Origin of the sequence: Mycobacterium dioxanotrophicus (assembly GCF_002157835.1) — a bacterium.
Lineage (GTDB): Bacteria > Actinomycetota > Actinomycetes > Mycobacteriales > Mycobacteriaceae > Mycobacterium > Mycobacterium dioxanotrophicus.
The window spans coordinates 1,820,024-2,281,396 of sequence record NZ_CP020809.1 but is presented as its reverse complement, the minus strand read 5'-3'; the positions used below and the strand labels follow the sequence as shown (position 1 = coordinate 2,281,396).

Here is a 461,373-nt window from a genome sequence, read left to right as displayed (position 1 = left end):
TCGAGCAGCCGGCCGCAGCGCGACGCGGTGTTGTCGATCTCGTGGATGTCGGCACCGAGCTGGCTGCGCCCGGAAGCCATGCCGCCCTGGGCCTTTCCGGCGCCCACCCACTGATCGGTGCCCTGGGTGGCGACCAGCAGCTCCTTGACCTGCGGGCTGGTGGTGGCCTCGAGCGCGGCCATCGCGGCGGTGCCGACGAGGATGCCGTCGACCGGCATCAGCGGGTAGCCGTGGCCGGCCGACCAACGGCCGGACAGGTAGTCGGCGGCCTGCTCAGGCGTGCCGATGCCACCGCCGACGCAGATGGTGATGTTGGAGCGGCTGCGCAGCTCGGAGTAGGTGGTCAGCAGGAGGTCGTCGAGGTCCTCCCACGAGTGGTGGCCACCGGCGCGACCGCCCTCGATGTGCACGATCACCGGCTTGGTGGGTGCCTCGGCGGCGATGCGGATCACCGAGCGGATTTGCTCGACGGTGCCCGGCTTGAAGACCACATGGCTGATGCCTGCGTCGTTGAGCTCGTCGATCAGTTCGACGGCCTCTTCCAGATCGGGGATGCCCGCGCTGACGACCACGCCGTCGATCGGGGCGCCGGACTGCCGGGCCTTCTGGACCAGTCGCTTGCCGCCGACCTGAAGCTTCCACAGGTAGGGGTCGAGGAACAGGGTGTTGAACTGGATGGCGCGGCCGGGCTCCAGCAGCGTGGTGAGCTCGGTCATGCGGTCGTTGAAGATGGGCTCGGTGACCTGACCACCACCGGCCAGTTCGGCCCAGTGGCCTGCGTTGGCGGCGGCCGCGACGATCTTGGCGTCGACGGTCGTCGGGGTCATACCGGCGAGCAGGATCGGCGAGCGTCCGGTGAGCCGGGTGAACTTGGTCTCGAGCTTGACCGAGCCGTCGGGCAGCGTGACCAGGGTCGGGGTGTAGCTGGACCACGGGCGGGCCACCTCGGGCACCGCGCCGATGGTGAAGAGGTTGCGCTGGCCGCCGCGGGTGGCGGCGGGCACGATGCCCACCCCGAGTCCGCGGATGACGGGAGCGGTGAGGCGGGTGAGGATGTCGCCGGGGCCCAGGTCGAGGATCCAGCGGGCGCCTGCCTCGTGCACCTCGGTGATCTCGTCGACCCAGTCCACCTGCTCGACCAGGATCGCCTCGGTCATCGCCTTGGCGAGCGTGACGTCGAGGCCGACGGCCTCGGCCCACCGGCCGACGATCTCGATGCCGTCGGACAGCCGCGGGGTGTGGAAGCCGACCTCGACCTGCACCGGATCGAAGATCGGGGCGAAGACCGCGCCGCCGCGAACTTTGCTCTTGCGCTCCGCTTCTTCCTTCTCGGCGATCTGGGTGCAGTACAGCTCGAACCGGGACAGCTGCTCGGGCGTGCCGGTGATGACGACCGAACGACGGCCATTGCGGATGGACAGCACCGGCGGCAGCACGGTGCGGACGTCCTGGGAGAACTCTTCGAGCAGTTCGTAGATGCGCTCGGGCTCGGCGTTGGTGACCGAGACCATCGGCGGACGGTCGCCGAGCACGGTGATACCGCGACGGCGGGCCACGAGCGTGCCCGCGGCACCGATCAGCTGCGCCAGGGCCAGCATTTCGACGTCCTTGGCGCCGGCGGCCTTGAGGGCCTCGACGGCCAGCACGCCCTGCGAGTGCCCGACAACCGCCACCGGCGGCGTGGCGGTCAGGTCCATACCCTGGCGGGCCAGCGCACGGATGGCGGCCATCTGGGTCAGCAGGACGCCCGGCACGGATACTGCGGCCGACGTCAGCTGCTTGGCCGAGGGCACCGGCTCCTCGGAGGCCAGCGCGCGGACCCACTGCAACGGCTCGAAGCCGATGGGGCGGACCACGACGAGTTCGGCGGCGATCGGCTCGAGCATCAGCTCGGCCTCGCCGGCCAGGGTCGCCAGTTCGGCCTCGATACCGGCCGAGGACACCAGTTCTTCAAGGGTCTCCAGCCAAGCGCTGCCCTGGCCGCCGAAGGCGACCGCGTAGGGCTCGCCAGCGTTGAGGCGGTCGACGAGTGCCTGAGCGGAATCGGCCGTCCGTCCGTCGGATCCAGACTCGTCGTTCCGGTCGGCGGACACTCGGTCGTGTTCGTAGATCGTCACTGGCGCTATCTCCTCGGTGCTGCTGGGGTGTTGTCGCGTACGGGTGGCCGTATGCCTGCCATGTCTGTCGGGGTCCCAGAGGGTGTCCCCCTAGGCGTCAGGCCATCGGCGATTCAGCGTCGAATCCGGCCAAGGATGGCCTCCCATCCAGTTCGGACCCGGACGGTGGGCGTGCATCCCTGCCGTACTAAGACTGTCATAAGAACTAGCGGGCATTTCCGCAGCAGATCGGTTACTGGCGAGTTCTACGCGTGGGTAACCGTCGGCGACGTAACACCGCGTTCGACAGTGACAGAACGCATTCGGTACAAACATCCTGCTGGCAGGTGGTTACGGCCGAGTAGGGCCAACAGTGCAGATCAAAGCAGTATTGTTACCAAATCGTTATCTAAATTTCAGGACTCGCGAAACGCCGTCGAGCGGCACGTTGCCAGTCGACAATGGCACCAAAAGTGTCAAGCGAAGCGTACGGCTGAACCGAAAAAGTTTGCTGGAAAACCTTACCAGTCAGTAATGTTTAGTCCCACTGGCCGAACTGGGGCTTGAGGATGTTGTTGATGTCGACACCAACTCCCCCGACGCTGCGCTTGTCGATCTCGATCTGATGCAGATGCGCCGCCGGGTGCGCGACGCCTCCCGGCGATCCCCAGTTGTGCTGCCAGAAGTACGAGCCGAGCCCATCCTGCAACGCCCATTCGATGGTCTTGGAATTCGCGTAGACCCCGGTGCGCTGGTGGCCGATCACCGATTCCCAGCCCCGGAGATACGGTGCGACCTGCTCTTTGTACTGCTGGGGTGTCGGGTCGTCGTCAATGGACGCGTAGATCGGGGCGCCGTAGGAACCACCCGCAGCAACGTGCAGATCCCAACCCCGTTTGGCATGCTGCACGCCCGCAGCCTGCCCGCCGAGCCAGTCGGCACTGTCCTGCTTGCCGTACTGGTAGCAGGACACGATCTTCAGACCACCCTGATAGAGGTCCCGAGCCTCTGGCAGCTGGATCGGCTTGCCGAGCATCCAGGCCCCGCCCGGGCGGCGATCGGACACGTAGCGGATCGCACCGAGAGCGCCCGCCGATCGGATGTCGGAGGCCTTGATGACGCCGGCGGCGTAGTCGAGCAGGACGCCCAACGGCGCGGCGGCAGCCGGTGGCGCGGCAGCCAGCTCGCCCAGCCCGAGCAGCGCGGGTGCAGCGGCGGCACATCTGAGCAGCTCGCGCCGGGACATCGACACGCAGCTCAGATTACGACAGGTGTCCCAATATTCACATCAACGCCACTGGCCACATCTCTTTCAGTATTCACACCCGGGCCGAAGGCACCGAATCCGTCGCGACAGGGGCTCCGTGGTACGAAATCGGCAATGGCGCCCCGCCAGGACCGACGAATCCCTACGATGACCCACCATGTCCTCGGGGATGGTCAGCTCACCGCCCGATACCCCCGGCGCGCCCTCCGGCACCGAACCGCGCATCGAACTCGTCGGCGTGCGCAAGGTGTTCGGCGATGCCCGGCACTCCGTGGTCGCGGTCGAGTCGGCCGACCTGTCGATCGCCGATGGAGAACTGTTCGCGATCCTCGGCCCATCCGGTTCGGGGAAATCCACCGTGCTGCGGATGATCGCCGGTTTCGAGGAACCCACCGCAGGCACCATTCGGCTCGGTGGCCTCGACGTCACCTCGGTACCGGCGCGAAAACGCGACGTCAACACCGTTTTCCAGGAATACGCGCTGTTTCCCCACCTGACTGTCGCCCAGAACGTCGAATACGGTCTGCGGGTCAAGGGCGTGCCCAAAGCCGAACGGCGCAGGCGCACCGCCGACGCGCTGGACATGGTGCGGCTGACCGACCAGGCGCCGCGCCGGCCGGCCCAGTTGTCCGGCGGTCAGCGCCAGCGGGTGGCGCTGGCCCGGGCTCTCGTCGGCCGGCCACGCGTGTTGCTGCTCGACGAGCCGCTCGGTGCGCTGGATCTCAAGCTGCGCGAGCAGATGCAGGTCGAGCTGAAGGCGATCCAGCGTGAGGTCGGCATCACCTTCGTCATCGTCACCCACGACCAGGATGAGGCCCTCACCCTGTGCGACCGGCTCGCGGTGTTCAACGCCGGCCGCATCGAACAGGTGGGCGCCGCGCGCGACGTCTATGACCGGCCCGCCAACCGGTTCGTCGCCGATTTCGTCGGCACCTCCAACGTCCTCGAGGGCGCCGATGCCGAGACCGTGTTCGGCAGATCCGGGACGCTTGCTGTGCGGCCCGAACGAATCTCGGTGCAGCACAACAACACACCCGCAGCGCCGGGGTACCGCGCCGTAGACGCCACGGTGACCGAGATCATCTATGCCGGTCCGCTGACCCGCGTCGCGGCACGAACCGCCACCGGAGTCTCGTTGGCGGCCAACGTCCTCACGGCCACCGCCGGTCTGCCCAGCGATCTGGCGCACGGTTCGGCGATCACCCTGACCTGGCCGGAATCCGCAGTCCACCACCTCGACGGTTGAGTCACGAGATCAAGGAGCCGACGATGAGCCCGGATTTTTCGTCGATGGTGATGGCGGTGGATCTGTAGGGCGTGATGGTTGGTCGGGTGACGTCTGCGGTCACAGGGCATGGTGGGTTGGTCCCGTGTCGCCGGGTGGGGCGGGCTTTCCTAGGGCCGGTATGTCTTTCGTGATCGATCGGTCAGGAGGCCGGCTGTTATCCGAAGGCGGTGCGGATCGTCTGCCAGGCGGTCGCGATCGAGGTGGCCCAGCGCCAGGTGGCGTCGATGCGCAGCCGGAGTTGGCGGCGCCGCGGGTGATGCGGGCCGCGACGTGCAGCACGCGGTAGCGGAACGTGGCGATCTCGGCGCGGGCCAGCGTCGGATCACTGGTGAATCCGATGAGCCGTGCCCAGATGACCAGGTCGGCGGCGGCCAGGACGATCTCGAGCCAGGCGGCGTTGGCCCAGAAGCCGTGACACGGCAGGTTGCGCAGGCCGGCGTTCTTGAGTTCGCGGATGCGGTCCTCGACGCGGGCGTGCTGGCGGTGCCGCAACTCCAGGCCGGCGACTTGGCCGGCCACGACACCGGGCGGTGTGTCGGTGATGAACGCGGTGACGCGCATCCCGTCGGTGTCGGTGAACCGCAGCTGGGCGCCGGGATGCGGTCTCTCTTTGCGCAGGATCAGCCGGGTGCCCGGCGGCCAGCTGTTGAGGTTGACCAAGGTGGTGGCCTCGGCGACCCAGGCGCCGTCGCGCAGCCCACCGTCGGTGTCGATGGCCGGGTACCAGCCCTCGGCAAGGTTGAGTGTGTCCACGGCGTCCTGGACGCGGGCGTCGACGGGTAGCCGAAGGAGAATCCGACCCCTGCTCACGGCAGGCGTCGGCGAATCGGTGGGTGGCTCCGGCGGTGTCGCAACGCACCAGCACCTGGGCCGGTCGGGATCACCGCCACGACTCGAGTCGGGCCGCCACGGCGCGGGCAGCGCTGCCAGCGCCTGGGCCAGGACGATGACGTGGTCGCTGGCGGTGTTGGAGCCCGCGTTGCCGCTGCGCAGCAGCCCGGCCAGGGCTTCCCGCCGGCGATCTCGGGCGGTCCAGGAACGCCAGCAGCGGATGGTGCCCGAACGACTTCTTCCAGGTCGGCGTCGCGCCGTGTTTGTTGTCGGAGTGATCGATCACCAGGGTGGCGTCGATGTCGATGTGCAGCCAGCCACCCGGTTCGGGGCCGCACCGGCGGCCCAGGCCGCCGCCCGCGCGCTGGCGCGGGCCGCGCGCACCGCAGGCAGGTGTGCAGCGTCGATGCGCTCATTGACCAGCCGCCACATCGTGGTCGTGGAGGCTTTCGCGCCGAACGCGTGCTCACGGTCGCCGCACAGTTGGCCGACCCCGTCAATGCAGTCCGCGCCGTCGGCGACCGCCGCGGCCAGATCAGCGAACACCTCGCCGGGTGCGTAGCTCCACGGCCCGCGGTAGGTGTCGGCCAAAGCCCCGGTGACCTGCGCTGATAACCCGGTCCGGTCGGCCAGTTCCCGCAGTAGGCCCATCCCGGCGTGCGACACGACCCCGTGGCCGTCGGCTGACACTTTCACCCGCGATGCGGCCGCGATACTCTTCACCTGCGAAGTGCCTTCCCGTCAGGATGGTTGAACCCTAGAGAAGTCCAATTATCCCTTGCAGGACAGGCACTTTCGCTTATCTACACGCCGTCACCAGCGATAATCCCCGAAAAATCTGGGTGAGAACTCAGAGAATCCGAGCTCTGCGTGCGGGATTGGTGATCGCCGCGTGCGTCACGCTGGTCGTGGCATGCTCCGGGTCCAAGACCCCGGGAACCACCGGAAACGCGCCACCGAAGCTCGAACCGCTGAGTTCGGTCGGCAACGGCGAAGGACAGTTGAACCTCATCGCGTGGGCGGGCTATGCCGAAAACGGCTCGAACGACAAGAAAGTCGACTGGGTCACGCCGTTCCAGCAGCAGACCGGCTGCCAGGTCAACGTCAAGATCGGCAACACCTCGGACGAGATGGTGCAGCTGATGCGCAGCGGGCAGTACGACGGTGTCTCGGCGTCCGGAGATGCCACGCTGCGGCTCATCTACGCCGGTGACGTGTCACCGGTGAACACCGACCTGGTGCCCAACTACGCCACGATCTCACCGTTCCTCAAGGACAAGCCGTGGAATTCCGTGGACAAGCAGATGTACGGGATCCCGCACGGCTGGGGCGCAAATCTGTTGATGTACAACATCGATGCCGTGCGCGACGCACCCAACTCCTGGGCGGCGGTGTTCACCGACGCAGGCAAGTACAAGGGCAAGGTCACCGCCTACGACAACCCGATCTACATCGCCGACGCCGCGTTGTACCTGTCCAAGACGAAACCGGAGCTGGGCATCAAGGACCCGTACTCGCTGACCAGCGAACAACTCGACGCCGCAACGGATCTGCTCAAGGCCCAGCGCGAGAACATCGGCGAATACTGGTCGGACTACACCAAGGAAGTCCAGGCCTTCGAATCCGGCACCACGGTCATCGGCACCACGTGGCAGGTGATCGCCAACACCATCGGCGGTGACAACAAGGTCCAGGTCAACACCGTGCTGCCCAAGGAAGGGTCGACGGGCTGGTCGGACACCTGGATGATCTCGTCGAAAGCCGCCCACCCCAACTGCATGTACAAGTGGATGAACTGGATCACCTCGCCCGAAATCAACGCCCAGGTGGCGGAGTACTTCGGTGAGGCACCGGCGCAGACGAAGGCCTGTGAGCACACCACGCAGAAGGATTTCTGCGACATCTACCACGCCACCGACGCCGACTACGCCGCACAGATCCACTACTGGACCACGCCGCAGACCCAGTGCGTCGACGGCAGCGGCAACAACTGCACGGCCTACAGCCAGTGGGTCGACAAGTGGCAGCAGGTCAAGGGCTGACCCGTCGGGTGCGGCTGGCGTTCCTGCTGGCGCCGCCGCTCACCTGGCTGGTGGTGGCGTATCTGGGTTCGCTTGCCGTTCTTCTGGTTTCGGCGTTCTGGAGCACCGACGAGTTCACCGGCGCGGTGGTGCGCACCTTCACCGGCGACAACATCGTGCGGGTGCTGACCGACGAGGTGTTCCGGATCGCGACGTTGCGCACCCTGGCGGTGGCGGCCACGGTCACTGTGTGCTGCGCGGCGCTGGCCGTACCACTGGCGCTCTACATGGCCAAGGTCGCCTCTCGACGGGTGCGACTGGCCCTGGTGGTCGCCGTGACCACGCCGCTGTGGGCGAGCTACCTGGTGAAGGCCTACGCGTGGCGCATGCTGCTGTCGCCGGCGGGCCCGTTGTCCTGGGCGACGGGCTTCACCCCCGGCTACGGGCTGGTCGCCACGATCATCACGCTGACCTACCTGTGGTTGCCGTACATGGTGATGCCGGTCTATGCGGCGTTCGAACGCGTCCCGGACTCGCTGATCGACGCCAGTGCCGATCTCGGCTCCTCTGACCTGACCACGTTGCGACTGATCTTGGCGCCCTTGGTGTTCCCGGGCATCGCGGCAGGTTCCATCTTCACCTTCTCCCTGTCCCTGGGCGACTACATCGCGGTGACCATCGTCGGCGGCAAGACCCAAATGCTCGGCAACATCATCTACGGGCAACTCGTCACCGCCAACAACCAGCCGCTGGCCGCGGCGCTGTCGGCCATCCCGCTGGTCGCGATCGTCGCCTACCTGCTCGCGATGCGGCGCACCGGCGCGCTGGAGAACGTGTGATGTTCTCCAGCGCAGGACGACGCGGGCTTCGCATCTGGACCGTCGCGGTCATGGTGTTCCTCTACACCCCACTGATTCTGGTGGTACTCAACGCGTTCAACGCCTCACGCACGTTCGCGTTCCCTCCCACCGGTTTCACCCTGGCGTGGTGGTCGGCCGCCGCACACAGCACGGGCATGTGGCAGGCGCTCGCCAACTCCGTCGTGGTGGGCCTGGCCGCCACGGTCATCGCCCTGGTGCTCGGCACCATGGTGGCGTTCGCCGTCCAGCGGTACCGGTTCTTCGGCCGCAACACCGTGAGTTTCCTTGTGGTCCTGCCGATCACGCTGCCCGGTATCGTCACGGGCATCGCCTTGAACGCGACGTTCACCTCGACCTTGGCGATGACGCTCGGGCTGGCGACGGTCATCATCGGCCACGCCACGTTCTGCATCGTCATCGTGTTCAACAACGTTCAGGCCAGGCTGCGTCAGATGGGCACCAACCTCGAAGACGCATCAGCCGACCTCGGCGCCTCGGACTGGCAGACGTTTCGCCTCGTCACCTTCCCGTTGATGCGCGGGGCGCTGCTGGCCGGGGCGATCCTGGCTTTCGCGCTGTCGTTCGACGAGATCGTCGTCACCACGTTCACCGCGGGCCCGACAGTGCAGACCCTGCCGATCTGGATCTTCGCCAACTTGTTCCGCCCGAATCAGGCACCGGTCATCAATGTGGTCGCCGCCGCCCTTACCGTGCTGGCCATCATCCCGGTGTGGCTGGCCGGGCGCTTCGGCGGTGATCCCGCAACGTCGCGGGTGTGACGCTCAGGCGATTGCGGCAGCCTGTTTGACCGCCTGGTCGAGCAGGTCCGACAGCACGGCACGCGCCAACTCGCGGTTGTCCGACTCAGGCAGGGCGGTCAAGTTCTCGGAGACCGTCCCGACCGCCGATTCAGCGAGTGCGTCGATCGCCGCGTCGGTCGCCGCGACCACCTGCGCGATGGTGTGGACCCAGAGCCGCTGATCAGCTACCTGGTCGACGATCTCGGCGAGCACCGGGTCAGTCAATGCCACGGCGCCCTCCACGATCCGCGCCAGACCGCGCGAGACGAGGATGGCGACGTCGGGATGCGATGGGGCGATCTGCAGCCGACGCATTTGTCGACCCACCGCCGTCGGGGGGATGCCGAGCACGTCGACCAGGCTGCGGCCGCCGCGCAGCCCGTCGAAAAACTCGGCGATGTGTGCGGAGCTGAACCCTTTGCCCAGAAGCTGGCTGATGGCCGCCAGTTGAGCCAGGTGGGCATCCCCGTAGTACGCCGAACGACCGACCCGACGGGGCGGATCGAGCAGCCCGCGCTCACGGTAGGCGCGGATGTTCCGGGCGCTGATGCCGGAGATTCGCGCCAGATCGTCCAACCGATACTCAGTCAATCTGGCCGTCCCTGCACCGAACCGGACAGCGATACATTGCTTCACCCTACCCCGGCTGAACAGCTCGGAGCGAAGTTTTGCCGTCACCGCCGAATCATTTGTTGAATGAGCTATCAAAGCTTTCATCTGCAGATATGCCGATCGAGCGACAGTAATACACACCCGCCCCTGCAATCACAGCCAACTACCACCGGGGCGAGGACGCAATGCGGTGAGTCAATTCACCCGGCCAGAATTGGAAAGCAACAGCCCAGGTGCGCGACCATGTTGCAAGACATCAAGACAATCCGTTCGACGAAAGGCCGCGAGTGCGTCCCTGGATCGTCTGGGCCACCGGACTGCTCGCGTACATCGTCGCGGTACTCGACCGCACCACCCTCGGCGTCTCCGGTTTGCAGGCCGCCGACCGGTTTGCCGCCAATCCGAGTGTGCTGTCGAGCTTCGTGGTGCTGCAGGTGATCGTCTACGCCGGCGCACAGGTGCCTGCCGGCCTGCTGCTCGACCGATTCGGCTCGCGCATACTCATCGTCTCCGGCGCGGGGCTGATGGCCACCGGGCAGCTGGTGCTGGCACTCAGCGAGTCCTTGCCCGCGGCCTTCGCCGCACGTGCGGTCGTCGGCCTCGGCGACGCGGTGACGTTCATATCGGTGCTCCGGCTGGTACCGCATTGGTTCAAGCCCTCGCAGGTCCCGTTGGTCACCCAGTTGACCGGCATCTGTGGGCAGCTCGGTCAGGTGTTGTCCGCGGTGCCCTTCCTGGCGCTGCTCACCGGCTCCGGCTGGACGCCGGCATATCTGTCCGTCGCCGTGTTCGGCGTCGTTGCGATGGCGCTCGCGCTCGCGCTGGTCCGCAATACGCCACACGGGCGGGTCGTCGCAGCCGAGACCACCACCGTCCACGACATCCTCGCGAGCGTGAAAACGGTGTGGCTGCGCCCCGGCACCCGGCTGGGCTTCTTCACCCACATGGGCACCCAGTTCTCGGTGACGGTGTTCGCGCTCATGTGGGGCGTGCCGTATCTGACCGTCGCGCAGGGACTCTCCACCACGGTCGCCGGCTCCCTGCTGACGCTCTCGGTCGTCGTGGCGATCACCGCGGGCATCGCGATCGGGATCTTCACGGGCCGCCATCCGCACCGGCGATCGCGTCTGGTGCTCGCCATCATCGCCAGCAATGCCCTGATCTGGACGGTCGTTCTCGCGCTACCCGGCCGCGCCCCGCTGTGGTTGCTGGTGACGCTCATCGTGATCATCTCGGTGGGCGGGCCAGGTTCGATGGTCGGCTTCGACTTCGCCCGCACCTTCAATCCGAGCGCCACGCTCGGGACCGCTCAGGGCATGGTGAACATGGGCGGCTTCCTGGCAGCGCTGCTGGTCATGCAGTCCATGGGGCTCATCCTCGCCCATGCCGGCGACTACTCGGCCGCCTCGTTCCGGGTGGCCTGGGCAGTGCAGTACGCAGTCTGGGTGCTGGCCACCGTCGGCATTCTCATCACCCGTAGCAAAGCCAGGAAGCTGATGCGGGTCGAGCAGGAGCGAATGCTGCTGGAAGGCTTCGAGGCTCACCCGCCGCGCTGATCGGCCAGCCGTCTGGCGACGATCTCTCTGGCGTGCCGGTGGCCCACGAGCTCGAAGCCCGCCACGATGACCATCGGCGCCGCGGTCACCACCAGCAGGCACGGCGCCAACGGGATGTCGGCGGCGGCCATCGCCACGGCGGCGGCCAGTACGGCGCCGGCGATCACCAGCAGTCCGGTGTGGAAGACGTCGAATGTGCCGACCAGCATCGAGTAGATGACGAACATCGCGGTGACATACACGGCGACCGGGATCGCGACCGACAGCACGGTGGCCACAGTGCTCAACTCGGACTGTTCTTCGACGTAGTACGCGGCGACGTGCAGCCCGGCGCCGGTCGCCACGATCGCGCCGAACACGAACAGGTGCAGGTACCCGTACAGGAACGACACCTCGCGGTGGGCGTGCAGCAACTCCGCGGCGGGCACCAGGAAATACACCCACCACATGCCGAAGGTGAGGCCCGTGCCTGCCACGGCGAGCACGACCGCATCGGCAGACCAGCCGTGTTCACCGACCGCGGCCGACAGCGATGCCACCGTCCCGACCACACCCTCGCCGAGCGCGATGATGGCCAGCAGGCTGTACCGCTCGGCGATGTGGTGCGCGTGCCACGGCGTGCCACCCATGCGGCGCTCGGCGAGGAACGGCCCGGAGATCTCCAGGGCCATCAGCACCAGGGCGCCCGCCGCGAACACCCACACCGACGTGCTCACCAGGATCTGGGCGATCCAGCCGATTTGCGCGACGACGATGACGGTCGCGTACGTCAGGCAGGCGGCCCGCCGGTCCGGATCCTGGCGCGCGGCGCGCAACCACTGCGTCACCATGGCAATCCGCATCACCACATAGCCGGCGACCATGACGGTGTTGTTCACGTGACCGCCGTGCTCGATGGAGGCGAAGGTCTGCGGGAGTCCCAGCGCCAGGATGATGACGCCGACCATCTGCACCATGGTCGTCAGCCGGTAGATCCAGTCGTCGGTGTCGTATGCCGAGGCGAACCAGCTGAAGTTCATCCACGCCCACCAGATGGCGAACACCGCGAAGCCGAAGCCCCACAGCCCGTCACCCACGTGTCCCTCGGCCAGCAGATGCGCGAACTGTGAGGCCGCCACCCCGAATGCGATGGCGAACGTCAGGTCGAACAACAACTCCAGCGGCGAGGACACCCGGTGCCGTTCATGGGGATCGCGTCCCGACATGCGGCGGATCCGGTGGGTCTGCACCGGCGAATTCGAATCGCCCTCGGTCACGTATCAGCGTCCTCCCGGTCGGTGTCGACGCTGACGGTACCGGGGCGGCCGGCATTCCACCGCTTGGCGGCGCCGGTCAGACCGGGTCGAAGGACGAGATCAGCCAGCTACCGTCGACCTTGGTCAGTCCGACCTTGACTGTGCTGGCCGCGAAGCTGCCGTCGGGATTCTGGTTACTCGTGGTGGCTTGATTGACGAAGACCATCACCACCGCCGAATCGGGGTGCATCTCCATGACCGCGCTGCGTACCACGGCCGCCGAGGTGGACACCGCCTTCTGCTTGGCGGCGGGTGTGACGATCTCCTGGGTGAACTTGTTGTAATACGACAGGAAGTCGCCGGTCAGATGCGACTTGGCGGTGGTGAAGTCGTGATCGAGGCTGTCCGGTTTGTACGACAGCAGCGCCACGGTGCCGTCCGTCGCGGCCTTGAGAACCGTCTGCTGCACAGCCTGATCGGTCGCGCGGTCCGGCCGGTACTGCGCGAAGTACAGCCAGCCGGCCAACGCCGCCGACAGCACCAGTGCGAATGCCAGCGTCAGCGGAAACCAGCGGCGCTGCAAGGGTGTCCACCACCGACGCTTCCCTGCCTCGACGCGTACGTCTTCGGCGTCGGCTGTTCCGACCAGGTCGAATACGTCGACTTCTTCGTTGTCAGTCTTCACGGTCACGGTACGAACTCGACTTTCGCCAGCTTGATCTGGCCGCCCTCCCTGGTCAGGCTCACCGCGACCCGCCAGGAGCGCGGCTGCTGTTGGGCGCCCGCGGTGTTGGTGACCCGCGTGGTGGCGGCGATCAGGACCACGGCATTGTCGTCGCTCATGGTGTCGACCGCTGCGGCGTTCACGGTCGACTCGGTCACGACCTTGGATTGCTGAGCGAGCTTGATGAAATCGTTCTGCTGCGCTTCGAAGTCCTTCTTGAAGTCGCCGGTGGAGTTGTCCAGGATGTTTTTCACGTCGTCCTGAACGTGGTTGAAGTCCAGCGACATCAGCGTCACGACACTCTGCCGGGCCGCCGCGGTGAATTCCGCCGTGAGTTGGCGCCGATGATCGGCCTGTCCGTGCTTCCAGATCATGAATCCGCTGGCACCCAGCAGCGCACAGATGGCGATGATCGCCAGGCAGCTCGCCAGGACTTTCCAGAACAGCCGCGGGATGTGCAGCCGCCGACGCCGCGCCGTCGCCTCTTCTTCTTTTTCTTCCGCTTCGTCCGCATCTTCTGCGCCGGCAGTCTCGGTCGGCTCAGCCTGCTCTGTCACGGTCGACTCGGCCGACGAGGTCTCGGCCTCGGTGTCGTTGCCGGCCAGCAGTTCCCGGGCGGCAGCCTGGTTGCGGAGCCGGATCGCACGCGCTCTGGCGCGTGCTGCCGCCGCGACCGCCTCGGCTTCCTCGGCTTCGGCCTCGGCCTGTTCGGCCAGCGCCAATGCGTCCTCCGGAGACGGGTCGTCTTGGCTACTATCGAGTAGCGACGCTGAAGGCTTGCGGGACGGCATGTCGACCTCCTGTCCGTTCAGCAGCCTGCTTAACGAGAATCACGTTATCAGTTTTGGGTAGTGCCCCGACAGTACCCCATCTGCAGAGGGTAGATAAATGCCTATTTATCTGCGGAAATGTTATTTACGAGTTGTGTCAGCACTGTGCTTAACCGGCACCGAGTCGCGTCCCGAGCCGATCTTTCATGACCTTGCCTGTCGCATTGAGGGGTAGCTCGTCGAGGAACGCCAGGTAGCGCGGTACCTTGTAGCCCGCCATGCGCTCGCGACTCCAGGCGAGCAACTCATCGGCGGAAGTTCCTGCGGCACCAGGGTTTTCGTCGAGCACGACGAACGCCTTCCCAACCTGCCCGAGCCTGTCGTCGGCGACGCCGATGACGGCCACCTGCGCGACGGCGGGATGTTCCAGCAGATATCCCTCGATCTCGGCCGGGTAGGCGTTGAAGCCGCCGACGATGAACATGTCCTTCTTACGTCCGACGATCCTCAGCCGGCCCGACTCGGTGAACTCCCCGAGGTCCCCGGTGTGCAGCCAGCCGTCGGTGTCGATCGCCTCGGCGGTCGCAACGGGATCGTCGAGGTACCCCTGCATGACGCTGTACCCGCGGACCAGCACCTCACCGTCGTCGGCCACCCGCACCTCGACGCCTTCACACGGCAGGCCCGCCGTCGTCGCGACATCCACCGACGAATCTCCCGGCCGCGACAGCGTGACATTGCCTGCCTCGGTGAGCCCGTATCCCGTCATCAAGGTCTGGAACGGCAATTCGTCGTGGATCCGGCGGACGAGTTCGACCGGGATGTCGGCGGCGCCGGTGACCCCGGCCCGCAACGTCGCCAGCCTGTTCTTGTCAGCGACCGTCAGCAGCGAGTGGTACAGCGTCGGCGGCCCGGGAAGCATCGTGATCCGTTCGACGGCAATCAAATCCACTACGCGGTCGATATCGAACACCGCTACCGGCAGCATCGTCGCACCCCGCAGGAACGACGCCACCAGACCTGCCTTCAGCCCGAAGGTGTGAAAATACGGGTTGATCATCAGGTAGCGGTCGCCCTCGCGCAGGTCCGCGAGGGTCGCCCATTCCTCGTACATCCGAAGGGTCTGGCTGTGATTCATCATGGCGCCCTTGGGACGCCCGGTCGTGCCGCTGGTGTAAATGACATCCGAGATGTCGCCGCCATCGACCGCACCCTCGAATGGCGTACCACCACTGAGGAAGTCCGACTTCAGATCGATCGTGGGAACGCCCGGGATGTCGAAATCCTGTCCCAGGAAGCCTTTTTGGGCCAGTACCGCCTTGGCGCCGCTGCGGGCGATCACGTCGGCGGCCTCATCGGGCTTGAACCGGGTGTTCACCGGGACGAGCACTCCGCCCGCGGTCATCAGCCCGAACGCCGCGATGATCCATTCCGCGGAGTTGGGCGCCCACAGCGCGACCCGGTCCCCCTTGCCGACCCCGAATCGGGAGAATGCGCCCGAGGCGGTGCGGATGCGTTCGGCGACTTCGGCGAAGGACAGGCGCAGCGGACCGTCGGTCCCGGCCGGATTGTCGCCGTAGTCGACGACGGCTTCGGCGTCGCCGAACCGGTCCGCTGCGCTCAGGACCATCTCGGGGATGGTCCGCCACTGCGTCATCTGACGCTGCTCCTCAACGGGCGCAGGGCGCCCTTGAACATCACAGCGCGGCTTTGTGTCACACCGTGACTAGACGACCGAGGTTGCCGCCCATGATCTTGGCCTGGTCCTCCATCGACAGATGCTCGAGCGCGGTGACGTAGTGCGTCGGCTCGGCCAGCCCCTCGGGGTGCGGCCAGTCCGATCCGTAGAGCACCTGGTCCACACCGATGAGGTTGATCAGATCGTCGATGCCCTCTTCGTAGAAGGGGCTGACGAAGATGCGGTTCTTGATCTCCTCCATGGGGTTGCCCAGGAACGCCTCGGGTGCCTTCTTGTATACCTCGGTCATCGAATCGAGCAGGGGGAACATCCATTTCGAGCCGGCCTCGACGATCCCTACCTTGAGCTTCGGGAAGCGGAACAGCGCGCCGTGAATGACCCACGAGGCCACCGCGTCCTGGATCGGGCGCCATTCGTTGAGGATCGACATGGCATTGGTCTGGAAGGGCAGCATCTCCTGTGCGGCGCCGTCCCATTCGGAGGTGTAGCGCGAATAGCCGCTGTCGGATGAGTGCATGCCGACGAACACGTCGTATTCGACGCACTTCTGCCAGAACGGGTCGAACTCGGGCAGCGCGAAGGATCGTGGGCCCCGGAAGCCGGGCACCGGCGCAGGCCGGACCAGGATGGCGCGCGCCCCGCGCTTCACGGCCCAGTCGAGTTCCTCGATGGCCTTCTCCACGATCGGCAGCGTGATGACAGGCGTGGTGAAGATGCGGTTCTTGTAGTTGAAGCCCCAGACCTCGTCGAGCCACTGGTTGAGCGAATGAATCAGGACGTGGATGGCGATCGGATCGTCGCGCAGCCGCTCCTCGATGAGGCTGGCCAGGGTCGGGAACATCAGCGAGCGATCGACACCCAGCTGGTCCATCAGCTCGAGGCGCGGACCCGGCTCGAAGAACGCCGGGATGGACTTCATCGGTTCGCCGAACAGCTCACGCTTGCTCTTGCCGTCGGGGTTGCCGAACTTGAAGTACTCCTCCCACGCGCCGGGCTTGGCGACCACCGAGAACGTCGGGTTGGGGATGTAGTTGCTGATCTGACCCTTGATCGCGATCTTGGTGCGGCCCTTGACCTCGACGTACTGGACGACGTCTTGGTACTCCTTGGGCAGGTAGGTCAGCAACGCCTCTGGCGGCTCATAGAGGTGGTTGTCCGCATCGAACAGCGGAAACGGAATGTCGACGCGGTGCGACAGTTGCCCCATGGAATGCTCCTTTTCAGTTCACGAGAATATTATTCTCCCTTTGCGGATGTCGCAATGCCGCCCCTCGCGTCGGATGCGAGCTCACGCCGGATGACGAACTTCTGCACCTTGCCGCTCGCCGTGCGCGGATAGTCCTGTCCGTCGGGAATCTCGTGGAGTACCTCCGGCCATTTCTGGCGCGCCACCCCGGCCTGTTCGAAGTGCGCGCGGACCCGTTCCAGGGTCGGCATGGCATGCCCGGCCCGGACCCGCAGCACGGCGGCGACGCGTTCGCCGAGCCGGTCGTCGGGCGCGGCCACCACCACCGCCTCGACCACTTCGGGCAGCGTCAGCAGCACGTCCTCGACCTCGATGGCGCTGATGTTCTCGCCGCCGCGAATGATCAGGTCGGCAGTGCGATCGGTGATGGTCAGGTAACCCTCGTCGTCGAGCACGCCGATGTCCCCGGTGCGGTACCAGCCATCGGCGTCGAAACACCTGGCCGTCAGCTCGTCGTCGGTGTAACCCAGACACAGATCCGGCCCACGGCTGAAGATCTCGCCGTCCGGACCGAGCCGGATCTCGACGCCGGGCCGCGGGTTGCCATCGGTGAACAGCCGCTTGGCCTCCGGCGCCGACGGCCCCGACCCGGTTATCGACGGGTGCTCGGTGCTGCCGTACGCACGGAAGACGAACATGCCGAGGTCGGCCAGCCGACGCGTGACCGCGGCGGGCACGGTGGACCCACCCAGCCCCACCGTGGTGAACCGTGACCGGTGTGCCTCGGTGCAGTCCGGGTGGTCGAGCAGGCTGGTGACGAAGTACGGCGGGCCGCCGCCGATCGACATCCCCTCGGCATCAAGGAGTTTCAGCACCTTGCCGGGATCCCACACATCGCACAGGTCGATCGGGGCGCCCTCGAGCACTGGGATCAGAAACGCGCCGACCATGCCGATGAAGTGCCCGACCGGGGTGGCGGTGAGCTGGCGGCCCCGGTTGGGCGGATAGTTCTCCAGCAGCTGGCGGGTCTCGAATGCCAGCGTCTGATGACTGTGGATGACCCCTTTGGGCGCTCGGGTGGTGCCCGATGTGAACGCGATGAGCGCGGGCCCGGCCGGGTCGGCAGGCAGGGTGGCGGCCATCGGTTGGTCGGCCAGCAAGTCGTCGAAACTCTGGCCACCGACCAGACCCACGATCGGCACGTCGACGCACAGGTCCGGCTGAAACGTCATGCGGCCGAAGTGTTCGGTGGTGATGAAGACCTTCGGCTTCGCGGTCGTCATGATGTGCGCGAGTTCCTTGCGACCGTAGAAGTGCACGATCGGTACGGTGACGGCGCCGAGGAACGCCGACGCCCAGAATGCGGCCGCAGCTTCCATCCAGTTGGGCAGCTGCAACGCCACCACGTCGCCGGGGCCGACACCGCGTTCGGCCAGGCCCGCGGCCAGTCGCCGCGCGGTGCGTTCGACGTCGGCGAATGTTCCCGCGTAGGGACGTATCTCGGAGTGCGCGTGAAAGCCGGCGTCCGGACTCGCGGCCAACCCTTCGGCCAGCATTTCTCCCAGCGTCTCGGGGCGCCACCACCCTTCCTCGACGTACCGTTTGGTCAGCTCAACGGGGATGTCGCGCACGGTGGTGATGTTATTCTCACGCAGCGAGAATGCCAATATCGGAAGTGGAGAGCGCGGTTATGGTCGACCTGGACATCGCCGACGGCCTGGCCGTCATCACCATCGACCGGCCGCACGCCCGCAACGCCATATCGCTGGGCACCATGGACGAGCTCGACAAAGCTCTCGACGGGGCCGCCGACGCACGGGCACTGGTCATCACCGGCGGCGGCGATCGAGCCTTTGTCTCTGGCGGAGACCTCAAGGAGCTCGCCGCACTGCGCACCGAACTCGAAGCGTCACAGATGGCCTGGCGGATGCGCACGATCTGCGATCGCATCGCCGGCTTCGGCGGCCCGGTGATCGCAGCACTCAACGGTCATGCTCTCGGCGGGGGCGCCGAGGTCGCGGTCGCCGCCGACATCCGTATCGCGGCCGACGACATCAGGATCGGCTTCAATCAGGCGTCGCTGGCGATCATGCCGGCCTGGGGCGGCGCCGAACGCCTTGGCGCCCTGGTGGGCCGCAGCCGCGCGCTGCTGCTGGCCGGAACGGGACAGGTCCTCGACGCCGACGCGGCACTGCACATCGGCCTGGTCGATCAGGTGGTGCCACGGGCCGAGTTCGCCGAGAGTTGGCGCACGACAGCGACACTGCTGGCGCGTCGACCAGCCGGTGAAATCAAGCGGGTCCTAGGCGGCGTTCCGGCGACCGAAGCCGTCAGCGCGTTCGCCCGCCTCTGGGCGTCCGACGAGCACTGGACGGCCGCCGAGGCCGTCATGAAGAAAGCCAAGTAGCCCGGCTCACCCCAGTTCACGAATCGGGTCGTCGCCGTTCCATTCCAGGGCCGCCCGCCGCACGAAGTCGGCCATGCCGGCCATGACGTCGGTGAGTTCGGTGATCTCCACGACTGTCGCACCGATCGGCGGCTCGAAGTACGCGAACCTGACTCCTTGGGCGTCGCCGCCGGACCACACCTTCGGCCAGCCGGCCATCTCCAGTCGCGCCATGGCGGCATCGAAGTCCTCTGCCCAATAGGCGAGTTGGTGAAATCCGCCGCCGGTCGCGGCCAGGAATTCGGTGAAGACACTCGGGGTGGCACAGGTCTGCTGAATGACCTCGACTTGCAGATCGCCGGTGTTGGCCAGCGCCAACGACACGGTGACAGTGCACGGTTGGCCGCGGTAGCACACCGTCTGCCCGATCCCTCGCATGACGAACCACGGCCCCACCCCCAGCTGCAGCCACCGGTCCAGGGACCCGTCGAGGTCGTCGACGACATAGCCGATCTGACGGACCACTCCGGGCAGGGCGGGGTTCATGGTCAGGCAGCTTATCGGTATAGCGTTCTCACTGGACGAGAATTCCATTTCCGGTTATCGTCAGCGACGTGCCAACACAGATTGCTCTCGCGCCGGAGATCTCGACGTGGCCGGAGGCCGACCCGCAGCTGATCGGCAGCCATTGCGCCGATTGCCAGGCCACCACCTTCCCCACCCAGGACCGCTGCCCGAAATGCAGCGGCGCCAACACCTCCGAGATGCTGCTGCCCCGCCGCGGCACGCTGATCGCATGGACCACCCAGGGTTTCCCGCCCGGCGCCCCGTACAAAGGCCCGACGGGTAAAGACTTCGTGCCCTTCGGCGTCGGGCTCATCCAACTCGGCGACGTCATCCGCGTCGAAGGCCGGCTCACCGAAAACGATCCGGCCAGACTGCAATTCGGCCAGGACGTCGAACTCACCATGATCCCCTTCACCACCGACGACGACGGCAACGAGGTTGTCACGTTCGCCTTCCGGCCGATCTGAGGAACGACATGAACGACGTAGCCATCATCGGCGTGGGTCTGCATCCCTTCGGCCGCTTTGACAAGACCGCGATGCAGATGGGCGCCGAGGCCATCCAGCTCGCCCTCGACGACGCCGGGATCGCCTGGAAAGACATCCAATTCGGGTTCGGCGGCAGCTATGAGGTATCCAACCCGGATGCGGTCACCCGGCTCGTGGGCCTGACGGGCATCACGTTCACCAACGTCTTCAATGCCTGCGCCACGGCGGCGAGCGCGATTCAGCAGACCGCCGATACCATCCGGCTGGGCAAGTACGACATCGGTATCGCGATCGGCCTGGACAAGCATCCGCGTGGGGCGTTCACCGACGACCCGGCCAAGCTCGCCCTGCCCCAGTGGTACGCCGAGAACGGTCAGTTCGTCACCACCAAGTTCTTCGGGATGAAGGCCAATCACTACATCCACAAGCACAACATCTCGCAGGAGACGCTCGCGCGGGTCGCCAACAAGAACTTCCGCAACGGCGCGCTCAACCCGAATGCCTTCCGACGCAAGGAGATTTCCGTCGATGAGATCCTGAGCTCGGCGGTGCTCAACTACCCGCTGACCCAGTACATGTTCTGCGCTCCCGACGAAGGCGCGGCCGCGGTGATCATGTGTCGCGCCGACATCGCCCACAAATACACCGACAAGCCCGTGTATGTGCGGGCCAGTGAGATCCGGACCCGGACGTTCGGCGCCTACGAGGTGCACGCCACCTCTGCGCCGCTCGACGAGGATGCGTCGCCGACGGTGTACGCGGCCAAGGCCGCCTACGAAGCGGCCGGTATCGGACCCGAGGACGTCGACATCGCACAGCTGCAGGACACCGACGCGGGCGCCGAGGTCATCCACATGGCCGAGACGGGCCTGTGCGCCGACGGCGAGCAGGAGAAGCTGCTGGCCGACGGCGCCACCGAGATCCACGGTTCCATCCCCGTCAACACCGACGGCGGCTTGATCGCCAACGGTGAACCCATCGGAGCGTCGGGTCTGCGCCAGATGCACGAGCTGGTGCGGCAGTTGCGCGGCGAGGCCGGCGACCGCCAGGTGCCGGGTAATCCCCGCGTCGGCCTGGCACAGGTGTACGGCGCGCCCGGCACCGCGTCCGCAACCATCCTGTCGCTCTAGCGTTTTCCCGCGAGTTCTCCCCGCGAGCAGACATGTAGGTCCGCGACACGCCGTGTTTCGCGGACCCGCATGTCTGCTCGCCGGAGAAACCGTCACCACAAGTAGATGGCGAGCACGGCACCCCAGAGCAGCACCAGCCACGCGTCGGTGACGACACGCAACCACAGCGGCGCGCAACGCACTTCCATGAAGTGGCGAATCACCATGCGGCACTTCACCGCACCCAATGCCAACACCACGACGGTGATCGGCACGCTCGGGTGCGGCACCCCTGGCGACCGGACCGGCCCGATCCACCACGACGTGACCGTCAGCGCGCTGAGGATCAGCCACACACAGGTGAGCGCCCTGCCCCGGCGTCGCGCATCGGACGCGGTATCGGTCGGTGTCACAGCCTCACCTCAGCACGTAGAGCAGCGTGAAAATGACGATCCAGAGCATGTCGACCAGGTGCCAGTACATGGCTCCGGTCTCGACCATCGAGATACGGCGACCCTGCGGGTTGCGCAGCTCAAAGTAGTTGACACCCAAGAACACCAGGCCGAGCGCGACGTGGAACAGATGCACGCCCGTGAGCAGGTAATAGAACATGAAGAAGTCGTTGCTTCCGAAGGTCAGCCCCTGGCTGATCTTCGCCGACCACTCGAACGCCTTGATCGCGATGAACAACACGCCGCACAGGCCGCCGCAGAGCGTCAGTTTCATGGCGCGGCAACTGTCACCCACCCTGGCGGCGAGCACGCTGCGGGCGATGAACCATGAACTGGTGAGCAACGCCAGGGTGTTGATCACACCGAAGTTGATGCTCAGATGCTGCTGCGAGGCGAGGAACAGCTCGGGCTGCTGCGCGCGGTAGATCATGAAAATGACGAAATAGCTGGAGAAGATGACGAGGTCACCGAGCACGAAGACCCACATGCCACCGTCGGCGGGGAGATGCGGCGCGGCATCGGCCGGCTTGCGGGGCCGCTCGACGAGCGCCATCAGTCCTGCACGCGTCCGTTCGGCGCCTGCTTTTTGATCGTCTGGTACAGCAGGTAGATGATGCTGATCTCCCACACCACGAAAACCACAGTGCCGACATAGAAGCTGATCGATCCGTTCCAGGCCAGCGGGCCGGATTTGAAGACGAACACCGGGCCGGCGAGCAGTTCGGTCACGATCATCCAGATCGACATGTACGCAAGCCATTTCGGCAGCACATCGTTGCGGTCCAGGAAGATGGCAAGGGCCAGCACCATGTTCTGGGTGGCGAAACACCCCAGCGACCCGACGAAGGACAGCAGCCCGAGGTCGTAGAGCAACGCGGTGAGGCCCGGATCCCGGTCGGGGCGGTAAGCCGCGGCGATGAAGGCGAACGCGGCGAACAGGCAGCCCGGCACCGCTCCGACCGCCAGCGAGGCGATGTAGGAGTAGGCGAACACCGGCGCCACGGACATCCGCTTGATCTGGAAAGCGATGAGCCCGTTGGCGAATCCGGTGAAGCCGATGAAGATCATCAGCAGGCCGAAGCCGACGCGGATACTCAGCGAGTGTTCGGCGAAGAAGGCCACGATCTGATCCAGGCCGACGTCAGGCCGCGGCGGTGGCATCACCCGGGTGAGCACCACGAAGATCAGTCCGAAGATGTTGTAGAACACCGGGATGGTCCACCAGCAGATCCACTGATCGATCTTGGGGCGCCGCATCCAGGCCGGTCCGCCCGGCCGGGAGTCCAATACCGTTGTCGTCGTGCTCATATCGCCGCCCCAGCGATCGGCTCGGCAGCCTGCCTGGCGATGGCGGATCGCAACACGACGAACATCACCGCGATGTAGAGCACGAAGGCGATGTTGCGCAGCCAGAAGGAGATGGCACCGTCCCACGCCAGCGGTCCGGTCCGGAAGACGACGGCGCATGCGGCCGGCGCCATGGCGGCGGCGATCACCAGACTGAAGGGCGCCACCCACCGCGGGAACACGGGTTGGGCACGCGCGTCGAGCCACACTGCCAGGGCCAGGCAGAGATTCGCGACGACGATCATGCCGACCGGCGCGATGAAGACCAGCCAAGCCAGATCGTTGAGTAGTTGGGTCAGTTGAGGATTGCGGTCGGGACGGAACGCTGCGACCAGCCAGAAGATGTCGGCGATGGCCAGCAGCGTCGCGCCGTTGGCGGCCGCGGCAAGGTAGCAGTAGGCCAACACGTGACTCGGTGTGGCCATCCGTTTCATCTGCACCACGATGACCATGAAGAACGGGATCAGCATGATCGCGCACAGGTTGACCGTGATCATGCTGAACCGGATCATCGCGCCGTTGTGCCGGTAGAACTCCGCAACGTGCTCGGCGCTCAGGTTCGGTGACATCGGCGGCCAGAACCCGGGGAACGCGATCAGGGCCGCGAGGAGCAGGCACGCGAAGAACGGGGTGATCCAGAGGCTGATCCACTGCGCCCTGGTGTTCATCGAAACGCACGCCCTTCCGCCCAGGGGACCGAACTAGCCGATCGGCTACTTTGGCGACGGTAGCCGCACGGCTAGCCGACGTCAACGGGCCCGAGCACACCTGCGCGCAAAAGATGTGCTCGGATGCGGAAATGACGTTCTATGATTTGTAAATGATGTTTCCAGGCATACGAGCGCCGATCGGGTGGTGACGTCAGGCGGACGCCTCGACCGGCTGCGGCTCGCCCTCCAGGCGCCGCAGCCAGCCCTCACAGAACTCGATCACCTCGTCATGACCCGAGGACATCCCGAGCGCCTGCTCCATGACCATCACCCGGGAGACGCTGGTCGCGAAGATGGTCCAGACGATGGGCGGGACCTCGGAGACGTCGACACCGTAGCGGTGCAGCGCGGCCGTCATCGCTTTGGTCTGCTCCTCCCGGAACCGCTCGGCATAGTGCGCGATCTCTGTCCGCAGCGCCTTGCGGTGATTGGCCAGACCCATGATCTCCATCGTGAGACGAGTGGCCGCGGGGTCCGTGCCGAACCGCCACAAGGCCCACAACGGCTGAGCGGAATCCAGCGCGCGCGCCTGCTCGACCAGGCCCTCCTCGGCGCGTCTGCGGAACACCGCCAGGAACAGATCGTCCATCGTCCGGAAGTAGTAGTGCACCAACTGCGGCTTGAGCCCGGCCTTGTCGGCCACCCGGCGCGAGGTCACCGCGGCGTAGCCCCCTTCGACCATCAGCTGTTCGGCAGCCTCCAGCAGCACGATGCGGTTCTTCGCGTCCGGCGCCCCGATCCTCCGCGCCGATGCCATGCCAGGCTCCTTTCCCACCACACAAAACGGCACGCAAATCGTAACCGCGCCGCGCCGAGTGATCTTGACCACGACTCTACCGCCATGCTAAGCAAGTGCTCAGCACTTTTGGCCCTTTTCGTCGCGCGGCCCAGCCTGCCGCGAAACCATCAGCGCGCACATTGATTTCGGGAGGTAGCGCACACCATGGCCGATTCACCGACGACCGACTTCGACACGGTCGACTACTTCACCGACCAATCTCTGGTGCCCGACCCGCATCCATACTTCGATCACCTGCGCAGCAAATGCCCCGTCGTCCGCGAGCCCCACTACGGCGTCCTTGCCGTCACGAGCTTCGACGAGGCGACCACGGTCCTCAAAGACACCGACACCTTCTCGTCGTGCATCGCGGTCGGCGGACCGTTTCCGCCACTGCCGTTCACGCCCGAAGGCGAGGACATCACCGACCAGATCGAGGCCCACCGCTCTCAGCTGCCGATGTTCGAGCACATGGTCACCATGGACCCGCCGCAGCACACCCATGCGCGCTCGCTGCTCAACCGACTGCTGACGCCGCGCCGGCTCAAGGAGAACGAGGACTTCATGTGGCGGCTCGCCGATGAGTGCCTCGACGATTTCCTGGCCGACGGGCGCTGCGAGTTCCTGTCCGCCTACGCCAAGCCGTTCTCCCTGTTGGTGATCGCCGACCTGCTCGGCGTGCCGGAGTCGGACCACGACGAATTCCGCCACGTGCTCGGTGCGCCGCGCCCGGGTGCCATCGTCGGCTCACTCGACGGCGATCAGCTCGCGATGAACCCACTGGCCTGGCTCGACGAGAAGTTCGTCGGGTACCTGCAAGATCGGCGGGAGAACCCGCGTGACGACGTGCTGACGGCGCTGGCCACCGCGAAATACCCGGACGGGTCGACGCCGGAGGTCATCGACGTCGTCCGCTCGGCGACCTTCTTGTTCGCCGCAGGCCAGGAGACCACGACAAAGCTGCTGTCGGCCTCACTGCGGGTGTTGGGTGACCGCCCGGATGTGCAGGCCGCACTGCGCCAGGACCGCAGCCGCATCCCGACGTTCGTCGAGGAGGCGTTGCGCATGGACGCACCGGTCAAGAGCCAGTTCCGGCTCGCCAAGAAGCACACCGAACTGGGCGGGGTCGACGTGCCGGCCGGCACCACGCTGATGGTGTGCCCCGGTGCGGTCAATCGTGATCCGGTGCGGTTCGAGGATCCGCACACGTTCAGCCTTGACCGCAAGAACGTCCGTGAGCACATCGCCTTCGGCCGTGGCGTGCACAGCTGCCCGGGTGGTCCGCTGGCCCGCGTCGAGGGTCGCGTCTCCCTCGAGCGGATCCTCGACCGGATGAGCGAGATCACCATCGACGAGGAGCACCACGGCCCCGCCGACGATCGTCGCTACACCTATGAGCCGACCTTCATCCTGCGCGGGCTCACCGCACTGAACATCCGGTTCACCCCGGTCCGCTGATGGTCCGGCGACGCGGATCTGTACTGCTATTCTCATTTGCGAGAATAACGATCTCGAACGACGAAGACGAGATTCCCGGTTTCGGGCCGCCGAGGCGGGGTCTCGTTCTATAGTCACTGAGCAGCGCCGGACGCGTGGAGGAGCCTGTGAAGTCACGTTCGTCGACCACCGTGGCGGCCGCCGCACTGGGTGTTGCGGTGGCGGTCGTGCTGGCTCCCCCAGCCTCGGCGATGTACTACGGCAACTACATGCTCAACATGCCGGATCGGCGGGACTTCCACACCTGGATCTGGTCGGCCTTGGCGCCGTGCCAGACGCTGGGCGCCCCGGACAGGTACAGCTGCATCAGCGTCGTCACGACTCCGCAGCCGGTCGCCAAGGCCGCGTATTCACATGTTGAGGCCAATCTGGCGGACGGGCGCTACACCATGCTCGTCGACGACCCGTTCGGATTACGTTGCGGGGACATCTATTACGGGCCCACGATCCCCACCCACGATGTCTACACCTGGGACGCAAACACTCTTGCCGGCGAGATGGTGTCGACCTTCGACGCCGGGTGCGACGGCGCGCCGGGCGGGACACTGACCTATCCGTTCACCCTGACCAGGATGTGACGATGCGCGCGACATTGGCCGTGACCACAGCGCTCGCCCTCGCGGTGGGCACCGGCGCGGCGCCGGCGTCGGCCGACGACGATCCGGTGCTGCACCAGGTCCGATACACCGTGACCGCGAATGCCCCGTTCTACGCCCACATCTACTACCGCGACACCGATCCGCCGACGTGGTCGGACTACAGCCACAATCCCTATGAGTTCAGCCCGCGCGCCGAGGCCGATCTCGCGCCGAACCAGCCCTGGGTGTTCGACGCGATGCTCGCCGACCCTGATCTGTGGGCGATGGTGCTGGTGCAAAGCGGCGAGTCACCAAATACGCCCGCGCCCGGCTTCAATTGTGAACTGGCCGTGGACGGTACGGTCGTCAAGACCAGTAGCGGCCCCAAGGGCGTGCTCTGCTCGATTCGCAACTGGTGACCCGAGGCGGCTAAGCGTCGCCGCGCCGCCAACGCGAATCACCGTTCATCGGAACACAAGTCAGGAACAGGCCGTCGGGCGCCTGTGCCACCTGATCCATCTCGGTCGTGCAGAGGCTGCCCTCGTCACGAATACCGGCCATCGGCGGCGACCGGAACCACCGCGGGTCATACCGGCGCGGCGAGCCGCAGAACAGCAACCGGCCCCATCCGTTGCGACCGTCGACACCGAAGACGTAATAGGACGTGTTCCCGCACGGCGCCCCAAGCTCGGCATTCCCGTCGATACCGGGTACACAGAAGGCGTCGTTGCAGGTCTGCGGCCCCGCATTCGCCTGCGGCGCAGCCATTGTTGCGGCGACAATTGCCGAAGCGGCCGCGATCACGGTCACACGCACGTATCTACCCTCGCACAGGTGGAAATGAAGCTCTCAGTTTCCGAGAATATTACTACGCATCGCCTCTGACGATCAGCGATTGACGTGGCGTCGATAGTGTTATTCTCGCTGATTGAGAACGTGACTTCCACTGCCAAAGGAGTGGCTCCATGTCGGCGTCGAAGGTAAGCGCGACCGCGGCAGTGGTGGCCGTGACAGCATGGGTCGGCCTGAGCGGGGCCGCACCGGCCGGCGCATCGGACGAATGGGGCATCAACGGCACGTTCGCCACATCGGCCAACGGAGACTGGGCCAAGATCAACGAGCGCTACGAGAACCAGCCTTCGGTACGGAGCACCTGGACCGTGAGCACGTCGTGCACATCGCCCACCGACTGCGCGGGCACGGTCAGCAGCGACGAGGGCTGGACCGCGCCCATCTACACCACGAATGGCCTGTGGTACGTCAAACGCGTTGTGCCCCAGTGGCGGTTCTGCGCCGACGGCACACCCATCGAGGGTCTGGAGACCCACAAGCTGTATCCCGTCGGTGCCGACGCGCACGTGGACCTGGCATCCACCGAGTACACCGGGGAGAGCATCACCGTGGGCGCCAGCGGCTCGTGCGGCCGCAACCAGTGGCCGGTGATCCGGATGCCGTTCTACATGAAAAGGCTCTGACGGCACAAAGCGCTCGGCCACTGATCAATTGGGCATGAGGTCCTGCCACGACTTCGGCGTCGTGGCGAGGTTGGCCTGCTGGTACAGCTTGCCGTCGCTGCCCATGTACTGACCGGTGCGCGGGTCGTACTTGGCGATCGCCACCGACGGCCCCGATGAGCTGCCGTGGTACGCGCTCGGCGCTGCGGCCGGTGTGCCGCCGTCCGGTTCCGGCCCGGGCAACGCGGGTCCGTGCGGCACCGGGACCTCGGAGGCCTCTGGACGCTGCGCGGGAGCCAGCGGAACCGCATTCGGGTCGGGCACAGGTGGCGCAGGTTGCCCGGGCACCGGGGGCTCGGTGTAGATCGGCTGACCGGGCAACAACGGACCCGGAGGCATGCCGGGGAAGCTGGCCGGCGGCTGCGGCTGCGGCGCGGCGCCGGGAGGCGGCGCGGCAACCCCGGGCGGCAATGGCGTGCCTCCCAGCGGGCCGAAGATGTTGTTGTCGGGCAACACCCGCTGATCCAGCGGAATACCCTGCGATATCAGGTTCGGGTCGATCGGATACGGGCCGAGCGCGTGTTGCCGCTGCGCAAGGGGCTGGAATCCCCTTGGATCGTCACATAATTCGACGGTCGGCGCCCGTTTGCCCGGATGCCCCATGCACGGGTAGTTACGTGCGCCGCGCACACCGATCGGAGAATCCTGCGGCAGCTTGCAATAGATGTTGTCCGGGGTGTCGATCACCGAGGTGTCCGACGGTGACCGCCATGCCGACGGCGGAAGGAATCCGACGGTACAGGCCGGGGGGTCGCCGAGACCCAGTGAGAAGTCGCCGTTGGGCAGACCCGTTGGATTGTTGGTCGGCGCATAGGTCTGTATCTGGGCGACGTATGGCGGCAGCAGCACCAGGATCTGCTCGAGCGACGGGTTGTAGGTCACCGCGATCTGACCGAAGGTGGACAGGTTCGCCAACAGCACCGGCAGTGTCGGTTTGATCTGCTGCAGCAATTGCGATGTCTCGCTGGCGAATCCCGGCCCGTTGCGCAGGATCGACCGGAACTGCGGGTCATTGTTGGAAACCTGATCGGTGACGCCGGCCAGGCTCGCCGCCCACGTCCGGATCGAATCGGTGGTCTGTGCTTGCGCGTCGAGGAATGGACCGGAGTCGTCGATCAACGTGCGCGTGTGGTCCGACACCGCGTTGGAGTCGCGGGTGATGGTCGACGCCGAATCCAGCAGCGAGCCGAAGTCGTATCCGGTGCCATTGAAGGCGTTGAAGGACTCATCGAGCAATTGGCTCAGTTTGTCCTTGGGAATGGTGTCCACCAGAGCGCTGAGCTGATCCAGCATCGGGCCGACCTGCTGCGGAATCGTGGTGTCGGACATGGCGACAACCGATCCGTCCTGAAGGTAGGGCGGTGAGTCCGTGCGCGGCAGCAGGTCGATGTACTGCTCCCCCACCGCCGACATGCTGCGGACCTGCGCCTGCAGATCGGCGGGCACCTTCGGCGACCGGTCCAGCGACAACGTCGCCACCGCACCCTTGTCGGTCAGATCGACCGACGTGACCTTGCCGATCTGGGAGCCACGGTAGGTGACGTTGCTGAACTGATAGAGCCCCCCGGTGGCCGGCAACTCCACCTTGACGGTGATCCGGCCGAGGCCCACCAGCGTCGGCACCTGCATGTAGGCGAACAGCATCACCGCGACCCCCACGATCGAGGCAACCGTGAAGAGGACCAGCTGGGTCCGGACGAAACGTGTGAGCATCAGTGCCCCCCATAAGGTCCGGCGAATATCGGAGCCGGTGTACCCGGTGCCGGCGCCGCGTCCGGAGCCGGGGCGCCGGGGATCGGCAGCGGCGCAGGCGGCGCCACCGGCAGGATCGGTCCGGTCGCGGCAGGCGGCGGTGGTGGCGGTGCTTCGCCGGGCGGCGGGGCGTCCGGCGCCGGCGGGAAGGCCCCCGGCGGTGGCGGATTCACGCCGGTCTTGAGCGGATCGTAGGTGTAGTTCAGATATTGCGGATCACCCGGCGCCGGAACCAGTCCCGCATCCTCCTGCGCCCAGCGCGTGCCCAGCATCAAGGTGTGCTTCAGCCGCGGGACGGTGAGGTCGATGGTGGCGAACAGGTTGTAGTAGTCGCCGCGGATGGCCCGGTCCATGAAGCTCTGGGTGAACGGGAAGTGCACCGCGTATTCCAGGACCGCCGCGAGGTCGGGGCCGACATCGGCCAGCGCTTTGAACGCCGGTTCCATGTTCTTCAGATTCGCGACCAGGTCGGCCTGCGAATCGTTGACGAACCGGTTCGCGGTGTCGCTGAACGTCCCCAGTTTCTGCAGTGCCGTCGTCAGCCGGGGCCGTTCCCTGATCAGTACGTCGAGGGCCGGTGGAATCTTGTCCAACGCCCGGGTGATGACGTCGCGCTGACCGGCGAACGTCGTCGCCAGCCTGTTGAGCCCCTGGATGCTCGCGACGATGTTGTCCCGCTGGGCATCCAGGGTGCCGACGAACGTGTCGAGCCGCGTGATCAGAGAACGGATGTCGCCCTCCCGTCCGTTCAGCGCGGCACTGAAGTTGTGGATGACATCGCCGACCTGTCCGAGCCCGCCGCCGTTGACCACCGCTGCGAGCGACCCCAGAGTCTGCTCGGTGGTCGGATAGGTCGACGAGTCGTTCAACGGAATGGTCGCGCCCGCTGGAAGTTTGCCTTCCGGCGGTTGACCCACAGGCGGATTGATGGCCAGGTGCATCGAGCCCAGCAGGCTGGTCTGCCCGATGCTGGCGATGGCGTTGGCAGGTACCACCGTGCCCGGCTGCACCGAGAACTCGACATCGGCATGCCAGTCCCGGACCCCGAGCGAGCGCACGCTGCCCACCACGACGTCGTTCATCATGACCGGTGAGTTCGGTTCCAGCGTCGCCACATTCGCGATCTCGACGTGATAGACGGTGGCTTCGGAGCCACGTCCGACCGCGCCTGGCAACGGCAGCGAGTTCACTCCCTGGAAGGCGCAGCCGCTCGCGGTCAACGCGACGCACGACCCGACGGCGATCGCCAGCCGCACCGGTTTTGGCCTGCTCATGCTGGTGGCGTCCCTTCTGCCGGTTGCGGCGCTTCGGCAGGCAACGGCGTTCCCGCCGGCGGGTTTTCGGGGCCCGGCGCCGGCCCCGTCGCGGCACCGTCCGCGGGGCCTGCCGGGGTGAGCATGTCCCGCACGGAGGACGGCACATTGGGCTGCTCGACAGGACGCCCTTCGGGCAGCATCTGCTGCGCGCCGGGCGGCGGCGTCCCTGGTGGCCGGCCCGTATACGGTGCCGGCGGAGGCGGACCCGGGTTGTACGCCGAGAGCGTCGGCGGAACCTCCGGCGCGGTGGGCGCCCCGCCTTCGCCGCCGGGTGCCAGACCTGGCTCGGAGTAGAGGATGTTCGCGGGGTTGGCCGACGGCATCAGGTAGGGCGCGATCGGGAACGGCAGGTAGTTGAAGTTCAGCAGCCGCAGGGCCGGTCCCATGTACTGCGAGCACAGTTTCGCGGTCTCGGGCGCAGTGGTGTTCTCGATGGCTCCGATTGCGCCGCAGATGAACTGGACCGGGTTGGAGAAGTTGTTCAGCACGAACTGGCCCACCGCGCTGCCGGTGTCCGGGTTGTAGATGTTGTAGCCGTTGATGAACGCGTTCGGCGCGATGTGCAGGATGTTCTCTACGTCGATCTTGTGATCGACGAGGTTCTGCGTCACGTTGGCCAATCGCTGGACCTGCTCGGAGGTCTGGTTGCGGGTGCCCGCGACGAACCGCTCCACCTCGACGACCGCGACCGACAGGTTCTTCAGGGCCGCGTCCAGGTCGGACCGACTGCCGTCGATGACGCTGGTGAGCGTGGCCAACCGGTTCTGGAACGACACCACCTGCTCGTTGCTGTCCCGCAATGCGGTGACGAAGGTCTGCAGGTTCTTGATGATGTCGACGATGTTGCCGCTGCCTTCGGCCAGGATGCGAGCGACACCGGAGAGCTGAGTTATGGTCTGGCGCAACTTGTCTCCGTTGCCGTCCATCGCGTTGGCGGCGCTGTCGATGAAGCGGGACACCGAGGTGCCGTCGACACCGCTCTTCGGACCCAGGTCCGTGGCCAGCCGCATGAGCTGTTCTTTGACCTGGTCCCATTCCACGGGCACCGCGGTGTGGTCCAGGCCGATCACCGCGTTGTCGGGCAGCGTCGGGCCGCTCGACCGGTAGGCCGGTGCCAGTTGCACGTACCGCGCCGCGACCAGGTTCTGCGCGACGATCACGGCCTTGGCATCGGCAGGCACCGGCACGTCGCGGTTCACCTTGAGCGTCAGCCTGGTTTGCGTGCCCTCGGGTGCGATGGACGCGATCGTGCCCACCTTGACTCCCGATACCCGCACGTCGTCGCCCGGGTAGATACCGGTTGCCGACGTGAACAACGCCGATATCGTCTTCGGGGCGAAATACAGCTGGCGGACCAGGAATCCGGCGCCGACGACGAGCAACGCCACCAGCGCCACCGCCAGCAACTTTGCCATCCGGTTTCGGTTCATCAGCGCGACCCCCCGGGAATCCCGTTGTACGGCAAGGGAAGCTCGGCGCGAGGCCCGGCGTTGTCGGGCGGCTGCCCGGCATTGACGCCGCGGCGGAAGCCGAATGCGTAGTCCAGGAACGGCTGCAGGATCTGCGCGGGGTTGAGGTTGGGCACGTAGGCGTTGTAATACGGCCCGTTGGCCAGGGTTTCGCCCTGCGACAGCATGAACTTCTTGATGTTGGGCAGCGCCTTGGCGATGTTGTCCCGGTTGTTCTCCAGCACCGTGGTCACCCGGTTGAGCCGCTCCAATGTCGGCGCCAGTTGTGCCTCGTTGTCGGCCACCAACCCACTGAGTTGTTGGGACACCGCAGCGGTATTGGCGAGCAGGTCCACGATGGCTTCGCGACGTTCGTTGAGGACGCCCACCAGGTCGTTGGCGTTGAGGATCAGGGTGTTGAGCTGATCGCTGCGCTGCGCCAGCACGGTGGTGACGTCGCCGGCACTCTTGAGCAGTGTGGACAGGCTCTCGTTGCGGCTGTTGATCGAACGCGACAAGCGGCTCAGGCCGTCAAAGGTCGGACCGAGCCGGGGAGCCAGTTGGTCGATGGTCGCCGAGAGGGTGTCCAGCGACTGGTTCAGCGATGCCGTATCGGTGCCTGCCGAATTGGTCGTCAGATCACTGACGGCATCGGTGAGGGAGTACGGCGAGGACGTGCGTGACGTCGGGATCACGTCGGTGGTGCGCAGCGTCCCGCTGCCGTCGGACTCCAGGGTCAGCACTCGCTCGCCCAGCAGCGAGCCGGTGCGGATGTGCGCTGTGGTGAGCGAGCCCAACGGATACTTGCCGTCGGTGGTGAAGGTGACCAGGGCATCGCCGTTGCGCAGCGACACATCGGTGACCTTGCCGACCTTGATGCCCGACAACGTGACGTCGTTGCCGACTGCGATACCGCCGGCCTCGGTGAACAACGCCTGATGACGCAACGACGTGGCCCACTGCATCAGCCTTTCCGGCTGCAGACCGACCGCGATGACGAGAATGATCAGCACAGTGCCGATGAAGCCGGCCTTGACGAGATTTGATTCGCGGTATTTCAGCATCAGGGCTCCCCGCACCTTCCGCCTTCTTGTTTGATCATGGGGAACACCGCGGTGCGGCCCTGCAGATCGGTCACCCGGAGCGAGATTCCGCAGATGTAGTACATGATCCAGCTGCCGTACGATCCGAGCCGCGCAAGCTTGCGGTAGTTGTCGGGAGCTTTCTGCAACCCGCTGTCGAGCGTCGCCTTCTGGTCGTCGAGCAGAGTGGCCACCCGGTTGAGCTGCTCGACGCTGCCTTTCAGCGGCGGGCGGGCCTGGGTGAGCAGGCTCGCGATCGACGCAGTCCCGTTGTCCAGGGACGTTATGGCGGTGCCGATCGGATCACGGTCCTGCGAGAGCCCACTGACCAACTGCTCGAGCCGGTCGATCGTGGTGGAGAACTTGCCGCCGTCCTTACCCAGCGTACCGACGACGGTGTTGAGGTTGTCGATCAACTGCTGGATCACCTGATCGTTGTCCGCCAACGTATTCGAGAACGACGAGGTCCGGTTCATCAGCGAGTCGAGCGAATCGCCCTGGCCCTGCAGGATTTGGATCAACGACGAGGTCAGCGCGTTGACGTCCTGGGGGTTGAGACCCTGGATCACCGGGCGCAGCCCGCCCAGCAGCAGGTCGAGGTCGAGCGCGCTGGCGGTGCGGTCCTTCGGGATCTGCGATCCGGCCGGCAGCAGCTTGGTGGACCCGGGACTGTCCATCAGCTCCAGGTAGCGGTCGCCGACCAGGTTGAGGTACCGCACCGCGGCCTTGGTTCCCGTGGTCAGCGCGATGTTGCGGTCGGCTTCGAAATCGACGCGGACCGACCGGTCCGGCTGCAGTGAAACGTCTTTCACCGTTCCCACCCGGACACCCGCGACCCGCACGGTGTCACCGGCCTTCAGCCGCGATGCGTCGCCGAACACGGCGGAAAAGGTGTTGTAGGAGCCGCCGCGGTACTGCGAGAACGTCATGAACAGGAACGCCGTGAGGACCGCCATCACCACGGCGAAGACGGCGAACTTGATGAAAGTGCTTCTGCCGCGCGTCATCCCGGCTGTCCGATCTGTGCGGTGTTACGCGGTGGCCCGTCCAGCGGGCCGAACAGGATCTGTTTGAGGCCGTCGGAGTTGAGCAGGATCCCCTGGTTTCCGTACTGCCAGGGATTGGCGTTGGTGTCGGTGACGAGGTACTTCGCCCTGTTGCCGAATCCGATGTAGGGCAACCCCATGCAGTTCGGGCCGCCCTTGGCCGCCACCTTGGGCAGGTTCTGCGGGTACCGGTACCGCTCGATACCGAGCGTGAACGCCACGTTGACCAGCACACCGGGATCCATCTGGGGCGGCTGCAACCGCATGAAGTTCATGCCTTCGAGCGCGCAATTGAGGCTGGGCGCGTACTTGTTGAGCAGATCGGTCGTCGGCACCAGCAGGTGCAGCACATCGGTCAGCGCGGGGCGATTGGCGCCGACGACGTCGTTGCCGACGTCGGCCAAGCCGATCGAGCTCACCAGGAACGCATCGAGATTCGTCTGCTCGTCGACGATGCTGTCGCTGATGCGGTTCGTGTTGTCGACAGTGCGCACAAGGTTCGGCGCGGCATCGCCGTAGGCATTGGCCACCGGGGCCATCGACTCGATGTCATGGGAGAGGTTGGGCAGGCTGGGTTCCAGCTTGGCCAGCAGCGCCTCGAAGTCCGTCAGCGTCTGCCCCATCTGTTTGCCCCGGCCACCGAAAGCCCCCGACATGGCACCGAGGGTTTCGTTGAGCTTGGCCGGGTCGATCTTGTCCAGCACGCGCGTGAGTTGTTGGAACACCGTATTGATCTCGACCGTGACATGCTGGCCCTGCAGCACCTGACCCGGACGCAGGGTGTCGGTGGACGGGTTCGGCGGCACGACCAGTTGCACGTACTTGGCGCCGAACACTGTGGTGGAGGCGATGTCCGCCTGGACATCCTGCGGGATGAGGCGCAGCTGCGAAGGATCCATCGCCAGGTGCAGCACAGCTTTGCCGTCGGACCGATAGTCGATCGAGGCGACCTTTCCGACCTGCACGCCGCGCATCTTGACCTTGGCGTCTGGGTTCATCACGAGCCCGGCCCGGTCCGAGATCAGGGTGATCGGCTCGGTCGTGGTGAAGCTCCCCCGGAACATGCCGATGGCCACGAGCACCACCAGGCCCAGCGCGACCACGGTGGCCAGACCGGCCAGCGGGCGGACCTGGCCGCCCACGCCGAAGCTGCGTCCGGGACGCGCCGCCACCGGCGTTGCCGCACTGGTGGTTTCGGACCGGTGCGCCGGGCCCGGGCCGATGTTCTGTGTCAACTCTTCTCCCTATCCCGACAGGTTGAAGTTGCCGTTGGAGCCGTAGATGGCCAGTGAGATCAGCAGCGTCACCGACACCACGACGATCAGCGAGGTACGCACCGCGTTGCCCACGGCGACGCCGACACCCGACGGGCCGCCGCTGGCGAAGTATCCGAAATAGGTGTGGATCAGCAGGATCGTGATGGCCATCAGGATCGCCTGGAGAAACGACCACAGCAGGTCGATCGGATTCAGGAAGGTGTAGAAGTAGTGGTCGTACAGGCCGCCTGACTGGCCGAGCAACACCACCGTGGTGAACTGGGATGCCAAGAACGACAAGATCACCGCGATCGAGTACAGCGGGGTGATGGCGACCATGCCTGCCACGATGCGCGTCGAGACCAGGTATTCCACGGGCCGGATCGCCATCGACTCCAACGCGTCGATCTCCTCGTTGATCCGCATCGCGCCCAACTGCGCGGTGACCCCGGCACCGAAGGTGGCCGCCAACCCGATACCTGCGACCACGGGGGCGGCGATGCGCACGTTGATGAACGCGGCGAGGAATCCGGTGAGTGCTTCGATGCCGATGTTGCCCAACGACGAGTAGCCCTGGATGGCCAGCGTCCCGCCGGTGGCCAGGGTGAGGAACCCGACGATCACCACCGTGCCGCCGATCATCGCCAATGTGCCCGCACCCATGGAGATCTCGGCGATCAGCCGGATCACCTCATGGCGGTAGTGCAACGCCGCGTGCGGGGTACCGGCAATGGCCTTGACGTAGAACAACGTGTGATCGCCGATGCGCCCCAACAGCGATACGGGCTTGTTCATCTGGCGGGTCAACCGCGGATAGGTGCTCCGCAGGATCGTCAGCGTTCCCATGGCGTCCCTGCCCGCCTCAGTGCGCCGTCATGCGGATACCGATGGCGGTGACCACCACGTTGATGACGAACAAGGCCATGAAGGCATACACCACTGTCTCGTTGACCGCGTTCCCCACCGCCTTGGCGCCACCGCCGGTGATCGTCAACCCGCGGTAGCAGGCGACCAGTCCGGCGATCAACCCGAACAGCGCGGCCTTGACGCACGAGATGATCACTTCGGGCACACCGGTCAACAGGGTGATCCCGGCCGCGAACGCACCGGGGTTGACGTCCTGGATGAACACCGAAAACGTGTAGCCGCCCAGGATTCCGATGATGACAACCAGGCTGTTGAGCAGCAGCGCCACCAGACCGGAGGCCAGAATCCGCGGGGTCACCAACCGTTGCACCGGATTGATCCCGAGCACCTCCATGGCGTCGATCTCTTCCCGGATCGTCCGCGATCCCAGGTCGGCACACATGGCCGTGGCGCCGGCACCGGCGACGATCAACACCGTGACCATCGGCCCGATCTGGGTCACCGCGCCGAACGCCGCACCGGCGCCGGACAGGTCGGCGGCACCGAGCTCACGCAACAGGATGTTCAGGGTGAAACTCACCAGGACCGTGAACGGGATTGCCACCAACAGCGTGGGAGCCATCGACACGCGGGTGATGAACCAGCACTGCTCCAGGAATTCACGGCCCTGAAACGGCCGGCGGAACGTGAATCGGATCGCGTCCAGCGACATCGAGAACAATGCTCCGACCGCCTGCATCGGGCCGGCCAGGCTGCGGCCCAGCGATATGCCCGACGACCATCTATCTGCCATGTGCCCTCCGGTCCCGGATCGCCACTGCCGACATCACGGTCGGGCCGCCGGCATTGTGTGACAAGCCGATTCGCGCACCGTTGGGTGGGGCAGCGACGAACTCGCCTGTCCCCCAACGGATATTTCCAACACGCGCGCGCCGATCGGCACTCCCCGTGGCGGTGCCGACAAGCACCGGACGCGCGCGTCGTTCACATCGGATCACCTGAGTCTCCCCACTTGCGACGGTGATACCGGACAAACTCGCTTACTCGACCGCAACCAAAGGGCCGATGCTATCGGACTATGCCGGTGCCGCACGGGTAAACACGGCAGGTGGCTCCCGATGGACGCGAGACGAGGCATGGTGTCCGCCGCTCAGGTGACGGCGCCGGCCGTCTTGAGCTCGATGATGCGATCCCAGTCCAGCCCGAGTTCGACGAGGATGTCGTCGGTCTGCTCGGCGAATCCGGGCGCCGGCCCCGTGCTGGGTGCGGCGACGTCGAACTGCACCGGGTTCGCTACGAGCTCGAGTTCACCGGCCTGTACCAGGTACTCGTTGGCCCGGATCTGCGCATCCTGCGCGGCCTGCAACGTGTCCTGCACCGGAGCCCACGGCCCGGCCAGGGTCGCGAAGCGCTCGCTCCACTCCGGAAGGGTCCGCTTCTTCATTGCCTCGCTGAGGATCTCGACGGCAGCCGGGGTGTTCTCGGCGAACGATTCGGGCGTCGCGAATCGGGGATCGTCGAGATAGCGCTCGAGGTCCATGTGCCGGCACACGTCGGCCCAGAACTTCGTCGGCTGCATCATCACGAACGAGATGTAGCGGTCGTCCGCGGTCGCGTAGAGCCCCACCAGGGGGTTGATCGGCGAGCCGTGCACGCCCGGAGGTGGTTGCACCATGAGCTGATTGAGATGGCCGGTGAGCGCGAACGTGTGGCCCATGGACCACAGTCCGCTACCGAGCAGCGAGACGTCCACGATCGACGGCTCGCCGGTGCGTTCCCGTTTGAGCAGCGCCGCCGCGATACCGCCGGCCAGGTTGGTGCCCGAGATGGTGTCGCCATATGCCGGGCCGGGCGGGCCGATCATGCCGTCGATCCCGGGCGGGGTGATGGTCGCCGCGGTACCGGCCCGACACCAGAAAGCGGTCATGTCGTAACCGCCTTTCACCGACTCCTCACCGCGGGGCCCCAGTGCGCTGCCGCGCGCGTAGATGATGTTCGGGTTCACCGCGCGGATGTCGTCGACATCGATGCCGAACTTCTGGCGGTGCCCGGGCAGAAAGCTGGTGAGGAACACATCGGCCCGGCGCGCCAGTTCCAGCAGAACCTCACGACCTTCTGGCACCGACATGTCCAGCCCGATGCTGCGTTTGCCCCGGTTGGCGTGTTCGATGTTGGGGTTCGGGTCGCCCTCCACGCGCAGCGGCCCGGTCTGGCGCAGCCCGCGCTGCGGATCACCGGTGACGGCGTGTTCGACCTTGATGACGTCGGCGCCCCACTCGCCGAGCACCGCACCGGCCGACGGCACGAAGCCGTACATGGCGACCTCGAGGACCCGGATGCCGTCCAGCGGGCCGGTCATGACACCACCGTCGCAAACGTCTTGGACTCCAAGAACTCCTCGAGCCCGGCCCGGCCCATCTCCCGGCCGATTCCGGATTGTTTGAATCCGCCGAACGGACTGTCGGGGCTGAAGTAGTTGCCGCCGTTGATCGAGAACGTCCCGGTGCGGATGCGACGCGCCACAGCGAGGGCGCGCTCTTCACTGCCGAACACCGCTCCGGACAATCCGTAGATCGAATTGTTGGCGATGCGCACTGCGTCGTCGTCGTCTTCGTAGGCGATCACGGCAAGGACGGGGCCGAAGACTTCGTCCTGCGCGATCTCGCTGTCGGGATCGACATCAGCCAGCAGGGTCGGGGTGTAGAAGAAGCCGGGGTCCACCTTCTCTCCACCGGTCACCAGCGTCGCCCCACCCGCGACGGCGCGCTGGACCATGCCGTCGACCTTGTCGCGCTGCTTCTCGCTGATCAGCGGTCCCATGTAGGTCTTCGGGTCGGTCGGATCTCCGAAGCGCACCAAGCCGAAGTTGTTCTTGATCAGCTCGACGATCTCGTCGCGGTGTTTGGCGGGCACCAGCAGGCGTGAGGTCAGCGCACAGCCCTGACCGGCATGGGTCACCATGCTGAATGCGGAAAACAGTGCGGCGGTGTTGAAGTCGGCGTCGTCGAGGATGATCGCGGCCGACTTGCCGCCGAGTTCGAGGAACACTTTCTTGAGCGTGGCGCTTGCGGCGGCCATGATGGCCCGCCCGGTGGGCGTCGAACCGGTGAAGGTGACCATGTCGACGGCCGGGTCGGTGGTGAGCACTGCGCCCACCGCCGGATCGGCGCCGCTGATGACGTTGACGACACCGGCCGGAATGTCGGTGTGCGCGGCGATCAGCTCGCCGAGCGCCAATGTGATCAGTGGGGTGTCCGGGGCGGCTTTGAGCACGACCGTGCAGCCGGCGGCCAGTGCGGGAGCCAGCTTGGCCAGCGCCAGCTGATTGGGATAGTTGTAGGCGATGATGGCCGCCACCACGCCCGCGGCTTCTTTTTCCACCCACCGGTGGTGCTGCATGCCGCGGCTGGAGATATTGCCGAGGTCCTCGGTCAGCGGGTAGGACTCCAGGAGCTCGGCGTAGTACCGGACGATGTCGATCGGCTGGTCGAGTTGAGCACCGGCGCACAGCGCGGCGGTCGCGCCCACCTCTGCGGTGGTGAGGGCGGCGAGTTCGTCCCGGTGCTCGATCAGGGCTTCATGGAACTGGTGCAGGCAGCGCACGCGCAACGCGGTATCGGTCGCCCACTGTGTGGTGTCGAAGGCCTCCCGCGCGGCGGCGACGGCGGCTTCCGCATCGGCGACGGTGGCGTCGGGCGCGTACCCCAACACCTCGCCGGTCGCGGGGTTGACGGAAGGAAACGTCCGCGGCGTCTCGCGCAGTTCACCGCCGATCAACATCTTCCGGTCGGCCTGCTTGGTATCCGTGATCGTGGGCGTTTCCTGCATCATCCTCCTCGCCGATTTACAGACTGTGATGGAAACTTCATTCTCATCACCGGCGAATCATACATTCGCTTCATGAGAACTCAAGCGAAAGCTAGATTGGCTAGTCATGGCACGTGGCGGCCCAGGTCGCGCCATCCGCGACCGCCCCCTGCCGACCACACAGACCTTGCGATGTGCACAATGACGAGAGTACGGTTCTCATAATCGGAAGGAAGATTCTTGAAGTCTGATAAACGTGCGGCCGACCCGGCGCGAGGGGTACAGCTGTGAAGAATGCCGTCGTCACCGGCGGAGGCTCCGGTATCGGCGCGGCGATCGTCGCGCGCCTGCGGGCCGACGGACTCAACGTCGCCATCCTCGACCTGCAGCCGTCCGACGACGAGTTCGCCCATGTCGCCGACGTGACGGACCGCGCCGCGGTCGACACTGCGCTCAACGCTGTGCGCGCACAGCTCGGCCCGATCTCGGTGCTCGTCAACGCGGCCGGGCTGGACTGTTTCAAGCGGTTCACCGAGGTGTCCTTCGACCGCTGGCAGCGCGTCATCGACGTCAATCTCAACGGCGTCTTCCACTGCATCCAGGCGGTATTACCGGAGATGATCGACGCCGGCTGGGGCCGCATCGTCAACATCTCGTCGTCCAGCACCCACTCCGGCGCGCCCTATATGGCGCCGTATGTCGCCGCGAAGTCGGCGGTCAACGGCCTCACCAAGACCCTGGCCCTGGAATACGGGCCGGCAGGTATCACGGTCAACGCGGTGCCACCGGGCTTCATCGACACCCCGATGCTGCGCGCCGCGGCCGGCAAGGGTTACCTCGGCGATATCGAGAAGACCATCGAAGCCACGCCGGTGCGGCGGATCGGCAGGCCCGAGGATATCGCCGCGGCGTGCGCTTTCCTGGTCTCCGAGGAGGCCGGCTACATCACCGGGCAGATCCTCGGCGTCAACGGCGGCCGCAACACTTAACGAAAGGACTACGAGCAGTGGGTAATTCAGAAGGTCGAGTCGCCGGCAAGGTTGCCTTCGTCACCGGCGCCGCGCGCGGGCAGGGACGCAGCCACGCGGTCCGGCTGGCCGAAGAGGGCGCCGACATCATCGCAGTCGATCTCTGCCGCAACATCGACTCGATCGGGTATCCGTTGGCGACGCCCGAGGACCTCGAGGAGACCGCCCGCTTCGTCGAGAAGGCCGGCGGCCGCATCGTGACCGCACAGGCCGACGTTCGGGTGGCCGACCAACTCAAGGACGCGTTGGAGGCCGGCCTCACCGAACTCGGCAAGGTCGACATCGTGGTCGCCCAGGCCGGCGTCGCCGGGATGAAGGGCAATCCGCCGCTGCAGGCCTGGACCGACGTCATCAACACCAACCTGGTCGGCACCATCAACGCGATCCAGGTGGCGCTGCCGCACCTGACCGAGGGCGCCTCGATCGTCGCGACCGCGTCGGCCGCCGCGCTGATGGACGCGCACAACAAGCCGAACCCGGGCGCCGACCCCGGCGGCATGGCGTACATGACCTCCAAACGCCTGCTGTCGCAGTACGTTCACGACGTCGCCACCGAACTCGCGCCGCGCGGAATCCGGGCCAACGTCATCCACCCGACCAACTGCAACACCAACATGCTGCAGAGCGAACCGATGTACCGGTCCTTCCGCCCCGACCTCGAGCACCCGACGCAGGCCGATGCCGAACCGGTGTTCTACGTCCAGCAGGCCATGAAGGTGCCCTGGATCGAGCCGGTCGACATCAGCAACGCCGTGCTGTGGCTCGCCTCCGATGAAGCCCGGTACGTCACCGGCATGCAGCTGCGTGTCGACGCGGGCGGCTACCTCAAGTGGTACGACTATCACGTGTGAGCGGATTGACTCGAAAGGGGTTGGCGTAGTGAAGGTTTCGGTCGATGCTGGTCGCTGCCAGGGCCACACCCTGTGCTCGATGATCGCGCCCGACTCGTTCGAACTCGACGATGTGGACGGTCACGCGTCCCCGGTGTCGGAAGTGGTACCGGCCGACCGGCAGGACGCGGTCCGCGAGGCCGCGCACTCCTGCCCCGAGCAGGCCATCGTCATCGAGGATTGACGACGACCCGAATACCAAAGGGAGACAACGCGTGAGCCTGCAGGACATCACGACCGACGACGAACGCAAGAAGAACACCTACCACTTCGACCGGCACACACCGGAATACCGCGGGCAGTTCGAGAAGATCACCGAGGAAATGCAGTCCCGCTGCCCCATGGCGTGGACCGACACCTACAACGGCCACTGGGTGGCCGCCGACAGCAAGCATGTGTTCGAGTTGGCCCGCTGCCCCGTGGTGTCCAACCACCACGACATCAGCGGGAACACTCCCTACCAGGGCATCACCATCCCGAAGGCCAGCCGCGCGACCGTCGTTCGCGGCGGCATCCTCGAGATGGACGAGCCCGAGCACAGCGCCTACCGCGGGGCGCTCAACCCCTACCTGTCCCCTGCCGCGATCAAGCGGTGGGTGCCGTTCGTCGACGAGATCACGCGCGCCGCCCTCGACGAGCACATCGAATCGGGCCGGATCGATTTCGTCGAGCATCTCGCCAACGTGGTACCCGCGGTGTTCACCCTCGCCATGATGGGCATCGAGCTCAAGAAGTGGAACGTCTACAGCGAGCCCACCCACGCATCGGTGTACACCCCGGAGCACTCACCCGACCGCGAGAAGATCAACGAGCAGCACCGCGAGATGGGCATCGACATCATCAACAACATGATGGAGATCCGGCAGAACCCTCGGCCCGGTCTGGTCAATGCGATGTTGCAGTTGCGCATCGACGGTGAACCTGCGCCCGACATCGAGATCCTGGGCAACCTGGGTCTGGTCATCGGCGGCGGATTCGACACCACCACCGCGTTGACTGCGCATGCCCTGGAGTGGCTCGGTCAGCACCCGGACGAGCGCAGCCGGCTCAGCACCGAGCGGGCCACGCTCCTCGACCCGGCCACCGAGGAGTTCCTTCGCTTCTTCACCCCGGCACCCGGTGACGGCCGGACCTTCTCTGAAGACGTCGTGGTGGAAGGTCAACAGTTCAAGCAGTACGAGCGCCTCTGGCTGTCCTGGGCGATGGCCAACCGGGATCCGTCGGTGTTCGACCAACCCAACGAGGTCGTCCTCGACCGCAAGGGCAACCGGCATTTCAGCTTCGGTATCGGGGTGCACCGCTGCGTCGGTTCGAACGTGGCGCGGACGGTGTTCAAGTCGATGCTCACCGCGGTGCTCGACCGCATGCCCGACTACGTGTGCGACCCCGAGGGCACCGTGCACTACGACACCATCGGCGTCATCCAGGGCATGCGGAACCTGCCCGCCACATTCACTCCGGGCAAACGGCTGGGCCCCGGTCTGGACGAGACGTTGGAGAAGTTGCAGCGCATCTGCAATGAGCAGGAACTCGCCCGGCCGATCACCGAACGCAAGGAAACTGCCGTCATCGACTGATCCGCGGATGTCACACCAGTAACAGGTCAGCCCCCTAGCCCGATAGTCCTGTTAACCTCGACTGAGGTCACTTCTACAGACGTGTGAGCAAACTCCCCGCCGTGTCGGCGGAACCAGATGGGGGTATGAAGACATGATCAAGTTTTCGCGCGCGAAATTCGCGATCGCCATCGGCGGCCTCGCCGTCGCAATCCCCGCTTCGGTCGGTGTCGCAACTGCTGCGCCGTACGACGCGGTGGTCAACACCACGTGCACCTACGAGCAGGTCGTCGCGGCGCTCACCGCGCAGCGGCCAGACCTGGCGCAGGAGTTCAACGCGTCGCCGTTCGCGCAAGGCGCGCTGCGCAGCTTCCTGGCGTCGCCGCCGGCCCAGCGCCAGCAGACGGTGACACAGCTGCAGGGCAGCCCGGCAGCCGCGCAGTACTTCGGTCCGATCACCTCGATCGCCGGTAGCTGCAACAACTACTGATCCAGTTCGTCAGGGCTCACCTGACGTTGACCGGCAGCCGGGCCCAGCCCCGCACACTGCAGGTGTGGGCCCGGGCCGCCGTGTCGTAGTCCACCTCCCAGTCGCTCCATCGTTTGAAGACCTCCTCGAAGGCAACCCGCGCCTCCAACCGCGCCAGCGCCGACCCGAGGCAGAAGTGCAGGCCCTGCCCGAAGCTGAGGTGTCCTTCCTTGCGGTGGATGTCGTAGCGATCGGGATCGGTGAACCGCGTTTCATCGCGATTGGCCGAACCGTTGAGCAGCAGCATGTGGGAACCCTCGGTCACGATGTGCCCGTACAGCTCGACGTCGCGCGCCACACACCGACCCTGCACGGGCGAGGGCGGTTCATACCGCAACGTCTCCTCCACTGCCGACGCGATGAGCGACGGTTCCACCACGAGTTCGCGTCGTTGATCGGGGTACTCACCGAGCAGCTGCCCCATGAATCCGATGAGCCGGGCGGTGGTCTCGTTGCCCGCGCCGGCGATCATCGCGGTGTAGGCGAGAACCTCGGTGCGCTCGAGGCGGCGCCGGGTCCCGTCGGCCTCCTCGACCTCCGCTGTGAGCAGGTCGGTCATCAGGTCGTCCGAAGGATGGGCCGCCCGCCACTCGATGTACTCCGCGAACACCGCCATCGCGTCCTGGAAGATCGTCGGGCTGATGTCGGCGCCTGCCGAGTCGACCGCAATGTTCTTGTCGCTGACATCCCGGATCTGCTGTTGTCCCTCCTCGGGGATGCCCAGCAGGTACCCGATGGTCCGCATCGGCATGATCGCGCCGATATCGGTGACGAAGTCGAAACCATCGGAATCCCGGAGCGGATCCAGTGCCCGCGAACAGAACCCGCGCACCAGGTGTTCGACGGCCAGCATCCGCCGTGGCGTGAAGACGCGCGAGAGCAGCCGCCGGTGCAGATCGTGCAGCGGTGGATCTTCGAACAGCAGGATTCCCGGCGGCACCTCGATGCCGCTGAACAAGATGTCGGCGGTGGTGCCGCGGCCCGATCGGTACGTCTGCCAGTCGGGCAGTGCGCGCGCGACGTCTTCGTAGCGACTGAGGGCGTAGAAGTTGTACTTGTCGTTGAAATACAACGGCTCATCGGTGCGCATCCGTCTCCACACTGGGTACGGATCGTCATCGATGTCGAGATCATAAGGGTCGTAGTACAACTCGGTGATCGGGTCAACGGTCATGGCATCTCATTACTTCGGTTGGTTTGGCACGCCGGGGAATAACTGTTCGGTGGGACCCGAGTTCACCCAGCCCGCGAGCTTGGTTGCCAGGTGCGGGGCGAACACCGAGGCGTAGACGAGATGTCCCACCACGATGACGGCGACCACCGACAGCAGCGCCGACTGCAGCCGGGTCACGGAGACCTTGTCCGCCCACATTTCGATGACGTTGCGGCCTTTGGCATCGGTGCGGCCCAGGAGATACGTGAACACCATCATCTGTACACCCATCGCGATGGCGTCGTAGATCGGGTACTGGTGTTTGGTCCCTTCCCATACCCCCAGGCCTTCGATGACGTAGCCGTAGTAGAACAAGCCCAGGCGCGCACCGACGATCGCGTTGAAGAAGAAGGCCCAGCAGAATCCGACGGCGAAGCCGACCGACAACAGCGTTTGCGGTCGCCGCCAACCCCATTGCGCCGTCGCCCAACGTCCCAGTGCCGCACCGATGATCGCGGGGAGCACGAAGTATCCCATGTAGCCGACGGGTACCGCCGACGGCAGCCCGCCCCAGGTCATGTTCAGCGGCCACCACGACGGCATCCGCGGGAGAGCCGGCGGGAATTGGGCGTACACCGCCCAGTCGTAGGGCGCCTCGATCCACGAGAACGAGAGTGCCGAGAGGCAGATCAGCAGCAGCGGATGCAGTCGCCCGCGCCGGTAGCTCAGGTAGATCCCGACGGCCAGGAAGCCGAGACCGCTGAGGTACGCGAAGGCGACCCCGGCCTTGATCAAGAACTCGACGCTCACCGATCGGTCTCCGGCGCCCGACGGGTCTCTGGGTCGAAATACAACACGGCACCGACGATCACGACGATCAAGCCGAAGAGGGTGCCCAGCATGATGAGTGTGCCCATTTGCGCGTTACCGGCCCGGTCCGTTGGGCCACTTGAGCAGTGAGCCTGCGTCCACGCGGATCTGCTGCCCGGTGATGTAGCGACTGTCGTCGCTGGCGAGGAAAACCCCCAGGTTGGCCATGTCTTCGGGCTCGATGTACGGGATGGGCATGGCCTGGAAGATCGTGAACAACGGTTCGGCGTCTTCGCGGGTGGCTTTCTTACCCGCGGCGGTCAGATCGGGCCGGAACATGGAGTACATGCCGTCGTTCTGGAGCAGGTGGGTGTTGCAATTGGTCGGGTGGATGGCGTTGACCCGGATCATCCGCGACGCCAGGTGCAGGCTCATCTCCTCGACGTACTCGATGACGATTCGCTTGCTCCATCCGTAGCCCGCACCGCCAGGACCCATGTTGGGGTTGTCTGTCGTTCCCCGGATCATGCCTGCGGTCGAGCCGGTGACGATGATCGATGACCCGTCGGGCAGGTGGCCGAGGGCGACTGCGACGGTGTTCATCACGCCGACCAGATCGACGTCGGAGGCGTCGATGAATTGCATCGGATCAGGCCTGCCCATGGCCATCGGCAGGATGCCCGCGTTGGCGACGACGATGTCGATCTTGCCCAGGTCGGCCACGCCCGCCTCGACTGCGTCGCGCAGCTCATGCCGTTCGCGGACATCGGCAACCCGGGCGACGATTCGACGGCCGAGTTCTTTGACGGACCGTTCGGTCTCCGCGAGGTCCTCGGGTGTGGCCAGGGGATAGGGGTTGGACGGGATGTCGCGGCAGATGTCGACGGCGATGATGTCGGCTCCTTCCCTGGCCATCGCGATCGCGTGCGCCCGGCCCTGTCCGCGGGCGGCGCCTGTGATGAAAGCGACCTTGCCGTCGAGCTTTCCGGCCATATGTACTCCTTCTTTTCGGACTCAATCCAGCGGTGTGAAAGTGATGTGCAGCTCGCTGAGCCCCCGCATGATGAACGTCGGATCGTACGAGTAGTCGCGGTTGTCCGCCGGGCCGTGATGCTCGGAGGAGATCGCAATGTTGCTGCAGCGGTCGAGGATGCGGTGCGGCGAGATTCGGCCCTCGGCCCGGGCCAGCGGCGCGCCCGGGCAGGAATGAGCGCCACGGATGAACGCGATCTGCTCGCGCACGTTGGTTCGGTCAGGCTGGAAGGTGTTGGGGTCGGCGAACTTCCGCTCGTCGCGGTTGCACGCGCCGGGCAGCAGCATGACGGTCGTTCCGGCCGGCACCTCGACACCGCCGATGTTCGTGGTCTTGCTCGCCATCCGGAAGTGCGATTTGACCGGGCTTTCCATGCGTAGGGTTTCTTCGAGGAAGGCCGGGATCCTGCTGCGATCCGCACGCAGCCGAGCTTCGAAACCTGGATTGTCGGCGATGAACCGTATCGCGGAGCTCACCAGCTTGGTCGTCGTCTCGGTGCCCGCGGCGAACAGGAAAGTGGACAGGTTCATCACGTCTTCGATGTCCGGCGTCGAACCGTCTTCGTGTTTGGCCTGTGCGAGTTCGGTGAGCACGTCGGCGCGCGGTGTGCGTCTGCGGTCTTCGAGGTAGGAGTAGAACTTCTCGTTGAGCCACTCCAGTGGGTTGTGCGACGTCGGCGCCTCCTTGCCCAATTCGCCGACAGTTTCGAGCGCGAAGACGGCCCTGAATTCCTCGTGATCCTCGGGTGGCACACCCAGCAGATCGGCGATCACCAGCAGGGAGAACGGTTTTGCGTAGTCCGCGAGGAACTCGCAGCTGCCCTTGTCGACAAAGGTGTCGAGCTGTTGATCGGCGAGCCGCCACATGAACTCTTCATTCTCTTTGAGGCGCTTGGGCGTGATGAGCCTGCTGAGCAGACCACGGGTGCGGGTGTGCACCGGCGGGTCCTGCGACGTGATGTGCTCGGCCATCGGAACCTGGCCGCGGTGCTGCTCGATCAACGCCGAGACGTCGTCGCTCTCCCCCGGCCCGAACGGCAGTCCGGAGAACGGGCCGGCCACCGACACACACGACGAGAACGCCGGATCCTTGTACACCGCAATCGCCTCGTCGTAGCCGGTGACCGCCAGGACGTGGAACGGCGTCGCCTGCGTCACTGGGCATTTCGAGCGCAGATGGTCGAAGTAGGGATACGGGTCAGGGACAAGGGACGGGTCGGTGAAGAAATCCACCTGGTCGAAGTCGGTCATCTTGTGTTGGGCTCCTTTTTCCTGCGCGAGCAGACATCAAAGTCCGCGAAACACGGCGTGTCGCGTACCTACGTGTCTGCTCGCGGGTCGAAAAGGACCGGCACAGACGTCGGGGAACGGAACGCCTGCCCGCGGATGTAGGCCTCACTGGCACCGGGGTCGAGCCGCAGGTTCGGCAGCCGATCCAGCAGCAGGTTGAGCGCCACCCGCATCTCCAGGCGCGCCAAGTGCATGCCGAGGCAGACGTGCACGCCGTAGCCCCAGCCGATGTTCGCCTTGGATTCGCGGAAGATGTCGAACCGGTCGGGATCAGGGAACCGGTCGTCCTGCCTGTTCGCGGCGCCGAGGATGGGCATGACCGACGACCCTTCGGGGATCTGGACGCCGCCGAGTTCGGTGTCGCAGTTGGCCACTCGGGTGATCATGATGAGTGGGGGTTCCCACCGCACCGCTTCCTCGATGGCCTGCGGTAGCAGCGAACGATCGGCGCGCACAGCGTCGAGCTGGTCGGGGTGGGACAGCAAGCCGAACAACAGGTTTCCCAGCGAGCGGTAGGTGGTCTCGACGCCCGCGGGTAGCAGCAACCGCAGGAACGAGAAGATCTCCTCGTCGGACAGTTTCTCGCCGTCGATCTCGGCTGCGGCCAGTCCGCTGATCAGATCGTCGCGCGGTTCCTCCCTGCGCGCCGCCAGGATCGGGGCGAAGTACTCGGCGAGCGCTTGTGACGCCTCGCGGCCGCGTTCGGGGTTCACGGTGAACGACAGCAGCGATATCGACCATTTCTGGAACTGCGCGTAGTCCTCCTGCGGCAGGCCCAGCAACCCCGCGATGATCAGTGTCGGATAGGGAAAGTTGAACTCCTTGACCAGGTCTGCGCTCCCCCGGTCGGCGAACCGGTCGATCAACGCGGTGCCTACCCTGGTGACGAGGCCCTCCTCCCACCGCGCCAATGCCTTCTGCGAGAACGCCTTCGCGACCAGTGCCCGGTGCCGAGCGTGTTCCGGTTCGTCCATGCCGAGCATCACGTGTTTACCGAACACGTCACCGAATGCCTGGATGATGATCGACGACGAGAAGGTCTCGTTGTCCCGCAACATCTGCTGGGCTTCCTCGTACCGGTACACCATGACGATCGGTTTGCCCTGCTGCCCAGGCATACCGGGGATTTCGATCTTCTGCACCGGTTCCTCCCGTCGCAGCCGTGCGAGTTCGGTGTACGGGTCACGCACGTCGCCCGAGACGAATGCGTCGAACTCGCCGAAGTCCTCGAGGTCGTCGAAAAGTTGCACGGGTTCTCCTAGATGGCTGGGTAGGCGACGGATTTGATTTCCGTGTACTGGTCGAACCCGGCCACGCCGTTCTGGCGGCCGACGCCGCTGGCCTTGTACCCGCCGAACGGGGTGTCGGCGCCGTAGCCGGCCGTGCCGTTGAGTCCGATGAATCCGGCGCGCAGTCGTTTGGCCACCGCAAGGGCCCGGTCCAGCGAGCCTGCAATCACGTTGCCTGCGAGTCCGTAGGGGCTGTCGTTGGCGATGCGCACCGCGTCGTCCTCGTCGTCGAATGCGATCACCGACAGCACGGGTCCGAAGATTTCTTCCTGCGCGATGGTCATCGAGTTGTCGACGTCGACGAAAAGTGTTGGCTTGACGTAGAAACCGGTGTCAAGCCCGTCGGGGGGCTCAACACCGCCAACGAGCAGGGTCGCTCCTTCGTCGATGCCTTTCTGGATGTACCCGCGGATCCGCCGGCGTTGACTGTCGGAAATCACTGGGCCGCACAGGGTTGCGTGGTCTTGTGGATCACCGGGCACGACGTTTTCATAGATGCCCTTGAGGATCTGGACACCTTCGTCGTAGCGGGACCGCGGGAGCAGCAGCCGGGTCGGGTTGGCGCAGCCTTGACCGGCGTGCAGGCACGGCGCGATCCCCATCATGCAGCCGGCCGCGAAGTCGGCGTCCTGCAGCACAATGGTCGCCGACTTGCCGCCTAGCTCCAGGAAGAGCCGCTTCATGGTCGCGGCGCCCTTTTCCATGATCCGCCTGCCCACCGCCGTGGATCCGGTGAACGAGATCATGTCGACCTTCGGCGACAGCGTGAGTTCCTCGCCGACAAGGTGATCCGATGCGGTGACGACATTGACGACGCCCGGCGGGATGTCGGTGTGTTCGGCGACGAGACGGCCCAGCCGCGTGGCGTTGAACGGGGTGTCCGGAGCCGGTTTGAGCACCACGGTGTTACCGGCGCCCAGTGCCTGCCCGATCTTGTGGATGGTGACCTCGAACGGGAAGTTCCACGGCACGATCGCCCCCACCACGCCGACCGGTTCACGCCAGACCGTGCGGGTGGTGTTCACCCCGGTGACCGACACCACGGCGTCGCCCAACGATGTCTCCCACGGGTATTCGTCGATCAGCTTGGCCGGGTACCTCAAAGCGTCCGCCAGCGGCGCGTCGAGTTGGGGTCCGTGGGTGATGGCACGGGGGCAGCCGACTTCACCGATCAGCTCCTCGCGCAGCTCTTCCCGCTCGCGCTCCAGCGCGTCCTGCAACTGCAGCAGACACCGCCGCCGGAACGCGTGATCGGTCGACCAACCGGTGTCGTCGAAGGCACGGCGGGCCGCATCGATCGCCCGGTGCATGTCCGCCTTCGACGCGTCGGCGACGTGACCGAGCACGCCTTCGGTGGCGGGATTGATGTTGACGAACGTCCCCGCCTCACCGTCGACGAGCTTGCCGTCGATCATCATCTTCGGCTCGAAACTAGCCATCGCTTCTTCCCTGCCCTCGCAGTGCGCCGAACCGCGGGATGCCCAGCATCAGCCGGGTCATCTGATGCAGCCCGGCCGACGGAAGCACACGGTTGGCAATCAACAGCATTCGCGCATCCGGGCCGATCGCCGTCTTGACGAACGGTTTCGAGCTCTCGAGCGCTTTGGCCAGGCCCGCGGCGAACTTGTCCGGGGAACGCGCGGCCATCCGCATCGCGGCACGGCCCCGCTTGTCCATGGTGCGGTGGTGCCGGGCGTAGGGCCCGTCGAGATCACGGCAGTCGGTGGTGCCCGCGTCGGTGATGATCTCGGTGTCATACGTGCCGGTGACGACGACCGTGACACCGATGCCGAACGGCGCGACCTCGCCGGCCATCGACTCGCCCCACCGTTCCAGCGCACCTTTGACCGCGGAATATGGTGCAGTCGCGGGCATTCCGCGTACTCCGCCCTGGCTCGACACCAGCACGATCCGCCCGGTGCCCGCCGCCCGCATCGATGGAAGCAGCTCCTTGGTCAGGAGCACCGGGCCGAAGATGCTGGTCGCGAACATGCGTTCCCACAGGTCGGCCGGCGTTTCCTCGACCATCCCCGCCGCGGAAATGCCTGCGTTGTGCACCAGCGCGTAAGGCGCTCCGACGGCCTCGGTGATGGTTTTCGCCGCGGCCGTGACAGAGGCAGCGTCGGTGAGGTCGAGGGGTGTCCCGATCAGCCGGGGGTCGCCCTCGCGCGCACCGGTCAGCTCCCGCAAGGCTTTCATGCCACTGTCGACCGATCGCATCGCGGCGACGACGTGCCAACCGTCCCGGTAGAGCCGGGCGGCCGAGGCGAGTCCGAGTCCTCGTGAGGCGCCCGTGATGACAGCACTGCGCACGCGAGGAGCACTGACGGAACTGCGCACGCGAGGAGCACTGAATGAACTGCGCACGTCAGCCATGCGCGGCCTCGGGCGCACATCGGTTGCTTGTCGCACCCAGCTCCACGTCGGGCCTGCCACCCGGCTGCATGCTCATCCAGGTGGACCAGATACCCGCCGAATACGGCCCGGGCTGCCCGTTCTTCTCGTGGAATCCTTGCGGGTCATACACTTTGGCCTCCGGATACGGCCACGGGCAGGCGACCGAGGTGGCGGTCCTGGTCCATTTGATGATCGCGAACCCGGTGCCGTAGGCGAAGTAGGCGAGGTTGATGATCACGAACATCACCACGAACATGCCCAGCGCCGGCCTGCTCGCGAAGATTCGCGCGCGTTGAGCGAGCTTTTCCGCGACGGTCCGGCCGGTGTCGTCGCGGTAGAGCAGTACGCCCGCCGGGACCATCACGAACGTCACCATCACCGATTCCCAGATCAGCGGGAACTGGTAGGTCTGGCCAACGAACAGCGACCCGAATGGGATCACCTGCGAGTAGATGTAGAAGCCCGTGCGTACCAGGGTGACCTCGAGCATCATGTCGATGACGAAGCCGATCGGCAGGATGATCAAGGCCAGGCTGATCAGCGGGTGGCGCCAGACGAATGCGGTCGGTGGCCGCTTCGTCTGCAGTTTGCGCAGGATCCACACCGCCGGGAAGTAGGGCCCGAGGTAGAACATGATGTACCCGATCACCAGGAACGGTTCGACGGTCGGCGAGATCGACACGAGAGGCCAGTCTTCGGGCCAGTGCCAGAGTTCGGGGTTGTAGACCGCGAACGGCGACCAGTTCATGATCGGGTCCTGCCAGACGATCAACGTGGTCACGATTCCCATCAGCAGCACCGGGTGTGCGCCGTACCGTCGCCAGGCGATGACGTACACGACGACGATGATCGTCATCGAGATGATCGTGAAGATCTGGAAGAGGTCCAGCCAGTTGGCGTAACCGAACAGTGGCTCGACGGGCCGTGGCGCACCCTGGACCTCCGGATTGCGGATGCGCGGGGACACCGCACCGTGGCGCGCGTTCACCGCGATCAGCACGAGGAGCCCGATCGCGATGGCGATCCACACCGCGGCTCGCCACGAGCCTCGCTTCGAATCGGGTGCCGGGTTCTGCGCGGAAGGTGTTGCAGTGGTGGTCATTACCTACTCCTCCCCGAACCGGTCGACGAGATGTGAGGTGACGCCGTCGGCATCGAGTCGGCGCGCGACCAGATAGCCGGCGCCCATCCAGGCGCGACGCGTCCAGTTGCCGAACGAGACCCTCGTGCCGGGCGCACCCGCCGCCGCGGGCATCATCTTGACGCGTTCCAAAGCCTCTTTCACGCCGCGGGGGCTCAGCGGGTGGGCGTCGGCACAGGCACGCAGCAGCGCCGACGCGACGTCGCAGTTCACCACCGGCACGCAGTATTCGGGCCGGCGGCCGAACTTTGCCTGGTAGTTGTCGAGGAACCGCTGCCCCACCGGGTTTCCCTCGTCGTACTGGTCCACGCCGGTCCACCCCATGAATGCGTTCCACATGACCGGGTTGATCCACGCGTTCTGAAAGGCCGTGGAGGTCAACCGCGGAGGATCCCAACCGAGTTCTTCCAGCGCCGGGTTGACGAACACGACACCGAAGCCGAACCCGGCATGCACGACCGCCTGCGCCTTGGCCTCGTACAAGGTGCGCACCGCGGCCGAGACATCCTGCGCGGTCTGGGCGATCGCGGCTTCCGCGACGATGCGTATCCCCTTGCGGCGACACGCACTCCGGAAGTTCTTCACGTAGGTCTCGCCGACCAGTGACTGCTCCACGAGGACGCCTACCTCGGTGTGTCCATCCTTGGCCAGCAGGTCCGCCCAGAAGATGGGTTCGTCGGTCAGCGATCCCTGCGGAAAGGAGAACGTCCACTCGCCCAACCAGGCGTCACTGCCGGTGACGCTGAGGGCGGGCACTTTGAACCGCTCTTCGATGGCCTCTCGGGTCGGTACGCAGTTGTCGGTGATGTGCGGCCCGAACACCGCAAGGCAGCCCTCGTCGACCAGTTCGCCGTACGCATCGATCACGGCCTTGACCGAACCCTTCGGCAGGCCTTCCACTTCCCGGTACACGATCTGGATGGGCCTGTCGATCACCCCGTCAGCGACGCCCTCGGCGAAGATCAGCTCGAACGGGTTGGCGAGATCCTCTCGCATCTCCTGCGGATACAGCTCGGGGAGTTTGAAGTCCATCAGATAGCCGAACTTGATCGGCTCGGCACTGCCTTCGTACGACATGCAACCTCCGTCTGGATGCGGATTCGCGGCGACAAGGTGAAACCTAATATTTGTTCTGGAGCCTAACGAGCCGCGGTGTGAGCGTCAATCGTCGAGCGAGGACTGGTCGTCCACGTAAGCGTCGATCATCTCGACCAGACCGCGCGTCACCGCCGAATCGTCGGTCAGCGGGCCTGCAATCGCGGCACGGGCGGCGTCGCGCGGCGTCAAACCCTCGGCGATCAACCGGCCTGCCGCGATCAGCACGCGCGTCGATGCCACTTCACGCAACCCGCCCGTCTCCAACCGGCGGATCGCCTGCCCCAGGCGCACCAGCTCGGCGGCGCGCTCATGATCGATCGCCGCCTCTGTGGCCAGGATCTTCTCCTCGACATCCGGTGCAGGAAAGCCGAATTCGATTGCGACCATGCGCTGCCGCGTCGAGTCCTTGAGGTCCTTGAGCACACTCTGATAGCCCGGGTTGTAGGACACCACGAGACAGAACCCCGGCGCAGCATCCAAGGTCACACCCAGGCGTTCGATGGGCAGCTGCCGGCGGTGATCGGCCAGTGGGTGCAGCACGACGGTGGTGTCCTGCCTGGCTTCCACGACCTCGTCGAGATAGCAGATCGCACCTTCGCGTACCGCACGGGTCAGCGGGCCGTCGACCCACTCGGTCTCCCCGCCGCGCAACAGGAATCGACCGACGAGGTCCGCGGTGGTCAGATCGTCGTGGCAGGCCACGGTCACCAGTGGCCTCTTCAGGTCATACGCCATCGCCTCGACGAACCGGGTCTTGCCGCAGCCGGTCGGTCCTTTGAGGACGACCGACAACCCCTGCCTGCATGCAGCTTTGAACACCTGCTTCTCATTCGCGACGGGTACGTAGTACGGCCGTGCCGGGCTTACTGGAGAATTCACTGACATTGCGTCCCTTCTGACATCACGTCACTCGGCGCCGGAGATCGGCGGTGCGCAGCGCCGCGCGGAACAACGGACCGATCACATCTGACAACTGCCCGGGCTTGGGGATCGAGGCATGCGCGGCGCTGCCGAAGACCTTGCGAAGTTCGCCCGTGTCGGTCGCGGCGCCGATGGTCAGACACAGGCAGCCGATGCCCCGGCGGCGGGCCTCGGCGAGGGCACGGCGCGCGTCGGCGGCCCCGTAGACCCGCTCGTAGCCATGGTCGTAGGCCAGCCCGTCGGACAACACCACGAGCAGCCGGCGCTTGGTCCCGGCCTTCTCGGCGATCACGCTGGAGCCGTGCCGAATTGCGGCGCCGAGCCGCGAATACGCGCCCGGCCGGAGCGCAGCCAGCCTGCGCATCACCGCCACATCCAGCTGATCGTCGAATCGTTTGACCGGCAGCAGATTCACCGCCGCGCGCCCTTGCGACTGGAACGCGTATAGGGCGACCCGATCGCCCAGTTCGTGCAGCGCGATGGTCAACGCAGCGGCCGCGGCACGCTGCTGTTCATGGATGTTGTGCCCGAACGTGCCTGCTTCTGCAGCCGAGCCTGACACGTCGAGCAGGACCAGCACTGCCAGATCGCGACGGCGGCGCAGACTGTCGACGTAGAAGGACTCGTCCGGGGCCGATCCGGCGAGCATCTCCACCCTGGCCTCGACCACGGCGTCGACGTCGACGTCGTCGCCCTGGGCCTGGCGGTGACAGCGATCCAATCCGATGCCCAACCGGGTCAGCGGCCGCCGCAACGAATGCACGTCCGGCCGCGACAGCGGTTTCTCGCCGTCGAGTGGCGTATCGATCTCGTGCACGGTGCACCAATCGGGGCGGTACCGTTTGCGATGCACGTCCCATTCGGGATAGCCGAAGCCACCACCGGCACCGTCACGAACATCGTCGGCATCGGACGCCGCGGAGGCGACCGAGGTCACCGGCCCGGATCCACGGATGCCCTTGGACGACCGATGGGTCGGGGTGTCGGCGCCCGGCGTCCCGCCACTGCTGAGTTGCCGCACGCGACTCATCATGCGCTGCAGCAGCTTCCCTGCCACTCCACCACCACCGACCGGGCTGGAGAACGGATCCATCACATCGTCGCCATCGGCGGCTTCGTCGTTGATTTCCTCGAGCTGCGTACGCGCACCTTTCCGAGGCACGTGCGGCATCTGCACATCGACAGGGTCCGTGGCGGCCCGGGCCGCGAGCAGCTTGCGGGCCTTGATGGCCCCGAAGCTGGCGGGCGGGTTCGCGATTGCGTTGTCGGTCGACGCGAGAGCCAGTGACGCGCTGGGGGAATCGGAGCGCATGGCGATGTCGACGTCGATCAATGAGCGCACCCGGCGCGGCAACAGATGTTCGGTCGATACCAGGACCCGCTGCCCTTCGATTGCCAGATACCTACGACTCAGAGTGGGTCGGCGAATGAGCTTGCGTACCAACGGCGGATCGAGGCTGCCCGCCGCGAGCAGTGCAGCCTGCACGGCCACCGACTGCAGCTGCTCGGATCCGCTCGCCGCGCGGTCGATGAACACCGTGGTGCCGTCGGTCCACGCAGGTTCACCATCGCCACCGTCGGCGACCGCGACGGCCCGCCCGGCAAGCGCCGACGCCAGCAGCGCCAGCCGATGCGGACCGTCGCCACCACTGCTCACCTGGCTACCGCCCACCCCACCTCATTCGTTGACCAAATATCTGTTCCACCGTAGAGTCCGCACCATCGGCAGTCAATCACCGGAGGAACCATGATCGACTTCACCGGTTCATCGCGTCGTCGGCGGGGATGTTCGGCCAGCATCTCGAAGCGCACTACGCAGCAGCCAAGGCCGGTCTGGTGGGGCTGAGCAACGTCATCGCACTGGAGGGCGCGCCCCACGGGATCCTCGCCAACACCGTCCTGCCGTTCGGGCTGTCCCGGATGGTCACCGAAACGCTCGGTGACCCGAAGTCCCTGAGGACAATGGCTTCTTCAAGGCCATGCGCCCGGATCTGGTGGCACCGATCGTGGTGTACCTGGCGAGCCGCGCCTGCGGCATCAGCCACCAGAATTTCTCGGCATGCGCGGGACGGTTCGCCAGGGTTTTCGTCGGCCTGGCCGACGGCTGGCTGGCATCCGCAGCCAGCACGCCCACCGCCGACGACATCGCCGAGCACCTGGGCGACGTCACTGCGACGGAGCCCTACACGATCCCCGGGTCGATCTACGACGAGGTGTTCGCGATCACCGAACGCCTCGGCGTCGACGCCTGAACGCCGTGACGACGTTGCCGACGGCCCACCCCCACGGGCCTGCAAAGAACCCGGCACCGAGGCGTCTACCGGCGCATTCGGCACCGACGGATCCCCGGGTGCGACATCGTCGCTCTGGTAGCCTCTAACCAAACTTTGGGTCGGTGCATCGGTCCCAAAACACATGACGGGAGCCAGGAATCGTGGAGGTGCTGTGGGGCGCGCCCCGGTGACGCCTGAGCCGCGCAAGCCACTCAAGCGCACCACCGACGCCGCCGCAGCCGAAGACCGCACGCGCCGCACTGAAATCCTGCAGACCGCCGAATCGCTGATCGCCACCTCGGGATTGCGCACATCGCTGCAGGAGATCGCTGACGCCGCAGGCATCCTGCCGGGCAGCCTCTACCACCACTTCGAGTCCAAAGAAGCGATTCTGGTGGAATTGCTGCGGCGGTATCACGCCGACCTGGACCGCATCGCCGAACAGGCGCAGGCCCGTCTCGACGACCCCGCACCGCGATCAGCGTTCGACCGGATCGCCGAACTGGGCTCGGACATCGCACAGTGCGCCGTGACTCACCGCGCAGCGCTGCAGATGTCGTTCTACGAGAGCCCAAGTTCCAACCCCGAACTCGTCGCACTGGCGCGGCGCAGGCCGACGGCCACGCTCGACGCCATGCAGCAGACCCTGCGCGCCGCCCGATGGAGCGGCTACCTACGGTCCGACATCGACCTCGCCGTGCTGGCCGACCGCATCTGCCAGTCCATGTTGCAGGTGGGCCTCGATGTCATGCGGCACAACGCCGGCCCGGACAAGGTTGCCACCCTGCTGTGCCGGATCCTGTTGGAAGGGTTGTCCACCGGCCATCCCACCGATGCCGAACTCGATCGGTCGCAGCCGTTTCTGGCCGCGGACGCCGTGGTGCGCAGCTGGGTAGACGAAGCCCGGTCCGAGGCCGACGACAAGACCGCCCACATTCGCGCCGTGGCACGCGCGGAGTTCGGCCGCCGCGGCTACGAGAGCACCACCGTGCGGGACATCGCTTCGGCGGCGGGTATGGGTACCGGCACGGTGTACCGGCTCATCGGGTCGAAGGACGGACTGCTCGCCGCGATCATGCAGTCGTTCGGCGAGAAGATCGCCGTCGGCTGGACGGAGGTGCTGCGCTCCGAGGGTACGACCATCGAGAAGCTCGACGCGCTGAGCTGGATCCACACCAACGCCCTTGACCAGTTCGGCGACGAGTTCCGCATCCAGCTGGCGTGGATGCGTCAGTCACCGCCGGATACCCCGAATCCCGGCTGGCTGTATGCCAAACGTCTCAAGCAGGTCAAAACGCTTCTCGCCGAAGGTATCAAGGCCGGCGAGATCGGCATCGACAGCCCGTCGAACGAGATGCTCGCGCGCTCGGTGATCGGCGTGGGATGGATTCCGGAGAACCTGTTGCGGGAGTTGGGCACCAGGGCAGCGCTCATCCACGTGCGCGATACCAGTCTGCGCGGCGTCGTTGCGCGAGCAGACACGTAGGTCCGCGACACGCCGCGGTTGGCGTACCTGAGTGACTGTTCGCGGGAGAAACTCAGCGCCGCGGCAATCCGAGCACCTGGGTCGCGATGATGTTGCGCTGGATCTCCGACGTGCCGCCCGCGATGGTTCCGCCGAAGCTGCGCGCGTAACGCTCGAACCAGCTGGCGAAGTAGTGGTCGAGGTTCATGTGTTCGTAGGGCCCCGTCGTCGACGGGTGCACCAGCCCGTCCGGTCCCGCAGCGGTCAACGCGTTCTCGAAGGCGTTGCGCTCGGCCTCGGAACCGAAGAGCTTCAACACCGATACCGACGCGGTGTCCATCTCGCCGCGCGACGCCCGGGCCAACGCCGCAGAACCCATGGCCCGCAACGCTTGATAATCCATGACGGTGGTGGCGTACTGGTCCCGTTCGAGCGCCGTGCGGGGACGGAAGTCGGCGAGCATGTTGTCGATGCGGTCCGCGAAACCCAGCCACATCATGGTCCGCTCGTGACCGAGCGAGCCGTTGGCGACGCCCCACCCGCCGTTCAACGGGCCGACGAGATTCTCGGCAGGCACCTTGGCATCGGTGAAGAAGACCTCGTTGAAGTCGAGATTCTCCTCGCCCGTCATGTCCGCGAACGGCCGGCACACCACACCGGGGGTGTCGGTCGGGATGATCAGCACGCTGATGCCCTTGTGTTTGGGCGCGTCAGGATCGGTACGGACGAAGGTCAGCAGGAAGTCGGCGTCGTGTGCGCCCGACGTCCACACCTTCTGACCGTTGACGACGAAATGGTCCCCGTCCAAGATGGCCCGCGTGCGTAGAGACGCAAGATCCGAGCCAGCGCTCGGTTCACTCATGCCGAGCGACGCCGTGCGCTCACCGCGCAGCACGGGAACCGCCCAGCGGTGCTTCTGTTCCTCGGATCCGAACGAAAGCAATGACGCGGCAATGATATTAACGCCCTGAGGGTTGAAGCTGTGGTAGATGCGCCTGCGGCACAGCTCATCGAGGTGCACGAACTGCTGTACGACGGTGGCGTTACGGCCACCGAACTCCGGCGGCTGGGCGGGCAATAGCCAACCGTTGTCGAACAACAGCCGCTGCCAGTCGCGCGCCCACTGCGGCATGTGCGACACCGAGCGGGGCCGCGCATGAGTCTGCGCCTCGGATGGCAGATGGGCGTCGAGGAACGCGGCGAATTCGGCGCGGAAGGCCTCGACATCGGAATCGAAGGTCAGTTGCATCTTAGAGCCCCCTGTACGTCGTGCGGTACTCGGCGGCGATCACCGCACGGTGCTCGGCCGCCCCACCCAGCAGCAGTTCGCCGGCCTTCGCGCGCTTGAGCGCGAACTGAACGTCGTTCTCCCAGGTGAATCCCATCGCCCCGAACAACTGCAAGCCGTGGCGAAATACCACCGCCTGACACTCCCCCGCTGCGGCCTTGGCCATCGCCGCGGACAGTCGCCGCCGTGAGTCGTCGGCAGCGATGGTCAGTGCGGCGAAGTACGACAGTGCCCGGGCCCGTTCGATGGCGACGTGCATGTCGACGGCCTTGTGCTGCACTGCCTGGAACGATCCGATCGGCACACCGAACTGATGACGTTGCTTGACGTGTTCGAGCGCGAGGTCCAAAACCCGTTGGCAGGCACCGACGGTCGTCACCGCCATACCGGCCAGAGCCAGATGCCGGGCCTTCTCGGTGTCGACATGCATGCGATCGGTGCCGGGAACACTCACCCCGTCGAACGTCACTTCGGCAATGTGCAGCACCGGATCGAAAGCCGGCGTGCGCCGGGCGCGCACCTTGTCGGCCGGCACCAGGAACACTCCGGCGTCGGTCACCACTGCCAGCGCCTGCACGCGGTCTCCGTCGAGCACGTGATGCGCGGTGCCGTCGAGCACCCAGCCCGTGGCATCGCGCCGTGCGGCGACCCCGCTGTATACGGCGGTACCCGCGGCGGCGGGGTCGAACCGGTCCTCGGCCAGCGGCGCGTACTGCGTCATGGTCGCCAGATACGGGGTCAGGTCGGTGGCACGACCCAGCTCTTCGAGCACGATCGCGAGCTCGACCGCATTCTGCGGATCGGTGAGTTCGGTCCAGCCCTGATCGATGTAGCACTGCCACAGCGGTGCTGGATCGACCCCCCGCTCGGCGACCTCCCGGACCAGGGTCGCCGGACACTGCTTGCCGACCGCGTCGCGCACGGTTTCCTGCCATAGCCGCTGATCGGCATCGAATTCGAGTAGCACGCGCCGCCTCCTGTGGGCTGTCACATCCAGGCGAGAATAACATTCTCCTCAGATGATCTGGCATTCTCGTGAGCCAAGGATGACTTCTCCGCCATCGGCCGCTAGGCGACTGACCAGCAGGAGCGCCTACCTGCATGGGAGCTAATCCGCATTTGGAGAACAATATTCTTGCTATTGAAGAATAAGGATCTAAACTGGCAGAAGGTCCGGTGTCACGGTCACACCGTCGACAACGTGTGCACCGGACGAACATCGGAGGTCAGCCTTGGCAGTGCAGCACCCCGACGGGACCAGCACCCCGGTCATCGATGCCAGCGTGCACGTCTTCTTCGGGTCGAACAAAGACTTGAGGCAGAACTTTCTGCGCGAGCCGTTCGCCAGCCGCGGCTTCCCCGACTACGAAATGAATTGGTATGGCGCGCCGGGCGGCGAGTACGCAAAGCACAGCAAGGGGCCCGAACGGCAATACCCCGGCTCGGATCCCGATCTGACCGCGCAGCATCTGTTCGCCGACCGCGGCGTCGACATCGCGATCCTGCACCCCATGACCCGCGGCATCATGCCGGACCGCCACCTGGGCACCGCACTTGCCAACGCGCACAACGAGATGATGGTGACGCGCTGGCTCGACCACGACGCGCACGGCCACCGGTTCCGCGGCACCATCCGGGTGAACCCCGACGACGTCGCCGGCGCAGTGCGCGAGATCAACCGTTACAAGGACCATCCTCGCGTCGTGCAGATAGGCGTGCCGTTGCAGTCCCGCGAGCTGTACGGCAAGCCGCAGTACTGGCCGCTGTGGGATGCTGCCGCCGATGCCGGTCTACCGGTGGCGGTGCACATCGAAGGCGGTGCGGGCGTCCAGTTTCCGCCGACGCCATCGGGCAAGACCCGAACCTATGAACAGTATCTCGGCTTCATGGCGCTGAATTACCTGTACCACCTGATGAACATGATCGCCGAAGGCGTCTTCGAGCGCACGCCGGCACTCAAGTTCGTGTGGGCCGACGGCGCGGCCGACATGCTGACACCGTTCATGTGGCGCATGGACTGCTTCGGCCGGCCGCATCTGGAGCAGACACCGTGGGCTCCCAGAATGCCCAGCGATTATCTTCCCGGCCACGTCTACTTCGTGCAGGGCGCCCTCGACGGGCCTGGCGACGTCGAGTTCGCCGGCGAGTGGTTCGGGTTCACGGGCAAGGAAGACATGGTGATGTTCGGGTCGAGTTACCCGCACTGGCAACTGAACGAACCGACGGTACCGGCCGCATTCACCGCCGAGCAGCGGGACAAGCTGTTGTGGCGCAACGCCGCAGAGCTCTACGGGCTGCGCAGCGCAGTCATACCGTCCGCCGTTGCGGCACAGTAGAAGTACGCGAGGGAGGATTCATGTCCGTCACAGCGAGCCCACGAGTACCCGCGGCCGAGCGCATCGCGGTCCGGTGCGTCGACTCCGACGTGCACCCCATGCCCAAACGCGGTGAGCTCATCGAGTACATCCCTGAGCCGTGGCGCAGCAAGTACTTCCTCAATCACCCGGTAGGCGAGCAGATCTATTACGACGCACCGGATTACGCGCACTCCTATGCGATGCGGGTCGACGCGTTCCCGCCGGATGGCGAATTCGCCTGCAGCGATCCCGATATGGCGCTGCGCCAGCTGATCATGGAGGCCGGCTCCGACATCGCCATCTTGGAGCCGACGCACGCCGAGAGCCGGTTGGCCGAGGCCACCGCGGCCTACTGCACCGCGACCAACGAGTGGCTGGCCAACCACTGGCTCGACAGCCATAACAACTGGCATCAACGGTGGCGGGGCTCGGTGTGTGTGGCCATCGAGGAGCCGCAGCTCGCGGTCGCCGAGATCGAGAAGTGGGCCGATCACCCCTACATGGCTCAAGTGCTGATCAAGGCCGAGCCGCGGCCGTCGTGGGGGGATCCCAAGTACGACCCGGTCTGGGCTGCGGCCACCAGGCACGACATCACGGTGAGCTGTCACCTCTCGCGTGGCGAATTCGACACGTTACCGCTCCCGCCGGTCGGATTGCCGAGCTACAACCACGATTTCATGGTCACGTACTCGCTGTTGGCCGCCAACCAGGTGATGAGCCTGATCTTCGACGGTGTCTTCGACCGCTTCCCCACCCTGCGCATCGTGTTCGTCGAGCACGCGTTCACCTGGATCCTGCCGCTCATGTGGCGCATGGACGCGATCTACGCGGCTCGCAAATCCTGGCTGGACATCAAGCGCAAACCCAGCGAATACGTCAAAGACCACATCAAGTTCACCACCCAGCCGCTCGACTACCCCGAAGACAAGACCGAACTGTCCCGGGCGTTCGAGTGGATGGAATGCGAGAAGATCCTGCTCTACAGCAGCGACTATCCGCACTGGACGTTCGACGATCCGCGCTGGCTGGTCAAACACCTGCCCGAGCACACCCGCGAGGCGATCATGTTCCGCAACGGCATCGAGACCTACAAGCTGCCCGAGACCGTTCCGGTTCTCGAGGGCCAGGTCCGGGTGTTCTGACGTGAGCGAACCGGACAAGCGCCCCCGGCTTGCGCAGGGGCGCGAGCACGTCGTCGCCACTGTCGACGAAATTCCCCCCGGCACCCACAAGCTGGTACCGATCGGCCGCCACGGGGTCGGCGTCTACAACGTCAACGGCACGTTCTATGCCATCGCGAACTACTGCCCACATGAGGGCGGGCCACTGTGTTCGGGGCGGCCCCGCGGACGAACTGTCGTCGATGAGACCGCCCCCGGTGGCGCGGTGATGGTGCGCGATCAAGAGTTCATCTATTGCCCCTGGCACCAGTGGGGTTTCGAACTGGCGACCGGCACGACCGCAGTCAAGCCGGAGTGGAGTATCCGTACCTACCCGGTGCGGATCGTTGACGACGAAGTGTTGGTGATGGCGTGACGGTGGTACTCGAGCAGGACGAGAAGGTCATCGAGATCAACGGTGGCAACGTCGTGTACGAAATTCTCGGTGAAGAAGGCGATTTCATCGCGCTGACGCCGGGAGGACGGTTCAGCAAGGACATCCCGGGGTTGCGTCCGCTGGCCGAGGAACTGGTCAAGGGCGGCTACCGGGTACTGCTGTGGGACCGCCCGAACTGCGGCAAGTCCGATGTGCAGTTCTACGGATACAGCGAATCACACATGCGGGCCGAGACGTTGCACCAGTTGATCACCCAGCTGGGCATCGGCCCGTGCATCCTGGCCGGCGGGTCCGGCGGTGCCCGGGATTCGATGTTGACGACCATGCTCTACCCCGAGATCGTCACCAAGCTCGTGGTGTGGAACATCGTCGGCGGGGTGTACGGCTCGTTCGTGCTGGGCTCCTACTACGTCGTCCCGAGTATCCTCGCGGTTCGCGGTGCGGGTATGAAAGCCGTTGCCCGCATTGACGAGTGGAAGGAACGGATCGCGGAAAACCCGGCGAACGAGGCCCGCATCCTGGCGCAGGACGCGGACGAATTCCTCAAGCTGATGCTGCGCTGGCTCAATGCGTTCGTACCCAAGCCCGGACAGACCATCCCTGGGGTCGAGGACGAGATGTTCGACAACATCAAGGTTCCGACGTTGATCATCCGGGGCGGCGAGAACGATCTCGACCACCCGAAGCGCACCTCTTTGGAAGTGAGTTGCCTGATCAAGGGTTCGACGCTGATCGACCCGCCGTGGCCCGAAGATGCCTGGGAACGCGCCGGAGAGGATCGCGCCTCTGGAAAGGCCAAGCGGTTCAACATGTTCGACACCTGGGTGCAGGCGGCGCCGGCGATCCTTGATTTTCTCGGCAAATGACGGGCTCACACCGTGCGGATGTGCACCTCGCAGTTGAGCGAGGCCTCGAGTGCCGTATGGATCCGGCTTTCGGGGATGCGGTCCAGGTCGGCCTCGCGCAGCGTCACCGACACCACCTCCCAGCCGTCGCTGTCGACACCGCGCTCGATCTCGCCGGACAACCCGAAACCGGCCAGCACACCGCGGGCGTCGTCGTCGGTGCCACGGCTGACGAAGGTGACCACACCGGCCTGCGGAGCCGTACCGAAAGCCTTGGCACACAGTTCGATCACGAGCTGTTGAAGCTCCTGTGCATCGTCGCCCGCGATGAGAACCTGCACCTCACGCCGGTGCGCGGGCAGACCGGCGAGCTGGTTGTCCAGCACCTGCGCGCCACGTTCGATCATCATGTCGCGGAGCATCGTCATGCCGTCGGCCAGTTGCTGCGGCCCGAGCTCGCCGACCGGGTCGACGCCGACGCGCACCACAGCAGTTCTCATGCCGGTTAGCGTAGCCGGGGACGGGATGTGACCATGACAGCCGATCTCACCGCCGCGGCATGGCCGGGTCTGACGCCGCGCCTGTTGCGCACGGAGACACTCACCGATTACCTGCGATCCGGTGGCTATGCCTGCCTTGACGATCCGGACCGACTACTCGGCGAAGTGCAGGCCAGCGGTCTACTCGGCCGTGGTGGAGCGGCCTTCCCGCTGGCGGTCAAGCTGCGTGCGGTACGCGACAACGGACGCGAGGCCGGCGGAGCCGTGGCGATCGCCAACGGCGAAGAAGGTGAACCGACATCGATCAAGGACCGCTGGCTGCTGCGCAACCGGCCCCATGCAGTTCTCGACGGCCTGCGGCTGGCGGCCACGGTGATCGGCGCCCAGCACGCCTATCTGTACGTGTCCGACCGCCAGGCCGCCGAGCATGCGCAGGCCGCGCTCGGCGAGCTTGGCGGCGAATTGGGCTCGCTGCCCATCGAATTCGTGCTCGTCGCACCGGGCTACGTGGCCGGTGAGGAGACCGCAGCGGTCCACGTGATCAACGGTGGTCCGGCCAAACCCACCGACAAGCCACCACGGCCATTCGAGCAGGGTGTCGGCGGGTTTCCGACGCTGGTGAGCAATGTCGAGACCCTGGCTCAGCTGGCGTACCTGAACATCCACGGAGCGACCCAGTTCCGCACCGCCGGCACCGATGCGTCGCCGGGCACCTTCCTGGCCACCATCACCGGTGCAGGCCGTCCGGCCGCCCTCTACGAGCTGCCGCACGGCATCGCGGTCGCGGATCTGCTGACGCTGCACGGCATTCCCCTGCAGCAGGTCACCGGGGCGCTCATGGGCGGGTACTTCGCCGGGCTGCTCAATCGCGACATCCTCGGGGCCACCCTGGATCACGAGACGATCCGGGAACTCGGCAGCGGCCTGGGCTGCGGCGCGATCACGGTACTCACCGACGACTGCCCGGTGGCGGTCGCCGCGTCGGTGCTCACCTACTTCGACCGGGAGAACGCCGGACAGTGCGGGTCCTGTTTCAACGGCACGGCGGCCATGGCGGCGGTGATGGCCGCGCTGCGCGACGGCATGGCCGGTGAGGACGACGTGGCCCGGCTGCAGCGCTGGTCGGTGGTGCTGCGTGGCCGGGGTGCGTGCGCCACCCTCGACGGCGCGGCGAATGTGGCGGCCGGCCTCCTGACCCAGTTCCCCGACCTCGTGCACAGCCACCTCGAAAACGCCTGCCCGGCATGCCGTTCCGGCGCGTTCACAGCGGTGCGACCGTACGAGGTGGAACGACTCGACGAGGTGGTGGGGGTATGAGGATCAAGCTGGACCGCACGATGTGCGACGGGTTCGGGCTGTGCGCCAAGCACGCGCCGGAGTACTTCCCGCTCGATGACTGGGGATATGCCTCGCTGGCGGGCGACGGCACGGTTCCGGAGGCCGATCACGACGCGGTCAAGCGTGCTCTGCTGGACTGTCCGGTGCACGCGATCATCGAGTTGTCCGAACAACGGTCCGCCGTCGAAGCCGGCTAGGGAGTCGAGTTGTCAGAGATACCGGGCCGGCCACTACCCACGGTCACCGCGCTGAACGAATACTTCTGGACCGCGGGCGCCGACGGGGTATTGCGCATCCAGGAATGCCTCGACTGCAATGCGCTCATCCACCCACCGCAGCCGGTGTGCCGGTACTGCCGGAGCCACGAACTCCGACCCCGCGAGGTCTCGGGCCGCGGTTCACTGGCCGGATTCACTGTCAACCACCGCTTCGGTTTTCCCGACCTGCCGCCGCCGTACGTCGTGGCCGAGGTAGCCATCGTCGAGGATCCCCGCGTCCGGCTGACCACCAACATCGTCGACGCCGATCCCGACAACCTCCAGCTGGGACAACCGGTGGAGGTCACCTTCCAGCAGCTCGACGATATCTGGCTGCCTGTCTTCCGCCCGGCGGCAGACCTCACGCCCACCCCTGAGCCCGTCGATCTCATCGCGCCCGAGGACTTCGCCAAACACGTCCGACCGATGCTGGGCACCCAGAAGTTCGAGGACCACTCGGCCATCACCGGGATCGGCGCCTCCCGCCTCGGGCGCCGGTTGATGGTGCCACCGCTGGCATTGACCATCGAGGCCTGTGAGGCCGCGGTCGCTGATGCCGGGCTCACCCTCGACGACATCGATGGCCTGTCCACCTATCCGGGACTCGATGTAGCCGGCATGGGCGAGGGCGGCGTCACCGCGCTGGAGGGTGCCCTGGGCCTACGGCCCACGTGGATCAACGGTGGCATGGACACCTTCGGGCCGGGCGGTTCGGTGATCGCCGCCATGATGGCCGTCGCCACCGGCATGGCCCGGCATGTGCTGTGCTTCCGCACCCTGTGGGAGGCGACCTTCGGCCAACTGGTCAAGGAGGGCAAACTCGCGCCACCGATGAGCGGCCGCACCACCAGCTGGCAACACCCGTACGGCGCCACCTCGGCAGCACATACTTTGGCGCAGAACGCCGGACGCCATTTCCACCGGTACGGCACCACCCGTGAAACCCTGGGCTGGATCGCACTGAACCAACGTGCGAACGCCGCATTGAACCCGACGGCCATCTACCGGGACCCGCTCACGATGGAGGACTACCTGTCGGCGCGCACCATTACCACGCCGTTCGGGCTCTACGATTGTGATGTGCCGTGCGACGGTGCGGTGGCCGTGATCGTCTCCGCCATCGACGCGGCACGCGACCTCGCCAAGCCGGCGATCCGGTTCGAGGCGGTGGGCACGCAGATCATCGAACGCACCGACTGGGATCAGACCACCATGACTCACGAACCGCAGGTGCTGGGCCAATCCGCGCACCTGTGGTCGCGAACCTCATTGCGGCCCGAAGACGTCGACGTTGCCGAACTCTACGACGGCTTCAGCTTCAACTGTCTGTCCTGGATCGAAGCCCTCGGCTTCTGCGGCATCGGCGAGGCCAAAGACTTCCTCGACGGCGGCCACAACATCGCGCGCGACGGCGTCCTGCCGCTGAACACCCACGGTGGGCAGTTGTCCCACGGCCGCACCCACGGGATGGGCCTGATCCACGAAGCGGTCAGTCAACTGCGCGGCGAGGCCGGCGACCGCCAGGTCGCCAATGCCACGGTGGCCGTGGCCAGTTCAGGTGGCCTGACCCCCAGCGGTGTGCTTCTGTTGCGGACGGACGATTGAGCGTCATGGACAAGACGGTTCCGCACCCCCGCGTCGTGATGGTCGACGGTGTCCCGATGTCCGCGCTCGTCGCAGAGGCCGCCGATCCCCGCGCCGTCATCGTGGCGTTGCATGGCGGGGCCACCACATCGGTGTACTTCGATTGCCCTGGACACCCGGAACTTTCGCTGCTGCGCGCCGCAGTGGCCAACGGCTGCACCGTGATCGGGCTCGATCGGCCGGGATATGGCGCGTCGGCAGCCTACCCGGACGCCATGGCCCATCCCGACCAACGCGTGGCGCTGGCGTTCGGTGCGGTCCACCGCATCGCCGGACCGGGTGCCGTGTTCGTGCTGGGCCATTCGATGGGATGTGAACTGGCGGTCCGGATGGCCGTCGACGGAGGCCCCGACGTGCTGGGCATCTCATTGGCCGGCACGGGCCGTCGATATCAGGCCGCGGCCCAGGAGATCCTCAAGAATGCGGCGATCGACCACCGGCCCCGTGGGCTACGTGACCTCCTGTGGGAGCCGGCCCGGCTGTACCCACCTGACGTCATCGGCAACGGTCTCTCGTCGGCCGGTACCGCCTACGAGGCCGATGTCATCAAAACCTGGGCCACACAGGACTTTCCGCAACTCGCCGCCAAGATCATCAGCCCGGTGCAATTTCTCGCCGGGGATCACGAGAGCGTGTGGGAGTCGGATGCCACGGCGTTGGCGGCGATCGGCGCGATGTTCGGCTCGGCGCCGCACGTGGATGTCGGTGAGCTCGCCGACTCCGGACACAACCTGAGTGTCGGGCTGACGGCCGGGCATTATCACCGGCGGGTGTTGTCGTTCGTCGAAGACTGCGTGGCCACGCGGGGCCGCACCGATTCGGAAGTGGAGGCAGGTTGATGCGTGTCGGGTTCATCGGGTTGGGCAGCCAGGGCGCCCCCATGGCGCGCCGGATCACCGAAGGTGGCTACGAGACCACACTGTGGGCACGTCGGCCCGCGTCGGTCGAACCGTTCGCCGACACCGCGGCCAAGGTCGCCGGCACGCCGGCCGAGTTGGCCGCCGCGAGCGATCTGGTGTGCCTGTGCGTGGTGGGCGACGACGACGTGAGGGAAGTGCTCGGCGGCGATACCGGAGTGCTGACAGGCCTCGCGCCCGGCGGCATCATCGCCATCCATTCCACCGTGCATCCCGACACCTGCCGCGAGATAGCGACTCTGGCTGCACAGCACGACATCTCGGTGATCGACGCACCGGTGAGCGGCGGCGAGCCCGCGGCCACAGCAGGCACCCTGCTGGTCATGGTCGGCGGCGACGACGACGTCGTCGAACGGGCCCGGCCGGTGTTCGCCACCTATGCCGACCCGATCGTGCACCTCGGTGCCGTGGGTAGCGGCCAGGTCGCGAAGATCCTGAACAACCTCTTGTTCAGTGCCAACCTCGGTGCCGCGATGAGCACGCTGGAACTCGGTGAGGCGCTGGGCGTTCCGCGCGACCGGCTGTGCGAGGTGATCACCCGCGGGTCGGCCACCAGCAAGGCGCTCAACAGTATCGCGATGTTCGGCGGCACCCTGGACAATCTCGCGCCGATCGCGGGGGCACTACTGCAGAAGGATTGCCGCCATGCTGCCAGCCTGGCCGGCGCCGCGTCCGCTCCGGAGGGAGCGGTTTTCAATGCTGCGGACGCCGCACTGCTCCTGATGAACCACGCCCGCTGATGCGCGTCGGCTTCATCGGGGCGGGCCGCATGGGCACACCCATGGTCAGCCGGCTGGTGGCCTTCGGACACCACGTCACCGCACTGGGTAGAACACCCGAAAAGTGCGACGCTCTCACCGAATTGGGTGCGGCTGCGGCCTCGGATCACGCCGCGGTGGCCGACGGAGCGGACGTGGTGATCGTCTGTGTGTTCACCGACGAACAGGTCCGCGAGATCTGCGTCGAAGCCGACCTCACCTCCGCCATGGGTCCGGAGTCGGTGCTGGTCGTGCACACCACCGGAAGTCCTCACACCGCCGAGCAGATCGCGGCACTGGCCGCGCCACGTCACGTCGGCGTCATCGATGCACCGGTCAGCGGGGGCCCGCACGATATCGCCGCCGCCCAGTTGACGGTGTTCGCCGGCGGAACCGACCGGGCGGTGGCACACGCCCGGCCGGCGTTGGAGAGCTACGCCGACCCGGTACTGCATGTCGGCCCACTCGGCGCCGGGCAGCGCGTCAAGCTCATCAACAACACACTGTTCGCCGCGCAGATCGGACTGGTGGCCGAAGGGGTTCGGCTCGGCGGCCGGCTCGGCATCGACGAACCCACCCTGCTCAAGGCATTGGTCAACGGCAGTGCGGGCAGTCGCGCCCTCAGTGGCATCGCCGCGACGGGTTCAGCAGATGCGTTCATCAGCAGGGTCGGCGAGTTCATCGGCAAGGATGTGGCCGTGGTACGCAGCACCGCGGCCGACCTGGACACCGACCTGGGGCTGTTGGACACCGTGGTCGACGCCGGACTGCGCTGATTTCCCTTTTCAACCACCCCGAAGGCCGTTACTGTTACCGTTACAGTTCGTCAGTTTCCCGTAACGCTCGTTGCGGTGCTTCCGGCAGCAGCCAGCCGTGAAGGAGGAGCCAAATGACCAAGCCCCAGGTGATTTTCGACCCGTTCTCCGAAGAGTTCTTCAACGATCCGTTCGACATGTACCGGCGGATGCGCCAGGACGCACCGCTGTACTACAACGCTGAACTCGACTTCTATGCGCTGACCCGGCACGACGACGTTGCAGCCGCCCTGAAGAACCACGACGCGTTCTCCTCGTCGCGCGGCTGCGATCTGGCGATGGTGCAGAGCGACGAACCGCCGCAGAAATCGATCATCTTCATGGATCCACCCGACCACCGCCACATGCGCAGCCTGCTCAACAAGGCGTTCACCCCACGGGCGATCCAGGCCCAGAAGGACACCGTGATCGAGCAGATCGATCACTTCCTCGGGCAGATAGACTCCGACGAATTCGATGTCGTGCAGGACTTCTCGGGCCCGTTCCCGGTCGAGGTCATCACCCGGATGGCCGGCGTCGATCCGGAGTACCGCCAGCAGGTTCGGCACTGGATCGACGCCAGTCTCTCGCGCGAACCCGGGCAGATCGGCTATTCCGAGGCAGGCATGCAGGCCACCATGGATACCGCCATCTACTACTACTCGCTGGTGCAGAAGCGTCGCGATAACCCACAGGACGACATGATCAGCCGGCTGATCGCGGCCGAGATCCCCGGCGAGGACGGTCAGCTGCGGCGGCTCGACGACATCGAGATCACCGGCTTCGCCACCCTTCTCGGCGGGGCCGGGGCCGAGACCGTGACCAAGCTGGTCGGCACCGCAATGGTGTTGTTCGCCCGCCATCCCGAGCAGTGGCAGAAGCTGCTCGACGATCGTGACAAGATCCCGGCCGCCGTCGAAGAGTTGCTGCGCTACGAGGGCCCCGTCCAGTACAACGTGCGCTACACCCTCAAGGAGGCCGACGTACCCAGCGGCACCATTCCGGCAGGCAAGGCGGTGTTCCTCATCAGTGCCGCTGCCAACCGCGATCCCGACGCGTTCACCGAGGCTGACGCCTTCGACATCGACCGCGATCGCACCGAGGCACAGAATCTGGGCCTCGGTTACGGGATCCACAGTTGTCTCGGTGCGGCGCTGGCGCGGATGGAAAGCTGCATCGCACTGGAGAAACTCCTCGACTTCATGCCACGCTACGAGGTGAACTGGGATGGCCTGCAACGGGTTCACATGCAAAATGTGGCGGGCTACTCCCATGTGCCGGTGAGGAGGCTGTCATGAGCAAGGTGCACGTCGATTTCGGCCTGTGTGAAAGCAATGCGGTGTGCATGGGCATCATCCCCGAGGTGTTCGACCTCGACGACCAGGACTATCTGCACATATTGCAGGAGGACGTGACGCCGGAGAACGAGGCGCAGATCCGCGAGGCGGTGCGGCAGTGCCCTCGGCAGGCCATCTCGATCGACGACGAGTAGTTCCGGCCTGACCACCGTCGAGTCTGCGCCCAGGGCGCACACGTGCGAGTGGCGGGCACCATGCACGCAGGGCCAACGGTCTACGCCGCTGCGATCACCGCCTCGCCGAACTGCTCGATGGCTTCCAGCGCATGGCTCAGACTGTCGCCGGGCAGTGACACGTGCAGCCAGGTGACGCCGAGCGCGGCGAGCTTCTCCACACCGCTCAAGTAGGCGTCGGCATCGAAATCATCGGTGCCGGGGCTGCCGCCGTCGAAGTTGTTGAACACGATGTCGATTGACGACGGGTCACGCTCCTCCGCGTCCAGCCGGGCCCGCAGATCGTCGATGCCCGCGGCCAACCGGTCCAGGGAGTCGATCGCCGCGGTGCCCGCGGTCTGCGCCAAACCGGGCGGTGCGGCAAACGGGCACCAGCCGTCCCCGTGTCTGGCCACCCGGGCGCGCGCGGCGCCGGTGTTGCCGCCGATCCAGATCGGTGGATGGGGTGCACTCACCGGCCGCGGGTGGGCCGTGATGCCACGGGCACTGAAATGACGCCCTTCGAAGGAGAATTCGTCGGTGGTCCAGATGCCGCGGATCACCGCGAGCGCCTCGCCGAACAACTCGGCACGTTCGTCGTAGTCGACGCCGAGCGCTGCGAATTCTCGCTTGAGGTAACCGACCCCGACCGCCAGAGTGAACCGTCCACCCGACATCAGGTCGAGCGTCGCACCGGCTTTGGCCACCACGAACGGGTTTCGGTACGGCAGCACCACGATGTTGGGCACCAGCCGTAGCGTCGTTGTACCCGCGGCGGCGAATGCCATGGCCACGAACGGATCCACCGCATCGTGTCCCCCCGCGTCCAGCCACCGTTGCGACGGCGCGGGATGGTCGGTGAAGCCGAAGCCGTCAAATCCCGCCGCTTCGGCCGCGGCGGCAACCGCGGCCACTCCAGACCCACTCACCAGATCCGGATGGTACGGGTGAGTGTGCATCGGATGGGTGATGCTGAAACGCATGGAAGTTCAGGTCGGGAAGCCCGAGAAGATGACACCGTTGCACTCGGCGGCGCGGGCGCGCACCTTTGCGGCCGCCTGATAGGCATCGGAGTAATACCATTCCCGCGCCGCATCCACCGAGTCGAACTCCAGCACCACCGTTTGCGTGCCATGCCACGAACCCTCGATCACTTCGGGTTTCTGGGCGACGGCCACGATGGTCGCACCGGCCATCGCCTGCATGGCGAGCTTGCCGTATTCGGCCATACCGGCCGGATCCTTGACATCCTCGGTGATGATCACATACCCCTTGGGCGCACCGGCCATGGACGAATCTCCTTGATCAGTCATTAGTTTCGATGATTGCCCGCTCGGGACAGTTCGCGACGGCCTCACGAGCGGAATCCTGCAACTCCGGAGGCACATCCTCAGGGTCGGCCACCGCGTAACCGTCGTCGGACAGGCTGAAGATCTCAGGGCACATCGTCAGGCACATGCCGTGTCCGCGACAGCGATCCTCGTCGACGGTCACCTTCATCGGACGTCGAACTCCAGGTGCAATTCGGTGAGTCCGCGCAGGATGAAGGTCGGGATGTAGGTGTAGCGCCGCTCACCGGCCGGCCCGTGCTTGGTCTCGGAGATCCGGATGTCCGTCGTGCGGTCGAGCAGCCGTTCGATACCGACGCGGGTCTCCGCACGGGCCAGGGGTGCGCCGGGGCAGCTGTGGATGCCGCGACCGAAGGCCAGGTGCTGACGGGCGTTCTTGCGGGCCGGGTCGAAGGTATCCGGGTGCTCAAAGCGCCGCGGATCCCGGTTGGCCGCACCGTTGAGCACCATTACCGTTGCGCCTGCGCTCAATTCGGTGTCCCCGACGGTGACCGGGCAGCGCGACAACCGGAAGTCGCCTTTGACGGGGCTCTCGATGCGCAGTGCCTCTTCGATGAAATTCGGGATGAGGCTGCGGTCTTCGCGCAGTCGCCGCTGAATGTCGGGCTGCTCCCCCAGCACCTTGAGCGCGGTGCTCAGCAGCCGCACCGTGGTTTCCTGTCCGGCGGAGAACACGTTGGTGGCCACGCGGGCAACGTCGCCGACATCGGGGACCGAGCCATCGGGGAAGGTGGCCTCGGCAAGTCCGGTCAGCACGTCCTCGCGGGGGTGGGCGCGACGGTCGGCGACGTAATCGGAGAACTGCCCGTACAGGAATTCCAGCGGACTGTGCGAGAGCGATTCCTTGCTGGTGCTCCCGACTCCGCCGCCGGAATGTCGTTTGATGCCATCGACAAACCCGGCGCGATCCTCGGCCGGGATGCCGAGCAGGTCGGCGATGACCAGCAGCGTGAACGGGCTCGCGAATCCCTTGATGAAGTCGCCTTCGCCCGGGGCCAGATACGTGTCGAGCACCTCGTCGGCGAGCTGCCACATCGCGTCCTCGTTCTCCTTGAGGCGCTTGGGCGTGATGAGCCGCATCAGCAATGAGCGGTGATCGGTATGGGTCGGGGGGTCCAGGGTCGGCAGCTGGTCACTGAAGGGCAGTTCGTTGCGGTGCTTTTCGATCAGAGCGGTCACGTCGTCGGCGCTGCGGCCTTCCAGCGGGACCGGAAATCCCGGGAAGGGCCCCGTCACCGAGATGCACGACGAGAAGGTCTCTTCGTCGTTGTAGACCGCCACCGCTTCGTCCCAGCCGGTCACCATGGTCACGCCGTAGTGGTCCTCCCGGCTGACCGGACACTTGTCGCGGAGCGCCTCGAAGAACGGATACGGGTCGTCGACCAATCGTTCATCGCGGAAGAAATCGATACCGGTTGGGTCGATCGCCATGCGCTGCTCCCGTTCCAGCCGCACGGTCATGAGAATGCGGCTCTCATCTTTGAACATAACATTTCCACAGCGTTGGTTGCGCGTCAATGTAGGGCGCCGGGCGAGGACGGCCAACCGTCTCGAGCCAAGCGTTAGTTAGACGCACGTCGACTATTTTCACGAACTCGATACCCTGTTACAGTCCGGATATGCCTCGCTCAGACGCACCTTCCGCGGCTGACGGTAGTCAGCGCCGAGCATCGTTTCAGCGGGCCCGATCGCATCGGACCAAACGCGAGTTGGTGCAGGCCGCGATGGCGTTGTGGCGGACCAACGGCTACGCGAAAACGACGGTCGCCGACATCTGCCGGGCCGCCGGGGTGTCCCGCGCGCTGTTCTACTTCTACTTCCCCGCCAAAGAGGATGTGCTGTTCGAGGTCGGGCTGCTGTCCACGCGTTCGGCGCAACGGCGCATGGAGTCGTTGACCGGCGCCGACTACGACCTGGTGGAGGTGATAGGCCAGGGGCTACGGAGTTTGGAACGGTCCATGGCCCGCAACCCTCCGGAACTCGTCATTGAAACCATCCTTGAGGGCTACCGGCACGAGCACCGCATCCTGGCCGGCGCCCCGACGCCCGACGAGGAAGGTGCCGACATGTTCGGCGCACTGTTCGCCCGAGCTCAGTCCGACGGCCGGCTGGCCGACCACGTCGATGTGCCTCACCTGGCGCACCTGGCGCAGATCCTTGTCAGCGAGGGCGTACGGCACTGGGCGGGCGGCAGCTACGGAAAGCGCTCATTCGCCGACATCGTCACCCGCGACATCGCCGCTCTCATCACCGGATTCAACCACCAGTAGATCGGAGGACCCAACCGTGGCTTGGGATTTCGAAACCGACCCCGAGTACCAGAAGTTGCTCGACTGGGCCGACGAATTCGTCCGCGATAAGGTCGAACCACTCGACCTGGTGTGGCCGCACCAACAGTTCACCCCGCTGGCGGGCAGCCGGCGCGATGCGGTGGATCCGTTGAAAGCCGAGGTCCGTCGTCAGGGCTTGTGGGCCACCCATCTCGGGCCCGAACTCGGCGGGCAGGGCCACGGCCAGCTCAAGCTCGCGCTGCTCAACGAGATCCTCGGCCGCTCGCAGTGGGCGCCAATCGTTTTCGGCTGTCAGGCACCGGATACGGGCAACGCCGAGATCATCGCGCACTACGGCACAGACGCGCAGAAGGAACGCTACCTGCACCCGCTGCTCGAGGGTGAGCTGTTCTCGTGCTACTCGATGACCGAACCCCATGCCGGGGCCGACCCGACGCTGTTCACCACGCGGGCCGTGCGCGATGGGTCGAGCTGGATCATCAATGGGTGGAAATTCTTCTCCTCCAACGCCGCAAGCGCGTCGTTCCTCATCGTCATGGTGGTGACCGACCCCGACGTCAGTGCCTACCAGGGCATGTCGATGTTCCTGGTGCCGACCGACACTCCCGGCGTGAAGATCGTCCGCAACGTCGGCTTGTACGGAGAGCGAGACAACGAGGGTTCGCACGCGTTGATCCACTACGACAACGTCCGGGTACCCGACGATGCCCTGCTCGGTGGCGAAGGGAAGGCCTTCATCATCGCCCAAACTCGCTTGGGAGGCGGGCGGATTCACCACGCCATGCGCACCATCGGGTTGGCTCGCAAAGCTCTGGACATGATGTGTGAGCGGGCCCTGAGCCGACACACCCAGGGCAGCCGGTTGTCGGACAAGCAGTTCGTGCAGGGCTACATCGCAGACTCCTACGCGCAGCTGCTCCAGTTCCGGTTGATGGTGCTCTACACCGCGTGGGAGATCGACAAGTACAACGACTACAAGAAGGTTCGAAAGGACATCGCCGCCGTCAAGGTCGTGATGCCAACCGTGCTGCACGATATCGCCTGGCGGGCAATGCAGATCCACGGTGCCCTGGGAGTCACCAACGAGATGCCGTTCCTGGGCATGGTCACGGGCGCGGCCGTGATGGGGTTGGCCGACGGGCCCACCGAGGTGCACAAGACCACGGTGGCCCGCCAAGTGCTGCGCGACTACCAACCCACCGAGGGCACCTGGCCGACCGAGTGGATCCCCGGCAAGCGAGAGGCCGCGCGAGCCCAGTTGGCGGAGTACCTCGACGCGGAGGTCGGCAACCTGTGACGCAATCTGAATCTGCCCCTCACGTGCGCGGTATAGATGTTGCGCGCCTTGCCGATTGGATGAACGACACCGGCCTGCCGGGCAAGGGTGAACCGGTCGAGGTCCGATTCCTCTCCGGCGGCACCCAGAACGTGATCTACGAGATCCGGCGCGGCGAGCAGAGCTGCGTGCTGCGCATGCCGCCGGCCGGCGCCCCGCCCGACCGCGACAAGGGCATCCTGCGGGAGTGGCGGATCATCGAGGCGCTCGACGGCACAGATGTTCCGCACACCGCGGCCGTCGGGGTCTGCGCCGATCCCGAGATCCTCGGGCGACCGTTCTACCTCATGGGTTTCGTCGACGGCTGGTCACCGATGGACCAACATGGCCGCTGGCCTGAACCGTTCGACAGTGATCTGACCGCCCGGCCCGGCTTGAGCTATCAGCTGGCCGAGGGCATCGCGCTGCTGGCACGCGTGGATTGGCAGGCACGCGGCCTCGGCAATCTCGGGCGGCCCGACGGGTTCCACGAACGCCAGGTGGACCGCTGGATCGGCTTCCTCGACCGCATCAAGAACCGTGACCTGCCGGGCCTCGAGGTCGCCACCACATGGCTGCGCGCGCACCGGCCGCTCGACTTCGTGCCGGGCCTCATGCACGGGGATTACCAGTTCGCCAACGTCATGTACCGGCACGGCGCACCCGCGCAGCTGGCCGCGATCGTGGATTGGGAAATGGGCACCGTCGGCGACCCGAAACTCGATCTCGCCTGGATGGTCCAGAGCTGGCCTGCCGGCGAATCCGGCGAGTCCGACATGAATTACGTCGACATGCGCGGCATGCCCTCGCGCGACCAGGTCGTCGCGCACTACGCCGAGGTGTCGGGCCGTCAGGTCGACGATCTCGACTATTACCTGGTGCTGGCCAAGTGGAAGTTGGCGATCGTGCTGGAGCAGGGATTCCAACGTGCCGGCGACGACGAGAAGCTGCTGGCGTTCGGCGCGGTGGTCACCGAGCTGATGCGTTCCGCGGCAGACCTCGCCGAGTCCACCGACTACCGGTGAAGGCTGCCGTCTGCCCGCGCTACGGACCACCGGAGGTGCTACGCATCGAGGAGTTGCCCTCCCCCGCGCTGCAGCCCGGGCAGGTACGTGTTCGGGTGGTTGCCGCTGCGGTCAACTATCCCGACGTGCTCCTCATGGCCGACAGGTACCAGATGCATGTGCCGGTGCCGTTCATCCCGGGCAGTGAGTTCGCCGGCACGGTCACCGAAACGTCCGGTACGGACGCCGGTTTCGCGATCGGCGATCGGGTGGCCGGCTCCGGGATGTTCGGTGCGTTCGCGCAGGAGGTGTGCGTATCCCCGGGATCGCTGGCGCGGATCCCGGACGGCGTCGATGACCGTACCGCCGCCGCGTCCGGTGTGGCGCACCGCACCGCCTATCACGCCCTGCGCTCGATGGCTCGTGTCCATTCCGGCGATGACGTCGTGATCCTCGGCGCGGGCGGCGGGGTCGGGTTGGCCGCGGTCCAGCTCGCCGCCGCTTTGGGTGCCCAGGTCACCGCCGTGGCCTCGTCGGAGGAAAAACTCTCAGCAGCACGACTTTACGGCGCAAGCAAGGTGCTCAACCATCGCAACGGTGACCTTCGCACCGCGCTGCGGCAGGCCGTGCCCGACGGTGCGCATGCCGTCATCGACCCGGTCGGCGGGGAATTGTCCGAGCCCGCGTTGCGGTCGTTGCGGCGCGGTGGACGGTTCGTCACCGTCGGGTACGCATCGGGCGTCATCCCCCGAATCCCGTTGAACTTGTTGCTGGTCAAGGGTATTCACGTTCTCGGCTTCCAATTCCAGGACGTGTCCTCCGAGGAGTTCGTGCGCAACGAGGACGAACTACGCAGCCTGCTGGCCAGTGGCACCGTCGTACCGCACGTCGGCGCGGTGTACCCCCTGTCCCAAGCGGCCGAGGCGCTGCGGCTCGTCGCCGACGGGCGCGCGGTGGGCAAGGTGCTCATCGTCGGCTGCTAGAAGTACTCGCACCGCATTGTGATCTTGAGTTACATCTCCCCTAACTATTGTAATGACGATACAACCGCGCAGAAATCCTTGACCGGGCGATCCTCGGCCTGCTAAGCAGATGCACAGCACCTTTCAATCCGGTCAGGAGATCAGCTGTGCCCACGTCAACCGAAGCCGATCTGTACTACGACCCGTACAACATCGACCTCAATATGAATCCCTATCCGGTATTCGCCCGGTTCAGGGAAGAAGCCCCGCTGTACCACAACGAACAACACGGCTTCTACGCACTGAGCCGCTACGACGACGTCAACAAGGGCGTGATCGACCACGACACGTTTATCTCCGGACGCGGGGCTCTGCTGGAGCTCATCAAGTCCGGCATGGAAATCCCGCCGGGCACATTGATCTTCGAGGATCCACCGATCCACAACATCCACCGCAACCTGCTGTCGCGAGTGTTCACGCCGCGCAAGGTGCTCGCACTCGAACCACAGATCCGCGAGTTCACCACGCGCTGTCTGGATCCGCTGGTCGGGTCAGAAAAGTTCGACTTCGTCAACGATCTCGGAGAGCAGATGCCGATGCGGGTCATCGGCATGCTGCTCGGCATCCCCGAAGATCAGCAGCGGCGGATCACCGACCACGGCGAGGAGTCCCTGCAAGGCAAGACAGTAGAAGCACTGGCCACCGGTGAAGTGTTCGCAGAGTTCATCGACTGGCGCGCCGAACACCCGTCCGACGACATCATGACCGATCTACTCAACGCCGAATTCACCGACGAGACCGGCACGATGCGCAAGCTGCGCCGCGACGAGTTGCTGCTGTATCTGACTGTCATCGCCACTGCCGGTTCCGAAACCACCACCCGGCTGCTCGGTTGGGCCGGTAAGACTCTGGCCGAAGTTCCGGATCAACGGCGCGACCTGACCCTGAACCCTGAACTGATACCGCAGGCGATCGAGGAGATCCTGCGCTGGGAACCACCGGCGCTGCAGCTTGCCCGCTATGTCACCCGCGACGTCGACTACTACGGCCAGACCGTGCCGGAAGGTTCGGCCATGCTGCTGCTGGTCGGCGCGGCCAACCGCGACCACCGCAGGTTTGCGCCCGACGGCGACGTCTTCGACATCCACCGGGAACATCATTCGCATCTGACTTTCGGCGCGGGTACGCATTTCTGTATGGGCAATGCGCTGGCTCGGTTGGAGCTGCGCATCGCCATGGAGGAGATCCTCAAGCGATTCCCGGAGTGGGAGGTCGACTGGCCGAACGCGGTAGCGTCGGAAACCGCCGCGGTCCGCGGGTGGGCCGCGATGCCCACCTTCGTCGCCTGACTTGCACAACCACGTCAGCCCCGGCCGACACTGTGGTGCCGACCGGGGCTGACGCCGAGCGAGCTTGTCGCCGCGGATCAGAAGGGCAGGTCGACGAACCCTCCCGTGGTGTTGATCTCGTCGTGGTTGTCAACGGTGTAGTGCGGGCCGACCGGTGAGACGGGCTCGGCCTGCGCCGGTGCCGCCAAGCCGAACACCGCTGCGGCCATGCCACTGGCGATCAGAGTGGCAAATCCGATCTTCTTCATTGCGGAGCCTTCTTCCATATGTGTCGGGCGGTGTTCGAGTCGTGCGGCCCGGACGCCTTCGGTCGGCGGTTTGGTGGTGCATCTTGCCGATCTGACACATCAAACATGGAGGTCAGCGGGATAATTCCGGTGGCAGAAATTGTTCGGCGGCTGGCAGAAATGAACCGCCATTCCACCTTCGGGGAAATGGCGGCCTACGTTTCCGACACCAAGCCGATAGCTTTGTGCCTTCGAGCGCGCAAACCCGATGATGAGGTCGCGCAGCCTGCTGGACACCAGGACATCGTTCGCTGCGGCCAATGCGGTCACTCGCGCGCCGATGTGCACACCGATGCCGCCGATCTCCGGCAGGTGCTCGCAATTTGTGAACCAGTTGGGGACGAATACGAGGTCGCCAGACCCTTCACGGGACGCACGGTAGGCGACGCGCAAATCGCCGTTCAGCGTATACCCGTGTCTCCGAGAACATTACGGAAGTCTAGCCCGGATTTTTCGTCGATGGTGATGGCGGTGGATCTGTAGGGCGTGATGGTTGGTCGGGTGACGTCTGCGGTCACAGGGCATGGTGGGTTGGTCCCGTGTCGCCGGGTGGGGCGGGCTTTCCTAGGGCCGGTATGTCTTTCGTGATCGATCGGTCAGGAGGCCGGCTGTTATCCGAAGGCGGTGCGGATCGTCTGCCAGGCGGTCGCGATCGAGGTGGCCCAGCGCCAGGTGGCGTCGATGCGCAGCCGGAGTTGGCGGGCGCCGCGGGTGATGCGGGCCGCGACGTGCAGCACGCGGTAGCGGAACGTGGCGATCTCGGCGCGGGCCAGCGTCGGATCACTGGTGAATCCGATGAGCCGTGCCCAGATGACCAGGTCGGCGGCGGCCAGGACGATCTCGAGCCAGGCGGCGTTGGCCCAGAAGCCGTGACACGGCAGGTTGCGCAGGCCGGCGTTCTTGAGTTCGCGGATGCGGTCCTCGACGCGGGCGTGCTGGCGGTGCCGCAACTCCAGGCCGGCGACTTGGCCGGCCACGACACCGGGCGGTGTGTCGGTGATGAACGCGGTGACGCGCATCCCGTCGGTGTCGGTGAACCGCAGCTGGGCGCCGGGATGCGGTCTCTCTTTGCGCAGGATCAGCCGGGTGCCCGGCGGCCAGCTGTTGAGGTTGACCAAGGTGGTGGCCTCGGCGACCCAGGCGCCGTCGCGCAGCCCACCGTCGGTGTCGATGGCCGGGTACCAGCCCTCGGCAAGGTTGAGTGTGTCCACGGCGTCCTGGACGCGGGCGTCGACGGGGTAGCCGAAGGAGAATCCGACCCCCTGCTCACGGCAGGCGTCGGCGAATCGGTGGGTGGCTCCGGCGGTGTCGCAACGCACCAGCACCTGGGGCCGGTCGGGATCACCGCCACGACTCGAGTCGGGCCGCCACGGCGCGGGCAGCGCTGCCAGCGCCTGGGCCAGGACGATGACGTGGTCGCTGGCGGTGTTGGAGCCCGCGTTGCCGCTGCGCAGCAGCCCGGCCAGGGCTTCCCCGCCGGCGATCTCGGGGCGGTCCAGGAACGCCAGCAGCGGATGGTGCCCGAACGACTTCTTCCAGGTCGGCGTCGCGCCGTGTTTGTTGTCGGAGTGATCGATCACCAGGGTGGCGTCGATGTCGATGTGCAGCCAGCCACCCGGTTCGGGGCCGCACCGGCGGCCCAGGCCGCCGCCCGCGCGCTGGCGCGGGCCGCGCGCACCGCAGGCAGGTGTGCAGCGTCGATGCGCTCATTGACCAGCCGCCACATCGTGGTCGTGGAGGCTTTCGCGCCGAACGCGTGCTCACGGTCGCCGCACAGTTGGCCGACCCCGTCAATGCAGTCCGCGCCGTCGGCGACCGCCGCGGCCAGATCAGCGAACACCTCGCCGGGTGCGTAGCTCCACGGCCCGCGGTAGGTGTCGGCCAAAGCCCCGGTGACCTGCGCTGATAACCCGGTCCGGTCGGCCAGTTCCCGCAGTAGGCCCATCCCGGCGTGCGACACGACCCCGTGGCCGTCGGCTGACACTTTCACCCGCGATGCGGCCGCGATACTCTTCACCTGCGAAGTGCCTTCCCGTCAGGATGGTTGAACCCTAGAGAAGTCCAATTATCCCTTGCAGGACAGGCACTTTCGCTTATCTACACGCCGTCACCAGCGATAATCCCCGAAAAATCTGGGCTAGTTCCACAGCACTACGACGGCAGACGGTTATGCCTGACGGCGTTCGGGTGCAAGCTCTACAAACTCAAGGTCTACAGCGGAATCCAGATTCCAGGCCCGTTCCAGAAGCCCCACGCACTCACATTGGGATTCCAGACCACCTGCGCCCACGGCGCCCAGAACGGCGGCGGTGGCGGCGGCGGTGCCCAGTCCGGTACGCCATATCCGTATGGCGCGCCGCGGAAGTTGTCGTCCCAATCATGGCAGTTGTTCCAGTCCGAGTTGCCGCCCCAGGCGGAGTCCCAGCGATCACCCGGGCACCAGTGATGGTGATCCGCCGGTGCAGGAACAGGGACAGCCGAAGCAATGCCGGTGGTCAGCCCGAGGCCGGATAGCCCCAGACCGCCGGCGGCCACCACGGTGGCGCAGGCCCGGACCCACGGTCTTCTCATTTTGACGGTATTCATTCTCTAAGGATTACCCTTAGAGAAGATCCCAAACGCCTTTCGCCAGCCCGGTGGTGATCCCAAAGTGGTTGTCAGCAGCTACTTTTCAGCAAGTTGACCGGTAGCACTCAGCATCCACCCAGCGGGCATCCTCGTCAGCCCACCGCGATCAGGTCGGCCGGCACCGAGCGGATCGCCATGACACCGCAACGGAATGTCTCGGTGGCGCCGACGACTGCATCGCAGGCGTCGACTGCTGTCAACGCCTGCGCCTTGAAAGCACGTGCGGCCGCGGATAATTCGTGCCGCACGGGGCTGATGCTCAGTTCTTCGGGACAACCCTCGCCCCACAGGGTCACCTCGGTGCGACCCTGCTCCAGGGCGTTGAGCACCCCTTGCCGCACCCGGTCGTCGGTGTTGAACAACTCGGCGGCGACCGCGACGGTGTGCGGATGCGGCCGGTCATCCCACGATTCCAGAACGCTTTCCAGATCCATGGTTTCGACGCCGAGGATCTCCAGCGGGCGGACATCCTCGTCGGCGCCGATGAGCACCGTGACGTCCCAGCCGGCCATCACCCGGTCGACCAGCCAGCCGCCGGCGAAGGTCACCGCGTCGACGACGCATGGAGCCACCACATCGAGCCGATACCGCATGTCGTCCTCCACTCTCACAGATCTGCCGCTCCCCCGGGTGCCTCGATCTCCCGGGCCAGCATCTGTGCGTAGCCCTTGAACACGTCCACCAGCGGTAGTGAGGGATCGAGTAGCCACGAGGTCTCCATTCCGTTTACGAAGGCGAGTATCTCCACGGCCTTGTTGGCCGCGTCGAAATCTGTGCGGTAGCGGCCGCTGTCCTGGCCGCGGCGGAGGATGTCGGCGACGATGGCGCGGGCGTCCTGCTGGCGCTTGAGCAGCCGGTCGTGCAGGGGCGCGTCGGGCTGGATGTTCTCCACGAGCAGCACGGTGAAGGTGCCCACCAGCTCGGGCGCTCGTTCGAAACGTTCTGCGACCCGGGTGATCTCCTCCGCGAGATCACCCGAGCGGTCGGCGTGGATGTCGTCGTCGTAATCGCGGGCGTCGAGCACCGCGTTGAGCAGTTGCTCCTTGGATTCGAAGTGGTGCAACAGCCCCGCCGGGGTGACACCGGCTTCCTTGGCGATCTGGGCCAGGGAGGTGTTGCGCCATCCGTTGCGCGCCAGGAGCTTCTCCGCGACGGAAAGGATCCGCTGTTTGCGGTCCTCACCTTTCGCGAGCAGCGCCTCGTACGGCCGTGCCGCTGGACCCTCAGAAACCGATGCCACCGAACTCCCTGACACATCCGGCCAAACCAACCTAGTGAACACACAGTAGGTAGGTTTCCCGGCTGTGACAAGGGTCTCACCGAGAATACTTTCGTGACGCCTATCGCAAGATCTGTAACGCGTGATTGCTGGCCGCGGCTACAGACCCAGCGATTTGGCGATGATCACCTTCATCACTTCGCTGGTCCCGGCATAGATCCGCGCCACGCGAGCATCGGTGTAAAGCCGGGCGATCGGATACTCCATCATGTAGCCGTAGCCGCCGAACAACTGCAGACATCGATCGATCACCCGGGCCTGCATCTCGGTGCAGAACAGCTTGACGCGTGCCGCGTCGGCGCCGGACAGTTCGCCGTCGACGTGCAGAGCAATCGCTCGGTCCAGCATCGCCTGAGCCGCTTCGACCTCCGTCGAGCAGGCCGCGAGTTCGAATTTGGTGTTCTGAAACGACGAGACCGGTGTTCCGAACGCCTTGCGATCCGTGGTGTAGTCGATCGCCGCGACGATGGCCGAGCGGGCCTGGGCCACCGACCCGACCGCCACGGTGAGCCGTTCCTGGGGCAGGTTGTGCCCCAGATAGCTGAACGCCTCCCCTTCCTCACCCAGCACGTTGGCGACGGGCACCCGCACATCGCTGAAGGACAGCTCGGCAGTGTCCTGGACCTTGCAGCCCATCTTCTCCAGCTCACGACCCCGCGTGAAGCCGGGCATCCCATCCTCGACGACGAGTAGGGTCAACCCCTTCCGCCGGTTCTCCGGGTCCGTCGAGGTGCGGGCGACCACGATGACGAGATCGGCCTGAATGCCTCCGGTGATGAACGTCTTGGCGCCGTTGAGCACATAGTGGTCCCCGTCGCGCACGGCCGTGGTCCGCATGCCCGCGAGGTCCGACCCGGTGCCCGGCTCGGTCATCGCCACCGCGGTCAGCAGCGTCCCGTCGGCCAGCCCCGCAAACCAGCGCTGTCGCTGTTCGTCGTTCGCGTACCGCAGGAAGTACGGCAGGATCACCTCGAGCTGGGTGCGCACGGTCGACAGAGTGACCAGCGCCCGGGCCGCTTCCTCCTGCAGCACGACGTTGTAGCGGTAGTCGGTGATCCCCGCGCCGCCGTAGGCTTCCGGAATGGCCATGCCCAGCATGCCCAGTGCGCCCATCTGTTTGAAGACATCGCGCGGCATGCGGCCGGCCTTCTCCCATTCAGGGTAGGCCGGGACGACCTCCTTTTCGACGAAATCCCGTGCCAGCGCCCGGAACGCCTCGTGGTCGTCGGTGAACAGGTTTCGCTGCACTCAATCTCCTTAGCCGAGGAGTTCGACCAGCGTGGCGTTCGCGGTACCGCCGCCTTCGCACATGGTCTGCAACCCGTATTGAATTCCCTTGTCGCGCATGTGGTTGATCATCCGAGTCATCAGAACCGCACCCGACGCTCCGAGCGGATGCCCCAGTGCGATCGCCCCGCCGAGCGGGTTGAGCTTGGCCGCGTCGGCGCCGGTTTCGGCGAGCCAGGCCAACGGCACGGGCGCGAACGCTTCGTTGACCTCGAACACCCCCACCTCGTCCAACCGCACTCCCGCTTTGTGCAGCACCTTCTCGGTGGCCGGGATCGGGCCGGTCAGCATCAACACCGGATCGGCGCCGGTGACCGCCCCGGCCCGATACCGCACGATCGGCGAAAGTCCCATCGCCACAGCGTTTACCTCGGTCATCACCAGCAGCGCTGCCGCCCCGTCGGAGATCTGCGACGAGTTGCCGGCGTGGATCACGCCGTCTTCGGCGAACGCGGGTTTGAGCCCGGCCAGCTTTTCGACGGTGCTCCCCCGCCGCACGCCCTCGTCGTCCACCACGGGGTCACCGTCGTCGGGGAACACCGTGATCATCTGCGTCTCAAACGCACCGCTGTCCTGTGCGGCGGCAGCCCGCTCGTGCGATGCCACCGAGTACTCGTCGAGCTGCGTGCGGCTGAAACCCCATTTCTGCGAGATCATTTCAGCCGAGATGCCCTGGTTGAACGCGAAACCCTTGTACCGGTCGAGCACTTTCGGGCCGTACGGTTGCCCCGTGGCCCGGGCCGCGCCCAGCGGGACCCGGCTCATCACCTCGACCCCGCCGGCGACCACGACGTCCTGTTGGCCCGACATCACCGCCTGGACCGCGAAATCCAGTGCCTGCTGGCTGGATCCGCAGGCCCGGTTGACCGTGGTTCCCGGGATGTGTTCGGGCCAGCCCGCCGCGAGGACGGCATAGCGACCGATGTTGCTGGACTGGTCACCGACCTGTGAGACGCAGCCCCACACCACGTCGTCGATGATGTCGGGGCTGATACCCACGCGCTCGACGAGTGCGTCGAGCACCAGTGCGGACAGGTCAGCGGCATGGAATCCGGACAGCCCGCCGTTGCGCTTCCCGACGGGTGTGCGCACGGCTTCGACGATGACGGTTTCGCGCATATCAGTTGCTCCGATCTCGGGTGCTGGGGTAGGCCGGGCCGATCGCCCCCTGCTCCCGCAGGGCATCGATCTGGGCAGCGGACAGACCCATATCGGTCAGGATGGCATCGGTGTGCTGCCCCAGGCCAGGAACCGCGCCCATCGGTTGTTCGAATCCCGCGATCACCGGCGGCGGCAGCAGCGCACTGATCTCCCCATTGGGCGTCGTGACGGGACGCCACCGGTCCCGGTCCTTGAGGTGCTGGTGGGCGATCACCTCGCTGGGCCGGTTGTATCGCGAGTTGCCGATGCCCGCCTCATCGGCGATCTGCTGGATCTCGGCGAGATCGTGCTTCGCACACCAGGATCCGATCGCCTCGTTGAGGACGTCGCGGCCCGCGCAGCGGTCGGAGTTGGTGGCGAACCGCGCATCGTCGGCCAGGTCCGGCCGGTCGATGATCTCCCGGGCCAGCCGCTGCCATTCCCGGTCGTTGGTGGTGCCCAGCACCACCGTCTGCCCGTCACGAGTGGCGAACGCACCGTACGGGGCGACCGCGGGCGAGCTCATGCCCAGCGGCTGCTGGTCGATGCCGGAGTGCTGGGTGTAGGTCAGCGGGTAACCCATGATGTCGGTCATGGTGTCGAACAGGCTGACCGCCACGGCAGGTGCCGAAGCCCCGGAAGGCCGCTGGGCCCGGCCGATGAGCAACGCCATGATGGACAGCGCCGCATACAGGCCCGTGGAGATGTCGGCCACGGGCGGACCGGGTTTGGCCGGCATCTCCGGGTGCCCGGTCACCGCGCACGCCCCCGACTCGGCCTGCACCAGCAGGTCGTAGGCGCGCTTGTGGGACAGCGGGCCGCCGCTGCCGTAGCCGTCGATCTCCACGGGGATCAGCTGCGGATGACGCTGGGCCAGCTCTGCGGGCGCCAGGCCCATGCGGGCAGTCGCGCCAGGGGCGAGGTTCGAGACCAGGGCGTCTGCGCCGTCGAGCAACTGGTGCAGAACCTCCATGCCGCCGGCCGTCTTCAGGTCCAGGGCGATGGACTCCTTGCCGCGGTTGGCCCAAACAAAATGTGCTGCAAGGCCGTTCACGACATCGTCATAGTCGCGGGCGAAGTCGCCCCCCTTCGGGTTCTCCACCTTGATGACGCGGGCGCCGAAATCGGCCAGCACGCGCGTGCACATCGGCGCGGACACCGCCTGTTCGAGCGCAACGATCGTGATCCCGGCCAGCGGTGCGGTCTGCGATTCGCTCACAGGCTCACATAACCATGCCGCCATCGACCGGAAGCACCTGCCCGGTGATGTACGACGCGGCATCGGAGGCCAGGAAGACGAACGCCCCGGCCACCTCGTCGGCTTCGGCCCACCGCTTGAGCGGGATCCGGTTCATCATGTTCGCCGCGAACTTCTCGTTGGTGCGGATGGTCTCCGTCATCGGTGTCGCCGCCAGTGGCGCAAGCGCATTGACCATGACGTTCTTGGGCGCCAGTTCCCGTGCCAGTGACTTGGTGAACCCGATGATGCCGGCCTTGGCCGCCGAGTAGTTGACCTGCCCGAGGGTTCCCGTGATGCCCGCCGACGAGGTGACGTTGATGATGCGCCCCGTGCCATCGGTCGGGAGATGCGGCAGCGCAGCCTGGGTGACGTGAAAGGTCCCCATGACGTGGATGTCGAACGTCAGCCGGAAGGTCTCGTCGGTGAGCTTGGGGAACATCGCCGGTGACGTGACGCCGGCGTTGTTGACCACGATGTGCAGGTGGCCCTCGCCCAGACCGGCCGCGTGCGCCGCGGCGGCGACCGCCGCATCGCGGTCGCTCACGTCGAGCGGGGCGCTGTCGGCCTTGGCGCCCGAGGCGTTGCTGGATTTGCCGCCTCCGGCGCCGTTGATCCGCTCGGCGACCGCAGCGGCCGCGTCACCGCTGATGTCGGTGACGAGCACCGCCGCACCCGCGGCAGCGAGCGCCTCGGCCACGGCCGCCCCGATCCCGGCGCCTGCCCCGGTGACCAGCGCCGAACGTCCGGTCAGGTCGAAGTACGTTCTCATCGGAAATAACGCTCCCTTAATAGCTGCGAGGCAGTCCGAGCACGTGCGATCCCAGGAAATTCAGGATCATCTCCTGGCTCACCGGTGCGATCTTCATCAGTCGGGATTCTCGGAAGAACCGGGAGATGTTGTATTCCTCCGAATAGCCCATCCCGCCATGGGTCTGCAGTGCCCGGTCCGCTGCGCCGAACCCCGCGTCGGCGCAGAGGTATTTGGCCATGTTGGCTTCTTTGCCGCACGGCTTGCCGTTGTCGTAGAGCCAGGTGGCCTTGCGCAGGATCAGCTCGGCGGCATCGAGGCGGGCCAGTGAATCCGCGAGCGGGAACTGGATGCCCTGGTTCATGCCGATGGGTCGGTCGAACACGACACGTTCGTTGGCATATTGCACGGCCCGGTCCAGCGCGACACGCCCGATGCCCAGCGCTTCGGCGGCGATGAGCATCCGCTCCGGGTTGAGCCCGTGCAGGATGTACGAAAAGCCTTTGCCCTCTTCGCCGATGCGGTGCTCGACGGGTACGCGCAGGTCGTCGATGAACAGTTCGTTGGAGCTGACGGCATTGCGCCCCATCTTGCGGATCGGCCGGATGTCGACGCGATCGCGGTCCAGGTCGGTGAGGAACAGGGACAGGCCGTCGGTCTTCTTGTCGACCTCGTCGTAGGGCGTGGTGCGGGTCAGCAGCAGGATCTTCTCCGACTCCAGGGCCTTGGAGATCCACACCTTGCGTCCGTTGACTATGTAGTTGTCCCCCGAGCTACTGCGTTTGGCGAACGTGGTGATACGCGAGGTGTCCAGTCCCGCACCGGGTTCGGTGACACCGAAGCACACATGCAGATCTCCGTTGGCGATGCGCGGCAGGGTGGCCGCTTTCATGTCCTCGGAGCCGAACACCACCACCGGCTGCATGCCGAAGATCGACATGTGAATGGAGCTTGCGGCGTTCATGCCGCCGCCGGAGCGCGCCACCTCCTCGGCGAGGATGGTCGCCTCGGTGATGCCGAGGCCGTGACCGCCGTACTCCTCGGGGATGGTCATGCCCAGCCAGCCGCCGCCTGCGATGGCGTCGTAGAACTCTTGCGGGAATTCGTGGGCCTGGTCTTTCTCCATCCAGTAGTGGTCGTCGAACTTGGCCGCGAGCTCCGCTACGGACGCCCGGATCAGCTGTTGGTCCTCGGTCAGTTCGAAGTTCATCCCGCCCGGCACGTTGTGGTCTCCTCGGTCGGCTGGTCGTCAGTCACGCGTACCGGCAACAGCTTTGGCGTTCGCCTGGAAATCGGCGAAGGTGGTGCCGGTCTTTTCCTTGTGGCTCAGCGCACGGATCGACACGTCGTGACCCTCGGCGGCCTTGCGCAGCGCACCGACGGTGGCCTGCTCCTTGGGGAGGTGGGCGAACGGGTCGAAGTGGTAGAGCCGCATGGCGTTCTCGTGGGTGATCTTGTTGATCTCGTCGTCGGGCACGTCGTAGGTGTCGAACACCGCGGCCAGTTCCTCGGGCGCACCGGGCCACATCGAGTCCGAATGGGGGTAGTCCATCTCCCAGCAGATGTTGTCGATGCCGATCTCGTGGCGGTTCTTCACGCCGATCGGATCGGAGATGAAGCACGTCATGAAATGCTCCCGGAACACCTCCGAGGGCAGCTTGCCGCCGAAGTTCTGGTGCGTCCACGTCGAGTGCATGTCGTAGGTGCGGTCGACCCGGTCCAGGAAGTACGGGATCCAGCCGGTGCCACCCTCGGACAATGCGATCTTGAGGTCAGGGTAAGCCTTGATGGGTGCCGACCACAGCAGGTCGGCAGCAGCCTGAACGATGTTCATCGGCTGCAGCGTGATCATCACGTCCATCGGCGCATCGGGCGCGGTGATCGCGAGCTTGCCCGACGACCCGATGTGCACGTTCATCACCGTGTCGGTGTCACACAACGCTTCCCACAACGGCTTCCAGTGCTCCAGGTCGTGAAAGCTGGGATAGCCCAGAGTCGACGGGTTCTCGGTGAAGGTCAGTGAGTGCACGCCCTTCCTCGACACGCGCCGCACCTCGTCGGCACACAATTGGGGATCCCAGATCGCCGGCAGCGCCATCGGGATGAATCGCCCGGGGTTCGACCCGCACCACTCGTCGATGTGCCAGTCGTTGTAGGCCTGGACCAGCGCGAGCGAGAAGTCCGAATCGTCGGTGGCGAACAGCCTCGCGGCAAATCCCGGGAAGGACGGGAAGTTCATGGTCGCCAAGACCCCGCCGGCGTTCATGTCCTTGACCCGCTCGTCGGGGTCATAGCAGCCCTTGCGGATCTCGTCGAGGCCCTGCGGCTCAAGGCCGTACTCCTCCTTCGGCCGGCCCGCGACCGCATTGAGCGCCACATTGGGGATCACGGTGTCCCGGAACTGCCAGGTGTCCGACCCGTCGGGGTTGTGCACCAACCGAGGCGCCTCGTCCCGGTACTTGGCCGGCAGGTGATTGGCGAACATGTTCGGCGGTTCGATGATGTGGTCATCCACGCTGATCAGAATCATGTCGTCTTTGTTCATGGTGGCTCCGTTCCACTCCGACAACCGGTTCTCTACATCAGAAAACTATCTTCTCCTGTAGAGAGAATCAATGTCTGACGGCCGTGACGAGCCGAATCGTCCCGGTCAGCACGCAACTTGGAGCCTTCCCATTGACCGAGCCCGCAAAAGATGGAAATCTGTTGGTCAGAAATGAGAATATGATTCTCGTCAACGAGAGCCAGCGAGAGGAGAGGTGGACGTGCGCCTGCCCCCATTGCCCGCCGACCAGTGGGACGACGAGGTGCTCCGGGCGCTGTCGGTCATGCTCCCCGCGGAGCGGCTCAATCCCCAGGGCGCGGGCGTCGCACTGTCCACCCTGGCCCGCCACCCGCAGCTGACCAAGGCATTCCTGCGGTTCAGCAATCACCTGCTGTTCCGATCGACACTGAACCCCAGACTGCGTGAGCTCGCGATCCTGCGGATCGCCCACCGCAGGCACTGCGAATACGAATGGGCCCACCACGCGTTCATCGGAAAGGCCGAAGGGCTCACCGACGCCCAGATCGCCGCCGTCCAGCGCGGAGAGGCCACCGACCCGTTCGACCAGATCGTGCTCAACGCCGTCGACGAACTCGACGAGCAGTCCCGCATCTCCGACGAAACCTGGGCTGCGCTCAGCGAACGACTCGACGAGCGCCAACGCATGGACCTGGTTTTCACTATCGGTGGCTACGGCCTGATGGCCATGGCTTACAACACCTTTGGCATCGAGCCGGAATCCGGCACCGAACCTGAAGAAAGAGGGTAGACAATTGGCACACTTCCCGAAGCCAGATGTCGGCAGCTGGACCGAGAACTGGCCCGAGCTCGGCACAGCGCCGGTGGATTACACCGACTCCATCGACCCCGAACAGTGGAAGCTGGAGCAGCAGGCCATCTTCCGCAAGCTGTGGCTGCACGTCGGGCGCGTCGAGCGGCTACCCAAGGCCGGCAGTTACTTCACCCGTGAGATGCCCTCAGTCGGTGCAGGCACGTCGATCATCGTCAACAAGGACAAAGACGGCACCATCCGGGCCTTCTACAACATGTGCCGCCACCGCGGCAACAAGCTGGTCTGGAACGACTATCCGGGCGAGGAAGTGTCGGGCAGCTGCCGGCAGTTCACCTGCAAGTACCACGCCTGGCGCTACGCGCTCAACGGGGATCTGACCTTCATCCAGCAGGAGCAGGAGTTCTTCGACGTCGACAAGGCCGACTACCCGCTCAAGCCCGTGCGCTGCGAAGTCTGGGAGGGCTTCATCTTCGTCAACTTCGACGACGACGCCGAGCCGCTGCGCGAGTACCTGGGCGACTTCGCAAAAGGCTTGGAGGGCTACCCCTTCCACGAGATGACCGAGGTATACAGCTACCGTTCGGAGATCAAGGCCAACTGGAAGCTGTTCATCGACGCGTTCGTCGAGTTCTACCACGCGCCGATCCTGCACATGAAGCAGGCGACGGCGGAAGAAGCCGCGAAACTGGCCAAGGTCGGCTTCGAGGCACTGCACTACGACATCAAAGATCAGCACTCGATGATCTCGTCGTGGGGTGGCATGAGCCCGCCGAAGGACCTGAGCATGGTCAAGCCCATCGAGCGGATCCTGCACAGCGGCCTGTTCGGTCCGTGGGATCGCCCCGACATCAAAGGCATCCTGCCCGACGAACTGCCGCCCGCCGTCAACCCGGCACGCCAGAAGACCTGGGGCCAGGACTCGTTCGAGTTCTTCCCCAATTTCACTCTGCTGCTGTGGGTCCCGGGGTGGTACCTCACCTACAACTACTGGCCGACCGGCGTCGACACCCACATCTTCGAGGCGAATCTGTACTTCGTCCCGCCGAAGAACACCCGCCAGCGGCTGAGCCAGGAACTGGCCGCCGTCACGTTCAAGGAGTACGCGCTGCAGGACGCGAACACCCTGGAGGCCACCCAGACCCAGATCGGCACCCGGGCGGTCACCGAATTTCCATTGTGCGACCAGGAGATCCTGCTCCGGCACCTGCACCACACCGCGCACAAGTACGTCGACGAGTACAAGCTGCAGCAGGCCGCCAAGGCCGCCGCCAACGGGAAGGTTGCGCATGTCTGAGACCACCGAGGCCCTGCTACCCGCCGAATTCGCCGACCTGGAGCGGTTTTCTGACTGGATCCTGCCCACCGAGCCGGAACGCTACGCCAAGCGGCTGGCCTCGACCATGTCCGAGATGCAGGAGCTCTACGACGTCGGCATGGCTCGCCTGGAAGAGGTGATGGTCTACCTCGACGCACGGTTCCCGTTGCACGGCATGCCCGACGATGCCAAGCGGCTCATGCACTTGATGCAGTCGGTGGTGATGGTCAGCTTCCCGGTCGAGGTGTGGAAGCAGCCACGTGTGCTCGACAGCGGCGCGGCCTGGGTCGAGATCGTCCGGGAACCGGTGGTCTGACTCGTGATAACGCTCAAGGCAGCCGGGCTGCTTGACGTCGATGCCGGGACGATCATTCGCCCCGGCATCGTCCGCGTCGAGGGCGACCGTATCGCCGGCGTCGGCGGTCGACCCGACGATCTCGCCGGCTCGGCCGACGCCGACGAGGTGATCGATCTCGGCGACTCGATCCTGCTGCCCGGCCTCATGGACATGGAAGTCAATCTGCTGATGGGCGGCCGCGGGGAGAACCCCGGCCTGTCCCAGGTGCAGGACGATCCGCCGACGCGGGTGCTGCGGGCGGTCGGCAACGCCCGCCGCACGCTGCGTGCCGGGTTCACCACCGTCCGCAACCTGGGCCTGTTCGTCAAGACCGGTGGCTATCTGTTGGATGTCGCCCTGGGTAATGCCATCGACGCCGGGTGGATCGACGGTCCGCGGATCGTGCCTGCCGGGCACGCCATCACGCCCACGGGCGGCCATCTCGATCCGACCATGTTCGCCGCGTTCATGCCCGGCGTGCTCGAGCTGACCATCGAGGAAGGCATCGCCAACGGCGTCGACGAGATCCGCAAGGCGGTGCGGTATCAGATCAAGCATGGTGCGCAGCTGATCAAAGTGTGCTGTTCCGGTGGTGTCATGTCACTGACCGGTGAGGCAGGCGCGCAACACTATTCGGACGAGGAGCTGCGGGCCATCGTCGACGAGGCCCATCGCCGGGGTCTGCGCGTCGCCGCGCACACCCACGGCGCCGAGGCGGTCAAACATGCGGTGGCCTGCGGGATCGACTGCATCGAACACGGCTTCCTGATGGACGACGAAGCCATCCAGATGCTCGTCGACAACGACCGCTTCCTCGTCACCACCAGGAGGCTGGCTCAGGCCATGGACGTGTCGAAGGCACCGAAAGTACTGCAGGACAAGGCTGCCGAGATGTTCCCGAAAGCCGAGACGTCCATCAAGGCAGCCTACGAGGCGGGCGTGAAAATCGCCGTCGGCACCGATGCCCCGGCAATCCCGCACGGCCGCAACGCAGATGAACTCGTCACCCTGGTCGAATGGGGCATGCCGCCCGCAGCCGTACTGCGTGCCGCCACCGTGGTCGCCGCCGAGCTGATCAACGCCGATGACCGCGGCCGACTCGCCGAAGGCCTCCTGGCCGACATCATCGCGGTACCCGGTGATCCCCTGGAGGATATTCGCGTTACACAAGAGGTGAATTTTGTAATGAAGGGAGGTAAGGTCTTTCGCAATGAGTACGCCACGAACTGACGACCTCGTCGAGATCCAGCAGTTGCTCGCCCGCTACGCCGTCACCATCACCCAGGGTGACATCGACGGCCTGATCAGCGTGTTCACACCGGACGGCAGTTACAGCGCATTCGGCGAAACCTATGCGCTGGAACGGTTCCCCGTGCTGGTCGACGCCGCCCCCAAGGGGCTGTTCATGACCGGGACGGCACTGGTGACCTTCGACCCCGACAATCCCGATGCCGCCAACGGCACCCAGCCGCTGTGCTTCATCGAGCACTCCGCGCACGATATGCGCATCGGGTACTACAACGACACTTACGTGCGCACCGAGAACGGCTGGCGGCTGAAAACCCGGGCCATGACCTTCATCCGCCGCAGCGGAGCGCATGACCACGGCAAACCACATGCGATCGGCCGGCCGTCAGCGTGACCGATCTGTACGAGCCCACCACCTTCCGCACGGCGTTGCAGGCATGGCTGGCCGAGAACGATCTGACGCCACCCGGGGACCGCACCCTCGCGGGCCACATGCGGCAGTTCGCCCGCGTGCAGAAAGCGCTCTACGACGCGGGCTGGAGCCGCTACGGCTGGCCCGAGCACGCCGGCGGGCTCGGCGGCCCGGCGGTACTGCGGGCCATCGTCGGCGAGGAGGTGGTCGGACGCCGGCTGGCCGAACCCGGACCGTACTCGATGCTGGAAGTGTTGGCGCCGACGATGATCGACTACGCGCCTGCCGAATTGGCCGCCGAGATGGTGCCGAAGCTGCTGTCCGGCAAAGAGCAATGGTGCCAAGGGTTTTCCGAGCCAGGCTCGGGCAGTGACCTGGCGTCGTTGACCACCCGCGCGGTGATCGACGGCGACACGTGGGTCATCAACGGACAGAAGGTGTGGACCAGCTTCGCGCAGTATTCACACCGCTGCATCCTGCTGACGCGCACCGGCGACGCGGACACTCCCGACCACCAGGCCATCACGGCCTTCTTCGTCGACACCGACGCTCCGGGCATCACGGTGCGCCCCCTGCGCACCATGCACGACGTCGATGAGTTCTGCGAGGTGTACTTCGACGACGTGGTGGTCGACTCGAGCCGGATGCTCGGTAAGCCCGGCGACGGCTGGCAACTGGCGATGGATCTGCTGCCCTACGAGCGGTCGACGTGTTTCTGGCAGCGCATCGCCTACCTGTACTCCCGATTCGACGCGCTCATCGGCGAGGTGAAAGGCCTTGGTGCCGTGGCAGACTCCGAGCTCGGCTCGGCCTATTTGGCACTGCACACACTGCGCTGCCGGTCGCGGGCCACGCAGCACCGCTTGGCGGACGGTCACAAACTCGGACCGGACACCTCCGTCGACAAGGTACTGCTGGCAACCGCCGAGCAACAGCTCTACGACACCGCACGCGATCTGATGCCCGGCGTCATCGAACTCGAAGACACCGACTGGCGCACCGAGTACCTGTACTCGCGGGCGGCCACCATCTACGGCGGCACGGCCGAGGTGCAGCGCAACATCATCGCGCGCCGACTGCTGGACCTCGGGAAGGATTGACCGGTGGATCAAGAGTCTCTAGACCTGCTCGAGGATGCGCTGCGCAAAACGATGCTCTCGGTCTCGGGGTCTGAGCTGGACGCCGCACTGGCCGAGCTCGGCTGGGCCGACATGCTTTCCGACATGCCCGATGTCGCGATCCCGCTGGTGTTCCGTCTGCTCGGTGAAACCGGCTCGCACGCTTCTGTTCTCAACGACGTCATGCTGGAGACCATCGGCGGGCTGCCGGGCGGAACGCCGCCGATGCCGTACGCCGGGGGCAGTTGGGTGGTGTGGGAACGTCAGGCCAACGACTGTCCGACTCTGGGCGGACTGCCCCTGCGGCCCGTTCCCGACGGCGAGCTGATGAGGATGGGCGAGGCGCGTCGAGCGGTGGGCTGGTGGCTCGTGGGTTCGGCACGCGCAATGCTGGCCCTGGCGCGACTGCACGCGGTGGACCGCGTGCAGTTCGGCAAGCCGATCGCAGCGTTTCAGGCAGTCCGGCATCGGCTGGCCGAGACGCTCGTGGCCATCGAAGGTGCCGAGGCGACGTTGATCCTGCCCGGCACCGACAACCCTGATCTGACGGCCATGCTCGCCAAGGCGGCCGCAGGCAAGGCCGCGCTGACCGCTGCCAAACACTGCCAACAAGTACTCGGAGGCATCGGCTTCACCGCCGAGCACGAGTTGCACCGGCACGTGAAGCGCGCCTTGGTGCTCGACGGATTGCTGGGCAGCTCACGGGAACTCACCCGCAAGGCCGGAGCAGGCCTGCGGGCCCGCGGTTCAGCCCCGCGCCTGGCGCACCTGTAACTGTCCCCTGCACCGCGAGGTCACCCCAGCCCGGCGAGGTCACCCCAGCACCGCGAGGTCACCCCAGCACCGCGAGCGTGCGTGTCTGTTGGCCGACACGCCGCATCCAGGCAGCCCTTCCTGCACGCTCACGAGGGCCGAGCGTGCGCGAAATGCGGCTCACCACCGGCATGTCGACCAACAGACACGCACGCTCGCGGAGAAAAGTCTCGAGCTACGGAGGCTACAGAACTGGTTCTGCGAACACGGTGGCGGTGCTACGGCCACGCAGCACCGTGGAGCCCCGTACGGCCCAGTGCCTGGCTTCGCCGGCATCGGCGCGGGCCAATGCGGCACCCGAGCACAGCACGGCGGAATCCCAGTCCTTGGCGTGGTCGGCGATCCGGGCCGCCTCGTTGACGGCGTCACCGATCACGGTGTACTCGTAGCGATTCTCGGCACCGATGTTGCCGGCGAATACCGAACCGCAGGACACCCCGACACCGAATTCGACGTCGGGCAGGGCAGTCAGGCCGGGCACCAGGGCCCGCGCCGTCTCCAGGGCCGAGGTGGCCGGATTGTCCAGGGGCAGAGGCGCACCGAACACTGCGAGCACCGCATCGCCCTCGAACTTGTTGATCAGGCCGTGATGTCGTTCCACCGTGTCGACGACGATCTTGAAGAAGCCGTTGAGCAGCTCGGCCACCTCCTGCGGCGGACGGGATGCGCCCAGCGCAGTGGAGCCCACCAGGTCGACGTAGAGCACGGCCGCTTCGCGGACATCGCCGCCCACCGCCCCGCCCTGCTGCAGCGCGTGACGCGCCACGTCGACACCGACATAGCGACCGAACAACTCCCGCAACCGGTTCCGTTCGGCCAGTCCCGCGACCATGCGGTTGAAGCCGTACTGCAGTCTGCCGATCTCCGACGGCTCGTACACCTTGACCGAGACGCCCGACCATCCGCGCTCCACCGCTTTCATCGCGAGCACCACATCGTGCACCGGATCGGCGATCGACCGCGCCACCAACACCATCGACCGCAAGCCGAAGATCAACGAGATCCCGGCGAGCACCAGTACGGCGGCTTCCACCGGGGCAGTCTTCTGCACGAACCAACCGTTGGACCGGGCCAGCACGATCAGCGCGATACCCAGGGTCGGCAGGCCGCTGAACAGTGTCCAGATGGTCAGCAACCGGCCCTGGATGCCCGGCATCGTCACGCTCGTCGCCGACGCTCCGGTGAGTGAGGCCGCGACGATCGGCCGCAGCATGCGTTGCGTCACCAGGAATCCCATGCAGGCAGCCGCCACGCCGCCGAACAGGATGGCGCCGCCCATCACGTAAGCCACGCCGCCACCGGCGCCGAGATTCACCACGGTGTAGACCGCGGCACTCACGGCCCAGGTGCCGAATTGGATGACGGTCTGGCGCGGGCCGATACGCATCGCCGCCCGCTGCTGCGCAGGAGTCGGCGCAATCCCCGCCGCGAACCAGCTGAACGTGGGATAGACGTTGAAGTAGCCGACGACGGTGTCGACGATCCCGGCACCGACCATCAGCGCGATCAGAGCGACCAGGTTGGCCTGGGTCAGCAGCTGACGCGCGTCGCCGACGGTGTTGCGGCTCAGCGCCAGCACGACGAGAGTGACGGCCGCGGCGGCGGTGATCTGTGCGTAGGTCAGGCCCGTCGCGTACCGCACGCTGAGCCGGATCGCGCCCATATCGCGGAGCTACTTGATGTTCGCCTTCATGTCGTCGAGGTTCACCAGCACCGGCCATCCGCCGACACTCAGCGCGTTGCCGTGACCCGTCTGGTGCACGTCGAACACGGATTGGATCGCGGCATAGAAGCCCTGGACGTCGAGCGTCTGGTTGACCGCGCGCTTGGCCTGCCTCAGCGCGAACGACGGCATCGCGGCAATCTGAGTGGCCAGTTCGCGGGTCTGGGCGTCGAGTTCGTCGCGCGGCACCACCCGGTTCACCATGCCCGTACGTTCGGCTTCCTCGGCGGTCAGCGCCCGGCCGGTGAACAGGATCTCCTTGGCCTTGCGGGCACCGAGTTCCCAGGTGTGTCCGTGGTATTCGACGCCTCCGATGCCCATCAACACCACAGGATCGGAGAACAGCGCGTCGTCGGAGGCCAGGATCAGGTCACACGGCCAGCACAGCAGCAGGCCGCCGGAGATACACCTGCCTTGCACCGCGGCGATCGACGGCTTGGGCACATTGCGCCAGCGCAGCGTGTATTCCAGGTAGCGCCGCGATTCGTGTTCGATGATGAATTCCAGGGTGATCTTGTCCGGCACGGGGCCGCCACCGCGCAGATCATGACCCGCGGAGAAGTGTTTGCCGTTGGCCCGCAACACGATCACCTTGACCGCCGGGTCCTCGGCGGCCTCGGTCCAGGCGGTGTCGAGCTCGTCGAGCAATTCGGGATTCTGCGCGTTGGCGGCCTCGGGCCGGTTGAGGGTTATGGTGCCGATGGAATCGGCGACGTCGTAATCGATGTACACGGCACTCCTCGACGATTGCGGCCAAGAACGGCGGGGACCGGATGAGTCGCGACATCCTTCTTCCCGAAGCACTTCTATAATTCCCTTGATGAGAATACTATTCTCACCGCACGAAAGTTACAATCTCCGACACGTTGGCCGCGAGGGGGTCTGGCACCACAATGGCAAGGCGTTCTCCGGTACAGTCAATTCATGTTCTCCCGACTCGACACCCATCTCAGCCGCCGGTGACCACCGCCGGCGATGAACCCGCCTGGAAGCAACGGGCGGTCGAGCGGTCGATCAAAACCGCCAAGCTGCGAGCAGCACAGCGCGTTCAGCGCTTTCTGGATGCCGCGCAGGCGATCATCATCGAAAAGGGCAGCACCGACTTCACGGTGCAAGAGGTCGTCGACCGTTCGCGTCAGTCGTTGCGAAGCTTCTACCTGCAGTTTGACGGCAAGCACGAGCTGCTGCTGGCACTGTTCGAGGATGCGCTGAGCCGCTCCGCCGACCAGATCCGCGCCGCCACGGCCAGTCACACCGATCCCTTGGATCGGCTCAAGGTGGCCATCCAGTTGCTGTTCGAATCGTCCCGACCCGACCCGGCCGCCAAGCGTCCGCTGTTCACCGATTTCGCACCGCGCCTGCTGGTATCGCACCCCTCCGAAGTGAAGGTCGCGCACGCACCGCTGTTGACCCTGCTCACCGAGCTCATGGAGGAGGCCTCCGAGGCGGGGTTGTTGCGCAAGGGCATCAATCCTCGCCGGATGGCAGCCATGACCATGCAGACGGTGATGTTCGTCGCGCAGTCGAGTGGCGGGGCCGACGAGGCCGCACCCCACCCGATCACCGCCGACGAGGTATGGGATTTCTGCGCCCACGGTTTCGCCGCCGAGTAACGAGAACTACGTTCTCGTTACGCCCGCGCATCACCCTTTAGAACTGACGACGTGCGTCGTCCAATCCGTCACGCCGGCGATATCCACACCGACGAACCCTCCGAGCCCTGCAGTAGCCATTCCGCGCGCCGTGCGCCGCCGAAGCACGTCTGCTTGCTGGCTTGAGAACGAGATTCTTCTAAGCAAAGAGTACAAATTGTCAGAAACGAGTCCGCCGTTGACAGCATGCGCGCACGGGTGACAGAGTGCTGAGCAGGTGCACAGAAAATCGCCGAAGACGCACGATTCACCACGATCAGAACTGAGGTACGTAATGACCGGACGGGTGGAAGGCAAGGTCGCTTTCGTCACCGGCGCGGCTCGCGGTCAGGGCCGCAGCCACGCGGTGCGGTTGGCCCAGGAGGGTGCCGACATCATCGCGATCGATATTTGCGGGCCGATCCGCCCCGGTGTGGAAACCGCTATCCCGGCCTCCACGTCCGACGATCTGGCTGAAACCGCCAATCTGATCAAAGGCCTCAACCGCCGCATCGTCACCGCTGAGGTCGACATCCGTGATGCCGCCGCCGTGAAGGCCGCTGTGGACAGCGGTGTCGAGCAGCTCGGCCGGCTCGACATCATCGTGGCCAACGCCGGCATCGGCAATGGTGGCGACACGCTGGACCAGACCAGCGAATTGGACTGGGACGAGATGATCGACATCAACCTCTCGGGCGCCTGGAAGTCGGTCAAAGCCGGTGTCCCCCACCTCATCTCCGGTGGGCGAGGCGGATCGATCATCCTGACCAGCTCGGTCGGCGGACTCAAGGCCTACCCGCACTGTGGCAACTACGTGGCCGCCAAGCACGGTGTCGTCGGGCTCATGCGCGGATTTGCAGTCGAGTTGGGCCAGCACAACATTCGGGTCAACACCGTGCACCCGACCCATGTCGCCACACCCATGCTGCACAACGAGGGCACCTTCAAGATGTTCCGGCCGGATCTGGAGAACCCGGGTCCCGACGATATGGCGCCGATCTGCCAGCTGTTCCACACCCTGCCCATCCCGTGGGTCGAACCCGTCGACATCAGCAACGCCGTGCTGTTCCTGGCGTCCGACGAGGCGCGCTACATCACCGGCGTGACCTTGCCCGTCGACGCCGGTAGCTGCCTGAAGTAGCTCGCGGTTTCAGTTCGGGCCGAGGGTGGCCAGGCCGGTCTGCGGGTGGTGATACCAGCCGCCCGCCGCCTGGGTACCGCCGTCGACATGGATCGTCTGCCCGGTGATGTACCCGGACAGCCCCGACGCCAGAAAGACAGCGGCCCCGGCGATTTCGTCGACATGCCCCGCACGGCCCATCGGGATGCCGGCCGCGATCCCGGCGGGCAGACCCTCGGGCGAGAGAGCCAGCAGGCCTTCGGTCACCATCAGATCGGGAGCGAGCGCGTTGACCCGGATACCGTGCGGCGCCAGTTCAAAGGCCGCGGTCTGGGTGTAGTTGATGACGCCGGCCTTCGCGGCGGCGTAGGCGGCATATCCCGGTGCGGCCCGAACTCCCTCGATCGAGGTGAGGTTGATGATGCTGCCCGGCTGTTCGGCCGCCACCAGCTGGCGGGCCACCCGCTGCGTGCACAGCAGCACGTGCCGAAGATTACTGCGATACAACGCATCCCACCCGTTCTCGGTGGTGTCGAGCAGCGGGGACCGGAACACCCCGCCTGCGTTATTGACCAGGATGCTGACCGGCCCGAGTTCGGCAGTGGTGCGTGCCAGCGCCTCGTCGACCTGCGCGCCGTCTCGTACATCAGCCACCACGCCGAGGGCTCCGATGGATTGTGCTGCAGCCGAGCAACTCTCGGCGTCACGCTCCCAGATAGCGACCGAGGCGCCGAATGCGTCGAGGCCGGCCGCGATGGCACGCCCGATGCCGGCCCCTCCACCGGTGACGACGGCCACGCGGCCGGTCAGCAGAATGTCCGAGGGGTTGATGGCCATGCGTCGATTGTATCGGTTATGGCTCAGCGCACGGCTTTTCGCCGCCGACCGACACCGGGCGCGGTGCCGATGACACCATCCTCAGCCAGGTCCATGATCTCTGCGTCGGTCAGCCCCAGGGCTGTCAGGATGTCGTGGTTGTGCTCACCGAGCATCGGTGCGGGCTCGCGGTGGAAGGCCGACGGGCCGTTGGCGAGATTAATCGGGAGGGTGCTGTGCGGCGCCGGTTCGTTGACCGGATGTCCCACCTTCTCGAAGAACCTCCGGTGCTGCAGCTGCGGCAGTTCGGTCTGCCGGTGCGGCTGCATCACCTTGGCCACCGGAATCCCGACACTCCAGAGTGTTTCGACGACCTCGGCGCCGCTGCGGGTCGAGCACCAGTCACCAAGGTGCTCATCGATGAGGTCGTGGGCGGCACGGCGGCCCGCGGCAGTCGTCAGCTCGGCCGCCATGGCCCAGGCGGGCCGGCCCAGCGCGTCACGGAGCGCCTCCCACTGCGCATCGGTCTGCACCGCCACAGCCACCCAGCTGTCATCACGACCGAACTCGTCCACCTCAGCGGTGCGATACAGGTTCTGCGGTGCGGCCGCTGGACCGCGATTGCCATCGCGCTGCAACAGCGTTCCGTATGCCGAATATTCGATGACCTGTTCGGCGGCGATGTTGAGCGCAGCGTCGGCCATGGCGGCCTCCACCAGCACGCCCTGGCCCGTCCGGCGTCGGTGTTCCAGTGCCAGCAGCAGTGCGCTGAGCGCGTGCACACCGGCGTTGGGGTCCCCCACCGAGTACGGCTCGTAGGGTGTGCGATCGGGAAACCCCGTGAGCCAACTCAATCCAGTAGCGTCTTCGATGATGTAGGCGAACGCGGGGTTGTCCCGCCACGGCCCGTCCAAACCGAAGCCTGGCATCCGGACCATGATGATGTCGTCGCGCAGCTCCCGTAGCGCCTCGAAATCCAGGCCGATCTGGTCGATCACGCGTGGGGTGAAATTCTCCACGACCACGTCGCAGGTCGCGATGAGACGGCGCAACACATCCCTGCCCTGCTCGGTCTGGAAATCCAGCGTCAGGCCCTTCTTGTTGGTGTTGAGTGCGCTGAAGATCGGCGAGCGCTCCCACCATTGCTCGACGGTCGCGGGGATCCCGGCGATGAGCCTGGTCCCGTCCGGACGCGGGGTGGATTCCAGATGGATGACCTCCGCACCGAGCATGCCGAGCGCGTGCGTGCACGACGGGCCGGCCCAGAAGGTGGTCATGTCGAGCACACGCAGCCCGGCCAGCGGCAGCCGGCTGTGGTCCGGTTCGCCGGAGGGCGCTTCGCGGACCGTCAGCACGGCAGCACGGTAGTCCTCGGTGTGCTCCCCCAGCCGCGGTGCCGGCGCGGGCGGTCGCAACGGGCAATCGGTGAACCGGTACGGCGGCATGGGCTGGGTGAACCCGTCGCGCGGGTTGACCGTGAACGATCTGCGGGCGACGAAATGATCCATGGTGACGACGTTCTCGCCGTTGCCCACCGGAGAGGTGGGGATCCGGAAGGCGGCGGCGAGCTCTCGCACGGCATCCGCTGGTTGCTCACGGATCCAGCGGTACAGCTCGTCGGCGTGCTGGTTGGCCTGCTCGGTGATGGTCAGCTGAGTGGTCTCGTCGATCCATTCGTCATGGCCCGACATCGCGCACAGATCCCACCACTGCTGCGCCGTGCCACAGCCGAGCGCGACCAGCCCGTCGGCAGCCTGGGCCACACCCGGTACCGTTGGCCGCCGCTCGGTGCGCCAGGGGTGGCCGAGCATCTCGAAGTAGGTCACGGGATAGTAGGTGAGACCGAGGATCTGGGCCTCGAGCATGGACAGATCGACGAGTTCACCGTGCCCGTCGCGCAAGGCTCGGGCCCGGAACGCGAGCGTCATCGCCGCAGCGTAGGCACCGGCGAGCCAGTCCCCCACCTGGCCGCCGATGGTGACCGGCGCCCGGTCCTGCGAGCCGCGCCCGATGCCGATCGCTCCCCCGGACCAGGCCTGCAGGGTGAACTCGGTGGCCGGCCGGTCACACCACGGACCGTCCAGCCCGAACGCGGTGATGGTGGTGACGATCAAGTGTGGATACCGGCGGTGCAGATCCTCGGGTGCGACGCGTTGTGCCACCGGTGCTTCCGCAGACCACACGACCGCGTCGGCGGAGGCCACCAGTCGGTCGAGCAGGTCGAGATCGCCATCCTCCTCGGGATCGATCACCACGCTGCGCTTGCCACCGGCGAGGAAGCCGAACAGTGCGCCGTCGGAGTCAGAGGGGATCGATGCCCCTGATGCCGACCAGCGACGTAGCGGATCACCCTGCGGTGACTCGACTTTGATGACGTCGGCGCCGCCGTCGGCCAGGATTTTCGTGCAGTATCCCCCGGCGATCCCCGTGGACAGGTCGATGACGGTGTACCCGGACAGTGGTGCAGTCATTGGCCTATTCGGGTTTGTTGCGGTTCTTCTTGGACAGCCGGAAATCCGGCGGGAACTTGCTGTCGTTGTCGTTGACCGCGGCCGACAATCCCGAACCGATCGACTCGAACATGTCGAGGTCGTCGTCGCTGTCGTTGGCCACCCCGTTACCCATCGACTCGAAGAACGCGCTGAGCAGGCTGCCCATGTACTCGCCCTGTTGTTGTTTGAAGATCTCGAAGAACATCTTCTGCTGAAAGACGGTGTCCACCGGACGGTTCCGTGCACAGGCGCGCGCGTACTTCTCGGTCTCGGCCTCCAACTGCTCCCGCGGCACCACCTTGTTGAGGAAGTTGCAGTCGTACATCTCGGCGGCGGTGAACGGGCGGCCGGTGAAGACCATCTCTTGGAACTTGCGCAGGCCCATCATCTGGACCCACGTCCACATTCGGGGGCCCCAGCCGTGGTAGCGGAATGACGGATGACCGAACAGCGCGTCGTCACTGGAGATCACCAGATCGGCGTCAGCACACTGGTAGAAATGCCAGCCGTAGCAGTAGCCCTTGGCCTCGACGATGCTGATCTTCTTGAAATCCTGCAGCGCACGGTTACCCGCCTGCGAGTTGGCGTACCAGGCCGAGATGGTGGCGCCGTTGCGGAAGGTGCCCTTCGGCGGGTAGGTCACCTCACCGACGCCGTCATCCTCCAGCCGTAACTCGGCCAGTCGCACCTCCGGATTGTCATTGCCTTCCATGAACTCCGGCAGATCCGCACCGCTGCCCAGGTTGTCGCCGACGCCGCGGATGATGACGACCTTGACGTCATTGTCGGCGTTGGCGGCGCGCAGCACATCGGCATAGCGCAGCCGCGCCATCGACGTCGGAGCGTTGAGGTATTCCGGCCGGTTGAACGTGATCGTGGCGATCTTGGTCTTGGGATCCTTGTCGTAAAGGATGATCTCGTCGGGCTTGGGTCGGTCGGTCATTGTGGGACCTCGCTCCAGGACGGGCTGGTGGAGAGCACTTCTGCACCGTCGGCGGTGATCAGCACGGCGTCCCGGCTGAACACCGCACCGAGCCCCTGCTGCCACACGTGTGCGGTTACCGCAAGCACCATGCCCTCGGCGAGGATCTCCGCATCAGATGTCGCACGCAGGTGCGGTGACACCACGGGCGGATCGAAGCCGAGACCCAGGCCGTGTGCCACCGGCGCCGGCGGTACCGGCTCACCCACAGCGTCATGGGCATCCAACAGGGCGCTGGCCGCATTGCCCGGCTTACAGGCGGCGAGCAGCTTGTCCCACAACGCATCACGGCGCGCGTAGAGTGCGCGCACCGCCGGCGCATCCGACACCTCACCGACCGGCAGTGTGCGGGCCACCTCGCCGACGTAGCCGTCGGCGAGCACACCTGCGGAGACCACCACCAGATCACCGTCGCGCAGCCGACCATCGCCGGCAGCCCGCCGCCACGGAATGTCCTTGCTGGTGATCCATGCCGAATCCTGGGTCGCGGGGGTGCTCACGCCGCCTGCCGCCTCGGCTTCCATCAACGCACCGGCCAGGTTTCGTTCGGTGGTACCGGGGATCAGTTCGGCAACAGCGGAAGCCAAGCCATTCTCGGCAACGCGAACCGACGCACGCAGTGCCGCGACCTCGTCGGCCGTCTTGATGCGCCGGGCGGTCCGCATGGCCTGCTCGCCGTCGACCAGCTCGGCGTTGGGAAACGCCATCGGCAGCAGCTTGGCGAAATTCGGTGTCAGCGCGTCGGTTCCGACCCGCCGGGCAGTGTCGCAGCCGGCAATGCCCTGCAGTACCCCGATGAGCGTCATGGGGTTCCAGGCCAGGCCGTAGAGGTGTTCGTGGCCGATCTCCTCGGGCATGCCCTCATCCCAGGTGCTGTTGAGGTGGATGGCCCCGGTGGCCCGGACCAGCGTGCAGATCGGGCCGAACGGCCGGGTGCCGGCCACCCACAGCTGCGGGGCCCCGGTCACATACCGCACGTTGGCCTGCCGGCCGAGCACCAGGACGTCCAGATCGTGGGCATCCATCTGCTCGAGAACACGACTGCGGCGCCCATAGCGCAGGTCATACGGGTCCGCCACGATCTCGGTGCGGGCCTCGGTGCGCACGCCGGCGCTCACAGGTAGGGCTCGTACGGGTAGTCGGTCAGCGGTATCCAGCCGCCCTCGGTAATCACCACGATCTCCTCGCTTCGATAGCCCCCGGTGCCGTCTTCCCAGATCACCGGCTCCAGAACCAGCAGCATGCCGGCCGGGAACACGAAATTGTCGTCGAACGCCTCGCCCAGATCGGTTCCGATCATCGGCATCTCGGCGGCATTGGTGCCGATGCCGTGCCCGATGTAGAAGTGCGGCAGCCAGGGTTTACGGCCTCCCGCGGCCTTGATCGCCGCACGGGCCAGATCTCCCGAGGTGGCACCGGCTTTCGTCACTGCAAGCACCGCGCCGAGGATGTCTCGCCACTGGTGGAACTGGTCGTGTTGGCGTGCGGTGGGCTCCTGCCCCACCACCCAGGTGCGGCCGAAGTCCGAGCAGTAGCCGCCGTAGGTGATCGACACGTCGGTCCACAGCACATCGCCTGTGGCCAGTTCGCGCTCGGTGGTCAGCAGTGGCAGCGCCAGATCGCCATGCGTTGTCCAGGTGCCCTCGGCCTTGGTCGCCGGCATCACCTGCCAGATGGCTTCCAGCATGTTGGCCGTCGCACCCAATTCGAATGCGCGCCGGACGAATTGGGCCGAGAGGTCGATCTGCCGAACGCCGGGCACCAGCGCCTTCTGAACGTCGGCCATGGCCTGTTCGGTGATGCGGCAGGCCCTCCGCACCGCGGAGATCTGGTCGGGTGTCTTGACCAGCTTGGCCGCACCCACCACCGGGGCGGCATCGAGCGGAGCGCCGCCGGGGAACAGCCGACCCGCCGCCCGTCGCATCGCGCCGGTCAACTCGTCGACCGCCACCGTCGCACCCGGCCCGATCAACTCGGCCACCACCTTGCCGAAATGTTGTACGCCCTCGTCGAATTCGAGGAACAGCGGGCCGTGCAGATGATCGTCGGGCAGATCGGTCTCCAGCGGCGCCCCCTCGCGGGCCGGCATGAACAGGTGGGGGTACTGGTCGTCGGCGAGCACGATGGCGACAGGTCGCTCGACGTGGGAAAGGCCCGCGTCGAGCAGCGGCCAGCTCGCGCCCGTCGCGTAGACGACACTGCCGTTGCCGAGCAGGATCAGCGCGTCGACGCCCTGCTCGCGCATCGCGGCCCGCAACCGCACACTGACCGCGCGACGCATCCGGGCGAAGTCGGGCTCGTCCGGGATGTCGATCGCGGTGGTGTCGGACGTCGCGAACGTGGTCATGCCATTGGCCCTTTTGCTCCTCGCGTGCGCGGCGCCCCGATTGGTCCGCGCGTACGCAGCCCCAGGAACTTCTGGACATTGGTGCTGACGATCTTGGTGGCGGCGTCCGGGCCTACCGCGTCGACGACGGTTTTGAGTGATTTCTCCGAGTAGCCGAACGTGGACTCGTTGTGCGGGTAGTCGCTGGACCACATCACGTTGTCGACGCCGATGTCGTCGATCAGCCGCAGCCCCAGCGGGTCCACCATGAACGACGCGCTCATGTGCCGGACCCAGTAGTGCCGGATATCGTGCTGCAGTTCGTGATTGAACATGTGCCGGTAGGAGGCAAGCATGTGTTCGGCGTCCTGCAGGGCCGTCGGCACCCAAGCGATACCGCCTTCGAACCAGCCGATCTTCAATGCGGGATGGCGGTCGAGGATGCCGGAGAACAGATATTTGGCGAACTGCTCGCGGAACGAGTCGACGTTGACCATCATGCCGACCACGACGCTGTTGTTCTGGCACGGCGTCTTCGGTGGGGTCTCACCGATGTGGTGGCTCACCGGCACGCCGGAGGCCTCGATCTCGTCCCACACCGCGTCCATGTCGGTGCTGCCGTAGTCGTAGATATTGCCCTCGTCATCCTTGCCGGGGTTCAGCGGCAGCAGGAAAGTCTTGAGTCCCAGGGACTTGAGTTCCTCGAGCGTGCTGCGGGTCCCTTTCGGATCCCACCAGTTGATCAGGCCGACGCCGTAGAAATGACCGTTCGACCGCTCCTGCAGATCGGCGATGTGCTCGTTGTAGATGCGGAACACCCGCTCACGGATGCCCTTGTCCGGATAGTGGAAGAGGGCGAGTACCGCGTTGGGGAACGCCAGTTCCTTGTCGATACCGTCCTCGCCGAGTTCGCGGATTCGGGCGTCGATGTTGTTGGTCGCCGCCCCGGCCAGGTCGTCGTACTGCATGAGTACGCGGCCGAAATCACCACCGGTCCACGCCTTGCCCTTCATCCCGACCATGTAGGCGCCGTCCTCGTACCAGATGCGTGGTGCTGCGCCCTTGAGTTCGTCGGGGAATCGGTCGTAGAAGATGTCGTCGGCCACCGAGATGTGATTGTCGGCCGAGAAGACCTCGGTGCCCTCAGGGAGTCCGGTCAGGGCTCCCTCCGCCGCGTGGCCGCGTCGATTCTTCGGCGCGCCAAAGCCTTCCGACGGATAGAGCGTGGCAGTCAGAGTAGACATGAGTTTCTCCGATCAAGGGTCACCAGGTGACGGGAAGTTCATAGACGCCGTAGGCGAGGCGGTCATGCTTGAACGGCACCTCGTCGAACGGAATGGCCAGGCGCAGCGTGGGGATGCGACGCAGCAGGGTGTGGAACACGATCTGCAGCTCGGCGCGCGCCAGCTGCTGCCCGACGCACTGATGGCGGCCGTACCCGAAGCCGAGCTGCTGCCCGGCGTCGCGGCTCAGATCCAGCTTGTCCGGATGCGGAAAAGCCTTGGCGTCCCAGTTCGACGGGGCCAGGTCGATGATGATGCCCTCGCCGGCACGGATGGTGTGGCCGCTGATGTCGATGTCGTCGACGGCGACGCGCCGCTGACCGTTCTGGATGATGGACAGATAGCGCATCAGTTCCTCGACGGCGTTGGCGATCACCTTCGGGTCCTCGGTATTGCGCATCAGGTCGGCCTGCTCGGGGTTCTCCAGTAGCGCCAGCACGCCGATGCCGATCATGTTGGCGGTGGTCTCGTGACCGGCGATGAGCAGACCTGTGCCCAGTTGTGCAGCCTCTTTCACGCTGATCTCGCCGGCGTTGACCCGTTCGGCCAGATCCGACACCGCGTCCTCGGCGGGATTCTTCTGCTTGGCCTCGACCAGGTTGATCAGGTACTGGGCCAGGCTCATCGCGCCCTTCTGGCCGTCCTCGGCGCTCGCGTAGCGGGCCAGGCCGACGTTGGCGTGATGTTGGAAGAACTCGTGGTCTTCATAAGGGACACCGAGCATTTCGCTGATCACCACGGTCGGCACCGGTAGCGCGAGTGCAGTGATGATGTCGGCGGGCTGCGGGCCGGCGAGGATCGCGTCGATGCATTCGTCGGTGATCTTTTGGATCGCCGGGCGCAGCCCCTCGACGCGGCGGAAGGTGAACGGTTTGGAGAGCATCCTCCGGAACCGGGTGTGTTCCTCGGCGTCGGAGGTGAACACCGACCGCGGCCGCTTGTCGACGGTAGAGAGCATGTGCTCGTTCCAGTGCGGGAAGCCCGCACGACGATCGTCGACACTGACCCGCGAATCGGCGAACAGTGCGCGGGCCTCCTCATGGCCGGTGACGAGCCACGGCGTGCTGCCGTCCCAGATCCGCACCCGCGAGAGCCCGCTGTCGTTGCCCAGCATCTGCGGCGGCGGCGCGAACGGGCACCGTGAGTCGCGCTCCATCGGGTAGTCGGGGATGTCGACTTCAGTCAAAGTTTCGGGCATGCAGGGTTTCTCATTCCTCGATCGCGATGGCCAGGGCTGGACAGGCCGCCGCGGCCCGCCGCGCATCATCGAATCGCTCGGGGCCGGGGCTGGTTTGCAGCAGGACGACAACGCCATCCTCGTCACGCTGGTCGAACAGTTCGGCGGCATTGAGCACGCACTGCCCGGACGAGACGCATTTATCTTGGTCGACAGAGATTTTCACGTGGTTCGGCCTTCCTGGGTGACCGGCGCCCGCCACAGCCCGACGATGGCATCAACGAGCCCAGAGGCCGCGTCCGACCACGAAGCCCGCGGCACGCTCATCCCCTGGGCCAGGCCGCGTTCCCGGTCCGCGCAGCTGTGCATCAACAGGTTTCGCGCCATGATGTTGCGTTCGGCGCGGACATCGGCGGGTAGATCGGGCAGGCAGTTCGTCATCCCGTCGATCACCTCAACCAGCGACTCGCTGCTCAGAGCGTCCCTGACGATGATGTCGTGGTACGCCGGGTCGGTCATCACCTGAGCGGCAAACCGTGCGTACCAGGTCGGATTCCCCAGCGCGGCAAGGTGTTCGGTGAGCGGGTACACCAGGCAACCCACCCAGTCCCGCAGATCCGCCGAATCGCCGAGGCGGGCGACCATCTGTTCGCGAAGCTCCTCGATGGGGCCGCGGTGCTTGTGCTCGATGGCGCGGACCAGGTCGGTCTTGGTGCCGAAGTGGTAGCCGACCGCGGCGTTGTTGCCCTGACCCGCCGCCTCACTGACCTGACGGTTGGACACTGCGAATACGCCATGCTCGGCGTAAAGGCGTTCGGCCGCTTTGAGGATGGCCTCCTGCGTGGAGCTGACCCGGTCAGCCCGCGCCGTCCGGCTGGCTGTCGTCACCGTTACAGTCAACGCCGTTTCTGTCACTAAGTCAAGCAGTTGATTTAATTTGGTCGGCCCGCCGACACTACGGTTTTGGGCGCGATAACCGCGTTACCTCGCCAAAAACCGTCGTCTCGGCGTCAGGGCTTCTCGGCGCTAGGGCTTTTCCTTGCGGACGATCACCTTGCCCGCCACCGTGCCGCCGTCGATGGGTAGCACGGTGCCGGTGACGTAGCGCGAGCGGTCGCCGGCGAAATACAGCGCTGCCTCGGCGACATCGTCGACGGTCCCCTCCCGCTTGAGCGGCCGGTCGGCCCGCATCTGCGCCCGGATCCCCTCTTCGAATTGCTCGATCCGCTCCCGATCCTCGGCCGAAGCCGATTTCGCCACGATGGCCGTCCGGATATTGCCCGGCGCGATGGCGTTGACGCGAATCTCGTAGTGCGCCAATTCGATCGCCGCGGACTTGGTGAACTGGATGACGGCGGCCTTGGAGGCCCGGTAGGTCATCACACCCCCACCGGCCTGGATCCCGCCGATCGACGTCAGATTGATGATCGAGCCGCCGCCGTGGGCAGACATGTACCGGGCGGCATCACGGGTACCCGCCATCACGCCGAGGACGTTGACGCCCATCACGTGGTGGAAGTCGGCCAGATCGTCGTCCAGGAAGCGCCGGTGCATGGTGCCCGACACCCCGGCGTTGTTCACCATGATGTCCAGGCCGCCGAACCGCTCGACCGCGGCGGCAATCAACCCACCGACCTGTCCGGGATCGGACACATCGGTGGCCAGGAACGACGCGCCGTCCCCCAGCTCCGCCGCGAGGGCAGCGCCGCAGTCCTTTTCAACGTCGCCGATCATCACCAGCGCGCCTTCCGCGGCGAAGCGCCGTGCCAGGCCTTCACCGAGCCCTGCCGCGCCGCCGGTGATCACCGCGACCTTTCCCGCCAGCTCGTTCATCACACCTCTTTCACGAAGTCCACCAGCACCGCGTTGAGCGACGCGGGCTGTTCGATCTGCGGGCAGTGCCCCGCCTCGGGGATCACGGTGCTACGCGCCCCGGCGATCTGGCCTGCGATCGCAGCAGCCCAGCCCGCACGGAGCAGCTTGTCGCGGGCGCCTTCGACAATGAGGGTCGGGACGCCGATGCGATCGTAGGCCCGCTGCGCCGACGGTGGCGGTGGCGGTGCGAGACCCGGGCGGCGAAACCGGGCCGCCGCCAACGCTTCCCAGGCTCCGGGCGCGATGCTCGACTCATACCGGCGCCGCACATACGCGTCGTCAGCCGGATAGGCGGGGTCGGCGAACAACGCGGTGACGATGCGGCGCATGCCGTCGAGCGTGGCGTCGTAGTCATAGAGCGCCGCGCTGTGCTCGTTGCGCTGGATGTCCCCGCCCCCGCAGATTGCCACAAGCGATCGCACCGGCAGCTTGGGGGCGGGCGAGGTCAGATCCGCCAACAGGTTGACGGCTCCCATCGAGTTGCCCACGAAATGCGCGGACTCGACGCCCAATTCGGCACAGAACCGGGCGATGTGCCGGATCCGCATGCCGCGTCCGTCGGTGAAGTCGACGACCTTGGCACTCTCCCCGAATCCCAGCATGTCCGGTGCCAGCACCCGGTAATTCTCGGCCAGGGCGGCAATGGTGTGTTCCCAGGCCAGTTCGGCACCTGCGCCGAACTCGCCGCCGTGCAGCAACACCACCGGATCGCCGTTGCCCGCCTCCAGATAGCTGGTGGCGAGCCCGTCGACCTCGATGCTGCGACGCCGATAAGTCATCGGGCCTCCGCGCCGGAAACAGCGAAGTTGAGCAGCTGGGTGGCCAGCAGGTCGAGCTGGTCGCGCACCGGGCCATCGGCCAGTTCCCCACTGTCGGACCAGATCTGCTCGGCGGAGTTGATCGCCACGCCGAGCGGCGTCGGCCAGGCCCGTAAGGCGTGTCCGATGGACCGTAGCTGGCCCAGCGTGCCGACCGCGGCCTGCCAGCCGTACGCGCAGCTGATGCAGCCCCAGGGAGTGTTGTCCAGATACACCCGGGGATCCTCGCGGAGGTCTTCGATGTAGTCCAGCGCGTTCTTGACCAGGCCCGAGATTGCGCCGTGATACCCGGGCGATGCCACCACCACCGCGTCGGCGTCGCGCAGGGCTTTCACGAGTTCCAGTGCGGCGGGCGTGCGGGCCAACGACTGCGGCTCGTACATCGGCAGTTCCAGATCGGGACCCGCGAACATCCGGACCTCACCGCCGTGGCGCTGCACCGATTCCAGGCAGTACCGCAGCGCGCGTTCCGTCGACGACCGGGCGCGCAAGGTACCGCCGAGACCTACGACGAACGGGACTCTCTCGGGCGACGTCATGCTCTCCTCATTTGATCGCAATAGGATTCACCGGAGAACCGACTGCTCCGGTGACGCGCAGCGGTGGCGCGATGAGTTGGAATTCGTACACCCCGTCGGCGGCGCAGTCGGCGGCCAGTGCGGTCAGATCCCAGTACTCGCCGAGCATGAGACCCATGTCGCGCAGGCACAGCATATGCATCGGCAGGAACGCGCCGTCGACGCCGGACGCGGGGTTCTCCACCATCAAATTGTCCGCGGCCACCGCGGCCACCTCGTGATCGTGCAACCACGAGGCACACGTCCAGTCCAGTCCGGCCCCTGGTTCGGCGCCGTCGCCGGTCTGCAAAAACCGTGCCCACCAACCGGTCCGGACCAGCACGATGTCGCCGCGCCGCACCTCGACGCCCTGGCTGCGGGCAGCGTCGTCGAGCTCGGTGGGCGTGATCGGGTCGCCCAGCGGGCAGTACGTGTCGGCGCCGCGCAACCGCACGATGTCCAGCAGAACGCCACGCGAGGTGATGCCCTTGCCGTCCACTTTGTCGATGCCGCAGTGGAAGGCCCCGGCGCTCGTCACCGATTTCGCCGGAAAACCGTTGTAGAGCTGGTCCTCGTAATACACGTGCGACAACGCATCCCATTGGGTGGCGGCCTGCAGCGGCATGATGATCAGGTCGTCGTTGAACCGCATGGGGTTGCCGTCGAAGTAGCCGGCCAGTTGTCCGGCCGCCGGGTTCTGCAACCATTTGGGCCCGTACTCCAGCAGCGTGTTGGTGTCGCCGCCGTCGATGGTCATCACGTGGGTAGGGTTCTGCCGGAAATGGAACGCCCCCTGCGGGCCCGACGACCCGAAGTCGACACCGAGCGGAAACACCTTGCCGCGCTTGACGAGGCCGGCGCCCTCGGCGACCTTGTCGGCGGTGATGAAGTTCAGCGTGCCAAGTTCGTCACCGTCGCCCCAGCGTCCCCAGTTGCGGACGTCGTCGGCGACGCGGCGAAAATCGGTCATGTCGGCCACTACTGCTCCCCCTCCAGGGTTGCCGCGATCCTGCCTGCGACGGTGCCGCCGTCGACCCAGATGACTTGCCCGGAAATGTAGCTCGCCGCGTGACTGTTGAGGAAGGCCAGCACCGAGGCCTGCTCGTCCGGACCGCACACCCGGCCGAGGCGTTTGGGAAAGGAGTCCAGATAGTCCTCCCCGTACGCGCCGCGCAGTTGGTCGAGGATCGGGGTGTCGGTGACGCCCGGCCCGGTGCAGTTGATCCGGATACCGCGGTCTCCCAAGGCGAGTGCGCGGGTCATCCCGTAGAGGATGATCGCCTCCTTCGACAGCCGGTAACCGCCGTCGGCCAGCGCGTCCGGATGGGCCTCGCACCAGGCGATGCCGTCCGCCATCGACGTGGTGGCCAGCAGACCCGCCGTCTCGGCAGCGTTCTCCCGGTACTTCGACGCCGCCAGTGACGACACGTTGGCGATCGCCGCACCGTCGGGCATGTTCGGCAGCAGCGCCTCGGTGAAGTGCCGCATACCGAGGAAGTTGACGGTGACCACCAGCACCGGGTTGCCGATCCCGGATGACACCCCGGCAACGTTGAACAGCGCGTCGACGGGGCCGTCGACGGCAGCGACCGCGGCATCGATGGATTCGGCATCGCCGAAATCGACCTCGACGAACCGTGCCGGAAGGTGTTCGGGCTTACGCAGATCCAGGCCCGTGACATGTGCTCCCAGCTCGGTCAACTGCGCCGTGAGACAGGCGCCGATACCCGATGCGCACCCGGTGACGACGACGCGTCGGCCGTCATAGCGCCACATGTCGGTGTTCAGCTTGCCGCGTCGCGGGCAGCCTTCTCGGCCTGTGCCGCCTTGACCCGGCCTTCGTTGATCTCGGCCATGGCCTCAGGGATCTCGCCCGCGGTGAACTTGCCACCGCGGCCGGTCGGCAGACCACCGAACGAGTATGTCTCGTCGAACAACGGGGCCTCCGAGGGTTGGCGCCGGGATTCCACCTTCTCGATCACCGGTTCGAGCCGCTTGGCCTTGGCAGCAACGGCTTTGGCGTCCCGCTCGATGAACTCCGGCAGGATCTCGCGGCCCATGATCTCGATGGATTCCATCGTGCCCTCGTGGCTGCGCGGGTTGAGCAGCAGGATGATCTCGTCGACCCCACTGGCCTCATAACCACGTAGGAACTCCCGCACCGTGTTCGGCGAGCCGATGGCACCGCGGCCCGGACCGTACGCCAGCGTCGGATCTTCCTTGACCGCCTGCTCGTAGCGCTCCCAAACCTTGGTGCGCCCAGGTGTGTGCATACCGGTCAGGTAGTAGTGCATGATTCCGAACGAGAAGAAGCCGCCACCGATACCCAGCCGCTGGAGTGCCTCCTCGTCGGTGCGGGCGACCATCATCGACAGATCACCGCCGATGGCGAGCACGTTGGGGTTGATCGCCGGCGTCACCGGGGTGCCCTGTTCTTCGAGCTCCCGGTAGTAGCCGGCCACGCGTTCCTTGAGCGCCTCGGGCCCGGTGTACGCGAAACTCAGTGCGCCGATGGCCTTCTGCGCGGCCATCTGCACCGAGGACGGGCGGGTGCAGGCCACCCACACCGGCGGATGCGGGCTCTGCAACGGCTTGGGAATCACATTGCGGGCCGGCATCTCGACGTGTTCACCCTTGAAGCCGGTGAACGGGGCCTCGGTCATACAGCGAATCGACACCTCGAGCGCTTCTTCCCACATGGTGCGCTTGTCGGCAGGGTCGATGTCGAAGCCACCGAGCTCGGCGACCGACGAGCCCTCACCGGTGCCGAACTCGACCCGGCCGTTGGACAGGTGATCGAGCGTCGCGACCCGCTCGGCGATACGGGCAGGGTGGTTGATGGGCGGTGGCAGGTGCATGACGCCGAATCCGAGCCGGATGTCCTTGGTGCGCTGGCTCGCCGCGGCCAGGAACATCTCCGGCGCCGTCGAGTGGCAGTACTCCTCCAGGAAGTGGTGCTCGGTGAGCCAGACCGTGGAGAACCCGGCCTTGTCGGCGGCCTCCACCTCGGTCAGACCGTGCTGGAACAGCTGATGCTCGTCATCCTCCGACCAGGGCCGGGGCAGCGGGAATTCGTAGAACAGCGAGATCTTCATGGTGTCGTTTTCCTCCTAGGAAATCCGTTGCTGCAGTGAGTTTTCGGTGATCTCGGCGGGCTCGTCCGGGCCTCTGGCGGCATGTCTGGCCGCGACGTACCCGAATGTCATGGCCGGACCGATGGTGGCCCCGGCCCCTGCGTAAGTGCGGCCCATCACCGCGGCGGAAACGTTGCCCACCGCGTAGAGGCCGTCGATCACCGTGCCGTCGGCGCGTAGCACCCGCGCGTGCTCATCCGTGCGCAATCCACCCGAGGTGCCCAGATCACCCAGGATGATCTGGAAGGCGTAGTACGGCGGCTTGCCGAGCGGGCGCAGATTAGGGTTGGGCAGCGTCGGGTCGCCGTAGTAGTTGTCGTAGGCACTGTCACCCCGGTTGAAATCGTCATCGTGCCCGGCGTGCGCCAGCTGGTTGAACCGCTCGGCGGTGGCCCGCAGGTTCTCGCGGGGCACACCGATCTCGGTGGCCAGATCCTCCCAGCTGTGCGCCTGCACCACCACACCGGAATCCAGCCAGGCCCGTGGCACCGTGCGTCCGGTGGGGACCGGCGCGAACGGGATCTTCGGGATCGGCAGGTGCCCGGCCACGACGTAGCGATGGAATGAGTCGATGTCGGTGATGAGCCAGCACGGGATGTGGGTGACGCCAGCTTGTTGACCCGCGATCATCGCGTGCGCGAAATCCATATACGGTGCGGCTTCGTTGATGAATCGCTTGCCCTCGCCGTTGACGACGAACTGCGCAGGCATCATCCGCTCGTTGAGCATGAACTGCAGCCGTCCGTCGGGCCAGCAGATCGCCGGGAACCACCACGCCTCATCGAGCAGATCAGTTGCCGCACCGACCTTTTCCCCGGCTCGGATGCCGTCGCCGGTGGACGCCGGGTTGCCGAAGCTCCAATCCTTGTCCAGGACCGGCAGGTGCTCTTTGCGCCAGGCCATGTCGTGATCGAAACCGCCCGAGGCCAGGATCACCCCGCGCCGGGCCCGGATCCGCAGCGGCTGCCCGTCGCGGTGGACCACCGCACCGAGCACCGTCCCGTCGTCGCCGGTGATCAGTTCGGTCATCGGCGCGTCGAGCCACAGCGGGATGTCGTGCTCTTTGAGGGCCAGCCGCATGCGGGCGGCCAGCGACTGGCCGATGGCGGCCATCCGGTCGCCGAACACCCTGGCGCGAAACATCCGCCAGATGAGTTTCGCCAGCACTGCCTTGCCGCGCCAGTTCTGCCGGATCTGGTAGAAGAGTCGAAGATCCTTGGGGGCGAACCAGATTCCCTTGGGTGCCAGCGCCAGCGGGGTCAGCAGGTGGCGTTCCTCGTCGCCGAGTTTGCGCAGGTCGATGGCCGGCACGTTGATGGTGCTGCCCTGCGCGGACCCGCCCGGCAGCTCGGGATAGTAGTCGGCGTACCCGGGCTTCCAGACGAATTCGAACCAGTCGCTGGTGCGTTCCAGGAAGTCCATCATCTCGGGTGCCGCGGTCACGTACTGCCGCAGCCGGGCGTCACTGACCGTTCCCTCGGTGATCTCCTTGAGGTACTCGAAGACGCCGTCGGGCGAGGGCACGTAGCCGGCGCGACGCTGCGCAGGTGCCCCGGGCACCCAGATGCCACCGCCGGACAGCGCGGTGGATCCGCCGAACTGGGGCGACTTTTCGACGACGAGTGTGTCGAGCCCGCCTGCGTCGGCGGTCAGTGCGGCCGTCATGCCGCCCCCGCCGGAGCCGATCACCAGCAGATCCACGGTGTGGTCGAACTGTTCTGAGGTCATGATGCGCTGGGTACCGCCGTCCTGATCGCGAAGCCTGCTATCAATTCCGGTGCCGCCCGGTAGAAGTGGTGGCCGGTCCGATACGGTCCGGCGGCCGCGAGCGCGGCAAACGCGGCCACCCAGGTGCGGATCTCGTGGGCCGAGTTGCCGCCCTCTGCCGCGATGAATGTGTTGGACCAGCCGTCCAGGTCAGCGAGCCGACCGGTGTCGAAGATGTCCAGCAGGCTGCGATCCCAGTCCGGGTTGAGCGGGCGCAACGGGCTCTCACCGTGGGCGAAGTCGTGGGCGGCCCGGCTCACGGCGCTCTGCCGCGCCAGCCGTTGCTCCGGCGTCATCGCCACGCCGTGCACGATTCGGTCCAGCGCCGCGGGCGGCGCGGTCGCCAGCGTCGGCACGGGTGGATCATGGGACAGCCCACCGGATCCCAGCACCAACACCCGCAGGTTCAGGGTCGCGAGATGAGCACCGACGGCAGCGCCGAGCGCCCGGGTCCGCGCCAAGGGGCCCAGCGGGGTGGCCACCGAGTTGATGAAGATCGGCACCACCCGGCGCGCGGACGCGTCGCCGAACAGCGCCTGCAACGGCTGCACCGTACCGTGATCGACGTCCATGCTCGACGAGATGGCAACGTCGACACCGGCTTCCCAGCAGGCCTGGGCGCACGCCTCGGCGATGTCCGCGGCGACGTCGAGCGGGCCCTCGTGAGTTCCGTAGTCACCGACGCCGGCCGCGGCGGTGCCGATGCAGAACGGCGGCATCAGCCGGTAGAAGAAGCCGTTGTAGTGGTCGGGCGAGAACGTGACGACCAGTTGCGGATCGAAGTCGACGACGAACGCGCGGGCTGCATCGAGCCCGGCCGCGATGTCGTCAAGCAGTTCCCGCGACGGCCCCGGAAGATTCAGCAGCGGGCTGTGCGACATACAGCACAGGGCTATCGGCATCGTCACCTCCCTTCCGCGTCACGTGTAAGACCTCGAACAGGGCCGCGCTCAGTTCCGGTGCGCGCTGGGCGATGTCGGCTCCGGCGATACAGCGGTCGGGGCGGATCACCAGCACCGACTCGGCGTGCCCGTCGAACCACGCCTTGAGCGCCCCGGTGCGGTCGCCGACGATCACGACATCGGGATCGGCCGGTTCGTCATCGGCGTCCCAGTGCAGCTGCGTCTGAGGCCGCGCGGCGACGAAGGTGGCGCCCAGCGTCTTCCACTGGCCGAACGCGTCCGCACCCAGCACCGCCCGCGGATTGTTGTTCCAGCACAACACCGCGAAGCCGGGCCCGATCACATCGTCGAGCAGCACATCGCACCGCTCGCGGGTGTCGACCCGCGGCTGGATGAACAGGGTGCCCACCGGTGAGGTCGGGCTCGGTGGCTTCGGGTGGTGGATCGCACCCTGGTCGTACCGCGGCATCGGCTTGAACCGCATCTCCAGCACATAGCGCTTGAGTGCGGGCACCACCGAGGCACCGCGGATGAGCCGGTCGCGTACCGCGGCGACACGTCGGTTGGTGGGCGAGATGACGCGGCCGACCATGGTGGACAGGTCGATCATGGCCCGCGCGTGCTTGCGCCGTTCGACGTCGTAGCTGTCGAGGAGCCGATCAGCGGCCTGCCCGTTGACCACCGCGGCCAGCTTCCAGCCCAGGTTGGCCGCGTCGCGGATACCGCTGTTGTAGCCCTGCCCCTGCCACACCGGCATCAGGTGAGCGGCGTCCCCGGCGAGCAGCAGCCGACCGGCCCGGAACGCGCCGGCGATGCGGGAATGATGGGTGTAGACGCGCTGCCGGATCACCTCGACCCGCTCGGGATGCGCGACGAACGGCGCGAGCAGCCGCGCCATGAACGCGGGATCTTCGGCCTGCTCGTCGGTTTCGTCGGGATGGATCATGAACTCGAAGCGCCGGATGCCGTGCGCGATGGAGATCGACGCGTACGGGCGGTCGGGGTCGGCACCCACCTCGCTGTTCGGGTGTCCCAGTGGATCATTGGCGAGATCGATGACCACCCAGCGGGTGGCCGAGGTGGTGCCGTCGAAAGACACGCCCATGAGATGCCGCGTGGCGCTGCGTCCGCCATCGCATCCGACGAGATACGTCGCCTGCACAGTGTCAGGGCCGAGGTCCACGGTCACGCCGTCGGCGGTCTGGGCGGCCGAGTCCATCCGGACCCCCCACGCCACCTGGACATGGTCGAAGCGGTCCAGGCCGGCGAGCAACTGCGCGTCGACCATCGGCTGCACGAAGCCGTTGCGCTTCGGCCAACCGAACCGCGCGTCAGCAGGCGACATTTCGGCGAGCAACCGGCGCTTGCCGTCGTAGAACCGCAGGATCTGGTTGGGCACGGTGTGCGGCAGGATCGCCGCCACCAGGCCGATCGACTGGAATGTGCGCAGTGACTCGTCGTCCAGTCCGACCCCGCGCGGGTAGTCGATCAGGGTGTCGCGTTCTTCGACGACGAGCGTCCGGACACCCTGCAGGCCAAGGATGTTCGCCAAGGTCAGGCCCACCGGGCCGGCACCGACGATCACGACGTCGTAGTGGTTTGCGAGTTCGGTCACGGCTAGTCCTTCAGCAGGAAGTCCAGGTGCAGCCGGTTGAACGTGTCCGGGTCCTCATACTGCGGCCAGTGTCCGCAACCCGGCATCACCTCGAACCGGGCACCGGGGATCATGTCGGCGATGCGGCGCCCCTCGGCCACGTCGGCGGTCGGATCGTCGCTGGTCCACACCACCAGCGTCGGCGCGGTGATCGAGCCGTACTCGCTGGGCCCCAGGATGTTTCGGGCCCTGATGTCGGGATCTTGCAGTGCCATGATGTCGCTCATCGCCGCGACGAAGCCCGGCTGGCGGTAGATCTGCCGGCGGCTGGCCACGATGTCGTCGTAATCCTTGGTCTTGTCGGCCATCAGCCATTTGATGCGGGCCTGCACGGTTTCCCAGGTGGGATTCTCGGCGGCCGCCATGGACAGGGTGATGATGCGCTTCATCACTTCGGGGTCGGCTTGGGAACCGCCGGCGGTGTTGAGCACCAACCGGTCGACGCGGTCGGGGTGGTCGACGGCTGCGCGGGCCGCGACCCAGCCGCCGAGCGATTCGCCCGAGATGTGGGCTCGCTGAGCGCCGATGGTGTCGAGGACGCCGATCAGATGCTCGACATAGTGCGCCACCTCGAGCGGATGACCGGGCTTGTCGGTGTAGCCATGCCCGAGCATGTCGATGGACCAGGTCGAGAAGTGCTCGGCGTGCGACGCGAGGTTGCGCACGTAGGCCTCGGCGTGACCGCCCGACCCGTGTAGCAGAACCAGCGCGGGCCGTGTCTGCTCTCCGGCATGCAGGTAGCGCGTCCGCACGCCCGCGACGTCGAGATAGCCCTGGGAGAATGCGACACCCTGGAGATCGCTCCACACACTCTCGAACTCGGTGGGGCGGGCGACCGGCGCCGCAGCCGTGCTCGTCATGATCCCCTCTCCGGAGTCGATGAGAATATCGTTCTCCATTTTCGTAAGCACTTTGCTCAAATGTCGCACATGATCGTGCATTATTATCAGAGCATTACTCTCGTCGAGATCTCTGTCAAGGAGGGCGCGATGCCGAACCGGGTCACCCACCCGAAGACCGAGGCTGCACCCAACGGCGTCCCCGGATCACAGACCCTGGCCCGTGGTTTGAGTGCACTGCAGGCGATCGCCAACGCGCCCGCCGGACTGACCGTGCAGCAGGTCGCCGACCATCTCGGAGCCCACCGCACCATCGCCTACCGGCTGCTGGCGACGTTGAGCCAATTCCGTTATGTCGCAAAGGGAGACGACGGGAGATACCGACCCGCGGCGGCCCTTGCGGTGCTCGGCTCGTCGTTCGACAACAACCTGCGCCAACTGTGCGTGCCGACGCTGCGCGCGCTGGCCGACGAACTCGGCACCACGGTGTCACTCCTGGTGGCCGAAGGTGACCAGCAGGTCGCGGTCGCGGTGCTCACGCCGAACCAGGTGTTCTACCAACTCTCCTTCCACGAAGGCAGCCGACACCCGTTGGCACTGGGTGCAGCAGGCGTGGCTTTGCTGGCGAGCATGGCACCGCGCCCCGGGGAGCGCGAGCTGGTTCGCCAGACCCGCGAACAAGGCTGGGTGATCACCCACGGCGAGATCGAGCCGAACACCTTTGGGCTGGCAGTGCCGGTCCGCAGGCGCGCGCCGTCACCACCCACCTGCATCAATTTGATCTCACACCGCGAGGACGTCGTCCTCGGCGGCAAGGACGCGGTGGTGCGCGCAGCACACGAACTGTCCACAATCCTGCACTGAAAGGCCATGCACCCATGACAGATTGGGACGACGACGTCGACGTCGTGGTACTGGGCAGCGGAGGGGCCGGGTTGACCGCAGCACTGACCGCTGCCGCCAACGGTGCCACGGTCGCCGTCTACGAGAAGGCCGCCACCGTCGGCGGAACCACGGCCGTATCGGGTGGGATCGTCTGGATCCCCGCCCACGACCGTGGCGCCGACGGGCCGCTACCGGTCTCCGACGCGCTCGCGTATCTGCGCGCCCAGGCACTGGGTTACCTGGACACCGAGTTGGTCGAGACCTTCGTACGCACCGGCGCGGGAATGCTCGATTTCGTCGAGGAACACAGCGAGCTGCGGTTCTCCGTCGCCGAGGGCTTTCCCGATTACAAACCCGAGCTGCCCGGCGGGCGGCCCGGCGGTGGACGTTCGTTGAGCGCGGGACCCGTCGCCCTCGCCCGGTTGGGCCCGTGGCGGGACCGGATCACGTCGTTCCCAGCCGATTTCAGCAACGTCGGCATCGACGCTGAGACCCGCGCGCGCATCCACGCCGGGTATGACGACCCCGATACCGACTTGTGCGTAGCTGGTACGGCGCTGATCGCAGGGCTGTTGCGCGGCCTGGTCGAGTTGGGCGTGCAGCCGGTCACCGGCGCCCGCGCGGTCGAGCTGATCGGCGATTCCACGGAGATCACCGGAGTCCGAATCACCGTGGACGGCATCGATATTCGGGTACGGGCGCATGGCGGCGTGGTGCTCGCCACGGGCGGGTTCGAGTGGGACCCGAGGCTGGTCGAGGCCTATCTGCGTGGGCCGATGCGCGGTCCGGTATCCCCACCGAACAACACCGGCGACGGGCTGCGGATGGCGATGGCGCACGGCGCGGACCTGGCGAACATGGGCGAAGCCTGGTGGGTGCCGGTCGTGCAGATTCCCGGCGACACCATCGACGGTCATCCCCGCAGCCGCAGCGTGCGCCTGGAACGCACCCGGCCGCGGAGCATCATCGTCAACCGGGCGGGCAAGCGCTTCCTCAACGAGGCCGGCGAATACAACTCGATGGCAGGGCCGTTCCAGTACCTCGATCCGAGAACCGGATATGCCAACGATCCCGGCTGGATCGTCTTCGACTCGATTCACCTGCACCGCTACGGATTCCTGGGCGTCTCACCGGGAGAGCCGGTGCCCGAATGGTTTTCGCCGTCGGCTGATCTGGCCGAACTCTGCGTCAAGACCGGCATCGACCCCGACGGTCTGGCCGCCACCCTGCGGGCCTGGAACGAGAACGTCGCGCGCGAGATCGACCCGGATTTCGGCCGCGGCTCCAGTGCCTATGACGGTTACTGGGGTGACACCTCGGCGGCGACGCCCGCCGGTCAGACCCTCGGCCCGATCGATACCGCGCCGTACTACGCGGTGCCCGTCACGGTCGGCGCGATGGGCACCAAAGGCGGGCCCCGCACCGACCGGGACGGGCGCGTGCTGCATGTCAGCGGGTCACCGATCCCCGGCCTGTTCGCCGCGGGCAACGCGATGGCCGGCGTGACGGGCAAGGCATACGGCGGCGCAGGCGGCACCCTCGGGCCCGCCATGGTGTTCGGCTACCGCAGCGGATACACGGCAGCGACAGGCAAGTCCGTCACCTGACCGCCCGCGCTAGCCAGTCGGCTACCCTCGGGGAATGCTCTGGACGCCGCGCAGTGCCGCACAGACCCGCATCCTCGATGCGGCGCTGGAGCTCATCGTCGAGCACGGTGTCAGCGGCACGTCATTACAGATGATCGCCGATGCCATCGGCGTCACGAAAGCCGCGGTGTACCACCAATTCAAGACCAAAGAAGCCATCGTCATCGCACTGACCGAACGCGAACTCGGTCAACTGGAGGACGCCCTGGAAGCGGCCGAGGCCGAGGGCTCACCCGTTCGGGCCCGGGAGGTTCTGCTCACCCGGGTGATCGAGATGGCCGTCGCGCGCCGGCGGGCAGCCAGCACACTGCAATTCGATCCGGTCGTGGTGCGACTGCTCGCGCAACACCAACCGTTTCAGCAGTTCATCGACCGGCTCTACGCGGCACTGCTCGGCGGCGGGTCCGGCACCACGGCGCGCGTGCACGCCGCCATGCTCTCGGGGGTCATCAGTGTCGCGGTCATGCACCCGCTGGTGGCCGACATCGACGACGACACACTGCGCACCGAACTGCTGCAGACGATGCGGCGTATCGTCGCGCTACCCGCCTGAATCCGCGATCAACCGCGCTGCTGCCGTGTAGGCGTCGCTGTTGCCGTCGGCGACCGCGCCCGCCAACCGATCCAGTTCGGCATGGTTGCGCAACAGGGTCTGAGCCAGCGACAGGATCTGCGCGCGGGCCCGGGCGGCACGCCGCTCCGAGGTGTCGGACCGGTGGTGGGCATCGATCGCTCGCACGAGGTCAGCAATCCCGTCCCCCTGTGCGGCAACGAGTTTGAGTACCGGAGCACTCGTCTCGGCCCGCAGGTCGCGCACCGTCTGGTCGGCGCCGTCGCGGTCGGCCTTGTTGACCACCACCAGATCGGCGACCTCCAGCAGGCCGGCCTTGGCGGCTTGCACCGCGTCGCCGGCGCCGGGGTTGAGGATCACCACCGTCGGATCTGCGATCGCGGCGATCTCGATCTCGGATTGCCCGACGCCGACGGTCTCCAGCACGACGAGGTCATACGACAACGCCGCCAGCAATCGGATCGCGGCAGGCACCGCCGCCGCCAGACCGCCCAGATGTCCGCGGGTGGCCACCGAACGGATCAACACGTCGGGATCGTTGATGTGGGCCGCCATCCGGATGCGATCACCCAACAGGGCGCCGCCGCTGTACGGCGAGGACGGGTCGGCGGCCAGGACCGCCACGCGCAGGCCCGTCGCACGGTAGGCGCCCACCATCGCTCCCACGGTCGTCGACTTGCCGGCACCGGGCGGGCCCGTGACACCGATGACGCGGGGCGTCGGTGCCTCAGTACCGATGGCCGCCAAAACCTCGCTCCGGCGGTCACTTTCGACCAGGCTCAGCAACCGGCCGGTGGCGCGCAGCGATCCGCTGCGCGCGGCGGCGATGAGCTCTTCGATGGTGGACATCATCGTGAGCCTACGGAGCAGAACCCGGGTTCGGGCATCGGAGGTCTCCCTGGTTCACCCAACATGAGAATGTTATTCTCTCGACTAGAGAGCATGAATTGCAAGAAGGGGAACCCTATGCAAATCGCCGGAAGTTCCGCGATCGTCGTCGGCGGCGCGGGTGGCCTGGGCGAGGCGACCGTGCGCCGGTTGCACGGCGCAGGCGCCAAGGTGGTCGTCGCCGACCTTGCCGACGACAAAGGCGCCGCACTGGAGAAGGAACTCGGCATTCGCTATGTCTCCACCGATGCCACCTCCGAGGAATCGGTACTCGCGGCCATCGCCGAAGCCGAATCCCTTGGGCCGCTGCGCATCTCCGTCGACACGCATGGCGGCCCGGCCAGCGGTGGCCGGCTGGTCGGCAAGGACGGCTCGCCCCTGGGTCTCGACGGCTTCAAGAAGACCATCGAGTTCTACCTGACGGCGGTATTCAACGTGATGCGGCTGTCGGCAGCGGCGATCGCCAAGACCGAGCCCCTTGATGAGGGTGGCCGCGGCGTCATCGTCAACACCGCCTCCATCGCCGGATACGAAGGCCAGATCGGCCAACTGCCCTATTCCGCAGCCAAGGGCGGCGTGCTGGGCATGACGCTCGTCGCCGCACGGGATCTGTCCCCGTTGGGTATTCGCGTCGTCACCATTGCGCCCGGCACCATCAACACCCCGGCGTACGGCAAGGCGGCCGACCAACTCGAGCAGTACTGGGGTCCGCAGGTGCCATTCCCCAAGCGCATGGGCCGTTCGGTGGAATACGCGCAACTGGCCCAGAGCGTCATCGAAAACGACTACCTCAACGGCGAGGTCATTCGCCTCGACGGGGCCCTGCGGTTCCCCCCCAAGTGACGGCTGTGTCCGTGCCCCCTTTGCACCGCGAGCGTGCGTGTCTGCTGGTCAACACGCCGGTATCTGTCAGCACTTCACGCACCCTCGATAGGCCATGAGCGTGCCTGAACCGGCGTCGACCCACTCGCTCGAGGGGAAGGTCGCGTTCGTCGCCGGCGCCAGCCGTGGCATCGGGGCGACGATCGCTCGCGCGTTGGCCGCCGAGGGGTCGGCCATCGCCGTCGCGGCACGGTCCGAACAACCCGGCAAGCTACCCGGCACCATCGGTTCGGTGGCAGCGGAGATCACCGAAGCCGGCGGGCGCGCCCTTGCCGTGCCCTGCGACGTCACCAGCGAGGCTTCCGTGAACGACGCTGTCGCCGCGACGGTTTCGGAGTTCGGCGGCATCGACATCCTGGTCGCCAATGCGGGCGTGCTCTGGCTCGGGCCCGTGGAGACCACGTCATTGAAACGCTGGCAGCTCTGCCTCGACGTGAATCTCACCGGCGTCTTCCTCGTGACCAAGGCGGTGATCCCGCATGTCCGGGCCCGTGGCGGCGGCTCATTGATCGCCATCACCACCACGGGCGTCGACATGCCCGGCGCCAACGCCTACTGGGTTTCCAAGGCCGCCGCCGAGCGTCTGTATCTCGGGCTGGCCGCAGACCTGCGCGGTGACAACATCGCCGTCAACTGCCTCAGCCCGTCACGGGTCGTGCTGACCGAAGGCTGGCAGGCCGGCGGCGCGGGCATGCAGATTCCGCCCGAGATGGTGGAACCGCCCGAGGCCATGGCGCGGGCCGCGGTGCTGTTGGCCGGCCAGGACGCCGACGGAATCACCGGCACCGTACAGCGTTCCGAAGAACTCGCGCCCTGACGTTCCGCGAGCGTGCGTGGAATGCTGCCCCGGCACGGAGTGTCGGGCAGCAGACACGCACGCTCGCGGTGCTAGGGATGCTAGGGGTGCTAGGGGTGCTCGGGGTGTAAGCGTGCTAGCTGATCAAGCCGTCGACGATCCGGTTGAAGTCAGCGGTCCCGAACGATACGTATTCCGCGAGATTGGCGTAGTCGAGTGAGGCCATCACCTGCTGCTCCAGCTGGATGTTCATCAACCGTTTGGTGGCTTCGACCGCCTGCCTCGGCAGGTCCATGAGCTTCTTCGCACACGCGATCGCCTCGGCCAGTGGATCCTGTACGACATGGTTGGCCAGGCCGAGTTCCACTGCACGCTGGGCCGTGATCCGCGCGCCGGTCAGCGCGAATTCCTTGGCCTGCAACAGGCTGATCTGCGAACCCCACACCAGCGGACCGCCGTCGGCGGCCACCAGACCGATCTGCACGTGCGGATCCGCGAAGTGCGCGTTCTCGGCGATGTAGACGACGTCGGACAGCGCTGCCAGGCTGCAGCCGAGCCCCACCGCCGGCCCGTTGACGGCAGCGATGACCGGGATGCGGCAACGCACCATGCCGATGACGAGGTCGCGTCCATGCTTGATCGTCTTCTGTCGCAGGGCCTCGTCGCGCCGCAACTCGTCGAGGTAGTTGAAGTCGCCACCGGCCGAAAACGCCCGGCCCGCACCGGTGATCACTGCCGCGCGCGCATCGGCGTCCTCGTTGAGCGCCTCCCACAGCCGCGCCAACCCGACATGGAGGTTGTCGTTGACGGCATTGAGCGCATCAGGTCGGTTCAGCGTGATGATGCGCAGACCGCCGTCGGCCTGGACGTCGATTTCTTCTGGCATTCCGTACATGTGCTCTCATACCCCCAGTCCGAGGATTCGCGACGCGATGATGTTCTTCTGGATCTGCGACGTGCCGCCCATGACGCTCTGCGCGCGGCTGTAGAGATAAGCGCTGAGCAATTCGGGATCGCGGGCGCCGCTGACCGCCAGTGCGGCATGGCCGACAGATTGCTCGACCCACGTCATCAACAGCTTGTCCAATGATCCCTGCGGCCCGTGGTTGATGCCGTCGAGCTGTTCGGACAGTCGGCGGCGGACGTGCAGGCGCAGCATCTCGGCCTGCACCGCCGCCCACGCCAGGTCATCCGGAACCTTGCCCTCAACCCGAGACGCCATCTCGCGCACCAGCTTTCCGTACCGTGCGGAGTATCCCAGGGTCGACGGTTCGCGCTCATGGCTGACCACGGTCATGGCAAGGCGCCACCCATCCCCCGGCGCACCGACCATGTGCGAGGCGGGCACAACCGCCCCGTCGAAGGTCACCTGACCGAACTCGGTGGTGACGCCGTTGATCATCTGCAGTGGCCGCTGCTCGATGGCGTCCTGGTGCATCGACACGATGAAGGCCGAAATGCCCTTGTGCCGAGCGACATTCTTGTCGGTGCGGGCCAGCACCAGGCACCAGTCCGCGACATCGGAGTAACTGGTCCAGATCTTGTGCCCGTTGATGATGTAGTTGTCGCCGTCGCGGGTTGCCGTGGTGGTCAACGACGCCAGATCCGACCCGGCTCCGGGCTCGGAGAATCCTTGGCACCAGCGCTCGGTACCGTTGATCATCCCGGGCAGGAACCGCTGCTGTAATTCCTTGCTGCCGTGCTGGCCCAGGCCCACCACCAGGTAGCCAAGGCTGGGCCGCGGCGGCGCACCGGCGCGGGCGAGCTCCTCGTCGACGATGACGTCGTAGACCGGCGCCAGCTCCTGCCCGCCGAACTCCTTGGGCCACGATGTTCCGAAAAAGCCTGCGGCATAAAGGGCCTGATGCCATGCCCCCATCCGGGTCCAGTAGTCATCGCCGGAGGCCCTGAAGGATGCGGCGTTGTCGGCCAGCCAGGTCCTCAGTCGGTCCCGGAAGGCCGCCTCTTCGGCTGAATCACGAAAGTCCAAGATCGATGTCCTCCAGTCCGACGGGCCACAGTTCGGTCGATGTCAGGACGCGGCGCAGATACACGTGCGCCAGGCACTCCCAGGTGTTGCCGATGCCGCCGTGCACCTGGATCGCGGTCTCGCATACGGTGCGGGCGGCGCGGGCACAGTAGATCTTGGCGATCCGCGCGGCCTGCACGGCCTCGTGTGCCTCTAGTTCGTCGACGGCCCACGCCGCGTGCCGCAGCACGCTGACCGACCCTTCGATCAGGGCCAGCCCCTCGGCCAGCAGGTGCGCGATCGCTTGGTACGAGCCGATCGTCGAGCCGTACTGTTCCCGTACCTTCGCGTAATCGCAAGCCAGGGCGTGGGCCCCGCGGGCAGCCCCGACCAGGTCGGCCGCGGTGGCGGTCAGCGCCAGTGCCCGCCAACGCTGCGCGCCCTCGGCGGTCAAATCGCCGAGTTCGCTTGGTGTTTCGATCACGCCGACGGAGCTTCGGGTCAGATCCACTGCGGCCGGGCCTGCGCCGTCGGCAGCGACCGCCACCGCCCGGCCGAGGCGGCGCGACAGATCGTCGGCCAAGACCGGCCCGAGGAACGGCACATCGACCAGCCCGCGCGCGAACTCCTCGGCGACGATCGCCACCTCCACCCCGGAGGCCCCGTCCGAACGCAGCGTGCGCCACTCGGTGGCGGCCACGGTGTTCTCCAACCGGGCGATCCGCCCGTCATCCGACAACTCCTGGACCGCACCGGGTCCCAGATCGTCGGCCAGCTTGGCCGCGGCCTCGCGCAGCTGCTGCTGTTCAGCCGTCAGACGGACGTCCATGCCGCTCCTTGCACACTCGTCGCAGTACCTTTCCGGACGGTAATCGGGGTATTTCGGTGACGAACTCGACACGGGCGGGCCGCTTGTACGACGCCAGGCGGTCCCCGACATGGTCTATGAGCTCCGCGGCGGTCACCGCGGACGCGGTGGCCACGATGGCGACGACGGCCTCGCCGTCGGCCGGGTCGGGCTCGCCGAACACGGCACAGTCCGCCACCGCGGGATGGCCGTGCAGTACGTCCTCGACCTCGGCGGGTGCGACCTGGAATCCACGCACCTTGACCATGTCCTTGCTGCGGTCGGTGATGTGGAGAAAGCCGTCGTCATCGAGGTGGCCGATATCGCCGGTGCGATACCAGCCGTCGCAGAACGCGTCGGCGCCGGCCTCGGCCGGCAGGTAACCGGCCATCACTGATTCCGAGCACACCTGGATCTCACCGCCGTCACCGATCCGGACGCTGACCCCTGCTGCGGGCCGCCCCACGGTGTCAATGCGCGCGCCGCTCAACGGATTACAGCTGATGACGGGCAGTTCGGTTGCGCCGTAGGCCGTCACCCAGCTCACCCCGCACCGTGCGGTCACGGCGTCGGCGATGCTGCGGGTGACCGGCGTGGCGCACCACATGATGTAACGCAGCGAGGACAGGTCGTGGCGCTCGAGGTGGGGATGCGCGGCGAGTGCCAAGGCGATGGGCGCCACTGCCATTTCGATCGTGATCCGGTCGGATTCGATGTGGCGCAACATGGTTTCGACCTCGAAGCGCGGATGCAGTCGAATCCAGGCCCCGGTGTCGAGGGCCATCGCGATGTTGAGCAGTCCCAGGATGTGCGATGGCGGTGTCATGATCTGCAGCCGGTCGGTGGCGGTCAGGCCCAGCGCGGACCGCCAATGGCGAATCGCCGCGGCGAAACCGCGGTGGGTGTGCCGGACCGCCTTGGGCAGCCCCGTGGTGCCGGAGCTGAACACGAACAGGGCGTCAGCGTCGAGTTCGGGCGGCCGGTATGTCCACGGTTCGGTGCCGGCTGATGCGTCGACCAGCTCATCGAGGTGCAGCATCGGCATGTGCGCAGCCAGCACATCGTGATCGCCCACCGCATGTCCGGGAGCCGTCAGCGCCAGAGCGTGGCCCACCTCGCCGGCCTTCCAGGCGGGACTGAGCAACACCGCGGCCGCACCGAGACTCCAGATGGCCTGCAGGGCGGTCACGAACTCTGGCCGGTTGGACGACATCAGGGCCACCCGGTCCCCATGCCCGACTCCCCTGCGGCGCAGCACCTCGGCTACCCCGCTGCTGAGTGCGGCCAGGTCGGCGCGGGTGTACTCGCGGTCTCCGTACGCGAGCGCGACGGCGTCAGCCACGACTCGACTCATCGGACACCTTCGCCGACCTCTCCGTAGTCAGATCGTCCTGCCGGACGGTTGAGAAGATACTATCATTTATAGAGAATGATATTCTCGCTACGTCAGAATGATAGTGCACAGGGAGTCTCATGACGGCAGAACCGATGTCCGCCACGGCCGCCAGCGAAACCGGCGGCCAGGTGACGATCATGTTCGAAAACGACCAGGTGTCCGTGCCGCGGCGACCGGGGGAAACGCTGCTGGAAAGCGCTCGCCGCGCCGGGATGACGCCGCCGTTCTCCTGCGAGGCGGGCAACTGCGGCACCTGCATGGCCAAACTCCTCGAGGGCACCGCAACGATGCGGGTCAACGATGCGTTGGACGACGACGAGGTCGCCGACGGCTATGTGCTGACCTGCCAGGCGATCCCGGACTGCGATCTGGTGACGGTCTCCTACGACGAAGATTGAGCAGCCGAGCGCTCGTCCAGTGCCGGCGGCGGACGGTAGTCGGGCGCATACCCGGCGATGCGAATGGGGCTGCCTACCAACCGGAAATCCCCGGCGCCGACCACGGCTTGCGGCGTGTCCGCCAACGCCTCGGGCAGGGTGCGCACGGCCGCCGCCGGGATACCCAGCGGTTTGAGTCGCGCCTCCCACCCGAGCGCGGTGTCGGTGGCCAGCGCCGCGGTCACCACACTCAGAACCTCGTCGCGACGTGCCGCACGCTCGGCCATGGTTGCGAAACCGTCGATCTTTGCCTCGTTCGCGAACGATCTCCAGAACCCGTCGTGGGTGACGAACAGTGCCAGGTAGCCGTCAGCGGTGGGAAAGAGCTGGGCCGGAACATAATACGAGTGGGCACCGAACGGGTACCGGCGCGGCTCTGCGCCGTCGTTGAGATAGGCCGCAGCGCGATAGTTCAGCTGTGAGAGCATCACGTCGCGTAGCGAGACGTCGACCTGTCCGCCCCGGCCTGCCACGATCATCGCCAAGAGACCCAGCGCGGCGGTCAGCCCGGTCGAATTGTCGGCCGACGAATACCCGGGCAGGGTGGGCGGACCGTCCGGGTCACCTGTCATCGCCGCCACCCCGGTGGCCGCCTGGATCACATAGTCGAACGCCGGGTCGTCTCCCCCGTCGAGTCCGAACCCCGTCATCGCCACACAGACGATCTGTGGATTGAACTGCCGCAGTGCCTCGTAGGTGAGGCCGAGCCTGCGGATCACCGACGGCTTCATGTTGACCAGTAGGGCATGTGAATCAGCAACCAGTTCAGCGAGTTTCGCTTTACCGTCGCCAGACGCGAGGTCCAGGCAGATACTGCGCTTGCCCCGGTTCAGGCTCGCGAAGTAACTGTCACCGACCTGCCGGGAGATCTCACCGCCGAGCGGCTCGACCTTGAGCACCTCGGCGCCCAGGTCCGCCAACATCATGGTCGCGTACGGGCCGGCGAGCATGACGCCGACCTCGATGATGCGGACGCCCGCCAGCGGCGCGGTCACCGCAGGCGCTTCGCGAGTTCGGCGATCACCTCACGCGTGCGGTACTTCGAGGCGATGAGCTCGTCGCGGTTGTCCCCGATGGGCAACAACCGCACCGACAGATCCGTGACACCGGCGTCGGCGAACTGTTTGAACCGCTTGAGGATTGACTCCTCGTCACCGGCCGCACACAGATCGCCGACAGTACGGGCCTCGCCCCGGTCGAGGAGCCGCTGGTAGTTCGGCGACGTCTCGGCCTCGGCCAGCACGCGGTTGGCCCGGTCCTTGGCGGTTTCGATCTCGGAGTTGGCGCACAGCGTGACCGGGATGCCTGCGACGATGCGCGGCGCGGGCCTACCCGCGTCCGCGGCGGCCTTGGTGATCCTCGGCGCGATGTGTTCGCCGATGGCCTTCTCGTCGGCCATCCACAACGATGTGCCGTCGGCGTGCTCGCCGGCGATCTGCAGCATCACCGGGCCCAGTGCGGACACCAGCACCGGCATCGGGGTATCCGCGCCGAGCACCGTGGGGTTGTGCACCGTGAACGAATCGTTCTCCACGTCAACGTCCCCGGGCCCGGCGATCGCGGCGTTCAACACTTGCAGATAGTCGCGGGTGTAGGCGGCCGGCTTCTCGTAGGGCAGGCCAAGCATGTCGCGAATGATCCAGTGGTGCGACGGGCCGACGCCGAGGGCCAGCCGGCCCGCCGACATGGCGTGCACCGAAAGCGCTTGGCGGGCGAGCGCGATCGGATGCTGCGCCTGCAAGGGCACCACCGCGGTCCCGAGCTCGATGCGCGACGTATTCGCCGCCATCAACGCGACCATGGTGAGGCAGTCGAAGTCGTTGGGCACCTGCGGCATCCACGCGCTGTCCAACCCCGCCGATTCGGCCCACTGAACATCGGAGATCAGCTTGGAGACTTTGCGGGCCATGTCGCCGCGCTCCGCCCCGATCATGACGCCAAGACGCATCAGCCTGAAACCTTGTCTGTGAGAGCCCGAACCTCGGTCACCAGGAGCTCGAGCGCGGTGCCGGTCGGAAACACCGCAGCCGCACCTGCATCCAGCAATTTCTGTACATCGCCCTGCGGGATGGTGCCCCCGACGACGACCGCGATGTCGTCGGCGTCGGCCGCCCGCAGCGCTTCGACGGTTCGAGCAGTGAGCGCCACGTGCGCCCCGGAGAGGATCGAAAGACCCACCAGGGCCACGTCTTCCTGAAGCGCGATCGAGACGATGTCCTCGATGCGCTGCCGGATGCCGGTGTAGATGACCTCGAATCCGGCATCGCGCAGGGTGCGTGCGACGATCTTGGCACCGCGGTCATGACCGTCCAGCCCTGGCTTGGCGACGAGCACTCGGGTGGCCACTAGAACACCACCGGTTGCCGGAACTCGCCCCACACCGCTTTGAGCGCCGAGACCATCTCGCCCACCGTGCAATACGCGTTGGCACAGTCGATCAGCTTGTGCATCAGATTGTCGGTTCCTTCCGCAGAGCGCTTCAGTGCGGCAAGACTTTCCGCGACCGCCGCCGCATCGCGTTCTGCCTTGACCTTGCTCAACCGTTTGAGTTGCAGGTCACGCCCCTCGGCGTCGAGCTCGTAGGTCGCGAGGTCGGGCGCCGGCTCGTCGACGACAAACCTGTTGACGCCGACCACCGGCCGCTCGCCCGACTCGATCTCCTTGTGAATCTTGAAGGCCTCGTCGGCGATCAGGCCCTGCAGATAGCCGTCCTCGATGCAGCGCACCATGCCGCCGTGCGCCTCCAGATCGGACATGATGGCGATGATCTTGGCTTCGGTGGCATCGGTCAGCGCTTCGACGAAGTACGAACCACCCAGCGGATCGGCAACTTTGGTGACGCCGGTCTCGTAGGCCAGGATCTGCTGAGTGCGCAGCGCCAGTGTTGCCGACTCCTCACTGGGCAGCGCGAACGGTTCGTCCCATGCGGCGGTGAACATCGACTGCACGCCGCCGAGCACCGACGCAAGAGCCTCGTACGCGACCCGCACCAAGTTGTTCTGAGCCTGCGGTGCGTACAGCGAGGCACCACCGGACACACACCCGAAGCGGAACATCGACGCCTTGTCGGTGGTGGCACCGTAGCGCTCCCGCACGATGGTGGCCCAGCGCCGCCGGCCCGCACGGTATTTGGCGATCTCCTCGAAGAAGTCGCCGTGGGTGTAGAAGAAGAACGAGATCTGCGGAGCGAACTTGTCGATGCTCATGCGGCCGCGCTCGACCACCGTGTCGCAGTAGGTGACGCCGTCGGCCAGGGTGAAGGCCATCTCCTGTACGGCGTTGGCTCCGGCGTCGCGGAAGTGTGCCCCGGCCACCGAGATCGCGTTGAACCGCGGCACCTCGGCCGCGCAGAACTCGATGGTGTCGGCGATCAGTCGCAGCGACGGTTCCGGCGGCCAGATCCAGGTGCCGCGCGACGCGTACTCCTTGAGGATGTCGTTCTGGATGGTGCCGGTGAGCTTTTCGCGCGGCACGCCCTTGCGTTCGGCCGCGGCGACGTAGAAGGCCAGCAGGATCGCTGCGGTGCCGTTGATGGTGAAGCTCGTGCTGATCGCGTCGAGTGGGATGCCGTCGAAGAGAATCTCGGCATCGGCAAGGGTGTCCACCGCGACACCCACGCGGCCGACTTCTTCTCCGTACTCGTCGTCGTCGGAGTCAAAGCCACATTGGGTGGGCAGATCCAGGGCGACCGACAGGCCCGTGCCGCCTTGCTCGAGCAGGTAGCGGTACCGGCGATTGGACTCCTCGGCCGTACCGAAGCCCGAATACTGCCGGAAGGTCCAGGTCTTTCCGCGGTATCCGGAAGCAAAGTTGCCGCGGGTGAACGGATAGGCGCCCGGCGCGGGTGGTTCGCCGGCCCGGTCGCCCGGCCCGTACACGGGCGCCAGCGGGATGCCCGAAGGGGTCTGTACGTCATCGCTCATCAATGGATAACGTACTTGCCAAAAATGAGAATGCCAATACCGCACGAGGGAAATACCGCGCGCGTACTGGCCGAAAGCGGCCAGGGCCGGCCCAGTCCACCGGGGACGCCCTATGATTACGTGACTTGCTAAAAATGAGAATGGCAATACCATCAAAGGACGGCGGCGCGCGAGGAGGCCCATGCCCAGCCCACAGGAGTCATTCAGCGATCGCACCCTCGTCGTATCCGGCGGCAGCCGCGGCATCGGCCTGGCGATCGCGCTCGGCGCCGCTCGCCGCGGAGCGAACGTGGTGCTGCTGGCCAAGACCGCCGAACCGCACCCCAAGCTGCCGGGCACCGTGTACACCGCAGTCGCCGAGGTCGAGGCCGCGGGCGGAAAAGCCGTCGCGGTGGTCGGGGATGTCCGTAACGACGAGGACGTCGCGCGCGCAGTCGACACCGCGGTCGAGCATTTCGGCGGCATCGACATCGTCGTCAACAACGCCAGCGCCATCGCCACCGAACCCACCGAAGCGCTGCCTGCCAAGAAGTTCGACCTGATGATGGACATCAACCTGCGCGGCACATTCCTGCTCACCAAGGCCGCGCTGCCGCATCTGCGCGGCTCTGCCAATCCGCACGTACTGACGTTGGCTCCGCCGATCAACATGAACCCGTACTGGCTCGGCGCCCATCCCTCCTACACCCTGTCCAAATACGGGATGACGCTGTTGTCACTGGGCTGGGCCGCCGAATACGCCTCTGAAAAAGACGGAGCCGGAATCGGTTTCAGCTGTCTATGGCCCGAGACCTACATCGCCACCGCCGCCGTCGCCAACGGTGCCGGCGGTCCGGACATGCTCGCTGCGTCGCGTAGTCCGGAGATCATGGCCGATGCCGCCGTCGAGATCCTGTCCCGTCCGGCTGCCGAGGTCACCGGACAGTGCTTCATCGACTCGCAGGTGCTCACCGCCTCCGGCGTCGCCGACCTGTCCCGATACGGTGGCGGGGATGATCCGATCATCGATATCTTCATCGACGCACCGGGACAGGGTCTATGAGTATTTCGCTGCTGCTGGAGATGGCGGTGTCGGGCAACCCGGACCGCACCGCGGTGGTGTCCGACGATATCCGCCTCACCGCTGGGCAATTGAGTGCGCTGGCCGACGGCGGCGCGGGCGTCATCACGGCGTCCGGCGCAGCCCACGTGGCCTACGTCGGCACCGGGGGCGCGCTCTTGCCCCTTCTGCTGTTCGCCTCTGCCCGCGCCGCGGTACCGTTCACCCCGCTCAATTACCGGCTCAGTGCCGACGGTCTGCGTGAACTCATCGGCCGGCTCGCCGAGCCGCTTGTGATCGCCGATGCGGAATACGCCGAAGTCGTGGCCGGTGCCGGTAAACAGGTCATCAGCTCCGAAGAGTTCCTTGCCTCAGCCGGCCGGTCCGAGCCCGTATCGGAATTCGTCGATCCCGATGCCGTCGCGGTGGTGCTGTTCACCTCCGGCACCACCTCGCGCCCCAAGGCTGTCGAGCTCACCCACAACAACCTCACCAGCTACATCACCGGGACGGTCGAATTCGACTCGGCCGCACCCGAAGACGCCGCACTGATCTGCGTACCGCCGTATCATATCGCCGGTGTCGGGGCGGCCATGTCAAATCTCTACGCCGGCCGGAAGATGGTCTACCTCCCGACCTTCGACGCGAATCGCTGGGTTGAGCTGGCCAGGTCCGAGGGTGTCACCACCGCGACCGTCGTGCCGACCATGCTGGACCGCATCGTCACCGCCCTCGAGGCGTCCGGCAGCACACTGACGACGTTGCGCAATCTGGCCTACGGCGGTTCCAAGGTCGCGTTGCCCCTGGTCCGCAGGGCCCTGCAGCTGCTGCCCGACGTCGGCTTCGTCAACGCCTACGGCCTCACCGAAACCAGTTCGACCATCGCGGTTCTTGGTCCCGAGGACCACCGTGCCGCGCTGGCCACCGACGATGCGTCCGTGGCTCGGCGGCTCGGATCGGTGGGAAAGGTGGTGCCCGGTATCGAGGTGCAGATCCGCGCCGACGACGGCACCGTGCTCGGCCCCGGCGAGACCGGTGAGCTGTTCGTGCGGGGCGAACAGGTTTCCGGTCGCTACACCGACATCGGCTCGGTGCTCGACGCCGAAGGCTGGTTTCCCACCAAAGACGTTGCGATGCTTGACCAGGACGGCTACCTGTTCATCGGCGGCCGTTCGGACGACACCATCATCCGCGGCGGCGAGAACATCGCCCCGGCCGAGATCGAGGACGTGCTCGTCGAGCATCCGGCGGTGCGCGACGTTGCCGTCGTCGGACCGGAGGATCCGCAGTGGGGGCAGATCATCGTCGCCGTGGTAGTGCCGGCCGAAGGCGCCTCGCCCGATCCCGACGCGTTACGCGAGCACGTGCGTCAGCAGCTGCGCGGTTCCCGCACCCCCGACCGGGTGGTGTTCCGCGATGAACTGCCCACCAACGCCACCGGCAAGGTGCTGCGCCGCCAGCTCGTCGACGAACTTCAGCCCATCTCCAAGGAGTCAGCATGATCAAGAACGGCACCCGCCTCCAGAGCCAAGTGTGCGATACCCAGGTGATCGTCGTGCGCAGCGCCGACAGCCTCGACGATCTGCGCGCAGGCGGCGTCGCGATGATCGCACTCGACGCCGAAAAGGATTCGGGCGCAACGATCGACCCTGCCTTCGCCGACGGCAATCTGATGGGCAAGCGCTATGTCGACGACGGTGGCGCCGAGGTGCTGGTCACCAAGGCGGGTGCGGGCACGCTGTCGATCGGCACCACCGCGCTGAACCTCAAAGAGGCCAAGCCCCTGCCTGCCAGCGACTAGGTCGCCACAAAGGCAGGCATGGCATCCCAGCCGCGCACCGTGGAGGTCGGTGACAACGCGGCGTTGTCCAGGTCCACCTCCCACACCGGGAAGCGCTTGAGGATCTCCTCCAGTGCGATGCGGCCCTCCAGCCGGGCCAGCGCCGAACCCAGGCAGTAGTGGGTGCCGACACTGAACGCCAGGTGCTGGCGCTGTTCACGGTGAATGTCGAAAACCTCGGCGTCGGGCGGGAATTGGCGGCTGTCGCGCACCGCCGCGCCGATCAGCATCATCATCACGCTGCCCTCGGGCACGGTCTGGCCGTAGAACTCCACGTCGCGGGTCACGTACCGGGCCACATGCGGGGCGGGCGGCTCGAAGCGCAGCAGCTCCTCCACCGCCTGCGGGATCAGCCCCGGGTTTTCGACGAGCTGGCGCCGTTGATCCGGATGCTCGGCGAGAACCTTTGCCGCCCAGCCGATCAACCGCGTGGTGGTCTCGTTGCCCGCTCCCGCCACCACATTGATGTAGATCAGCAGTTCCTCACGGGTGAGCTTGCGGGTGACGCCGTGCTCGTCGGTGAAGTCGACGTTGAGCAGGTCCGTCATGATGTCGTCGGACGGGTTGTCCTTGCGCCAGTCGATGTACGCCTCGAAGATCGACCCATCGACCAGACCCTCCTTGGCGGCCCTCATGGGTTGCCCCGCCTCGGTTCTCAACTGCTCGTTGCCATGATCGCGGATCATCTCCTGATCACCCTCCGGGATGCCGAGCAACGCGCTGATCACGCGCATCGGCATCACGGCTCCGAAGTCGGTGATGAAGTCGAATTTGCCCGCACCCACTAGTGGGTCGAGGGCCTGCGCACAGAACTCGCGGATCTTTGGCTCGAGCGCATTGATCTTGCGGGGCGTGAACATTCGGGCCAGCAGCTTGCGGTGGATGTCATGGATGGGCGGATCCTCGAAGATCAGTGCGCCCGAGGGGATGTCGATGTTGGCTTTGATCAGCTCGATGATGGCGCCGCGGGCCGAGCTGAAGGTCTCGTGATCGACGAGCGCCCGGTTGACGTCGGCGAATCGGCTCAGCGCGTAGAAGTCGTGCGGCTCGTTGTAATACAGCGGCGCTTCGTCGCGCAGGCGCGCGAACGTCGGATACGGGTCGGTGTTGATCTCGACGTCGTAGGGGTCGAAGTACACCTTCTGGGTCGCGCTCGCTGTCACGGAAATCCACCTCTCTGTGTTCGAGAACGGAGTTTACACAGACCTGGTTATGCGCGTAAGTAGCCTGCGCGATTGGTCACGGCACGTCGAGGGTTTGACGAATCAGGTGGATTCGCGCTCGATCAGCGTCGCGACGCCCGCACTGCTCGGCTCCTGTTCGGTGGGATAGCCCAGCTCGGACATCATCGCCGCGACCGCCACGTCGACGATCGCCTTCGCGTCGAACGCCACCGACGTCAGCGGCGGGAAACTCACCGCGCCCAGGTCGATGGCGTTCACGCCGATCACCGCCATGTCGTGCGGGCACCGCAAACCGGCCCGGCGCAGCCCATGGAGCACCACAAACGCCGTCTCGTCGCTCTGGGAACAGATCGCGGTCACGCCCGCTGCAGCCCAGTCGGCGACGATGTCCGCGGCGTTCGATCCGTCCGCAGCGAAGCTCGCGACCTCGATGTCGGGCAACCCACGCTGCTCGGCCGCCGCACGCAATCCGACGAGCCAGTAATCACCGAGCGGCCGCAGTTCCTCGTCGGTGGTGTACGCGAACGCGAGCCGGGAATGCCCACGTGCCGTCAGGTGCTCGACGCGCATCTCGCCGATGCTGCGGTCCAGCGCGCCGATCGAATGCAGCTGCGAACTGCCGAGGTGGATCTGCGGTATACCCGCGGCCGCCACCGCGGCCAGCGCGTCCCCGGTCAGGGGGAAGGTGCTGGTCACGGCCATCGGGTTCAGGTCGGCGATGGCGTCCACGACGTTGCGGTCGTCGTCGGTCTCGAACTGCAGAGACAACACCACACCGTGGCGTGCCAGCGCCGTGGTCAGCTTGCTGCCGACCTCGATGGGAAGGTTGCCCAACGACAGTCGGCCGACGATGTAGAGCACCACACCGCTGCCACCGACCGCGAGATTGCGCGCCGCCAGGTTCGGTCGGTACCCCAGTTCGGCAGCCGCACTGCGCACCGCGGCCTGGGTCTGCTCTGAGATGCGCTGCCCTTCAACGTTGTTCAGGACGTAGCTGACCGTCGCTGTGGAAACCTTGGCCAGCCTGGCAACGTCGGCTTTCGTGGGTCTGCCGCTGCTCACGGTGCCATCCTGACGACGCCTGCCGCGCGGGATGCGGTCGCGGCGACCAGTCGGGCATTGGGCTCGTCGACCTCCTGCACCCAGCGTCGGGCAGCGTCCGCGGGCTTGCCGAACCGGATGTGGCGATCGACGAGTCTCCGCACCCGTACGGCGTCATCGACTGTGCAGTACCAGATCTCGTCGATCTCAGCCGCGACCGCCCGCCACTGCGTTGTGTCGAGCAGGAGGTAGTTTCCCTCGGTGACGACCACCCGCACCTCGGGCCCGACGCCGATGGCCCCTGCGATCGGTTGCTCGAGATCCCGCTCGAAAGCCGGCGCATAGACCACTTCGGCCCGCGGCAGACGGATCCGTTGCAGCAATGCCGCGTAACCGGCAGCGTCGAAGGTATCCGGAGCGCCCTTGCGGGCCAGCCGGCCGAGGCGGCGCAGCTCGACGTCGGCGAGGTGGAATCCGTCCATCGGCACGTGCACGACCGCGGCGTGCCCCAGCTGTGCCGCGGCAGCCGCGACGAGCGCTTCGGCGAGCGTGGTCTTTCCGGCACCGGGCGGTCCGGTGATGCCGACGACGGATGTGCCGGGGCGCGCGGCGTACGCGACGACGCGGTCGAGGAGATCATCTAGGGTTCGGTGTTCGATGCAGCCATTGTGGTCGTTTGCGGACGATCGAATCACGCGACCCGCGGCCCGACGCAATACTGAGATACTCGAGGCGTTGCGTTGCCCACCGGCGGCGCGTGAACACTGTGTCGGGAAGGCGGGGGGCAGTTGTCGGGTCGGCGTTCGTTCTGGTGGCCTTTGCTCGTCATCGCGAGCTGCGCGACATTGCTGACCGGATGCGGCAGCACGGTTGTGCAGGGCCATGCGACATCGATGATGTTCGACCCCGACCGGGTCGGCGGCCTACCCGTCACCGACGGGCACAGCGGCCTGCGGCCCAACCCGCCCGAGCCCAAGCGGACCGCGGACAACAGCGACGGCGGCGACATTGACCGCATGGTGCTGCTGGCCATCGACGACATCGAAGAGTTCTGGAGCCAGAACGACTCGACGTTGCCCAAACGCTTCGAGCCGGTGACGACCCTGCTGTCCTACGACTCGCGCGACCCGAACAGCGTCGACATGTGCGGCTCGCCGTCATACAAGGTGGTCAACGCCAGCTATTGCCACGGCCCCAACATGGACGAGATCGCCTGGGACCGCGGTGTCATCGTGCCAGTGGCGTCCAAGTACTTCGGCGAGATGGCCCTGGTCGGCATCCTGGCCCACGAATACGGCCACGAGATCCAATACAAGACCGGGATCCTGACCGACGACGACCCGATCTTCGTGGCCGAGCAGCAGGCCGACTGCTTCGCCGGGGTCTATCTGCGGTGGGTGGCCGCGGGACACTCGAAACGCTTCGAACTCAGTACCGGCGACGGACTCAACCACGTGCTCGCGGGTTTGATCTACATCCGCGACCAGCTCAAGACCCAACGCGCCGCCGCGGCCAGGGGCGTGACCAACGCCCACGGCTCGGCACTGGACCGGGTCAGCGCCTTCCAGATCGGCTTCGCGGGCAACGTCGACCAGTGCGCGGCCATCGACATGGACGAGATCAAGAAACGCCAGGGCGACCTGCCCAAATTCCTTGAGCCCGATGGATACGGCGACACCCAGGCGGTGGACACCGAGATCGACGCCGACACCCTCAAGAATCTGATGGATGTGCTCAGCGACGTCTACTCACCGTCGAAGCCGCCGACCCTGAGCACCGACGCCAAAGACTGCCCCGACGCCAAACTGTCCCCACCGGTCTCCTACTGCCCGGCCGACAACACCATCATCGTCGACCTTCCGGGGCTCAAGAAGCTCGCGCAAGCCAAGGACGAAGACAACCAGCAGGTGCTGCTGCAGGGCGACAACACCGCCATCTCGGTGTTCACCTCCCGCTACGCGCTGGCCGTCCAGCACGACAAAGGGCTGAGCATCGACACCCCCGTCGCGGCCATGCGCACCGGCTGCCTCACCGGCGTCGGCCAAGCCAAAATGGCCGAACCGGGTGGAAAACTCACCCTGTCCCCCGGTGACGCGGACGAGGCCATCTCGGGTCTCCTCACCAACGGCCTGGCCGCCAGCGATGTCAACGGCACACTGCTCCCGGCCGGGTTCACCCGCATCCTGGCCTACCGCTCCGGCGTCCAAGGCACCGAGGACGAGTGCTACCAACGCTTCCCATGACGGTCGACGTTCCCCCTCTGACAAGGAGAGGTCATGAGTGATCCCCAGCCCTGGTGGGCAAAACCGGGCGGAGCCAGCCCCGCGCCCGGGGCGGCACCACAACATCCCGCCCCCGGCGGTGGGCAGTCGTACTGGAACCCAAACCCGTCGAATCCACCACCCGCACAAGCCAATCCATATGGCGCACCACAACAGCCGTACAACGCGCCGCAGCAGCCGTACAACGCACCGCAGCAGCCCTACGGTGCGCAGCCCAATCCATGGCAGGGCTACAACCAACCCACGAACCAGCCGTTGTATCCCCCGCCTCCGGCACCGACCAAGTCGTCGAACAACCGGACGCTGTTGATCGCTGGGTTGGCCATCGCGGCGATCCTCGTGATCGGTGGCGGTTTCGCGGTGTGGCAGTTCGGCTTCAGCGGCGGCAAGGTGCTCGACGTCAAACAGGCCGAATCGGGTGTGAAGGAGATCCTGTCCGACCCCATCAACGGCTACGGTGCCAACGACGTCGAATCGGTCAACTGCAACAACGGTGAGAATCCGAAGGTGGCCGCCAACAACAGTTTCACCTGCAAGGTGCAGATCAACGGTGCGACGCGACAGGTGAACGTCGAGTTCACCGATGACAACGGCACCTACGCCGTCGACGGTCCGCGGTAGCCCCGGTTCGGCACGGAACTTCGAAAGGCGGCGAATTTGACGACGCAGCGGTCCCTCTGGCGACTTGTGCTCGTGATGGCTTGTTGCACATTGCTCGTCGCGGGCTGCGGAGCCGACGTGGTACAGGGCCGGGCGACATCGATGTTGTTCCAACCGGATCGGGTCGGCGGGCTACCGGTCACCGACGGCAACAGCGGGCTACGACCGAATGTCCCGCAGCCCACCCGCGACGTCGAGAACACCGATAACGGCCAGATCGACGAGATCGCGGCGCTGGCCGTCGACGACATCGAAGACTTCTGGAGCAAGAACTACACCGGCGCGTTGTCGGGGACCTTCGAACCCGTACAGACACTGGTGTCCTACGACTCCGAGGATCCTCGTTCCCCAGAGACGTGCGGAAGCGCGACCGCCGGAAAAGTCAACGCGTTCTTCTGTTACAACGACGATTTGATCGCCTGGGACCGCGGCGTGATGTTCTCGGTCGCGCTGCAGTACTTCACCGCGATGGGAATCGTCGGGATCCTGGCGCACGAATACGGCCACGCCATCCAGTTCAAGTCGGGCATCGTGAGCCGTAAGGATCCGGTGCTGGTACGCGAGCAGCAGGCCGACTGCTTCGGCGGGGTGTATCTGCGGTGGGTGGCCGCGGGAAACTCACCTCGCTTCGAACTCAGCACCGGCGACGGTCTCAACCACGTGTTGGCCGGCATCATCTACGGGCGCGACCCACTGATGACCGAGGACGAGGGGGGCGGCAAGGCCCGCGGCCACGGCTCCGCCCTGGACCGGATCAGCGCGTTCCAGATCGGCTTCAGCGGCAACAGCGACCAGTGCGCGGCCATCGACATGGACGAGATCAAGAAACGCCAGGGCGACCTGCCGCACTTCCTCGAGTACGACAGCTACGGCGACACCGAACCGGTCGACACCTCGCTCGACACCGGAACCCTGCAGAACCTCATGGAGGTGCTCGGCGACATCTACTCACCGTCCAAGCCGCCGACCCTGAGCACCGACGCCAAAGACTGCCCCGACGCCAAACTCTCCCCACCGGCGTCCTACTGCCCGGCCAACAACACCATCATCGTCGATACCGCGGCCCTGGAAGCCCTGGGAGAGGCCAAGATCGAGGAAGAGCAGAAGCAGTTGGTGCAAGGCGACAACACCGCCATCTCGGTGCTGACCTCCCGCTACGCGCTGGCCGTTCAACACGAAAAGGGACTGAGTCTGGACACCCCCGTCGCGGCCATGCGCACCGGCTGCCTCACCGGCGTCGGCCAAGCCAAGATGGCCGAACCCGGAGGAAAACTCACCCTCTCCCCCGGCGATACCGACGAGGCCATCGCCGGTCTGCTGGTCAACGGGCTCGCCGCCAGCGACGTCAACGGCAAACTACTGCCCGCAGGTTTCACCCGCATCCTCGCGTACCGCTCCGGTCTACAAGGCGACGAAGAGCAGTGCTACCAACGCTTTCCGTGACGATCTCAACATTCGGCGATGTTGACCGCCAGGCCGCCCAGTGACGTCTCCTTGTACTCGTCGGCCATGTCGGCACCGGTGTCGCGCATCGTCTTGATCGCGCTGTCGAGGCTGACGTGATGAACGCCGTCCCCGCGAACGGCCATACGTGCCGCGGCGATCGCCTTGATGGCTGCGACCGCGTTGCGCTCGATGCACGGGATCTGGACCAAGCCGCCGACGGGATCACACGTGAGCCCGAGGTTGTGTTCGATGCCGATCTCGGCGGCGTTCTCGACCTGCGCGGGCGTACCGCCGAGCACCTCGGCGAGCCCCGCCGCTGCCATCGCACAGGCCGATCCGACCTCACCCTGGCATCCGACCTCAGCACCCGAGATCGATGCGTTGGCCTTGAACAGTGATCCGATAGCGCTGGCAGTCAACAGGAATCGCACCACATCGGCGTCACCGAAGCCCTCGATGAAGTCGCGGCAGTAGTGCAGCACGGCGGGCACGATCCCGGCGGCACCGTTGGTGGGCGCGGTGACGACGCGGCCTCCTGCGGCGTTTTCCTCATTGACCGCCAGGGCATACAGGCTCACCCATTCCATGCCCCGCAACGGGTCACGCTCATCAGCGTCGGTCTGCAACCGAGCCAGCAGGGTGGCTGCCCTCCGGCGTACCCCCAACCCACCGGGGAGCACCCCGCCGGCCGCCATGCCGCGTTCGACACACTGCTGCATGACCGCCCAGATGTGGAGTAGCCCGGACCGAACCTCGGCTTCCGTGCGCCATGTCACTTCGTTGGCCAACATCAGTTCACTGACACTCAAACCGGTTTCGGCACAGATCGCGAGAAGTTGGCGGCCACTGGCGAACTCATGCGGGGGCACGGCGGCATCGGTGGCCGCGTCCGCGCCTGCGGCGTCGGCGGATACCACGAAACCTCCGCCCACCGAATAGTATTCGCGTCGCAGTAGCTCTTCGCCGTGCTCGTCGGATGCGGTGAATCGCATGCCGTTGCTGTGGTGGGGCAATCGCTGCCCGAGATGCAGCAGCACATCGCCGGTCACGGAGAATCGCACCTCGTGAACGCCGCCGAGCTGCAGCCTGCCGCTCGATTCAACCGCGGCGAATCGAGCTTCGATCACGTCCGGGTCGATGGTCTCGGGATCCGCGCCCTCCAACCCCAGCACGACAGCAGTGATTGTGCCGTGACCGCGGCCGGTGGCGGCGAGCGAGCCGTACAACTCGCCGCACACCGCCGCCACCCGATCCAGCATTCCGCCCTGACGCAACTCGGCAACGAACGTCGCCGCAGCCCGCATCGGGCCGACGGTGTGCGAACTCGACGGACCGATGCCGACTTTGAACAGTTCGAACGCACTGATGGTCACACCGCGGCTCCGGGGTCTAGAACTCTGAGGGAGATTATCTCCGAGCTGCGGCGGTGACGGGGTGACTTCGGATCGAAACCCGTCAGCCGATATAGCCGATGCGACGGCTGATCCGCTCGGCAGCCTCGATGGCCACCTGGGCTACCTCATCGAACCTCGACTGCTCCAACCGGTAGGCCGGGCCCGAAATGCTCAGCGCGGCAATGACCGATCCGTTGTGGTCCCGGATGGGAGCAGCCACCGCGTTGAGCCCGGTCTCCAGTTCCTCGCGCGTCGGCGCCCAGCCGTGTTCTCGCGCCGCCTCGAGTTCGGTGCCGAGACGGGCGAAATCCGTGACGGTGGCCGGTGTATAGGCCTCCAGCTTGCGGCCTGCCCGCGCACGCACCTCCGACGGCGGCAATGCGGCCAGCAGGATCTTGCCGCTGGACGTCGCATGCGCCGGGTTGCTCTGGCCGACCCAGCTGCGCAACGCGATTTCACCGCGGCCGACGGATTCGACGATGTTGATGATCCGGTCGCCGTCGAGTATCGCGATATTGGTGGTCTCGCCGGTCTTCTCGGCGACCTGATCGCAGATGTCCTGAGATTGCTTGACCAGGTCCATCCTGGCGGTGGTCGACCCCGCCAGCCGGACGATCGAGAAGCCCAGCTGGTACTTGCCACGGTCGGACAGTTGCTCGACGAAACCCCGCGATTCCAGGACCGCAATCAGCCGCGACACCGTTGACTTGTGCACGCCGATCTCAGCCGCGATCTCAGTGACCCCGGCTGTCTGCAACTTTGCCAGGATTTCCAGCACCTGCAGGGCGCGGTCCACCGACTGAACGGCCGCGACCGGCTGGCGACTGTTGCTGGGCAAACTCATAACACGTTCAGTGTAGAGGTGGGGCGCGAGCATGTGCGTCGTCCGTCAGCCGGCTGACGACCTCGACACGGTATTCGACAGCGTCTGGCGCACCCGGCGCTGCACAGCGGCGATCTCCCGCACCCCGTCGTTGAGCAGACTTCGGTTCAACGGCGACAGTTCCGACATGGTGATGATGTCGCCCGGAGTGCATCCGGTGGCGAGCTGTTCGATCTGATGGGCCATCCGCAGCCGCTGCAGCAGATCGAACACCTCGCGCAGGATGTTGGCGTCGTCCTCGGAGAGGATTCCGTTGCCGGCCCCGGCCGCCAGCCGAGCAGGAGTGGAGGCCGACACCAGCCCGACGGTCAGGCCTGCCCACCGCGCGAGGTTCACGATCGGGGTCAGCGCATGGGCCTTCAGGTCGAAGGTACCGCCGCGGCGCGCGACGACATCGCGCAGCGAGCGGGGACGCACCTTGCCCGCCAGCGCATCCAACAACTGCAACCGCAAGGCGTGCGGATGATTGACCGGCATCCGCGAGAACGCCGCGGGCGCGGTGTGCAAGGCCGGGTCGCCCCACACCACCCGCGCATCGAGCAGCAACGACGACATCACCAGACCACGGTCCTTCATCGGATTGTCCAGCCAGCCTTGGGCCGCCGTTGACCACTCCGAGGCGCACCGCGCGAAGCGTGCTTTGTAGGCCACCGCGCCGTTGGTGTCGGCGGGCAGCCCGCAATGGTCCAGCGTCGTGTGCACGCCCGCCGCGATGCGCAGGAACCGCCCTTTGTCCGAACACATTTCGTCCGACCACGACAACGCGCTGTCCACGTCGGACGAGGGCATGGCCTCGCGTCGGGCAATGCTGCCCATGGTGAGCCACGCGAACTGGTGACGCCATGCCCCGGTCTGGTCGGCGATCTCCAGTTCCAGCGCACGACGCACGACGGCGTCGATCACCACCGAGATCACCGCACTGGTGCCTGCGGCGTCGGTGCCACCCCGGAACAGGTCGACGCCGAGGTCTGTGATGCGCCGTGCCGCGACCTGCAGCTCGGCGGTATTCGTCGCGAAAGCGATGGCGCGGCGCAGCAGGAAGCTCTGCCGGGTCGACGAGGCGACCAGATCGGTCTCCTCGACGACGCCGAGCACCCGTCCGCCGTGGTCCACCACCGGCATGTGCCGCAGGCCGAATTCCAGCATCTCCATGAGCACGGTCGCACCGGCGCGATCACCGGTGACCGTGTGCGCGGGCGCGCTCATCGCATGCGCGACCGGGGTGTTCAGACCCATCCCTGCCGCCACCACCCGGGTGCGCAGGTCACGGTCGGTGAAGATGCCGAAATCCCCGCCCGGCAACGGGATCAGGACATACGAGGAGTGCCGCTCCGCCATCAACTTCACCGCATCACGGATCGGCGTCTCGGCCGCGGTGAGCACCGGCTCGGCCCGCACCAGGTCAGCCACCGCAGCGCGTGAGGTCCGCTGCGCGACGCTGCGGCCCGAGATCCGGTCCCACGCCGACGAGGCGATGTACGACAGTCCCTCGGGATTGGCGAAGACCGAGCGCACCAGCGCCCCGGGCAGCCGCAGCAGCGTGCTCGGTTCGGTTGCGCGCGCGGCGAATTGCACCTTGCCGCCGGTGAGCAAGGCATAGACACCGAAGATGCCGCCCGGTTCGACGGTGTCCAGCGTCTCGTCGCCCTCCGCCGCGCCGGCGAACAATACGACGTGGCCGGCACGCAGCATCCAGACGTCGTCGGGGACCTGCATCGTGTAGTCGGTGATCAGCTCACCGGCGTCGAAATGGTGTGTGGTAGACGCCGAAGCGAGTTCAGCCAGGGCGTCAGGCGCCATCGACTGGAACGGTGCGTGGTCGCCCAGATAGGCGACCACGTCCTCGGCGTTGCTCACATCACTGTTTTCTCATCAGGTCCGCGCACTTCTCGCCCATGGCCATCACCGTAATATTCGGGTTCACCGCAGGCAATTTCGGCATCGCCGAGGCGTCCACCACCCGCAGGCGCTGCACGCCCTTGACGCGCAACTCGGGGTCGAGGACGGCCATCGGATCGTCCACCGATCCCATCCGAGCTGTCGCGGCCGGATGGTAGACGGTGTTGTGGGTCTTGTGGATGTAGTCCAGCAGCTCGTCGTCGGTGACGGCATCGGGCCCCGGTGCCAGCTCACGAGCCACCCAGCTACGCAACGGTTCCTGCTCGGCGATCTTGCGTGCCAACCGCACACCGGCCAGCATGACGCGCTCGTCGTGTCCTTCCGGATCGGTGAAGTAGCGGGGATCGACCTTGGCACGGTCCCGGAAGTCCCGCGACCGCAGCCGCACCGTTCCCCGTGAACGTCCCAGCGTGACGTTCGGGGTGAGGCAGAATCCGTTGTCCGTGGTCGGGTAGCCCCAGCGCAGGGTGTTCATGTCGAACGGCACACTGCCGTAATGCATCATCAGATCGGGCTGGTTCAGACCCGGCTCCGTGGTGGTGAACAGACCGATCTCCCACCACTGGGTCGAGCTGGTGACCATGGGGCGTGACGCCTCCCAGAACACCAATCCTTCGACGTGGTCGTCGAGATTGGATCCGACACCCGGGGAATCGACCCGTACCGCAATGCCCATCTCCCGCAGGTGCTCGGCCGGTCCGATGCCCGAGAGCATGAGCAGCTTCGGGGTGTCGATCGCCCCGGCGGTCACGACCACCTCGCGCCGGGCGGAAACCGTGTCGTAGCCGGTCAGGTCCGGACGCTGGTAGCGCACCCCGGTGGCGTTGTTCTGGTCGTCGAACAGGATCTCGCTGACCCACGAATTCGTCCGCACCTCAAGGTTTTTCCGCGTCTCGAGGATCGGGTGCAGGAAGGCGTGCGACGACGACATGCGGTTGCCGTTCTCCGCAGCGTTGATCTGGAACCAGCCCGCACCATTGGTCACCGTGGTGCCGCGGTTGAACTTCACGGTCGGCAGACCAACCTTGGCGGCGGCCTCCAGAACCGCTGCGCCGCACGGGTCGAGCGGCGGTACGTCACGCAGCCGTACCGGGCCGCTGTGACCGTGGTGATTGCCCTCGGCGTCGTTGTTCTCGAGCTTCGCGACGAACGGCCACAGACTGTCGGCTCCCCATCCTTTGGCGCCCATCGCCTCCCAGTCGGCAAGCCCCTCGGCGGGCGGCCAGAACGCGATACAGGAGTTGTGCGAGGAGCACCCGCCCAGCACCTTGGCCCGGGCATGCCGCATGAAGCTGTTGCCCTTCTCCTGCGGCTCGACCGGGTAGTCCCAGTCGTAACCGGAATCCAGCAGGTGCATCCACTCCGACAGCTCCAGGATGTTGCGGTCGTCGACGTCCGACGGGCCTGCCTCGACGAGGCACACAGTGACCGACGGGTCCTCGCTCAGCCTGGCCGCGAGGACACACCCCGCGGTGCCGCCTCCGGCTATGACGTAGTCGAACGTGTCGGTATTCGCTGCCGATTGTGTGTCAACCATGATGGGGCTACTCCTGAGATGAACTGGTAGAAGGTGAAATTGGCGTCAGAAGACGCTGTCGACCTGATCTGGGACAGGAGCCCCGTCGGGTCGCAGAACGGGCCTCTTACGGGCGGCGCCGGCGCCTCACTGCTTGTCCGCCGCGTGCGACGCCAGCGTGCCCAAGTGGTGGCGGCCCTTGACGAAGTACCACACCAGGCCCAGGCCGAGAATGACGCCGATGTAGACGAATGCGCCCCACGTGTTGTACCAGGGGTCGCCGTAGATGGCGACGCGCGGCCACGCCAGGTTGATGGCCATGCCGACGCCCCACAGCACGGCGAAGATGTTCACCGCCATGCCCCATTTGCCCATGGTGAAGTAGTTGCCTTCCTTCAGATCGGCCGGCGGCCACTGGCCTTGCAACCGCTTCTTGAGCATCGGACCAGTCACCATCAGGTAGGCGAGGTAGATCATGATGATCGCGATCGACGTCAACACCGTGAAGACCTTGGGCTGCCCGAGATTGATCACGAGGATCAGCGCGGCGATCACACCGATCACGACCGCAGGGATCACGGGCGCCTGAGTCTTGGGGTGGACACGAGCCAGCTTCTCGCCGAACGGAAGAGCGTTGTCGCGGGCCATGGCGAACGTGAGTCGGATCGCGGCAGTGTGCACGGCCAGTGAACACACCGTCACCGCCACGACGATGCAGACCAGGAAGATCTTGCCGAGCGGACCCCACATCACCTTCTCGACGATGTACTGCAGGCTGCCGTCGGGGCTGCCCAGCAGCGGGTCGTTGAGATCCGGCGCGGACATGACGGCGAACACCAGGATGGCGCCACCGATCACGAAAGATGCCAGGATCGCTCGCAGGATGGCCTTCGGTGCCGTGCGACGGGGTTCGACTGTCTCCTCGCCGAGCGAGCTGGCGGTGTCGAATCCGTACATCACGTACAGCGACGCCAACGACGCCACCAGGAACGCACCCATGTACCCGCCTGGCAGATCCGCTCCGTACCCGTGGGTGGAGAAGAACACGCTGGGACCACGCTTGATGTTGAAAGCCAGGATGACCGCGATGAGCACCGCGGCGATCAGCTCGATGAAGACGCCTGCGCTGTTGATCATCGCCATCAGCCGCACACCGAAGGCATTGATCGTGGTGGTGAACGCGATCAGGATGACGCCCAGAATGATTGCGTTGGCGGCGAAGTCGTACTTTCCGGTGCCGTCACCGATCATCTGGAAGCCGCTCCACAGCCGCGGCAGGTTCAGCTGCAATGCCAGCACCACCGCCGACAACGTGACGATGGACGCGGTCAGCATGAGCCACCCGGAACTCCATCCGACGATGCGGCTACCGAGCTTCTTCGACCAGTTGTAGACCGACCCGGCGACCGGGTACTTGGCGGAGAGCTCCATGAAACACAGCGCGACCGCCAGCTGCCCGACGAAAACCATTGGCCACGACCACAGATACGCGGGGCCGGCGTTGCCGAAACCGACGTAGAAGAGCTGGAAGGTGCCGGTCAGGATCGATATGTAGCTGACCCCGGCGGCGAAACTCGCAAATTTTCCAATACTGCGGTCCAGGGACTCCTTGTAGCCGAAGTCCTCCATCCCACTTTCATCGGCTTGGCTGTCTGACCGAATTGACATGGTGGTGCATCCTTCGAGTGAAGTGGTGGCTTATTCGCCGTTGAACCAGCCCGCCACCGACGGCGAGATGCTGTTCCAGATATGTTTGATCTCTTGGTATTCGGCGAGCCCCGTCGGTCCAAGCTCGCGGCCGTTCCCCGACTTCTTGAAGCCGCCCCACTCGGCGGCAGGAGTGTAGAAGCCGAAGTCGTTGATCCACACCGTGCCTGCCCGCAATGCGCGCGCAACGCGTTCGGCCCTGGCCGGATCCGCGGTGCGGACACCGGCCGCAAGGCCATACGGTGTGTCGTTGCCCAGCTCGATCGCCTGGGCCTCGGTGCTGAACCGCTCGACGGTCAGGATCGGACCGAAGGTCTCCTCGGTCACCACCCGCATGCTCCGATCGCAGTGATCGAAGATGGTGGGTGGGTAGAAACTACCTGCCGCATACTTCGGATCGGTTGGCCGCGCACCCCCGGTGACCAACTCTGCACCCTCGGAAATCCCCAATGCCACATAGGATTCTACTTTGTCGCGGTGTGCCAGCGAGACCAACGGTCCGGTCTCGCTGGCATCGTCGAGACCGTCGCCGAATCGAATCTTCTCGGCCCGCGCGACCAACGCCGCCACGAAGTCGTCGGCGATCGACTCCTCGATGATGAGTCGGGTACCCGACGAGCAGACCTGCCCGGAATGCATGAAGACCCCGGTCAGCACACGATCGACGGCAATGTCGAAATCGGTGTCTGCGAACACGATGTGGGGATTCTTGCCACCGAGCTCCAGTGCCACGCGGGTGGCGTGGGCGGCCGCGGTGCGGGCGATCGACGTGCCCGTCGCCGCACCACCGGTGAAGGAGATGAGGTCGACGTCAGGCGTATCGGTCAGAGCCGCGCCGACCGCCGCGCCGCTGGCCTGGATCAGGTTGAGCACGCCGGCCGGAACACCGGCCTCCTCGGCCAGCCGGACCAGCACAATGGTGCTCAGCGGGGTCACCTCGCTGGGTTTCGCCACCATGGTGCAGCCGGCGGCCAGCGCAGGCGCGATCTTCCAGGCGATCTGCAGCAACGGGTAATTCCACGGCGCGATCAGGACACATACCCCGACCGGTTCCCGTACCACCCGGCTGATCACCGTGGGGTCACCGACGTCGACGATCCGGTCGGCCTCCACCGCCGCCAGGTTGGCGTAGTAGCGGAACACCGAGATCACGTCATCGATGTCGATGTGGCTCTCCCGCAGAGTCTTCCCCGTATCGAGGGTCTCGATACGGGCGAGCTCGTCACGGTCGCGGGCCAACAGGTCGGCGATGCGGTCGAGCACCGCCGCACGCTCGGCGATGGGCGTGTGCGGCCACGGACCGCTGTCGAAAGCGGTCCGGGCCGCGGCCACCGCGGCGGACGCATCAGCCGCGGTGGCCTCGTCGACGACAGCGACTACGCTGCTGTCCGCCGGGTTGACGATGTCGCGCGCGCCGCCGTCGCCGGCATGCACCCACTTTCCGTCGATGTAAAGGCTGGGCTGCATCGTCATCCCGATATCGGACATCAGCTACCCCTTCGACTGGGTGTCGCCCAATTTGGCCAGCGTCCACTCGTGGAATTCCCCGATGTGGTGCTCGGCGGGTACCAGTACACCCCCATTTCGGTATGCCCGGGAGGACATTGCAGGTTGTGTACGTTCACAGGCTTCGAAGTCCTGCTGGTTGACTCGGTGGAACAGCTCCATCGAATGCTCGACGTCTTTGCCCGAAGCAACCACGTCGGGGGCGTACAGCCAGTCGCATTCCACGATGGTGCGGTCGTGGGCCATCGGGAACATCCGGTGCAGGATGACGTGATCGGGCACCAGGTTGATGAACACCGTCGGCCGCACGGTGATCGCGTAGTACTTGCGGTCCTGGTCTTCGGTGACGCCGTTGATGGTGTCGAAGCCGGCCCGACCATCGATGGTGAATCCGTCGATGTCCTCACCGAAGGCGGCGCCGTGCCCGACGAAGTACTGCGCGGCAAGCCCGTCGGCGAACTCCGGCAGCACCTCGGTCAGCTCGGGGTGGATGGTGGCGCAGTGGTAGCACTCCATGAAGTTCTCGACGATCAGCTTCCAGTTGGCAGCCACGTCGTAGACCACCCGGCGGCCGACGGCCAGCTCGTCGGTGTGGTAGTGGTCGATGGCGGCCGGGTCGCCCAGCCGTTGGGTGACTGCACCGATGACATCGTCCTCGAATGACGGCGGCTCGTCGGCCAGGCAGACCCACGCGTAGCCGAGCCACTCCCGCAGAGCGACCGGCACCAGGCCGTATTCGGTGCGATCGATGTCGGTGCCGTCCTCTTCTTTGAGCGTGCCCAGGTTGGGGGCGGCGACCAGCTTGCCGTCCAGCCCGTAGGTCCAGGCGTGGTACGGGCAGCGCAGGTGCCGCTTGACCGCACCCGAGTCCTCGGTGCACAGCATCGCTCCGCGGTGCCGGCAGATGTTCAGGAACGCACGGAGCTGCTTGTCCCGGCCACGGACGATCAGCACACTCTCCCGGCCCACCTGGACCTTGCGGAAATCACCCGGTTCGGGCAGGTCACTGCTGCGCACGGAGCAGAACCACATCTTCTCGAAGATGTTCTCCTGCTCAGCTCGGAAAATCTCTGGGTCCCAATAGTATTCGCCGCCCAAGGTGCGAATGAGGCTTCCGCCTTCGGGATTGGTACCCGCGGCTGCAGGGGTGGGGTTGTCGATTGTCGTCATGAATTTTCACCAACCGTCGTGTGTCGAAGAGTTCGATGGGATGGGCTGTGGCACCGGTGCCGGCGAGATCGGCCAGTATCTCGCCACCACCGGCATGAATGTGCATCCGTGATCCGAGAGGCCGTACGCCACAGTGACGTTGGCGTAGTTCGGATGTCGCGTGATCACGAAAGGTTCGTCGGGGGCGTTGGAGTACATGCACGTTGCGTTGTGCACGTGCTGTCCCGACAGGGCGGGCAGTCGCTCATCGCGTAGTCGTCTCCCCTTCGAGGTAATTTGTTGCTGACAACGCAACGCGTGCGTCATCCGCATCAATGATTGCGTATGGCCCAGGTCATGTCAACGGGTTGACGTGAGGCGGCTCACAGAGGCAGACTGTTGCGTTATAAGAACATGTTGCGTCTATCGCAACGACGAAAGGACTGTGGCTGTGGATGCGTCTTCCCTGCCGTCGACCGAGCCGATCGGCTCGCCGACGTCCGGCCGTACCGTCGTAGGGCAGCTCGATGAGCTGCCCGTCGGCGAGGTGCTCACCGTGCGGTTAGAGGGCCAGGACCCGATCACGATCTTCCATACGGACTCCGGGCTGTTCGCCATCGAAGACACCTGCACCCATCAGGATGCGTCGCTGGCCGACGGCTGGGTCGAGGGCTGCACCGTGGAGTGCCCGCTGCACGAATCCTGCTTCGACCTGCGCACCGGAGAGGTATCCGGACCGCCCGCGAAAGTCGCGGTACGTACCCATCAGGTGGGCGTCGAGGACGGCCAGATCTGGCTCGAAGCGAGCGCATCATGAGCCAACCGACATCGATCGTCGTGATCGGCGCATCCCTGGCCGGACTGTCCACGGTCCGGGAGCTGCGCGCCGCCGGCTACGAAGGACGGGTCACCGTCATCGGCGACGAGCCGCACATGCCCTACGACCGCCCGCCGCTGTCCAAGGAATATCTCACCGGCGAGCCCTCGCTCGAGCTGGCCGAGTCTGATGACATCGACGCTCTGCAAGCCGAGTGGGTGCTGGGCCGCGCCGCAGTCGGGGTGACCTCCGATTCGGGCGGCGGGCACACCGTCACGCTCGACGACGGCACCGCATTGGACGCCGACGCCGTCGTATTGGCCACCGGAGCGCGCGCCCGCTCACTGCCGGGCTGGCCATCGCTGCCCGGGGTGCACACCCTGCGCACGGTCGACGATGCCCGGGCGCTGCGCGGTTCCCTCGAGAACGCGCAGCGGCTGGTGGTCGTCGGTGCCGGGTTCATCGGAGCAGAGGTCGCCAGCACCGCGGCCGGCCGCGGCATCGACGTCACCGTCGTCGAGATGTCCACGACGCCGCTTGTCGGGATTCTGGGTGAAGAGGTGGCAGCGGCCTGCACGGCGCTGCACGGGCTCAATGGCGTGACCTTGCTGACCGGCGTCAGCGTGTCCGGGGTGACCGGCGAAGACCGGGTGACGGGCGTGTTGCTCGACGACGGCACAGAACTCGCCGCCGACGTGGTGGTCGTCGGTGTGGGTGCGGTGCCCAATACCGAGTGGTTGACGCATCCCGAGATCACCATCGAGAACGGTTTCCGCACCGACGACTCCTGCCGGACCGGGGCGCCCGGTGTGTATGCCGTCGGTGACTGCGCGACATCGTTCAACGTCCACCTCGGGGCGCACCACCGCAGCGAACACTGGACGAACGCCACGCAGCAGGCCCGCATTGTGGCCTCTGCGATCCTCGGCACGCCCCAGGCACCGCATGCCGCGCCGTACTTCTGGTCCAAACAGTATGGGCGCCAACTGCAGTTCGCCGGACATCGCCAGCAGGGTGACGTGGTCCGGTTCATCGACGGCGACGCCTCTGCGGCGTCGTTCGTGGCGCTCTACGAGCGCGACGGCCTCGCGACGGCGGTGTTCTCGATGGACAATCCGCGGCTGTTCACCCGGCACCGCAAGCTGATCGAACGCCAGCTCGCCGAACAGGTCGCCGCCCGCACCGCCGCGGTCAACGCCGCCGTGCACACCGCGGGCCTCGAAGCCGGCGCGCCGTCGGAGGAACTCCGCGGCGACCTCCAGAGTTACGAGCAAGGCGCCATCGACGCCGACGAACTCGTGCGCCGCACTGCCTCGCGGATCAACGCGATCTGAGAAGGTCATGCCCCGTCGGTCCAGTTATGTCGATCCCACGACGGGGATATTGACCAACCTGGTGCATGCCCGCACCATCGCTGATTTGGTGTCGGCCGAGCACGATCTCGTCACCGTCCGGCACATCCAGCTGTCGGAGCATCCGGTGCCCGGAGATTTCGACCTGGACCATCTGAAGGCGATCCACCGCCATCTGTTCGGAGATGTCTATCCGTTCGCCGGCGAGTTGCGGACGGTGGACATCTTCAAGGCGGGCAGCACCAGCCAGTTCGCGCCTGCGCGAACGCTGGTGGCCGCCGCAGCGCATGTGTTCGTCCGGATCCAGGAGGACGATTACCTCTGCGGCCTGGACCGCGACGAGTTCGTCGTACGGCTCAGCCGGCACTTCACCGCGATCAACCGGCTGCACCCGTTCCGAGAAGGCAACGGCCGCACCCAACGGCTGTTTCTGCAATACCTCGCCGAACATGCCGGCTACCAACTTGATTGGTCACGGATCAACCGCGCCGATCTGCTGGCGACGTGCCGCGACCGCACCCTGCAAGCGCGATGCCTGCTCGATGCCGTGACGCTCCCGCAACAGGGTCTCGCGGGACCGGGTGCGCCAGAACAACACTGACGCCGCAGCGGTGACTTCGACAAGAGCGAGCCATGTCGCCGCGGTCATCATCGCCTCGGTATGCAGGACCGGCATTGCGCCGGAAGTGCCGTGGTGATGGCCTGCCGGCATGGGTAGGTGCAGGGCGATCATGGCGAGATTCATCAGCGCGACCGTCGTCCACGCCCGCAGCGTTCCCTGTCCCCACAGATCGCGGGCGCAATACAGGCACACGACGAGCATCGCCGCGGTGACAACCGCGGCGACGCCCGTGGCCGAAATGAGCGAAACCCCGTGCAGTGCTGCTGAACACGCCGCGAGCACCGCACAGACTCTGCGTCCGAAAAGAGTCACTTGAAGAGTTCCTGCGCGGCCGTCGACCGGGCGATCCACTCGTCGGGCGGCTGCGGATCCTCGTACTCGTCGTGCCAGTTCCACCACTGGTATGGCGGCGACTTCGGGTAGCCGTCCGGTGAATCCTCCCAATCCTCCTGCCGCCCGAGCGCAGTGATGTCCAGGTAGCTCCAGGTGTTGCCGAACACCTCGTCGCCGCGGTTGTCCACGAAGTAGGTCCGGAACACCGACTCGCCGTCGCGGATGAACGCATTGGTGCCGTGCCATTCGTCGACGCCCAAGTCGGCGTCGAAGCTGTCGGTGATGGTGTACCACGGGATCTGCCATCCCATCCGCTGCTGCACCCGCGCGATGTCGGCCTGCGGCGCACGGGACGCGAATACGAGGGTGGTATCACGTGCGTTGAGATGCGCGAGGTTGCCGACATGATCGGCGACCATCGAGCAACCACGGCAGGCATGTTCGGGCCAGCCGTATACGCCGGGCTCGAAGAACGCCCGGTACACGATCAGTTGCCGTCGACCGGCGAACAGGTCGAGCAAGCCGAGTTCGCCTTCCGGTCCTTGGAACACATAGGGCTTCTCGATCGCCAGCCACGGCATCCTTCGCCGTTCGGCGGCCAGCGCGTCACCGGCTCGGGTGTGCTCCTTCTCTTTCACGAGCAGGCGCCGTCGCGCCTCATCCCACTCCCCGGCGGTCACAATCGGCGGTGTGTTCATCCGAATATCCCTTCTGTTCACGGTAATTGGGTAAGACCGTCGGCACCGAGCACATACGCCCGATACTGCGGTGCGGCGAGGATTTCGAGGACCGTCTTGCCGGCCTGCTCGGGAGTGAGGACCGCTCCCCTGCCCGCCACGAAGGTGTCCGGGTCGACGCCGGCCGCCGCCGCATACGCCGCGACGGCCGCCGCGCCGAGGTCGGTGACCGGTGTCAGCTGCGGCAGCACCGACACCACATTGATGCCCAGACCTGCCTGTTCGGATTCGCCTGCCGCGTAGTCGGCGATGAATCGGACGGTGGACTTGGCACCTGCGTAGCCCCCGCTGAGCGGAGATCCGTTGAGGGCGGCGCCGCTGGAGAAGGCGATGACCGTGCTGCCGGGCGTCAGCGGACGCTGCAGCGCGTGGCGAATCCAGTGGAATGCCTGCGCCACGTCGACATTCCAGTTCTCGCTGAAGCTCTCCCAGGTCTGTTCGGCGAGCCTGCCCATGCGTGGGGCGGCACCGGCCGCCAGCACGATCACGCCGGGCTCATACCGGTCGATGAGGCCGATGGCCGTCGCGGCATCGGCGGCGTCAGCGCGCACAGGCGTGAATCGCGCGCCGAGTTGCGCGCCGACATCGTCCAGTTGGGCGCCGCTACGGGCAACCCCGATCACATGAGCACCGGCACCGACCAGAGCGGTCGCGACGCCGCGGCCAAGCCCTCGGCCCGCACCCGTCACGATCGCCGTGGTGCCGGCGATATCGAATTTCGTCATATCAGGTAAGACGCCGGGAACGCACGAAACTGGGCGCGGTGACCGCGACAAGTTTTCGCCTCGCCGCGTGTCTCTATGTATGTGGAACTGATCGAGCGGGCCCGTGCCGGTGATGGCGCGGCATTCCGGGAGCTCACCGAGCCACACCAGCGGGAGCTTCAGGTGCACTGCTACCGGATGCTGGGTTCGGTGCAGGATGCCGAGGACGCAGTACAGGACACACTGCTGTCGGCATGGCAGAACCTCAGTGGGTTCGAAGAGAGATCGTCGGTCCGGACCTGGCTCTACCGGATCGCCACCAACCGCTGTCTCAACGCGCTGCGGTCGGCCAAGCGGCGCCCGGCCAAGGAGTGGGACATCAACGAGATCGAACCGCCCGAGCCGACACGGCTGAGCGAAGTGGTGTGGCTGGAGCCATATCCGGACGCGCTGATACCGGAGGCGTCATACGAGCAGCAGGAGACCATCTCACTGGCCTTCATGACGGCGTTGCAATTGCTGGCACCGCGCCAGCGGGCCGTGCTGATCCTGCGCGACGTGCTCGGCTATCACGCCGGCGAGGTCGCCGAGATCCTCGGCAGCAGTATCGATTCCGTGAACAGCGCGTTGAAGCGCGCCCGCGCCGGGTTGCGCCACGGGCTTCCCGCAACTCCGACGCCGCCACTGCCGGGCTCCGCTGCCGAGCAGGCGCTGGTGGACAGATTCGTGCGGGCTTACCAGTCCGGTGACGTCGACGGTCTGGTCGCGTTGCTCACCGAAGACGTCACGATCTCGATGCCGCCCGTGCCGCTGGAATACCAGGGCCGCGATGTGGTGGCCCGGTTCTACGCCGCAGTCATGCGCCCCGGGCGGCACTACGACCTGGTGCCGACACGCGCCAACCGGCAACTGGCGTTCGCCTCCTACCACCGCGGCGCGGGAGGTATCCGGCACGCCGCGGGGCTGCTGGTCCTCACGCTCGACGGGGACCGCATCAGCGCCATGACCCGATTCGACAGCAGCGTGCTGCCATGGTTCGGCATGCCATTGTCGCTGCCGTGATGTGAGGACGGTCACACCGTTCCGCAGCGGTGACAACCGTCATATATCCAGGAGACATAGGGTAGTTAGCGTCACTATTATTATTTGCGCCATGGGTCGGGAAGCTCTGAATAGCGACACCGTGCGTGGGTCTGTCGAACCGTCGCGCGGCAGCATCGAGGACTACGTCCTCGCCGACGGCACCATCGTGGTGCCCGACGGCGTGATGATGACATCGTTTCTGGAAGGGAACCGGGCGGCATTCGGCGACGCACCGGCCTACCGATTCGTGGATTACTCGTCGGACTCCGACGGTCAGATCATCGAGCTGAGCTGGAACAGCCTGTGGTCGCAGGTGCGCTCGATCGGTGCCCGCCTGCAACAGGTCACGTCCCCCGGAGACCGCGTGGCGATCCTTGCGCCGCAAGGCGTCGACTACGTGTCGGCGTTCTTTGCCGCGGTGCACGCGGGCAATATCGCGGTCCCGTTGTTTGCTCCGAGCCTGGCCGGTCATGCCGAACGCCTGGCGGCGGTGCTCGCCGACGCCAAACCCACCGTCGTGCTGACGACGACTGCGGCATCGGAATCCGTACGGAGCTTCCTACGCACCCTGCCCGCCGACGAGCGACCCCGCATGATCGCGGTGGACGCTGTTCCGGATTCGCTCGCCGCGATGTTCACCGCGGCAGCACGCGATACCGATGACATCGCGTATCTGCAATACACCTCGGGCTCCACGCGGACTCCCGCCGGCGTTGAGATAACCCACCGCAACGTGTGCACCAACGTGATGCAGATGATCCTGGCAGGCGACCTGGAAATGGGGATCCGCGGTGTGAGCTGGCTGCCGCTGTACCACGACATGGGCCTGATCATGATCATGTTTCCGGCGTTGTGCGGCAACCACATCACGCTCATGGACCCGATGGCGTTCGTCCGGCGGCCCTACCGCTGGATCAAGCGCCTCGCCGAGGAATCCGCCACCGGCCCGACGTTGGCCGCCGCGCCGAACTTCGCGTTCGAGCTGTGCGCGCAGCGCGGTCTGCCGCCCAAGGGTGAGTCGATCGATCTGAGCAATGTCGTCACGCTGCTCAACGGATCCGAGCCCGTGACCATGTCCTCGATCGAGGAGTTCAACGCCGCGTTCGCGCCATACGGACTACCAGCGACGACGGTTAAGCCCTCCTACGGAATGGCCGAAGCCACGCTGTCGGTCGCCAGCATCGCGCCCGATGAGACCGCCAGGGTCATCCATCTGGACCGCGACCAGCTCAACGCCGGGCATGCTGTTGTGGTCGACGCTGACGCCGAGGGTGCCGTGGCGCATGTCTCCTGCGGCCGGGCGATTCCCAACCAGTGGGTGGTGATCGCCGGCGCCGACGGCGACGAGATGGCCGACTGCCACGTCGGCGAGATCTGGTTGCACGGCAACAACATCGGTCGCGGCTACTTCGGCAGGCCCGATGAGTCGCAGCGGGTGTTCGGCAACAAGCTGCAGACCCGTCTCGAGGCGGGCAGCCATGCCGAGGGTGTCCCCGACAACGGATTGTGGTTGGCCACAGGCGATCTCGGCGTATACGTCAACGGCGAGCTGTACGTGACCGGCCGCATCAAAGACCTGATCATCATCGACGGCCGCAACCACTACCCGACCGACATCGAGACCACCGTCAGCGAGGCGTCACGCGCGGTGCGCTCGGGTTACGTCGCGGCGTTCTCGGTACCCGGTGGGCATGGCGAAGAGCTGGTCGTGGTCGCCGAGCGGGCAGCGGGCGCGGGCCGCGCCGAGCCCGGACCGATCGTCGACGCAGTCCGCGCCGCGGTGTCACGCCACCATCAGGTCCGCGTCGCCGGTATGCGGATGGTCGCCGCCGGCGTCATCCCCCGCACGACCAGCGGCAAGCTGGCCCGGAACGCTTGCCGGACGGAGTATTTGGCGGGCCGGTTCGACCGGTAGGTCCTTCGCTTTGCCGCCGAGTTCGACGAAAATGTCGCCATCCCGCGAGCGGAGCGACATTTGCGTCGAGTTCGGCAGTGCCTAATCGTCTCGGCAAGCGTTTCGCTGGGCGATGATCGAGCGCCGCCGCTCGGAGACCAGGTAATTGACCGAGCCCAGCCGCAGGCCGACAGTGTCGCTGTCGAATCCGCCGGCCCGCAGCAGCGTGGTCGCCCGCTGTGACACGCCGCCCTGCTGGATCCCGAAATGCGCCATCAGATCCTTCACCTGCATGCCACCCGCCGGGTACCGGAAAAGGTTGTTGGCCTTGCCGATGATCCACACCACAGCGCCGGCAACAGTTTCCACCCGACCACGGCCAAAGCTGGTCGGGTCGTTGGCCGCAACGCGCGCGAGCAGCCGTCGGCATGCGGTGCGGTATTCGACGTCGAGTACCTCCTCGCAGCAGCGGTCGGTGAGCGTGAGAATATCCCGCACTCGCGAGGTCGCTTCTCCGGTGATTCCATCCCAGCGGAATGGTTCGTCGGGTAGCGGGACGTCATCGAGGTGGTCGAGCTCGTCATGGCCACCCACACACGCCGCGAGCTCATCGAGCTTGCGCTGGCCGTGGTCCATCCCCATATCGATGCCGAGCTGGGCGAGCAACGCCTCGGGGCCTTGCACACCAGGGTTCCGGATTTCACGCTGGTATTGCGGTTCAAAGGCATCTATCGCGGCGAGCGCCTCATCGGTCCATCGTGTGCCGATGCCGGCCTCCGTATGCGCGAACGCTACATACGCTCGCATCAGATTTGGTGCCTTGGCCAAGTGGTCCGCGGCAGCAGCGATCTTGCGCGGAATCCAGTCGGCTAGCAGCATTTCAACTTTGACGTTGCTCCAGCGCAGCGGGTCTCCGGAACCATAGTCGGTGCCGAACCACAACAGCGTGTCCAACAAGTCCCGGTGCTCGTCGTCATCGAACCGCTGTCCGTACCGCGAGGCAAAGAACTGGTGCGCCAACCGCTTCGACTTTCGCGAATCCCATTCCGGGGTTCGATGTCCCACCCCGCCGGTCGGCAGTGTCCTGGTAACCCATTCAACCAAGGCGCGGCAGCCCGGCCAGCTCTCAGATTCGAACGGCGGGATTGTCATCGCGGCCCGTTGGATTCCCTCGTCGACCCAGGCCCGGGCATCTGCGAGGTGCATACCGTCCCACCGAGTGCCGTCCTCGGCCGCCTGCTGTGACATCGAAAGGATCTGGTCCATTGAGGCGGGAAGCACGAACGCATCCTTGACCAGGGTGCCGACGTTGTGGTCGATGTAGACGACGCAGGTGAACTGATGTCCGCTTGCCAACCGTGCGGCGATCATGATGTCGTCGCCATCCCCGAGCTCGTGACTCATCCGGACCGCTCGGGTCACCGTCGGTGACGAAAGCTCTGCCAGCCAAGGGGTTTCAGGAGCGGGCCGCGTCGCGAGTTCGCGTCGAATGCGGGCGCGCAACACATCGTTACCAGCAGACATCTCTGCGATCACAGCGAGCAGCGCCGTCGTCTCGGGACACGGAACGCCGATGAATGACTCGACCAGCTCGTCGAGCGTCGGTCTGCCGTGGTCGGCTGGAGTGAACGGATTCTCCTGGCGACTGTCCGTGATCCAGAGCAGCATGCTGACCATCGACAGCAGGTTGAGCGGATCCGGGTCGGACAAGGCACGGCCCACATCGCTGAGCAGGTCGGGCCCGTCACCACTGCGCCTCGGCCGGCTGCCTCTGCGGTCCTTTCTGGACATGATCGACGCCCTAGCTGACGGGTCGCACGCCGCTCTTCGGATGTATGGCACCACCGGTAGTACCATACGTTTGTGGAGAAGACGACGATATACCTGCCTGATGACCTCAAAGCGGCAGTCAAACGCGTTGCGCGGGAGCGCGGGGTGTCAGAGGCTGAGGTCATCCGGGAGTCCATCAGGGCGGGTGTGTCCATAAACAAGCCGCGGCCACGAGGCGGTCTCTTCGCAGGTCCGGAGCCAGCGGCGCGCCGCGTGGACGAGCTTCTCAAAGGCTTCGGCGAGCGGTGATCGTCGACACGAGCGCGCTGTTGGCCTATTTCGACTCCAATGAGCCAGACCACCAAGCCGTGGTCGAGGCCATCGAGGGCACCGACGATCGACTCGTCGTGTCACCGTACGTTCTCGCCGAGCTCGACTACCTGGTTGCCACCCGAGTCGGAGTCGATGCCGAGGTGGCGGTCTTGCGGGAATTGTCGGGCGGCGCCTGGGAACTCGCCGCCTTCGGCATTCCGGAACTGGAATCGGCCATCACCATCATCAGGAAATACCGCGATCAACAGGTCGGCCTTGCCGACGCCTCCAACGTTGTTCTGGCCGAGCAGTACCGCACACGCTCCATCGCGACGCTCGACCGCCGCCATTTTGACGTTCTCCGACCGATCGACGGCGGCCGATTCACCGTTGTGCCGTAGGCACCGCGGCACAAGCTAAGCACCCGTCGTCGGGCCGGCATTGACGTACGCATTCAGGACCGGCAGGACGTCGGGGCACATGTTCTGCGCTGCTGCAACAACGACGATCGCGGTCTCGTACGACGCGTAGCCGCTGCGTGCGACGAAGTTCATCGCTGCCGGCACGCCAGCACCGCTCCGCAGCAGCCGGCAGGTCATCTTGCCGGTGTCGATCACGTCCGAGATCGACGAGTAGTACACCCCGCGATCATCGAGCTGGGCGACATAGTTGTACTGGTCGGCCCGGGCGGGCGCGGCCACAGCCATCGGGATGATTGCACTGACGGCGATGGCGGCCACCACAACGCCGGTACCTGCGAGCTTGTTCATTGCGGGCCTCCTTGACCTGTCCGAATCGCCCGCATATGCGAGCCGCACAGAATGACAGAGGTCACCGACAAGACTCGCCCGTCGCCGCATCCCGCCGTTTGTCGGAGCTGTCGTATATACAGTTCGGTTCAGTTCGTTGCGAGCAACAAGGGGTAGTGCAGTGATCACGGGTGAGTTGAAGAGCAAGGTGGACCGGGTCTGGGACGCCTTCTGGTCCGGCGGTATCTCCAATCCGCTGGAGGTGATCGAGCAGATCACCTACCTGCTGTTCATCCGACGACTCGACGATTTGGACACTCTCGCGGAGAATCGCGCTCGCCGTACCGGCAAAGCCGAGGAGTTGCGGTTCGGGCCGGACCAGCAAGACTTGCGATGGTCGCACTTCAAGAACACCGAGCCTTCGGTGATGTTCACGACGGTTTCCGAGAAGGTGTTCCCGTTCCTGCGAGCGCTCGGCGGCGACGGCTCCACCTACTCCGAGCACATGCGTGATGCGCGTTTCACCATCCCGACCCCGGCGCTGCTGTCGAAAGTCGTCGACATGCTCGCTGACATCCCGATGGCCGACCGAGACACCAACGGCGACCTGTACGAGTACATGCTGTCGAAGATCGCCAGCGCGGGCCAGAATGGGCAGTTCCGCACACCCCGGCACATCATCAAGCTGATGGTCGACATGACCGCACCGCAGCCTACCGACGAGATCTGCGATCCCGCGAGCGGCACCGCTGGGTTCCTCGTTGCGGCGTCGGAGTATGTCCGCGAACAGCACCCCTCGGTGCTGACCGATGCGGCCCAGCGGAGACACTTCCACGCCAGCATGTTCCACGGTTACGACTTCGACAACACAATGTTGCGCATCGCGAGCATGAACATGCTGATGCACGGCATCGAATCCCCCGACATCCGCTACCGAGATTCCCTCTCTGAAGGCGCCAGTGAGGACGCCGAGAAGTACACGTTGATCCTCGCCAATCCTCCCTTCGCCGGCTCGCTCGACTACGAGGCGACCTCGAAAGATCTGCAGCGAGTGGTCAAGACCAAGAAGACCGAACTGCTTTTTGTCGCACTATTTTTGAAGCTGCTCAAGCCGGGCGGCCGGGCCGCCGTGATCGTGCCCGACGGCGTTCTCTTCGGATCCTCCAAGGCACACAAGGAACTTCGCCGGATCCTGGTGGAGGATCAGAAGCTCGACGGGATCGTGAAACTGCCGTCAGGTGTGTTCAAGCCGTATGCCGGTGTCTCGACGGCGATCCTGCTGTTCACCAAGACCAACTCCGGTGGCACCGACCACGTGTGGTTCTATGAGGTCACCTTCGACGGGTATTCGCTTGATGACAAGCGGGACCCCGTAGAGGCCAATGATCTTCCGGATACGTTGTCGCGGTGGAAGTTACGTTCTTCGTCCGAGTTGGAACGGGCCCGCGCCGAGCAATCGTTCTGCGTGCCGAAAGACGACATCGTTGCGCAGGGCTATGACCTATCGCTCAACCGTTACAAGGAGATCGTCCACGACGAAGTCCAACACCGGCCCCCACTGGAGATCATCACCGAGATCGAGAACCTTGAAGGCGAGATCACTTCTGGGCTGGCCGAACTGAAAGCGATGCTGTCGTGAAATGGCCAACACTGAAGCTAGGCGAAGTAGCGGAGGTACGGATCGGCCCATTCGGCTCGCTCCTCCATAAGGAAGACTATGTGGCAGACGGTGTCCCCCTGGTCAACCCGATGCACATCGAGCGCGGATCGATACTTCCGGATCCTCGGCACGCCGTCTCGGTCGAAAAAGCGAGTCAACTCAGCAATTATCGCCTGGCAGAAGGCGACGTGGTCCTCGGTCGACGGGGCGAGATGGGTCGATGCGCTGTCGTCGATGCCACCGCTAACGGCTATCTTTGCGGCACAGGGTCATTGATCGTCCGGCCCGGGCCTGCGTTGTCATCGAAGTTCTTGAGCCTGCTGCTTTCCAGTCCCGACATGGTCAGGACACTGGAACGGGAATCTCTCGGTACGACTATGCCGAATCTGAACCAGGAAATCGTTTCGAAAATTCAGATCTCCCTACCACCACTCGACGAGCAGCGCCGCATCGCCGCGATCCTCGATCACACCGATGCGATTCGCATTAAGCAGCGCGCGGCAATTGATTGCGTCAATCAATTGGGGCACTCCGAATTTGCGCGAATGTTTGACGGCATCAAGCCTCAGGCCACACTAGGAGAATGTGGCGATATTCAAGGTGGATTGCAGGTCACAAAAGCACGAGATAGCCTGCCTTTGGCCATGCCCTACTTACGAGTCGCGAATGTACACCGCGGCCGACTCGATCTGTCTGAAGTCAAGCTGATATCTGTCACTGCGACGGAACAAGCACGAACACGCCTGGAATCAGGTGACCTTCTTTTCGTAGAGGGCCATGCCAATCCTCGCGAGGTTGGTCGAGTTGCGATGTGGACCGGCGAAATCCACGATTGTGTTCATCAGAACCATCTGATCCGGTTCCGGCCCAACGCCGATCGCCTTGATCCGGTCTTCGCTGTCGCGTGGTTCAACTCTGAGGCTGGGGCTTCTCACTTCCGAAGGGCGGGAAACACAACGTCGGGACTAAATACGATTAGCACATCGACGGTGCGCTCGGCACCAACGGCGATTCCACCAATAGGCGAACAGCGGCGGTTCAGGCAATTCGTCAGCCGCGTCCAGCAACAGCATCAGCATCAGCTTGAAGTTCTCGCTCAAATCGACGAACTCTTCGCATCTCTCCAATCGCGTGCCTTCCGAGGTGAGCTGTGACGACAGAACCATCCCGGCTCGAAAGTTAGCCAGCCTTCACGCATCCCACGCTGGTTGTGCTGAGCAACGGCCAGACTTGGCGCCCGTCGGAACCTTTCGAGGCTCCTCAAGCCGAACTGATTCGGAACACCGAGACTTTCGCGCAATCAGATGTTCCAGCTCTACGCCTATGTGCAGTCACAACACGATCGCGATCTTCTCGGTGCAATCGCGGAAGGCGTCCTGCTCTATCCAGTCGACGCCGACGTCGACCAGTTCGTCGTCATCGGCGGGCAGAGGTACCGGTTTCTCACGATGGATCTCGGGGCCGAGACTCGGGCAATCAGGGAACGCCTGCTATCGATGGCCACACACCACGGCTGACCTTGCCGTAGCGCAACTCGAGCGGCCACCGCGTGCGGCTGTAAGCGGCATACGGGCGGCCACCATCGCGACAATTGTGCCCAAGACCTCGAGCCTCCCCACCGACTACGCGCAACGAGCCCTCACAGACACGTCAGCCGGTATGTTTGCCGGTGTCATTCGGTCCCGCCGCTGTGCCCGAAGGAGCAATATGACCACCGTCGCCGAACGCCACCACGTCGTGATCATCGGGTCCGGATTCGGCGGTTTGAAGGCGGCGAGATCCCTCAAGCACGCCGACGTCGACGTCACCTTGATCTCGCGGACGACGACGCATCTTTTCCAGCCGCTGCTCTATCAGGTAGCCACGGGCATCCTCTCGGAAGGCGAGATCGCGCCCACCACCCGCCTGGTGCTACGCGACCAGAAGAACGTCAGGGTCCGCCTCGGCGAAGTGGAAGGCATTGACCTACAAGCCAAGACAGTCACCTCGAAGCTGATGTCGCAGGAGACCGTCACGCCCTACGACAGCCTCATCGTGGCCGCCGGCGCCCAGCAGTCCTACTTTGGTAACGACCACTTCGCGACGTTCGCGCCGGGCATGAAGACCATTGACGACGCACTGGAATTGCGGGGCCGCATCCTCGGGGCCTTCGAGGCTGCCGAGGTGGTGACCGATCACGCCGAACGGGAGCGCCGGCTGACGTTCGTGGTGGTTGGCGCCGGCCCCACCGGCGTCGAGTTGGCGGGACAGATCGCCGAACTCGCCGAACGGACATTGGCCGGTGCGTTCCGCACCATCAGGCCGGAGGACTGCCGGGTGATCCTGCTCGACGCGGCCCCCGCGGTGCTGCCGCCGATGGGTCGCAAGCTCGGACTCAAGGCCCAGAAACGCCTGGAGCGGCTCGGCGTCGAGATCCAGCTCAACGCCATGGTCACCAACGTGGACTACATGGGCATCACCGTGAAAGATAAGGACGGGAGTGAACGCCGTATCGATTGTGCCTGCAAGGTGTGGTCGGCCGGTGTGCAGGCCAGCCCGCTGGGCAAGTTGATCGCCGAGCAGTCCGATGGCAGCCAGATCGACCGTGCGGGACGCGTCGTCGTCGAGCCGGATCTGACCGTCAAAGGCCATCCGTACGTGTTCGTCGTCGGTGACCTGATGGCAGTCCCCGATGTGCCCGGGATGGCGCAGGGCGCGATTCAGGGCGCCACCTACGCGACCGACATCATCAAGCGCTCGCTCGCGGGTCAGGACGATCCGGCGAACCGCGAGCCGTTCACATACTGGGACAAGGGCAGCATGGCGACGGTGTCACGATTCGACGCGGTGGCCCAGGTGCCGATCCCGAAATCGTCCAAGAAACTCGAATTCGGCGGTCCGTTGGCATGGCTGGCATGGCTGGTGCTGCACCTGGTCTACCTGGTCGGCTACAAGAATCGGTTCACCACACTGGTGACCTGGTTCATCACCTTCCTGGGCCGCGGCAGGGGCCAGATGGCCATCACCAGCCAGATGATCTACGCGCGCACCGCGATGCAGGCACTGCAGAGCCGGCAGGGGCCGCTGGCCGCGGTCGAAGCCGCGGACAAGATCGAGAAGGACGAGTCCGCCTAACAGCATCCGCTGACCGAACCCGGCTTGTCGGTCCCCCGTGCGACGCTATGCGGTTCTCGAATGAACCGACATAGAAGGGGCCACAGATGGACGGGCTTGAGCCGCAGAACTTTCGGGTGAATCTCGGCGGCGTCATCGCACTACTCAGCAAGAACTTGTATTCCAGCCCCGGCGTGTATGTGCGGGAGCTGATCCAGAACGCGGTCGACGCCATCACGGCACGCGACGCACTTGGTGGCCCCGCGGTACCGCGCGTCATCTCGATCTCCCCGTACGGAATCGCCTCTCCGGACTCGCCGGCCAGCGAGTTCACGATCACCGACGCCGGAATCGGAATCAGCCCGGAGCAGGTCGAGCAGTTCCTCGCGACGGTCGGCGCCAGCTCCAAGAGCGAGGAGCTGGAACAGAGACGTCGGACCTACCTCGGTCAATTCGGCATCGGATTGCTGAGTTGCTTTCTCGTCGCCGACGAGATCACCGTCGTCTCCCGCAGCGCGACCGGCGCCGAGCCGATCGAGTGGGTCGGCCGCAGCGACGGCACATACACGACCCGAACAGTCGCAGAGTACGTCGCCGTGGGAACCACGGTGCGGTTACGGCCGCGCCCGAACATGGTCGGGTGGGCACGAGCCGAGCAGGTGAGCCCGTTGGTTCAGAAGTACGCCGAATTCCTCCCCGTCGATATCACAGTGCTGACAAGCCAAGGACCGCAGAGTGTTTCGCGCGGATTTCCGTGGATGCACGATTTCGGCGCACACCATTCCGCAGTGCGGCAAGGTGTTTCACCGGTTTACGGCGGCATGGGCGTTGGCAGGCAGTTCGACGCCATCGAAGTCGTCGACCACGAGTTGGGATTGCAGGGCGTCGTATATATCGGTTCCGCGGGGAGGTCCAAGCCCTCCGCACGTAACCGCGTCTACGTCAATGGCATGTTGGTCGACGATGCGGACGCCACCCTGATGCCAGCGTGGAGCTTCTTCTCCTGGGCCGCAATCAATTCCACCAAGCTTGAGCCGACCGCCAGCCGCGAAGCCATCATGAGCAACGCGGCGCTGACCATGACACGGCGCAAACTCGGTCACACAGCACTCACGTGGCTGCGTTCCCTCGCCGACACCGATCCCGAACGGTTCGCCGAATTCGTCGCCGACAACGAGTTGGAGCTCAGATCCGCGGCGACGCATGGCGTCGACGCCGAGAATCTCGCATTGGCCGAAGTCGTGCTGCCCATGCTGACGGTACAAACGACGGAAGGGCAGATGCGGTTGATCGACGTCATCGACCGTAACCCGAACATCCTGTATGCCGTGTCGGTCAAGGAGTTTCGCACCATCGCCAGTTTCAACCCGGGCGGGCGAATCGTCATCAACGCCGGCCACACCCTCGACCAAGAGGTTCTGCTCATGCTGCCGCAAGTGATTTCCGGCGTGACCGTCACCCGCGCCTATCCGGCATCCGAAGTTGCTGCCTTGACGATGCCGTCCCTCGACGCCGGCGAGGTGCAGACATTCGAGCAGCGCGGTAGTCAGGCGCTCCTCACATCAGGGTGTCGCGTTGTCGCGCGCCAGTTTCCATCGCCCGACCTTCCAGCCGTCTTCATCGGTCACGGGCAGATCGACATGACATCGCCGGGATACGGCGACCTCTCGCATCTAGTGGTGAACTGGGACAACCGGGCCGTGCGCGCGCTGACCCGCACAACGGACGACCTCGTGTTCAGTCGGCTCATGCAACTGCTGTTCGTCCAGGCCCGGATGGCCGGCCAATGCGACGGCCCTGAGGATCGAGTCCTGTTGTCGGAGGCACTCGACGACATCATCGTGCTCGCCGCAGGCGTCGACGGCACAGAGGTCGCCCGATGAACGAGCAACCAGCACTGATCGCCGACGCCGTGGAAGCCAGCGAACAGCTCGGCGACCGTGCGCTGTGCTCGGGACGGCTCAACGAGGCAATCGATCACTACGAGGAGGTCAACAACCTGCTCCTGCCGTTGATAGATGTTGTCTTCGATGACGAGACATCCGCCAGGATCGTCCAGGTCCTCAACCGCACCAGAGCGAAAGTGCTCGACATCCGGCGCGGACTACTGCCTCCGGCCCCGCGCGCAGCTGAATTACGAACATTGGCGGCCGACGCCACCAATTCCGGTGACCTGGCCCATGCCGCGAGAATCAGCATTGATCTGGGCGAGGCACTCGTGGAACTCGGCGATCGTGACGCCGCGGAATCTGCCCTACCGACAGGCGGTCGCACTCGCGCGGCAAGTCGACGCCACCATGCCGGAGTTGATGCTGTGGGCATTCAGCGCACTGAGCGAATTCCTCAGCCCCTCAGAGGAATCGGTGGCCCTTGCCCAAGAGATGGCGGCCAACTTGATCGACCGCGAGGAGATGTACCACCCGATGCGCGCCGCCGACGCGGCCTATCACTGGGCGGTCGCCGAGCTGATGTTCGCCGAAGCGGCGCGCCACCGGGTGGATCACGCGATCGACGGCATCGCACGGCAAGCAATCGAGATGCTCGACGACATCTGTTTCCACGACAAGAGCCAGGCGCTTCAGCGCCTGGTGGCCAGCGTCCTACGTGGTGCCGGCCGCGACGCTGAGGCAGATGGCTGGCAGGCAGACGCGGACAAATATGAGGACTGGGAGTGGTTCATGGACCAAGAGATTCCCGGGCACGTCCACCTGTGGGATATCCGGATTGATCTGTCCGATCGTCACAGAGACGACTGATGCCTGCTACGAGCAGATTCGGGGCAATCGGGAGCCGATATCGACGATGGCCGACACCTACGCACCAGGCCTCGGTCGTGACATAGACATTGTGGGACCGGATGCGTCGGGGCCTGACGCCCTCAGGCCCAATCAAACTGGGTTGCCTAAGCTTTCGCAGTCAACGGCACCGGCCCAGGCCTGGCTCAAAAACTCTGGCCACTGTGGTCACATCAGTCTCAACACGGCAAATTCTGTCAGTGCTCGAATGTATGTTCGAACCATGGCGGTTGGCGTTGCGGAGGCCCGAGACGCAGTGCAGCGTGCACTGACGGGGCACCAAGCTTCGACCGCGGCGCTGGCCGATGTCGATTTCACGACGTTCGACACCGCAGAGTTGTTGGCGATCCAATCCGAACGGGAACAGCGTGCCCGCACTCATGCGCTCATTGATCACCGCATCCAGGCGGCGTTGATGGCTCAAGCCACGCCGCACGAGATCGGCGGCAAGTCCTGGATTGATGTGCTGGCTACCCGGATGCGAATCAGCCGCAAGGAAGCCTCCCGCCGTGTAGCTGCAGCGACCGAGTTGGCACCGCGGTACACCGTTGGTGGTGAGGTGTTGGAGCCTGCGCTTCCTGCCTCCGCAATGGCGTTATTGGACGGGACGATCAGCGCTGATCACATCGCGATCATCAGCGACACGGTGAAAAAGGTCGCGAGCTACGTCAACGCGACGGAACTGGCCGAAGTCGAAGTTGACCTGGTGGCGGCGGCAACGCGCGAGACTCCTGAAACCCTGAAGGCCGGTGCGGAAAAACTCCTGTTTCTGCTCAATCAGGACGGCGACAGTCCCGATCTCGCCGCGCATCGTCGGGGGTTGCGTCTGGGTCGACAGGATGCCGACGGGTACGTACACGTCGAGGGCTGGCTTGATCCCGAAACCGCAGCGTATGTCGCCACGATCAACAGTGTGTGGGCCCAGCCCGGCATCAACAATCCCGACGACCCGCACCCGATCCACAACCCGACTCCCAACCCACTCGACACTCCCAACACCGACGACACCGCGGCCGACACTGCTGCCCCCGAGCCCGCTGCCCCCGACGCCGCTGATTCGGTGGCCGCTGACCATCCGCCGGAAGCAGACGCCTCCCAGCAAGAGCGCGAGCAGGCCCAAGCGGAGGCTGCGGCCCGGGACACCCGCACTCAGCCCCAGCGCAATCATGATGCGCTCAAAGCGGCGCTGCGCGAACTGCTCATGTCCAAACGACTCGGCCGGCACGGTGGCCTTCCCGTCACCGTGGTCGTCTCCACCACGCTGTCCGAGCTGGAGTCCGCAGCGGGCATTGCGGTCACTGGCTCAGGCATACGGATGCCGATGAAAGATTTAATTCGGCTGGCCTCTCACAGCTTTCACTACCTCACCATCTACAAACATCACACAGCAGAGCCGCTGTACATGGCCCGCACCAAACGGCTGGCCACCAAGGCGCAACGACTGCTGTTGTACGACCGTGACCGCGGGTGCACGCGGCCGGGATGCACCGCAGCGGCCGACCACTGCCAGGTCCACCACGCCAAAACCGACTGGCAACATGGCGGGCAGACCGACGCCCCGGACCTCGGACTGAGCTGCGGACCCGATAACCGCCTCGTCGGCCTCGGCTGGACGACCAGCGTCGATCCCGACACCGGCCGCATCCTCTGGTATCCGCCGCCACTGATGAACACGGGTCAGGACACTGTCAACCATCACTTCCGCCCTGAGGAACTGCTGGCTCCACCTGACGCGGCCGACGACGGGTAGCGCGTTCACTGATGCGATCTCACCAATCATGTTGATATATAACATGATTGAAGACAATCATGTACGCGGTCGATACGCCGGCCCAGAACGGCCGCGCCACCTACGCGAGCCTCGAAGCCGAGTTGGGCGTGTGCACGAGCGAACAGACTTGACCGCATATCCCTTTGTCGAACCGGTCTGTGGTCACTGTCATGGGAGAGGGAAACCCGCCGCACCTATTGCGCGTTCTAGTCCTCGACATGTCGGTACCTCATGCGACGCTATGCGGTTCTCGAACGAACCGACGTAGGAGGGACAGAGATGGACAGGCTTGAGCAGCAGAACTTGCGAGTGAATTTGGGCGGCTTGATCGCGCTGCTCAGCAAGAACTTGTATTCCAGTCCGGGCGCCGCAGGAGCGGATGGTATGGAGGTCGCCCGATGAGCGAGCAATCGAAAGTGTCGGCCGAGGAACTCGAGCGGCTCGGTGACGAGGCACTCTGCGCGGGACAACTGGAGAAAGCACTCGATCATTACGACACGGCACGCCACCTCATCTTCGAGACATTCGATGCCGAACTGATCCAAGATGCGGAATTCGACCTGGTATGCAAGGTCACCGACGACCTGAGCCGGGTCGGTGAAAAGGCCCGCGATGTCTGGCGCAAACTGCAGCCACCACCAAAGTCGGCGGCAGAGCGAGCTGGAGAACTACGCGCCAACGTGGATGAGGCGATGGCAACGGGAGACCTTGCTGATGCGTCGCACGCGGGTTTCCGGCTCGGCGAGACGCTCGAAGAGCTGAATGATCGAGAGGGCGCCGAGTCAGCCTATCGACGGGCCGTAGTGCTAGCGCGACAGGTCGATGCAGGCGACCCCGAGTTGATGCTCGCAGCGTTCAGTTCTCTCATCCACTTCCTTTCTCCCTCAGAGGAATCGGTGGCCCTTGCCCAGGAGATGGTGGCCAACTTGATCGACCGCCGCGAGATGTACCACCCGATGCGCGCGGCCGACGCCGCCTACCACTGGGCGATAGCCGAGTTGAAGTTCGCCGAAGTGGCACAACACAGGATGGATCACGCGATCGACGGTGTAGCGCGGCAAGCGATCGAGATGCTCGACGGAATCTGCTTCCACAAGGGTAGCCAGACGCTTCAGCGACTGGTGGCAGGCGTTCTGCGTAGCGCCGGCCGCGACTCTGAAGCAGACCAGTGGCAGGCCGACGCGGACAAGTACGAGGATTGGGAATGGTTCATGGAGCAAGAGATTCCTGGCCATGTGCACCTGTGGGACATCCGGATTGATCTGCCGACCCACGGGAGAGAGGACGAATGACGTCGTGGCCATGCGCGGAGGCAGATCCATCCGTCAGTAGTGATATCGGGCTTTCAGTATCTTGACCTCGGTGTCGTCTGCGCGGTACACGAGTCGATGTTCGTCATCGATCCGCCGCGACCAGTACCCGGACAATTCCCCCTTCAGAGGCTCTGGTTTCCCGATCCCTGTGAACGGGTCGCGCTGAATCTCCGCGATGAGTCTGGTGATCCGGCGGGCCATCTTACGATCCGAGGCCAACCAAAACAGAAAGTCCTCCCAAGCGTCGGGATCGAAGTTGATACTTCTCACTCCCGACCGCCGGCCATCCCCTCGAGTTCATCAATCGACTTGCTGTACTCCGCTGACGCAGAGCGGTCGCCCTCTCTGCCAACCTGGGTTGAGGCACTCGCCCCCTGATAATTAGTGACCCGAGGGCGGGGATGGAGAGACTCCCCGAAATGGCAAGCAAGGTGACGACGTTGGTCTGCGCGGCCGGGATGGAAGATCCTGGTCGGGTGGCTGACGATGCAACGCAACGTCCCGATCCCGAGGTGCCCGAACGCGCTCGGCGACGGACGTTCACCGCGAAGTACAAGCTGGAGGTCCTGGCCGCCTACGACGCGGCACCTGACGGTGAGAAGGGCGCGGTGCTGCGCCGTGAGGGGCTGTATTCCAGCCACATCACCGAGTGGCGCAAAGCCCGCGACGCCGGCGCGTTGGCGGGGCTGGCCGCCCCGCGCGGGCGCAAGCGCCGTGATCCGGCCGCCGAGCAGATCGCCCGCCTGCAAGCCGAAAAGCAGCGACTGGAACAGGAGTTGGCCAAGACCCGCGCCGTGGTGGATGTGCAGGCAAAACTGCACGCGCTCTTGGAGACGCTCTCCGAGAGCGCGGATACCGATCCGAGGTCGACCACGTGACTGATCAGGCCGTCATGGAGTTGGCACCGCAGTTGGGTGTGCGGGCCGCCTGCGAAGCGGTGGGTGCCGCGCAGGCCAGCTACTACCGACGCCACCGGCAAAGCCCGGCCCCGACACGACCAGAGCCGATCCCGCACCGTGAGCGGCGGCAGCCGCGTGCGCTGAGTGCCGCCGAGCAGCAGGCGATCCTCGATGTGCTGCACAGCGACCGGTTCGTCGACGTCGCGCCGGCTGAGGTGTGGGCCACCTTGCTCGACGAAGGTGTCTACCTGGGCTCACAGTCGACGTTTTATCGGCTGCTGCGCCAAGCCGGCGAGGTGCGTGAACGCCGCGCCCAGGCCACGCACCCGGCGAAGGTGAAACCCGAACTGGTGGCCAGCACCCCAAATGCGGTGTGGTCGTGGGACATAACGAAATTGCGCGGCCCGGCAAAGTGGACCTACTACTACCTGTATGTGATCTTGGATATTTTCTCGCGGTACGTCGTTGGCTGGATGGTTGCCAGCCGCGAATCGGCGGCGCTGGCCGAGGTGCTGATCCGCCAGACCTGCGCCAAGCAAGGGATCGACCGTGACCAGTTGACGATCCATGCCGATCGCGGCAGTTCCATGACCAGCAAGCCGGTTGCGTTCTTGCTCGCCGATCTCGGTGTCACCCAGTCACATTCGCGACCGCACATCTCCAACGACAACCCGTTCAGCGAGGCCCAGTTCAAGACGTTGAAGTACCGGCCCGACTTCCCCGGCCGGTTCGGCTCGATCGAGGAAGCTCGATTGCACTGCCAGGTCTTCTTCGGTTGGTATAACGATGAACATCGCCACAGCGGGCTGGGCCTGCATACCGCCGCTGACGTCCACTACGGCCTGGCCGAGGCCATCCGCGACAAGCGTGCCGGCGTACTCGACGCCGCCTACGCCGAACACCCGGAACGGTTCGTCCGCAAACCGCCCGAACCGCCGAAGATCCCTGAAATCTCGTGGATCAACCGACCCCACCATCCAGAGGAGGACGCTCAGTAAATACCGCGCAACGGTGCCTCATTCAGGTTGACAGGTTCCGTCGCCCTTGTCCCGGGCGACCGCCTCCATAAGTCGCCGGGCATTCTCGGGCGAGCGCAAGAGATAGACGGTTTCCTGCCACGCGTCGTAGTCGTCGGCCGACATGAGAACCGCATCCCCGGCCTTGGAGGTGATACGTACAGGCTCGTGATCGACGTTGACCTGCTCGAGGAGCGGGAAGAGTCGCTGTCGGGCTTCACTTGCACTGATAGACACGGGACAGACTCCCTAGCTGTACGTATTTACCGTACGGGTATCGTACAGGAAAATCGTACGACTTACACTCGGCCCGCTGCCCACTCCTTGGCGGCATCGAGTTCATCAAGCCCGAACACCTTCAGCTCACCCGGAACCATCCAGGCGAATGCATGCATCGCATGGGCTACCCAGTCCTTGTCCGACACAACAGCGATCCGCTTGAACGCCGAGTGATGGTGGGCGACCATCCCCAGTCCAAGCTTCAGATCTTCCACCAGTCCCCCCGGTCCGAAGCCGGCATAGTCGGGCGCGATCACCTCGACGATGCGGATTTCACCATTGTTCGATAGGTCATCGATGGCGGGCCGGAACTGCCGCAAGTCGTCGCCTGTGACGTGACCCGACACCCTGATCCCGAACACGCCGTCCGGCAGATCCGGCAGTACTTCGATCATCGGTCCTCCTCACACGAGCCGTCCAACACAGTCAATCTTCCTAGGCACCGCAATCCCCGACGACTTGTCGGCGCCAACTGGTAGACAGTCCAGTTCGGCTCAGGAGCCGCGCAAACTTGATAGGTTCACCACCATCGGCCGGAGGCCAGAAAAGGAAGGATGCGCCGTGAGCAATTTCGCCTTCGTCGGCGCGGCTGACTGGCCGGAAATCCATATCGACTGCGCCCGTGCCGAAAGCTATCTCAGCTCCGATCCCCGTTCGGCATGTTTCTACAGCCGTCGAGCGATCGAGCACCTCGTCGATCTGCTCTACGACATCCTGGCATTGCCAATGCCCTACAAGAACGATCTGTCGGCGCGCATCAACGAGCAACCGTTCCGCGCCGCAGTGACCCCGGCAATCGGACAGAAACTCAACCTGATCCGCAAAGCCGGCAATGCGGCCGTACACGAACAGAAGCCGATTGCTCCAGCCATCGCCCTCGCCGTGCTCCGCGAACTACACCACGTCATGGTGTGGGCGGTCTACCACCACTCGGCCTACCCGAAGGCCGCGCCACTGAAGTTGGCCTTCGATCCCAAGCTCGCGGCCAAGGCCGCCCCACTGAGCCGGCAGGAAGTCGCCCAGCTTGCGGCCAAGTTCGCCGCCCAGGATGAGGCGCATGCCAAGGCCCTGGCCGACAAGGACGAGCTGTCCAAGGCCAAGGACGCAGAAATCGCCGCGCTACGCGAACAGATCAAGCAGGCCCAGGCGACGAATACCCAGCCCGACGACCGCGACTACTCCGAAGCAGACACCCGCGATACGTTCATCGACCTTTTGCTCAACGAGGCTGGCTGGCCGCTGACGGAGGCCCGCGACCGCGAATTCGAAGTCACCGGTATGCCCGGCGGCGGCAAGGGCTACGTCGACTACGTGCTGTGGGGCGCGGACGGCCTGCCACTCGCGGTGGTGGAAGCCAAACGGACTACCAAGAGCCCCCACCTCGGCGAGCAGCAGGCGAAACTGTACGCGGACTGCATGAAACAGACGACGGGTCGACGTCCAGTCATCTTCTACACCAACGGTTTTGAACACTGGATCTGGGATGACGTGGGCGGCTATCCCCCGCGTGAGGTCCAAGGCTTCTACACTCGTGACGAACTCGAGTTGCTGGTCCAACGTCGCCGAACCCGTCAACCGCTGAGCGACGCGCCGATCGATTCCGAGATCGTCGAACGGCACTACCAGCATCGGGCCATCCGCGCGATCGACGACAGCTTCGACGCCAAACGTCGCGAAGCACTGCTGGTGATGGCCACCGGTTCGGGTAAGACCCGCACCGTCATCGCGCTCGTCAAGCAACTGATGGAAGCGAACTGGGTCAAGCGAGTGCTGTTCCTGGCCGACCGCACGGCGCTGGTTACTCAGGCCGTCAATGCCTTCAAGACACATCTGCCCGACGCGACCACCGTGAACCTGGTGACCGAGAAGGCCTCCGACGGTCGTGTCTACGTAAGCACGTACCCCACGATGATGAACCTCATCAACGACACCGGCTCCGGGGTAAGGAAATTCGGTCCGGGTTACTTCGATCTTGTGGTGATCGACGAGGCCCACCGCTCGGTGTACCAGAAGTACCGGGCCATCTTCGAGTGGTTCGACTCGTTGCTGGTCGGGCTGACCGCAACACCGAAGGACGAGGTGGACCACAACACCTACCGGCTGTTCCAGCTCGAGGACGGGGTGCCGACCGACGCCTACAGTCTCGACGACGCAGTCACCGAGGGATTCCTGGTACCCGCCGTCGGAATCTCTTGCGGGACAAAGTTCTTGCAGGAGGGTATCCGATACGCCGACCTGTCCGAAGAAGAGAAAGACGACTGGGACGCATTGGATTGGGGCGACGACGTTGACACCCCAGATACGGTTACCTCCGAGGAGCTCAACAAGTTCTTGTTCAATGAAGACACTGTCGACAAGGTGCTCGCCGAGTTGATGGCAAAGGGCCATCGCGTCGCGTCCGGAGATCGGCTGGGCAAGACGATTGTCTTCGCGAAGAACCAGGACCATGCCGAGTTCATTGCCCAGCGCTTCGACCGCCAATACCCCGAATACGCCGGGCATTTCGCGCGCGTTATCACCCACAGCACGCCGTACGCCCAGAGTCTCATCGACGACTTCTCCATCCCCGACAAGGCACCGCACATCGCGATCTCGGTCGACATGCTCGACACCGGCATCGACGTGCCCGAGGTGGTCAACCTGGTGTTCTTCAAGCTGGTGCGGTCCAAGACGAAGTTCTGGCAGATGATCGGTCGGGGCACTCGGCTGCGCCCCGACCTGTACGGACCGGGCCTGCACAAGCAGAACTTCTACGTCTTCGATTTCTGCAGCAACCTGGAATTCTTCAGCCAGGATCTGCCCGGGTCACAAGGTTCGTTCCAGAAATCGTTGAACCAGAGGCTCTTTGAGACCCGTCTCGGCTTGATCACCGCCCTTGACCATGCCCAACCTCCGCATGATCCCGACCCGCCTGAGGGACAGGGCGCCGAAAGCGACCGGGGCCTGCGCGTCGACACCGCGTGGTCGCTGCACCGCACTGTCGTCGGCATGAACCTCGAGAACTTTCTGGTGCGCCCGCATCGGCGATTGGTCGAACGGTATGCGAACTGGGACGCCTGGCCGGTGCTCACGCCCGAAGCCGCGGGCGACGTTGCCGAGCACCTCGCCGGATTGCCCTCGACACACAAGGACGATGACGAGGACGCCAAACGGTTCGACCTGCTCATCCTGCGACGTCAACTCGCCCAGCTCGAAGGCGACGCGGTCGCCGCCGAACGGCTGCGCGAGCAGATTCAGCTGATCGCGTCCGGACTGCTGAACCAGACGGCCATCCCGTCGGTCGCCGCCCAGCAGGCTCTCCTCGACGAAGTCGCCGGCGACGAGTGGTGGGTGGACGTCACGCTGCCCATGCTTGAACTGGCCCGCCGTAAGTTGCGCCGCCTCCTGCGCTTCCTGGAGAAGGCCAAGAAGGTCGTCGTCTACACCGACTTCCAGGACGAGCTGGGCGAGTCCACGCTCGTCGACCTGCCCGGCATCACGCCAGGAACAAACTGGGAACGCTTCCGGCTCAAGGCCGCCGCGTATTTGAAGCAGCACCAGGACCACGTCGCGCTGCAACGCCTGCGACGCAACAAGCCGCTGACACCCGACGACCTGGCCTCACTGGAAAAGATGCTCATTGACAGTGGGACCGGTGGCGATGACGACATTGCGCTCGCCAAAGAGCAGTCACACGGGTTGGGTCTGTTCATCCGTGGACTTATCGGCCTGGACCGTGATGCCGCAGTCGAAGCCTTCGGAAGCTACCTGGACGGAACCCGATTTACCGCAGACCAGATCCGCTTTATCGACCTGATCGTCACCGAGCTCACCCGGAACGGCGTCGTCGAACCGGCCAGGCTCTACGAATCCCCGTACACGGACCACGCGCCGACGGGACCCGATGATGTGTTCCCCGACGCCGACGTCGACAACATCGTCGCGATTCTCAACACCGTGAAATCCAATGCGGCTCCGGTGGAAACCCAAACGGGCTGATCAGTGCGGGCGGTGGGACTCGAACCCACATGTTCTTTCGAACACGGGCACCTAAAGCCCGCGCGTAAACCAATTTCGCCACGCCCGCAGCACCCCGATCGTACAGCTCTCGTTGAAGCCGAACGTGTCGGAGGGTGGCGGTGCTTTCGGTGCATCGCCGGCGGAGGGGGCTCGACGTGCGGTCCACGGACGAGTTCGACCAAGTCCGAGCGCCTGATCGCTTCGGGCATGAACGACTGCGCCATTGCGCGCCTCACCGGCATACCGCGACCAACCATCCGGGACTGGCGGACTCGACCGCCGTCACATTTCCGGCAGCCCCGCGCATCACCGACTGCGGCGTTGAGCACGATTACGCAGCATTGCCTGCGGCAGCGCACGCCTACTCGACACATCCCTTTTGGGTGACGCTTCCGGCGTACTGACCGTTGTTCACCGCCGCGCTGGACAACCTGGACATCCACTGGACACCGCCCGCCTCGACACATTCGTCGGCCCCAAGGACCGCGCGGTACCGTGGACTAATGTCCACTACACGGCGTAGGAGGCCAGCGCTCATCGCTCTGGTCTGCCTCGCTGCTGCCGGCTGCATGGGGCTGGCCTGGTGGCAATGGACGCGGTATGAATCGATCTCGGGCAGCTTCCAGAATCTGGGCTATGCCTTGCAGTGGCCGATGTTCGCCGCCTTCTGCTTCTATGCGTACTACAAGTTCGTCCGCTACGAGGACGCGCCACCGCAGCCGGTTGCCCAGCAGACCGAGATCCCTGCCGGGCTGCTGCCTGAAAGGCCAAGGCCCGCAGCACAAGACGACGATGACGATCAGGCCATGAGTGAGTACAACCGGTACCTCGCCGAACTGGCCAAGAGCGATGCCGAGAAGAAAGACAGGACCGATAGATGACCGCACCCGAACCGGACACCGAGGTCACCACGCCCAAGGAGACCATCCGCAAGGCCCTGCTGGGCTACCGCGTGATGGCGTGGGCCACCGGTCTGTGGCTGATCGCGCTCTGCTACGAGATGGTGCTCAAGTACATCGTTCAGGTCGACAATCCGCCGAGCTGGATCGGCATCGTGCACGGCTGGGTGTACTTCGTGTACCTGATGTTCACGGCCAACCTCGCGGTCAAGATCCGCTGGCCTCTCGGCAAGACCATAGGCACGCTGCTCGCCGGCACCATCCCGCTGCTGGGCATCATCGCCGAGCACTTCAACACCATCGCGATCAAAGAACGCTTCAGCCTGTAAGGCCGGCCAGCTCCCGTAGCGCCGGTACCAACAACGCCAGCGCCCGCCCGCGATGCGATGCCGCGTCCTTCTCGGCCGGTGACAGCTCGGCGGCCGTCCGCGTCGACCCGTCGGGCAGGAACACCGGGTCGTAGCCGAAGCCACCGTCGCCGCGGCGCTCGCGGATGACCGTGCCTGGCCACTCGCCGCGCACCACGGTCGAACCCGAGGCCGACACCAAGGCGCAGGCCGAGACGAACGCCGCGCCGCGCCGCTCGTCGGGCACATCGGCGAGCTGACCCAGCAGCAGTGCGGTGTTGGCCGCATCGTCCCCGTGCTTTCCCGACCACCGCGCCGACAACACACCGGGCATGCCGTTGAGCGCCGCGACCGCGATGCCGGAATCGTCGGCCACACACGCCAGTCCGGTGGCCCGGAAGCCATCGGTGGCCTTGGCGAGTGCGTTGTCCTCGAACGTCGCGCCGGTCTCGGGTGCCTCGTCGAAGGGCGCGACGTCGGCGAGGGACAGCAGCGAAAGCCCCGACACCCCGGCGGCGTCGAGCACGCGCCGAAGCTCGGCCAGCTTCTTCGGATTGCGGCTGGCGACCAACAGCTCAGGCATCAGCCCTCAGCTTCCGAACGACTTCTTGGGCGCCGGGCCTTCCGGCAGCACACCGGGATACGGCAATTCCAGCGCCTCGCGCTGAATGACGAACAACTGCTCGCAGGCCCCGAGCGCGGCGTCCAGCAGCTTGTCGAGCGTCGAGCGCGGGAAGGTTGCGCCTTCGCCCGTGCCCTGGATCTCGACGAGCGTTCCGGTGTCGGTGGCGACGACGTTCATGTCCACCTCGGCGCGGGAATCTTCGGTATAGGGCAGGTCGACGCGCACACGGCCGTCGACCACGCCGACCGACACCGCGGCGATGGCGCACGACAGCGGCCGCGGATCCGAGAGCCGTCCCGCAGCGGCGAGGTACGTCACCGCATCGGCCAACGCGACGTATGCGCCGGTGATGGCTGCGGTGCGGGTGCCGCCGTCGGCCTGCAGCACATCGCAGTCGATGGCAATGGTGTTCTCCCCCAACGCCCCGAGGTCGATGCAGGCCCGCAGGGAACGGCCGACGAGCCGGCTGATCTCCTGCGTGCGGCCACCGACCCGGCCCTTGACCGACTCCCGGTCCGACCGGTCATGGGTGGCCGCGGGAAGCATGGCGTATTCGGCGGTCAGCCAGCCCTGCCCGGATCCCTTGCGCCAGCGCGGCACGCCCTCGGTGACCGAGGCGGTGCACATGACACGGGTCTGGCCGAATTCCACCAGCACCGAGCCGGCCGGATGATTGGTGAAGCCGCGGGTGATGACTACCGGGCGCAGCTCGTCGTCGAGGCGGCCGTCTTCTCGTCTGGACACCCGCCAACCCTATCGGGTGATGTCGAATACCTCGCCGCACACCACGGCGTGCACCGGGCCGTCGAACTCGGCCTTGGCCTCGCTGATCACGTCCTCACGCGACGTCCATGGCGGGATGTGGGTGAGCAGCAGCTCGCCCACACCGGCCGCCGCGGCGGCACGCCCGGCCTCGGCACCCGACAGATGCAGCCGCGGCGGGCGAGACGGATCGTCGGTCCACGACGCCTCGCACAGGAACACGTCGGCGCCGCGCGCCAGATCCACGAGCGCATCGCAGTAGCCGGTGTCGCCGCTGTACACCAGCGTCGCACCGGACGGGTCGGTGAACCGCATGCCGTACGACTCGGTCGGATGGCATACCAACCGTGGGGTGATGTTCAGCGTGCCCAGTTCGATGGCCTCGCCGTCCACCCAGTTACGCACATCGAAGATGTCGGTGAAGTCATCGATCTCGCCGCCCTCGGGCGAGGACGCCGCGCCCAGCCGGGCCCACGTGTTGGCGGGGCCGTACATGATGCCGCGTTCGGTGGCCGGGATGGGGTGATAGCGCCGCCAGACAAAGAGTCCGGGCAGGTCCAGGCAGTGATCGGCATGCAGATGCGACAGCAACACGTTGACCGCGTTGGGGTCGGCGTAGCGCTGCAACGCGCCGAGAACGCCGCCGCCGAAGTCGATCACCATCGGCACGGTGTCCGGCGCGGTGACGAGATACCCCGACGCCGGCGAATCTGGGCCGACAACGCTGCCGGAGCATCCCAGGACGGTCAAACGCACAGTGCCTAGCTTGCCATGCCTGGCATGCACGTCGCCAAGACATGGCCGGTTTGGGCGACGGAGATCATGTTCCGGCGCCGGCGTGACGCCCCACCTGCCGCACGCCGTCGAGACTGGGGCCGAGGAATCTGGCCGCCAGAGCGGTGAACGCCTCCGGATCGCCCGTCGCTTCGAAGACCCGGTGCGCCGGGGAAACTCCGTGCGGCTTCAGCAAATCGAGTTCGGTCAGCACCCGCAGCAGGTCCTTCGCGGTCTCCTCGGCCGACGACACCAGCGTGACGTTGTCGCCCATGGCCAGTTGGATCAACCCCGACAGCATCGGGTAGTGGGTGCAGCCCAGCACGAGAGTGTCCACCTCGGCGCGCTGCAGAGGCTCCAGATACCCCTCGGCGAGCCCGAGCACCTGCCGCCCACTCGTCACGCCGCGCTCGACGAAGTCGACGAACCGGGGACAAGCCACCCCGATGATCTCGGTGTCACGCGCCGCGGCAAAGGCGTCCTGGTATGCCCGCGACGCGATGGTGGCCGCGGTGCCGATGACGCCGATCCGCCCGTTGCGGGTCGCGGCGACCGCGCGCCGCACCGCGGGCAGGATCACTTCGACCACCGGAACCGGAGCATAGCGTTCCCTCGCGTCCCGCAGACACGCCGACGACGCGGTGTTGCACGCGATCACCAACGCCTTCACTCCCCTGGCGACGAGGTCGTCGCCGATGGCCAGCGAGTGCGCCCGAATCTCGGGGATGGTCAGCGGCCCATATGGCCCGTTGCCGGTGTCGCCGACGTAGACGATGTCCTCGTCGGGTAGCTGGTCGATGATGGCGCGGGCGACAGTGAGCCCACCGACCCCGGAATCGAAAATCCCGATCGGCGCGAGCTGATCTCTCATGAGGTCAGCTGGTTGGGCCGCTTGCGGAGCTGCCGGGCTTTGCGTTCGGGCCCGGACAGCAGGTAAGCCGCGACGATCCCGGCGATGGCCCCGCACAGGTGTCCCTGCCAGGACACCCCGCCGCACGTGTTGAGTTCGGGGATGGCTCCCCACAACACGCCGCCGTAGATGAACAGCACCAGGATGCCCACGACGATCTGCCAGACGTGCCGGGTGAACCAGCCGAACACCATAAGGAAGGTCAGCCAGCCGAAGATCAGCCCCGACGCACCAATGTGGTTGGTCGGCAGGGCGCATCCGCCGACATCGCCGATCAGCCAGGTGCCGAAGCCACCGAGGATCCAGACGATCGCCGTCGCCCAGATGAACCTGCTCATCCCGGCAAGCGTCACGAGGAATCCGAGTACGAGCGCCGGGACGGTGTTGGCCATCAGATGCTGCCAGTTGGCGTGCAGCAGCGGGGCGAACAGGATGCCCCACAAGCCGTCGGTCTCCAGCGGGCGGATGCCGTTGCGGTCCAACCGCCCACCCGAAAGCTGATCAGCCAGCTCGATCACGTAGAGCAGTGCGACAAAGGTGAGGATGGCGGCGCCGCCGACCTTCCACGCCGGTGACTTGTTCGGCGTGGTCGGCACGGGCAGGCCACTCATGGACGATCCGCCTGCGGTTCCTCGCGGGCGCCTGCTCATGCCCACACCTCTATGCCCACAACTGCCCTTCCAACGCGTCCTCCGCGTCATCCAGGCTACCGGCGTAGGCACCGGTCGACAGATACTTCCATCCGGCGTCGGCCACCACGAACGCAATGTCCGCGCGCTCACCGGCCTTGACCGCCTTGGCTGCCATACCCAGCGCGGCGTGCAGCACCGCGCCCGTGGAGATGCCGGCGAAGATGCCTTCGCGGGTCACCAGGTCGCGGGTCCGTTTGACGGCGTCGTACGAGCCGACGGAGAACCGGGTGGTCAGCACATCGGGGTCGTAGAGCTCGGGAATGAACCCCTCGTCGATGTTGCGCAGCGCGTACACCCCCTCGCCGTAACGCGGTTCGGCGGCCACGATCTGCACACCGGGGACCTTCTCGCGCAGGAAGCGACCGGTGCCCATCAGCGTGCCGGTGGTCCCGAGCCCGGCGACGAAGTGGGTGATCTCCGGAAGGTCAGCCAGCAACTCGGGACCGGTGCCGCAGTAGTGCGCGTCGGTGTTCGCCGGGTTGCCGTATTGGTACAGCATCACCCACGAAGGGTTTTGCGCGGCAAGCTCTTTGGCGGTGGCGACGGCCGTGTTGGAGCCACCTTCGGCGGGGCTGAAGATGATCCTGGCGCCGTACAGCTCCAGGATCTGGCGCCGCTCGATCGAGGTGTTCTCCGGCATCACGCAGATCATCTTGTAGCCCTTGAGCAGGGCCGCCATGGCCAACGAGATACCGGTGTTTCCGCTGGTCGGTTCCAGGATGGTGGCGCCGGGCTCCAGCAGCCCGTCGCGCTCGGCCTGCTCGATCATCCGCAGCGCGGGCCGGTCCTTGATGGAGCCCGTCGGGTTGCGGTCTTCGAGTTTGGCCCACAGCCGCACGTGCGGTGTTCCGTCGTCACCGTCATCCCAGCGGGGTGAGAGGTTCTGCAGTCCGACCAGCGGAGTATCACCGAGAGCCTGCAGCAGCGAATCGTGTCTGGCCATGCGTTACCCGCCGGCGACAGCAGGCAGGATGGTCACCGAGTCGCCGTCGGCGATCACGGTGTCCAGGCCGCCGGAAAATCGCACGTCCTCGTCGTTGACGTAGATGTTGACGAATCGGTGCAGCTTGCCGTTATCGACGAGCCGCTCGGACAGGCCCGAGTAGTTGGCCTCCAGATCGCTGATCACCGCGGCCAGCGTGTCGCCGGAGGCGCTGACCCGCTTCTGCCCGCCGGTGTGCGGACGCAGGATGGTCGGGATCGAGACGTTAACGGTCACACTTGCTCCTTGTTGCTGTACTGCTCGACGATCTGGACGGGCTCTTCGGTGACGACGCCGTCGAGGATGCGGTAGCTGCGTAGTTCATGCTGGTTCGGGTCGCGGGTCGAGACCAGCACGTAGTGTGCATCGGGCTCCGACGCGTAGGCGATGTCGGTGCGGCTCGGATACGCCTCGGTCGCGGTGTGTGAGTGATAGATGACGACGGGCACCTCGTCGGCTTCGTCCATCGCGCGCCACACCTTGAGCTGTTCACCCGAATCGAACCGATAGAACGTCGGCGAACGCTCGGCGTTGACCATCGCGATGAACCGGTCGGGCCGGTCGGAACCCTCGGGTCCGGCGATCACCCCACATGCCTCGTCAGGATGGTCCGCCCGCGCATGGGCCACCATGGCCTCGACGAGGTCACGGCGTATCACCAACACTGGACGGCTCCCTTCATCCGAACGCTCCCGGCAACATGTCACGGTAGGTGGGTATTCCTGCCACCGCATCCGCGGCCAGGACTCCGACCAGGACTGCCCGGGCCAACACCTCCGCCGCCGCAGCGCCGATCCGGGCAACCAGCATGGTCTCGGGCGACATCGCCGGCGGGGTTTTCGGGTCCGGCTCGACCGTCACCGCGCCGGTGGCCAGCGCGAACACCGTATCGCCGTCCAACGGGGTGTGGCACGGCGCGATGGTGCGGGCCAGCCCGTCGTGGGCGGCCACCGCGACGCGCCGACATGCGGCCTTGCTCAGCGCGGCGTCGGTCGCGACTACTGCGATGGTGGTGTTGAGCGGGCTCAGTTCGGTGTGCAGATCGGCGTATGCGGCGAGCTGATTCGCCGGCGGCGCGACGAGGCCGAACTCGTGGGTCAGTGTGGTCATCCAGGGCAGCCCGGTTGCCGGGTCGACGACGTCGCCTGCGGCATTGACGATCACGAGCGCACCAACGGTCACTCCGTCGGGCAGCACGGTCGACGCCGTGCCGACACCACCCTTGAGTACCCCGGCCCGCGCACCCACCCCGGCCCCGACCGTGCCGAGACCGAACTGGGCACCCGCCGCGGCCGCGGCGGCGTAGCCGAATTCGGCGGTCGGCCGGTTCGCCCACCCGCCGACGGGCAGATCGAAGATCACCGCGGCCGGAACGATGGGAACCACCCCGCCGTCCATGGCGACGCCGCGATCCTGCTGCTCCAGCCAGGTCATCACACCGTCGGCTGCGGCCAGGCCGTATGCGCTGCCGCCGGAGAGGACGACGGCGTCGACGTGGCGGACGGTGTTGATCGGGTCGAGCAGATCGGTCTCGCGCGTACCCGGCGCGCCACCGCGACCGTCGACGGCGCCGATCGTGCCCGGCGGGGCCAGGACCACGGTCGTGCCCGAGGCCCAACCGGCACCCAACGTGACGTCCTGGTCGATGCGGTGGTGGTGGCCGACCAGGATGCCGCCGACGTCGGAGATCGAGCCCATCTACTTGCCCATGAGTCCCAGCACGAGGTACTCCTGCAGCACCGTGAGCCATTGGTACACGTCGAGGTGCCCGGCCATGGGGTGCTCCTGCGACAGCCGGTGCGGGCCGTCCGGCCTGATGTCGAGCATGGTGCCGAGCGCCAGGCGCACGTCGTTGACCGAGGCGGCCCAGGCCTGTGCGTCGCTCTCGGTCAGTTCGAACTTGCCGCCGCCGTCCGGGAGCGTGCCCAACAGCCGTTGTGCCGCATCGCGTTTGGCGTCGATGATCTCGGGCTCATGCAACCCGCGCAGCGCGCTGTTGAGGCTTTCGGCGGTGCCGGAGCCGGCGGGGTGCTCGGTGGCCGGCCGGTAGAAGTCGGGTAGCAGCCGGCGCAGCGTGTCGTCCTGCGGTGGCTGCGGGTTCCCGGTCCGGATGCCGGTGATGGCGTGCAGTTCGTCTGTCGGCGCCGAGGATTCGCGCTCCTCGAGCATGCCCAGCAACGAGGTCACCAGGTTCTGCAGCAAGACGGCTTCGTGGGCAGCCAACGACGACCGGAACCGCGGGCCGTCAGCGGTTTGGATCCGCTTCCATTTGCGCACCGTCGATCAGCGGTCCTGCGCCAAGGTCGCCCACAGCCCGGCGGCGTGCAGTTTCGACACGTCGACCTCCATGGATTCGCGGCTGCCCGCCGACACCACCGCCTTGCCCTCGTTGTGCACCTGCAGCATGAGCTTGGTGGCGTGCGGTTCGCTGTAGCCGAAGAGTTTCTGGAAGACGTAGGTCACGTACGTCATCAGATTTACCGGGTCGTCCCACACGATGGTCACCCATGGACTGTCGGTGGCCTCGGCCCCGGCGACGTCAACTTCTTCCCGGGTACCCGGACGGGCCTTCGCCGGTGTAACCATGGGCTCACAATACCGGCGAGATCCCCAAACCCGGAAACGGCTACGGTTGCTGCTGTGACGGTCGCGTTGCTCACCGACAAGTACGAGCTGACCATGCTCGCCGCTGCACTTCGCGACGGTACCGCGCACCGTCAGACCACGTTCGAGGTCTTTGCCCGCCGGCTGCCCGAGGGACGCCGATACGGCGTGGTTGCGGGTACCCAACGGTTCGTCGAAGCCTTGGGGCAGTTCAGGTTCGACGATACCGCTCTGGCGACGCTGGACTTCCTCGACGATGCGACACTGGCGTATCTCGCCGACTACCGGTTCCGCGGGGACGTCGACGGCTACGCCGAAGGCGAGCTCTACTTCCCCGGTTCGCCGGTGCTCTCCGTGCACGGCAGCTTCGGCGAGTGCGTGATCCTCGAGACCCTGGTGCTGTCAATCTTCAACCACGACACGGCGATCGCCTCGGCCGCGGCCCGGATGACCTCCGCCGCGGCGGGCCGGCCGATGATCGAGATGGGTTCGCGGCGCACCCACGAGCAGGCGGCCGTCGCCGCGGCCCGCGCGGCATACCTCGCCGGGTTCGCGGGGACCTCGAACCTCGAGGCCGAGCGCCGCTACGGCGTGCCCACGATGGGCACCGCGGCCCACGCCTACACGCTGCTGCACACGACCGCGGCGGGCCCCGACGAGCAGGCGGCGTTCCGCGGACAGGTGGCCGCGCTAGGCACCGACACCACGTTGCTGGTGGACACCTACGACATCACCACGGGCGTTGCCAACGCGATCGCGGTTGGCGGGACCGAGCTCGGCGCGGTCCGCATCGACTCCGGCGATCTGGGTGTGCTGGCAGGCCAGGTGCGGACCCAGCTCGACGGGCTGGGCGCCTGCTCGACGCGCATCGTGGTCTCCGGCGATCTCGACGAGTTCGCGATCGCGGCCCTGCGCGCTGAACCCGTCGACAGCTATGGCGTCGGCACCTCGGTGGTGACCGGCTCTGGAGCGCCCACCGCCAGCATGGTCTACAAGCTCGTCGAGGTCGACGGCATCGGCGTGGCCAAACGCAGCAGCCTCAAGGAGTCGCACGGCGGCCGCAAGCAGGCCCTCCGGCTGGCGAAGGCGTCAGGAACCATCGTCGAAGAGGTCATCCACCCGTACGGGCAGCCGCCGCCGACTCCGTCCGGTCTGACCGCGCGCACACTCACCGTGCCGTTGGTGACCGGCGGCGAGCCGGTGTCCGACGCCACCCCTGCCGCAGAACTCTCCGCCGCGCGCGAGCGGGTCACCGCCGGACTGCACAGCCTGCCGTGGGACGGCCTCAAGCTCTCCCGCGGCGAACCTGCCATCGGCACCCGCATGGTGCCCGCCCAGGATCGTTAGGAGCTCCCACGCCGGAATCCGACTTCCCCAACGACATCACCGACCTGCTCGCGGTCGCTGTCGACGGACTGGGTGGCGCACGCCGCACCGGTCAGATCGAGATGACGAAGGCTGTCGCGCACGCCTTCGAATCCGGTGAGCACCTGGCCGTGCAGGCCGGCACCGGCACCGGCAAGTCCCTTGCCTACCTGGTCCCGGCGATCGCACACGCGCTGGCAACCGAGCAGCCGGTCGTGGTCTCGACCGCCACCATCGCGCTGCAGCGCCAGCTGGTGGACCGCGACCTGCCCCGGCTGGTGGAGTCACTGGCCGGTGCGCTCCCCCGCCGCCCCACCTTCGCGCTGCTGAAGGGTCGGGGTAACTATTTGTGCCTCAACAAGATCCACAACGGAGCCGGCGAACCAGAGGACCGTCCGCAGGACGAGTTGTTCTCGCCGATGGCCATCAGCGCCATGGGCCGTGACGTGCAGCGTCTGATGGACTGGTCCTCGGAAACCGAGACCGGCGACCGCGACGAGGTGACCCCGGGTGTACCGGACCGCTCCTGGAGCCAGGTCAGCGTCTCGGCGCGGGAGTGTCTCGGGGTGTCACGCTGCCAGTACGGCACCGACTGCTTCGCCGAGCGGGCTCGCGGCCTGGCCGGCGCCGCCGATGTGGTGGTGACCAACCACGCCCTGCTGGCCATCGATGCCCTCTCCGATTTCGCCGTATTGCCCGAGTACGAACTGCTGATCGTCGACGAAGCCCACGAACTCGCCGACCGTGTCACGGGCGTGGCCACCGCCGAGCTCTCCCCGACGTCGATGGCCGTGGCGCACCGACGAGCCGCGCGACTCGTGGATCCCGAACTCGCAGAACGTTTCGAGGCGAGCATCGCGACGCTGTCCTCACTGCTGCACGAGACCGAGCCGGGCCGCATCGATGTGCTCGACGACGAGCTGGCCACTTATCTGACCGCGCTGCGCGACGCTGCCAACAAGGCCAGGATGGCGATCGACACCTCACCGAGCGATCCGAAAGCCGCGGTCGCCCGCAACGAGGTCGTGACCGCACTATCCGACGTCGACGACACCGCCTCCCGCATCCTGTCGTCGTTCGTCCCGGCCATCCCGGACCGTACCGATGTGGTGTGGCTCGACCACGAGGAGGGCGCGCACGCGAGGAGCACCAACAGCGGCAGCGGGAGCGTCCGGACCATCCTGCGGGTGGCCCCGCTGACCGTGTCAGGGTTGTTGCGCACCAGGCTCTTTGACCACACCACCGCCGTGCTGACCTCGGCCACCCTGAGCCTGGGCGGCAACTTCGACGCCATGGCCAGGGCATGGGGTCTGGCCAAACCGGACGACTCCGAGGGCGCGGCCACGCCGGGCTGGCGCGGCATCGACGTCGGCTCGCCCTTCGAACACGCCAAATCGGGAATCCTGTACGTCGCCAAGCATTTACCGCCACCCGGCCGCGACGGCACCGGTGACGACACCCTCGACGAGATCGAAGGTCTCATCACCGCTGCGGGCGGTCGCACGCTGGGTCTGTTCTCCTCGATGCGGGCCGCGAAGGCCGCCGCCGAGGCCATGCGCGAACGCCTCGACACCCCCGTGTTGTGCCAGGGCGACGACACCACTTCTGCTCTGGTACAACAGTTTTCCGCCGATCCCGAAACCTCGCTGTTCGGCACCCTGTCCCTGTGGCAGGGCGTCGACGTGCCAGGGCCGTCGCTGTCGTTGGTGCTGATCGACCGGATTCCGTTCCCCCGGCCCGACGATCCGCTGCTGACCGCGCGGCAACGGGCGATCAGTGCCCGCGGCGGCAACGGCTTCATGGCGGTGGCCGCCAACCACGCCGCGCTGCTGCTCGCCCAGGGCGCGGGCCGACTGCTGCGCCACACCGACGACCGCGGGGTGGTCGCGGTGCTCGACTCCCGGCTGGCGACGGCACGCTACGGCGGATACCTCCGCGCGTCGCTGCCGCCGTTCTGGTCCACCACCGACGGCGATCGGGTGCGCCAAGCCCTGCGCCGATTGCGTGGCGGCAGCTGAGATTGCGGGTTTTCACTATCCTGTAGCTCCATGAGTCGACAGCGTCTGGCCCGCATCGCGATCGCCGCGTGCGCGGTACTGCCGGTCCTGTCCTGCTCAACGGTGTTGCAGGGCAATCCCGTCTCGGTGTTCGCCGATCCGTTCTCGGTGGCAGGCATGCCCGCCACCGACGGACCCAGCGGGCTGCGGCCCAACGCCGAGGCAGGCTCACGCGACGTCACCGGCACCGACAACGGCGACGTCGACAAGCTGGCGGGCGACGCCGTCAGCGACATCGAGGACTTCTGGCACAACGCCTACTCAGACTCCTTCGACGGATCGTTCGAACCGGTGTCCGAGTTGATCTCCTGGGACGCGCACGGTTACGACGGCGAGTTCTGCGGCGAGAGCACCTACGGATTGGTCAACGCGGCGTTCTGCAAGCTCGACCGCAGCATCGGCTGGGATCGTGGCGTGCTGATGCCGTCGCTGCGCAAGGACGGCGGCGACATGGCCGCCGTCCTGGTGCTGGCCCACGAATACGGCCATTCGGTGCAGCAACAGGCCAAACTCATCACCCGCGGCACCCCGACGCTCGTGTCCGAGCAGCAGGCCGACTGCCTGGCCGGCACGTACATGCGCTGGGTGGCCGAGGGCAACTCCCCCCGGTTCACGCTCAACACCGGCGACGGGCTCAACAATGTGCTGGCCGCGGTGATCGCGTTCCGGGACCCGCTGCAGAGCGAGGACGACGCGCAAGCCGGCGCCAACGAGCACGGCTCGGCCTTCGAGCGGGTCTCGGCGTTCCAGTTCGGCTTCACCGATGGCCCCTCGGCGTGCGCGGCAATCGACGTCAAGGAGATCAAGCAGCGCCGCGGGGACCTTCCGGTGCTGCTACCCGAGGATCAGTCCGGCGAACTGCCCATCACCGAGAAGTGGGTGCGCGCCATGGTCGACGCGTTGAACACGATATTCAAACCGGCCAAACCGCCGAAGCTCAGTTTCTCCACCGACCAGGCGAAGACCTGCCCCGATGCCAGGCCCAGCCCGCCGGCCTCGTACTGCCCGGCCACCAACACCATCGTCGTCGACCTCAACGACCTCGCGGCGATGGGCGTCAAGAACGAGGACGACGGCGCCATGGCCCCGGCCAGCGGGGACAACACCGCCTTCTCGGTGCTGACGTCGCGGTACATGCTGTCGCTGCAGAACACGCGCGCCGTACCGCTGAACAACGCGAAAGCCGCCCTGCGGACCGCGTGCCTGACCGGTGTCGCCAACGCCAAGCTCAGCAAGAGCCTGACCCTCGGCAACGGCGACAGCATCGTGCTGACCGCGGGCGACATCGACGAGGCGGTGTCGGGCATCCTCACCAATGGGCTGGTGGCCAGTGACGTCAACGGCGAATCGGTGCCGTCCGGCTTCTCCCGCATCGACGCGTTCCGGCTGGGTGTGCTCGGGGACGCCGAGCGCTGTTTCAAGCGATTCGACTGACCGCCGGGGAGAATTCAGTTCGGCATGCGCAGCACGAAGCCGGACTCCAGCGCCACCCAGGCGGCACCGTCCGGACCGATCGCCAGACCGTGCGGTTCACTGCCCGACGGCAGGTCGACCGTGATCACCTCACCGTCGTCGCTGACCCTCGCCAATTGATCTGCGCCCCACAGGCTTACCCATACCCCGCCGGACGGGTCGGCGACCACGGCGTGCGGTTTGCCGGGCAGATCCAGTTCCTGGATGGCATCGTTCATCGGGATGCGGCCCAACTTGTCGGCGCGGATCTCGGTGAACCACACGGCATCGTCGTGGCTCGCCGCGATACCGACCGGACCCGCTGCGGGCGTGGGCAGTTGACGCTTGGTAAGCGTGCCCCCACCCTCTTGTCCTCCTCGCGTGCGGGAGTTTTCTTGTCCTCCTCGCGTGCGGGCCGTCAGCCGGCCGATCGCATTCCCCTCGTTGAGGGTAAACCACAGTGCGTCGTCGGGACCGCGGGTGATCATCGACGGCATGCCACCCACCGTCGCCTCGGTGGTGATCTCGCCGTCGGTGCTGATCCTGCCGATCACCCCTGAGGTCATCGCGGTGAACCACAACGCGTCGTCCGGCCCCGCGACGATGCCGAAAGGGGCGCTGCCGGAGGGCAATTCAAACTCCGACTGCTCCCCCGCAGCAGAGATTCGACCAATCCGGTCGTCCCCGCTGCGGGTGAACCACAGCGCCCCGTCAGGACCCGCGGTGATGATCGACGGCCGCGAACCCTCACCCACCGCGTGGACGGTGACCTCGCCGCCGGCGGAGATCCGCGCGACGGCCCCGGCGTGCACCAGCGTGACCCACATGGCGCCGTCGGGGCCCGCCGTCAGCGCGTACGGACCGCCGTCGACAGCGACTTTGAGTGCCCGGCTCAAGCCAGCGTCACCAGTCCGAGCTCGTTGTCGCCGGCCAGCAACGGATGATGCGGCAGCACGCGCACGGTGTAGCCCACCGGCCCGGCCACCGGCAGCGGCGTGGTGGTCGAGAACACCTCGTTGCCGCCATCGGCCGTCCCGGTATGGGTCATCGGCACCGTGACCGGTTCGGTGATCGAGTCGGTGGCGTCGACGCGGCCGAGCACGGCTTGGACCACCACCTCGTCAGGGGCCAGCCCCGCCAGTTGCACAGTTGCGGTCAGCGTGAGCTGCGAACCCAGCAGCGGCGTGTCGGGCAACCCGTAGCTGTCCACATCGGTGATCTCGATCTTGGACCAGGCCGACTGCGCGCGGCGCCGGTAGTCGGCCAGTTCCGCTGCGGCGCCGAACGGTTCACCCGAGGCCGGCTGGACGGTCTTGCGCAGCGACTGTGCGGCAGGCAGGTAGTACTTCTCGGTGTAATCGCGGACCATCCGCGAGGCGAGCACCTTCGGACCGAGCTCCTGCAAGGTATGGCGCACCATCTCGACCCAGCGCGTGGGCACCCCATGTTCGTTGCGCTCGTAGAACTTCGGGGTGACCGCTTTCTCCAGCAGGTCGTACAGTGCGGCGGCCTCCAGGTCGTCGCGGCGTCCCTCGTCGAGCAGCCCGTCGGCGGTCGGAATCTCCCATCCGTTCTCTCCGTCGTACCACTCGTCCCACCAGCCGTCGCGGATGGACAGGTTGAGTCCGCCGTTGAGCGCGCTCTTCATACCCGATGTGCCACAGGCCTCCAACGGCCGCAGCGGGTTGTTCAGCCACACGTCGCAGCCCCAGTACAGGAAGCGGGCCATCGACATGTCGTAGTCGGGAAGGAACGCGATGCGGTGCCGTACCTCGGGCCGGTCGGCGAATTTGACGATCTGCTGGATCAGCGCCTTACCACCGTCGTCGGCCGGATGCGACTTGCCTGCCACGATCAGCTGCACGGGGCGGTGCTCGTCGAGCAGGAGTGCCTCCAGCCGCTCCGGATCGCGCAGCATCAGCGTCAGCCGCTTGTAGGTCGGCACCCGCCGGGCGAACCCGATGGTCAGCACCGACGGGTCGAAAGCCGTTGCGATCCAGCCCAACTCCGCATCGGAGGCGCCGCGCTCCAGCCAGGACCGACGCAGCCGGTCACGTACGTCGGCGATGAGCGTCTCACGCAGCTGCGACCGGATCCACCACAGGTGCCCCGGGTCGACCTCCTGCAGGCGCTGCCACAGGGCGGGCTCGCGCAGCGACCCGAGATCATCGGAGCCGATGAGCTCGCGGCCCAGCGCCACCCACTGCGGCGCCGCCCACGTCGGGGCATGCACGCCGTTGGTGATCGAACCGATCGGCACCTCGTTCGGGTCGAATCCCGGCCACAGCTCGTTGAACATCTCGCGGCTCACCCGCCCGTGCAGCAGCGATACGCCGTTGGCCCGCTGCGCGAGCCGCAGACCCATGTGGGCCATGTTGAACTTCGACGGATCGTCCTCGGCACCGAATGCGATGACCCGGTCGAGCGACACCCCGGGCAGCAGTCGCGATTCGCCTTGCTCATCGGAAGAACTGCCGAAGTACCGCTTGACCATGTCCACCGGGAACCGGTCGATACCTGCAGGCACCGGGGTGTGGGTGGTGAACACCGTCGAGGACCGCACCACGGTCAGCGCGGTGTCGAAGTCCAGCCCGGCCGCGACCAGCTCGCGGATCCGTTCGAGCCCGAGGAAACCGGCGTGGCCCTCGTTCATGTGGAACACCTCGGGCGCGGGCAGATTCTCTGCCTCGATGAACGCCCGGATGGCCCGGATTCCGCCGATACCGGCCAGGATCTCCTGCTTGATCCGGTGTTCCTGGTCACCGCCGTAGAGCCGGTCGGTCACCCCGCGCAGGTCGTGCTCGTTCTCCGGGATGTCGGAATCCAACAGCAGCAACGGGATTCGGCCCACCTGGGCGATCCACACCTGGGCCCGCAGCTCACGGGAATCGGGCAGCGCGAGCGCCACCGTCACGGGGTCGCCTGCCGCGTCGATCAACAGGCGCAGTGGCAGGCCCTGCGGATCCAGCGCCGGATAGTTCTCGTGCTGCCAGCCGTCGGCGGTCAGCGACTGCCGGAAATAGCCGGACCGGTAGTACAGCCCGACGGCGATCAGCGGCAAACCCAGATCCGACGCCGATTTCAGGTGGTCACCGGCCAGGATGCCCAGACCGCCCGAGTAGTTGGGCAGCACTTCGGCAACACCGAACTCCATCGAGAAGTACGCGATGCCCTTGGGCATCTCGACGCCCTCGTCGGCCTGCTGCTGGTACCACAGCGGCCGGGTCAGGTAGTTGTCCAGATCCGCGGCCAGACCGTCGAGACGGTTCAAGAAGGACTCGTCACCGGCCAGCTCGTCGAGCCGCTTGGGGCTGACAGCGCCCAAACACGCGACCGGATCGCCGCCGGCGGATTTCCATAGCGACTGGTCGATATCGGCGAACAAATCCTGGGTGGGCTTGTCCCACGACCAGCGCAGGTTGATCGACAGGCGCTCCAGAGCCGCCAGCCGCTCTGGCAAATGGGCGCGGACAGTGAACCGTCGGAGGGCTTTCACGCGACATCACCTTACTGACAAATCGCGATCTCGCAGGCAATGAGCCCTGGACCACACAAATCCACACCCCCGCAGGCCTGCGCAAAGGGAAATCAACACGTGCACGGCTTCCACCCCGCCAGGTTCGACCGGCCACTACGGTGGGTACTGGACGCGACAGGGCAGTGCAATGAAACAGCGTTATCCAACGTGAGGAGTGACGGGTGGCCGGTCGTATCGGAATCGACGACGTCGCGCCAGCGATATCCGGTGGGCGTTTCCCCGCGAAAGCCGTCGTCGGCGAAGTGGTGCCGGTGAGTGCGACGGTGTGGCGCGAAGGCCACGACAAGGTGGCGGCCACCCTGGTGGTGCGCTACCACGGCACGGACTACCCACGACTGGCCGACGGACCCACCCCGGCACCGCCGCCCGTGCCGATCCAGGACGTGGTGGCTCCCGCCGCGCGGATCAAACCGCAGGCGCTGCCGATGGCCCCGGGCCGCACCCCCGATGTGTTTCATGGCCAGTTCACGCCCGACCGAGTGGGCCTGTGGACCTTCCGGGTGGACGGTTGGGGCGATCCCATCGCCACCTGGCGCCATGCGGTCGAGGCGAAGCTCGAGGCCGGGCAGAGCGAGGGAGAACTGTCCAACGATCTGCTGGTCGGCGCGCGGCTGCTGGAGCGCGCGGCCGCCGGCATGCCGCATGACCTGCGCGAACCGCTGCTGTCGGCCGCGGCCGCGCTGCGCGAGCCAGGGGATCCCTTCACCCGTGCCGGTGCCGCGTTGTCCGAGCAGGTAACTGGTCTGCTGGCGCAGTACCCGCTGCGCGAATTGCTCACGCGCGGTGAGCGGTACGGCGTATGGGTGGATCGGCCGCTGGCCCGGTTCAGCTCGTGGTACGAGATGTTCCCGCGCTCCACCGGCGGTTGGGACGCCGACGGGCATCCCGTGCACGGCACGTTCGCCACCGCCGCCGGCGCCCTGCCCCGGATCGCGCGGATGGGCTTCAACATCGTCTACCTCCCGCCGATCCATCCGATCGGCAAGGTGCACCGCAAGGGCCGCAACAACTCTGTCACCGCCGCCCCCGGTGATGTCGGGTCGCCGTGGGCGATCGGTAGCGACGAAGGCGGTCACGACGCCGTGCATCCGGACCTGGGCACCATCGACGACTTCGACGCGTTCGTCGCTGCCGCACGGGACCAGGGCCTGGAGGTGGCGCTGGATCTCGCCCTGCAGTGCGCGCCCGACCACCCGTGGGCCAAGTCTCACCGGGAGTGGTTCACGGTGTTGCCCGACGGCACCATCGCCTACGCCGAGAACCCGCCGAAGAAGTACCAGGACATCTATCCGCTCAATTTCGACAACGACCCGGTGGGCCTCTACCACGAGGTGCTGCGGGTGGTGCGGTACTGGATATCCCACGGTGTCAAGGTGTTTCGGGTTGACAACCCGCACACCAAACCGCCGAACTTCTGGGCGTGGTTGATCGCCGAGGTCAAGAACGACGACCCCGACGTGCTGTTCCTCTCCGAGGCGTTCACCCGGCCGGCACGGCTCTACGGGCTGGCCAAGCTCGGTTTCACGCAGTCCTACACCTACTTCACCTGGCGCACATCGAAGTGGGAACTCACCGAGTTCGGCAAGGAGATCGCCCAATACGCCGATTGCGCGCGGCTGAGCCTGTGGGTCAACACCCCCGACATCCTGCACGCGAGCCTGCAGCACGGCGGCCCCGGCATGTTCGCCATCCGCGCGGTGCTGGCCGCGACACTGAGCTCGACATGGGGGGTGTACTCCGGCTACGAGCTCTACGAGCATCGGGCGGTGCGTGAGGGCAGCGAGGAGTACCTGGACTCGGAGAAGTACGAGCTGCGTCCCCGCGATTTCGAGGCAGCACTGGATGCGGGGGAATCGCTCGAGCCATTCCTCACGCGGCTCAACGAGATTCGCCGGTTGCACCCAGCGCTGCGCCAGCTGCGGAACGTGACGTTCCACCACATCGACAACGACGCACTACTGGCCTACAGCAAGTTCGACCCGATCACCGGCGACACGGTGCTGGTGGTGGTGACGCTCAACGCATTCGCCCCCGAGGAGTCCACGCTGTGGCTCGACATGGAGGCGCTCGGGATGGAGTCCTACGACCGGTTCTGGGTGCGCGACGAGATCACCGGCGACGAATACCAGTGGGGCCAGTCCAATTACATCCGCATCGACCCGGCCAAAGCGGTGGCACACGTGCTGAACATGCCGCTGATACCGCAGGACAAACGACTCGACTTGCTACGCAGGGAATGAGGTCACGATGACGCGAAGCAATCAACTCACCAATGCACAGCTGCGGCCCGACCCGTCAGATGTGCACCGGCTCTTGGCCGGCGAACACCACGATCCGCACGCAATCCTGGGCGCGCACGAATCAGGCGACCACACCGTGATCCGGGCCTACCGGCCGCACGCCGTCAAGGTGACAGCGCTGATCGGGGCCGATCGATTTCCGTTGGAACACCTGGAATCCGGGCTGTTCGCCGTGGCGGTGCCGTACACCAACCTGGTCGACTACCGCCTGGAGATCAGCTATCCGGGCGCCGACGACACGGTCGACGTTCACACCACGGCCGACGCCTATCGGTTCCTGCCGACGCTCGGCGAGCTCGACCTGCACCTGTTCGCCGAGGGCCGCCACGAACGGCTCTGGGAGATCCTCGGTGCGCACCGCCGGTCGTTCACCACGCCGGATGGCGTCGTGGATGGGGTGTCATTCGCGGTGTGGGCCCCGAATGCCAAGGGCGTGAGCCTCATCGGTGACTTCAACCACTGGGACGGCAACGAGGCCCAGATGCGGGTGCTGGGCTCGACCGGCGTGTGGGAACTGTTCTGGCCGGACTTCCCGGTCGACGGACTCTACAAGCTGCGCGTGCACGGTGCGGATGGATCGGTCTCCGACCGTGCCGACCCCATGGCGTTCGCGACCGAGGTGCCCCCGCACACCGCGTCTCGGGTGTTCACCAGTTCCTACACGTGGGACGACGGGGACTGGATGACGCGGCGTGCCGAGCTCAATCCGGTGTTCGAGCCGATGAGCACCTACGAGGTGCACCTGATGTCGTGGCGTCCCGGCCTGTCGTATCGGGAACTCGCCGAGCAGCTCACCGAATATGTTGTCGAACAGGGTTTTACCCATGTCGAGCTGCTGCCCGTGGCCGAGCATCCGTTCGGTGGTTCGTGGGGCTACCAGGTCACGTCGTATTACGCGCCGACAGCGCGCATGGGTTCCCCGGACGATTTCCGGTATCTGGTCGACACCCTGCATCAGGCTGGTATCGGGGTGATCGTGGACTGGGTGCCTGCGCACTTCCCCAAGGACGCGTGGGCGTTGGGCCGGTTCGACGGGACCGCGCTCTACGAGCACTCAGACCCCCGCCGCGGCGAACAACTGGACTGGGGCACTTACGTTTTCGACTTCGGACGGGCCGAGGTCCGCAACTTCCTGGTCGCCAACGCGCTGTATTGGCTGCAGGAGTACCACGTCGACGGCCTGCGCGTGGACGCCGTTGCATCGATGCTCTACCTCGACTACTCGCGACCGGAAGGTGGTTGGACGCCCAACATCTATGGCGGGCGGGAGAACCTGGAGGCTGTGCAGTTCCTGCAGGAGATGAACGCCACCGTGCACAAGGCCGCGCCAGGCATCGTCACGGTGGCCGAGGAATCCACCTCCTGGCCCGGCGTCACCCGGCCCACAAACCTTGGCGGCCTTGGCTTCTCGATGAAGTGGAACATGGGCTGGATGAACGACACGCTGGACTACATCAGCCGTAACCCCATATACCGCAGCTACCACCACCACGAGATGACGTTCTCCATGCTGTATGCGTTCAGCGAGAACTACGTGCTGCCCATCAGCCACGACGAGGTGGTGCACGGCAAGGGCACGCTGTGGGGCCGGATGCCCGGCGGCGATCACGAGAAGGCGGCCGGCCTACGCAGCCTGCTGGCCTATCAGTGGGCCCACCCGGGCAAGCAGCTGCTGTTCATGGGCCAGGAATTCGGGCAGCGCGCCGAGTGGTCAGAGGAACGTGGCCTGGACTGGTTCCAACTGGATGAACAGGGCTTCTCCGGCGGTGTGCAACGGCTGGTGCGCGACCTCAACGGCATCTACCGCAGCCACCCGGCGCTGTGGAGCCGCGACACCTCGCACGAGGGTTACTCGTGGATCGACGCGAATGATTCGGCCAACAATGTGTTGAGCTTCCTGCGGTTCGGCGCCGACGGTTCCATGCTGGCCTGCGTGATCAATTTCGCAGGCACCGAGCACAGCCAGTACCGGCTGGGCCTGCCGCACACCGGCACCTGGAACGAAGTGCTCAACACCGACGCCACGCTCTACAACGGGTCGGGTATCGGTAACTACGGCGCGGTGGAGGCCACCGACGAGCCGTGGCACGGCCGTCCGGCGTCGGCGGTCATGGTGTTGCCGCCGCTGTCCGCGCTCTGGTTCGAGCCGGCCTAGTACAGCGCGTTCGCGAGGTTGCGACGGCCGGCGACCACCTCGGGGTCGGCCGGGTCGAACAGGTCGAACAGCTCGATCAGCCGCGTGCGCACGGCGGTGCGGTCGTCTCCGGCCGTCCGCTTGACCAGGGCGATCAGCCGGTCGAAGGCGGCCGAGATCTGCTGCTGCAGGATCTCCACATCGGCCGCGGCGAACGCCGCCTCGATATCGGCCGGGTTTGCGTCGGCGACGGCCACCGCGTCGGGGCGCTGCACGCTGGCCCGCTGCAGAAAGGCGATCTGCCGGACCGCGCCCTTGGCCTCGGCGTGGTTCGGGTTGGCGTCGAGGATGGCCTGGTAAGCGGTCAGTGCAGCGGCGAAGTCACCGTTGTCCAAGTGGTCGCGGCCGCGGCCAGCTCGGGATCGACCTGCTCGGCCTCCCCCTCCGCCCCGCCTTCGAGCTTGCCCGCGGTCGCCTGCAGCAGCGAGTCGACCCACCGGCGCAGCTGCTCGGGCCGCTGCGGACCCTCGAAGCTGGCAATCGGCTGTCCACCGGCAAGCGCGACGACGGTGGGCACTCCCTGGATGCCGAACATCTGCGCGACCCGTGGTGTGGTGTCGACGTTGACCACCGCGAGGGACCACTTGCCGCCGTCGGTAGAGGCCAGGTCGGCCAGTGCGTCGCCCAGCTGGACGCTGGCTTCGCTACGCGGCGACCACAGCAGCACCACCACCGGCACTTGGCTGGACCGGACCAGAACCTCGGCCTCGAAGTTGGCTTCGGTGACCTCGACGCCGCCGGGCGCCGCGGAGGCGGTGCCCTCAGCAGGCCGCTGCTTGAGTGCCGACAGATCAACCGCACCGGCCAGCGCCGGTCCGACGGAAGGACGTGGACGTGTCACGGCATCAAGTCTGTCACGTCGTTTCAGGTACTGCGCCTCCCGGTTGCAGCACCATGGCCGAGCCACCGGCCAGCGTGAGACGGGCGGTCCGGTCAGCCCACATGACGAAAATCACACTGCCCAAGGGCACGATGCTGGCCAGCAACGCCAGAATCCAGGTGCCGACACCCCACTTGTGCGCGATCCCAACCAGCACGGCGGCCACCACGAACGCGATGAAGATGCCGCCGTGGATGGGCCCGAACACCTTGACGCCGACCTCGGTACGCGGAGTGCCCAGGTACTTGAAGTACATGCCGACCAGCAGGCCGGCCCAACTCACCGCCTCAGCAAGGGCGATGAGCCGGAACCAGCCGGAGACCGTGCGCAGGTCGAAGGAGCGTGTCATGGCCGCCATTGTGCCCGAGCGGCCCGCCAGCTACTACAAAGCGTCGTTGATAGCTGTCAGCGACGCAGCACGAGGGCATCGCCCTGACCACCGGCCCCGCACAGCGCGGCGACGGCGTAGCCCGAGCCCTTGCGCGCCAGCTCCAGCGCGGCGTGCAGAGTGATGCGCGCGCCGGACATGCCGATCGGATGACCGATGGCGATGGCGCCGCCGTTGACGTTGACCTTCGCCGGGTCCACCCCGAGCTCCTTGGTCGAGGCGAGCGACACCGCAGCGAATGCCTCGTTGATCTCGATGACATCCAACTGGTCGGCCGTGATGCCTTCGCGGGCGATCGCCTTCTTGATGGCATTGGCCGGCTGAGACTGCAGCGTGGAGTCCGGACCCGCGACAACACCGTGCGCGCCGATCTCACACAACCAGCTCAGGCCCAACTCCTCGGCCTTGGCCTTGTTCATCACCACGACAGCGCACGCACCGTCGGAGATCTGCGACGACGAACCCGCGGTGATGGTGCCGTCCTTACGGAACGCCGGACGCAACCCACCCAGCGACTCGGCGGTGGTGTTGGCCCGGATGCCCTCGTCCTCGGCGAACTCGATCGGATCACCCTTGCGCTGCGGAATGGACACCGGCACCACCTCGTCGGCGTAGACCCCGTCCTTCCACGCCGCGGCGGCCTTCTGATGCGACTGCGCAGCAAACTCGTCCTGCTCGGCGCGCGTGAACTTGTCGACCTCGTTGCGCTGCTCGGTCAGCGCGCCCATCGGCTGATCGGTGAACACGTCGTGCAGACCGTCGTAGGCCAGGTGATCCAGCACGGTGACATCGCCGTACTTGTAGCCCTCACGGCTCTTGGGCAGCAGGTGCGGAGCCTGCGTCATCGACTCCTGCCCGCCCGCGACGACCACATCGAACTCGCCGGCCCGGATCAGCTGATCGGCCAGCGCAATGGCATCGATGCCGGACAAACACATCTTGTTGATGGTCAGCGCAGGCACATCCCAGCCGATGCCGCCACCCACCGCGGCCTGACGCGCAGGCATCTGCCCGGCACCGGCGGTGAGCACCTGACCCATGATCACGTACTCGACGAGCGACGCGTCGACCCCCGCCTTCTCCAACGCACCGCGAATGGCGATCGCACCCAGGTCACTGCCCGAGAAATCCTTCAGCGAACCCATCAACTTCCCGACCGGAGTACGCGCCCCAGCAACGATCACCGACGTTGTCATTTGTTACCTCCAGTGGGTGGTTGATAGAGCTGTGTGGCCGATCACACATACCGCCAACATTCAAGTAAAGGTTACCGTTGCGTTATGACCACCGAACATGTCGATACCCGCCCAGCGCTCTCAAGCGCCCTGGTGACCGCGATCGATCATGTCGGAATCGCGGTGCCCGACCTCGATGCCTCGATCAAGTGGTACCACGACAACCTCGGCATGATCGTGCTGCACGAGGAGATCAATGAGGAGCAAGGTGTCCGCGAGGCGATGCTCTCGGTCCGCGGCGCCCCCAAGGGCAGCGCGCAGATCCAGCTGATGTCACCGCTGGACGAGAACTCCACCATCGCGAAGTTCATCGACAAGCGCGGTCCCGGCCTGCAGCAGCTCGCCTACCGGACCAGCGACATCGATGCGCTCAGCGCGCGGCTGCGCAGCCAGGGCGTTCGCCTGCTGTACGAGGCCCCTCGCAAGGGCACCGCCAATTCGCGCATCAACTTCGTCCACCCCAAGGATGCAGGTGGCGTGCTGGTCGAGCTGGTCGAGCCGGCCGCCGACGAGCACTGAGCTTCAAGACCACCTGCGTGTCGGACCTCGATTGGTCCGATTCGCCCAGCACGGCGTATGCCAATGTCTGCGGTCGTCGACGGCGGCCTCTCCCATGTCCGCCGGCCACACCACGACATGTGCTGTGCCCGAACGGATTTCATGGTCACACCCCGGGCAGCGATACACCTTGACCGCCCGCGCTGCGGTGACGACGCGCACTTCGTAGTCGTAACCGTCAGGGCCCGTTTCGATTCGACGCGTCGGCAACGTCGACGGCAGCCTCCGAGGAGGTTCTCTGCGTCGCCGCCCCATCAGAAGAGCCGATACTCGGTGCTGTCCATGCCCCGCATCTGGTCGTAATCCAATGTCACACACCGGATCCCACGGTCCGTCGCCAGGGTGCGGGCCTGCGGTTTGATCTGCTGGGCCGCGAACACCCCGGCCACCGGCGCCAACACGCTGTCACGGTTGAGCAACTCGAGGTAGCGGGTCAACTGCTCGACACCGTCGATCTCACCGCGACGCTTGATCTCGACGGCCACCGAGCCACCGAGCTCGTCCCGGCACAGCAGATCCACCGGCCCGATCGCGGTCGGATACTCGCGGCGAACCAGCGTGTAACCCGTTCCCAGCAGTTCGACGTGTTCAGCCAGCAGAGCCTGCAGATGCGCCTCCACGCCGTCCTTGACCAGGCCGGGGTCGACACCGAGTTCGTGGCTGGAGTCGTGCTCGACATCCTCCACGGTGATACGCAGCTGCTCACCGGCCTTGTTTTCCACCACCCAGACGACGGGCGACGGGCCGGCCGAATCGTCCGCGCCCTCCTCGGTGACCCAACATGGCGGAGACATCCAGTTCAGCGGCTTGTAGGCACGGTCGTCGGCGTGCACACTCACCGACCCGTCAGCCTTGAACAACAACAGCCGGCGGGCGGACGGAAGGTGTGCGGTCAGCCGACCCACATAGTCGACAGTGCACTGGGCAATCACGAGGCGCACCCGAACCACCTTAAGGGCACGACCGACGAACTAGGCTGACGCCTCAATGATGGCCGACAAATCCGTGGCGAAGCGGCTGGGCTGGGTACTGGAAACCCTGACCCGGCAGAGCAGCAGACTCCAGGACGAGCCGGCGTACGGATCGTGGATCCTGGGCCGCGTTTCCGAGAGCCAACGCCGACGCCGCGTGCGGATTCAGATCATCCTGACGACGTTCGTCATCGTCGCGAACCTCCTGGGCATCGGGGTCTCTCTGCTGATCGTGACCCTGGTGTTCCCGACCCCGAGCGTGTTCGCTCCGGACGTCCGGTTGGTCACCTTCGCCATCGCCCCGGCGTATGTCGCCGCGGCGTTGGTCGTCGGCGTCGTGTGGGCGACCAACCGGGTGATCAACTATGTGCGGTGGTCGCTGCAGGGACGGCCGCCGAGCCGCGCGGATCAGCGCAACACCTTCCTCGCGCCGGGCCGCCTGACCACCGTCCTGTTGATCCTGTGGGGTGTCGGCACCGCGCTGCTCACCACGCTCTACGGTCTTGTCGACAGCAACTACATCCCGAAGTTCCTGCTGGGCATCAGTTTTCCCGGCATCGTCGTGTCCGTCAGCTGCTACATGTTCACCGAGTTCGCACTGCGTCCGGTCGCCGCTCAGGCGCTGGAGGCGGGCCCGCCGCCGATACGGCTGTCCTCGGGCATCATGGGCCGCACCATGGTGGTGTGGGCGCTGGGCTCCGGCGTGCCGATCCTCGGCATCCTGCTTGCCGCGATGTTCGCGCTGGCGCTGCAGAACCTCACCCCCACCCAGTTCGCGGTCGCCGTCATGGTGCTCGCGGTGTTCGCGCTGGTGTTCGGTTTCATCCTGATGTGGATTGCCACCTGGCTGACCGCGGCGCCGATCCGCGTGGTCCGGGCCGCGTTGCGACGGGTTGAGGACGGCGATCTCAACACCAACCTCGTCGTGTTCGACGGCACCGAACTCGGTCAGATGCAACGCGGATTCAACTCCATGGTGCAGGGACTCCGAGAGCGCGAACGCGTGCGCGATCTGTTCGGCCGCCACGTCGGCCGAGAGGTGGCCGAGCTGGCGGAAAAACAGAAGCCGGTGCTCGGCGGCGAAGAACGCCATGCCGCAGTCATTTTCGTCGACGTGATCGGTTCGAGTCAGCTGGTGACGAGCCGGCCGGCGACCGAAGTGGTCACCCTGCTCAACCGGTTTTTCGCGGTGATCGTCGACGAGGTGGAGCGCCATCAAGGGTTGGTCAACAAATTCGAGGGCGACGCCGTGCTCGCGGTGTTCGGCGCCCCGGTGCGCCTCGAGCACGCCGAGGACGAAGCACTGGCCGCAGCCCGGGCCATCGCCGAACGGTTGCGCAGCGCGGTGCCCGAACTCTCCGCCGGCATCGGTGTGGCAGCCGGCCAAGTGGTCGCAGGCAATGTGGGTGCAAAAGAGCGCTTCGAGTACACGGTCATCGGCGAGCCGGTCAACGAGGCGGCCCGGCTGTGCGAGTTGTCCAAATCCGTGCCGGGTCATCTCGTGGCGTCATCGGACACCATCGCCAATGCCACCGACGCCGAAAAGGCGCGCTGGTCGTTGGGCGACACCGTCACGCTGCGCGGCCTCGATGAACCGACCCAACTGGCGGTACCGGTCTGACGGCACGGCGGCCGCAACCATCACGACAATGTCGGTTTTCCGCTAGTTCCGTCGTCCTTCTCGTGCCATCGTTGCAGGTGTGCACGAGGATTTCGAACGCTGCTACCGGGCCGTCCAGTCCAAGGACGCCCGGTTCGACGGGTGGTTCGTCACCGCGGTGCTCACCACGGGAATCTACTGTCGCCCCAGTTGTCCGGTACGTCCTCCGCTGGCGCGCAACATGCGCTTCTACCCCACCGCCGCCGCGGCACAGGCCGCTGGATTCCGGGCGTGCAAACGATGCAGGCCTGATGCCTCGCCGGGATCTCCGGAATGGAACGTGCGGGGCGATGCGGTCGCCCGATGCATGCGGCTCATCGCCGACGGCACCGTGGACCGTGAGGGTGTCACAGGGCTGGCGGCACGCGTCGGCTACACCACGCGGCAGCTGGAACGCATCTTGCAGGCCGAGCTGGGCGCCAACCCACTGGCGTTGGCCCGCGCGCAGCGCGCCCAGACCGCGCGGGTACTGATCGAGACCACCGAATTGCCGTTCGGCGACGTCGCTTTCGCGGCGGGCTTCGCCAGCATCCGCCAGTTCAACGACACAGTCCGGGCCGTGTGCGATCTGACGCCGACCGAACTGCGCCGGCGTGCGGAAACCCGATTCACCCGCGACGAGCCCACCGCACCCGGCGTGATCTCGCTCCGGCTGCCGGTCCGCATCCCGTTCGCGTTCGAGGGCCTGTTCGGTCACCTGGCGGCCAGTGCGGCGCCGGGACTGGAGGAGGTACGCGACGGCTGGCTTCGCCGCTCGCTGCGGTTGCCGCACGGTCACGGCGTGGTGAGCCTGCAACCGCAGCCCGATCATGTCCGATGCCGGCTGGTGCTCGACGACTTCCGCGACCTGGCCGCCGCCATCGCGCGGTGCCGTCGGCTGCTGGACCTCGATGCCGACCCCGAGGCCGTGGTCGACGCGCTGGGCGCCGATCAGGACCTGGCCGCTGTGGTGGCCAAGGCACCTGGCCAACGTATCCCTCGCACCGTCGACGAGGCCGAGTTGGCGATCAGGGTGGTGCTCGGCCAGCAGGTGTCCATCAAGGCGGCACGCACCCACGTGGGCCGGCTCGTGAAGGCCTATGGGCGCCCCATCCGCGACGACAACGGCGGACTGACTCATGTCTTCCCCGACGTCGCGGAGCTCTCCGAGATCGACCCATCCCACCTGGCCATGCCTGCCGCACGTCGACGGACGGTCAGCGCCCTGGTTCATGCGTTGACCGACGGCCGGCTGGTCCTCGACCCGGGCTGCGACTGGACGGCAGCCCGTGAGCAGTTGCTCGCGCTGCCCGGGATAGGACCATGGAGTGCCGAGGTGATCGCGATGCGCGGGCTCGGGGATCCCGACGCGTTCCCAGCCAGCGACCTCGGCGTGAGGCTGGCCGCCGAACAACTCGGGCTGCCGTCGGAGCAGACGGCGCTCATCCGCTACAGCGCCCGTTGGCGGCCTTGGCGGGCGTACGCGACGCAGCATTTGTGGACCACGCTCGACCACGCAGTCAATGACTGGCCACTATCCCATCAGGCTCACGATCTGACAGTTCAGGAGACACTATGACCACACTGCAATGCCGGTCTGTGGACAGCCCGGTCGGGCAGCTCACCTTGGCGGGACGCGACGGCCGACTGATGCATCTTCGGATGGTCGACCAGACCTATGAACCCAGCCGTGACGGCTGGGAGGTCGATGACTCGGCCTTCCCCGATGCCGTCGAACAGTTGGCGGAGTATTTCGCCGGTGAGCGCACGGTCTTCGACCTCGAACTGCACATGGTCGGCACGGCTTTCCAGCGCCGCGTCTGGACCGCTTTGCAATCGATTCCCTACGGCGAAACCTGCACATATGGGGACATCGCTCGGGAAATCGGATCACCCGGCGCATTTCGCGCAGTCGGTTTGGCCAATGGGCATAATCCCATCGGAATTGTGGTGCCTTGCCATCGGGTGATTGGCGCGAATGGCAGCCTCACCGGATATGGCGGCGGATTGGATCGCAAAAGAGCGCTGCTGGAATTGGAGAAAAGCCGGCAGGCGCCGTCGCTTTTTGATTGAGCGGGTGTCGCATTGAAAATGCCCGGGCCCCCAATCAGTGATTGGGGGCCCGGGACTTAATGTGTGTTCGGCGGTGTCCTACTTTTCCACCCGTGTGGGTAGTATCATCGGCGCTGGCAGGCTTAGCTTCCGGGTTCGGGATGGGACCGGGCGTTTCCCTGCCGCTATGGACCGCCGTAACTCTATTCACCCGTTTCTGGGTGTGAAACCTTGTGTGTTTTGGTGGTGGGGTGCGGTGTGCACCCACGACACAGTGGTCGCGTGTGTGGTTGTGGTGTGGTTGCGAAACAGGATGTGCGTGTTCTTACTGAGACTCATCAAACATGGTGTTTGTTGGGTTGTTGTAAGTTTTCGGCCGGTTAGTGCCAGTTCCCTGCGCCTATTGCTAGGTGTCTAGGTCTGGTCTATCGATCCCGTGGTCTGCGGGGGGCCTTATCCCACTTAATGGGTGAGAAGCCTGGTCTTGGAGGGGGTTTCCCGCTTAGATGCTTTCAGCGGTTATCCTGTCCGAACGTGGCTATCCAGCCATGCCCCTGGTGGGACAACTGGTAGACCAGAGGTTCGTCCGTCCCGGTCCTCTCGTACTAGGGACAGATTTCCTCAAGCTTCTGACGCGCGCGGCGGATAGAGACCGAACTGTCTCACGACGTTCTAAACCCAGCTCGCGTGCCGCTTTAATGGGCGAACAGCCCAACCCTTGGGACCTGCTCCAGCCCCAGGATGCGACGAGCCGACATCGAGGTGCCAAACCATCCCGTCGATATGGACTCTTGGGGAAGATCAGCCTGTTATCCCCGGGGTACCTTTTATCCGTTGAGCGACACCCCTTCCACTCAGAGGTGCCGGATCACTAGTCCCGACTTTCGTCCCTGCTCGACATGTATGTCTCGCAGTCAAGCTCCCTTGTGCACTTACACTCAACACCTGATTGCCGTCCAGGTTGAGGGAACCTTTGGGCGCCTCCGTTACATTTTAGGAGGCAACCGCCCCAGTTAAACTACCCACCAGGCACTGTCCCTGAACCGGATATACGGTCCGAGGTTAGAGGCCCAATACGATCAGAGTGGTATTTCAACAACGACTCCACACAAACTGGCGTCTGCGTTTCACAGTCTCCCACCTATCCTACACAAACCGTATCGAGCACCAATACCAAGTTGTAGTGAAGGTCCCGGGGTCTTTTCGTCCTGCCGCGCGTAACGAGCATCTTTACTCGTAGTGCAATTTCGCCGAGTCTATGGTTGAGACAGTTGAGAAGTCGTTACGCCATTCGTGCAGGTCGGAACTTACCCGACAAGGAATTTCGCTACCTTAGGATGGTTATAGTTACCACCGCCGTTTACTGGGGCTTAAATTCTCCGCTTCACCCCCGAAGAGTTAACGGGTCCTCTTAACCTTCCAGCACCGGGCAGGCGTCAGTCCGTATACATCGTCTTGCGACTTCGCACGGACCTGTGTTTTTAGTAAACAGTCGCTTCTCACTGGTTTGTGCCACCCCCCTCCCGCTACCCACCGCAAGGGTGTTCACGATATGGGGGTCCCCCTTCTCCCGAAGTTACGGGGGCATTTTGCCGAGTTCCTTAACCATAGTTCACTCGTACGCCTTAGTATTCTCTACCTGACCACCTGTGTTGGTTTGGGGTACGGGCCGTGTATGTCCTCGCTAGAGGCTTTTCTTGGCAGCATAGGATCACCGAATTCGCCTCACTCGGCTATGCATCACCTCTCAGGATCAACGAAACGCGGATTTACCTACGTTCCTCCCTACAGGCTTACCCCGGTATTACCACTGACCGGTACGGCTACCTTCCTGCGTCACCCCATCGCTTGACTACTACCAAAGAAGGTCCCACGCAGCCAGCGATCCTCGCACCCCGAAGGGATTGATGGACCACCTTTTGGGTGGTTAGTACCTCTGATTCATCAGGGACGCACACACACGGGTACGGGAATATCAACCCGTTGTCCATCGACTACGCCTGTCGGCCTCGCCTTAGGTCCCGACTCACCCTGGGCGGACTGGCCTGGCCCAGGAACCCTTGGTCTTTCGGCGGGCAAGGTTCTCACTTGCCTATTCGCTACTCATGCCTGCATTCTCACTCCCACACCCTCCACCACTCGATCACTCGGCGGCTTCACCGGACGCAGGACGCTCCCCTACCCAACGACACAAGGTCGTTGCCGCGGCTTCGGCGGTGTGCTTGAGCCCCGCTACATTATCGGCGCACAATCACTTGACCAGTGAGCTATTACGCACTCTTTCAAGGGTGGCTGCTTCTAAGCCAACCTCCTGGTTGTCTTCGCGACTGCACATCCTTTTCCACTTAGCACACGCTTAGGGGCCTTAGCCGGCGATCTGGGCTGTTTCCCTCTCGACGCACGGAGCTTATCCCCCGCCGTCTCACTGCCACACTCTTGGACTTGTCGGCATTCGGAGTTTGGCTGACGTCAGTAACCTAGTAGGGCCCATCGGCCATCCAGTAGCTCTACCTCCAACAAGAAACATGTGACGCTGCACCTAAATGCATTTCGGGGAGAACCAGCTATCACGGAGTTTGATTGGCCTTTCACCCCTACCCACAGCTCATCCCCTCAGTCTTCAACCTAAGTGGGTTCGGGCCTCCACACGGTCTTACCCGCGCTTCACCCTGGCCATGGGTAGATCACTCCGCTTCGGGTCCAGAACACACCACTACACCAACCCCAACGGGATGGATACGCCCTATTCAGACTCGCTTTCGCTGCGGCTACCCCACCCGGGTTAACCTCGCGACATGTCCCTGACTCGCAGGCTCATTCTTCAAAAGGCACGCCATCACCCCACGACACAGTCGAAGGCTCTGACGGATTGTAAGCGCACGGTTTCAGGTACTATTTCACTCCCCTCCCGGGGTACTTTTCACCATTCCCTCACGGTACTCATCCGCTATCGGTCACTGGGAAGTATTCAGGCTTACCGGGTGGTCCCGGCAGATTCACAGCAGATTTCACGGGCCCGCTGCTACTCGGGAACACCATCAAGACAGACGTCGGGTTTTCACGTACCGGGCTCTCACCGTCTACGGCAGGCCATCCCAAGCCACTTCCGCTAACCACAACATTTTCTCACTGCCCTCTGAGGAGGTAGCCCCAGAAAGATGGGTCCCACAACCCCGCACACACAACCCCTACCCGGTATCACATGCATACGGTTTAGCCATCCTCCGCTTTCGCTCGCCACTACTCACGGAATCACCATTGTTTTCTCTTCCTACGGGTACTGAGATGTTTCACTTCCCCGCGTTCCCCCCCAACGCCTATGTATTCAGCGTTGGGTGACACGACATCACTCGTGCCGGGTTTCCCCATTCGGACATCCTCGGATCCACGCTCGGTTGACAGCTCCCCGAGGCATATCGCAGCCTCCCACGTCCTTCATCGGCTCCCAGTGCCAAGGCATCCACCATGCGCCCTTAAACACTTACAACACAAAAACCAAAAATGAGTTTCAAAAGAAATTGCACATCAACACACAACAACAACACCCACCCAAAGGCAGATGCCACATTCTTGCGCGCTAGATGCTCGCAACCACTATCCACAAATCAAACACCACACCCCACCACCAAAGCAGGGCAACAACACACCCCCTGCCCCCAACGGGACAGGACCGCGGGCCTGTTGTCTCAAAGCCCAATAGTGTGTCCGATGATTTTCCGCAGATGCTTTCCCGCATCCCACGCCAAGTTTGTTGTTGCACCAAACCCCGGTCACTACAACCAGACAGGTTCCTCACGGCTCACACCCTCCCCAATAGAGGATGCCTCTCGTGGTGCTCCTTAGAAAGGAGGTGATCCAGCCGCACCTTCCGGTACGGCTACCTTGTTACGACTTCGTCCCAATCGCCGATCCCACCTTCGACGGCTCCCTCCCACAAGGGGTTAGGCCACCGGCTTCGGGTGTTACCGACTTTCATGACGTGACGGGCGGTGTGTACAAGGCCCGGGAACGTATTCACCGCAGCGTTGCTGATCTGCGATTACTAGCGACTCCGACTTCACGGGGTCGAGTTGCAGACCCCGATCCGAACTGAGACCGGCTTTGAAAGGATTCGCTCCACCTCACGGTATCGCAGCCCTTTGTACCGGCCATTGTAGCATGTGTGAAGCCCTGGACATAAGGGGCATGATGACTTGACGTCATCCCCACCTTCCTCCGAGTTGACCCCGGCAGTCTCCTACGAGTCCCCGGCATAACCCGCTGGCAACATAGGACAAGGGTTGCGCTCGTTGCGGGACTTAACCCAACATCTCACGACACGAGCTGACGACAGCCATGCACCACCTGCACACAGGCCACAAGGGAACTGATATCTCTACCAGCGTCCTGTGCATGTCAAACCCAGGTAAGGTTCTTCGCGTTGCATCGAATTAATCCACATGCTCCGCCGCTTGTGCGGGCCCCCGTCAATTCCTTTGAGTTTTAGCCTTGCGGCCGTACTCCCCAGGCGGGGTACTTAATGCGTTAGCTACGGCACGGATCCCAAGGAAGGAAACCCACACCTAGTACCCACCGTTTACGGCGTGGACTACCAGGGTATCTAATCCTGTTCGCTCCCCACGCTTTCGCTCCTCAGCGTCAGTTACTGCCCAGAGACCCGCCTTCGCCACCGGTGTTCCTCCTGATATCTGCGCATTCCACCGCTACACCAGGAATTCCAGTCTCCCCTGCAGTACTCCAGTCTGCCCGTATCGCCCGCACGCCCACAGTTAAGCTGTGAGTTTTCACGAACAACGCGACAAACCACCTACGAGCTCTTTACGCCCAGTAATTCCGGACAACGCTCGCACCCTACGTATTACCGCGGCTGCTGGCACGTAGTTGGCCGGTGCTTCTTCTGCACATACCGTCACTCACGCTTCGTCTGTGCTGAAAGAGGTTTACAACCCGAAGGCCGTCATCCCCCACGCGGCGTCGCTGCATCAGGCTTGCGCCCATTGTGCAATATTCCCCACTGCTGCCTCCCGTAGGAGTCTGGGCCGTATCTCAGTCCCAGTGTGGCCGGTCACCCTCTCAGGCCGGCTACCCGTCGTCGCCTTGGTAGGCCATTACCCCACCAACAAGCTGATAGGCCGCGGGCCCATCCCACACCGCAAAAGCTTTCCACCACAACCCATGAAGGCCATGGTCCTATCCGGTATTAGACCCAGTTTCCCAGGCTTATCCCAAAGTGCAGGGCAGATCACCCACGTGTTACTCACCCGTTCGCCACTCGAGCACCCCGAAGGGCCTTTCCGTTCGACTTGCATGTGTTAAGCACGCCGCCAGCGTTCGTCCTGAGCCAGGATCAAACTCTCCAAACAAAAACCCCGGGACAAAACCCGAAAGAATTCACATTCAGAAAAATCCGATCACAAACAACAGACACCAAAAACCGGCATCCAAAAAAACAAAAGGTCACACCCTAAACGGGAAAAAGAATGCAACCAAAAACAACAAACAAAAACCACCAAACACACTATTGAGTTCTCAAACAACAGACCAGATTGTTTCGAGTTGGCCCCTTTAGGGCAACCCTGCCAGCTTAAACCATCTTCGTCAGAAAGTCAAGCGGCTTTTTGTCTCCCCGCTGCCGGGGCAACTCGACTAGATTAGAACTATCCGCCACCGAGAGTCAAATGCCCAGGTCAGAGGCGTTTCGGCCCAACTGCGGCCGACTCGACTAGCTTACCCGCTCGATCTCAGCGCCCAGGCTGATCAAGTTCTCGACGAACAACGGGTAGCCGCGATCGATGTGAAAAACGTCGTGGACCTCGGTATCTCCGTCCGCGACCAGGCCGGCGAGGACCAGACCTGCGCCGGCACGGATGTCCGACGACCACACGGGCGCGCTCGACAGCTGCGGGATTCCACGGATCACCGCATGATGTCCGTCGGTCCGTGCATCTGCCCCGAGCCGGATCATCTCCTCGACGAAACGAAACCGCGCCTCGAAGACGTTCTCGGTGATCATCGAGGTGCCATCGGCGATCGACGCCAGCCCTATCGCCATCGGCTGCAGGTCGGTCGGGAATCCGGGGAACGGCAGCGTCGCGACGTTCACGGCCTTCGGCCGCTCGTACTGGACCACCCGGAAACCGTCGTCGTTCTGGGTGACAGTCGCGCCTGCGTCGTGCAGTTTGTGCAGCACCAACTGCAGGTGCTGCGGATCGACGCCGGTCACGGATATGTCGCCGCGCGTCATCGCTGCCGCAATCCCCCACGTCGCGGCGACGATGCGATCGCCGATCACCCGATGTTCCGTGGGGTACAGCCGGTCGACGCCGGTGATGGTCAACGTCGACGTACCCGCCCCACTGACCTGGGCGCCCATCTGGTTGAGCATCGCGCAGATGTCGACGATGTCCGGTTCGCGCGCCACGTTGTGGATCGTCGTGACGCCCTCTGCCAAAACCGCCGCCATCAGGATGTTCTCGGTCGCACCCACCGAGGGGAACTCCAGTTGGATCTCGGCACCGCGCAGATGATCTGCCTCGGCCACCACGCAGCCGTGTTCGATGCTGCATCGCGCACCGAGCTGCCGCAGTCCCGACTGATGCATGTCCAGCGGACGCGAACCGATGGCGTCGCCGCCGGGCAACGCGACCCGGGCCTTCTTGCACCGCCCGACCAGCGGGCCGAGGACGCAGACCGAAGCTCGGAACTGTCTGACCGCGGCGAAGTCTGCGTCGTACTTGAGTTCGTCGGGAGACGTGATCCGAACCGTCCCACCGTTCAACTCGACGGTGGCGCCCAGGCCACGCAACACCTCCGCCATCAACGGCACATCCAGGATGTCCGGGCAGTTGGTGATCGTGCTGGTGCCCTCCGCCAGCAGCGCGGCTGCCATCAACTTCAGCACGCTGTTCTTCGCTCCGCTGACAGCAACTTCGCCCGACAACCGGTTTCCGCCGGTCACCACGAATCGCTCGCTCACGCGGGTTAGTTTAAGCGGCCACCGAGTGAGATTCAGAAAGCTCTCTCAGAATGCCGTGGTGGATGTTGAGCCCGGTACGGTTCCCACATGGCTGTTCACCTCACCCGCATCTACACCCGCACCGGTGACGACGGCACCACCGGCCTCAGCGATTTCAGCCGGGTCGCGAAGAACGACGCGAGGCTGATCGCGTACGCAGATTGTGACGAAGCCAACGCCGCCATCGGCGTTGCGATCGCCATGGGGCAACCCGGCGACGAACTGCTGGCTGTTCTGCGGCAGATCCAGAACGATCTGTTCGACGCCGGCGCCGACCTGTCCACCCCGGTGGTGGAGAACCCGAAATATCCGCCACTGCGGATCACGCAGGACTACATCGACCGGCTGGAACGCTGGTGCGATGAGTTCAACGAGCCACTGCCTGCACTGAATTCGTTCATCTTGCCGGGCGGCTCACCGCTCTCCGCACTGCTGCATGTGGCACGGACCGTGGCCCGGCGAGCGGAACGATCGGCCTGGACCGCGGTCGCAGAGCACGGCGACGGTGTGAGCATCCTGCCGGCGAAGTACCTCAACCGGCTGTCCGACCTGCTGTTCATCCTGTCCCGAGTCGCCAACCCGGATGGCGACGTGCTGTGGAAGCCAGGCCAGCGTCAATAACTGCGGCGGCGCGCACGCGGCGACGGCCGCGACTCCAGCCACGACGTGAAGGCAGTCAGAGCTCCCCGATCGAGAGCGATCTCGTAGCCCTGGCGGCGTTCGGGGCTGATGTCACGGAGTTCGAGCACGACGATCTCGGAAGTCATGATGTCGAACTCATCGCCGCGCGGGGTTCGTCGCGACACCACCTCAAGGCCCCGCCGACTGAGCCGGCGATCGGGCCACCACCGCATACTCGACAACCGGTAGAAGCCGGCTTCACCGCCGCGGTAACGCATGACTCCGTGCCGCCAGCCGTGGCCGCCGACCGCGGGATAATCCCGCAAAATAGCAGCTGTCCCACCGACCTGGCGTAATTTCCAGAGTCGGTAGGACAGCGCAGATACTGCCAGTAGCAGCACACAGACCAGCGCGACCATGCCGATCATGGACGCGCTCATCGGCATATCAGTCGATCTGGCCTAGGGCGCGCAGCCGCGCCCGGCCCCATGCCGCAGTTGCCTCGTCATCGGATTCGGAATCCCGCTTGGCCGCCTCGGCATCGATCTCGGATTCCAGCTGAGCGTTTTCGACCAGGACCCGGACGGCCTCCTCTGTCACCGACAGAAAGCCACCGTCGATGGCGATCCGCAGGTCGTCCTCGCCCTCGCGTTCGACGCGCACCATGGCGTCGTCGACGAGTTGGGCGACCAGTGGGATGTGCCGTGGCAGGATGCCGATCTCGCCCGCGGTGGTACGGGTGAACACGAACGTCGCGTCACCCGACCACAGCTCGCGCTCCACGGCGACGATCTCGACGTGCAATTCCGCCACGTCACACCACCTTTCGAGGGGAAGAGGCGCTCATCACAGCTTGGCGCCGAGGCTCTCGGCCTTCTTCGCCAGGTCGTCGAGACCACCGATGAGGAAGAACGCCTGCTCGGGCAGGTGGTCGAACTCGCCCTTGGCCAGCTTGTCGAAGGCCTCGATGGTCTCCTTGAGCGGCACGGTCGAGCCTGGCTGGCCGGTGAACTGCTCAGCGGCCATCATGTTCTGGCTCAGGAAGCGCTCGATCTTGCGGGCGCGGTACACCAGCACCTTGTCCTCTTCCGACAGCTCGTCGATACCGAGGATGGCGATGATGTCCTGAAGGTCCTTGTAGCGCTGCAGGATCCGGATGACTTCCTGGGCGACGCGGTAGTGCTCGTCGCCGACGACGCTGGGGTGCAGGATCGTCGAGGAGGAAGCCAGCGGGTCCACCGCCGGGAAGATGCCCTTGGAGAACACCGCACGAGAAAGCTCGGTGGTGGCGTCCAGGTGGGCGAACGTGGTGGCCGGCGCCGGGTCGGTGTAGTCGTCGGCGGGCACGTACACGGCCTGCATCGAGGTGATGGACCGACCACGGGTCGAGGTGATGCGCTCCTGCAGTTCACCCATCTCGTCGGCCAGCGTCGGCTGGTAACCCACGGCCGAAGGCATACGACCCAGCAGGGTCGAGACCTCGGAACCGGCCTGGGTGAACCGGAAGATGTTGTCGATGAACAGCAGCACGTCCTGGCCCTGCTCGTCGCGGAAGAACTCGGCCATGGTCAGGGCCGACAGGGCGACGCGCATACGGGTGCCTGGCGGCTCGTCCATCTGGCCGAACACCAGCGCGGTGTCCTTGAGGACGTTCGCGTCCGCGAGCTCGACCCACAGGTCGTTGCCCTCACGGGTGCGCTCACCGACGCCGGCGAACACCGAGGTACCGCCGAAGTTGCGGGCGATACGGTTGATCATCTCCTGGATCAGAACCGTCTTGCCCACGCCGGCACCACCGAACAGCGCGATCTTGCCACCGCGCACGTACGGGGTCAGCAGGTCGACGACCTTCAGACCGGTCTCCAGCATCTCGGTGCGGGGCTCCAGGTCGGCGAAGGCCGGCGGCTTGCGGTGGATGGACCAGTGCTCGAAGTCCTTGCCGTAGCCCGGATCGTCGAGGCAGTCGCCGAGGGCGTTGAACACGTGGCCCTTGACGCCGTCACCGACGGGCACCGAGATGGACGCGCCGGTGTCCGACACCTCGGTGCCACGCACCAGGCCGTCGGTGGGCTGCATGGAGATGCAGCGCACCAGGTTGTCGCCGAGGTGCTGAGCGACCTCGAGCGTCAGGGTCTTGGCCAGCGCGCCGAAGCTGATGTCGGCGTGCAGCGCATTGAACAGGTCAGGTACGGCGCCACGTGGAAACTCGACGTCCACCACCGGGCCGGTGATACGGACAACGCGACCCGCGGTCTTGGTGTCTACGGCTGCAGTCATTTCTTCTCTTCGCTTCTCTAGCTCTCGACGGGGGCTCTACTTGCTGGCGTCAGCCAGCGCGTTGGCGCCGCCGACGATTTCGCTGATTTCCTGGGTGATCTGAGCCTGGCGCTCGCGGTTGGCCGCCAGCGTGAGCGCCTTGATCAGATCGTCGGCGTTGTCGGTGGCCGACTTCATGGCACGGCGGCGAGACGCCGACTCCGAGGCGGCGGCCTCGAGCAGCGCCGCGTACACGCGGGTCGCGATGTACCGCGGCAGCAGCGCGTCGAACAGCGTCTCGGCGTTGGGTTCGAACGAATACAGCGTGTGCGGACCGGTTTCCGGCTCACCCACGTATTCGACCACCATCGGTGCGATCCGCAGTGCCACCGCGGTCTGCGAAAGCATCGACCGGAACTCGGTGGACACGATGTGCAATTCGTCGACGCCCAGGATGCCATCGGCGCCCGGCTCGTCACCTTCGTCGTCGGCTCCGGCCATGAACGCCGTCACCAGGGTGTCGGCGATCTCCTTGGCGTCCTCGTAGGTCGGCCGCTCGGAGAAGCCGGTCCACGACTCTGTCACGGTACGTTGCCGGAAGTTGTAGTAGCCCAAGGCTTTCCGACCGACCACGTACAGCACCGGGTTCTTGCCCTCGTCCCGCAGGAGCGAGAACAGCTCTTCGGCGCGCCGCAGCACGTTGGCGTTGTACCCGCCGCAGAGGCCACGGTCCGAGGACACCACCAGCACGCCGGCCCGCTTGCGATCGGGCCGCTCCACGAGCAGCGGATGATCCAGCGCGCTGGCACCGGCGAGTTCGGTGAGCATGTTGGTGATCTCCGTGGCGTAGGGCCGGGCCGCGTCGACCCGGGCCTGCGCCTTGGCGATCCGCGACGTGGCGATCAGCTCCTGGGCCTTCGTGATCTTCTTGATCGACGAGGCGGAGCGGATACGACCGCGTAGCTCGCGAAGTGTGGCTGCCATTGATTACCTAGTTCTTCTTCGGAGCCAGCTTGCGGACCTTGACGGATTCCTTCTCCAGGTCCTCGGGATCCAGCGCATCGGCGTCGGATTCGGAGACGACCACCGAGCTGCCGTCGGATGCCGCGAAGCCCTTCTTGAAGTCGTTGATGACCGAAACGAGCTTCTCCTCGGCTTCCTCGGAGAGCTTCTTGGACTCCTTGATGCCGGTGAGGATCTCGGAGTGGCTGGCCTTCACGTGCTCCAGGAACTCGGTCTCGAAGCGTGAAACATCCTCGGCGGGAACCGAATCCAGGTGACCCTGGGTGCCGAGGAAGATCGCGACGACCTGATCCTCGACTGCCATCGGGCTGTACTGGGCCTGCTTGAGCAGCTCGACCAGGCGCACACCACGGTCCAGCTGAGCCTTGGACGCCGCGTCCAGGTCAGAGGCGAAGGCCGCGAAGGCCTCCAGCTCGCGGTACTGCGACAGATCCAGACGCAGCGAGCCGGCGACCTCTTTCATCGCCTTGATCTGCGCGGCGCCACCGACGCGGGACACCGACACACCGACGTTGACGGCCGGTCGCACACCCTGGTTGAACAGGTCGGACTCCAGGAAGCACTGGCCGTCGGTGATGGAGATGACGTTGGTCGGGATGTAGGCCGAGATGTCGTTGGCCTTGGTCTCGATGATCGGCAGACCCGTCATCGAACCGCCGCCGAGCTCGTCGGACAGCTTCGCGCAACGCTCCAGCAGACGGGAGTGCAGGTAGAAGACATCACCCGGGTAGGCCTCACGGCCCGGCGGGCGGCGCAGCAGCAGGGAGATGGCACGGTAGGCCTCGGCCTGCTTGGTGAGGTCGTCGAAGACGATCAGCACGTGCTTGCCGTCGTACATCCAGTGCTGGCCGATGGCCGAACCGGTGTACGGCGCAAGCCATTTGAAGCCGGCGGAATCGGAAGCCGGGGCCGCGACGATGGTGGTGTACTCCATCGCGCCACCCTCTTCCAGCGCGCGCTTCACGCTGGCGATGGTGGTGCCCTTCTGGCCGACCGCGACGTACACGCAGCGCACCTGCTGCTTGGGGTCACCGGTCTCCCAGGCTTCGCGCTGGTTGAGGATGGTGTCGACGCAGACCGCGGTCTTGCCGGTCTTGCGGTCGCCGATGATCAGCTGGCGCTGGCCACGGCCGATCGGCGTCATGGCGTCGATGGCCTTGATGCCGGTCTGCAGTGGCTCGCCGACGCCCTGACGCTGAACCACCGAGGGGGCCTGCAGCTCGAGAGCGCGGCGGGTCTCGGCGGCGATGTCGCCCTGGCCGTCGATCGGCTGGCCCAGCGGGTTGATGACGCGGCCCAGGAAGGCGTCGCCGACCGGAACCGACAGCACCTCCCCGGTGCGCTTGACCTGCTGGCCCTCTTCGATCTTTTCGAACTCACCCAGGATGACGGCACCAACGCTGTGCTCGTCGAGGTTGAGCGCGACGCCGAGGACGCCGCCGGGGAACTCGAGGAGTTCCTGGGTCATCACCGAGGGCAGGCCCTCGACGTGGGCGATGCCGTCGCCGGCGTCGATGACGGTGCCGATCTCTTCACGCTCGGTGTCGGCGGAAAACGAGGATACGTAGTCCTCGATGGCACCTTCGATATCAGCAGCCGAGATTGTCAACTCTGCCATGGTTTTTCGTCTTCCTACCTAGTTCCTGGGGTCGTTCGTGTCGTTCGGGGCGAGGCCTGTCGCTTCCTCGCGCAAGCGCTCGTCAGTCCGGCAAGCCGGTTGCGGCCGCAGCCAGTCGTGACGAGATGGTGCCGTCGATGACCTCGTCGCCGACGGTGATGGAGAGCCCACCGAGGAGATTCGGGTCGACATGCAGCTGGACGGAGACCGGGTGCCCGTAGATCCGGGTGAGCACTGCGGTCAGGCGGTTGCGCTGCGTGTCACTGAGTTCAGCGGCGGCCGTGACGTGCGCGACCACCTCGCCGCGCCGCGCGACGGCAAGCTCCGCGAGGTCGATGACGGCCTCGTCGGCGCGCTCGCCGCGGAGCAGGCCCACGGTCTGGGCCAGCAGAGCCGCCGCGGTGCTGTTCACACCGGCATTGCCCGTGATCACCTTGTCGAGCAGGGCGATCCGACCGTCCGCCGGGGCGGTGTAGTCACTCAGCAGAGTGGACAGACGCGGCTGGGCATCCAAGACGCGGCCGAACCGGAACAGCTGGTCCTCGACCTCGTCGACCTCACCGGCGACCTCGGCCCGCTTCAGCAGTGCCAGGCGGGCGGCATGCTCGATGCCGTCGACCAGGTTGCCTTCCGTCGACCAACGCTGCGACGCAGCGGTCCGCACCAGGTCCAGCGTCGTCGCGCCCACCTTGCCCGACAGCAGTGTGTCGACCAGACGTGCCTTCGCCGCGGGATCGTCGGTGGGTTCGGCGAGATGCCGGTTGAGCACCGACTCCGACAGCAGCAGCTTGGCCACGGCGGCCAACTCGTCGGCCAGCGTGGTCAGCCCGGCGGCGTCGAGACCACCGGCAACCGAGTCGAACTTGTCGACCAGGGTGGCCAACGACTCACGGCTGGCGGCCCGCAGTGTGGAGGTCGCGGCGGTGTCGATCACCGCGCTCGACGGAGCCATCTGGTCCAGCTGGTCCAGGAAGCGATCCACCGTGGCAGACTGCGCGGCCGGGTCAGCGACGTGTGCCCGGACCAATGAGTCGGCCTTGGCCACGGACTCCTCGCCCAGACCGTTGCGCAGGCCGCGGATGAGCTGCTGGCGCATTAGCTGAATCTGTTGTGCGCCTTGGGCTTTGATGCGCTCTGCCTCCGCGCCTGCCTGCTCGGCGAGCTGCGCGGTGATCCGCTGGGAATCGTGCCGGGCCTCGTCGGTGACCTTGCCCGACTCGGCCTTGGCATCCGCGAGCGCCTTGGCGTGCATGGCATCGGCGTCGGCGAGCTTCTTCGACGCCTCCGCGCTCTCCGCGAGTGCGGTGCGTACTGCTTCCTGCTGCTTGGCCATCAGCGCCTTCACCGGCGGTACCACGAACCGCCAGATGATGTAAGCGATGACCGCGAAGCCGATCAGCTGTCCGATGAAGATTTCCATCTACTGCGTCCCACCTGGTTTCACGTCGACGCCGAGGATGCGACTGGCCAGCGTGGCCGACAGGCCGTCTACCGACGACTCGAGATCGGACCGCGCGGCGGCACCCTGCGCAGACAGTTGCTGGTCTGCGTCGCGAACGGTTGCGGCTACCTCACCGCTGGCTTCGGCACGCTTCTGGTCGACAACCGAGCGGCCAGCTGCGCGAGCTTCGTCCCGAATGGCCGAAGCCTCGGTGCGAGCCCCCGCCATCGCCGCGTCGTAGTCGGCCTGTGCGGCCGCAACCTGCTCGGCCGACTTGCGGTTGTCCGCGGCGGTCTTGGCCAGCATCGCTTCCCGCTCCGCCAGGACCTTACTGATCGGCGGCACCACCCATTTCCCGATCACGCCAAGCACGATCAAGAAGATGAGCAGCACGACGAAGAAGGTGCCGTTGGGGATCAGGAAGTTGCTCTGACCCCCGCCGCCTTCTTCAGCCGCCTGGCTGGACGCCAGGATCGTTGCGCTCAGTTGTTCCATCACGCTGGATTACGAAGCGCCCGGGGTCGCAAACACGAACAGCGCCATGAATGCCAGGTTGATGAAGTACGCGGCCTCGACCAGACCGACGGTGATGAAGAACGGGGTGAACAGGCGGCCCTGTGCCTCCGGCTGGCGCGCGATACCGGAGATCAGCGCGTTACCGGCGATACCGTCACCGATACCGGCACCGATAGCGCCACCGGCCATGATCAGACCGCCGCCGATGAGGGCACCGGCAACGATGGTGGGGTCGGTCATTCCTTATTCCTCCTTGGTAACTGGTAGCGATGCCACCAGGGTCTGTTGTGGTACTGGCAGGTCAGTGTTCGTCGTGGTCCAGTTCCATGGACTGGCTGAAGTACAGAATGGTCAGCAGGGCGAAGATGAAGGCCTGGATCAGACCGACGAAGAGGTCGAAGGTCTTCCAGATGGCGTTCGGCGCCCACTGGATGTACCAGGGGAACATGGCGATCAGCGCGACCAGGATGCCGCCGGCGAACATGTTGCCGAAAAGTCGGAGAGACAGCGAGACGGGCTTGGCGATCTCTTCGACGATGTTGATCGGCGCCAGCACCGCGACGTGGCCCTTGACCAGCTTCTTCAGGTGTCCGAACGGACCGCGCCGCCAGATGCCGGCCGCGTGGTAGCAGAGGAATACGAAGAGGGCCAGGGCCAGCACGTAGTTGATGTCCGAGGCCGGCGGGGCCAGCAGTTCGGACGCCGCGCCGTCGGGCCCGCCGAACTGCACGGGCAGCACCGACAGCCAGTTGGACACCAGGATGAACACGAAGATGGTGACCGCGAGCGGCAGCACGAACGGAGCGATCTTCATACCGATCGCGCTCTCGATCTGCTGACGCATCTGGATGGTGATGGCTTCGAAGAACAGCTGCACACCGCCGGGAACCCCGGTGGAGGTGACCTTGGCCTTCAGGAAGAACGCCAGCGCGATGACGATGACGGCGGCGACCGCGGTTGCGGTGATCGTGTCAATGTTGAACGTCATCCCCAGCCATTGCACTTCTTCGTGGTGGCCGACGTGGATCGCTGCGGCAGAAACAGTCTCGGTCATCTGGTGTCAGCTCAACCCTTCGAATCCGTGCCAGAGGTATCGACGGCGTCAAGGCCGTCGGTGCGGATCTTCTTGAGCACCGGGAAGCTGGTGGACATCACCAGCAGTGCCTGGAAGATCGCCAACCCGAACAGCACCGCGATGCCGCCCGAGTTCTTGAAGAAGAAGGCGATCGCGAGCGCGATCGCGGTGATGATCAGCAGCCGGGTGGCGGAGTTGACCGCCATCTTCTTCTTGAGCGGGTGCTCCTCCGCGGTGATCGACTCCACCGCGTGCCGCACCAGCAACGCATTGATCAGGCCGAGGCCGAGGCCGACGCCGAAGAACACTCCGAACAAGACGTGTCCGGTGAACGCGGCGGCCACGACGGCAACGCCGGTCAGTGCCACGCAGATGATCAGGAGCCGCAGTGGCCGAAACGCCACCGACGGGAACACCAACGGCGCATCTTGCGCTGGTGTCGTCACTGCTTCACCCCAATCCCTGTACAGCTTTTACCTGGCAAAGTCCTGAATGTGCCCGACGAGCGTATCGAAGGGCGACGGGCGCGCTGGAATCACCCAAGGGGTAGCTCCCTTTGTCGGTCGTTATTCGGCGCCGATCGGCTTTTCGGGACCGATGGGCCGGGCCGGCAACCCGTGAGGTTTTTCGGGTTCTGCCAGCACCGTACCACATGGTAGGGGCTCTACTACTTTTCGTCGTACTGATCGTCGAGCTGCGGTTCCCGCCCATCGGGACCGCGGCGCAACAGCGGGATAAGTGTGACCACGATCGCAACCAGAATGGCCGCCGCCATCACCGCGCCGGTGTAGCGCGGGTCGACGAAAATCGTGCTGGCCGCGCCGAAGGCGACGATGCCCACCCATAGGTAGATGAGTAGCACCACGCGCCGGTGCGAGTGCCCGATCTGCAATAACCGGTGGTGCAGATGCATCTTGTCGGGGCTGAACGGGCTGCGCCCGGCGCGGGTGCGGCGCACGATGGCCAGCAACATGTCCAGCGCAGGCACAGACATCACTGCGATGACCAACAGGAACGGCGACATCAGGGCGAACACGTCGCGGGCACCGTAGGCATTCTGGGAGATCGGGCCCGCCGCGGTGGTCGAGGCGGCGCCCAGCATGAGCCCGATCAACATGGACCCCGAGTCGCCCATGAAGATCTTGGCGCGGTGGAAGTTGTGCGGCAGAAAGCCCAGGCAGGCGCCCGCCAGCACGACGGAGATCACCGCGGGCGGGTAGAACAGCACGTCGCCGCCGTGGTCACGCAGCAGACCGACCGAGAAGACGCAGATGGCGAGCGCGGTGATCAACCCGAGGCCGGCTGCCAGACCGTCGAGCCCGTCGACGAAGTTCATCGCGTTCACGATCGAGACGGTCAGCGCCAGCGTGAGCAGGATCGACGACACCTGGTCGAGCACTATCGTGCCCACTCCCCCGATCGGGATGTAGAGCACGCTCCAGGCCACACCCATCGTGACCAGAACGCTGGCGGCGGTGATCTGACCGGCGAATTTGGTCAGCGCGTCCAGACCCCACCGGTCGTCGATCAGCCCGATCGCCATGATCAGGCCGCCGGCGACCACCACGGCAGGCATACCCGTCGAGTAGACGAACCCGCGGGTCAACGCCGGCAGCTGGGAAGCCAACAGCACCGCCGAGGCGACCCCGACGTACATGGCCAGCCCGCCCATGCGGGGGGTCGGCTGCACGTGCACGTCTCGTTCCCGCGGATACGCGACGGCGCCGAGCCGGATGGCCATGACCCGGACCCAGCCGGTGGCGAAGTAGGTGATGATCGCGGCAGTCAGGCCGACCAGCGCCAGCTCCCGCAGCGGCACCCCGGCCCCTTGGTCGGACAACGCGAGCAGGCCGGTCGGGATCGCGGCATCGATCTGCCCCGCAGCCGTGATCACCGGTGCACCGTACGTCAGCAAGCTGAGATCACTCCGTGAGTGTCGGGGCCAGTGTCGTGGCTTCCACTCCGAGAACCCTGGCGATGTCGTCGGCGCTGATCGGGCCCTCGCGCAGGATGCGCGGCTGCCCACCGGTCAGATCGACGATGGTGGACGCGGCCTGCCGTTCGGCGGGCCCGCCATCGAGGTAGACCTCAACCAGGTCGCCGAGTTGCTCGCGCGCGGCAGCGGCAGTGACCGCGGCGGGCCTGCCGGAAACGTTGGCGCTCGACACCGCCATCGGCCCGACCTCACGCAGCAGTTCGATGGCCACGGGGTGAAGCGGCATCCGCAGCATCACGCTGCCGTTGGCGTCGCCGAGGTCCCATTGCAGCGACGGCGCCTGGCGCACCACCAGGCTCAGCGCGCCCGGCCAGAACGCCCGGATCAGCTCGCGTGCGGCATCGGGCACCGAGAAGACCAGGCCATCGATCGTGGTCCAGGATCCGACGAGGACGCCGACCGGCATATCGCGGCCACGCCCCTTGGCCGCGAGCAGACTGCCGACCGCGTCGCGGTCGAAGGCGTCCGCGCCGATGCCGTAGACGGTGTCGGTCGGCATCACGACGAGCCGACCGCCCTTGAGCGCGCTGATCGCCGACGCGATGCCCGTCGCGCGCTGAGTGGAGTCACTGCAGTCGAAGGTTGTCATCTCGGCTCCATGAACTCAGCTTCTCCCAACCCGGATGGCTGTGACAAAGCGGGGTCGTCCGACCAGGTCGCGGTGTGGCAGGACGGACGTGAAACTGCCGTCGTCGGTGAACATCGCGACGGTCTGACGCGAGGTGGTGTCGTCGTGCTCGACGGCACAGCCGGCGCCGTCGCGTAACCACCGCGCGGCAAGCCTGACGATGGGGCCGATCACCTCCATGCCGTCGGCGCCCCCGAACAACGCGTGCGCCGGATCATGATCGGCCACCTCGGGATCCAGTTCCGCGCCGGCCGGGATGTACGGCGGGTTGGCGACCAGCAGATCGACCCGGCCGTCGAGTTCCGGCAACAACCCCGGCGTTGTGACGTCGGCAGCCAGGACCTCGACCTGCGTGCCCGCCGCGTTGCGGCGGGTGTATTGGAGGGCTGTCTCCGAGTCGTCGATGGCCAGCACCCGCGCGTCCGGGCGGTGCGCCGCGAGCGCCAACGCCAGTGCGCCGGAACCGGTACAGAGGTCGACGATCACCGGCGATTCCGAAAGCTTTTGTGTATCAATGAAATTCATTGCCCACTCCAGCAGCGATTCAGTCTCCGGCCGGGGAATGAACACGCCCGGACCGACGGCCAGCGTCAGCGGACCGAATGCGGCGGTACCCACCAGATGCTGCAGCGGTACCCGCTGCGCACGTGCCGCGATCAACGCGTCGAACGTCCGGTGAAAGGTCTCGCCGGGATCGTCGATGAGCATCAGACGGCCGCGGTCGGTGCCCGCGACGTGCGCCGCCAGCAGTTCAGCATCGGTGCGCGCCGAGTCGATGCCCGCCGCGGCCAGGGTGTCGGCGGCCGTTTGGATGGCCTGGCGCAGGTCGGTCGTGCCGTGCCCGGCGGGCCGGGTCATGCCTTCCCCGGCGGGCCGGGTCATGCCTGTTGCAGCCTCGACTGCTTGTCAGCGGCGGCCAGCGCGTCGAACAGGGGGTCCAGTTCCCCGTCGAGCACCTGGTCCAGGTTGTGCGCCTTGAAGTTGATCCGGTGATCGGCGATGCGGTTCTCGGGGAAGTTGTATGTCCGGATGCGCTCGCTGCGGTCCACCGTGCGGATCTGGCTGGCACGGTCCGCCGAGGCGTCGGCGTCGGCCTGTTCCTCGGCCAGCGCCTGCAGTCGCGCGGCCAGCACCTGCATGGCGCGGGCCTTGTTCTGCAGCTGCGAGCGCTCGTTCTGGCAGGTCACCACGATGCCGGTCGGCAGATGCGTGATGCGGACGGCGGAGTCGGTGGTGTTGACGCCCTGGCCGCCCTTGCCCGACGAGCGGTATACGTCGATGCGCAGATCCGATTCGTCGATCTGGACCTGCTCGACCTCTTCGGGCTCGGGGTACACCAGCACGCCGGCAGCCGAGGTGTGCACCCGGCCCTGTGACTCGGTGACCGGGACACGCTGTACACGGTGCACGCCGCCCTCGAACTTCAACCGGGCCCACACGCCGTCGGCCGAATCACCCTTGCTCCGGATGGACAACGTGGCGTCTTTGTATCCGCCCAGGTCGGAAGTGGTTTCGCCGAGCATCGTCACAGTCCAGCCGTGCCGTTCGGCGTAGCGGATGTACATGCGGGCCAGGTCGGCGGCGAACAGTGCCGACTCCTCGCCGCCCTCCCCCGACTTGACCTCGAGCACGATGTCGTCGGCATCGTGCGGATCACGCGGAGCGAGCAGATCGGTCAGCTGAGTGTCGAGTTCGGCGACCCGCGCCGTCAGTTCGTCGACCTCGGCGGCGAAGCTGGCGTCGTCGGCGGCGAGTTCACGCGCGGCCTCGAGGTCACCGCGGGCGGCCTCCAACTTGCGGTACGTGGCCACGACCGGCGAGATCTGCGCGAACCGGCGTCCGACCTTGCGGGCAGCCGACGCGTCGGCGTGCAAGTTTGGATCGGCCAGTTGTAGTTCGAGGTCGGCGTGCTCGGCGAGGATCACCTCGACAGCCGACGCGTTATCTGTCACGTCAACCTCCTTCTGAATGCCTGCTCAAACGAGAACGACGCCCGGATCTGACGCGAATGCGACAGATCGGGCGTCGTCGACAAAGCTACTTGTCGGCCGCGGCCTTCTCGCCGGCCGGCTTGCGCTTGCCGTAGCGCTTCTCGAAGCGGGCCACACGGCCGCCGCTGTCGAGGATCTTCTGCTTGCCGGTGTAGAAGGGGTGGCACTGCGAGCAGACCTCAACGACGATCTGTCCGCTGTTCTTCGTGCTGCGCGTCGTGAAAGTGTTGCCACAACCGCAGTGCACGGTGGTCTCGACGTACTCAGGGTGAATGCCCGTTTTCATGGTTCCTCTTCAGTCGTTGGCCCGGGTCGCCCGAGATCGGCGCTGATTGCGCTCCTCACGTGTGGACGTGAACCGGGACCGAGGGTCGGCGGTCCATTATGCCAGTTCGGCCGCCAGCAGCCTAAACGCGTGCCGGCCAGGCTCTATTCCCGCCGATCAGATGCGCGCGTACGTCGTTCCGTCGCGCTGCCACAGCACCCGGCCTGCCGGGTCGGTCCCGCGGGCGACCAGCTCGCGTTTGAGGATCTTGTTGGTGGCGGTGGTCGGAAGATCGTCGGCGAGCCAGACGAAACGGGGCCACGATTTGGGTGACAGGTCGGGTTGGGCGGCGAGGAATCGGCCGAACTTTTCCGGCGTGAGCTGCTGGTCGTCGCGCAGCACGATGGCGGCCATCACCTGGTCGCCGACGAACTCGTCGGGCACGGGATAGACCGCGACCCGGTTGATCACCGGCTGACGCAACAGGATTCGTTCGATGGGCGCCGCAGTGATGTTCTCGCCGTCGACCCGCATCCAGTCCGCGGTCCGGCCGGCGAGATAGATCCAGCCGTCGGCGTCGCGGTAGGCCAGGTCACCCGACCAGTACATGCCGTGCCGGAGGCGTTCGTCCGTGGCGCGCTGGTCGTTGTGGTAGCCACGGAACATCCCGCTGCCGTCGGTGTTGACCAGCTCACCGGTGGCCGCGTCGGCATTGATCAGCGCACCGGCGTCGTCGAAGCGCGCGACCTCGCATTCGGTGAGCGTCTCCGGGTCGTAGATCGCGACGCCCGGAAACCCTTTCCCCACGCTGCCGGTGGGGCAGCCCTCGGAGCGGGTGATGATGATCGCGAGCTCGGTGGAGCCGAATCCGTCCCACACGCTGCAGCCGAACCGGCGGCTGAACTCGTCGATGTCGCGGTCGGCGGCTTCGTTGCCGAACGCCACCTTCAGCGGATTGTCGTGATCGTCGGGCTGCTCGGGGGTGGCCAGGATGTACGCCAGCGGCTTGCCGACGTAGTTCATGTACGTCGCGCCGTACCGACGGATGTCCGACAGGAACCGCGACGCCGAGAAGGCCGCGGGTGCCATCGCCGCACCGGAGGCCAGCGCGACTCCCCAGCCCGCGTACACCCCGTTGGAGTGGAACAACGGCATGGCCAGGTAGCAGGTGTCCGCCGAGGTCAGCCCGTAGCGCTGGACCAGCGCCGCGGCCGAGAACAGCACGATGGAGTGCGCCACCTCGACGGCCTTGGGCTCACCGCTGGTACCCGAGGTGAAGATCATCATGAAGGTGTCATCAGGCCCGACCTGGCGGTACGGGACCAGTTCGCGGGCCTGCCATGCGGTCTCCGATACGTCGATGACGGTGACGCCCGGAAGGTCGAGGCCGTCGAGCAGCGCCCGGTGCTGCGCGTCCACGAGCACGATCTGGCACTCGACTCTGCCGATGTCGCGGGCCAGCCCTTCACCGCGGCGCGTGGTGTTGATGCCGCACAGCACATAGCCACCCAGGGCCGCGGCGGCCAGGGCCGTGAGCATGTCGGGGGTGTTCGCCATGAGCACGCCGACATGAAGCGGCCGGACGGGATCCGCGGCAGCGATCAGGCCCGCGGCCTGTGCGCGCGCCTCGGCGATGTGTTCGGCCCAGGTCCAGGTGCGATCGCCGTATTTGATCGCGATACCGTCCTGATCTGCACGTTCGCCGAGCAGCTGCTGCAGTGTGTCGGCCATTCGTCGCCCCCAAGGCTAGTGAACAGTTTTTCGAAACTGTCTACCACGGCTGTGGCGTCTGCCGGTAGCGTCAGGTACTTGGCACAATCATTACCACCGAAGATCGTCTCGACCAGGAGCCGCCGGAGTTGACCAGCACCACCGCCCCCCGCACCGTGCGCGACCGCCTGATCGACGCGGCAGAAGTCTGTCTGCGCGCCAAGGGCATCCGGGCGACCACGGTGTCGGAGGTTGCCGAGGCCGCCGGCGTGTCCCGGGGCTGGCTGTACCGCCACTTCCCCGACAAGGTCACCCTGCTCGGCGCGGCGATCGTGCGGCTCAACGAGGCCTACTGGTCCGAGGCGCACGCCATGCTCGCGCAGTTCGACGGCCTCGACCAGAAGATTGCGGCGGGGGTCCGGCATGGCCGCACGGCCTACGACGATCCGGGCGCGTTGTTGATGAAGCTGCGGATGGAGGAACCCGACGAGTTCGCCGCGTGCGCCGGCGCCGGTGTGCAGGGCCTGGTGCCCGATCTGGCGGCGTTCTGGTCGCCGTACCTGGTCGCCGCCCGCGACGCCGGCGAGATCCATCCCGACGCCGACATCGCAGAGGCTTCGGAATGGGTTGCGCGGGTATTGCTTTCGTTGGCCACCATGCCTGGCGAACAGCTCGACGCCGGTGACTACGACGCGGTGCTGCTACACGTGCGCCGGTATGTGATGCCGGGCCTCAAGGCCGACCCGGCGCTGTAGTCCCCTCAGGAAGCCCCGAAACGCGCGCTGCCCCGACACGCTGGGCGTGCGGGGCAGTGTGCGTACGGCCCGTGGACTAGTCGACGTCCATCGAGCCCGGTGCGGTCTTGGAGACCTGGACCAGGAACTCGTAGTTGTTCTTGGTCTTGCGCAGCTGGCTCATCAGCAGGTCGATGGCCTGATGGCTGTCGAGGCCCGACAGCACGCGGCGCAGCTTGTGCACGATCGCGAACTCGTCCGGGGACAGCAGCAGCTCGTCCTTACGGGTGCCGGACGGGTTGACGTCGACGGCCGGGAAGACCCGGCGCTCGGCGATCTTGCGGTCGAGCTTGAGCTCGGCGTTACCAGTGCCCTTGAACTCCTCGAAGATGACCGTGTCACCGGTGGACCCGGTTTCGACCATCGCCGTGGCGATGATGGTCAACGAGCCACCGTGCTCGATGTTGCGCGCCGCGCCGAGGAACCGCTTGGGCGGGTACAGCGCGGTGGAATCCACACCACCGGAGAGGATGCGGCCCGAAGCCGGCGACGCGTTGTTGTACGCGCGGCCCAGCCGGGTGATCGAGTCGAGCAGCACGACGACGTCCTTGCCCTGCTCGACCAGGCGCTTAGCCCGCTCGATGGCCAGCTCGGCGGCCTGGGTGTGATCTGACGGCGGCCGGTCGAAGGTTGAGGCGATGACCTCACCCTTCACCGAACGCTGCATGTCGGTGACCTCTTCAGGCCGCTCATCGACGAGCACCACCATGAGGTGGCACTCCGGGTTGTTCTTGGTGATCGCGTTGGCGATGTCCTGCATGATCGTGGTCTTACCGGCCTTGGGCGGCGACACGATCAGAGCACGCTGCCCCTTGCCGATCGGCATGATCAGGTCGATGACGCGCGTGGTGAGACGCTCGGGCGTGGTCTCCAGGCGCAGCCGCTGGTTCGGGTACAGCGGGGTCAGCTTGGTGAAATCGGGCCGGTTCTTGGCGTTCTCGACCGGACCACCGTTGACGCTGTCCAGGCGCACCAGCGGATTGAACTTCTGCCGCGGATTCTGGCCGCCACCCTCGCCCTCGCGGGGCACGCGGACCGCACCGGTGACCGCGTCACCGCGGCGCAGGCCGTTCTTGCGCACCATGTTCATCGACACGTACACGTCGTTGGGACCGGCCAGGTAGCCCGACGTCCGGACGAACGCGTAGTTGTCGAGGACGTCGAGGATGCCCGCGACGGGCTGCACGACGTCGTCTTCACGCAGTTCGGTCTCGTTGCGTCCGCCGCTCTCGCCTTCGCCGCCGCGCTCACCGCGCCGACGACGGTCCCGGAAGCGTCGGCCGCGCCGACCCTGGCGGCCGTCGCCGTCGTCTTCACCGGCATTTCCACCCGCGTTCCCACCCCGGGTCTGCTGGTCGCCCTGCTGGTCAGAGCGCTCGTCGGCGGACTTGGTGTCCGCCTTGTCCGACGCGTCCTGCTTCTCGCTCTTGTCTTGCCTGTCTTGCCTGTCCTGCCGCGCAGGCCGGTCCTGCTTCTCCTGCTTGGCGGGTTGCTCCTGCTGAGCGGGCTTTTCCTGCTCGGCGGGCTTGGCTTCCACCTCGGCAGGCTTGTCGCCTTCGGCCTGCTTGGCGGGCTCGGCGTCGGCGGCCGGTGCTCCCGCCTGGCGGGACGAGCCCCGACGTTCGCGGCGCGGACGGGTCGGTTGCTCGGCCGGAGCCTCGGTGTCGGACTTGGCCTCGGCGGTCGCGGCGCCGCCGCGGCCGTTGGTCTCGCCCCGATGGGCGCGGATCGCGGCGATCAGCTCACTCTTGCGCAGACCCGACGCGCCCTCGACACCGATTTCCTTGGCCAAAGCGCGCAGCTCGGGCAGCACCATCGTCGACAGCGAGGCAGGCCGCGGGTTTGCGGCGCGGGCGTCGGACGTGGGCGCGGAGGGCGCAGCAGCCGGTGTTTCCGCTGGAGTCGCTGCCGTCACGGCGTTCGACAGCTCTCCAGTGTCATTGCTGTTATCAGCCGTGAAGAGGTCCGTATCAGTCACGGATTTCCTTTCTTTCCCTCGCTGTTTACGTCGTGCGAGGGTTCCCCAAAGGTCGACACGCATTCAGCTGTACCGCTGAGCGCGTAGCTCGCACCGTCGCCTACGCAACGGTGATCGCATGGGTTTGCCGTCGAACGGCGACCCGTTAGTCCACGAGTAGAACACAAGAAGTTTGGGTGGTCGTCCTAGTGTCTGCGCAGGCAGAGCCGCTGCGATTGCTGGACGACAGCGAGAATAGCCCGCTTTCAGGCGGGAAGCAAGCAACCCCCACGTGGGGCGTGTTATCTCAGTTGCGGACTGCAACACCCGACATCCACCGGACTCCGTCGCCCACCGACATCTCGCGCACCGTGAACCCGTTGGCAGTGCCGTATTGCAACGCCTCCGCAGGTAAACCAGCTTGGAAGCTCAGACCGAGCACGGATGGCCCGGCTCCTGAGAGCACTGCCGCCACTCCGTAACGTCGCAGTATCCCCAGATATTCCGAGGAAGCGGGCATCGCCGCCGCGCGCTGCGGTTGGTGCAGCACGTCCTCGGTGGCGTCCATCAGCAAATCGGGACGCTCGGTGAGTGCGACCACCAGCAACGCCACGCGGCTGATGTTGAATCGCGCGTCGACGTGGCTGACCTGTTCCGGCAGCAGAACTCGCGTCTCGGCGGTCGAGGACCGCTGCTGCGGCACCGCGGAGAACAACCGGATATCGGGATGCAGCTCGACCTGCGCGGCCGCGTAGCGCGGCTGCTCACCGCTGACGCGCGGGGCGCCCGTCCAGGACACCACGGCGCCGCCGAGCACCGCGGCTGCGGCGTTGTCCGGATGGCCCTCGAATTCGCTGGCGAGCTGGATCAGCTGATCCTCCCCCATGGGTTCCGAACCTGCCTGTGTCACAAGGCCGTTGACCGCTGCCAGCCCGCCGACCACGGCGGCGGCAGACGACCCCAGTCCGCGGGAATGCGGAATGTCGTTGCGGCAGCGCACGATCAAGCCCGGGGCGGTGTACCCGGTGGCCCGCAGGCCTGCCTCGATCGCGCGGACCACCAGATGCGTCGCATCCAGCGGCACCTGGCCGGCACCCTGCCCTTCGACCTCCACCTGGAGGCCGGATTCTGTTGTCTCGACCACGATCTCGTCGTACAGGCTCAGCGCCAGGCCCAGGCTGTCGAAACCGGGGCCCAGGTTCGCGCTCGATGCGGCGACGACGGAGGTGGCGGCAATGCCGACCGGCAGGGTTTGGCTCACAGATCAGACCAGTCCGAGCTTGGCGACGACGGCCATCGGGTCGACGGGTACCGGGGTAACCGGCGGCACGCCCCGCAGCGCCGTGTCGGGGTCCTTGAGCCCGTTGCCGGTGACGGTGCACACCACGGTGGAACCGCGCTTGACCCAACCGTCCTCGATGGACTTGAGCAGGCCGGCGACGCTGGCCGCCGACGCGGGTTCGACGAACACGCCCTCGGTCCGTGCGATCAGGTGATACGCCGCGAGGATCTCCTCATCGGTGGCCGCCAGGAACCGCCCGTTGGACTGCTGCTGAGCTTCCACGGCCGTGTTCCACGACGCCGGAGCACCGATGCGGATGGCGGTGGCGATGGTCTCGGGTTCCTTGACGGGTTCGCCGAGCACCAGCGGCGCGGCTCCGGCGGCCTGCGTGCCCAGCATGCGGGGCAGCCGATCGCTCAGGCCGTCACGGTGGTACTCGTTGTAGCCCTTCCAGTACGCGGTGATGTTGCCCGCGTTGCCGACCGGCAGCGCATGCACGTCGGGTGCGGTGCCCAGCGCGTCGACAATCTCGAACGCGGCGGTCTTCTGCCCCTCGATGCGGTACGGGTTGACCGAGTTGACCAACGCGATGGTCGGGAAGTCGGCGGTGAGTTTGCGCGCCAGTTCCAGGCAGTCGTCGAAGTTGCCGTCGACCTGAATGATCTTGGCGCCGTGCATGACCGCCTGGGCGAGCTTGCCCATCGCGATCTTGCCCTGGGGCACCAGCACCGCGCAGGTGATGCCCGCCCGCGCCGCGTAGGCCGCCGCCGACGCCGACGTGTTGCCGGTCGACGCGCACAGCACGGCCTGCTGGCCGCGCGCCACGGATTCGGTGACGGCGACGGTCATGCCGCGGTCCTTGAACGACCCCGTCGGGTTGAGTCCCTCGACCTTGAGATGCACAGTGCAGCCGGTCTGTTCGGAAATCCGCTTGGCGTGGATGAGTGGGGTTCCACCCTCCAGCAGGGTGATCGGCGTCCAGTCGTCACCGATCGGCAACCGGGCGCGGTACGCCTCGATCAGCCCCGGCCACGGCCGGTGCACAGCCTGCGCTGTACTCATGCGTCTGTTCCTTCCATACGAAGCACACTGTTGATGGTCTGCACCACGTCGAGATCGGCGAGGGCCTCGACGGTTTCGGACAAGGCCGCGTCGGTCGCCTGGTGGGTCACCACGACGATGCGTGCGCCGCACGGCGCTCCCTCGTCGTCGACCATGCCCTCCTGCCGCACCTCGGCGATGCTGACCTCACGCTTGCTGAATTCGGCTGCGACCGCGGACAATACGCCCGGACGGTCGGCAACGTTCATGTTGACGTAGTAGCGGGTCGGGATGAATCCGATGGGCGCGATCTTGAGCTTGGCGTACTTCGACTCGCGCGGCCCGCGGCCGCCCTGTACGCGGTTGCGCGCGGCCATCACCAGGTCACCCATCACCGCCGAGGCGGTCGGTGCGCCGCCTGCGCCCTGCCCGTAGAACATCAGTCGACCGGCGGCCTCGGCCTCGACCACCACGGCGTTGAACGCGCCGTTGACCGCGGCCAGCGGATGCGTCAGCGGGACCAGGGCCGGGTATACGCGTGCCGAAACCCGTTGCTTGCCTTCATCGGTGGAGATCCGTTCGCAGATCGCCAGCAGCTTGATGGTGCAGCCGAGCGCCCGGGCGGATGCGAAGTCCTCAGCGCTGACCTTGGTGATGCCCTCGCGGTACACGTCGTCGGCGGTCACCCGCGTGTGGAACGCGATGGAGGCGAGGATCGCGGCCTTGGCGGCAGCGTCATAGCCCTCGACGTCTGCGGTGGGATCGGCCTCGGCATAGCCAAGTGCGCTGGCGTCGGCCAGCGCGCTCGCGTAATCCGCTCCGGTACTGTCCATCTCGGACAGGATGTAGTTGGTGGTGCCGTTGACGATGCCGGCCACCCGCACCACGCTGTCACCGGCCAGCGACTGCGTCAGCGGACGGATCACCGGGATGGCGCCGGCCACTGCCGCCTCGAAATACAGGTCGACACGGGCGTTCTCGGCCGCCTGCGCCAACTCGCCCGTGGACTGTGCCATCAGCGCCTTGTTGGCGGTGACCACCGACTTGCCCTGTTCGAGCGCCGACAGGATGGCCTTGCGGGCGGGCTCGACCGGGCCCATCACCTCGACGACGATGTCGACGTCATCGCGCGACACCAGCGCGTCGACGTCGTCGGTGAGCAGATCGGCGGAAATGCCACGGTCGCCGGACACCCGGCGCACGCCGACGCCGCGCAACTCCAGGGGCGCACCGATCCGCGCCTCGAGGTCGGGGGCACTCTCGTTGATGATGCGCACAACTTCGCTGCCGACGTTGCCCAAACCCAATACCGCTACGCCGATCGACTTCTTGCCGCTCATACGTCGCTCACCTCCAGACTCAACAGATCGGTGACGGTCTCCCGCCGCAACACCAGCCGCGCGCGGCCGTCCTTGACCGCTACCACCGCTGGGCGACCGAGCAGGTTGTACCGGCTCGACATCGAATAGCAGTAGGCACCGGTCGCAGCTACACCGAGCAGGTCGCCCGGCGCGATGTCGTCGGACACCCAGGTGTCGCGGACGACGATATCCCCTGTCTCGCAGTGCTTTCCGACGATTCTCGCCAGTGCAGCGGGGGCCTCGCTGGCCCGCGACACCAGCCGGGCGTCGTACTCGGCGGCGTACAGGGAGGTGCGGATGTTGTCGCTCATACCGCCGTCGACGCTGACGTAACGCCGGTGTGCCGTCGGGCCGATGGCGACATCCTTGACGGTGCCGACCTCGTAGAGCGTGATGGTGCCGGGGCCCGCAATGGCCCGACCGGGCTCCACCACCAGTTTCGGCGCGGGCAGGCCCACGGCAGCCGACTCGTTGCGGACGATGGCCATGAGTTTGTCGGCCAGCTCGTCCATCGGCGGTGGGTCGTCGTCGGGCAGGTAGGAAATGCCCAGTCCCCCACCGAGATCCACGATCGACATCTGCGCGGTCTTGTCGACCCCGAATTCGGCAACCACGTCTCGCAGCAGGCCGATCACGCGATGGGCGGCCAGTTCGAAGCCGTCCACGTCGAAGATCTGCGAGCCGATGTGGCTGTGCAGGCCGACCAGCCGGAGGTTGTCGGTGGCGAACACGCGGCGCACGGCATCCATCGCGGCTCCGCTGGCCAGCGACAGCCCGAACTTCTGATCCTCGTGCGCGGTGGAGATGAACTCGTGGGTGTGCGCCTCGACCCCGACGGTGACGCGCACCAGCACGTCCTGGACGATGCCCGCCGCGCCCGCGATGGCGTCCAGGCGCTCGATCTCGATCAGCGAGTCCACCACCACGTGGCCCACGCCGGCGTTCACCGCCGTCGTCAGCTCCTCGACGGACTTGTTGTTGCCGTGCATGGTGATTCGCTGCGCCGGGAAGCCCGCGTGCAACGCGACGGCCAGTTCGCCACCCGTAGCGACGTCGAGCGACAGGCCCTCCTGGTCGACCCAGCGCGCGATCTCGCTGCACAGGAAAGCCTTGGTCGCGTAGTGCACGTACTCGCCACCCCCGAAGGCCGCGGCGATGTCACGGCAGCGCGACCGGAAATCGTCCTCGTCGATCACGAACAGCGGGGTGCCGAATTCGGCCGCCAGATCGGTGACCGTCACCCCGGCGACGGACACCACGCCATCGGCACCGCGAACCAGGTTGCGGGGCCACACATTCGGGGCGAGCAGCAGAACCTCCTCCGGCGTTTGCGGCCGTGCGGGCGCTCCCGGGTGGTGGATCTCGTCGGCGTGCCGGGGGCCGGCGGGATGTGCGCTCACATCCGCTCCGGTGCGGTCACGCCGAGGATGGCCAGACCGTTGGCGATCACCTGGCGGGTGGCCTGGCACAGCGCCAACCGCGCGGAGTTCAGCTCGCCCGGTTCTTCGTCGCCCTGCGGCAACACCCGGCAGGCGTCGTAGAACCGGTGGTAATCGCCGGCCAGATCCTCCAGATACCGGCACACGCGGTGCGGTTCCCGCAGCGCCGCAGCGGCTTTCAGCACGCGCGGGAACTCGCCGAGGTTGCGGATCAGCGTGCCCTCTTTGTCGTGATTGAGCAGATCCAGGTGGCCGGTGTCGGCCGTGACGCCGAGGTCGGCGGCGTTTCGGGACAGCGCGGACAGCCGGGCGTGCGCGTATTGCACGTAGTAGACCGGGTTTTCGTTGGACGCGCTCGACCACAGCGCCAGGTCGATGTCGATGGGGGTGTCCACCGACGAACGGATCAGCGAGTATCGCGCGGCATCCACGCCGATGGCCTCGACCAGGTCGTCGAGCGTGATGACCGTGCCCGCCCGCTTGCTCATCCGCACGGGCTGCCCGTCGCGGACCAGGTTGACCATCTGACCGATGAGCACCTCGACGCTGTCCGGGTCGTCGCCGAGCGCCGCCGCGGCGGCCTTGAGCCGGGCGATGTAGCCGTGGTGGTCGGCGCCGAGCATGTAGATGCACAGGTCGAAACCGCGCTGACGCTTGTCGAGGTAGTAGGCCAGGTCGCCGGCGATGTAGGCCGGGTTGCCGTCGCTCTTGATGACGACGCGGTCCTTGTCGTCACCGAACTCGGTGGTGCGCAACCACGTTGCGCCGTCCTTTTCGTAGATGTTGCCGGTCTCGCGCAACTTGGCGATGGCCTGCTCGACGCGCCCCGAGGTGTGCATCGAATCCTCGTGCGTGTAGACGTCGAAGTCCGTGCCGAACTCGTGCAGCGATTCCTTGATGTGGGTGAACATCAGGTCGACGCCCACCTCGCGGAAGGCTTCCTGCTGCTGATCGGCGGGCAGGCTCAGCGCATCGGGCCGCTCGGCCAGCACGGCCGCGGCGATGTCGTTGATGTAGGTGCCCGCGTAGCCGTCCTCCGGCGTCGGCTCGCCTTTGGCCGCGGCGACCAGCGACCGCGCGAACCGGTCGATTTGCGCGCCGTGGTCGTTGAAGTAGTACTCGCGGGTGACGTCGGCGCCCTGCGTGGACAGCAGCCGGCCCAGCGCGTCACCGACGGCGGCCCAGCGGGTACCGCCGATGTGGATCGGGCCGGTCGGGTTGGCCGAGACGAATTCGAGGTTGATCTTCTCGGCGAGCTCGCCGGAGTTGCCGTACGCGTCGCCCGCGCTGAGCACGTTGGTGATGATGACGCCCTGCGCGGACGCCTCGATGCGCAGATTGACGAACCCGGGCCCGGCAACCTCGGCCGCGGCGATGCCATCGCTGCTGCTCAGCGCGGTCGCCAGCCAGCCGGCCAGCTCGCGGGGATTGACGCCGACCTTCTTGGCCAGCTGCAGTGCGATGTTGGTGGCGTAGTCGCCGTGCTCAGGGTTGCGCGGGCGCTCGACCGTGACGGTGGCCGGCAGCGCGGCGGTGTCCAGGTCATGTTCGGTCAACACTGCCGCGGCAGTGGCCTTGAGCAGCTCGGCAAGGTCGGCGGGGGTCACGGGGGTCCATCCTATGGTCTGGACACTCACGCCCCGAATCCGTGTTCCGCTTCTGATGCGCTACGCTATCGGAGCCCAATGGCGCAGCTGTTCTCAGCACCGCGCCCCCGTAGCTCAGGGGATAGAGCGTCTGCCTCCGGAGCAGAAGGCCGCAGGTTCGAATCCTGCCGGGGGCACTTCTCTTTTCTGCAGCTCATAGCCCATTTTTAGGACGTGGGGCGCGAGGCCCGTGCGATTAGCGTGCGATAACAGATCCTTCCCAATGGTCAGCCAGCAAAGCGCGCCGCGTGTAGCGCTCACGCCCAGACTGGTCCGACCGTGCACTTCGATGAGGTCAACCTCCCGCAACGACAAGGGCACGCCGTCCCGATGGATCAGTTGGCTCGACATAGGCAAAGCTCTGCGGAGGTACGCCGGAGGGCAGAAGCTCACGGATAGGTGCGGGCTCCTCAAGCCGGATCACATTTCCAATTCGGATTCCCGACCCAACGCTGCTTCCCGCGTAGTACCGGTCGAAGTCAGCCCGGTCTATACAACCGACGCTCGCGAATCGACGCCATAGGTTGCCAGGTGACGCGGTGACAGTTGCATCTACCTCGAAGCAGCCGATTATCCGTTGAACTGGTGCTGTGGCGTACACCCACACCACGGACACGTCACTGGCCAACGGCCGCTTGCGAAACTCGACCTTCTTCCGGCCGTCCATGATGGCCTCCGCATACCGCGGATGGACAGACATGACTACCTGTCTGCCAGTTGGTGGTGAACCCATTGGGTGCCATCCTCCTTCACCTTTTGAACGGTTTGTGGTGGTGCCCTGAGCACGCGGTTGGACACTAGTTCGGCCAGTGTCCACGGTGGGTCGATAACCCGATCCTGGCGGAACAAGATAACGAGTACTTGCGATGGGTGCCGGGCAAGCGCCTCGATGTCAGTCGCGCTGTAGACCGTCCGTCCACCGACCAGATTCAACGCTTCCTCGGGTGAAGACGTGCGGTGCGTGTCCTCCACAACGCCAATCACCTCGACCGTCTGGAACCCGGAACGGTAGAAGAGAATTACGTCACCCTGCTGTATCTGCTTGGTTGACGCGTTACATAGGTATGCCTTTCGTAGAGCGTTTCCCCAGGGGCGGGTGGTCTGTCCGGTAATTCCGGGTAGCGCAAGCTGACCACCAGCTCCGAATGAAGCGCGCTCGGGGAACAGCTGGTTGTGCCAATTATCCTGAATCGGTATGACAAACACTGACGCGCCGCTTGCAACCGCTGGCGGCCCATAACGAACGTGGAAATCGAGAGGGCTCAGCGACGCCTCTCGCGGCTGGAAGACCTTGGCCAATACAACTTCGCCCCTCGCCGACTGGCCACCTTCGAAATACCCAAACAAGCCGAGGAAGTCAATCAAGCGTTGGTGGTAGTCCCAGACCTCAACATAGGCGCTCACTACGTCGTGGTCGTGGTGGGACTGCAGGACAGCCTTGAGGAGAAGCTCCCCGTAGTGGTTGCCCGAATATGACGGTGCCACTTTAAAAGTAGAGATCTTGGTGACCGGCAAGGCCAAGCCGTAGCTACAGTCCTCCTCGTTGATCTTCAGAATTGCTATCGCCGCATAGGTCCCGTCGTCCTCTTCGACGACGTAGCACTCGCGGTTCGCCGAATCCGCCTGCACTTTGGCAATCCAATCGTCGAACTCTGGATAATCGCCACGGATGCTCTCGAAAATTTCTTGGTCGAGATCCAGCGCGTAGGACGGCACCTCCTTGACACGGGGCGGAGGAGGGGCGACGGTCGGCTCGAGGCCTTCGAGCATCGCGACAGCATCAGCCAGCGTCAAGACCCGCTCGCCAACACCAATACGCTTGGCCCTACGCCGAAGACGGCCATCATCACTTACTAGAAAGTTGACGGCGTTCGAGTACAGCGCAGCGAGGATCCGGCGGTCACGATGATCATTACTGTCAGGCACAACAGGCCCGAGCTCAGTGTCGATCTGCGAGCTGATCGGTGATTCGACCAGCATGTCGAACTTGTTCAGTTCCGCCATCCGCTGTTGGACGCGGACGGGATCCTTGCCCTCTGCCAGTTCGTGTCGACTAGCAGGATGCACGAAAACTCGGTGGCCCTGCTTCATCGCCAAGCGCATGAAAGTGGCGGCAGGACCCATGCCCGCTTCCATTTGGCCAGCGAACGGCTCTAACGCGATAAAAGCGTTCGTATCCAGCAGAAAGCGCATGGGTGATGGTGCGCCACCTGCACTGCCGCCATCCGCCACGTTCCGGATTATCGCCTCCCGGCGATTCCTTCGTGCGCTGACACGCCCCGCAATCTGGCAGGCGTTTGCCCGCGTCGAGACAATTGCTATTCCAAAACTCAAGTACTCGTGGCAAGCACAATCAGCAGTGCGTGCCGTGGAGGTCGCCGGCCACGACGGGTTCCCCAGGGGATGCGGATGGCAATTGCCTCTATATGCACCGCCCGGAAGGACATGGGGCGGATGATGGTTTGCGTGAGTTTGAGCCGGAAGGTCTACACGCAACTGCCTCCGTACCCGAGTGAGAAGGCATTCGTGGACGCGACGCTGGTGGAACTCGAACCCTATTTCCACATAGAACGGGAGGTCGTGCTCGAGCACTGGACGGGCAAGCCGCTGAAGGTTGACGCCGTCATGCGGCCGCGTGAGCCGCAGGCCTGGAAAGACGAGAGTCCGGTGTTCGCCGTCGAGTTCAAGCCGCCAACACTGTTCCACACCGGGCAAGGCTGGGGAGATACCAAGGACTTCACAGCCTGGGCAGCACAGTCGGTCGACTACGCAAACTCGTTGTGGCATAGCGCGTCCGGTGAGCAGCGGCTGCGGGTTTTCGCCTGCCCGTCAGCGACCGCGCCGTTCGAGGACGGACTGAGAACTTCGGGCCTGAGCGATCCGGCGTTCTATATGTCGCGGCTGTTGTGGCAGTTGGGTGTTGGTGAGTTGGCCAAACTGGAGCGCGACGGATGGACTCTGCTTGGGCAGGGTACCCATGTTCTGTGGTCGGAGAGTCGCGGTGTGCACGAAGGTAAGCATTGGGGTCTCACTCCACGCGTTGGCAGCCACTGATCGCGCGGGCGACATCCGCACGCCGTTCGATCAAATCTTCCGCATGGTGCGCTATCGCACCCACAGCGTGCGCGGGGTGCTCGACGGCGCTGACCGCGATGCGTGGTCGCGGTGAGCCGGTTTCGGCGCGGACGGTGGCACTGGGGCGCTGCTGTCACCCCAGCGTGCGCGGTGCCCCTCGAGTGAGGTTTTGCGGCGGTGGCAGGGCGCGCACGCGGCCTGGCAGTTCTCGTCGCTGTCGTCACCGTGCTCGGTGAGCGCCACGATGTGGTCGCAGCAGCTGGCGGTGCCGATGCACACGTCGGGGTAACGGATGCGGCACTGGTGGCCGGCTCGTTGGAGCACGCGGTCTCGTCGTGCCCGGTCTTCGGTGGTGTTGGTGCGGGTGGTGCCGCCGCGCCGCCAGCCTCGTTGGCGTTGATGGTCGGGGCAGTAGGTGCTGCCGCGTACCAGGGTTGCGCAGCCTGCTGTGCCAAACAGTCTTGGCGCGCGTGCCATCAGGTTGGTCCTTGCGGTTGGGGCGGCGCGGGGCGCAGCCTGTCCCTGTGTGGCCGGCGCCCCGTCCCGGCGAGAGTGTGCCGGTGCGCCGCTCGCTCTTTCGTGTTATGCGCCGAGTCCGATGCGGACGATGCTGGCGGGGTGAGGCCAGCCGAATCCGACGCGCAGCACGGCGCGCACACAGGTCTGGTCGCTGATGACCTTGGCGGAGCGGTCCACCTCGACGCTGGCGGGCAACCGCAGCACCACGAAGGAGGTGGCGCGGGGCAGACCCCAAATGTGGTTGGGTGCGCAGCCGGGGGCGGAGTACAGCGGAACACCCAGTACCGACTTTTTGGTGGGGCTGGTGGCGTCGGTACCCAGAAGTGGCCTAGCACTGTCGGTTTGGTCCTTGTGCTGCATCAGGGTGAGCACAGTGTCGGGGTGCGCCACCCAGCCTCCGATGGCTTGCCCGACGATTTCAGACTTGGAGATGGCTTCGGCGAACGCATCGAGGTTGGTGATGATGCCGCCGCCGACGGTGGTGACCCCGGCCAGTGCTTCGAGCCCGTCGGGCCCGTTGACAACGCTCGAGCCGAAGAACGCGGCGTCGAGCCGGGTGCGCAAATCACGAACCAGACCGTCGCCGACCACCTGCAATGCCGAGGGGTCGCTGTCGTCGACCAGTTCATTGGACAGAACCGTCAAGCCTGCAAGCTTTTTCGGGACGACAGTCAGTTCTTCGACGTCGCTATCGGACGGGGTGATTTCTGCACCTTCGGGGCCAGTCGCGGAGTAGCCGTAACCGGCGGCGGCGTCCGGATCTGATGATGCGCCCGGCGACGCTGAGCAGTCTCAGTCGCAGGCGTTTGGGTTCCCAGCGTCGTACCGGGTGCCCGGTGAAGGCCAGGGTTTGGGTCCAGACCAGCAGGTCGGCCGCGAGCAGGGTGATCTCCAGCCAGATCTGGTTGTGGGCGAACCCGTGAAACGGCCACGTTGCGCAGGCCGGTGTCTTTGAGGTTGCGGATGCGGTCCTCGGCGCGGGCCCGCTGGCGGTGGCGGACCTCCAAATCGGGGATCGACCAGCCGACGGTGTTGGTGGCAAAGCAGGTGATCCGCCAATGATGGCGCTAAGTGAAAGTGCTCAGTCTCGCTAATTGAAAGTGCCCAGTTGGCAGCGGTGGTTCGGCGTGTCGTCGGACTGCTTGTCGGGGTTCTGCTCATCGTCAGCGGAGTTGTGTTTCCGCTGATGAATGGGAGGGCCGTCGTTTGCTGTCGCTGGAGGGTGATGTGGAAGCGCATGCGCTTCGGGAGCAGGGTTGGTCGATATCGGCGATCGCTCGCCATCTCGGGATCAATCGCCGAACCGTTCGGGCCTATCTGGCTGGGGAACGAGTACCCGGGCAACGCCAACGCTCTGAACCGCTGGTGATCGATCCGTTCGTCGAGTACTGCCGGATCCGCCTGGCTGACGATCCGCACCTGTGGGCCTCAACCCTGTTCGACGAACTCGTCGAGCTAGGTTTTACCGGCTCGTATCCGTCGCTGACCCTGGCAATCCGAAACCTGGGGCTGCGACCGCATTGCGAGCCGTGTCAGTCGGTCAAGGGCCGCGACGTCGCGGTCATCGATCATCCGCCCGGGTCGAGACTCAGTGGGACTGGGTCGAGCTGCCCGATCCACCAGCATCGTGGGCGGCTGACCGGCATGCCCACCTGCTGGTCGGGGCGTTGGCCCATTCGAGCCGCTGGCGCGGGCGCTGGCCCCGGCCGAGGACTTCGCGCACGTCGTGGAAGCGATCGAGGCGGTCAGCATCCGGTTGGGTGGGGTCACCCAGCGGTGGCGGTTCGACCGGATGGCCACGGTATGTCATCCCGAATCGGGCCGGATCACCGCGGCGTTCGCCGGGGTGGCCAAACACTACGCTGTCGCCGTCGATGTGTGCCCGCCACGACGGGGCAACCGCAAGGGTGTGGTGGAGAAGTCCAATCACGCTGCCGCCCAACGCTGGTGGCGCACCGTCACCGACGACACCACGATCGAGCAAGCCCAGGCGTCGCTGGACCGGCTGTGCGTGAAGCTCGACGGGCGCCGCCGGCGCCGCGACGGGCAGGCCACCACCGTCGGCGCCCTGGCCGATGCCGAACCACTACGGTCACTGCCGACGGGTTCGTATCCGGCCGAGTTGACCGAACACCGCATCGTCACTCCACAAGCGTTGGTGTCCTGGCGGGGCAATCAGTACTCGGTGCCGCCGGGGCTGGCCGGGCCACGGTGACCGTCACCCACCGCCTGGGCTCTGACACCGTGCAATTGACCACGGCATCGGAGCCGTTGTTGCCGCGCACCGCCGCGCGGTCGACGGCAGCGGCGCGGTGGTGCGCGATGCCGGTCACGTCGTCGCGCTCGAACAGGCAGTGCTATCGGGGTTCTCGACGGCCAGGCCTTGCACTCATAAGACCCGGCGACCGCCCTCGGTGGCCGCCGTTGCCGAGGCCGCGCGGCTGCGTGGTGCCCGGCGAACGATCCCGCCCAGAAGGTAGTGATCGATCTGGCCGTCTATGCGGCGACCGCAGCACGGCTATCCGTTGTTCCCCAACACCATCCAACCGAACAGAACCAGGAGTAACCCCTTGAGCAAAACCGTCCCACAGATGAGCGAAGCCCGCCGATACCAACAACTCCGGGCACATCTGTCCTATCTGAAACTCGGCGACGCAGCCGAAGCGCTACCCCGCATCCTCGATGCCGCCCGCGCCGAAAACCTGTCCCTGACCGCCGCTTTGGAGCGGCTGTTGGAGATCGAGGTCAACGCCACCGAAGCCCGCCGGCTGACCTCACGGTTGCGGTTCGCCTGTCTGCCCGAACCCTGGACCATGGCCGATTTCGATTTCGCCGCCCAGCCCGGGGTCGACGCCAAACTGATCAACGACCTGGCCAGTCTGCGCTTCCTCGACGACGCGGCCAACGTGCTGTTCGTCGGCCCACCCGGGGTCGGCAAGACCATGCTGGCCGTCGCGTTGGCCCGCGGCGCGGTCGAGGCCGGCCACCGGGTGTATTTCACCACCGCCGCCGACCTGGCGGCCCGCTGCCACAAAGCCGCCCTGGAAGGCCGCTGGCACACCTGCATGCGGTTCTTCGCCGGACCGAAACTGTTGGTGATTGACGAACTTGGCTACCTTCCGCTGCCCGGCGATGGGCATCCGCGTTGTTCCAGGTGATCAACCAACGGTATCTGAAGTCGAGTACGATTCTGACAACCAATGTTGGATCGCTGACTGGGCAACCGCTTTCGGAGACGCCACCGTCGCAGCCGCCATGTTGGACAGGCTACTGCACCGCGCCACCGTGGTCGGTATCGACGGACCCAGCTACCGGCTGCGCAACCACCAAGCCACCGCCGAAACGATGCGTAAGGCGGTCGCCGCCCATGTCAGCTGAGACCCGTTCCTGCCAAGCCTGCTGGACCGAATTCACCGCCACCACACCGACCAAGATCTACTGCTCAGACCGCTGCCGCAAACACGCCTGGGAGCAACGCAAACACAGCGACACCGCCGCCACCGTCACCGAGGCCCGGCCACCCGCCCCACAGCCGGCCGCCACCCGTTCCTGCCCGCATTGCGGCGAACCCATCACCATCGTCGCTTTGCTGACCACTCCAGAAGCTGCCCGCCCCAGCACCCCCGGCGACGGCACAATCGTTCCCCTGCAACGACGAACCTGCTAACCTTAGCCACTCAAGCCAACTGGGCAATTTCGCTTAGCATCTCTGGGCAGTCTTCTTTAGCGCCATCACCAACCGTTGTCGTCGGTCAGGAGCGTGTCAAGTTTTCTGTGTAGATCGGATTGTCTGAAACCTTCGGTTGTGGTGGTTACAGATACCGTTCAATGCGGTCTGGGTAGACCAGGGTGAGTTGTTCGAGTGCCTTCTTCCAGTTGGTGACGACCTGGCCTTCGACGAGTCGTCCTGGGGCTGTTCGGCAGCGTTTCTGACCGCGTTCCTTGGCGCGCTCGGCGGCACGTTTGTCTTCGATGTTGCAGATCGCCAGCCAGAGCAACTTCACGACTGAGGCGTCGTTGGGGAATTGGCCGCGGTTCTTGGTGACCTTGCGCAGTTGGTAGTTCAGCGATTCGATCGAGTTGGTCGTGTAGATCACCCGGCGGAGATCGGGCGGGAACGCCAGAAACGGGATGAACTGCTCCCAGGCCCGTTCGAAAGCCTTTGTCACCGTGGGGTTTTTCTTCCCCAACTCCGATCCGGCGAACGCATCCAACTCCGCCCGAGCGGCATCGGCGTCGGGTGCGGTGTAGATCGGTTTGAGTGCGGCGGCCACGGCTTTGCGGTCGCTGTAGGACACGAACCGCAGCGCGTTGCGGATCAGATGCACCACACACGTCTGCACCGCGGCCTGCGACCAGGTCGCCGCGATCGCCTCGGGGAACCCGGTCAGCCCGTCGCAGCACACGATCAGCACGTCTTTGATGCCGCGGTTGGCCAGATCGGCGCACACCGCCGCCCAAAACGCCGCCCCTTCGTTGGGCTGGACCCAGATCCCCAGAACATGCTTGATCCCGGCCATATCCACGCCCACGGCGATGTGAGCGGCCTTATTGCGGGTGTGGCCGCCGTCTTTGACCTTGACGATGATCGCGTCGAGGTAGATCACCGGGTAGATCGAGTCGAGCGGGCGGCGCTGCCAGGCCAGCACCTCATCGGAAATCTCGTCGACGATCTTGGAGATCGTCTCATGCGACACCTGGGTTCCGATCGTGGACTCCAGGTGAAATTGAATGTCGCGCAACGTCATTCCACCGGCATACAGCGAAATGATCATGTCATCGAGCCCGCCGGTACGACGCTGCCCTTTGGGTACCAGCCGTGGGGTGAACGAGCCATCCCGATCGCGCGGGACGTCCAGGGGCACCGGGCCGGCTTCGCTGATCACCGTCTTGGGTGAGCTGCCGTTGCGGGCATTCGGTAGCGACCGGCCGGCCGGATCACCCTTCTCATAGCCCAGGTGATCGGTCAGCTCGGCGGCCAGGCCGCGTTCGAGGGCCAGTTTGATCAGGCCGGGCAGCAAGCCACCCTCCCCGGTCAGCGCGACCTCGCCGGTATCGATCTGAGCCAGCAGATCATCGACTGCCCCGAGGCCCGCAGCGCCTCAGCCATCTCCACCGTGGAGCCAGCCTCAGCCAGCGTCACATCCACGTCCTTGCCATCCGTCACGTTCTGAGATCCTTCCGTTAGGACCTACACAGAACATCTGACACCCCCTCGGTCAGGCGTAGCTGCGCTCCGGGATGAGGGCGTTCATGGCGGGCGATGACCCGCATGCCCTCGGGCCAGCCCCGCAACGTGTCGGGCAGATAACGGGTCAGGCCGCAAACGCGCCGTACTGGCCCGCCACATCCGCAACAAACGCCTCTACGACTCCATCGACGCCTGGGCGTTCTGCACGATCACACGCAGCCCGGGAGCCCGCGCCTACTACGACGCACGCCGCGCTGCCGACGACCTACACCACCAAGCCCTACGCGCACTGGGAATCCGTCTCATCGGGATCCTCCACGGCTGCCTACGCCACACACCCACTACGACGAACACACAGCATGGTCGCACCGCCAAAACACCGCCACCACCGACGCCGCTTGACAACTTACGCACCTGGGATGTCTAACCCGCCGCCGGATTTTCCGTTGAGCTACAGCAACATTCACCCGGAGAGTCCGATCACGACGTTTCAGTACGGGACGTCACCCACTTCTCGTGCGAGCGGGAAATCTCAAGCGGCTCACCGAAATCACGGCTAATGATGCCTTCACCGGTACGCGGTGTTGCTTGCGACTACGGGCTCAATCACCTGGATTTCGGGTTTCGCGTTACTCGTCGAAGCGGCGACGAACGATTCGTGAGCGCGATGTGACGGTTGGGCTGGGGTCAGTATTTCCAGCGGCTGATCACGTATTCCACCTGGTATTGAAGAGTACCGGTGGTGTGGCTGGTGTCGAACGCCAGCTTGTAGGCGTAATGCTGGTTGGGCGCGAAGACCGGAGGAATTTGTGAGTCGGCGCAGATGTAAGTAGCGCTGCTGGTCAGGCCGGTTTGGGTGATTCCGTCTGGCCCGATGATCGACCAGCCGGCACCGCCGTACGGTGACAGGATTCCGCGGGCATTGCCTGCCGTGAATGCGGGGGCGGTCTGGACGTCGAGGCCGACGAGTAGCAGATGTCCGTGGGTGGACGGGATGGTGGGCCCGGGGCAGAGGCCGTCGACCACGATTGATGTCACTGCGTAGTTCAGTGTCGGGATGTTGGTGACGCGCTGACCGAGTTGGAAAACGGCGGGCGGGACCGCGGTGGTGGGTGGTGCCGCTGCTGGCCCTTCGGCGTCGGCGGAAGGTGCCGGCGGTGGTGGTGTTGTACATGCCGCGAGCATCGCGGCGGTGAGGGCGAATCCGACGATGGGTCGGAACATGTTCGCCAAGGTAAAAACTCCGGGTTTGGAGAAGCGTTGCATCGGCGTTCGCCTCGGTTCGTGGGTAGTTGTGTGGTAAGAGCGCGGCCGTGGCGTTCGCCCTGGCGCCTGTCTAGAAGCTGTTGGGCTGTGAGGGGTTTGGCCAGTGCTCGTCTTTAAGGAATAGGTGTTCGATATTCATGGGGACGGCGCCGCCGCCTGTCACATAGGCCAGTCCGAGCACATGGGGATCGGAGCCGTCAGGGTTGGTAGGCAGTTGGAACACGAGGTCGCCTTCTTGGATGACGGTGCCGGTGCTATCGAACCGCAGCGGTTTGAAATAGGTTCCGGTGCCTTCGAGTTGGTCACCGTCCCAGAACGTGGAGAAGCCCGACCAGTACCCGCCGACTTGAACGACGTCCCCGACAGCGTTCGGTGGCACGGCCCAATAGCGCTTTCCATCTCGGATGACCGGATAGACGGAATCGCCTACCTCGACGGTCTTTTGAGGTGGCTTCCAATTCTGCGACAGCCTTGGCGAGTCGACGATGAGCCGTAGTGGTGTTGGGGAGTTGATGGAGATGTTGACCGGGTGATCGGTGCTGTTGTAGATGCGCGGGCGGATTTTGTACTGCATCTGTGTGGGGTCGGTGGTTCCGGTCACTGCACTATAGACGGCGCCGGTGCACCAGTAGACGACACAGATTTCGACGTCCGGAACGGATGCGGTTTCTTTTGCGTCGCTTCCGCATCCGGTCTTCTTCGGGTCTGGTGGGACGACGACGGTGGTGACCGGCGGTGCGGGCGGTTGCGGGGTAGCTGTCGTCTGCGGTGGTGGTGATTCGAAGATGAAGAATGCCACGCCGCTCAACACGAGAACAACGACCAGCGCAGCGGAAAGCGGTGTGCGCCAGGGAATAGGTTTCCCGTTCCGTAGTCCGGTGAGTGTCACAATGCAGGCGCCAGCAACGATGACGGCAACCACGCGGCCCAGGCCGAATTTGTCTACCCACGATGCAGCGTCCGTTGCGAAACCCACGAGGCCGACGGCGAACACTATGCCGGCAGTAATCGCGGCTCCAGCGCGAAGGCGCCTGTGATTCCCACCCATCGGTGAAGTGTCTCATTGAGGCACCACGGGCAGGCCGGTTTGCTGTGGTTATGGTTCCGTGTCCGGTGCGGCGGTGGTCGCATTCACCCCGCGGCTTTGCGACTAGCCGCGCTCCACAGCGCAACGTCGATGGGTCGGAGCAGGCTGACGTGCGGCGGGACGACTTGACAGTTTCTGAGATTGCACGGCGTCGCGAGTCGTCGGCCGGCATGGTGGCGGGGCGGACCGAATTGGGGCGGTTGGGCGACGATCGGTAGCGGTGTGTTCGCGCCGTCGACGCCGGTTACCGCGGTGCTTCGCGAAGACGAAATACATCTGTTCGCAGTCGGAACCGACGGATCCGTCTACAGCGCCTGATGGGGACAGACCGGCGGCTGGCGCGACTGGCAGCCTGCCGGCGCAGGGCTGTTTGCCCAACTGACCCCGCTCACCGCCGTCGCTCGCGGCACCAACCTGGATCTGTTCGGCGTCGGCACCGACGGCGGCCTCTACACCGCCTGGTGGCGAGCCGGCACAGCGGGTTGGGAGGGATGGAACGAGGTCGGCGGGGCCCAGTTCACCCAGGGAACCCACATCGCCGCGGTCACCCACGACGACACCGATGTCGACCTGTTCGCCGTCGACCCGAACGGCCATGTGCTCACCGCATGGTTGAACGTCCCCTAAGGCCGCCTCGCGGCCGGGAACCGGCGGTGCAGTTCATCGATCAATCGATGCTCGTGGTAGAGCTCGTGCCGTAGGTCTGCCGCTGCCCGTCGGTGGTGCGAGCTGACGCCGGCGTGCGTGCGGGCAAGCCGGCGTTCAGCTGCTTCGAGCTTCGATGAGGTGTCGCTCACCTGCTCCCACAGCGCGGCCAGCAGAACGCGGGCCTGGGCGGTGTTTGCGTCGTCCACGCCTCGCATCGTCGCATTCTTGCCCGGGTCTCGCGACTCGGGTGGCATCGACCCCGAGCCAGCACCGATGACACCAATTGTTTGCTGTAACAACAATTCCGCGACTTGTTTTGCTCCTTTCCGCCACGCCGAGAGGGATGTCAATCCAGACCGGAGAAGAGTAGGCTCCATTACCGCGACCAGGCGCGAATTCCCGCGGAACACCTGGCCGGGGTCGGACTGGCTGTGAACGAGGTGGCGCCACCCATGAATCTCAAGCGAATATTTGCCAAAGCTGCTATCGCCGGAGGGCTTTGCATCGCCGCCCTGGGCCTGAGCACTGGTGTCGGGCATGCCGCGCCCGCGTCGCAGGACCTGTCGACGACCACGTTCGTGCAGGGCTGGGGCTGGGGCCACCACGGCTGGGGACCCGGCTGGGGACAACCCTGGTACTGGGGTCCGCCGCCACCTCCGCCTCCGCCTCCTTGGGGCTACCCGGCCTATGCGGGCTGGGGTGGTGGTTGGGGCTGCTGACGGACGCCCGTCGTCACGTCACAACCCGAACGCGTTGCCCTCGAAGAGGATCCATAGCCCGATGCCGATGAGGACCACGGGCAGGATGATGTGCCCCCATCGCGACATCGCTGTCGCGATGGCGGGCCTGCCGGCGAGGTAGCAGCCCGCAGCACACCAGATCGCGACGCCGACGAGGAACACCGCGACGTAGCCGACCATGCTGCCGATGCCCGCGACCGCGAACACCGGCACGTAGACGCCGATGTTGTCACCACCATTGGCGAAGGTCACCACCGCGACGTGAACGACGCCTGCGCCGTCGTCTCGATCGACGTCCTGGTCACGGTCGTGTCGCGAACGCCACGCCAACCAGCCCGCGCGGATACCGAGGGCGACCGGGAGCAGCCCAAGGTACGGGACGGCACCGTCGGGCAGGAGTGTCGCACCGAGAGCGCCGAGCACCGAGACGGCGACGATCGCGCCGAAGCCCAGGTACTGGCCGGCGACGACGCGCCACACCGCCGACCGTCTGCCCGCGGCCCGGCCGAAGAACACCGTCAGCATCACCATGTCGTCGACATTGGTGACGGCGAACATCGCGGCGGCTTGTCCGACAAGTGCCAGTCCCACCGCCGCGAGACTAGAGCACTCTCACCCGGCGATCAGTGCGGTACCGCGAAACCTTCCGGTGTCGTGAAGGTGAACGGCGGTGTCGCCACCGATGTTTCGGGCGACTTTTCTGCCGTCGTCTGGGTGACGGTCTGGCCGGTCGTCATCGCGGGCTCCGACTGCATCTGCACGCCGCCGGACGCACCGCTCGCGAGCAGCCCGAGAGCGCCCATCGCCACTACTGCCGCCAGGCCGACACCGGCTGAAACGGTCTTGAGTCGTCTGTGATTGTTTTTCAATTCCACCTCTGACCACCCCACTTGGTCTCGGGTAACTCCGCCCGGGTTGAGCGGGTCCTAACAACTGCAATCAACGGTTCACAGCAGTTATTCCGGGATTCCCCAACTTTTTCGATCCGAAACCACAGCGACCTGGTGCGAAACAGCCAGCAATGGGCCAGTTTTCGCATGTCAAACGGGCATTTGACGGCAGCAGACCACTATCGGAGGGCGTTGATTCTCCGCTCGATGGCGGCCACGGTGTGCTCGGCCCATCGAATGTTCTCCTGCTCGAACGAGATTCCCCGCAGCAGGGTCAGGTAGGGACCCACCCGCTCGGCCTCGTTGAGGTACCGCTCCTCAGTGCGCCCGTCCAGCAGAACAGCCCGTCCCCGTTCGTAGCGAGCAAGTTTCGCTGTCGCGCGTTGCGCGAATTCGGCAACCAGTTCGCGCACCGCGGCGGCGTCACCGGCATCCAACGCCGCCACCTTGACCAGTAGTTCATCGCGCAGCATCGAGGGTTTCGGCGGCGTGGCAGTGAACTGCCTCAGCACGGCTCGGCCGGCGTCGGTCAGGGAGTACATCCGCTTGTTGGGGCGCCGGTCCTGCTGGACCACGCGGGCCTGGATCAGCCCGTCCTCGGCCAACCGGTCGAGTTCGCGGTAAAGCTGCTGGGGCGTGGCCATCCAGAAGTTGGCCACCGAGGCGTCGAACGCCTTGGCCAGGTCGTAGCCCGACGATTCGCCGTCGAGCAGGGCGGCGAGCACCGCATCACGAAGCGCCACGCCCGGATCGTACAACATGAATAGTCACTAAATTGACCAGTCAGCCTCTAGACATCCAGGACATGCGTCGTTACCGTGGCTCTAATATTCAACAAATTGACTATGTGAGGTGTGGGATGCATCCGTTCCGTCAGGCCGTCGAAGCCCGCGATGAAGAGGCCATGGCGGCCCTCCTGGCCGACGACGTGGTGTTCACCAGCCCCGTGGCCTTCAAGCCCTACCCCGGCAAACCGATCACCGCCGCGATCCTGCGCGGGGTCATGCGGGTGTTCGAGGATTTCCACTACATCCGCGAGATCGCCGACGCAGGCGGCCGGGATCACGCCCTGGTGTTCGAGGCGAACGTGGCAGGCAAGAAGGTCACCGGGTGCGACTTCCTGCACATGAACGACGACGGCCTGATCGAGGACTTCATGGTGATGGTGCGGCCACTGTCGGGCGCCCAGGCGTTGTCCGAGGCGATGGCCGCGCAGTTCGGCCGCATCCAGGCCGAGGCCCTCGACGAGATCAGCGCCAAGCAGGCCTAGCCGCGACGAGACAGAGGACTCCCATCATGCGCATCGGTTTGGGCATCAACTACGCCGGCGGATTCAAGGACGTCGCGGCCGAGGTCGCCGACCTGGAATCCGCCGGCATCGACATTGTCTTTGTGCCAGAAGCATATTCGTTCGACGCAGTCAGTGCGCTCGGTTATCTGGCCGCCTGCACCGAGCGGGTTCAACTGGCTTCGGGCATCCTGCAGATCTACACCCGCACGCCCACGCTGACCGCGATGACGGCCGCCGGGCTGGACTACGTGTCCGACGGCAGATTCATCCTGGGCCTGGGCGCTTCTGGACCACAGGTCATCGAAGGCTTCCACGGCGTGCCCTACGACGCGCCGATCGCCCGCACCCGCGAGATCATCGACATCTGCCGCCGCGTGTGGCGCCGTGAAGCTCTCGAATTCGAAGGTGAGCACTACACCATCCCGCTCCCGGCTGACCGGGGCACGGGCCTGGGCAAATCCCTGAAACTCATCAATCACCCAGTCCGCGAACGTATCCCGATCCTGTTGGCCGCCTTGGGACCGAAGAATGTCGAGCTGGCGGCCGAAGCGGCCGAGGGTTGGCAGCCGATCTTCTATCTGCCTGAGAAAGCCGGAGAAGTCTGGGGTGACGCGCTGGCCGCCGGGCAGGCCAAACGCGATCCCGCGCTCGGTCCGCTCGAGGTCTACGCGAGCCCCGTGCTCGCCATCGGTGACGACGTCGAGCCGCTGCGGGAATTCGTCAAACCCCATGTGGCGCTGTACATCGGCGGCATGGGCGCCAAGGAGAAGAACTTCTATCACCGCCTGGCGACCCGCTATGGCTATGGCGCGCAAGCCGATCGCATCCAAGAGCTCTACCTGGCCGGTGAGAAGGACGCGGCGGCCAAAGCCGTTCCCGACGAACTCATCCGGGACATCTCCCTGATCGGCCCCGCCGGGTTCGTCAAGGAACGCGTGCAGGCCTTCCGGGAGTCGGGCGTGACGGTCCTCAACGTCGTCCCGATCGCTGCGACGACCGCCGACCGGGTCAAGCTCATCGAGCAGCTGCGCGACCTCACAAACGAGTAGTCCACTACTCAATCCACCGGGCCTACGGCGGCCTAGCGTTTCGCACATGCCATCCGAACAGCACGTCATCGATCAGGTGATCGCCACCTACGGCCCGGTCCTCAATCTCGCCGAGCGTCCCGAGGCGCTCATCGAGATCATGCGCCGTTACGTCCTGGACGATCTCGACGGAGGACTCCCGGGCGGAACACCCCCGCCCCCTCCGCCGGATCCGTGCCGGGTCCTGGAGGAGGTCACGCTCAACGAGGTGATGCGCCAGCTGCTCAAGGTCAGCCGCGACGTCGCCGCGCTCAACAAACGACTCGACGCGCGCTAGCCATGTCAGGCCTGCCGCGGATCTACGTGCAGATCCCTGCGTATCGCGACACCGAGCTACCCAAGACGCTGCTGGACCTGTACGGCAAGGCCGCCGCGCCGGAACGGTTGCGTACGTGTGTGATCTGGCAGCATGCGCCGCACGAGTCGCTGCCGCGCGAGGTGTGGGAGTTGCCCGGCATCGAGATCGTCGACATCGACGCCGACCGCAGCCGTGGCTGCAACTGGGCCCGCTCCATGGCCCAACAACGTTGGCAGGACGAGGAATACACCCTCATCATCGACTCGCACCACCGGTTCGCCCGCGGCTGGGACGACGCGGCGATCGCGATGCACCGGCAGCTGCGCGACCAGGGCGTCCGTAAACCGTTGCTGACGGCCTACTTACCGGCTTACGACCCGCAACGCGAACCCGGGGCACGGCGCAAACGGCCGTACCGGATCATCCCCTACGGCAGAGACCGCGGCATCCTCACCAAACTGGCCAGCACACCCATACCGTGGTGGACCAGCCTCACCGAACCCGTGGTCGCCGACTTCGTGTCACTGCACTTCATCTTCACCGCAGGGGAATTCAACCGAGACATCCGGTTCAGCCCCCGCATCTACTTCTTCGGTGACGAGGTGGTGACGAGCGTCCGGGCGTACACCCACGGATACGACCTGTATCACCCGCACCGCATCCTGGGCTGGCATTGCTTCGACCGTGCCGGCCGGGTCCCGCACTGGAACGATCACCCGGACTGGCACCAGCAGCACGAGCGATCACTGTCGGTGATGCGCCGCTTCTTCGCCGGTGACTACATCGACGACGTGCTCGTCCTGGGCACCGAACGCACCGTAGCCGAGTTCGAAAACCACACTCTCACACCGCTGGTCGCCCTTCGATGAGCACACTCGCGCAGCGCCTGGAGCACGACCGCATCGCGTGGGACGACAATTTCCTCTCCCCGCAGGACTGTGCGGCGTTCGTCGAAGGACTTCAGTTCGCGTTGTGGCGGCGTAGTTCGGTGGTGTCACGCGCGCCTGCCGGCCAGCTGAAATCCTTTCAATCGCCGCGGCGGACCAGCCAATCGACCACGCAGTACTGGTTTCCCGACGACCTGCGGCCACGGCTGGCCGACCTGGAGTCGGCGGTGTGCACGGCGCTCGGCGTCGAAGCGGCGCGCCTCGAATACTGGCAGGCGTTGCGCTACGGCTACCGCACCGGCTTCAAACGCCACCACGACGCTGGGTTGTTCGCGACCGAGCCGGGCGGTGAACGCGCCACCACCGTGCTGCTCTACCTGCACTCGCCCGACGAAGGCGGAAGCACCTGGTTTCCCAACCTTCACCTCAGCGTGGCCGCCCGCGCGGGTCGCCTGCTGGCCTGGAAGAACCTGGCACCGGACGGGTCTCCGGATCCGGTGATGGATCATGTGGCGCGACAGGTACGTAAGGGCCGCAAGATCGCCCTGACGACATGGGCCAGAGTGAACCACGGGGCGCGTCAATAACGCTGCACGCGCAGGTCGCCGCACCTACGATGCGATCGTGAGCCAGCCCCCGGTCGCCACATCGCCCGACGCGGGCGGCACCGCGCTCTCGCAGCGCCAGATCGTGTTCATGATTGCCGCTCTGGTCGCGTCGGTGATCTCCTTCCAGCTCAACGCCACCATGGTGGCGCCGGCCTACCACGCCATCACCAGCGAACTGGGTCCCAATGCGTTCGTGGCGATGTCGACGTACTTCTACCTCGCCGGGGCCATCGCCAACGTGGTGCTGATCCGCTTCAGCGACTACATCGGCCGAAAACGCGTGCTGCTCGCCATCATGATCGTGCTGTGCATCGGCACGGTGCTGTGCATCGTGTCCACCTCGCTGCCGCTGTTCGTCCTCGGCCGGGCCCTGCAGGGTGGGTCGAACATCACCTTCGGGCTGGCCTTCCTCATCATGCGTGAGCGCCTCAGCGGCCCGATGTTCGGCGTGTGCTGCGGCGTGATCTCCTCGATCAACGGCGGCGTGGCCGGTGGCGACGCCCTGCTGGGCGGGCTGATGGTCGATCATCTCGGCTTCCGGTCGATATTCGTACTGATCCTCGTGGTCGGGCTGCTCGGGCTCGGATTCGCCTGGAAATCAGTGCCTTCCGACGACCCCGGCAGCCGCTCGCCGGGCCGGATGGACTGGCTGGGTGCGGCGCTCATCTCACTGACGGTGGCGGGCATCAATCTGTTCTTCGGCGCAGGCGGTCACCAGGGCTGGACGTCGCGGCCCGCGCTGATCTGGATCACCGTGGCCGTGCTCGCCTTGATCGCGCTCGTCATCGTCGACAGCCGGGTGGCGCATCCGCTGATGGCCATCAAACACATGCGCTCGCGTGAGGCGTGGCCGCTGATCATCGTGACGATCCTGGTGATGGGTTCCTTCATGGTGGTCACCGGCTTCCTGGTACCTGCGCTGGCCGAGGACACCGATTCCGGTTTCGGCCACAACGCCACTATGACGGCACTGCTGTTCCTCACACCGGCGTCGATCGTCCAGGTCATCGCCGGCCCATTCGTGGGCCGACTCGCGGTCCGCATCGGGTTCGTCACCGTACTGCGTGCGGGGATCGTGTCCTCCGTTGCGGTTACCGCGCTGCTGGCGGTTTTTGCCAAGCAGGAGAACATCTTCATCGGACTGATGGTGCTCTACGGGCTGGCGTTCAACGCCGTGCTGTTGACGGCGATGAGCTCGCTGGGCGTCATTCAGGCTTCCGACGAGGAGCCGGGCGCCCTGCCGGGCATCGCCAATGCCAGCTACGGCATCGGGGCGTCACTCGGATTCGCCTGGGCCGGGCCGATAGTCGGGTCGGGCACAGACACGACCTTCCAGCACGCGTTCTGGGTCTGCATGGCCATCGGTGCGGTCGCGCTGGTCTTCAGCGTCGTCCTCAAACCCAAACCGGGCCCGTTGGTGGCGACGGTGGGGTTGTCGCACTAGGGGCTCAGGTGAAGTCGCTCACCACCTCGGCCGCTCGGTGCACCTGGTCGAGATCGGAGCTGGTCGGGATCAGGTGCACCTCATCGGTGCCGATGGCCGCGAATCGCTGCAACGTGTCTGCCAGTTCGTCCTGCGAACCGGACCAGCCCGTGGTCGGGGCGATGGCGTCGACGTATTCGGTGGGAATCCAGTTCATGTAGCGGCGCAGATGACGACGCACCTGGTCGCGGGCGGCGTCGGCGGGTCCCACGGCGAACCAGAATGACGTCGCCAGATGTGGTGCCGGTTTGCCGGCCCGTGCCCAGGAGCCACGGGCGACGTCGAACAACTGGTTCTGCTTACCGGTATCGAGATCCATTGTGATGCCTGCCAATCCGTCGGCCCACGATGCCGCACTGCGCACGGTCCTCGGCCCGATCGTCCCCACCAACAGTGACGGACCACCTGCTCGCACCGGCGCCGGGCCTACCGGCAACACCGAATCGGTGATCTTCTCCCCCGCCCAAACCCGGCGCATGATCTCGACCCGCTCGGCCATTCCGCGCATAGTCTGAGTCTTGGGGTCCGCACCCACCGCGTGATAATCCTCGTGTCTGCCGCCGATTCCGATGCCCACGGTCAGTCGCCCGCCGCTGAGAAGATCGCCGGTGGCCAAGGCCTTTGCGCACAGCACCGGGTCGTGCAGCTGCGGCACGATCACGGTGGTGACCAGCTGCACCCGATCGGTCCACGCTGCCAGCGCACCCAGCAACGTGAGGCTGTCGGGGTTGTCGAACGCAATGCGTTCACCCCAACACAGCGACGAGAACGGCCCCTCGTCCACAGTCCTGGCCCACGACTTGAGCAGTGCGGTGTCAAGATCCGGCTCCATCACCGGCATGGTCATCCCGACCCGCATGTCAGCGCACCGGATCCTTGTACGCTTTGACCGGCCCGGTGGCCGGCGGCGGCTGGAACAGGTTGCCGCGCAGGCTGCCCCGCGTGGTGCGCACCGCGACCAGGCACCAGGTGAACAGCAACCCGGCGTAAGCGATTACGGCGGCAACCTTGAACGCTGGAAGATGGGTGTGTACCGCCAGTTGCGTGGTTCCCGTGACGAACGTGCCGACGGGGAACGTCAGGCTCCACCACGTCAGCGCGAATGGCATGCCCCGGCGCAGCGTACGCACCGTCAGTCCGGTGGCCAAGGCGATCCACAACACTGCGAAGCCCCACATCGGAACCCCGAACAGAACGCTGAAAACACCGAAGCCGGCCGCGATCTCACGGTCGACGGCCAACTCGGCATTGGTGCCCAGGAGCCCGGCGGCGGTGATGGACTGGCCGACCGGCCCCAACACGATCCACAGCGTGGGGACCCGCGCGGTGCCCGAGGTGCCGTAGTGGGTGAGCCGGCTCCAGATCATCGCGATGATCAGCAGTGCGGCCACCAAGGACAGCCCGAACATCGCAAAACAGCCGTAGAGCATGGTGGCCCGGCCGGTCCCGGGGACCATGTGCGGGATCAGCAGGGCACCGGTGGCCGCCGACACCATCGGTGGCACCACCGGCATCAGCCAACCGCCGAACGCGGCATCGGGCTCGACATTGTGCTGGGTGAACATCAGATACGGAATGCTGACGGCCGTGAACAAGCCGCCGAGGGTTCCCGCGGTCCACAGCACCCAGCACAGGTCGACCGCAATCCGTTCGCCGATCAGATCGCGGCCCACCAGGACGGCGCCTGAGCCGACCGTCATCAGCGCCATGGGCGCGGCCCCGTAGAAGTGCGCCATCTGCGGGTTGCGCGCGTGGGTACGAGCCACCGTCGGGTGCCGCAGCCAGTGCCCACCGACCAACGCGATGAGGACGATCAGCAGCACTGCGGCGATGATCCACACCACCTCGGCAAAGGCGCGCAGCCCGGTGAACTGGATCGGCAGCGTGGCCGCCGCCGTCGCCACGATGCCGGTTCCCATCACCGAGGCGAACCAGTTCGGGCCGATGTTGCCCAACACCTCGACACGCGACCGAGGTTCATCGGGGGTTGACGATGTGGCCATGGCGGCACCCTACGTCTTGGCTGGGGCGGAACCGGGGGATATCCCCCACCCGGTTCGCGGGAAAACGCTGTGTCGCCGAGGCCGACAACTTCGTAGGTTGAAGGCATGGTCGCAATCAGCGAAACGGGTCCACCCGTCGTTCCCGCACCCGCCCGGCCCCGCACGCTGCCGCGCAACATCGGCGTGACGCCGACGGCATCGATGATCACCGGCGCCGCGGTGGCACTGGTGTGGTCCTGGATTCCCTTGTCGGTCATGGTCATCGGTATCTCGTCGATCCCGTCCCTGGTCGGCTTCGCGCTCGCGGCTGTGGTGTTCATCTATCTGATGCGCGGGGTCGAATGGGTGGAACGTGCCCGCAGCGAGGCGGTTTTCGGCCTACGCATCGGTGTTCCGCCGCGACGGCTCTCCCCCTACACCGGGTTTCAGGGTTGGGCGCATCAACTTTGGCTCGACATCAGTGGCACGCGATTCTGGAAGGCCGTGGCCCAGCATTTCCTGCGGATGGTCTACGACCTGCTCGCCACGGGCCTGGCCTTCGGATTGCTGGCCTTCGCCTTCCTGGGCCCGGCGGCCTCGATCGCCATCCGGCACAGTGACGACAGGGCCGGCCTGGTGTTCATCTCGCCACCGATCGCGTGGCTGCTGGCCATCATCGCGTTCACCGTCGCGGTGGCCGTGCTGGTGTTCGCGCCCGCACTGGATGCCGCGATCGATCGGTGGTTGTTGTCGCCGTCACCGACCGCGGCGTTGCAGTATCAGGTCAGTGCGCTGGCCGATGCGCGGGAAGGGGCGGTGTCCTCGGCACAGACCGAAAGGCACCGTATCGAACGCGATCTGCACGACAGTGTGCAACCGCGGCTGGTGTCCCTGGCGATGACGATCGGGCTGGCCCAGACCAAGCTGGACACCGATCTGCCTGCCGCCAAGGCCTTGATCTCCGAGGCGCACGATGACGCCAAGAACGCTCTGGTGGAGTTGCGCAACGTGGTGCGCGGCATCGCACCGACCATCCTGGCCGATCGCGGGCTGGACGCCGCCCTGTCCTCGGTGGTGCAGCGCGCCGAAACCTCGGGTGTGCCAACGACGTTGCACGTCGAACTGCCGCAGCGGTTGCCCGACGAGATCGAATCGGTGGCGTACTTCGTCGTTGCCGAGGCCTTGACCAACATCGCCAAGCACGCCGACGCGACCCAGGCGGTGGTGACGGTGCGGTGGGACCCGTCGGCGAATGTGTTGCATGTGTCGGTGTTCGACGACGGTGCGGGCGGCGCGGTGATCGGCACCGACGAGAACGCCACGGGCCTGCGGGGTCTGGACGAACGGGTGCGGGCGGCCGGTGGATCGTTCGGGGTGTCCAGCCCGGTCACCGGACCCACGATCGTCACGGCGGTGCTGCCATGCGCATCGTGATCGCCGAGGACTCCGCCCTGCTGCGTGCCGGTATCGAGCGGATTCTCGCCGACGCCGGGCACGAGGTCGTGGCGGGCGTGCCCGACGCCACCAACCTGCTGCGTCTGGTCAACGACAAGCGTCCGGACCTGGCCATCGTCGACGTACGCATGCCACCCACGTTCACCGACGAGGGCATCCGTGCGGCGGCTCTGTTACGCAAGCAGAACCCCGACTCCGCGGTGCTGGTGCTGTCTCACTATGTCGAGGAGCGTTACGCCGCCGACCTGATCACCTCGGACACAAAAGGTTTCGGGTATCTGCTCAAAGACCGGGTCGCCGACGTACCGGCCTTTCTCGATGCGGTCACGGTGGTGGGCGGCGGCGGCACGGTGCTCGATCCCGAGGTGGTGTCACAGATCTTGGTGCGTTCTCACCGGCGCAGCGCGCTGGACCAACTGACTCCACGTGAACACGACGTGCTGCAACTCATGGCAGAGGGCAGGACCAACTCGGCCATCGCCGGCGCGCTGCACATCTCGGTCGGCTCGGCCGAGAAGCACATCGCCTCGATCTTCACCAAACTCGACCTGGCTCCCGACGAGAGCGAGAACCGCCGCGTGCTGGCCGTGCTCCGCTATCTCGAGTCGTAGCCCTACGTCGTCAAATACATACCCCGGGAAGGACTTCCACCGTGCAGACCCTCACGCCCCCACCGATACGCGCGCAGCCGCCACAGCTGTCCTCGGGCGGGCGCACCGCCTTGCGCCTGACCCTGATCACCATCGCCGCACTGGTGGTCGCCACGACCGTGGCCGCGCTGGGCGTGACCGCGTGGGGCGTCAGCGCGCTGCGGGTCATCACCGACAGCCAGGCGCTGCCGTCGACCATGCGTGCCCTGGTGATCGACACCGCGCGTATCCCCGTCGCGATCCGCATCACCGCGGACCGCGAAACCCGTGAACCCAAAGCCGATCTGCGCCTGCTCAACACCACGCACAGCGGAGCCCACCAGCTGTCGGTGAGCACCGTCGGCGGCGAAACCCGCGTCACCATCGCGGGTAACCCCGGTCCGATGCTGGCATGGGCCCGTGGCGGCGAGATCACCGTCGCGCTGCCGCCCGATCAGGCGCGCCGGTTGACCGTGCGTACCCAGCAGGAGTTCGGCGCCGTCATCGCACAGGCCGACCTGGACCAGCTGGAAGCCCGCACCAACGACGGCGAGATCATCCTGCTCGGCGGTGCACGGCGGATCGAGGTGCACACCGTGGACGGTTCGGTCACCACTCGCGACCCCATCGCGGTGTCCGAGCAGTTCATCGCGAGCACATCCGACGGCGACGTCACCGTCGACTTCCGCGACACCGCGCCGCGCAGCGTCGAGGCCATCACCCGCAACGGCGATGTCGCGATCGGGCTCCCCGAACGCGGACCATACCTGGTGCGCACCCAGACCAGCGGTTCGACCGATGTGCAGGTGCCCGAGACCAACAGCCCGGACACCGCGGTCGCCCAGATCACCGCCCGCTCCTCCGACGGCGACGTGGTGGTGCAGCAGCTCTCGCTGCGCAACCGCTGAGTACGAGACCGACGGCCCGCTACCGCAACGCTTTTCCGAACAGCAGCACGTCCTGGGGTTCTTCGCTGATATTCGGGAACATCGAGTAGCGGGCCAGCCGGCCCTCAAGCGCCAGACCGCACCGGCGCAGCACCCCGGCCGACGCGGCATTGTCGACATGGCAGAACGCCGACACCCGATACACCGCGGTATCGCGCACGATCTCGTCCAGCAGCACCGCGACCGCCTCCGACATCAGCCCCGGCCCCCACCAGTCGCGCGCCAGGCAGTAGCCCAGCTCGACCTCGTGCGGCTGGCGGTATCGGCGGGCGGCCAGGCCGACGGCTTCGCCGTCCACCTCGATCAACCGCGTTATCTCCTTGTCCGCGTTGAACAACGACGTGATCACTCGCCGCGTCTCGGCCACGTCGGGATGCGGCCGCCAGGCCAGGTACCGCGTCACCTCCGGGTCGGAGGAGATGCGGGTGAACATCGCCTCGGCGTCGGTCACGGCCGGAGCCCGTAGCCGAACCCGCGGTCCGGTCAGCGTCGGTACCTCGGCCATCCCCATATCCTGCACCGTTGCCGACGGTATCGACGCACGGGTTTACTGGATCTACATGGCCATCACTTTCAACCACACCATCGTCGCCGCCAGGGACCGCGCGGAGTCGGCGACCTTCTTCACCGACCTGTTCGGTCTTCCCAGCGCCAAAGAATTCGGCCACTTCCTGGCTGTGACGCTCAACCACGGCGTCAGCCTCGACTACGCCCAGGTGGGTCCCGAAGAAGATATTCGGCCGCAGCACTACGCGTTCCTGGTCTCCGAGGACGAGTTCGACGCGATCTACGGCCGCATCCGCGAACGCGGGCTGCAGCACTGGGCGGACCCACGGGCCGCGCGACCCGGCGAGATCAACCACAACGACGGCGGCCGCGGGGTGTACTTCCAGGACCCCTCCGGGCATTACCTGGAGATCATCACCCGGCCGTACGGCGGCTGAGCTTCTCGGCTAGCCGTGACCCCGCTGCGCCTCTTGACTGATATAGGCCCCGGCCAGCTTCACGACGTGGCCCGGCAACGCGCCGCTGGCTACGTCGGCCAGGCTGGTCTCCTCCAGCACCGACCTCATGCTGGCCCGCAATGCTCGCCACACGTCGGTGAGCGCAGCGGTCGGACCCGAGTACGGCAGATCCCCCAACCCGATGTCGCGGACGCTGGCCAGCGGGCCGTCGATACAGCGCAACACGTCGGCGATGCTGATCGCGTCGGCCGGCCGGGCCAGCTCGTAGCCACCGTCACGGCCGCGGTGGCTGCGGACCAGACGGTCGGTCCGTAGATCGGACAAGATATCGACCAGGAACTGCGCCGGGATGCCCTGCGCTTTGGCCAGATCATCGGTTTTGACCAGGTCGCCCTCGCCGACGGTGGCCAGTTCGACCATGGCGCGGACGGCGTACTCCGCCTTCGCCGACATCCGCATGGTGTGGATTCTGCCAGCGCTACCGCGGGGCCGTGTTGCGCAGGGCACCCGTCATCGCGCGTACCGACGGCGGCACGGGAGTTCCCGGCGCGACATCCGGGGCGGTTTGCGGCGAGCCGTACTGCGTCGTCAACGGCACCACCCCGGCCCAGGCGCCCGCGGCGACGTCCTCCGGCGGGTCCTCGGGCCACCCGTCGCTGATCTTCAATGACCAGTTGTCGACACCGATGGGCAGCCGCAACGCCAGCGTCGCGGCAAGTTCCTTGGCGGTGCTGTCCCGCAGTTCGGCGACGCGGCCCGGCACGAACGTATCGGTCAAGATCTGCAGGTAGGCGGTCTTGTCCTCAACGGCGATGCGCTCGAACGTCCCGAACACCACCGCACTGCGGTAGGCGAACGACGACTCGAATGCGCTGCGCGCCACGGTCACCCCGTCCAGCGCGGTGACCGACACCGCGACCGACGCACCACCTGCCAACGCCCGCATCCAGGGCGACCCGGTCGAACCATGAATGACCAGATCGTCGCCGATGCGGGCGAATCCGATCGGGAACACCACGGGATGACCGGCGCGCACGAGGGCGACGGTCGCCAGCGGTGTGCTGTCGAGCAGCTGGTCGAGCCGGCCGCGGGATGTGCTCTGCAGCTCGGCGAGCCGGGTCACCCTGGTGTCGGGACGCGTCATGGCGGGCTAGTCAGGGATGTCTGCGGTGCCGGGCACCACGACCGCGACCAGATCCGCGAGGCCGGCAAGGCTTGCCGCCTGCAACGCCGCTGCCGGTACCGCCTGACCGTCCGGGCCTGCCAGACTGCGGGTGGCGGTCGCGGCGGCCACGACCGTCGGCGCATACCCGAGGCTGAATGCGCCGCGGGCGGTGGAGTTGACGCACATGTGGGTCATGAAGCCGGCGAGGACCAGGTTCGACGCGCCGAGGGCCTTGAGCCGCTCGTCAAGCTCGGTCTGCACGAACGAGTTCGGGAACTGCTTGACCACCACTGGCTCGTCACCGCGGGGCGCGACGGCGTCGACGATCGCGCCGCTCTCCCCCTCGATGTCGTACAGCGAGCCAGGACCGTCGGAGTGCTGGATGTGGATGATCGGAATGCCGGCGGTGCGGGCGCGTTCGAGCAGTGCGGCTGTCTCGTCGAGCGCGGCTTGGACACCTTCGAGCTCCATGACCCCTTGCGTGTAGGTCTTCTGGCAGTCGATGAGGACCAGGGCGGAATCGGCGAGGCGAACGGGTTCGACGGGCAGGCTGGCAAGTTCGCGCAGAGTGGGGCGGGTCATCGGGCCAGCGTAGTAGCCCGGGGCGGCGTCAGAGCCGCTTTTCGTACGCGTCAAGGCCGGCGAGCAGTGCCGGGCTGTCGTGGTAATCGCGGCGAGCCTGCGCGATGAACTCGGCATTCTCGTCGTCGTCGCGCTGGGCACCCATCTCGGTCGGGTACCGCTGAGCGGGATCGGCCGGTGGTGCCCACCGGAGACCGTGGGCGCGCACGAATGCGTTCACCGCGGCGAATTGACGCAGCTGCGGCTCGACTTCGCTGAGATGGCCGCCGTAGATCTCCTGCGGCACTGTGGCGTCCCCGAATGCCGCCTGCAGTGATGCTTCCGCCGGCCCGGCCGCCGCGATGGCATCCCAGATCGGTTGTGCGATCAAGGCGAAGACGAGGTTGGCGCCGTCGAGGACCACCAGCGGCAGGACCTCGAGATCCTCGCCGTCGTAGGGCGGCGACAACGACCACGACGACTCGATGGCACCGAGCACTTGCTCAAGGTCTAATTCGTCGGTGAACTCGACAGGATCTTCCAGTGGATGCATGCGCGCCGTGAACCGCCCGCTGCGGCTCAGCCGGGAGAAGTATTCGTAGACCAGTTGGGTATTGCGATCTTCCGTCAGTCCCCAGAGCATGCCGTAGCCGCTGTAATCACCTGAAACACCCAGCGCGACGGGTTCGTAACCCGCCGGGGTGCACCGCAGGATGACCGCGGTGGCACCGACGAAATCGACGCTGACGCCGGTCAGCATGCAGCGGCAGTCGTAGAAGCCCATGCCGGAATCCTGACACGGCCCGCACAGGGTTCGGCGCGGCAATTTCGGCGCGAATTACCCCGCGGTGACGCCCAGTACGCGCTCGGCCAACTCGGGGCGGCACACCACGAGATCGGGCAGCTTGGGATCGGCCGAGTTGTAGACCAGCGGCGAGCCGTCGATGCGCGACGTGTGCAGCCCGGCGGCCCGCGCCACGGCGACCGGTGCGGCCGAATCCCATTCATACTGCCCGCCGGCGTGCACGTACACATCGGCGACGCCGCGGATGACGGCGGCGACTTTGGCTCCGGCCGAACCCATTTCGACCAACGTGCCGTCCAGCGCGTCACGCACCGCAAGCGCCACAGCCGGTGGCCGGGTACGCGACACGACCACCCGGGGCGGGCCGTCGAACGTGCGCGGCGCGGCTACCTCGGGCGTGGACAGGGTGGTGTTCTGGGCGGGCAGCGCCACGGCGCCGGCAACCAATTCGCCCGCCTGCCACAGCGCCACGTGGACAGCCCAATCGTCACGGCCGAGTTCGGAGAACTCCCGGGTGCCGTCGAGCGGGTCGACGATCCACACCCGGTCGGCGCTCAGTCGCACCGGATCATCCACCCCCTCTTCGGACAACACCGCGTCGCCCGGACGCTGCACGGCCAGCTCCGCCATCAGGAAGTCGTGGGACTGCTTGTCCCCGGCTGCTTTTCGCTCCTCGACCGTGGCGTCAGCGAAGTCGGCACGAACATCGAGCAGCAGCTCCCCCGCACGGGTGGCCAGCCGCTCCGCGAGCTCGTGGTCGTTCATCGGCCGCCTTCCAACAAGTCGATGACCGACTGTGCCAGCTCGTCCGGGCTGCGGTCCGGGGTCAGCCGCAGGTCGGGGTTCTTGGGCCGCTGGTACGGGCTGTCGATCCCGGTGAAGTGCGTGATCTCACCGGCGCGGGCTTTGGCATAGAGCCCCTTGGGATCTCGCCGTTCGCAGTCCTCCATCGGGGTGTCACAGAACACCTCGAAGAAGTCCAGCCCCGCCTCGGTGGCGACCTTGCGCGCCAACGCACGATGCTCCTCGAGCGGGCTGATGGCGGGCACCAGGACGACCTGGCCGGAGTCTGCGAGGATGGCGGCGATGTGGGCGAGCCTGCGCTGGTTCTCCGCGCGGTCGGCCATCGAGAAGCCCAGATCCGCATTCAACCCGTGGCGCAGATTGTCCCCGTCGAGAACGTAAGCGGGGATGCCCTTTTCGAGGAGCTTCTGCTCGACCAGCATCGCCACCGACGATTTGCCCGACCCGGACAGTCCGGTGAACCAGACGGTGCGGCCCTTCGACAGCCGATCCTCAGCGGTGCACAGCGACTGGTGCCGCACCGTGTTGGGGCTCGCGGTCTCGTTGCGGGTGTCACGCAAGACCATACCCGCGGCGACCGTGCCGTTGGTGTTGGGATCGATCAGGATGAACGACCCGGTGGCGGCGTTGCGGCTGTACTCGTCGAGCAACAGCGGCACCTGTGTGCGCAACGAGATGCGGCCCAGCTCATTGAGTTTGAGCGCGGTCGCGGACTTGTCGCGGTGCAGGGTGTTGACGTCGAGGCGATAGTCGAGGCCGACCACCTTGGCCCGCGTGGTGCGGGTGGTGTGCTTGACCAGGTACTCGCGGCCCGGCTCCAACGATGCGTCGTCGGCCATCCAGCACACGGTGGCGTCGAAATCCTGCACCACGCGCGGCTGGTTGTTCGGCCGCGCGATCATGTCGCCGCGAGAGATGTCGATGTCGTCGGACAGGCTGATCGACACGGCCATCGGCGGGAACGCCTCGTCGAGGACGCCCGACGGACCTTCGATCTCGGTGATCCGGGTGGACTTACCGGTGGGCAACACCACGACGTCGTCGCCGGTGCGCAGCACGCCGCTGGCGACCGTGCCCGCATAGCTGCGGTGATCGGCATGCTCGTGCGTCTGCGGCCGGATCACGTACTGCACCGGGAAACGGACGTCCACGAGGTTGCGGTCACCGGCGATGTAGACGTCTTCCAGATGACTCAGCAGCGCCGGACCCTCGTACCACGGCGTGATGTCGGATTTGGTCACCACGTTGTCGCCGTTGAGCGCCGACATCGGAATGGTGGTGACGTCATGGACGTCCAACCTGGCGGCGAACGCATGGAACTCGTCGCGGATGGCCTCGAATTTCTCCTGGTCCCAATCGATCAGGTCCATCTTGTTGACCGCGAGCACGATGTGCTGGATGCCCAGCAGCGACGCCAGGAAGGCGTGTCTGCGGGACTGCTCGAGCAGTCCGTGGCGCGCGTCGACCAGCACGATGACCAGCTGGGCGGTGGAAGCTCCGGTCACCATGTTGCGGGTGTACTGGATGTGCCCCGGGGTGTCGGCGATGATGAATTTGCGCTTGGCCGTGGCGAAGTAGCGGTATGCCACGTCGATGGTGATGCCCTGCTCACGCTCGGCGCGCAGGCCGTCGGTGACCAGTGCCAGGTCGGTGTAGTCGTGGCCGCGTTCCTTGGAGGTGCGCTCGACGGCGGCGAGCTGGTCCTCCATGACGGCCTTGCTGTCGTAGAGCAGCCGGCCGATCAGCGTGGACTTGCCGTCGTCGACCGAGCCTGCGGTGGCAAGGCGAAGAAGAGTCGCCATAGTCAGATCCCCCGTCGCTTCGCTCGCCCCAGTGCAATCCCCCGTCGCTTCGCTCGCCCCAGTGCAATCCCCCGTCGCTTCGCTCGCCCCATCAGAAGTAGCCCTCCCGCTTACGGTCTTCCATACCGGCCTCGGAGATCCGGTCGTCGGCGCGGGTCGCGCCGCGCTCGGTCAGCCGCGACACCGCGGTCTCGGCGATCACCTCGGACACCGTCGCCGCCGTCGATTCGACACATCCGGTGCAGGTGACATCGCCGACGGTGCGGAAGCGCACGGACTTCTCGATCACCGGCTCATCCTTGCGCGGCTGCAGGTGCCTGTGCACGGCGAGCAACATGCCGTCGCGCTCAAAAACCTTGCGCTGGTGTGCGTAATAGATTGTGGGCAGCTTGATCTTTTCTGCGCCGATGTAGGACCAGATATCGAACTCGGTCCAGTTGGAGATCGGGAAGGCGCGGATGTGCTCGCCCTTGTGGTGACGGCCGTTGTACAGGTTCCACAGCTCGGGGCGTTGCGCCTTGGGGTCCCACTGACCGAACTCGTCGCGGAAACTGAACACCCGCTCCTTGGCGCGGGCCTTCTCCTCGTCGCGGCGGGCGCCACCGAATGCGGCGTCGAACCTGTTCTCCCGGATGGCCCGCAGCAACGTGACGGTCTGCAGCGGGTTGCGCGACGGGATGGTCTCGACTACGCGACCGGCGTCGATGTCGTCCTGCACCTTGGCCACCACCAGCCGTACGCCGTGCTCGGCGACCAGCTCGTCACGGGTCTGCAGGACCTCGTCGAAGTTGTGGCCGGTGTCGACGTGCATCACCGGGAACGGCAGCCGCCCCGGCTTGAACGCCTTGATCGCCAGGTGCAGCATCACGATCGAGTCCTTGCCGCCGGAGAACAGCAGCACGGGACGCTCGAACTCGGCGGCGACCTCGCGGATGATGTGGATGGCTTCGGCTTCGAGCGAGCGCAGATGGCTCAGCTCGTAGTGCCCGGTCTGTTTGTCAGCCTTGAGCGTTGCGGTCATCACTTCTCCATTAAGTTGGTAGAAATGGCCAGAATTGCAAGCATGGCCTGGAATCTAGCGGGATACGGTTTGAGTGTCAACGCCGATCGGTCAGCCGTCATGCCCGCTGACGTGCGCCCCGGCCGTCCGCGGCAGCCGCAGCGACTCCACGATCGTCAACGCCAGCAACGCGCCGAGGACCAGGTAGGTCCACGGATAGGAAGCCAGCTGGCTCAGCAGCAGCGCGGCCACCGCGACGCCGAGGCCCGCAGCCAGTTCCTGCACCGACGCGTTGAGCGTGTTGGCGTGCGTCAGCCGATCCCCCTCGACGTCGGAGAACGCCAGGCTGTTGTAGGCGGTGAAGCCGATGGAGCGCAGCGCGCCGCTGACGTACAGGATCGCGGCCATCAGCACGATGGGCAGCCCCGGCCGCAACACCGCCAACAGGCCGAACCAGCCGACCGACAGCACACCGTTGACGAGCAACACCGTGCGGATGCCGAACCGGCGCATCAGGGGCGTGGTGATCGGTTTGATGGTCAGATTGCCAGCGAACAGGGCGGCCACCATCAGTCCGGCCGCGAACGGCGTCCACCCGAACACCAGCTGGTACTGCAGCGGCAGCAGGAACGGCACGGCGGTGATCACCATGCGGTACAGCGACCCGGCCGACACCGTGATGCGCAGCGTCGGCACCCGCAGGACCCGCAGCTGCACGAGCGGTGACGACGCCCGCAGCAGATGCCACACCGCACCACCGAGCAGGACGAGGGCCACGACAGCACACCCCACGACCAGGCCCCAGTTCGTGCCCGAGACCCGGACGTGCTCCAGCGCGATGAGGGCCGCGGCGATACCCGCCCCCAGCGCGAGCAGGCCGGGCCAGTCCAGGGTGCGGGGTGACGGTGTCGGTGCGCCCCGGATCAACTTGAGGGCCAGCACGAATCCGACGATCCCGATGGGCACGTTGACGGCAAAGATCCACCGCCAACTGCCCAGGGTCGCGATACCGCCGCCGAGCACGGGCGCCAGGACGGGTGCGGCCAGCGCCGGCCACGTCAGCAGCGCGATGGCCCGGACCAGATCGGACTTGTCGCTGTAGCGCAGCACCGCCAGCCTGCCGACGGGGACCATCATCGCGCCGCCGACCCCCTGCAGCACCCGCATGCCGACCAGCATGGGCAGCGACACGCTGACTGCACAGCCGATCGATGCCAGGGTGAACACCGCGATGGCGGCGATGAACACCGGCCGGATGCCGAACCGGTCGGCCAGCCAGCCGCTCGCCGGGATCAGCACGGCCACCGTGACCAGGTAGGCCGAGATCGCGACGCTGACATCGACGGCGTCGACATGCAGCGACGACGCGATCAGCGGGATGGCCGGCGTGATGATCGTGGCGTCGAGGATCTCCATGAAGAACGCGCCGGCCACGAGAAGGGCCATGCTCCGTGGGAACGGTTGGGGCTCTGGTGTCGACACCGGTGCAAATCTAGTGCCATTACTTGGCAGGTAATTGAACCGATGACCGGTGGTACGCAGACTACGGGCATGGGCACCCAGACCGGACCGGAAGTCATGGCGCAGTTCATCCCCCAGTCCCCGTTCGTGGCGAAGCTCGGCATCGTCGCCGAATCGCTCGACGCACCCGACGGTGTCGTGCGGCTGCGCCTGCCGTGGGATCCCGGCAATGTCACGCTCGGCGACATGGTGCACGGCGGCGCCATCGCGGCGCTGGCCGACGTGACCGTGATGGCGGCTGCCTGGGCCCGCGCGGATGTCCCCGATTCCCTGCGCGGTGTGACGGTCTCGATGGCTCTGCAATACCTCGCCCCGGCCCGCGCGACCGACCTGATCGGCGTGGGCCGGGCGCTGCGGCAGGGAAAAGCGTTGGTGCACTGCGACGTCGACGTCGTGACGCCGTCGGGCGATGCGGTCGCCAAGGCGATCGCGACCTACAAGGTCGGTTAGAGCGTCACCTCGTCGAGCTTGCCGTGGCGACGTCGAAGACGAAGCCCCGCGACGAATCATGCTTGGTGACAAATGGGTTCGCCTCGATGCGCCGCAGCGACTGCCGGACATCCTCAGAATCGGCGTCACTTTTTACGGCGAACAGACACGCGGGTACCCGAACACCGGCGTGTCGGGTACCTGCGCGTCTGCTCGCGGGGAGAACTTGCGGGGAGAACGCTAGGCGCGGGGGTGCTGCAGGTCGTAGACGGTGATCCCGCCGATTTCCTGCGGGGTGAAGTGCGCCTTGACCCAGTTGGTGATGTCTCCGGCACTGCCGTGCGGGTCGTGCGGCGGGCCGCCCCGGTCACCGGCGGGCCGGTCGAAGAAGTACCGCACGTCACCGTTGGCGACGTATTGCTGGAACTGCGCCAAGGTCGGCGAGTTGTCGCCGCCGGTGAACCCGCCGATCGCCATCAACGAGGCACCGGTCTTGAGCTCCAGGTCGCTGACCATCATCGAGCCGACACTTGCTGCGGCCCAACGATTGTTGAGTCCGGTCATCAGTTCACCGAGTGCGACGTCGTCGGCCTTGCCGAAACCGCCCGGCCCGCCCGGCCCGCCCGGGCCGTGACCGGGCCCGCCGAATCCCATGTCCTTCTGGGGACCTGCGGTCGGCATCGGCCCGCTGCTGTGACTGTTCACCACCGTCTCGATCGAGTAGGCCACGGTCGCGCCGAGGCCGAACACCGTGGCCGCCAAGGCAACCACCGCCGTCGCGCGGCCGAGCCGGTTGCCGCCGACGGCCAGCACGACCGCGACCACGACGGCGCCGATGACGACGACCCAGCGCAGCGCGGGCAGCCAGTCCGGGGTGCGGTCGAGCAGGACGAAGGCCCAGACTCCAGTGGCGGCCAACATGATTGCCAGCACCAGGCGGGGCAGCAACTGTGACCGCAGCGGCCAGAGTGCGGCCACCGCCATGCCCACCAGCGCGGCGATCGCCGGAGCCAATGCCACGGTGTAGTACGGGTGGATGGTGCCGTCCATGAAGCTGAACACCGCACCGGTGACCAGCAGCCAGCCGCCCCACACCAGCGCACCGGCGCGCAGCTTGTCGGTTCGCACGGCCCGCCGGGTCAGCCACAGCAGGGCCACCAGGCCGATCAGCGCCGCGGGCAGCAACCAGGACGCCTCGGTGCCCATCGACTGCCCGAACATGCGGCCGATGCCGGCTTGCCCGCCGAAGAACAGGTTCGGTCCACCGCCGCCACCGGGGCCGTGCCCGAACCCGCCACCGGGCTGGTTCTGCCCGACGATACGGTCGATTCCGTTGTAGCCGAACGCCAGTTGCAGCAAGCTGTTGTCGGTCGAGCCCGCGATGTAGGGCCGCGAATCGGCAGGCCACAGCGCCACCAGCGCGATGTACCAGCCGGCGGACACGATCATCGCCGCCACCCCGACGGCCAGCGCGCCGATGCGCTTCCACAGCGGGATCGGGGCGGCCACCAGGAACGCCAGGGCCAGCCCGGGCAGCGGCAGGAAGGCCTGCAGCATCTTGGTCAGGAACGCGAAGCCCACCACGGCACCGGTCAGCGCGACCCAGCGGGTACCGCCGTTCTCGATCGCGCGCACCATGCAGTAGGCGGCCACCACGAGCAGCAGCACCAGCAACGCGTCAGGGTTGTTGTACCGGAACATCGCCGTGGCCACCGGGGTCACCGCGAGCACCGCACCGGCGATCAGCGCCGCACCCGGGCCGCTGCTGCGTCGCACCGTCGCGTAAAGCCCGGCCACCGCGGCCACGCCCATGAGCGCCTGCGGCAACAGCTGGGTGAACTCGTTGAAGCCGAACAGCCTGCCGGACAGGCCCATTGCCCACATCGCGGCGGGGGGTTTGTCGACCGTGATGGCGTTGCCCGCATCCAGCGACCCGAACAGCCAGGCCTTCCAGGACTGGGTTCCGGCCTGTGCGGCCGCGGCGTAGTAGCTGTTGGCCCAGCCGGCCGACCCGAGCCCCCACAGGTACAGCACCGCGGTCGCCGCGAGCAGCGCCCAGTAGGAGGGCCGCACCCAGCGGGGTTGCACCGGGTCGGGGGTGTCACCGGATACCGTCACGGCGTCCAATTGTGAATCAGGGATAGTCAACATCTTCCGTCGTCTTTCAGTCTGTGGCGGTTCAGCGTCGCGTCCGGGCCGGGTGGAACACCCAGCCGCGCAACAGCACGAAGCGGACAACCGTGGCAACCAGATTCGCCGCCACCAGCACACCGAGCTCGACCGCGCGGTGCGGGACCGGGGTCAGCAGGTGCAGCAGCCACAGCGAGCCGCTGGTGATCGACAACGCAATACCGAACACGATGAGGCCCTCGAAGTGATGCCGGGTGACATTACCTGCACCCGCGATGCCGAAGGTGAACCTGCGGTTGGCCGCGGTGTTGCCGATCGCGGTGACCAGCAGCGCGACCAGGTTGGCCGCCTGGGCGCCCAGACCCGACCGCAGCGCCATGAAGAGCAGCAGGTAGGCCAGCGTGGACACCACGCCGACGGCCCCGAAACGCACCGCTTGGCGCAGCAGGGAACTCGGTGGGCCCGACTTGCGTGACGAACCGAGTTGGGCGGCAATGGTATTGACAGGGATCGAACCGTTGGCGAACCCGCGCAGCAGCCGGCCGATGCCCTTGAGATCGGCGGTGGCGGTGGCGATGATGTCGACGCGGCTGTCCGGGTCGTCGACCCAGTCCACGGGCACCTCGTGGATACGCAGGCCGCTGCGTTCGGCCAGCACCAGTAGTTCGGTGTCGAAGAACCAGCCGGTGTCGGCGACGTACGGCAACAGCTCGTGCGCCACGTCGGCGCGGATGGCCTTGAAACCGCACTGCGCGTCGGAGAACCGGGCCGACAGCGTCGATTTCAGGATCAGGTTGTAGCAGCGTGAGATGAATTCGCGCTTCGCACCGCGGACCACCCGCGAACCCCGGCTCAGCCGGGTGCCGATCGCCAGATCGGAGTGCCCGGAGATGAGCGGGGCGACGAGCGGGGCGAGTGCGGCCAGGTCGGTGGAGAGGTCGACGTCCATGTAGGCCAGCACCGGGGCGTCGGAGGTGGACCACACGGCGTGCAGGGCACGGCCCCGGCCCTTCTGTTCCAGCCGCACGACGCGCACGTCGTCGAGTTCGGCGGCCAGTTCGGCGGCGATCAGCGGGGTGTCGTCGACGCTGGCATTGTCGGCGATGGTGATGCGCGTCGGCATCGCGAAGTTCTCCCGCAGGTAGCGGTGCAGCCGGCGCACCGAATGTGCCAGCGCTGCCTGCTCGTTGTAGACCGGCACCACGACGTCGAGCACCGGGACGCCCGCCGCGCGGGCGGTCGCCGCGGCGTTGGGCCGCGACGCGAAATGGAACCGGCCTGGCTCAACGTCCTCATCGAAGTCCGGCCGCGTGGCGATTTCTGTCATGTCTTCAGAATTCTCCGGTGGTGTGTGTTCCCCGTTGGGCGAAGCTATGCGCCGGCTATGTGTTCTGGCCACGTTGCGTCAGGTCGTAGATGGTCACGTCGTCGACCGTGATCGGGGTGAAGTGGTTCTCGACCCACTCGGCGATGCGGGAGGCGTCCTGGCTGCCGCTGGTCGTGCGGCCGCCGAAGCCCCCCATGATCCGGCTCTGAATGAAGTAGTGGATCCGGTGCGCATCGACGTGGCCGATGAACTCGTCGAGCGTCGGTGCGGGATCGGTGCCGTTGAAGCCGCCGACGGCCATAACCGGTGCGCCCGTGGCCAATTGGTAGCCGGCTGCGTTACTCGACCCGACCACCGCCGCCGCCCACCGGTAATCCGCGGCGTCGGCGGACAGTCGCGCTGTCAGTGCGGGACCGGGCTCGGGTGCGCCGAACATGCCACCGAAGCCACCGAACGGGCCGCCACCGCGCGACGGTCCCACCGACGGAATGGCACCGCTGTGCGGGGTGGCGGCGGTCGCGACGGCATAGGCCGCGGGCCCGGCCAGACAGGACAACAGCGCCAGGGTCGCCACGGCGGGCACCACTCGGCGGTCCAGCCATGCGCTCACCAGCAGCAGCGCGGCGGATCCCACTCCCCCGACCGCGACGGCGGCCCGCAGCCACGGCATGGGATCGCCTTGGCGGGCCAGCAATACCGCGGCCAGGATCGCCGTGACGAGTACCATGCCCGACATCGCGGTGGCGGCCCGAATGTCGTTGCGCCGCTGCCACAACAACGTCGTCCCGATGCCGATCAGCGCGGCCACCGCGGGCGCCAGTGCCACGGTGTAGTACGGGTGCACGATGCCGTTCATGAAGCTGAACACCACCGCGGTGACCAGCAGCCAGCCGCCCCACAACAGCAGCGCGGCCCGGGTCCGGTCGGTACGCGGTGCGCGTCGCGTGACGATCAGCCCGGCGACCAGACAGATCACCGCGGCCGGTAGCAGCCACGCGATGTCCGCGCCCATCTGGGAACCGAACAGCCGCCCGGCGCCCGCGTCGAAGTTCATGTTGCCGAGGCCACCGGTCTCCTCGCCGGTGAGCCTGCCGAAACCGTTGTAGCCCAACACGAGTTCGACGATGCTGTCGTGCTGGGATCCGCCGATGTAGGGCCGCGACGACGTCGGCCACAATTCGACCAGCAGCAGATACCAACCGCCGCTGACCACCATGGCCGCACCGGCGGCCAGCAGGTCACCGAACCGCCCGCGCATCGGCCGGTCGCCCGCGGTCAGGGCCGCGGCGGCCAGGCCGGGCAACACCAGGAATGCCTGCAGCATCTTGGCCAGGAAGCCGAAGCCGACGGCTGCGCCCGCGCCGACGAACCACCATCGGCCTGCGTCTTTCTCGATCCCGCGCTGTACGCAGTAGGCGGCCACCACGAGCAGCAGTACCAGCAGCGCGTCGGGATTGTTGAAGCGGAAGATCAACGCGGCCACCGGCGTCAGCGCCAGCACCGTACCGGCCAGCAGCGCCGCGGCAGGGCCTGCGGCCCGGCGGACCGCGGCGTAGAGCAGCGCCACGGCGGCGACGCCCTCAAGCGCCTGCGGCACCAGGATGCTCCACGAGTTCAGCCCGAACAGCCGCACCGAGAGGTCGACGATCCACAGGGCGGCCGGGGTCTTGTCGACGGTGATGGCATTTGCCGCGTCACTGGAACCGAACAGCATCGCGGTCCAGTTGCTGCCACCGGCCTGGGCGGCCGCGGAGTAGAACGCGTTGGCCCAGCCACTGCTCGACAGATTCCACAGGTACAGCACCGCGGTCGCGACCAGCAGGACCGCCACCGCCAGGCGTTCGCGCCCGGCCATGCGGAGCGTCGTGGGCTGTTCCTGTGCCCCGATCTCTTTTACGACAGGGTCGACAGCAACCAGGCTCACACTCTCATCGTTGCGACGGCAACTTGGTGTCGGATTGGTCGGACCTGTGCGTAGCCTGTGAGGGCGCGACACCGGGAAGTCGGACGGTGAACGCCGTCGCACCTGGGGCGCTGCGCACACCGATGGTGCCGCCGTGCGCCTTGACGACGGCAGCGACGATCGCCAGTCCGAGCCCGGTGCTGCCCTCGCGGCGCGACCGCGACGAATCCCCGCGAGCGAACCGTTCGAACACCTCGGGCTGCAGCGATTCCGGGATGCCCGGCCCGTCGTCGGCGACGGTCAGGGCGACCGAGCCGTCGTGATCGGGTTCGAGCGTCACGGTGACGGAGGTGCCCGGTGGGGTGTGGGTGCGCGCGTTGGCGAGCAGGTTGGCCAGCACCTGATGCAGCCGGGCCTCGTCGCCGTCGACCACGACCGGGTCGTCGGGCAGCTCCAGCGACCACTGATGCTGCGGCCCGGCGACGTGCGCGTCGCTGACGGTGTCGACGACCAATCGAGACAGGTCCACCGACTCGCGCTCCAGCGGCCGTCCGGCGTCGAGGCGCGCCAGCAGCAGCATGTCCTCGACCAGTTGCGTCATGCGCGCGGTCTCGGATTCCACGCGGTTCATCGCGTGCGCGACATCGACGGGCAGGTCGTCGCGTTTGCGTTGCGCCAGCTCGGTGTATCCCCTGATGGCAGCCAGCGGCGTCCGCAGTTCGTGGCTGGCGTCGGCGACGAATTGACGCACGCGGGTCTCACTGGCATGCCGCGCCGACAGGGCGTTGGCGATGCGGTCCAGCATGCGGTTGAGCGACGTGCCCAGCTGCCCCACCTCGGTGTGCGCGCTGGCCGGGTCGACCTTGACGATCGGGGTGGGCAGCCGCACCTCTCCGCGGTCCAGCTCGAGGTCGGCCACCGCCCGCGCGGCAGCGGAAACCCTTGACAGCGGGGCCAATTGGCGGCGGATGATGAGGATGCCGCCGAGGGTGGCGACGATCAGTGCGACGACGGCGAGCACGGCGAACATGCCGAGCACCCACAGCAGGGTGTCGTCCACCACCGCGGTCGGCAGCCCGGTCACGATGGTCTGCGGGCCGCCGTGCCGAGGGTGCAGACCGATCACCCGGTACCGGCCGAGCCCGTCGACGTCGATGGTCCTCGGCGTGTGATCCGGAGGTACCTGGGCCAGCTGATCGGCGGCCGCGGTGCTGACGAACACGCGATCACCGTCGGAGGTGATCACTCCCGCGTCGATCGGCCGCCCGGGCGCGACGACCGCACCGACCGTGCGGGCGGCCTGGCCGGGGGCGTTGAGAAATCCGGGTCCCGGACCGCGTTCGGGGTCGAACAGGATGTGGTGGCGTCCCGGAGGCGGGTTCATCGGCCGCCCGTCGGGCCCCAGCGGGGGCGGGAACATCAATGGCGGCGGCGGCAATTCGAAGATCGCGGCCGACCGGCGCCCGGCCTCCATGACCTGGTCGTCCAGCTGGTTCATCAGGAACCGTTGCAGCGCAAACTCGGTCGCGACACCGATGCTCACGCACACCACCGCCAGCAGCGCCACCTGGGTCAGCACCAGCCGCCGGCGCAGCGACCAAGTGCGTGGCTGCCACCACTTGGTTCCCGGCACCTCAGCGCGGGGGGCGGAGGACATAACCAGCGCCACGCAACGTGTGGATCATCGGTTCGCGGCCACTGTCGATCTTCTTGCGCAGATACGACACGTACAGCTCGACGATGTTGGAGCGGCCACCGAAGTCGTAGCTCCACACCCGGTCGAGGATCTGCGCCTTGCTCAACACACGCTTGGCATTGCGCATCATGAAGCGCAGCAGTTCGAATTCGGTTGCGGTGAGCGTGATGGGCTCACCGGCACGGGTCACCTCATGGCTGTCCTCGTCGAGAACCAGGTCGCCGACGATGATCTTGGCACCACCGTCCTCACTGGTCACGCCGGTGCGCCGGAGCAGGGCCCGCAATCGCAGCACGACCTCTTCGAGGCTGAAGGGTTTGGTGACGTAGTCGTCGCCGCCCGCGGTCAGACCGGCGATCCGGTCCTCCACCGAGTCCTTGGCGGTGAGCAGCAGCAGCGGCAGTCCTGGGATCTGCTCACGCAGCTTCTGCAACACCTCCAAGCCGCTCATGTCGGGCAGCATGACGTCGAGGACGACCACGTCGGGCGGGTTTTCCCGGGCCGTGGCGATGGCGGTCGCGCCGTCACCGGCGGTGGCGATATCCCAGCCCTCGTAGCGCAACGCCATCGACACCAGTTCGGCCAGCACCGGTTCGTCGTCGACGACGAGCACCTGGATCGGGTTGCCGTCGGCGCGGCGCATCACGGCACGGGCGGGTTCGTTCTCGTTGACGGCTGCAGGCACACGCCCATTATTCGCCGACGCGATGGGGCCGGCCTATGCGTTGTCTATGCCCGAGCTGTGAGACTCCGCGCTCATCTCTCGCTGAATTCCTTCACAGCCAATGCACAGACGACGCCTGCACGGTAGGTGCCATGAGCATGAGGCGAACGGTTGCTGCCATCGGAGTCGCCGCTGCGATAGCCGGACTCGGCGGCGCCGCGGTGTACGCCGCGACCGATTCCCCGGGTATGGGTGAAGCCGGCCCGCCCGGCCACCACGGCGACGGTCCCCCGCCGTGGGCCCAGCCCGGGCGCGACAACGACGACCCTGCAACGGTTCACAGCGAGTCGGTGCGGCGTGACGTACACGGGGGCTACACCACCGAGCTCACCCAGGTGGGCGTGATCACGGCGCTGACGGCCGATTCGGTGACAGTCGCGAGCACCGACGGATTCAGCCAGAGCTACGCGCTGCCGTCGACCCTCAAACCCACGTGGGCGGTCAACGACCACGTGTCGGTGCGGGCCACGCGCTCGGGCGCGACAGCCACCGTGAGCAGTATCGGGGAGGCCAGTACCGCCGGTCAGTGAGTGGTCGCGAAGCCGGCCGGCGGGTTGTAGCCCTTGATCCCTGGCACAGCCATCGACGTGGCAGGAGCGGTCGGCGGCGTGGTCTCGGTGACGGTCGCCCCGAGGTTCATGGTGCTCGTCGCGACGGCCGACGGCTGCTCGTGGCTGAACAAACCCAGCGCACCGAGCGCGACGACCGCGGCGCCCCCCGCGATCGCCGCGACGAATTTCACGTTGTGAGGTTTCCCGATGGTCATGACATCGCCCCTTGATTGATCTCATTCAGTCAGCGTTGGCGAAATCGCCAGGTGGAGCCCAGTGAACCCGCCGCAACTATGAAGACGCTGAGGCTGCGCTGGAAATTCCCAACCAGGCGGTTACTGGCGCGCCGGATCGACAGTTCAGGACGGTTGCGCCTCGCCTCTTCTACTGTGTGTGCCATGCAGCAGGGACCAACCGGATGACGCGCTTCCTCGCGCGCCGGCTGCTCAACTACATTGTGCTGCTGGCGCTGGCGTCGTTTCTGACGTTCACCTTGACCTCGTACACCTTCGAGCCCCTCGACAGCCTGCTGCAACGCAATCCGCGCCCGCCGCAATCCACCATCGACGCCAAGGCGGCCGAACTCGGTCTCGACAAGCCGATCCCGATCCGGTACGCGCACTGGGCCGCAGGCGCTGTGCGTGGCGACTTCGGCACCACGGTGACCGGACAACCGGTGTCCGACGAATTGTGGCGCCGCATCGGCGTGAGCCTGCGGCTGCTGGTCATCGGATCGGTGCTGGGCACCGTGATCGGCGTCGTCGTCGGCGCGTGGGGCGCCATCCGGCAGTACCGGATGTCGGACCGCGTCATCACGTTGCTGTCGCTGCTGGTGATCAGCACCCCGACCTTCGTCATCGCCAACCTGCTGATCCTGGCCGCGCTCGACGTGAATTCCATTCTGGGAGTGCGGCTTTTCGAATACACCGGGGAGACCTCACCCGATGCCGTCGGCGGCGGCTGGAACCAGTTCGCCGACCGGTTGCAGCACCTCGCACTGCCGACCTTCACGCTGGCCCTCTCGGCCATCGCCGGTTACAGCCGCTACCAACGCAACGCGATGCTCGACGTGCTCGGGCAGGACTTCATCCGCACCGCGCGGGCCAAGGGTCTGACGCGCCGGCAGGCCCTGTTCAAGCACGGCCTGCGCACCGCGCTCATCCCGATGGCGACACTGTTCGCCTACGGCGTCGCGGGCCTGGTCACCGGAGCTGTGTTCGTGGAGAAGATCTTCGGCTGGCACGGCATGGGCGAGTGGGTGGTCCAGGGCATCGCCACCCAGGACACCAACATCATCGCCGCCATCACGGTGTTCACCGGGTCCGTCGTGCTGCTGGCCGGTCTGCTGTCCGACGTGATCTACGCGGCGCTGGATCCGAGAGTGCGGGTGACATGAGCGACACGTCGGCCACGGCAGCACGGTCGGGCCTGCACACCGAGGAGTTCGCCACCCGGCGCACGCTGGTCTTCCGCCGGTTCATGCGCAACAAGCCCGCGGTGGCGGCGCTGATCGTGCTGGCGGTGATGTTCATCGGCTGCTACGCCCTGCCCCCGCTGCTGCCGTACAACTACACCGACCTCGACTACTACGCGCTGCAGACACCACCGTCGACCACGCACTGGTTCGGCACCAACGCACTGGGCCAGGACCTGCTCGCCCAAACCCTGCGCGGCATGCAGAAATCCATGCTGATCGGCGTCTGCGTGGCGCTCATCTCGACGGTCATCGCCGCCACGGTCGGGTCGATCGCTGGGTATTTCGGCGGCTGGCGCGACCGGGCGCTGATGTGGGTGGTCGACGTGCTGCTGGTGGTGCCCAGCTTCATCCTGATCGCCATCGTCACACCGCGATTGGGCCAGTCCGACCGCGTCTTCTGGCTGATCATGTTGTTCTCGCTGTTCAGCTGGATGATCAGCTCGCGCATCGTGCGCGGCATGACCATGACCCTGCGAGAGCGTGAATTCGTCGTCGCCGCACGGTATATGGGTGTGCGGAGCTGGCGGATCATCGTGCGCCACATCGTCCCCAACGTGGCCTCCCTACTGATCATCGACGCCGCACTCAATGTCGGCGTCGCGATCCTGGCCGAAACCGGCTTGAGCTTCCTGGGTTTCGGTATCCAGCCACCCGATGTGTCGCTGGGCACGCTGATCGCCGACGGCACCAAATCGGCGACGACGTTTCCATGGGTGTTCCTGTTCCCCGCCGGTGTCCTGGTGCTGATCATCCTGTGCGCCAACCTCGCCGGTGACGGTCTGCGCGACGCCCTGGACCCGGGCAGCGGCCAGCTGCGGCGGCGGAAGAAGCGTCGATGAGCCTGCTCGAGGTCACCGACCTGACGGTGACGTTCCCGACCGACGCCGATCCGGTGGCCGCGGTACGCGGCGTGAACTTCCACGTCGACGCCGGTGAGGTGGTGGCCCTCGTCGGCGAATCCGGCGCCGGGAAATCGGCCAGCGCCATGTCGGTGGTCGGCCTGCTGCCCGAGTTCGCCGAGGTCTCCGGATCGGTGCGACTGCGCGGCGAGGAGCTGCTGGGCCGCTCCGACGCGCAGATGTCGAAGATCCGCGGCAACACCATCGGCACCGTGTTCCAGGACCCGATGTCGGCGTTGACCCCCGTCTACACGGTCGGCGACCAGATCGCCGAGGCGCTGCAGGTGCACCACCGCGAGCTGGGACGGCGGGCCGCACGAGCGCGGGCCGTCGAGTTGCTGGAGCTGGTCGGCATCGCGCAACCGGAGCGGCGGGCCCGCGCGTTCCCCCACGAACTGTCGGGCGGCGAACGCCAGCGCGTGGTCATCGCCATCGCGATCGCCAACGATCCCGACCTGTTGATCTGCGACGAGCCGACGACCGCGTTGGACGTCACCGTGCAGGCCCAGATTCTCGATGTGCTCAAGACCGCGCGGGATGTCACGGGGGCGGGCGTGCTGATCATCACCCACGATCTGGGAGTGGTCGCCGAGTTCGCCGACCGGGCCCTGGTGATGTACGCCGGGCGGGCGGTGGAGGACGCGACCGTCGGCGAGCTCTACCGCGACGCGCGGATGCCCTACACGGTCGGTCTGCTCGGCTCGGTGCCGCGGCTGGACGCCGCGCAGGGCACCCGCCTGGTGCCCATCCCCGGTTCACCACCGTCATTGACCGTCACGCCGCAGGGCTGCCCGTTCGCGCCCCGGTGTCCGCTGGCGATCGACGAATGCCGGGCCGCGGAGCCGGAATTGGTGCCGGTGAGCGGCACCCACATGGCCGCGTGCATCCGCACCGCAGAGGTCCACGGCCGCAGCGCGGCGGACATCTACCAGGTGCCGACAGCCCGCGCCGAGGCACCGGCCGCCGACGCCCCGGTGGTGCTGCGGGTGCACGACCTGGCCAAGACGTACAAACTCACCAAAGGCGTGGTGTTCCGCCGTCAGGTCGGCGAGGTCCGCGCGGTGGACAATGTCAGCTTCGAGCTGCGTCAGGGCCGCACCCTCGGCATCGTCGGCGAATCCGGTTCCGGCAAATCCACCACCCTGCACCAGATCCTGAACCTCGCTGCCCCGCAAGCGGGTTCGATCGAGGTGCTGGGCACCGACGTGGCAGCGCTGGACCGTCACACCCGCCGCGCGGTGCGCACCGACCTGCAGGTGGTCTTCCAGGACCCGGTCGCTTCCCTCGATCCGCGCCTCCCGGTTTTCGATGTGCTGGCCGAACCGTTGTCCGCCAACGGTTTCGACAAGAAACGCACCGACGCACGCGTGGCCGAACTGCTGGAGGTCGTCGGCCTGCGGCGCGCCGATGCCAGCCGCTACCCCGCGGAATTCTCGGGCGGGCAGAAGCAACGCATCGGCATCGCCCGGGCGCTGGCACTGCAGCCCAAGATCCTGGCCCTCGACGAACCCGTATCGGCGCTGGACGTGTCGATCCAGGCCGGCATCATCAACTTGTTGCTCGATTTGCAGGACGAATTCGGCCTGTCGTACCTGTTCGTCTCCCACGACCTGTCGGTGGTCAAACACCTTGCGCACGACGTCGCCGTGATGTACAAGGGCGCGATCGTCGAACAGGGTTCCGGTGACGAGGTTTTCGCCAACCCCGCACACGAGTACACCCAGCGGCTCTTGTCGGCGGTGCCACAGCCCCAGCCGCGCTGAGCGGGTCATGCCCCGAGCGCGCGTTGCTGCATCTAGCATCGGCGGGGTGAACGGGAAGAACCTGCGTCGCCTCGCCATCGCCACCCTCGCCACTGCACTCACGCTCACCGCGTGCTCAGGCGGTGATCGCCAGGTCCCTTCGGCCGGCGGCAATGCCGAGGTCGGGACCACCAGCGACGTCAACCCGCAGGATGTGGCCAATCTCAAGCAGGGCGGCAATCTGCGGCTGGCGCTCACCGAGTTCCCGTCGAACTTCAATCCGCTGCACCTGGACGGCAACACCGGCGATGTCGGCTCGCTGTCCAAGCCGACGTTGCCCCGGGCCTTCGTGATCGCCGCCGACGGCACGACGAAGGTCAACACCGATTACTTCACCAACGTCGAGCTGACTTCCAAGAGCCCGCAGGTGGTCACCTACACGATCAACCCGAAGGCGGTGTGGTCCGACGGCACCCCGATCACCTGGGAAGACATCAAGTCTCAGATCGACGCGACCAGCGGGAAAAATCCGGCGTTCGTCATCGCCGCCCCCAACGGCAGCGAACGCGTCGCCTCGGTCACCCGCGGGGTCGACGACCGTCAGGCCGTCATGACGTTCGCCGAGCCGTACGCGGACTGGCAGGGCATGTTCGCGGGCAATGGCCGGTTGCTGCCCAAGAGCATGACCGAGAATCCGGAGGTCTTCAACAAAGGCCAGCTCAACGGGCCCGGCCCGTCCGCAGGCCCGTTCATCGTGTCCAACCTCGACCGCGGTGCGCAGCGAATCACCTTGACGCGCAACCCCAAGTGGTGGGGCACCCCGCCGCTGCTCGACAGCATGACGTATTCGGTGCTCGACGACGCGGCGCGCATCCCGGCGTTGCAGAACAACACCATCGACGCCACCGGGACAGCGTCGCTCGACGAGCTGACCATCGCGCGCAACACCCCGGGGATCTCGATCCGCCGCGCGCCCAGCCCCAGCTGGTACCACTTCACGTTCAACGGCGCGCCCGGGTCCATCCTGGCCGACAAGGCGCTGCGGCAGGCGGTGGCCAAGGGCATCGACCGTCAGGCCATCGCCAACATCACCCAGCGCGGTCTCACCGACAATCCGGTGCCGCTGAACAACCACATCTACGTCGCCGGCCAGAAGGGCTACCAGGACAACAGCGCCGAGGTGGCCTTCGACCCGGAGAAGGCCAAGAGCGAACTGGACGCCCTGGGCTGGAAGCTCAACGGGCAGTTCCGGGAGAAGGACGGCAAGCAGCTGGTGATCCGTGACGTGCTCTACGACGCGGGCAGTACCCGTCAGGTCGCGCAGATCGCGCAGAACACCCTGGCCCAGATCGGCGTGAAGCTCGTCATCGACACCAAGCCCGGCACCGGGTTCTTCACCAACTTCATCAGCAAGGGCGACTTCGACATCGCGCAGTTCGCCTTCCTCGGCGATGCGTTCCCGCTGGGGTCGCTGACCCAGATCTACACCCAGAACGGCGCGAGCAACTTCGGCAAGATCGGCAGCCCCGAGATCGACGCGAAGATCGAGGAGACGCTGCGCGAGCTCGAACCCGACAAGGCGCGGACACTGGCCAACGAGCTCGACAAGATGCTGTTCGCCGAGGTGTTCAGCCTGCCCTTGTTCCAGTCCCCCGGAAATGTCGCGGTACGTAGCAATCTGGCCAACTTCGGCGCCTTCGGACTCGCCGACGCCGACTACAGCAAGATCGGCTTCATGAAGTAAGCGGTCGGTCCGGCAGCACCGATTCGCACGCGGCCGCCGCGGCGATCGCGGACATGGCCAGCCGCAGGCCGGTTCGTCCCGGCAAGGTGTCCAGCTCCGGGGCGATCGCCGAAAGTTGTTCGGCCGCACCGTTGCGCACGGCATCGATCACCGCCAGCGCGGCACGTTCGCGGCTGTCGAGCACGCTGTGGCCGGCGGTCGGCATCGATACCAAAACGGCGTCGGGCACCAGCGTCGCGATCCGTTCGGCGATGGCCGGTGGCGTGGTGAGATCACGGCCCCCGGAGATGATGACGGTGGGCCAACCGAACTTCGGCATCTCGGCCACCAGGTCGTAGGGCTCGGCGTCGAACGGCTCGTAGCGCCCCGGGTTTCCACCCAGGTGGAGGTCCAGTGCCGGGTCCAGAGGCAGGCCGTCGGGCACGCCCGCATAGTTCAACTCGCGAAAAGCGATGCGGCCGACGAGATCGGACTCGTTGCGATACGGGACTTTTCGGGTCGCCATCCGGCCCAGTCGGCGCAGCGCCGACCACACCAAGGTGTGCCCGCCCAACAACAGGTCGAGTTGGCGGTCCAGCAGCGCCGCACCACCGTAGCCGTACAGGGTTCCGGCGACCTGACCACCCGCGGCGCCGAACACCCCGGACTCGGCCAGCGTACGGACCTTGGGCGCCAAACCCGATGCCTGCGGATCCGAGCCGTCCCATAGGAGGCCGCGGATGGCGGTGCGCATGGCGTCGATGTCGCCGGTGGACAGCAGCGGCGAATCGAGGACCATCGCCTCGACGCGCTCGGGATGGCGCACCCCGACACCTGCCGCGAGATACGTGCCGTAGGAGGTGCCGTAGAACGTCGCGGTGGACACCCCGGCGTCGTCGAGCACCGCTGCGAGGTCGTCGACGGCCTGGTCGATGGTGATGGCATCGGGCGGCAGGTCCGCACCGGAGTCGGTGTGCCGCGACATCCCGACACCGCGATGCTCGACCATGATGACGTCGGCCCCGGCCGCCGCGGCGTGGCGCCGCAACCCGCGGTAGGACTGCACCGAAGCGACACCCGGGCCGCCCGGGATGATCACCACGGGATGTCCAGACTTGCGGCCGGACCGGACGTAATAAAGGTTGAAGTGCTCATCACTGCCCGGGGTGACCGGCCGCCGGACCGCACGCACGCCGGGCTGCGCGGCGAGCTTGTCATGCCTGCGCCGACGCTTCGCGTTCATCGTCATCGCGGTCCATTGTGCCGCGTTCGGTTCCGGCTGATCCAAAGCCGTGCCTGCGGTGCACGGGCGTCGGTACAAACGGTGCCATGACGACCCTTGAGAACCCGACGCGCATCCTTCCCGGAACGCCCGCGTGGACCGAATTACTGGCCAAGGTTGCCGCAGGCGCCAAGGACCGAGACCTCAACGACGAAAACCCATTCGATCAGGTGGCAGCACTCAAACGAGCCGGCTTCGGCACGCTGCGCCTGCCCGAGTCGCTCGGCGGCTCCGGATTGACAGTGCCCCAACTGTTCTCGGCAGTGATCGACGTGGCACAAGCCGATCCGATTGTGGCGCACATCTTCCGCACCCATTTCTGGTTCACCGAGGAGCGGCTGCGCACCGTCGATGACCCGGCCTCGCAGCGCTGGCTCGCGAAGGTGGCCGACGGCAAGATCTTCGGAAATGCGTTCAGCGAGAAGGGTTCCCTGGCCGTTGGCAGCCTGGTGTTCAACACCCGGCTGCTGCCCGGCCAGGACGGCGGCTACCTGCTCACCGGCGAGAAGTACTACAGCACCGGCACGCTGTTCTCCGACTACCTCACCGTCACCGCCACCACCGATCACGACTCGGTGGCCAACGTGGTGATCCCGGCCGACCGCGACGGGGTCCGCATCGTCGACGACTGGGACGGTTTCGGCCAGCGGCGCACCGGGACGGGCACCACGAGCTTCGACGACGTTGCCGTCGCCGCCGACGAGGTGCTCTCCGACACCCAGTACGACGCCGAGCCGGCGCCGACCGTGCAGTACGCGTCGCTGCAACTGTTCATCCATGCGGTGGTCGCCGGGATCCTGGCCAATGTCGTCGACGACGGCGTGGCTCTACTGCGGTCGCGCGAACGCAACTTCAGCCACGCCCTGACCGAACAGCCCACAGACGACCCGCTGCTGCAACGCCAGCTCGGCGTGCTGGCCAGCACCGCGTACGTGGCTCGGGCGGCAGTGCTCGACGCCGCTGCGGCGATCGGTGCGGCGACGGACTCCGAGGTCGACGGTGTGCCCGACGCGCGCCTCGCCGAGGAAGCCCAGCTCAAGGTCGCCAAGGTCAAGGTCCACCTCGACGACGTGGCGCCCGAGGCCGCCACCCGACTGCTGGAACTCGGCGGCGCCTCCGCGGCGAGCCGGCAACGCAACCTGGACCGGCATTGGCGCAACATCCGCACCATCACGCTGCACAACCCGGTCGTCTACAAGGCCCGCGTGATCGGTCAGAACCTCCTTCACGGCACGCCGGTTCCGGCCAACGCCTACTTCTGACGGAGGTCCACCGCTCAGGTGGTCACGTGCCGGTGGCTCAGCGAGCTCGGTGCATCGGTGTTGGCCCCTTCGTCGACACCGATGCCCAGCCGCTCGACCAGCTCACCACCCAGCCATGCGGTGCCGACCGCCAGCGCCACAGCGACGAAACTGCATGCCAACGCCCAGTTGGTCGGGACCCAGGCCTCGGAGTTCAGGCGCAGCAGCCAGCTGATGGCAAAGAGCACCAGCACCAGACCGTTGCCCAGGCCGTGTACCAGGCCGACGCGTTTGGCGCGGGTGCCGGTGGGGATCTTGAACCAGTCGACCCAGCCGAACGGCGCAGCCACCGCACCACCGATGATTCCCGCCGCGATCGCGAACGCCGCGGCGGCGGTGAACGGCGGCCGGTCGGTGAGCAACCAGATGATGTCGAAGACGACGGCCGTGGCCAGCAGGCCCAGCGGGAACGGAATCAACATCGGATGAATGGCGTGGCCGAACATCTTCGTGCGGCTCTCCATGGCAGCCTCCAACCTATGTCAGTACACCCCCCGTAAATACCCGCACCGAGCGCCGCCAAACACCTTGTCAGCCCGCGATCAGCTCGGCCGCCTTCTCCCCGATCAGCACGCTGGGGGCGTGGGTGTGCCCGCGGATGAGGCTGGGCATCACCGATGCGTCGGCGACCCGCAACGCCTGGACCCCACGGACGCGCAGTTGCGGGTCGACGACGCTGTCCTCGTCGCGGCCCATCCGGCAGGTGCCGACCGGGTGATACAGCGTGTGCGACAACGAGTTCAGCGCTCGATGCAGGGTTTCGTCATCGAGCGTCGTGGCGTTCAGCGGCCGGGCCACCTTGCCGATCACGCCGCGCAGGGCTGCCGCGCCGGCGATCTCGGCGCATATGCGTAGCCCCGCCATCAATGCCGTACGGTCGGCTTCGTCGGTGAGGTAGCGCGGGTCGATGACGGGCTTGGCCAGCGGGTCGGCCGAGCGCAGCGTGATGGTGCCGGTGCTGCGGGGTTTGAGCAGGATGGGTCCCATCACGACGGCGTGCCCGTACGGGTCGCCGATGCCTTCGTCGAAGAACGGCGCGGGCGCGAAGATCAGCTCCAGATCGGGCAGGTCGAGGTCGGGTGTGCTGCGCACGAAGCCATACGCCTCACCGACATTCGAGGTCAGCATGCCTCGCCGGCGCAGCAGGTAGTTGACGAGTTCGACCGGTTTCTCCGCGGCGAACAGGCTGTCGTCGGGTACCTCGAAGCCCAGCGGCACCACGAGGTGGTCGAGGAGATTGGCGCCGACGCCGGGCGCGTGGTGGCGCACCTCGATGCCGTGATGCGCCAGCTGGTCACCATCGCCGATTCCGGACAGCATGAGCAGCTGCGGCGAGTTGATCGCACCGCCGCACAGGATCACCTCGCGGCGGGCTGTCACGATGTCCCGGACCCCGGCCTTCTCGAACTCCACGCCGATGACGCGGTCGCCTGCGAAAACCAGTCGGGTCGCGGTGGATTCGGTGAGAAGCCGCAGATTGGGCCGACGCAACACCGGCTTGAGGTAGGCGTCGGCGGTGCTGAACCGCGCCCCGCGGCGCTGCGTCACCCGGGTTTGGCAGAAGCCCACATGCCCGCACTCCGCCGCGGCCGCGAGCCATGCCGCCGTCGAGCGCCGCGGGCTGCGCTGCGGCGAGATCACCAACGGCCCGGCTTCGAGGCGGGTCAGGTACTTCTGCAGGCCGGCGTAGCTCCAGTCGGCGCCCGCGTGTTCGCCCCACTCGTCGTAGTCGGCCGGGAAGCCCGGCACCCACATCATGGCGTTCATGGACGACGAGCCGCCGAGGGTCTTGCCGCGCGGCCAGTAGATCCTGCGGTTGTCGAGTTCGGCCTGCGGTTCGGTCAGGTAGTCCCAATCGACGTTGCTGCGGAACAACTTCGAGAAAGCCGCGGGGATGTGGATGAACTTGTTGCGATCACGCGGGCCGGCCTCCAGCACCAACACCGAGACGCCCGGGTCGGCGCTGAGCCGGTTGGCCACCACGGCGCCGGCCGAACCGGTGCCCACGACGATGTAGTCGACGTCCATGATCACAACTCGATGTGGTGGGCGGCGCCAACGCCTGCGTAGCGCTGCGGGCTGCAGGTCAGCACGATCACCTGGCCGTCGCCGCCCACCGCATCGAACACCGTGCCCATCTTCACCAGCCGCTCGGCATCGGTGAACCCGAGCGCATCGTCGATGATGACCGGCACGTTGTCCTCCTTGGCTACCAGCGCCGCACCGGCCAGCCGCGTCACGATGGCCAGCTGCTCCTTGGCGCCGCCCGACAGCGACTCGTACGGCACCGTGCGGCCCGACACCGTGCGGGTGCAGATCCGCAGCTCGCTGTCGACGTCGACATCGAAGTCCTCACCGAACACCAGCCGGCCGAGGCGTTGCACCTCGAGCCGGAACGGGTCGGCGTAGCGCTGCCGCGTGGCGTCGCGGTGCCGGCTCATCACCGAGCGCAACATCTCGGCTGCCCGCGCCCGGCGATGCACCTGGCGGTACTGCGCTGCGGCATGCTCGCGTTCGGTCTCGGCCGCGTCGAGATGTCCCTTGCGGCCCTCGGTGCCGTACACCTTCAGCCCGGCGGCGACCTCGCGCAGCCCGTCGACCGCCGCATCGTGGCGCGCTCCGAGCTCCTCGGCGCCGCGTACCGCCGCGGCCAGCTCGGCATTCACCAGATCCGGTGTGCTGCCTGCGAGTTCGCTGCGCAACGCCGCGACATGAGCGGCGGCCGACGCGGCCCGGTCACCGTCGGCTTGCGCGGCGACCGCCAGCTCGTCGTCCCCGACGGTGGCACGCTGCGCGGCGAGACGACCGGTATCCACGGTCAGTTCGGCCTGCGCCGCGGCGAGCTTCTCGCGCAGCACCGTGACGCCGGTGGTCGCTTGAGAAAGCTTGCGGGCGGCCGCGTTGGCCACCTTGCGATGGGTTTCCGCATCGACGACCGCCTGCCGGTGAGCCGCGACCGCCGCATCGAGTTCCGTTCTGGCCGTGCCGATGTCGGCCGGGCCCTCGAGGTCGAACAGCGCGGCTTCGGCCGGCTGATCGGCACTCAGCGTCGCCAGGCGTGCCCGCAAGGCAGGCACCTGGTCATCGCCGGTCAGTGCGTCCACCGTGGCCCGGGCCCGGTCCCGGGCCCCGATCAGCTCGCGGCGGCGTGCGTCGAGCGCCCGCGCGGCGGCGACGTCGGCCACCCCGCCGTCGGCCAGCGCGGACGCCAGCACGGCCTGCGCCGCGGTGAGCTTGGCCCTGGTCTCGGCCGCCGGCGTGCCGGGCACCACCGTCACGGTGAGAACACCAGGCACCTCGACACTGGTCTGCGCGGTGGTCCGCACCGACCACTGCGCACCGGCGTCGAGCGCCACGTCGGCGTCACCGACGCGGACCGCGACGTCGGTCGCCGCGACGAGTTCGATACGTGCCGAGGCGAGTTCGTCCTGGCCCGCGGCGCGCTCGACGGCGACCGCCGCGGTCTCGATGGCCCGCATCCCCGCCTCGTCCAGGGGGATCGTGGCGAGTTCCTGGCTGATCCGGTCGCAGTCGCGTTGCGCGGTGTCGATTCGGCCCAGCCGGGTGGCCAGCCGCTCGACCTCCTCGCGCGCGGCGAGACGGTCGACCGTGGCGCGGGCCGCATCGACCCGGTCGGCGCGGTCGCGCACCGCTGCCTGGGCCAATTCGGCGGCATCCTCGGCGGCCTCGTGGACCTCGTGCGCCGTCTCGGCGTCGGCCGCGGCGGCCGTGACCGCAGCGGTGAGTTCGACGATGGCCGCGGTGCGCTCGTCGATGTCGGCGCGCAACCGGCGGCGTTCGGTGAGGGCCGCGGTCGACGCGGCATGCGTGGCCTGGGCGGCCGCGGCCACCACCTCGGCCTCCTTGAGCTGCGCGGTCAGCGCCGCGACGGCCTCGGCTGCGGCTCGAGCGGCGGTCAGCCGTACCGTGGCCTGGGCCCGGTCCTCGGCCAGGCGGCTCACCTCGGCGGTCAGCTCGGCATGCCGGCGCACCGCGTCGTCGACCTCGGCCACCGCGGCCGCACGCTGGGCCACCTCCTGGTCGGCCTCGGCCAGCCGCTTGATCACCGCGGCCCATTCCCCGGTGGGGCGGCCGGTGCCGGTGAAGTACCGCGCGTACTCCGCGTCGATGCGCTCGACCAGCAACGGCTCGTCACCGGACAACGAAACCGCTTGGCCCGCAGCCACATCCAATGCACGCGCCAGCGCATCCGAACCCGACAGGTCCACCGGCGCGGTCGGCGCCGACTGCAGCACCCGCTGGGCCTGCCACAGCGCGGTGTCCACGGTGTCGTTGAGCATGGCCAGCACGCGCTCGTGGGCCTCGTCGCCGCTGAGCTGTTCACGTCTGGGCGCCAGCACCGTCAACTCGGTCTCGGCACGCTTGTGGAACCGCTTGCGGTACACGAACCGGTATGGGCCGGTGGAGATTTCGGCGGTCACCTCGGCACCGACATCGGCATGGGTCGGCTTGACCTGCTTGACGTCCTTCTTGGTCGAGCGGTCCTTGGCCTCGATCAGCAGGTCCAGCGCCTCGATCATCGACGACTTGCCGATCTCGTTGGCGCCACTGACCACCACCACACCGTGATCGGGAAACTCGATCTCGCGGTGAGTGATTCCGCGGTAATTCGTCAGGACGAGCCGGTGCAGTTTCACGCTGCTCCCCTGGTGTCGACCAACCGCAGCAGCAGGCCCAACGCGGCCCGCGCGTCCTCGGCGCCATCGGCGTCGGACCGCGCGGTGGCGACCAGTTCGTCGACCGCGGCCGCGGCGAACCCGCCGATACCCAGATCGTCGAACTCGCCGTCGGCCGGCAGTACCGCGATGTCGGTGTGCCGCTCCCACACGGTCAGCGCCGCGAACAGCCGGGCGTACTTGTCCAGGCAGGCATCGAGAGCTGCCTTGGCGGTCACGGTGAGCGAACCGGTCAACGCCAGCCGCACGACGGTACGTTCCTTGTCGCCCAACTGATCCAGGTTGATGTCGAGATCGGCCACCTCGCGGTCGCTGTCGACGTCGCGGCGCAGCGTGACGAAGCGCCAGCGGCCCACCCGCTCGGAGCCGACCCGCACGGGCCGCTGCGGATCCTGCTCATCGATGTCGACGAGAAGCACATGGCCGGAATCGGATTCGATGTCGTCGTAGTTGGTGACCTCCGGTGCGCCGGAGTACCACACGCGCCCCGTCGACCCCACCTCGGTGAGAGAGTGCTTGTCCCCCAAGGCCACATAATGCACGGCCCCGCGCGCCAGCGCTGCCTCGACGGCGGCCAGCCGGATCAGCGACGGCTTGTCCTTGTCCGGGTCGAGCACGTCGACCCCGCCATGGCCGACCACAATGCGGGTCACGCCATCGGCAGGCAGGTCGGCCAGTACATCACCGGTCAGATCGGTGGTCGGCGCCTTGGACCGCCACGGCGCGGCCACGATCTGCAGGCCGGGCCGCACCTCGTGCACCCCGGCACGGTCGAGGACGACGACGTTCTCCGGCCGCTCGGCGAGAAACAGCGCGCTGGTGTACACCGACGCCGCGTCGAGCGGATCGTGGTTGCCCGGCAGCAGGTACACCGGAACCCCCACAGCACGCATGGCCTCCAGCGACTGGCTGATCTCGCGGGGCGCCAACTGGTTGTGCTCGAACACGTCCCCGGCCACCACCACGAACTCGGCGCCCGTGCGGGCCACCAGCGCACCCAACCCGGCCACCGCGTCCCGGCGAGCAGCCGAATACCGTGGCTGCGCCTCACCGTTGAGAAAGTGGCGGGTCATGCCGAGCTGCCAGTCGGCGGTGTGCAGAAATCGCATCGCAGCCCGTCCTTTCTGATCCGTTCGCGTCGTTCATCGTCGAGCAAGGCGAGTGTAGGTCGAGGCGCCGACAAGTCCGGGGACGTCGATCGGCATGGCCCAGCGCCGGATCCCCGCTAGCCTCATGCGATGAGCATCAACACCCTGCTGCTGTTGCGCCATGCAAAGTCGGACTACCCGGACGGCGTGGCCGATCATGAGCGCCCGCTGGCCTCCCGCGGAATCCGGGAGGCCGCGCTGGCCGGTGACTGGATCCGCGCCAACGTGCCGCCGATCGACGCGGTGCTGTGCTCGACGGCGACGCGCACCCGTCAGACCCTGGCGCGCACCGGGATCGACGCGCCGGTGCGTTACCTCGACCGCATCTACGACGCCACTGTCGGCACCGTGATCGACGTGATCAACGGCGTGGAATCAGAATTCGGCACCGCCGTGTCGACGGTCCTGCTTATCGGCCACGAACCGGCCATGTCCGCAACCGCGCTCGGACTGTCCGACGGCAGCAATACCACGTTGACACAGGAGATTTCGCTGAAGTTCCCCACGTCGGCCGTCGCGGTACTGCAGACCGGCAGCGGCTGGCACGAACTGGGCCTTGGCGGCGCCGAACTGGTCGGCTTCCACGTAGCGCGCTGAGCCTGCGGCTCAGGAGTTGGTGTTGAGCGTGAGCTCCATCAGCTTGACCGCCATCGAGCAGGCGTCGATGCCGGGCGCCTGCGGGTTCACCCACCACCCGACCACACCGGCGGCGTCACTGGCCACCCCGCACGCGCCGTTGGGGCTGTTGGGCTTCATGATGATCGAGTCGACGCCGTTGATGCGGCGGGATTCGATGCCGTACTGCAACTGCTGAGCGACCTTGCGTTCGTTGTCCAGGCTGCCCTGCTCGTACCAGAACCGGGTGATGTCGATCAGGCCCGCCGGGTTGGCGGCCTGCCAGCGGCACACCGCACCGACGAAGGTGCTCTGGATGTCCAGCGGGTCGGCGCCGACGGTCTTGGCGAGGATGTCCTGGGTCAGGACGTCGCATTCCTTGAGCAGGTTGGGGTATTGCTTCTCGGACTTGTTGTTGCTGGGCCCGCCGCTGGAGCCTTCCTTGGCCGCGACGCCCTCGACCGTGCGGGTGCAGCCGGTGAGCCCGGCGAACACGGCCAGAGCGGCCACCATGACGGCGAGTCCTCTACGACCCCTGCGCACGCTCATTTCGAGTTCACAATCGACTGGCGGGCGAGCTCCTTGGCCACCCCGCACGGTTCGGGAAACGGCTTCTGGTCGAAACTGACCGACCATTCGATGAAGTCATCGTTGAACTGGATACCGACCTCACACAGGTTGGACGTGTTCTGCAGCGGGTCCTGGCCGATGGCCACGAAACCGCCGTGTCCCTCGATGTTGATGTCCTCCACGCTGGTGCGCGACAGTTCCTCGGTCTTGCGTTCGCGCCCGATCGGGCTGCCGCGGAACCAGGTGAACGAGAAGTGCGGGCCCAGGATGCTGCCGCCCTGCAGCCACTGGCATCCCGACGAGTTGGCGGCGGTGTTCACCAGACCCTGCACCTGCGTGAGTTCGGCGACGGTCTGGTCGCTGACCCCGCCGCACTGCGGGAAGAACGGCCCGTGCTTGGCGGCGGCAGAAGGCGCCGGCGAGGCCGGCTGCGACGCACCGGGCCCCGCTGAATCACCGGCGCCCGAGCATGCGGCGAACACGGGGACTGCCACGGCAGCCAGCACTGCCAACCGAGTGGCGGTGCGGGTCCGTCGTATGGCCGTCGTGCGTCCAGTCACGCCATGCACTGTAGCTGCACCCTGTGAGGGCAACCACCGACATGCCGATTGACCAGGACTTTCCAACTCACTTTCCGGTCAGCAGCCAGACAGGTTCTGCGCGGTCGTGGTGTGCGACAGTAGCTGGATGCTCTGGGCGCTGCTGCGGCGGTATGTGCGGCCGTACCGGTCGCTGCTGGCCGCCGTCGCCGCGCTGCAGGTGGTGAGCACTCTGGCGTCGCTGTATCTGCCGACGGTCAACGCCGCGATCATCGACGACGGGGTAGCCAAGGGCGACACGGGCCGGATCATCGATCTGGGCGGCGTGATGCTCGGTGTCACCGCGCTGCAGGTGCTGTGCTCGGTCGCCGCGGTGTTCTTCGGCTCGCGGGCCGCCATGAGCTTCGGGCGCGATCTGCGTTCGGCGATCTTCCATCACGTCACGACGTTCTCCGCCGCCGAGACCGCGCGGTTCGGTGCTCCGACGTTGTTGACCCGCACCACCAACGATGTCGGGCAGATCCAGCAGCTCTTGCAGCTGACCTGCACGATGTTGGTCACCGCACCGATCATGTCGGTCGGCGGCATCGCGATGGCCGTGCACCAGGACGCGGGGCTGTCATGGCTGCTGCTGGTCAGCGTGCCCGTGCTGGCCCTGGCGAACTACACGATCATCCGGCGGCTGATGCCCGTCTACCGCCGGTTGCAGGGCGTCATCGACGGCATCAACCGCGTGATGCGCGACCAGCTGTCCGGGATTCGGGTGATCCGGGCGTTCTCGCGCGAACCCGTCGAACGGGCCCGGTTCGCCGAAGCCAACGACGCGCTGGCGGGCACTGCCATCGAGGGCGGGCGCTGGCAGGCGCTCATGCTCCCGGTCACCACGCTGGTGATCAACGTCTCCAGCGTCGCGCTCATCTGGTTCGGCGGGCTGCGGATCGACGCGGGCCACGTGCAGGTGGGTTCGCTGATCGCGTTCCTGGCCTATTTCATGCAGATCCTGATGGCCGTGCTGATGGCGACGTTTCTGCTGGTGCTGTTTCCGCGGGCCTCGGTGTGCGCCGAACGGGTCACCGAAGTGCTGGACACCTCGCCCGCGATCACCAGTCCCGAGCACCCGCAGCAGCCGCGCGCTCACACCGGCGAAATCACCCTGCAGAACGCCACGTTCAGCTATCCGGGGGCGGATCGGCCTGTGCTGCAGGATGTTTCGTTCACAGCACAAGCAGGGACGACGACCGCGGTGGTCGGCTCGACGGGATCGGGCAAGTCGACGCTGCTGTCCTTGATCTGCCGGCTCTACGACGTCACCGCGGGCGCGGTGCGGGTTGACGGCGTCGACGTGCGCGATCGCGACACCGAGGAGCTCTGGTCGACGATCGGCCTGGTGCCGCAGCGCGGTTACCTGTTCACCGGGACGGTCGCGGAAAACCTGAGCTACGGCGCCGCACCGGGACAGGTGCTGACCGACGACGACATGTGGGAGGCGCTGCGGGTCGCCGCCGCCGACGACTTCGTGCGCGCCCACCCCGACGGGCTGCAGATGCCGGTGGCGCAGGGCGGCATCAACTTCTCCGGCGGGCAGCGGCAGCGGCTGGCCATCGCCCGCGCCGTGATCCGTCGGCCCGCGATCTACCTGTTCGACGATGCGTTCTCCGCGCTGGACGTCCACACCGACGCCAGGGTGCGAGATGCACTGCGTGCGGTATCGAGCGGGGCGACGGTGCTCATCGTGTCGCAGCGGATCTCCACGGTCACCGATGCCGACCAGATCGTCGTCGTCGACGACGGCCGCATCGTCGGTGTCGGAACCCACGACACCCTGCTGGCCGACTGCCCTACCTACGCCGAGTTCGTCGAGTCGCAGTCGGTGGGCGCAGGAGACCGCCGATGAGCGCTTGCGCGAAGAGGAGACGGCCCCGATGAGCGCTTGCGCGAAGAGGAGACGACCTCAGTGACTATCCCGTCCGCGCGCCGCGCGATGCTCGCCGCACCCGCCGAACGCACGCGCGACTTCCGAGGCTCGGCGCTGCGGCTCGTCAAACTGCTGGTGCCGCAACGCGGGCCGGCGATCGCGGTGATCATGCTCGGTGTCGCCGGGGTCGCGATCGGGGTGATCGGCCCACGCATCCTCGGCCACGCCACCGATCTGCTGTTCAACGGGGTGATCGGGCGTGAACTGCCCGCGGGCCTCACCAAGGAGCAGGCCGTCGCGGCGGCACGGGCTCGCGGTGACACCACGTTCGCCGACCTGCTGTCGGGCATGAACGTGGTCCCCGGTCACGGCGTGGATTTCGGCGCGGTCGCGCGCACCCTGGCCCTGGCGCTGGGCCTGTATCTGCTTGCCGCCCTGTTCGTCTGGGTCCAGGCCCGGCTGCTCGTGGTGGTCGTGCAACGCACCATGGCCGCGCTGCGTGCCGACGTGGAGAACAAGATTCACCGATTGCCGTTGTCCTACTTCGACTCCCGGCAACGTGGCGAGGTGCTCAGCCGCGTCACCAACGACATCGACAACATCTCGTCGTCGGTGTCGATGACCATCAATCAACTCATGAGCGCGGTTCTGACGGTGATCGCCGTGCTGGTGATGATGCTGACGATCTCGCCGTTGCTGACCGCCTTGACCGTGATCACGGTGCCGCTGTCGTTGTGGGTGACCCGCTGGATCGCGCGCCGGTCGCAGCGGCTGTTCGTCGCGCAATGGCGCAACACCGGGCGGCTCAACGCCCACATCGAGGAGACCTACAGCGGTTTCACCATCGTCAAGACGTTCGGTCACCAGGCCGCGGCCCGACAACGATTCGCCGAGCTCAACGGCGAGGTGTTCCAGTCGAGCTTCGCCGCACAGTTCTTCTCCGGTTTGGTCTCCCCCGCAACGATGTTCATCGGCAATCTCAGCTACGTCGCCGTCGCCGTGGTAGGCGGTCTGCAGGTGGCCACCGGGCAGATCACGCTCGGCAGCATCCAGGCTTTCGTCCAGTACGTGCGGCAGTTCAACCAACCGCTCACCCAGATCGCCGGGATGTACAACACCATGCAGTCCGGGGTCGCCAGTGCCGAGCGGGTCTTCGAACTGCTCGACACCGCCGAGGAGACCCCCGACCCGCCCCGCCGGCTCGACATCCGTAGCGGCAGGGTGGAATTCGACCACGTCAGCTTCAGCTACCGGCCGGGCACGCCGGTGATCGAGGATCTGTCGCTGACTGCCGAACCGGGCAGCACGGTGGCCATCGTCGGCCCGACCGGAGCCGGCAAAACCACCTTGGTCAACCTTCTGATGCGGTTCTACGACGTGGATTCCGGCCGGATCCGCATCGACGGTGTGGACATCTCGACCGTCAGCCGTGAATCCCTGCGGTCGTCGATAGGCATGGTGCTGCAGGACACCTGGCTCTTCGGCGGCACGATCTACGACAACATCGCCTACGGCAGGCCGGATGCCGGCGAGGAGGACGTGATCACGGCGGCACGGGCCGCCCACGTGGACCGGTTCGTGCACACGCTGCCCGACGGCTACGCCACCCGCGTCAGCGACGACGGCGGCAGTATCAGCGCAGGCGAGAAGCAGTTGATCACGATCGCGCGGGCATTCCTGGCCCGCCCTGCCCTGCTGGTGCTCGACGAGGCCACCAGTTCGGTGGACACCAGGACCGAGTTGCTGATCCAGCATGCGATGAACGTATTGCGCCGCGACCGAACCAGTTTCATCATCGCCCACCGGCTCTCGACCATCCGCGATGCCGATCTGATCCTGGTGATGGACGGGGGCCGGATCGTCGAACGTGGCAGCCACGAGGATCTGATGGCACGCCACGGCAGGTACTGGGAGATGACCCAGGCTTGAGCCTCGTCGAGACTACGAGTTTTGGCGTGAAATCGCCGAAAACGCACGAAAAACCGTAGTGTCGGCGGGGAGATTTATAGGCTCGGGCCCTCGGCGCGCAGATCGTCGACGTTCTTCATGGCTTCCCGCAGCTTGCCGAGCCACTCCTCGGTGTGTTGACCGACCAGCTTGACCGACCAGGCCAGTGCATCGGAGCGGGACCGGGCCACGCCGGCGTCGACGAGGGTGTCCAGCACCTGCCGCTCGGGCTGCTTGAGCCGGGTCATCACCGGAACGGCGATGTGCGTGAACAAGATTCGCTCCGGCGGAGTTCCCACCTCGACACCCCAGGAGACCTTGCGGCCGAACTTGTTCTGCGCCTCGTCGGCGATGCGCATGCGCTCACCGCGGGTTTCTTCCCGGAACCGGGCGGCCCGGCCCGAGGCCCTGGCCTCACTCTCGCCTTCGGCGGGATCCGGCAACCGCCCGATGACGGTGATCTCTTCGCGGTCGACGACGACGGCCGGGTCGCCGGTGAACCAGGTGTCGGGCAGACGCCCGGCGAACCATTCGGGTGCGTCGTGGGCCGCTGGTTGCTGGGCTTGCTGCCAGCCACCGCGCCCGTGCTGATGATGTTGCTTCATGTATTACATGATTACACCGTTACATCTCTGGTAGAGCAGCGTTCACCACCGGCGAACACCGGTGCTCAGGCGCGCGGGTTCAGTTGCGCTTGAGCAGCAGCGCTGCGCCGCCCACCAACACGAGCGCGACCAGCAGCAGGCCCGCCCAGCCCGGCCCCATCAGCCACCAGACCACGCCCAGCACGACGATGACTGGCGACAACACGAAGAGCACCATGCCCGGGTGCTGTTTGAAGACCGCGACGGCGCTCTGCGCACGGACCCGGTCGATTTCCTTTGCCATGGCACCAGGATGCCAGTGCTGTGCCCTACTGTCGCGGCCCAGTAACGGCTTTCCACCGCCGGTAGGCATCGGGCAGGCACACCGCGCACGGCCGGTACCCCGCGGCCACGGCGGTCGCCTCGTCGGCGAAGAACACGCGGTGCGCGACGTACCCGCCTGCCGCCAAGGCACGCAGCGCCGACGGGCAGTCGAGCCGGCCGTAGATCCTGCCGCGGCGGTATCCGCCCAGCGTCCCCGGCGCCGCGCTGCGGTACGGGCGACCATCGGCACCCAGCAGGGTGTAGGACCGAGTTGTCATGCCGCGTCGTGAAATACGAGCCCGAGGGTGAACCTCACCCCGGATCGCACCACCGAGACCCCGTGCCGCACCGGTGCCGCCGACCATCCCCTGGCCGAACACACTGGGCGGTCCCGGGTCGTGAACACCAACCCGTGACCGTGCGGGATGACGACGGCCGTGCCCCGCGACTGGGCCCGCGGCCGCTGTTCGTAGAGCAGGAACTCACCTCCGGTGTGGTCCACTCCCGGATCGCTGAGGTTGACGACCACCTGCAACGGAAAGACCAGTTCGCCGTAGAGGTCTCGGTGCAGGGCATTCCAGTCCCCCGCGCCGTACCGCAGCAGGATCGCCGTCGACTTGGTCTGTCCCGCAGCATGGCATTGCCGCAGCCAGTCGCCGAAACCGTTGGGCCACGGCGTGTCCCGGCCGAGCCTGGTCCACCAATCGCGGGCAATCGGCAACAGTTTGGGGTACAGCGCACTCTTGAGTGCGCCGACCGCGTCGGGATACGGTTCGGCGAAGTAGCGGTACTGCCCCTCGCCGAACCGGTAGCGCGCCATGTCGATCGTCGACCGGAAGCGGCTGTCATCGGGATAGAGCGCGGCGATCTCGGCAGCCTCCTGCGGCGACAGCAGGGGGCCGGTCAGGGCGCACCCCACTTCGTCGAGACCCGACCGCACGCCGTCCCAGTCGACTGCCTCGACCCGCTCGCGCCACGCCCTTGCCGTCATGCTGCGGCCTCCAACTCCAGCAGCAGCCGTTTGGCGTCCACACCGCCGAGGTAACCACCCATCGCGCCATCGCTGCGGACCACGCGGTGACACGGCACCACGAGCGGAAGTGGGTTGGTGGCGCAGGCCGTCCCGACGGCGCGTACCGCCTTCGGGTTCCCGGCCAACCGGGCCACCGCGGCATAGCTCGCGGTCTGCCCGTACCCGATCTCCGGCAGATGGTGCAGCACCGTACTGCGGAACCCCGCAGACAGTCGCCAGTCGAGAGGGACGTCGAATGTCCGGCGGGCACCTGCGAAGTACTCGTCGAGTTCGCGGGCGGCGGTGTCCAGCCGGCCCGGTGCGTTCAGGATGCGTGGGCTGATCCGGTCGGCCAGGGTCTGCAGAACCGCGTCGTGATCCTCACTCGCGTACGCAACCCGGACGAGCCCCTGGTCGGTGGCGGCCAGCAGCAGCCGGCCGACAGGGCTGTCGACGACGCGGTACGCGATGTCGAGGACACCGTCGCGCTGCGCATCGGCGATCAGCCGAGCCTTCAACACCGCCAGATCGTCAATCATCTTGTCGTCGTTGATCATCGGAGCTCTCCCTTGAACGTGCGCCTGAGCGCGGCGACGCCGTCGGCGGCGGCGCGGCGGGCGGCCGCCTCACTGCCGCCGAGGATCTCGGCGATGTCGCGGTACGGCAGGCCTGCCAGGTAGTGGTATGCGACGGCGTGTCGCTGTTTGTCGGCGAGGCGATCCAGCGCCTCGATGAGATCGTCGTGGGGTTCGGACGCCGGTCGTGGCGGCGGTTCCGGCACCACGTCGACCGGGATTGCCGTGCGTGAGCGCGCCCGGGTGATGTCGATGGCCTTGCGGTGCGCGATGGTCACCAGCCAGGCCTCGACGTTGGCGTCGGGAGCCAGGTCGGGATAGGCCTTCAGCGCCGACAGGAACGTCTCCGACCAGGCGTCATCGGCGTCGATCGGCCCCACGACGGCGCGGCACACCCGCAACACCGTCGGGCCGTGCCGACACACCACCGTCTCGAATGGCTGTTTGACTTTCACGCTCTGTAGACGCTTCGCCGACGGGTTTCGTGAGGTGTCCATCATGGCAGATCGGATCCGGCGCCCGCGGCGCGTCTGTGATCGCGTTCGAGCTCGAGCAGAAACCGCTTACGCGTGATGCCGCCTGCGTAGCCGGTGAGCTTCCCGCCCTGCCCCACCACGCGGTGGCAGGGCACGATGACCGACAGTGGGTTGCGCCCCACCGCTACGCCGACCTGCTGAGCCGTTGCGCCGTCGATGTGTGCGGCCAACGCCCCGTAGGTGGTGGTCACGCCGTAGGGAATCCGCGTGACCAGCCTCCACACCGCGGCCTGAAACGGGTCGCCATGCACGTTGAGCGGCAGCTCGAACCCAGTGCGCTCGCCGGCCAGATATTGGTCGAGCTGACGGATCACGTCGTCGAATCCGTCATCCCGACACCGACCGAAGGTGACGGGATCGGGCCGGTACCAGTGATGCGGAAAATACAGTCCGCACAACCCCGTTTCATCACGGACCAGGGTGAGCCGGCCCAGCGGATTCTCCACCACGCAATGCCATGTCGGCGCGGTCATGGGATCGGACATCCCGGGCTCCTTTCCTCGCTGTCATGAGGAAGACGCCCGGGCGCCCGGGTTTCGTGAGGTCTACCGAAAACGCCGCAACCGCAGACTGTTGCTGACCACGAACACCGATGAGAACGCCATGGCAGCCCCGGCCAGCATCGGGTTGAGCAACCCGGCCGCGGCCAGCGGCAGCGCTGCGACGTTGTAGGCGAACGCCCAGAACAGGTTTCCCCTGATGGTCGCGAGCGTGCGCCGCGACAATCGGATGGCGTCGGGTGCAGCCCGCAGGTCACCGCGTACCAAGGTCAGATCACTGGCCTCGATGGCGACATCGGTGCCGGTCCCCATCGCCAGCCCCAGGTCGGCCTGGGCCAGTGCGGCGGCATCGTTGACGCCGTCGCCGACCATGGCGACCACGGCGCCATCGCTCTGCAGCCGTTTGATCACGTCGACCTTGTCCTGCGGCAGCACCTCGGCGTAGACGTCTTCGATACCCACCTGCTCGGCGATCGCACGGGCTGCGGCCTGGTTATCGCCGGTCAGCATGATCGGGGTGAGGCCGAGCGTACGCAGTTGGGCGATGGCTTCCGCGGAGGTGGGCTTGACGGCGTCGGCCACCACGAGCACCGCCCGGGCCTCGCCGTCCCACCCCACCGCGACTGCGGTACGTCCTTGCGCCTCGGCATCGCGCACGGCCGCGTCGAGCGGGCCCGGCAGCGGCAGAGCCCAATCGGCCAGCAGCCGGCGACGACCGACCACGACGGCATGGCCGTCGACGACCCCCTGCACACCGAGTCCGGCCACGTTGCCGAAGTTCTCCACGGCGGGCAGATCACCGACCTTGTCGCGTGCGCCCGTCGCGATGGCCTTGGCGATCGGGTGTTCCGACGCGTTCTCCAGAGCACCGGCCAGGCGCAGCGCCTCTGCGTCGTCCACGCCGTCCGCGGTGATCACGTCCAGCAGCGTCATCGCGCCGGTGGTGACGGTCCCGGTCTTGTCGAGCACGATCGTGTCGACCTTGCGGGTGGACTCCAGCACCTCGGGTCCTTTGATGAGGATGCCCAACTGCGCTCCGCGCCCGGTACCGACCAGCAGTGCGGTCGGGGTCGCCAGACCGAGCGCGCACGGGCACGCGATGATCAGCACAGCCACCGCTGCGGTGAACGCCCCGGCCACCGAACCGCCGGTGCCGATCCAGAAGCCCAGCGTGGCCACGGCCAGTGCGATGACGATCGGCACGAAAATGCCCGAGATCCGGTCGGCCAGGCGTTGCGCCTGCGCCTTGCCGTTCTGCGCATCCTCGACCAACCGCGCCATCTGCGCCAACTGGGTGTCGGAGCCGATCCTGTTGGCGCGCACCACAAGTCGCCCACCCACGTTGACAGTGGCTCCTACCACCTGATCACCCGGGCCGACCTCGACCGGCACCGATTCGCCGGTGAGCATCGAGGCGTCGACGGCCGACGAGCCCTCGACCACGACCCCATCAGTCGCGATCTTCTCGCCCGGCCGGACCACGAACTCGTCGTCGACCCTCAGGTCGTCGATCGGAATCCGTTGTTCGACACCGTTTCTGCGTACCTCGACATCCTTGGCACCCAACTCGAGCAGCGCCCGCAGTGCGGCCCCCGCGCGCCTTTTCGACCTGGCCTCGAAGTAGCGCCCGGCCAGGATGAACGTGGTGACACCGGCAGCCACCTCGAGATAGATGTTCCCGGTGCCGTCGGTGCGGGAGATGGTCAGCGTGAACGGGTGCGTCATGCCCGCCACCCCGGCGGTGCCGAAGAACAGGGCGTAGAGCGACCAGCCGAACGCAGCGAGGGTGCCCATCGAGATCAGCGTGTCCATGGTGGCCGTGCCGTGCCGCAGATTGGTCCATGCGGCACGGTGGAACGGCCAGGCGCCCCACACCACGACGGGCGCAGCCAGGGTCAGCGACAGCCACTGCCAGTTGGTGAATTGCAGTGCCGGCACCATGGCCATCGCGATGACCGGTACGGCCAGCACGACCGAGATGATCAGCCGGCTGCGCAGCGATACCGTCGGATCACCGTGCACAGCAATGGTGTCGGGCTCAGGCGTCGGCACATGCGCGGTGTATCCGGCGTCCTCGACGACCTTGATCAGCGCGTCGGCGGGAACGTCGCCGTCGACGTGGGCCTTCTCGGTCGCATAGTTCACCGTCGCGGTGACGCCGTCGAGACTGTTCAGCTTCTTCTCGATGCGGGTGGCACACGACGCGCAGGTCATGCCGCCGATCTGCAGTTCCACGCTCATCTCCTCATCAGTGCTGGTGCCCGCGCGGCACCGTCACGGTGAATTCGGCGGTGTGCACCTTGTCTTGATGCTTGAAGTCCAGGTACAGCCGGTAGGACCCCGCGCTGGGAAACGCGGTGTGGAACCGGATCTCGGGGCCCGCGGGCGTGACCCCGTCGCCGGGTTCGCCCATCGGATGCACGTGCAGGTACGCCAGATCCTCGGCGCGCAGCGCGACCAGGTGCCCGTAGGCACCGAGATACGGCTGCAGGTCGGTGACGGGCACGCCGCCTTGGGTGACCGAGAGCGCCAGTTCCGAAGCCGCTCCGGCCGTCGGCTCACCCGACAGCGTGACAGCGTAACCGTCGACGGTCGCGGTGGTCGAAGCCGGCGGTAGCGGTTGTGGGTCGTAGCGACCCGCGACATGCAGGTCCGCGGCGAGCGTCACCGATTCCCCACCTGCGGGCACGAAGTCGGCGAACACCTGGTACACACCGGCGTTGCTGAGGTTCAGCGGGACACTCCAGGTGCCCGAGTTGTCACGCACGGGGTGCACATGCTGATAACCGGTGAAGTCGCGGCGCACGACGATGAGATGGAGTTCTTTGTCGTGGCTGACGGTGTAGCCGGTCACCGGCGCACCGGACGGGTCCTTGATCACGAACCGCAGCGGCACCGCAGGACCCGCCGCAGCCAGGGATTGCTCAAGTTGCAGGGTGTAACGGTTCCCACCGGACGGTGCGGCGGATTCCGCATGTTCGGCATGTTCGGCATGTTCGGCGGTGCCGGCGGGTGCGCTGGCGGGGCCGAAGACAGCACCGATTCCGAACGCAGCCGCGAACACCACCGCGAGCGCGGCGGCGAATGCGGCGATCTTCGTGGCGGCGCTCATCGCCTCAGCTCGCCACCTGATAGCCGGCCTCGGCAACGGCGGCGTTGATGGCGTCGGCGGTGACGTGCGTGTCGCTCTCGATCGTCACCCGACCGGTCTTCAGGTCGACGTCGACGCCGGTGACCCCGGGGATGCCGCCGACCTCTTCACGCACAGAGGAGACACAGTGTCCGCAGGTCATGCCGGTAACGGTGATGGTCTGAATGCTCATGCCTGATACTATACCCCCCTAGGGTATGAAAGTGGGATGCTCGTGCACCATGAAGTGGTGGATCCAACACCGGCCGGCTACCGCGCCCTGGTCGTCGACGACGAGACCGCCCTGGCCGGCGTTGTCGCCAGCTATCTCGAACGCGAGCAGTTCGAAGTCAGCCTCGCCCACACCGGGCCCGACGCGCTGACCCTCGCCCGCGAGGTCGACCCTGACGTCGTGGTGCTCGACCTGGGCCTGCCAGGAATCGACGGCATCGAGGTGTGCCGCAGGCTGCGCACCTTTTCCGACGCCTACGTGGTGATGCTGACCGCCCGCGACACCGAGCTCGACACCATAGTCGGGCTGTCCGTCGGCGCCGACGACTATCTGACCAAGCCGTTCAGCCCGCGCGAGCTGGTCGCCCGGGTACGCGCGATGCTGCGCCGACCGCGCAACACCGCTGCGACCGCCGAGAACGATCGGGTGTTCGGACCGCTGCGCATCAACGTCGCGGGACGCGAGGTGTCGATCGGCGACGAGCCGATTGTGCTGACCCGTACCGAGTTCGACGTGCTCGCCGCGCTCTCGGCACACCCCGGCGTGGTCTTGAGCAGGCGCCAGTTGCTCGAAACAGTCTGGGAGCCCGGCTATGTCGGTAGCGAACACCTCGTCGACGTCCATATCGGTCACCTGCGGCGCAAACTCGGCGACGACCCGGCCGATCCGCGGTACGTGATGACGGTCCGCGGCGTCGGGTACCGGATGGGCACCGGCCGATGAGCCGCCAGCGACCCGGGCTCGGCGCCCGGCTGCTGTTCGCGCAGGCCCTGGTGCTGGCTGCGGCGGCGGGCACCACCGGAGTGGTCGCGGCCGTCGTGGGGCCACCGTTGTTCCGCGAACATCTGCACCGAGCCGGGGTTTCCGGCGATTCGGCCCAACAGATGCACGCCGAGCAGGCCTACGTGTACGCGACCGTCATCTCGGTCGGCGTCGCGGTGTGCGTGGCGGCACTGGCCGCCCTGGTGGTCACCTGGTACGTCAGCCGGCGGCTGCAGCGCTCGGTCACCGACGTCGCCACCGCGGCCACCGCGATCGCCGACGGCCGCTACGATTCGCGGGTTCCACCGGCCCATCTCGGCGACGAATTCGATGTCCTGGCACGGTCTTTCAACGAGATGGCGGGCCGCCTGCAGGCCGTCGACACCAGCCGCCGCCGGCTGTTCGGCGACCTCGCGCATGAAATCCGCACTCCCGTATCGGTTTTGGAAGCCTACGTCGAAGCGGTCGAGGACGGTGTGCGCACGCTCGACGCCGAGACGGTGGCCGTGCTGCGGCAGCAGACCCGTCGGCTGGTGCGGTTCTCCGATGACGCCGCCGCGCTCGCGCAGGCCGAGGAGGGCCGGGCCACCGTCGAACCCACCCAGGTGTCGGCGGCGGAACTGGTCGCGGCCGCGGTGGCCGCCGCCGCCGACCGGTTCGACGCGAAGGGCGTCGCCCTGCACGCCGCCGTCGATCCTGCGCTGCCGCAACTGTGGGCGGATCCGGACCGCCTCGGCCAGGTGCTCGGCAACCTGCTCGACAACGCCCTGCGCCACACCCCACCGGGCGGACGCGTCGACATCACCGCGAGCGCAACAGGGTCCACAAACCCGATGATGCCCCACACGTCCGCGGTCACCCTCACCGTGACCGACACCGGCGAGGGCATCGCCGCCGAGCACCGTGCGCATGTCTTCGAACGCTTCTACCGCGCCGACACGGCCCGCGACCGCGACCGCGGCGGTTCCGGCCTGGGCCTGTCCATCGCCAAGGCCTTCGTCGAGGCCCACCACGGTCGCATCAGCGTCAGCAGTTCCGGTACCGGTACCGCGTTCACCATCACCCTGCCTGCGGGATGACCGTCAGAGCGTGCCCAGGATGGCGCGCATCGTGTCGATCTCCTGCTGCTGGGTGGTGACGATGGCGTGGGACATCTTGATCGCGTCCGGGTACTGACCGTCTTTGATTTCGTTCTGCGCCATGGTGATAGCCCCTTCGTGGTGGGCGATCATCTGGGTCAGGTACAGCTTGGCGGCCTCGACACCCTGGGCATTGCGCAGCGCGGTCATGTCGGCGTCGGACATCATGCCCTGCATGGCAGGCATACCGGACATGCCGGGCATCCCGCCGTGACCCATGTCGGTCGACGACATCGGGGGCATCGCCGGGTTGCCCCAGGCGGTGAGCCAGCCCTGCATCTGCTGAATCTCGGGCGCCTGTGCGGCCTTGATCTGAGTCGCCAGATCGGTGACGCGCCTGTCGATGCCCTGCTTGCCGAGCAGCATGTCGCTCATCTCGACGGCCTGCTGGTGATGCGGAATCATGTGCTGGGCGAACATGACATCGGCAGCGTTGTGCGCCTCTGCCGCCACCGAGGCGCTTGTCGTCGGGCTCGCGCTCGTCGTCGGACTGCTACCCGCCGGAGCGCTCGAAGAATTGGTACAGCCTGCCGCGATCGCAACGGTGGCGAGCGCGGCGGCCCCTATCGCCATGGTTCGTTTCATGTCCACAGCTCGAGCCTCCCCGGGATGGATATGGCGGGCCTAGTCGTTCTGTGAAGATTCGATAAAGCTCGTCCGCGCCGTCAAGCAGGCCGGGCGCGGAACAGTTTCACCTCGCCCTTGATGCCCTTGAGGCGCCGCGCCCCGGCGAAAGACCAGCTGAACCGCTCGCTCTCGCCGATCGCCTCGCGCGTCGATTCAGCCACCAGCACGCTGCCCGGCCGCGCCGCGCCGGTGACCCGGCTGGCCAGGTTCACCGGACTGCCGAACCAGTCACCGGCCCGGCTCACCGCGAGCCCGGTGGCCAGCCCCACCCGCAGCCGCGGGAAATCCTCATCGGTTTCGGTGGCCGCGACCAGCGCCAGCGCGGCGTCCAGGAGGGCCGCCGCGTCGGGGCTGACCAACATGACCGCGTCGCCGATCGTCTTGATCAGCCGCACCGGCCCCACCGCCACGTCGCGTGCGGCGTCGGCGAGCCGGTTGGCCAACCGCTCCAGGTCCTCGGGAGGCACCACCTCACCCAGCCGCGTGAACCCCACCAGGTCGGCGAAGGCCACGCTGACCAATCGGGCACCGGGCAGCGGTACCCCTTCGGCACGCTCGGAGGCGTTGACCGCCTCGGTCTCCAGCGCATGGCGCAGCTGGACGAACAGCATGTCCTGGATCATCGGCCCGATCAGCGGCGCCACCGCGGCGACCAACTGTTCGGACGCCTGCGCGATCTGCAGCTCGGTGGCCCCGGGAGTGAGCACCGCCGCCAACGCCGCGTAACGCATCACCTCGGCGGCCCGGCTCAGGCCTTCGGCGAGCACGCGGGTGATCAGCACGATCTGGTCGGGCTCAACGCCGAGTTCGATGAAGCGTTGGGCGAGAGCCACGACATCGGCGTCGGCCCTCGGCAGCACCACGGCATCGGGGTCGTCGACCGACTGCAGCCCCATCGCCCGCTGCAGACGCTGCAGCAGCTCGAGATCGATGCCGACCTGCTCGCTGATCTCCCGCGCCGACACGTACTGACCGTCGTCGCCGAGGATGCGGCGCGGGGCCAGCAGCGCCGGAGCGATCTCGTGGCGGATCTGTTCGGCGGTGATGCCCCGGTCCAACAGCCAGGGGATCAGCTCGGCACGTTCGGCGCGGGCGTCGCCTTCCAGACCATCGAGCAAACCGTCGTCTGACACCACGCCAAGGTATCGCGTCAGGGGATGGCGCGAACCGCTCGCACCGCCGGGGCCGTCGATGCGGTCAGCAACGTCGTCATGTCCTGCGGATAGCGCACGTCGACCAGCACCGAATCGGCGAACCGATACGGCTTACCCGACAACAGGCCCACGAACTGCTTACGCAACCGGGACATCTCGGCGCGCACCGTCACCACACGGGAGCCGTCACCGTAGAGGTCCGCGGCCAGCTCCTGCGCTGACCGGCCCTGCCGACACGTGGCCAGCACCAGAAGGATCTCGGCGTGCCGGCTGGAGATCCCGCGGCGCCAGCTGCCGAACTGCCCCACCATCTCCAGGGAGGGTTCGCCGTCGCGCAGATCGAGGGTGACCCGTGCCGGCGCCGGGGCCGGTTCGGCGTCGTCGGCCACGCGGACCAGCCAGCCACCCGGCAGTGACTCCACGTCGCACATACCGAGCGGCGGAATCCACACCCGACCCGGCAGCCCCTCTTCGGGCAACAGCACCCGATTGTGCAGCGGCAGGGAATCCACCGCGGCCACCCATCCGTCGGTGTCGACGGCCAGCGCCGGGCTGCGCATCCGGGCCAGGATCGGGGCCGACACCGTGCGCAGTCGGTTGAGGGTGCGCTCATGCACCTCGCGCAGTTGGGACTCGGCCAGCCGGGCGACCAGGTCGACCAGCGCCACGGTGGTCGGGTGCACGGTGGGGGCCGGTCCGGACACGTCGACGATTCCGATCACCTGACCGGTACGCGGGTCTCGGATCGGCGCACCGGCGCACGTCCACGGGTGGTGGCTGCGCAGGAAGTGCTCGGCCGAGAAGATCTGCACCGCCGAATGCGAGACGAGCGCCGTGCCAATCCCATTGGTGCCCACCGCATTTTCGCTCCAGCACGCCCCTTCGATGAAGCCGAGACGGTCGGCGAGGGCGAGCACCCGAGGTGAGCCCGACCGCCACAGCACACGGCCGCGGGCGTCGGCGATCACCAGGATGTTGTCGCCCTCCTGAATCACCGATTCGAGCCCACGCGTGACGTCACCGAGCACCCCGACCAGCCCGGACGACTGGCGCAGCAGCTCCAAGCCGGTCTCGATGCGGGGCGGGTTGTGCTCATCGGGATTGATTCCCTTGGCCCGCAACCGGTTCCAGGAGTCCTCGATGATCGAGCGGGGCCGGGCCGGCGCCCGGTCCCCCGACATCGTGGCGTCGTAGACCGCCGTCAGCAGCCGCGCGTAACGACGCGGGTCCTCACCGGGAGCGACCGCGGGCTCGGGTATCGACGATCCGGACATCGCCTGCAATTGTGCTCCCCGTCACATCAACGCGCTACGACGGCCCTACCGATAGACCAGTCCGCCGTCGATGAGGCCCGCCTGCCCGGTCATGTAATCGGCGTCGGGCCCGGCCAGGTACGCCACGAACCCGGCGACATCCTCGGGAGTTTCCGGCCGCCCCAGGGCGATGCCGCCCGCGTACTTCTGGAACGTCTCCCCCTCCGCCGCACCCGTGAGCTCGGCGAATTTCTTGTCGATCTCCACCCACATGTCGGTGCCGACGATGCCCGGGCAGTACGCGTTCACCGTGATCCCTGCCGACGCGTACTCCTTGGCGGCCGCCTGCGTGAGGCCCCGCACCGCGAACTTGGAGGCGCTGTAGACGCCGAGCATCGCGAAGCCGTCGTGACCGGCGATCGACGAGGCGTTGATGATCTTTCCCGGCCGGCCCAACTCGATGAACTTGGCCGCGGCGGCCTGGATGCCCCACAGCACACCGTCGACATTGATGGACCACACCCGCGCCACGTCGGCGGGCGTGACGTCGGCGATCGGGCCGACCAGCGCGATGCCTGCGTTGTTGACCATCACATCGAATCCACCGAGCGCGGTGGCGGCGTGGTCGACCGCCGCGTACACCGCGTCGCGGTCACTCACGTCGGCGACGAATGTCGTTGCCTTCGTGCCGATTTCGGTCACCTCGTCGGCCACCGCGGTGATGCTGTCCGGTACCACGTCGACCAAGGCGATGTCGGCGCCTTCGCGCGCCAGCCGCAACGCGATGCCCCGGCCGATGCCGCGTCCCGCTCCGGTGACCAGTGCCACCTTTCCCTGCAACGTCATGCTGATTCTCCACTCGGGTCGACGAGCACCTTCATCTTCTTACCGGCGTGCAGGGCTTCGAACCCCTCGTCGATGACATCGTCGATGACGATGGGCGTGACCCAGCCTTTCGTGTCGTACACCCCGTGCGCCATCAGATCGATGACGGCTTCGAAGTCCGCCGAGGTGTAGCACAGCGATCCCTGGATGCGAGATTCGTTCATCACGAGGTTGAGCAGCGGCGTGGTCAGCGGCTTCTCGTAGATGGCGACGCTGATCGTCGGCTTGCGCGCACCCACGCACGCGGTGGCGGCCGCGATCGCCGGCTCCACACCCGCGGCGTCGAAGGCCGCGTCGGCGCCCCGCCCGTCGGTGTGATCGGCGACGAAGGCAGGCACGTCGGTGGTCGTCGGGTCCAGGGTTTTGGCGCCGAGCGCCTCGATGGCGGCCCGCCGGGTCGGCGACGGTTCGGCGACGAACACCGATTCCAGGCCCTTGCCGCGCAATGCGAACCACAGCCCGATGCCGATCGGCCCGGCGCCGAAGACCACCGCGGTGTGCAGCGGACCGACCGCACCGAGGGTGGCCGCGTGATAGGCCACCGACATCGGCTCCACGAGCGCACCCAACTCCAGTGACACGTTGTCGGGCAGGCGGTGCAGCATGTTGACGGGGACCACGGTGTACTCGGCCATCCCGCCGTCGGACATCAAGCCGTGGAAGCCGATCTGCTGACAAATGTTGTAGTTCCCCGCCCGGCACGGGCTGCAGTGCCCGCACCGGTAGATCGGCTCGATGGCCACCCGGTCGCCCGGCGCGTAGTCGGTGACACCCGGGCCGACCTCGGTGATGGTCCCGGAGAACTCGTGACCCATGGTCAGGGGCAGCTGCTGCCCGGTCAGCGGATGCGGTTCGGTTGGCACGAAGATCGGCCCCGCATAGTATTCATGCAGGTCAGTGCCGCAGATGCCGTTGAAGCCGACCTTGATCTTGACGGTCCCTTCGGTCGGTCGAGGCTCGGGCACATCGGCGATCTCGACCTTGTTCGGTCCGTAATACACGGCTGCTTTCATGGTGGACGTTTCTAGGCCAGCAGGCCCGTGCGCCGTAAGGGTTGCAACAGGTTGCGTTCCGTTTGGCGCCCATTTGCGCATGCAACCGTCGACCCTGCTGCAACCCCGTGCAACCCTTGTCGCGCTCGTTGCCACCGTGTGGGCTGACTCACATGACACAGACCACCGCCGCACCGCTGGCCACACTGTCCCCGCAGGAACGGGTTGACGCGTGGCTGGCGGACTTCGAGTCCGCACTGGCCGACCGGGACATCAACCGGGTCGTCGGGAAGTTCGCCACCGACAGCTTCTGGCGCGACCTCGTCGCATTCACCTGGAACCTCAAGACGGTCGAAGGTCATGACGGCATCTCCGGCATGCTGACCGAGCGCCTGCACGACACCGATCCATCCGGGTTCCGGACTGCTGAGACCCCGACCGAGGACCTCGACGGCGAACACGTCATCACATCGGCGTTCATCGAGTTCGAGACCGCCGCCGGCCGCGGGAAGGGGCATCTGCGGCTGCGCGACGACAAGGGCTGGACTCTGCTGACCACCCTGCAGGAACTCAAGGGCCACGAGGAGCGCAAGGGAGCCACCCGGGTGCTCGGCGCCGTGCACGGTTCCGACCCGGACCGGCGGTCGTGGGCCGAGAAGCGCCTCGACGAGGACCTGACGCTCGGCTACAGCGAGCAGCCCTACATCGTGGTGATCGGTGGCGGCCAGGGCGGCATCGCGTTGGGCGCCCGGCTACGCCAACTCGGCGTGCCCGCCATCGTCGTCGACCAGCACGAACGCCCGGGCGACCAGTGGCGCAAGCGCTACAAGTCGCTGTGCCTGCACGATCCGGTGTGGTATGACCACCTGCCGTACCTGCCGTTCCCGGCCAACTGGCCGGTGTTCGCGCCGAAGGACAAGATCGGCGACTGGCTCGAGTTCTACACGCGCGTCATGGAGGTCCCGTACTGGAGCTCGACGACGTGCCTCTCGGCCTCCTACGACGAAGCCGAAAAGCGCTGGACGGTCGAGGTGAACCGCAACGGCGAACCCGTGACGCTGCGGCCAACACATCTCGTGCTGGCCACAGGCATGTCGGGCAAGCCCAGTATCCCGACGCTGCCCGGGCAGGAAGTGTTCCGTGGCGATCAGCACCACTCCAGCCACCACCCCGGCCCCGACCAGTACGTCGGCAAGCGCGCCGTGGTGATCGGGTCCAACAACTCCGCGCACGACATCTGCAAGGCGCTCTACGAGAACGACGTGGACGTCACCATGGTGCAGCGCAGCTCGACGCACATCGTCAAGTCCGAATCGCTGATGGATCTGGGCCTGGGCGACCTCTACTCGGAGCGGGCTGTCGCCGCGGGCATGACGACGGAGAAGGCCGACCTGACCTTCGCGTCCCTGCCCTACCGCATCATGGCTGACTTCCAGCGCCCGATCTACGACGCAATCCGGCGGCGCGACAAGGACTTCTACGCACGTCTCGAGGCTGCCGGTTTCGAGTTGGACTTCGGTGACGACGACTCGGGACTCTTCATGAAGTACCTGCGCCGCGGCTCGGGCTACTACATCGACGTGGGCGCATCGGACCTGATCGCCGACGGCAGCGTCAAGCTGGCCCACGGCCAGGTCGACCGCCTGACCGAGGACTCGGTGATCCTGGCCGACGGCACCGAACTGCCCGCCGATGTCGTCGTCTACGCCACCGGGTTCGGCTCGATGAACGGCTGGGCCGCCGACCTCATCGGCCAGGACGTCGCTGACAAGGTGGGCAAGGTCTGGGGTCTGGGTTCGGACACGCTCAAGGATCCCGGGCCGTGGGAGGGCGAGCAGCGCAACATGTGGAAGCCCACCCAGCAGGAGAATCTCTGGTTCCACGGCGGCAATCTGCACCAGTCGCGGCACTACTCGTTGTATCTGGCGTTGCAGCTCAAGGCCCGTTATGAAGGGCTGGCGACGCCGGTGTACGGACTGCAGGAGGTCCATCACCTGAGCTGAGACCACACGACATGGCGCCCCGAACGTGAATTCCCCACTCCGTTCGGGGCGCCCGCGTGTGGTTGAGTGCCTCTGGTGAGTGAGCTGCTGCACGGGCTGGCACCGATCGTCGGCGGACGGCCGCGCGTGCTCATCCTGGGAAACATGCCGAGCGTCATGTCGCTGGCCGCCGGCCAGTACTACGGCAATCCGCGAAATGCCTTCTGGCGGATCACCGCCGACGTGCTCGGATTCGATGCGACCGCGTCCTATGACGAGCGGGTGTGCGCACTGGTAAAGCACGGGATCGCCATGTGGGATGTCCTGCGATCCTGCCGCCGGGTGGGCAGCCTCGATTCCGCCGTGGAGCGAAACAGCATGGTGCCCAACGACTTCGGGACGTTCTTCGACGCTCACCGCGAGATCGTTCGAGTGGTGTTCAACGGCGCGGCTGCCGAGACCAACTACCGCCGCCTGGTGGCCGTGGAGACTGCGCCGCCCAGCGTGCGGCTGCCGTCCACCAGCCCCGCACACACCATGGCCTATACCGACAAACTGGCCGCGTGGCGAACAGCCCTGCAGTGACAGATTCCCGTCGGGCGTGCGCAGGTTGACCCATTACGCTTCAGCTACCGGGGGGCGATCAAGGCGCGTTGTCCGCCGCCACCAGCTCCCTCAGGCTCCGAAGGAACCACGATGACGTTTCCGCCAGCAGACCCCTGGCCGTCCGCCCAGAACTGGGGTTCACCGCAGCCGATGCCCGGCCAGCCCTGGGCGCCCAGCGGCGGTTACGGCGCTCCGCCGCCTCCGCCCGCTCCGCCGCGCCGCAGCCGCTCGCGCCTGATCATCACCGTTCTCGGCGTGGTGTTCGTGGTCGTGATGTTGATCGTCGCGTTGGTGTTGTGGTTGCTCGGCGGCTCCGACGAGGAGCGGATCGTCAAAGAGTCCGCGCTGGCCGGCGTGCTGCTGACCAAGGCCGAGGCCGGCACCGTCCTGGGTACCGCACCGTTGGTCGCCGACACCGATTACGGTGGGGACGTCGAAAGCTCCTGGGACACCAGCGAACCCGATCCGTGCAACTTCGTCCTCGGCGCCGAGCGCGAGCATGCCGGCAGCGGATCGACCGCGGTGCGCCGACAGAACCTCAAGTCAACCGATTCCGATGCCGACCAGGGCAAGGATTTCAGCCTCACGCAGGCTGTCGTCGCGTTTCCCGATGCGGACACCGCGCAGAAGTTCGTCTCGAGCACCAAGGACAAATGGCAGCAGTGCGTCGGCAAGACGTTCCAGGTGACCATGACGGGCGACACTCCTCCCACGGTCGACTCCTGGCGCAACGGCGATGTCTCCGACACCGACGGCGTCGTGTTGTGGTCGATCGCCAAGCTCGGCTCCGACGCAGGCGGCTGGACGTGCCATGACGGGCTGACCGCGCGGGACAACGTGGTGGTCGAGGTCGGCCTGTGCGACGACAAGTCCGATCCGCAGTTCGTCGGGCAGCTCACCTCGAAGATCGGCGACAAGATCGACAAGGCCGCGCAGACCCAGCGGTCTTCACACCGTCACTTCCACTGGTTCCACCACTCCAGGCGGCACTGAGCCCCGGCCGATCAGGCCAATCGGTCGACGATGTCCTTGGCTTCCTTGAGGCCAAGGCCGGTCTCGTCGCGGAGCAGCTTGATGGCCGCGATCTTGTTGCCCTGCAAGGCCAATTGGCGCACCATCGGGCTGGCCATCAGCTCGCCGGGCTGAGCGGGCGTCGGCACCACGGGTCGGCCCGCGGCCGAGGCCGCGCGCTCCAGGAACGCGACCCGCCGTTCCAGGTCCTCGATGCGGCGCCGCAGATCGTCGTCGGAGCTTCCGAACAATGCCATCGGGCAAGTGTGACACGGGATATGGGCGCCGAGAGTTGTCGGTGGCCGGTGGCATAATCGAACACATGTTCGACCTCGCTGACCCGGACCTGATCGACGGGTTGAGCGATGCGGGGCGCGCCGAGGCCGCGGCGATCGCCCGACGCCTGGCCCTGATCGGCGAACTCGACGCCCGCCGCGAACGCGAACTGGCCGAAACCATCTTCTGGCGCACCGACCCCTTCGAAGAGGTCGCCGCAGAAGTATCGGCGGCGTTGGCCATCAGCCGGGCCCGCGCCGGTGCCCAGATCCGGTACGCACGGGCATTACGCGACCAGCTACCGCAGGTCGCCGCAGTGTTCGCTGCCGGGGCCATCGACTACCGAGTGGTGCGCACCATCATCGCCCGCACCGCCACCGTCGACACCGCGGTGTTCCCCGTGTTGGATGCCGCGCTGGCCCGCCACGCGTCTAAATGGATGCGCCTGTCCGACCAGAAACTGCAGGACCGCGTCGATCAGTGGGTGGCCAAATACGACCCCAACGGCGTCCGGGTACCGCCCAGTGCCGAGGAGTCGCGCCACATCACCGTCGAGCCGACCACCCCCGGCGAGGCGGTGGTGTGGGGCACCGTCGACGCCGTCGACGCCGCCTCCTTCGATCAGCGCCTCGACGCCCTGGCCGCCACCGTGTGCGCCAACGACCCCCGCACCCACCAACAACGCCGCTCCGACGCCCTGGGACCACTGTCGCGACTGGAATCCCAATTGCCGTGCCGCTGCGGCACCGCGGACTGCCCGGCCGCGGCCACCCGGGCTGCCGCCGACGCCGCCGTCGTGCACGTGCTGGCCGAACAGGCCACCGTCGACGGCACCTCCGATGCGCCGGGCTATCTGCCCGGCTTCGGCATCCAACCCGCCGAGTCGGTGCGGGAACTGGCCGCCGCCGGGCGCACCACACCCGTTACTGTGCCCACCGAAACCCCGGGATACCGCCCGACGGCCGCGCTGCGCGACTTCATCCGCTGGCGCGATCTGACCTGCCGCTGGCCCGGTTGTGAGGCCCCCGCAGCGGCCACCGACATCGACCACACCGTGCCCTACCCCTACGGCGCGACCCACCCGTCGAACCTCAAGCTGTACTGCCGCCACCACCATCTGGTCAAAACCTTCTGCCCCGGCTGGTCTGATCGTCAATTGCCCGATGGCACCGTGCTGCTCACCGCCCCCACCGGGCACACCTACCGCACCGAACCCCACGGCGCGGCCCTGTTCCCCGCCCTGGCCCACCCCACCGGGGACATCACCACGGCCACCCCGGCCGAGCCCAGCGCCTATCGGGCATTGATGATGCCCAAACGCACCCGCACCCGCGACCACGACCGCCGCGACCGCATCGCCGCCGAACGCCGCCACCGCGCCGACCTCAACACCGAACAACAACGCCAACACCGAGCCTGGCTCGCCGCCAACTACCAACCACCACCCTTCTGAGCGCAGTGGTCATACAACGTCAGCCACCAAACCGGCCGGCGTACTCCCCGGGCGTCCAGCCCAGCATGGCGCGGAAATCGTTGCTGAAATGCGCCTGGTCATACCAGCCAAGACGGACGGCCAGATCGGCGAAGTCGACACCGGGCATGCTTTCGATCTCCAGCGCCGCCTGCTGCAGGCGATAGCGGCACAGCACCCATTTGACGGGCACGCCGACATACCGCCGGAACACCCGCTGCGTCGTGCGGGTACTCCACGGCGCATGGGTCATCACCTGTTCCACGCGGTGCAGCGTCGCATCTTCGCGCATGCGGTCGAGCAATGGTGTCAATGCCCGGTAGGTCGCGTCAGGCTCGCCGGCAAAGGCTCCGATCGCCGTGTCCAGCGCGGCGCCTGCGGCAGTCACGTCGTCGTCGAGAACTATTGGCGCCCCGAACAATTCGTCATCCACCGGCACAACTCTCCCTGTCATGTCACCGGCGTCCCTGCCGAACCGCGCGGTGAAACCGCCGGGGTGGAATCGGGCGCCCACCACGGAGCCCCGCCCGCTGATCGTGGTGCGGAAGACCTGGGGCACCACACCGTGCACCAAGGTGTTGGGCAACGAAACCCCGTGGCGGGCATCGTCGTCGCCCCATTCTCGGGTGATGTGCATGGCCGGAAAGGTGATGACGGTGCTCTCGAACGGTCCGTCGGCGCGCCGGTCCCAGCTCACCGACCAGAAGTGCTCGACGAACCGGGCGGCGTCCGGCGACGGCGCCCAGCGGTGCAGATCGAACACCGAGCCGGTACCGGCCCGGCCGACGACGCCGCGCACCGGCGCGTTCGGTTCTGACGCGTTTCTCCAAGCACCCATCGAACCCAGGCTACGAAACTGGAGGACATGACTGTGAAACCGATTCCCGACGGCTACACGAGCCTCACCCCGTTCCTGTGCCTGGACGGCGCCGCGGACGCCATCGACTTCTACGTCTCGGTGTTCGGCGCCACACTGGTGAGCAGGATGGACGGCCCCGACGGCACCGTCGCGCATGCTGAACTGGACTTCGGCAACGGCCGTCTGCAACTGGGCGATCCGCAGGACGCCTATCAAATTGCCGCGCCGGACAAGAATGCCTTTGCGACCGGTTCGATCGCCTTGTACTGCGCCGACGCCGACGCGGTGACCGAGCGTGCCGTGGCGGCCGGGGCCGTCATCCGCGAGCCCATCCAAACCTTCGTCACCGGCGATCGATTCGCGTCGATCATCGACCCGTTCGGTCAACGCTGGAGCGTGATGACCCGCGTCGAAGACGTCTCACCGGAGGAACAGGAACGCCGCCTCAACGATTGGGCGGCCGCCAACAGCTGACGCCTGCTACACCCAGTCGGCGACCAGGGTCCGTTTGACCTCGAAACGCCGCAGCTTGCCCGACGACGTGCGGGGCAGCGCACCGGGTTTGACGAACACGACATCGGCGGGCACCACACCGCAGCCGGAGGCCACCTGCTGGATCACCCGCGTGCGGGCACCCGCCTCGTCGGGCCCGCGGAACTCGGCGGCGATCACCAGGCTGGGACGGATCGAGCCTTCCCCGACCCCGACGGCCACCACCGCACCCTCCCGGACGCCGGGCACCTGGGCGGCGACCTGTTCGACCTCGGCGGGAAACACGTTGCGGCCGGCCACGGTGATGATCTCCTTGGCCCGGCCGCACACAACCAGGCCACCGTCGATGAAGTAGCCCAGATCGCCTGTGTGGAACCATTCCTCGGCGCCCAGCGGTTCGCCGCCGAGGTAACCCGACATCATCGATGTGCCCCGGATGACGACCTCACCGACCTCGCGGTCGGTGACTTCCACTGCGGCGTGGTCGTGGGGCTCGATGCGTACTTCCATGCCGGCGACCGGCCCGCCCAACACCACGTGCCGACGCGGCGAGGTCCCGGCGTCGGTGCGAAACACCGTCTCGTCCACCAGCATTCCGACTCCTGGGGCGGGAACCGTTACCGCACAGGTGGATTCGGCCAAACCGTAGGACGGCGCCAAGGCATTGGCCGAGAATCCGAACCGGGACATCTCCGCCGCGAACCGCTCGGTCAGCTCGCAGTCGACGGGCTCTCCGCCGTTGAGGGCGAAGCGAAGTGAGGACAAGTCGATACCGGTGACCCGGCGCGCGTACTTGCCGATCATCCCGTATGCCATGTTCGGCGCGGCGGTGCAGGTGGCCCGGCTCTCGGTGAGCCAGTTCAGCCAGCGGAACGGCGACGACTGGAACGCCGAGGTCGGCGCCTGCCAGACCTCCACGCCGGCCACCGCGCCCGACATCAGAAAACTCAGACCCATGTCGTGATAGAGCGGCAGCCACGAACATCCCACTGTGTCGGCGGTGACGCCGGTCCGCTCATTGATGCCAGTCAGGTTGGCCAGCATCGCCGCGGGGGGAATCTGCACAGTCCGTGGTAAACCCGTCGACCCCGCGGTGCCCTGTAGGACCGCGACCGGGGCGTCTGCGTCCGGCGCGACGAAGGGCGTGGACCGCTGGGCATGCGCCACCCCGACGAGATCGATGACCGGCGAGGTGTCGGCGACCTCGGTCAAGCGTTCCAGATAGCTGCCTTGGCTCAGGACTCGTTGCACGCCGATGCCACCGAACCGATTCAACGTGTTGCGGGCCCACTGCGCGGCTTCGGCCCCGCGAACCGGCCCCGGCAAGATCGACACCGCTGCCCCGGCAAGGAACGAGCCGATGATCGCCGACACCAATTCCGCAGTGGGTTCACCCACCAGCCCGACGCGCGTCACACCGTCGTCGAGCAACCGCTCGGCCGTGTTCTGAGCGCGAACGAGAATCTCAGGCCACGGATAACGCGTCCACACGCCATCCTCGAGCAGCGCCAGATTCGCGGCGCTGGCGCCCAGTCGGACCGTCAAAGTCGCAGCCAAAGGATTCATCGGGCAACCTCCACGTGAGCGACAACATCATTGCTGGACCTCCGATGCCGCGCACATTTGACGCCCCCGCAGGCCATACGGTGAAGGTACTCGCCCTTTGCCGAAAAGTGGCCCTTCCGATGGGCGGTGAACCGGACGTCTTCGGCTGCCCTTTCGGCCGCGGATAACGTGGCGGTATGTCATGCGTGTTCTGTGCCATCGTCGCCGGTGAGGCTCCGGCCGTCCGTATCTACGAAGCCGACGACTATCTCGGCATCCTCGACATCCGTCCGTTCACGCCCGGCCACACCCTGGTGATCCCGAAGAAGCACACGGTCGACCTGACCGACACGCCACCGGAGACCCTCGCCGGGATGGCCGTCGTCGGGCAGCGCATCGCCCGGGCCGCGCGCGAATCCGGGCTTCACGCCGACGGCACCAACGTCGCCATCAATGACGGCAAGGCGGCCTTCCAGAGCGTGTTCCACATCCATCTGCACGTGGTGCCGCGGCACGACGGAGACAAGCTGGCGTTCGCCAAAGGCATGCTGCTGCGCCGGGACCCCGATCGCGAGGGGTCGGCCCGCCTGCTGCGTGCGGCGTTGGCGCAACTCGACGAGTCTGCGCAGGAATGACGGCTAGAAAAGCTCTTTCGCCAGCAGTTCCAGTGTCGTGTCGCGGGCCGTCGCAGTTGCCGGATCGGCGCCTCGTCGCGCCGACGCGACGGGGTTGACCATCACCTCGTCGACCCCGAACTCCTCGGCCAGGGCCCGCACCTGGTCGGCGGCCTCGGTCGGCGATCCCACGACGGCGCGGCGCAGGCCCGACGCCACCACGGCCTGGGCCTGTGGGGTCATCGTGGTGGCCTCGGCGTCCTCCACCAGATCGAGCGGGCCAAGCGGCTGCCCGGTGCGCAGCCTGCCCATCATCTGCAACTGGGGCAGCAGCAGAGCCTTTGCCTCATCGGTGGTTTCGGCGACCACGGCGTTGACGGTCAGGAACGTCAGCGGTTCGGGGAGGAGTTCGCTGGGCTGGAATTCGTCGCGGTAGATCTCCAGTGCCTCGGCTGTGCCCTGCCCGGAGAAGTGGTGGGCGAACACGTACGGCAATCCTTTGGCGGCGGCCAGGTGCGCGGAGTACATCGAAGACCCCAGCAGCCACATCCGGGGTTCACTGGCCGCGGCGGGCGTCGCCTTGAGGATGTAGTTCTCGCGCAGCAGGTCCCGCGGCAACGGCACCCGCACCCCGCGGGTGCCCATGAGGGCCATCACGTCGTCGAGGTATTGCGGGAACGCCTCGATATCGCGATCGTCGCGGCCTGCGGCGCCACGCAGGGCCAGCGACGTGACGGGATCGGAGCCGGGCGCGCGACCGATGCCGAGGTCGATGCGGCCGGGATGGGCGGCCTCGAGCAGCGCGAATTGTTCGGCCACGGCCAGCGGTGCATGGTTGGGCAGCATCACCCCGCCCGAGCCCAGCCGCAGCTGAGACGTGTGGGCTGCCAAATGCGCGATCAACACCGGCGGACTGGTGGCCGCCACCGCCGCCATGTTGTGGTGTTCGGCGACCCAGTAGCGGGTGTAGCCGAGCCGGTCGGCGGTCTGCGCGAGGTGCGTCGTGGCGGTCAGGGCATCGGCAGTGGTCTGATCGGTGCGCACCGGGACGAGGTCGAGGACAGAAAGCCGCATGACAGCGTCAACGTCATGGCCGGTCGGGTTCGTTCCCGACGGCGATGCGGCGCGCGGTGACGAAGATGTCGTCGAGCATCGTCGCGGTGAGCCGGCCGGTGAAGGTGTTCTGTTGGCTCGGGTGGAAGCAGCCCAGCAGCGTCACCTCGCCGTAGGCACCGGTCAGGGCGGCGGTGACGCCGTGGCCGAACTTGGGCGCCGGGCGCTGCGGCGAGCCGATCATGTCCAACGCCGAACGCCAGGCGAAGCCGCCGAGCGCGACGATCACGCGCACGCTCTCGCCGACCAGTCGCCATTCGGCGTCCAGCCATGGCGCGCACGTGGCGCGCTCGGCGGGCGTGGGGGCGTTACCGGGTGGGGCGCAGCGGACGGCGGCGGCCATCCGGGTGTCGATCAGGCGCAGGCCGTCGGCGGCGTCGACAGAGTGTTCCTGGCTGGCCAGGCCGACCCGGTGCAGTGCAGCGAACAGGAAGTCCCCGGACCGGTCGCCGGTGAAGACCCGCCCGGTCCGGTTGGCGCCGTGTGCGGCTGGAGCCAGCCCCACGATCAGGATGCGCGGATGTTCCGAACCGAGCCCGGTCGCGGGTCTCCCCCAATACGGCTGATCGGCGAACGACTTTCGTTTGACCGCGGCGACCTCTTCGCGCCACGCCACCAGGCGTGGGCAGGCCCGGCACACCGAAACCCGCGCGTCGAGTTCCGCGACGGAGTCGGCGCCGGCGGCCAGGCGCCGTACGCGCGGCGCGGTTCGGGCCACCGGCGTGTCCGGGTCGGCGGGATCGCCGGGCCAGCCCGCGCCGGGCGGCACCGGTGAGTCGAAGAGGTTCCCGGTCCTGGGATGAGGCAGTTGAGCCCGCTGCACCCGTCCACTGTGCCCCACGGTGTTAGATTCGCCGCGATAGCCATGACCGAGACCAAGCGCGGCCCGCTGCTGTTGATCCTGTTCGCCGCCTTGATGGCAGGCGCGGGCAACGGCATCTCGATGGTGGCATTTCCCTGGTTGGTGTTGCAGCGCAACGGATCTGCGCTCGAAGCCGCGATCGTCGCGATGGCTGCGACGCTGCCGCTGCTGGCCGCAACACTGATCGCGGGGGCGGCCGTGGACTACCTCGGCCGGCGGCGCGTGTCGATGCTCTCCGATGTGCTCTCGGGGCTCTCGGTCGCGACGGTGCCGGTGCTGGCCCTGGTGTTCGGCGTGCAGGTGATCAACGTCGTGGTGCTGGCCGTGCTGGCGGCCTTCGGCGCGTTCTTCGACCCGGCAGGCATGACCGCGCGCCAGACCATGCTGCCCGAGGCCGCCGAGCAGGCCGGCTGGAGCCTGGACCGCGCCAACAGCGTGTACGAGGCCGCGTTCAACCTGGCCTACATCGTCGGCCCCGGCATCGGTGGCCTGCTCATCGCCGCGATCGGCGGCATCAACACCATGTGGGTGACAGCCGCGACGTTCGCCTGCTCGCTGGCGGCCATTGCGGTACTGCGGCTGGAGGGCGCGGGCGTGCCCGATCGGGAGGCGCTACCCGACGGGGTCTGGGCGGGCATCGTCGAAGGCCTGCGATTCGTCTGGCACACACCGGTGCTGCGCACGCTGGCAATCATCGACCTGGTCGCAACCGGGTTGTACATGCCGATGGAGAGCGTGCTGTTCCCCAAGTACTTCACCGACCGCAACGAGCCCGCCCAGCTGGGCTGGGTGTTGATGGCCATGAGCATCGGCGGGTTGGTGGGCGCGCTCGGGTACGCCGTGGTGTCGAAATATCTGAGTCGCCGCGCCACCATGCTCACCGCCGTGATCACGCTCGGCGTGGCGATGACGGTGGTGGCGTTCCTGCCGCCCCTGCCGCTGATCCTGACGATGTGCGCGATCGTGGGCCTGGTCTACGGGCCGATCGCGCCGATCGCCAACTACGTCATGCAGACCAGGTCACCGCAGCATCTGCGCGGCCGGGTGGTCGGGGTGATGGGTTCACTGGCCTACGCCGCGGGTCCGGTGGGCCTGGTGGTCGCCGGTCCGATGGCCGACAGGGCCGGACTGCACGCGACGTTCCTGGCTCTGGCTCTGCCGATGCTGCTGCTCGGCGTGGTTGCGGTCTTCCTGCCTGCCCTGCGGCAATTGGATCGCTCGTATAGGATCGCCATGTGCTGTCTGAGCTGATCTCCGCCCTTCCCGCAGGAGTCGTCGTCACCGACCCGGACATCCTGGCCTCCTACCGGCAGGATCGCGCCGCCGATCCGGGCGCGGGCACTCCCCTGGCCGTGGTGCGACCGACCCGCACCGAGGAGGTCCAGCAGGTGCTGCGATGGGCCACCGAGCACAAGGTGGCAGTGGTGCCCCGCGGGGCAGGCACCGGCCTGTCGGGCGGAGCGACCGCGCTCAACGGCGGCATCGTCCTGTCGACCGAGAAGATGCGCGATATCACCGTCGACACGGTCACCCGCACCGCGGTCGTGCAACCGGGCCTGCTCAACGCTGAGGTGAAGAAAGCCGTTGCCGCCCACGGGCTCTGGTACCCGCCCGACCCGTCGTCGTTCGAGATCTGCAGCATCGGCGGCAATGTCGCCACCAACGCCGGCGGGCTGTGCTGCGTCAAGTACGGCGTCACCACCGACTACGTGCTGGGCCTGCAGGTGGTCCTGGCCGACGGCACCGCGGTGCGCCTCGGTGGCCCGCGCCTGAAAGACGTTGCGGGCCTGAGCTTGACGAAGTTGTTCGTCGGCAGCGAGGGCACCCTCGGCGTGGTGACGGAGGTGACGCTGCGACTGCTGCCGCCGCAACACTCGCCGTGCACGGTGGTGGCCACGTTCGATTCGGTGGAGGCCGCCGCAGGTGCGGTCGTGAAGATCACCGGCAAGATCCGGCCGTCGATGCTGGAATTCATGGATTCCACGGCCATCAACGCCGTCGAGGACAAGCTGAAGATGGGCCTGGACCGCACGGCCGCCGCCATGATGGTGGCCGCCTCCGACGACCGGGGCGCCGCAGGCGCCGAGGACGTCGCGTTCATGGCCGAGGTCTTCACCGAATGCGGTGCCACCGAGGTATTTTCGACGTCCGATCCCGACGAGGGCGAGGCGTTCGTGGCGGCCCGCCGGTTCGCGATCCCAGCCGTGGAAGCCAAGGGCTCACTGCTGCTGGAGGATGTCGGGGTGCCGCTGCCCGCGCTCGCCGAGCTGGTGGGCGGCGTGGCCAAGATCGCCGAGCAGCGCGATCTGCTGATCTCGGTGATCGCACACGCCGGTGACGGCAACACCCATCCGCTGATCGTGTTCGACCCGACCAACCCCGACATGACGCGGCGGGCCGGGCAGGCGTTCGGCGAGATCATGGACCTGGCAGTCGGTTTGGGCGGCACCATCACCGGCGAACACGGCGTCGGCCGGCTCAAGCGGCCGTGGCTGGCCGGTCAGATCGGCCCCGACGCGATGGCCCTCAACCACCGCATCAAGCAGGCACTCGACCCGGACAACATCCTCAATCCGGGTGCGGCCATCTAGATCTCAGGTCATCCCGAACGACGTCAGCAGCTGGTTGGTGCGCCACGCGATCAGCGCCACGAATATGAGCACTGCGCCGACCGACACCCCGGCCTGGATCGCATTACGATGCGCGCGCGGGGCATACACGAAGGCCGCAGCCACCGCGGCGCCGGTGATCAGCCCACCGACGTGGCCCTGCCAGCTGATCGCGCCGGTCCCCAGCGCCGGGCCGACGAACGTGAACACCAGGTTGATGACGATGACCGCCGCGACCCAGCGCACATCGAGCCGCAGCCGCCGCGCGACCACGAAGATCGCGCCGAACAACCCGAAGATCGCACCCGAGGCCCCTGCCGTGGCGGATTGCAGTGGCGACAACAGATATACGAGCACCGAACCGCCCAAACCGCTCAGCGCATAGAGCGCGCCGAAACGCAGTCTGCCCAGCCACGCCTCCAGCGGCGGCCCGACCACGTAGAGCGCCCACATGTTGAACAACAGATGGGTTATGCCGTAATGCAGGAAGGCAGAGGTGACCAGCCGGTAGTACTGGTCGTGGATGGCGACGCCCGGCGACCACAGGGTCAGTTCGCCCTCCAGGTTCTTCGAGGTCATCTGCAGCACGAACATCAGCACGTTGACCGCGATGAGTCCATAGGTGAGCACGGGAGTGCCGTTGCTCAGCTTCCCGCCGAACTGGGTGCGTGGTGCGCGCACGGATTTGGCGCCCTCGTTGACGCATTCCACGCACTGGTGACCGACAGCGGCCGAGCGCATGCACTCCGGGCAGATGTAGCGCTGGCAACGTGTGCACTGCACGTAGGTCTGGCGGTCGGGATGCCGGTAACACGTCGGCGTCGCGGCAGGTGACTGCGGCGTGTTGGGGATGCTCACGGCGCCGAGCCTAGTCGGCACCGGCGAACGTCCGGCGATCTGCTATTGACACATACTGATGGACTGTCGTACGAATAAGACATGACAGCTCCTCTGTCTCAATTGTCCGAGTCTCCGGCCCGCTTCGAACTTGCCAACGCCGACACCTGGGCGAGCCCGTGGGCGATGTATGCCGCCCTGCGCGAACACGATCCAGTCCACCATGTGGTGCCCGCCGACCGACCCGATCAGGACTACTACGTGTTGTCCCGGCACGCCGACATCTGGGCGGCCGCGCGCGATCACGAGACCTTCTCGTCGGCCCAAGGCCTGACCGTCACGTACGGCGACATGGAGCTGATCGGGCTGGCCGAGAATCCGCCGTTCGTCATGCAGGACCCGCCCGTGCACACCGAGTTCCGCAAGCTGGTCTCGCGCGGCTTCACCCCGCGGCAGGTCGAGGCCGTCGAACCGAAGGTGCGGGAGTTCGTCGTATCCCGACTGGAAGAGCTGCGCGCCAACGGCGGCGGCGACATTGTCACCGAATTGTTCAAACCGCTACCGTCGATGGTCGTCGCGCACTATCTCGGGGTGCCCGAAGTCGACCGGGCCCAATTCGACGGCTGGACCGAAGCAATCGTCGCCGCCAACACCTCGCCCGACGGGATCGCCGGCGCGTTGGGCAGCGCCACCGATGCCGTCACGGCGATGGCGGGCTACTTCGCCGAGCTGATCGAGCGTCGCCGCGTCGAGCCGGCCGACGACACCATCTCGCATCTGGTAGCGGCCGGGGTGGGCGCCGACGGGGAAATCTCGGGCGTGCTGTCGATCCTGGCGTTCACCTTCACCATGGTCACCGGCGGCAATGACACGACGACCGGAATGCTCGGTGGCGCAGTGCAATTGCTGCAGCAGCGACCCGATCAGCGACGGCTGCTGGCGCACGACCCGGAGCTGATACCCGAGGCGGTCGACGAGTTCCTGCGGCTGACCTCACCGGTGCAGGGACTGGCCCGCACCACCACCCGCGACGTCACCATCGGTGACACCACCATCCCTGCGGGCCGCAGGACCCTGCTGCTGTACGGGTCGGGCAACCGCGACGAACGCGAATTCGGACCAGACGCAGCAGAACTCGACATCCGACGCCATCCCCGCAACATCTTGACGTTCAGCCACGGCGCACATTTCTGCCTGGGCGCGGCTGCCGCCCGGATGCAGTCACGGGTGGCGCTGACCGAATTGCTCTCGCGCTGCCCGGATTTCGAGGTCGACCTCGATGCGGTGGTATGGGCAGGCGGCAGCTATGTGCGCCGCCCACTGTCGGTCCCGTTCCGAGCCGGCACATGATGGCCGGCGACTGGCTGGCCGCCCGCCGCTCCGAGGTGGCGGCCGACCGGATCCTCGACGCCGCCGACGAGCTGTTCACGCGGCAGGACGCCGCCACCGTGGGGATGCACGAGATCGCCACGGCCGCAGGCTGTTCCCGCGCGACGCTGTACCGCTACTTCGAAAACCGCGAGGCGCTGTACACGGCGTACGTGCATCGGGAGGCGCGTCGGCTCTACGAAGAACTGACCCGACAGGTCGCCGGGCTGAGCGACCCGACGCAACGGTTGATCGAGGGCGTGATGACCGGCCTGCGGGCCGTGCGCGACAGCCCGGCGCTGTCATCGTGGTTCGCGACGGCCTCGCCCCCGATCGGCGGCGAGATGGCCGAGCACTCCGAGGTGATCCGGGCTCTGGTCGAGGCGTTCGTGCGGTCACTGGGCGGCGGTGGCGACGGGATCGAGCGCCGCGCCCGCTGGCTGGTCAGGGTCATGGTCTCGCTGCTGGTCTTCCCCGGCCTCGACGAGGCCGACGAGCGGGCCATGCTGGCGGAATTCGTGGCGCCGCTCGTGGTGCCGGTGCACCAACCGGCGGACTGAGTCAGGCCGCCCAGTACGCCTGTGCCTTGATGTTCTTGCGCGGGATCCGGTACTCCTCGCGGAACACCCGGGCCACCTCGCGCGTGGTGCGGTTGTTGCACGCCACCCAGCCGAAATGATCGGCGGCGTCGAACGCAGACGAGCTGACGGCTTGCAGCAGCCCCTCGCCATCGCGGTCCACCCACGTGACGTCGGCCGCCCCGGTGATCGGCAGTTCCGGATCGTCGTCGTGCCCGGCTTCCAGGAACACCCGGGCGGGAGCGTCGCCGATGGCGTCGAGCAGGGAGTTGATGGCAGGCAGCGACGCGGCGTCACCGACGATGACGTAGCCGGCGGGCTGCGGTTCTGGAAGGGCGAAGTTGCTGCCCAGCACCGTCACCTCAAGGACGTCGCCAACGGCCGCGCCCTTGGCCCAGCGGGTGGCCACCCCGTCGTGCATCGCGAAATCGATGTCGACGGTGCCGGCCTCGGGATCCGGGTTGACCAGCGTATAGCCGCGCTGATGCGCCTTGTCGCCGTCGGGGAACCAGCCGCGCACCCACATCGTCGGGTGCAGTCGCTGCTCGGCGAGCAGCCGCTCGGCGGTGAAATGCAACCGCAGGTAATTCGACGTCAGCTCGGTACGGCCGACGACGGTCAGCTCGTAATCACCGCCGCGGCACAGCCGAACCAGCGCGCCCTCCAGGCCGCGCGATGCCTGCTTTCCGACCAATTGCGCCATAAGGTAAGCATAACCTAATTTCCGACGCGGGTGAACCGGTGCAGCAGCCAGGCGGCGGGGACGGTGAAGAGCATGGTGACCACGAACAGGTTGACCATCGAACCCGTGTACACCGGATCCTGCAGCACCTCGACCATGACCAATTCCATGATGATCAGATGGATCAGGAAGATCTCATAGGAGATCTCGCCGAGAAACACCATCGGTCGGCTGGCCAGCAACCGCACGTACCAACCCCGGTCCGCCAACGCCGGTGGGGCGACCATCAGCGCCGCGATCACGGCATAGAACACGGTCTTCGCCAGCGCCTCGCCCAGCCCGGCCGGGGACGTCGTCGGCGCACCGCCGAGCGGCGTCGACACGATGAAGTAACTGACCACCGCCACCGGCAGGCATGCCATGGCGTACGCCCGCACCTTCAGCTGCATCAGCACCGTCAGCACCATGCCCGCCACGAACCACGCCAGATACGTCGGCAACCACAGCCGCGCGCCGTCGGGCAATCCCGTGGTGCGGTGCACGATGGTCAGCCATACCGGCGACACCGCCGCCAGCACGGCCAGGCCCGCCAGCAGCAGACCTGGCCGCCAGCGGCGCCGACACAGCACCACCAGCAGCAGGTAGGCCAGCAGCGGCAGCGCCACATAGAACGCGGCCTCCACGGCCAGGCTCCACATCTGCGTCAAGCCCTGATGCAGGAACGCGAACAGATAGTTGTCGGTGTAGATCTGGGTCAGGGTCAGGTTGCGGAACAACCCGTACCAGGTGTGGCCGGGATTCGGCCCGGCCGTGCGGAAGTGGTAGAGGAAGTAGGCGATGAGCACCGTGACGACATACGCGGGCATGATGCGTCGCACCCGGTGCCAGGCGTAGCGCCGCACGGACGGCCACTCGCCGTCGGTTGCGGCCGCCTTCACCCACGGCCGGAACAACAGAAAACCACTCAGTACAAAGAAGATCGGCACCCCGATCTCCGCCCGCGAGTACACCAGCCCCAGATAGCCCTGCCCGTACTTGCCCGTGGTGTACGCCGCGTGGGTGAGCACCACCAGCATCGCGGCGACAGCCCGGATCCCGGTCAGCGAGGCCACGCGGTCGGTGGTGGAAACCGATTCCAGCCCACCCTGGTCGGGTAGCCCCTTGACGCCCTTGGACAGCGTCACTTGGCCTTCCGGTGGGGTTTGGATGCACCACCTTGGTGGTCGCGGTCCCGGCGCTGGGGACGGTCCGGCTGAAGGTCGATCAGCACGCCCTGAATACGGGTGTTCTCAAGAGCTTTGAACACGCTTCGGGGCAGCTTGGCGGGCAGCTCGACGAGCGAGTGGTCGACCCGGATCGAGATGTGACCGAAGTCGCTGCGGTGCAGACCACCTTCGTTGGCGATGGCGCCGACGATGGCCCCGGGCGCGACCTTGTGGCGCTTGCCGACCGCGATGCGGTAGGTCGCCAGGTCGCTTCGGGTCTCATGCCGTTTGCGGGGCGGTCCATCTTCCCGCGTCGGCCGCTCGGCACGCTCGCGGCGCTTCTCCGGTGGCGGTTCGACCATCAGGAACGCCTCGCCGTCGCGGGATTGCAGCGCCAGCGCCGCGGCGATGTCGGCGAGCGGCACGTTGTTGTCGCGCTCGTAGTCCTCGATCAGCCGCCGGAACAGCTCGATACCCGGCGCGCTGAGACCATCGGTGATGGAATCCCGGAATTTCGCGACCCGCTGCGCGTTGACGTCGTCGACGCTGGGCAGCTCGGATTCGACCAGTTTGGACCGGGTGTGCTTCTCGATCGACTTGAGCAGATGCCGTTCGCGCGGCGTCACGAACAGCAGCGCCGCACCCGAACGTCCGGCCCGCCCGGTGCGGCCGATCCGGTGCACATAGGACTCGACGTCATGCGGGATGTCGTAGTTGACGACGTGGCTGATGCGCTCCACGTCCAGCCCGCGAGCGGCGACGTCCGTCGCGATCAGGATGTCGAGCTTGCCGTCCTTGAGCGCGGCGATGGTGCGTTCCCGCTGAGCCTGCGCGATGTCGCCGTTGATGGCGGCCGCCGAGAAACCACGCGCCTTGAGCCGCTCGGCGACCTCCTCGGTGGCCTGCTTGGTGCGGACGAACACGATCATCGCGTCGAACGGTTCGACTTCGAGCACGCGGGTGAGCGCATCGAGCTTGCGCGGGCCTGCCACCTGGATGAAGCGCTGCGAGATGTTCTCGGCCGTCGCGGTTTTCGCCTTGACCGTGACCTCGACCGGATCGTGCAGGTACTTGCTGGTGATCTTGCGGATGGCCGGGGGCATGGTCGCCGAGAACAACGCGACCTGCTTGTACTCGGGCGTGTCGGCCAGGATGCGTTCGACATCCTCGGCGAAGCCCATCTGCAGCATCTCGTCGGCCTCGTCGAGCACGAGGTAATCCAGGCGGGACAGGTCCAGCCTGCCCTTCTCCAGGTGATCGATCACCCGGCCGGGAGTGCCGACGACCACCTGCGCGCCGCGCTTGAGCCCGGCGAGCTGCGGCCCGTACGACGAGCCACCGTAAATGGCCAGCACATTGATCTCGGGCAGATGCGCGCCGTAGCGACCGAACGCCTCGGCCACCTGCAAAGCGAGTTCGCGTGTCGGCGCCAGCACCAGGGCCTGGGTGGCCCTGCTCGAGGTGTCGATCTTGGACAGGATGGGGATGGCGAAGGCAGCGGTCTTACCCGTGCCCGTCTGTGCCAGGCCGACGACGTCGGAGCCGGCCAGCATCGGTGGAATAGTGGCGGCCTGGATCGCAGAGGGCGACTCGTAGCCGACGTCGGCGACGGCCTGCAGCACCGAGGGGTGAATCTGCAGGTCGGCAAACGTCGGATCGGCGTCTCCGGTATCCGAATCTGTCGAGGTCATCGGGACAGAGTCTAGTGCCAGTTGGCGGACAAGCCGCCGCGCCTGCCCGATCCGCCGCAACGATCAGGGTAGGTTGCCCAACTGTGAAAGAGATCTTGATGATCTCGGCGGCTGTGCTCGTGGTGGCGGGATGCGGTTCGGGGGATTCCACCGTCTCCAAAACGCCGGAACCGACGGCCAATCCGGCCCCGACGGCCACGTCGGCCGCGACAGCAGCGGCACCGCCGAAGCCGACGTCAGCAGAGCCGGATCCGTGCGCGGTGAATCTGGCCGCCCCCGAGATCGCCCGTGCGGTCTCCGAGCTCCCCCGCGATCCGCGCAGCAATCAGGCCTGGAGCCCGGAGCCGCTGGCCGGCAATTACAACGAGTGCGCGCAGTTGTCGGCCATCATCGTGCGGGCCAACACCAACGCCCCGAACCCGAACACCCGCGCGGTGCTGTTCCACCTCGGCAAGTTCATCCCCACCGGGGTGCCCGACACCTACGGGTTCAACGGCATCGACAAGACCGTCAGCACCGGCGACACCGTCGCCCTGCAGTACTCCGGGGGTTATCACGGCCTGGCCAGCGTCGTGAAGTTCCGGTGGAACGGCAACGGCGTCGAGCTGATGGGCAATACCTGAGCTGTTCGCACACCGCCACTCTTCGCGAAACAGCCTTGGTGGTCGTTAAATCCACAACTGCGCAGCCATGGCTTCATTTTGGCGCGGCTTGTCGGACCACCCGACCACGATCCCGCTATGGGGACGATATTCGTAGGCAGTGAGGCGGTAGCGCGAGGTGAACTGACGAGGGGCCGCCTGCGGGCTGCATATCGGTCGATATTTCCCGACATTTACCAACCGCGGATCGCCGAACCATCGCTGTACGCCAATACGGTCGGCGCCTGGTTGTGGTCGGGGCAGCGGGCCGTGATCACCGGTCGGGCTGCGGCGGCGCTACACGGCGCCGAGTATGTCGACGAGGACTCTCCCGTCGAACTCATCTGGCGCAACAACCGACCGCCGCATGGCATCGTGACGCACAACGACCGATTCGCCGACGACGAGGTGGCCGCGATCAACGGGATGGCAGTCACCACGATCCCGCGAACAGCACTGGACGTCGGCCGATATCTGCCACGGGGAGCCGCGGTGGCGCATCTCGACGCGCTGGCACGAGCCACCGGTCTGGCTTCTGAACACGTGCAACCACACATCGAGCGCTATCGGGGTGCGCGGGGAGTAGGCCGGGCGCGGGAAGCGCTCGACCTGATGGACGCCGGTGCCCAATCTCCGAAGGAAACGTGGCTCCGACTGCTGGTGATCGACGCCGGATATCCGCGGCCACGGACCCAGATTCCTGTGCTCGAACCCGATGGGTTCCCATTCGCATACCTCGACATGGGCTGGGAGGACATGATGATCGGGCTCGAGTACGACGGTGAGCAGCATCAAGCCGACCGGAGCCGGTATGTGTGGGACCAAAAGCGCATACGGAAGGTACGCCGCCAAGGTTGGCTGCACATCCGGGTGATCAAGGAGGACCGTCCCCGCGACATCCTCGATCGGGTGCGCGAAGCTTGGAATCGACGCGAGCGTGAAGGCATGGTCGCAAAGATGGCGGCGTAACGACCCTCAACGCTGTTTCGCGGGCCGCCACTGTCGGGCCACTCACCTACAGTGACAACGTGTTCGTCACCGAGGACCGCGTGGTCATCTACAGCGCCTCGGACCTCGCCGCCGCGGCCCGCTGCGAATACGCGTTGCTGCGTTCGTTCGACGCCCGCCTCGGTTGGGGTCCCGCGCCTACCGGTGATGATGAATTGCTTGCCCGCACCGCCCAACTCGGCGATGAGCACGAACAGCGCCACCTCGACGAACTGCGCTCCGACACGTCGGTGACGGTCATCGGCCGGCCCGCCTACACCGTCGCCGGGCTGACCGCCGCTGCCGAGCAGACCCTGGACGCCGTGCGAAGCCGCGCGCCGGTGATCTATCAGGCGGCGATGTTCGACGGCCGGTTCGCGGGGTTCGCCGACTTTCTGATGTTCGACGGGGAGCGCTACCGGCTCCGGGACACCAAGCTGGCCCGCTCGGTGAAGGTGGAAGCGCTGCTGCAACTCGCGGCGTACAACCAGACGCTGAGCGCCGCGGGCGTGCCCGTGGCCGACGAGGTCGAGTTGGTGTTGGGTGACGGCGCGGTGGCGTCGTACCCGGTCGACGAGCTGCTCGGCGTGTACGGGCCCCGCCGCGACGCTCTGCAGCGGCTGCTCGACGAGCACCTGGCCGCGGGGAAGCCCGTCAGCTGGGCCGACGATGTGCGGGCGTGCTTCCGCTGCCCGGAGTGCGCCGCGCAGGTCAGTGCCCACGACGATCTGCTGCTGGTCGCAGGCATGCGGGTGACCCAGCGGGCCCGGCTGATCGACGCCGGGGTCAGCACGGTCACCGAGCTAACCCGCCACGAGGGCCCCGTCGACGGTCTGCACCCCCGCATCTTGGCCAACCTGACCGCGCAGGCGCGGTTGCAGCGCGCGGACCAGGTCGACGGCAAGCCGCCGTTCCAGGTGGTCGACGCTCAGCCGCTCATGCAACTGCCCGACCCGGACAAGGGCGATCTGTTCTTCGACTTCGAGGGTGACCCGCTGTGGACCGACGACGGCAGACAGTGGGGTCTGGAGTACATGTTCGGAGTGCTCGGCACCAAGGCCGAGGATTTTCACCCGCTGTGGGCGCATGACCGCGCCGAGGAACGCCAGGCCCTGCGCGACTTCCTGAAATTGGTCCGGCAACGGCGCAAGCGCTATCCGAACATGCACATCTACCACTACGCGGCCTACGAGAAGACCGCACTGCTGCGGTTGGCCGGGCGCTACGGCGAGGGTGAGGACGCCGTCGACGAACTGCTGCGCAACGGCATCCTGGTCGACCTCTATCCGTTGGTGCGCAAGAGTATTCGCATCGGGACCAAGAATTACAGCCTCAAATCGCTTGAGCCGCTGTACATGGGGTCGCAGCTGCGCAGCGGGGACGTCACCACCGCCACCGACTCGATCACCCAGTACGCGAAATACTGCGCGCTGCGGGCCGAGGGACGCCACGATGACGCCACCGTCGTCCTCAAGGAGATCGAGGACTACAACCGCTACGACTGCACGTCCACGCGCAAGCTCCGCGACTGGCTGATCAACCGGGCCATCGAGTCGAGCGTGCCGCCGCTGGGCGCCCAACCTGTGACCGATGGCGGGCCGACCGAGCCGGAAGACCAGCTGGCCCGCACCCTGAGACGCTTCGTCGGCGACGCCGAACGAAAACCCGAACAGCAGGCGGTGGCGATGATCTCGGCCGCCCGCGGCTACCACCGTCGCGAGGACAAGCCGTACTGGTGGGGGCATTTTGACCGGCTCAACCACCCTGTCGACGAATGGGCCGACAGCGCAGGAGTTTTCGTATCCGAGCAGGCGACCGTCGTCACGGACTGGCACACCCCGCCGCGGGCCCGTAAACCGCAGCGGCAGGTGCTGCTGCGCGGCATGCTGGCCAACGGCGAGCTGAGCCGGGAGATGTACGCGCTCTACGATCCCCCTGCCCCCGACGGCCTCACGGACGATCCGCAGCGTCGCGCGTTCGGATCGGTGCAGGTGCTCCAGTGCGACGATCCCGCCGCCCCGACCGAAGTCCTGGTCACGGAGCGAGAACCCAAGGGCGGCACGGTGTTCGATCAGACCCCGTTCGCGTTGACGCCGGGGCCGCCGATCCGGACCACGGCTCTGCGCGAATCGATCGAGGCGACGGCAGCCCAGATCGCGGCGAGCCTGCCCCGCTTGCCTGCGACCGGCGTCGTCGACGTGCTGCTGCGCCGGCCGCCCCGCACCCGCAGCGGCACCGCCCTGCCCCACGATGACCGGCCGGTCGAGGAGCAGATCACCGCAGCGCTACTGGATCTGGACTCGTCATACCTGGCCGTGCACGGCCCACCCGGAACCGGCAAGACCTATACCGCGGCGGCGGTGATCGCCAAGCTGGTCAACCACCATCACTGGCGCATCGGCGTGGTGGCACAGGCGCACGCGGTGGTGGAGAATCTGTTTCGCGATATCGTCAAGGCCGGCGTGGATGCGGCCCGGGTCGCCAAAAAGGGCCGCAACGAGAATCCATGTTGGACAGAGCTCGACGAAAAGGACTATCCGGCGTTCATCTCCGAGCATGAGGGCTGCGTGATCGGCGGCACGGCATGGGATTTCGCCAATGCGACGCGGGTGCCGCCGGGAAGTCTGGACCTGCTGGTCGTCGAAGAGGCCGGGCAGTACAGCTTGGCCAACACCATCGCCGTGGCGCCTGCTGCGGCCAATCTGCTGCTGCTGGGCGATCCGCAACAGCTGCCGCAGGTCAGCGCGGGCACCCACCCCGAACCGGTCGACACCTCGGCGCTGGGCTGGCTGGTCGGCGATCACCACACCTTGCCGGCCGAGCTCGGCTACTTCCTGGACCGCTCCTACCGCATGCATCCCGCGGTGTGTGCGGCGGTGTCGCGCTTGTCCTATGACGGCCGGTTGCATTCGGTGGATGCGATCACCGCCGCGCGCAGCCTCGACGGCTACGAGCCCGGGGTACGGCTGCTGACTCTCGAGCACGACGGCAACGCCACCGACAGTCCCGAGGAGGCCGACGCCATCGTGGCCGAGATCTCCCGGCTGCTCGGGTCGGCATGGACCGACGAGAACGGCAGCGGGCCATTGACCCAGGAGCAGGTGCTGGTCGTGACGCCGTACAACGCGCAGGTGGTGATGCTGCGCCAGCGACTCGACGCCGCCGGGCTCACCGAGGTTCGGGCGGGCACGGTGGACAAATTTCAGGGTCAGCAGGCACCGGTGGTATTCATCTCCATGGTGGCGTCGTCGATCGATGACGTACCGCGTGGAATCTCGTTCCTACTCAACCGGAATCGCCTCAACGTGGCGGTGAGCCGGGCCAAATACGCCGCCGTCATCGTGCGTTCGGCGGCACTCACCGATTACCTACCCGCCACTCCGGCAGGCGTCGTCGAATTGGGCGCATTTCTAGGGCTCGGTACTCTCGGAACAAAAGCATTCACCGACCCGAAGGAATCTGCGTGGGCAAGATAGTGACAATCGAGTACGTCGACGACCTCGATGGGGTGGAGATCGACGCAGACGTTGTTGACACGGTTGAGTTTTCTTATCGCGGGCAGGACTACTCGCTCGTCTTGACCACCAAGAACGGCGCCCAGTTCGACAAGGACATGGCTCGTTACATCACCGCCGCCAAGAAAGCGCAGACCCGCGACGCCCGGGCCGCACGCAAGAAAGCCCGGCCGGAACCGCGACAGTCGGCCAAGCCCAAAGCAACTCCGCAGCGTAAAGCCGCGTCACGTAAAGCCACCGCGGCCGCACCCTCGGGCCCCGAGAAAATTCGGGCGATACGCGAATGGGCTGTGGCCAACGGCCATAACGTCTCCCGGCGCGGCCGCATTCCGGCGTCCATCATGGATGCCTACAACGCAGCGCACTGACCGGCTGCTGCGCTAATCCCCCGGGCGCGAATGCCTGCCGTAGGACGGGTTGTCGTCGGGGTCCCCGCCGTAGTGATTGCCGTTGACGCGGCGGTGCTCCCCGCTCGGCGGCTTCAGCGGGCGGAAATGCTGCCCGGCATCAACGTGAAAGCCGTTGTGCGCGTGACCGATCAGCTCGTCTGACGAATTCGCCGGCATATCGGCCATGAGCCGGTTCAGTATCGCCTGCCACGGGTCCTCGTCCTCGGCAGCGTCCGCGGGCGGCGCTTGGGTGCTCAGCGGCTCCGTGACGGGATCCGGTGCCGGCTCCGGCTCGGCGCCGGACACTGGCTCGGGCTCGGGCTCATCCCACTGCACGGTGTACTCGATGTACTCGTCGTCGTCCGGGTAGTCGGGCAGGTATTGGTTGACAGGACCCACCACGCGCAGCACCTCGGTCGGTTCGTCGCGGTCGTCAACGTCGTCGACGTCATCGACCTCGTCGGCATAGCTGTCCTCGGCGACACCCGAACGGTCACCGAAGCCGCGCAGGAACAACGCCGCGACCACACCGAAGAGCGCAATGAAGGCCGGCAGCAGCATCGACTGGGCCATGGCCGTGGCGAACGGCTCGTGCAGGAATCCCGGCAGCACCGTCGCGGCGGTCTCGGCCCGCGGCTCGACCACCGCGGGTCCCGGCATCTGCCTGCCGATCTCCCACGTCATGAAAGCCGCGATGCCGGCGCTGCCGAGTACCGACCCGACCTGCCGGGTGGCGTTGTACACACCCGACCCGGCGCCGGCCAGGCTGGGCGACAGATTGCGGGTTGCGGTCGCGGCCAGCGGCGACCAGATGAATGCCATCCCGACGCCCATCAACACCTGGGGCAGCACCAGCCGCCAGATCGGCGTGACAGGGGTCATCTCGATCGACAACCACGTCAGACCGACGGCCATGGCGGCGAAGCCGAAGCCGACCACCGGCCGCGGATGTGAGCGGTCCACGATGCGGCCCACCAGCGGTGCCAGCGAACCGCTGGCGATCGCCGTCGGCGCGACCAGCAGTGCCGATCTGGTCGGCGACAGCCCGCACACCGACTGTGCAAAGAACATCAGCGGCAGGATCATCGCCGTCACAGCGAAGCCGATGGTGGCCACTCCGATATTGGCCAGACTGAAATCGCGGTCAGCAAAGATGCGCAAAGGAATCAGTGGTTCGGCGGTGTTGACCGACTGCCAGTAGACAAATCCGACCATCACCAAGACCCCGGCGGCCAGCGTCCCCCACACCCACGACGCCCAGTGGTGCGCGTGTCCTTCCTGCAGCGCGAACACGATGAGGAACATGCCGATGGCGGACAACGCCACACCGAGCAGGTCGAACCGGTGCGGCGCGGTCGGCAACACGGGAACCAGCCAAACCGCCAGACCGAAGCCGATGATCCCGATCGGCACGTTGACGAAGAAGATCCATTGCCAGCCCAGACCACCGACCAGGACGCCGCCCGCGAGCGGGCCGACGAGCGTGGCCACACCTGCGGTGGCGCCCCACACACTCATGGCGACGCCTCGCCGCTCGGGCGGGAAGATCCGGGTGATGGTCGAGAGGGTCTGCGGCGTCAACAAAGCCGCACCGATCCCCTGCACGACGCGCGCGGCGATCAGGGTCTCGATGCTGCCCGCCAGCCCACACGCCAGCGACGCCGCGGTGAACACCGCCAGCCCGGCGAGGTAGAGGTTCTTCGGCCCGTACACGTCGCCGAGCCGGCCCGACACCAGCAACGGCACGGCATAGGCCAGCAGGTAAGCGCTGGTCACCCAGATCACGCCGTCGTAGTCGGCGCCCAACCGCTGCATGATGGTCGGATTGGCGACGGCCACGATGGTGGCGTCGAGCAGGATCATGAAGAAGCCGACCATCATCGCCCACAACGCGTTCCACGGGTTGTGGCTGGCAGTGCGGCCCGCGAACCGGGCGTTCAAGGTCTCGAACATGTGATCAGTGAGGGGACGGCAACGAGTTGGCCCCAGCCGACGCTACGGATCCACCCCGCTGGCGACAAGTCGGCGTGCCGGTGGGGACCCGTCAAGCAGGTTCGACGACGGCTGCGGGAACGATGTCGTCCACAGTCTCGTCATCGCGTCGCAACCCGACGGCCAGCAACGCAAACAGCGCGATCATGACACCCAGCGTCATCACCACCGAAAGCGCCAGCGCCCCGTTGCCCAGCGCGCCGACCAAGGGCGCAATTGCTGCACCGAGCCCGAACTGGGCGGCGCCGAGCAGCGCGGCGGCAGTCCCCGCCGCATCGGGATGACGTGACAGCGCCACAGCCGGGGCATTGGGAATCACCAGACCCATGGCCGCCAGGATGCCGAGCACGGGTGCGATAAACCCCGTCAACCCGCCGACCTGCGCCACGGTGATGCCGATGAACAACAGGCCGGCCACCGAAGCCGCGGCCAGCGCAGTCACGGTGATGGCCTGAGGGGTGAACCGCCGCAGCAGCACCACGTTGAACTGCGTCGACCCGATGAGTGCGACCGCACCTGCGGCGAACACCAGCGCGAACGCTTGTTGATCGAGCCCGTAGCGGCCCTGCAGTACGAACGGCGCGGCCGAGATGTAGGCGAACAGACCGGACATGCCGAGAGCCGCGACGAGCACCAGGATGACGAATCGCGCGTCTCGCAGCAGTTCGGCATAGGTGCCGAGAATGCTGCCGACGTGTAACGGGCGCCGATGCGACACCGGCAGCGTTTCCGGCAGCGCCAGCACGGCCATCAGCAACAGGGCACCGGCCAGCAGCACCAGCGCGATGAACACCCAGTGCCACGAACCCTTCAGCAGGACCGCCGCGCCCAGCGAGGGCGCGAGCACCGGCGCCACGCCGAGCACCAGCATGAGCCGGGACATCACGGTCGCCGCAGCCGAACCCGCGAACAGGTCGCCGACGACGGCAACCGCGACCACCGAGGCCGCCGCCGCGCCCATGCCCTGCAGGCCGCGCGCGATGCCGAGAGCCGCGATGTTCGGGGCGAAGACACAGAGCAGGGACGCCAGCATGTGCAGCACGATGCCAGCCATCAGCGGACGCCGCCGGCCCAGGGAATCCGACAACGGACCCACGATGAGCTGGCCCAATCCTAGCCCCGCGAGCGTTCCGGTGAGCGTGAGCTGCGCGACCGACGACGACACCGAGAGCTCGTCGGCGATCCTCGGCAGTGCAGGGAGGTACATGTCGATGGTGAGCGGGCCGAGGGCGATCAGGGCGCCCAACACCAGAATCATGCGGGTGCGGCTTACGCCGGGATTCTGGCTGGCTGTCGTCTCGTCCACGTGGGGCGATGATGCCATGAAATTGGTTAGCCACGCATCGCAGTTTTTTATTCCGTGACAGGTGTCACGGACGGAAACCCTGCAGCCGTCGCCGCACGTTCCACAAGGGTTAGCCTGGACATTCAGCCGATGTTTGTCGGTCCGCACGTGGGGAGGCCCCGAAGTGAGCGCTCGTTCCACCAAGAAACAGTTGCCGGCAGTCCGCGATGGTGCGGACGAGGATCCCAGCGCTGCGGCGAGGGTTCTGTCGGCGATCCTGGAGCGCAGCGCACGCGTGCAAGCGCCCGCGGTGAAGGCCTACGTCGACCGGTTGCGCAGCCAGCGGCCCAACGCCACGCCGGCCGAGATCGTCACCCGGCTGGAAAAGCACTACCTGGCCGCCGTGATGGCCAGCGGCGCAGCGGTCGGCTCGGCCGCGGCGTTTCCCGGCATCGGCACGCTGACGGCGCTGTCTGCGGTGGCCGGCGAGACCGTGGTATTCCTGGAGGCGACGTCGGTGTTCGTCCTCGCCGTCGCCGAGGTCCACGGCATCCCCGCCGACCACAAGGAGCGCCGACGCGCCCTGGTGCTCGCGGTGCTCGTCGGCGAGGACAGCAAGCACGCGATCGCCGACCTGCTGGGCTCCGGGCGCACCAGCGGGGCCTGGCTGTCCGATGGTGCAGCAACGCTGCCACTGCCCGCGGTGTCCCAGCTCAATTCGCGACTCGTGCGGTTCTTCGTCAAGAAGTACACCCTCAAGCGCGGCGCCATGGCGTTGGGCAAGATGCTGCCGATCGGCATCGGCGCCGTCGTCGGCGGCGTGGGCAACCGGCTCATGGGAAAGAAGATCATCGGCAACGCACAGAAGGCGTTCGGTCCGCCCCCGCCACGGTGGCCCGCGACCCTGCATGTGCTGCCGTCCGCGCAGTCCTGAGGGCCCGCGACAATACGTCCTGCCCAGATGGGCGGTGCCTGGTCGCCGTCGGCTCGGAGGCGCTAGCCTTTAGACGGCGGTCACGCAGGTCACCGCAGACACAACGAAAAGACGAGCGGCGAGCCCCCTTGCCACGGCTTGCCGAGACCAAGAATCGAGGCGAGCAGCTGCCGTGACCAGTTCACCTTCACCATTCGGGCAGAACGAGTGGTTGGTCGAGGAGATGTATCGCAAGTTCCGCGAGGATCCGTCGTCGGTGGATCCGAGTTGGCATGAGTTTCTTGTTGACTATTCGCCCGAGCCTGTGACCGATACCACGGCCGCCAACGGCCAGTCCCCGGCGCCGGCCGCGCCCGCCACCCCCGCTGCTCCCCCGGCTGCGGCGGCCCCGGCAGCGCCCGCCCCGGCTACTCCCGCGGCGCCGGCCCCCGCTGCTGCTGCGGCGGCACCGGCACCCAAGGCGGCAAAGTCGGTGTCGGTGGCCGAGGGTGATGCTTCGCAGGTGTTGCGGGGTGCTGCGGCGGCGGTGGTGAAGAACATGAACGCCTCGCTGGAGGTGCCCACCGCGACCAGCGTGCGGGCCATCCCGGCGAAGTTGATGATCGACAACCGGGTGGTCATCAACAACCACCTCAAACGCACCCGCGGCGGCAAGATCAGCTTCACCCACCTGCTCGGCTATGCCATCGTGCAAGCGGTCAAGGCGTTCCCGAACATGAACCGGCACTTCGCCGAAATCGACGGCAAACCCAACGCGGTCACCCCCGCACACACCAACCTTGGGTTGGCCATCGACCTGCCCGGTCGTGACGGTAACCGCCAACTGGTCGTCGCCGCGATCAAAAAGTGCGAAACCATGGCGTTCGGCCAGTTCATCGCCGCCTATGAGGACATCGTCCGGCGCGCCCGCGACGGCAAACTCACCGCCGAAGACTTCTCCGGGGTCACCATCTCCCTGACCAACCCCGGCACCATCGGCACCGTGCACTCGGTACCCCGCCTGATGGCCGGGCAGGGCGCCATCATCGGCGCCGGCGCCATGGAATACCCCGCCGAATTCCAGGGCGCGAGTGCCGAACGCATCAACGAGGTCGGCATCGGCAAGCTCATCACCTTGACCTCGACCTACGATCACCGCATCATCCAGGGCGCGGAATCCGGCGACTTCCTGCGCACCATCCACCAGCTGCTGCTCGACGACGACTTCTTCGACGAAATCTTCCGCGAACTGGGCATCCCGTACGAGCCGGTGCGGTGGCGCACCGACAACCCGGACTCGATCGCCGACAAGAACGCCCGCGTCATCGAACTGATCGCCGCCTACCGCAACCGCGGCCACCTGATGGCCGACATCGACCCGCTACGCCTGGACAAAACCCGCTTCCGCAGCCACCCCGATCTGGACGTCAACACCCACGGCCTCACCCTGTGGGATCTGGACCGGGTGTTCAAGGTCGACGGGTTCGCCGGCAAGCAATACATGAAACTGCGCGACATCCTGGGCCTGCTGCGCGACGCCTACTGCCGCCACGTCGGGGTGGAATACACCCACATCCTCGAACCCGAACAGCAGAAATGGCTGCAGGAACGCATCGAGGTCAAACACGCCAAACCCACCGTCGCCGAACAGAAATACATCCTGTCCAAACTCAACGCCGCCGAAGCGTTCGAAACGTTCCTGCAAACCAAATACGTCGGGCAGAAACGCTTCTCCCTGGAAGGCGCCGAAACCGTCATCCCGATGATGGACGCCGCCATCGATCAGGCCGCCGAACACGCCCTCGACGAGGTCATCATCGGCATGCCGCACCGCGGCCGGCTCAACGTGCTGGCCAACATCGTCGGCAAACCCTACTCCCAGATTTTCACCGAGTTCGAAGGCAACCTCAACCCGTCCCAAGCCCACGGCTCCGGCGACGTGAAATACCACCTCGGCGCCTCAGGCAACTACATCCAAATGTTCGGCGACAACGACATCCAAGTCTCGCTGACCGCCAACCCGTCGCATCTGGAGGCGGTGGACCCGGTGCTGGAGGGCCTGGTCCGCGCCAAACAAGACCTCCTCGATGACGGCACCGACGCCGAAGGCTCGCAAACCTTCCCCGTCGTGCCGTTGATGCTGCACGGCGACGCCGCGTTCGCCGGCCAAGGCGTGGTCGCCGAAACGTTGAACCTCGCCCTGCTCAAGGGCTACCGCACCGGCGGCACCATCCACATCGTGGTCAACAACCAGATCGGATTCACCACCGCACCCACCGATTCCCGCTCCAGCGAGTACTGCACCGACGTGGCGAAAATGATCGGCGCGCCGATCTTCCACGTCAACGGCGACGATCCCGAAGCCTGCGCCTGGGTGGCGCGGCTGGCCATCGACTTCCGCCAAGCGTTCAAAAAAGACGTCGTCATCGACATGCTGTGCTACCGCCGCCGCGGGCACAACGAAGGCGACGACCCATCGATGACCCAGCCCTACATGTACGACGTCATCGACACCAAACGCGGCTCCCGCAAGGCCTACACCGAATCCCTGATCGGCCGCGGCGACATCTCCATGAAAGAAGCCGAAGACGCCCTGCGCGACTACCAAGGCCAACTCGAACGCGTCTTCAACGAAGTCCGCGAACTGGAAAAACACGCCGCCGAACCCAGCGAATCGGTCGAAGCCGACCAACAAATCCCCCAACGCCTGGCCACCGCGGTCGACAAATCCCTGCTGGCCCGCATCGGCGACGCCCACCTCGCGTTGCCCGACGGGTTCACCGTGCACCCCCGCGTCAAACCCGTCCTGGAAAAACGCCGCGAAATGGCCTACGAAGGCAAAATCGACTGGGCCTTCGCCGAACTGCTCGCCCTCGGCTCGCTGGTCTCCGAAGGCAAACTGGTCCGGTTGAGCGGCCAAGACACCCAACGCGGCACCTTCACCCAACGCCACGCCGTCATCGTCGACCGCAAAACCGGTGAAGAATTCACCCCGCTGCAACTGCTGGCCACCACCACCGACGGCACCCCCACCGGCGGCCGGTTCCTGGTCTACAACTCCGCACTGTCCGAATACGCCGCCGTCGGCTTCGAATACGGCTACTCGGTGGGCAACCCCGACGCCATGGTGCTCTGGGAAGCCCAATTCGGCGACTTCGTCAACGGCGCCCAATCCATCATCGACGAATTCATCTCCTCCGGTGAAGCCAAATGGGGCCAACTGTCCAACGTCGTACTGCTGCTGCCGCACGGGCACGAAGGCCAAGGCCCCGACCACACCTCCGGACGCATCGAACGCTTCCTACAACTGTGGGCCGAAGGATCGATGACCATCGCCGTGCCCTCGACCCCGGCCAACTACTTCCACCTGCTGCGCCGCCACGGCCTCGACGGCATCCAACGCCCCCTGATCGTGTTCACCCCCAAATCCATGCTGCGCAACAAGGCCGCCGTCTCCGACATCCGCGACTTCACCGAACAAAAATTCCGCTCCGTCCTCGAAGAACCCACCTACACCGACGGCGACGGCGACCGCACCAAAGTCACCCGCATCCTGCTGTGCAGCGGCAAAATCTACTACGACCTCGCCGCCCGCAAAGTCAAAGACAAACGCGACGACGTCGCCATCGTGCGGCTCGAACAACTCGCCCCGCTACCCAAACGCCGCCTGGCCCAAACCCTCGACAACTACCCCAACGCCACCGACAAATACTGGGTCCAAGAAGAACCCGCCAACCAAGGCGCCTGGCCGTCGGTCGGACTCACCCTGCCCGAAGTCCTCCCCGAATACTTCAACCCCATCAAACGCATCTCCCGATGCGCCATGTCCGCACCATCATCCGGCTCATCGAAGGTGCACGCGGTCGAACAGCAGGAGATCATCGATCTCGCGTTCGGGTAGTCGATAGCTACCGCGCGGGTTCGAATCACCGCGCACGCAACGCTGGGCACCGCGGCCCGGGGCGACTAGTCAACAAGGGTGACCTTCACGACGAGCGCCCCGGCCGCGGAACCCGCCGCGTCGCCTGCCGATCCGCGGACCGTTCGGACTGCCCTGCTGGCCAGCCTGCTCGGGACGACGATCGAGTGGTACGACTTCTTTCTCTACGCCACTGCCGCGAGCCTGGTGTTCAACCACGCGTTCTTCCCCGACCAGAGCTCGTTTGTCGGGACCATGTTGGCGTTCGCGACGTTCGCGGTCGGTTTCGTGGTGCGTCCGATCGGCGGGTTCGTCTTCGGGCATATCGGCGATCGGATCGGCCGCAAGCGCACTCTGGCACTGACCATGCTGCTGATGGGCGGTGCCACCGCGTTGATGGGCCTGCTGCCGACGGCCGCTCAGATCGGGGCGCTGGCGCCGGTGCTGCTACTGGTGCTGCGCGTCGTGCAGGGTTTCGCCCTCGGCGGTGAGTGGGCCGGCGCGGTACTGCTGGCCGTCGAGCACAGCCCACGCCACCGCCGTGGGCTGTTCGGCAGCATTCCCCAGGTCGGGCTGGCGCTGGGCCTTGCGCTCGGCACCGGAGTGTTCGTGGTGCTGCAGCTGGCCCTGTCACCGGACGCTTTCCTGGCCTATGGCTGGCGCATCGCCTTTCTGATCAGCATCGCGTTGGTGATCTTCGGCGTGGTGGTGCGCTTCCGGGTGGCCGAGACCCCCGCGTTCGAGAAGATCCGTGCCGACGACGACCGTGCGGCGGTCCCGGTGCGGGAGATCTTCCGGCCGCCGGCGCTGCGGTCCACGATCCTCGGCTTGCTGTCCCGGTGGGGTGAGGGTGCGGCGTTCAACACCTGGGGTGTGTTCACCATCGCGTATGCCACCACCACGCTGCACCTGGGCAAGGTGCCGGTGCTGATCGTGGTCACCATCTCGGCGTTGGTGATGGCAGCGCTGTTGCCGGTGTCGGGCCATCTGGCCGACCGGTTCGGCGCCCGCACGGTGTATGCCAGCGGGATCGCCGCCTACGGTCTGGTGGTGTTCCCGGCGTTCGCACTGTTCGGCACTCGCAGCATCCTGGCTTATTCGGCGGCAATGCTGTTGGCGTTCGGCGTGATTCACGCGTGGTTCTACGGCGCCCAGGGCACGCTGTACGCGTCGCTGTTCCCGACGCGCACTCGCTACACCGGGTTGTCGACGGTGTATCAGCTCTCCGGGGTGTATGCGTCGGGTCTGACGCCGCTGATCCTGACGGCGCTCATCGCCGCGGGCGGCGGCAAGCCCTGGTACGCCTGCGGGTATCTGGTCGGCACCGCCGCGATCAGCGTCGTCGCCACGCTGTTGCTGCGCCCGCGGTATTAGCAGGTGAGCACCACCGGGCCGGCGTCGGTGATCGCAATGGTGTTCTCGGTGTGCGCAGTACGGGATCCGTCGGCAGAGCGGATGGTCCAGCCGTCCCGGTCATAGACGATGCGGTTGGTGGTGCGGGCGAGCCACGGCTCCAGTGCGAGCGTCATGCCTGCCCGCAGCAGCATGCCGCGCCCGGCCTTGCCGTTGTTCGGTACGTGCGGATCTTCATGCATGGTCCTACCGAGACCGTGCCCGCCGAATTGCAGATTGACCGAGTAGCCGTACGCCGCGACGACGGCGCCGATGGCGGCGGAAATGTCGCCCAGCCGCCCGCCGGGCAGTGCTGCCGCAGTGCCCGCCGCGAGCGCCTCTTCGGTCGCGCGGATCAGCCGCACGTCCTCGTCGGCAGCCGTGCCGATGATCACGGTGCGCGCGGCGTCGGCGACCCAGCCTTCGATGGAGACCGCGAAGTCCATGCTCAACACGTCGCCGTCACGCAGCCCGTAGTCGAAGGGAAGTCCATGCAGCACAGCGTCATTCACCGAAAGGCAGATCACGTTGCGGAACGGTCCCGACCCGAACGACGGGTCGTAATCCCAGTAGCAGGACTGTGCGCCGCGGCGCTTGACCATGTCCCGGGCGTGGTGTTCGAGGTCGAGCAGGTTCACCCCGACCTCGGCCAGCCCGCCGAGTTCGGCGAGCACCTGAGCCACGAACCGGCCGGTGGTCCGCATCTTCTCGATCTCGGCGTCGGTCTTGAGTTCGATCACGTCACTACTCCTTGTGCGGTATTTAAATACCAAGACTAGCGGTATACAAATACCAGCGCTACCGTGGTGACGTGGTCCGTACGCCGCTCAGCCCCGAGCAAGTCGCCGCAGGCCGCCGCCTCGGCGCCGCATTGCGCGCAGCCCGGGGGGCCCGCACGCTCGAAGATGTCGCACGCGGCGCAGGCATTTCCCCCGAGACCCTGCGCAAGATCGAAACCGGTCGCCTGCCCTCCCCCGCATTCGGCACCATTGTCGGACTCAGCGATGTCCTCGACCTGCCGCTGGAGACCCTCGCCGAAGTGTGGCGGCCGGTGAGCGCTGCCGCGTCGTAGTTGTTTGCTCGGCACATATCAGTGAATCACCGATCAGGTTCGGGATAACGTTCGACCGCGTCGGTTGCACATTTCATCGCGCCGGCAATGTCGCGCAGGCGATGCGGCTCGGCTTGTGGATGCGGCGATCCAGTGGTACGAACTCCCTACAGGCCACCCGTGACGCGCCGCTCCACATCGTAAACTGCTGTGAATCATGGCCTTTCCGTAGCACCAGGAGACGACGACCGGGGGATCACCGTGCCAATAGGGCTGTGAATGCGAAAGCCGGGCCCCGGCTGAACCCATTTTCACTTCTGGCGATCGTCAATGTCTTGTGAAGCAGTGCCGAGACGACGGCGCCAGACACCTCGAGCAATGGAGCGGTTTACATGAATAGCTTTGCTGGAAAGGTTGCTGTCGTCACTGGCGCAGGCTCAGGAATCGGACAGGCACTGGCCGTCGAACTGGCTCGCGCAGGCGCCAAGCTCGCCATCAGCGATGTCGACATCGATGGTCTGGCCGACACCGAGAGACGACTCAAAGCGATCGGTGCGCCCGTCAAGGCCGACCACCTCGACGTCACCGAACGTGAGGCGTTTCTCGCCTATGCCGACGAGGTCAAGGAACACTTCGGTGCGGTCAACCAGATCTATAACAATGCGGGCATCGGATACGCCGGCGATATCCAGGTGGCCCGGTTCAAGGACATCGAACGGGTCATGGACGTCAACTTCTGGGGTGTCGTCAATGGCACCAAGGCATTCCTGCCGCATCTCATCGCCTCGGGCGACGGCCACGTCATCAACGTGTCGAGCGTCTTCGGGTTGTTCTCGCTGCCCGGGCAGGCCGCCTACAACTCGGCCAAATTCGCCGTCCGCGGGTTCACCGAGGCCCTGCGCCAGGAGATGATGCTGGCCGAGCACCCGGTCAAGGTGACCGCCGTGCATCCCGGCGGCATCAAGACCGCCATCGCCCGCAACGCCATCATGGCCGACGGTATCGACGCCGACGAAGTGGCGGCCAACTTCGACAAGCAATTCGCCAGAACAAGCCCGCAACGCGCGGCGCAACTCATCCTCAACGCCGTACACAAGGACAAGGCGCGCGTATTGGTGGGCCCCGACGCCAAACTCCTCGACCTCGTCGTGCGGGTCACCGGATCGGGCTACCAGCGCATGTTCACGAGTTTCCTGAAGCTGAGCGCGAGAAAGCCGGCCGCATTACACGGAACCGCGGGTACCGGCTAATCTCGACACCAGTCAAACGACACAAGGGAGTGCGCATGGAAGGCTTTGCCGGAAAGGTCGCCGTGGTGACCGGCGCCGGGTCGGGTATCGGACAGGCACTGGCCATCGAGCTCGGGCGCTCGGGTGCCAAGCTCGCCATCAGCGACGTCGACACCGAAGGCCTCGCCGTCACCGAGGAGCGGCTCAAGGCGATCGGCGCGCCGGTCAAGGCCGACCGGCTCGATGTCACCGAGCGCGAAGCCTTCGAGTTGTACGCAGGCTCGGTCGTCGAGCACTACGGCAAGGTCAACCAGATCTACAACAACGCAGGCATCGCGTTCACCGGCGACGTCGAGGTCAGCAGCTACAAAGACATCGAGCGCGTGATGGACGTCGACTTCTGGGGCGTCGTCAACGGCACCAAGGCGTTCCTGCCGCATCTGATCGCCTCAGGCGACGGACACGTGGTCAACGTCTCCAGCATCTTCGGCCTGTTCGCCGTCCCGGGCCAGGCCGCCTACAACTCGGCCAAATTCGCCGTCCGCGGGTTCACCGAAGCGCTGCGCCAGGAAATGGCGCTGGCCAAGCACCCGGTCAAGGTCACCACCGTGCACCCGGGCGGCATCAAGACCGCCATCGCCCGCAACGCCACGGCAGCCGAGGGTCTTGACCCGCAGGAACTGGCCAAGGTCTTCGACAAGAAGCTGGCCAACACCACACCGCAGCGGGCCGCCAAGATCATCCTCGAGGCCGTGCGCAAGAACAAGGCCCGGGTGCTCGTCGGCCCGGACGCCAAGCTGCTCGACATCGTCGTGCGCATCACGGGCTCGGGCTACCAGCGGTTGTTCTCCACCGCCATGAGCCGCATCCTGCCCTACTGACGGGCTAGTGGCCGAGCGGGTTGGCCTGCAGGAAGGCGTCGGCGACCGCGCGCGGGTCGGCGCCTTCGGCCACCTGCCGAAACATGTCCGCCAGCGATCCGGTGTCCAGGACACCTGCGACCTCGTTGACCGCCAGGATCTGGCGTTCGTTGAGCACATTGCGCCGGTACAGCGGCACCACGTTCTCCGCGCGGATCATCGCAGTGCGGTCGGCGAGCACCACCACCTCCGCCGGGTTGGCCGGATCGGCGGTGGTGGTCCATGCCGCGTTGATCTTCCCGGCCCGAAGCGCCGCGAAAAGGCTTGCGCGATCAGCGAATTCGACGGGTTTGGGCAGGTGGCAGGTGCCTACCAGCGCAGGAACGGCTGCGCCCTTGATAGCCCCGGGCACCACTTTGGCGCAGTTGCGGCGCAGTGCTGACAGATCTTTCCCGCCCCAGGCGGACGCGGTCTGTTCGGTCACCGCGACGGCGGGTTTGTCCTGGGCCGACATGGTGTAGTCACCGGCGGCGACGCCCTCGGGCAACGCCGAGAGCAGATCGCGGTAGACCTGCTCATCGGAATGCGCCGACGCACCGGGCGCGAACGTCTCGAGCAACTGTCCGGTGAACCCGGGCAAGACGGTCACCGAACCGGAGTCCAGCGCGCCCAGCGCCTCCTTGGTCGGGGTGACCTCGGCGGGGGTACCGTAATAGCGCAGCGCGGCCGCATACAGCTGGCCGATCAGCGCATACTCCGGTGTCATGCCCGCCGCGACGGCCATCGGGGCAGGCGGCGGGTGGGAGCTGCAGCCGGCGATCAGCAGTACGACCGCCAGCGCCAATACCAGTCGACGACGCACAGACAGGGTCAGTCTCCTGATGCGGCCGCCACGGCCGCGGCCACCGCGGGCCCGACCCGGGGATCGAGCGCACTGGGCACGATGTGGTCGACGGCCAGGTCGTCCCCGACGACCGAATGGATCGCCTCCGCGGCGGCCACCTTCATCTTCTCGGTGATCCGGCGGGCACCGGCGTCGAGCGCACCCCGGAAGACGCCCGGGAAGGCCAGCACATTGTTGATCTGGTTGGGGAAATCACTGCGGCCCGTCGCGACGATCGCGGCATGCTTGCGGGCCGCATCCGGATGGATCTCCGGATCCGGATTGGACAGGGCGAAGACGATGCCGCCCGGGGCCATCGTGGCGATGAGCTCCTCAGGCACAATGCCTGCCGACACTCCGAGGAACATGTCAGCGCCGTCGAGCGCCTCAGCGATGCCGCCGGTGAGACCGCGTGGGTTGGTACGCCCCGCCAGTTCGGTCTTGAAGGAGTTCATGCCCTCGCGATCGCCGTGCACGATGCCCTGCGAATCCAGCACGGTGATGTCGGCGATGCCCTTGGCGAGCAGCATGTTGGTGCAGGCCACCCCAGCCGCACCGGCGCCCGACACAACGACCCGCAAGTTGTGCATGTCGCGCTCGAGCACCTTGGTGGCCCCCAGCAGCGCGGCGAGCACCACGATGGCCGTGCCGTGCTGGTCATCGTGCATGACCGGGCAGTCGAGCGCCTCGATGACGCGACGCTCGACCTCGAAACACCGCGGCGCCGAGATGTCCTCCAGGTTGACCGCCCCGAACGTCGGGCGGAGCCGGATCAGGGTTTCGACGATCTCGTCCGGATCCTTGGTGGCCAGCACGATCGGGATGGAGTTGAGCCCCCCGAACGACTTGAAGAGCGCACTCTTGCCCTCCATCACCGGCAGCGACGCGGCAGGGCCGATGTCGCCGAGGCCCAGAACCGCGGTGCCGTCGCTGACGACGGCGACCAAGCGGTTGGCCCATGTGTACTTGGCGGCCAGCGTGTGATCCGTGGCGATGGCCCGGCTGACCTGGGCGACGCCCGGGGTGTAGGCGATCGACAAGGCCCGCTGGGTGTCCAGCGGCGACATGAGCTCGACGGAGAGCTTGCCGCCTTCGTGAGCAGTAAAGATCTCGGAATCTTCGACGACAACCTGAGGTGTGCGCGCCGTCGCGGAGTCCTCACGCGATGAAGCGACAGTACTTTCCGACACGGCGCCAGGGTACTTCACAGACCAATCTCACAGGGCCGAGTTCCCCTCTCGTGAGCTGTTGGTAACAGGTTGGGCGCGTACGATTCAACCGGCCCGATCGGGTGCCGGTCACAGCTGATGGGAGGCCCAGCGAATGCCCTCGTTCCGTGCACTACCGCCGTCGCTGCTCCGCCCCGCTGCGCGGGCCAAACCTCCCGTCACCGATGCCAAATCCATCCACGTTCCGGTGGCCCGGGCCATGGTCGACTGCGGGGTGTACTGCGACGGAGAGAGGTTGCCCGGCAAATACACCCACGCGGCCGCCCAGGCCAAGGTGCGCGAACTGGAGGGCGCCGGGAAGAAGGCATTCGCGTGGGTCGGCCTGCATGAGCCTGATGAGCACCAGATGCAGTCTGTCGCAGACGTTTTCGGGTTGCACGAGCTCGCGGTCGAGGACGCGGTGCACGCCCATCAGCGCCCCAAGCTGGAGCGCTACGACAAGACGTTGTTCCTGGTGATCAAGACGGTCAACTACGTCGAGCACGCCTCGGTGGCCAACGCCCGCGAGATCGTCGAGACCGGCGAGATCATGATCTTCGTCGGCCCGGACTTCGTGGTGACCGTCCGGCACGGTGAACACGGCGGGCTGGCCGGCGTGCGCCGACGTCTCGACGCCTCGCCGGCCATCCTGACACTGGGCCCGTTCGCCGTGATGCACGCGATCGCCGACCATGTGGTGGACCACTATCTGCACGTGACCGACCTGATGGAAACCGACATCGATGTCATGGAGGAGAACGTCTTCTCCCCCGACACCCCGACCAACATCGAGTGCATCTACCTGCTCAAGCGCGAGGTCGTCGAACTGCGCCGTGCTGTCGGCCCGCTGACGCTGGCCCTGCAGCGGCTGCTCACCGACCACAATGACGTCATCTCCGTCGAGGTGCGGCGCTACATGCGCGACGTCAACGATCACACCATCCAGGCTTCCGAGCGGATCTCCAGTTACGACGAGATGCTCAGCTCGCTGGTGCAGGCGGCCCTGGGCAAGGTCGCGATGCAGCAGAACGTCGACATGCGCAAGATCTCGGCGTGGGTCGCCATCGCGGCGGTACCGACCGCGCTGGCCGGGATCTACGGGATGAACTTCGACAACATGCCCGAATTACATTGGGTCTGGGGCTATCCCGCGGTTCTCACCCTGATGCTGGCGGTGTGCCTGGTGCTGCACCGCACCTTCCGGAAGAACGACTGGCTCTGACTCAGGTCGGGTTGGCGGCCCTGCGGGCCGGATTCAGCACGTCCACACCGTCGGTCTGCCACGCCTCACGCATCGCGTCGGCGCCCTTGAGCCGCACCCACGCCGCCTCCGTCGCGGTGATCGGGGTCGCCGCAAGCACATTCACCGCAGTCATCGGATCCGGCAAGGCGATCTCACCGATATCGCTGGGGGACAACAGGAAAGCGGTGAACGGCGCACCGGCGAACAACGGTGTCTCCAGGTCGACCAGCGCATCGGCCTCGAGCACCAGACCCTCGACCGCAGGCGCCGCGGCGAGGATCGCCAGCGACCGGGCCAGCCCGGTCGGCGTCGGTCCGCGCAGCGACACCGTCACCTCGGCCCGCGGGCCATGGATGGGGTCGGCCACGAACTCGGTCGGGTCGAACATCGGGTGACGCGAACAGCCCAGCGTCACATAGTGGTACACATCGGCGTCGGCAGGATCGGGGCCGAAACGCAGCACCTCGATCCGCTCGGTGCCCAGGAACGTGACGCTCGCGCTGACTGGTTCGGCGGTGATGCCCGCGGCGGCGAAGTGCTCGTCGAGACCGGTTCGCACGGCCGCCAGAACGTCGGTCACTCGGCTTTGGGCTCGGACGGCGCCGCGGGATTCTCCTCGGCGGCGTCGGCGGGTTCTGCGGCTGCGTCGACATCCGCCTCAGGCGCCTCGGTGGCCTCAGGCGCCTCGACTTCAGGCTCGGGCGCGGGTGCCGCTTCGGCTTCAGGCTCGGGTTCGGGCGTCTCGTCGGGTTCGATGGCCCGGGTCAGGTTCAGCCCCGAGTCGGCATCGAAGATCACCAGCTTCGACGTGTCGAACGCCAGCTCGATCTGCTGACCGGCCGTCACTCGGGATTCCGCGGAAACCCTTGCCACGAACTCGTTTTCGCCCGCCCCGGAGTCTGCGACCAGCTCGGCCAGCTGCGCTGCACGGGCGCCGCCGCCGTCGATGGTGAAGTGGATGTACTTCTCCGAGCCCAGCGACTCGACGATGTCGGCGCGGACGGTGAAGCTCAGGGCCCGGATCCTGGCGTACCCGTCCAGCAGGGACGCATCCTCCAGATGCTCGGGCCGGATCCCGACGATGATGTTGTCCGGCTTGGGCGCTCGGGCCAGCAGCTCGTGCACGTCGGGGCTCAGCGTCACATCACCGAACGGCAACCGCACCCCGACATCGGTGAACGTCGCCGGGAAGAAATTCATCGCAGGCGAACCGATGAAGCCCGCCACGAACAGGTTGACCGGGTTCTTGTACAACTCGTCGGGGGTACCGATCTGTTGCACCACACCGGCCAGCATCACGACAACCCGGTCACCCAGCGTCATCGCCTCGGTTTGATCGTGGGTGACGTACACCGTGGTGGTACCCAGCCGGCTCTGCAACCGCGAGATCTCCGCACGCATCTGAACCCGCAGTTTGGCATCCAGGTTGGAGAGCGGCTCGTCCATCAGGAATGCCTTGGGGCTGCGGACGATTGCCCGCCCCATCGCCACCCGCTGCCGCTGCCCACCGGAGAGCTGAGCGGGCTTGCGGTCCAGCAGTTCGGTCAGGTCGAGGATCTTGGCGGTCTCTTCGACCTTGGCCGCGATCTCGTCCTTCTTCATCTTGGCCAGTGTGAGCGGGAAGGCGATGTTCTGCCGGACCGTCATGTGCGGGTACAGCGCGTAGGACTGGAACACCATCGCGATGTCGCGGTCCTTGGGCGCCTTCTCGTTGACCCGTTCCCCGCCGATGCTCAGCTCGCCCGACGAGATCTCCTCAAGTCCGGCGATCATGTTCAGCGTGGTGGATTTGCCGCACCCGGACGGCCCGACCAGGATGATGAACTCGCCGTCGGCGATGGTCATGGACAGTTCTTTGACGGCTTCCCGGACACCGCCTGCGCCGTCGGGGTAACTCTTGGTCACCCGGTCCAACACAATCTCGGCCATCCAACTACCCCTTTACCGCACCGGAGGTCAGCCCAGCGACGATCCGCCGCTGGAAAATCAGGACAAAGACAATGATCGGGATGGTGATGACCATCGCGCCTGCCGCGATCGATCCGGTCGGCTCCTCGAATTGCGAACTGCCGGTGAAGTTCGCGATCGCCACCGGCGCCGTGATGGCACGCTGGGTCGCGGTCAGCGACAGGGCCAGCAGCAGATCGTTCCACGCGAAGATGAACACCAGGATGGCCGCGGTGACGATGCCGGGCGCCGCCAGCGGGGCGATGACCTTGCGGAACGCCTGCGCCGGAGTGGCACCGTCCATCTTCGCGGCCTTCTCCAGGTCCCATGGGATCTCCCGGAAGAATGCCGAGAGCGTGTAGATGGCAAGCGGCAGCGCGAAAGTGATGTAGGGGATGATCAGTCCCGGCCAGGTGTCAAACAGGCCGAGCCTGCGCTCGATGTTGAAAAGCGGTGTCACCAGCGAGATCTGCGGGAACATCGCGATCAGCAGGGCGACGCCGACCAGCAGTCGCTTACCCGGGAACGCCAGCCGCGCCACGGCGTAGGCCGCCATGCCGCCGACCACCACCGCGATCACCGTGGTGATCAGTCCGATACCGATGGAGTTGACCAGCGCCGAGCTGAAGATGTCGCCGGTGAAAATGCCCTTGTAGTTGGCGAAGGTGATCTGCGTCGGAATCAGCTTGCCGTCCTTGACCGTTGACGTCGGTTTCAACGACAACGACAGGATCCACAACACCGGGAACAACGCATAGAGAATCACCAGGGCGTCGACGACAACCCATCCGGTCGCGCGGCGCGCACCGACCCGTTCGCTCCGTTCGCTCATCAGCGGCCCTCCGCGTCCGACCCGGGCGCCGACGCCCCGAAGATCCTGATGTAGATGAACGCGATGATCGCGACCGAGGCGAAGATCAACACGCTGATGGCCGAACCCAACCCGAGGTTGAACGCCTTGAACAGGTTGTCGTAACCCAAGATCGACACTGACCCGGTGTTGTTGGCCCCACCGGTCAGCACATAGATGTTGTCGAAGATCCGGAACGCGTCAAGGGTGCGGAACAGCAGTGCCACCAGGATGGCCGGTTTCATCAGCGGCAGAATCACTTTGACCAGACGCTGCCACGCACCCGCGCCGTCGACCTGGGCGGCGTTGAGCAGTTCCTGCGGTACCAGGGCCAGCCCGGCCAACAGCAGTAGCGCCATGAACGGCGTGGTCTTCCACACCTCGGCCAGCACCACGATGGCCAGCGACGGCACCTGTTCGGTCAACGGTGCGCTGCCCTCTGGCAGCAGGTTCGCCAGGTATCCCGTGCCGGGAGTCCATGCGTAGTACCAGCTGTACGACGCCGCGACGGTGACGATGCCGTACGGGATCAGCACCGCGGTACGCACGACGCCTCTGCCGAAGATGGTGCGGTGCATGACCAATGCCAACGCCATGCCGAGCACGAACTCGATGGCCACCGACACGACCGTGATCCCCAGCGTCACGGCGAACGCCGTCCACCAGTACCGGTCGGTGAGAATCGTGACGTAGTTGTCCGCCCCGACGAACGCGGTGTCCCCCGGCGCGGCCAGGTTGTAGCGCTGCAGGCTCAGCCACACCGCGTACCCGATGGGATAGGCCGTCACCGCGAGCATGAGGATCACCGCGGGAGCGATGAGCGCATAGGCCAGGCGGCGCTGCGACCGGCGGTCGTCGGTCGCAGCCGCCGGTGCGGTTGCGGTGGACGACGTCACGGGATCAGCCCCTTACCGTCGATGGCCTTCTGCACCTGCGTGGTCAACACGTCGGCCGTCCGCTCCGGGTCGATCGCGGTCACCGGGGCCAGCGTCGCCGAGATGCGGGTGGACACCGCCTGGTAGACCGGGGTCGCCGGGCGCACCGCGGCATCGCTGAGTTGCTCGCGGATGATGGCGTACTGCGGGTACTTCGCCTGGAAGGCCGGATCGTCGTAGAGGGATTCCCGCACCGCGGGCAGGCCGCCCTCCACCGAGGTGTAGCGCTGATTGTCGATGTTGCGCAGGCAGCGAATGGCTTCGAAGGCCTCGGCCTTGTGCTGGCTGGTGGACGCGACCGCCAGGTTGAGACCACCGATGGTCACTTTCGCCGGTTCGCCGGCGCGCACGCCCGGGTAGTTGGCGAAGCCGAAGACCTTTTTGCTGGCGTCGTAGGCCGCCTCGAACTGTTCATCGCTGGGCGAGAAGGTGCCGACGTCGTTGATGGCATCGGTGAGGTCGGGACGCTCGTTGAGCGGCAGGAACTTCACGCCACCCTTGACCGCGTTCTCCAACAGCGAGGGCAGCACGAACGGCCAGTTCACCTCGAGGGCGGCCTTGCCCTGTTCGAGCGCCAGGCGGGCGGTGCCCTCGTCGGTCTGGGTCACCGACGGATCGGCACCCGGTGCGGTCGCGACCGACTTCATGATCTGCAATGCCTTCACGGTCGCCGCCCGATGCTCAGGGGTGTCGGTGAGGGTGACGGTCTTGCCATCGTCGGAGAGCACCTGACCACCCGCACTCGCGAGCAGCGTGTTGAACCACACCACCAGGCCCTCGTACTGCTTTGCCTGTACCGCAATCCAGCTGGGCTTGCCTGCCGCGTGCAGGCGCGTCGCCTCGGCCACCATGCCGTCCCAGGTTCGAGGCGGTGCATCCATCAAATCGGCTCGGTACCACAGTAATTGGGTGTTGGTGGTGATGGGCGCGGCGTACAGCTTGCCCTGCCAGCGCGCGGTCTGCAGTGGGCCCGCCAAGGTGTTCTCGCTGGCATCCGACTCAGCGAGCCCGGCCGGATCGTCGGACAGCGGTAGCGCCCAACCGGCTTCGGCGAATTCCGCCGTCCACACCACGTCGAGCGCCATCACGTCGAGCGACCTGTCGTTGCCCGTCAGGCGTCGGGCCAATTGCAGCCGTTGATCGTCAGCACCTTTCGGCAGGCTGACCTGTTTGATGGTGAACCTGCCGCCGAGTTCGGAGTTGCAGCGTTTGGCGACGGCGGTGAACGTGGCCATCTCGTTGGCCGGCGTGTAGTAGTTGATGACCACGCCGCTGCCGGGGGCTCCACAGGCGGAGACGGTCGTGACCGCCGTCAACGCGGCCACTGCCGCAGCACACAGCCGCCGAGCGCGCACCGCTGGGCCTCCCGTCACTCCATGTCGCCGCCGCTGCGACTTCGGGCGGGAACCGCCCGCGCGCAAACCGTAGAGCCAAATACGCATGATGTGCAACACTTTCGGCACACGCGCATCACAATCGTGACCTGCTGACTTTGCCACACCGCACAGCAGCGGCGGCGAGATGGGCTCAGATCGTCAAGCGCGCCAGCAGATCCCGGCCCTGTTCGGCACTCTGCGGATCGCACAGCACGTCATAGCGGCCGGCGACCAGCTGCATGGTCGAACTGAAATCTCTTGTGCCGCGAGCCATCGCGTACGGGATCGCCGACGTGATCAGGCCGAAGAACACGCCCGCGATCAGACCGGTCAGCAGGGCACTCCACGGATTGGGGCTGAAAAACCCCAGGATCAGGCCGATGAACAGACCCAGCCACGCGCCCGAGAGCACGCCGCCGCCGAGCACCTTGGGCCAGCTCAACCGGCCCGTGACGCGCTCGACCTGCATCAGGTCGACACCGACCAGCGTCACCTGCTGAACCGGGAATTGTTGGTCGGACAGGTAGTCCACCGCGCGCTGTGCCTCGGCGTAGGTCGGGTAGGAGCCGATCGGCCACCCTTTGGGCGGTGTGGGCAACGCGCCGCGCAGCGGCGCGCCTGGTGTCGCACCGGCTGCCTGCCCGGGCTGGAATGGGCTGGTCATCGATCTTCACTCTCCTGTCGTGCAGCGACCGATCGGCCTGCTGCTCTCGTTACAGCAACGTCCCCCACCCGCAAAAGGTGCCTGCGACGAGGTGACCTCTACGTTCCACGCCGTGCGCTAGGTTGATCAGCATGACAAACCCGGACGGCCACGCAGGCGAAACACCTGCATCCGAGCCCAGTGCCGTGCCGTCAGAACCATCGTCGAGCGGCTATGAAGCACCTCCGATCGAGCAATCCAAGGATCTGCCGCCTGCCGCAGAAGCGCAACCGTCTTATGACGCCCCGCCCTCCATCGAGGCCCGGCCTGATGCGGGGTACGCGGCCGGGCCGACGTACTCGCCGCCGCCCACACCGCCGTCGCCCCCCGCGGTCGACTACCCCATGAACTATCCGCCGTACCCGCCGCAGCCCGCGGCGTACCCCCCGCCTCCCCCGCCGCCCTACGGCGGCGCACCCGGTTATCCCCCGCCGCCGGGATATCCGCCGCCGGCCCCGTACGGCGCCCCGGGCTTTGCCGGGCCCGACGGGTATCCGGTCGGCGGCTACGGCGGTTACGGCGGGCCTGCTCCCGGGACCAACAACCCGTTGGCCATCGGGTCTCTGGTCGCCTCGGTGCTCTCGGTGCCGCTGATGTTCCTCTGCTTCAGCGGATTCGCCGCGTCGATCGCAGGCATCGTGATGGGCATCATCGCGCTCAACCAGATCAAGCAGTCCGGCCAGGGCGGTCGCGGTCTGGCCATCGCGGGTATCGCGATCGGTGCGGTGGTTCCGGTGCTCGCCATCCTGATCGTGGTGATCGCCGCACTCAGCTCGTCGACGTCCACCTACTCGTGACCAACCAGCCAGATCCGCAGTTCGGCGGCAGGGAATACCCGCCGATTGAGCACTCGCCGTCCACGGATCCGCTTGCGCCGCTGGACTATCCGGCCGACGCCGGACTGCCGCCGCCGCTGTATCCGACGCAATCGCCGGGGCCTGTCGGCTATCCGCAGCCCTATCCGCCTGCGGCGTACCCCGGATATCCGTCGTACCCGTCCTACGGCTATCCACCGCACCGCGGTACGAGCGGTATGGCGATCGGCGCGCTGGTCTGTTCTGCGTTGGGCCTGCTGGTCTGCCTGCCCGCGCCCATCGGCGTGATCCTGGGCGTCATGGCCATGCGCGAGACCAAACGCACGGGCCAGGAAGGCTACGGGTTGGCGCTGGCCGCCGTCATCGTCGGTGGGCTGATCACAGCAGGCATCGTCCTGTACATCCTGTTCTTGATCGTGATGGTCGCCATCTCCGGCACCCACTGAGTCAGCGCGGCGGCTCGAAACGTGCGCCGTGGCGCGTCATCCCGGCCGCCCGCCCCTTGCCTGCGACCACGAGCGCCATCTTGCGGCTGGCTTCATCGATCATCTCGTCGCCGAGCATCACCGCTCCCCTGGCGCCGCCCGCCCCTGAGGTATGCCAGTCGTAGGCCTCCAGGATCAATTCGGCGTGATCGTAATCATCCTGACGGGGGCTGAAGATCTCGTTGCCCGCGACGATCTGCTCGGGGTGCAGCACCCATTTGCCGTCGTAGCCCAACGCCGCCGAACGACCGGCCACGCGCCGGAACCCGTCGACATCGCGGACCTTCACGTACGGCCCGTCGATCGCGTTGATGCCCCGGGCCCGCGCGGCGATGAGGATCCGCATCAGCACGTGGTGATGCGCATCGCCGATGTCGTAGCCCTCGGGCTGCCCGCCGACCTCCAGCGTGCGCATGTTGAGACTGGCCGCCATGTCCCCTGGCCCCAACACCAGTGCCTGCACCCGGGGCGCCGCCGCGATGGCGTCGATGTTGGTCAGCCCCTGCGCGTTCTCGATCTGCGCCTCGATGCCGATGCGGCCCACCGGCAGTCGGTGCGTCGTCTCCAACTGGGTGAGCAACAGATCCAGCGCCTGGACGTGCGCCACCTCGGTCACCTTGGGCAGCACGATCAGATCCAGTGCGGCTCCAGCGGCCGACACCACCTCGATCACGTCGGCATGGGTCCACGGTGTCGTCCAGTCGTTGACCCGGATACCGCGCAGCTGCCCGGCCCAGCCGTCGGAGGCCAACGCCGCGGCCACCTGGGTGCGCGCCTGCGCCTTGGCATCGGCCGCGACAGCGTCTTCCAGGTCGAGGAACACCTCGTCGGCGGGCAGGGTTTTGGCCTTCTCGATCATCCTGGCGCTGCTGCCGGGAACCGACAGACAGGTTCGACGGGGCCGATACAGGTTGTCCACGACCACACTCTCTACCCTTTGACTCATGGCGGCGGTGAACAGGGTCTACGCAGCCCGGCTGGTGGGGATGGTCGTGCTGGGCCCCGACGGGGAGTCCATCGGCCGCGTCCGCGATGTGGTGATCAGCATCAGTATCGTGCGCCAGCAGCCCAGGGTGCTCGGCCTGGTGGTCGAATTGCTCACGCGGCGAAGAATTTTCGTGCCGATTCTGCGGGTGACGGCGATCGAGCCGGGCTCGGTGACGCTGGCCACGGGCAGTGTGTCGCTGCGCCGGTTCGCCCAGCGGCCCGGCGAGGTTCTGGTGCTGGGCCAGGTGGTGGAGACCCGGGTCCGAGTCGACGATCCCGACCTGCCGCAGCTCGCCGGTATCGACGTCGTGGTAACCGATCTCGGCATCGAGCAGACCCGGACCAGGGACTGGATGGTCACGCGGGTCGCGGTGCGCCCACAGCGCAGGCTCGGGCGGCGCAGCAACATCCACGTGGTCGACTGGCAGAACGTGCAGGGGTTGACCCCGTCGGGCCTGGCGATGCCCGATCAGGGCGTGGCGTCGCTGCTGGAGCAGTTCGAGGGCCAGCGGCCGGTGGAGGTCGCCGAGGCCCTGCGCGAGCTGCCGGCCAAGCGTCGCTACGAGTTGTTCCGCGCACTCGACGACGAGCGCCTGGCCGACGTGCTGCAGGAGCTCCCCGAGGACGAGCAGGCCGAGGTGCTGCAGCAGCTCAACACCGAACGCGCGGCCGACGTGCTCGAGGCGATGGACCCCGACGACGCCGCGGACCTGCTCGGCACGTTGACCCCGGCCGACGCCGAGGTGCTGCTGGGCCGCATGGATCCCGAGGACTCCGAGGACGTGCGACGGCTGCTGTCCCACTCGCCGGACACCGCGGGCGGTCTGATGACCTCGGAGCCGGTGGTCCTGGCTCCCGACACCACGGTGGCCGAGGCGCTCGCCCGCGTGCGCGATCCGGACCTGACGCCCGCGCTGGCGTCGTTGGCGTTCGTCGCGCGCGCACCAACGGCCACCCCGACCGGCCATTACCTGGGCTGCGTCCATCTGCAGCGGCTGCTGCGCGAACCGCCGGCAGCACTGGTCAGCGGCATCGTCGACACCGATCTGCCCAATCTGGGCCCCGGGGACTCGCTGGCCGCGGTGACCCGGTACTTCGCCGCGTACAACCTGGTCTGCGGCCCGGTTGTCGACGAGGAGAACCACTTGCTGGGCGCGGTCTCGGTCGACGACCTGCTCGACCACCTGCTCCCGGACGACTGGCGTGAGCGCGAGGAACCCACGCTGCCGGTGGCGGGCTCATGAGCGACCTGTCGGCGCGTCAGCGGCTGGACACTCCCCGCACCACGCGCGGCTTGGGGCTGCACGTCGACGTCGAGGCAGTGGGCCGGTTCAGCGAATCCATCGCGCGGTTCTTGGGCACCGGACGTTATCTGGCCATCCAGACCATCATCGTGATCGTCTGGATCGCGCTGAACCTGGTCTCCATCAAGCTGCAGTGGGACCCGTACCCGTTCATCCTGCTCAACCTGGCGTTCTCAACCCAGGCGGCCTACGCGGCCCCGCTGATCCTGCTGGCGCAGAACCGGCAGGAGAACCGCGACCGCGTGGCCCTCGAAGAGGACCGCAGGCGGGCCGAGCAGACCAAGGCCGACACCGAATATCTGGCGCGTGAGCTGGCCGCGCTGCGCCTCGCCGTCGGCGAAGTCGCCACCCGCGACTATCTGCGCCGCGAATTGGAAGAACTCCACGAGGCGATCAGCGGGTTGCAAAAGCGCGCGAAACGCGGTGGTCGGTCCGGCAAAGGCGATGACTCCGAGCGCACCGCCAAACCCAGTGACGCCGACGTCAGTGAACCATTGTCGCAACAAGAGCAACCGGATTAGTTATGGTGACTTGGTTCACACGCTTTTTGTCGGCTGAAATCGACGTCAGGACGGTTAAGTGCGCGTAGGGGGAGGTGCGGCTTTCGTGGTCGCCGCTCGACGCCGACTTGGTCGGCTCGCCCATGCCAAGCCCTTTTCTGCTCCTCACGTCCGCGAGCTCTTTTCTGCTCCTCACGTCCGCGAGCTCTTTTCCGGCCCCCGCGGGCGCGGGATTCTCGGCGTTGCGGCGCTCTCCCCGATCATCCTGGCCGGCGCCGTCGGCGCGTCCGGGCCGGTACCGGCCAGCAACGTCATCGACGCCGCGGTCACCCCACTGGCCGCCGTGGAACCCTCGCCCGATCAATCCGGGCCCGCGGTGGTCGCCGCGGCGAAAGTGCCGACCATGTTCCACATCGCCACCGCGACGGTGTCGGCTCCCCCGCCCGCGATGATCGTGAATTCCCCAGGGGCGCTTGGCATTCCGTCGATCGCGCTGGCCGCCTATCGCAACGCCGAGCGAATGATGTCGGCGGCCGCACCCGGCTGTGGCATCAGCTGGAACCTGCTGGCAGGCATCGGCCGGATCGAGTCCGGGCACGCCAACGGCGGCGCCACCGACGTCCGCGGAACCGCGGTGCGCCCGATCTACGGACCGGCATTGGACGGCACCCTGCCCGGCAACGAGGTGATCGTGCAGAGCGCCCAGGCCGGCCGGGTCACCTATGCCAGGGCCATGGGCCCGATGCAGTTCCTGCCCGGAACGTGGGCCCGGTACGCCTCCGACGGGGACGGCGACGGCAAGGCCGACGTGCAGAACGTCTTCGACGCGTCCCTGGCCGCCGCGCGGTATCTGTGCTCCGGCGGGCTCAACCTGCGGGATTCCTCGCAGGTGATGACAGCGATCCTGCGGTACAACAACTCGGTCGCCTACGCCCAGAACGTCATGGGCTGGGCAGCGGCCTACGCCACCGGCGTGGTGCCGGTCAATCTGCCCCCGATCACCGGATCCATCCCGCCCATCGGCGATGCGCATCTGGACAATCCCGAAGGCCTTGGCCCCGGGTTGCCCATCAACGCCACGGGCTTGCCGCCCGGCGACCCGATGGCGCTCATCCCGGTGCTGGGCGGCGGTGACACCGCAGCTCAGCTGACCGGCGCCAACGTTCCCGGCTTCGCGCCGGGGCAGGTGCTCGGGCCGCTGCCGGGGCCCGCGCAGGCCATCCCGTCGCCGACGCCGGCCGCGCCGCCGCCGTGGAGACCGCCGTGGGAGCAGCCGCCGCCACCGCCCACCTGCGTGGTGTTCTGCTTAAGTGACACGCCACCGCCCCCGGCTCCCGCTCCTGGGCCCGCCCTCGGACCTGTCCCCGGGCCCGCGCTCGGCCCCGCACCGGGGCCTGCGCCCGGTCCGGCCTGACGCCGTGACCGGCGCAATTCCGGGCAGCCGTAGAATCTGCGGTGATGTCCGAATCTGCCACTGAGCTGCCCGCCGCGGTTCGCGCTGCCTTGACCAAAGTGATCGATCCCGAACTCCGGCGACCGATCACCGACCTCGGCATGGTCAAGAACATCACGATCGAACCCGATCGCGGGGTGCACGTCGAGATCTACCTGACCACCGCGGCCTGCCCGAAGAAGAACGAGATCGCCGACCTGGTGTCCAAGGCCGTCACCGACGTACCCGGCACCGGCGCGGTCAAGGTGAGCCTCGACGTGATGAACGACGAGCAGCGCGCCGAACTGCGCAAGCAGCTCCGCGGCGATTCCCGCGAGCCCGTGATCCCCTTTGCACAGTCGGGTTCGCTGACACGCGTGTATGCCGTCGCGTCCGGCAAGGGTGGCGTCGGCAAGTCCAGCGTGACGGTCAACCTGGCCGCGGCGCTCGCGGCGCGCGGGCTGTCCGTCGGCCTGCTCGACGCTGACATCTACGGGCACTCGGTGCCGCGGATGATGGGCACCGCCGACCGGCCCACCCAGGTCGACTCGATGATCCTGCCGCCCGTCGCCCACGACGTGAAGGTCATCTCGATCGCGATGTTCACCCAGGGCAACACGCCCGTGGTGTGGCGCGGCCCCATGCTGCACCGCGCGCTGCAGCAGTTCCTGGCCGACGTGTACTGGGGCGATCTCGACGTGCTGCTGCTCGACCTGCCGCCGGGCACCGGCGACGTCGCGATCTCGGTGGCGCAGCTGATCCCGGGTGCGGAGATCCTGGTGGTGACCACCCCGCAGGCCGCCGCGGCCGAGGTCGCCGAGCGCGCAGGCGCCATCGCTGTGCAGACCCGTCAGCGCATCGCCGGCGTCGTGGAGAACATGTCCGGCATGGCGCTGCCCGACGGCACCACCCTGCAGCTCTTCGGCGAGGGCGGCGGCCGTCAGGTGGCCGATTCGCTCACCCGCACCGTGGGTGCCGAGGTGCCGCTGCTGGGCCAGGTGCCGATCGACCCGGCGCTGGTGTCCGCGGGCGACGACGGTGTTCCGCTGGTGCTGTCCGCACCGGACTCACCGGCCGCGCAGGAGCTGAGCAAGGTCGCCGACGCGCTCTCCAGCCGCAAACGTGGGCTGGCGGGCATGTCGCTGGGCCTCGACCCCGCAGGCCGCTAGCGATACGGCCTCGATGACGGGGCCGTCAATGGCATTATTGGCCTCTACTCTCACTCGCGGTGTGAGCGGGATCGAGGCGCGATGGATACTGACCAGGTCATACGCATTGCGCTGACCGTGCTGACGCCCGTGCTCACCGCCGGGATAGGCATCGTCGCGCTGGTGGTCGGCGACTGGCGGGAGCGCCGAACCCAGGCCGGCAGCCGCAAGCTCGCCTTCGACGACGCCAGCAGGCAGGTGGCGTTCGCCTCGGAGTGGTGGAACGCCAGCAAGCTGGTCGCCGAGTCACCCGAAGCCCAGCAACGCGCTGCCGAGCAGGCGCAGCGCTGGCTGGCGGAGGCCTCCACCCTCGTCACCAGGTCTGAACCGCCGCCGGTGGAGAAGAAGCCGTCGGTCACCCTGCGTCGCCTGCTACTCGCGTTTCCGATGCACCGACGGCCGGCACGCATACTGCGGGCCTTCTACTGGCTGTGCCTCGGCATGGTCGCTCAGAACGTCAGCTCCGTACTGGGTTCGGCATTCGGGCGCACCGACACGCTCGGTGTCGCGAACTACTTCTCCGGCGGGTTCGTCTACGGCGACGTCCTCGGCGTGGCGATGATGATGTTGATCGCACTGGTCTTCCGCTTCTGGTCTCTGCACGCCGAGAACTCCGACGCCGCGATGGCAGACCAGCGAATGACGGTTCGCCGGGCACTGTTGCTGTACCGGATTCAGCGGCCGGCGGCCGTGATCGCCCGCATCGTCTTTCACCTCTGGGTCGGCGTGACGGTGTTGGTCACCGCACTCGTGGTAGTGGCGATATACGACGATCCGCGACTGATTCCGGCCAACCTGCTGGCGTTGGCCGTGTTCGTGGGATGGGCGATGGGCCTGCGGTACTGGGTGGTCTCGCTCGAGGGACGTGCGGCCGACGCGGCGTCGGTCAGGTGGCGTCCGGGTCGAACACCGTCCCGGACGACTTCGGCTGCGGCGTCTCCGGCGGCGGGGTCAACGTCGGCGGCTGCTGGGCCAGCTCCTGCGCCTGCTTCTCGTCGAACTTCCCCGTGAGGAACGAGTCGTCACCTTCGAGCAGATGCTTGGTGATGGCCGCGCGCGGCGTCATGCCCCGCAGCTTCTGCAGTTCGGCCAGCGGCTGGCGCAAGTCTTCGAACTCGGGGCCCAGATCTTCCCGCAGCTGGCTGGTGGCGCCGCTGACGTAGTCGCGGGCCTGGCGCAGCGCGCTGGAGGTCCAGCGGATCGCACCGGGCAGCCGCTCCGGGCCGAGGATCACCAGGCCGGCGATCACCAGCACGAGCATCTCGCCCCACCCGATGTTGGCGAACACGACTTACTGCTTTTTTTGGTCGTCGCCGACGGGCGTGATCATCAGGGTGAGCGGACGACCTTCGCGGACCACCTCGATCGGAACCTCCTGCCCGACGTTGAGCTGGCGTACCGCGACCACGAACTCGTCACCGTCGGCCACCTTCCGGTCACCGATCTTGACAACGACGTCGTTCTCCAGGATGCCGGCCTTCTCGGCGGGGCTGCCCGGGCTGACATCGCTGACCTTGGCGCCGGACGCCACGCTGTTGCTCACCGACACGGCGGTCAACCCCAGCGCCGGGTGCACGATCTTGCCGTCCTGGATGAGCTTCTCGGCCACCCGCTTGACCTCGTTGACCGGAATCGCGAAGCCCAGACCACTGGCACTGTCCGACAACGACTTTCCGGCGGTGTTGATGCCGATGACCTCGGAGTCCATGTTGATCAACGGGCCGCCGGAGTTGCCGTGGTTGATCGATGCGTCGGTCTGCACGCCGTCGATCACGGTGTCGGTGTCGGAGCCTTCGCCGGACAACGGCACGGGCCGGTGCAGTGCGCTGATGATGCCGTGCGTGACGGTGCTGCGCAGGCCGAGCGGGGCGCCTGCGGCGATCACTTCCTGACCGACCTGCAGCTTCTCCGAATCGCCCATGCGGGCCACGCTGAGGTGGTCGACGTTGTCGACCTTGAGCACCGCGACGTCGGTCTTGGGATCGCGGCCGATCAAGCGGGCCGGGACGACGGTGCCGTCGTTGAACACCACGCTGAGCTGGTAATCGGCCGGCTTGGCGGCGGCGTCGGAGATCACGTGGTTGTTGGTGACGATGAAGCCGGACTTGTCGATCACGACGCCGGAGCCCTGCGAGCCCTCGGTCTTGCCCTTGGCCTCGATGGTGACCACGGAATCGGCCACCGCGGCGGCGACGGTCGCGAATCGGCCCGCGGGCTGCTCGGGGTTGTTACCCGTCTCCAGCGTCACCTTCGACGTGGTGAACGCCTGCACGGTCTCGGCCGTCATGCGGCCCACGACGCCACCGAACGCGCCGACCAGCAGGGCGATGAGCCCCAGCGTGATCAATGCGAGCACCGAGACCCGTCGTCCGAACAACACATCACGCAAACCCAGCTTGGTGACCGGTTCGGTGCTGACCGGATGCGGCGTCGGAGGCCGGGCCGGAGTGCCCAGGGCAACCGCGGCAGTCGGATCTCGCCAGGGATCGGCGACCTCGTCCTCGCCGTCACCGTCCCGCTCGGCCGCCAGAGCACCCGCATCGGCGGGGTGGCGCTGCAGGGAGTACTCGCCGGTGCGCCCGAACGCCTCGGCCAACACCGGGTCCGGGGCCTGGTCCTTGGGCGTGTACTCGCCCTGGTCCTCATACTTCTCGGCGCCGAGGAACGATCCGTCGACCCCGGCCGGCCGCCCGAACGCACGTTGCGACGCCGGGTCGACGGGTGGCCGCTGAACAGCACGGGGCGCCAGACGGTCGTTCTCGCCGGGCTGATCCTGGTCGGTCAACGGTGTGTCACTCTCTGATCGGAGCGCCCGCTGCGGCCAGAGGGCCTGCGCGGGACACTAGCTCGCGTGTTGCTCTAGCCTACCGGCGCTTACGCCGGGCCCGATTCGGGTCGTCAGCAAACTCGCCCTGGTTCGGCCATTCGGCTGCCTGATGCGGCGCATGGTGCGGTATCTGCGACAACATCCCCAACAAGGTATGAGGAATGGAGATCGGGCACGAGTCCCGCAATGCCGCTCGGGCCTGTCCCTGGGCGTCCACCTCGGCCGCACAATCGGGACACAGCGAAAGGTGGTGTGCCGCCCGCAGGTGCGCGGTCATCCGCAGCTCGCCGTCCACGAAGGCCGCGATGGCCTCGGTCGACAGGTGCTCAGTGGATCCGAACTGGCGCGGCGCACCCACCGGCGCATCGCTCTGAGATGCAAATTGCGCAGGCAGCCAGGAGAATGCGCGACGGAACACGTGTCCCGGGTCGACCATCACCCAGCTCCTCTCGGGCACATTTGAACCTCATTAGTGAATGTAGCGCGGGACCCGGCCCGAGGCACTCATGACTGCTCAGGCGGACTGAGCAGTTTCCGGAGAGTGCTTGGCGAGATAGTCACGCAGCGCCTGGCGGCCCCGGTGAATGCGGCTACGCACAGTGCCCAGTTTGACGTCGAGCGTCGCGCCGATCTCCTCGTAGGACAGACCCTCGATGTCGCACAACACCACGGCGGCGCGGAACTCGGGAGCCAACGAGTCCAGCGCGGCCTGCAGGTCGGCACCCAGGCGCGAGTCGTGGTAGATCTGCTCGGGGTTGGGGTCGTCGGCCGGCACGCGGTCGTAGTCCTCTGGCAGCGCTTCCATCCGGATGCGTCCGCGACGTCGCACCATGTCGAGGAACAGGTTCGTGGTGATGCGGTGCAGCCAGCCCTCGAACGTGCCGGGCTGGTAGTTCTGCAGCGACCGGAACACGCGGATGAACGTTTCCTGAGTCAGGTCCTCGGCGTCGTGTTGGTTGCCCGACAGGCGATAGGCCAGCCGATAGACCCGGTCGGCGTGTTGACGCACCAGTTCGTCCCAGGACGGCATGGCCGCCTGGTCGCCGGTCGCGTCGAAGACAGCGGTGCCGGTCAGTTCGTCGGACGGCTGCACCCACTCGCCGTCGGTGTATTGCTCCAGGTGGGACATGGTCACCGGGGCGGGCTGGGATGTGGTGATCGACTGAGATGCGATGGTCGTCGGTTCCTCCTGCTCACAGACCTCAAGAGAGCTAACACTCGGGCCAATGTCGTTATTCCAAGTCCGCTCCACAGAGCGCGGGAGACGGCCGTGTTCCATGCGAGTTACCGTTCCCCATGCCGGTGAGGCGGGCATATGAGCAAACTTAACTTTCCCTGAGAATCCAAGCGATATGCGTCACAACCTGGGCAAATCAGCTGTTTTTCGACCGGAATCGGCGCCCGGTGCGGGCGTGTCGCGACAGCCGCGGTGGCTACTGGCCTACGCTGCGGGCATGGTCAGCTCCGACGAGACTCAGGGTCAGGCGCACCCCAGCCACGCCGAGGCGATCGTGACCCACGCCGAACGGTCGATTTCGGAGGATTCGATCGTCGCCGCCGCCCGCGAACGTGCCGTCGACATCGGCGCCGGCGCCGTCACACCGGCCGTCGGCGCACTGCTGAGCGTGTTGGCGCGGCTCACCGGCGGCCGAGCCGTCGTCGAGGTGGGCACCGGCGCCGGGGTCAGCGGACTGTGGCTGCTTTCGGGCATGCGTGACGACGGTGTGCTCACCACGATCGACGTCGAGCCCGAGCACCTGCGGATCGCCAAGCAGGGGTTCAGCGAGGCCGGCGTGGGGCCGGGCCGAACCCGGCTGATCAGCGGCCGCGCCCAAGATGTACTGACCCGGCTCGCCGACGAGTCCTACGACCTGGTGTTCGTCGACGCCGACCCGGCCGACCAGCCGCAGTTCGTGACCGAAGGGGTCCGGCTGCTGCGTCAGGGCGGCGCCATCGTCGTGCACCGGGCCGCACTCGGCGGCCGCGCCGGCGACGCCACCGCCCGCGACGCCGAGGTGACCGCGGTACGTGAAGCCGCCCGGCTCATTGCCGAGGACGAGCGGCTCACCCCGGTGCTGATCCCCCTCGGCGACGGCCTGCTCGCCGCCGTTCGCGACTGAACTCTCCCGCACCGCCCTTTTTCTCGCGCCTCCCTTTTTCTCGCGCGAGCAGACGCTCCGGCACCCGACACGCCGCGTTTGGCGTACCGCAGTGACTGCTCGCGCGTCTTCGGCGATCTTTACGGATTCCTGACGGGCCACCTCTTGACTCTGCGCTGAACGCGCGTTTAGCGTACTAAACATGCGTTCAGTCAATGAAGATCGAACGACCACGGCGAGAATCCGCGACGCCGCGATCGACCAGTTCGGCCAACACGGGTTCAGTGTCGGCCTGCGCACCATCGCCGAGGCCGCCGGCGTCAGCGCCGCGTTGGTGATTCATCACTTCGGCTCCAAGGACGGCCTGCGCAAGTCCTGCGATGCCTACGTGGCCGACGTCATCCGCGACGCCAAGTCGGAGTCGATGCAGAGCGCAGACCCCGCGAGCTGGCTGGCCCAGATGGCCGAGATCGAATCGTTCGCACCCCTGGTCGCCTACCTGGTGCGCAGCATGCAGTCCGGCAGCGAGCTGGCCAAGTCGTTCTGGATGAAGATGCTCGAGAACGCCGAGCAGTACCTCGAGGAGGGTGTGCGCACCGGCGTTCTCAAGCCGAGCAGAGACCCCCACGCACGAGCCCGCTATCTGGCGATCTGCGGCGGAGGCGCGTTCCTGCTGTACATCCAGATGCACGACAACCCAACCGATCTGCGCACAGTCCTGCACGACTACGGCGAGGAGATGGTGTTGCCCGCGCTCGAGCTCTACACCAACGGCCTGATGGCCGATTCCACCATGTACGACGCGTTCCTGGCCCAGCGCGAAAAGGGCATCCCGTTCAGCGGTCCGGACGCGCCGGCAGCAGCCCGACCGGAGGGAGCGTGACCATGCCTGATGCAGCGATCGAAATCCAGGGTCTGTCAAAGTCTTTCGGGCGGACCAAGGCACTCGACGGACTCAACCTGACTGTTGCACCCGGCGCCGTCACCGGCTTCCTCGGGCCCAACGGAGCAGGCAAGTCCACCACCATCCGGGTGCTGCTCGGCCTGCTGCGCGCCGACGGCGGAACCGTCCGCCTCCTCGGCGGCGACCCCTGGCACGACGCCGTGGCCCTGCATCGCAGAATCGCCTACGTGCCTGGCGATGTGACGCTGTGGCCCAATCTCACCGGCATACAGGTCATCGACTTCCTGACCGGCCTGCGCGGCAACCACATCGACACCCGCAGGCGCGATCAGCTCATCGAACGCTTCGAGCTGGATCCGCACAAGAAGGCCAGAACCTACTCCAAGGGCAACCGGCAGAAGGTGGCGATCGTGGCGGCCTTCAGCACCAATGCCGAGCTCTACATTCTCGACGAACCCACATCGGGGCTTGACCCGTTGATGGAGAAAGCTTTTCAGCAGTGCGTCAGCGAAGTCTCGTCCCGCGGCGCGGCGGTGCTGCTGTCGAGCCACATCCTCGCCGAGGTGGAGAAGCTCTGCGACAACGTGACCATCATCCGCGCGGGCCGCGCCGTTCGGTCGGGCACACTCAGCCAGTTGCAGCACCTCATGCAGACCACCGTGCAGGTCCGCACCAGCACCGACGGTCAAGTGCTGCAACGGATGCCATTCGTGCACGACTTTTCCATCGCCGACGGCCACTACCGCTTCTCGGTGGACCGCACCGATCTCGACCGGACCATGGCAGAGCTGGCGGATCTCGGCATCCGGGACCTGTCGGTGACACCGGCGTCGCTGGAAGATCTGTTCCTGCGCGAGTATCAGCGGGTGTCGTCATGACCACCGCCCCAACGCTCACGGCGCGGTCATCGTTCGCCGGTACCGCCGGTCTGCTGCGGCTGGCCGTCCGCCGCGACCGGGTGCGGCTCAGTGTCTGGATCGCTGTCGTGACGCTGATGATGGTCTACGCACCCAATGCCATCAAGCTGGCCTATCCCGAAGAGCAGCAACGGTTGTCGCGGGTCGAACTGCTCAAGACACCCGCGGGTACGATGCTCGGCGGTCCGATGTTCGGCCGCAACGAGACCGACCTCGGCGTGATGATGGCCAACGAGCTCATGCTCACCCTGATCGTCGCCATCTCGATACTGGCCATCTCCACGGTGATTCGCCACACTCGCGCCGAGGAGGAAAGCGGCGCAGCCGAACTCGTGCTGTCCTCGGTGGTCGGCAGGCACGCCCGCACCTTCGCCGCGTTGGCGCTGATCGGCGCCGTCAACGCGGTGTTGGCGGTCACCATGACGGTGGCGATGGCCTCGACCGGTTTCGCGGTCGCCGATACCGCCGCGATGTGTCTGGGCATCACCGCGGTCGCGATGGTGTTCGGCGCGGTCGCTGCCGTCACCGCGCAGCTGTGGCGGCAGGCCCGCACTGCCACCGGGGCCGCGATGGGCACGCTGGCCCTCGCCGCACTGGTGCGGGGTGTCGGCGACGTCATCGACACCTCCGGCAGCACCCTGAGCTGGTTCTCCCCCATCGCGTGGGCTCAGCAGATGCGGTCGTTCGTGGAGCTGCGCTGGTGGCCGCTGGCGATGCTGGTGGCGCTGGCGGTGACACTGATGCTGCTGGCGGCGGCGTTGGAGACCAGAAGGCAGTACGACGACGGCAATTTGCCCTCCACCGGTGAACGCGTGAACGCCCACCGCATTTCCGGACCCTTCCAGTTGCATCTGACCTTGCAGCGCGGTCCGACCATCGGTTGGGGCGTGGGGCTGTTCCTGGCCGGGCTGGCATTCGGTTCGATGACGAAATCGCTGTTGGACGCGGCGCGCACCAACGAGCTGATCGCCCGGGTACTGGACGCCCAGGGCAACGACGGGGTGTACACCACCATGACGCAGTTTTTGGCCGCGGCGACGTCGGCCTACGTGGTCTCGGCCGTACTGCGGGTGTACAGCGACGAGCAGGCCGGCCTCGGTGAGGCGGTGCTGGCGGGCGCTACGTCGCGGTGGCGCTGGCTGCTCGAAGCGGTGGCTTCGGCCGTGCTCGGATCAGCGGTGCTGATGCTGGTGGCCGGCTTCGGCAATGGCCTGGGTGCCGGCGTGACGCTCGGCGAGCCCGCCACCATCGCACGACTCACATTGGCCGGGCTGGGATTCGTACCTGCCATGGCGGTGCTGGCCGCCGTCGCCGCTCTGGCGGTCGCCCTGCGTCGGCCCTGGATCGGTTGGCTGGCAGTCACTTTCGTCATCGTCGCGCTGTACCTCGGGGCGCTGCTGCGACTCCCCCACTGGCTGCTGCAGCTCTCGCCCGTCGGCCAGACCACCATACCCAGCCACGTGCCGCTCACCAGGTTGGCCGTAATGGTCGTCACGGCAACAACATTGACGCTCATCGCAGGGTGGGTCTACCGCCACCGCGATGCCGTGTAGCAGGGAGGACATCATGCTCAAACTCATCATGCAAACCGTGGTGTCGGCCGCATTCGGTGTGGTGTTGTTGGGTTTTGCCTTGTTCGCGTCGGCCGGCACGCTCGACTACTGGCAGGCCTGGGTGTTCATCGCCGTGTTCGCGGTCGCCACACTGGTTCCGAGTTTCTATCTGGCGGTCAAGGACCCGGCCGCGCTGCAACGCCGGATGCGCGGCGGACCGAAAGCCGAAACCAGGGCGGTGCAGAAGATCGTCATCACCGTCAGCCTCATATCGGTGGTCGCCGTGCTCATCATCAGCGCGGTCGACCACCGCGAGGGCTGGTCGCACGTCCCCGTCCCCGTGGTGATCCTCGGCAACGTACTGGTGTTGGCCGGGCTCGCACTGGCACAGGCCGTCGTCTTCCAGAACAGCTTCGCCGGTGCCAGCATCCGCGTGGAGTCCGAGCAGCGTGTGGTGAGCACCGGCCTGTACGGCGTGGTGCGTCATCCGATGTATGTCGGCACGGTGCTCCTGATGATCGGAATACCGTTGGCGCTGGGCTCCTATTGGGCGCTGCTGGCGGTCGTGGTGACCGTGCCCGCGCTGGCGGTGCGGATCACCGATGAGGAGAAGATGCTGCGCACCGAGCTCGACGGGTACGCCGCGTACACCGAAAAAGTGCGCTACCGACTGTTGCCCTACGTGTGGTGAGTCCGATCAGATCCAGATGCCCTTGCCGACGGCTACCACCCCGCCGGCACTGACCGAGAACCGCTCGCGGTCCTTTTCCAAGTCGACCCCGACCATTTCGCCCGGCCCGACGACGACGTTCTTGTCCAGGATCGCCTTACGCACCACGGCGCCGCGACCCACCCGGGTACCCGGCATCAGCACGCTGCCCTCGACGATCGCGCCGTCGTCGATCACGACGTTGGACGACAGCACCGAATTGCGCACGGAGGCCGCGGAAACGATGCTGCCTGCGCCGACCACGGACTCCTGTGCCGAGCCGCCGTTGACGAACTTGGCCGGCGCCAGGTTCTCCGACTCGCCACGGATCGGCCAGCGCTTGTTGTACAGGTTGAACACCGGGTGCACCGAGACCAGATCCATGTGGGCGTCGTAGAACGCGTCGAGGGTGCCGACGTCGCGCCAATAGCCGTGGTCACGTTCGGTGGCTCCGGGCACCTCGTTGTTGTTGAAGTCGTAGACCGCGGCCATGCCATCGGCCACCAGCCGCGGGATGATGTCGCCACCCATGTCGTGATCGGAGCCGTCTTCGTCAGCGTCGGCCCGGATCGCGTCGATGAGCACCTTGGTGGTGAAGATGTAGTTGCCCATCGAAACGTAGGTCTGCTCGGGATCGTCGGGCGTGCCGGGCGGGTCGGCCGGCTTCTCGATGAAATTCCGGATACGGCCCGTGTCGTCGGCGTCGATGCACCCGAACGCGCTGGCCTCCGCGCGGGGAACCCTGATCCCGGCGACCGTCGCACCCGCTCCGCTCTCGATGTGGAACTGGAGCATCTGCTCGGGATCCATGCGGTACACGTGGTCGGCGCCGAAGATGATGATGTAGTCCGGGTCCGCGTCGTAGATCAGGTTCATCGACTGATAGATCGCATCGGCAGATCCGGTGTACCAGCGCGGTCCGAGCCGCTGCTGCGCGGGCACCGGCGTGATGTACTCGCCGGCCAGACCCGACAACCTCCAGTTCTGGCTGATGTGGCGGTCCAGAGAATGCGATTTGTATTGCGTGAGAACGCAGATGCGCAGATAACGTGCGTTGACCAGATTCGACAGCACAAAGTCGATCAACCGGTATGCGCCGCCGAACGGAACCGCTGGTTTGGCCCGGTCCGCCGTCAACGGGTACAGCCGCTTGCCCTCTCCGCCGGCCAGAACAATGCCCAGCACGTGTGGCAGCTCCCTCATGCTGCAAACCTATCCGCAGCCACGCAGTGCTGCCAGCCATTGACACGATTGGTGGCCCGTGTCCACAAGCCTTTTCGCATCGTGGCCACCAACATTCTCGGCACGAGGTTGCCCACAATCCTGCGCTACGACGGGGCGGCCCATTACGGTTCCAGATATGCGGGTGGCCATGATGACTCGGGAGTATCCACCCGAGGTGTACGGCGGTGCGGGAGTTCATGTCACGGAGCTCGTCGCCCAGCTACGTCATTTGTGTGAGGTCGACGTGCACTGTATGGGTGCACCGCGCGAAGGGGCCATCGTGGCACAGCCCGACCCCGCGTTGGCGGGCGCCAATGCGGCGCTGTCGACGCTCTCGGCCGATCTGAACATGGTCAACAGCGCCGCGCAGGCGACGGTCGTGCACTCGCACACCTGGTACACGGGCATGGCAGGGCATCTCACCGCGCTGCTGTACGGCATTCCCCACGTACTGACAGCACACTCACTGGAACCGATGCGGCCGTGGAAGGCCGAACAGCTCGGCGGCGGCTACCGCATCTCCTCGTGGGTCGAACGCACCGCCGTCGAGGCGGCCGATGCGGTCATCGCGGTCAGTGCGGGGATGCGCGAGGACGTCCTGCGTACCTATCCGGGGCTGGCTCCGGATCGAGTGCACGTGGTGCGCAACGGGATCGACACCGACGTGTGGTTCCCTGCGCACGCGAGGAGCGATTCAGGAGATGCGCACGCGAGCGGCGGCGAATCGGTGCTCGCCGATCTCGGCGTCGACCCGACCCGCCCCATCGTCGCGTTCGTCGGACGCATCACCCGCCAGAAGGGTGTGGCGCACCTGGTCGCCGCGGCGCACACCTTCAGCCCCGACGTGCAGCTGGTGTTGTGCGCGGGAGCGCCCGACACCCCCGAAATCGCTGCGGAGATCTCCGGCGCGGTGGCCGAACTGGCCCGCGCCCGATCAGGCGTGTTCTGGGTGCAGGAAATGCTGCCCGCTCATAAGATCCGGGAAATACTGTCCGCCGCAACGGTTTTTGTGTGCCCGTCCGTGTATGAGCCACTGGGCATCGTGAATCTGGAAGCGATGGCATGCTCGACGGCCGTGGTGGCGTCGGATGTCGGGGGAATCCCCGAAGTGGTCGCCGACGGTGAGACCGGGCTGCTGGTGCACTATGACGCAGCCGAACCGGGCGCCTTCGAGTCGGGACTGGCCGAAGCCGTCAACTCACTGGTGGCCGACCCGCAGCGGGCCGCCGGGTACGGCGCGGCCGGACGCGAACGGTGCATCCGGGAATTCTCCTGGGCCCACATCGCCGAGCAGACGGTGGAGATCTACCGCAAAGTGGCGGGATAGAGATTCGGCGTGATCGCTTGCCGGTGGGCAACCGATCACGCCGAATGCACTAGCTGGTGACGCCCTTGAGTTCGTCGCCGAGGGCGGCTGCCTCGTCCGGGGTCAGCTCGACGACCAGACGCCCGCCACCCTCCAGCGGTACCCGCATCACGATGCCTCGCCCCTCTTTGGTTGCTTCCAGTGGACCGTCGCCGGTCCGGGGCTTCATCGCCGCCATCGAGTGCTCCCTCCAAATGAGCCCGTCCACGTTCGGTGGGCCGGGTCGGGGCCCGGCCCCGCCCACTCGTTGGCGGCACCCGGCACTGAACTGCTACTGAACTACCCCTATTCTTCCCTATCCGCGGCGATGGGTGTGCAAAGACCCGTCGGATGTCGGGCGGCGTGCCGCCTAGCGGGACGCCTGAACCCAACAGGACCTGATGTGGTCGTCCACCATTCCGGTGGCCTGCATCAACGCGTACGCGGTCGTGGGCCCGACGAATTTGAAGCCGCGCCGCTTCAGCTCCTTGGCCATCGCCGTGGACTCCGGGGTTACCGCGGGCACCTCCGACAGGTCAGCGGGTCGCGGGCGCGGTGGCGGCGCGAACGACCACAGCAGCTCAGCCAGGTCGACATCGAGCTCGGTGACGGCCCTGGCATTGGCGATGGTGGCCAGGACCTTGGCCCGGTTGCGCACGATGCCCGTATCGGCCATCAGCCGCTCGATGTCGGCGTCGTCGTAGCCCGCGACCGTTTCCGGGTCGAAGTCGTCGAACGCGCGGCGGAAGTTCTCCCGCTTACGCAGGATGGTCAGCCACGACAGACCGCTCTGAAACGCTTCGAGGCTCACCCGTTCGAACAGCGCTACAGAGTCCCGCAGCGGCCGGCCCCACTCGGTGTCGTGGTAGTCGCGGTACAGGGTCGAGCCCGCGGCGCTGTCGACCGCCCAGCCACAGCGGACGCGGCCGTCGTCGGTCACGTGTCGTCCGAGGCGCGGATCTGGCCGGCCGTGGCCGACACCTCGGCATCGTCGCGCTCGGCATCGTCGGGAACGCCGTACGCCGCGCGTAGTGCAGCCAGCTCACCGCGTAACCCGTCGAGTTCCCGCCCCAGCCGATCCAGAACCCAGTCGACCTCGCTGGTCTTGTAGCCGCGCACCGTCTGGGCGAACCGCAGGGCATCCACGTCGGCGCTCGTGACGCCGGAGGCCGGCAGGACCGTCGCCGTCGTCCCCCGCGGCAGCGGCGGCAGCGTCTCGCCCCGACCGAAGATCACGCTGCCCACCCCGAACAGCACGGTGCCCACCAGGACCAGCACCACCAGGTACAGCAGAATCAATGTCACACCGTCGATACTGCCTCAACCGTCTGACAACCGGTCGGAGGCTAGTGCGGACGCAGGGTGACCATCGGCGGCCGGTCTGCGAGGGATACCGACGACGCCCGCGGGGTGAACCCGTCACCGTCGGCGAAGAACTGCGTGAGCGCCACGCCGGAGTCGGCGATGCCGCAGCGGGACAGCAACGTGGCTATCACCTGCCGGCTCATCGAGGCCAATTCGGTCAGCGGCCGGTTGCGGTGTGCGCGCACACCCAGGTTCACCTGGGCTATGGCGTCCATGCCGAGGCGGTCGTAGGTGTCGACGAGCAGGCCGATCTCCACGCCGTAACCCGGGGCGAACGGCACGGCCGTCAGCAGCTCCCGGGTGCCGGCGTATTCACCGCCGAGCGGCTGCAGGACACAGTTGAGCTCGGGCCGCAGCGAGGCGAGCAGCGGGCGGGCGACGAGTTCGGTGACCCGTCCGCCGCCGTTGGCGTCCTCGCTGCCGCTGATCTTGAGTGGGCGTCGGTAGAACCCCTTGACCAGGTGCACACCGTCGACGGTCAGCAGCGGGCCCAGCAACTTGGGCACGAACATGGGGTCGGGATCGATCAGGTCGGAGTCGACGAAGGCGATGATGTCGCCGGTGGTCGCAGCCAGCGAGCGCCACAGCACCTCGCCCTTGCCGGGTTGCGGCGCCACCTCGGGCAACGCCACCTCACGGCTGACCACCCGCGCACCGGCCGCCAGTGCGCGGATCTCGGTGTCGTCGGTCGAGCCCGAATCGAGCACGATCAGCTCGTCGACCAGGCCGCCGAGCAGCGGCGTGATGGTCTCCACCACCGATCCGACGGTTTCTTCTTCGTTGAGGGCGGGCAGCACCACCGAGACGGTGCGGCCGGCCTTGGCCGCTTCCAGCTCGGCGACCGTCCATGTCGGACGGTTCCAGCTGCGGTCGGCCAGCCAGCGGTGTCCGGCGACGCCATCGTTGACGGCCAGTTCGGGCATTAGGGTCATGCCAGTCCCCTCACTGTTCGTGCGGGTGCCCGCACTCCCTGGATCGACGCGACCATCTCGAGCACGCGCCGGGTGGGCCCGCACTCGTGCACCCGGAACATCGCGGCACCGTCCGCGGCGGCCAATGCCGTCGCGGCCAAGGTGCCCTCCAGGCGCTCAGTCACGTCCACACCCAGAGTCTCCCCGACAAAATCCTTATTGCTCAGGGCCATCAGGACCGGCCATCCGGTCTTAACAAGATCTTTTACGTGGCGCAACAAACTAAGACCGTGATAAGTGTTTTTGCCGAAATCGTGGGTCGGATCGATGAGGATCCGGTCCCGAGGAACCCCGGCGGCCACGGCGTTCTCGGCGGCCGCGGTCACCTCTGCGATCACGTCGTCGACGACACCGCGTTCGGTGATGCCGTAGTTCACGCGAAACGGCCGGGTGCGCGGCACCGCCCCGCCGGTGTGCGAGCACACCAGGCCCGCCCCGAACTCGGCGGCCACCGCCGGCAGTCCCGGGTCGGCGCCGGCCCAGGTGTCGTTGATCAGGTCGGCACCCGCGGCGCAGGCCTGCTTGGCGACGGTCGAGCGCCACGTGTCGACGCTGATCAGCTGGTCCGGGTAGGCGCCCCGCAGCCATTCGATGAACGGCACGACGCGGGCGGCCTCCTCGTCTGGGCCGACCGGCCCCCCTGGGCCTGCCTTGACTCCCCCGACGTCGATCACGTCGGCACCCTCGGCGATCATGCGGTGGGCCGCGGACTTCGCGGCCTCGTCGGTGAACGTGGCCCCGCGGTCGTAGAACGAATCGGGCGTGCGGTTGACGATGGCCATGATCAGCGCGCGGTCACCGGCCACCGGGCGACCACAGAAGGTCCGACCAGGGCTCGGCGGCGACGTCAACACGCCATCCAGGCTAACGTCGTGCGATTTCGTGGCTACTTCGGTCGCTTGCCGGCCACCACTTCGTCGGGGTAGTCGGCGTAGAACGGCACGTATCCCTCGTCGCGGCCGGCCAGCACGTACACCGAGTCGGTGACCTCGTCGCCGTAACCCTGTTTGCGCAGTTCCACCTTCTGACTCTTGAACGTCGAGGTGTGCGCCAAGCTGTCGACCACCCGGATGAACAGCGGTACCGCGTAGCTGGGCAGGTGGCCGTAGAACGCGTCGGCCAGCTCTTTGCCGTCGAACTCCTTGCCGTCCTTGAGCTGCACCGCGGCCATCCCGGCGCGGCCACCGGCACCCGGCACCTCGACGCCGAACACCGTGCATTCCTCGATCGCCGGCGCACCGGTGAGTGCGGCCTCGACCTCGGTGGTGGCCACGTTCTCGCCCTTCCAGCGGAAGGTGTCGCCGAGCCGGTCGGCAAATGCGGCGTGCCCGAAGCCCTGCGACCGCATCAGGTCCCCGGTGTTGAACCAAACGTCGCCGTCCTGGAACGCGTTGCGGATCAGCTTCTTCTCGGTGGCTGACTTGTCGGTGTAGCCGTCGAACGGCTGGAAGTCGCTGACCTTGGACAGCAGCAGGCCGGGCTGACCGGTCTTGACCTTGCGCAGCCTGCCGTCGGATCCTCGGGCGGGTTCGCCGCTGTCGGGGTCGTATTCGACGAACGCCACCGGGCTCGGGCAGATACCGGTCGACTTGGACACGTTGAACACGTTGACGAAGGCGGTGTTGCCCTCGCTGGCGCCGTAGAACTCGCAGACACGCGGGATGCCGAAGCGCTCGGTGAACTCGTCCCAGATGGCCGGGCGCAAGCCGTTGCCGACGATCACCCGCACCTTGTGTGCCCGGTCGGTCGGCTTGGGCGGCTGATTGAGCAGGTAGCCGCAGATCTCGCCGATGTAGACGAACGCGGTGGCCTCGTAGCCGATCACCTCGTCCCAGAACCGCGACGCCGAGAACGACTTGCCGAGCGCCAGCGCCGAGCCGGAGTTCAACACCGAACCGAGCGATACGGTCAGCGCGTTGTTGTGGTAGAGCGGCAGGCAGCAGTACAGGGCGTCGGTGTTGCGCAGGCGCAATCCCAGGCCGCCGAACCCGCCCAGGGCACGCAGCCAGCGGTAGTGCGTCATGACGCTGGCCTTGGGCATGCCGGTGGTGCCGGACGTGAAGATGTAGAACGCCTTGTCCTTGGCCAGCACCGCCGACGCGCTGGCCGGATTGCCGACGGGTGCGGTGGCGGCAAGCCGGTGCAGCTCCTCGATGGTCATCAATCCGGTGGTGTCGGCACCACTTTCGACGATGGGATCGATCAGATCGGGCTCGGCGACGACGGCTGTCGCGGTCAGCAGGCCGATGCTGTGGGCGAGCACCTTGCCGCGTTGGTGGTAGTTGAGCATCCCGGTGACCGCGCCGCACTTGACGATCGCCAGCATGAGCAGCACGGCGTCGGGTGAGTTGCGCAGCATGACGCCGACCACGTCGCCGTGCCCGACGCCGCGTGCGGCCAGCACCGCGGCGTAGCGGTTGACGGTCTCGTTGGCCTCGCGGTAAGTGATGCGCTCGTCGCCGAACTTGATGAAGACCCGGTCGGCATGCTGCGCGGCACGGTCCTGGAAGACCTTGCCGATGGAGGTCTTGGCGGTCGGGCGGGCCAGAAATCCGGTGAGTACCCCGCGCAGGATCACGGGAGCATCCATCAGCAGGCCGGGAACCTGGGTGGCGATGTCGCGCAGCCCGACGCTGCTGCGAGTCCCCGATTTCTGGTCGGTCATACGGTGAATCCCCTCCACATTGGCCCGTAGGTGTGGCCTCACCTTAACCACGCAGGTGATCGGCGTTACCGCCGGTTCTACCTACCGATGAACCGCCCGGTCAGGGCTGCGGGGAGCACGCCGCCAGCGCGGCGTCGACGTCGTCGACCACCACCAGACGGTCCAGCGCCCCCGGGGACACGTAGCCCGTTTCGACGAGACCGTGCAGCCACGTCACCAGCCCGTCGTAGTGCCCGAACGGATCGAGCAGAACCAGCGGCTTGTCATGCATCCCCAGGTAGCCCGCGGTCCAGGCCTCGAAGAACTCCTCGAGCGTGCCGATGCCGCCGGGCAGCGCGATGAACGCGTCGGAGCGGTCCTCCATCTCCTTCTTACGTTCGCGCATGGTGTCGGTGACGATGAGTTCGGCGGCGTCGATGTCGGCGAGTTCGCGGTGCACGAGGGCCTTCGGGATCACTCCGACGGTGTGGCCGGCACCCGACCGGGCGGCGCGGGCCACCGCGCCCATCGCCGAGACGTTCCCGCCGCCGGACACCAGCGTCCAGCCGCGCTTGGCGATCGCCAATCCCACCTGGCTGGCGAGCGCCAACAACTCTGGGTGGGTGGGACCAGACGCGCAATACACACATACCGCCCATGGGCGGCCAACTTCACCGGACACGTACACAACGTAAGGGTTCGGAGTGAACACCCGATTTCCGGCCGGGTGGGATAGCTGCGCCCATAAGATCGCGTAGGTGTCTGTCGACTGGGTGATCACCCCGCGTGACCGCGCTCTTGACGGCCTTCAGGCCGGTTTGCGCGACCGGTCCGGCGCTGTCCTGATCGGTCCTGACGGGGTCGGTAAGACGTCGCTGGCCCGCTGCGCGGCCGAGCAGCACGGTGCGGACTTTCGCCGGGTGGCCTGGGTTACGGGCACCGAGTCGGCGGCAGGCATTCCTTTTGCGGCGGTGGATCATCTGATCGACGTGCCCGTCGTCGGCAAGACCGCCGAGGTGCTCCGGGCGGGCCGCGAGGCCCTGGGCTCCGACCTGCTTCTGGTGGTCGACGACGCGCATCTGCTCGACCCGTTGTCGGCCGCCCTGGTGTACCAACTGGCCGTCAGCGATGCGGCGAAGGTGATCGCCACCGCCGACGACGAGGGACCCGCGGAGGTCACCGCGCTGTGGCGGGACGGACTGGTCAACCGGATCGAAGTGTGTCCGGCCGGTCACGACGACGCGCGGCTCGCCGAACAGGTGGCGTCGTTCGTCGCCGACCTGCCCGGCGACGCCTTGCGCACCCTGCGGTATCTGGCCGTGCACGATCCGCTGCCGCTGGCGGTTCTGCTTCCGCTGACCGGTGCCGATGCCATCGAGCGGGCCCGCGAGAGCGGCGCCGTGCGGATCGAGAACGCCATGGTGGGCTGCGCGCACCCGCTGTTCCGCGACGCGGTCCGCGCCTCGGTGGGCGGTCCCGCACTACGCCGACTGCGCACCGCGTTGGTCGACCGCATGCTGGCGACGCCGGGATGCGGTGTGGTGGACCAGCTGCGCGTCGCGGTGCTGGCCGTGGACAGCGACCGGCCTCAGCCGCCGCTCGAGGTCGCGGCCGCCGCGGCCACCGCACTGCGGCTGGGCGATCTGAACCTGGCTGAGCACCTGGGCCGGACGGCCTTGGCCGCCGGCTTCGAGGCCCGCTTGACGCTGGCCTACTCGCTGGCCTGGCAGGGGCGCGGACGCGAGGCCGACGACGTGCTGTCAGCGGTCGACCCCGCCGAGCTCAACGACGCCCAGCTGATGGCGTGGGCGTTGCCGCGGGCGGCCAATCAATTCTGGATGCTCTCCGAACCGGAGCGGGCCACCGCGTTTCTGCGCGCCACCCGGGGCCGGGTGAGCACACCGCAAGCGCAGACCACCCTCGACGCCCTCTCGGCCACGTTCTCGATGAATGCCGGTGCACCCCAACGGGCTTTGTCGCTCGCCGAAGACGTGCTGGAGAGCGATGCCGCCGACGACACCGCCGTCGGGTGGGCCGCGTCGGCGGCGGCACTCAGCTGTGCACGGCTGGGCCGGCTCGACGACGTCGACCCCATGGCGCAGCGGGCGCTGGATGCCGGGCATCCTGGCCTGCTGCGCTTCACCAGTGGTTTCGGGCAGACCACGGCGCTGCTGCTCACCGGTCAGCTGGACGAGGCCCAGGCCATGGCGCAGGAACTGACCGATTTCGCCCAGTTGCAGCAGCCGGGCCGGGCCATCGGCGAGGTACTGGTCGCTGATGTGTTGCTGGTCCGCGGGTCGCTGCAGGCCGTGTCGTTACTGCGCCGCGCGACAGCAGCTTTGGCGCCGACCGGGTATTCGTGGGGCCCCTTGGCATGGATGTTGTTGGCGCAGGCACTCGGTCAGCACGGGATGCCGATGGAGGCCGCAAAGGCGTTGTCCCGAGCCGAATCCCGGCACGGACTGAAATCCATGCTGTTCGCGCCGGAACTGGGACTGGCCCGGGCCTGGACGTACCACGCCCGCAAGGACTCCCTCGGCGCGATCGCCGCCGCGCGCGACGCCGCCAAGACCGCGGAGCGCGGCGGTCAGACCGCGGTGGCGTTACGCGCATTGCACGACGGGGTGCGCCTCGGCGACACCCGGGCCGTGGACAGCCTGGCCCGGATCGAGTTGGACTGCGTGTTCGGCAGAATCACCATGGATCACGCCCGTGCCCTGGCGGCAGGCGACCGCTGTGGGCTGCAAGAGGTTTCGCTGCGATATCACGACCTGGGAATGTCGGCGGCGGCCAACGACGCGGCTCGTCAGGCCATCGCGGATCCGCCGCCGGGAGCCGACCCCAACCGACCGTAGAATCGGTAGCTGCAACGCACTATCCGAGGGGCCGAGATGACACAGTTCAATGCAGACATCGGTGCAGTGAATGCCCTGGGTCAACAACTCGACGATGTCAGCTCGTCGGCGAGCAATGTGCTCAACGGTGCGGTCGGGAGCGTGTCCGACAGCCACGGCGCCATCGGATTTCCGATGCAGAGCCCGTTCGACGGCACCCAGGCGTCACGCAGTGCCGCAGTGGCGGCCACCCAAGCCGCCTCCGGCGAGCTCGGGAGCCTGCTCCGACAGGCCGCCCAGGCCTATGAGCGCGGTGACACCGCGGCCGCCGAGCGCCTGAGGGCCCGCGCTGCCGAGCTGGAAGGCTCGGGCGGACAAGGCGGTTCGCCCACGGGGTCCGCGACGCCCGGCGGCGCGGGCGCTCCCTCCGGCCAGGACGGCGGAAGCCAGGCGGCCGGACAGATGCTCGGTCAGATGGGTCAGATGATGGGACAGATGGCGCAGTCCGTCACCCAGCCGATCCAGGGCATGACGCAGGGGCTGAGCCAGATTCCCCAGCAGGTCATGCAGGGCGTCCAGGGCATCGTGCAGGCCGCGACACAAGGTGGTGGCGGTGCCGCAGAAACCGGTGCGGAGACGCTGGAGAAGGCCAAGGCCGAAGGCGCCGACGGCGCAAAGGACGGCGAGAAGCCGCCGGTCGACGCCAAGGACGGCAAGGAGTCCAAGGACGCCAAGGAGCGCGACGGCCAAGAACACCAGGCCGGCACGCAGACCGGGGCCGACAGCCACCGGTCGTCGCAGGTCGGTAACCGCGCTCCCGACGCCGGCGTGGCACCCAAGCCGGCCGCGGAGCGCGGCCCTACCGCCGCGACCCGCCCCATGTAACCGTCAGCTGACGCTCAACTCTCCATCGTCCAGGCGCAACCAGCGGTCGATCCCGATCGCGTCGAGGAACCGTTCGTCGTGGCTGACCACGACGAACGCCCCCCGGTAGGCGTTCAGCGCCGATTCCAGCTGCCCGACACTCACCAGATCGAGGTTGTTGGTGGGTTCGTCGAGCAGCAGCAGCTGCGGGGTGGGCTCGGCATAGAGCACGCACGCCAGTGTGGCCCTCAGCCGTTCCCCGCCGGAGAGCACGCCGACGGGGAGGTCGATCCGGTCGCCACGAAACAGGAACTGCGCCAACAGATGCATCCTGCGGGTGTGCGACAGGCTGGGTGCCGCCGCGACCAGACTCTCTGCCACCGTGCGTTCGGGATCGAGCAGATCGAGCCGCTGAGACAGGTACGCGATCCGGCCGTCGGCCCGCTGCACCGTCCCGGCATCCGGCGGCAGGGTCCCGTCGACGATCCTCAGCAGTGTCGACTTGCCCGCACCGTTGGGTCCCGTCAGCGCGATGCGTTCCGGCCCGCGGATCGAGAGATCGATTCCATTGCCGGAGAACAACTTACGCCCGTCGCGATGAACCTGCAGGCCCTCGGCCGCGAACAGCGTCCGGCCCGTGGGCACCTCCGTATCGGGGAGATCCAGAACGATCACCTTGTCGTCCCGCAACGCGCGTTCGGCATCGTCCAACCGCGCTTTCGCATCGTCGACCCTGCGGGCGTGCACCTCATCAGAGCGGGCAGCGGACTCCTGGGCGTCGCGTTTGAGTTTGCCCGCAACGATTTTCGGCAGCCCGGCGTCCTTGATGTTGCGGGCCGCGGCGCCGGCTCGGCGCGCCGAGCGTTCCCGAGCCTGCTGCATCTGACGCTTCTCACGCTTGAGTTGTTGCTCGGCGCTGCGGATGTTGCTCTCGGCGACCTGCTGGCCGGCCTCGACCGTCTCTTGATAGGCGGTGAAATTTCCGCCGTAGAACACGATGTCGCCGCGATGCAACTCGGCGATCTGATCCATGCGGTCCAGCAGCACGCGGTCGTGACTCACCAGCAGCAGAGTACCGCCGAAATCCTCGAGGGCGGTGTAAAGACGTTGGCGCGCATCGAGATCCAGGTTGTTGGTGGGCTCGTCGAGCAACAGCACGTCGGGGCGTTTGAGCAGTTCGGCGGCCAGGCCCAACGTCACCACCTCCCCGCCGGACAACGTTCCCAGCGGGCGGTCCAACGCCACCGCGGCCAGTCCGAGTCGATCGAGTTGCGCCCGGGAGCGCTCCTCGATGTCCCAGTCGTCGCCGATGGTGCCGAACACCGCCTCACTGGCGTCACCGGCGGCCAGCGCCGTCAGCGCGTCGAGCACCGGCGCGATGCCGAGCACCTGCGCCACTGTCAGATCGGCGACGAACGGCAGGGTCTGGGGCAGATAGCCGACTGTGCCGTCGACGGTCACCGATCCCGACGACGCCACGTACTCACCGGCGATCAGTTTGAGCAACGTGCTCTTACCGGCACCGTTGGGCGCGACGAGTCCCGTGCGACCGGAACCGACGGCGAACGACAGATCCGAGAACAGCTCGGTGTCATCGGGCCACGCGAATGACACGTGGGAAAAGACAATAGACATGCGGGAACTCCAAAAGAGGCTGCGCACAGCGCAGTATGGACAGGAACGAATCGACTCTCACCGGTCACCCGGAGATGTCGTCGTCTCCCAGCATGTTTCAACCCACCTCGGTCGAGCAGTAGATGCGCCACCCATGATACCGACGGGCGCAACCGATTAACGGGTTCAGGAGTGGCCGCGTAGCCGATCCAATTGGCGCCGTTCACGTTTGGTGGGCCTGCCGGTTCCCCGATCGCGGACCGGCACCGCCGCCACCATTTCCTTGGGCGGAGGCGGCGGGGTGCGGTCGATCAGGCATTCCGGCACGATCGCGGCGCCCACCCGTTTGGCGATCGGACGGAGGACTTCCACGATGCGCTCGCGACCGTCGATGCGGACCCTGACCTCGTCGCCGGGGCTGACGAGTTGTGCCGGTTTGGCGGTCACATCGTTGACGCGGACGTGGCCGGCCCGGCAGGCAGCGGCTGCCATGGACCGGGTTTTGGTGATCCGCACGGCCCAGATCCAGCTGTCGACACGAACGCTGCTCATGGGCTCGTCAGATACCTGCGCAGCATGTCGGTGACTGCGGTGATCTGCGCGGTCTCGACGCGCTCGTCGACCTTGTGGGCCAGGTTCGGATCGCCCGGCCCGTAGTTGACTGCGGGAATGCCCAGCGCCGCGAACCGGGCCACGTCCGTCCAGCCGTATTTCGCCCGCACCGCTCCGCCGGCGGCGGCCACCAGCGCCGCGGCGGCGGGCTTCGTCAGGCCGGGCAGTGCGCCGGCGGCCGCGTCGGTCAGCTCGATCGACACGTCGAGCCCGTCGAGCACCTCGTGCACATGTGCCAGAGCCTGTTCCACGCTGCGATCGGGCGCAAAGCGGAAGTTGACGGTCACCGAGGCGGCATCCGGAATCACATTGCCTGCGACCCCACCGTCGATGCGCACCGCCGACAGGCCTTCGCGGTACACGCAACCGTCGATATCCACGCTGCGGGCCTGATAGGTGCTCAACCGGTCCAGCACCGCGCCGAGTTTGTGAATAGCGTTGTCCCCCAACCAGGAACGCGCGGAGTGTGCGCGCGTTCCGGTTGCGCTGACCACGACGCGGATGGTGCCCTGGCAGCCGGCTTCGATGTAGCCGCCCGACGGCTCGCCGAGAATCGCGACGTCGGCGGCCAGCCACTCGGGCAGCTCCCGCTCGATGCGGCCGAGCCCGTTGGCGCTCGACTCGATCTCCTCGCAGTCGTACATGACCAGCGTGATGTCGTGCGCGGGCTCGGCGATGGTGGCCGCCAGGTGCAGGAACACCGCGTCGCCCGACTTCATGTCGGAGGTGCCGCAGCCGTACATGTCACCGTCGACGATCCGGCTGGGCACGTTGTCGGCGGCGGGCACGGTGTCGATATGGCCTGCCAGCATGACCCGCGACGGCAGACCCAGGTGCGTGCGCGCCAGCACGGCGTCGCCGTTGCGGATCACCTCGAAGGACGGGGCCTGCGCACGCAGCGCGGCCTCGATCTCGTCGGCGATGCGCTGTTCGTGGCGGGACTCGCTGGGAATGTCCACCAGCGCGGCTGTCAGTGCGATCGGATCGGCGCGCAAGTCAAGCCCCATGAACGTCCACGGTAGTGTCGCCGGGCGGGAGCGAAACGACCGGGGGAATCGGTCCAGTAACCTAGGCCATCGTGACTGCCGCATCTGGCGTCGGCCTGGCCACCATTGCCGCCGACGGAACCGTCCTGGACACCTGGTTTCCTGCTCCTGAGCTCGCCGGATCCGGCGAGCCCGGCACCGTGCGGCTGACCGGCGACGACATTCCCGCCGACTTCGCGGGTCTGACCGGTCCCGACGCCGACCGCGGCGTCGAGGTGGTCGCCGTGCGCACCACGATCGCCTCACTGGACGACAAGCCTGCCGATACCCACGACGTGTATCTGCGGCTGCACCTGCTCTCGCACCGGTTGACCAAGCCGCATGAGGCCAACCTGGATGGCATATTCGGCCTGCTGGCCAACGTGGTGTGGACCAACTTCGGGCCGTGCGCCGTGGAAGGCTTCGAGATCGTCCGGGGCCGGTTGCGTCGCCGCGGCGCGGTGACCGTCTACGGCGTGGACAAGTTCCCGCGGATGGTCGACTACGTGACCCCGGCCGGGGTCCGGATCGCCGACGCCGATCGCGTCCGCCTCGGCGCTCATCTCGCCTCGGGCACCACGGTCATGCACGAGGGCTTCGTGAACTTCAACGCGGGCACGCTGGGCACCTCGATGGTCGAAGGCCGTATCTCGGCAGGCGTGGTCGTCGGTGACGGCTCCGACGTCGGTGGCGGCGCATCCATCATGGGCACCCTGTCCGGAGGCGGCAAAGAGGTCATCTCGGTCGGCCAGCGCTGCCTGCTGGGCGCCAACGCCGGGCTGGGCATCTCGCTGGGCGACGACTGCGTCATCGAGGCTGGTCTCTACGTCACCGGCGGCACGAAGGTCACCGCCGCCGACGGTCAGACCGTCAAGGCCAAGGACCTCTCCGGCGCGAGCAACCTGCTGTTCCGGCGCAATTCCCTCTCGGGCGCGGTCGAGGTCGTCAAGCGCGATGGCACCGGCATCACCCTCAACGAGGCGCTGCACGCGAACTAGTTCGCGTCTGCGACTTGGCAGGCACGCCATCCGGCGACAGTGCCGCACGCCCCCTTGCCACCCTCTAGCCGACCCCGAGTCGATGCTGCGAAACTCCTGACAGTTTCCTGTACGACTGGGGCCTAGACTGTTCCGCAAGGGGGTTCTTGCGGTGGGCATTCTCAAAGATCTGTTCGACATCGGCAATGGCATCAGAAGCGGTATCAGCGATGTGCCGGGCTTGGTCAAAGACGTCCTCGAGCTGGACATGCACGGTGTCGCCACCAACGGCCGCAAGGTGATTGGCGATACCAAGGACGTCGTCAGCGGCCTCGCCGGTCTCGGCATCGACATCGCCCCGGCTCCGGTCAAATACCTTGGAGAGCTCGGCAAATTGGCAGACTCCCCGATCATTGCCGCAGCTCAGCTCATCATCGAAGGCGAAAAGAAGCTGACTGGGTCGGGAAGCCTCGAAGAAGGCAGTGAGTATTGGCAGTCAGCGATCTACCTCCAGAAGGCACTCGAGACGCTCGTCGGTGCGGAGTTAGAAGAGGACGACAAAACATGGGATGGCGCGGCGGCGAGCGCATACAACACCGTCACTATTGCGCATCGGAAGCACGTTTCCGCAGTCTCAGCTGCAGATCAAGAAATCGGCCGCGTATTGAAAACAGAAGCGGACCAGGTTCGGCAGACTCGTGAAGTCTTGGATTCGACGTCACAAACTTTATCCGATTACGGCCTCGCAACCAGGGCTCTGCTCCTCATTCCTGGCGCGAATATCGCAAAATTGATAGCTGCCGATACGGCGGCAGCCGCCGCGGCCCTCGCTACCACATCAACCCAAATGGGAATCATGGTCAGCAACTCGTTTCAGAATGCGTCGGATATCCGGAGAGTTTCCGTTGACTACGAGGACGCCAAGAGCGACACATCGGGATACGCAGGCGGGTGCGGCCCGTTCGTAGATCCTCTGCAAGATCAGGCAGACCTGCCTTCCCACGCCAAAGCCGACTCGCCATACGAACCGCGGAAACGTCCGCCGATATACGGGCCACCAGCAACACCGCTACCCGTCGAATCCGAAGCACCGCCAATCTATGGCCTGCCTGCAGATCTACCGCTGCCGCACATCACGCCACCGAGCCATCCACCCGGCGGCCTGCCCAAATGACGTCCACTCGAGAACTCTAAGGATGACCCGTGTCCAATTTGGAACTGAATCTGGCTGTTATGACCGAATTCCTGGACGAACTCGGCGCTAAACACCAGACGGCGGGCGACCTCATCACCGGCGCGAATCGCGAAGTTGCCGACATCGTAGCCAAAATTGAGAGTTCGCATGGGTTGGTTTGCTCAGCCACACTTCACGAATTATCGGCAGGCGAACCTCGAAAGGCCGCAGGAGAAACGCTGGCGAGAGTGGCGGCGGAGTTTCACGAGAAGCTCGGAAGAGCCGCGACAAATTACAACAACGTCGACTACCGGGAGGGCAGGACGATCGGGGAGGTCGGTACCGCATGCCAGGCCTGATACCGCGACTGACGGGACGACGGCGTGACTGACGATTGGTCGCACTCAACAGACTCCTGGGACGAATGGATCGATGTCGCGGCCGACGATCGAGAGGCGGCCGCAGGTGACAGCGACGAGACTGTCGAAACGCTTCTGGTGACTGCGGTCAGTCCAAGTGGCGCTGTCACGGCGAATGGCCTGGTCGACGGCACAGTGATTCAGGTGGCTTTGTCGACGCAGGTGACGCGTATGACCGAGGCGGAACTCGCGGACGAGGTCGTCACGACCTGTGCTCTCGCAAGTAGACAGGCCGAGGCAGCGCAGCACTATCTCCTTGCGACTCTGATGCGAGCGCTCGGACAGGATCCTGCGAGTACGCGCAGTTTCCTGGAACACACCATCGGCCTGCCAACCCCTGAGACCGTTATCAGCGAGAAGGCACGGATGCTTGCCGATTACTATTCCGGCACCGAATAGAGCAGCTCCGCTATGACGAGGAATCCTTACCGCAGCCCTATGCCGCGTTACGCGCGATTGTGGACGATCGGCTTGGTTCTGGCAGCTGTCGTTGCCTTGGCGGTCGGCGCCATCGTCACCGTCGTCATGACCAAGCGACTGATGAGCGATGACACCGCTCCCACGTTCCACCGTGGGGAATGGCAGCCACCTGAACAGACGGTCCTCGAGTCGTCCATGCGAGCGCGGCCGGTCCCAGGCTGGCGTACAAGCGTTGAGGATCTGGGCCTTCCCGAAACGAACGTCTTCGGCAGAACTGACGAACCACATGTCTGGTCGACGCCATTCATTGGGGCCGTAGGCGCGAAGGGCTACTTCCTCGCGAGAAGCCCGGGTTCCCCCGACGCAGAACGATGGCTGGTCGGATTGGACGTCCACACCGGTAAACAACTGTTTGCCCCAGTCAGGATCGATGCTGGCCCGGATTTCCTCGACTGCTTCGTGAACGGACCCGACTCTGTCTTGTGCATCTCAGACGCCGTCCGGGAGGGCAACTTGGAGAGCGTCGCTTGGGCGATCGATGCACGGACCGGCAGCGTACTGTTCAACGGTCCGACCAAACTTCACGCGAATTCGAGTAACGGTCCCGACGTCGAGCAGGTGGGCACCTACGCTGTCGCTCGGGCACCTGGCGAGGGCATTTACGGCATTGGTCCCCGTACGGAAACCACTTGGTTCGTTCCTGGCGTCACAATAGGAACCACGAAATGGACCTCCGATGCCGCACCGCCATCACTGGCCGCCGCGAGGGACTCGGTCAAAGGGTCGGATCGCATGACGGTGTTCTCATTGATCGACGGCAAGGTGATCACGCCCGACCTCGGCAAGGGGCTGCGCCCCCTGACAGCCGTTGTCTACCCTGGAGGTTTCGCGTTCGAGGCCACCTCAGACATGAAAGTGTCGATTCCCGATGTAGTGATCTTCTTCGACGATGACGGCAATCATGTTGGAGAAACCAAACTTTCAGGCTTTCTCTCGACATTGTCGAAGATCCTCCCCATTCTGGAATCCCCGGACTCTACCGTCTTCGGCGCCAACGGAGCGGGGCTCCTCCAATTTCCCGATCAACAACTGGGGCAGAACGCACGCCTGATCGGCCATCGCCTGTACGCGCCCGAGTCCACGTGGGAGGGGCCGGTGAAGGTGCGGCGCTGGAGGCAGTTCGACCTGACGACCGGCCAAGAAGGTAATGCGTGCCGGCCCAACATGAGCGGGTACGTCGCCAATGACGGAAGGGTCGGCGTATTCGAGACCGTCCGCTACGAGATCACCGGCGCGACAACGTTCGCGATGGACCTGGCCAGCTGCGAAAAGCTATGGACCACACCGGTTGACCCCGACTCATTTCATGAACTGTGGAGAATCGACAACGCCCTCGTCGAACTCTCCGACGACGGCAAAGAACTCCACTCGCTGGTGGCACCGGCATAGACTCACATGCATGAGCAGCGATACGAACACCGAATCCACCGGCTGCGGCAATCCGGACTGTACGTGTGAGAACTGCAAGTGCGGGTCAGACTGCAACTGCGGTTCCAAGTAGCCACAGCAGCCCAAACACTCAGGTGCAGGGCACCCCGTGTGGACCGCCAATCCAGTGACCCGGCGGGGCATTCCACGGACACAGCTTCTTGACCTGTCCAGGTGGTGGAGCCCAGTTACCGCCGCCGTTCCAATCAACCCATCCTGGCCCGGGGATCCATGGCAGGTCGGGACCCCAACCGGGATCAGCCTGCGCGGAGGCCACTCCGAATCCGATGGGTCCAGCAGCGAGCGCACCGGCAAGGATTACCGTCCCCGCGACTTTCTTCAGATGCACCGGAGATCTCCTCCCAGTCGTCGCGAAACCTGTGTGTTTCCCACAATACGCCTGTGACCACTCGGCGCCGGATCGCCGAACGTGAGCAGGCTAGGGAGACACCCGCAACATGACCACGCCGTGCCCCGGCACCTGCCGTTCGATGGTGCCGGTGCTGGTGGTGTCGGTGTGCTGCCACAGATCTCGCACGGTCGCGCGGGCGTGGCCGTCAAGACCGATGGCGTCGAGCGATGTTCGGACGGTCTGAACCTCCGCCGACTGGTTGAACAGTGCCACGGCCACCGCCCCGCCGGCGAGCCGCTTGATCAGCACCCGCCCATCACTACTCAGCGGCTGCCCCTGCACCATCAGCGGGTCCTGGTCGACGGCGATCACCTCCCGGTTGGTCAGGATGTCGCGGGTCTGGTCGGTCATGTCGCGAATGTCGTTGCCGGCCAACAGCGGTGCAGCCAACATGGCCCACAGCGAGAAGTGGGCGCGCTGCTCGGTGTCGGTCAGGTCGGCCCGCGGCGCACCCAGCACCATGGTCGGATGCCCGTTGGCGAACTGCTTCCAGCCGATACCCACGACGAGCATATCCGGATCGTTGACATGGGCCGAATTGCTCCGCGCCGCAAGCGAACCCGCCTCGGCGAATGCTTGGACCACTCCTGCCACCCCTTCCTGCCACAGCGCGGTGTCACCCCAGGCCGGAACCAGGTCGACGGCGTCGCGCGTCACGTCGGCGATGTGCGACCAGTCATACTCCAACCCCGCGACCGGATCGCCCGAACTATTCGGGTTGATGCTATACACGATGTGACGGCCGCTGTCGCGCAACGCATCTCGCATGACTGTGAAGTACCGCACCTGCTCGTCGTGGTCCGCCTCGGCCCGGCACCAGTCGTATTTCAGGTAGTCGACGCCCCAACCGGCGAATGTCTTGGCATCAGCCTGCTCGTGGCCCGCACCGCCGATCCGGGGATCCTGGCCACACCCCTGATTGAACGGGCTGTGATAGATCCCCAGCAGCATGCCGCGGTCGTGCGCATACCGGGCCAGCGCGGCAATGCCGTGTGGGAAACGGTCCGGGTCGGCCCGCAACGAGCCGTCATCAGCCCGGGTGGGCGCCGCCCAGCCGGCGTCGAGGTTGACGTAGCGGTAGCCGGCGTCCCGCATACCCGACGACACCATCGCGTCGATCGTCTCGTGCACCATCTGCTCGGTGAGCGGGATCCCGGAGTTCCAGGAATTCCAGCCCAACGGCGGGAGCTGCTGCTGCTGCGACGGCGGACTGGGTGTGCTGCAGGCGGCGAGCAGGCCGGCACAGACCGCCAGGCGAGTCAGTCGGCGCATGCAGCCATGGTGGCATCGCCGCCTGGCAACTACCCAAAAGCCGTCAATCAGCGGAAAGAACGCAGAACTCGTTGCCCTCAGGGTCAGCGAGCACAACCCAGGTCTGCTCCCCCTGACCGATGTCGACGTGGCGCGCACCCAGACCGATCAGCCGGTCGACTTCGGCCTGCTGATCATCGGGCATGAAGTCGAGGTGCAGGCGGTTCTTCACCACCTTGTCGTCGGGCATCGCAAGGAACAGCATCAGCGGCCCCTGCCCGGACGGCGGCGTCAGCACCACATCGCCGTCAGAATCGGTGTGGTGCGGCCAGCCGAGCACCCGACCCCACCACGCAGCCAGCGCCTCGGGATCATGCGCGTCGATGCAGATCTCGGCGAATCTCAATGCCATTGCACCAGTTCCTTTTTCAGCACCTTGCCCATCGCATTGCGCGGCAGACGCTGCACCAGCCGTACCTCACGCGGGCGTTTATGGACCGAAAGCTCCTGTGCCACAAAGTCGATCAATGCCGCAGGCTCGGCGTCGCCGACGACGAACGCCACGATCCGCTGACCGAGGTCGTCGTCCGGCATCCCGACCACCGCCACCTCGGCCACGCCCGGATGCCCGAGCATCACGGTCTCTATCTCGCCGGCGCCGATCCGGAAGCCACCAGACTTGATCAGGTCGACCGACTCCCGGCCGACGATGCGGTGCATGCCCTCTGCGTCGATGACCGCCACATCCCCGGTGCGGTACCAACCGTCGGCGTCGAAGGCGGCGGCGGTGGCGTCGGGTCGGTTGAGATATCCGTCGAACACCATCGGACCCTTGATCTGCAACTGCCCGATGGTTTCTCCGTCCCGGGGCACGAGCGCACCGTTCTCGTCGACCAACCGGGTCTGCACACCCGTCAGGGGCAGGCCCACCCAGCCGGGTCTGCGCTCGCCGTCGACCGTGGTGCTCAGCGTGATCAACGACTCGGTGCTGCCGTAGCGTTCGATGGGCGCATGTCCGGTGAGCCGCACCAACTCGTCGAACACCGGAATCGGCAGGGGCGCACTGCCCGACACCAATAACCGGGCCGACGACAACGCCAGCGCGGCGTCGATGTCCTTGACCACCCGCGACCACACCGTCGGCACTCCGAAATACAACGTGCCGCCCGCCTCCGCGTACGCCGCAGGCGTCGGTTTTCCGGTATGCACGAATCGGTTTCCGATGCGCAACGAACCGAGCAAGCCCAGCACCAGGCCGTGCACATGAAACAGGGGCAGGCCGTGGACGAGCGTGTCCTGAGCCGTCCAGTTCCACGCCGCTGCCAGCGCGTCGATGTCTGCGGCGATGGCCCTCCTGGTCATAGGCACGCCTTTGGGCGGGCCGGTGGTGCCGGAGGTGTACATGATGATGGCAGTCGATTCGGGCGCCGGTTCGGCGTACCGGTGCCAGGACCGCGCATGCACGCGAACCGGGATGTGCGGCAGCCCTTCGCTTTCGTCGGGCAACTCCCCCAGCCATGCCTGGGCTTCGGAGTCGGCAAGGATGTGGCGCCGTTCAGCGGCACCGACATCGGCGGGCACCGGGACCACCGGGACACCGGCGATCAGGCAACCGGTGATCGCCAGCACTGTGGTGACGGTCGGCTTGGCGAGCACCGCGACACGCCGGGCCGATGCGACTCGTTCGGCCACCGAGGTGGCCGCCCCGATCACATCACTACGGCTGAGCACAGCGCCGTCGATCCGGACGGCGTCGTCGATGTCGGCACCGGCAGCAACCGCTGCGGGGTTCAAGGAGGCCAGCAGCACGCCTGTGAGGCTACCCCGGCACGCCGGTTCGATCGGTGATACTGGGCCGATGGGCGTCATCCGGCAACTGCAGTCGCGTGAGGTATATCGAAACAACTGGATGACGTTGCGGGAGGACACCATCCGCCGTCCGGACGGCACCGAGGGCATCTACTCGGTCATCGACAAACCGACGTATGCGCTGGTCATCGCACGCGACGAGGAGCGCTACCACCTCGTCGAGCAGTTCCGGTATCCGCTGGGGTTACGCCGGTGGGAGTTTCCGCAGGGAACCGCACCGGACCGGTTGGATCTCGATCCCGATGCCTTGGCTCACCGGGAACTGCGCGAGGAGACCGGGCTGCGGGCGACGAGCATGCAGCGGCTGGGTCAGCTCGATGTGGCCGCAGGCATGAGCAGCCAGCGCGGGTGGGTGTACCTGGCCACCGGTCTGAGCGAGGGTGAGCACGAACGTGAACACGAGGAACAGGACATGCACAGCGCCTGGTTCGAGCGCGCCGAGGTCGAGCGGATGATGCGCGAGGGCGAGATCACCGACGCGCAGTCGATCGCGGCATGGGCGTTGCTCCTGCTCAATGAGCGCCCGACGGGCTAGCGTGTACGCCACGATGAGGCGACCAGTCGCGCTCGGCTTGTTGATCGTCGCAGCCCTGACCGCGGCGCCGACTGCGGATGCCGCCAATCAGGCGTGGAATGGCCGATACTCGCTGGTCCGGTACGCGGCCCAGAAGACGGGCACCAGTCTGGCTGCCAGGCAATCGGAGCCGACCTTCAGCGACGTGTACACGTTCTCCACCGATTGTTCGTCTGGCACCTGTATTTCCACGGTGATCGACGGCCCCACCCCGAAGAACCCCACACTGCCGTTGCCTCCCCGCTACACCTGGGACGGCGCCCGCTGGGTGCACATCTACGACTGGCAGTGGGATTGCTATATGGGAGAAGGGGTTCCGAAAGTATGGGCGCCGGCCAGGTCGTGGGCGTATTACGCGCCGCAGGTCGACGGAACCCTGCGGGGCACCTGGCTCACCCAGATCGTCGGCGGCCCGTGCGGCGGCACCGTGCAGATGGACGTGGCGGCATTCCCGGCCTGAACCGCGCCCGCGCCTCCGCACTCTGACAGCAGCCGAGCGTGCGTGACGTGCCGCCCTTCCCCGGCGTGGCGGGCAACAGACACGCACGCTCGCGGTGCGAGGTAAGAGGCCGATGAGCTACCGACGCTCGGCCAGCGCGCGCAGGAAGAACCCGAAGTTGGCGGGGCGTTCGGCGAGCCTGCGCACGAAGTAGCCGTACCATTCGTTGCCGAACGGGACGTACACCCGCACGTGGTTGCCGGCGTCGGCCAGCCTGCGCTGCTCGGCGTCGCGAATGCCGTACAGCATCTGGTACTCGAAACCGTCCACGTCCCGGCCGAATTCGCGGGCCAGGCCAGGTATGGCTGCGATGATCTCCGGATCGTGTGAGGCCACCATCGGGTACCCGGATCCGGCCATGAGGATCCGCAGGCAGTTCAGGTAAGCGCGGGTGACGTCTGCGGCGTCGCGGTAGGCCACCGCGGCGGGCTCGTCATAGGCGCCCTTGCACAACCGGATTCGGGCACCGGCCTCCGCGAACTCGCGACAGTCGCCCTCGGTCCGGTGCAGGTAGGCCTGCAAAACCGTGCCCAGCCAATCGAATTCGGTACGCAGATCACGCACGATCGACAGGGTGGAATCGGTGGTGGTGTGGTCCTCGGCGTCGACGGTCACCCAGGCGCCGACGTCGCGGGCCTTGGCGCAGATCGTGTGTGCGTTCTCCAACGCGATCTTCTCGCCGTCGCGGGGCAGTGCCTGCCCCAGCGCGGAGAGCTTGAGCGACACCTCCAGCGGCCGCACCGGCGCTGCGGCCTCGTCACGCTCACCGAGCAGGTCGAGCAGCGCCAAGTAGGCCTTGACGGTCTGATCGGCGTCCTCGATACGGGTGGTGTCCTCGCCGAGGTAGTCGATGGTGACCATCCGGCCCGAAGCACGCAGCGCGGCAACGGCATCCACGGCGTCGGGAATCGTGTCGCCTGCGACGAACCGGTCCACGACACTGCGGGTCACCGGAAGTCGCTCGGCGGTCCGCCGCAGCCGCGCAGAGCGCGCAGCGGCCAGGATCGCCGGCCGTGCAGCCCGCTGGAACGCGGACTCCAGGGCACCTCGCGTACTCGCCATGTCAGGCCTCCATGTGAGGGTAGGTGTGGTTGGTGGGCGGCACGAAGGTCTCCTTGATGGAGCGAGCCGAGCTCCAGGGAAGGAGGTTCAGAGCAGAGCCCGCCTTGTCGTTGGTGCCCGACGCCCTGGCGCCACCGAACGGCTGCTGGCCGACCACGGCGCCGGTGGGCTTGTCGTTGATGTAGAAGTTGCCCGCGGCGTTGCGCAGCCGGTCCTGCGCGGTGACCACTGCGCCGCGATCGTCGGCGATCACAGCGCCGGTCAACGCGTACCGTGATCCGGTGTCGACGACGCCGAGGATCCGCTCGTAGTCGTTGTCCGGGTAGACATGCACCGACAGGATCGGACCGAAGTACTCGGTGGAGAACGACTCGTCGGTCGGGTCGTCGGACAGCAGCACGGTGGGACGCACGAAATAGCCTTCGCTGTCGTCGTATTCACCGCCGGCGGCGACGGTCACCCCGGCGGCGCTCTTGGCGCGTTCGATGGCCTTGACGTTCTTGGCGAAGGACCGGCTGTCGATGACCGCACCGCCGTAGTTGCTCAAATCGGTGACGTCGCCGTAGGTCAGGGCTTCGGTGGCCGACAGGAAGTCGTCGCCCATCTGGTGCCACACCGACCGCGGGATGAACGCCCGCGACGCGGCGGAGCACTTCTGGCCCTGGAAGTCGAAGGCGCCGCGGATCAACGCCGTGCGCAGCACATCCGGGCGTGCCGAGGTGTGGGCGACGACGAAGTCCTTGCCGCCGGTCTCGCCGACCAGCCGCGGATAGGTGTGGTAGCGGTCGATGTTGGTGCCGACCTCACGCCACAGGTGCTGGAACGTGGCCGTCGAGCCGGTGAAGTGGATGCCGGCCAGCCGCGGATCGGCAAGGGCCACATCGGAAACCGCGATGCCGTCGCCGTTGACCAGGTTGATCACGCCGGGCGGCAGGCCCGCGGCCTCCAGCAACTGCATCGTCAGGTAGGCGGCGAAGGCCTGGGTGGGCGACGGCTTCCACACCACGGTGTTGCCCATCAGGGCAGGCGCGGTCGGCAGGTTGCCTGCGATCGCGGTGAAGTTGAAGGGCGTGATGGCGTAGACGAAGCCTTCGAGCGGCCGGTGGTCGGTGCGGTTCCACACCCCGGGGCCGCTGATCGGCTGCTCGGCGAGGATCTGACGGGCGAACTCGACGTTGAAGCGCCAGAAGTCGATCAGCTCGCAGGGCGCGTCGATCTCGGCCTGGTAAGCGGTCTTGGACTGCCCCAGCATGGTCGCGGCGGCGATCTTTTCCCGCCACGGGCCGGACAGCAGGTCGGCGGCGCGCAGGAAGACCGCGGCGCGCTCGTCGAACGGCAGCGCCGCCCAGTCGTTCTTGGCGGCCAGAGCGGCGTCGATCGCCGCGGTGGCGTCCTCATGCTCGGCGTTGGTGAAGGTGCCGAGGCGGGACGCGTGGCGGTGCGGCTGCACCACGTCGATGCGCTCGCCATTGCCCATGCGGTGGGCGCCGCCGATGACGTGCGGCAGGTCGATCGGAGCGTCGGCGAGCCCGGAGAACTCGGCGAGCGCGGCGGTCAGCCGGGTGCGTTCACCCGAGCCGGGGGCATAGTCGTGGACCGGTTCGTTGGCTGGCAGCGGCACATTGGTGATGGCATCCATAGGCTTAAGAATCCCCGACGTGACGCACGCAACTCTTGTCCGATCCGACAACACTTTGGTCGCCGACCAGTACGATCGGACAACATGGCGACAACCGGTGTCAGCCTCGGCCAACTTTTGCTGGCCCTGGACGCCACGCTGGTCCAGCTGGTGCAGGCGCCGCGCGGGCTCGATCTGCCGGTGGCCTCGGCGGCGCTGATCGATTCCGACGACGTGCGGCTGGGCCTGGCCCCGTCGGCCGGGTCGGCCGACGTGTTCTTCCTGCTCGGGATTCCCGATGCCGACGCCCGTAACTGGGTGGATCAGCAGATCGCCCGCCGCCCACCGACCGCGATCTTCATCAAGGAGCCGTCGGCCGCGGTGGTGGCACGCGCCACCTCGGCAGGCACCGCCGTGGTGGCCGTCGACCCACGCGCCCGGTGGGAAAGGCTGTACCGGCTGGTCAACCACGTCTTCGAGCATCACGGCGACCGCGAGTCAGAGGACTCCGGCACGGACCTGTTCAGCCTCGCGCAGTCGATCGCCGACCGTACCCACGGGATGGTCAGCATCGAAGACGCCCAGTCCCACGTGCTGGCCTACTCGGCGTCCAACGACGAGGCCGATGACCTGCGCCGGCTGTCGATCCTGGGCCGGGCCGGGCCGTCGGAGCACCTGGCCTGGATCGCACAGTGGGGCATCTTCGACGCGATTCGTGCGAAACCGGACGTCGTACATGTCGCCGAGCGGCCCGAGCTCGGGTTGCAGCCGCGCTCGGCCATCGGGATCTTCCAGCCGTCGCCCGACGAGCGCCGCGCCCCCGCCTTCGCCGGGACCATCTGGGTGCAGCAGGGCAGCCGACCGCTGGCCGACGACGCCGACGACGTACTGCGCGGCGCGGCGGTCCTGGCCGCCCGCATCATGACCCGGCTGGCTGCGACCCCGTCGACGCACATGGTGCGCATCCAGGAACTGCTGGGGCTGCGCCCCGGTGACGGCCCACCCGACATCGACCTCATCGCTCGCGAGCTCGGTATCGCGGTCGACGGGCGGGCCGCCCTGATCGGATTCGACGGCAGCATCCCGGGATCGCGACTCTCTGACATTCTGTCGTTGAGCGCCAGCGCTTTTCGCCAGGACGCTCAAGTGGCGTCGGCGCGTACCCGCGTCTACGTGCTGTTCCCGAGCACCGGAAAACCCGCCGCGGTCACCTCCTGGATCCGCGGCACGGTGGCGGCACTGCGCGCCGAACTCGGCCTGGAACTGCACGCTGTCATCGCTTCGCCCGTCAACGGGCTGGCCGGCGCCGCGGCCGCGCGCCTCGAGGTGGACCGGGTGCTCGACAGCGCCGAGCGCCACCCGGGAGCCCTAGGGCAGGTGACGTCGCTGGCCGAGGCCCGCACGACGGTGCTGTTGGACGAGATCGTCACGGCCATCGCCGCCGACGAGCGGCTGATCGACCCGCGCGTGCGGGCGTTGCGGGACAACGATCCAGTCCTCGCCGACACGCTGCGGGCCTATCTCGACAGCTTCGGTGACGTCGCGACCGCGGCGCAGTGGCTGCACGTGCATCCCAACACGGTGCGCTACCGGGTGCGCCGCATCGAACAGCTGCTGGCCACCGCGCTCACCGATCCCGATGTGCGGCTGCTGCTTTCGCTCAGCCTGCGAGCCACGCAACCATGACGCAGGCGTGAACGGTCAGCGGAACGCCGACTGCCCCGTCAGCGCACGGCCGATGGAGAGCATGTGCATCTCGCTGGTGCCCTCGTAGGTGAGCACCGACTCCAGGTTGTTGGCGTGGCGCAGCGGCGAGTACTCCAGCGTGATGCCACTGGCGCCCATGATGGTGCGGGATTCGCGCGCGATGGCCAGCGCCTCCCGGACGTTGTTGAGCTTGCCGAGGCTGATCTGGTCTGGCGTCACCCCGGAGGTGTCCTTGAGCCGTCCCAGCTGCAGCGCGAGGAGCATGCCCTTGCCGAGCTCCAGGGTCATGTCGGCCAGCTTCTCCTGGGTCAACTGGTAGCTGGAGAGCGGCCGGTCGAAAACCTCACGCGCACCGGCGTAATCGATGGCGGCCTCGAGGCTGTCGCGGGCCGCGCCCAGCGCGCCGAACACGATGCCGAAGCGGGCCTCGTTCAGGCAGGACAGCGGGCCACGCAGGCCGACGGCCTCGGGCAACTGGGCCGACGCAGGCAGCCGGACGTTGTCGAGCACCAGCTCCGAGGTGACCGACGCTCGCAGCGAGAGCTTCTTGTGGATGACGTTCGCGCTGAAGCCGGGCGTGTCCGTGGGCACGACGAAGCCACGGATGCCTTCGTCGGTCTGCGCCCACACAGTGGCCACGTCGGCGAGGTTGCCGTTGGTGATCCACATCTTGGTGCCGGACAGGATCCAGTCGGAGCCGTCGCGGCGCGCGGTGGTCCGCATGCCGCCGGGATTGGAGCCGAAGTCGGCCTCGGTCAGGCCGAAGCAACCGATCGCGTCGCCGGAGGCCAGCCGCGGCAGCCACTCCTGCTTCTGCTCCTCGGAGCCCCACCGGTGGATCGAGAACATCGACAGTGAGCCCTGCACCGAGACGAAGCTGCGCAGGCCGCTGTCGCCGGCCTCGAGCTCCATGCACGCCAGGCCGTAGCTCACGGCGTTGGTGCCGGCGCAGCCGTAGCCCTGCAGGTGCATGCCGAGCAGACCGAGGTCGCCGAATTCCTTGGCGAGTTCACGGCCGGGCAGTTCGCCCTTCTCGAACCATTCGGCGAGGTTCGGACGCAGCCGGGTGTCGACGAACCGGCGCACAGTGGCGGCGATGTCGCGTTCGTCGTCATCGAGCAGGTTGTCGATGCCGAACATCTCCAGCGGCCGCAGGTTCGTGGACGCAGCCGGGGTGGTCGTCGTGGTCATGACTCAAACTCTACGAGCCGAAACTCGAGGCGAGATATGTCAGTAATGTCTAGCCCGGTCGGATAGGGTCGACATTTCGTACAGTCGCAGCGCGGAGAGGGAACCCCACGATGGCGATGACGGTACGTCGGCTGATCGGTGTCAACGATCTGGCGTTGTCGCTGGTCGCCGGGCGCGACGGGATCGACCGCGTGATCACCTGGGCGCACGCCATCGAGCTCACCGATCCCAGCCCGTGGCTCTCCGGTGGCGAGCTGGTGATGACGACGGGTCTGCACCTGCCCGAATCGGACGACGACCAACGCGACTATGTGCGGCGCATCGTCGAGTCCGGCAGTGCTGCACTGGCATTCGATACCGGCGTGCGCTTCCAGAGGGTGCCCGACGCGGTGTGCGCGGCCGCCGACGAGTACGGCATCCCAGTGCTGGCGGTGTCCCCCAGCACGCCGTTCATCGCGATCTCCCGAGCCGTCATCGACGAGATCACCGCCGATCAGGTTCGGCTGGTGCAGAAGGTCGTGCAGGGTCAGGAAAATTTGGCGCGGGTGACCATGCGGGGCGGCATCCCCGCGCTCGTGGATACCCTCGCGTCCGCGCTCGATTGCGCGGTGTGCGTAATGGACCGCTCCCGCGTGGTGCTGGCCGAAGCCGGGGTCGACACCGCCGGGGTCGTCGAACGCGTGCAGGAGCAACTGGACAAGGACCAGAAGCGACGCCGCGGTGTGAGCCGCGTGGTGGTCGACGACCGGGGCAGCCTGACCATCCAGCAGATTCCCGGGGCCGACGAGAAGCAGGGTTATCTGGCAGTGTCCTCGGCCAATCCGCTCGATGCCGGCGAGCGGCTGCTGGTCGGCCACGCGCTGGCGCTGTTGTCCATCGAACTCGCGAAGCCGGCGCGGGTCATCGATGCCGAACAGCGCCTGCGCACCGGTGTCACACAGGCGCTGCTGGACAGCACACTCGACGTGGATCCGGCATTGCTGCGCTATTTCGGCTTCGCGCCCGATGACTCGGTGGTCGTCGCGGTATTCACCGATATCGGCCCCGCCCTGCCGGCCGAACATCAATTGGCGGCCGCACTGGATCCTCAGCCGTATCTGATGGCCGGTGTCCGCAACGGCGACGGGCTGGCCGTGGTCGTCCATGCCGATGGCGCCGGCACCGAACTCGACCGCGTCTACAACAGGGCCCGCACCGGCCTGCGCCGCGCCATCAACGGCGGCCTCGGCGAACCGGCCCCGATCACCAACGCCGGACTCAGCCTGCAGCAAGCGCTTTCAGCCGTGCGGGTGGCAGAGGCCAACGGGCACCGGCTGGTCGGGTTCGACGAACTGGGTACGTTCAGCCTCTTGCTCAGCACGCAGCCGGACACCGTGCTGCGCTCGATCGCCAACCGCTGGCTGGGCGCACTGCAGGACTACGACGCCGAGACCGGCGCCAAATTGGTGGAGTCCCTTGAGTCTTTCCTGCACCACAATGGTCACTGGGAGGCCGCAGCGGCCGAACTGGGCGTGCACCGCCACACCCTGCGGGGCCGCATGGTCCGGGTGGCCGAACTGACCGGCCGCGACCTGGATTCCGCGCACACCCGCTCGGAGATGTGGATCGCGCTCAAGGCCAGAGAACTGCTGGCTCAGGAGCTGCCGAAACGCTGAGGGTCGCCCTAACCGCCCAATTTCGGTGGCGCACTGCGGTATTGCGGGGGCGTGACCGACATGCGGATCGGGTTGGCCACTTGCGGCACCGACGTGCCGGGCACGTCGACGACGGCGCCGAGCTCGAGACGCTTGGCCAAATCGAAGGCTTGCGCGATGTCGTTGATCGGCCCGACCGGAACCCCGGCCTCGTTCAGCACGGCGAACCATTCGTCGGAGCCGCGGGTGACGAGGCGTTCGGTCAACACGGCGACCAGCGCATCGCGGTTGCGGACCCGGGACGTGTTGTCGGCGTATTCCTCTGAATCGGCCAGCGATTCACAGCCCAGGGCCACGCACAGCGCGCGGAATTGCTTGTCGTTGCCGACGGCCAGCACCAGGGGCCGGTCTGCGGTCGAAAACACCTGATACGGAGTGATGCTGGGATGCCGGTTGCCCATGATTCCGGGGACCGCTCCCGCGCCGAGGTAGCCCGACGCCTGGTTGACCAGCGACGACAGCAGCGTCGAAAGCAGGTTGGTCTCCACCTTTTGTCCATGCCCGGTGGCAGTGCGGTGGTGCAGCGCGGCGAGGATACCTGTGGCAGCGTGCAATCCGGCCAGCACGTCGACCAACGCGACACCGACCTTCGTGGGTTCACCAGGATGCGGCCCGGTGACGCTCATCAGGCCGCCGACGGCCTGCACCAGCAGGTCGTAGCCGGGCAGGTCGGCCCCTTGACCGGAACCGAAACCCGTGATGGAGCAATAGATCAGGCCGGGCTGCTGCTCGGCGAGGTCGTCGTAGCCCAACCCCAGACGTTCCATGGTGCCGGTGCGGAAGTTCTCGACGACGACATCCGCTCGGCGCACGATCTCCCGCGCCTGCTCGACGCCTTCCGGGGTCTGCAGGTCCAGCACCACCGAGCGCTTGTTGCGGTTGACCGAGTTGAAGTACGTCGCCTGCCCGTCCGCGTCGAACGGCGGTCCCCAGCTTCGGGTGTCGTCACCCGAACCGGGCCGTTCGATCTTGATCACTTCGGCGCCGAGGTCAGCCAGCATCATCGTCGCGTAGGGCCCCGCCAGCACGCGGCTGAAGTCGGCGACGACGACGCCGTCCAGCGCACCAGGGCTGCTCACGGCCGTCCCCCGCGCAGATACACCGTGGTGGTGTGAGTGAAGAACTCCCGGGCCGCCTCGCCCTGCTCCTTCGGGCCGTAGCCGCTGCGCTTGGCACCCCCGAACGGAACGTGCGGGTCGGCGCCTGCCGACTCCGAATTGACGTGCAGCACACCGACATCGAGGTCGTCGACGGCAGCGAGCGCGCGACTCAGGTCGGTGGTGAACACCGCAGCCGAGAGGCCATAGTCACCACTGTTGGCCAGCTCGAAGGCCTGTTCGGTGGTGGACGCCCGCAGCACCGACAGCACCGGGCCGAACAGCTCCTCCGACCACAGGGGCGCCTGCACCGACGGTAACTGCAAGACCGTCGGAGTGACGAAGTAGCCGTCACCAGAACCGGATTGGTGATCCTCGGCTGACGCGACCACGCGGGCGCCGTCGGAGACGGCATCGGCGGTGCGCTGCTTGATGTAGCGGCAGGCGGATTCGTTGACCACCGGGCCCACGGCGACCGACGCCTGCATCGGATCGCCGACCTCAAGGCCCTTCACCCGGATGGCCAGCTCGGTCAGGAACTCGTCGGCCACCGCGTCGGCGACGATGAGACGTGATGTGGCCGTACACTTCTGGCCGGATGAGCGGAAGGCGCCCAGCATCACCTGCTCGGCGGCGAGGTCCAGATCGGCGTCCTCCAGTACCACCGCGGCGTTCTTTCCGCCCATCTCAGCCTGCACCGGAACCCCTCGCGCGGCCGCAGCGGCGGCGATGCCCCGCCCCACTGCGGTCGATCCGGTGAAGCTGATGGCATCCACACCCGGGTGCTCGGCCAGCGCCGACGCCACCGCACCGCCTGCGATCACCAGGTTGAGCACGCCGGGCGGCAGGCCGGCCTCGACCAGCGCCTCGGTCAACCGCATCGCCAGGACGGGCACCACGCTGGCCGGTTTGAACACCACGGTGTTGCCGTACACCAGGGCCGGCGCGATCTTCCATGTCGGGATCGCGATCGGGAAGTTGAACGGCGTGACGATGGCGACTACACCGATCGGCTTGCGCGTCACCAGGATCTGCTCGCCAGCCCGCGGCGACGAGTACACCGCGCCGGCCTCGCGGTCGGCGGCGCCGCCGTAGTAGCGCAGGATTTGCGCGGCCCGACGCACCTCGCCGATGCCTTCTGCGAGGGTCTTGCCCTCCTCGCGCGTCAGTTCGGCGCCCCACGCTTCGGCGGACCGGTCGACCAGGTCGGCCGCGCGGGACAGCACGGCCGCGCGGGCGTGCATGGGTTCGCGCGCCCATCGCGCCGCGGCCTCACGCGCCGCGCGCACAGCCCGGTCCAGCTGGTCGTGGTCGGCCAAAGTGCCGGTGGCCACCGTCTGCTCGGGGAAGGCCGGATTGTTGTCGACCAATTGCGCAGCGGCACCGCCGGTCCATGCCCCGTCGATGTGGTTGAGCAGCTCTATCACGTCGGTAGTCCTTTCAGATCCGGATCAGATCCGGGCCACTGCGTCGCGGATCACGCCGAGCCCCTCGCGCAGCAATTCGTCCGGGATGGTCAGTGGCGGAAGGAATCTCAGCACATTGCCGAATGTGCCTGCGCTCAACGTCAGTACACCGTTGTCCTGCGCGTAGCGCACGATCTCGGCCACCGCGTCGCGATTGGGCGTCAAGGCATCACCCGTGACGAATTCGGCGGCGATCATCGCTCCGCGGCCGCGGACGTCACCGATGACGTTGGTTCCGGCGGCGATGTCGGCCAGCTCGGCCTGCAGAATGTCGCCGATCCGGCGGGCCCGGGTCAGCAGGTCTTCGGACTCGATGGTCTCGAAGACTCCCAGTGCCGCCTCGCACGCGACGGGGTTGCCGCTGTAGGTTCCGCCGATGCCTCCGGCATGCGCGGCGTCCATCACCTCGGCACGGCCGGTCACCGCGGCCAGCGGCAGTCCGCCGCCGAGACCCTTCGCCGTCGTGATGAGGTCGGGAACGATGCCTTCGTGTTCGCTGGCGAACCAGTGGCCGGTGCGGGCGATGCCGGTCTGCACTTCGTCGGCGATCAGCAGGATGCCCCGCTCGGCGCAGAATTCGGCGACCTGACGCAGGAATCCCGCTGCGGGAACGATGAATCCGCCCTCGCCCTGGATGGGCTCGACCACCACTGCGGCAACGGAACCGGCGCCGATCTGGGTGTCGACCACGAGCCGGAACTCTTCGAAGGCCTCGGCGGCCGCGTTGTCCGGCCCGCTCGGCCACCGGTACGGGTAGGCCATCGGCACCCGGTACACCTCAGGCGCAAACGGCCCAAAGTTGTTCTTGTACGGCATGTTCTTGGCCGTCATGGTCATGGTGAGCAGGCTGCGACCGTGGAAGGCATGGTCGAACACCACAACGGCGGGGCGGCCGGTGGCCACGCGCGCGTACTTGACCGCGTTCTCGACCGCCTCGGCGCCGGTGTTGAACAAGGCGCTGCGCTTCTGGTGGTCCCCGGGAGTCAGCCGGTTCAGGGTCTCGCACACCTCCAGGTAGCTCTCGTAGCCGTTGACGAGGAAGCAAGTGTGAGTGAATCGCTCGAGCTGCGCGGCCGCGCGCTCCACGACCCGCGGCGCGCTGTTGCCGACGGTCGTGACGGCGATACCGCTACCGAGGTCGATGAACGAGTTGCCGTCCACATCAACCAAGACGCCATCGGCGGCCCGTTCGGCGTAGACGGCCGACGAGCTGGTGAGCCCGGCGGGCAGTGCAGCGGCACGGCGGTCGGCCAGTTCGACCGAGCGAGGGCCGGGGATCGCGGTGACGACCCGGCGCACGCTGCTCGGGCGGTCTTGGCGAGTGTCGACGACAGTCATGTCCCTGACTTTAGGCAGGAACAGTGCATCACTGGATGTACAAAATGGAGGGCATCCATGTTCATCCACGACGATTTGTACAGAAACTAAATGGGCGACGGTGGTGGTTGGGGTTGAAGGGTGGGCACCACCACCAATCGGCGCGTTCGCCGGTCGGCCCTGGGTACCGACATTCACGTCAGGGACAAAAGCTCCGCGGAATTTGTCCCTGTGGTCAGTCTCGGTGATCGCGAACGCTGACTCGACACCGAAAGCCGCGCTGGCCCACCACCATCTCCCGCACCGAACGCGGGCTCCAACGTGACGACGGCTTCGCCGCGAACTCTCCGATCGCTCGGATCGGCAGCGCTTACTTCACATAGGCGACGGGATGGACCGCGGGAGGATCGGGCAGTGGCTCGGATTGGTAAGCGTCGCGGATGCCCTCGATGTAGTGCAGGCACCGCGGCGTCAGTCCTTCGGCGGTCTGCATCCGGCCTTTCGTCACCAGGATCCCCAGATCGGCGCCCTTGAACCGGTAATCGCCTTCGCCGTAAACCCTGAGGAAGAAGGCTTCGTCCTCGCCGGTGATGTCATGCCAGTCATTGACCACCTGAGCGAAGGTCAACACACCGTCGTCGTCGAGGTGCCAGGTCCCGGTCTTCGGTGCGGCCAGAATCCGCTCCACGGTCTTGTTCGGTTCCTTCATGATCAGCTGCGACCACACGTCGACCGCCGCGAGATCCCGCCACCGGTCGTTGATCTCCTCGACGTTGATGGTGTAGTCCACGTCCATGAATTCGAGAAGGTGGAACAGGAACAGCGGTACGTCGGCGTAGGCACCGGCAGTCACGTTGGTCATCGACGAGGCGCCCGAGATGCGCGGGTTGATCTCACCCAGGTACACCTCGTCGGTGTCGAGGTCGATGAGCACATCGATCTCGAGGAAGCCGCGGTAACCCTCCTTGGCCAACCGGTCCCCCATCTTGCGGACATGGCTGATCGCGGTGGCGCGCTGCTCATCCGAAAGCGCTTCAGGGAACAGGTCATTGCCGCACCACCCACCCTTATAGGGCGTCAGTTCTGGATATCCGGTGAGGTCGGTCATGAACGGTCCGACGATGGTGCCGTGCTTGGTGATGCAGGCCTCCACCGCGGCGGCCTTGTTGTTGATGCGCTTCATCACCTTGAGTTCCTGGCCGACCATGTCCGCGGCGTCTTTGTCCCAGTCCGCCTTCGACTTGATGAAGAACGTGGTCTTGCCGGAGTCGCCGTAAGGCGTCTGCACCACCAGGTCCGAGCCCAGTCGCTGTTTGCCCGCAAGGCGTCGCAGTTGCGTGTAGTTGTTCGCCTTACCGAGCACGTTGGGCACCGACGGCGCACCGGCCTCATTACCCAGCTCGGTGGTGACGATCTTCGAGTCCAGCCGCCGCCGCAGCGAATCCGGCGGCAGGATCAGCTTGTAACCGAGCTCTTCGCAGATCTGCTCGGTCTCCTCGTCGAAGAAGACCATCGCGACCATCGGCGTGCCGCCGCGCCGCTTCAGATAGGCCCGCACCTCGGGGTCACGCAGCAGATAGTTGTTGATGTGTTCGCTGGACTCGAACTCGACATAGGGCTTGTTCTTCGGCGCGAACACCCGCGGATGCGCGCCGTCCCAGGAGTCGTAGTAGGTGATGTATTGGAAGTTGCGCACCCAGCGGTCGATGCCGAGCAGATTGAAGGCCGTCGGGCCGACGAAGTAGATCGGCTGGGTGTTGGTGCGGAAGAAGGTACGGATCTCGGAGATTCCGTTGAGGGTCTTGCCGCCGAGCGGACCCTTGCGGGCGGTCGCCTTGGTCGCTTTCTTGGCGGCTGTCGCTTTGGCGGTCCTGCGTACCGGTGCCTTCTTGGCGGCGGGGGCTTTCTTGGCCGCAGTCACCTTCTTGGCGGCGGGTGCCTTCTTGGCGGCGGGTGCCTTCTTGGCGGCGGGTGCCTTCTTGGCCGCAGTCTTTTTGGCGGCAGACTTGGCAGCGGGTTTGGTCGCGGCGCTCTTCTTGGCCGCCGCAGTAGTTGCGGTGCCCTTGTTGGCGGGCGCGGTACGAGCCGGTTCCCGCTTGGCTGCAGGCGCCTTCTTGGCGGCCGCCTTGCGCACCGCGGGTTTCGTGACCTTCTGCGCCGCAGGCGCTTTCGCAGCTTTACGCGCCGCGGGCGCTTTGGCGGCCTTGCTCGCCGTAGAAACCCGTTTCGCCATTGCAACCTCCCGCATCGCCAGCCGGCTTCGATTCACATGTGACGGACGCTCAGACTAAGACGAACTCGGCGCTGTGGGCGGACATTCGACAGAACCGTTCAAGACTGGTCGGGATTGCCGGCGCCCGAATGCCGCGTCATACCCGAGACGATGCCGGGCAGACGGTGTTTGTCTCCCATGCGCTGGCGGCCGCTCAACGCCCCTCCGACCGCATCGAACGCCCGCAGAGTGTCCTGCATGAAGCGGGGTTCCTGGGCCTGCGGCCACGTCGAGAACTTCACGCAGACAGTCCGGGTGCGTCGGCTGACGTGAATCATCTGCCCGTGAATTCCCAAGCAAAGCAACACATCTCCAAATAGACCCGGGCGGAACCACAACTGATTGCGATACCAGCCGCCCGGCATCGACACCTCGTTCGGCGACTCGATGAACACCGACCGGGCATCGGCGTCGACGGCCCAGGCCGCGCGCAGCCAGCGCGGCCCGATCACGGTGCGCACCCCGTCGTCGCCGTCGTCGGGAACCACACCGCCGTCCAGAAGCAGTTGACCGAAGCGCGCCAGATCCCGCGCTGTAGCACACAGCCCACCATCGTGGATCGCGGTACCGACTGTGTCGCACAGTATCTCGGCATCGAACTCGGCACCCATCGGTTCCCAGATCAGCGTCGAGATCAACTCGGCCATCGGCGTGCCCGATACCCGCTCACACACCCAGCCCAATACATCGGATTCCGCTGAGCGGTACAGAAATCGTTGTCCGTGCGGCGCCTCGGCCGACAACCCGACCAGATATTCGTAAAGCCCGCGCGTTCCCAACCAATCGCTGAGTAGCCGAACCTCGGACTGCGGGTCGGTGTAGTCCTCGCGGAACAGCACACCGCTGCGCATGTCGAGAATGTCGCGCACCGTCGCACCGGCGTAGCCACTGCCCGCCAGTTCACCGACGATGTCGGTGACGGGCAGGCCGACGTCGAGCAGTCCGCGGTCCACCAGAACGCCGGCCACCGCGCCGACGACGGACTTGGTGATCGACATCGTCGCGTGAGGACGGTCAGCGGCCCCCTCCGCGCCGTACCATTCGGTGACCAGACCACCGTCCTGCAGCACCACGTAAGCGTCCGTGTAGGTGTCCGCCAGCACGTCGGCGACCGTGGCCTCTTCGCCGTCGGACCGAATGACATTGACTTCCAACGGATCAAGGGCCTCGACGGCGGGTAACGCGCGGACCGGGCCGGTGCCGCGAGGTATCGGCTGCGTCGGCAAGATATCTTCGATATGCCAGTACGCCCACCGGTTGAACGGCGGTTGCTGCCAGTTGTCGGCGTTAACCTCCACAGGCCGATCGTAGGCGAGAGCACGCATGATTCCTCCGATCCGGCAGTACCATCTCCTGCCATGCACGACCAGGCCGAGCCCATGACAGGGTTCCCACCGGCGTCCGAAGATCAGGTCACCATCGCCAACTGGCAGGAACCGCAGTATCTGCGGTGGGCGTTCCAGCACCTGCGTGAACTGTTGCCGACGCACCGCATCCCTGCCGGCGGGCACTGCTCTTCGCTGCCGAAACACGATGCACCACTGGGCGACCCGACGGTCATCTGGCCCGACGGCGGGGAGGTCACCGCATCGGAGGTGTTCGCCGCGACCCACACCGACGGACTGCTGGTGCTGCGCGACGGACACATCGTCGCCGAGCAGTATCTCGGCGCGATGACCGAATCGAGCAGGCATCTGTTGATGTCGGTGTCCAAGTCGCTCGTCGGATGCGTCGCCGGCATCCTGGTCGAACGCGGCACCCTCGACCCGGACGCCCCGGTCACCGAATACGTACCCGAGGTCGCCGACTGTGGCTATGCCGGGGCGACCCTGCGCAACGTGCTCGACATGCGGACGGGCGTCGCGTTCAGTGAGGCGTACACCGCGCCCGATTCTGAGGTTCGGCAGATGGAACGTTCGGTGGGATGGGCTCCGCTACAGCCCGAGGATGTCGTCGGCGGATATGCCTACCTGCGCCAGATCGGTTCCGGTGGCCCGCACGGTGGCGAGTTCACCTACCGGTCCTGCGACACCGACATGCTCGGCTGGATGTGCGAACGCGCCGCGGGTGTGCGCATGGCCGACTTGATCTCAACGTTGATCTGGCAGCCCATGGGCGCCGAGTACGACGCCGAGGTGGTCTGCGACGCGGTGGGCGCCGCTGTACACGACGGCGGAATCTGTGCCACCTTGCGCGATCTCGGCCGGTTCGGTCAGTTGATTCTCGACGACGGAGTCGCCCGGGACGGCCGGCGGGTCATCCCGGCCCGCTGGCTCGCCGAGACCTTCGATCCCACACCGGATGTGCGCGAAGCGTTCGCACTCACCGACAACGAGCCGATGCTGCCCGGCGGCTGGTACCGCAACCAGTTCTGGTTCTACCGCAGGGCGTCCGGACCGGTGCTGCTGTGCCTGGGCATTCATGGCCAGCTGGTGTACGTCGATCGGGCCTCGCGCACCGTCGTGGTCAAGATGTCGTCGTGGCCGGCAGCGCAGGACGCGACGTACCTCGCCGCGACGCTGCGCGCCTGCGCCGCCCTGGCCGTTTAGACGGAACGTCTATCGCCGCACGCCTGACTGGCCAATTCGGCAGCTGTGCAAACATCGCACCCCTCGCATACTGATCCAGATCGTGAACTTAATCACATCGGAGGGTCGATGACTGACACCGTCGTTCGGACGTTTCACCCACTTGATCCGCTGGGCCCGGAGGAATTTCGGCAGGTTGCTGCCATCGTGCGGCGTGACCGTGGTGTGGACGACCGGTGGCGGTTCGCGTCCATCGAGCTCGTCGAACCCGACAAACAACAGCTCACCGCGTACGACACGACGGGTACGGCACCCGAGCGCCGCGCTCTCGTGGTGTGCTTCCACCGCGACTCCAACAGCACCTACAAGGCCACCGTCTCGCTCACCGACGATGCGGTTCTGAGCTGGACGCATCTACCGGGTGTGCAGGCCAACTTCACGGTCGACGAATGGGACGAGTGCGACCGGGCGATGCGCACCCACCCCGACGTGATCGCCGCGTTGGCCCGGCGCGGTGTCACCGACATGGACATGGTGTTCATGGACGTCTGGACCTACGGCGACATCCTGATCCCGGAGCGCTACAAGGGCAGGCGGCTCGGCTGGACCGACACCTGGCTGCGATCCCCCGGCGGCGCCAACATCTACGCGCACCACCTACGTGGATTCCACTGCGTCGTCGACATGAACACGATGGAGCTGCTGGAGATCGAAGAAGGCGAGCCGATCGACATCCCGGAGGTGATGGCCGAGTACAAGCCCGCCAACATCCCTGCGCAACTGCGCGAGTCCAGCACTCGCCCACCGTTGAAACCCCTGGACATCACCCAGCCCGAAGGCCCGTCGTTCACCCTAGCCGGCAACCTGCTGCAATGGCAGAACTGGTCGCTGCGAGTCGGTTTCAACTACCGCGAGGGCATGACGCTGCACACCGTGAGCTACAACGACCACGGCCGGGTGCGACCCATCGCGCATCGAATGTCGCTGGCCGAGATGGCGGTGCCCTACCGCGACCACTGCCCGGACCACTACCGGCGCACCGCCTTCGACATCGGGGAGTGGGGCATCGGGTTCATGACCACCTCGCTGGAGCTGGGCTGCGACTGCCTCGGTGAGATCCGCTATCTCGACGCGGTGTTGCACGACACCAAGGGCGAGCCGTATCCGATCCGCAACGCGATCTGCATCCACGAGGAAGACAACGCGGTGCTGTGGAAGCACGTGGAGCACGGCGGCAGCGCCGACGTGCGCCGCATGCGCAGGCTCACGGTGTCCAGCCACATGACTGTCGCCAACTACGAATATCTCGTGTACTGGCGGTTCTACCAGGACGGCAACATCGAATGTGAGATCCGCGCAACGGGTTTGATGGTCACCACGCATCTACGCGACGGTGAGGAGCACCCGCACGGCACACTGGTGGACAACAACACCTACGCGCCGTTCCACCAGCACTTCATCACCGCCCGTCTGGACCTCGACGTGGACGGAGCCGACAACACCGTCTACGCCACCGAAACCGAGATCGAACCGATAGGTCCGGACAACCCGTACGGATTGTCCTTGCGGCAGAAGAACACTGCGCTGCGCACCGAGTCCGAGGGCAAGCAGGACTACAACTGGGACACCCAGCGGGCCTGGAAGGTGGTCAACGAGAACACCACCAACGGCTTGGGTACCCACCCGTCCTACAAGCTGGTGCCCGGCGCCGCCTTCCCCGCGATGTTCGACCCCGCCTCTCCCATCTTCCGGCGCGCCGAGGCCATCGCCCATACGCTCTGGGTCACGCCAAACAGCCCCGACGAGCGCTGGCCGTCAGGCGAATTCGTCAACCAGAGCGGCCCGGGACTCGGACTGCCGGAATGGACTGCGGCCAACCGGCCGATCGACAACACCGACGTCGTGCTCTGGTACACCTTCGGCATCCACCACATCCCGCGGCCGGAGGAATGGCCGATCATGCCGGTGGACGCCGTCTCCTTCTGGCTCAAACCCGCCGGCTTCTTCGACCGTAATCCGGCTCTCGATGTCGAGCCGACCCCACCATCCGCCTGTCACCACCCTCACTGATCGGAGTCATGTTCATGTCGGACAAAAAAGTCATCCACAACGTCATCAACGGAGAAATCCAGACCGCCTCGGACGGTCAGATGATGGACATCGTCAACCCGTCCACCGGCGAGGTGTTCGCCTCGGCGCCGAATTCGTCTGCGGTTGACGTGGATCTGGCGTTCCAGGCGGCCGGTAAGGCGTTCGAGACCTGGCGCTGGTCCACTCCCAGTGAGCGACAGCGGGCGCTGCTCAAGCTCGCCGACGTCATCGAGGAGAACGCCGACGAGCTCATCGCCATCGAGTGCGAGAACACCGGTAAGCCGGTCTCGCTGACCGCGTCGGAGGAGATTCCGCCGATGCTCGATCAGATCCGGTTCTTCGCCGGCGCCGCCAGGGTGCTGGAGGGCCGGTCGCAGGGCGAGTACATGCGCGGTCACACGTCGTCCATCCGACGCGAACCGGTCGGGCCGGTGGCCCAGGTCGCGCCGTGGAACTACCCGATGATGATGTCGGTGTGGAAGTTCGCGCCGGCGCTGGCCGCCGGGTGCACCGTGGTGCTCAAGCCGTCGGACACCACTCCGGCGTCGTCGTACTGGATGGTCGAGAAGATGCAGGAGATCTTCCCGCCCGGGGTGTGCAACCTGGTCTGCGGCGACCGGGACACCGGTGCCGCGCTGACCGCACACCCGGTGCCCCAGCTGGTGTCGATCACCGGGTCGACCCGCGCCGGTGTCGCGGTGGCCACGAGCGCCGCGCAGGACCTCAAGCGGGCCCATCTCGAGCTCGGCGGCAAGGCTCCCGTGGTGGTGTTCAACGACGCCGACATCGCCGCTGTCGTCGAGGGCGTCACAGCCGCAGGCTATTTCAACGCCGGCCAGGACTGCACCGCCGCCACCCGGATGATCGTGCAAGAAGGCATCTACGACGAGCTGCTGGCAGCCATGACCGAATCGGTCGCCGCCACCAAGACCGGCTACGACCCCAACGACGAGGACATCCTGTTCGGCCCGATCAACAATCCCAACCAGCTGGCCCACGTCTCGGGCCTGGTCTCACGGGCGCCCGAGCATGCCCGGGTGCTGGCCGGCGGCAAGAAGAAGGAGGGCGCCGGTTTCTTCTTCGAACCCACGCTGATCGCCGATCTGCGCCAGGACGACGAGTTGATCCAGACCGAGATCTTCGGGCCCGTCGTCACCGCGCAGAAGTTCAGCACCGAAGACGAGGCACTGGCATACGCCAACGGCACCGAATACGGGCTGGCCTCATCGGTGTGGACGCGCAATGTCGATGTCGCGGCGCGGATGTCGGCCCGACTGGACTTCGGCTGCGTGTGGATCAACACCCACATCCCGCTGGTCGCCGAGATGCCGCACGGTGGTTTCAAACACTCCGGCTACGGCAAGGACCTGTCGATGTACGGGCTCGAGGATTACACCCGCATCAAGCACGTGATGCACTACCACGGCTTCGAGGGATAGCCAGCTGCTGGGTAGGCGTCGAATGGCCAGTTGTTGCACGCTTTTCCGCAGATCGCGGGTGACAACTGGCCATTCGGCCGCAGAGAGCAGGGATCAGGCGAGGCGGGCGACGGCGGCGTCGATGCGTTCGTCGGTGGCCGTCAACGCGACCCGCACATACTGTGCACCGGCCGGGCCGTAGAACTCGCCTGGCGCGACCAGGATGCCACGTTCGGCCAACCACGCGACGGTGTCCCGGCACGGCTCGCCGCGGCTCGCCCACAGGTAGAGCCCGGCCTCAGAATGTTCGACCGTGAACCCGGCCGACCGCAGTGCCGGCAGCAGCATCGCGCGGCGACGCGCATACCGATCCCGCTGCAGGGCTTCGTGTTCGTCGTCGTCGAGGGCCGCGACCATCGCCGCCTGCACCGGCGTCGGGACGATCATGCCTGCGTGCTTGCGCACCGCCAGCAACTCGGCGACCACCGCAGGATCCCCGGCGACGAAACCCGCCCGATAGCCGGCCAGGGACGACGTCTTGGACAGCGAGTGGATAGCCAGAAGCCCGGTGTGGTCACCGTCGCTGACCGACGGGTGCAGCACGCTGACCGGGTCGGCATCCCAGCTGAGCCCGAGATAGCACTCGTCGGACGCGACGAGGACGCCGCGTTCACGTGCCCACGTCACCACCTTGCGCAGGTGGTCGACGCCCAGCACGCGGCCGGTCGGATTGCTCGGCGAGTTGAGGAAGATCAGGGCAGGCACCTGCGGGCCGAGCTGGGTCAGCGCGTCGGCCCGAACCACCTGTGCTCCGGCCAGGCGCGCGCCGACCTCATAGGTGGGGTACGCGAGCTCGGGGACCACGACCGTGTCGCCGGAACCGAGGCCCAGCAGTGTCGGAAGCCAGGCGATCAACTCTTTGGTGCCGATGACCGGAAGGACAGCGTCGGGCGCCAGCTCGGTGATGCCGTAGCGGCGCCGCAACGCAGCCGTCGCCGACGCCCGGAGCGCCGGCGTACCAGCGGTCGTCGGATACCCGGGCGAGGCACTCGCCGACGCGAGTGCCTCGCGGATCAGCGGGGCCACCGGATCCACCGGGGTCCCCACCGACAGGTCGACGATGCCGTCGGGATGCGAACGGGCGCGGGCCGTCACCTCGGCCAGGGTGTCCCAGGGGAACTCCGGCAGAGCGGCCGAGCGCGGGGTACGCGCCACGTCAGAGCGGGACGGGAACGGCAGGATCAGTCCTCACCCTGCGGCGGAAGATCCTTGATGGCCTGCGGGTCGTTGTCGGTCATGCCGACCTTGGAAGCACCGCCCGGCGAGCCCAGCTCGGTGAAGAAGTCCGCGTTGCTCTGCGTGTAGCTGGCCCACTGGTCCGGCACATCGTCTTCGTAGTAGATGGCCTCGACCGGGCAGACCGGTTCGCATGCACCGCAGTCCACGCACTCGTCGGGGTGGATGTACAGCATGCGTCCACCCTCGTAGATGCAATCGACAGGGCATTCCTCGATGCACGCCTTGTCTTTGACGTCGACGCAGGGTTCGGCAATGACGTACGTCACTGATGTGTCTCCTGTCCAGTGGGCTGCTGGTCGGGCTCGGTCAGGACTCGTGATCCCGCGCGCCAGTATGCGTTACACATTCCGGGACGCTCGTCTCAGTGTGTCCTAACTTCGCGCGCCACAGTTAAGGGTGGCTCGCGGTTACTGATACTAAACGTTGCAGATACAGCTCGACCAGTCGCCACGCCTATGCACTCCGCCCCACTGCACCTAGTTGCATAGGACCAGCGGTCCCACCTAAGCTCCGGGCATGGCCCTCCCCCACGCCATCCTGGTGTCGTTGAGCGAACAGTCCGGTTCGGGCTATGAGCTGACCCGCCGCTTCGACCGGTCGATCGGTTACTTCTGGGCGGCCTCGCACCAGCAGATCTACCGAACGTTGCGGGCCATGGAGAACGACGGCTGGGTCCATGTCACCCCCGTCGTGCAGTACGGCAGACCGGACAAGAAGGTGTACACCGTGTCCGACGCCGGGCGCGAAGAGCTGGCCCGCTGGATCGCCGAACCACTGCCGAAACCCCCGGCAGGCCGGGCCGGCTCGACCGCGGACACCCGCACGCGCGACCTGGCCGTCAAGGTCCGCGGCGCGGCCCACGGCGATCTCTGCGCGCTGCGCGAGCAGATCGAGGCGCTGCGCTCCGAGCGGGTGGCCTTGCTCGACACCTACCGCGGCTACCAGAAGCGACAGTTTCCCGATCCGTCGGCACTGCAGGGCAGTGCGCTGCACCAGTACCTGGTGTTGCGCGGCGGAATGCGTGCCGAGGAGAGCTCACTGGAGTGGCTTTCCGAAGTTCTGGACGCCCTGTAGTTCTCGAACCCTGTAGTTGCGGAAGGATCCCGATGAGCTATCCGAACCTGTTGGCACCGCTGGACCTCGGCTACACCACACTGCGCAACCGCGTGGTGATGGGCTCGATGCACACCGGCCTGGAGGACCGCGCCCGCGACACCGACCAGCTCGCCGAATATTTCGCCGAACGGGCCCGCGGCGGCGTCGGGCTGATCATCACCGGTGGCTACGCCCCCAACCGGACGGGCTGGTTGCTGCCGCTCGCGTCGCAGCTGGTGTCGTCAGCCGAGGCACGCAGGCACCGCCGCATCACCGCGGCCGTGCACGAGGCCGACGGCAAGATTCTTCTGCAGATCCTGCACGCCGGACGCTATGCTTATCACCCGCTTTCGGTCAGCGCATCGTCGATCAAGGCGCCCATCAACCCGTTTCGACCCCGGGCACTGCGCGATATCCAAGGCACCATCGACGACTTCGTCCGCTGCGCACTGCTGGCCCGCGACGCCGGCTACGACGGTGTCGAGATCATGGGCAGCGAGGGTTATCTGCTCAACCAGTTCCTGGCGCCACGCACCAACAAGCGCACCGATGCCTGGGGCGGCACCCCCGAGAAGCGGCGACGATTCCCGGTCGAAATCGTGCGGAGGGTGCGCGAGGCCGTCGGCACCGACTTCATCGCCTGCTACCGGATGTCGATGGCCGACTACGTCGAGGACGGTCAGAGCTGGGACGAGATCGTCGCGCTCGCAACCGAAATCGAGGCGGCGGGGGCGACGATGATCAACTCCGGCTTCGGCTGGCATGAAGCCCGGGTGCCGACGATCGTCACCTCGGTGCCCAATGCGGCATTCGTCGGCATCAGCAGTGCGGTCGCCGAACACGTCACCATCCCTGTGGTCGCGTCCAACCGGATCAACATGCCGCAGGCCGCCGAACAGATTCTGACTGACACTCATGTCCAGCTGATCTCGATGGCCCGACCGCTGCTGAGCGATCCCGATTGGGTGAACAAGGCGGCCGCCGACTCCGCCGACGAAATCAACACCTGCATCGCCTGCAACCAGGCCTGTCTCGACCACGCCTTCGTCCACAAGAACGTGTCGTGCCTGCTCAATCCACGGGCGGGACGGGAAACCACCCTGCTACTGAGCCCCACCCGGCGGGCCCGTTCGGTGGCCGTCGTGGGCGCAGGCCCGGCGGGCCTGGCCACCGCGGTCAGCTCGGCCCAGCGCGGCCACCGGGTCACACTCTTCGAGGCGGGCAGCGTGGTGGGCGGTCAATTCGACTTGGCCAGAAGGATTCCCGGCAAGGAAGAGTTCAATGAGACGATCCGCTACTACAGCCGCATGCTGGACAAGCACGGAGTCGAGGTGCGGCTCGGAACCCGCGTGGGCGTCGAGGAACTGACCGGATTCGACGACGTGGTACTCGCCACCGGGGTCACACCGCGGTTGCCCGACATCCCCGGCATCGACCATCCCAAGGTGCTCACCTATGCCCAGGCCATCACCGGGGCACCGGTAGGCGCATCGGTGGCCGTCATCGGTGCGGGCGGGATCGGATTCGACGTCAGCGAGTTCCTGACCACCGAGTTGTCGCCGACCCTGAATCTCAAGGAGTGGAAAGCAGAGTGGGGCGCGGCCGACCCCCAGGAAGCGCGCGGCGCGCTCACCACCCCGCTGCCTGCGCCCGCGGTGCGCGAGGTGTACCTGCTGCAACGTACCAAGGGCCCACAGGGCCGCACGTTGGGCAAGACCAGCGGCTGGGTGCACCGCGCGTCACTGAAAGCCAAAGGTGTACACCAGCTTTCCGGGGTGAACTACGAGCGCATCGATGACGAGGGTCTGCACATCAGCTTCGGACCAGACCACTCCGACGCGCGGGTACTGGCGGTCGACAGCGTGGTGATCTGCGCCGGTCAAGAATCGGTGCGCGATCTCGAAGAGGGACTGCGCCGCAACGGTATCCAGCCGCACATCATCGGCGGTGCCGCGCTCGCCGCCGAACTGGATGCCAAACGGGCCATCAAGCAAGGTACGGAACTGGCCGCGCGACTGTAGCCGTCAGGCCCGCGCTGCCAGTTCGTCCCGGACGAAGGCGTCGAGTTCCGGAGCGTCCGTTCCCGTGAGCCTTCGGTGCATCGCCCAGGCGATCCGGCGGGCCTGGGTCTTGGCCTGTTCCGCAACGGGCCCGCAATACATTTCGTCCACCGTCGCCAGCCACAGGGTCAGCCATCGGATGAAGTGTCGGTACGTCAGCGGATGGTCGCGGTGCACGAACCGGTGCACCACCAACGCACTGCCGCGGTAGCGCCCAGCCCGGAACAGCAGCGTCTCCCAGAAGTCACACATCACCGGAAGATGCGAGTCCAGCCCCTTCTCCCGAACATCGGTGAACGGGCCCGCCAACAGGTCGTCGACCAACGCGCGGCCGTAGAACCGCGCCAGCAGGGCATACACGTCGTCCCGATCGGCGAGGTCGGCGAGGTCGGCGAGGTCGGCGAGGCCACCTACCGGCACGCTCATGGCTGGTCCCGCGGCGGAAGACTCGCCACCAGAGGCGCGTCTGCGGCGACCGGTCCCAGCTTGGCGGCGCCGCCGGGCGACCCCAGGGGCACGTCACGACCGGGCAGCGTTTCGGTGAAGAAGGCCGCGTTGTCAGCCTGGTACGGCACGAGGTCCGTGGGCAGATCGTCTTCGTAGTAGATGGCCTCGACCGGGCAGACCGGTTCGCAGGCACCGCAATCGACACATTCATCGGGATGGATGTAGAGCGCCCGGGCGCCTTCGTAGATGCAGTCGACGGGGCACTCGTCCACGCAAGCTCGGTCCATCACGTCTACGCAGGGCTTGCCGATCACGTACGTCACGAGGATAGTTTATACAAGATCGAGTTGTAAAAACTAGGCAGGAGGCGAGCGATGACCCTGGCAGAGAGAATCCCGCCTTCGCTTCTGCCGCAGCGCCCGTACCCGGCACGTGTCGGCCCGCGAGGCAACCTGGTCTACAAGCTGATCACCACCACCGATCACAAGCTCATCGGGATCATGTACATGGTCGCGTGCTTCTCGTTCTTCTTCACCGGTGGCCTGATGGCCCTGCTGATGCGCACCGAGCTCGCGCAACCCGGTCTGCAGTTCCTGTCCAACGAGCAGTACAACCAGCTGTTCACCATGCACGGCACGGTGATGCTGCTGTTCTACGCGACGCCGATCGTGTTCGGCTTCGCCAACCTGGTTCTCCCATTGCAGATCGGAGCGCCCGATGTCGCGTTTCCCCGCCTGAACGCATTGTCGTTCTGGCTCTTCGCCTTTGGCGGGTTGATAACGATCTCGGGATTCATCACACCCAGTGGCGCCCCCGACTTCGGCTGGACGGCCTACACCCCGCTCAGCGATGCACTGCACTCTCCGGGCGCGGGCGCAGATCTGTGGATCCTGGGCCTGGCCGTCGGCGGCCTCGGCACCATCTTCGGGGCGGTCAACATGATCACCACCGTGGTCTGCATGCGGGCCCCCGGAATGACGATGTTCCGGATGCCCATCTTCACGTGGAACATCTTCATCACCAGCATCCTGGCGCTGCTGGTGTTCCCACTGCTGACGTCCGCACTGTTCGGCCTGGCCGCCGACCGTCACCTGGGCGCACACATCTACGACCCGGCCAACGGCGGAGTCATCTTGTGGCAGCACCTGTTCTGGTTCTTCGGCCACCCCGAGGTGTACATCGTCGCGTTGCCGTTCTTCGGCATCGTCACCGAGATCATCCCGGTGTTCAGCCGTAAGCCGGTCTTCGGCTACACCACGTTGGTCTATGCCACCGTCAGCATCGCGGCCCTGTCGATGGCGGTGTGGGCGCACCACATGTTCGCCACGGGAGCCGTTCTGCTGCCGTTCTTCTCGTTCATGTCGTACATGATCGCGGTGCCCACGGGCATCAAGTTCTTCAACTGGATCGGCACGATGTGGAAGGGCCAGTTGACCTTTGAAACACCGATGCTGTTCTCGGTGGGCTTCATGGTCACCTTTCTGCTCGGCGGGCTCTCCGGGGTGATGCTGGCCAGCCCGCCGATCGATTTCCACGTCACCGACACGTATTTTCTGGTGGCGCACTTCCATTACGTGCTGTTCGGCACCATCGTGTTCGCGACGTTCGGAGGTGTGTACTTCTGGTTCCCCAAGATGACCGGCCGGCTGCTCGACGAGCGCCTCGGCAAGCTGCACTTCTGGTTGACCCTCATCGGGTTCCACACCACATTCCTGGTGCAGCACTGGCTCGGCAACGAGGGCATGCCCCGGCGCTACGCCGACTACCTGTCCAGCGACGGATTCACCACACTCAATGTGGTGTCCACCATCGGCTCCTTCATCCTCGGGCTGTCGATGCTGCCGTTCGTCTGGAACGTCTTCAAGAGCTGGCGCTACGGCGAGCCCGTCACCGTCGACGATCCTTGGGGCTACGGCAATTCCCTCGAGTGGGCCACGTCGTGCCCGCCGCCACGACACAACTTCACCGAACTGCCCCGGATCCGTTCCGAGCGCCCGGCATTCGAGCTGCACTACCCGCACATGGTCGATCGGATGCGCGCGGAGTCGCACATCCGCCGGCATCCGCACGAAACCACACCGGCGTGACGCTCGCGCGCCACGCCGGTGATCGGTGCGGAGAGAATCAGGCCTGCTTGAGCGCCTCGATCTCGAGGGTGATGGTCACCTTGTCGCCGACGACGGTGCCACCGGTCTCCAGCGGCAGCTCGATGTCGATGCCGAAGTCCTTGCGGTTCAACACGACCGAGGCCTCGAAGCCGGCTACCGGCCCCTGGCCCATACCGGGGTTGACGCCGTTGTACTCGAGCTTCAGCGAGACGGGCTTGGTGACTCCCTTGAGGGTGAAGTCGCCGTCGACGACATAGTCGTCACCGTCGCGCCGAACCCCGGTCGACGCGAACGTGGCCGTCGGGTGGTTCTCGGCGTCGAAGAAGTCGGCGGACCGCACGTGCGCGTCGCGCTGCTCGTTGCGCGTGTTGATCGAGTTGACGTCGATGGTGGCGGTCACCGACGGCGTGCCGTCCTCGGCGACGACGATCGCGCCGCTGAAGGTCTCAAAGCTGCCGCGAACCTTGCTCACCATCAGATGCCGGACAGAGAAGTTGATCGAAGAATGCACCGGGTCGATGGCCCAGGTGCCGGCGGTCAGATCAGTGGCGGTTGCAGCGGTCATGATGTCTCCTTGGTCGGGAATGCCGGTCGTTCCGGCGCCTTCGTCAGACATAACCGGACTACGGTCCGCATGCATTCCCATGTTCGCGAAAAAGTTTTCCGGGTTGCTTCCCCTGGCATGGCATGGCATGGCATGGCATGGCATGGCATGGCATGGCATGGCACCGCGAGCGTGCGTGTTTGTCCCTCGACACACCGCAAAATCCCAGCATTCTGTGCACGCTCGGCGGGCATGAGCGTGCGGAATCATCGGATGCGCCCGGTTACGTCAGATCATGTGAGGACCGTCAGCACGTCGCACGACCGTCACGACGTTGCACGACCGTCACGACGCCGCACGACGGGCACGGCGCCACGACGACGCCATGCGGAGGCCACACCTCAGCCCGCCCCCCATGCACCCTCGGCAAGCGCGAGCGTGCGCCCGATGCTGACGCAGAGCGGCGTGTCGGCCAGCAAACTCCCCTGCAAGCGGGAGGGGCCCCCAGCACGCTCGCGGTGCAGAGAAACCAGATCAGGCAGCGAGCGGTGAGTAGTCGGTGGTGCGTTGACGCGCGGGACGACCGATGCCCTCGGCGATGGCGACCAGTTCCTCGACAGTCTTGGCCGAGCCGTTCTCCGAACCGGCCATGCGGGAGATGGTCTCCTCCATCAGCGTGCCACCGAGATCGTTGGCGCCACCGCGCAGCATCACCTGGGTACGCTCGACGCCGAGCTTGACCCACGACGTCTGAATGTGGGAGATCCTGCCGTGCAACATGATCCGGGCCAACGCATGCACCGCCCGGTTGTCGCGGTGGGTCGGTCCCGGTCGCGCGCCACCGGCCAGATACAGCGGTGAGGACTGATGAACAAACGGCAGCGGGACGAACTCGGTGAAGCCGCCGGTACGGTCCTGGATGCCGCGCAGCACGTTGAGGTGCCCAACCCAGTGCTTGGGGGTGTCAACGTGGCCGTACATCATCGTCGACGACGAGCGCAGCCCCACCTCATGCGCCGTGGTCACCACATCGATCCACTCAGAGGTGGGCAGCTTGCCCTTGGTCAGCACCCACCGCACTTCGTCATCGAGGATCTCGGCAGCCGTGCCGGGAATGGTGTCCAGACCGGCCTCACGCAGGCTGATCAGCCACTCCCGCACCGACAACCCGCTACGGGTCACGCCGTTGGCGATCTCCATCGGGCTGAACGCATGCACGTGCATCGACGGCACGCGCGCCTTGACCGCCCGCACCAGATCCGCATACCCCGTGACGGGCAGTTCCGGATCGATGCCGCCCTGCATGCAGACCTCGGTGGCACCAGCGACGTGCGCCTCCCAGGCCCGGTCGGCGACCTCGTCGGTCGACAACGAGTACGCGTCGGCGTCGCCCTTGCGTTGCGCGAACGCGCAGAACCGGCAGCCGGTGTAGCAGATGTTGGTGAAGTTGATGTTGCGGTTGACGACGAACGTCACGTCCTCGCCGACGGTGTCGCGCCGAAGCGAATCAGCCAGGGCGGCAACAGCTTCCAATGCCGGGCCGTCGGCAGTGGCCAACGCGAGGTACTCGTCGTCGCTGCAGCCGCCCGGATCGCGTTCCGCAGACCGCAAGGCGGCCAGCACATCGGTGTCGATGCGCTCCGGCGCCCGGGCGGCCAGCTCGGAGATCTTCTCCCGGATCGACTCCCAATCGCCGAACGCGCTGTCCAGGTCACTACGAGTCTCGGTGCGCCGCCCCTCCACATCGATCGCACTGTGCAAATCAATGCGCCCCAAGGACTCCGACGCCTCATCCGGCTCCTGCCACGGCATGCCCACCGGGTTGACGTCGCGGGCCAGCCCGGTATCGGGATCGGCCAGCGCATCAACATGCCCACGCACCCGCGGATCGATCCACGCCGCCCCGGCCTGCACATAGGCCGGCTGCGCGGTCAGCCGCTGGACCAGGTCGTAGCCCGCTTCCGCGGTGACCTCAGCGAGATCGTCGAGCGCGGGCCACGGCCGCTCGGGATTGACGTGATCGGGGGTCAGAGGTGACACCCCGCCCCAGTCGTCGACACCGGCTCCGATCAGCGCCAGGCACTCATCCCGGGACACCAGGTTCGGCGGTGCCTGGATGCGCATCTTCGGGCCGAGCACCAGACGCGTCACGGCGATGGTGGCCAGGAAATCCTCGACGCCTGCGTCGGGGGTTGACGCCATAGCGGTGTGGTCCTTGGCCCGGAAGTTCTGCACGATCACTTCCTGAACGTGACCGAATTCCTTGTGCGACTTGCGGATCGCATGCATGGTCTCGGCACGCTCGGTGAGCGTCTCACCGATACCGACCAGCAGGCCCGTGGTGAACGGGATGGACAGCCGGCCCGCGTCGTCGAGGGTGCGCAGCCGCACCGCCGGATCCTTGTCGGGGCTGCCATAGTGCGCCAGCCCCTTGGTTTCGAAGAGCCGTCGCGATGTGGTCTCCAGCATCATCCCCATGGACGGGGCGACCGGCTTGAGCCGTGAGAGCTCCGACCAACTCATCACCCCGGGGTTAAGGTGCGGCAGCAGCCCGGTCTCTTCCAGAACCCTGATGGCCATTGCCCGCACGTAGTCCAGCGTGGAGTCGTAGCCTCGCTCGTCGAGCCACTGGCGGGCTTCGTCCCACCGCGCCTCGGGGCGATCACCGAGAGTGAAAAGTGCTTCCTTGCAGCCCAGTTCGGCCCCGCGTCGGGCGACGTCGAGGATTTCGTCGGGCTCCATGTACATACCCATGCCCTGTGCCCGGAGTTTTCCCGGCACGGTGACAAAAGTGCAGTAATGGCACGTGTCGCGGCACAGATGCGTGACCGGGATGAAGACCTTGCGCGAGTAGCTGACCGGCAGCCGGCCGGTGGCGCCGCGCCGGCCCGCCGAGACCAGGCCCGCATCGCGAACTCGTGCGGCGCTCGCACACAGATCAGCCAGATCGTCACCGCGGGCCGTCATCGCGATGGCCGCCTCGTCAACGTTGAGCGCGACGCCGTCGCGCGCGCGACGCAGCACGCGTCTCAACGCGGCGGCGTTGACGGTCGGTGGGACCACCGGGCTGGGCAGATCGGCGCCATGCTGGGGGTTCAGAGCCACTCCCGTGTAACCCCCGTGATGTCGTCGATCATCCACGCGTCTCACATTCTGAAACCTTGGCGCCTGCCATAGAGGTCACAGTAGTACCGACGGCCGGCGCGGTGCGTTCCCGCTACCACGCAAAGTACCGTCGCCCGCCGCTGCGACACGCCCGCGCGGTACGACACGCGGTTATTCCGGATGTTTATTGACGCGGTGCGCGATAGGTTTAGGGCCGGGTTGGGGCTGTGAACTTCCAGGGAGCTTTCATGACTGTATCTGTGCGCTCGTATCTCATCGCCGGAGCAGCCGCGGCTACCGCCACGACGATCGCGCTGACCCCGGTTCAGGTGACGCCCGCAGATATCGCAGTTCCGGCCCATCCGACATCCACTCAACCGCAGCTGACGCAGGCCATGGTCGAACTGCTGGCCGCAGCGAGCCGCATGACCGCCGCCGTTCCCGCCCCGCCGAAGCCGGCACCGGTCCCGGGCAGTGGGCCGACGACGGGAGCCGCGCCGGCCCTGGCGACGCCCAATGCGGTGGTGACCCCGCAGAACGCTGCCAGCGATTTCGTCACCTCGGCGTACCAGTACATCCAGTCGTGGGTCGACTGGGGCGTGAACTACGGCGTCGACATCGCCTACTGGCTGGGCGGCTGGGGCGTACCGTTCGCCGGCTTGATCGGTGCGCAGACCGACATCTTCTACTACCAACTGATCAGGCCGATATCCGACAGCGTCGTGTACAACCTCATCGATCCGGTCCTCAATGCGCCGTTGAATCTCGGGGTCTGGGCCAACGGCATCGTCGATGTCGGCTGGAGTATCGCCGCAGCAGCCTGGAACACCGTCGTCGCGGAAGCGAACTACTTCCTCGGTTGGGTGTTGCCGCCTTTGCCACCCCTGCCGCCGGGTCTTCCGTTCGCCGCGACCGCACAGACGACGTCCCTGGCAGCGACGACACCGACGCAGACACTGTCGACGACGCTCGCCGGTGTGGGTGAAACGCTGGCCAACGCGTTCAAGGGCCTCACCGAGGGGGTCTCGCTGCTCAACGTCGCGGATGTGAAAGCCAAACCCGCCGTCGACGTCACCGACACGACCGGCGTCACCGGCGAGCTGAAGAACCCGGTGCAGACCGTCGTCACCGACATGAGGACGCCGCTTCCGGGGCTGCCGACGTGGTGAAGGACGCGGCGGAGAACGTCACCGACGCGCTTCCCGGCACGACCACCACGACTCAGACCGACGAGGTCACCACGGTCCCCAAGTCGGTGCAGCAGTCGCTGCAGTCGCAGAAGCCCGCAACCACCGACAAGTCCATCAGCACGTCACGACAGACACGCATCAACGACGTCCGCGACGGCGTTCGCAACGCCACGGCCGACCTCAAGGCCAACGTGCAGAAGGCGACCGACGGCCTGCGTAACGCAGTGAAGGGCGCAGGCAAGACCTCCGCTGGCACCAAGACCACCGCTGATACCAAGACCAAGGTGAAGAAGACCGACAAGCCGTCGAAGGACACATCGGACAACTCGGCCGGCGACTAGGTCAGCGGGTCAGCCGTCGGCGCAGCAGCAGCGCCGGCGGCAGCGCCCCGACCACCATGAACAGCAGCGCGCTGTAGGCCATGATGCCGTGGCCGGTGAAGATCACGTCCCCGCCCGGGCCTCCGAGTGTCATCACCGCGACAGTCGCCAACCACGTCAGCAACGGCAGCGCCGCGAGCCGAAACGACGGTGTACATTGCATGGCGGCCCAGACCAGGGCGGCGTTGAGTGCGCCGCTGAGTAATGCGCTGATGGGAAACGGCACGACGCCGAGGTAGGACGGCAGGAAAAGCCCACCGAGGACAGCCGAGATGACGCCGTCGACGGCGAGCAGGGCAAGGACGATGCGGTCGAAGACCGGACGGGATGCGGACGCGTCGTCGACGCGCGGTCTGAGCGCGGTCAGGTCGGGATGCTGTCGAGCAACGCGACCATCGAACCGACCACCCACTGGAAGTTGTCCGCCCGGTCCTGCCAGTGCTGCAGGTTCGGATCCAGATCGGGGTCCATGGGTTTCCCTTCGCCGCTGACTAATGCCGGATTTTTCGGAGCTTACCCCGCGTGGGCGACCCTATTCCAGAACCAACCCGGCGAGGAGATCGGTTTCCCAGCCACGGGAATCGCGCGGCCCGGCGTCGCCCGAGACCAGCAGATAGTGCTCCTCCCCCATGATCGGCAGGGCGATGTTGTTCGAGAGTGCACACGCGCGGCCGTCGGGAGCGACGGTGACCTGGGTGGCGTGGGCCTGCATCGCGGCGATCTTGGCGGGCAGGTGTGCGGTGGCGTCGACGACGGCGTCGATGCGGTCGTCGGGATAGCCGAACGGCACATCCTTGATGTCGACCCTGATCCAGCCCTCGGGCAATTCGGACAGCCCGCGCAAACCGGAACCCATCGCGCTGGTCGCCGTCACCGTCCAGTAGAACTTCGGCACCGCCCAGCCGTTCTCGGCAGCGGCGGTGACCGCGGCCGTGGTGACCCGGTGGGTCTGGATGTGATCGGGGTGGCCGTAGCCCCCCTCGGGGTCGTAGGTGATGACGACGTGTGGGCGCATCTCGGATATGACGGCGGCGAGCTCGCCGATGGCCTCGTCCATGTCGGCGTCGACCCAACGCTGCCGTCCCTGGGCATGGTGGGTGCCCATACCGGAATCGCGCCAACGGCCCGGACCGCCCAGGTAGTGCGGTGCACCGAGGCCGAGAGCGCCCAGCGCACGCGTCAGTTCACTGATGCGGTAACCGCCGAGCTGATCGGCGTGGTCCACCGACAACAAGGCGTACTGGTCGCCGATCACCTCGCCTTCTTCGCCCAAGGTGCACGTGACGACGCGGACGTCCGCGCCTTGCGCGACGTAGTGGGCGATTGTGGCGCCGGTAGTGAGGGTTTCGTCGTCCGGGTGGGCATGGACGAACAGCAGGCGGGGCGTTTCGTTGGGCATCGCCCGCGACAGTAGTCCGGTCGCCACCGGATGGGCCACACTCACTCGGCTCTCATGACGACGCCGCTTCCCCTACATTCACCAGGGTGAATCGGCGGAACCTCGAGTTCGGTTGCGGCATCGTTGTGGTCGGGTTGGTGGCCGGGGTCGCCGGCGTGGCGACGACGCTGCTGTTGCATGCCGTCGAGCATCTGACGTATCACTACTCGTTCGGCTCGCTGTTGGAGGGCGTCACCGGTGCCAGCCCGGTACGACGCGCAGTCGGACCGATGATCGGCGGCGCGCTGGCCGGCCTCGGCTGGTGGATGCTGCGCCGCCGGGTCGAAGTGCCCGGGTTGTCGGCGACGATCGCCAACCATCGGCCCCTACCGCGGCTGCCGCTGACACTCGATGCTGGCCTGCAGGTGTTTCTCGTCGGCTCCGGCGCGTCACTCGGGCGCGAAGGGGCCCCACGTCAATTCGCCGCCGTGCTGGGCGATCTCGGGACGTCGCGATGGGCGTTGACGCCACGTGACCGCGAGATCCTGCTGGCGTGCGCCGCGGGCGCGGGCCTCGCAGCGGTCTACAGCGTGCCGGTGGGCGGCGCACTGTTCGCGGTCCGCATCATGCTCAAGACGTGGCATCCGCGGGCGGTCGGCGCCGCGTTGATCACGTCCAGCCTGGCTGTCGCCGTCGCCAGTCCGGTCACTCACGCTGCGGCGCCCCTTGACTGGCCCAACCCTCAACTGTCTTATCTGCTCACCGGTTTCGCGTTGCTCCTGGCGCCGTTGAGCTTCGGAGTCGGGCTGGCCTTCAACCGGATCATGGACCTGGCCCGCCCAGCCAAGACCCCGACGTCATGGTTGTTGATCCCGGCGATCGCCGCGGCGGGGCTGCTGATCGGGATCTGTTCGATCCACTGGCCCGAACTTCCCGGCAACGGCAAGAGCATCCTCACGGTCAGCCTCGACAGCGGCATGACGCTGACTGCCGCAGCGATGATCTTCCTGCTCAAGCCGATCATCACCGCGGTCTTTCTGCGGGCCGGAGCGGTCGGCGGCATGCTCACACCCGCGCTGGCGACCGGATCGGCACTGGGATCGATTGTGGCGCTGTCGATCAACACCTGGACCGAGCACCCCGTCAGTGTCGCGGCCGTGTCGTTGACGTGTGCGGCGGGCGTACTGGCCATCACGCAGCGCGCACCGGTCTGGGCGGCACTGTTCGTCTGGGAACTGGCCCGGCCACCGTGGTGGGTGTTGTTGCCGTTCCTTGTCGCGGCCACCGCCGCACACGGACTGCGGGTACTGAGCGAACGACGAAACACGGCGCAGGCCAAGTAATTCCGTCGCCACATGCGGTTTCGGCCCGGTCCGCCAAAAGTGGCGGGCGCCGACAACTGGTTGCGACAGGAACCACCCAGCAAACTCTCTCGGGATGCGGTCGCCAGCCCTACTCGCAGGCGTGCACCTGCGCCGATACCCGCAGCCGAACTAGATAGAGAACCTTCGCAACCGAAGACGGTCCGCTCCTGGTCCGCAAAGTACCTTTTCGCGCCGCATCGGTGGAAATCCGCAGCACCCGGCTCCGATACGGGTTTTTGGGTTAACAGACTGCAGACGCTGACAGTTGTTTGCGAAACATGAATACTTCGATGCAATGTTTTGCGGCACCACATTATGGCAAATGGTGTACAAGAGGCTTTCGCCGACGTCAAAAAACCGTATGAGCAGCTAGTTTCGTGCGCAGCTCCGGTCAGTAGCCAGTGATTTTCTGATGAATGCAAACTTTTCAAAAGCGGTGATTCATTAACTTACTCTCAGGTAGTTTTTGCCTCGCCGGGGGTACATCGAGGGTAAGGAGAACCTATGCAAGTCGCTGCACGGTCAAATACCGCACGGTCATATCTGGCCGCGGGCGTGGCACTGGTGGGCGCAGGCGCCATCGCGGTCAGTCCCGTCGCGCCACCGCTGCCGGACGTCCACGTGCCGGCGGTCTCGACGGCATCGGTGAACCTCTCCGCGGCCGTCGACCCGTTCGAGGCGTACGTCCAGCTAATCGCCAACACCGTCGACAATGTCGGGACACTGGTCAGCACGGAAATCGCCGACCCGTTCCCGATCCTGCGCCAGGTCATCGCCAACCAGATCACCAGCGGCCAGGGCATTTTCGCCGGACTGCAGAGCGCGGGCGAGGCGCTCGGCCAGCAGCTGGACCCGTCGAACCCCGACGGCATCCCGGCCCAGCTTCAGCTCGCGTTCACCCAGCTCCTCGCCGGTGACGTCAACGGCGCGGTGGGTACCGCGTGGGCAGCGCTGCTCAGCCCGGTGTTGTACGCGGGCCTACCACTGCTGGAGCCGATCACCAACGCCGTCAAGCAGCCTGTGCAGAATCTGCTCAACGTCATCAATGATCCACTCGCGGTGCTCCTTCCGGTGTTGGGCGCGCTCAACACCGTCTATCCCGCGGTGCTGGTGAGCGGCAACGTCGGTCAGAACATGGTCGACGCGATCAAGGCGGGTGACCCGCTCGGCTTCGTCAACGCGGTACTCGCCGGACCTGCCCAGATCACCGATGCGTTCCTCAACGGAGCCGAGGACGCCGGCGGGGGCGGGCTGCTCGGACCGAGCCTCGGACTGCTATCCGCGCTGCGGCAGGCCCGTGATGCCATCGCCAACGACATCACGCCGCCCGCGGCATTGACCGCGGCAGTGGCTCAGTTGAGCACCGCGCCCAAGGCTCCGGCCAAGGTCGTCACGCTCGATGTCGCACCGGCCCCGACAGAGCAGACCGATACGGCGCCAACGGAATCCACCTCATCGGAATCTGCAGCCGCGGGGTCTGCAGTGACCGATTCGTCGGCCGCAGCCCCGGCCGGCGACAGTGCCAAGACCACGTCCTCCGGCAAGGCAGCCAGCACCACCAAGCCGACCCGCGCCAACCGGCTCAAACAGACCCAGGACGGGGTCAAGGGCGCCGTGAAGAACATCACCGACGGGCTCAAGAAGGCCGGTGAAGGCTTGACCGGCAAGAAGAGCACCGCTCCCAAGAGCGGTAGCCAAAGCAGTTCGACGGGTTCCGGCGAGGGCGGCAACTCGTCGGGCGGTTCGGGTTCGCACAACGCAGCCTGACCGTCACCCATCGGGTGGGCCTTCTCGTCACGACGAGGGGGCCCACCCTCAGCTTTGGCATCTAGTTATGTGAATGCTACTAGTCGGTAACAGCAATCTATTTTGACGCTTACGTCATTGTTGTTTGTGTCGAATGTCCTGACCATCTGCGATCTTTCACCTTGCTAAAAGTTGTCATCGCAACTAGAGCAGATACGCGAGGACCTATACTGAAACACGTTTCAGTCACCTGCGAGTACCTTCCTGAACGCTGGCTGTGAGCGGTGCAGCGAGTCATCGCCCAGAAGCCGGCGACGATGAAAGGGATCACATGCAATTGGCTGTTCGATCGTATTTGGCCGCTGGAATTGCGATGGTGGGAGCAGGCGTCATCGCCACCACCGCGATCAATCCACCGCCCGACATGCACATCAATGACGTGCGGCTCGCGGCCGCCGTGGAAAACCCTGCCGATGTCTTCGCGCCGGTCTTCGAGTTCACCGAACAGGTCGCTGCGGGGCTCATCGCCGCCGAGATCGCCGACCCTGCACCCGTTCTCACACAATTCATCGCCAATCAGATCGCAACGGCCACCGCGACCGGCGCCATCGCCATCAACGGCGTCACCACCGTTGCCGCCATCGCCACCGGTCTGCCGGAGGGAATCACCGCGGCGGCAGCAGCCGTTGCAGCAGGCAATCCCGGCCAAGCGCCGATCGAGATCCTCAACGCCGTCGGCATACCCGCGATTCAGTTCCTCACGGAGTCGATTCCTCAGGCGGAGTGGATACTTCAGCGACCGCTCGCGGTGGCCCAGGCGTTGGTCCCGGTCGCCCTGGAGAGCACATCGCTGCCGATCTACCTTGGCATCAGCTACGTGAAACCGCTCGTGGACACGGCTGTCGTGGCCGTGCGGGATGTGGCGGACGCTGCGTCGACGGGCGATCCGGCCAACGCCATCAACGCCATTCAGCACGGCGTCAAAGATGTCGCGATGCGGACCATAGACCTGGCGAATGCCACTGCATCAGTCGTCGACAGTACCCGTCAGGTCATCAAGACCGCTCTGCAGACCCAGCCGCTGCAGGCCTACGCCGGCGGCACCAACACCGTTGCCGCACAGTCCCTGTCGACAGACCCGTCGCGCTCCAGCCTGCGCTCGGTCTTCGGGGCCGGCAACAAAGCCCGTCCAGGCCAGGTGTCCGCGAGTATCGCCGACACCGACGGGCCGCAAGCGTCGTCATCGCAACCGGTCAAGACCGAGCGGCTACGGGCCAAGCCACTCAAATCCCTTGTCGGCAAAGTCAAGTCCGGTCTCGCCAAGGTGACCGCTGCGGCCGAGCAGTAACCCCGGACGCCGAGTGTGGGCCTTGCAGTAGCCCGCACTCGGCCACCCTGGAGCCTTACTTCGTTTTCATCCAGCTGCCGGCATCGCCCACGATGCCGACGGGCACCGCGCCGGACAAGCTGACGTTCTGCACACTCGGGCCCGCGGCCACGATCGTGGTGTCTTGCAGAATCGGCAATACCGTCGACATGTTCCACAACCGGGGTTCCACGGCCTGGATCACGTCGGCGATGTTCTCGCTACCGTCCAGTGCCGCATCGATTTTCGGCTGGATACTGCGATCACAGATACCGGTGATGTTGCTGGGGGCCTGCACCAGATCGCTGGAGCCCGGCGCCGGGAGCGTGGGCGGCGGTGTTGCGGTGGTCGCAGTGACCGGCGGCGGTGGGGGCGTCGTCTTCGACGACGGCGACGACGATGGCGCCGGCGGTCCGGGCACCGCCGTGGACACCGAGGTCGCCTCCAGGGCGCGGCACCCGTACCGCGAGGCGAGCGAGGTCGCCAGGTCTCCCCCGGCCTGATGCCAACCGACGATCGCGTCGACGCGATTGTTGGTCGAGGCGTCACCGTAGAGCGCCACGGGATCCAGAGCCAACACCGAGGCTTCGATACCGACATTGCGCAACTGGTCCGCGGCGGTATTGGCCACCGCGACCGACGTCGGGTCGTTCGAGGCGACACCGAGCACCAGGGACAACGGCACGCCGTCCTTGGTGATGCGCTGACGACCGTTGTCCGGCACCGGATTTCCCGGCGTCGAGGCTGCGGCGGGCTCGATCTGATAGCCCGCACCCCGCAGCAGCTCCAGCGCGGCGTCACGGCCCATGGCCGGTGGTGCGGTCGGCACGTACCCGGGATCCGACGGCGAGCGGACCTGGGCCTGCGCGAGGGTGACGGTGTTGTCGTCACCGGCCCCGACGGAGGCCAGCAGATCGACGTCGATGAGGCTCAGAATGGCCTTGCGCACCTGGGTGTCGGCGAGCTTCGGCTGCTGCGCGCGCAGCGAGAGCTGCAGCACCCGAGGCGTGACGATCCGCGCCGTGCGCACATCCGGGATAGCACTGAGCTGGGCGAAAGTGGCTGCGCCACCGTGTACTTGGGCCACCTGGGTGTCGCCGTTACGAATCGAGTCGGCCAGCGCCGCAGGGGCACCGCCACGGCGGAACAACACCAGGTCGGGCTTGGCGGGCACGCTCCAGAATCGGTCGTTGCGGGCCAGGAGGATCTCGTCGCGTTGCGGGTCGATGCTCTCCACCCGGAACTGTCCCCCGGTGACCGGCATGGCGCGGGCCAGCCCGGCGCCGAATCCGCCCGGCACGTCCTTGACGATGTGGGCGGGCAGGATGTCGTTGAACAGCTCGCGCCAGGCCGGATACGGCTGGGAGAAGGTCACCACGACCTGCTTGCCACCGTCGACCGACTGGACTCCGGTGATCAGGTCGTAGCCGGCCGGGTCGACGACACCGGGCTGCCCGACCATCTGCCGCCACAGATACCAATAGTCATCCGCGGCGATGGGCGCGTTGTCGGTCCACTGCGCCTCGGGCTTGATCTTGTAGGTGACCGTGAACGGGCTTTGGCTCGTCACATCTGCCGACTCCAGCAGTGTCGTGTCGAGCTCCCACCGCGAACCGGTCGGCGACTTGGGGTCCGGCACCGGCCGGAACGAGCTGGGCAGCACCAGCGCGGCGATCGCGGCGTTCACGGGTGACTGATCCGACAGCAAATGAGGGTTGAAGCCGGGGCCGATCGAGTCGATCGCCATGATCACCTGCATCGCCTTGGCCGGTGGCGGTGGCGTGACCTGTGTGGTTTCGGTGCTCTGCGGCGCGGGCGGCGGGCTGACCGTACAGGCGCTGAGCAGCAGAGACGGTACCGAGACGAGCACGCCGATGGTCATTCGGGCACGGCGAGAAGGTGTCGGCACGCCACTCAGGGTATCGACCGCCCCCGCGGCCGCAGCGTTGCGCACGGCACGAGAAGCTCCCCGAGGTTTGCGCACGTTCCTCCCCCAAGACCGGTAAGGGCCGTCAAGTAGCCGTCTTCCGCCGAGTGGCCACCTGTCACACGCCACACCCGAAAAACGCGTGCAGAACTGGCCACTCGGCGCCAACAGTCAGGCCTTGGAACCCTGCTCCTGCTTGGCGCGCGCCTTGGCCCGGGCCCGCAGGCTCGCCGTGAGCTCGACCTTGCGCACCCGCACGATCTCCGGTGTCACCTCGACACACTCGTCGGCCGCGCAGAACTCCATCGCCTGCTCCAGGTCCAGGACCAACGGCCGGGCCAGGGTCTCCATCACATCGGCGGTGGACGACCGCATGTTGGTGAGCTTCTTCTCCCGGGTGATGTTGATGTCGAGATCCTCGGCGCGCGGATTGATCCCCACGACCTGGCCCTCGTAGGTGTCCTCGCCCGGTTCGACGAAGAACTGCCCGCGGTCGGACAGCTGGATCATCGCGAACGGGGTGATCGAGCCGCTGCGGTCGCTGACCAGCGAGCCGGTGTGCCGGGCCCGGATCTCGCCGGCCCACGGCCGGTAGCCGTCGAACACCGCGTTGGCGATGCCGGTGCCGCGGGTCTCGGTGAGGAAGTCGGTCCGGAAGCCGATCAGGCCACGGCTGGGGACGATGAAGTCCATCCGGACCCATCCCGCGGCGTGGTTGGTCATCTCTTCCATGCGGCCCTTGCGGGCGGCCATCAGCTGGGTGATGGCGCCGACGAACTCTTCCGGACAGTCGATGGTCAGCGCCTCGTACGGTTCGTGCAGCTTGCCGTCGACGTTCTTGGTCACCACCTGGGGCTTGCCGACGGTCAGCTCGAACCCTTCACGGCGCATCTGCTCGACGAGGATGGCCAGCGCCAGCTCACCACGACCCTGCACCTCCCAGGCGTCGGGCCGGCCGATGTCGACGACCCGGATCGAGACGTTGCCGACCAGCTCCTGGTCGAGGCGGTTCTTCACCATCCGGGCGGTCAGCTTGTGCCCGGACACCCGGCCTGCCAGCGGTGACGTGTTGGTGCCGATGGTCACCGAGATCGCAGGTTCGTCGACGGTGATCCGCGGCAGGGCATGCGCGTGGTCCGGGTCGGCAAGCGTGTCACCGATCATGATCTCCGGGATGCCCGCCACCGCGACGATGTCACCGGCCACGGCCTCCTCGGTCGGGTTGCGGTCCACTCCCTCGGTGGCCAGCAGCTCGGTGATCTTGGCGCTGGTGATCACCGGTGATCCGTCGACCTCACGCATCCAGGCCACCTGCTGGCCCTTTTTGAGCCGACCGTTGTAGATGCGGATCAGCGCGAGCCGGCCCAGGAACGCCGACGCGTCAAGGTTGGTGACCAGCGCCTGCAGGGGCGCCTCCGGGTCGCCCGAAGGCGGCGGGATGTGCTCCATCAGCACGTCGAACAGCGGGTCGAGGTTCTCCCCGTCGGGGTTCTCGCCGTCGGCGGGCTGCGTCGTCGACGCGATGCCGGCCCGGCCCGACGCGTACAGCGTGGGCAGGTCAAGGGCTTTCTCGGCGGATGCCTGGGCTTCCTCGTCGAGGTCGGAGGCGACGTCGAGCAGCAGGTCGTGGCTCTCCTCGACGACGGCGGAGATCCGGGCGTCGGGACGGTCGGTCTTGTTGACCACCAGGATCACCGGCAGATGCGCGGACAGCGCCTTGCGCAGCACGAAGCGGGTCTGCGGCAGCGGCCCTTCCGAGGCGTCGACCAGCAGGACCACGCCGTCCACCATGGACAGGCCGCGCTCCACCTCGCCGCCGAAGTCGGCGTGCCCCGGGGTGTCGATGACGTTGATCACCGTCATGGTGCCGTCCGGGTGGTGCCGGTGCACCGCGGTGTTCTTGGCCAGGATCGTGATGCCTTTTTCTTTCTCCAGGTCACCGGAGTCCATCAGGCGTTCAACGGCGTCGTCGCCGCGGTGCGTCAAGGCACCCGACTGCCGCAGCATCGCGTCGACTAGGGTCGTCTTGCCGTGGTCGACGTGAGCGACGATGGCGACGTTTCTGAAACTGGGCCGTGAATCCACACCGCAGATTCTCGCAGTTCGGCCGGTCGATCACGAAAACGAGAGAGCCCCGTCACTATCTGCGCACGCGAGGAGCGATCGGTCTTCTGCGCACGCGAGGAGCAATCGATCTTCTGCGCACGCGAGGAGCAATCGATCTTGTGCGCACGCGAGGAGCGATCAGATTGAAGTCCGCCAAGATCGCGGAACTGAAGCCCAAGAAGAAGTGCTGTCGAAGCAAGCCGCGGTGCAAACGCTGCCCCCTGGTCCTACACAAGGTCCGCAAGGCCGAGCACGCCGGATTGCGCGGTAAAGAACTGGACAAGGTCTTCAGAAGAGCCAGGAAAGCGTAAGCAACGCGAGCTACCTTTGAGGTATCCCCACGGGATCGTGATCGGAGGTACCCGTCATGGAGATCTACGAAGTGCTCACCATCGCACTGATCATGGTGCTGGCGGCAGGGACAACAGTTGCCATCTATCTGGGATTGGCGAACTGGGTCGGCGCTTGCTACGTCGTCCGATGCAGTGAATGCCATCACCTGACCTTCGCATCGGTGAATCAGCCGCAATCGTCCTGTGCACACTGCCGGCACCCGATGATCCTGCACCCGCTGTACACCACGCAGCACCCCGGAATGGTGCGGGTGGTCGGCGACCACCTGCGCTACTAGACCCTGCTCTGTTGGGGATCGCGACCGGCCGGCACGCCCTGGTAGTGCGGCACGGCGCGACTGCGGAACTGCCGCCCGGTCACCTTCTCGGTGGCGATCCGGACGAAATGCTCACGTCGACCCTCAACCCATGGCTGCACGAAAGTCCCGGCGACCTCCACGAGTTCATCCACATCGGTGATCGGCTCGGCATGGCCGACGACGGTCACGCTCCAGCCGGTGTGAATGTCGGCGTCAAGGTCGTCGGCTTCGAACGCCACCACCTGGTGATGGGTGGCGGCGGTCAGTTTGGCTCCCCCGGCCACCCGGATCACCACCTGATCGCGCCACATCCGGTAGTTGACCGGCTGCACAGCGGGCAGGGCGTCCTCGGTGAACACCAGCCGGCCCACCCGCGGGCCCTGCAGCAGATCCAGGCACTGTCGACGGGTCAGGACATCAAGTTCGGATCCCTTGGTCATGCTGATCAACCTCCTTGTACGAGTTCGAGAGTTCCCACGGGCGTGGACCGCCACTGCCCGGCGCTGATGGCAGCCAGCCTCCATGCGACTACTGTGCGCCTGCAGCCACCGGCTCGGACAGTGCCGAAAGTCCCTAGTTCCCTTTGGGTCACCAACCGCGGCGGTGCGGCTGCGAGCCGACCAGTTCACTCTTGGCTGCGACATCGCGGCTGCGGTAGACGATGTAGGGCCGGAACAGGTACCCGATCGGGGCGCTGAACACGTGCACCAACCGCGTGAACGGCCACAGGCAGAACAGCACCAGGGCGATCATGACGTGAACATGAAAATGCACCGGTGCCTGCACCATCAGATCGCCGCGCGGTTGCAGGATCCAGATCGAGCGGAACCACGGGGATACGGTTTCGCGGTAGTCGTGCTCGGTGCCCGCCGGCGTCGCCCCGATGAAGGTGCAGGCGCAGCCCGCGACGATCGCCGAGACCAATACGAGGTACATGATCTTGTCGTTGCCGGTGGTGGCCATGAACACCGGCCCGGTGGACCGCCGCCGGTAGATCAGCAGCGCGATGCCGACAAGCGTGGCGATGCCCGCGACGCCGCCCAGGACGACGGCCTGCAGGTGATAGGCATGCTCACCGAGAATCGCGTTCATCCACGACTTGGGGATCACCAGGCCCACGATGTGCCCGACGATCACCACGAGGATGCCGAAGTGGAACATCGGGCTCGCGATCCGCAGCAGCCGAGACTCATAGAGCTGCGACGACCGCGTCGTCCAACCGAACTTGTCGTAGCGGTAACGCCACCAGGTGCCGATGCCGACGATCGCCAACGTCACGTACGGCACCACGTCCCAGAAGATCTCCCACCCTGCCACCTCAGACCCCTCCCTGAACTCTGCGCGGCGGAACCGTCAGTTGAAACGGTTGCAAACCAACGGCTTCCGCGGGCGGCCCAGCCTGCAGCAGTCGCGCTGTCTGCCCGGGTACGACCGGCGGCAGCGTCGCGCACACCGCGCCGACCGCGGGCGCGTACATCGACGCCCGATCGCTGAGCGCCTGCCGCAGGACATCGATCGGACCCCGGTGCTCGGCGAGCAGCCGCCGTCCCGCGCGGTGGTCCACGGTCGCGGCGAACTCCAGCACCACCGGAAGATGGTCGGGTGCTTCGCCTTTCGGGGGAACGGCACCGGCAGCCCGGTAAGCGTCGGCGAAGGCCAGCATCTGCACGCCGCGGTTGCGCGTGTCCCCTGCCGTCCAGTACGTCAGCAGCAGGGTGCAGTTCTTGCGCATGTCGAACGTCTCGACATACTCGGCCGCGACGGCCATCTCGTCGCGTCCGCGCAATTCCGCGAGGGTGTATGCCAGCGCGTCGGCGACGGCCACCGTGATGTGGCCGAGCAACGCATCGACGGTTTCCAGACGCCGGCGGTGTTCGTGGTCGGGGTAGGCAAGCAACAACGAGGCGCACTGCCACACCAGGCGATCCTGTAAGGCGTCGTCACCGCGGTGACGCAATCTCATATGGCTCACCGCCCGCCGGGGAACATGCCTGCGGGTACGCCGCGGCCGTCCCAGTTGAGCAGGTTCACCCGCGACGGATGCTCGGCATTGGCAGCCATGCCCGTTCCGATCTGTCTCTGTTGCAGGGCATGGAAGGTCTCCACCGCGACGGGCACCGGGCCGCCGCTGGCCTCACCGAACGGGCCCGACGCGTACATGCCCGGACCTCCGTCGAAGGACAGCGAGCAGCCGGGTTCCTCCAGATCGCCGGCGTCGGAGCCGTATGCGGTCGGGATGACGTAGCGCTCTTCGTATTTCGCGAGGGCGAGCAGCCGGTACATCTCATAGATCTGCTCTTCGGTCATTCCCACCGCTTCGGCGATGTGCGGCTGGGTCTGACGGCCCAGATTGATATCGCGCATATAGGACCGCATGGCCGCCAGACGGCGCAGCACGCCCTCGACCACGCCGGTGTCCCCGGCGGTGAACAGCCCGGCGAGATATTCGATCGGGATCCGCAGCGCCTCCAGGGCCCCGAACAGATTCCCGAGCTCCTCCCCGTCGTGTCCGTCGCGGCTGACCGCGTCGACCACCGGGGACAGCGGCGGGACGTACCACACGATCGGCACCGTCCGGAATTCCGGATGCAGCGGCAGCGCAACGCCGTAGGTGTTGATGAGCTTGTACACCGGTGACCGCTGGGCGGCCTCGATCCATTCGTCGGAGATGCCGGAGGACCGGGCCCCGGCGATCACCTCGGGGTCGGTCGGATCGAGCAGGATCTGCCGGTGCGCCTCGTAGAGGTCCTTGTCGTCCGGCACCGACGCTGCCGCGAGCACGCGGTCGACGTCGTAGAGCACCAGGCCCAGATAGCGCAACCGGCCCACACAGGTTTCCGAGCACACCGTGGGCAGCCCGACCTCGATACGCGGGTAGCACAGCGTGCACTTCTCGGCTTTTCCGGTCTTGTGGTTGAAATACACCTTCTTGTAAGGACATCCGGAAACACACATGCGCCAGCCACGGCAACGGTCCTGGTCGACCAGCACGATGCCGTCCTCGGACCGCTTGTACATCGCCCCCGACGGGCATGACGCGACGCAGGCCGGGTTGAGGCAGTGCTCACAGATCCGGGGCAGGTAGAACATGAACGTCTGCTCGAGTTCGAGCTTGACCTGCTCGCTGACCTGTTTGAGAATCGGGTCACCGGGCACGATCTCCGGTGATCCGGCCAGATCGTCGTCCCAGTTCGCCGACCACGACACCTTCATCGGCTTGCCGGTGATCAGGCTGCGCGGCGGCGCGGTGGGAATGTGTTCACCGAGCGGTGCCGAGGTCAAGTTTTCGTAGTCGTAGGTCCACGGCTCGTAATAGTCCTCGATGGACGGCAATTTGGGGTTGGCGAAGATCCGGGACAACTTCGCCAGCCGGCCGCCGTCGCGCAACCGCAGCCGACCTCGGCGGTCCAGTCGCCAACCCCCTCGCCAGCGCTCCTGATCCTCGTAGGTGCGCGGATAGCCCTGGCCCGGGCGGGTTTCGACGTTGTTGAACCAGACGTACTCGGTGCCGGCCCGGTTGGTCCAGGCCTGTTTGCAGGTCACCGAACAGGTTTGGCAGCCGATGCACTTGTCGAGGTTCATCACCATCGCCATCTGCGCCATGACCTTCACTGGTATCGCACCTCCTGCGACCGACGCCGCACGACGGTCACCTCGTCGCGCTGATTTCCGGTGGGGCCGAGATAGTTCCACGCGAACGCATGTTGGGCATACCCGCCGGCGAGATGACTCGGCTTGACCAGCAGCCTGGTCAGCGAGTTGTGGATGCCACCCCGGGTTCCGGTGGTCTCGGTCAGCGGTACGTCGATGGTGCGTTCCTGCGCGTGGTAGACGTACACGACACCTTCGGGCATCCGGTGACTCACCACCGCACGGCACACCACAACCCCGTTGCGGTTGACCGCTTCGATCCAATCATTGTCCCGTACCTCGATTTTCGCGGCGTCCGACGGACTCATCCACATGGTGGGGCCGCCACGCGACAGCGACAGCATGAAGAGGTTGTCCTGATACTCCGAGTGGATCGACCACTTGGAGTGCGGAGTCAGATAACGCACCGTGAGGCCGATGCCGTCACTGCCGAGCCGCGGCTCACCGAACAGTCGCGACATGTCCAGCGGGGGCCGGTAGGTCGGCAACTGCTCACCGAGTTCCTCCAGCCAGTCGTGATCGACGTAGAAGTGCATGCGGCCGGTGAGCGTGTGGAAGGGCTTGAGCTCTTCGATGTTCACCGTGAACGGCGCGTACCGGCGCCCGCCGGTCTCACTGCCCGACCACTCCGGGCTGGTGATCACCGGGACCGGCCGGGCCTGGGTGTCGGCATAGGTGATCCGGCGTTCCTCGCTGCCTTCGGCCAGATGCACCAGCCCGCGGCCGGTGCGCTTCTCCAGTTCCTTGAAGCCTGCCACGGCCAGCCGACCGTTCGAGGTGCCTGACAGGGCGAGGATGACGTCGGCCATCCGTTCGGCCGAGGTGATCGCCGGACGGCCTTGGGCCACACCGGAATCCATCACACCGAACTTGCCTGCTAGTTCCCGGACCTCCTGGTCGGGGTGCGTGGTGACGCCCTTGGTGGTCAACCCCAGGGTGTCGACGAGCGGCCCGAGGGTGGACCACTTCTCGGCGACCGCGGCATAGTCGCGCTCCACCACGACCAGCGGGCCCATGGTCTTGCCCGGCACGGGCGTCTCACCGGTACCACGCCAGTCATGCTCGACACCACCGGGATACGCCATCGCCCCCGGGGTGTCGTGCTGCAACGTACCCATCACCACATCGGTGCGGGTGCCCAGGTGTTTGGCGGCAAGGGCACTGAACATCCGGGCGATCGCACCGAATGCTTCATAGTCCGAACGGGTTTCCCACGGTGGGTCCACGGCGGGGCTGAACGCGTGGAGGTAGGGATGCATGTCGGTGCTGGACAGGTCGGCCTTCTCGTACCACGTCGCGGCCGGGAGCACCACGTCGGACAACAGCGTCGTGGACGTCATCCGGAAGTCGATCGACATCAGCAGGTCGAGCTTGCCCTCGGGAATGTCCTCGGTCCACGCCACGTCGCTGGGCCGCAACGCTTCGGCCGTCGGCTCGGCCTGCACGTTCGACGTCGTGCCCAGCAGGTGGCGCAGGAAATACTCGTTGCCCTTGCTCGACGAGCCCAGCAGGTTGGCCCGCCAGATGTTGAGTACCCGAGGCCAGTTCGCCGGGTCGTCCGGATCGGTGACAGCGAGTTTCAGCGCACCGGTGGCCAGCTGTTCGGCCACATACTGCGGCACCTCCTGGCCGGCGGCCTTGGCCTCGTCGGCGACATCGAGTGAGGACCGGTCGAACTGCGGGAAGAACGGTGTCCATCCCATGGCCACCGCGGAGGTCAGTACGTCCATGGTGTGCTTGTCCCGGAAGCGGCCCCGGCCTACCGGGCTGGCCAGCGCGTCGGCACGGTATCCGTCGTAGCGCCACTGGTCGGTGTGGACGTACCAATATGACGTGCCTGCCATCTGCCGCGGTGGGCGTGTCCAGTCGGTGCCCATCGCCATGGCGGCCCAACCGGTGACCGGGCGGCATTTCTCCTGGCCGACGTAATGCGCCCAGCCGCCTCCGTTGCGGCCCATCGCCCCCGTCAGCAACAGCAGGGCCAGCACCGCCCGGTAGGTCGCGTCGCCGTGAAACCACTGGCAGATACCGGCCCCCATGATGATCATGGACCGGCCGCCGGATTCCTCGGCGTTGCGGGCGAACTCGCGGGCCACTCGAATCGCCTGCGCGGCACTGACTCCGGTGATCTCCTCCTGCCAGGCCGGGGTGTAGGGCCGGGTGGCATCCGCGTAGCCGGAGGGCCAGTCGCCGGGCAGTCCGGGCCGAGCCACGCCGTACTGTGCGAGCATCAGGTCGAACACCGTACACACCAGGTGGTCCCCGACGCGGCGTACCGGTACGCCGCGCTGCATGGTCGCACCGCTGCCGTCGACGGTATCGAACCGCGGCAAGGTGATCTTGGCGACCTCACCGGCTTCTTCGGCCACCGTGAGTGCCGGGGCGAGGCCTTCGAGGTCGAGGTTCCATTTGCCGAGGCCGTCGTTGCCGTAGCGGAATCCCAACGAGCCCTGGGGAACCGCGACACCGTTGCTGGCACCGTCGAGTAGCACCGGTTTGAACGAGGCATTCTCCACGTCGTAGCCCAGATCCGCCGCGGTGAGGTTCTTGGCGGGCACCAGCCTGCCGTCGCGTTGCTCGAGCTTGACCAGGAACGGCAGGTCTGTGAATTGCCGAACGTAGTCGACAAAGAACGGAACCCGGTGCTTGACAAAGCATTCCGACAGGATGACGTGTCCCATGGCCATGGCGAGGGCGCCATCGGTGCCTGCCGCGCACGGCATCCACTCGTCGGCGAACTTCGTGTTGTCGGCGTAGTCGGGACTGACCGTGACGACCTTGGTTCCGCGGTAGCGGACCTCGGCCATCCAATGCGCGTCGGGCGTTCGGGTGACCGGGACGTTCGAGCCCCACATCATCAGATATGTTGCATCCCACCAGTCTCCGGATTCCGGTACATCGGTCTGATCACCGAACACCTGCGGTGAGGCCACGGGCAGGTCGGCGTACCAGTCGTAGAACGATGTCATCACGCCGCCGAGCAGCTCGATGAACCGCGACCCGGCAGCGAAGGACACCATCGACATGGCCGGGATCGGTGAGAACCCGACGACGCGGTCGGGACCGTAGGTCTTGATGGTGTGCACGTGCGCGGCGGCGATCATCTCGGTCGCCTCCGACCAGCTCACGCGGACCAGGCCGCCCTTGCCGCGGGCCTGTTGGTACCTGCGCCTGCGATCCGGGTCGTGCTGGATGTCGGCCCACGCCAGCACCGGATCCCCCAGGCGCGCTTTGGCTTCCCGGTACATCTCGACCAGTACGCCGCGCGCGTACGGGTACCGCACGCGGGTCGGCGAATAGGTGTACCAGGAGAACGCCGCGCCGCGGGGACAGCCGCGCGGTTCATATTCGGGCCGATCCGGGCCGACGGACGGATAGTCGGTCTCCTGTGTTTCCCACGTGATGATCCCGTCCTTGACGTAGATCTTCCATGAACACGAACCGGTGCAATTCACCCCATGGGTCGAGCGCACCACCTTGTCGTGGCTCCACCGGTCGCGGTAGAACACGTCGCCCTCGCGGCCGCCCTGGCGGGTGACAGTGCGCAGATCATCGGAAAATTCGCCCGGGGTGAAGAACCGGCCACTGCGTTCGAGCAGTTCCTCGACCGGGCCGCCGATGTGCGGTGTTCGCGTCACCCAGGTTCTCCGATCGAATCGCGTTCGTGGACATGGAGCCGCGTCGCCGTGAACACCAGCGCGATCAGCGCGGTCGCCACCAACAGCAACAGCCCGACGGTGTAGTCGTTGTCGACGGCGTCGTACGTCGCACCCATCACCAACGGCGGGAAGTAGCCGCCCAAACCACCTGCGGCCGCCACGATTCCGGTCACCGAGCCGACCGTGCCTGCCGGGGCACGGTGCGACACCCATGCGAACACACCACCGGTTCCGATGCCCAGGAAGATCGCGAGCGTGATGAACGTCGCCGCCGACCACACGTCCGGGGGTGGCTGGAACACCGCCACCAGCGCCAGCAACGCGGTGCCCGCGAAGGATGCGACCACAACGAACTTGGGCGGTATGCGGTCCGACAGGGCCCCGCCGATCGGACGGGCCAACACCGCCGCCAACGCGAAACCTGCAGTGCGGGCACCGGCGTCGACGGCCGAGAAGCCGTAGATCGTCTTGATGTAGGTGGGCAGGTAGTTGCTGAAGGCGACGAAACCGCCGAACACCACCGCATAGAGGAACGACATCTCCCACGTCACCGGTAGCCGCAGTGCGGCACGCAACTTCGGCAGCACAGGATCTGTATTCGGTTGGAACCTCGGCGCGTTGTGCATCAGCACCAGGCACAGCGCTGCCGTCAACGCCAAGGCCACCGCCACGATGGCGTGCGTGGCGAACAGTCCGAACCAGCTCACGAACCGCGGGGTGAAGAACGCCGACAATGCGGTCCCGACCATACCCATACCGAAGACACCGGTGGCGAATCCGCGGCGGGCCGGGTCATACCAGTTGTTGGCGAACGGAATTCCCACCGCGAAGATGGTTCCCGCGATACCGAGGAAGAATCCGCACACCAGGAGCAACGGATACGAGCCTGCCGCGCCCGCGGCTCCGACGGCCAGCACCGGCACGATCGACGCCAGCGTGACCGAGATGAACATGGTCCGGCCACCGAATCGGTCGGTCAGCGAACCGATCACGATGCGGCCCAGGGAGCCGACCAGAATCGGCGTGGCCACCAGCAACGAAGCCTCGGTACTGCTCAGCCGCATGTCATGGGCGTAGGTGGTGGACAGCGGGCCGATCATGTTCCAGGCCCAGAAGTTGATCGCCGAAACCCACGTGGCCAGCGCCAGATTCACACCCGGTGCCGTGCCATTCACTGTCGCCGCGGAGGTCATGTCAGCGACACGCCGTGCACGGCCGGACTGACCGGTGCGGAACTCCCCTGGGCACCAGCTGTTGTCAGTTGAGGCATCGATGACCCTCTGATCGGCGTGACATCGTCAGAATCACCTTCACCTGCGATCGTCGCAGCTGCCAGGGTCTTTAGTCCCGGGATTGGGAGAAATTTCCCTCTGGTGTCAATTGATCTTTGCTTTGCGATGCCCCGAACACGCACCCATGTCGTTGTGGCGCAACAACAATTCGGTCGCCCGCGGTTTGCCTCCAGCAAATCCGGCGCGACCGCCGGTCATTCGGAGCGCATCGCCGCGGCCAAATCGTCGACCCAGGCGCGGTCAGCCGGAACCCAGTCGAGGCCGCGCAGATCGTCGACGGTGACCCAGCGCAGCGCGCGATGGTCATGCGGCCGAGGACTGCCCGCGGTCAGCGCGACACGGTACGCCCGCAACGTCATGGTGGCGTTCAGTGTGACGTCGACGCCGATGCGCGCGCCGACCCTGACCTCGACGCCGAGTTCCTCGTGCAACTCGCGGGCGAGCGCGGCGCCGTCGTCCTCCCCCGGTGCGACCTTGCCGCCGGGCAGTTCCCACAACCCGGCCAGCTCCGCCGGGCGGTCACGCTGGGCGACCAGCAGCGCACCCTGCGAGATCAACGCCCCTGCCACGACGATCTGCTCATCCATCGCGCCCGACGGTATACGGTCGAAGACATGGCTGTGTTAACGAACGACCAGGTTGACGCCGCACTCGTCGATCTGCCGAACTGGGAACGTGCGGCAGGCGCACTGCGCCGATCGGTCAAATTTCCGGCATTTCTCGACGGTATCGACGCGGTGCGCCGCGTCGCGGAGTTCGCCGAACAGAAGGACCATCATCCCGATATCGACATCCGTTGGCGGACAGTCACCTTCGCATTGGTGACACATTCCGCCGGCGGCATCACCGAGAAGGACGTCGAGATGGCAGGCGAAATCGACCGGATCCTGGGCCTGTAGTCGCGATCCAGCCCAACGTCGCCAACGTCGCGACGATGTAGATCAGGCCCGCCCAGGCCAGGTACCACGGCCGGCTGATCTCCCAGATCGTCGGCTGCGCGAAGCTCAGCAGCCACGGCACGCCGATCAGCGTCAGACCCAGCCAGCCCCACCCCAGGATCTGCGCGCCGCGCCGGTCCCGCAGCGAACCGTGCAGCAGCCACATGATCAGCGGTAGCAGCCAGACCCAGTGGTGCGTCCACGAGATCGGTGACAGCAGCAGGCCGAACAGGCTGACGATGATGATGGCGCCGAGCCGGTCACCGTCGCTGCCGCCGATGGCCCGCCACGCGAGCAACGCCAGTACGGCGGTCACCGCGATGCCGATCAGCACCGCCGGGCCATACCCAGCGTCGTGGCCCAGGATGCGCGATATCCCACCGCGCCACGACTGGTTGAACACCGTCCCGATCGGTCCGACCCGGCGGGCGTCACCGAGCAGATCGGTGAAGTAGTACCTGGCCTGATCACCGACGACCACCAGTGACAGCACCACCGTGCCGAAGAACACGACCGCCGAGAACACGACGGTGGCCCAGCGTCTCGCGCCGACGAAGTACAAGCCCGAGACGGCCGGGATCAGCTTGACCCCGGCAGCCAAGCCGACCAGCAGACCGGACACCCACCATCGGTTGGAGTACACCGCGTAGATCACCGCGAGCGTGAGGATGACGTTGATCTGCCCGTAGTCGAATGTGCCGCGCAGAGGTTCGATCCAGATGCCGACGGCTGTCCACAGCAAGGCGAGCCGCCGATCGGTGTACCGACCCAGCATTCGCTGGCTGATCCGCACGACCCCGTAGAGCGCGACGATGATGCCGATCTGCCAGAAAAACGCGACCAGGTCGAATGGCAGCAGCTGCAGCGGATAGAACACCATCGCGGCGAACGGTGGATACGTGAACGGCAGCAGGAAGTCGGGTGTCTTGTCGCCGTAGGTGTACTGGTAGAGCGTGCCCGGGTGGTCCAGCGACGCCGCACCGCCGAGATAGACATGCAGGTCGACGAGGTTTGTGCCGTTGGGCACCAGGTAAGAGAAGGCCAGGCGGGCCGCGACGCTCAGCGCCAGCAGTAACCACGCATAGCGGTAAAGCCGCATGTTCGATGCGGCGGGTTCGGTTGTGTCAGGTGTCGTGTCTACCGCCCTGACTCTAGCGTTCGACCTTCCCGGATCTGGGCGACGTGACGGCCGATGCCGGCCCTCGGTGTCGTGGGCCCCGCCGAGCGGTGTTTGCCGACGCGCTGTCGCGTCGGTTCCGGTAACCGATTCCAGTCACTGCCGTAACGGTTGAATAACCGCCACACGTGTCACTTGAGTAACACCAGTAACTCGATAGTTTCGGGCACAGACGTGCAGTCAACCGATTGGGAGAACCATGAAGCTCACCTGGAAAGCACTTTCCACCAGCATGATCGCCGCGGCCGGCGCGGTCCCGGTCGCGTTGGCGCTCAGCGCCACTGCGGCCGCCGATCCGGCCCCGGCACCGGCACCCGCAGTGCCGAACCTGCCGATCGTCAACGAGCTCGCGAGCGTGCCGGCCCTCGCGCCGCAGCTGCTGCAGGGCGTGACGTCGACACTCACCGGAGGAGCGCCCGCCGCCGCACCGGCACCCGCTCCCGCGGCGACCGCATCGGTGACGCTGCCTCAGATGCCGGGCACCGCCCCCGCCGCCGCACCGGCTGCCACCTCGCCGTTGACCTCGCCCCTGCTCCCGTCACCGCTGACGGCACCCGCCGCGCCCGCAGCGGCGGCGCCGGCCGCGACCCCGGCCAACCCGCTGATTCCGTCGGCCGACATCAACATCCCGCAGGTGCCGGGCATGCCCATCCCGCTGCCGCAGAAGGTCAGCATCCCGGGTGACCTGGCCGGGCTGATGCCGGCGGCCAGTTCGGTGGCCAACGTGGCCCCGGCGGCAGCGCACGCGGCAACCGCCACCGCGCCGGCGTTGGCTCCGGTGGCTGCTGCCCCGGCCGCGGCCGCTCCGGCGGTGCCGGGTATCTCGCCTATGGCTCTGGCTCCGCTGCTGACCGCCGGCCTGCCCTGATCACCGACCCGGTCTGACCGTCCGACACGCCCTAGGGAGAGCCATGTCACCGAAAACGTTGTTCGCCACCGC

The 461,373-nt window shown here is 66.3% G+C and carries 425 protein-coding genes, 2 tRNA genes, 3 rRNA genes and 12 pseudogenes (2 of these 442 only partly in view); 177 read left to right on the top strand and 265 right to left on the bottom strand.

Annotated features, from left to right (window positions below; translation table 11 throughout):
* Both BTO20_RS11015 and BTO20_RS11010 read right to left on the bottom strand, forming a co-directional pair.
* Positions 1-2,117 carry the beginning of a type I polyketide synthase gene (locus tag BTO20_RS11015; protein WP_087075795.1) on the bottom strand. The gene continues 7,120 nt to the left of window position 1, outside the view, so only the first 2,117 of its 9,237 coding nucleotides appear in the window; the start codon lies at positions 2,115-2,117; the stop codon falls past the left edge of the window.
* A gap of 517 nt (positions 2,118-2,634) precedes the next feature.
* The gene (locus BTO20_RS11010; protein ID WP_198344332.1) at positions 2,635-3,348 is read right to left on the bottom strand and encodes a DUF1906 domain-containing protein; all 714 of its coding nucleotides are present in this window, start codon (positions 3,346-3,348) and stop codon (positions 2,635-2,637) included.
* Positions 3,349-3,520: 172 nt separating this feature from the next.
* Here BTO20_RS11010 and BTO20_RS11005 point away from each other — a divergent pair, with 172 nt between their 5' ends.
* The gene (locus BTO20_RS11005; RefSeq protein WP_087075793.1) at positions 3,521-4,609 is read left to right on the top strand and encodes an ABC transporter ATP-binding protein; all 1,089 of its coding nucleotides are present in this window, start codon (positions 3,521-3,523) and stop codon (positions 4,607-4,609) included.
* A gap of 196 nt (positions 4,610-4,805) precedes the next feature.
* On the opposite strand, the pseudogene BTO20_RS11000 reads toward BTO20_RS11005, so the two are convergent.
* Positions 4,806-6,205: pseudogene (locus BTO20_RS11000) on the bottom strand (IS1380 family transposase).
* 119 nt (positions 6,206-6,324) lie between these two features.
* Between BTO20_RS11000 and BTO20_RS10995 the strand changes: the two are divergent.
* From BTO20_RS10995 to BTO20_RS10985, 3 genes are read left to right on the top strand one after another with little or no spacing between them, the layout of a single operon-like run.
* A complete protein-coding gene (locus BTO20_RS10995; RefSeq protein ID WP_087075791.1) occupies positions 6,325-7,524 on the top strand; it encodes an ABC transporter substrate-binding protein in 1,200 nt (399 codons plus the stop codon).
* A complete protein-coding gene (locus BTO20_RS10990) occupies positions 7,503-8,342 on the top strand; it encodes an ABC transporter permease (protein WP_087075789.1) in 840 nt (279 codons plus the stop codon). Before BTO20_RS10995 ends, BTO20_RS10990 begins: the two co-directional genes overlap by 22 nt.
* On the top strand, positions 8,342-9,142 hold the full coding sequence (locus BTO20_RS10985) for an ABC transporter permease (protein WP_198344494.1): 801 nt from the start codon (positions 8,342-8,344) through the stop codon (positions 9,140-9,142). Before BTO20_RS10990 ends, BTO20_RS10985 begins: the two co-directional genes overlap by 1 nt.
* A gap of 3 nt (positions 9,143-9,145) precedes the next feature.
* Here BTO20_RS10985 and BTO20_RS10980 read toward each other — a convergent pair whose 3' ends face one another.
* On the bottom strand, positions 9,146-9,754 hold the full coding sequence (locus BTO20_RS10980; RefSeq protein ID WP_232491105.1) for a MerR family transcriptional regulator: 609 nt from the start codon (positions 9,752-9,754) through the stop codon (positions 9,146-9,148).
* A 308-nt stretch (positions 9,755-10,062) separates the two neighbouring features.
* Here BTO20_RS10980 and BTO20_RS10975 point away from each other — a divergent pair, with 308 nt between their 5' ends.
* Positions 10,063-11,331 (top strand): MFS transporter, encoded by a 1,269-nt coding sequence (locus BTO20_RS10975; RefSeq protein ID WP_087075782.1) that lies wholly within the window; start codon positions 10,063-10,065, stop codon positions 11,329-11,331.
* Here BTO20_RS10975 and BTO20_RS10970 read toward each other — a convergent pair.
* The 6 genes from BTO20_RS10970 to BTO20_RS10945 form a co-directional block, all read right to left on the bottom strand.
* Positions 11,316-12,587, bottom strand: a complete 1,272-nt coding sequence (locus BTO20_RS10970; protein ID WP_087075779.1) for a low temperature requirement protein A — start codon at positions 12,585-12,587, stop codon at positions 11,316-11,318. The genes BTO20_RS10975 and BTO20_RS10970 overlap by 16 nt on opposite strands.
* A 76-nt stretch (positions 12,588-12,663) precedes the next feature.
* Complete coding sequence (locus BTO20_RS10965) at positions 12,664-13,257, bottom strand: twin-arginine translocation pathway signal (RefSeq protein WP_232491104.1); 594 nt, start codon at positions 13,255-13,257, stop codon at positions 12,664-12,666.
* Positions 13,254-14,081, bottom strand: coding sequence for a hypothetical protein (locus BTO20_RS10960; RefSeq protein ID WP_087075777.1), 828 nt, complete (start codon positions 14,079-14,081; stop codon positions 13,254-13,256). The genes BTO20_RS10965 and BTO20_RS10960 overlap by 4 nt, the downstream gene beginning before the upstream one ends.
* A gap of 148 nt (positions 14,082-14,229) precedes the next feature.
* Positions 14,230-15,717 carry a FadD3 family acyl-CoA ligase gene (locus BTO20_RS10955; RefSeq protein ID WP_087075775.1) on the bottom strand — a complete coding sequence of 496 codons (1,488 nt, stop codon included), beginning with the start codon at positions 15,715-15,717 and terminating at the stop codon, positions 14,230-14,232.
* A 58-nt stretch (positions 15,718-15,775) separates the two neighbouring features.
* Positions 15,776-16,966 (bottom strand): amidohydrolase family protein, encoded by a 1,191-nt coding sequence (locus BTO20_RS10950; protein WP_087075774.1) that lies wholly within the window; start codon positions 16,964-16,966, stop codon positions 15,776-15,778.
* Positions 16,967-16,995: 29 nt separating this feature from the next.
* The gene (locus tag BTO20_RS10945; RefSeq protein WP_087081930.1) at positions 16,996-18,576 is read right to left on the bottom strand and encodes an AMP-binding protein; all 1,581 of its coding nucleotides are present in this window, start codon (positions 18,574-18,576) and stop codon (positions 16,996-16,998) included.
* Positions 18,577-18,635: 59 nt separating this feature from the next.
* Between BTO20_RS10945 and BTO20_RS10940 the strand changes: the two genes are divergently transcribed.
* Positions 18,636-19,352: an enoyl-CoA hydratase/isomerase family protein gene (locus tag BTO20_RS10940; protein ID WP_198344492.1), complete on the top strand. Its 717-nt coding sequence runs from the start codon at positions 18,636-18,638 to the stop codon at positions 19,350-19,352.
* 6 nt (positions 19,353-19,358) lie between these two features.
* Here the strand turns inward: BTO20_RS10940 and BTO20_RS10935 are convergent, their stop codons facing one another.
* Positions 19,359-19,877, bottom strand: a complete 519-nt coding sequence (locus BTO20_RS10935; RefSeq protein ID WP_087075770.1) for a VOC family protein — start codon at positions 19,875-19,877, stop codon at positions 19,359-19,361.
* 68 nt (positions 19,878-19,945) lie between these two features.
* On the opposite strand from BTO20_RS10935, the gene BTO20_RS10930 reads away from it, so the two are divergent.
* Together BTO20_RS10930 and BTO20_RS10925 are read left to right on the top strand one after the other, a co-directional pair.
* On the top strand, positions 19,946-20,365 hold the full coding sequence (locus tag BTO20_RS10930; RefSeq protein WP_408632168.1) for a Zn-ribbon domain-containing OB-fold protein: 420 nt from the start codon (positions 19,946-19,948) through the stop codon (positions 20,363-20,365).
* 8 nt (positions 20,366-20,373) lie between these two features.
* A complete protein-coding gene (locus BTO20_RS10925; RefSeq protein WP_087075766.1) occupies positions 20,374-21,516 on the top strand; it encodes a thiolase family protein in 1,143 nt (380 codons plus the stop codon).
* Between the two features lie 92 nt (positions 21,517-21,608).
* Here the strand turns inward: BTO20_RS10925 and BTO20_RS10920 are convergent, their stop codons facing one another.
* From BTO20_RS10920 to BTO20_RS10900, 5 genes are all read right to left on the bottom strand, one after another.
* Complete coding sequence (locus BTO20_RS10920; protein ID WP_087075764.1) at positions 21,609-21,908, bottom strand: cytochrome C oxidase subunit IV family protein; 300 nt, start codon at positions 21,906-21,908, stop codon at positions 21,609-21,611.
* A gap of 4 nt (positions 21,909-21,912) precedes the next feature.
* Positions 21,913-22,500, bottom strand: a complete 588-nt coding sequence (locus tag BTO20_RS10915) for a cytochrome c oxidase subunit 3 (protein WP_087075762.1) — start codon at positions 22,498-22,500, stop codon at positions 21,913-21,915.
* A complete protein-coding gene (locus BTO20_RS10910; protein WP_087075760.1) occupies positions 22,500-23,255 on the bottom strand; it encodes a hypothetical protein in 756 nt (251 codons plus the stop codon). Before BTO20_RS10910 ends, BTO20_RS10915 begins: the two co-directional genes overlap by 1 nt.
* Entirely contained in the window at positions 23,252-23,962 is a 711-nt protein-coding gene (locus BTO20_RS10905) for a hypothetical protein (protein ID WP_087075758.1), read from the bottom strand. The genes BTO20_RS10910 and BTO20_RS10905 overlap by 4 nt, the downstream gene beginning before the upstream one ends.
* A gap of 193 nt (positions 23,963-24,155) precedes the next feature.
* Positions 24,156-24,761 carry a TetR/AcrR family transcriptional regulator gene (locus BTO20_RS10900; protein WP_087075756.1) on the bottom strand — a complete coding sequence of 202 codons (606 nt, stop codon included), beginning with the start codon at positions 24,759-24,761 and terminating at the stop codon, positions 24,156-24,158.
* Between the two features lie 186 nt (positions 24,762-24,947).
* On the opposite strand from BTO20_RS10900, the gene BTO20_RS10895 reads away from it, so the two are divergent.
* The 3 genes from BTO20_RS10895 to BTO20_RS10885 all read left to right on the top strand — a co-directional run bounded on the left by BTO20_RS10895 (position 24,948) and on the right by BTO20_RS10885 (position 27,276).
* On the top strand, positions 24,948-26,240 hold the full coding sequence (locus BTO20_RS10895) for a cytochrome P450 (RefSeq protein ID WP_087075754.1): 1,293 nt from the start codon (positions 24,948-24,950) through the stop codon (positions 26,238-26,240).
* Positions 26,241-26,386: 146 nt separating this feature from the next.
* A complete protein-coding gene (locus BTO20_RS10890; RefSeq protein ID WP_087081928.1) occupies positions 26,387-26,857 on the top strand; it encodes a hypothetical protein in 471 nt (156 codons plus the stop codon).
* Positions 26,858-26,859: 2 nt separating this feature from the next.
* The gene (locus tag BTO20_RS10885) at positions 26,860-27,276 is read left to right on the top strand and encodes a hypothetical protein (protein WP_087075752.1); all 417 of its coding nucleotides are present in this window, start codon (positions 26,860-26,862) and stop codon (positions 27,274-27,276) included.
* Positions 27,277-27,286: 10 nt separating this feature from the next.
* Here BTO20_RS10885 and BTO20_RS10880 read toward each other — a convergent pair whose 3' ends face one another.
* The gene (locus BTO20_RS10880; RefSeq protein ID WP_408632167.1) at positions 27,287-27,673 is read right to left on the bottom strand and encodes a hypothetical protein; all 387 of its coding nucleotides are present in this window, start codon (positions 27,671-27,673) and stop codon (positions 27,287-27,289) included.
* A 149-nt stretch (positions 27,674-27,822) separates the two neighbouring features.
* Here BTO20_RS10880 and BTO20_RS10875 point away from each other — a divergent pair, with 149 nt between their 5' ends.
* On the top strand, positions 27,823-28,332 hold the full coding sequence (locus BTO20_RS10875; RefSeq protein WP_087075748.1) for an Rv2253/PknI dimerization domain-containing protein: 510 nt from the start codon (positions 27,823-27,825) through the stop codon (positions 28,330-28,332).
* A 24-nt stretch (positions 28,333-28,356) separates the two neighbouring features.
* Here the strand turns inward: BTO20_RS10875 and BTO20_RS10870 are convergent, their stop codons facing one another.
* The 10 genes from BTO20_RS10870 to BTO20_RS10825 form a co-directional block, all read right to left on the bottom strand.
* A complete protein-coding gene (locus BTO20_RS10870) occupies positions 28,357-30,084 on the bottom strand; it encodes an MCE family protein (RefSeq protein WP_087075746.1) in 1,728 nt (575 codons plus the stop codon).
* Entirely contained in the window at positions 30,084-31,397 is a 1,314-nt protein-coding gene (locus tag BTO20_RS10865) for an MCE family protein (protein ID WP_087075744.1), read from the bottom strand. The genes BTO20_RS10870 and BTO20_RS10865 overlap by 1 nt, the downstream gene beginning before the upstream one ends.
* Positions 31,394-32,869, bottom strand: a complete 1,476-nt coding sequence (locus BTO20_RS10860) for an MCE family protein (protein WP_087075742.1) — start codon at positions 32,867-32,869, stop codon at positions 31,394-31,396. Before BTO20_RS10860 ends, BTO20_RS10865 begins: the two co-directional genes overlap by 4 nt.
* Positions 32,869-33,951 (bottom strand): MCE family protein, encoded by a 1,083-nt coding sequence (locus BTO20_RS10855; RefSeq protein ID WP_087081926.1) that lies wholly within the window; start codon positions 33,949-33,951, stop codon positions 32,869-32,871. Before BTO20_RS10855 ends, BTO20_RS10860 begins: the two co-directional genes overlap by 1 nt.
* Positions 33,951-34,976 (bottom strand): MCE family protein, encoded by a 1,026-nt coding sequence (locus tag BTO20_RS10850; protein WP_087075740.1) that lies wholly within the window; start codon positions 34,974-34,976, stop codon positions 33,951-33,953. The genes BTO20_RS10855 and BTO20_RS10850 overlap by 1 nt, the downstream gene beginning before the upstream one ends.
* Positions 34,973-36,250: an MCE family protein gene (locus tag BTO20_RS10845; protein ID WP_087075738.1), complete on the bottom strand. Its 1,278-nt coding sequence runs from the start codon at positions 36,248-36,250 to the stop codon at positions 34,973-34,975. The genes BTO20_RS10850 and BTO20_RS10845 overlap by 4 nt, the downstream gene beginning before the upstream one ends.
* 9 nt (positions 36,251-36,259) lie before the next feature.
* Positions 36,260-37,117 (bottom strand): MlaE family ABC transporter permease, encoded by an 858-nt coding sequence (locus BTO20_RS10840; RefSeq protein ID WP_087075736.1) that lies wholly within the window; start codon positions 37,115-37,117, stop codon positions 36,260-36,262.
* 16 nt (positions 37,118-37,133) lie between these two features.
* Positions 37,134-37,931 carry an MlaE family ABC transporter permease gene (locus tag BTO20_RS10835; RefSeq protein ID WP_083163724.1) on the bottom strand — a complete coding sequence of 266 codons (798 nt, stop codon included), beginning with the start codon at positions 37,929-37,931 and terminating at the stop codon, positions 37,134-37,136.
* A 357-nt stretch (positions 37,932-38,288) separates the two neighbouring features.
* Positions 38,289-39,497 (bottom strand): CaiB/BaiF CoA transferase family protein, encoded by a 1,209-nt coding sequence (locus BTO20_RS10830; protein ID WP_087075734.1) that lies wholly within the window; start codon positions 39,495-39,497, stop codon positions 38,289-38,291.
* The gene (locus tag BTO20_RS10825) at positions 39,494-40,966 is read right to left on the bottom strand and encodes an aldehyde dehydrogenase family protein (RefSeq protein ID WP_087081922.1); all 1,473 of its coding nucleotides are present in this window, start codon (positions 40,964-40,966) and stop codon (positions 39,494-39,496) included. The genes BTO20_RS10830 and BTO20_RS10825 overlap by 4 nt, the downstream gene beginning before the upstream one ends.
* A 266-nt stretch (positions 40,967-41,232) precedes the next feature.
* Between BTO20_RS10825 and BTO20_RS10820 the strand changes: the two genes are divergently transcribed.
* From BTO20_RS10820 to BTO20_RS10800, 5 genes are all read left to right on the top strand, one after another.
* The gene (locus tag BTO20_RS10820) at positions 41,233-41,934 is read left to right on the top strand and encodes an SDR family NAD(P)-dependent oxidoreductase (RefSeq protein WP_087075732.1); all 702 of its coding nucleotides are present in this window, start codon (positions 41,233-41,235) and stop codon (positions 41,932-41,934) included.
* 17 nt (positions 41,935-41,951) lie between these two features.
* The gene (locus tag BTO20_RS10815; protein ID WP_087075731.1) at positions 41,952-42,824 is read left to right on the top strand and encodes a mycofactocin-coupled SDR family oxidoreductase; all 873 of its coding nucleotides are present in this window, start codon (positions 41,952-41,954) and stop codon (positions 42,822-42,824) included.
* Between the two features lie 28 nt (positions 42,825-42,852).
* Positions 42,853-43,047: a ferredoxin gene (locus tag BTO20_RS10810; protein ID WP_087075728.1), complete on the top strand. Its 195-nt coding sequence runs from the start codon at positions 42,853-42,855 to the stop codon at positions 43,045-43,047.
* A gap of 31 nt (positions 43,048-43,078) precedes the next feature.
* Complete coding sequence (locus tag BTO20_RS10805) at positions 43,079-44,440, top strand: cytochrome P450 (protein ID WP_087075725.1); 1,362 nt, start codon at positions 43,079-43,081, stop codon at positions 44,438-44,440.
* Between the two features lie 133 nt (positions 44,441-44,573).
* Positions 44,574-44,909 carry a hemophore-related protein gene (locus BTO20_RS10800; RefSeq protein ID WP_087075722.1) on the top strand — a complete coding sequence of 112 codons (336 nt, stop codon included), beginning with the start codon at positions 44,574-44,576 and terminating at the stop codon, positions 44,907-44,909.
* 16 nt (positions 44,910-44,925) lie between these two features.
* Here BTO20_RS10800 and BTO20_RS10795 read toward each other — a convergent pair whose 3' ends face one another.
* The 11 genes from BTO20_RS10795 to BTO20_RS10745 all read right to left on the bottom strand — a co-directional run bounded on the left by BTO20_RS10795 (position 44,926) and on the right by BTO20_RS10745 (position 57,736).
* On the bottom strand, positions 44,926-46,122 hold the full coding sequence (locus BTO20_RS10795) for a cytochrome P450 (RefSeq protein WP_087075720.1): 1,197 nt from the start codon (positions 46,120-46,122) through the stop codon (positions 44,926-44,928).
* A gap of 9 nt (positions 46,123-46,131) precedes the next feature.
* Positions 46,132-46,911, bottom strand: a complete 780-nt coding sequence (locus tag BTO20_RS10790; RefSeq protein ID WP_087075718.1) for a spirocyclase AveC family protein — start codon at positions 46,909-46,911, stop codon at positions 46,132-46,134.
* Between the two features lie 114 nt (positions 46,912-47,025).
* The gene (locus tag BTO20_RS10785; RefSeq protein WP_087075716.1) at positions 47,026-47,904 is read right to left on the bottom strand and encodes a mycofactocin-coupled SDR family oxidoreductase; all 879 of its coding nucleotides are present in this window, start codon (positions 47,902-47,904) and stop codon (positions 47,026-47,028) included.
* Between the two features lie 21 nt (positions 47,905-47,925).
* Complete coding sequence (locus BTO20_RS10780) at positions 47,926-49,194, bottom strand: cytochrome P450 (protein ID WP_087075714.1); 1,269 nt, start codon at positions 49,192-49,194, stop codon at positions 47,926-47,928.
* Between the two features lie 68 nt (positions 49,195-49,262).
* Complete coding sequence (locus BTO20_RS10775) at positions 49,263-50,483, bottom strand: cytochrome P450 (protein WP_087075712.1); 1,221 nt, start codon at positions 50,481-50,483, stop codon at positions 49,263-49,265.
* A gap of 8 nt (positions 50,484-50,491) precedes the next feature.
* Positions 50,492-51,940, bottom strand: a complete 1,449-nt coding sequence (locus BTO20_RS10770; protein ID WP_087081920.1) for an aldehyde dehydrogenase family protein — start codon at positions 51,938-51,940, stop codon at positions 50,492-50,494.
* A gap of 13 nt (positions 51,941-51,953) precedes the next feature.
* Positions 51,954-52,835, bottom strand: a complete 882-nt coding sequence (locus tag BTO20_RS10765) for an SDR family oxidoreductase (RefSeq protein ID WP_408632166.1) — start codon at positions 52,833-52,835, stop codon at positions 51,954-51,956.
* A 55-nt stretch (positions 52,836-52,890) separates the two neighbouring features.
* On the bottom strand, positions 52,891-54,021 hold the full coding sequence (locus tag BTO20_RS10760; protein WP_087075709.1) for a spirocyclase AveC family protein: 1,131 nt from the start codon (positions 54,019-54,021) through the stop codon (positions 52,891-52,893).
* 3 nt (positions 54,022-54,024) lie between these two features.
* Entirely contained in the window at positions 54,025-55,137 is a 1,113-nt protein-coding gene (locus tag BTO20_RS10755; protein WP_087075707.1) for an ABC transporter substrate-binding protein, read from the bottom strand.
* Between the two features lie 84 nt (positions 55,138-55,221).
* Positions 55,222-56,043, bottom strand: a complete 822-nt coding sequence (locus BTO20_RS10750) for a CbbQ/NirQ/NorQ/GpvN family protein (RefSeq protein ID WP_087075705.1) — start codon at positions 56,041-56,043, stop codon at positions 55,222-55,224.
* Positions 56,044-56,059: 16 nt separating this feature from the next.
* Positions 56,060-57,736 carry a nitric oxide reductase activation protein NorD gene (locus BTO20_RS10745; protein ID WP_198344331.1) on the bottom strand — a complete coding sequence of 559 codons (1,677 nt, stop codon included), beginning with the start codon at positions 57,734-57,736 and terminating at the stop codon, positions 56,060-56,062.
* A gap of 107 nt (positions 57,737-57,843) precedes the next feature.
* On the opposite strand from BTO20_RS10745, the pseudogene BTO20_RS10740 reads away from it, so the two are divergent.
* A pseudogene (locus tag BTO20_RS10740) lies at positions 57,844-58,331 on the top strand (SDR family NAD(P)-dependent oxidoreductase); the annotation flags it as partial.
* Positions 58,332-58,524: 193 nt separating this feature from the next.
* Positions 58,525-59,838, top strand: coding sequence for a TetR/AcrR family transcriptional regulator (locus tag BTO20_RS10735; RefSeq protein WP_408632165.1), 1,314 nt, complete (start codon positions 58,525-58,527; stop codon positions 59,836-59,838).
* 52 nt (positions 59,839-59,890) lie between these two features.
* On the opposite strand, the gene BTO20_RS10730 is transcribed toward BTO20_RS10735, so the two are convergent.
* Positions 59,891-61,066: an acyl-CoA dehydrogenase family protein gene (locus BTO20_RS10730; protein WP_087075700.1), complete on the bottom strand. Its 1,176-nt coding sequence runs from the start codon at positions 61,064-61,066 to the stop codon at positions 59,891-59,893.
* A gap of 1 nt (position 61,067) precedes the next feature.
* Entirely contained in the window at positions 61,068-62,072 is a 1,005-nt protein-coding gene (locus tag BTO20_RS10725; protein WP_087075698.1) for an acyl-CoA dehydrogenase family protein, read from the bottom strand.
* 265 nt (positions 62,073-62,337) lie between these two features.
* On the opposite strand from BTO20_RS10725, the gene BTO20_RS10720 reads away from it, so the two are divergent.
* The 4 genes from BTO20_RS10720 to BTO20_RS10705 are packed head-to-tail and all read left to right on the top strand — an operon-like array spanning position 62,338 to position 65,885.
* Positions 62,338-63,441, top strand: coding sequence for an amidohydrolase family protein (locus BTO20_RS10720; RefSeq protein ID WP_198344330.1), 1,104 nt, complete (start codon positions 62,338-62,340; stop codon positions 63,439-63,441).
* 20 nt (positions 63,442-63,461) lie between these two features.
* Positions 63,462-64,604, top strand: a complete 1,143-nt coding sequence (locus BTO20_RS10715) for an amidohydrolase family protein (RefSeq protein ID WP_087075696.1) — start codon at positions 63,462-63,464, stop codon at positions 64,602-64,604.
* 1 nt (position 64,605) lies between these two features.
* On the top strand, positions 64,606-64,998 hold the full coding sequence (locus BTO20_RS10710; RefSeq protein WP_087075694.1) for a Rieske (2Fe-2S) protein: 393 nt from the start codon (positions 64,606-64,608) through the stop codon (positions 64,996-64,998).
* On the top strand, positions 64,995-65,885 hold the full coding sequence (locus tag BTO20_RS10705; RefSeq protein ID WP_087075692.1) for an alpha/beta fold hydrolase: 891 nt from the start codon (positions 64,995-64,997) through the stop codon (positions 65,883-65,885). The genes BTO20_RS10710 and BTO20_RS10705 overlap by 4 nt, the downstream gene beginning before the upstream one ends.
* Before the next feature lie 5 nt (positions 65,886-65,890).
* Here BTO20_RS10705 and BTO20_RS10700 read toward each other — a convergent pair whose 3' ends face one another.
* Positions 65,891-66,364, bottom strand: coding sequence for a hypothetical protein (locus BTO20_RS10700; RefSeq protein ID WP_087075690.1), 474 nt, complete (start codon positions 66,362-66,364; stop codon positions 65,891-65,893).
* A 27-nt stretch (positions 66,365-66,391) separates the two neighbouring features.
* On the opposite strand from BTO20_RS10700, the gene BTO20_RS10695 reads away from it, so the two are divergent.
* From BTO20_RS10695 to BTO20_RS10660, 8 genes and pseudogenes are all read left to right on the top strand, one after another.
* Positions 66,392-67,681, top strand: a complete 1,290-nt coding sequence (locus BTO20_RS10695; protein WP_087075688.1) for an NADH-ubiquinone oxidoreductase-F iron-sulfur binding region domain-containing protein — start codon at positions 66,392-66,394, stop codon at positions 67,679-67,681.
* Positions 67,678-67,878 (top strand): annotated as a pseudogene (locus tag BTO20_RS10690) (ferredoxin); the annotation flags it as partial. The gene BTO20_RS10695 and the pseudogene BTO20_RS10690, both read left to right, overlap by 4 nt.
* Before the next feature lie 30 nt (positions 67,879-67,908).
* The gene (locus BTO20_RS10685; protein ID WP_087075684.1) at positions 67,909-69,564 is read left to right on the top strand and encodes a thiolase C-terminal domain-containing protein; all 1,656 of its coding nucleotides are present in this window, start codon (positions 67,909-67,911) and stop codon (positions 69,562-69,564) included.
* A 5-nt stretch (positions 69,565-69,569) separates the two neighbouring features.
* Positions 69,570-70,442, top strand: a complete 873-nt coding sequence (locus tag BTO20_RS10680) for an alpha/beta fold hydrolase (protein ID WP_087075682.1) — start codon at positions 69,570-69,572, stop codon at positions 70,440-70,442.
* The gene (locus tag BTO20_RS10675) at positions 70,442-71,260 is read left to right on the top strand and encodes an NAD(P)-dependent oxidoreductase (protein WP_087075680.1); all 819 of its coding nucleotides are present in this window, start codon (positions 70,442-70,444) and stop codon (positions 71,258-71,260) included. Before BTO20_RS10680 ends, BTO20_RS10675 begins: the two co-directional genes overlap by 1 nt.
* Positions 71,260-72,054, top strand: a complete 795-nt coding sequence (locus BTO20_RS10670) for an NAD(P)-dependent oxidoreductase (RefSeq protein WP_087075678.1) — start codon at positions 71,260-71,262, stop codon at positions 72,052-72,054. The genes BTO20_RS10675 and BTO20_RS10670 overlap by 1 nt, the downstream gene beginning before the upstream one ends.
* A gap of 113 nt (positions 72,055-72,167) precedes the next feature.
* Entirely contained in the window at positions 72,168-73,370 is a 1,203-nt protein-coding gene (locus BTO20_RS10665; protein WP_087075676.1) for a cytochrome P450, read from the top strand.
* The gene (locus BTO20_RS10660; RefSeq protein ID WP_087075674.1) at positions 73,367-73,564 is read left to right on the top strand and encodes a ferredoxin; all 198 of its coding nucleotides are present in this window, start codon (positions 73,367-73,369) and stop codon (positions 73,562-73,564) included. The genes BTO20_RS10665 and BTO20_RS10660 overlap by 4 nt, the downstream gene beginning before the upstream one ends.
* 80 nt (positions 73,565-73,644) lie before the next feature.
* Here BTO20_RS10660 and BTO20_RS10655 read toward each other — a convergent pair whose 3' ends face one another.
* From BTO20_RS10655 to BTO20_RS10640, 4 genes are read right to left on the bottom strand one after another with little or no spacing between them, the layout of a single operon-like run.
* The gene (locus BTO20_RS10655) at positions 73,645-74,565 is read right to left on the bottom strand and encodes an LLM class F420-dependent oxidoreductase (RefSeq protein WP_087075672.1); all 921 of its coding nucleotides are present in this window, start codon (positions 74,563-74,565) and stop codon (positions 73,645-73,647) included.
* A gap of 6 nt (positions 74,566-74,571) precedes the next feature.
* A complete protein-coding gene (locus BTO20_RS10650; RefSeq protein WP_408632164.1) occupies positions 74,572-74,895 on the bottom strand; it encodes a DUF1330 domain-containing protein in 324 nt (107 codons plus the stop codon).
* The gene (locus BTO20_RS10645; RefSeq protein ID WP_087075668.1) at positions 74,888-75,082 is read right to left on the bottom strand and encodes a ferredoxin; all 195 of its coding nucleotides are present in this window, start codon (positions 75,080-75,082) and stop codon (positions 74,888-74,890) included. The genes BTO20_RS10650 and BTO20_RS10645 overlap by 8 nt, the downstream gene beginning before the upstream one ends.
* Positions 75,079-76,362 (bottom strand): cytochrome P450, encoded by a 1,284-nt coding sequence (locus BTO20_RS10640; protein ID WP_087081916.1) that lies wholly within the window; start codon positions 76,360-76,362, stop codon positions 75,079-75,081. Before BTO20_RS10640 ends, BTO20_RS10645 begins: the two co-directional genes overlap by 4 nt.
* Positions 76,363-76,550: 188 nt before the next feature.
* Here BTO20_RS10640 and BTO20_RS10635 point away from each other — a divergent pair, with 188 nt between their 5' ends.
* The 5 genes from BTO20_RS10635 to BTO20_RS10615 all read left to right on the top strand — a co-directional run bounded on the left by BTO20_RS10635 (position 76,551) and on the right by BTO20_RS10615 (position 81,852).
* Complete coding sequence (locus BTO20_RS10635; protein WP_198344328.1) at positions 76,551-77,201, top strand: TetR/AcrR family transcriptional regulator; 651 nt, start codon at positions 76,551-76,553, stop codon at positions 77,199-77,201.
* 16 nt (positions 77,202-77,217) lie between these two features.
* Positions 77,218-78,519 (top strand): acyl-CoA dehydrogenase family protein, encoded by a 1,302-nt coding sequence (locus tag BTO20_RS10630; protein WP_087075664.1) that lies wholly within the window; start codon positions 77,218-77,220, stop codon positions 78,517-78,519.
* Positions 78,520-78,578: 59 nt separating this feature from the next.
* Positions 78,579-79,562, top strand: coding sequence for a phosphotransferase family protein (locus BTO20_RS10625; protein WP_087075662.1), 984 nt, complete (start codon positions 78,579-78,581; stop codon positions 79,560-79,562).
* Positions 79,559-80,524: an NADPH:quinone oxidoreductase family protein gene (locus BTO20_RS10620; RefSeq protein WP_087075660.1), complete on the top strand. Its 966-nt coding sequence runs from the start codon at positions 79,559-79,561 to the stop codon at positions 80,522-80,524. Before BTO20_RS10625 ends, BTO20_RS10620 begins: the two co-directional genes overlap by 4 nt.
* Positions 80,525-80,727: 203 nt before the next feature.
* The gene (locus BTO20_RS10615; RefSeq protein ID WP_087081914.1) at positions 80,728-81,852 is read left to right on the top strand and encodes a cytochrome P450; all 1,125 of its coding nucleotides are present in this window, start codon (positions 80,728-80,730) and stop codon (positions 81,850-81,852) included.
* A gap of 77 nt (positions 81,853-81,929) precedes the next feature.
* On the opposite strand, the gene BTO20_RS39875 is transcribed toward BTO20_RS10615, so the two are convergent.
* Positions 81,930-82,100: a hypothetical protein gene (locus BTO20_RS39875; protein WP_198344327.1), complete on the bottom strand. Its 171-nt coding sequence runs from the start codon at positions 82,098-82,100 to the stop codon at positions 81,930-81,932.
* A gap of 105 nt (positions 82,101-82,205) precedes the next feature.
* Between BTO20_RS39875 and BTO20_RS39245 the strand changes: the two genes are divergently transcribed.
* Positions 82,206-82,622, top strand: a complete 417-nt coding sequence (locus BTO20_RS39245; protein WP_157680182.1) for a hypothetical protein — start codon at positions 82,206-82,208, stop codon at positions 82,620-82,622.
* 128 nt (positions 82,623-82,750) lie between these two features.
* Here the strand turns inward: BTO20_RS39245 and BTO20_RS10605 are convergent.
* The 10 genes and pseudogenes from BTO20_RS10605 to BTO20_RS10560 all read right to left on the bottom strand — a co-directional run bounded on the left by BTO20_RS10605 (position 82,751) and on the right by BTO20_RS10560 (position 93,006).
* A pseudogene (locus BTO20_RS10605) lies at positions 82,751-84,156 on the bottom strand (IS1380 family transposase).
* Positions 84,157-84,350: 194 nt separating this feature from the next.
* Positions 84,351-84,725, bottom strand: coding sequence for a hypothetical protein (locus tag BTO20_RS10600; protein WP_198344326.1), 375 nt, complete (start codon positions 84,723-84,725; stop codon positions 84,351-84,353).
* Between the two features lie 134 nt (positions 84,726-84,859).
* The gene (locus BTO20_RS10595; RefSeq protein WP_087081911.1) at positions 84,860-85,360 is read right to left on the bottom strand and encodes a hypothetical protein; all 501 of its coding nucleotides are present in this window, start codon (positions 85,358-85,360) and stop codon (positions 84,860-84,862) included.
* Between the two features lie 14 nt (positions 85,361-85,374).
* Positions 85,375-86,007 carry a TetR/AcrR family transcriptional regulator gene (locus BTO20_RS10590; RefSeq protein WP_087075656.1) on the bottom strand — a complete coding sequence of 211 codons (633 nt, stop codon included), beginning with the start codon at positions 86,005-86,007 and terminating at the stop codon, positions 85,375-85,377.
* A 138-nt stretch (positions 86,008-86,145) separates the two neighbouring features.
* Positions 86,146-87,294 (bottom strand): acyl-CoA dehydrogenase family protein, encoded by a 1,149-nt coding sequence (locus BTO20_RS10585; RefSeq protein ID WP_087075654.1) that lies wholly within the window; start codon positions 87,292-87,294, stop codon positions 86,146-86,148.
* A 9-nt stretch (positions 87,295-87,303) separates the two neighbouring features.
* Positions 87,304-88,452 carry a thiolase family protein gene (locus tag BTO20_RS10580; protein ID WP_087075652.1) on the bottom strand — a complete coding sequence of 383 codons (1,149 nt, stop codon included), beginning with the start codon at positions 88,450-88,452 and terminating at the stop codon, positions 87,304-87,306.
* Position 88,453: 1 nt separating this feature from the next.
* A complete protein-coding gene (locus BTO20_RS10575; RefSeq protein WP_232491103.1) occupies positions 88,454-89,692 on the bottom strand; it encodes a CaiB/BaiF CoA transferase family protein in 1,239 nt (412 codons plus the stop codon).
* Positions 89,693-89,696: 4 nt separating this feature from the next.
* On the bottom strand, positions 89,697-90,482 hold the full coding sequence (locus BTO20_RS10570) for an SDR family NAD(P)-dependent oxidoreductase (protein ID WP_087075647.1): 786 nt from the start codon (positions 90,480-90,482) through the stop codon (positions 89,697-89,699).
* 16 nt (positions 90,483-90,498) lie between these two features.
* Positions 90,499-91,671: an acyl-CoA dehydrogenase family protein gene (locus BTO20_RS10565; protein ID WP_087075645.1), complete on the bottom strand. Its 1,173-nt coding sequence runs from the start codon at positions 91,669-91,671 to the stop codon at positions 90,499-90,501.
* Between the two features lie 39 nt (positions 91,672-91,710).
* Positions 91,711-93,006, bottom strand: coding sequence for an amidohydrolase family protein (locus tag BTO20_RS10560; protein WP_087075643.1), 1,296 nt, complete (start codon positions 93,004-93,006; stop codon positions 91,711-91,713).
* A 220-nt stretch (positions 93,007-93,226) separates the two neighbouring features.
* Between BTO20_RS10560 and BTO20_RS10555 the strand changes: the two genes are divergently transcribed.
* From BTO20_RS10555 to BTO20_RS10525, 7 genes are read left to right on the top strand one after another with little or no spacing between them, the layout of a single operon-like run.
* A complete protein-coding gene (locus tag BTO20_RS10555; RefSeq protein WP_087081909.1) occupies positions 93,227-93,775 on the top strand; it encodes a carboxymuconolactone decarboxylase family protein in 549 nt (182 codons plus the stop codon).
* 4 nt (positions 93,776-93,779) lie between these two features.
* Positions 93,780-95,093, top strand: a complete 1,314-nt coding sequence (locus tag BTO20_RS10550) for an SRPBCC family protein (protein WP_087075641.1) — start codon at positions 93,780-93,782, stop codon at positions 95,091-95,093.
* A complete protein-coding gene (locus BTO20_RS10545; protein ID WP_087075639.1) occupies positions 95,086-95,430 on the top strand; it encodes a hypothetical protein in 345 nt (114 codons plus the stop codon). Before BTO20_RS10550 ends, BTO20_RS10545 begins: the two co-directional genes overlap by 8 nt.
* Positions 95,431-95,433: 3 nt before the next feature.
* Positions 95,434-96,681, top strand: a complete 1,248-nt coding sequence (locus BTO20_RS10540) for a metal-dependent hydrolase family protein (protein WP_087075637.1) — start codon at positions 95,434-95,436, stop codon at positions 96,679-96,681.
* Positions 96,662-97,093 carry a nuclear transport factor 2 family protein gene (locus BTO20_RS10535; RefSeq protein WP_087075635.1) on the top strand — a complete coding sequence of 144 codons (432 nt, stop codon included), beginning with the start codon at positions 96,662-96,664 and terminating at the stop codon, positions 97,091-97,093. Before BTO20_RS10540 ends, BTO20_RS10535 begins: the two co-directional genes overlap by 20 nt.
* Positions 97,090-98,211 (top strand): acyl-CoA dehydrogenase family protein, encoded by a 1,122-nt coding sequence (locus tag BTO20_RS10530; RefSeq protein ID WP_087075633.1) that lies wholly within the window; start codon positions 97,090-97,092, stop codon positions 98,209-98,211. The genes BTO20_RS10535 and BTO20_RS10530 overlap by 4 nt, the downstream gene beginning before the upstream one ends.
* Positions 98,212-98,262: 51 nt before the next feature.
* Complete coding sequence (locus BTO20_RS10525) at positions 98,263-99,003, top strand: acyl-CoA dehydrogenase family protein (RefSeq protein WP_198344489.1); 741 nt, start codon at positions 98,263-98,265, stop codon at positions 99,001-99,003.
* 223 nt (positions 99,004-99,226) lie between these two features.
* Here BTO20_RS10525 and BTO20_RS10520 read toward each other — a convergent pair whose 3' ends face one another.
* Both BTO20_RS10520 and BTO20_RS10515 read right to left on the bottom strand, forming a co-directional pair.
* Positions 99,227-100,705 (bottom strand): adenylate/guanylate cyclase domain-containing protein, encoded by a 1,479-nt coding sequence (locus tag BTO20_RS10520; protein ID WP_087075630.1) that lies wholly within the window; start codon positions 100,703-100,705, stop codon positions 99,227-99,229.
* A gap of 9 nt (positions 100,706-100,714) precedes the next feature.
* On the bottom strand, positions 100,715-101,497 hold the full coding sequence (locus BTO20_RS10515; protein WP_087075629.1) for an enoyl-CoA hydratase: 783 nt from the start codon (positions 101,495-101,497) through the stop codon (positions 100,715-100,717).
* A gap of 161 nt (positions 101,498-101,658) precedes the next feature.
* On the opposite strand from BTO20_RS10515, the gene BTO20_RS10510 reads away from it, so the two are divergent.
* Positions 101,659-102,378: a TetR/AcrR family transcriptional regulator gene (locus tag BTO20_RS10510; RefSeq protein WP_198344325.1), complete on the top strand. Its 720-nt coding sequence runs from the start codon at positions 101,659-101,661 to the stop codon at positions 102,376-102,378.
* Between the two features lie 313 nt (positions 102,379-102,691).
* Positions 102,692-103,537, top strand: coding sequence for a mycofactocin-coupled SDR family oxidoreductase (locus BTO20_RS10505; RefSeq protein WP_087075624.1), 846 nt, complete (start codon positions 102,692-102,694; stop codon positions 103,535-103,537).
* Between the two features lie 9 nt (positions 103,538-103,546).
* Here BTO20_RS10505 and BTO20_RS10500 read toward each other — a convergent pair whose 3' ends face one another.
* From BTO20_RS10500 to BTO20_RS10410, 19 genes are all read right to left on the bottom strand, one after another.
* Positions 103,547-104,353 (bottom strand): SDR family NAD(P)-dependent oxidoreductase, encoded by an 807-nt coding sequence (locus BTO20_RS10500; RefSeq protein ID WP_087075622.1) that lies wholly within the window; start codon positions 104,351-104,353, stop codon positions 103,547-103,549.
* Positions 104,354-104,376: 23 nt separating this feature from the next.
* Complete coding sequence (locus tag BTO20_RS10495) at positions 104,377-106,803, bottom strand: CaiB/BaiF CoA-transferase family protein (RefSeq protein ID WP_087075620.1); 2,427 nt, start codon at positions 106,801-106,803, stop codon at positions 104,377-104,379.
* A gap of 4 nt (positions 106,804-106,807) precedes the next feature.
* Positions 106,808-107,767 carry an enoyl-CoA hydratase/isomerase family protein gene (locus BTO20_RS10490; protein ID WP_087075618.1) on the bottom strand — a complete coding sequence of 320 codons (960 nt, stop codon included), beginning with the start codon at positions 107,765-107,767 and terminating at the stop codon, positions 106,808-106,810.
* The gene (locus BTO20_RS10485; RefSeq protein WP_408632163.1) at positions 107,764-108,924 is read right to left on the bottom strand and encodes a M24 family metallopeptidase; all 1,161 of its coding nucleotides are present in this window, start codon (positions 108,922-108,924) and stop codon (positions 107,764-107,766) included. Before BTO20_RS10485 ends, BTO20_RS10490 begins: the two co-directional genes overlap by 4 nt.
* A complete protein-coding gene (locus BTO20_RS10480) occupies positions 108,921-110,153 on the bottom strand; it encodes a M24 family metallopeptidase (RefSeq protein ID WP_087075616.1) in 1,233 nt (410 codons plus the stop codon). The genes BTO20_RS10485 and BTO20_RS10480 overlap by 4 nt, the downstream gene beginning before the upstream one ends.
* Positions 110,150-111,376 (bottom strand): amidohydrolase family protein, encoded by a 1,227-nt coding sequence (locus BTO20_RS10475; protein WP_087075614.1) that lies wholly within the window; start codon positions 111,374-111,376, stop codon positions 110,150-110,152. The genes BTO20_RS10480 and BTO20_RS10475 overlap by 4 nt, the downstream gene beginning before the upstream one ends.
* A 19-nt stretch (positions 111,377-111,395) precedes the next feature.
* A complete protein-coding gene (locus BTO20_RS10470; RefSeq protein ID WP_087075612.1) occupies positions 111,396-112,613 on the bottom strand; it encodes a cytochrome P450 in 1,218 nt (405 codons plus the stop codon).
* Positions 112,614-112,623: 10 nt separating this feature from the next.
* Entirely contained in the window at positions 112,624-112,818 is a 195-nt protein-coding gene (locus BTO20_RS10465; RefSeq protein WP_087075610.1) for a ferredoxin, read from the bottom strand.
* Complete coding sequence (locus tag BTO20_RS10460) at positions 112,815-113,480, bottom strand: TetR/AcrR family transcriptional regulator (RefSeq protein ID WP_198344324.1); 666 nt, start codon at positions 113,478-113,480, stop codon at positions 112,815-112,817. Before BTO20_RS10460 ends, BTO20_RS10465 begins: the two co-directional genes overlap by 4 nt.
* A gap of 138 nt (positions 113,481-113,618) precedes the next feature.
* Positions 113,619-114,428, bottom strand: coding sequence for an SDR family NAD(P)-dependent oxidoreductase (locus BTO20_RS10455; RefSeq protein ID WP_198344323.1), 810 nt, complete (start codon positions 114,426-114,428; stop codon positions 113,619-113,621).
* Positions 114,425-115,246: an alpha/beta fold hydrolase gene (locus BTO20_RS10450; RefSeq protein ID WP_087075604.1), complete on the bottom strand. Its 822-nt coding sequence runs from the start codon at positions 115,244-115,246 to the stop codon at positions 114,425-114,427. The genes BTO20_RS10455 and BTO20_RS10450 overlap by 4 nt, the downstream gene beginning before the upstream one ends.
* Positions 115,243-115,824: an NADPH-dependent FMN reductase gene (locus BTO20_RS10445; RefSeq protein WP_087075602.1), complete on the bottom strand. Its 582-nt coding sequence runs from the start codon at positions 115,822-115,824 to the stop codon at positions 115,243-115,245. The genes BTO20_RS10450 and BTO20_RS10445 overlap by 4 nt, the downstream gene beginning before the upstream one ends.
* Positions 115,825-115,831: 7 nt before the next feature.
* Positions 115,832-116,812, bottom strand: a complete 981-nt coding sequence (locus tag BTO20_RS10440; protein ID WP_408632162.1) for a cyclase family protein — start codon at positions 116,810-116,812, stop codon at positions 115,832-115,834.
* Between the two features lie 8 nt (positions 116,813-116,820).
* A complete protein-coding gene (locus BTO20_RS10435) occupies positions 116,821-117,618 on the bottom strand; it encodes a coniferyl-alcohol dehydrogenase (protein WP_087075598.1) in 798 nt (265 codons plus the stop codon).
* Between the two features lie 8 nt (positions 117,619-117,626).
* Entirely contained in the window at positions 117,627-118,937 is a 1,311-nt protein-coding gene (locus BTO20_RS10430) for an LLM class flavin-dependent oxidoreductase (protein ID WP_087075595.1), read from the bottom strand.
* A gap of 15 nt (positions 118,938-118,952) precedes the next feature.
* On the bottom strand, positions 118,953-120,704 hold the full coding sequence (locus tag BTO20_RS10425) for an FAD-binding protein (protein ID WP_087075593.1): 1,752 nt from the start codon (positions 120,702-120,704) through the stop codon (positions 118,953-118,955).
* A complete protein-coding gene (locus tag BTO20_RS10420) occupies positions 120,701-121,624 on the bottom strand; it encodes a 3-carboxyethylcatechol 2,3-dioxygenase (protein WP_232491102.1) in 924 nt (307 codons plus the stop codon). The genes BTO20_RS10425 and BTO20_RS10420 overlap by 4 nt, the downstream gene beginning before the upstream one ends.
* Positions 121,572-123,260: a bifunctional 3-(3-hydroxy-phenyl)propionate/3-hydroxycinnamic acid hydroxylase gene (locus tag BTO20_RS10415; protein ID WP_087075589.1), complete on the bottom strand. Its 1,689-nt coding sequence runs from the start codon at positions 123,258-123,260 to the stop codon at positions 121,572-121,574. The genes BTO20_RS10420 and BTO20_RS10415 overlap by 53 nt, the downstream gene beginning before the upstream one ends.
* A gap of 2 nt (positions 123,261-123,262) precedes the next feature.
* Positions 123,263-124,159 (bottom strand): alpha/beta fold hydrolase, encoded by an 897-nt coding sequence (locus BTO20_RS10410; RefSeq protein ID WP_087081905.1) that lies wholly within the window; start codon positions 124,157-124,159, stop codon positions 123,263-123,265.
* A gap of 129 nt (positions 124,160-124,288) precedes the next feature.
* Between BTO20_RS10410 and BTO20_RS10405 the strand changes: the two genes are divergently transcribed.
* From BTO20_RS10405 to BTO20_RS10395, 3 genes are read left to right on the top strand one after another with little or no spacing between them, the layout of a single operon-like run.
* A complete protein-coding gene (locus BTO20_RS10405; RefSeq protein ID WP_087081903.1) occupies positions 124,289-125,002 on the top strand; it encodes an IclR family transcriptional regulator in 714 nt (237 codons plus the stop codon).
* A 14-nt stretch (positions 125,003-125,016) separates the two neighbouring features.
* Positions 125,017-126,630, top strand: coding sequence for an FAD-dependent oxidoreductase (locus BTO20_RS10400; RefSeq protein WP_087075587.1), 1,614 nt, complete (start codon positions 125,017-125,019; stop codon positions 126,628-126,630).
* A 34-nt stretch (positions 126,631-126,664) separates the two neighbouring features.
* On the top strand, positions 126,665-127,222 hold the full coding sequence (locus BTO20_RS10395) for a TetR/AcrR family transcriptional regulator (protein WP_087075585.1): 558 nt from the start codon (positions 126,665-126,667) through the stop codon (positions 127,220-127,222).
* Here the strand turns inward: BTO20_RS10395 and meaB are convergent.
* Positions 127,211-128,089 (bottom strand): methylmalonyl Co-A mutase-associated GTPase MeaB, encoded by an 879-nt coding sequence (gene meaB / locus BTO20_RS10390; RefSeq protein WP_198344322.1) that lies wholly within the window; start codon positions 128,087-128,089, stop codon positions 127,211-127,213. The genes BTO20_RS10395 and meaB overlap by 12 nt on opposite strands.
* A 117-nt stretch (positions 128,090-128,206) precedes the next feature.
* On the opposite strand from meaB, the gene BTO20_RS10385 reads away from it, so the two are divergent.
* Together BTO20_RS10385 and BTO20_RS10380 are read left to right on the top strand one after the other, a co-directional pair.
* A complete protein-coding gene (locus tag BTO20_RS10385; RefSeq protein ID WP_087075581.1) occupies positions 128,207-128,971 on the top strand; it encodes an SDR family NAD(P)-dependent oxidoreductase in 765 nt (254 codons plus the stop codon).
* A 94-nt stretch (positions 128,972-129,065) separates the two neighbouring features.
* Positions 129,066-129,827 (top strand): SDR family NAD(P)-dependent oxidoreductase, encoded by a 762-nt coding sequence (locus BTO20_RS10380; protein WP_087075579.1) that lies wholly within the window; start codon positions 129,066-129,068, stop codon positions 129,825-129,827.
* A gap of 115 nt (positions 129,828-129,942) precedes the next feature.
* Here the strand turns inward: BTO20_RS10380 and BTO20_RS10375 are convergent, their stop codons facing one another.
* From BTO20_RS10375 to BTO20_RS10360, 4 genes are read right to left on the bottom strand one after another with little or no spacing between them, the layout of a single operon-like run.
* Complete coding sequence (locus BTO20_RS10375; protein WP_087075577.1) at positions 129,943-130,701, bottom strand: enoyl-CoA hydratase/isomerase family protein; 759 nt, start codon at positions 130,699-130,701, stop codon at positions 129,943-129,945.
* Between the two features lie 6 nt (positions 130,702-130,707).
* A complete protein-coding gene (locus BTO20_RS10370; RefSeq protein ID WP_087075574.1) occupies positions 130,708-131,796 on the bottom strand; it encodes an acyl-CoA dehydrogenase family protein in 1,089 nt (362 codons plus the stop codon).
* Entirely contained in the window at positions 131,783-132,604 is an 822-nt protein-coding gene (locus BTO20_RS10365) for an acyl-CoA dehydrogenase family protein (protein WP_087075572.1), read from the bottom strand. Before BTO20_RS10365 ends, BTO20_RS10370 begins: the two co-directional genes overlap by 14 nt.
* Positions 132,582-133,976 carry a class I adenylate-forming enzyme family protein gene (locus tag BTO20_RS10360; protein ID WP_087075570.1) on the bottom strand — a complete coding sequence of 465 codons (1,395 nt, stop codon included), beginning with the start codon at positions 133,974-133,976 and terminating at the stop codon, positions 132,582-132,584. The genes BTO20_RS10365 and BTO20_RS10360 overlap by 23 nt, the downstream gene beginning before the upstream one ends.
* Positions 133,977-134,095: 119 nt before the next feature.
* Between BTO20_RS10360 and BTO20_RS10355 the strand changes: the two genes are divergently transcribed.
* Positions 134,096-134,416 carry a 2Fe-2S iron-sulfur cluster-binding protein gene (locus tag BTO20_RS10355; protein WP_087075568.1) on the top strand — a complete coding sequence of 107 codons (321 nt, stop codon included), beginning with the start codon at positions 134,096-134,098 and terminating at the stop codon, positions 134,414-134,416.
* Here the strand turns inward: BTO20_RS10355 and BTO20_RS10350 are convergent.
* The 4 genes from BTO20_RS10350 to BTO20_RS10335 are packed head-to-tail and all read right to left on the bottom strand — an operon-like array spanning position 134,401 to position 138,378.
* Positions 134,401-135,450, bottom strand: a complete 1,050-nt coding sequence (locus tag BTO20_RS10350; RefSeq protein WP_087075566.1) for a CaiB/BaiF CoA transferase family protein — start codon at positions 135,448-135,450, stop codon at positions 134,401-134,403. The two genes, BTO20_RS10355 and BTO20_RS10350, sit on opposite strands and share 16 nt — an antisense overlap.
* Positions 135,447-136,403, bottom strand: a complete 957-nt coding sequence (locus BTO20_RS10345) for an LLM class F420-dependent oxidoreductase (protein ID WP_087075564.1) — start codon at positions 136,401-136,403, stop codon at positions 135,447-135,449. The genes BTO20_RS10350 and BTO20_RS10345 overlap by 4 nt, the downstream gene beginning before the upstream one ends.
* Positions 136,403-136,801, bottom strand: coding sequence for a cobalamin B12-binding domain-containing protein (locus BTO20_RS10340; RefSeq protein ID WP_087075562.1), 399 nt, complete (start codon positions 136,799-136,801; stop codon positions 136,403-136,405). Before BTO20_RS10340 ends, BTO20_RS10345 begins: the two co-directional genes overlap by 1 nt.
* Positions 136,801-138,378 carry a methylmalonyl-CoA mutase family protein gene (locus tag BTO20_RS10335; protein ID WP_087075560.1) on the bottom strand — a complete coding sequence of 526 codons (1,578 nt, stop codon included), beginning with the start codon at positions 138,376-138,378 and terminating at the stop codon, positions 136,801-136,803. Before BTO20_RS10335 ends, BTO20_RS10340 begins: the two co-directional genes overlap by 1 nt.
* Before the next feature lie 181 nt (positions 138,379-138,559).
* Here BTO20_RS10335 and BTO20_RS10330 point away from each other — a divergent pair, with 181 nt between their 5' ends.
* The 3 genes from BTO20_RS10330 to BTO20_RS10320 are packed head-to-tail and all read left to right on the top strand — an operon-like array spanning position 138,560 to position 141,218.
* The gene (locus BTO20_RS10330; protein WP_087075558.1) at positions 138,560-139,420 is read left to right on the top strand and encodes an SDR family oxidoreductase; all 861 of its coding nucleotides are present in this window, start codon (positions 138,560-138,562) and stop codon (positions 139,418-139,420) included.
* Positions 139,417-140,919 carry a class I adenylate-forming enzyme family protein gene (locus BTO20_RS10325; protein ID WP_087075556.1) on the top strand — a complete coding sequence of 501 codons (1,503 nt, stop codon included), beginning with the start codon at positions 139,417-139,419 and terminating at the stop codon, positions 140,917-140,919. Before BTO20_RS10330 ends, BTO20_RS10325 begins: the two co-directional genes overlap by 4 nt.
* Positions 140,916-141,218, top strand: coding sequence for a hypothetical protein (locus BTO20_RS10320; protein ID WP_083163550.1), 303 nt, complete (start codon positions 140,916-140,918; stop codon positions 141,216-141,218). The genes BTO20_RS10325 and BTO20_RS10320 overlap by 4 nt, the downstream gene beginning before the upstream one ends.
* Here the strand turns inward: BTO20_RS10320 and BTO20_RS10315 are convergent.
* From BTO20_RS10315 to BTO20_RS10305, 3 genes are all read right to left on the bottom strand, one after another.
* The gene (locus BTO20_RS10315; RefSeq protein ID WP_087075554.1) at positions 141,215-142,420 is read right to left on the bottom strand and encodes a cytochrome P450; all 1,206 of its coding nucleotides are present in this window, start codon (positions 142,418-142,420) and stop codon (positions 141,215-141,217) included. The genes BTO20_RS10320 and BTO20_RS10315 overlap by 4 nt on opposite strands.
* 102 nt (positions 142,421-142,522) lie before the next feature.
* Complete coding sequence (locus tag BTO20_RS10310) at positions 142,523-143,503, bottom strand: LacI family DNA-binding transcriptional regulator (RefSeq protein ID WP_087075552.1); 981 nt, start codon at positions 143,501-143,503, stop codon at positions 142,523-142,525.
* Positions 143,500-144,174, bottom strand: a complete 675-nt coding sequence (locus BTO20_RS10305; RefSeq protein WP_408632191.1) for a nucleoside/nucleotide kinase family protein — start codon at positions 144,172-144,174, stop codon at positions 143,500-143,502. Before BTO20_RS10305 ends, BTO20_RS10310 begins: the two co-directional genes overlap by 4 nt.
* 96 nt (positions 144,175-144,270) lie before the next feature.
* On the opposite strand from BTO20_RS10305, the gene BTO20_RS10300 reads away from it, so the two are divergent.
* The 3 genes from BTO20_RS10300 to BTO20_RS10290 all read left to right on the top strand — a co-directional run bounded on the left by BTO20_RS10300 (position 144,271) and on the right by BTO20_RS10290 (position 147,867).
* Positions 144,271-145,725, top strand: a complete 1,455-nt coding sequence (locus tag BTO20_RS10300; protein ID WP_232491100.1) for a neutral zinc metallopeptidase — start codon at positions 144,271-144,273, stop codon at positions 145,723-145,725.
* Positions 145,726-145,758: 33 nt separating this feature from the next.
* Positions 145,759-146,385 carry a DUF4333 domain-containing protein gene (locus BTO20_RS10295; RefSeq protein ID WP_087075547.1) on the top strand — a complete coding sequence of 209 codons (627 nt, stop codon included), beginning with the start codon at positions 145,759-145,761 and terminating at the stop codon, positions 146,383-146,385.
* A 75-nt stretch (positions 146,386-146,460) separates the two neighbouring features.
* The gene (locus BTO20_RS10290) at positions 146,461-147,867 is read left to right on the top strand and encodes a neutral zinc metallopeptidase (RefSeq protein ID WP_198344321.1); all 1,407 of its coding nucleotides are present in this window, start codon (positions 146,461-146,463) and stop codon (positions 147,865-147,867) included.
* Positions 147,868-147,872: 5 nt separating this feature from the next.
* Here the strand turns inward: BTO20_RS10290 and BTO20_RS10285 are convergent, their stop codons facing one another.
* From BTO20_RS10285 to BTO20_RS10255, 7 genes are all read right to left on the bottom strand, one after another.
* A complete protein-coding gene (locus tag BTO20_RS10285; RefSeq protein ID WP_087075545.1) occupies positions 147,873-149,243 on the bottom strand; it encodes an L-serine ammonia-lyase in 1,371 nt (456 codons plus the stop codon).
* A gap of 82 nt (positions 149,244-149,325) precedes the next feature.
* Positions 149,326-150,108 (bottom strand): IclR family transcriptional regulator, encoded by a 783-nt coding sequence (locus BTO20_RS10280; RefSeq protein WP_087075543.1) that lies wholly within the window; start codon positions 150,106-150,108, stop codon positions 149,326-149,328.
* Between the two features lie 45 nt (positions 150,109-150,153).
* The gene (locus BTO20_RS10275; RefSeq protein ID WP_087081896.1) at positions 150,154-151,947 is read right to left on the bottom strand and encodes a putative nucleotidyltransferase substrate binding domain-containing protein; all 1,794 of its coding nucleotides are present in this window, start codon (positions 151,945-151,947) and stop codon (positions 150,154-150,156) included.
* Between the two features lie 58 nt (positions 151,948-152,005).
* A complete protein-coding gene (locus BTO20_RS10270) occupies positions 152,006-153,583 on the bottom strand; it encodes a GMC family oxidoreductase (RefSeq protein WP_087075541.1) in 1,578 nt (525 codons plus the stop codon).
* 126 nt (positions 153,584-153,709) lie between these two features.
* A complete protein-coding gene (locus BTO20_RS10265; protein ID WP_087075539.1) occupies positions 153,710-155,230 on the bottom strand; it encodes an APC family permease in 1,521 nt (506 codons plus the stop codon).
* A 30-nt stretch (positions 155,231-155,260) separates the two neighbouring features.
* Complete coding sequence (locus BTO20_RS10260; RefSeq protein WP_408632161.1) at positions 155,261-156,757, bottom strand: aldehyde dehydrogenase family protein; 1,497 nt, start codon at positions 156,755-156,757, stop codon at positions 155,261-155,263.
* 3 nt (positions 156,758-156,760) lie between these two features.
* Positions 156,761-157,945, bottom strand: a complete 1,185-nt coding sequence (locus BTO20_RS10255) for an aromatic ring-hydroxylating oxygenase subunit alpha (protein WP_087075537.1) — start codon at positions 157,943-157,945, stop codon at positions 156,761-156,763.
* A 463-nt stretch (positions 157,946-158,408) separates the two neighbouring features.
* Here BTO20_RS10255 and BTO20_RS10245 point away from each other — a divergent pair, with 463 nt between their 5' ends.
* The 3 genes from BTO20_RS10245 to BTO20_RS10235 are packed head-to-tail and all read left to right on the top strand — an operon-like array spanning position 158,409 to position 160,694.
* Entirely contained in the window at positions 158,409-158,741 is a 333-nt protein-coding gene (locus BTO20_RS10245; RefSeq protein ID WP_408632190.1) for a bifunctional 3-phenylpropionate/cinnamic acid dioxygenase ferredoxin subunit, read from the top strand.
* Positions 158,738-160,075: an FAD-dependent oxidoreductase gene (locus BTO20_RS10240; RefSeq protein ID WP_198344320.1), complete on the top strand. Its 1,338-nt coding sequence runs from the start codon at positions 158,738-158,740 to the stop codon at positions 160,073-160,075. The genes BTO20_RS10245 and BTO20_RS10240 overlap by 4 nt, the downstream gene beginning before the upstream one ends.
* A gap of 7 nt (positions 160,076-160,082) precedes the next feature.
* Positions 160,083-160,694 (top strand): Fic/DOC family protein, encoded by a 612-nt coding sequence (locus tag BTO20_RS10235; RefSeq protein ID WP_087075535.1) that lies wholly within the window; start codon positions 160,083-160,085, stop codon positions 160,692-160,694.
* Between the two features lie 329 nt (positions 160,695-161,023).
* Here BTO20_RS10235 and BTO20_RS10225 read toward each other — a convergent pair whose 3' ends face one another.
* Positions 161,024-161,746, bottom strand: a complete 723-nt coding sequence (locus BTO20_RS10225; protein WP_087075533.1) for a DUF899 domain-containing protein — start codon at positions 161,744-161,746, stop codon at positions 161,024-161,026.
* Between the two features lie 17 nt (positions 161,747-161,763).
* Complete coding sequence (locus BTO20_RS10220) at positions 161,764-162,510, bottom strand: SDR family NAD(P)-dependent oxidoreductase (RefSeq protein ID WP_087075531.1); 747 nt, start codon at positions 162,508-162,510, stop codon at positions 161,764-161,766.
* A 75-nt stretch (positions 162,511-162,585) separates the two neighbouring features.
* On the opposite strand from BTO20_RS10220, the gene BTO20_RS10215 reads away from it, so the two are divergent.
* A complete protein-coding gene (locus tag BTO20_RS10215) occupies positions 162,586-163,551 on the top strand; it encodes a sigma-70 family RNA polymerase sigma factor (RefSeq protein ID WP_087075528.1) in 966 nt (321 codons plus the stop codon).
* 91 nt (positions 163,552-163,642) lie between these two features.
* A complete protein-coding gene (locus BTO20_RS10210; RefSeq protein WP_087075527.1) occupies positions 163,643-165,487 on the top strand; it encodes a fatty acyl-AMP ligase in 1,845 nt (614 codons plus the stop codon).
* Between the two features lie 81 nt (positions 165,488-165,568).
* Here the strand turns inward: BTO20_RS10210 and BTO20_RS10205 are convergent, their stop codons facing one another.
* Complete coding sequence (locus tag BTO20_RS10205; RefSeq protein WP_157680181.1) at positions 165,569-167,257, bottom strand: DUF6398 domain-containing protein; 1,689 nt, start codon at positions 167,255-167,257, stop codon at positions 165,569-165,571.
* A 72-nt stretch (positions 167,258-167,329) separates the two neighbouring features.
* On the opposite strand from BTO20_RS10205, the gene BTO20_RS10200 reads away from it, so the two are divergent.
* Both BTO20_RS10200 and BTO20_RS10195 read left to right on the top strand, forming a co-directional pair.
* Positions 167,330-167,545 (top strand): ribbon-helix-helix domain-containing protein, encoded by a 216-nt coding sequence (locus BTO20_RS10200; protein ID WP_087075522.1) that lies wholly within the window; start codon positions 167,330-167,332, stop codon positions 167,543-167,545.
* Positions 167,542-167,949 carry a PIN domain-containing protein gene (locus BTO20_RS10195; RefSeq protein ID WP_087075520.1) on the top strand — a complete coding sequence of 136 codons (408 nt, stop codon included), beginning with the start codon at positions 167,542-167,544 and terminating at the stop codon, positions 167,947-167,949. Before BTO20_RS10200 ends, BTO20_RS10195 begins: the two co-directional genes overlap by 4 nt.
* Positions 167,950-167,964: 15 nt before the next feature.
* On the opposite strand, the gene BTO20_RS10190 is transcribed toward BTO20_RS10195, so the two are convergent.
* Complete coding sequence (locus BTO20_RS10190; RefSeq protein WP_087075518.1) at positions 167,965-168,318, bottom strand: DUF732 domain-containing protein; 354 nt, start codon at positions 168,316-168,318, stop codon at positions 167,965-167,967.
* A gap of 160 nt (positions 168,319-168,478) precedes the next feature.
* On the opposite strand from BTO20_RS10190, the gene BTO20_RS10185 reads away from it, so the two are divergent.
* From BTO20_RS10185 to BTO20_RS10155, 8 genes are all read left to right on the top strand, one after another.
* The gene (locus BTO20_RS10185) at positions 168,479-169,936 is read left to right on the top strand and encodes a type I restriction-modification system subunit M (protein ID WP_087075516.1); all 1,458 of its coding nucleotides are present in this window, start codon (positions 168,479-168,481) and stop codon (positions 169,934-169,936) included.
* Positions 169,933-171,111 carry a restriction endonuclease subunit S gene (locus BTO20_RS10180; RefSeq protein WP_087075514.1) on the top strand — a complete coding sequence of 393 codons (1,179 nt, stop codon included), beginning with the start codon at positions 169,933-169,935 and terminating at the stop codon, positions 171,109-171,111. Before BTO20_RS10185 ends, BTO20_RS10180 begins: the two co-directional genes overlap by 4 nt.
* 150 nt (positions 171,112-171,261) lie before the next feature.
* Entirely contained in the window at positions 171,262-171,474 is a 213-nt protein-coding gene (locus BTO20_RS10175) for a hypothetical protein (protein ID WP_087075512.1), read from the top strand.
* Positions 171,475-171,664: 190 nt separating this feature from the next.
* Positions 171,665-173,071 (top strand): NAD(P)/FAD-dependent oxidoreductase, encoded by a 1,407-nt coding sequence (locus tag BTO20_RS10170; RefSeq protein ID WP_087075510.1) that lies wholly within the window; start codon positions 171,665-171,667, stop codon positions 173,069-173,071.
* An 86-nt stretch (positions 173,072-173,157) separates the two neighbouring features.
* Entirely contained in the window at positions 173,158-174,933 is a 1,776-nt protein-coding gene (locus BTO20_RS10165; protein WP_087075508.1) for an ATP-binding protein, read from the top strand.
* Between the two features lie 414 nt (positions 174,934-175,347).
* Positions 175,348-175,806, top strand: a complete 459-nt coding sequence (locus tag BTO20_RS39240) for a hypothetical protein (RefSeq protein ID WP_157680180.1) — start codon at positions 175,348-175,350, stop codon at positions 175,804-175,806.
* 262 nt (positions 175,807-176,068) lie between these two features.
* On the top strand, positions 176,069-177,595 hold the full coding sequence (locus tag BTO20_RS10160; RefSeq protein ID WP_157680179.1) for an HNH endonuclease signature motif containing protein: 1,527 nt from the start codon (positions 176,069-176,071) through the stop codon (positions 177,593-177,595).
* 419 nt (positions 177,596-178,014) lie between these two features.
* Entirely contained in the window at positions 178,015-178,908 is an 894-nt protein-coding gene (locus BTO20_RS10155; RefSeq protein ID WP_157680178.1) for a hypothetical protein, read from the top strand.
* A gap of 33 nt (positions 178,909-178,941) precedes the next feature.
* Here BTO20_RS10155 and BTO20_RS10150 read toward each other — a convergent pair whose 3' ends face one another.
* A complete protein-coding gene (locus tag BTO20_RS10150; protein WP_087075501.1) occupies positions 178,942-179,199 on the bottom strand; it encodes a Txe/YoeB family addiction module toxin in 258 nt (85 codons plus the stop codon).
* Positions 179,200-179,387: 188 nt separating this feature from the next.
* Here BTO20_RS10150 and BTO20_RS10145 point away from each other — a divergent pair.
* Positions 179,388-180,826, top strand: a protein-coding gene (locus BTO20_RS10145; RefSeq protein ID WP_408632189.1) for an IS3 family transposase whose coding sequence is annotated in 2 segments (ribosomal slippage) — positions 179,388-179,754 and positions 179,754-180,826 — 1,440 coding nt in all. Because the reading frame shifts where the segments join, the coding sequence is not laid out codon by codon here.
* 18 nt (positions 180,827-180,844) lie between these two features.
* On the opposite strand, the gene BTO20_RS10140 is transcribed toward BTO20_RS10145, so the two are convergent.
* Complete coding sequence (locus BTO20_RS10140; RefSeq protein ID WP_087075499.1) at positions 180,845-181,081, bottom strand: type II toxin-antitoxin system Phd/YefM family antitoxin; 237 nt, start codon at positions 181,079-181,081, stop codon at positions 180,845-180,847.
* A gap of 62 nt (positions 181,082-181,143) precedes the next feature.
* A complete protein-coding gene (locus BTO20_RS10135) occupies positions 181,144-181,518 on the bottom strand; it encodes a SpoIIAA family protein (RefSeq protein ID WP_087075497.1) in 375 nt (124 codons plus the stop codon).
* A 166-nt stretch (positions 181,519-181,684) separates the two neighbouring features.
* Here BTO20_RS10135 and BTO20_RS10130 point away from each other — a divergent pair, with 166 nt between their 5' ends.
* Complete coding sequence (locus tag BTO20_RS10130) at positions 181,685-185,101, top strand: DEAD/DEAH box helicase family protein (protein ID WP_087075495.1); 3,417 nt, start codon at positions 181,685-181,687, stop codon at positions 185,099-185,101.
* A 4-nt stretch (positions 185,102-185,105) separates the two neighbouring features.
* Here the strand turns inward: BTO20_RS10130 and BTO20_RS10125 are convergent.
* Positions 185,106-185,189, bottom strand: a tRNA-Leu gene (locus BTO20_RS10125).
* Between the two features lie 436 nt (positions 185,190-185,625).
* Between BTO20_RS10125 and BTO20_RS10120 the strand changes: the two genes are divergently transcribed.
* Together BTO20_RS10120 and BTO20_RS10115 are read left to right on the top strand one after the other, a co-directional pair.
* Entirely contained in the window at positions 185,626-186,003 is a 378-nt protein-coding gene (locus BTO20_RS10120) for a hypothetical protein (RefSeq protein WP_087075493.1), read from the top strand.
* Positions 186,000-186,350, top strand: a complete 351-nt coding sequence (locus BTO20_RS10115; protein ID WP_029371915.1) for a DUF3817 domain-containing protein — start codon at positions 186,000-186,002, stop codon at positions 186,348-186,350. Before BTO20_RS10120 ends, BTO20_RS10115 begins: the two co-directional genes overlap by 4 nt.
* On the opposite strand, the gene BTO20_RS10110 is transcribed toward BTO20_RS10115, so the two are convergent.
* From BTO20_RS10110 to clpS, 11 genes are all read right to left on the bottom strand, one after another.
* Positions 186,340-186,951, bottom strand: a complete 612-nt coding sequence (locus tag BTO20_RS10110) for a non-canonical purine NTP pyrophosphatase (RefSeq protein WP_087075491.1) — start codon at positions 186,949-186,951, stop codon at positions 186,340-186,342. The genes BTO20_RS10115 and BTO20_RS10110 overlap by 11 nt on opposite strands.
* Before the next feature lie 6 nt (positions 186,952-186,957).
* A complete protein-coding gene (rph, locus tag BTO20_RS10105; protein WP_064947265.1) occupies positions 186,958-187,737 on the bottom strand; it encodes a ribonuclease PH in 780 nt (259 codons plus the stop codon).
* Positions 187,738-187,746: 9 nt separating this feature from the next.
* The gene (locus BTO20_RS10100; protein WP_083163488.1) at positions 187,747-188,511 is read right to left on the bottom strand and encodes a cyclic nucleotide-degrading phosphodiesterase; all 765 of its coding nucleotides are present in this window, start codon (positions 188,509-188,511) and stop codon (positions 187,747-187,749) included.
* A gap of 64 nt (positions 188,512-188,575) precedes the next feature.
* The gene (gene murI, locus BTO20_RS10095) at positions 188,576-189,400 is read right to left on the bottom strand and encodes a glutamate racemase (RefSeq protein ID WP_083163485.1); all 825 of its coding nucleotides are present in this window, start codon (positions 189,398-189,400) and stop codon (positions 188,576-188,578) included.
* Positions 189,397-190,095, bottom strand: a complete 699-nt coding sequence (locus tag BTO20_RS10090; RefSeq protein ID WP_408632160.1) for a rhomboid family intramembrane serine protease — start codon at positions 190,093-190,095, stop codon at positions 189,397-189,399. The genes murI and BTO20_RS10090 overlap by 4 nt, the downstream gene beginning before the upstream one ends.
* 4 nt (positions 190,096-190,099) lie before the next feature.
* Complete coding sequence (locus tag BTO20_RS10085; protein ID WP_087075487.1) at positions 190,100-191,074, bottom strand: cysteine synthase; 975 nt, start codon at positions 191,072-191,074, stop codon at positions 190,100-190,102.
* A 3-nt stretch (positions 191,075-191,077) separates the two neighbouring features.
* Positions 191,078-191,350 carry a MoaD/ThiS family protein gene (locus BTO20_RS10080; RefSeq protein ID WP_087075484.1) on the bottom strand — a complete coding sequence of 91 codons (273 nt, stop codon included), beginning with the start codon at positions 191,348-191,350 and terminating at the stop codon, positions 191,078-191,080.
* Positions 191,347-191,847: a Mov34/MPN/PAD-1 family protein gene (locus BTO20_RS10075; protein ID WP_198344319.1), complete on the bottom strand. Its 501-nt coding sequence runs from the start codon at positions 191,845-191,847 to the stop codon at positions 191,347-191,349. Before BTO20_RS10075 ends, BTO20_RS10080 begins: the two co-directional genes overlap by 4 nt.
* Entirely contained in the window at positions 191,792-192,811 is a 1,020-nt protein-coding gene (locus tag BTO20_RS10070; protein WP_087075480.1) for a P1 family peptidase, read from the bottom strand. Before BTO20_RS10070 ends, BTO20_RS10075 begins: the two co-directional genes overlap by 56 nt.
* A complete protein-coding gene (gene aosR / locus BTO20_RS10065; RefSeq protein ID WP_087075478.1) occupies positions 192,812-193,390 on the bottom strand; it encodes an oxidative stress transcriptional regulator AosR in 579 nt (192 codons plus the stop codon).
* A 6-nt stretch (positions 193,391-193,396) separates the two neighbouring features.
* A complete protein-coding gene (gene clpS / locus BTO20_RS10060) occupies positions 193,397-193,699 on the bottom strand; it encodes an ATP-dependent Clp protease adapter ClpS (RefSeq protein ID WP_029371899.1) in 303 nt (100 codons plus the stop codon).
* Positions 193,700-193,708: 9 nt separating this feature from the next.
* Here clpS and BTO20_RS10055 point away from each other — a divergent pair, with 9 nt between their 5' ends.
* The 3 genes from BTO20_RS10055 (at position 193,709) to BTO20_RS10045 (ending at position 198,573) form a co-directional block, all read left to right on the top strand.
* A complete protein-coding gene (locus BTO20_RS10055; RefSeq protein ID WP_269770361.1) occupies positions 193,709-195,064 on the top strand; it encodes a nicotinate phosphoribosyltransferase in 1,356 nt (451 codons plus the stop codon).
* A 101-nt stretch (positions 195,065-195,165) separates the two neighbouring features.
* Positions 195,166-197,100 carry an ATP-dependent DNA helicase gene (locus BTO20_RS10050; protein ID WP_269770340.1) on the top strand — a complete coding sequence of 645 codons (1,935 nt, stop codon included), beginning with the start codon at positions 195,166-195,168 and terminating at the stop codon, positions 197,098-197,100.
* A 30-nt stretch (positions 197,101-197,130) separates the two neighbouring features.
* Complete coding sequence (locus BTO20_RS10045; RefSeq protein WP_087075475.1) at positions 197,131-198,573, top strand: neutral zinc metallopeptidase; 1,443 nt, start codon at positions 197,131-197,133, stop codon at positions 198,571-198,573.
* A gap of 14 nt (positions 198,574-198,587) precedes the next feature.
* Here BTO20_RS10045 and BTO20_RS10040 read toward each other — a convergent pair whose 3' ends face one another.
* Both BTO20_RS10040 and BTO20_RS10035 read right to left on the bottom strand, forming a co-directional pair.
* On the bottom strand, positions 198,588-199,487 hold the full coding sequence (locus BTO20_RS10040) for a Vgb family protein (protein WP_087075473.1): 900 nt from the start codon (positions 199,485-199,487) through the stop codon (positions 198,588-198,590).
* The gene (locus BTO20_RS10035) at positions 199,484-202,087 is read right to left on the bottom strand and encodes a glycosyltransferase family 1 protein (RefSeq protein WP_087075471.1); all 2,604 of its coding nucleotides are present in this window, start codon (positions 202,085-202,087) and stop codon (positions 199,484-199,486) included. Before BTO20_RS10035 ends, BTO20_RS10040 begins: the two co-directional genes overlap by 4 nt.
* Before the next feature lie 203 nt (positions 202,088-202,290).
* Between BTO20_RS10035 and BTO20_RS10030 the strand changes: the two genes are divergently transcribed.
* On the top strand, positions 202,291-204,369 hold the full coding sequence (locus BTO20_RS10030; RefSeq protein ID WP_087075469.1) for an alpha-1,4-glucan--maltose-1-phosphate maltosyltransferase: 2,079 nt from the start codon (positions 202,291-202,293) through the stop codon (positions 204,367-204,369).
* Positions 204,370-204,376: 7 nt separating this feature from the next.
* Positions 204,377-206,584 (top strand): 1,4-alpha-glucan branching protein GlgB, encoded by a 2,208-nt coding sequence (gene glgB, locus BTO20_RS10025; RefSeq protein WP_087075467.1) that lies wholly within the window; start codon positions 204,377-204,379, stop codon positions 206,582-206,584.
* On the opposite strand, the pseudogene BTO20_RS10020 reads toward glgB, so the two are convergent.
* From BTO20_RS10020 to BTO20_RS10010, 3 genes and pseudogenes are all read right to left on the bottom strand, one after another.
* Positions 206,581-207,464: pseudogene (locus BTO20_RS10020) on the bottom strand (co-chaperone YbbN). The gene glgB and the pseudogene BTO20_RS10020 overlap by 4 nt on opposite strands.
* Before the next feature lie 13 nt (positions 207,465-207,477).
* The gene (locus BTO20_RS10015) at positions 207,478-207,861 is read right to left on the bottom strand and encodes a DUF3817 domain-containing protein (protein ID WP_087075465.1); all 384 of its coding nucleotides are present in this window, start codon (positions 207,859-207,861) and stop codon (positions 207,478-207,480) included.
* 47 nt (positions 207,862-207,908) lie between these two features.
* Entirely contained in the window at positions 207,909-209,087 is a 1,179-nt protein-coding gene (locus BTO20_RS10010) for an acetyl-CoA C-acetyltransferase (protein ID WP_087075463.1), read from the bottom strand.
* An 84-nt stretch (positions 209,088-209,171) separates the two neighbouring features.
* Here BTO20_RS10010 and mce point away from each other — a divergent pair, with 84 nt between their 5' ends.
* Positions 209,172-209,645 carry a methylmalonyl-CoA epimerase gene (mce, locus tag BTO20_RS10005; RefSeq protein ID WP_087075461.1) on the top strand — a complete coding sequence of 158 codons (474 nt, stop codon included), beginning with the start codon at positions 209,172-209,174 and terminating at the stop codon, positions 209,643-209,645.
* Positions 209,646-209,648: 3 nt separating this feature from the next.
* Here mce and BTO20_RS40380 read toward each other — a convergent pair whose 3' ends face one another.
* Positions 209,649-209,939, bottom strand: a complete 291-nt coding sequence (locus BTO20_RS40380; RefSeq protein ID WP_087075459.1) for a hypothetical protein — start codon at positions 209,937-209,939, stop codon at positions 209,649-209,651.
* On the bottom strand, positions 209,939-210,625 hold the full coding sequence (gene nucS, locus BTO20_RS09995) for an endonuclease NucS (RefSeq protein ID WP_198344318.1): 687 nt from the start codon (positions 210,623-210,625) through the stop codon (positions 209,939-209,941). The genes BTO20_RS40380 and nucS overlap by 1 nt, the downstream gene beginning before the upstream one ends.
* Positions 210,626-210,671: 46 nt before the next feature.
* Here nucS and BTO20_RS09990 point away from each other — a divergent pair, with 46 nt between their 5' ends.
* From BTO20_RS09990 to BTO20_RS09980, 3 genes are all read left to right on the top strand, one after another.
* Positions 210,672-212,276, top strand: coding sequence for an adenylate/guanylate cyclase domain-containing protein (locus BTO20_RS09990; RefSeq protein ID WP_087075454.1), 1,605 nt, complete (start codon positions 210,672-210,674; stop codon positions 212,274-212,276).
* A gap of 79 nt (positions 212,277-212,355) precedes the next feature.
* Positions 212,356-213,873 (top strand): DNA-3-methyladenine glycosylase 2 family protein, encoded by a 1,518-nt coding sequence (locus BTO20_RS09985; protein ID WP_087075452.1) that lies wholly within the window; start codon positions 212,356-212,358, stop codon positions 213,871-213,873.
* Positions 213,870-214,367, top strand: coding sequence for a methylated-DNA--[protein]-cysteine S-methyltransferase (locus tag BTO20_RS09980; RefSeq protein ID WP_087075450.1), 498 nt, complete (start codon positions 213,870-213,872; stop codon positions 214,365-214,367). Before BTO20_RS09985 ends, BTO20_RS09980 begins: the two co-directional genes overlap by 4 nt.
* 65 nt (positions 214,368-214,432) lie before the next feature.
* Here the strand turns inward: BTO20_RS09980 and rrf are convergent.
* From rrf to murA, 4 genes are all read right to left on the bottom strand, one after another.
* Positions 214,433-214,546 (bottom strand): 5S ribosomal RNA (gene rrf / locus BTO20_RS09975).
* 160 nt (positions 214,547-214,706) lie between these two features.
* Positions 214,707-217,833: ribosomal RNA gene (locus BTO20_RS09970) — 23S ribosomal RNA — on the bottom strand.
* Positions 217,834-218,189: 356 nt separating this feature from the next.
* Positions 218,190-219,709 (bottom strand): 16S ribosomal RNA (locus BTO20_RS09965).
* Together the 16S, 23S and 5S rRNA genes form the textbook arrangement of a ribosomal RNA operon.
* Positions 219,710-220,068: 359 nt before the next feature.
* Positions 220,069-221,322 carry a UDP-N-acetylglucosamine 1-carboxyvinyltransferase gene (murA, locus tag BTO20_RS09960; RefSeq protein WP_087075448.1) on the bottom strand — a complete coding sequence of 418 codons (1,254 nt, stop codon included), beginning with the start codon at positions 221,320-221,322 and terminating at the stop codon, positions 220,069-220,071.
* Positions 221,323-221,409: 87 nt separating this feature from the next.
* Here murA and BTO20_RS09955 point away from each other — a divergent pair, with 87 nt between their 5' ends.
* On the top strand, positions 221,410-221,982 hold the full coding sequence (locus BTO20_RS09955) for a cob(I)yrinic acid a,c-diamide adenosyltransferase (RefSeq protein ID WP_087075446.1): 573 nt from the start codon (positions 221,410-221,412) through the stop codon (positions 221,980-221,982).
* Here the strand turns inward: BTO20_RS09955 and BTO20_RS09950 are convergent.
* From BTO20_RS09950 to fadD1, 16 genes are all read right to left on the bottom strand, one after another.
* The gene (locus BTO20_RS09950; RefSeq protein WP_198344317.1) at positions 221,976-222,422 is read right to left on the bottom strand and encodes a DUF2550 domain-containing protein; all 447 of its coding nucleotides are present in this window, start codon (positions 222,420-222,422) and stop codon (positions 221,976-221,978) included. The genes BTO20_RS09955 and BTO20_RS09950 overlap by 7 nt on opposite strands.
* Positions 222,423-222,429: 7 nt before the next feature.
* Positions 222,430-222,795, bottom strand: coding sequence for a F0F1 ATP synthase subunit epsilon (locus tag BTO20_RS09945; protein WP_087075444.1), 366 nt, complete (start codon positions 222,793-222,795; stop codon positions 222,430-222,432).
* Positions 222,796-222,828: 33 nt separating this feature from the next.
* Positions 222,829-224,259: a F0F1 ATP synthase subunit beta gene (atpD, locus tag BTO20_RS09940; RefSeq protein ID WP_029374102.1), complete on the bottom strand. Its 1,431-nt coding sequence runs from the start codon at positions 224,257-224,259 to the stop codon at positions 222,829-222,831.
* Between the two features lie 36 nt (positions 224,260-224,295).
* Entirely contained in the window at positions 224,296-225,222 is a 927-nt protein-coding gene (locus BTO20_RS09935) for a F0F1 ATP synthase subunit gamma (RefSeq protein WP_087075442.1), read from the bottom strand.
* 7 nt (positions 225,223-225,229) lie between these two features.
* A complete protein-coding gene (gene atpA / locus BTO20_RS09930; RefSeq protein ID WP_087075440.1) occupies positions 225,230-226,879 on the bottom strand; it encodes a F0F1 ATP synthase subunit alpha in 1,650 nt (549 codons plus the stop codon).
* Positions 226,880-226,961: 82 nt separating this feature from the next.
* Positions 226,962-228,299 (bottom strand): F0F1 ATP synthase subunit B/delta, encoded by a 1,338-nt coding sequence (locus tag BTO20_RS09925; protein ID WP_087075439.1) that lies wholly within the window; start codon positions 228,297-228,299, stop codon positions 226,962-226,964.
* The gene (locus tag BTO20_RS09920) at positions 228,300-228,815 is read right to left on the bottom strand and encodes a F0F1 ATP synthase subunit B (protein WP_087075437.1); all 516 of its coding nucleotides are present in this window, start codon (positions 228,813-228,815) and stop codon (positions 228,300-228,302) included. It lies immediately after the preceding gene.
* 9 nt (positions 228,816-228,824) lie between these two features.
* Positions 228,825-229,076 carry a F0F1 ATP synthase subunit C gene (locus BTO20_RS09915; protein ID WP_018599073.1) on the bottom strand — a complete coding sequence of 84 codons (252 nt, stop codon included), beginning with the start codon at positions 229,074-229,076 and terminating at the stop codon, positions 228,825-228,827.
* Between the two features lie 61 nt (positions 229,077-229,137).
* Positions 229,138-229,890 (bottom strand): F0F1 ATP synthase subunit A, encoded by a 753-nt coding sequence (gene atpB, locus BTO20_RS09910; RefSeq protein ID WP_087075435.1) that lies wholly within the window; start codon positions 229,888-229,890, stop codon positions 229,138-229,140.
* 11 nt (positions 229,891-229,901) lie between these two features.
* Positions 229,902-230,357, bottom strand: a complete 456-nt coding sequence (locus tag BTO20_RS09905; RefSeq protein WP_087075434.1) for an ATP synthase subunit I — start codon at positions 230,355-230,357, stop codon at positions 229,902-229,904.
* A gap of 221 nt (positions 230,358-230,578) precedes the next feature.
* Positions 230,579-231,826, bottom strand: a complete 1,248-nt coding sequence (locus BTO20_RS09900) for a glycosyltransferase family 4 protein (RefSeq protein ID WP_087075433.1) — start codon at positions 231,824-231,826, stop codon at positions 230,579-230,581.
* Positions 231,827-231,833: 7 nt separating this feature from the next.
* Positions 231,834-232,496: an L-threonylcarbamoyladenylate synthase gene (locus tag BTO20_RS09895; protein WP_087075431.1), complete on the bottom strand. Its 663-nt coding sequence runs from the start codon at positions 232,494-232,496 to the stop codon at positions 231,834-231,836.
* 15 nt (positions 232,497-232,511) lie between these two features.
* The gene (gene prmC, locus BTO20_RS09890) at positions 232,512-233,393 is read right to left on the bottom strand and encodes a peptide chain release factor N(5)-glutamine methyltransferase (RefSeq protein ID WP_087081881.1); all 882 of its coding nucleotides are present in this window, start codon (positions 233,391-233,393) and stop codon (positions 232,512-232,514) included.
* Between the two features lie 20 nt (positions 233,394-233,413).
* Positions 233,414-234,487 (bottom strand): peptide chain release factor 1, encoded by a 1,074-nt coding sequence (prfA, locus tag BTO20_RS09885; RefSeq protein WP_087075429.1) that lies wholly within the window; start codon positions 234,485-234,487, stop codon positions 233,414-233,416.
* 85 nt (positions 234,488-234,572) lie between these two features.
* A complete protein-coding gene (rpmE, locus tag BTO20_RS09880; RefSeq protein ID WP_029374091.1) occupies positions 234,573-234,812 on the bottom strand; it encodes a 50S ribosomal protein L31 in 240 nt (79 codons plus the stop codon).
* A 156-nt stretch (positions 234,813-234,968) separates the two neighbouring features.
* Positions 234,969-236,522, bottom strand: coding sequence for a fatty-acid--CoA ligase FadD1 (gene fadD1, locus BTO20_RS09875; RefSeq protein WP_087075427.1), 1,554 nt, complete (start codon positions 236,520-236,522; stop codon positions 234,969-234,971).
* A 128-nt stretch (positions 236,523-236,650) separates the two neighbouring features.
* Here fadD1 and BTO20_RS09870 point away from each other — a divergent pair, with 128 nt between their 5' ends.
* A complete protein-coding gene (locus BTO20_RS09870; RefSeq protein WP_087075425.1) occupies positions 236,651-237,256 on the top strand; it encodes a TetR/AcrR family transcriptional regulator in 606 nt (201 codons plus the stop codon).
* Positions 237,257-237,332: 76 nt separating this feature from the next.
* Here BTO20_RS09870 and rho read toward each other — a convergent pair whose 3' ends face one another.
* The 6 genes from rho to argS all read right to left on the bottom strand — a co-directional run bounded on the left by rho (position 237,333) and on the right by argS (position 245,982).
* Positions 237,333-239,273 (bottom strand): transcription termination factor Rho, encoded by a 1,941-nt coding sequence (rho, locus tag BTO20_RS09865; protein ID WP_087075423.1) that lies wholly within the window; start codon positions 239,271-239,273, stop codon positions 237,333-237,335.
* A 286-nt stretch (positions 239,274-239,559) separates the two neighbouring features.
* Positions 239,560-240,513 carry a homoserine kinase gene (thrB, locus tag BTO20_RS09860; protein WP_087075421.1) on the bottom strand — a complete coding sequence of 318 codons (954 nt, stop codon included), beginning with the start codon at positions 240,511-240,513 and terminating at the stop codon, positions 239,560-239,562.
* Positions 240,514-240,516: 3 nt separating this feature from the next.
* A complete protein-coding gene (gene thrC, locus BTO20_RS09855; protein ID WP_087075419.1) occupies positions 240,517-241,596 on the bottom strand; it encodes a threonine synthase in 1,080 nt (359 codons plus the stop codon).
* Complete coding sequence (locus BTO20_RS09850; protein WP_087075417.1) at positions 241,593-242,915, bottom strand: homoserine dehydrogenase; 1,323 nt, start codon at positions 242,913-242,915, stop codon at positions 241,593-241,595. Before BTO20_RS09850 ends, thrC begins: the two co-directional genes overlap by 4 nt.
* The gene (gene lysA, locus BTO20_RS09845; RefSeq protein WP_198344488.1) at positions 242,912-244,297 is read right to left on the bottom strand and encodes a diaminopimelate decarboxylase; all 1,386 of its coding nucleotides are present in this window, start codon (positions 244,295-244,297) and stop codon (positions 242,912-242,914) included. The genes BTO20_RS09850 and lysA overlap by 4 nt, the downstream gene beginning before the upstream one ends.
* 35 nt (positions 244,298-244,332) lie before the next feature.
* Positions 244,333-245,982, bottom strand: coding sequence for an arginine--tRNA ligase (argS, locus tag BTO20_RS09840; RefSeq protein ID WP_087075413.1), 1,650 nt, complete (start codon positions 245,980-245,982; stop codon positions 244,333-244,335).
* Positions 245,983-246,085: 103 nt separating this feature from the next.
* Here argS and BTO20_RS09835 point away from each other — a divergent pair.
* Positions 246,086-246,158 (top strand) — tRNA-Arg (locus BTO20_RS09835).
* A gap of 158 nt (positions 246,159-246,316) precedes the next feature.
* Here the strand turns inward: BTO20_RS09835 and BTO20_RS09830 are convergent.
* A complete protein-coding gene (locus tag BTO20_RS09830; RefSeq protein WP_269770339.1) occupies positions 246,317-246,721 on the bottom strand; it encodes an ASCH domain-containing protein in 405 nt (134 codons plus the stop codon).
* Between the two features lie 2 nt (positions 246,722-246,723).
* On the bottom strand, positions 246,724-248,253 hold the full coding sequence (locus BTO20_RS09825; RefSeq protein WP_232491098.1) for a GNAT family N-acetyltransferase: 1,530 nt from the start codon (positions 248,251-248,253) through the stop codon (positions 246,724-246,726).
* Between the two features lie 234 nt (positions 248,254-248,487).
* Between BTO20_RS09825 and BTO20_RS09820 the strand changes: the two genes are divergently transcribed.
* Entirely contained in the window at positions 248,488-249,075 is a 588-nt protein-coding gene (locus BTO20_RS09820) for a hypothetical protein (protein ID WP_157680176.1), read from the top strand.
* Positions 249,076-249,126: 51 nt separating this feature from the next.
* Here BTO20_RS09820 and BTO20_RS09815 read toward each other — a convergent pair whose 3' ends face one another.
* The 3 genes and pseudogenes from BTO20_RS09815 to BTO20_RS09805 form a co-directional block, all read right to left on the bottom strand.
* Positions 249,127-249,573: an HNH endonuclease gene (locus tag BTO20_RS09815; protein WP_087075407.1), complete on the bottom strand. Its 447-nt coding sequence runs from the start codon at positions 249,571-249,573 to the stop codon at positions 249,127-249,129.
* A 105-nt stretch (positions 249,574-249,678) separates the two neighbouring features.
* Positions 249,679-250,320, bottom strand: coding sequence for a phage major capsid protein (locus BTO20_RS09810; protein WP_087075405.1), 642 nt, complete (start codon positions 250,318-250,320; stop codon positions 249,679-249,681).
* Positions 250,304-250,673 (bottom strand): annotated as a pseudogene (locus BTO20_RS09805) (transposase); the annotation flags it as partial. The gene BTO20_RS09810 and the pseudogene BTO20_RS09805, both read right to left, overlap by 17 nt.
* Before the next feature lie 169 nt (positions 250,674-250,842).
* On the opposite strand from BTO20_RS09805, the pseudogene BTO20_RS40375 reads away from it, so the two are divergent.
* The 4 genes and pseudogenes from BTO20_RS40375 to BTO20_RS09790 form a co-directional block, all read left to right on the top strand.
* Positions 250,843-250,905, top strand: a pseudogene (locus tag BTO20_RS40375) (hypothetical protein); the annotation flags it as partial.
* Positions 250,906-251,341: 436 nt separating this feature from the next.
* A complete protein-coding gene (locus tag BTO20_RS40370; protein WP_232491097.1) occupies positions 251,342-251,830 on the top strand; it encodes a Mu transposase domain-containing protein in 489 nt (162 codons plus the stop codon).
* Positions 251,831-252,206: 376 nt separating this feature from the next.
* A pseudogene (istB, locus tag BTO20_RS09795) lies at positions 252,207-252,993 on the top strand (IS21-like element helper ATPase IstB).
* Positions 252,983-253,282 (top strand): hypothetical protein, encoded by a 300-nt coding sequence (locus BTO20_RS09790; RefSeq protein WP_087072533.1) that lies wholly within the window; start codon positions 252,983-252,985, stop codon positions 253,280-253,282. The pseudogene istB and the gene BTO20_RS09790 overlap by 11 nt, the downstream one beginning before the upstream one ends.
* Before the next feature lie 145 nt (positions 253,283-253,427).
* Here the strand turns inward: BTO20_RS09790 and BTO20_RS09785 are convergent.
* Positions 253,428-254,782 (bottom strand): annotated as a pseudogene (locus tag BTO20_RS09785) (IS256 family transposase).
* Between the two features lie 145 nt (positions 254,783-254,927).
* On the opposite strand from BTO20_RS09785, the pseudogene BTO20_RS09780 reads away from it, so the two are divergent.
* Positions 254,928-255,208 (top strand): annotated as a pseudogene (locus tag BTO20_RS09780) (IS110 family transposase); the annotation flags it as partial.
* 285 nt (positions 255,209-255,493) lie between these two features.
* On the opposite strand, the gene BTO20_RS09775 reads toward BTO20_RS09780, so the two are convergent.
* The 3 genes from BTO20_RS09775 to BTO20_RS09765 form a co-directional block, all read right to left on the bottom strand.
* Positions 255,494-256,030, bottom strand: a complete 537-nt coding sequence (locus tag BTO20_RS09775; protein WP_087075403.1) for a hypothetical protein — start codon at positions 256,028-256,030, stop codon at positions 255,494-255,496.
* A gap of 112 nt (positions 256,031-256,142) precedes the next feature.
* Entirely contained in the window at positions 256,143-257,120 is a 978-nt protein-coding gene (locus tag BTO20_RS09770; RefSeq protein WP_198344315.1) for a hypothetical protein, read from the bottom strand.
* 662 nt (positions 257,121-257,782) lie between these two features.
* A complete protein-coding gene (locus tag BTO20_RS09765; RefSeq protein ID WP_157680175.1) occupies positions 257,783-258,013 on the bottom strand; it encodes a hypothetical protein in 231 nt (76 codons plus the stop codon).
* Positions 258,014-258,259: 246 nt separating this feature from the next.
* Here BTO20_RS09765 and BTO20_RS09760 point away from each other — a divergent pair, with 246 nt between their 5' ends.
* Positions 258,260-258,526 (top strand): hypothetical protein, encoded by a 267-nt coding sequence (locus tag BTO20_RS09760; RefSeq protein WP_157680174.1) that lies wholly within the window; start codon positions 258,260-258,262, stop codon positions 258,524-258,526.
* Between the two features lie 18 nt (positions 258,527-258,544).
* Here the strand turns inward: BTO20_RS09760 and BTO20_RS09755 are convergent, their stop codons facing one another.
* The 3 genes from BTO20_RS09755 to BTO20_RS09745 all read right to left on the bottom strand — a co-directional run bounded on the left by BTO20_RS09755 (position 258,545) and on the right by BTO20_RS09745 (position 260,180).
* Positions 258,545-259,105, bottom strand: coding sequence for a cadmium resistance transporter (locus tag BTO20_RS09755; protein ID WP_087081876.1), 561 nt, complete (start codon positions 259,103-259,105; stop codon positions 258,545-258,547).
* Positions 259,106-259,170: 65 nt separating this feature from the next.
* The gene (locus BTO20_RS09750; protein ID WP_232491096.1) at positions 259,171-259,422 is read right to left on the bottom strand and encodes a hypothetical protein; all 252 of its coding nucleotides are present in this window, start codon (positions 259,420-259,422) and stop codon (positions 259,171-259,173) included.
* A gap of 194 nt (positions 259,423-259,616) precedes the next feature.
* The gene (locus BTO20_RS09745) at positions 259,617-260,180 is read right to left on the bottom strand and encodes a PadR family transcriptional regulator (protein ID WP_087081874.1); all 564 of its coding nucleotides are present in this window, start codon (positions 260,178-260,180) and stop codon (positions 259,617-259,619) included.
* Positions 260,181-260,296: 116 nt separating this feature from the next.
* Between BTO20_RS09745 and BTO20_RS09740 the strand changes: the two genes are divergently transcribed.
* The 6 genes from BTO20_RS09740 to BTO20_RS09715 are packed head-to-tail and all read left to right on the top strand — an operon-like array spanning position 260,297 to position 265,053.
* A complete protein-coding gene (locus tag BTO20_RS09740) occupies positions 260,297-260,707 on the top strand; it encodes a nuclear transport factor 2 family protein (RefSeq protein WP_087075393.1) in 411 nt (136 codons plus the stop codon).
* Positions 260,708-260,733: 26 nt separating this feature from the next.
* Positions 260,734-261,777: an LLM class F420-dependent oxidoreductase gene (locus BTO20_RS09735; protein ID WP_087075391.1), complete on the top strand. Its 1,044-nt coding sequence runs from the start codon at positions 260,734-260,736 to the stop codon at positions 261,775-261,777.
* Between the two features lie 46 nt (positions 261,778-261,823).
* Positions 261,824-262,093, top strand: coding sequence for a hypothetical protein (locus tag BTO20_RS09730; RefSeq protein ID WP_087075389.1), 270 nt, complete (start codon positions 261,824-261,826; stop codon positions 262,091-262,093).
* Positions 262,094-262,095: 2 nt separating this feature from the next.
* The gene (locus BTO20_RS09725) at positions 262,096-262,983 is read left to right on the top strand and encodes a GlcNAc-transferase family protein (RefSeq protein WP_087075387.1); all 888 of its coding nucleotides are present in this window, start codon (positions 262,096-262,098) and stop codon (positions 262,981-262,983) included.
* Positions 262,980-263,588, top strand: coding sequence for a 2OG-Fe(II) oxygenase (locus tag BTO20_RS09720; RefSeq protein WP_087075385.1), 609 nt, complete (start codon positions 262,980-262,982; stop codon positions 263,586-263,588). Before BTO20_RS09725 ends, BTO20_RS09720 begins: the two co-directional genes overlap by 4 nt.
* A 37-nt stretch (positions 263,589-263,625) precedes the next feature.
* Positions 263,626-265,053 carry an MFS transporter gene (locus BTO20_RS09715; protein ID WP_087075383.1) on the top strand — a complete coding sequence of 476 codons (1,428 nt, stop codon included), beginning with the start codon at positions 263,626-263,628 and terminating at the stop codon, positions 265,051-265,053.
* Positions 265,054-265,057: 4 nt separating this feature from the next.
* On the opposite strand, the gene BTO20_RS09710 is transcribed toward BTO20_RS09715, so the two are convergent.
* Entirely contained in the window at positions 265,058-265,951 is an 894-nt protein-coding gene (locus tag BTO20_RS09710; RefSeq protein ID WP_087075381.1) for an LLM class flavin-dependent oxidoreductase, read from the bottom strand.
* A 1-nt stretch (position 265,952) separates the two neighbouring features.
* On the bottom strand, positions 265,953-267,095 hold the full coding sequence (locus tag BTO20_RS09705; protein ID WP_087075379.1) for a TDT family transporter: 1,143 nt from the start codon (positions 267,093-267,095) through the stop codon (positions 265,953-265,955).
* A gap of 105 nt (positions 267,096-267,200) precedes the next feature.
* Between BTO20_RS09705 and BTO20_RS09700 the strand changes: the two genes are divergently transcribed.
* The 3 genes from BTO20_RS09700 to BTO20_RS09690 are packed head-to-tail and all read left to right on the top strand — an operon-like array spanning position 267,201 to position 270,066.
* A complete protein-coding gene (locus BTO20_RS09700; RefSeq protein WP_198344314.1) occupies positions 267,201-268,508 on the top strand; it encodes a sensor histidine kinase in 1,308 nt (435 codons plus the stop codon).
* On the top strand, positions 268,496-269,140 hold the full coding sequence (locus BTO20_RS09695) for a response regulator transcription factor (RefSeq protein WP_083166485.1): 645 nt from the start codon (positions 268,496-268,498) through the stop codon (positions 269,138-269,140). Before BTO20_RS09700 ends, BTO20_RS09695 begins: the two co-directional genes overlap by 13 nt.
* A gap of 41 nt (positions 269,141-269,181) precedes the next feature.
* Positions 269,182-270,066, top strand: a complete 885-nt coding sequence (locus BTO20_RS09690) for a DUF4097 family beta strand repeat-containing protein (RefSeq protein WP_087075377.1) — start codon at positions 269,182-269,184, stop codon at positions 270,064-270,066.
* Positions 270,067-270,085: 19 nt separating this feature from the next.
* Here the strand turns inward: BTO20_RS09690 and BTO20_RS09685 are convergent, their stop codons facing one another.
* The gene (locus BTO20_RS09685) at positions 270,086-270,610 is read right to left on the bottom strand and encodes a GNAT family N-acetyltransferase (RefSeq protein ID WP_198344313.1); all 525 of its coding nucleotides are present in this window, start codon (positions 270,608-270,610) and stop codon (positions 270,086-270,088) included.
* 55 nt (positions 270,611-270,665) lie between these two features.
* Here BTO20_RS09685 and BTO20_RS09680 point away from each other — a divergent pair, with 55 nt between their 5' ends.
* On the top strand, positions 270,666-271,049 hold the full coding sequence (locus BTO20_RS09680; RefSeq protein WP_087075374.1) for a VOC family protein: 384 nt from the start codon (positions 270,666-270,668) through the stop codon (positions 271,047-271,049).
* A 9-nt stretch (positions 271,050-271,058) separates the two neighbouring features.
* On the opposite strand, the gene BTO20_RS09675 is transcribed toward BTO20_RS09680, so the two are convergent.
* From BTO20_RS09675 to BTO20_RS09640, 8 genes are all read right to left on the bottom strand, one after another.
* Positions 271,059-271,529, bottom strand: a complete 471-nt coding sequence (locus BTO20_RS09675) for an Rrf2 family transcriptional regulator (protein ID WP_087075371.1) — start codon at positions 271,527-271,529, stop codon at positions 271,059-271,061.
* 19 nt (positions 271,530-271,548) lie between these two features.
* Positions 271,549-272,214 carry a pyridoxamine 5'-phosphate oxidase family protein gene (locus BTO20_RS09670; protein WP_087075369.1) on the bottom strand — a complete coding sequence of 222 codons (666 nt, stop codon included), beginning with the start codon at positions 272,212-272,214 and terminating at the stop codon, positions 271,549-271,551.
* 6 nt (positions 272,215-272,220) lie between these two features.
* Entirely contained in the window at positions 272,221-272,817 is a 597-nt protein-coding gene (locus BTO20_RS09665) for a cysteine hydrolase family protein (RefSeq protein WP_087075366.1), read from the bottom strand.
* A 28-nt stretch (positions 272,818-272,845) separates the two neighbouring features.
* The gene (locus tag BTO20_RS09660) at positions 272,846-273,580 is read right to left on the bottom strand and encodes a hypothetical protein (protein WP_087075364.1); all 735 of its coding nucleotides are present in this window, start codon (positions 273,578-273,580) and stop codon (positions 272,846-272,848) included.
* Positions 273,581-273,634: 54 nt separating this feature from the next.
* Positions 273,635-274,366, bottom strand: coding sequence for a 3'(2'),5'-bisphosphate nucleotidase CysQ (locus BTO20_RS09655; protein WP_087075362.1), 732 nt, complete (start codon positions 274,364-274,366; stop codon positions 273,635-273,637).
* Positions 274,363-276,207 carry an adenylyl-sulfate kinase gene (gene cysC / locus BTO20_RS09650; RefSeq protein WP_087075360.1) on the bottom strand — a complete coding sequence of 615 codons (1,845 nt, stop codon included), beginning with the start codon at positions 276,205-276,207 and terminating at the stop codon, positions 274,363-274,365. Before cysC ends, BTO20_RS09655 begins: the two co-directional genes overlap by 4 nt.
* A gap of 91 nt (positions 276,208-276,298) precedes the next feature.
* Entirely contained in the window at positions 276,299-277,228 is a 930-nt protein-coding gene (cysD, locus tag BTO20_RS09645; protein ID WP_087075358.1) for a sulfate adenylyltransferase subunit CysD, read from the bottom strand.
* A 90-nt stretch (positions 277,229-277,318) separates the two neighbouring features.
* Positions 277,319-278,653 carry an MFS transporter gene (locus BTO20_RS09640; RefSeq protein ID WP_087075356.1) on the bottom strand — a complete coding sequence of 445 codons (1,335 nt, stop codon included), beginning with the start codon at positions 278,651-278,653 and terminating at the stop codon, positions 277,319-277,321.
* A gap of 105 nt (positions 278,654-278,758) precedes the next feature.
* Here BTO20_RS09640 and BTO20_RS09635 point away from each other — a divergent pair, with 105 nt between their 5' ends.
* Positions 278,759-279,178, top strand: coding sequence for a PaaI family thioesterase (locus BTO20_RS09635; RefSeq protein WP_087075354.1), 420 nt, complete (start codon positions 278,759-278,761; stop codon positions 279,176-279,178).
* Here BTO20_RS09635 and BTO20_RS40360 read toward each other — a convergent pair.
* The 6 genes and pseudogenes from BTO20_RS40360 to BTO20_RS09605 all read right to left on the bottom strand — a co-directional run.
* Positions 279,175-279,293: pseudogene (locus BTO20_RS40360) on the bottom strand (carbonic anhydrase); the annotation flags it as partial. The gene BTO20_RS09635 and the pseudogene BTO20_RS40360 sit on opposite strands and share 4 nt — an antisense overlap.
* A 104-nt stretch (positions 279,294-279,397) precedes the next feature.
* Positions 279,398-281,308, bottom strand: coding sequence for an ArnT family glycosyltransferase (locus tag BTO20_RS09625; RefSeq protein ID WP_087075352.1), 1,911 nt, complete (start codon positions 281,306-281,308; stop codon positions 279,398-279,400).
* 28 nt (positions 281,309-281,336) lie between these two features.
* Positions 281,337-282,614 carry a bifunctional glycosyltransferase family 2/GtrA family protein gene (locus BTO20_RS09620; protein ID WP_087075350.1) on the bottom strand — a complete coding sequence of 426 codons (1,278 nt, stop codon included), beginning with the start codon at positions 282,612-282,614 and terminating at the stop codon, positions 281,337-281,339.
* Positions 282,615-282,669: 55 nt separating this feature from the next.
* Positions 282,670-284,538 carry an ArnT family glycosyltransferase gene (locus BTO20_RS09615; RefSeq protein WP_087075347.1) on the bottom strand — a complete coding sequence of 623 codons (1,869 nt, stop codon included), beginning with the start codon at positions 284,536-284,538 and terminating at the stop codon, positions 282,670-282,672.
* Between the two features lie 4 nt (positions 284,539-284,542).
* Positions 284,543-286,174 (bottom strand): sensor histidine kinase, encoded by a 1,632-nt coding sequence (locus BTO20_RS09610; protein WP_087075345.1) that lies wholly within the window; start codon positions 286,172-286,174, stop codon positions 284,543-284,545.
* The gene (locus BTO20_RS09605; RefSeq protein ID WP_087081870.1) at positions 286,152-286,856 is read right to left on the bottom strand and encodes a response regulator transcription factor; all 705 of its coding nucleotides are present in this window, start codon (positions 286,854-286,856) and stop codon (positions 286,152-286,154) included. The genes BTO20_RS09610 and BTO20_RS09605 overlap by 23 nt, the downstream gene beginning before the upstream one ends.
* A gap of 173 nt (positions 286,857-287,029) precedes the next feature.
* Between BTO20_RS09605 and BTO20_RS09600 the strand changes: the two genes are divergently transcribed.
* Positions 287,030-287,467 carry a hypothetical protein gene (locus tag BTO20_RS09600; RefSeq protein ID WP_087075343.1) on the top strand — a complete coding sequence of 146 codons (438 nt, stop codon included), beginning with the start codon at positions 287,030-287,032 and terminating at the stop codon, positions 287,465-287,467.
* Here the strand turns inward: BTO20_RS09600 and BTO20_RS09595 are convergent.
* Positions 287,461-287,703, bottom strand: coding sequence for a hypothetical protein (locus BTO20_RS09595; RefSeq protein ID WP_087075341.1), 243 nt, complete (start codon positions 287,701-287,703; stop codon positions 287,461-287,463). The genes BTO20_RS09600 and BTO20_RS09595 overlap by 7 nt on opposite strands.
* A gap of 203 nt (positions 287,704-287,906) precedes the next feature.
* Here BTO20_RS09595 and BTO20_RS09590 point away from each other — a divergent pair, with 203 nt between their 5' ends.
* Genes BTO20_RS09590 through BTO20_RS09575 form a run of 4 tightly spaced genes read left to right on the top strand, consistent with a single transcriptional unit; the run spans position 287,907 to position 293,350 of the window.
* Positions 287,907-288,884 carry an ABC transporter permease gene (locus tag BTO20_RS09590; protein ID WP_087075339.1) on the top strand — a complete coding sequence of 326 codons (978 nt, stop codon included), beginning with the start codon at positions 287,907-287,909 and terminating at the stop codon, positions 288,882-288,884.
* Positions 288,881-289,804 (top strand): ABC transporter permease, encoded by a 924-nt coding sequence (locus BTO20_RS09585; protein ID WP_087075337.1) that lies wholly within the window; start codon positions 288,881-288,883, stop codon positions 289,802-289,804. Before BTO20_RS09590 ends, BTO20_RS09585 begins: the two co-directional genes overlap by 4 nt.
* Entirely contained in the window at positions 289,801-291,627 is a 1,827-nt protein-coding gene (locus BTO20_RS09580) for a dipeptide ABC transporter ATP-binding protein (protein ID WP_087075335.1), read from the top strand. The genes BTO20_RS09585 and BTO20_RS09580 overlap by 4 nt, the downstream gene beginning before the upstream one ends.
* Before the next feature lie 46 nt (positions 291,628-291,673).
* Entirely contained in the window at positions 291,674-293,350 is a 1,677-nt protein-coding gene (locus BTO20_RS09575; RefSeq protein ID WP_269770338.1) for an ABC transporter family substrate-binding protein, read from the top strand.
* On the opposite strand, the gene BTO20_RS09570 is transcribed toward BTO20_RS09575, so the two are convergent.
* Entirely contained in the window at positions 293,340-294,578 is a 1,239-nt protein-coding gene (locus BTO20_RS09570; RefSeq protein WP_087081868.1) for an alpha/beta hydrolase, read from the bottom strand. The two genes, BTO20_RS09575 and BTO20_RS09570, sit on opposite strands and share 11 nt — an antisense overlap.
* 80 nt (positions 294,579-294,658) lie before the next feature.
* Here BTO20_RS09570 and BTO20_RS09565 point away from each other — a divergent pair, with 80 nt between their 5' ends.
* Positions 294,659-295,873 (top strand): acyl-CoA dehydrogenase family protein, encoded by a 1,215-nt coding sequence (locus BTO20_RS09565; protein ID WP_087075331.1) that lies wholly within the window; start codon positions 294,659-294,661, stop codon positions 295,871-295,873.
* 14 nt (positions 295,874-295,887) lie between these two features.
* Here BTO20_RS09565 and BTO20_RS09560 read toward each other — a convergent pair whose 3' ends face one another.
* The 4 genes from BTO20_RS09560 to BTO20_RS09545 all read right to left on the bottom strand — a co-directional run bounded on the left by BTO20_RS09560 (position 295,888) and on the right by BTO20_RS09545 (position 301,718).
* Positions 295,888-296,376, bottom strand: coding sequence for a DUF2231 domain-containing protein (locus BTO20_RS09560; protein ID WP_087075329.1), 489 nt, complete (start codon positions 296,374-296,376; stop codon positions 295,888-295,890).
* A 67-nt stretch (positions 296,377-296,443) separates the two neighbouring features.
* Positions 296,444-297,940 carry a GMC family oxidoreductase gene (locus BTO20_RS09555; protein WP_087075327.1) on the bottom strand — a complete coding sequence of 499 codons (1,497 nt, stop codon included), beginning with the start codon at positions 297,938-297,940 and terminating at the stop codon, positions 296,444-296,446.
* 2 nt (positions 297,941-297,942) lie between these two features.
* On the bottom strand, positions 297,943-300,570 hold the full coding sequence (locus tag BTO20_RS09550) for an AAA family ATPase (RefSeq protein WP_087075325.1): 2,628 nt from the start codon (positions 300,568-300,570) through the stop codon (positions 297,943-297,945).
* Positions 300,567-301,718, bottom strand: a complete 1,152-nt coding sequence (locus BTO20_RS09545) for a metallophosphoesterase family protein (protein ID WP_087075323.1) — start codon at positions 301,716-301,718, stop codon at positions 300,567-300,569. The genes BTO20_RS09550 and BTO20_RS09545 overlap by 4 nt, the downstream gene beginning before the upstream one ends.
* Before the next feature lie 129 nt (positions 301,719-301,847).
* On the opposite strand from BTO20_RS09545, the gene BTO20_RS09540 reads away from it, so the two are divergent.
* Positions 301,848-302,354, top strand: coding sequence for a SixA phosphatase family protein (locus tag BTO20_RS09540; protein WP_087075321.1), 507 nt, complete (start codon positions 301,848-301,850; stop codon positions 302,352-302,354).
* A 9-nt stretch (positions 302,355-302,363) separates the two neighbouring features.
* On the opposite strand, the gene BTO20_RS09535 is transcribed toward BTO20_RS09540, so the two are convergent.
* Positions 302,364-302,921, bottom strand: a complete 558-nt coding sequence (locus BTO20_RS09535; RefSeq protein ID WP_087075319.1) for a DUF3558 domain-containing protein — start codon at positions 302,919-302,921, stop codon at positions 302,364-302,366.
* Positions 302,918-303,511, bottom strand: a complete 594-nt coding sequence (locus BTO20_RS09530) for a DUF3558 domain-containing protein (RefSeq protein WP_408632159.1) — start codon at positions 303,509-303,511, stop codon at positions 302,918-302,920. Before BTO20_RS09530 ends, BTO20_RS09535 begins: the two co-directional genes overlap by 4 nt.
* A gap of 118 nt (positions 303,512-303,629) precedes the next feature.
* Here BTO20_RS09530 and BTO20_RS09525 point away from each other — a divergent pair, with 118 nt between their 5' ends.
* Both BTO20_RS09525 and BTO20_RS09520 read left to right on the top strand, forming a co-directional pair.
* Positions 303,630-305,375 carry an ABC transporter ATP-binding protein gene (locus BTO20_RS09525; RefSeq protein WP_087075317.1) on the top strand — a complete coding sequence of 582 codons (1,746 nt, stop codon included), beginning with the start codon at positions 303,630-303,632 and terminating at the stop codon, positions 305,373-305,375.
* A gap of 87 nt (positions 305,376-305,462) precedes the next feature.
* On the top strand, positions 305,463-307,325 hold the full coding sequence (locus BTO20_RS09520) for an ABC transporter ATP-binding protein (protein WP_087075315.1): 1,863 nt from the start codon (positions 305,463-305,465) through the stop codon (positions 307,323-307,325).
* 74 nt (positions 307,326-307,399) lie between these two features.
* Here BTO20_RS09520 and BTO20_RS09515 read toward each other — a convergent pair whose 3' ends face one another.
* The 10 genes from BTO20_RS09515 to BTO20_RS09470 form a co-directional block, all read right to left on the bottom strand.
* A complete protein-coding gene (locus BTO20_RS09515; protein ID WP_087075313.1) occupies positions 307,400-307,948 on the bottom strand; it encodes a hypothetical protein in 549 nt (182 codons plus the stop codon).
* 79 nt (positions 307,949-308,027) lie between these two features.
* The gene (locus BTO20_RS09510) at positions 308,028-308,231 is read right to left on the bottom strand and encodes a hypothetical protein (protein WP_083166516.1); all 204 of its coding nucleotides are present in this window, start codon (positions 308,229-308,231) and stop codon (positions 308,028-308,030) included.
* A 25-nt stretch (positions 308,232-308,256) separates the two neighbouring features.
* Positions 308,257-308,529 (bottom strand): Ada metal-binding domain-containing protein, encoded by a 273-nt coding sequence (locus tag BTO20_RS09505; RefSeq protein WP_087075311.1) that lies wholly within the window; start codon positions 308,527-308,529, stop codon positions 308,257-308,259.
* Entirely contained in the window at positions 308,526-309,242 is a 717-nt protein-coding gene (locus BTO20_RS09500; RefSeq protein WP_087075309.1) for a 2OG-Fe(II) oxygenase, read from the bottom strand. Before BTO20_RS09500 ends, BTO20_RS09505 begins: the two co-directional genes overlap by 4 nt.
* On the bottom strand, positions 309,239-309,802 hold the full coding sequence (locus BTO20_RS09495) for a methylated-DNA--[protein]-cysteine S-methyltransferase (protein WP_232491210.1): 564 nt from the start codon (positions 309,800-309,802) through the stop codon (positions 309,239-309,241). The genes BTO20_RS09500 and BTO20_RS09495 overlap by 4 nt, the downstream gene beginning before the upstream one ends.
* Positions 309,803-309,816: 14 nt before the next feature.
* The gene (locus tag BTO20_RS09490; protein WP_198344312.1) at positions 309,817-310,293 is read right to left on the bottom strand and encodes an RNA polymerase sigma factor; all 477 of its coding nucleotides are present in this window, start codon (positions 310,291-310,293) and stop codon (positions 309,817-309,819) included.
* A gap of 41 nt (positions 310,294-310,334) precedes the next feature.
* Positions 310,335-310,859 carry a methylated-DNA--[protein]-cysteine S-methyltransferase gene (locus BTO20_RS09485; protein ID WP_232491094.1) on the bottom strand — a complete coding sequence of 175 codons (525 nt, stop codon included), beginning with the start codon at positions 310,857-310,859 and terminating at the stop codon, positions 310,335-310,337.
* Between the two features lie 60 nt (positions 310,860-310,919).
* Positions 310,920-313,115 carry a heavy metal translocating P-type ATPase gene (locus BTO20_RS09480; protein WP_087075303.1) on the bottom strand — a complete coding sequence of 732 codons (2,196 nt, stop codon included), beginning with the start codon at positions 313,113-313,115 and terminating at the stop codon, positions 310,920-310,922.
* Between the two features lie 7 nt (positions 313,116-313,122).
* A complete protein-coding gene (locus BTO20_RS09475; RefSeq protein WP_087075301.1) occupies positions 313,123-313,986 on the bottom strand; it encodes a hypothetical protein in 864 nt (287 codons plus the stop codon).
* Positions 313,987-313,990: 4 nt separating this feature from the next.
* The gene (locus tag BTO20_RS09470; protein WP_087075299.1) at positions 313,991-314,197 is read right to left on the bottom strand and encodes a heavy-metal-associated domain-containing protein; all 207 of its coding nucleotides are present in this window, start codon (positions 314,195-314,197) and stop codon (positions 313,991-313,993) included.
* A gap of 36 nt (positions 314,198-314,233) precedes the next feature.
* Between BTO20_RS09470 and BTO20_RS09465 the strand changes: the two genes are divergently transcribed.
* Positions 314,234-314,959, top strand: a complete 726-nt coding sequence (locus BTO20_RS09465; protein ID WP_087075297.1) for a response regulator transcription factor — start codon at positions 314,234-314,236, stop codon at positions 314,957-314,959.
* Positions 314,956-316,077: a HAMP domain-containing sensor histidine kinase gene (locus tag BTO20_RS09460; RefSeq protein WP_087075295.1), complete on the top strand. Its 1,122-nt coding sequence runs from the start codon at positions 314,956-314,958 to the stop codon at positions 316,075-316,077. Before BTO20_RS09465 ends, BTO20_RS09460 begins: the two co-directional genes overlap by 4 nt.
* Positions 316,078-316,080: 3 nt before the next feature.
* Here the strand turns inward: BTO20_RS09460 and BTO20_RS09455 are convergent, their stop codons facing one another.
* The 5 genes from BTO20_RS09455 to BTO20_RS09435 all read right to left on the bottom strand — a co-directional run bounded on the left by BTO20_RS09455 (position 316,081) and on the right by BTO20_RS09435 (position 321,069).
* The gene (locus tag BTO20_RS09455) at positions 316,081-316,722 is read right to left on the bottom strand and encodes a DUF305 domain-containing protein (protein ID WP_087075293.1); all 642 of its coding nucleotides are present in this window, start codon (positions 316,720-316,722) and stop codon (positions 316,081-316,083) included.
* Positions 316,723-316,802: 80 nt separating this feature from the next.
* Positions 316,803-317,900 carry an adenylate/guanylate cyclase domain-containing protein gene (locus BTO20_RS09450; protein WP_087075291.1) on the bottom strand — a complete coding sequence of 366 codons (1,098 nt, stop codon included), beginning with the start codon at positions 317,898-317,900 and terminating at the stop codon, positions 316,803-316,805.
* Between the two features lie 14 nt (positions 317,901-317,914).
* Positions 317,915-319,192, bottom strand: a complete 1,278-nt coding sequence (locus tag BTO20_RS09445) for a GAF domain-containing protein (protein ID WP_087075289.1) — start codon at positions 319,190-319,192, stop codon at positions 317,915-317,917.
* 45 nt (positions 319,193-319,237) lie between these two features.
* Positions 319,238-320,017 carry an acetoin reductase gene (locus BTO20_RS09440; RefSeq protein ID WP_087075287.1) on the bottom strand — a complete coding sequence of 260 codons (780 nt, stop codon included), beginning with the start codon at positions 320,015-320,017 and terminating at the stop codon, positions 319,238-319,240.
* Positions 320,014-321,069 (bottom strand): 2,3-butanediol dehydrogenase, encoded by a 1,056-nt coding sequence (locus tag BTO20_RS09435; RefSeq protein ID WP_087075285.1) that lies wholly within the window; start codon positions 321,067-321,069, stop codon positions 320,014-320,016. Before BTO20_RS09435 ends, BTO20_RS09440 begins: the two co-directional genes overlap by 4 nt.
* A gap of 152 nt (positions 321,070-321,221) precedes the next feature.
* Here BTO20_RS09435 and BTO20_RS09430 point away from each other — a divergent pair, with 152 nt between their 5' ends.
* The 3 genes from BTO20_RS09430 to BTO20_RS09420 all read left to right on the top strand — a co-directional run bounded on the left by BTO20_RS09430 (position 321,222) and on the right by BTO20_RS09420 (position 324,629).
* Positions 321,222-323,051, top strand: coding sequence for a flavin-containing monooxygenase (locus BTO20_RS09430; RefSeq protein ID WP_087075283.1), 1,830 nt, complete (start codon positions 321,222-321,224; stop codon positions 323,049-323,051).
* Positions 323,052-323,126: 75 nt separating this feature from the next.
* Positions 323,127-323,615 (top strand): DNA-deoxyinosine glycosylase, encoded by a 489-nt coding sequence (locus tag BTO20_RS09425; RefSeq protein WP_087075281.1) that lies wholly within the window; start codon positions 323,127-323,129, stop codon positions 323,613-323,615.
* A gap of 111 nt (positions 323,616-323,726) precedes the next feature.
* The gene (locus BTO20_RS09420; protein WP_087075279.1) at positions 323,727-324,629 is read left to right on the top strand and encodes a sensor domain-containing protein; all 903 of its coding nucleotides are present in this window, start codon (positions 323,727-323,729) and stop codon (positions 324,627-324,629) included.
* A gap of 11 nt (positions 324,630-324,640) precedes the next feature.
* On the opposite strand, the gene BTO20_RS09415 is transcribed toward BTO20_RS09420, so the two are convergent.
* Entirely contained in the window at positions 324,641-324,904 is a 264-nt protein-coding gene (locus BTO20_RS09415) for a ribosomal protein L7/L12 (protein WP_087075277.1), read from the bottom strand.
* A gap of 65 nt (positions 324,905-324,969) precedes the next feature.
* Here BTO20_RS09415 and BTO20_RS09410 point away from each other — a divergent pair, with 65 nt between their 5' ends.
* Complete coding sequence (locus BTO20_RS09410; protein WP_087075275.1) at positions 324,970-326,376, top strand: HNH endonuclease signature motif containing protein; 1,407 nt, start codon at positions 324,970-324,972, stop codon at positions 326,374-326,376.
* A gap of 19 nt (positions 326,377-326,395) precedes the next feature.
* Here the strand turns inward: BTO20_RS09410 and BTO20_RS09405 are convergent, their stop codons facing one another.
* Entirely contained in the window at positions 326,396-327,232 is an 837-nt protein-coding gene (locus tag BTO20_RS09405) for an AraC family transcriptional regulator (RefSeq protein WP_087075273.1), read from the bottom strand.
* Between the two features lie 27 nt (positions 327,233-327,259).
* Here BTO20_RS09405 and BTO20_RS09400 point away from each other — a divergent pair, with 27 nt between their 5' ends.
* A complete protein-coding gene (locus tag BTO20_RS09400; RefSeq protein ID WP_087075271.1) occupies positions 327,260-327,727 on the top strand; it encodes a VOC family protein in 468 nt (155 codons plus the stop codon).
* 6 nt (positions 327,728-327,733) lie between these two features.
* Here BTO20_RS09400 and mbtM read toward each other — a convergent pair whose 3' ends face one another.
* Positions 327,734-329,311, bottom strand: a complete 1,578-nt coding sequence (gene mbtM / locus BTO20_RS09395) for a long-chain-fatty acid--ACP ligase MbtM (RefSeq protein ID WP_087075269.1) — start codon at positions 329,309-329,311, stop codon at positions 327,734-327,736.
* 176 nt (positions 329,312-329,487) lie between these two features.
* Between mbtM and BTO20_RS09390 the strand changes: the two genes are divergently transcribed.
* Positions 329,488-329,925, top strand: a complete 438-nt coding sequence (locus BTO20_RS09390; protein WP_087075267.1) for an HIT family protein — start codon at positions 329,488-329,490, stop codon at positions 329,923-329,925.
* Positions 329,926-329,928: 3 nt separating this feature from the next.
* Here BTO20_RS09390 and BTO20_RS09385 read toward each other — a convergent pair whose 3' ends face one another.
* Both BTO20_RS09385 and BTO20_RS09380 read right to left on the bottom strand, forming a co-directional pair.
* Positions 329,929-330,978: an LLM class flavin-dependent oxidoreductase gene (locus tag BTO20_RS09385; RefSeq protein ID WP_087075265.1), complete on the bottom strand. Its 1,050-nt coding sequence runs from the start codon at positions 330,976-330,978 to the stop codon at positions 329,929-329,931.
* A gap of 13 nt (positions 330,979-330,991) precedes the next feature.
* Positions 330,992-331,840 (bottom strand): uracil-DNA glycosylase, encoded by an 849-nt coding sequence (locus BTO20_RS09380; RefSeq protein WP_198344311.1) that lies wholly within the window; start codon positions 331,838-331,840, stop codon positions 330,992-330,994.
* Between the two features lie 42 nt (positions 331,841-331,882).
* Between BTO20_RS09380 and BTO20_RS09375 the strand changes: the two genes are divergently transcribed.
* Positions 331,883-333,130 (top strand): MFS transporter, encoded by a 1,248-nt coding sequence (locus BTO20_RS09375; RefSeq protein ID WP_087075262.1) that lies wholly within the window; start codon positions 331,883-331,885, stop codon positions 333,128-333,130.
* Positions 333,115-334,470, top strand: coding sequence for an FAD-binding oxidoreductase (locus BTO20_RS09370; RefSeq protein ID WP_087075260.1), 1,356 nt, complete (start codon positions 333,115-333,117; stop codon positions 334,468-334,470). Before BTO20_RS09375 ends, BTO20_RS09370 begins: the two co-directional genes overlap by 16 nt.
* 3 nt (positions 334,471-334,473) lie before the next feature.
* Here BTO20_RS09370 and BTO20_RS09365 read toward each other — a convergent pair whose 3' ends face one another.
* Entirely contained in the window at positions 334,474-335,346 is an 873-nt protein-coding gene (locus BTO20_RS09365) for a rhomboid family intramembrane serine protease (RefSeq protein WP_087075258.1), read from the bottom strand.
* A gap of 81 nt (positions 335,347-335,427) precedes the next feature.
* Between BTO20_RS09365 and BTO20_RS09360 the strand changes: the two genes are divergently transcribed.
* Both BTO20_RS09360 and BTO20_RS09355 read left to right on the top strand, forming a co-directional pair.
* Positions 335,428-336,675, top strand: a complete 1,248-nt coding sequence (locus BTO20_RS09360) for a cytochrome P450 (RefSeq protein WP_087075256.1) — start codon at positions 335,428-335,430, stop codon at positions 336,673-336,675.
* Entirely contained in the window at positions 336,675-337,253 is a 579-nt protein-coding gene (locus tag BTO20_RS09355) for a TetR/AcrR family transcriptional regulator (RefSeq protein ID WP_087081864.1), read from the top strand. Before BTO20_RS09360 ends, BTO20_RS09355 begins: the two co-directional genes overlap by 1 nt.
* Position 337,254: 1 nt before the next feature.
* Here the strand turns inward: BTO20_RS09355 and BTO20_RS09350 are convergent, their stop codons facing one another.
* From BTO20_RS09350 to BTO20_RS09340, 3 genes are read right to left on the bottom strand one after another with little or no spacing between them, the layout of a single operon-like run.
* Complete coding sequence (locus BTO20_RS09350) at positions 337,255-337,965, bottom strand: siderophore-interacting protein (protein WP_087081862.1); 711 nt, start codon at positions 337,963-337,965, stop codon at positions 337,255-337,257.
* A gap of 23 nt (positions 337,966-337,988) precedes the next feature.
* Positions 337,989-339,137, bottom strand: coding sequence for an acyltransferase family protein (locus tag BTO20_RS09345; protein WP_087075254.1), 1,149 nt, complete (start codon positions 339,135-339,137; stop codon positions 337,989-337,991).
* Positions 339,134-340,849 (bottom strand): DEAD/DEAH box helicase, encoded by a 1,716-nt coding sequence (locus BTO20_RS09340; RefSeq protein ID WP_087075252.1) that lies wholly within the window; start codon positions 340,847-340,849, stop codon positions 339,134-339,136. The genes BTO20_RS09345 and BTO20_RS09340 overlap by 4 nt, the downstream gene beginning before the upstream one ends.
* Before the next feature lie 98 nt (positions 340,850-340,947).
* Between BTO20_RS09340 and BTO20_RS09335 the strand changes: the two genes are divergently transcribed.
* From BTO20_RS09335 to BTO20_RS09320, 4 genes are all read left to right on the top strand, one after another.
* Complete coding sequence (locus BTO20_RS09335; RefSeq protein ID WP_408632188.1) at positions 340,948-341,472, top strand: LppP/LprE family lipoprotein; 525 nt, start codon at positions 340,948-340,950, stop codon at positions 341,470-341,472.
* Positions 341,473-341,589: 117 nt separating this feature from the next.
* Positions 341,590-342,459 (top strand): hypothetical protein, encoded by an 870-nt coding sequence (locus BTO20_RS09330; protein ID WP_198344310.1) that lies wholly within the window; start codon positions 341,590-341,592, stop codon positions 342,457-342,459.
* A gap of 59 nt (positions 342,460-342,518) precedes the next feature.
* The gene (locus BTO20_RS09325) at positions 342,519-345,953 is read left to right on the top strand and encodes a TM0106 family RecB-like putative nuclease (RefSeq protein ID WP_087075248.1); all 3,435 of its coding nucleotides are present in this window, start codon (positions 342,519-342,521) and stop codon (positions 345,951-345,953) included.
* Complete coding sequence (locus BTO20_RS09320; protein WP_087075246.1) at positions 345,941-346,360, top strand: histone-like nucleoid-structuring protein Lsr2; 420 nt, start codon at positions 345,941-345,943, stop codon at positions 346,358-346,360. The genes BTO20_RS09325 and BTO20_RS09320 overlap by 13 nt, the downstream gene beginning before the upstream one ends.
* Positions 346,361-346,372: 12 nt before the next feature.
* Here BTO20_RS09320 and BTO20_RS09315 read toward each other — a convergent pair whose 3' ends face one another.
* Both BTO20_RS09315 and BTO20_RS09310 read right to left on the bottom strand, forming a co-directional pair.
* Entirely contained in the window at positions 346,373-348,334 is a 1,962-nt protein-coding gene (locus BTO20_RS09315; RefSeq protein ID WP_087075244.1) for a DHA2 family efflux MFS transporter permease subunit, read from the bottom strand.
* A 91-nt stretch (positions 348,335-348,425) separates the two neighbouring features.
* Entirely contained in the window at positions 348,426-349,697 is a 1,272-nt protein-coding gene (locus BTO20_RS09310) for a multidrug effflux MFS transporter (protein WP_087075242.1), read from the bottom strand.
* Between the two features lie 145 nt (positions 349,698-349,842).
* Between BTO20_RS09310 and BTO20_RS09305 the strand changes: the two genes are divergently transcribed.
* The 3 genes from BTO20_RS09305 to BTO20_RS09295 all read left to right on the top strand — a co-directional run bounded on the left by BTO20_RS09305 (position 349,843) and on the right by BTO20_RS09295 (position 355,864).
* Positions 349,843-350,592, top strand: coding sequence for a hypothetical protein (locus BTO20_RS09305; protein WP_087075240.1), 750 nt, complete (start codon positions 349,843-349,845; stop codon positions 350,590-350,592).
* Positions 350,593-350,815: 223 nt separating this feature from the next.
* A complete protein-coding gene (locus tag BTO20_RS09300; protein ID WP_408632187.1) occupies positions 350,816-354,472 on the top strand; it encodes a multifunctional oxoglutarate decarboxylase/oxoglutarate dehydrogenase thiamine pyrophosphate-binding subunit/dihydrolipoyllysine-residue succinyltransferase subunit in 3,657 nt (1,218 codons plus the stop codon).
* A gap of 153 nt (positions 354,473-354,625) precedes the next feature.
* A complete protein-coding gene (locus BTO20_RS09295) occupies positions 354,626-355,864 on the top strand; it encodes an MFS transporter (protein ID WP_232491208.1) in 1,239 nt (412 codons plus the stop codon).
* Here BTO20_RS09295 and map read toward each other — a convergent pair.
* Positions 355,861-356,622 (bottom strand): type I methionyl aminopeptidase, encoded by a 762-nt coding sequence (gene map, locus BTO20_RS09290; protein WP_087075234.1) that lies wholly within the window; start codon positions 356,620-356,622, stop codon positions 355,861-355,863. The two genes, BTO20_RS09295 and map, sit on opposite strands and share 4 nt — an antisense overlap.
* Positions 356,623-356,693: 71 nt before the next feature.
* Here map and BTO20_RS09285 point away from each other — a divergent pair, with 71 nt between their 5' ends.
* From BTO20_RS09285 to BTO20_RS09275, 3 genes are all read left to right on the top strand, one after another.
* Positions 356,694-356,954 carry a helix-turn-helix domain-containing protein gene (locus BTO20_RS09285; protein WP_087075232.1) on the top strand — a complete coding sequence of 87 codons (261 nt, stop codon included), beginning with the start codon at positions 356,694-356,696 and terminating at the stop codon, positions 356,952-356,954.
* Positions 356,955-357,325: 371 nt separating this feature from the next.
* Positions 357,326-358,183, top strand: coding sequence for an SDR family NAD(P)-dependent oxidoreductase (locus BTO20_RS09280; RefSeq protein WP_087075230.1), 858 nt, complete (start codon positions 357,326-357,328; stop codon positions 358,181-358,183).
* A 35-nt stretch (positions 358,184-358,218) separates the two neighbouring features.
* A complete protein-coding gene (locus tag BTO20_RS09275) occupies positions 358,219-359,043 on the top strand; it encodes an SDR family NAD(P)-dependent oxidoreductase (protein ID WP_087075228.1) in 825 nt (274 codons plus the stop codon).
* 4 nt (positions 359,044-359,047) lie between these two features.
* On the opposite strand, the gene BTO20_RS09270 is transcribed toward BTO20_RS09275, so the two are convergent.
* The gene (locus tag BTO20_RS09270) at positions 359,048-359,890 is read right to left on the bottom strand and encodes a glycine betaine ABC transporter substrate-binding protein (RefSeq protein ID WP_408632186.1); all 843 of its coding nucleotides are present in this window, start codon (positions 359,888-359,890) and stop codon (positions 359,048-359,050) included.
* 2 nt (positions 359,891-359,892) lie between these two features.
* On the bottom strand, positions 359,893-361,095 hold the full coding sequence (locus BTO20_RS09265) for an NAD(P)-dependent malic enzyme (protein WP_087075224.1): 1,203 nt from the start codon (positions 361,093-361,095) through the stop codon (positions 359,893-359,895).
* 133 nt (positions 361,096-361,228) lie between these two features.
* Between BTO20_RS09265 and corA the strand changes: the two genes are divergently transcribed.
* Entirely contained in the window at positions 361,229-362,335 is a 1,107-nt protein-coding gene (gene corA, locus BTO20_RS09260) for a magnesium/cobalt transporter CorA (RefSeq protein ID WP_198344309.1), read from the top strand.
* Between the two features lies 1 nt (position 362,336).
* On the opposite strand, the gene BTO20_RS09255 is transcribed toward corA, so the two are convergent.
* The 6 genes from BTO20_RS09255 to BTO20_RS09230 all read right to left on the bottom strand — a co-directional run bounded on the left by BTO20_RS09255 (position 362,337) and on the right by BTO20_RS09230 (position 368,128).
* A complete protein-coding gene (locus BTO20_RS09255) occupies positions 362,337-362,936 on the bottom strand; it encodes a suppressor of fused domain protein (protein ID WP_087075222.1) in 600 nt (199 codons plus the stop codon).
* On the bottom strand, positions 362,933-364,285 hold the full coding sequence (locus BTO20_RS09250; protein ID WP_087075220.1) for an ABC transporter ATP-binding protein: 1,353 nt from the start codon (positions 364,283-364,285) through the stop codon (positions 362,933-362,935). Before BTO20_RS09250 ends, BTO20_RS09255 begins: the two co-directional genes overlap by 4 nt.
* A gap of 4 nt (positions 364,286-364,289) precedes the next feature.
* Positions 364,290-365,135: a carbohydrate ABC transporter permease gene (locus tag BTO20_RS09245; protein ID WP_087075218.1), complete on the bottom strand. Its 846-nt coding sequence runs from the start codon at positions 365,133-365,135 to the stop codon at positions 364,290-364,292.
* A complete protein-coding gene (locus BTO20_RS09240) occupies positions 365,135-366,049 on the bottom strand; it encodes a carbohydrate ABC transporter permease (RefSeq protein ID WP_087075216.1) in 915 nt (304 codons plus the stop codon). The genes BTO20_RS09245 and BTO20_RS09240 overlap by 1 nt, the downstream gene beginning before the upstream one ends.
* Complete coding sequence (locus BTO20_RS09235) at positions 366,046-367,443, bottom strand: ABC transporter substrate-binding protein (protein ID WP_087075214.1); 1,398 nt, start codon at positions 367,441-367,443, stop codon at positions 366,046-366,048. The genes BTO20_RS09240 and BTO20_RS09235 overlap by 4 nt, the downstream gene beginning before the upstream one ends.
* Positions 367,444-367,615: 172 nt before the next feature.
* On the bottom strand, positions 367,616-368,128 hold the full coding sequence (locus tag BTO20_RS09230; RefSeq protein WP_029366602.1) for a general stress protein: 513 nt from the start codon (positions 368,126-368,128) through the stop codon (positions 367,616-367,618).
* A 131-nt stretch (positions 368,129-368,259) separates the two neighbouring features.
* Between BTO20_RS09230 and BTO20_RS09225 the strand changes: the two genes are divergently transcribed.
* Positions 368,260-368,964, top strand: a complete 705-nt coding sequence (locus BTO20_RS09225) for a DUF4190 domain-containing protein (protein WP_087075212.1) — start codon at positions 368,260-368,262, stop codon at positions 368,962-368,964.
* Positions 368,961-369,428, top strand: coding sequence for a DUF4190 domain-containing protein (locus tag BTO20_RS39870; protein WP_198344308.1), 468 nt, complete (start codon positions 368,961-368,963; stop codon positions 369,426-369,428). Before BTO20_RS09225 ends, BTO20_RS39870 begins: the two co-directional genes overlap by 4 nt.
* Position 369,429: 1 nt before the next feature.
* On the opposite strand, the gene BTO20_RS09215 is transcribed toward BTO20_RS39870, so the two are convergent.
* Positions 369,430-370,386 (bottom strand): HpcH/HpaI aldolase/citrate lyase family protein, encoded by a 957-nt coding sequence (locus BTO20_RS09215; RefSeq protein ID WP_087081854.1) that lies wholly within the window; start codon positions 370,384-370,386, stop codon positions 369,430-369,432.
* Positions 370,387-370,411: 25 nt separating this feature from the next.
* On the opposite strand from BTO20_RS09215, the gene BTO20_RS09210 reads away from it, so the two are divergent.
* The 4 genes from BTO20_RS09210 (at position 370,412) to BTO20_RS09195 (ending at position 374,859) form a co-directional block, all read left to right on the top strand.
* Positions 370,412-371,698, top strand: a complete 1,287-nt coding sequence (locus tag BTO20_RS09210; protein ID WP_087075210.1) for a magnesium transporter MgtE N-terminal domain-containing protein — start codon at positions 370,412-370,414, stop codon at positions 371,696-371,698.
* On the top strand, positions 371,695-372,279 hold the full coding sequence (locus BTO20_RS09205; protein WP_087075208.1) for a DUF1003 domain-containing protein: 585 nt from the start codon (positions 371,695-371,697) through the stop codon (positions 372,277-372,279). Before BTO20_RS09210 ends, BTO20_RS09205 begins: the two co-directional genes overlap by 4 nt.
* Positions 372,280-372,490: 211 nt before the next feature.
* A complete protein-coding gene (locus BTO20_RS09200) occupies positions 372,491-373,672 on the top strand; it encodes a lytic transglycosylase domain-containing protein (protein ID WP_087081852.1) in 1,182 nt (393 codons plus the stop codon).
* Positions 373,673-373,716: 44 nt separating this feature from the next.
* Positions 373,717-374,859, top strand: coding sequence for an Mrp/NBP35 family ATP-binding protein (locus tag BTO20_RS09195; RefSeq protein ID WP_198344307.1), 1,143 nt, complete (start codon positions 373,717-373,719; stop codon positions 374,857-374,859).
* A gap of 925 nt (positions 374,860-375,784) precedes the next feature.
* Here the strand turns inward: BTO20_RS09195 and tatB are convergent.
* From tatB to sigE, 4 genes are all read right to left on the bottom strand, one after another.
* Positions 375,785-376,186 carry a Sec-independent protein translocase protein TatB gene (gene tatB, locus BTO20_RS09185; RefSeq protein ID WP_087075203.1) on the bottom strand — a complete coding sequence of 134 codons (402 nt, stop codon included), beginning with the start codon at positions 376,184-376,186 and terminating at the stop codon, positions 375,785-375,787.
* A gap of 3 nt (positions 376,187-376,189) precedes the next feature.
* Positions 376,190-377,683, bottom strand: coding sequence for a serine protease HtrA (htrA, locus tag BTO20_RS09180; RefSeq protein ID WP_087075201.1), 1,494 nt, complete (start codon positions 377,681-377,683; stop codon positions 376,190-376,192).
* 79 nt (positions 377,684-377,762) lie between these two features.
* Positions 377,763-378,161: an anti-sigma E factor RseA gene (gene rseA / locus BTO20_RS09175; protein ID WP_087075199.1), complete on the bottom strand. Its 399-nt coding sequence runs from the start codon at positions 378,159-378,161 to the stop codon at positions 377,763-377,765.
* A 78-nt stretch (positions 378,162-378,239) separates the two neighbouring features.
* Positions 378,240-379,004: an RNA polymerase sigma factor SigE gene (sigE, locus tag BTO20_RS09170; RefSeq protein ID WP_198344306.1), complete on the bottom strand. Its 765-nt coding sequence runs from the start codon at positions 379,002-379,004 to the stop codon at positions 378,240-378,242.
* A gap of 175 nt (positions 379,005-379,179) precedes the next feature.
* Between sigE and BTO20_RS09165 the strand changes: the two genes are divergently transcribed.
* From BTO20_RS09165 to BTO20_RS09145, 5 genes are all read left to right on the top strand, one after another.
* Entirely contained in the window at positions 379,180-379,845 is a 666-nt protein-coding gene (locus tag BTO20_RS09165; RefSeq protein WP_087081848.1) for an O-methyltransferase, read from the top strand.
* A gap of 181 nt (positions 379,846-380,026) precedes the next feature.
* Positions 380,027-380,707, top strand: coding sequence for a TetR/AcrR family transcriptional regulator (locus BTO20_RS09160; RefSeq protein ID WP_087075197.1), 681 nt, complete (start codon positions 380,027-380,029; stop codon positions 380,705-380,707).
* A 2-nt stretch (positions 380,708-380,709) separates the two neighbouring features.
* The gene (locus BTO20_RS09155; protein ID WP_087075195.1) at positions 380,710-381,606 is read left to right on the top strand and encodes an ABC transporter ATP-binding protein; all 897 of its coding nucleotides are present in this window, start codon (positions 380,710-380,712) and stop codon (positions 381,604-381,606) included.
* Positions 381,603-383,198 (top strand): ABC transporter permease, encoded by a 1,596-nt coding sequence (locus BTO20_RS09150; RefSeq protein ID WP_087075192.1) that lies wholly within the window; start codon positions 381,603-381,605, stop codon positions 383,196-383,198. The genes BTO20_RS09155 and BTO20_RS09150 overlap by 4 nt, the downstream gene beginning before the upstream one ends.
* Before the next feature lie 13 nt (positions 383,199-383,211).
* Entirely contained in the window at positions 383,212-383,889 is a 678-nt protein-coding gene (locus tag BTO20_RS09145; protein ID WP_087081846.1) for a methyltransferase family protein, read from the top strand.
* A gap of 6 nt (positions 383,890-383,895) precedes the next feature.
* Here BTO20_RS09145 and glgC read toward each other — a convergent pair whose 3' ends face one another.
* The gene (glgC, locus tag BTO20_RS09140; protein WP_029366571.1) at positions 383,896-385,110 is read right to left on the bottom strand and encodes a glucose-1-phosphate adenylyltransferase; all 1,215 of its coding nucleotides are present in this window, start codon (positions 385,108-385,110) and stop codon (positions 383,896-383,898) included.
* A gap of 157 nt (positions 385,111-385,267) precedes the next feature.
* Between glgC and glgA the strand changes: the two genes are divergently transcribed.
* Positions 385,268-386,458: a glycogen synthase gene (gene glgA / locus BTO20_RS09135; RefSeq protein ID WP_087075190.1), complete on the top strand. Its 1,191-nt coding sequence runs from the start codon at positions 385,268-385,270 to the stop codon at positions 386,456-386,458.
* A 49-nt stretch (positions 386,459-386,507) separates the two neighbouring features.
* Here glgA and BTO20_RS09130 read toward each other — a convergent pair whose 3' ends face one another.
* The 7 genes from BTO20_RS09130 to BTO20_RS09100 form a co-directional block, all read right to left on the bottom strand.
* Complete coding sequence (locus BTO20_RS09130; RefSeq protein ID WP_003406247.1) at positions 386,508-386,675, bottom strand: DUF3117 domain-containing protein; 168 nt, start codon at positions 386,673-386,675, stop codon at positions 386,508-386,510.
* A 171-nt stretch (positions 386,676-386,846) separates the two neighbouring features.
* Complete coding sequence (locus tag BTO20_RS09125; RefSeq protein ID WP_087075189.1) at positions 386,847-387,416, bottom strand: DNA-3-methyladenine glycosylase I; 570 nt, start codon at positions 387,414-387,416, stop codon at positions 386,847-386,849.
* Positions 387,413-387,781: a DivIVA domain-containing protein gene (locus BTO20_RS09120; RefSeq protein WP_087075187.1), complete on the bottom strand. Its 369-nt coding sequence runs from the start codon at positions 387,779-387,781 to the stop codon at positions 387,413-387,415. Before BTO20_RS09120 ends, BTO20_RS09125 begins: the two co-directional genes overlap by 4 nt.
* Before the next feature lie 41 nt (positions 387,782-387,822).
* Positions 387,823-388,764 carry a glucosyl-3-phosphoglycerate synthase gene (locus tag BTO20_RS09115; protein WP_408632185.1) on the bottom strand — a complete coding sequence of 314 codons (942 nt, stop codon included), beginning with the start codon at positions 388,762-388,764 and terminating at the stop codon, positions 387,823-387,825.
* 5 nt (positions 388,765-388,769) lie between these two features.
* A complete protein-coding gene (gene folP, locus BTO20_RS09110) occupies positions 388,770-389,594 on the bottom strand; it encodes a dihydropteroate synthase (protein ID WP_087081844.1) in 825 nt (274 codons plus the stop codon).
* Between the two features lie 104 nt (positions 389,595-389,698).
* On the bottom strand, positions 389,699-391,477 hold the full coding sequence (gene fadD6 / locus BTO20_RS09105; RefSeq protein WP_087075182.1) for a long-chain-acyl-CoA synthetase FadD6: 1,779 nt from the start codon (positions 391,475-391,477) through the stop codon (positions 389,699-389,701).
* Positions 391,478-391,577: 100 nt separating this feature from the next.
* A complete protein-coding gene (locus BTO20_RS09100; RefSeq protein ID WP_087081842.1) occupies positions 391,578-392,138 on the bottom strand; it encodes an LOG family protein in 561 nt (186 codons plus the stop codon).
* Between the two features lie 76 nt (positions 392,139-392,214).
* On the opposite strand from BTO20_RS09100, the gene BTO20_RS09095 reads away from it, so the two are divergent.
* Positions 392,215-394,311 (top strand): ATP-binding protein, encoded by a 2,097-nt coding sequence (locus tag BTO20_RS09095; protein ID WP_087075180.1) that lies wholly within the window; start codon positions 392,215-392,217, stop codon positions 394,309-394,311.
* 36 nt (positions 394,312-394,347) lie between these two features.
* Positions 394,348-395,175 carry a type VII secretion target gene (locus tag BTO20_RS09090; RefSeq protein ID WP_087075178.1) on the top strand — a complete coding sequence of 276 codons (828 nt, stop codon included), beginning with the start codon at positions 394,348-394,350 and terminating at the stop codon, positions 395,173-395,175.
* Positions 395,176-395,178: 3 nt separating this feature from the next.
* Here BTO20_RS09090 and BTO20_RS09085 read toward each other — a convergent pair whose 3' ends face one another.
* From BTO20_RS09085 to dapE, 3 genes are all read right to left on the bottom strand, one after another.
* Positions 395,179-396,789, bottom strand: coding sequence for an ABC-F family ATP-binding cassette domain-containing protein (locus BTO20_RS09085; RefSeq protein ID WP_087075176.1), 1,611 nt, complete (start codon positions 396,787-396,789; stop codon positions 395,179-395,181).
* Positions 396,790-396,954: 165 nt separating this feature from the next.
* Complete coding sequence (locus BTO20_RS09080) at positions 396,955-397,320, bottom strand: RNA-binding S4 domain-containing protein (protein WP_087075174.1); 366 nt, start codon at positions 397,318-397,320, stop codon at positions 396,955-396,957.
* Entirely contained in the window at positions 397,317-398,387 is a 1,071-nt protein-coding gene (gene dapE / locus BTO20_RS09075; protein ID WP_087075172.1) for a succinyl-diaminopimelate desuccinylase, read from the bottom strand. Before dapE ends, BTO20_RS09080 begins: the two co-directional genes overlap by 4 nt.
* A 71-nt stretch (positions 398,388-398,458) precedes the next feature.
* Here dapE and dapD point away from each other — a divergent pair, with 71 nt between their 5' ends.
* The 5 genes from dapD (at position 398,459) to BTO20_RS09050 (ending at position 402,844) form a co-directional block, all read left to right on the top strand.
* Positions 398,459-399,403 carry a 2,3,4,5-tetrahydropyridine-2,6-dicarboxylate N-succinyltransferase gene (gene dapD / locus BTO20_RS09070; RefSeq protein WP_087075170.1) on the top strand — a complete coding sequence of 315 codons (945 nt, stop codon included), beginning with the start codon at positions 398,459-398,461 and terminating at the stop codon, positions 399,401-399,403.
* 151 nt (positions 399,404-399,554) lie between these two features.
* The gene (locus BTO20_RS09065) at positions 399,555-400,556 is read left to right on the top strand and encodes an EspA/EspE family type VII secretion system effector (protein WP_087075168.1); all 1,002 of its coding nucleotides are present in this window, start codon (positions 399,555-399,557) and stop codon (positions 400,554-400,556) included.
* A gap of 29 nt (positions 400,557-400,585) precedes the next feature.
* A complete protein-coding gene (locus tag BTO20_RS09060; RefSeq protein WP_087075166.1) occupies positions 400,586-400,915 on the top strand; it encodes a type VII secretion target in 330 nt (109 codons plus the stop codon).
* 24 nt (positions 400,916-400,939) lie between these two features.
* Complete coding sequence (locus BTO20_RS09055; protein WP_087075165.1) at positions 400,940-401,374, top strand: hypothetical protein; 435 nt, start codon at positions 400,940-400,942, stop codon at positions 401,372-401,374.
* A 39-nt stretch (positions 401,375-401,413) separates the two neighbouring features.
* Positions 401,414-402,844: a hypothetical protein gene (locus BTO20_RS09050; RefSeq protein WP_087075163.1), complete on the top strand. Its 1,431-nt coding sequence runs from the start codon at positions 401,414-401,416 to the stop codon at positions 402,842-402,844.
* Positions 402,845-403,322: 478 nt separating this feature from the next.
* Here BTO20_RS09050 and BTO20_RS09040 read toward each other — a convergent pair whose 3' ends face one another.
* The 3 genes from BTO20_RS09040 to BTO20_RS09030 are packed head-to-tail and all read right to left on the bottom strand — an operon-like array spanning position 403,323 to position 406,355.
* Positions 403,323-404,567, bottom strand: a complete 1,245-nt coding sequence (locus BTO20_RS09040; RefSeq protein WP_087075158.1) for a glycoside hydrolase family 27 protein — start codon at positions 404,565-404,567, stop codon at positions 403,323-403,325.
* Positions 404,568-404,610: 43 nt separating this feature from the next.
* Entirely contained in the window at positions 404,611-404,958 is a 348-nt protein-coding gene (locus BTO20_RS09035) for a VOC family protein (RefSeq protein WP_087075156.1), read from the bottom strand.
* Positions 404,949-406,355 carry an acyl-CoA synthetase gene (locus BTO20_RS09030; protein WP_087075154.1) on the bottom strand — a complete coding sequence of 469 codons (1,407 nt, stop codon included), beginning with the start codon at positions 406,353-406,355 and terminating at the stop codon, positions 404,949-404,951. The genes BTO20_RS09035 and BTO20_RS09030 overlap by 10 nt, the downstream gene beginning before the upstream one ends.
* A 49-nt stretch (positions 406,356-406,404) precedes the next feature.
* Here BTO20_RS09030 and BTO20_RS09025 point away from each other — a divergent pair, with 49 nt between their 5' ends.
* Positions 406,405-406,950: an NUDIX domain-containing protein gene (locus BTO20_RS09025; RefSeq protein WP_087075152.1), complete on the top strand. Its 546-nt coding sequence runs from the start codon at positions 406,405-406,407 to the stop codon at positions 406,948-406,950.
* 13 nt (positions 406,951-406,963) lie between these two features.
* Positions 406,964-407,449, top strand: coding sequence for an Rv2253 family sensor-like surface protein (locus BTO20_RS09020; protein ID WP_087081840.1), 486 nt, complete (start codon positions 406,964-406,966; stop codon positions 407,447-407,449).
* A 117-nt stretch (positions 407,450-407,566) separates the two neighbouring features.
* On the opposite strand, the gene BTO20_RS09015 is transcribed toward BTO20_RS09020, so the two are convergent.
* Together BTO20_RS09015 and pruA are read right to left on the bottom strand one after the other, a co-directional pair.
* Positions 407,567-408,550: a proline dehydrogenase family protein gene (locus BTO20_RS09015; protein WP_087075150.1), complete on the bottom strand. Its 984-nt coding sequence runs from the start codon at positions 408,548-408,550 to the stop codon at positions 407,567-407,569.
* Between the two features lies 1 nt (position 408,551).
* Complete coding sequence (gene pruA, locus BTO20_RS09010; RefSeq protein WP_087075148.1) at positions 408,552-410,189, bottom strand: L-glutamate gamma-semialdehyde dehydrogenase; 1,638 nt, start codon at positions 410,187-410,189, stop codon at positions 408,552-408,554.
* An 84-nt stretch (positions 410,190-410,273) separates the two neighbouring features.
* On the opposite strand from pruA, the gene BTO20_RS09005 reads away from it, so the two are divergent.
* Complete coding sequence (locus BTO20_RS09005) at positions 410,274-411,854, top strand: PucR family transcriptional regulator (protein WP_087075146.1); 1,581 nt, start codon at positions 410,274-410,276, stop codon at positions 411,852-411,854.
* A 15-nt stretch (positions 411,855-411,869) separates the two neighbouring features.
* Here BTO20_RS09005 and BTO20_RS09000 read toward each other — a convergent pair whose 3' ends face one another.
* Positions 411,870-413,066: an acyl-CoA dehydrogenase family protein gene (locus BTO20_RS09000; RefSeq protein WP_087075144.1), complete on the bottom strand. Its 1,197-nt coding sequence runs from the start codon at positions 413,064-413,066 to the stop codon at positions 411,870-411,872.
* Between the two features lie 110 nt (positions 413,067-413,176).
* Here BTO20_RS09000 and BTO20_RS08995 point away from each other — a divergent pair, with 110 nt between their 5' ends.
* Complete coding sequence (locus BTO20_RS08995) at positions 413,177-414,721, top strand: PucR family transcriptional regulator (protein ID WP_087075142.1); 1,545 nt, start codon at positions 413,177-413,179, stop codon at positions 414,719-414,721.
* An 8-nt stretch (positions 414,722-414,729) separates the two neighbouring features.
* On the opposite strand, the gene BTO20_RS08990 is transcribed toward BTO20_RS08995, so the two are convergent.
* The 5 genes from BTO20_RS08990 to BTO20_RS08965 form a co-directional block, all read right to left on the bottom strand.
* The gene (locus BTO20_RS08990) at positions 414,730-415,839 is read right to left on the bottom strand and encodes a CaiB/BaiF CoA transferase family protein (protein ID WP_087075140.1); all 1,110 of its coding nucleotides are present in this window, start codon (positions 415,837-415,839) and stop codon (positions 414,730-414,732) included.
* Positions 415,836-417,284, bottom strand: a complete 1,449-nt coding sequence (locus BTO20_RS08985; protein WP_087075138.1) for an aldehyde dehydrogenase family protein — start codon at positions 417,282-417,284, stop codon at positions 415,836-415,838. Before BTO20_RS08985 ends, BTO20_RS08990 begins: the two co-directional genes overlap by 4 nt.
* A gap of 24 nt (positions 417,285-417,308) precedes the next feature.
* Positions 417,309-418,661 (bottom strand): 4-aminobutyrate--2-oxoglutarate transaminase, encoded by a 1,353-nt coding sequence (gabT, locus tag BTO20_RS08980; protein WP_087075136.1) that lies wholly within the window; start codon positions 418,659-418,661, stop codon positions 417,309-417,311.
* A gap of 349 nt (positions 418,662-419,010) precedes the next feature.
* On the bottom strand, positions 419,011-420,561 hold the full coding sequence (locus BTO20_RS08975; RefSeq protein ID WP_087075134.1) for a biotin carboxylase: 1,551 nt from the start codon (positions 420,559-420,561) through the stop codon (positions 419,011-419,013).
* A gap of 410 nt (positions 420,562-420,971) precedes the next feature.
* On the bottom strand, positions 420,972-422,210 hold the full coding sequence (locus tag BTO20_RS08965) for a serine hydrolase domain-containing protein (RefSeq protein ID WP_157680172.1): 1,239 nt from the start codon (positions 422,208-422,210) through the stop codon (positions 420,972-420,974).
* Positions 422,211-422,270: 60 nt separating this feature from the next.
* Here BTO20_RS08965 and BTO20_RS08960 point away from each other — a divergent pair, with 60 nt between their 5' ends.
* The 3 genes from BTO20_RS08960 (at position 422,271) to BTO20_RS08950 (ending at position 426,970) form a co-directional block, all read left to right on the top strand.
* The gene (locus BTO20_RS08960) at positions 422,271-423,461 is read left to right on the top strand and encodes a serine hydrolase domain-containing protein (protein WP_198344305.1); all 1,191 of its coding nucleotides are present in this window, start codon (positions 422,271-422,273) and stop codon (positions 423,459-423,461) included.
* A 108-nt stretch (positions 423,462-423,569) separates the two neighbouring features.
* Positions 423,570-425,510, top strand: a complete 1,941-nt coding sequence (locus BTO20_RS08955) for a primary-amine oxidase (RefSeq protein ID WP_087075128.1) — start codon at positions 423,570-423,572, stop codon at positions 425,508-425,510.
* Positions 425,511-425,524: 14 nt separating this feature from the next.
* Complete coding sequence (locus tag BTO20_RS08950) at positions 425,525-426,970, top strand: gamma-aminobutyraldehyde dehydrogenase (protein WP_087081836.1); 1,446 nt, start codon at positions 425,525-425,527, stop codon at positions 426,968-426,970.
* Positions 426,971-427,063: 93 nt separating this feature from the next.
* Here the strand turns inward: BTO20_RS08950 and dapC are convergent, their stop codons facing one another.
* Positions 427,064-428,164, bottom strand: a complete 1,101-nt coding sequence (gene dapC / locus BTO20_RS08945) for a succinyldiaminopimelate transaminase (RefSeq protein WP_087075126.1) — start codon at positions 428,162-428,164, stop codon at positions 427,064-427,066.
* A 26-nt stretch (positions 428,165-428,190) separates the two neighbouring features.
* Entirely contained in the window at positions 428,191-428,514 is a 324-nt protein-coding gene (gene fdxA / locus BTO20_RS08940; RefSeq protein WP_083170889.1) for a ferredoxin, read from the bottom strand.
* Between the two features lie 250 nt (positions 428,515-428,764).
* On the opposite strand from fdxA (BTO20_RS08940), the gene BTO20_RS08935 reads away from it, so the two are divergent.
* Both BTO20_RS08935 and BTO20_RS41075 read left to right on the top strand, forming a co-directional pair.
* Entirely contained in the window at positions 428,765-429,322 is a 558-nt protein-coding gene (locus tag BTO20_RS08935) for a PadR family transcriptional regulator (RefSeq protein WP_087075124.1), read from the top strand.
* A 26-nt stretch (positions 429,323-429,348) separates the two neighbouring features.
* The gene (locus BTO20_RS41075) at positions 429,349-431,364 is read left to right on the top strand and encodes an NADPH-dependent 2,4-dienoyl-CoA reductase (RefSeq protein ID WP_198344483.1); all 2,016 of its coding nucleotides are present in this window, start codon (positions 429,349-429,351) and stop codon (positions 431,362-431,364) included.
* A 3-nt stretch (positions 431,365-431,367) separates the two neighbouring features.
* Here the strand turns inward: BTO20_RS41075 and BTO20_RS08925 are convergent, their stop codons facing one another.
* Positions 431,368-431,829, bottom strand: coding sequence for a group III truncated hemoglobin (locus tag BTO20_RS08925; protein ID WP_087075120.1), 462 nt, complete (start codon positions 431,827-431,829; stop codon positions 431,368-431,370).
* Positions 431,826-432,173 (bottom strand): ferredoxin, encoded by a 348-nt coding sequence (gene fdxA / locus BTO20_RS08920; RefSeq protein ID WP_087075118.1) that lies wholly within the window; start codon positions 432,171-432,173, stop codon positions 431,826-431,828. The genes BTO20_RS08925 and fdxA (BTO20_RS08920) overlap by 4 nt, the downstream gene beginning before the upstream one ends.
* A gap of 51 nt (positions 432,174-432,224) precedes the next feature.
* Between fdxA (BTO20_RS08920) and ctaD the strand changes: the two genes are divergently transcribed.
* Positions 432,225-433,937 carry an aa3-type cytochrome oxidase subunit I gene (gene ctaD, locus BTO20_RS08915; protein WP_087075116.1) on the top strand — a complete coding sequence of 571 codons (1,713 nt, stop codon included), beginning with the start codon at positions 432,225-432,227 and terminating at the stop codon, positions 433,935-433,937.
* Positions 433,938-433,974: 37 nt separating this feature from the next.
* On the opposite strand, the gene BTO20_RS08910 is transcribed toward ctaD, so the two are convergent.
* A complete protein-coding gene (locus BTO20_RS08910) occupies positions 433,975-434,523 on the bottom strand; it encodes a YceI family protein (protein ID WP_064947418.1) in 549 nt (182 codons plus the stop codon).
* Positions 434,524-435,036: 513 nt separating this feature from the next.
* Positions 435,037-437,607: a bifunctional FO biosynthesis protein CofGH gene (locus BTO20_RS08905; protein ID WP_087075113.1), complete on the bottom strand. Its 2,571-nt coding sequence runs from the start codon at positions 437,605-437,607 to the stop codon at positions 435,037-435,039.
* Between the two features lie 248 nt (positions 437,608-437,855).
* On the opposite strand from BTO20_RS08905, the gene BTO20_RS08900 reads away from it, so the two are divergent.
* Both BTO20_RS08900 and BTO20_RS08895 read left to right on the top strand, forming a co-directional pair.
* Entirely contained in the window at positions 437,856-438,776 is a 921-nt protein-coding gene (locus tag BTO20_RS08900; protein WP_157680171.1) for a hypothetical protein, read from the top strand.
* Entirely contained in the window at positions 438,770-439,138 is a 369-nt protein-coding gene (locus tag BTO20_RS08895; protein ID WP_087075109.1) for a hypothetical protein, read from the top strand. The genes BTO20_RS08900 and BTO20_RS08895 overlap by 7 nt, the downstream gene beginning before the upstream one ends.
* Before the next feature lies 1 nt (position 439,139).
* Here BTO20_RS08895 and BTO20_RS08890 read toward each other — a convergent pair whose 3' ends face one another.
* Positions 439,140-439,589: a hypothetical protein gene (locus BTO20_RS08890; protein WP_087075107.1), complete on the bottom strand. Its 450-nt coding sequence runs from the start codon at positions 439,587-439,589 to the stop codon at positions 439,140-439,142.
* A gap of 120 nt (positions 439,590-439,709) precedes the next feature.
* Positions 439,710-440,576: an N-acetyl-1-D-myo-inositol-2-amino-2-deoxy-alpha-D-glucopyranoside deacetylase gene (mshB, locus tag BTO20_RS08885; RefSeq protein WP_087081834.1), complete on the bottom strand. Its 867-nt coding sequence runs from the start codon at positions 440,574-440,576 to the stop codon at positions 439,710-439,712.
* A gap of 86 nt (positions 440,577-440,662) precedes the next feature.
* Here mshB and BTO20_RS08880 point away from each other — a divergent pair, with 86 nt between their 5' ends.
* The 3 genes from BTO20_RS08880 (at position 440,663) to BTO20_RS08870 (ending at position 445,013) form a co-directional block, all read left to right on the top strand.
* Positions 440,663-441,898, top strand: coding sequence for a chloride channel protein (locus BTO20_RS08880; RefSeq protein ID WP_087075105.1), 1,236 nt, complete (start codon positions 440,663-440,665; stop codon positions 441,896-441,898).
* Positions 441,899-442,423: 525 nt separating this feature from the next.
* Complete coding sequence (locus BTO20_RS08875) at positions 442,424-443,686, top strand: hypothetical protein (RefSeq protein ID WP_087075103.1); 1,263 nt, start codon at positions 442,424-442,426, stop codon at positions 443,684-443,686.
* Positions 443,687-444,038: 352 nt separating this feature from the next.
* Entirely contained in the window at positions 444,039-445,013 is a 975-nt protein-coding gene (locus BTO20_RS08870; protein WP_087075101.1) for a hypothetical protein, read from the top strand.
* Positions 445,014-445,068: 55 nt separating this feature from the next.
* Here the strand turns inward: BTO20_RS08870 and BTO20_RS08865 are convergent, their stop codons facing one another.
* Together BTO20_RS08865 and typA are read right to left on the bottom strand one after the other, a co-directional pair.
* On the bottom strand, positions 445,069-446,913 hold the full coding sequence (locus BTO20_RS08865) for an ABC transporter family substrate-binding protein (protein WP_087075099.1): 1,845 nt from the start codon (positions 446,911-446,913) through the stop codon (positions 445,069-445,071).
* Between the two features lie 216 nt (positions 446,914-447,129).
* Entirely contained in the window at positions 447,130-449,043 is a 1,914-nt protein-coding gene (gene typA, locus BTO20_RS08860; RefSeq protein ID WP_087075097.1) for a translational GTPase TypA, read from the bottom strand.
* Positions 449,044-449,431: 388 nt separating this feature from the next.
* Here typA and BTO20_RS08850 point away from each other — a divergent pair, with 388 nt between their 5' ends.
* Positions 449,432-449,695: a hypothetical protein gene (locus BTO20_RS08850; protein ID WP_087075093.1), complete on the top strand. Its 264-nt coding sequence runs from the start codon at positions 449,432-449,434 to the stop codon at positions 449,693-449,695.
* Here the strand turns inward: BTO20_RS08850 and BTO20_RS08845 are convergent.
* The 7 genes from BTO20_RS08845 to BTO20_RS08815 all read right to left on the bottom strand — a co-directional run bounded on the left by BTO20_RS08845 (position 449,692) and on the right by BTO20_RS08815 (position 458,905).
* The gene (locus BTO20_RS08845; RefSeq protein ID WP_087075091.1) at positions 449,692-450,156 is read right to left on the bottom strand and encodes a pyridoxamine 5'-phosphate oxidase family protein; all 465 of its coding nucleotides are present in this window, start codon (positions 450,154-450,156) and stop codon (positions 449,692-449,694) included. The genes BTO20_RS08850 and BTO20_RS08845 overlap by 4 nt on opposite strands.
* Before the next feature lie 148 nt (positions 450,157-450,304).
* Positions 450,305-451,033, bottom strand: coding sequence for a respiratory nitrate reductase subunit gamma (gene narI, locus BTO20_RS08840; RefSeq protein WP_087075089.1), 729 nt, complete (start codon positions 451,031-451,033; stop codon positions 450,305-450,307).
* Between the two features lies 1 nt (position 451,034).
* Positions 451,035-451,679 carry a nitrate reductase molybdenum cofactor assembly chaperone gene (gene narJ, locus BTO20_RS08835; RefSeq protein WP_087075086.1) on the bottom strand — a complete coding sequence of 215 codons (645 nt, stop codon included), beginning with the start codon at positions 451,677-451,679 and terminating at the stop codon, positions 451,035-451,037.
* Positions 451,680-451,684: 5 nt separating this feature from the next.
* Positions 451,685-453,328 carry a nitrate reductase subunit beta gene (gene narH / locus BTO20_RS08830; RefSeq protein ID WP_087075083.1) on the bottom strand — a complete coding sequence of 548 codons (1,644 nt, stop codon included), beginning with the start codon at positions 453,326-453,328 and terminating at the stop codon, positions 451,685-451,687.
* Entirely contained in the window at positions 453,325-457,005 is a 3,681-nt protein-coding gene (locus tag BTO20_RS08825) for a nitrate reductase subunit alpha (protein WP_198344304.1), read from the bottom strand. The genes narH and BTO20_RS08825 overlap by 4 nt, the downstream gene beginning before the upstream one ends.
* The gene (locus BTO20_RS08820) at positions 457,002-458,219 is read right to left on the bottom strand and encodes a nitrate/nitrite transporter (protein WP_087075081.1); all 1,218 of its coding nucleotides are present in this window, start codon (positions 458,217-458,219) and stop codon (positions 457,002-457,004) included. The genes BTO20_RS08825 and BTO20_RS08820 overlap by 4 nt, the downstream gene beginning before the upstream one ends.
* Before the next feature lie 293 nt (positions 458,220-458,512).
* The gene (locus BTO20_RS08815; RefSeq protein ID WP_087075079.1) at positions 458,513-458,905 is read right to left on the bottom strand and encodes a (deoxy)nucleoside triphosphate pyrophosphohydrolase; all 393 of its coding nucleotides are present in this window, start codon (positions 458,903-458,905) and stop codon (positions 458,513-458,515) included.
* Positions 458,906-458,932: 27 nt separating this feature from the next.
* Here BTO20_RS08815 and BTO20_RS08810 point away from each other — a divergent pair, with 27 nt between their 5' ends.
* Positions 458,933-459,217, top strand: a complete 285-nt coding sequence (locus BTO20_RS08810; protein WP_062830682.1) for a 4a-hydroxytetrahydrobiopterin dehydratase — start codon at positions 458,933-458,935, stop codon at positions 459,215-459,217.
* Here the strand turns inward: BTO20_RS08810 and BTO20_RS08805 are convergent.
* Complete coding sequence (locus BTO20_RS08805; protein WP_087075077.1) at positions 459,162-460,355, bottom strand: mannosyltransferase; 1,194 nt, start codon at positions 460,353-460,355, stop codon at positions 459,162-459,164. The genes BTO20_RS08810 and BTO20_RS08805 overlap by 56 nt on opposite strands.
* A 277-nt stretch (positions 460,356-460,632) precedes the next feature.
* On the opposite strand from BTO20_RS08805, the gene BTO20_RS08800 reads away from it, so the two are divergent.
* Positions 460,633-461,301 carry a hypothetical protein gene (locus BTO20_RS08800; protein WP_087075075.1) on the top strand — a complete coding sequence of 223 codons (669 nt, stop codon included), beginning with the start codon at positions 460,633-460,635 and terminating at the stop codon, positions 461,299-461,301.
* A 43-nt stretch (positions 461,302-461,344) separates the two neighbouring features.
* Positions 461,345-461,373 (top strand): annotated as a pseudogene (locus BTO20_RS08795) (Rv1157c family protein); it runs 1,073 nt beyond the window's last position.

Bases quoted from the DNA above. Each gene is read 5' to 3' on its own strand.
- BTO20_RS11005 (WP_087075793.1), top strand. From the start codon at position 3,521: ATGTCCTCGGGGATGGTCAGCTCACCGCCCGATACCCCCGGCGCGCCC.
- BTO20_RS10985 (WP_198344494.1), top strand. From the start codon at position 8,342: ATGTTCTCCAGCGCAGGACGACGCGGGCTTCGCATCTGGACCGTCGCG.
- BTO20_RS10960 (WP_087075777.1), bottom strand. From the start codon at position 14,081: ATGCCGTCCCGCAAGCCTTCAGCGTCGCTACTCGATAGTAGCCAAGAC.
- BTO20_RS10955 (WP_087075775.1), bottom strand. From the start codon at position 15,717: ATGACGCAGTGGCGGACCATCCCCGAGATGGTCCTGAGCGCAGCGGAC.
- BTO20_RS10950 (WP_087075774.1), bottom strand. From the start codon at position 16,966: ATGGGGCAACTGTCGCACCGCGTCGACATTCCGTTTCCGCTGTTCGAT.
- BTO20_RS10940 (WP_198344492.1), top strand. From the start codon at position 18,636: ATGGTCGACCTGGACATCGCCGACGGCCTGGCCGTCATCACCATCGAC.
- BTO20_RS10935 (WP_087075770.1), bottom strand. From the start codon at position 19,877: ATGAACCCCGCCCTGCCCGGAGTGGTCCGTCAGATCGGCTATGTCGTC.
- BTO20_RS10925 (WP_087075766.1), top strand. From the start codon at position 20,374: ATGAACGACGTAGCCATCATCGGCGTGGGTCTGCATCCCTTCGGCCGC.
- BTO20_RS10915 (WP_087075762.1), bottom strand. From the start codon at position 22,500: ATGGCGCTCGTCGAGCGGCCCCGCAAGCCGGCCGATGCCGCGCCGCAT.
- BTO20_RS10910 (WP_087075760.1), bottom strand. From the start codon at position 23,255: ATGAGCACGACGACAACGGTATTGGACTCCCGGCCGGGCGGACCGGCC.
- BTO20_RS10905 (WP_087075758.1), bottom strand. From the start codon at position 23,962: ATGAACACCAGGGCGCAGTGGATCAGCCTCTGGATCACCCCGTTCTTC.
- BTO20_RS10900 (WP_087075756.1), bottom strand. From the start codon at position 24,761: ATGGCATCGGCGCGGAGGATCGGGGCGCCGGACGCGAAGAACCGCATC.
- BTO20_RS10895 (WP_087075754.1), top strand. From the start codon at position 24,948: ATGGCCGATTCACCGACGACCGACTTCGACACGGTCGACTACTTCACC.
- BTO20_RS10885 (WP_087075752.1), top strand. From the start codon at position 26,860: ATGCGCGCGACATTGGCCGTGACCACAGCGCTCGCCCTCGCGGTGGGC.
- BTO20_RS10875 (WP_087075748.1), top strand. From the start codon at position 27,823: ATGTCGGCGTCGAAGGTAAGCGCGACCGCGGCAGTGGTGGCCGTGACA.
- BTO20_RS10870 (WP_087075746.1), bottom strand. From the start codon at position 30,084: ATGCTCACACGTTTCGTCCGGACCCAGCTGGTCCTCTTCACGGTTGCC.
- BTO20_RS10865 (WP_087075744.1), bottom strand. From the start codon at position 31,397: ATGAGCAGGCCAAAACCGGTGCGGCTGGCGATCGCCGTCGGGTCGTGC.
- BTO20_RS10860 (WP_087075742.1), bottom strand. From the start codon at position 32,869: ATGAACCGAAACCGGATGGCAAAGTTGCTGGCGGTGGCGCTGGTGGCG.
- BTO20_RS10855 (WP_087081926.1), bottom strand. From the start codon at position 33,951: ATGCTGAAATACCGCGAATCAAATCTCGTCAAGGCCGGCTTCATCGGC.
- BTO20_RS10850 (WP_087075740.1), bottom strand. From the start codon at position 34,976: ATGACGCGCGGCAGAAGCACTTTCATCAAGTTCGCCGTCTTCGCCGTG.
- BTO20_RS10840 (WP_087075736.1), bottom strand. From the start codon at position 37,117: ATGGGAACGCTGACGATCCTGCGGAGCACCTATCCGCGGTTGACCCGC.
- BTO20_RS10835 (WP_083163724.1), bottom strand. From the start codon at position 37,931: ATGGCAGATAGATGGTCGTCGGGCATATCGCTGGGCCGCAGCCTGGCC.
- BTO20_RS10830 (WP_087075734.1), bottom strand. From the start codon at position 39,497: ATGACCGGCCCGCTGGACGGCATCCGGGTCCTCGAGGTCGCCATGTAC.
- BTO20_RS10825 (WP_087081922.1), bottom strand. From the start codon at position 40,966: ATGCAGGAAACGCCCACGATCACGGATACCAAGCAGGCCGACCGGAAG.
- BTO20_RS10800 (WP_087075722.1), top strand. From the start codon at position 44,574: ATGATCAAGTTTTCGCGCGCGAAATTCGCGATCGCCATCGGCGGCCTC.
- BTO20_RS10795 (WP_087075720.1), bottom strand. From the start codon at position 46,122: ATGACCGTTGACCCGATCACCGAGTTGTACTACGACCCTTATGATCTC.
- BTO20_RS10785 (WP_087075716.1), bottom strand. From the start codon at position 47,904: ATGGCCGGAAAGCTCGACGGCAAGGTCGCTTTCATCACAGGCGCCGCC.
- BTO20_RS10780 (WP_087075714.1), bottom strand. From the start codon at position 49,194: ATGACCGACTTCGACCAGGTGGATTTCTTCACCGACCCGTCCCTTGTC.
- BTO20_RS10770 (WP_087081920.1), bottom strand. From the start codon at position 51,940: ATGATGATCGACGGCAAGCTCGTCGACGGTGAGGCGGGGACGTTCGTC.
- BTO20_RS10760 (WP_087075709.1), bottom strand. From the start codon at position 54,021: ATGACCACCACTGCAACACCTTCCGCGCAGAACCCGGCACCCGATTCG.
- BTO20_RS10755 (WP_087075707.1), bottom strand. From the start codon at position 55,137: ATGTCGTACGAAGGCAGTGCCGAGCCGATCAAGTTCGGCTATCTGATG.
- BTO20_RS10750 (WP_087075705.1), bottom strand. From the start codon at position 56,043: ATGTCAGTGAATTCTCCAGTAAGCCCGGCACGGCCGTACTACGTACCC.
- BTO20_RS10730 (WP_087075700.1), bottom strand. From the start codon at position 61,066: ATGCAACTGACCTTCGATTCCGATGTCGAGGCCTTCCGCGCCGAATTC.
- BTO20_RS10715 (WP_087075696.1), top strand. From the start codon at position 63,462: ATGTCCGTCACAGCGAGCCCACGAGTACCCGCGGCCGAGCGCATCGCG.
- BTO20_RS10700 (WP_087075690.1), bottom strand. From the start codon at position 66,364: ATGAGAACTGCTGTGGTGCGCGTCGGCGTCGACCCGGTCGGCGAGCTC.
- BTO20_RS10680 (WP_087075682.1), top strand. From the start codon at position 69,570: ATGGACAAGACGGTTCCGCACCCCCGCGTCGTGATGGTCGACGGTGTC.
- BTO20_RS10675 (WP_087075680.1), top strand. From the start codon at position 70,442: ATGCGTGTCGGGTTCATCGGGTTGGGCAGCCAGGGCGCCCCCATGGCG.
- BTO20_RS10670 (WP_087075678.1), top strand. From the start codon at position 71,260: ATGCGCGTCGGCTTCATCGGGGCGGGCCGCATGGGCACACCCATGGTC.
- BTO20_RS10665 (WP_087075676.1), top strand. From the start codon at position 72,168: ATGACCAAGCCCCAGGTGATTTTCGACCCGTTCTCCGAAGAGTTCTTC.
- BTO20_RS10660 (WP_087075674.1), top strand. From the start codon at position 73,367: ATGAGCAAGGTGCACGTCGATTTCGGCCTGTGTGAAAGCAATGCGGTG.
- BTO20_RS10655 (WP_087075672.1), bottom strand. From the start codon at position 74,565: ATGCGTTTCAGCATCACCCATCCGATGCACACTCACCCGTACCATCCG.
- BTO20_RS10650 (WP_408632164.1), bottom strand. From the start codon at position 74,895: ATGACTGATCAAGGAGATTCGTCCATGGCCGGTGCGCCCAAGGGGTAT.
- BTO20_RS10645 (WP_087075668.1), bottom strand. From the start codon at position 75,082: ATGAAGGTGACCGTCGACGAGGATCGCTGTCGCGGACACGGCATGTGC.
- BTO20_RS10640 (WP_087081916.1), bottom strand. From the start codon at position 76,362: ATGGCGATCGACCCAACCGGTATCGATTTCTTCCGCGATGAACGATTG.
- BTO20_RS10635 (WP_198344328.1), top strand. From the start codon at position 76,551: ATGCCTCGCTCAGACGCACCTTCCGCGGCTGACGGTAGTCAGCGCCGA.
- BTO20_RS10625 (WP_087075662.1), top strand. From the start codon at position 78,579: ATGAACGACACCGGCCTGCCGGGCAAGGGTGAACCGGTCGAGGTCCGA.
- BTO20_RS10615 (WP_087081914.1), top strand. From the start codon at position 80,728: ATGAATCCCTATCCGGTATTCGCCCGGTTCAGGGAAGAAGCCCCGCTG.
- BTO20_RS39875 (WP_198344327.1), bottom strand. From the start codon at position 82,100: ATGAAGAAGATCGGATTTGCCACTCTGATCGCCAGTGGCATGGCCGCA.
- BTO20_RS39245 (WP_157680182.1), top strand. From the start codon at position 82,206: ATGGAGGTCAGCGGGATAATTCCGGTGGCAGAAATTGTTCGGCGGCTG.
- BTO20_RS10600 (WP_198344326.1), bottom strand. From the start codon at position 84,725: ATGAATACCGTCAAAATGAGAAGACCGTGGGTCCGGGCCTGCGCCACC.
- BTO20_RS10595 (WP_087081911.1), bottom strand. From the start codon at position 85,360: ATGCGGTATCGGCTCGATGTGGTGGCTCCATGCGTCGTCGACGCGGTG.
- BTO20_RS10580 (WP_087075652.1), bottom strand. From the start codon at position 88,452: ATGCGCGAAACCGTCATCGTCGAAGCCGTGCGCACACCCGTCGGGAAG.
- BTO20_RS10570 (WP_087075647.1), bottom strand. From the start codon at position 90,482: ATGAGAACGTACTTCGACCTGACCGGACGTTCGGCGCTGGTCACCGGG.
- BTO20_RS10565 (WP_087075645.1), bottom strand. From the start codon at position 91,671: ATGAACTTCGAACTGACCGAGGACCAACAGCTGATCCGGGCGTCCGTA.
- BTO20_RS10560 (WP_087075643.1), bottom strand. From the start codon at position 93,006: ATGAACAAAGACGACATGATTCTGATCAGCGTGGATGACCACATCATC.
- BTO20_RS10545 (WP_087075639.1), top strand. From the start codon at position 95,086: ATGTCTGAGACCACCGAGGCCCTGCTACCCGCCGAATTCGCCGACCTG.
- BTO20_RS10535 (WP_087075635.1), top strand. From the start codon at position 96,662: ATGAGTACGCCACGAACTGACGACCTCGTCGAGATCCAGCAGTTGCTC.
- BTO20_RS10525 (WP_198344489.1), top strand. From the start codon at position 98,263: ATGCTCTCGGTCTCGGGGTCTGAGCTGGACGCCGCACTGGCCGAGCTC.
- BTO20_RS10520 (WP_087075630.1), bottom strand. From the start codon at position 100,705: ATGGGCGCGATCCGGCTCAGCGTGCGGTACGCGACGGGCCTGACCTAC.
- BTO20_RS10510 (WP_198344325.1), top strand. From the start codon at position 101,659: ATGGCAAGGCGTTCTCCGGTACAGTCAATTCATGTTCTCCCGACTCGA.
- BTO20_RS10505 (WP_087075624.1), top strand. From the start codon at position 102,692: ATGACCGGACGGGTGGAAGGCAAGGTCGCTTTCGTCACCGGCGCGGCT.
- BTO20_RS10500 (WP_087075622.1), bottom strand. From the start codon at position 104,353: ATGGCCATCAACCCCTCGGACATTCTGCTGACCGGCCGCGTGGCCGTC.
- BTO20_RS10495 (WP_087075620.1), bottom strand. From the start codon at position 106,803: ATGACTGCACCACTGTCCGGGTACACCGTCATCGACCTGTCCACGGGG.
- BTO20_RS10490 (WP_087075618.1), bottom strand. From the start codon at position 107,767: ATGACCGACCGACCCAAGCCCGACGAGATCATCCTTTACGACAAGGAT.
- BTO20_RS10480 (WP_087075616.1), bottom strand. From the start codon at position 110,153: ATGACCACGTTCGCGACGTCCGACACCACCGCGATCGACATCCCGGAC.
- BTO20_RS10475 (WP_087075614.1), bottom strand. From the start codon at position 111,376: ATGTCTACTCTGACTGCCACGCTCTATCCGTCGGAAGGCTTTGGCGCG.
- BTO20_RS10470 (WP_087075612.1), bottom strand. From the start codon at position 112,613: ATGCCCGAAACTTTGACTGAAGTCGACATCCCCGACTACCCGATGGAG.
- BTO20_RS10450 (WP_087075604.1), bottom strand. From the start codon at position 115,246: ATGACTTATCGGCGTCGCAGCATCGAGGTCGACGGGCTCGCCACCAGC.
- BTO20_RS10445 (WP_087075602.1), bottom strand. From the start codon at position 115,824: ATGACGTCGCCCGAGAGAGTCCCGTTCGTCGTAGGTCTCGGCGGTACC.
- BTO20_RS10440 (WP_408632162.1), bottom strand. From the start codon at position 116,812: ATGACCGATTTTCGCCGCGTCGCCGACGACGTCCGCAACTGGGGACGC.
- BTO20_RS10435 (WP_087075598.1), bottom strand. From the start codon at position 117,618: ATGTGGCGCTATGACGGCCGACGCGTCGTCGTCACCGGGTGCGCATCG.
- BTO20_RS10430 (WP_087075595.1), bottom strand. From the start codon at position 118,937: ATGAAGATCTCGCTGTTCTACGAATTCCCGCTGCCCCGGCCCTGGTCG.
- BTO20_RS10425 (WP_087075593.1), bottom strand. From the start codon at position 120,704: ATGACCTCAGAACAGTTCGACCACACCGTGGATCTGCTGGTGATCGGC.
- BTO20_RS10420 (WP_232491102.1), bottom strand. From the start codon at position 121,624: ATGTCGCACAGCCCGCTGCTGAATCTTCCGGGGCCGTCGCGGGAACTG.
- BTO20_RS10410 (WP_087081905.1), bottom strand. From the start codon at position 124,159: ATGACGAGCACGGCTGCGGCGCCGGTCGCCCGCCCCACCGAGTTCGAG.
- BTO20_RS10405 (WP_087081903.1), top strand. From the start codon at position 124,289: ATGCCGAACCGGGTCACCCACCCGAAGACCGAGGCTGCACCCAACGGC.
- BTO20_RS10400 (WP_087075587.1), top strand. From the start codon at position 125,017: ATGACAGATTGGGACGACGACGTCGACGTCGTGGTACTGGGCAGCGGA.
- BTO20_RS10395 (WP_087075585.1), top strand. From the start codon at position 126,665: ATGCTCTGGACGCCGCGCAGTGCCGCACAGACCCGCATCCTCGATGCG.
- meaB (WP_198344322.1), bottom strand. From the start codon at position 128,089: ATGTCCACCATCGAAGAGCTCATCGCCGCCGCGCGCAGCGGATCGCTG.
- BTO20_RS10385 (WP_087075581.1), top strand. From the start codon at position 128,207: ATGCAAATCGCCGGAAGTTCCGCGATCGTCGTCGGCGGCGCGGGTGGC.
- BTO20_RS10380 (WP_087075579.1), top strand. From the start codon at position 129,066: ATGAGCGTGCCTGAACCGGCGTCGACCCACTCGCTCGAGGGGAAGGTC.
- BTO20_RS10375 (WP_087075577.1), bottom strand. From the start codon at position 130,701: ATGTACGGAATGCCAGAAGAAATCGACGTCCAGGCCGACGGCGGTCTG.
- BTO20_RS10365 (WP_087075572.1), bottom strand. From the start codon at position 132,604: ATGGACGTCCGTCTGACGGCTGAACAGCAGCAGCTGCGCGAGGCCGCG.
- BTO20_RS10360 (WP_087075570.1), bottom strand. From the start codon at position 133,976: ATGAGTCGAGTCGTGGCTGACGCCGTCGCGCTCGCGTACGGAGACCGC.
- BTO20_RS10355 (WP_087075568.1), top strand. From the start codon at position 134,096: ATGACGGCAGAACCGATGTCCGCCACGGCCGCCAGCGAAACCGGCGGC.
- BTO20_RS10345 (WP_087075564.1), bottom strand. From the start codon at position 136,403: ATGCGTCTTGGCGTCATGATCGGGGCGGAGCGCGGCGACATGGCCCGC.
- BTO20_RS10335 (WP_087075560.1), bottom strand. From the start codon at position 138,378: ATGAGCGATGACGTACAGACCCCTTCGGGCATCCCGCTGGCGCCCGTG.
- BTO20_RS10330 (WP_087075558.1), top strand. From the start codon at position 138,560: ATGCCCAGCCCACAGGAGTCATTCAGCGATCGCACCCTCGTCGTATCC.
- BTO20_RS10325 (WP_087075556.1), top strand. From the start codon at position 139,417: ATGAGTATTTCGCTGCTGCTGGAGATGGCGGTGTCGGGCAACCCGGAC.
- BTO20_RS10320 (WP_083163550.1), top strand. From the start codon at position 140,916: ATGATCAAGAACGGCACCCGCCTCCAGAGCCAAGTGTGCGATACCCAG.
- BTO20_RS10295 (WP_087075547.1), top strand. From the start codon at position 145,759: ATGAGTGATCCCCAGCCCTGGTGGGCAAAACCGGGCGGAGCCAGCCCC.
- BTO20_RS10290 (WP_198344321.1), top strand. From the start codon at position 146,461: ATGGCTTGTTGCACATTGCTCGTCGCGGGCTGCGGAGCCGACGTGGTA.
- BTO20_RS10280 (WP_087075543.1), bottom strand. From the start codon at position 150,108: ATGAGTTTGCCCAGCAACAGTCGCCAGCCGGTCGCGGCCGTTCAGTCG.
- BTO20_RS10275 (WP_087081896.1), bottom strand. From the start codon at position 151,947: ATGGCGCCTGACGCCCTGGCTGAACTCGCTTCGGCGTCTACCACACAC.
- BTO20_RS10270 (WP_087075541.1), bottom strand. From the start codon at position 153,583: ATGGTTGACACACAATCGGCAGCGAATACCGACACGTTCGACTACGTC.
- BTO20_RS10265 (WP_087075539.1), bottom strand. From the start codon at position 155,230: ATGTCAATTCGGTCAGACAGCCAAGCCGATGAAAGTGGGATGGAGGAC.
- BTO20_RS10260 (WP_408632161.1), bottom strand. From the start codon at position 156,757: ATGTCCGATATCGGGATGACGATGCAGCCCAGCCTTTACATCGACGGA.
- BTO20_RS10255 (WP_087075537.1), bottom strand. From the start codon at position 157,945: ATGACGACAATCGACAACCCCACCCCTGCAGCCGCGGGTACCAATCCC.
- BTO20_RS10240 (WP_198344320.1), top strand. From the start codon at position 158,738: ATGAGCCAACCGACATCGATCGTCGTGATCGGCGCATCCCTGGCCGGA.
- BTO20_RS10235 (WP_087075535.1), top strand. From the start codon at position 160,083: ATGCCCCGTCGGTCCAGTTATGTCGATCCCACGACGGGGATATTGACC.
- BTO20_RS10225 (WP_087075533.1), bottom strand. From the start codon at position 161,746: ATGAACACACCGCCGATTGTGACCGCCGGGGAGTGGGATGAGGCGCGA.
- BTO20_RS10220 (WP_087075531.1), bottom strand. From the start codon at position 162,510: ATGACGAAATTCGATATCGCCGGCACCACGGCGATCGTGACGGGTGCG.
- BTO20_RS10215 (WP_087075528.1), top strand. From the start codon at position 162,586: ATGTATGTGGAACTGATCGAGCGGGCCCGTGCCGGTGATGGCGCGGCA.
- BTO20_RS10210 (WP_087075527.1), top strand. From the start codon at position 163,643: ATGGGTCGGGAAGCTCTGAATAGCGACACCGTGCGTGGGTCTGTCGAA.
- BTO20_RS10205 (WP_157680181.1), bottom strand. From the start codon at position 167,257: ATGTCCAGAAAGGACCGCAGAGGCAGCCGGCCGAGGCGCAGTGGTGAC.
- BTO20_RS10190 (WP_087075518.1), bottom strand. From the start codon at position 168,318: ATGAACAAGCTCGCAGGTACCGGCGTTGTGGTGGCCGCCATCGCCGTC.
- BTO20_RS10175 (WP_087075512.1), top strand. From the start codon at position 171,262: ATGTTCCAGCTCTACGCCTATGTGCAGTCACAACACGATCGCGATCTT.
- BTO20_RS10170 (WP_087075510.1), top strand. From the start codon at position 171,665: ATGACCACCGTCGCCGAACGCCACCACGTCGTGATCATCGGGTCCGGA.
- BTO20_RS10165 (WP_087075508.1), top strand. From the start codon at position 173,158: ATGGACGGGCTTGAGCCGCAGAACTTTCGGGTGAATCTCGGCGGCGTC.
- BTO20_RS39240 (WP_157680180.1), top strand. From the start codon at position 175,348: ATGCCGGAGTTGATGCTGTGGGCATTCAGCGCACTGAGCGAATTCCTC.
- BTO20_RS10160 (WP_157680179.1), top strand. From the start codon at position 176,069: ATGGCGGTTGGCGTTGCGGAGGCCCGAGACGCAGTGCAGCGTGCACTG.
- BTO20_RS10155 (WP_157680178.1), top strand. From the start codon at position 178,015: ATGAGCGAGCAATCGAAAGTGTCGGCCGAGGAACTCGAGCGGCTCGGT.
- BTO20_RS10135 (WP_087075497.1), bottom strand. From the start codon at position 181,518: ATGATCGAAGTACTGCCGGATCTGCCGGACGGCGTGTTCGGGATCAGG.
- BTO20_RS10120 (WP_087075493.1), top strand. From the start codon at position 185,626: ATGTCCACTACACGGCGTAGGAGGCCAGCGCTCATCGCTCTGGTCTGC.
- BTO20_RS10115 (WP_029371915.1), top strand. From the start codon at position 186,000: ATGACCGCACCCGAACCGGACACCGAGGTCACCACGCCCAAGGAGACC.
- BTO20_RS10110 (WP_087075491.1), bottom strand. From the start codon at position 186,951: ATGCCTGAGCTGTTGGTCGCCAGCCGCAATCCGAAGAAGCTGGCCGAG.
- murI (WP_083163485.1), bottom strand. From the start codon at position 189,400: ATGAGAGATCAGCTCGCGCCGATCGGGATTTTCGATTCCGGGGTCGGT.
- BTO20_RS10085 (WP_087075487.1), bottom strand. From the start codon at position 191,074: ATGGCCAGACACGATTCGCTGCTGCAGGCTCTCGGTGATACTCCGCTG.
- BTO20_RS10075 (WP_198344319.1), bottom strand. From the start codon at position 191,847: ATGCGGTGGCAGGAATACCCACCTACCGTGACATGTTGCCGGGAGCGT.
- BTO20_RS10070 (WP_087075480.1), bottom strand. From the start codon at position 192,811: ATGGGCTCGATCTCCGACGTCGGCGGCATCCTGGTCGGCCACCACCAC.
- clpS (WP_029371899.1), bottom strand. From the start codon at position 193,699: ATGGTTACACCGGCGAAGGCCCGTCCGGGTACCCGGGAAGAAGTTGAC.
- BTO20_RS10050 (WP_269770340.1), top strand. From the start codon at position 195,166: ATGACGAAGGCTGTCGCGCACGCCTTCGAATCCGGTGAGCACCTGGCC.
- BTO20_RS10045 (WP_087075475.1), top strand. From the start codon at position 197,131: ATGAGTCGACAGCGTCTGGCCCGCATCGCGATCGCCGCGTGCGCGGTA.
- glgB (WP_087075467.1), top strand. From the start codon at position 204,377: ATGACGCGAAGCAATCAACTCACCAATGCACAGCTGCGGCCCGACCCG.
- BTO20_RS10015 (WP_087075465.1), bottom strand. From the start codon at position 207,861: ATGGCGGCCATGACACGCTCCTTCGACCTGCGCACGGTCTCCGGCTGG.
- BTO20_RS10010 (WP_087075463.1), bottom strand. From the start codon at position 209,087: ATGACAACGTCGGTGATCGTTGCTGGGGCGCGTACTCCGGTCGGGAAG.
- mce (WP_087075461.1), top strand. From the start codon at position 209,172: ATGACCACCGAACATGTCGATACCCGCCCAGCGCTCTCAAGCGCCCTG.
- BTO20_RS40380 (WP_087075459.1), bottom strand. From the start codon at position 209,939: ATGGGGCGGCGACGCAGAGAACCTCCTCGGAGGCTGCCGTCGACGTTG.
- BTO20_RS09990 (WP_087075454.1), top strand. From the start codon at position 210,672: ATGATGGCCGACAAATCCGTGGCGAAGCGGCTGGGCTGGGTACTGGAA.
- BTO20_RS09980 (WP_087075450.1), top strand. From the start codon at position 213,870: ATGACCACACTGCAATGCCGGTCTGTGGACAGCCCGGTCGGGCAGCTC.
- BTO20_RS09955 (WP_087075446.1), top strand. From the start codon at position 221,410: ATGGCTGTTCACCTCACCCGCATCTACACCCGCACCGGTGACGACGGC.
- BTO20_RS09950 (WP_198344317.1), bottom strand. From the start codon at position 222,422: ATGAGCGCGTCCATGATCGGCATGGTCGCGCTGGTCTGTGTGCTGCTA.
- atpD (WP_029374102.1), bottom strand. From the start codon at position 224,259: ATGACTGCAGCCGTAGACACCAAGACCGCGGGTCGCGTTGTCCGTATC.
- BTO20_RS09935 (WP_087075442.1), bottom strand. From the start codon at position 225,222: ATGGCAGCCACACTTCGCGAGCTACGCGGTCGTATCCGCTCCGCCTCG.
- atpA (WP_087075440.1), bottom strand. From the start codon at position 226,879: ATGGCAGAGTTGACAATCTCGGCTGCTGATATCGAAGGTGCCATCGAG.
- BTO20_RS09925 (WP_087075439.1), bottom strand. From the start codon at position 228,299: ATGGAAATCTTCATCGGACAGCTGATCGGCTTCGCGGTCATCGCTTAC.
- BTO20_RS09920 (WP_087075437.1), bottom strand. From the start codon at position 228,815: ATGGAACAACTGAGCGCAACGATCCTGGCGTCCAGCCAGGCGGCTGAA.
- BTO20_RS09915 (WP_018599073.1), bottom strand. From the start codon at position 229,076: ATGACCGACCCCACCATCGTTGCCGGTGCCCTCATCGGCGGCGGTCTG.
- atpB (WP_087075435.1), bottom strand. From the start codon at position 229,890: ATGACCGAGACTGTTTCTGCCGCAGCGATCCACGTCGGCCACCACGAA.
- BTO20_RS09895 (WP_087075431.1), bottom strand. From the start codon at position 232,496: ATGACAACCTTCGACTGCAGTGACTCCACTCAGCGCGCGACGGGCATC.
- prmC (WP_087081881.1), bottom strand. From the start codon at position 233,393: ATGACCCGGCCCGCCGGGCACGGCACGACCGACCTGCGCCAGGCCATC.
- rpmE (WP_029374091.1), bottom strand. From the start codon at position 234,812: ATGAAAACGGGCATTCACCCTGAGTACGTCGAGACCACCGTGCACTGC.
- fadD1 (WP_087075427.1), bottom strand. From the start codon at position 236,522: ATGGCCGACACACTGCAGCAGCTGCTCGGCGAACGTGCAGATCAGGAC.
- thrC (WP_087075419.1), bottom strand. From the start codon at position 241,596: ATGAGTACAGCGCAGGCTGTGCACCGGCCGTGGCCGGGGCTGATCGAG.
- BTO20_RS09850 (WP_087075417.1), bottom strand. From the start codon at position 242,915: ATGAGCGGCAAGAAGTCGATCGGCGTAGCGGTATTGGGTTTGGGCAAC.
- BTO20_RS09830 (WP_269770339.1), bottom strand. From the start codon at position 246,721: ATGTCTGTCCATCCGCGGTATGCGGAGGCCATCATGGACGGCCGGAAG.
- BTO20_RS09815 (WP_087075407.1), bottom strand. From the start codon at position 249,573: ATGGCACGCGCGCCAAGACTGTTTGGCACAGCAGGCTGCGCAACCCTG.
- BTO20_RS09790 (WP_087072533.1), top strand. From the start codon at position 252,983: ATGTCAGCTGAGACCCGTTCCTGCCAAGCCTGCTGGACCGAATTCACC.
- BTO20_RS09775 (WP_087075403.1), bottom strand. From the start codon at position 256,030: ATGTTCCGACCCATCGTCGGATTCGCCCTCACCGCCGCGATGCTCGCG.
- BTO20_RS09770 (WP_198344315.1), bottom strand. From the start codon at position 257,120: ATGGGTGGGAATCACAGGCGCCTTCGCGCTGGAGCCGCGATTACTGCC.
- BTO20_RS09760 (WP_157680174.1), top strand. From the start codon at position 258,260: ATGAATCTCAAGCGAATATTTGCCAAAGCTGCTATCGCCGGAGGGCTT.
- BTO20_RS09755 (WP_087081876.1), bottom strand. From the start codon at position 259,105: ATGTTCGCCGTCACCAATGTCGACGACATGGTGATGCTGACGGTGTTC.
- BTO20_RS09740 (WP_087075393.1), top strand. From the start codon at position 260,297: ATGCATCCGTTCCGTCAGGCCGTCGAAGCCCGCGATGAAGAGGCCATG.
- BTO20_RS09735 (WP_087075391.1), top strand. From the start codon at position 260,734: ATGCGCATCGGTTTGGGCATCAACTACGCCGGCGGATTCAAGGACGTC.
- BTO20_RS09730 (WP_087075389.1), top strand. From the start codon at position 261,824: ATGCCATCCGAACAGCACGTCATCGATCAGGTGATCGCCACCTACGGC.
- BTO20_RS09725 (WP_087075387.1), top strand. From the start codon at position 262,096: ATGTCAGGCCTGCCGCGGATCTACGTGCAGATCCCTGCGTATCGCGAC.
- BTO20_RS09720 (WP_087075385.1), top strand. From the start codon at position 262,980: ATGAGCACACTCGCGCAGCGCCTGGAGCACGACCGCATCGCGTGGGAC.
- BTO20_RS09710 (WP_087075381.1), bottom strand. From the start codon at position 265,951: ATGCGGGTCGGGATGACCATGCCGGTGATGGAGCCGGATCTTGACACC.
- BTO20_RS09705 (WP_087075379.1), bottom strand. From the start codon at position 267,095: ATGGCCACATCGTCAACCCCCGATGAACCTCGGTCGCGTGTCGAGGTG.
- BTO20_RS09700 (WP_198344314.1), top strand. From the start codon at position 267,201: ATGGTCGCAATCAGCGAAACGGGTCCACCCGTCGTTCCCGCACCCGCC.
- BTO20_RS09695 (WP_083166485.1), top strand. From the start codon at position 268,496: ATGCGCATCGTGATCGCCGAGGACTCCGCCCTGCTGCGTGCCGGTATC.
- BTO20_RS09685 (WP_198344313.1), bottom strand. From the start codon at position 270,610: ATGGCCGAGGTACCGACGCTGACCGGACCGCGGGTTCGGCTACGGGCT.
- BTO20_RS09680 (WP_087075374.1), top strand. From the start codon at position 270,666: ATGGCCATCACTTTCAACCACACCATCGTCGCCGCCAGGGACCGCGCG.
- BTO20_RS09675 (WP_087075371.1), bottom strand. From the start codon at position 271,529: ATGCGGATGTCGGCGAAGGCGGAGTACGCCGTCCGCGCCATGGTCGAA.
- BTO20_RS09670 (WP_087075369.1), bottom strand. From the start codon at position 272,214: ATGACGCGTCCCGACACCAGGGTGACCCGGCTCGCCGAGCTGCAGAGC.
- BTO20_RS09665 (WP_087075366.1), bottom strand. From the start codon at position 272,817: ATGACCCGCCCCACTCTGCGCGAACTTGCCAGCCTGCCCGTCGAACCC.
- BTO20_RS09660 (WP_087075364.1), bottom strand. From the start codon at position 273,580: ATGGGCTTCTACGACTGCCGCTGCATGCTGACCGGCGTCAGCGTCGAT.
- BTO20_RS09655 (WP_087075362.1), bottom strand. From the start codon at position 274,366: ATGAACGACCACGAGCTCGCGGAGCGGCTGGCCACCCGTGCGGGGGAG.
- cysC (WP_087075360.1), bottom strand. From the start codon at position 276,207: ATGGCGACTCTTCTTCGCCTTGCCACCGCAGGCTCGGTCGACGACGGC.
- cysD (WP_087075358.1), bottom strand. From the start codon at position 277,228: ATGACCGCAACGCTCAAGGCTGACAAACAGACCGGGCACTACGAGCTG.
- BTO20_RS09640 (WP_087075356.1), bottom strand. From the start codon at position 278,653: ATGGCCCTTCTCGTGGCCGGCGCGTTCTTCATGGAGATCCTCGACGCC.
- BTO20_RS09635 (WP_087075354.1), top strand. From the start codon at position 278,759: ATGGGCACCCAGACCGGACCGGAAGTCATGGCGCAGTTCATCCCCCAG.
- BTO20_RS09625 (WP_087075352.1), bottom strand. From the start codon at position 281,308: ATGTTGACTATCCCTGATTCACAATTGGACGCCGTGACGGTATCCGGT.
- BTO20_RS09620 (WP_087075350.1), bottom strand. From the start codon at position 282,614: ATGACAGAAATCGCCACGCGGCCGGACTTCGATGAGGACGTTGAGCCA.
- BTO20_RS09610 (WP_087075345.1), bottom strand. From the start codon at position 286,174: ATGTCCTCCGCCCCCCGCGCTGAGGTGCCGGGAACCAAGTGGTGGCAG.
- BTO20_RS09605 (WP_087081870.1), bottom strand. From the start codon at position 286,856: ATGCGCCGCGCCGACGGCAACCCGATCCAGGTGCTCGTCGTCGACGAC.
- BTO20_RS09600 (WP_087075343.1), top strand. From the start codon at position 287,030: ATGAGCATGAGGCGAACGGTTGCTGCCATCGGAGTCGCCGCTGCGATA.
- BTO20_RS09595 (WP_087075341.1), bottom strand. From the start codon at position 287,703: ATGACCATCGGGAAACCTCACAACGTGAAATTCGTCGCGGCGATCGCG.
- BTO20_RS09590 (WP_087075339.1), top strand. From the start codon at position 287,907: ATGACGCGCTTCCTCGCGCGCCGGCTGCTCAACTACATTGTGCTGCTG.
- BTO20_RS09585 (WP_087075337.1), top strand. From the start codon at position 288,881: ATGAGCGACACGTCGGCCACGGCAGCACGGTCGGGCCTGCACACCGAG.
- BTO20_RS09580 (WP_087075335.1), top strand. From the start codon at position 289,801: ATGAGCCTGCTCGAGGTCACCGACCTGACGGTGACGTTCCCGACCGAC.
- BTO20_RS09570 (WP_087081868.1), bottom strand. From the start codon at position 294,578: ATGACGATGAACGCGAAGCGTCGGCGCAGGCATGACAAGCTCGCCGCG.
- BTO20_RS09565 (WP_087075331.1), top strand. From the start codon at position 294,659: ATGACGACCCTTGAGAACCCGACGCGCATCCTTCCCGGAACGCCCGCG.
- BTO20_RS09560 (WP_087075329.1), bottom strand. From the start codon at position 296,376: ATGGAGAGCCGCACGAAGATGTTCGGCCACGCCATTCATCCGATGTTG.
- BTO20_RS09555 (WP_087075327.1), bottom strand. From the start codon at position 297,940: ATGGACGTCGACTACATCGTCGTGGGCACCGGTTCGGCCGGCGCCGTG.
- BTO20_RS09545 (WP_087075323.1), bottom strand. From the start codon at position 301,718: ATGCGATTTCTGCACACCGCCGACTGGCAGCTCGGCATGACCCGCCAC.
- BTO20_RS09540 (WP_087075321.1), top strand. From the start codon at position 301,848: ATGAGCATCAACACCCTGCTGCTGTTGCGCCATGCAAAGTCGGACTAC.
- BTO20_RS09535 (WP_087075319.1), bottom strand. From the start codon at position 302,921: ATGAGCGTGCGCAGGGGTCGTAGAGGACTCGCCGTCATGGTGGCCGCT.
- BTO20_RS09525 (WP_087075317.1), top strand. From the start codon at position 303,630: ATGCTCTGGGCGCTGCTGCGGCGGTATGTGCGGCCGTACCGGTCGCTG.
- BTO20_RS09520 (WP_087075315.1), top strand. From the start codon at position 305,463: ATGCTCGCCGCACCCGCCGAACGCACGCGCGACTTCCGAGGCTCGGCG.
- BTO20_RS09515 (WP_087075313.1), bottom strand. From the start codon at position 307,948: ATGAAGCAACATCATCAGCACGGGCGCGGTGGCTGGCAGCAAGCCCAG.
- BTO20_RS09510 (WP_083166516.1), bottom strand. From the start codon at position 308,231: ATGGCAAAGGAAATCGACCGGGTCCGTGCGCAGAGCGCCGTCGCGGTC.
- BTO20_RS09505 (WP_087075311.1), bottom strand. From the start codon at position 308,529: ATGACAACTCGGTCCTACACCCTGCTGGGTGCCGATGGTCGCCCGTAC.
- BTO20_RS09500 (WP_087075309.1), bottom strand. From the start codon at position 309,242: ATGACGGCAAGGGCGTGGCGCGAGCGGGTCGAGGCAGTCGACTGGGAC.
- BTO20_RS09495 (WP_232491210.1), bottom strand. From the start codon at position 309,802: ATGATTGACGATCTGGCGGTGTTGAAGGCTCGGCTGATCGCCGATGCG.
- BTO20_RS09485 (WP_232491094.1), bottom strand. From the start codon at position 310,859: ATGTCCGATCCCATGACCGCGCCGACATGGCATTGCGTGGTGGAGAAT.
- BTO20_RS09480 (WP_087075303.1), bottom strand. From the start codon at position 313,115: ATGAGCGTGGAACTGCAGATCGGCGGCATGACCTGCGCGTCGTGTGCC.
- BTO20_RS09475 (WP_087075301.1), bottom strand. From the start codon at position 313,986: ATGAGCGCCGCCACGAAGATCGCCGCATTCGCCGCCGCGCTCGCGGTG.
- BTO20_RS09470 (WP_087075299.1), bottom strand. From the start codon at position 314,197: ATGAGCATTCAGACCATCACCGTTACCGGCATGACCTGCGGACACTGT.
- BTO20_RS09465 (WP_087075297.1), top strand. From the start codon at position 314,234: ATGCTCGTGCACCATGAAGTGGTGGATCCAACACCGGCCGGCTACCGC.
- BTO20_RS09460 (WP_087075295.1), top strand. From the start codon at position 314,956: ATGAGCCGCCAGCGACCCGGGCTCGGCGCCCGGCTGCTGTTCGCGCAG.
- BTO20_RS09455 (WP_087075293.1), bottom strand. From the start codon at position 316,722: ATGAAACGAACCATGGCGATAGGGGCCGCCGCGCTCGCCACCGTTGCG.
- BTO20_RS09445 (WP_087075289.1), bottom strand. From the start codon at position 319,192: ATGTCCGGATCGTCGATACCCGAGCCCGCGGTCGCTCCCGGTGAGGAC.
- BTO20_RS09440 (WP_087075287.1), bottom strand. From the start codon at position 320,017: ATGACGTTGCAGGGAAAGGTGGCACTGGTCACCGGAGCGGGACGCGGC.
- BTO20_RS09435 (WP_087075285.1), bottom strand. From the start codon at position 321,069: ATGAAAGCAGCCGTGTATTACGGACCGAACAAGGTCGAGATCGCCGAT.
- BTO20_RS09430 (WP_087075283.1), top strand. From the start codon at position 321,222: ATGACACAGACCACCGCCGCACCGCTGGCCACACTGTCCCCGCAGGAA.
- BTO20_RS09420 (WP_087075279.1), top strand. From the start codon at position 323,727: ATGACGTTTCCGCCAGCAGACCCCTGGCCGTCCGCCCAGAACTGGGGT.
- BTO20_RS09415 (WP_087075277.1), bottom strand. From the start codon at position 324,904: ATGGCATTGTTCGGAAGCTCCGACGACGATCTGCGGCGCCGCATCGAG.
- BTO20_RS09410 (WP_087075275.1), top strand. From the start codon at position 324,970: ATGTTCGACCTCGCTGACCCGGACCTGATCGACGGGTTGAGCGATGCG.
- BTO20_RS09405 (WP_087075273.1), bottom strand. From the start codon at position 327,232: ATGGGTGCTTGGAGAAACGCGTCAGAACCGAACGCGCCGGTGCGCGGC.
- BTO20_RS09400 (WP_087075271.1), top strand. From the start codon at position 327,260: ATGACTGTGAAACCGATTCCCGACGGCTACACGAGCCTCACCCCGTTC.
- mbtM (WP_087075269.1), bottom strand. From the start codon at position 329,311: ATGAATCCTTTGGCTGCGACTTTGACGGTCCGACTGGGCGCCAGCGCC.
- BTO20_RS09390 (WP_087075267.1), top strand. From the start codon at position 329,488: ATGTCATGCGTGTTCTGTGCCATCGTCGCCGGTGAGGCTCCGGCCGTC.
- BTO20_RS09385 (WP_087075265.1), bottom strand. From the start codon at position 330,978: ATGCGGCTTTCTGTCCTCGACCTCGTCCCGGTGCGCACCGATCAGACC.
- BTO20_RS09375 (WP_087075262.1), top strand. From the start codon at position 331,883: ATGACCGAGACCAAGCGCGGCCCGCTGCTGTTGATCCTGTTCGCCGCC.
- BTO20_RS09360 (WP_087075256.1), top strand. From the start codon at position 335,428: ATGACAGCTCCTCTGTCTCAATTGTCCGAGTCTCCGGCCCGCTTCGAA.
- BTO20_RS09355 (WP_087081864.1), top strand. From the start codon at position 336,675: ATGGCCGGCGACTGGCTGGCCGCCCGCCGCTCCGAGGTGGCGGCCGAC.
- BTO20_RS09340 (WP_087075252.1), bottom strand. From the start codon at position 340,849: ATGACCTCGACAGATTCGGATACCGGAGACGCCGATCCGACGTTTGCC.
- BTO20_RS09335 (WP_408632188.1), top strand. From the start codon at position 340,948: ATGATCTCGGCGGCTGTGCTCGTGGTGGCGGGATGCGGTTCGGGGGAT.
- BTO20_RS09330 (WP_198344310.1), top strand. From the start codon at position 341,590: ATGGGGACGATATTCGTAGGCAGTGAGGCGGTAGCGCGAGGTGAACTG.
- BTO20_RS09315 (WP_087075244.1), bottom strand. From the start codon at position 348,334: ATGTTCGAGACCTTGAACGCCCGGTTCGCGGGCCGCACTGCCAGCCAC.
- BTO20_RS09310 (WP_087075242.1), bottom strand. From the start codon at position 349,697: ATGGCATCATCGCCCCACGTGGACGAGACGACAGCCAGCCAGAATCCC.
- BTO20_RS09300 (WP_408632187.1), top strand. From the start codon at position 350,816: ATGTATCGCAAGTTCCGCGAGGATCCGTCGTCGGTGGATCCGAGTTGG.
- BTO20_RS09280 (WP_087075230.1), top strand. From the start codon at position 357,326: ATGAATAGCTTTGCTGGAAAGGTTGCTGTCGTCACTGGCGCAGGCTCA.
- BTO20_RS09275 (WP_087075228.1), top strand. From the start codon at position 358,219: ATGGAAGGCTTTGCCGGAAAGGTCGCCGTGGTGACCGGCGCCGGGTCG.
- corA (WP_198344309.1), top strand. From the start codon at position 361,229: ATGCCCTCGTTCCGTGCACTACCGCCGTCGCTGCTCCGCCCCGCTGCG.
- BTO20_RS09250 (WP_087075220.1), bottom strand. From the start codon at position 364,285: ATGGCCGAGATTGTGTTGGACCGGGTGACCAAGAGTTACCCCGACGGC.
- BTO20_RS09245 (WP_087075218.1), bottom strand. From the start codon at position 365,135: ATGAGCGAACGGAGCGAACGGGTCGGTGCGCGCCGCGCGACCGGATGG.
- BTO20_RS09230 (WP_029366602.1), bottom strand. From the start codon at position 368,128: ATGACCAGCCCATTCCAGCCCGGGCAGGCAGCCGGTGCGACACCAGGC.
- BTO20_RS09225 (WP_087075212.1), top strand. From the start codon at position 368,260: ATGACAAACCCGGACGGCCACGCAGGCGAAACACCTGCATCCGAGCCC.
- BTO20_RS09210 (WP_087075210.1), top strand. From the start codon at position 370,412: ATGGCGGCGGTGAACAGGGTCTACGCAGCCCGGCTGGTGGGGATGGTC.
- BTO20_RS09205 (WP_087075208.1), top strand. From the start codon at position 371,695: ATGAGCGACCTGTCGGCGCGTCAGCGGCTGGACACTCCCCGCACCACG.
- BTO20_RS09195 (WP_198344307.1), top strand. From the start codon at position 373,717: ATGTCCGAATCTGCCACTGAGCTGCCCGCCGCGGTTCGCGCTGCCTTG.
- rseA (WP_087075199.1), bottom strand. From the start codon at position 378,161: ATGGTCGACCCGGGACACGTGTTCCGTCGCGCATTCTCCTGGCTGCCT.
- sigE (WP_198344306.1), bottom strand. From the start codon at position 379,004: ATGGAACACGGCCGTCTCCCGCGCTCTGTGGAGCGGACTTGGAATAAC.
- BTO20_RS09165 (WP_087081848.1), top strand. From the start codon at position 379,180: ATGGTCAGCTCCGACGAGACTCAGGGTCAGGCGCACCCCAGCCACGCC.
- BTO20_RS09160 (WP_087075197.1), top strand. From the start codon at position 380,027: ATGCGTTCAGTCAATGAAGATCGAACGACCACGGCGAGAATCCGCGAC.
- BTO20_RS09155 (WP_087075195.1), top strand. From the start codon at position 380,710: ATGCCTGATGCAGCGATCGAAATCCAGGGTCTGTCAAAGTCTTTCGGG.
- BTO20_RS09150 (WP_087075192.1), top strand. From the start codon at position 381,603: ATGACCACCGCCCCAACGCTCACGGCGCGGTCATCGTTCGCCGGTACC.
- BTO20_RS09145 (WP_087081846.1), top strand. From the start codon at position 383,212: ATGCTCAAACTCATCATGCAAACCGTGGTGTCGGCCGCATTCGGTGTG.
- glgC (WP_029366571.1), bottom strand. From the start codon at position 385,110: ATGAGGGAGCTGCCACACGTGCTGGGCATTGTTCTGGCCGGCGGAGAG.
- glgA (WP_087075190.1), top strand. From the start codon at position 385,268: ATGCGGGTGGCCATGATGACTCGGGAGTATCCACCCGAGGTGTACGGC.
- BTO20_RS09130 (WP_003406247.1), bottom strand. From the start codon at position 386,675: ATGGCGGCGATGAAGCCCCGGACCGGCGACGGTCCACTGGAAGCAACC.
- BTO20_RS09115 (WP_408632185.1), bottom strand. From the start codon at position 388,764: ATGCCCGAACTGGCCGTCAACGATGGCGTCGCCGGACACCGCTGGCTG.
- folP (WP_087081844.1), bottom strand. From the start codon at position 389,594: ATGGCCATCGTCAACCGCACGCCCGATTCGTTCTACGACCGCGGGGCC.
- fadD6 (WP_087075182.1), bottom strand. From the start codon at position 391,477: ATGACCGACCAGAAATCGGGGACTCGCAGCAGCGTCGGGCTGCGCGAC.
- BTO20_RS09090 (WP_087075178.1), top strand. From the start codon at position 394,348: ATGACACAGTTCAATGCAGACATCGGTGCAGTGAATGCCCTGGGTCAA.
- BTO20_RS09085 (WP_087075176.1), bottom strand. From the start codon at position 396,789: ATGTCTATTGTCTTTTCCCACGTGTCATTCGCGTGGCCCGATGACACC.
- BTO20_RS09080 (WP_087075174.1), bottom strand. From the start codon at position 397,320: ATGAGCAGCGTTCGTGTCGACAGCTGGATCTGGGCCGTGCGGATCACC.
- dapE (WP_087075172.1), bottom strand. From the start codon at position 398,387: ATGGGGCTTGACTTGCGCGCCGATCCGATCGCACTGACAGCCGCGCTG.
- BTO20_RS09050 (WP_087075163.1), top strand. From the start codon at position 401,414: ATGCCGCGTTACGCGCGATTGTGGACGATCGGCTTGGTTCTGGCAGCT.
- BTO20_RS09040 (WP_087075158.1), bottom strand. From the start codon at position 404,567: ATGCGCCGACTGACTCGCCTGGCGGTCTGTGCCGGCCTGCTCGCCGCC.
- BTO20_RS09035 (WP_087075156.1), bottom strand. From the start codon at position 404,958: ATGGCATTGAGATTCGCCGAGATCTGCATCGACGCGCATGATCCCGAG.
- BTO20_RS09025 (WP_087075152.1), top strand. From the start codon at position 406,405: ATGGGCGTCATCCGGCAACTGCAGTCGCGTGAGGTATATCGAAACAAC.
- BTO20_RS09020 (WP_087081840.1), top strand. From the start codon at position 406,964: ATGAGGCGACCAGTCGCGCTCGGCTTGTTGATCGTCGCAGCCCTGACC.
- BTO20_RS09015 (WP_087075150.1), bottom strand. From the start codon at position 408,550: ATGGCGAGTACGCGAGGTGCCCTGGAGTCCGCGTTCCAGCGGGCTGCA.
- pruA (WP_087075148.1), bottom strand. From the start codon at position 410,189: ATGGATGCCATCACCAATGTGCCGCTGCCAGCCAACGAACCGGTCCAC.
- BTO20_RS09005 (WP_087075146.1), top strand. From the start codon at position 410,274: ATGGCGACAACCGGTGTCAGCCTCGGCCAACTTTTGCTGGCCCTGGAC.
- BTO20_RS09000 (WP_087075144.1), bottom strand. From the start codon at position 413,066: ATGACCACGACGACCACCCCGGCTGCGTCCACGAACCTGCGGCCGCTG.
- BTO20_RS08995 (WP_087075142.1), top strand. From the start codon at position 413,177: ATGGCGATGACGGTACGTCGGCTGATCGGTGTCAACGATCTGGCGTTG.
- gabT (WP_087075136.1), bottom strand. From the start codon at position 418,661: ATGACTGTCGTCGACACTCGCCAAGACCGCCCGAGCAGCGTGCGCCGG.
- BTO20_RS08960 (WP_198344305.1), top strand. From the start codon at position 422,271: ATGCACGACCAGGCCGAGCCCATGACAGGGTTCCCACCGGCGTCCGAA.
- BTO20_RS08955 (WP_087075128.1), top strand. From the start codon at position 423,570: ATGACTGACACCGTCGTTCGGACGTTTCACCCACTTGATCCGCTGGGC.
- BTO20_RS08950 (WP_087081836.1), top strand. From the start codon at position 425,525: ATGTCGGACAAAAAAGTCATCCACAACGTCATCAACGGAGAAATCCAG.
- BTO20_RS08935 (WP_087075124.1), top strand. From the start codon at position 428,765: ATGGCCCTCCCCCACGCCATCCTGGTGTCGTTGAGCGAACAGTCCGGT.
- BTO20_RS08925 (WP_087075120.1), bottom strand. From the start codon at position 431,829: ATGAGCGTGCCGGTAGGTGGCCTCGCCGACCTCGCCGACCTCGCCGAC.
- ctaD (WP_087075116.1), top strand. From the start codon at position 432,225: ATGACCCTGGCAGAGAGAATCCCGCCTTCGCTTCTGCCGCAGCGCCCG.
- BTO20_RS08910 (WP_064947418.1), bottom strand. From the start codon at position 434,523: ATGACCGCTGCAACCGCCACTGATCTGACCGCCGGCACCTGGGCCATC.
- BTO20_RS08900 (WP_157680171.1), top strand. From the start codon at position 437,856: ATGACTGTATCTGTGCGCTCGTATCTCATCGCCGGAGCAGCCGCGGCT.
- mshB (WP_087081834.1), bottom strand. From the start codon at position 440,576: ATGCCCAACGAAACGCCCCGCCTGCTGTTCGTCCATGCCCACCCGGAC.
- BTO20_RS08875 (WP_087075103.1), top strand. From the start codon at position 442,424: ATGCAAGTCGCTGCACGGTCAAATACCGCACGGTCATATCTGGCCGCG.
- BTO20_RS08870 (WP_087075101.1), top strand. From the start codon at position 444,039: ATGGTGGGAGCAGGCGTCATCGCCACCACCGCGATCAATCCACCGCCC.
- BTO20_RS08865 (WP_087075099.1), bottom strand. From the start codon at position 446,913: ATGACCATCGGCGTGCTCGTCTCGGTACCGTCTCTGCTGCTCAGCGCC.
- BTO20_RS08850 (WP_087075093.1), top strand. From the start codon at position 449,432: ATGGAGATCTACGAAGTGCTCACCATCGCACTGATCATGGTGCTGGCG.
- BTO20_RS08845 (WP_087075091.1), bottom strand. From the start codon at position 450,156: ATGACCAAGGGATCCGAACTTGATGTCCTGACCCGTCGACAGTGCCTG.
- narJ (WP_087075086.1), bottom strand. From the start codon at position 451,679: ATGAGATTGCGTCACCGCGGTGACGACGCCTTACAGGATCGCCTGGTG.
- BTO20_RS08820 (WP_087075081.1), bottom strand. From the start codon at position 458,219: ATGACCTCCGCGGCGACAGTGAATGGCACGGCACCGGGTGTGAATCTG.
- BTO20_RS08815 (WP_087075079.1), bottom strand. From the start codon at position 458,905: ATGGATGAGCAGATCGTCGTGGCAGGGGCGTTGATCTCGCAGGGTGCG.
- BTO20_RS08810 (WP_062830682.1), top strand. From the start codon at position 458,933: ATGGCTGTGTTAACGAACGACCAGGTTGACGCCGCACTCGTCGATCTG.
- BTO20_RS08805 (WP_087075077.1), bottom strand. From the start codon at position 460,355: ATGCGGCTTTACCGCTATGCGTGGTTACTGCTGGCGCTGAGCGTCGCG.
- BTO20_RS08800 (WP_087075075.1), top strand. From the start codon at position 460,633: ATGAAGCTCACCTGGAAAGCACTTTCCACCAGCATGATCGCCGCGGCC.